Origin of the sequence: Streptomyces sp. HUAS 15-9 (assembly GCF_025642155.1) — a bacterium.
In the GTDB taxonomy this organism is placed as follows: Bacteria; Actinomycetota; Actinomycetes; order Streptomycetales; family Streptomycetaceae; genus Streptomyces.
This window is the reverse complement of record NZ_CP106798.1, coordinates 8517588-8974710: the sequence shown is the minus strand read 5'-3', so window position 1 is coordinate 8974710 and position 457123 is coordinate 8517588. Positions and strand designations below refer to the sequence as shown.

Genomic DNA, 457123 nt, shown 5'->3' with positions numbered 1-457123 from the left:
GTCCTGCCTTGCCGAACTCGTCCGGCAGGCCGACGTACTCTTCGCCGGAGAGGACGAGGCAGCCCTGCTGGTCGCATCCGGCGACCACGTCGCCCTGGCCGCTCAGCTGTCCGCCCTGGGGCCCGCGGAAGTGGTCATCAAACGCGGCCCGTACGGCGCCTACTCCCTCGCGCACGGCACCGCACACGAGACGGCCGCGATACCGACCACCGTCGTCGATCCAGTCGGCGCCGGCGACGCCTTCGTGGCCGGGTACCTGGCCGAGCGCATCACAGGCACCGCAGTACCGCAAAGCCTGCGCACCGCGGCAATCTGCGGAGCCGCCGCCTGCGCGGTCCGCGGAGACTGGGAGGGAGCACCCGAACGAGCCGAACTCGAGCGCCTCGCCTGCACCGACACGGAGGTCCAGCGATGAGCACAACGGCAGCGAGCTACACCCTCCTCGTGCGATTCCGCGTCAGAACCGGAGCGCAGGCAGCTTTCGACGCCCTGACAGCCCGCACTGTCGACCTCATCCGGAAGCACGAGCCGGGAACACTCCTCTACGCCATTCACACCACTGGGGTACCGACCGAGAGGATTTTCTACGAACTGTACGAGGACCAGGAGGCGTTCGCATTCCACGAGCGCCAGCCGCATATCCAAGAATTCCTCGCCGCACGGGGCGCGCTCCTCCAAGCACTTCCGGAGGTGACTGTGCTGACCCCGACAGCGATATCTCGTCGCACAGCCCAAACCAGCAAGGGAGACCGTTGCTGATTGCCGCTCCCACGTTCGTCCTCATGGAGGCACACTCAAGAACGGACGGGTCCAATCTGCCCGAGTGCCGTCAAGCCGGTTGGCCCGGGAGCAGGTAGCTGTCGGCGACACCCACCTTGGCGGTATTCGCGCATGGCCTGTCCAGCGAGCTGGTGGAGGAACTGGCCGCGCCGGCGGCCGAGAAGACCGCCGAGGGCGGACTGAGGCTGATGGGCGAGGGAGGAATCCTGCCCGAGCTGGCCCAGCACTTGATGCAGGCCACCCTGGAGGCGGAGATGGACCTGCACCTGGCCGCGGAGACTGGCCGGGTCGGCGGGCGCGAGTCGCGCTCAGGTGGCAACACACGCAACGCCGACCGGAGGAAGAAGGCGATCACGGAGGTTGGACCGGTGACCGTGCAGATCCCTCGCGGTGAGCTGGGCGCCTTCTCTCCACGACTGCTGCCGAAGTACGCGCGCCGGACCGGGGCGCTGGACGAGATGGTGCTCTCGCTGACCGCGAAGGGCCTCACGTCCGGCGATATCGTCGCCCACCTCGCCGAGGTCTATGGGATGTCGAGTGGCAATGAGGCCGCGAGTTCCCGTCTGGTCCTGCCGGGGGCCTATACGCAGTCGCCGCCCTGCCACATGGCGTCCTGCAGGGCATTGCGCTGATCTGCGGCGACGGGCCTGCTGGCGCGCTGCACCGGCGCGTCGGCATACGGCAGAGCCCCTGAGCGGCGCGGGCGTTCCTCACCCGTCCCGCGGCGCCGCCGCGCCCGGCAGCCGCAGTGTGAACACGGCACCTTTCACCGGCTCGCCCGCCGCCTCGGCCGTACCGCCGTGGGCGGCGACCAGGTGGCGGACGATGGGCAGGCCCAGACCGCTTCCGCCGGTGCGGCGGGAGCGGGACTTCTCGGCGCGCCAGAACCGGTCGAAGAGATGCGGCAGATCCTCCGGCGCGATGCCGGTGCCGGTGTCGGTAACGGTGAAGACGACCTGGCCGCTGTCCCGGTGGGCGGCGAGGGTGACCGTGCCGTCGGCGGGCGTGTGGCGCAGGGCGTTGGAGACCAGGTTGCCGAGCGCCTGCCGCATCCGCACCGGGTCGGCGTCCAGCCAGGGATCGCCGTCCGTGTCGGTGTGCAGGGTGACCCCGGCGGCGTCGGCCGCGACGCGGTGTGCGGCGGCCACCTGGTCGAGCAGTTCTTCGGCGCTGACGGGCTCGCGGTGCAGGCGCAGGGTGCCCGCGTCGGCGGCCGCCAGGTCTTGGAGGTCGTCGATGATGCGCTGGAGGACGAGGGCCTCCTCGTGCAGGGAGCCGAGGAGCGCGGGATCGGGGTCCACGAGTCCGTCCCGGGTGACCTCCAGCCAGCCGCGGATGTTGGTGAGCGGGCTGCGCAGTTCATGGGCGATGTCGCTGACCATCGCCTTGCGCTGGGCCTCGAGACGTTCCCGGCGCTCGGTGAGGTCGTTGAACGCGGCGGCCAGCAGACCAGTCTCGTCCCGTGTGCGCACCCGCGCCCGCACGTGCAGTTCCGGTGGCTGTTGCGCAGCCACTGTCAGCGCGCGCAGCGGTCGTACGAGACGGGTGGCGACCACCGCGGTGACGGCGACCGTGACGGCGAGGACCAGGCCGGCCGCGCCGACGATCTTGGCCTTGTTGGCCGGGGACATGTCGAAGCGGGGCACGGTCTGGTCCCCGATGCCGAGGAACAACTCGGCCACGGGAGCGACGTAGGGGTCGAGTTGGGCGCGGCGGGCGCTGTCGACGCAGCTCTGAACGCTCTGGGTCGTCCTCGCGTCGTCCATCCCGCCGAACTTGGTCGGGAAGAGCCGCGTCGCGGAGGTGGTGCCCTCGGGGTCGAAGGCGACGAACAGCGGGGAGCCGAGGTCGACGCCCTTGTCCGCCAAGCAGGTGCGGGCGCCCTGTTCCAGGGCCGCGCGGGCCTTGTCCTCGGTGCGGGTCGGCTTGTTCAGCCCGTAGCCGCACGTAATGGTCCCGCCGTAGTCGCCCGCGGCAGCGCCGTCCTCTTCGGTCAGGAAGGGCCGGCCGCTGGGGGTGTGCGCGACGTTGACGCGGATGCCGTAGCGGTCGTAGCAGATCCGCTGTTTGCCGGCCACCGCGTCCAGTTGCGAGCGTTCCCGGGCCGGCAGCCGGTAAGGGCCGACCGCGCGCGGGTCGATGCCGCTGAGCTGGGCGCCGGACTCGCTGTAGGTGTCGGTGTGCAGGGGGTCGACTGAGGCGGCGGGCCGGGGCGGCAGCGGGGTTCCATGGGGCGCGGAGTCGGCGATGAGGGTACGGTCGGCGGTGGTGAGCGCGATGCGGCGGCCGGTCTTCGCGGCCAGTGCCCTGACTGTGTGCCGTACGCCCGTCCAGTCGTGGTGGGTCGCGGCGTATCCGCTGAGCTGGGCAAGGATGTTGTTGTCGGCGGCGAGGTCCTGGCCCTGCTCCTCCTCCAGGGCGCTGGTGGTGGTCGTGACCGCGAGCCAGGCAGTGGCGGCCACGGAACAGACGGCGATCAGCGCCGAGGCGAACAGCAGCCGGACAAGCAGCCGTTTGCGCCACGGTATCCGGGGCTTCACGGGCGGCCGCCGCTCAGCTTGTAGCCGACCCCGAACACGGTCACCAGCCGTACCGGCCGGCGCGGATCCGCCTCGATCTTCCGGCGCAGGTTCATGATGTGAACGTCGACGGCCCGTTCGGTGGAGGACCGGTCGAAGCCGCGGGTGCACTGGAGCAGTTGCCGTCGCGAGAACACCCGTTCCGGCTCCCCCGCCATGGCCAGCAGGATCTGGAACTCGGCCGGGGTGCACTCCACCGGCTCGCCGTCGCAGCGCACTTCGTGCCGTACCGGGTCGATGCGGATGCCGCCCGCGCGGGCGACGGGATCCTCCCGCACCCCGACGCCGCGCCCGCTGCGCCGCAGGACCGTGCGGATGCGGGCCATCAGTTCGCGCGGGCTGTACGGCTTGGTGAGGTAGTCGTCGGCGCCAAGCTCCAGGCCGAGCAGGACGTCCTCCTCCGCCGAGCGGGCGGTGAGCATCACTACGGGGATCTCGGCGTTCTCCTGCGCGCCGCGCAGCACCCGGCACACGCCGAAGCCGTCGATTGCCGGGAGCATCAGGTCGAGGACCACGAGGTCGGGTCTCAGTCGGCGGGCCGCGTCCAGCGCGGCCGCGCCGTCGTGGACCACGGTGGCGGTGTGGCCCTCCGCCAGCAGCGAGCGGCGTATGAGTTCGGCCTGCATCTCGTCGTCCTCGGCGACCAGCACATGTGCGCACACGGGGCGGATCCTAGGCGGTTCAAGGGCGAGTCAGTCGGCGTGTCCCAGCACGACGACGGGATACCGGCCCGGGTCGAGGGCGCAGAGCAGTTCCTTCATGTGCGCCTGAGCGATGCGGATGCAGCCATGGGTGGCTCCGCCGTGGTCGACGTGGAACCAGATGCCTCCGCCCCGGCCCGCGCCGAGGGGGTGGGTCCGGTCGAGGGGTGAGGTGCCGGGCCTGCGGTTGCAGTCGATGGCGATCACATAGTCGAACGAGCCGGCCAGTGGCTCGCCCGCGAAACCGGTGCCGGGTGAGACCAATCCGGTCGAGCGGTGGTACGGCAGCCGGGTGCCGGAGGCGCGGAGCAGGCCCCCGGCGTCGGTGAGGGTGTAGACGCCGAGTGGCGAGCGCAGGTCCCCGGCCGTGTGATGGTCGCTCCAGTCGTGCGGCGCGTCGTGTGCGGACCAGCCGGCTCCCGCCTGCCGGCCCGTTTCGGTGCGCTCGTGCAGGACCACGGTCGATTCGGGCGAGTTTGTGCCGTGGCCGGTCGCCACGACCACCTGCCGCGAACGGGCGGGTATCGCGTTCCGGGTCTCGGGGCCGAGACCGGGGGATCCGCCGCAGGGCCGCCTCGGCGGACCGCTCCGGTGCCGGTATGCGCCTCGCCGCCGGCCTCAAACTCGGGGTCGTCTCCAGGCTTGGGGTCGCCTCGGTGCCGCCGCCACATCCGGTGAGGAGGAAGGGGGATGCGAGGAACGCGAAGGCGGTTCTGCGATCGATCATGTTCCGACCCTGGCCGAGACATGTGAGGAACTCGTCAGGTTCCCCAGTTCTCGCTGCGGCAGGCGGCGAGGCCGGGTGAGGACCCGGTGCCCGGTGGCACGGCAGGAGTGCCCCCGAACAACCCAGTCGTGGCCAACCGGGTCAGCGAAGAACATGGGCGGTCCCGCTCTGCCCGAGTACCAGGAGATCTCGAAGGACCGCGTTGCCGCCACTGACGGAGTCGTGCTGGTCGCCTCGGGCGTCGGGTGAGGCCGACGGCCCCATATGGATCCGGTGTCGGTCGGCTCCGCCACCGTCGAGGCACGGACAGCGGTTCCGTGAGCGCAAGGCTTGGACAGCATCTAAGCAACCGCTTAGTATCAAGCCTGGGGCGGGGACAGCCTGCCCGTGCCGCCCCTCCCACTCAGGAGTCCACTGTGATTTCGCTGTTCTCCCTCTCCGGCAAAACCGCCCTCGTGACCGGCGGTTCCCGCGGCGTCGGCCTGATGATCGCCCGGGGCCTGGTCGAAGCGGGAGCCAAGGTCTATGTCAGCTCCCGCAAGGCGGAAGCCTGCGAGGAGGCCGTGCGTGGGCTTTCCGGTCCCGGCCAGGCGGTGGCACTGCCCGCCGACCTGTCGCGCGAGGAGGAGTGCCACCGACTCGCCGCAGACATATGCGAGCGGGAGGAGCAACTGCACATCCTGGTGAACAACGCCGGCGCCACCTGGGGCGCGCCCTTGGACGAGTTCCCGGTCAGTGGCTGGGACAAGGTGATGGACCTCAACCTGCGCAGCCCCTTCCTGCTCACCCAAGCCCTCCTGCCGAAGCTGCGCGCCGGCGGGTCGACGGAGGACCCTGCGCGGATCATCAACGTCGGTTCCATCGACGGCCTGCACGTCAGCCCGGTCTCGGCCTACTCCTACGCAGCCAGCAAGGCGGGCCTGCATCATCTGACCCGCGTGCTGGCCAAGGAGCTCGGGCCACAGGGCATCACGGTGAACGCCATCGCGCCCGGCCCCTTCGAGTCGAAGATGATGGCCGCGACCCTGGACGTCATGGGCGAGGCGATCGCGGAGGCGGCTCCGCTGCGCCGGATCGGGCGGCCGGACGACATGGCGGGCGTCGCCGTCTATCTGGCCAGCCGTGCGGGCGCCTACGTCACCGGCGCCGTCATCCCCGTCGACGGCGGCCTCGGCACCACGGTCTGACCGGCCGGCGACAGCTTCGCAGCGTGCAGCAATGGTCATGCGAACAGGTCCTCGGCATCGAAGTTGCCAGCGAGCATGAGAAGCCGCCTGCGCGGCGTACCGGGCCGACGAATGGGCCCTCAACCTCACAACCGCCCGCCAGTACCAGAGCGGGAAGGGCACCTGCGAGTGCCCAGGAAACACGTGGAACGGCTCGCCGTCGGCGTCGGCGGCGAGGACCAGGAGCAGCGGGACATCAACCTCGGCGCTCGCGGGAATACGGCCGCCGCCAGGGGAAGGCGTCGGCGGCGGCCGGAGACGGATGACCAAGGCCGTCTGCATGGACACCTCTCACACACCATCGCCACGACGCACAAGCCCTGTCCCCATGCCACGGCATGCTCGGCATCCCGCGCGGAACCGCTGGCCACGACCCGGCACACCGCCTCACAGCCCGCAAGGCAATCCCGGACCCAGCTGCGGCCGAGCAGGCGACCCCAGTCCCGGGCAATGTCAGAGCCGCGACCCGGCACCTCCCCCGCCGGGGGCGGAACACGTCCCAAACGCCGCCGGTACGGCACCCGCAGCTTCGTCAGCATGGCCGCCGCCGTGCCGCCGTCGCCATCGTGATGGTTGCCGCCGTCACGATGGTCGGCTTCGTTGATCTGTAGGAACAGCGTTTGACAGCCGGGTCCGGAGGAAGCTGGTGATCATCTGGTTCACGGATCTCGATGAGAAACGACGGCACTCTCGTGTCCACGAACGCGGGACGGCCAGCCTCTCGTCAGAGCGGCCGACCGTCGAAGGAGTCGCCAGAGCCGGGCTTGAACGTCGTGCCGAGGTCAACTGCGCGATCCCGAAGGGTTGGAAGTCGGCATCGGCAAGGATGCGGTAGAGGAACTCCGAGGTGGACATGTCGTACCGGTGCCATCCGCCGACGTCATTGGACCGCGCAAGGACGGGGTACTGCCCGGTCGCTCGGCATCGATCAGCCAGCAGTACTCGTCGGCCCCTTCGGTGGAGTCCCACTCAACCAGCCCCTTGCCGCCCGGCGCGTAGACCGCATAGGGATCGACGGCGGAGACGCTTCCGAGCCTGCTGCACTCGAAAGCACCACTGGCACCGCAGACAGGTCCCCTCCCGCTCCTCATGCAGAGCAGCCGCTTCGACATCGCGTGCCGTCGTTCTTCCGCTGATCAGCAGTCAGCTCTCCGGTGTCTCGTCCTCCTCAGCCGCGTCTCCGATGGCAACGCGCAGGTCATGCACGCCCTGCATGACGTCAATGAGGGCTTCCTCCGCCCCACACAGAGCCCGCCGGGTCCCCTCCACATCACCGCGGTCGGCGTGCAGCTGGGCACTGAGGGTATACATCGCCGTCATCGCGGCAGCGAAGGATGCCTCCCGCCCCGGAGGTGCTTCCTCCGCCTCGGATTCCGAGACCTGCAGCGCGGTGCGCTGCAGCCTGTTCGTCAAGACGTTCACCGCAGCGGCGGGGTCAGGGCCAAGCTGATCCGCCCAACCGAGCATTGTCTCCAGGATATCCTCGAGTTCCTCCTCTCCAGTCAAACGAGTCGCGACGGTGATCTCCAGCTCCGTCTTGGCCAGCAGACCGCCCAGCAGCCGCAGACGGTCCGCTTCCTGTGCTCCCTCGGGCCGCGCCTGCGGATCCGCCACCGGTTCAGCCGCCAGAGCAACCAATGCCGCATAAATCTGTTCAGCACTCGCCGAACGCTCGCTTCTCATACTCACACCCCTAAGCTTCGGCCCCACGAAGACGCGACCGCCCGTCCACACGCCGTCGGAAGCCGACTGGTGCAAACAGACACGGCACAGAGGTGCATTGCCACGTCAGGGACGGAAGAGCGAGAGCCGGCCGCCTGTCCTGGGGCGCCGACACCCTGGGGGTGGAGGCGGTCTCCACCGGTCATCCGGGCGGCTGCCCGGCCGGCAGGCCGGCGACACGCATACACAGCGCGTACCAACGCGCCCTGGACGAGCGGCCGTCAGGCCCTTGCTGGGGCATCGTCCGGCTCCGGGTTCGGCGGTACTTCCGCGACCGCAGCAGCGGTCCACACCGGGCATTCGTCGAAGGGTCGGCTGGTCCGCCCGAGCGCCACCGCCGCTCCAGCATCTGACTGACGGGCTGGCTACGGCCGATCGCGGCGGAGTCGGGCGGTCGTCCGGCCGCGCCGCCTCAGGCAGTGGGGCGGCCTGGCCGTACGAACCGACAAACTGGCCGCTGCCTACCAGGCCGCATCACATCTCGCCACCGTCCTCATCTGGATCTTTTGGCCTCGTCGGCGTGCTCGGCGTCATGCTGAACGAGGAGGGAAAGCAGATCTGCCACGGTCAGGGCCGCCTCGGCCGGGTGGCGCAGGGGGATTCCCGGCTGGATGCGGTAGGCGTTGGACCGTCCTTCACGCCGGTGGGTGAGGTAACCGGCCGCCTCCAGGTCAGAAATGATCTTCTGGACAGCGCGTTCCGTGAGCCGGCAGTGCGCGGCGATGTCACGGACGCGCCTGCGCTGGTTGCTCGCGATCGCGGCGAGCACCCGGGCGTGGTTGGTGAGGAACGTCCACCCCGTGTGCGGCTCGGGTACTTCTCCCATACAGCCAGGGTAGTGCCGAACCGTTCACGTATCCAAAAGCCTGAAATAGATTTCCCGTATTTCTTGACAGGCTACGGTGGGCGGGCAGAGCCTGGATGCGGAAGGACGCGGACGCCGACGGAAGAGGCGGCCATGCGGGAGCTGAACCTTCCCCGGCAGCAGGCCAGGGAGGACGAGATCATGAGCAGATCACCGGTCAGCCACCCTGCGGCGCAAGCAGCACAGCGGGCTCTCCTGATCGGGGTCTGCGCCCGCGGCGGGCGCCTGCTCGTGACCATCCGCGGCGATCTTGACATCAGCACGGAAAAGGCAGTGCAGACCGTGCTGCGCAAGGCCGTAGGGCGGAGCAGGCACGGGATCGATCTCGATCTCAGCGGCACAGGGTTCTGTGACTGCTGCGGCCTGAACTGTTTCCTCACCGCCCGGCGCCACGCCATGGCAGCCGGCAAGACCGTGACCATCCAGGCCGCCAGCCCCCTGGTGCAGCGTCTGCTGAGCGTGACGGGCACGTGGCCCCTGTTCACGCTTCAGCACTGTCCGGCAGGCCTGTCCAGCTGCGGCCCCGAAGCGACGGCAGAACATCAGGAGGATGCCCTGGACGAGGACGAGAACCTGCGCACTGAGGTCGTCCAACTGCGCAGGGCGATGCAGACGCGCCCGCCTATCGACCAGGCCACAGGGATCCTGATGGCCACATTCAGCCTCACCGCCGAGGATGCCTGGGACGTGCTGGTCGCCCTCTCCCAGAACACAAACACCAAACTCGCCGAAGTCGCCGAGAAGCTCCTCACCACCATTCAGGGCCGGCCCCTCGCCGAAGCCGACCAGCAGCAGGTAGCCGCAGCCGTCGCCGCCCTCCACGCCACAAGAAAGGCACCCGCACCCCCGCAACCACAACAGCCCCTCCCCGACGAAGAGGCCGGCGGCTGCGGGCTGCCGCCGTGACACCCGCAGCCCGCCCACAGCGGCGGGACGGCGCGAGGCCGGCATGACGACTGCCGCTCGGCGGAAGCCTTTGTGTCGGGTGACACGGGTGCACCGGTGCCCTGCCGTACTCGGTTGCCTCCCGGCGTTGGGCTCAGCCGGTGCCGTCTGACCCCCTGGGGAACTTCCGCCGGGCGTGCGGGTAGCCGCAGCTTGACCCGCGCACTGCGGCTCAGCAGGCGGGCGTACAGAATTCAGGCGGGAACGAGGGAATCGTCGTACGGGCGGGCGCCGGGCAGCTGGTGCCGGGCGACGATCAGGGCAGCGTCGATGTCGCGGGTGCCGGTGGACACGCAGAGCGTGAAGGCGATGTCATCCATGCGCCGGCGGCCCCCCGGGCTTCCGTGATCGGCGTGCAGGATGCGCAGCGCGTCGTACTGCTCCACCATGTTCCGCAGGACCGCGGGGTGTGCCATGAGCATCTGCAGCTCCCCCTGATGGGCAGTGATGCGGGGCACCGCTAGGCCCACCCTGGCCCGTCGAGGCCCTGAAAGAGACTGCGGGCCCCGCATCATTCCCGCTGCGGTGGGTGACGCCGGTCGGCGCCGGCAGCCCGCTGCCGATGGGGCGGATGCCGTGCGCCTACCAGGTGGTGGTTCTGCGTTGGAGAGCCCTGCCAGTCTCAGCCACGGACTTCCCCTTTACTGCTCGGCGAGCCACTACTGGTAGGAGAGGCGCTGATGCTGCCGGAAGGACTGGCGGAGGGCCTCGCGGAAGCGGTTGCCGTTTGCGGGGGCGAGCTGGGGCGGCGGCTACTGGAGCTTCGGGGCGTCGGCTTGGTCTTCACTGATGGCGGCGTACTGGTGGTGGGAGGCCGAGAGACCGGTGACTTGCTGCGAGTTGCCGTCGGCAGGGGCCTCCGGATCCCGTCACCGTTTCGGTCCCGGACGCCCTTTCTTGCTGGGTGAGTGGTCACACGTTCCGGTGAAGCAGACGAATCGGTGACGCGGACCCCAGGCTCTTCGGGGGAGGGCCGTTCCGGGATCGAGGCTGCTCGTGGGGCTGTCGGCTCGGGGAGCACCGATGCAACGGCCAGGCCTCCGAGGATGGTGAATGCGGCTGCACCAAGAGACCGAACGGCATATTTCCTCAGCCGCGACGGGCGGTCGTCCCGGTCTGCCGGCAAGTCCTGCTGGGGAGTTGGTGCCTCAGGAAGGGGGGACGCGGAGGAGTCCGGTCGCCCGCTGAAGCGGACCTTCGGCACCGCGGCGTCCACGGTCGGAGCACCGTCTGTCCGATCGCTCAGCTGTGCCATACCGGGGTCGTATGCCCCGCACTCCGGGCAGGTTACGGCGCCGTTGAGCGTGCGGCTGCACGGGATGCAGTAGTCCATGACGCGACCGTTCTCAGTGCTTGAATTTACGAGAGGGAAAGTGCACCCGAGCCGGGCAACCGTCAGCGGTGGGGAAACGCCGCTTGGTCTGTTTCGGGCCGATCTTTAACATGTGCGAACCTCACTCACCGGCCTGCAGGCGGGTCACCGGTTACTGGGGTCAACGGGGGCAATCGAATGAGTGCTCAGTCGCTGACTGAATAGTGAGGTATGTAACTCTGCTGGAAAGGTCGTCCAGCAGGCTGGGGAAGAAGCTGCCGCCGCGCAGTTTCAAGACGGCCAGGTCCAGCTCCGCCGGCCTGGGTGGCCAGGGTCTTCTCCCGGTGGCCATTGCGGTGGGCGGTGCGGGCGTCGGTGTGCTGGCTCCACCGTGCGCTGATCCGGCCGCTGAAGTCGGCCTCGATCAGCTCTTGCAACATGCGCTCGGTGACGTTGCGGACGAGCTGATCCCGTCCGCCGTGCGTAGTGACTCCAGCAGGCGTTGCAGGTCGGACTGGGACACGGCCATCGGGCACCTCCAGGATTGAACTGGCCGTTCACCAGGGAGATTTGGACGATGGCCTGCCTTATGCGCAGGCAGCGGAGACCGTCACCGGTTGCACGCCCCGGGCACCTGCCCACGCACACCCGCACGGTGATCGCCTACAGCATCACGCGGACATCACGCGGGACGCCATCGAACAAAGTGGGCAGGACGGCGAAGCACCCGGGCGGGAGGAGCGCCGACGCATCCGGCGTCGGCGAAAACTCCGGCTGAAGAGCGCCCTCCCGGGATGTTCCAGGGGCGGACAGAGCAGCAAGGTCCCCCGGCGCCGTCGGCCGTCCCCGCACCCGGCCGGACGCGGCCGCCGGGGACTCGGCCCCCAGTAACCGGGCCCACTTGCCCAGACGCGACATCCAGGCAGTCATCCCGGAGAAGGAGGACCAGGCCGATCGGCTAAGCCGATTCACACCACGGACAGCAGGAACCGTGCCGAACCCGGCCTCACCCTCACCGTCACCCAGATGCACAGCGGGTGTTCAGGGCCTACTGCCTGCGTCGTGTCGTGCCACACCGTGACGGCAACGGCCGGGAGATCCCAGGCCCGCTCGGTGACCACCGCGCCGATCGCCGCCACAGGTGCCATTGGCTCGCGCCCGGTCCGGCGCACCCTGCGGACGACGTACGGCTGCTGCCGCGTGGCCTTCTGGATGCCGCCCTCCCCGTGCCACCTCCTTCGCCACCCGCACGCCAGCTTCATCAGCCACCGTGGTATCAGCGATCTGCGGCTCGGAGTACCTGGTCAGCCGTGCCCCGGGCGCGGGTCGGGCGGGCGGGTGCCGGCCGGGGCGAGGATGCCGTACAGCGCCAGGTCCACCAACATTCCCACGCGGCCTTCCGGGTCGTCGGTACGGCCGTCCGCCCAGGCGCGCATCCCCGTCTCCAGCGCGTTGTGCACGTGCGCGCACACCAGGTCGATCGGTACGTCGTCGCGGAGTTCGCCGCGTGCAGCGGCAGCCTCGAGCAGACGGTGGATCGTCACGAACACGGCCGGGGTCGAAGACACGTCCGGTCTGAGCAGTGACTCGTGGCGCACGGGGAGGGTGTAGACGAACCTGGCCAGTTCCGGCTGCTGCAACATCCTGCGGACAGCGCCGTTGAGAACCGCCCCGACACGCTGGAGCGGCGGGGTGTCCTGCGCCGTCTCGGACCCGGCCTCCTCGCTGACCAGCAGGCGCTCGAAGAGCACTCCGAGGACCTCGTCCCGTTCGGAGAAGTGGTTGTAGAAGGTGGCGCGTGAGACCCCGGCGGCGCGGGCGAGGTCCTGGACGCGCACCGCGTCGTATCCCCGCTCGGCGAAGAGTCGCAGCGCGTTGTCCACGATCACGTCGCGGGTCCCGTTCCTCTTGTCCGGTCTCATAAGGCTCAGCTTACTTGACACGTGTCCAGGCGAACATACTCTTGACACGTGTCTAATTGGACACGTGTCAAGCAACAGGGAGTTCCATCATGAGGTACCCCAAGGTGTACGCGGCCCTCGCCGTGGCTGCCGCTGCCACCGTCGGCGCGAGCGCCTGGACGTGGGCCGGCCCCGCGGACAAGTCCGAGCCGCAGAAGAACGAAGCGGGCGGGACCCGGGTGACCGAGCCCCTGCGGGCCGAGCACCGCGAGCTGTTCCCGCACATCGAGGCCCTCGCCGACGCGGGCGACGCGATCGGCACCACGCCGTTGCAGGAACAGCGCGACAAGGTGCACGCGTCGTACACGTTCCTCTCCCAGCAGCTCATCCCCCACGCCGTCGCCGAGGACAAGGTGCTCTACGCGAAGGTGGACAGCCTGATCGGCAGGAACGGAAACACCCGCGCGACCGACACGATGCGCCGTGACCACACCGAGGTCGCCACCCTGACCGACAAGCTCGGCGAGCTCGGCGGCACACTGCACGAAGGCGCACCCTCGCCCGCCCAGGAGCGGGAACTGCGCCGGATCCTCTACTCACTCAACGGCATCGTGGGCCTGCACTTCGCCAAGGAGGAGGAGGTCTTCCTCCCGCTGCTCGACCGCAAACTCAGTGCCGCCCAGGCCCGGCAGATGTTCGAGCAGATGGAGAAGGTCGCGGAGGAGACCGGCGGCGAGGGCGGACACCAGCACTGACCGCCGTCACCGCCCGCGCACGCGCGAGCACACTCGGTGCACCCGACGGCAGACCACCGCCCTGGCCGACTGTACTGGCGGTGGTGGGCGGGGCGGGATCAGACGGCGCCCGGGGCCGGGCGGGGAACGCCCGGTGCGTACCCCCCGGCTCCGGGCACGGTGGGTCCGTGGATGATCCGCAGCAGGCCGGTCCCCCACCAGGCGAGCGCGGTCAGTTCCAGCAGCCCGCTGATCCCGACGACGGAGAAGAAGAACGGGTGCCAGTCGGTGAGGGTCTGCAGGATGACCCGCAGCGCGCAGCCGGTGTTGAGAAGGACGAAGGGGCCCGTGAGCGATCCGAGAGTGCGGGGGTGGATGCCGCGCAGGGTGGGCGCCACCCGCGCGGCGATCCCCGTGATCATCATGGAGGCGAAGCCGACGGTGATCGCGTGCCGGATAGCCCCGTAGTAGGCATGGCTGAATGCGAGGCCGGTGACGGACTGGTAGACGGGCATCAGCAGCAGCATCACCAAGGAGAGCGCCAGCCACCCGTAGGCGGCGCGGACGAACTTGCCTGACCGGTGGTCGTTGCGGGGCAGCCGCCGCCACAGGCGCCAGGGCAGTGCCATGACCGCCACCCCACCGGCGATCATCAGCCACGGCAGCATCAGGAGGGCTGCGGCCCAGTGGGCGCCGGTCCACCGGTATGCGACGAAGACGACGACCTCCGTGACCACGCCCGCGTTGATCAGCAGCAGGGCCGTCCAGGCCCGGCGCTCGGGTGTCCGCGCCACCCCGAACATCTGCGGCAGCAGATGGCTTGACAGACCGAGGATCATCAGCAGCGCCATGCCGTGGATCTGCATGTCGCGCAGCGGAGCCTGGTAGGTCGCGATGTACCACAGCAGGTCGGAGCGCGCGGCGGCCGTCATGGTCATCGCCGTGTGCCAGAGCCCGAAGGCCGCCTGGCCGACGATCCAGAACACTCCCGAGCCGATGAAGCCCGTGACGGGACGCAGCGGGCCCCCGCTGCGCCGGTACGTCACCAGGAGTTGCCCGGCGAACAGCAGGGACGCGACCAGCACGAGAGCGTTGCCGACCAGGGCCACGGGTACCGTCCAACCGCCCCCGGCCCGGTAGCCGGCCGCTCCCATGCCGATGACAGCCGTCACCAGCCCCGTAACGGCCGCCGCCAGGACGACCGGCACCAGGCGTGGGGCGGCCAGGGAGGTGCGCCACAGCCGCGGGAACGCCTGGTAGCCGAAGCCCATGACGAACAGCCCGACCCATCCGGTGATCTGTGCATAACCGTGCGCGTTGATCTCATGGACGGACACCCCGGTGAAGCGCTCGTCGAAGCCGATCCGCCACAGGATGAGGACGCCCCACGAGGCGCCGACGGTGAGGACGGACAGCACTGCCGCGGTGAAGAACGGGGCGTGGACGGTGTTGCGGTACTTCGGGGGACATGGCGGGCCGGTGGTGGACAGCTCGACCGGCACAGCGGCTGGGGAAGGACCGGCCGCCCGGCCGGATGCTGCTTCAGGACGGTTACGGTGCACAGTGTTCCTCTGGGCAGGTGCGCCCCGGGGCAGGTGCGCCTCGGGGCGGGGTGCGTCTTCGGGCGCGGGAGTTCCTCCGGGCGGGGCGAGCTCGCGCACAGCCGGGCCGAACACCGGCCCGGGGCGGCACGTCGGCGCACCACCCGCGCGACCGTAGCCCGCGCGACAGCCCCGCCGTATGGGCCACCCAGGGCACTCCCCAGGGGCCCTTTCGACCCTAGCCGCTCGGACTTCGGCCCCGATGGCGTTAACGGTCTGAATCGAGGTCTGGCTCAAATTCCGTGCGCCGACCGTGCGTTGTGGTGGTCGATCTTGTGTGCGGCTACTCGGGAGTCGCCTTGGTTTCGCTCGGCGCCCGCGCACCACGCAGTGGCTGGGAACGCGGCGGATGGCCGGCCAGGGCAGAGGCAGCCCGGCGGAAGGGTGAAGGGGAAGAATCAGCTGAGCACGACTGGGCCATCGTCTCCACCTGAGGAGTCCGGCACGGTGCCCGTCGGCGGATGGAAGGGATAGGCGATGTCCATGACGTGCTCGGTGTCGTCACCTGCAGTGAAGTTCGGGTGGTAGACCTCGCGTGCGGGTCCGGCCAGGCGAAGCCCACGCTGGTCGATCCAGGCCGCGACGGTGTCGTGCAGCGCCTCCATTACCGCGTAGGAGCGCTGCTGCCCGGTCACCTTCAGGTATGCCTCTCGGTGGGCCGGTTCGATCCGTACCCTGATGCGGTCCGTCTGCTCTACAGGGTCGTCGGTGGGAACGCACACTTCGACCGGTCCGTCGCCGTCCTGGCTTATGACGCCGTGATACAGGGCGAATACGTGACCCGCAATGCGCGCCCTGGCAGCCGTCAGGTGCGCGAACAGCTCCTGAGTGGCCCCGTCGAGGAACGCAGACAGACCGTCGGCATCCACGTGAGTCCGCACCGAGACCACCCACTGCGCAGCGACGTCGCGCTGAGCGGGTGTGCCGAGGGAATCCGTCGCTTCGTCGAGCACCTGCTGCAGATGGGTGGCCAGCGTCCGGCGGGCGGTGTGCTGGTCCTCCATCTGCGCCCAGTACGCGGCCACCGACTGCGATGCCGCGTGACCGTCCAGCTCCAGCACCTCGGCGATTCGCGCCAGCGGCATTCCCATCGACCGCATCAGCCCGATCAAGCGGGCTCGCTGGATCTGCTCCACTCCGTACCGGCGGACCTGGCCCGCTCCCTCGAGCCTGGCAGGGACCAACAGGCCCCGGTCTCCGTACAACCGCAGTGCTTTGCGGCTCAGCCGCGTGCGGGCAGCCAACTCCCCTATCGTGATCAACTCGTCCACGCACTCAGCATGAGCCCTGCCCCAGGGGCACGGGCCACCGCAGCGCTGACGATCACGGAATCCGGCAGCTCAGCAACGCAGGTTCAGATCGCCGTCGACGGTGTTGAGCTGCCCGTCCACAGCCTCGATGGTTTCGTGTCCCTGCTTGGCACGGCCGAGAGGATCAGCCAGCTCGAGGACCGGCGCCGAGGTGGGCCCGACCCTCGCAGGGCCCGCTCAGCAGCTCGGCCTTGAAGGAAGTCGCGAGCACCCCCGAGCACCCGACCACGACGCCGCACGTCGTGCCGAGATCGCACCGGCCCAGTGTCCCTTCGCCGTGCTGTTTGGATGTTCCGATTCCCGGCTGGCAGCGGAGATCATCTTCGATCGCGGCCTGCGCGACTTGTTCGTGGTTCGCACCGCCGGGCACGTCGTGGGCGCACGAGGTGCTGGGAAGCATCGCGTACGGGGTGGACGTGCTGGACTGCCCGCCGGTGGTGGTCCTCGGCCACGATTCGTGCGGCGCGGTCGGCGCAGCGTGCGCCGCGCTGGAGGATGGCATCACACCGGCCGGCTACATCCGGGACGTCGTCGAGCCCCTGACTCCCAGCGTGCTGGCAGCGCATGCCGCTGGCCGCCTGCAGGCGGATGAGGTCCTGGCGGAGCACGTACGGCACACCGTCGACCTGCGCTGGGCGTGGAAGGCGCGCGTCACATCCCCCAGTGATTACGACATAACAGGTCTGTGGGAAGTACGAGGCCCGGGCGGCCCGGGCCTTCTCCATGCCTCGCAACTTTCTCTGCCGCCTTTGCTGTCCGCGCCCCGGCCGCTGGCCCCAAGGGGTGAAGGAAGCCGATCCCAGGAGGACGAGACGCAAGCACCTGAGACCTGTCACTGTCCTGCTCACCCAGCCCAACTCGCCCAGGAGGTGGCGGTGGCGGAAACGGCACAGGCACGGCAGTGTTGGGTTGCCGAGTCAAGGACCCATTCGAGAGCGGGCGAAACGGCGGCGAAGGAGAATGTCGCCGCCGGCGCATACGCCCGCCGCCCCTGACCCGGTGCTTGCTCGATCTGCACATCAAGGGCGTGGTGATGGAATGGTGGTCCGACCGCGTCGGTGCCACCGCCGACGGTCGGGCTTGCTGAATCGGCAAACGAACTCGTCTTCCCGGCAGGACCTTCCGCATGATCGGCGTTGAGCCGACGGAACGGCGGGAGGGACGCCCTCCTGGCGCACAGCAGACCAACGGTCCCGGAGGAGACGAATGCCGCAGCACATCGCGGAGATCACACACCGGTCGGTCCCCTCGCCAGGAGGCCGGATTCACCTCGCGGAACAGGGAACCGGGCCGCTGGTGCTGCTCGTCCACGGCTTCCCGGAGTCCTGGTACTCCTGGCGCCACCAGCTGCCGGTACTCGCGGCGGCGGGATACCGCGCGGTCGCCATCGATGTGCGCGGCTACGGCCGCTCCTCCAAGCCGACCGCAACGGATGCGTACCGGATGCTCGGCCTGGTGGAGGACAACGTCGCGGTGGTGCACGTCCTGGACGAGGAGTCGGCGGTGGTCATCGGCCACGACTGGGGCGCGACCATAGCCGCGAACTCCGCTCTGCTCAGGCCGGATGTGTTTCGGGCGGTGGGGCTGCTGAGCGTTCCCTATGCCCCGCGTGGTGGGCCCCGCCCCAGCGACGTCTTCGCTCACATGGGCGGGGATGAGGAGTTCTACGTCTCGTACTTCCAGGAGCCGGGCCGCGCCGAGGCCGAGATCGAACCCGATGTGCGCGGCTGGCTCGCGGGCTTCTATGCGGCCCTGTCCGCCGACACCATGCCCGCACCCGGCGCTCCCGATCCGCACTTCGTCAGCAGGAACGCGACGCTGCGTGAGCGGCTTCCCGTCGGCCGACTGCCTGCCTGGCTGAGCGAGAGCGATCTCGACGTCTACGCCGGGGAGTTCGAACGCACCGGCCTTTCCGGAGCACTCAACCGCTACCGGAACATGGACCGCGACTGGGAAGACCTCGCCGCCTTCGACGGCGCCCCCATCACCCAGCCGTCCCTGTTCATCGGTGGCACCCTCGACGCTTCCACGACCTGGCTGTCCGACGCGATCAAGGCGTACCCGGTCACGCTACCGGGCCTGGTCTCCTCACACCTCCTCGACGGCTGCGGCCACTGGATCCAGCAAGAACGCCCAGCCGAGGTCAACCGACTCCTGACCGACTGGCTCGCCACTCTGCCCACCTGACGCACTCGCCGCGCCGCCCGGCGCTGCAGAACACGTGAACTCCGCGACACTCGACTCGACTCCCCTGACGCGGTCGCGGCTTTGTTCATTCTCCTGAACAGCGCCAGCGCCGACTGCCATGAGGGCGTACCCGGCGTGGCCGCACCGCCACTCGTGATGGCGGCAAGCGGGGTAAGGACTGGGCGGCCGAACAGCCCCCATCTCAGGCTCGGCACAACGCGTTGTGTCGAGGTCGCGTTCGAGGTGCTGGGCGAAGCTCCGGAGGCTGGACAGTTCGGTGATGGAGGTGGCCGCTTCGATCCAGGTCGGCAACTGGTCACCCTGGAGGTGAGCGACCGTGTGCCCGAAATAACGCACATGCTCGGCAAGTGCCGTCGAGCGCGAGGCAATTGGCGAGGACGCCTTTGAGCTGGAGTCGGTCGCCTTCGGGTAGGGCGTCGGGGTGGTTGGGTCCAGCGTGTAGCGGCCCGGGCTGACGGCGGGCGGGGGCCGACCGGTGGCCCCCGCGGGATCGATCATCTAGGGAACCGGGAGACGTTCTACCGGCGGACCGCCGAGATCAGTCCGCCGGGCCGTTCCTCGTGCTGGGGCGGGGTGCTGATCGGGCGTCCGTAGGCGGCAGCGCGCTCGCGCAGGGTGTGGCTGTCGGCCTCCCAGCCGTGCCCGGCCAGCCAGCCCACCGGGTCGTCGGGCATCTCCGAGACCCACATGGACGCTGCCGATCCCGGCGCGGCGTCCGCGCCGAAGCGCTCGATCACGCCGCGCGAGCCCAACGTCAGCCCCATCCGACTGCCTGTCGCCGACTGCGCGCTGATCCGGGCCAGCAGCAGCTCCACCGCGTCCTCGGGCAGATAGATCAGCAGTCCTTCGGCGATCCACACGGTCGGCACGGCCGGGTCGTGCCCTGCCGCGGCCAGCGCGCCTGGCCAGTCCTCACGCAGATCCACGGCGACGGTGATCCGCTCGCAGCGTGCGACGGCCCGCTCCTGGCGCAGTACCGAAGCCTTGAAGTCCAGTGGCGCGGCGGTGTCGACCTCGAACAGCCGGGTGCCCTCGGGCCAGTCCGTCCGGAAGGCCCGGCTGTCCATGCCGGCGCCGAGCAGCACGACCTGCCGGACCCCGGACGCGGAGGCCTGCTGCAACAGGTCGTCGAGGAACTTCGTCCTGATGACGATGGAAAACACCACGGCCAGCCGGCGGCGTCGCGCGGCCTCGTCATCGGGCAGCGGCGGCGAGGAGGGCCACAGGCCGCCGGCGGTGGCGAAGGCCTGTGCCAGCGGGTCGCGGAACAGCGCGTTCTCCCGCTCGGTCTCCAGCGCCCGCACCCTGGCCACCCCCACCGCCGTGGCCCACACTCCCGACGGCTGCACCCGCTCCTGCTCATCAGTCACCGCGTCAGCCTAAATGATCGTTTTAAAGGGGCCTGATGAGTGGAGCCAGGGTCATGCGCGGCCAGCCAGTCATGCGCGCACTGACCGCCTACGACCAGGCGACCTGGGCCGAGGTAAAAGAGCCCGGGCGGCCCGCGGAGGCTACATCTGCTTCCAGGACGAGGCAGGCTTCACCCGCCGGCCGCCCAAAGGACGCACCTGGGGCCGACACGGAGTGACTCCGCAGGTGACGGTGAGCGGAAGACGTTCGGGACGACTCTCCGTGGCCGGGCTGATCGCCATGCGGCCCGGCTCCCGGACCCGGCTGTGCCACCGACTGCGCACCCACGCCTCGGGCAAGGGCAACCGCCGCAGCATGGGAGAACGCGACTTCATCGCGCTGATCGACGGCACTCACCAGCTCGTCAAAGCGCCGATCGTGCTGGTCTGGGACCGCTTGAACACCCATGTCTCCCACGCCATGCGTGAGCTGATCGCCGAGCGTGCATGGCTGACGGTGTTCCTGCTGCCCGCCTACTCGCCCGACCTCAACCCCGTCGAGTGGGTATGGGCGCACGTCAAGCGCAGCTTGGCCAACCTCGCCGCGGTCGCCCTCGACCGGCTCGAGGCCCTCGTCCGCAACCGGCTCAAACGACTTCAGTACCGGCCCCACACCCTCGACGGCTTCATAGCGGGGACCGGCCTGACCCTCGACGATCCAACGTCACCCTGACCAGCTGAAGTCAGTAACGCCTCGCGGGAGCGGGGTGCACGGTTCACGCACAGTAAGTCCGCTCATGGCTCGACTCCAGGGCTACCGAGGCCTGTGCCATCGTGCCGCTCCAACCTGCCGGCCCGGGGCGACCGGGGAAACCGTGGCCTTCAGTCTTCTGGACGCCGGATCGTTGATCGGATCAGTTCCGCGTCCGGGTGACCAAGTTCCTCGAGGATCTGCAGGGCTTGCAGCCGATGGCTTTCTGCCTCCTGACGGCGGCCCGCGGCGGCAAAGGCGCGGGCGAGGATTTGCAGAGTAGACGCCTCACCGAGCCTGTTGCCCACTGCTGCATGGAAGGCGGATGCCTGCAGACCGGCCGTGATCGCCTCGTCGAAGCACCCTACGGACAGATGAGTGCCGGCCAGTTTGTCCAGAACGAGCCCCTGACCAAAGGGATAGGAGAGATCTTCGAAAATTGCCAAGGACTCGCTGAGTGACTCCACGGCGTCTTCCGGCCGGTTCAGGCCCAGATAGGCCGAACCGAGGTTTTCCAGCGCATGGGCGATGAGCCATGCGTCGCCTGATCGGCGCGCCATCCGCAGCGCGGAGAGCAGGTAGTCGACAGCCGCTTCGAAGCGACGCAGGGAGATTAGCGCATCGCCCACGTTGTTCAGGTTCCAGCCCTCGTCCTCGCCCAGGCGCTGACTGACCGCCAGGGCGCGCATGCAGCACGCATAGGCTTCTTCATGTCTGCCGCAGTACACGTTCGCGGCGCCCAGATCACGCAACGCCACCAACTGCGCGTGTTCATCGCGCAAAGCCTCTGCTGCGGCCAGGGCGATCTCATTGACCGCAATCCAGTCCAACGTGGGCCTTCTGAGCTGGAAGAAGGGCCTAAGCGCGGCGGGCAGCTTCCAGGCGGAAGCAAAGTCGCCGACGTCCGCTGCCTGCCGACACGCCGCCACGACGTTCGCGAACTCGGTCTCGCACCAACCAAGTGCACTTGCGGGCGAGTCCAGAGCGACAGACAGATGTGCGGGGGGTCGTTCTTCGTCGGAGATCGTGAAAGGAGCCGCACCACGACGGGTTCCAAGAACGGCACCGGCTTTCTCCCCGGTGGCGACAAGCCATGAAAACAGGCGGTGCAGCGCCTGTGACCGGTCGTGCTCGTCGTCCTCCTCGACACTGCATTCACCGGCGTAGTCGCGGATCAAATCGTGGAAGCGATAGCGATTGTTGCCGGCGATCTCAAGGAGATTGGCGCTGACCAGGTTCGACAGTATGCGCAGCGTCTGGGCCGGCGCCAAGTCAGCCAGGGCCGCGGCCGCTTTGAGGCTGATGTCCTGACCCGTCGGCAGGCTCAGCAGGCGAAACACGCGAGCAGTAGCGGGCGAGAGATTGCGATATGACCAGGAGAACACCTTCCGGACTGCGGACGTCTCGTCATCGTCGTACGTGGCCAGGGCTTCGATCCGGGCAGCGCCGGTCAATTCGTCGGCCAGTTCCTCCAGCGAGGCATGGGGTCGCGCCGCGGCCATCTCGGCTGCGATGCGCAGGGCCAACGGCAGACGGGCGCATCTGACCGTGAGTAGTACGGCTGCCGAGGGTTCCGCATCGAGGCGGCCCCCTCCGATGATCGAGCCCAGCAACTCCAGTGATTCTTCCGGGGACAGCATGTCGAGGACGAGGCGCTGCGCGCCGTCGCGCACCACCAGACTGGAGAGTTGGCTTCTGCTGGTGATCAGGACGAAGCAGGTTGCAGAAGCGGGCAGCAACGGACGGACCTGCTCCGCGTCGCGAGCGTTGTCCAGAAGAACGAGCATGCACCGCTGATGAAGGAGGCTTCTGAACAGTCCACTGCGGCCCTCAAGGTCCTCGGGAAGCCCTTCGGCCGATGTGCCGAGCGCGAGCAGAAATCCGTGGAGTGCCTGGTTCGGTGTGATCAGCGGGCCGGGACCGTACCCCTGGAGGTTGACGTAGAGCAACCCGTCAGGAAAGCGATCGGCGACACCCCGGGCCCAGTGGATGGCCAGAGCTGTCTTGCCGATACCGGCAGTGCCCGCCACCGCCGACACGATGACGGTCGGCCGGACCTCGTGGGTCCACCCTTCAAATATGGCGTCGAGCTTGGCGAGGTCCTCGCTTCTGCCAGTGAAGTGGGACGACTCCGGCGGAAGCTGGTAGGGACGGGGAACGCCAGCGTGTTGCCCATGGAAGTGCACGCCGCCCGAGACGTTCCGCGCCTGGACGGAATTGGTCACCGAACCGGAAAGATCATTGTTCACCCGGTCCGCCCGATCGGCCTCCCCGTCGCTCACAATGTCCGCCCTCCGAGCACACGTTGACCCTGAAATTCGAGGCTACAGAGACGGGCGGTCGGCGTCTAGGGAACCCAGACCGGAATGACCGATTCCCTATACCATTGACGGTCCACTGCAGTTGACAAGGCCTCAAAGGTCTGAAATTATAAACTGCCTTGATCCCAGGTCGGCCCATTGCGCTACGCCGCTACCTGCTGGTAGAGCATCAAGTCAAATAGCAAGAATCATCTGGATCTCCTTCCTTCGATCTTGTTATGCAGTCTGGAACCCTCTAATGGGCCCCAGCTCGCAATTAGCCCAGATCCCGGACCCGCAGGCAACTGCGCTACAGTACACCCGCACTGACAGGATCGGAGCCCGCTCGCTGCGGTGATCCCGGCAGGAGTTCAGGCCAATCACGCCACCGTTGCGCTCGTTTCATCCATGAGTCGAGAGTCTTCGCAGTTTCAGAGCAAGTGTCCGGACCGCCCCAAGGGCGTTATGTCACTCCTACGGCGTGGAAAGCGCCCAGCGAGGACCAGGGCACGGGACTGCGCCTGAATTCCCCTCGTCGAGCCGTCGTGCAGCGCGATACCCGCCGGAAAGACGACCGCGTCGCCGGGTTTCAGCCGCACGGTGATGCACACCGTTCGTCGAACTTCCTGGGGATGAGCCCGTAGGAACCGCCGCAACTGCGGGGTGTCGGGCACATGGTCCCCATCGCCCGGCCGGACGGTGTCCGAGAGATAAAGCGCTGTCATGTTCAGGCTGAGGATGAGGATTCGGTCCCCCGGCCCCAGGTTGCACAGGCACCGACGTTCTGCTGCCTCCAGCCTGACACTACGCGGGAATCGCTCACCTTCGCGGGAATCCGTCAGTGCATTGTCGTAGTGCATGCCCACCCACTGGGCTGACGCATGATCGGAGTACTGGCGTATTTTCGGATCGAACCTTGTTGTCGTCAGGCTTCCGGCACGAGCTTCCAGGACGTCGACCAGCCGCCCTTCAAGGCGTCCCAACCGATAATGGGCTCCATGATTTGGCTGGAAATCCTGACGGCTCGCCTCCTCCACCATAGCTTTCGCTGTAGCGTCCGACAGGGGAATACGGTCGAAGCCCAAGCAGAGGCCGGCGGGCGTGTCATCAGTTGCGATATGTCGTTCGAGTAAAGCCGCGTCCTCAGCCAAGAGCGATTTTGGAACATCGGGGACGATGGCATCGCAGACGTACCGAAGCACATTGGTCTCATAGCCCCTCGCCAAATGAACACCGCAGAAGGAAAGGTGCTCGAGGTGAGATGAGAGCCACTGAGGCGTGCAATCCAGTCTGATCGTCCTGTCGTCGAGCACCAAGGAACCGACGCGATTTCGGACATCCCCCATTGAACCCCCGCAGCCGATAGATTCTCAGGAATGCTATCCGAGATCAGTTTTCCGCACAACGCCCTTGCCGTTCCGGCGAGATGACTAGTAGCCGAGAGAGAGGGTCCCAATATGAGGTACTGGCAAGTCGGCCCTACGGCTCACACGCACATGACTCTTGGGTATGGCTCGAATGAGTCGAGACTCGAGTTTGTACAGGGCACAGCCCGGGACGGGTCTCCCTGGGCGGACGATGTCCGCCTCATCGGGGACGGAGCGAGTGATCTGCTCCACCTCCTCCTCGGCAGGCTGCCCGGGTGGACCGTCTCCCTGCGGGATGATGGGGCCGTAGCACCTGACATTCCTGGAGCCGTGCCGTTGCGCCATGCCCATCACTATCTATGGCATCTGTCGTCGTGTCCGCCCGACCCAGACTGGGCACGCCCCAAACTTCCTCCTCGCGTCCACTTCGTACCTGCTTTGGAGGTGGACATCGACCAATTGCAGACTGTCCGTGAGCGCGCCTACCTACCGGGGCACCCGGATCGCAGCGTGGATCGATCCAGGCATCTGGTGCCGCTCTTGACCGGTGCGCTCTATGGGCGAAACCTTGCCTGCAGCACCGTGGCCCTTCTCGGACCGCAGCCCATAGGCGCCATTCTGGCCAATGCCGAAGTTGGACCGCCCGCCCTACCAGGGCCGGGGTTCACCGACCTGTTCCGGGACCCGGAGTGCTCCCTGCGAGGAATCGGCTCGCTTCTCATGAAGTACGCACTGGCCACAGCGTATCTGGACGGTCTGGCAGAAGACTTGCGCCTGGCAGTGACCGAAGGCAATCCGGCTCGCAGACTCTACGAGCGACTCGGGTTCCGGCATGTGTACAGCACTCGTACTCTGAGGCTGCCAGGTGACAGCCAGAGCCAGTAGTTCGTCGCGCATTCTCGGCCGAGTGATCGATCTGCTGCCCGCCAAAGAGCAGACGGCCGCCAAGCGCGGTTCTCGGAGGTGGTCGTCCGGCATCGATCGACTGTGTTCATCCGGCCGGTGAGCACCGACGAGAGCCGGAAGCTGACGAGGGCTCGCCGTCGAACCTCCGGTCCTGAGGGCACCGTACGTTCGTGGCCGCGTCGCGCCCGCCAGTCCGCGCATCAACTGTGGATGCTCGGCGGCCGGGCCGTCGTAGCGCTCGACTCCGTCGCGCTGCCTACCCGCGAACGCACCGGCATGCTCGACCACGCTGTCACAGACGCCATACTGACGCACGGCAGGCTCCTGGTTCTCCCCCCAACCGATAGTCCCGCCACGCCCCCCAAACGCCGCTGTCTGCCGGGCCCGCGGATTCGAGCGTCCCTCAGAACGACCGGCCGGACACTGGCCTGGGCATCCGTCCGGCACCTCGCCGATGAACGCGCCCAGGATGGCCCGGACTTCGTCGGCATCGTGAACGCCAGTCAAGAAGGGTGGTGCAGGTGCTCCGGTCCAGGGTACCGAGGGCGTAGAAGTGGGCCAGGGCGTAGAGGTAGCGGCATAGCCGCTGGCGGTCACGCAGGCGGTCGGGAATCTACTCGCCAGGAATCGCCCATGTGCGGAGCAGGGCTTCCAGAGCCCGCTCCAGGAAGAGTCATCGGCCGGAGCCGTAGTCGACGGGGGCGATGAACCCTGCTGGAAACCGGGTCGTCCGGGTGGTTGAGGGACTGGGTGCGGTCTGGATGGCGAGGTCGGTCTTGTCGATACTGGCCTTCATCTCCCGGCCCTGGATGACCCCGCGGCAGAAGTTGCCGCCAGCGACCCTTCGCCATTCGATCTTCCCTCACGGGCATCGTCAGTCATGCCGGTCACGGCGCCGAGTCGGCTGCGTTGTCACCAGCAGCATCGACGGAGGTCGGCCGAGGAGGCGGGGACGTACCGGTGAAGGTCAGGTTGGAGAAATCCCGGCCCTGTACTACCGGCCCGTACTGGGTGCCGCCGCTGACGGTGTTCGTCACCGCCCCGTCCCCCGTGCGCACCAGTTTGGCCTGCTCCGCCCAGGCCGCGAGCCCGGTACGGAAGTCCTCATCCAGCGCGGCCCGGACCGCCAACGCCGTGCTCAGAGCCTGCGCCCGACCCTGGTCGCCCGGATCTCCGGCAAGGCGCACCAGCTCCGGCTCCCCAGAACTGACCACCGGACCTTGTCCGGGGCCATCCCGGCGGAACGGTCGCCGCACCAGCGCGGTCAACCCCGCCCACGCCTGCCGCCCGACCTCCCCGCCGGCTCCACCAGCCAGCGCTGCCAACAACCCTACCGACACCGGATCCATCCCCCACCCCTCGCCTGGCGCAATCACCCGCTTGCAATCAGTGACGAATCGTACGGGTGCACGGTTCCCGCCCCACACCACTCAACCCGCCGCTTTCTGTTCCGCGACCGACACACACCGCAGCCGGCACACCTCGCCCGCAGAGGCCGCAACTGCGCCCCGCGGCAGTTTTGTGGTCCGGGAAGTGCGCCTGTCCAGAGTCGGCGGCCGGTCGGTAGCGTTGGCGAGCATCCGGCGCACGGTCCTCTCAGCGGGGCCGGACGGTCGAGTGTCACCGGGCGCGGATCCCCAAGGTGTACGGGACGCGGCCGCCGACCAAGGGGGCAGGCGATCCCACCAAGGCTCAGCAAAGTGGTTGCGCTCCTGTTCTGCACCGACCCGGGTCAACGAGTGATCAGCCACCATCCCCAGCTCTGGCGAGATGACGTTGCAGGTCGATGTGCCGAAACTGGTAAACCGCTCCAACTTGCCGCAGCACACCCCGGTGCTGGTGAGCGTCGGCGAGGAATGCCATGAGGTTGCGAGGAATGCGGTGGTGGGAGGCCAAGTGAAACTTGGCTGCTGAGAATGGGCCCCAGGCCGTCCTTGTGAAGGCGATGGTCAGGCCGAGCCATAGGGCGCCCGCCAGCGCGGCTGCTTGGCCCGCTGCGTCTGCACCGCTCAAGACGAGCAGTATCCAGGGACCGAGACCCGCAGAAACTGCGACTCCGAGAGTGAGAGCCCAAAAGACGCGTCTGTCCCGTGACCAGAGTGCCACGGGGCCGACCGCCACGGCGGTGTCGGCTGAAGTGACTCCCAGCCCGAAGGCAATACACAGGCCCAGTCCGACTGTCGCGGCCGAGGCAAGGGGCAGCCCGGCGGGTGCGACCAGCAGGGCAGTGGTGGCTACCGCGATGGCCGCCCCCGGCCAGTTCGGCGCCCACCGCAGTCCCGATGCAGGACGACGTGGTGCTTCGTCGAAGGCCAACCAGCCTGGCACCGCGAGGAGGATGCCGGCGAAGACACCGAGGATGGGTCCGACGATCAGGGCCAAAATCCTGTTGCCGGCATCGGGAGCGATGATGAAGCCGATGGCCGTAAACACGACGCTGAGAAACAGGCACATCGCCTTGGTGACCATCACGGGGATGCTGCGTTGAACGGCTCGTCGTAGCTTCCACCAGGCCAGATCAGGGGTGGCGTTATGGACGCGGTGAAGGTAGCGCGCGAGGAAGACGAAACTTCTCTGAGCCTGTTGGGGCGTCCACCGGCATGGATAGCGGGGATGGGAGCGGTAGGCAGATGTGATGAACGCGGAGAAGAGGTGGCGCTCGACGGCGACACGGGTGGGAAAGCGTGACGTATCGCAGAGTTCTCCAGGGTTGGGCAAGTCGTGGGAGCTCTCGCCAGGGCGGGGGTTGTAGATGGCGCGGGCCAGGAAGAGCATGAGCGGTGTGTGCAATGCCTCGCCGACGGGAGTTGTGGTGCCCAGCTGAGCAGCCACAGGGCTCCAGCGGTCAGCGGCGTATCCGCTGGCTCCGGCATCGCGCCGCAAGTAGGCTGCGACATCTTCGGCGTCCAGAGGACGTAGCTCAATGCCTGCTGCTCCAGCCAACCTGGCCGGCAAGCCGGCGTGGGGGTACAGCACGTCCCGGTATTCGCCGACTCGGCTGGACAGGACGACGGGATGCCCCATGGGAAGTGCTTCGTTGATCGCACTGAGAGCTGCCGCGCGAAGGGGCGTAGGAATCTCGTCGAAGCCGTCCAAGACGGGGAGGATCAGCCGCCGGCCGAGTAGAGCGCGGGCGCGATCAATATGCCCGTACCGCGTAGGTGCAGGTTCAGTCAGGGTGGGATAGTCCGAGGCGAGCCGCTCGGCCATCCAAGCGTAGAGATCCTGTCGTGTGGGATTCCACGTCGCCAGCGGAAACAGCACTGGAACGGCATTGGTGTGCGGGCTGGCAGCATTCGTCATCCGTCGGTGAAGCAGCCCCAACACCAGCCGTGAGAGGAGGACTGTCTTTCCCGCGCCAGGCCCTCCCAGCACCAGAAGTCGCCGAGTAGGGACCCTTTCTGCGAATACTCGCGTAATTTCCGCCCCAGAACCTTCCAACTCTGCTGGGGAATTTGCCCACCCCTCGGGGATACGGCCCAGTTCTCCAGGCCAGTCGCCGGCAGTCGCCTGGAGCAGCGACCAGGATTCGACCAGATCGTCCGGGGCGGTCCTCCACCTCACCGTCATGGGATACGGATCGTTCACGCGCCGCACCTGGACCTCGGTCTCCCACTGATTCTGGACGACTTGCGCCAGATGCTCTGCGATCTCCTCCAGTGGCTGCTCGGCAGCACGTTCCGCACCCGAGCGGAAGGTCACCCAGGACAAGAACAACGGAGCCAGAGTAGGCAGCAGTGACGCTGCAGTCGCGGCCGCCCCAAGGTGAAATCGGTGTGCGACCCACAACGCGCCGATGATCCCGCCTAATGCCAACGCAAAGTAGACCGCACTAACTCGCCGCGTCGCGTTTCTCCATCCCCACATGCCCGCCATCATCCCGCGCAGGTCCGTGCCTAGGAAGGCAGATGGTGAACCGGAGGGATCGACTACTTCTCCACCATGCGAAGTGGCCGGTTCAGCGGCCCAGCGCTGACCATGCGGCCACACCATGAGCCATGGCCAGCGCATGGTCCCGCATCTCGCCGAGTGTTCAGCCGACCCGGCCCTGTCACCGATACGAGACGCGTGCATGCGCACGGCCGAGCAACTAGAGCAAGCCTGCAAGGAAGCGGGCCGCGAACACCTCACCAGTGGCCGGCACCGGCGCATGGCCGCGCTGCAGGCCATCCACGCCCCGCAGGCGTGGATGGCCCCCGTCGTCACACACATCTGGGCCAGGACCAGCACTGCCGCGAGGAAGCCGATGACCGGACCGAGCCGGGCGGCCTCGGCCTCCGCGTGGTCCAGGGAGATCGCCCGGTGGCCGGGACGGTGACGACGGCCTCCGGCCAGCCCCACGGCCGGATCACCGCACACGTCAGGACCACGACGAGCAGGGCGGCGGAGAGTGTTTCTGCTAGCGGGGCGTTGAGCGTCCAAGCCTTTCCGGGAGGGACGGCAGCCGACGACGAGGCTGCGACAGTTGAATGGGCGAGCCCACCGGTACAGGTCGGGTTCGGGGCCGTACTACCAACGCAGAGGCGCCCACCGGGAGGTGGCACGTACCACGGCGGACACCGGCACGGTGCTGACAGTGGGCAATGCGGCACCCACATCAGCGGCCGTCCCGCACGATGCGAGCCGCTCCATCGCCCGTTCGCAAGGGGTGGCGTCATCCTGATCGGCGCACCGAATCTGAACAGGTCGCACAGGACACCGCGGTATCACCGTGAGTACCCACACACTGCCCAATGACTGACCGAGGTCTCAGATGACCGGTATGCCGACTCCTTCGTCGAGCCGGTCGACAAGGATCATCGCCACGTCGTCCGCCAAGTGGCCTTCGGTGTGGCGGATCAATGCGTGGTGCAGTTGCTCAAGGAACTCTTCGGGGGTGGTGCTGAAGCTGATCGACTCCATGGTCTCCGACAGAGGGAAGAAGTCGTTGTCAAGGTTGCGGGCTTCGATCACGCCATCGGTGTAGAGGAGTAGACGGTCCCCGGGTACGAGTGGATAGCTCTCTGGCTTCTCGGGAGGGCCGGTGATCAGATCCTCCAGGCCCAGGGGCGGACGCGGCGAGGTGGGCATCAAAGGCTGGGTTCGGCCCTCGTGGAGTACTAGCGCGGGCGGATGGCCGCGGTTGACCAGTTGCACTACGGGTTCGTCGTCCGGCACCTGGGCGATGAGTGCGGTGGTGAATCCCTCCATCAGGGCTTCCTCGGGATAGGCGCCCGGCACAGCGGCCTCCCGGCGCAGCGCGGCCGCGCAGTGGTTCATGACCCCCACCAGATCGTCCTCGTAGTGCACGACCACCCGGAACGCGCCCAGCACCACCGCGACCGCGCGCATGGCAGTCAGCCCCTTGCCGCGGACGTCCCCCACGATCATCCGGACGCCGTACCGCGTCTGCACGGCCTCGTACAGATCACCGCCTACCTGCGCCCCGGTCCCGGCCGCGAGACACAGACTGGCCGCCCGCACCGGGCCCAGGCGCTCGGGGACTGGCCGCAGAATGACCTCCTGTGCTGCCACGGCGATCCGGCGGACCTGCTCGAGCTCGCTCCTCCTGTACGCACGCACGGCGCTACTTGTGATGAAACCGGCGAGGGATACCAGGACCAGAGCCAGGAAGTTGGTATAGACCTGCAGGGTCCCCCATGCCTGATTGTAGGTGGCCGTGGTCACGCTGACCGCCAGCGCGAGAGCCACCGCCAGGGCCGTGCGCTTGGGGCCCATCGTTACCGCCGCCAGCGCCGGCACCGCGGTGAGAAACGGGCCGGTATAGATGAAGTGAGCTGGGGTGAGCTCGATGATCAGTACCGCCAGCGCGATCACAAACGGCACACACTGCGCCAGTGCGAGCAGGACGCTGCTTTGACCGCCCACTCCTGGTCCAGAGGGTGGACGAAAGAACGACACCATACATTCAGCCTGCCTCGCAGACGCTCTGGTGGCCTCCTAGGGCGGCCCGGCACCGAACGATGCGATGTCCTGGCCGAGGACGCGCGCCGCGACTGCCACTGACAGCACCTCGCCCCATCCCCGATCCAACACGGCTCCCCCATCGGGTCGACGCCGGCCTCGAGACCCAGCTGTGGTCACTGTATGAATTCACGCCATCGCACAGAGCCCTCGAACATTCAGCACGCCCGGTGAGAATTTCGGCAATCAGACGCACGCCTGTTCCCGCACGCCCCCGGCTACCCATGAGCGCCGCCTGGTGCCCGCTGTTCCCCTCGCGCTCCTCGGCGCTCACCTGGGCGTTGAGTACGCCTGGACGAGGCGGTGCGGTTGGATCCTGCTGGTCCGGTGGTCAATGCGCCCGAGGGCGTACCGGTTGACCTCGCGCAGTGCCTGGTCGAGGCGAATCGGTCGCTCGATACCCCGCCGAGCAGGCTGGACAACGCGGCGTTGCGGCCAGCCATGAAAGGGCTGCGCGAGACCGGCTACGGCCGAAGTAGGCACGGACTTGCAGCAGTTGGAGTGCGCCGGGCTTGGTGCCTTCAGATGGTCCGGCGACGCATTCCAGGCCGCGGCGACGGGCAATTGGTAGTCCATCGGCGGCGCGAGCTCCAGCCGCTGCGTGCGGCGGCTGACGAACCCCTCTTTCTTCGGGAAGACGGCGGCGAGGCTCAGTGACTAGGGTTGCCGGGCGGTCTCGGAGCGGGTGCGCTCGTACTCCGCGGGGTCCAGGATCTCCCAGACCGCCTGGCCGACGGCAAGGACACCGCGGGCCGGCAGGGTCGCTGCACCGATACGCACGCAGTCCGGGAGATGAGTGGGGCGGCCGAGGTCGACACCGTCGAACATGGCTCGCGAGGTTTCGACAAAGTAGATTCGCTGCGGCATGAGCATTCCGGTATGGCCGCTTGGCATGACGCCGGAGAAGCGCATGTCGCCCATTCCCAGCGCGCGGGCCAGGTGCTGCCGTGCCCGAAGCCAGACAGGAGTGCGCCAGGTGGAGAGCGGCAGCGCCGCGCTGACGCTGTTCAGAAGGTCCAGGAGCCGGGTCGAGGTGGCGGTCAGGGTCCAGTCCAGGGAGGGGGAATCCATCGTCACCCGCAGGGAGGCCGCTCCCGTCCAGGTGACCTGTATGTGGGCGTGTCCCGTGCGGTCGCATGCAGCGCCGTAGTACCTGGGGCACGCGGTGTCCAGCCGTGTCCCGTCAACATCGATCGACCAGTTGCCGGCTGGATCGCGATGCCACAGCGTGCGGTACGGGCCGAAGTCGTTCTCCGGGAAGACGCGCAGTGCGAGCACATGACCGGAGTCGAAAGGCAGCCCGAACACGCCCCAGCCCTTGACGTATTCATGTCCCGGCCAGGGGGCTCGGCCCCGTACCGCCGGGAGGTCCGACAACCTGGCGGACAAATCGAGCATCTCCATCACCCCGGAGTGTCGTCCGTATGCCTCGATGCCCCTGACACCAGCGTAGGGGTTGCCCAAAGTACGGGCATTGTGCGGCGGTAATGGCGTGTGCCGCGCTCGGCTTCACTGGGCGGGCAGTGCACCTGCGCCGGCTCGCCGACGCTCACGAGAAACGGATCGACGCGATCTCCGCGCTCGTCACGCGGCAACGGCACACCGATCAGCGTCACGCGGGCAATGCAGTCACTGGGACGCCTCATCCCCCTGTCAGGCCACAGCGCACCCGACCGGCACCGCAAGGCAGTGTCTCCCAGCTGGCCGACGCGTCGCCGCCAAAGCACGGAGCCGATCCGTCTTTGGGTCCGACCAGCCGGAGTACACCGCGAGGGTGTTGTGGCCCGATGAGTAAAAGTACTCATGACGCCCATCGAGCTGCGGGGAAGGATCGGGGGATGACGACGCCAAGGAAGACGAGAGCCCGGCTCGGGATGCTGCCGTTGGTGGTGATGGTCCTGCTGGCGGCGGGGTGCGGAACGCAGCGGGCAGGGGATACCGCCGACGCGTACCGGCGTTCGCATCCAACGCCGACCGGCATATCGACGCCGAGTACACCAGCGGACTTCCCCTGCCCCGGCGAGAGCCCCGAGCCGACGGCGCCAAGGGACGCCACTACCCCCAGCTCAACCGTGCCGCCGACCGACCACTACGCCGAAAACCACGGCTTCAGAGTTCCTATCCCGCTCCACGGCCAGAGTCGCTGCGACGGATTCACCGCCGTCGAACACATCAAGCATGCACTCGAACCGCTGCGCCAGAACGCCGACTTCGCCCCGGACAGCGTCCGCAACGCGCTCACCAGCCTCGGCTACTCCCCCGACAAGGTGCAGGCGTACCAGGACGGGTCCGCCGGGGTCGGCTTCCTCATCGACATCGGCGTCTCTCCCTGGTGTGTGGAGGGAACAATGAGCAGTGACTCCACCAAGGCGGATGCCTTCGGCGGCTACCCCGACGGCACCGGCTGCGAGCCTCCGAGCGGCGGCCACTGACCACAGTTTCCGCCAGTGACAAACCATCAACGTTCGCTGTCCCAGGTCACTGAGGCCCTGAGCACACCGGGAGACAGTGCCCCTATCGGGCATTCGGGCGGCAGCTGTCGCGTGGGCCGGGCGTCGACATGCTTGCCGCCGTACGCCGGCTACTGGTGCACCTACGGCACCAACTGGAAGGAAGACGGCACACACCGAAACGAGCGGCGGTGCACCCCACCCTGGCACCAGGTGCAGCGCACCGCCTGTACGGGTACCGAACCTGGGCCAGGATCCTCACGCAGCTTCAGGGCCTCGACGGGCCAGGGTGGGCCTAGCGGTGCCCCGCATCACTGCCCATTAGGGGGACCTCCAGAAGGAGACCCCCGGCGGAATCTTCGTCGAGCCGACCGACCACGGCCTCGGACGTTCTCACGGCGGCCTGACCAGCAAGATCCATCTGGCCGTCGAGCAAGGACAGAAGCCCTTCTCGGTGGCAATCACGGCCGGGCAGCGAGGCGACTCACCGCAGTTCGATCCAGTCCTGGAAGCGATCCGGGTCCCCGGCTGGGGCTCGGCAGCCCGCGCAAGCGCCCCGACCGGGTGCGGGCCGACAAGGCATACGACTCCCGTAACAACCGTACCTATCTGCGCAGACGTGGGACCAAGGCCATGATTCCGGTGCCTGCAGACCGGATCCGCAACCGGCTCAAGCGCCACCGTGGCATCGGCACCCGATACGACAACCTGCTGTCCGATACGAAGCGACCGCGCTGGTCGCAGCCATCAACGAGTGGCCGTAACGGGCACGTGACCACGCATCAAGCCCACACCGCTTTGACCACAGCATGGCCTGCCGAAGCTGCCCGCTCGTAGAACCCCAGGAGGTCCCGGTGATAGTTGAGGAATTCTTGCCTGGCCTGCGCCTCGTCCCGGCCGGGGCCCATGATCTTGCCCCCGGCAACGTTCCACAGTTGGTCGAAGGAAACAGTTGCGAGGAAAGCTGCGGCCTGTGAGACCCCAGGTGGCTCCAGAAGCATCAGGGGTGGGTTGGAGGGGTCGGCGTCCGCGCTGTGTGGCACGGGACGGCCACCGTAAATTGGGAGTGTCCAGGGCTCGTCGGCATCTGTGTCGAGTACATCGGCTGCGGCGTAGAGGTCATTGACGGTGCCCCAGACCTTGTTGATCGAGTCGGCGATACCCGCTGCGTACTCGTCGGGGTGGTTGTCCCAAGCCTCGGACATGAACGCCGCAAGCCAGGTGTGGTCGTCCCGGATCTCGGACTCCGCGACGGCGCGAAGGTGTAGGTGGATGCTCATCGCCACGAGTCCTCCGGTTCGGCAGCCCGCCTGTCGGGCCGAACAGACAGAACTTACTCGACGGCACTGACGGCCGTTTGTCGTCGAGATCGACCGCTACGGACAGGCCATCCGACGGAACTTTCGCTTCAGGTCAATACGCCTAGTAGGGCTTGGTCATCTTGCTATCGGTGCGGGTATGTCGCGGCGGCAGGTGGGGCAGGCGCCGGTCCAGAGGGCGAGGAGTGTCTGCAGTTCACGGACGATCTGGTAGAGACTCAGACCGCCGCTGTGTCTTTTGGGGCGCGAGCCATGCGCCTGAGGGTGCAGAAGGCATGGGCGGCGGAGACGAGGGTGACATGGTGGTGCCAGCCGCCCCAGGTGCGGCCTTCGAAGTGGGCAAGTCCCAGGGCCTGTTTCATCTCCCGGTAGTCGTGCTCGATGCGCCAGCGCAGCTTGGTCAGCCGCACCAGGGTGGCCAGTGGCATGCCGGAGGGCAGGCTGGACAGCCAGAACTGCACCGGCTCGCTCTCGGTGGCGGGCCATTCGGCCAGCAGCCAGCGTTCAGGCAGCTCGGGAGCGTCCGTGGTCTTGCGTAGGCCCCGTCCGGCGGGCCGGACCCTGAGGGCGACGAACCGCGAGTACATGCGCTTGAAGCCGTTTCGGCCCGTGCCCGGCCGGGAGCCTACCCGCCAGGAAACCGGCCGTGCAGCCGCCCGGTAGGCCGCGATGACCAGGTCTTTCACCGTCTGCGCAGGGTCGGGGTACTGCGCTTTCGGTGGTACCGGTGCCCGCGTAGGGGGGCTGGACGGGCCGGGCGTCGGCCGGATGGGCGGTGTGGCGGCAGGAGATCCCGACCGCATAGGGCAGGCTGCGTTCCTCCAGCCCCAGACGGAAGGCGGCGGCATCGCCGTATCCGGCATCCGCCACGACCAAGGGGACATCGACGCCCCACGACCGGGTTTCGTCGATCATGTCCAGGGCCAGCTGCCGCTTCTCCACATGCCCCACCTGGGCGGGGATGCCGCAACGGCCGCGGCGGGCGACCTTGGCCGCATCCGCCTGTCCAGAGGCCGGATCCCATGAAGCGGGCACGAACAGCCGCCAGTTCACTGCGGCCGAGGCCTGCTCACGGGCCAGGTGCAGCGACACTCCCACCTGGCAGTTGGTGACCTTGCCCGCGGTGCCGGTGTACTGCCGCGACACACACGCGGACGCGTCCCCGTCCTTGAGGAAGCCGGTGTCGTCAACGATCAGCGCCTCCGGACCGATCGCCTCGTGCATCCTCCAGGCCAGCCGGGCCCGCACATGCGCCGGATCCCACGGGCTGGAGGTGATGAAGTGCGCCAGCGCCTGCCGGTTGCCGTCCTCGCCGAGGCGGGCTGCCATCGGCTCCACCGACTTACGCCGCCCGTCCAGCAGCAGCCCTCGCACATACGCCTGTCCCCACCGCCGCTGGTCCGCACGGAAGAACCCGTCGAACAACTCCGCCGCGAACGCCTCCAGGTCCCCCCGGGCCTCGGTCATCTCCTCAGGTGTCACACCACGACAACGCCACCCACGAGGCAACAGACACGCCACTCAGGAGTGAAGATGACCAAGCCCTACTAGGTCCGCTGCTCGCACTCCAGCCGCGCCGGCGGTTCCGCCAGGACGCCGTCCTGATCGTGGACGGTACGCTCGTGCCGACCCGTGATCACCGGGTCGCGGAGCAGTCGAAGAACTATCGGTACTCCACCAACCACCAGGTCGTCATCGACGCGGACACCCGGCTGGTCGTGGTGGTCGGCCAGCCCCTGCCAGGCAACCGCAACGACTGCAAGGCGTGGGAACTGTCCGGGGCCAAGGCGGCCGTCGGTAGGACCACGGTGATTGCCGACGGCGGCTATCGGGGCACTGGCCTGGTCATCCCGCACCGGCGCGGGAAGGGGCAGACGGAACTGCCGGCTTGGAAAGAGGAGCACAACACCTCACACCGCCGGGTCCGTGCCCGTGTCGAGCACGTCTTTGCCCGCATGAAGGGCTGGAAGATCCTGCGCGACTGCCGGCTGAAGGGCGACGGTGTTCACCACGCCATGCTTGGCATCGCCCGCCTGCTGAACCTTCCCCTTGATCGTGGACACCTGGAGACTGGGACCTGAGGTTCCAGAGGAAGTAGCACCAGGTGGGAAGCAAGTACACGAAGCGGTACACCGAAGAGTTCAAGCGGGACGCGATCGCGCTCGTCGATTCCTCGGGCAAGACGGTCACGGCGGTCACCCGGGAACTCGGCATCAGCTCCGAGTCCCTGCGCGGCTGGTACCGCAAGGCGAAGGCGGACCGGGGCGAGGGCACTCCCGGCGAATTGAGCAGTGCCGAGCGCGAGGAGCTCCAGCGGCTGCGGCTCAGAGTGGGGACTGCTCGTTGGTCGCAGGTTCGAACCCTGCGGAGGCCCTACGTCGGCGAACGAGGCCGCGTGCCGTCAACCCTGTTCGGACGTCGCGGAGCCGTCCTGTCCGCGCCGCTGCTCGGCGATCCACGCCAGCACCTCGAGCATCACCTGGATCTGCCGGCGCAAGGGCCCTGCCCTCCTCGCCTTCCACGATCTCGATCTCCCAGGTCACGCTGAGCGGTTCGGGTCGGCCCCAACTCATATGCATATGCACGACGCTCCCCGCCTCCGGGTTGCCACGGCCGATCATGCGTTCCCCGCACGCACAAGACCTCGGGAACCGGCCCCCGTTCACCCCATCGAGGGACAACCTGGCCATCCACGGCCAACAACCGAATCAGCAATTGGCAACCCGGACCGTGTCCTCCGGCGAGGCTGCCAGAATGGTGCGGGTCAGCCATTCGGCGCACGTCGCCCGCTCGTCGAGGGCGCGGTGATGTGCATCCTGAGCAAGGGAAGATCCCGGCGCATGCCGAGCACTGCGGTTTCTGACAGGCCCACTGTCCACCAGCTGAAGATCGAACTTCGTGGGTTGCGTCCGCCGGTGTGGCGGCGGGTGCGGGTGCCCTCGCGGCTCTCCCTGGGCGGCCTGCACGAGGTGGTCCAGGTGCTGTTCGGATGGGACGGCATACATCTGCACGTCTTCGAGGACGGACGGCGCGCGGCGTGGGGTCCGCACCGCGACCCGCTCGGCGGCGCCTTTGACTCCGGGTGGGACGACGAGGACGACGTGTCGCTGGCGGACGTGCTGCCGCGAGCCGGGGGGCGGCTGTCGTACAGGTACGACCTCGGGGACGACTGGGAACACCGGATCACCGTCGACGAGGTCCGCCCGGCCGATCCGGACGAGGCCGGACACGTGGTGTGCACAGGCGGGCGGCGGACGCTGCCGGACTGCGACGATGTCGGCGGCGTCTGGGCGCTTCAGGAGTTGCTGGAGCGGTACGAGGCGGGCGAGCGGCCAGAACCGGTCACCGAGGAGGACGGGGAGCCGGAGTACGACAGTCACACCGACTATGTACTCGCCCACATGCTCGCCACCGGGTTCGACCCCGCGTGCCTGGACGTGGCGGAACTGAACCGGGCGTTGGAGGAGCTGCCGCTGCTCACGGTGGACGGCGTGAGCGCGGCCGAAGAACAGGGTGGCCGGTTCCTGTGCCCCTCCTGCGGCGAGTGGCACCCGCTGCCCGACGGGGACGGGGGCGACTTCGCGGACCTGGTCGGCGAGGTCCTGGACCCGGCGTCGCGGACGGCCCCGGCGATCCGGCTGCCCGACGACGCCGAGCTGGCCCGGCAGGTGCGCGGCGCCGAGCACTTCATGGCGGCGGTGCGGCTCGGGCACTGGTGCGGCGCGGGCCGGGAGCTCACCCCGAAGGGGGTGCTGCGGCCGAAGCTCGCCCGGCAGGCGGTGGAGGAGGCCGGGCTGTGGCGTGCCGCACCGGACGAGTGGGGGGACGCCGCGGAACGTCGGCAACGGCTGGCCGACATCCGCAGCGCCGCCGACATGGGGCCGGTACAGGAGCCGTGGGGGTGGGCGCTGCTCGCCGGATTCGTGGAGGTGAGCGGCGACGGCAAAAAGGCGTCCTCGGGCGCTGCCCTGCCGGACGAGCTGGACGACGCCGCTGTGCTGACGGCGTGGCAGGAGACGCTGGCCGGAGCGGTCGCCGACGTCTTCGCCGAACTACCGGAGCCGATCGGGATGCTCCGCCTGATGTCCGGGCTCGGCGAGCTGCTTGCCCAGGCCCCGCCGGTCGGGTTCGGCCTGCTGCTGCACTGCTACGGGCTGCCCGAGGGCGAGTGGGCGGATGTCGCCGCCTTCTTCGGCGAGTCCCTGGAGGATCTGCCCGACGACGCGGCCGGAGAACTGCTGAGCGCGCTGTACGTGGTTCAGTGGGAGGAGGCGGCAGAGCTGCTGGTGCGGTTCGGGGCCGCCGAGTACCGGCCCGAAGACCCCCCGCCCGGCGACGAACAGGACGACGACTGGCTGCTGATCGGCCTGTCCGCGCCCGTGCCGGGCCGCATCCGCCTCACCTCGCTGGGCCGCGCCGGGCTGCGCGGGCTGCTGGTCGAGGCCGGGGTGAGCGCCCCGGTGGTGGGGCGGATGGAGCGGGCGGAGGCGGCCGAGCTGCTGGCCGCGCTGGCCACGTACCGCTACCCGGAGGACGTGCGGGCGGAGGTGGTAGGCTGGCTGGCCCCCGCACACCCGCTGGCGCGGCGGTGCAGCTCGTCGACGCCTGCGGCGGCTCGGAGGGGGCCGACGCGCTGCGGCGGCTCATGGCCCCACTCGTCCTGGAGCACCTGCTGCCCGCCCAGCGCCCCGGGGAGCCCGAGAACCCCGAGGACACGGAGCCGGACCAGCGGCACCGGGTGCGCGCGGTGCTGCGCAAGGCCGCCGCCTCCGGGGTTCCGGGGTGCGCGCACACCGCCGCCTCCTGGCTGCGACGGATTGGCGAACCCGCCCAGGGGCAGGACGCCTTCGGCCGGGAGTGGATGTGTCTGGACGGCCTGTACGCGTACGCGGACGGCGGCCCCGAGGCGCTGCGCGCCCGTCTGGAGCAGGGGCCCGAGGGCGGGCCGCGGGTACGCGAGCAGGTGGCCGAACTGGCCGACGACCTGTGGCGGGCTGGGCACCCGCACGGCGAAGCCGTGCTGACCGCTGTCGCAGACAGCCTCGTAGACGAGGACAAGCAGCTGGTCAAGCGGTTGCGCAAGGCCGCGTTCAAGGCGAGGAGCGCCGCGTGAGGATCGCCGTGCCCGGCCAGCGGACGCGTACGCCGCTGCCGGCGCCGCCGATGGCCGACCGGGAGGCGGCCGCCTGGACCAGGGAGTTGGCGGCCGGCGGCTGGGCGGCGGTGTTCGTGCCCGCGCCAGCCGGACAGCCGCACCGGCTGGGCAGGCTCGCCCTGTACCCACTGCCGGAAAGTGCGCTGCGCGCGCTCGCCACCGCGCCGTCCGCCGTGGACGGGCTGCCGCTGAGTCTCGTACTGCCGCACGGCAAGGGCGTACGAGCCAGAAAGGTCGAGGCGTACGGGCTCGCCCCCGGCACCGCCCTGGCGCTCCTGCTGGACCCGCCCGAGCAGGGCGCGCATCCCTCGCTGCACGCCTGGGCCGCCGTCGCCCGCGCCACCCTGCGGCTGATCGGCGAGGGCCGCCTGCAGCCCGCGCTCACCGAGGACGGCCGTCCCGTGTGGCGGCTGGGACCGCTCGGCGCGCACGGAAAGCGGACGCTGGACGCCCTGGCCGCCGCTCTGCCGCCATACGCCCACAACCTGCCCGTCCCCGGCAGCCGCCCGGTTCGGATCGCCGAACCCGGCGCCCTCGTACGGGAGTTCGCGGACGCGCTCGCCGACGCCCTGCCGCGCACCCCGGCCGCACCCCTGGCCGCCCCCGACAACCCGTACGCCGACCGCGCCCCGAGCCCCCACCCCGAACTCGCCGAGTGGGCCGCCCAGGTGGATGCGGAGCGCTCCGCGCTGGTGAACGTCTCGCTGCGGGTGGAGCCTCCCACCGGGCGGCAGCGCGTCTTCCACACCGCTCTCCAGCTGCACAGCGCCGCCGACCCCTCCCTCGTCGTCGACGCCGCCGACCTGTGGGCCGCCCCGGAGCGCACTGCCCGCCTGCTCGGCCCGCGCGCCGAGGCCGAGACGCTGCTCGCGCTGCGCCGCGGCGCCAAAGCGTGGCCCCCGTTGGCCCGGCTGCTCGCCGAGTCCACGCCCGCCCGGCTGCGCCTGTCCGACCAGGAACTCACCCAGCTCCTCGACGAGGCCGCGGGCCTGCTGCACGACGTGGGGCTTCGCGTGCACTGGCCGAAGGACCTGGTCAAGGCCCTTGAGGCACGGGCCGAGATCGGGGCGACCACCGCTCCCGGCGCCACGGTGAACACCCTCCTCGGCAAGGACGCCCTGCTGGACTTCTCCTGGCAGGTGTCCCTGAACGGCGAGCGGCTCACCGAGGCCGAGATCGACCAACTCGCCGAAGCGCGCCGCCCCCTGGTGAAACTGCGCGACCAGTGGGTGGTCGCCGACCCAAGGCTGCTGGCCCGGCTGCGCCGCCAGGAGCGCGACCTCACGGCCCTAAACGCGCTGCAGGCCGTCCTCACCGGCGAGATCGAGCGGGACGGCGAGCGGATCGAGGTGAGTGCCGCGGGCGCGTTCGGCGAGCTCGTCGCCCGGCTGCGCGAACCCGAGAAACGCGAACCGGTCACCGTACCACAGGAGTTGACCGCCGCCCTGCGCGACTACCAGAAGCGGGGACTGGCCTGGCTCGCCGACATGACCCGCCTCACGCTCGGCGGTGTCCTCGCCGACGACATGGGCCTCGGCAAGACCGTCACACTGCTGGCCCTACACCTGCACCGGCAGCAGCACTCCGACACCGCGGGCCCCACCCTGGTGCTCTGCCCCGCCTCACTGCTCGGCAACTGGGAGCGCGAGGCCGCCCGCTTCGCCCCCGCCCTCGCCGTGCGCCGCTACCACGGCGGCGAGCGCACCCTGGACCACCTCACCGGCGGCGAACTCGTCCTGGTCACCTACGGAGTACTGCGCCGCGACACCGAGCGGCTCGCCGGGATCAAGTGGTCGCTGATCGCCGCCGACGAGGCCCAGCACGTCAAGAACCCGTACGCCACCACCGCCCGCCGACTCCGCGCCCTGCCCTCCCGGGCCCGGGTGGCGCTGACCGGCACCCCCGTGGAGAACAACCTCTCCGAGCTGTGGGCACTGCTCGACTGGACCACCCCGGGCCTGCTCGGCTCCCTCACCGCCTTCCGCGACGGCTACGCCAGGGCGATCGAACGCGGCGCCCTTGGCGCGGACGGCGACGAGGAGGCCTCCGAGGACGGGCGCCACGCCGCCGAACGGCTCACTCGCCTCACCCGCCCTTTCCTGCTGCGCCGCTGCAAGTCCGACCCGGGTATCGCCCCGGAGCTGCCGCCCAAGACCACCACCGACCACCCCGTCCCGCTCACCCGCGAGCAGGCCGCGCTGTACGAGGCGCAGGTCCGCGAGGCCATGGAGAGGATCGAGAAGGCGGACGGCATCGCCCGCCGTGGCCTCGTCCTCAAGCTCCTCACCGCCCTGAAGCAGATCTGCAACCACCCCGCCCAGTACCTGCGCCAGCCGGGCCCGCTGCCAAACCGCTCCGGCAAGCTCCAGCTCCTCGACGAGCTCCTCGACACCGTCGTCGCCGAAGGCGAGTCCGCCCTGCTGTTCACCCAGTACACGCAGATGGGCAGGCTGCTGGAGGCCCACCTCGCCGACCGAGGCGTGCGCACCCTTTATCTGCACGGCGGCACCGAGGTCAGGCGGCGTGAGGAGATGGTCGCCGCCTTCCAGCGCGGTGACGTACCCGTATTCCTGCTGTCGCTGAAGGCCGCGGGCACCGGCCTCAATCTCACCCGCGCCACCCACGTGATCCACTACGACCGCTGGTGGAACCCGGCAGTCGAGGACCAGGCCACCGACCGCGCCTACCGCATCGGTCAGGACCGCCCGATCCAGGTCCACCGGCTCACCGCCCAGGGCACCGTCGAGGAGAAGGTAGCCCGCCTGCTCGGCGCCAAACGGGCGCTGGCCGAGCAGGTCGTCGCCTCCGGCGAGGCCGCCCTGACCGAGCTGTCCGACGCCGACCTCGCCGAGCTCGTCGCCCTGTCCGCCACCGCCGAGGGAGAAGACCTGTGACCCCCGCGCACAAGGCCCCGCGCCGCGGCACCCGCGCCTTCGCCACCACCTGGTGGGGCCAGGCATGGATCGACGCCCTGGAGGCCTCCACCCTCGACGCGGGCCGCCTCGCCCGCGGCCGCACCTACGCCCGCAAGGGCATGGTCCACCCCGTCACCTGCCTGCCCGGCGCGCTCAAGGCCGCGGTCGAGGGCAGCACCCCCTGGCCATACGACGCCGCCGTCCACGTCCCCATCCTCACCGACGCCCAGTGGGACACCCTGCTCGACGCCGTCGCCGCCCGGGCCGGGCACACGGCCGCCCTGCTCGACGGCGAGGTGCCCGAGGACCTCGTCGCCGACGCGGCCTCCGCCGGCGTACCGCTCCTGCCCCAGCCGCACGAGCTCGACCCGGAGTGCTCCTGCCCCGACTGGGGCTACCCCTGCAAGCACGCGGCCGCCGTGTGCTACGCCACCGCCACCCACATCGACGAGGATCCGTTCCTGCTGTTCACCCTCCGCGGCCGCGACCGCGACAGCGTCCTCGCAGCGCTGCGCGCCCGCCGCCGGGCCGCCTCCACGGCCGACTCTGCCGCCGCCGAGGACCCGGGCGCTCCGGCTCCGTACGGCATCCTCGCCCGCGACGCCTTCACTGCCTGGGACGGCATCTTCACCCCGCCCTCACAAGAGGCGCCCGGGTCCCGCGACGCAGTCGCGCACCTGCACCCCGGCGGCCCTGAGCACTCCCCGGACCCGCGGCCCGCCCCCCTCACCGCCGAACCGCCCCGTACCGGCCCCGTCACCCTCCCGGACCTCACGGCCCTGATGCGCGACACAGCGCAGCGCGCCCGCGGCCTCGCCGACGGCCACATCCTCACCCTGCACCTCGACGCTGCCGACGACGCCGTACGCATCGCTGCGGGCGCGAGCGAGAAGTGGTTCCACCGCCTGGTCACCGGCACGGGAAACGACCCCACCGGCTTCGCCCGCCTGGTCCGCGCCGCCCGCCACGGCGGCGTCCCCGGCATCACCACCGCCCGTACACCGCTCACCCCCGACCCGGCCGCCCTCGCCGCCGCCCGCACCGCACTCGACGACTCCGACGAGCCGATGCCGGTCAGGACCTGGCGCAACCGCCTGACCCTGGACGCCCAGGGCATCCAGCTCCGCTACGGCCCCGACGGCCGCTGGCACCCCTACGCCCGTGAAACCCTCGCGGGCCGCACCGACTGGTGGCCCTGCGCCCCCGCCCATCCCGACCCGCTCGCCGCCCTGACCAGCGCCCGCACCGCCAATGGGCGCTGATACCGGGCGTGGACGGTGACGTGTGCTTCCCCGGCTTGGTCCGCGCTGACCAAGCGGGGGCACCCCCATCATGAGTGACCTCCCCCCGGGCGCTAGCAGACGGGCTACCCCAGGCGAGCGGCGGCGACGACTTGGACCGGAACGGGCCGCCACCGTCGTACGCCAACGGCTGTCCGGCGGGCTTGCCCGTCGGAGCCGGACCTGTAGCCATCACCACACGTCCGAGTCACTTCAGAGGTACAGAGTGGACTCCACGATGATCCGTGATCCCGGCGACCACCGCCCGCCCCCGTTCCCATTTGTCTGGTGCCCCGCCGGGGGCACAACGCATACGCCGCTGACCTGCGATTTCTCACCCAGGGAGGGGCTCTATTCGGCCTCGGACGTCTCGTCCGGGGCCGTTTGTGTGAGCGGTGCGTGAGCGGACGGGGAGTTGATCTCCCGAACGACACCGAACGGATCAGCACCATCCGGCAGGACTCCGGGCCGGGCTTCTCCGCGCCGTCGGCCTCGGGCACCGCCTTGGGAGCTGTGTTCTCAGTGGCGGTGCGGGCGCGCGGGACGAGCCGGCCTGCGGCTTCGGCGATCGCCAGATCCGCCTCGGGCAGCAGGCTCGTGTACGTGTCGGCCGTGATGGTGATCGAGGAATGGCCGAGCATCTCCTGGATGTCCTTCAGAGTGGCCCCCGCCGCGTGGGCCAGCGTCGCGGCACCGTGGCGGAGGTTGTGGAGCCGGACTTGGCGGAAGGCCGATCTGTCATGGCAGGCGGCCCCTGGGCCCCGCCCTTCGGGGCCCAGGGGCTGTCCAGGACGCCCGCGCCGAGGTCTTCGCCTTCATCGAGAGACCCTGTTGCTCAATTCGAGGGAGTTTGCGTCGATCACTCGGTCGGAGGCAGGCGGCGTGACGGACCCTGCTGGTCAGGGGCGCGTGAAGGGGTCGCCCTGCGACAGGGGGTGGCGGTTGTGTCGATGGGATCGGCTTCTGGCGGTGTTCCGGATGGGACGAGTGCGGTCGCACATGCCGCGTTCCCAAAGATGGTGTCCCTCGTCGTGGTGTACGGGATCAGCGGCCGGGAGTGCGCGGGCGTCTGCCCGGGGCGCACTTCCACGGGTGGTTACCGCTCCCTGAACAGGAGGCGGGCCACCGCGTAACTCTCCTTGGTGAACGCCCAGTTCAACCACGAGGAGTGCACGATGGCCCTGTCCCAGTCTGAACTGATACGGCTCCTTGAGTCACTACGCTCGACCGACGGAATCGAGCTCATCCGCGCCATCGCCGAGCGAATGGTGCAGGAGCTGATCGAGGCCGAAGCGAGTGCCCACATCGGCGCGGAGTGGAACGAGCACACGCCGACGCGGACCAACATCCGCAACGGGCACCGCGAGAAGGTGCTCACCACGCTGGCCGGCGACCTGGATCTGGAGATCCCCAAGGTCCGCACCGGCAGCTTCTTCCCCAGCCTGCTGGAGCGGCGGCGCCGCATCGACCAGGCCCTCTACGCGGTCATCATGGAGGCATACGTGCACGGCGTCTCCACCCGCAGTGTCGATGACCTGGTCAAAGCGCTCGGCGGGGACAGCGGCATCTCGAAGTCGGAGGTCTCGCGGATCTGCCAGGCGCTGGACGAGCCGCTGACCGCGTTCCGCACCCGACCGCTGGATCACGTCCGCTTCCCCTACGTCTACCTGGACGCGACCTACTGCAAGGCGCGCGTGAACCACCAGATCGTCTCGCGGGCCGTCGTGGTCGCCACCGGCATCACTGAGGACGGAGGCCGCGAGGTCCTGGGCCTGATGGTCGGAGACAGCGAGAGCGAGGCGTTCTGGAAGGAGTTCCTGCGCTCGCTGCGAGAGCGCGGCCTGTCCGGGGTCCGCCTGGTCGTCACCGACCAGCACGCCGGGCTGGTCGCCGCGGTCCGCAAGGTGATGCTCGGCGCCGCCTGGCAGCGGTGCAGGGTTCATTTCCTGCGCAACGTCTTCAGCGTGATCGACCGGGATTCCGGTGAAATGGTCGCCGCGACGATCCGCACGATCTTCACCCAGCCCACCGCCGGCCTCGTGCGCACTCAGCTGGACACCGTCGCCGACACGCTCGGCGCCCAGTTCCCCAAGGTCAAAGCGATGCTGTTGGAGGCGAAGGAGGATCTGACCGCGTTCGCCAACTTCCCGCCCCGGCACTGGAAGAAGATCCAGTCCACGGATGAAATCGTCAAGGCTGGCCGGGGATAGCCGGGAGTTTCGTGCCGTTGTGGGTCGGGGCGGGCTGCCAGTGGGAGATCAGCACTTGATAGGCGTGTTCGGCCTGCTCGGCGATCGCTCGTTCCTGGGCGCGGAGGTCCTTCTTGTTGTAGGCGTAGCCCGGGCCGCGGCGGTTGCCGTGGGCGGTGGGCCGTCCCGCGGTCAGCTCGAGTTTGCGCTGCTTGTAGGCCACCAGGCTGGGCCGGGCGAAGGCGTAGTCCTGGTCCTTGGTGACCAAGTGCCAGGACAGGACAGTCAGTTTCCGGGCGACGGCGACCAGGGCGATCTGGGTGCCGCGGCGGGCGGCGATGCGCTGGTAGAAAGCGCGCAGCGGTCCAGGGCTGCGGGCAGCGGCGAACGCCGCCTCCACCAGCACCGCGCGGGCCTGGGCCCGTCCGGCCTTGGTGATGCGGCCGTGCTGGGCGGGCAGCCCACCGGACTGGCGGACCTTCGGGTTGAGACCGAAGTACGAGACCAGCTGGTCAGCACTGGGGAAGCGAGTGAAGTCGCCGACCGCGGCCAGCAGCGTGATCCCGGTGATCGCGTCGACTCCCGGGATCGTCATCAGGTGCCGCACGATCGGGTCGCCGAGTGCATCGGCGGCCAGTTCCCGCTCGACAGCGGCGAGTTCGTCCTGCTAGAAGTCCAACTGTCGCAGCAGCGCCTGCACCGTGTGCTGTTCGTCGGCGGGCAGTGGCTGCGTGGCCAGCCAGGCCCGGCCGGCCCGCCCGAACAGGTCGGAGACCGGCGGGCGGGGCAGCAGGTTGCGGTGGAGCACAGCGTGGATCTGGTTCTTCGCGCGGGTGCACTGGCGCACGAGATGCGCGCGCCGCATGGTGACCCTGCGCAGCATCCGGGTGCGCTCATCCGGCAGCCAGGTGCCCGGCAGGAAGTCCGCGGCCAGCAGCTGCGCCAGGATCCGCGCGTCCACCTTGTCCGTCTTGACCTTCGCCTCGGCGATCGCCCGGGTCTTGACCGGATTGGAGATCACCACGCGGGCGACATGCTGCTCCAGCAATACCGCTATCGCCGCCGAGTTCGCGGTCGCCTCCAGGGCGATCTCGTCGTCAGGGCGCAGCGACTGCGCCCACTCCCGAAGCTGCCGCGGGCGGCAGTCCAGCCGGCCCTCGTCCCTCAGCAGCCCGTTCTCCACCACCGCGACCTGAGCGAAGTCGCGATGGATGTCCATCCCGATGCAGCGTCCCATCGCCCTTTCCTCTCGACCTCGTGCGGGGACCGCCGGGCAGAACGACACCTACGGATTCGCGCTCACGGCGCAGCCAGGAAAGTCGCAGGGGCGGCCAACTACTAACGCGGGCTCGCAGCCCATCGATTGAGACCGGCCTGCCCATACTGGTTCCCCCAGACGCCCCTGTCCCGGCGCTTGCACCGTACGGCCGTGAACCCGGCCCGGTCACCAGGCAAGCGGCGCCCAGTACTTTCATACCGGGTACCAACCCGCTGGAGCGAGTGAACCGGGAGATCAAGCGCAGGATCGACGTCGTTCAGGTCTTCCCCAACGACGACGCGCTCATCCGGCTGGTCACCGCCGTGCTCTTCGAGATGCACGACGAATGGATCGCCTTTCCCCGCCGCTACCTCCCCGAAGGCAGCATGGGCGAGATCTACCGCGAACTCCCCGAAAGCACCCCCGCACTACCCAACACCCCGAATACGCCCCCCAGTTGATCCCCAACACCACGACGAGGGACATGACCCTTCGACCCGGTCGACTACCGCGAGCGCCATGCGGTCGAGTGCGGGATCAACCGCCTCAAGAGGAACCGCGCTGTCGCCACGCGCTACGACAAGCTCGCGGTCCGCTACGAGGCGACCGTGCTGGTCGCAGCGATCAACGAATGGCTATGACCCTGTCTCACGCGTCATCACGTATGTGTTCCCGATGTCGGGATCGCCGTAGAAGAAGAACAGCTTCAACTCGTCGTGCTGATCGCGGTCCACATAGAAGGACCACGCGTATGTCGATGGGGGTTCAGGAGTCGAGGTGTCAATGGCCGTTGCGGGGGAACGGCTCTCCACTCGGGTCCGGGCTGTCAGCGCGAGTCGGACGACCTGTCCGCCGTCGCCGTCAGTCAGTTGCCACGTTCCCGTACCGGAGAGGCGCCAGCCGTCCTCGAAGTCGAAGTCCTGCCCGTCGAGCCTTTCGAAAAGAGCTGTTCCGTCTTTGCGGAGCGCCACGCGGGTCCCCTCGACGTTTTCCCAGCCCCCAGCGACTTCGGCCGCCGTGGTGTCGTGGATCCCTGTTCCCGCGTAGTACTGATAGGGGCCGGCGCACGCAGTCAGAGCAGTCAAAACCACCATCAAGCCACCGAGAGCGGCCCCCCACGCACGCAGCCTGCTTCCACCCGCCATCCTGGGCCTCCCACCCTCAGCCCACATCCGTCAACCGATAGGAGTGGGCCGTGGAGAGATACCTTGTCAGACTCGTTGAACGTGTTCAACTCTGCGACTGGAGAGGTGGCGCCTACGGCCCCCAGCTCGTGCATCCAGCACTGCCCGCAGCCACCGATGAGCACCGCGAACAGCGTTTTCGATACACGGCCTAGTAGGGCTTGGTCATCTTCACTCCTGAGTGGCGTGTCTGTTGCCTCGTGGGTGGCGTTGTCGTGGTGTGACACCTGAGGAGATGACCGAGGCCCGGGGGGACCTGGAGGCGTTCGCGGCGGAGTTGTTCGACGGGTTCTTCCGTGCGGACCAGCGGCGGTGGGGACAGGCGTATGTGCGAGGGCTGCTGCTGGACGGGCGGCGTAAGTCGGTGGAGCCGATGGCAGCCCGCCTCGGCGAGGACGGCAACCGGCAGGCGCTGGCGCACTTCATCACCTCCAGCCCGTGGGATGCGGCCCATGTGCGGGCCCGGCTGGCCTGGAGGATGCACGAGGCGATCGGTCCGGAGGCGCTGATCGTTGACGACACCGGCTTCCTCAAGGACGGGGACGCGTCCGCGTGTGTGTCGCGGCAGTACACCGGCACCGCGGGCAAGGTCACCAACTGCCAGGTGGGAGTGTCGCTGCACCTGGCCCGTGAGCAGGCCTCGGCCGCAGTGAACTGGCGGCTGTTCGTGCCCGCTTCATGGGATCCGGCCTCTGGACAGGCGGATGCGGCCAAGGTCGCCCGCCGCGGCCGTTGCGGCATCCCCGCCCAGGTGGGGCATGTGGAGAAGCGGCAGCTGGCCCTGGACATGATCGACGAAACCCGGTCGTGGGGCGTCGATGTCCCCTTGGTCGTGGCGGATGCCGGATACGGCGATGCCGCCGCCTTCCGTCTGGGGCTGGAGGAACGCAGCCTGCCCTATGCGGTCGGGATCTCCTGCCGCCACACCGCCCATCCGGCCGACGCCCGGCCCGTCCAGCCCCCCTACGCGGGCACCGGCCGGCCACCGAAAGCGCAGTACCCCGACCCTGCGCAGACGGTGAAAGACCTGGTCATCGCGGCCGGCCGGGCGGCTGCACGGCCGGTTTCCTGGCGGGTAGGCTCCCGGCCGGGCACGGGCCGAAACGGCTTCAAGCGCATGTACTCGCGGTTCGTCGCCCTCAGGGTCCGGCCCGCCGGACGGGGCCTACGCAAGACCACGGACGCTCCCGAGCTGCCTGAACGCTGGCTGCTGGCCGAATGGCCCGCCACCGAGAGCGAGCCGGTGCAGTTCTGGCTGTCCAGCCTGCCCTCCGGCATGCCACTGGCCACCCTGGTGCGGCTGACCAAGCTGCGCTGGCGCATCGAGCACGACTACCGGGAGATGAAACAGGCCCTGGGACTTGCCCACTTCGAAGGCCGCACCTGGGGCGGCTGGCACCACCATGTCACCCTCGTATCCGCCGCCCATGCCTTCTGCACCCTCAGGCGCATGGCTCGCACCCCAAAAGACACAGCGGCGGCCTGAGCCTCTACCAGATCGTCCGAGAACTGCAGACACTCCTCGCCCTCTGGACCGGCGCCTGCCCCACCTGCCGCCGCGACATACCCGCACCGATAGCAAGATGACCAAGCCCTACTAGGGTCCAGGTCGTCACATGAAAGAAGCACTCTCCAGGTGAAGAAGACTATCGGGTTGTACCCGCGTGTCCGTGTCGAGGGCGGTGGTCGCGGGGTGGTCTCCCAGGCCGGTGGTGTGCTGCTGGTGGAGACGATCCGCAAGACCGGCCTGGACAGGGCGATATCGGCGGCGTTGGCGCCGTGACGCAGGCCGCGGGCGGTGCATGATCCGGGCAAGGTTCTGCTGGATGTGGCGCTCGCGATCGCGCTGGGCGGGGACTGTCTGGCGGACGTGGGCATGCTGCGGGCCGAGCCGTCGGTGTTCGGGCCGGTGGCCTCCGATCCGGCGGTGTCCTGGCTGGTCGACACACTGGCAGCGGGCGGGAAGCGTGCGCTGGCCGCGCTGCGGCAGGGACCGCGCTCAAGTCCGCGAAGATGTATGGACGTTGGCCGGTGAGGCTGCGCCGGACGCCGCCGGGCAGGTGGTCGTGGACCTGGACGGAGTGCTCGTGATCGCGCATTCCGAGAAGCAGGATGCGGCCGCGACCTGGAAGAAGACCTTCGGCCACCATCCGCTGATGGGGTTCGTCGACCACGGCCGGGGCGGACCCGGGGAGCCGGTTGCCGCCCTGCTCCGGCCCGGGAACGCGGGCAGCGTGCGACACGAGGTCGCACAGTTTGAGTGATCACATCGATCGGAGGGTTGACCGATGTCGAGGGTGTAGATCCGGGCCAGTGTCCAAGGCCCGTCCCCGCTTCGACGTGCGTCACTGGCAACGGTGGGGTGCGGAGCTCGAAGAAGACGCCCAAGGGTCCCCGATCCGTCCGGGGGCCACAGGCAAGGGGAAGACCGGACGGGTGAACGCGAGTGAACCCCTGATGATGCCTCGTCACGTTTGGGCTCCGCCAGACGGAAGTCTCCAGCGGAGTGCAGGGACTGGCCGCTGAGAAGCGGCAGGTGCCGGTCGGACAGGTTGCCGCCGACCGGGAGGACACCGCCGTCCCCGGGGTATAGGGGGCGCCCACCCCGGTCGCGTCTCAACTGTGTGGAACGTGCAAACCCCGACGGGGTCCGCCCGGGCGACCGGGCGGTGAGCCGACCGCGAGCAAGGCCCAGTCCCCGGGCGGGAACAGGATGGCCCAAGAAGCAAACGCCGGCGGCCGAAAGGCAGCGGGAAGACGGGGCAACATGTTCGGCCCTCCGCCGATCGCCCCGCATAACCGGCCGGATACGGGCACATGCCCGAACCCGAAAGGGTACCGACGTGGGCCAGGTGAGTCTGTGGAGACCAGATGCTCGAAGCACCGGAACCAAGGGACAAGTTAGACGCCGTGGCCACGGCCGCGGTGAACGGACCCGAGGACGAGATCACCGACTGGCTGGCCGTCGACTGGCAGCAGGCTGAGGACGACGTACGGCGACTTCGGCAGCGCATCTTCACGGCATCGCAGGCAGGGGACCTGAAAAGGGTCCGCAATCTGCAGAAGCTGATGCTCCGCTCCCGTGCCAACACGCTGCTCAGCGTGCGCCGGGTCACGGAGATCAACGCTGGCCGCACGACCGCCGGGATCGACGGGAAGGTGGTGCTGCTGCCCCAGGGCAAGGCCGAACTGGCTGACTGGATGCAGCGATCCTCCGGTTCCTGGAAGTCCCGGCCGGTCAGGCGGGTGTATATCCCCAAGGCAGGAGGGAAGAAACAGCGCCCGCTCGGCATTCCGGTGATCGTTGATCGCGCTCTCCAGGCGCGGGCCCTCAACGCGCTGGAACCCGAGTGGGAGGCACGGTTCGAGCCGAAGTCGTACGGCTTTCGGCCCGGCCGTGGCTGCCACGACGCCATCGAGGCGATCTTCAATGCGGTCGGGGGCAAGAACCCGCACCGCCGGTGGATTCTCGACGCGGACCTGGCAGCGGCGTTCGACCGCATCGACCATGGGCACCTTCTCCGCCAGCTCGGCACGTTCCCCGCGCGGGAACAGATCAGGCAGTGGCTGAAGGCGGGCGTGGTCGAGCGGGAACAGCTCACCCCGACCGAGGAGGGGACTCCACAAGGCGGGGTGGTCACGCCCCCAACACAATGGATAACTCGGGCGCATGTCACCCTCGGTGTCGGCGGCGTCGTGGCTCTGGTCGCTCTGGGTGGTCTTCTTCCTGACCGGGATGCGGTGCCGGATGGTGATCTTTTCGGGGCCGATGAGGATGTCCTGGACCAGCAGGCGCAACACGCGCTGGCGCTGGGACACCCCGGCCACCGCGGCGTTGCTGCGGAGCTGGGCGAGGAAGCCTTCGAGGCTGGCGGCGAGTTGGAGGTAGGCGTCGCGGTCGGCGAGCTGGGAGTCGAGTGCGTCGAGCTGGCTGCGCAGGCCGGCCTCGCGGGCGCGCAGGTCGGGCATCCAGGCGCGGAGTTCGTCGATGGTGATCAGCTGTTCCTGGAAGGCTTCGATCATCCGGGTGATCGCCATGTTCGCTTTGGACAGGGCGAGTTCGGTCCGGGCGCGTTGGCGGGTGGCCGGGTCCGAGGTGCGGGCGCGTTCGAGGCGCTGGTCGATCTCGGTCCGGATCAGGTGCGGGTCGGCGAGCAGGGCGGTGATGTGGTCCCAGACGAGGGCGTCGAGGAGGTCGGCGCGGACCGGCTTGCTGGCGCAGATGCGGCCGCCTTCGTAGCGGTAATCGTCGGAGCCCAGGCACCGGTAGTAGTAGATCTTGTTGTTGGCACTCGTCGTGGTGTGGCTGCGGTAGTAGCCGTATCCGCAGGTCGCGCAGGCGATGATGCCCTGCAGCAGGGAAGGGACCTTGCTGTTGCGGGAGGCGAACTTCTTGTTGTCCGCGAGGCGTTGGGCGACGCGCTCGAAGGCGGGCTGGTCGATGATCGCGGGGACGGGGATGGTGATCCACTCCTCGTGGGGGCGGTCGACGGCCTTGACCGGGCGCGGGGTGGTGCGGCCCTGCAGGCGCGCGACGCGGTTGAGGGACGGGGGCTCATGGACGAGCCGGGTCTTGCCGAAGACGGCGCGGCCCGCGTAGGCGGGGTTGCGGAGCATGCCCCAGACGACGCTGCGGTCCCAGCGCGTCTTGCCGGTGCGGGTCAGGGTGCCGGACTCGCTCAGCCAGCGGGTCAGGTCGGCGAGGGAGGCGCCCTCGTCGGCGTAGCGGCGAAACAGCTCGGCCACCAGCGCGGCTTCGTGCTCGACGATCTCGTAAGAGGCCCCGCACTCGGGGGATTTGCGCAGGTAGCGGTAGCCGAACGGGGCGCCGGCCAGGACGTTGACGGACCCGGCTTTGGCCCGGTAGGTCTTGCCGCGCCGGTAGCGTTCCATGAGCTGGGCCTTCTCGTACTCGGCGAACATGCCCTGGAACTGGACGAGCAGCTGGTCCTCGGGGCTGTCACCACGCGGCCCGCGGACGAACTCCACACGGGTTCCCGCGCGGGCGAACTCCTCAATCAGCAGGGCCTGGTAGGCGAACTTGCGGGCCAGCCGGTCCGGCGCATAGCACAGCACCACATCCACGCCGACTTGCGCGACAAGGTCCCGCAGTCGCTCCGGACCAGGACGGATCAAGGTGGCACCGGAGTGTCCCTCGTCCTCGAAGACCCACTCCTCGGGCAGTTCAAGTTGCAGCGCGGCGGCGTGGGCACGCAGGGCCGCGGTCTGCGATCCGATCGTCTGGTCCTTCTTCTGCCGGGCCGAGGAGACCCTGGCATAGATCGCCGCACTGGTCATCGCGCGGCCCTCCTTCGCTTCGAGGCGCTCGCAAACGGGAACGGCGCGGGGGCACCAGGACGGCATAGGCCGCCGACAGGTCCGCGTCCGTGTGACGGGAGAAGACACACTCCAGCTCGAGTGCCCGCTCGCTCATGGCCCGGGACGTTTCCCCAGGTCCTCCCGCTGAAGGAACTCCGCCAGGGCCCGCGCCACCACAGACGACAAGGTGGCATCACCCGCGCGGGCATGGGCCCGCGCCCGCTCGGCCAGCGAGCCGGGCAGCTTGACGGTGAACACGACGTTCGCTTCGGGGACTTCGACGCGGCCTGCAGCCATGGCCTGCTCCACATACCGGCGTGCCTGGCGCACCGACACCTCGTACCGGCCGGCCAGCACACGCGCGGCGGCAAGGGCGGACAGCCCCGCCGCGACCAGGTCAGCGGCGGTATTGACCCGCCGGGCGTACTCGATGCCGTCGACACGCTCCCCGCGCACCATGTCATGAATGTACTACCCATCACGACAAGGCCTACTCTCCGTACACGGCAGCTTCTCCAACCGCCGGTAGCTGAGCGTCACTTCGAAGCAGAAGTTGCCCATTGTGTTGGGGGCGTGGCCAGCCCGACGCTGTTGAACGTCGCCTTGCACGGGCTGGAGGAAGCCGCCGGGGTCCGGTACTTCCCTGACGGGATGAGGCACGCGGGTAAGTCGGAGCCGGGCACCCCCGTGGTGATCCGCTACGCCGACGATCTGGTGGCCTTGTGCGTCAGCGAGGAGCAGGCCCGGCAGGTCAAGCAGCAGCTCGCGGTGTGGCTGGCGCCGAGGGGACTGACCTTCAACGAGGACAAGACGCGCGTCGTCCGCCTTGAAGAGGGCTTCGATTTCCTCGGGTTCAACGTCCGCCGCTATCGCAACGGCAAGCTGCTGACCAAGCCCAGCAAGGCAGCCGTGCGGCGCATTCGCAGCAGGCTCGCCGCTGAGGTCGAGGCCCTGCACGGGGCCAACGCTGAAGCGGTGATCAACAAGCTCAACCCCGTGATCCGGGGCTGGGCGGCCTACTACCGCACCGGGGTGTCCAAGGAGATCTTCTCCTCTCTGGATCACTACGTGTGGCGGCTCACCTACCGGTGGGGACTGCGGGCGCACCCGAACAAGTCGAAACGCTGGGTCGTGGCCCGGTACTTCGGCGCGTTCCACCCGACCAGGCGGGATCGCTGGGTGTTCGGCGACCGGGACACCGGCCGCTTCCTGGTGAAGTTCTCCTGGACGAAGATTGTCCGGCATCGGCTGGTGAAGGGCAGAGCGTCTCCGGACGATCCCGCTCTGACCGGCTCCTGGGCCGATCGTCGACGGCGGCGAAAGCCCCCGCTGGGGCGGTTCGTGCTGCGGCTGCTACACGCGCAGCACGGCCGCTGTCCCGGCTGCGGCACTCTGCTGCTGCACGCTGATCAAGAGCCGCAAAGTCCCACCGAGTGGGAGCAGTGGCTCACCGCCGTCCGCAAGGCGATCCGCCGCACGGCGCTCGCCACCGAGGACGGCAGCCCACCGGACGACACCGCACGCTGCCTCATGCACGCCCACTGCGCGCGACGACGTATTGCCGCCCGCGCACCGGGACCAGCAACTCTGCCTGCCCGCGAGCCCGCGGGACTTGCTTGAGCCGTGTGCCTGGAAAGCAGGCACGCACGGTTCTGAGGGGGCCCCGGCGCAGCAATGCGCTGGGGCTACCCGACAATGCCGCCGCGGACCATATCGAAGCCTCCCGGCTCGCCCTGAAGCAACTGCCGAAGAAGTACCGACGGGGACGGCAGACGCTCATCCGCACCGACTCGGGCGGAGGAACCTACGAGTTCCTCAACTGGCTGTCCGCCCGCGGCCGGTGGCTGACCTACTCGGTCGGCATGACCATCACAGATGCCATCCACCAGGCCGTTGAACGGAAAATCGATCTTCGGGAGGGCAGGCGGCAGCATCCGGGGCCGCTTGCGGACCGGATGTCGGATCGAGTGGGGTCGGTCAGGCTGTTACGGGTTCGAGAGTGACCTGGTGGCCGAGAGCCTGGAGCTGGCGGACGAGATCACGGGTCCTGCGGGCGGGGTTGAGGTGGCGTTGATGCCAGTCGGCGCCGAGTTCCTGGTAAGAGGCGTCCGGGTCGTTGATCAGGTGCCAGGCAATGACCAGTATCGAGCGGGTGGCCCCGCATCCGAGCCCATGGGCACTCCCGATACCGCTACTTGACATCTATAGGGGCATCAACGCCCTCGCCGAGTCGTTCTGGCAGGGCCTCAAGAGGGAGACGATGCACCACGCCGTTCACAACGATGCGTCAGGCACGGCTGGAGATCTTCCAGTGGCTCACCTACTACAACACAACAAGGCGCCACAGCGCCCTCAACTACCTGTCGCCTGCCGAGTTCGAACAGCGGCATCAAAGAGAACGTAGAATCACACTCGCAGCATGAACCCCCGTGTCCACACACCGGGGGACGCCTCAACTGGTATTGCCACCGCGATTGCGAACAGGACGCTCCGCACCAACAGAGCGGCGAGCCCTTGTACAGAACCAGCGCGCGCCTTGCCCCCGGTTGCGCATTCGTTGTGCAGATTCGCCGAAGATCCACCATCTTGAAGTCAGTGGTCACAGGGCTGGCGTGAGTCGTTGATCGTGTACTCGTGCTGCTCAGGTGCGGTTGTCAGAGCTCAAGATCGTCTGCCGTTTGCTCCCTGCCCAGCAGGCCTGCAACTCTCCTTGGTAAGCGGCCAGTTCAACCCGGGACCCGCGCCGCGCCCCTGCCCCGAATGCGACGCGTACGGCCTGGTCCGCACCGACGGCCGATGGTACATCCACTGCCGCGTCTGCGGGCACCAGATGCCCCCGCTGCCCATTGCGCAGCGCGGTGCGCGTGTCGGTGTGCTCGTTCCGCTCCGCGCCGATCCTTGCGCTCGCCCAGTGGCTTCGAACATACCCGGGGCGCGGGTGACGTCACGCTTGTGGCTCGGGTGGGTCGAGTGGCCCTACACCATGGAGAAGTAGCAGACTGGCCACCGCTGCCTTGGATGCGCTGCGCCTCGAGCACCCCGGCCTGTCCTGGCACACCCTGGGCGGCCTTTTCCAGGGCTCCCGGGCCTTCTGAGCGGCGGTGTTGCACGGGCGTGCCGGGCAGCTACCGACAGCGCGACACCTGCCCACACATACCCGAGGGTGAGAGCCGCGGCCTCGGCCCGCCCGCAGCGGCCGCTCCGGCCACCCTCCCCGGCCAGTGCCGCAGAGCACAGCCCGGTCATCTCGGGCCCTGAGCAGCGAGCTCGCCCATTTCTCGACAGCGGGCCGGGTACCGGCACAGCCGGCGTCCCGGCCGACCATGCTGCCCGTCCCGGAACCCCCTGCGACCGGCGGCCCGGCCGCAGCTTGAACCAGCCGCGCACCGAGTTCTCACAGTGAGGGGCCGTGCTGACGTGCCCCTCAGTGGCCCAGGATTGCCGGTGGCGTGGCTTCCGGGACGGGGGCGGGGACCGAGGGGTGCGCGGTCGTCGCCCGTTCTCTCGTGAGGGCGCCTGCGATTCTGTGGGCCAGGAGCGGATCGGCCGGAAGGACGTGTGCGGCAAACCAGCGGGCGGCCGACGGGTCGGGGGACAGTTCGACGAACTCGGCGCCCGCGTAGTCGTCGAGCGGGGGGTCGTAGACGTACCCGGAGACCACGCTGTGCCGCACCAGACGCTCCACCAGGGCATCGCGGTCGTCGACGAGGAGCGGGACCCGGAAGAGGGCTGGGAGTCCGTCGTGCTCCGCCCGCTCGTGCAGTGCCGGGGAGGCCCATGTGGTGCCCGACAGCAGTGAGACGCCGGCCCTGCGCCGGGTGAGGTCCCGGTCCAGGCCGGCCATCCGCAGCGCCAACTGCCCGCGGACCAGGCTTCCGTGGCGGGAACGGTAGCCGTGCAGGTCGACCCTGACCCACGGCTCGTACGCGGTCAGACTCGGCGCCCGGCCCGCGCAGGCGGCCAGTAGCGGCGCGTGCAGGTCCATGCGGAAGCCGTCGCGTTCCAGCAGCCCGAGGCGCTGCAGCGTCCGCCAGACGGGTCGCACCAGGTGCAGGGTGTGTGCGGCGGACCGGGCCAGCGGCCGCAGCGTGGTGGCCAGGTCGGTGGCGAGGCTGCGCGGCGTCAGCAGGTCGTCGCGCAGCAGCTCCAGCTCCCGTCGGGTGCGCGCGTCGTCGACGGCGAGGAAGCCACCAGCCATCCCCGCCACATGCTTGGACAGGCTGAACGCCGCCGCCTTCCCGAACGTCCCGATCGGCTGCCCGTCCACGTGCGTGCCGATGGCGTGCGCCGCGTCCTCGAACAAGGGAATTCCCAACGCCTCGCAGTGGCGGCGCAGTTCGACGACGTGGTCCGGCATGCCGTACAGGTTCGTGGTCAGGACGGCATCCACGTTCCGCCAGGTGGACTCCGGTACGGCGGCCGGGTCGATATTTCCGTCCCACACGGACACGGGGGCGAGTACCGGGCGCAGTGCGGCCGCGAGGACGACGAAGAGGATCACGTCGTCGTTCAGCGGGGACATCAGCACCCGTGCACCGGGCCGGCACCAGCGTCGCAGCGCCAGGTACAGGGCCAGCCGGGCCGAGGGCGTGTAGACGCATTCGCGTCCGAGTCGTCGTGTCATTGTCGCGGCGAGCCGCGATCCGTACGGCATCGTCACCTGCTTCCGGCGGAGGGTCGTGCGCGGGACGTGGTTCGCTCGGGCGCGCCTCGACGGGGCCCGGCGGTTCCCGGCAGGCCCGACGTACGGAGCGTGCCGATCGTCCTCAGCAGCCGGTCGGCGGGCTCCCGCAGCCCGGGATGGGCCAGAACCGTGTTCCGCAGGCCGCGCACCGGGCCGCGCCACATCCGGTGCGCGGCCGCCACCGGATGGACCCGGGTCGCGAACCCCTCGGCCACTTGTAGCTCTCGGGTCTTGAGCCAGTCCTTGTACTCCATGTCACCACGCCCGAGATCCATGCATTTCACCCCATTCGCGTCGGCGGCCTCCGCCAACCTCAGATGCATGATCAGCCCGGGCGAGTAGCGGCGGAACTCGGGATCGTAGGCGGGAAACCAGGCCGCCAGCACCGTGCGCGACCTCGGCCCAAAGTGCGCGGCCACCGCCCGGTCACCGGCGTACAGCACGGACAGCACACCGTTGAAGTGCTCGTCCCGGGTATGGAACAGGCCGTCCACCAGGTGCACGATCCACGGCCGGGCGAACCGGTCCATCCGTCCCGTCCTGCGGTACTGCGCGGACTTCCACCGCATGAGCTGGCGCAGCATCCGCGGGTCACGCTCGTCGAAGACGAACCGCACCTCGCCGATGTCGCGCCCCATGCGGCGCTCTTTGGCCAGCGTGGACTTGGTCAGCCGAGGAGACGTGCGGCGCAGCCACTCCACATAGCCGCTCCCGTGGTGCTCCAGGTCGATCACCGGCGAGGCGAACATTCCGGTGACGTGTCTCGCGAAGGGGCTCTGATCCTCGACGAGGTGATCGAACTCGAAGACGGACAGCCCGCAGGCCCGCAGCAGCTCCCGGGTGTCCCAGGTGACCCCCGGCCGGTGCACCAGTGCCTGGCAGTCCGACAGACCGAGGCCGATCGCCCGGCCGACGCCGAAGGACCCGCGCTGGTGCGGAAAGAAACCGACGGCTTCCCCGCCCTCCCGCAGGACCGCCACGCGCGCCCCGCGTCGGTGTCGAGCGATCGCCACGGCAAACTGCGGTGACAGGAAGGGGTTGGCGTATTCGGGCGAGTCGTCCATCGCCCCGCGCCACATGCGGTGAAGTGACGGACTCATCTCGTCGAGGCCGTGGATCGTGATGTCCATCTCAGACCTGCCGCTCGCCCTCGGTTCGTGGACGTCTCTCAGGTGCTTGCGCATACGGACGGAGCAACTTGTGCGGGCGGGCGGTGGGTTGGAGCACGGGCTTCTCGGCACCTGCGTACGGCAGGAGTTCGCGGTCGCAGAACGCCACGAGGTCGGTAGCGCTACTCTCGGCGTCGCTCGGGTCGCCGTCCGCGGCGGCGAGCAACACGGCCATGGGTTCGGCCGGTTCCGCAGCCGGGCGATCGTGGCGCGCCGCTGCGGGCTCGCCGGCCGCAGCGTCCTGGGATGGGGCCGTGAGGGCAGGACTGCTCATGGGGCTCCAGCGGTTCACAGCCGGTTCGACCGACCGGTGCGGGCAGGAATTGCTGGTCCGTCCTGGATCCGGCATGTCCGTATGCCGGAAGCCGACGCCGATGCGGATCGCAGTCCCCCGGTGGCGCCGGGCGGTCGGCTGGTGACCGACCCGTGGGCACGACGCGCCGATGCGGCCCCGGCACAGAGCCGTGGCCGGGCAGTCGGCGCGACGCTCTTTGGCAGCCCCGGACCGGTCACACGCCAGCATGGTGCTGCCGCGCACGCTCTCGCCTGGGCCGAACAGGCACGGCCGCAGGGCCCACTGGTCCCCTGTCAGCGCCCCCGCTTTGGGCCCAACAGCCGTCGGACAGGGGCCTTCGGCCCACAGCCGTCTGCCACGACTGTCTGACATCGGCTTCTGGAGAGCAGCCGTCGCCCCGGACCAAGCGCGAACGGCGTAGAGCGAGGCCCGACTTCCCAGGCCCGAGGATCCTGTCGGGCCGGGAACACACCCATGAAGCGTGACCGCAGCAATCGGTCCGGGTGCGGGCTGGGCGAAGGGGCGTGGTCAGGCAAAGGACGGTGGGGCAAAGGCATACGGCGCCGGTATTCCTGAAACCTTCGCGCAACCCCCGCGGCGCAACGGATCAAACATGATGAGGACGGTCGAAATTGGCCAGGGGTGCTGTTCGCCTCAGTTCGTCCGCTGGTCAACGAAGTGGGGATGCTGGGGAGCGACCAGCGACATGCCGAGGGCCCGACGGCCGTCAGGGACGCTGTTGGTTATCGTGCGAGACGCGTGTTCGTCGCCAGCGAAGACGGTCGTGGTCCACGGCGGCTGCTGCCAGGGTGAGCTCATGAATACGACACCGGATGGACGGCCTATCCCGCCCACGCATGCCGACGAGCGCGCCATGCTGGAAGCATGGCTGGACTTTCACCGTGCGACTCTCGCCCTGAAGTGTTCGGGGCTGAAAGATGATCAATTACGGCTTGCTGCGGCATCACCGTCGTCAGTGACGCTGCTCGGTCTCGTTCAGCACATGGCCGAGGTGGAGCGCAACTGGTTCCAGCGCGTGTTCGCAGGTCTCACCGTGTCGCCGGTCTTCGGGGAGTGCAACCTCGACGGCTTTGCCCTTCAGCCGGAACGAGGACTCGAGGAGGCGACGGCTGCCTGGCAAGCGGAAGTCGCCCGAGGCCGTGAGCTGATCGCGGACGCATCGCTGGATGACTCCGGCCGCCTGTCCGAGCAAGAAGCGGGTCATGTCGGCGATCAGGGAGTCTCCCTGCGCTGGATCATGGTGCATATGATCGAGGAATACGCACGTCACAACGGTCACGCTGATCTCATTCGTGAGCAGATCGATGGGGCTACTGGGGCATGAGACGTGCTTGCGCGGTCGAAAGGACCGCGCAAGCACCTGGCTCTGCTCAGCCGACGAAGGCCCAGGGCTTTGGTGTATCCAGGTCTGGGAGATCGGCGTGGACCAACAGGAACCTTCCGTGCTGCTCGATCAGCGCGGCAGCGGTGAGGCCGTCGCTGTGGCTGCGGGTGACCAACTCGTCGACCTGGTGGAGCATGGACAGGTCGGTTATGGGGTCCTCCGCAGCGGGACGACGTCGGTGCGGTGGTGAGGCATCGTCGGCCGGGCGGCCTCGGGGGTGGCCAGCAGGGCGACGATGGTGATCGGCTGCTGGCAGTGCGGGCAGTTGCGGGTCGCGGTCGGCTCCAGCGGGTCACGGACCCCGGCGGACTGGCGGGAGGCCGGGCGAGGCGCCGGTGGAGGGGGAAGCTCGATCCGGGCCCGCAACGCGGCTGGCGGTGCTTGGCCGAGGCGGCGGGCTCGTTCCTCGTCCAGGGCCCGGTCGCGGCGGTGCTCGGCTTCGCGACGGCAGACGGCCGAGCAGTAGATGGTGCGGACCGTGCGTTGGACCTGGAAGGGGTTCTCGCAGACGGGGCAGGTCCGGGTCTCCGTCTTGGCCTCGCGGGAGGCAGTGCGGCACTCGGGCGAGCAGAAGATGCGCCTCGGGCTGAGGGTGGTGGTGAACTCCTGGTCGCACTGGGGGCAGATCCGCTGGGTGGGCAGGTGCGAGCGGGCTTTCTCCCGGCAGGTGGGCGAGCAGTACTTGCGTCGGCTGGCCACGGAGTCGACCGTGAAGCCGGCCTGGCATTCGGGGCAGGTCCGCGCCGACTCCGCGCTGGTGGGGTCGAGTTCAGGAGACACGGGCGTTCACTCCCTGGCGAAGGCTGTCGGCGTGGTTCTGGTGGTGGCGGAGCCGGTAGGAGGGGCCGTCGATGCCAACCACCGCGGCCCGGTGCAGGAGCCGGTCCAGCATCACCGCGGCGACGGTGGCGTCGCCGAAGGCCGAGGCCCAGTCCGCGATGCCGACGTTGGTGCTCAAGATCGTGCTCGACTTCAGATACCCGGGCAGGGCCTGGGCGCACCGGGACTTGGCGGACTGCTCGAGTTCCTGCCGGGTCTGGGGGGCCAGCGCCGCGCAGGCATGCCTCGCGTCGGCCCGCCGGACGCTCTCCTCGAAGCGCAAGGCCGCCTTCGACGCGGCCGTCTCCCTCTCGCCGAGCGTGGTGCAGCCGGCAAGACCAAGGGCACACGCGAACGCCGCAACACCCGTCCACCTCCAGCGCCGCACGGCAACCTCCACCCGAACGTCAGGACTGTCACCCCATGCTGATACGGCAGCTCGGTCGGGGACGGCAGCCGCGCCGGGTACTGGGCAAGCGCAGAATCTTCGGGCCAGGTGCGGGCTCCCGACGAAACAGGGCCCGTTAGGTGACGGAGTGCCTCATCGGAGGGTCGGCCGCGTGGTCTGCCAGCGAGGCGGAGCCATCCTCCTAGATCCAGCCCCTCCCCGCAGTACTGCAGCATCCCCGCGTTGGGCGCGCCATACTCCGGCATCAGCCGGGTCGAAAAATTTCCGCGCACGCCTCTTGACCACCAATACCTACCGGTCAGTACGCTCACGCCACCCTCGATGACACCGGTGTCCTCTCCCTCCGTGCGGCCACGGCGAACCGGCCCCTCGGCATGCCGCCGCACGCCCGTAGGCACAGCTCCCGCGACCCGGGAAACGCCCCAGCGCTGTCCTTTGTCAGAACGCGCCGTCGAGCGCTGTCCCGAACCCCACCCGAGAGTCCCTCGTGAACAAAACCCTTGCCAGCGCAGCCGTCGCCGCGGCCGGCGCCCTTCTCGCCGTGCAGGCCGCCGCCCTTCCCGCCCAGGCATCGAGCAGCTCCACCTTCAACTCGACCAGCAACCCCGTCCTGTTCGTGCACGGCTACACCGGTGACGCCAGCAACTGGACCACCATGGCGGACCGCTTCAGAACCGACGGCTGGCCGTCCTCGTACCTCGACCAGTGGTCCTACGACTGGCACCAGTCCAATGCCACGACCGCCCAGCAACTGTCCACCGAGGTCGACCGTCTCCTCGCGGCCACCGGCGCCACCAAGGTCGACATCGTCAGCCACTCCATGGGAGGGCTCTCCTCGCGCTACTACCTGAAGAACCTAGGCGGCACCGCCAAGGTCGACGCCTGGGTGTCACTGGGAGGACCGAACCACGGCACCGACAGCGCCAACAGCTGCTTCGACACCTCCTGCACCGAGATGCGAATCGGCTCCAGCTTCCTCGCCGCCCTCAACTCCGGCGACGAGACACCGGGCTCACCCCGTTACGCCACCTGGTGGTCGCCCTGCGACACGGTGATCAACCCGGACACCTCCGTCTCTCTGACCGGCGCGGCCAACACCCAGACCGCGTGCCTCAGCCACACCGGCCTGCTCACCGACGCAACGGTCTACACCCAGACCCGGGACATGATCAACCACTGACCCTCCCCACCAGCCGGCAGGGTTCGCGGCCGCCGCTCACCGCGGCCCCTGCCGGCCCCCAGCCGCACAGCCCCGCCACCAGCCAGCTTCCCGTCCGCGACAAACACCTCAGCCCGCCCGGCCGACGGCACCTGAGACCAAAGACTCGCCGGGGACCAGCGAAGACGGGGACCGCTGCCCGCCCTGCGACTCACCCTTCGCGGCGCGTCCCTGGAGCACGAAGGCCGCGCCCCACCAGGCAGCTGTGCGCACCACGATCAGCACCCCGGCGGTTGCAGCCGGTGCCGCATCAGCCAGCACGAGGCATGCCGAGTGAGCCAGGCACTGATCAGCCCGATCGCGGCACCGGCGGCAACGTCGCTGGGATAGTGGGCACCGGATTGCACGCGCTCCACGGCCACCACGGCAGCCGGGACCGCGCACAGCGCGCCGGCCAGCGGCCACGACGGCGCCACCGCGGCCGTAAATCCCACCGCGGCGGCGGCGTGCCCGGACGGGAACGAAGAGGACCCCAGGCGGTCCTCAACCTCATCGTGCGGGATCCACTCCTTGGGCGGGCGACGACGGCCGGCCCACTGCTTGCACAGGCAGCTGAACACCACCGCGCCCAACCCCTCCGCCGCGGCCCTGCGGCCCCGCCCTCCGCCCAGCAACCCCATCACCGCGGCCGCGCCCACCCACAGCTTCGCGCCCTCCGCAACCTCCTCCACCGCCGACAGCACGATGGCAGTCCCAGGCGACATACGGGAAGCCGCCCGCCTGGTCACCGACCGGTCAGCGTCACCCAACCCCGCCAACAGCCTCATAACAGATAACTATCCCGAGGTCACCGGGCCATACCCGAGACCATCGGGTGGAGATCACCCTGCGCAGCAGACGGCAGCATTCCTGCTCCCCCTACCTCCGGATGCCGCGAGGAGGGTGTACGACGGGAGGCCGCCTAAACCTGCAGGAAAGAGGGGTGGTGGGCCCGAAGACCCGCCGGCCCCTGGACTGGATCCCCGAGGTCCACTACCCCCTCGGCAGCGGCGAGGCCGTCATCCCCGACACCCTCCTGTATTACCGCGACTCCAGCGACGGCGGGTCAATGCTGCGGTCTGCCTCGCGCACCCACGTGCGCAGCGTCTCGGGGTTGACATTCAGATCGGCGGCGACGTCCTTGAACGTCCACCGACCGGCCGAAGTCCGCCACAACGCCACCGCGTCGGACCGGAACTCCGCGTTGTACTTCGAGGGCCTTGCCATGTGGATCTACACCTTCCTGGACCATCAAGATCCATTCTCAGGTATGTCCACACCACAGGGGTCGCCTCACCCCGGACCCGCCACCGCCCGCCACCGTCGGTGCCCCAACTCGGCGTGGAACGGTGACCAGGTCTCGGGCGCGCGCTGAGGCGAGAAGGCCCATCCGGTCCGGGGGACGGTGACTACCCGTGCATGGCGGGCCCGCCGATGCTGCGACCGGTGACGGGATCAGGCCGGGCCGACCCCGATCCGGTCGAGGTCGGGGGTGTAGCCGTCGGGCCCGCTGTCGAACTTGAGGGCATTGTTCCCGGCCGTGAGCGTCACCGTGATGGTCTTGACTCCGGGAGTGTTCCATCCTCCTGTGCCGGAAAAGCGGATATTTGAGGGGGTGCCGCCGTTGACGCTGATCCTCGCCGACCGGGTGGAGTCACCTGCGGTGTAGGAGACGGTGATCTTGTAGGTGCCGGCTCTTTCCGCTCTGACACCTCGGAATTCGAGAGCGCCGCCAAGGTAGAGGCCGCCGACCTTCTGGCCACCCGAGCACGGCGCACAAGGGGCCACCCAGGCACGTCCGAAGAGCACGTTGGTGCCGGACTCGGCCTCGTAGACAGTGCCGCCCGGCCCCGTTGACGGGGTCCTTACCGTGACGGCCACTGAGGGCGGTGAGGTATTGCCCCTGGCGTCGCGCGCCACGACCGTGAAGGTGTAGGGGGTGTCGGCCGTCAGGCCGGTCACGGTGGCGGAGGATCCGGTGACCGACGCTGCCTTGATGGTCCCGCTGTAAACGTCGTAGCCAGTGACCCCCATGTTGTCGGTAGAAGGGCTCCACGCCAGCGAGACGCTGCTCGCAGAGGTACCGATGGCGTGCAGGCCGGCCGGGCGAGAAGGTGGTGTCCTGTCCTCTTCGAGGTTGCCGGGAGTGACCTTCAGTAGTTGCGAGGCATGCGCCGGAAGGGACACGGAGAAGCCGGCGGCCTGCGAACCGAGGTCGGTGCGGCTCCACATGTCCCGAACATTGGAAGCGTTGGGGAATCCGAGGTCGTTCCACTTCACGGACACCGTTTTGGTGGCACTGCCGAGATTGAACAGGGCGACCGTGTAGGTGCCGTCGGTGTTCTTGGCATACCAGACCTGCTGGCTGCCGCCCTGCCTGAGTGGTTTGGCCGGGATACCCTGCTGGTTCTGTGCGATGACTTCTTGGTTTGTCAGCAGGGACATGCCGTACGCGTCGAGCCTCGTGATGTCGTCTCCGAGGTAGAGCGGGGCCGACTCGATCGCCCACAGGGTCATGTAGGACTGGCGTTCCGCCTTGTTGATGCCGTCCATGGCCCCGACGCCCACGTTGAGGGAGTCCAGATCCATCCAACTGCCGCGGCTGACGTGCTCGATCCACGGCGGGATGTCCTTCCATCGAACCTTGACGGAGTTGTCCCAGGTGACGAGTGTGCTGCAGTAGCACTCGACGTCGGTGTCGGGCCGGAATGCGTTGGCGTACTTCTTCCAGGTCCCGACGCCGCTGATGTCCAGCGGCCAGGCCGAAGTCTCGAAGACGATCGGCCGCCCGGTGTTGATCAGCGCCTTCGACATGGCTGCCACGTCAGCCCTGTTGTCGTGGTTCTCGTCGGTCTTGCCGGAGCCGGGGCCGACGCCGTCGAGCTTGAGGAAGTCGACCTCCCAGTCGGCGAGCATCTGCGCCTGCGAGTCGATGTACTTCTGCGCGCACGGCTTGGAGAAGTCGATCTTGTAGGAACTGTCCCAGCCATTGGTGGTCCGCAGGTCGGGGTAGACAATGTCGTGGGTGCTGCAGTTTGTGGTGCCTGCGATGAGGAAGTCGCCCTTGTCATAGGCGCCCTTCTCCAGACCCACGGGCAGGTAGATGCCAAGTTTGAGGCCCCTGGCGTGGACGTGCTCGGCGACGTACTTGATGCCGTGCGGGAACTTCTCCTTGTCCGGGGTCTGCCGCCCGTGAATGTCGTACTGCGGGTTCCAGTTCCAGTCCATCCACCAGCCGGCATCCATGTTGATGTACTCGTAGCCGTACGGCTTGAGTTTCTCCGCCATCGCGTCGGCCTGCTTGAGGACATTGGCCTCGTTGAGGTAGCTGAACCGCCCCTTGGGATTGAGTCCGGGGTAACTGCTGGACTGCTGGCTCCAGCTGCTCCAGCCCATGTAAGGCCTGAGCGCCAGACCGTTGTCCGCCGCGTGCGCGGCGGCAGCGCCGATGACCGGTGTTTCCGCGGGAAGGGCCGCGGACAGCGGCACAGTCGCCACAGCGAGCAGGAGGGCCGACAAGGCCCGGATCGCGCTTGATCTGAGCATGGCTATTCCTTCACAGAAGGACACAGACGTACGTGCAACGCGTGCTCAAAGGGGCGATCGCCGACGCGCCCGATGTGCCGGTTGCCAGGCGGCTCCGGGTGACGGCGCGGGGGGACCGCGCGCCCGGCCGGTGCGCCAACCGCCCCCGTCCCTTGGGGCCGGTGGTTGTGCAAGCGTCAGGTGCTGAACCGTTCAGGCGCTCAGGTGTTCAAGTGCCCTGCGTGCTGTCGTGATCTGGTGCTCTCTGGGGCGAACATCGTCTGCACGGCGACGGCCGCCGCTCCTCGTGCCCACTCCTCGAACGGCAGCGCACGGATGGCGAGGCCACAGCGGGCCGCGCTGCCGAACGCCTGCCGGGCGAAGCTCTCCTGGATCTGTTGGTCAAACAGGTCGTAGACCGCCAGTCCCTCTCCGGACACCACAATCCGCTCCGGTCCGAAGAGATTGGCGACCGCCGCGAGGCCGAGGCCGATGGCGTGACCGGCCTGGGCGAAGACCCGTCGGACCGTCTCCTCGCCGGACCGGGCGCGGGCCACGGCCTGATCCATGCTCAGTTCGGGTTCTCCGACGGCCAACCGGGCTTGGGCCACGATCGCGTGTGTGGAGGCGATCGCCTCCACACAGCCGACGCCGCCGCAATGGCACGGCGGACCGCCGTCAGCGACGGGCACATGTCCGATTTCGCCGGCGACCCCGAAGGCCCCAGTGACGAGGGCGCCGTTGGCCACCAGGCCGCAGCCGATCCCAGCGCCTACCGTGACCAGCGCGAACGACGAGGCGCCGATGCCCTCGCCGAACCACTGCTCGGCGATCGTGAGCGCCTTGACGTCATTCTCAACCGTCGTCATCAAGCCGGTTGCCTCCTCGAGCAGTTCGGCCAGCGGTACATCGTGCCAGCCCAGAAACGGCGAGTACCGGACCTGACCCGATGCCCGGTCGACGTCGCCGGAGACAGCCACGCCAAGGCAGTGTGCGCGTTCCAGGAACTCCTGTGACTCGGCCAGCAGCGCCCGCACAAGATTGACGATGGCGGCCACGACGGAGTCGACCGCGCGGCTCTGGAGGGGGTGGCGTTGCGCATTGTGCACCTGGGCCCGCAGGTCGGTTACCACCCCGATGAGATCGTCACCGGTGATCTTGACACCGACGAAGAACTCCCGCTCGGCGCGGATGTCCAGCGGACTGGCAGGGCGACCGGCTCCAGGGACGGTCCGTTCTTCGGCCGCCACTTCAGCCATGTAACCGGCCTCGATGAATGGCCGCGCCGCCTTGGTGACCGCGGCCGATGACAACCCGGTCCGCCGCGCCACGTCGACGCGGGTGACGGGACCCCGCGTCAGCACTGTCGAGAACACGGTTGCCGCTGCGGGGCTTGTGATCGGGGCCCGCGGACGATTCCTGGCCATGCTCAGAACCATACGAGGATTAATTAACTTCGTCAATAATCTATTACCCCACCAGAACCCGGCGCTGCTGCACGAACTACGCCGTGGGCCCGGCCCGCCGCGCGGGCAACGACCGTATGGACGCCGAGTGGAGATCGGCAAGCTGCCGGGCGGGAAGGCGGCCGTGACCGCACGGGCCGAGGAGTTCGCTGCGGTGGCGGCCTTCACCATCAACTGGGACAACGAGCAGGCGATCTGCCCACGGGGGGCCATGAGTGTGTCCTGGACCGAGCTGAGGACAAAGCGAACACCTATCTGCAGGCCCGGTTCGCCGAGGCAGACTGCCGGTCCTGCCCGGACCGTGTACGCGGTGTCCAGGTCCCGAAGGGACTGCTTGCAGGACGACCGCCGACACGTCGGCGAGCCAGGCACGTTCCTCGGTGCGCTTGGCCTGGGTGATACGAAGCCGGGACAGCTCGGCCGACTCACGTACGGCAGTCCTGCCGCGTGTGCTTCCTTGCGGTCGCGCAGGCAGTCGTTCCACACCACGCGGGCGCACCAGAACGCACTCGCGAGCGCACAGGTCTGCGAGGACTTCGAAGCAGAGCTGAAGGAGTTCAAGGCGAACGCGATCACGTCCACCTCCTGGTGCACTGCCCAAGGTCGCCGTATCGAAGCTGGTCAACAGCCTCAAGGTGAACCTTCCCCTTGATCGTGGACACCTGGAGACTGGGACCTGAGGTTCCAGAGGAAGTAGCACCAGGTGGGAAGCAAGTACACGAAGCGGTACACCGAAGAGTTCAAGCGGGACGCGATCGCGCTCGTCGATTCCTCGGGCAAGACGGTCACGGCGGTCACCCGGGAACTCGGCATCAGCTCCGAGTCCCTGCGCGGCTGGTACCGCAAGGCGAAGGCGGACCGGGGCGAGGGCACTCCCGGCGAATTGAGCAGTGCCGAGCGCGAGGAGCTCCAGCGGCTGCGGCGGGAGAACCGAGAGCAGCAGCAGACGATCGAGATCCTGAAAAAAGCGACCGCCTTCTTCGTGAAGGAGAACGACCGGTGAGCGAGTTGTGCCGGTTCATCCACGCGGAGAAGGCGAACTACCCGATCGTTCTGCTGTGCCGGGTGCTGCACGTCGCCCGCTCCTCCTACTACGCGTGGCGCGAGGGCGAGGCCGGCCGCCATGCCCGGCAGGCCGCCGACGACGCGCTCGCGCGCGAGATCACGGTGCTGCACGTCGCCTCCCGCTGCACTTACGGTGTCCCGCGCATCCACGCCGAACTGCGGCGTCTGGGCCAGCGGGTGAACCGCAAGCGCATCGCCCGCGTGATGCGCGAGCGTGACATCCGAGGCGTCACCCGGCGCAAGCGCAGCTCGTTGACCCGGCCCGACAAGAAGGCGAAGCCGGCCCCTGACCTGATCGGCCGCGACTTCCACGCCGAGCGGCCCGGGATCAAGCTGGTCGGCGACATCACCTACCTGCCCACCGCCGAGGGCTGGCTCTACCTCGCCTGCCGGCTGGACCTGGCCACCCGCGAGGTCGTCGGCTATGCCATGGCCGATCACCACCGCGCAGAACTCGTCGTGGACGCCCTCGACATGGCCTACGGCCGAGGGAACCTCGAGCCCGGCTGCGTGATCCACAGTGACCGCGGCAGCGAATACACCTCGACCCAATTCAGCGACCGAATACGAGAGTTGGGGCTGCGGAACAGCTGCGAACGCGCCCGGATCATGCTTCGACAACGCGGCCGCGGAGAGTTTCTGGGCCCTGCTCAAGGAAGAGATCGGCACCCGCACCTGGCCCGACCGGGCCACAGCCCGCGCCGAGGTCTTCACCTTCATCGAGAGACCCTGTTGCTCAATTCGAGGGAGTTTGCGTCGATCACTCGGTCGGAGGCAGGCGGCGTGACGGACCCTGCCCTGGTCAGGGGCGCGTGAAGGGGTCGCCCTGCGACAGGGGGTGGCGGTTGTGTCGATGGGATCGGCTTCTGGCGGTGTTCCGGATGGGACGAGTGCGGTCGCACATGCCGGGTTCCCAAAGGGGTGTCTTGCGATGCGGATCCGTGACCAACTCGGGTCAGTGTTCTCGAACGAGGAGTTCCGCGAGGCGTTCGGGGACCGCGGCCGTCCTGGCATCTCGCCCGGGCAGCTCGCCCTGGTAAGCGTGCTGCAATTTGTTGAGAACCTGACGGACCGGCAGGCAGCGCACGCGGTGCGGGCCAGGATCGACGTGAAGTACCTGCTGGGACTGGAGCTCACCGATCCCGGTTTCGACTTCACGGTGCTCACCGGGTTCCGGCAACGACTGCTGGACCACGGCCTGGAGGAGCGGGTGCTGGACCTGCTGCTGGAGCGCCTGGCCGGCCAGGGCCTGGTCAGTGCCGGAGGGCGGCAGCGCACCGACTCCACTCACGTCTTGGCGGCCGTCCGGCGCCTGAACCGATTGGAGTTCATCGGCGAGACGCTCCGGGCCTGCCTGGAAGCACTGTCCGCAGCCAGCGCCCAGTGGCTCGTGAGCTGGATGGACCCGGCATGGCAGGAGCGCTACGGCGCCAGGACCGATGCCTACCGGCTGCCCTCCGAACGGTCCGAACGCGACCGGCTGGCCCAGCAGATTGCTGCCGACGGCTACCGTTTACTCGAAGCCGTACACACTTCCACGGCACCGACATGGCTGCGCGAGATCCCCGCGGTGACCGTGCTACGGATGGTCTGGATCCAGCAGTTCACACGCACCGTCACCGACGGAGTGCAGGAGGTGGGCTGGCGCGGCAAGGATGATCTCCCGCCGGGCAGAGCGCTGATCGCCTCGCCGTACGATCCCGAGGCCCGGTATTCACACAAGCGCGGCTCGGCCTGGACCGGCTACAAGGTCCACTTGAGCGAGAACTGCACCGGCTCCGGGCAGCCGCATCTGATCACCCACGTGGTGACCACCGATGCCACCGCGAACGACGCGACCGTCGTCGACGCGGTGCACGACGCGCTCACTACCAAGAGCCTCAAGCCTGCCGAACACCTCCTGGACTCGGGATACTCCTCCGCCGAACTCCTGCTGACCGCCCCTGTCGAACGCGAGATCTGTGTGGTCGCACCGGTCCGGCCGAACAGCACCCCGCAACAGGTCAAGTCCGACGGGTTCGGAAAGTCCGCCTTTACCATCAACTGGCAGGAAAGGACCGCCACTTGTCCATCTGGCCGGACGAGCCGCTACTGGACAGTCGGCCTCGACAACAACGGTCGCGACGTGATCAGAATCCGCTTCGCGACCACGACCTGCTCTCCCTGCCCCGTTCGTGACCAGTGCACCCGCTCCACCCAGTACGGCCGACAGCTCACCGTCCGGCCTCAAGGACAAGACGCCCTGCTCGAACGCGTCCGCGCCGAGCAGACCACCAAGGCGTGGAAGGAACGCTACGCCGCCAGGGCCGGTATCGAGGGCACCATCCACCAAGCCGTCGCCGTCGGCGGCATGCGCCGCACCCGCTATCGCGGCCTAGCCAAGACACACCTCGGTCATGTCCTGACAGCCGCTGCAGTCAACTTGATCCGGCTCGACGCCTGGTGGACCGGCATCCCGCTCGCCCAGACCAGAACTTCCCGGCTCGCGGCCCTCGAACTCGCTGCATGAACCAATTGGACAACAGGGTCATCGAGACCTTCTACAACCGTCGCCGCCTGCGCAAGCACAAGACCTTCGGCTACCTCACCCCGGCCGAGACCAGGCAGCGGCATCAACACGCCCTCGCAGCATAACCGACGAGTGTCCAAGATCACGGGGAAACTTCAAGGTGTCTCCACCCGTCGGATACGCCAGGAGTTCACCGGCCGGATCAACCCCGCCATCATGCACGGGCCGTGTCTGCGGCGGCAGCGGCGCCGGGCGCAGGAGTTCGGCGAGTCAGCCCGGGAGCGGCGCCACGGGGGCGTTGCGATGGGCTGGAGAAGTTGTGTTGACCGCGGGGTTGCGGGTTGCCTTCTTACCTTCCTCTAGGAATTCCTGGGGCGTTGGTCTTACCTCGTGTCGGCCAGTCTCCGGGTAGCCCCAAATGCACAGGGGTGAAAGTGGATGAACAGCCCTCAACACTCAAGGAATACACATGCGCAAGACGATGATTGCAGCCGTGGCGGGCGCGGCGGTTCTGACCGGCGGGTTCGCGGCCGCCGCCAACGCCAGCAACCCTCCGGCGCCCAAGGCGCCGGTCCAGCAGGCTGTCAACGACGAGTGCGGGAGGGTCGGCGAGACCGGCGTCCAAGGCTCGAGCGGCACCGCTGCGGGTGGTCACGGCAAGGCAGTTGACAAACTGAAGCGCACGGATGGGAAGAAGAGCGACACCTGCATCGGCGACGGTGGGGCCGGCGGATCCGGCAAGGCCACTGGTGGGGCCGGCGGATCCGGCAAGGCCACTGGTGGGGCCGGCGGATCCGGCAAGGCCACTGGTGGGGCCGGCGGATCCGGCAAGGCCACTGGTGGGGCTACGGATCCGGCAAGGCCACTGGTGGGGCCGGCGGATCCGGCAAGGCCACTGGTGGGGCCGGCGGATCCGGCAAGGCCACTGGTGGGGCCGGCGGATCCGGCAAGGCCACTGGTGGGGCCGGCGGATCCGGCAAGGCCACTGGTGGGGCCGGCGGATCCGGCAAGGCCACTGGTGGGGCCGGCGGTTCCGGCCACTGACTCAGTCGGCAGACCGGGAAGGGCGACATGACTGTGAGACCCTGCGTGCGGCTAGGTCGCACGCAGGTCGTGATCGTCACTGGTGTTGCGGCGCTGTCCGGGGCGGCCGTGCGGGTCGCCCCGGGAGCGTCAGCGCAGTCCCCCGGTGCCCTGCCCCGACCGCTTGACCGTTGGCGAAACCAGAAGCGGACCGGGGCCGGGTGTCAGGGTCCGGTCGGCGCCCGTAACTTCCTCCGCGGAAGAGTCACGGTGCCGCGCGGCCCGCACCGTTCGGGGCTCCGCGTATGCTGCAACTCCCTGTAGAGCGAGAGGTATCACCTGAACGGTATGTCGCAACGGATTCTGTATGCCGAGGACGACCGCGCTACGCGTGAGTCGGTCACGCGTGTCCTCGAACTGGAGGGCTACGAGGTCACGGCGGTCGCAGACGGCGAGACGGCGTTCGAGGCCATCGAAGCTCAGGCACCCGACGTAGTCGTGCTCGACGTCATGATGCCGCGTGTCGGCGGGCTCACCGTCTGTCGGCGGATGCGGGCGCGTGACGACCGGACACCTATCTTGATCCTGACCGCCCGTACGGATGTGCCGGATCGTGTCTCCGGTCTGGACGCCGGTGCGGACGACTACCTGCCCAAGCCGTTCGACCTGGAAGAACTGCTGGCGCGGGTCCGTGCGCTGCTGCGCCGAGCCCGCTACGACGAGCCGGAGCGCGAGTTGCGCGTGGCGGACCTGCGCGTGGATGAGGCGGCGAGGCGGGCCTGGCGGGGGGAGCGCGAACTGGAGCTGAGCAAGACCGAGTTCGACCTGCTTCAGTTGCTGGTCCACAAAGCCGGTGTGGTGCTCAGCCGTTCGACCATCTACAGCCGGATATGGGACTACGACTTCGGCCCCAATTCGAAGGCTCTCGCCGTCTACGTCGGGTACCTGCGGCGCAAGCTCGAAGCCGACGGCATGCCCCGCCTCATCCACACCGTTCGCGGCGTCGGCTACACCTTGCGGGAACCGTGAACCTGCGCGCGCGCCTCGCTCTCGCCCTCGCCGCGCTCACCGCACTGTCCGTTGTGGCGGCCGGCTGGGTCAACTACGAGGTCACCGAGCGGCGCCTCTACGAGGCGGTCGACACCGGCCTGAAGGGCTTCGCGGCAGCGGTCACGTCCGGCGCGACCGACAGCGCGATCTGCCCCGGCGGCCGGTCCGAGGATGCCGGCGGGGTCGGCATCGCCAGCCTGCCACCCGTCGTCGGTGTGCCCGACATTGTGGAGTGCGTCCATCCGGACGGACAGGTCACCTCGTTGTTCGGCAGCGAGGGCGTCCGGCTGAGGCAGCCTGCCGCGGGTGTGGACGCGAGCGGCGGATTGCGGGGTCCCTGGACCGAGACCGCGGGCGGGCATGACTACCGTGTCATGGTCATCGAACTCGCCGGGTCGGAACTGCGGATCGCCCGGAGCCTGGCCGAGACGCACAGTGTTCTCGCCTCGGTGCGGGCTCGCTCGGCGACGGCCGGTCTTGCGATCATCGTGCTGGCGGCCGGGGCGGGCGTGCTCATCGCCCGTTGGACCAGTAGACCGGTGACACGGCTCACCTCCACGGCCGAGGCGATCGCGACAACGGGTGACCTGGGCATCGACGTGCCGACCGGTCGGCGCGATGAGGTCGGCCGACTGGCGCGCGCCTTCGCGGAGATGCTCGGTGCCCTCACCCGCTCCCGTGAACAGCAGCAAGAACTCGTCCAGAATGCCGGCCATGAGCTGCGGACACCGCTGACCAGCGTTCGCTCCAACGTGGACACGCTGCGACACTACCCCGAGCTCAACGAAGGTCTGCGTGATCGCGTCCTGAGCGACCTCGACAGCGAACTGAGGGAGTTGTCCGCCCTCGTGGACGAGCTCGTCGCCCTCGCTGTCGACCAGTACGAGGATGAGGACGAGCAGCACGTCGACCTGGCTGACCTCGTCGAACGCGCGGCCGAGCGGGCCCGGCGTCGCAGCGACCGGCGCATCGTCGTCGATGCCACCCCAGCCAGGGTCGTGGCCAAGCCGGGGCAACTGCTGCGCGCCGTCGGCAACCTCCTTGACAACGCCGTCAAGTTCACCCCCCGCGGCACCCCGATCGAGGTCACCGTCCGTCCTGGCCGGATCGACGTACGCGATCACGGGCCGGGCATCGACCCGGCCGATCTTCCGCATGTCTTCGACCGCTTCTACCGCGCCGTCGACGCCCGGGCGGTGACCGGCTCCGGGCTCGGCCTCGCCATCGCGCAGCAGATCGTCCACCAGTGCGGCGGTACCATCCGGGCCGCGAACCACCCTGACGGCGGCGCGCTCTTCACCCTCCAATTGGCGGCTGCACCTCGCACCGCACCACCGGACTGACTACACCTCGCTGAGATCGGACATGGGCCGGCCCTCATCCGTTACCGGCGGTGCTACCAGGTCATACTGGCCCTTGCCTCGTAGCGTGGAGTCCGTGATTGCACGGGAAGTTGGAATTCATGGGATCCAAACAGCGAACGTACGACTCGGAGTTCCGTGAGGGTGCCGTACACATCGTGATCGGGACGGAGAAGCCGATTCCGGAGGTCGCCGAGGAACTCGGTGTCCATCCCGGCACGCTGCACAGCTGGGTCTCGCGGTGGCGCCGCAACGGCTCGGCCTCCTCCGACCGTCCCGCGACCCCGGCCGTCTCGGGTGGCTGGCTGCGGGATACCGGACTCGCTGAACTGGAGCGGCTGCGGCGGGAGATGGGGTCCGGGAGCTGGAGATGGAGCGCGATGTCTTCAAACGCTGCATGGGTGCGCCACGAAGTTCTGTGTGACCGAGTGGTGGTGCCAGACCGCCACCGCCCGGCCGTCGCAGCGGTTCGGTAGAAGCTGGGGGCAGCCTGATCCGGGGGGTGCCTCTATGTCCTTCGTCAAGGCTGAGTGGTCATGTGGTGGCTGCTTCGGAGCTGCGTGGTTCGTAGAAGGTGCCGTCGCGGAGCATCGCGAAGAGCACGCTGATGCGGTGGCGGGCGAGGCGGAGGAGGGCCTGGGTGTGGGTCTTGCCCCGATCACGGCATTTGTCGTAGTAGGTGCGGGAGGCGGGATCATGCAGGGCGGCGAACGCCGAGAGGAACATGGCCCGTTTGAGCTGCCGGTTTCCGCTTCTGGGTGCGTGTTCGCCGTGGATCGAGGTTCCCGACGATTTGGTGGCGGGGGCGAGTCCGGCGTAGGAGGCGAGGTGGGCGGCGCTGGGGAAGCTGGTGCCGTCGCCGACGGTGACCAGCAGGACTGCGGCGGTCCTGACCGCGACCCCCGGCATCGAGACATCCGATGCGGAAGAACTGTCAAGCGGCATCCGCTAGTTGAGTGTCTGATGGGGCGGCGAAGGCCACCGTTTCGCTGTAGTGGACGCGGTGGGTGAGGCAGTGGTGGAGGCAGCCGAGCATGCGGTTGAAAAGGTTGCGCTGAGCGGCGGTGTGGCGGTCTCCGGCCTTGCGGCGGCGGTCGTAGTGGGCTCTGGCGCCGTCTGAGTGGGCCATGGCGGCGAAGGCCCACACGTAGCCGACACCGGCCAGTTGTCCCCGTACTCGCCTGAGTGCACCACCAAGTACAGAGATCTGTGCACCACTGCTCAGGCCACGTCGGTGTCGCGCTCGATAGCTTGAAGACGGTTCTTCAGCCGGTAGCTGTTGCCGTTGATGGAGACGACCTCGCAGTGGTGCAGGAGACGGTCGAGGATCGCGGTGGCGAGAACCTCATCTCCGAACACCTGTCCCCATTCTCCGAAGGTCTTGTTCGAGGTCAGGATGATGGAACCCCTCTCGTAACGCTTGGAGATCACCTGGAAGACCAGGTTCGCCTCGGCGCGTTCGAGGGGCTGGTAGCCGACCTCATCAACCACGAGGACGCTGGGCCGCAGGTAGGTGCCCAGCTTGTTGACCAGCCGTCCGGCGGCCTCGGCGGTCTTGAGGTTGCGGACCATGTCGTCGAGGGTCGTGAAGTAGATCGAGTAACCGGCCCGGCAGGCCGCGACGGCGAGGGCGACGGCGATATGCGTCTTGCCGACCCCCGGCGGACCCAGCAGAGCGGCGTTGGCCTTGGCCTCGACGAACGAGAGGGTGGCGAGGTCTTTGACCTTGCGAGGGTCGAGGTCGGGCTGGAAGGAGAAATCGTACTCGTCGAGCGTCTTGTGGTGCGGCAGCTTCGACGTCCGCAGTCCGCTGCGAAAGCGGCGGTCCTCACGGACCGCGAGTTCCTCGGACAGGACCAGGTCGAGGAAGTCGAGGTAGCCCATTTTCGCCTCGTCGGCCCGGCGGGTGAACTCATTGATGGTTTCCGCGAGATGGGGCAGGCCGAGCTTGCCGTAGCCGTGGTGCGGATGCGGTTGCCGGTCAGCTGGCTCAAGAGGGTTCCTTTGTCGCTCGGTTGGTGGTGAACGGGCGGGTGCCGGTGAGTTCGTCGTAGACGGACAGCGGGCGACGGCCGACCTCGACGCTTGCGGCGGCGGCCCGGTTCAGCAGGGCTTGCAGCGGCCCGGCCTCGGGTCCCAGAGGCTGGTTACGGCGGGGCGGGGGCACGACATCGCCGGTGGTGACACGACGCCCGGCGCCGGTGGGCAGGCCGTCCCAGTGCCTCTCATCCACGATCCGGGCGCCGCGGCCGACTGCCCTTGGATGGGCGGCCAGCAGAGTTTCCCCGTCGGCGCCGGGGACGGTGGAGTGCAGGGTGACCTGCGACTTGGTCGCCCGGATCTCGATCAGCTGGCGTGGGCGGACCTTGCGGGCGGGGACCGAGTAGAGGTTCGCGTCGAAGGCGACCAGGCAGTCCTTCCCGACGTGCCGCAGATGCCGCTGGGCCCCACATAGGGAGTCGGCGGCAGCGGCCGCAGGGCCACGTGATCCCGCACTGCCCGGTGTCCGATGATCTCGCCGTGGGTGCCGTGCACCTTCGCCCTCCGCAGCGGCACCCAGGCCGAGAACGCGGCGTTCATTTCCTCGATCGAGGAGAAAGCCCGTCCGGCCAGCACATGGTCGCGGACGATCAAGACTTGCCGCTCGACCCGGCCCTTGCCTTGGGGTCGGTAGGCGGCCAGGACGTCGATGTCGAAGTCGTAGTGCCCGGCGAACGCGACGGCTTCCGGGTGCAGCGGGACCGCCTCGCCCGGCGCGACGTGCCGGCGCACGACGGTCTTGGTGCGGTCGTAGACGATCGTCATCGGCACCCCGCCGAAGTGCGCGAACGCCTGGCGGTGGCAGTCGAAGAAGCTCGCCAGGTCCTGGCTGGTGGTGAAGCAGCAGAACGGATCACGCGAGTACGACAGCGTCATGTGGAACGAGTAGACCTTCGGGATCCCGACATGGGCGAGGACCTGGCCCTCATCCCCCCAGTCCACTTGGGCCTGGGCGCCCGGGATCACCTCGAAACGCCGGTGCAGGCCGGCCAGTTCGCCCGGGCTGATACCGAGCTCCTCGGCGATCCGGGGCCGGGCCTCCTGAAGGTAGATCTTGACCCGCTGGTAGTTGATGGTGACCCCGTACTCCGACGCCAGGCGCTCGTGGATCACCGATGCCTTCAGCAGGACCTCCGACCTGAGCATCGCGTCGATGAGCGGGGCCACCTCGTCGACCGCCCGTCGCTGCTGCCGGCCATCGGCCGTCCGTGTCGGTGGCGCGACGGGAGCCTCGCCCGACAAGTACTTCGTGACCGTGCGGCGGTTCAGCCCGGTCTCCTTCGCGATCTCCCGCAGGCTCATCGCACCGGACTCGTACAGACCGCGGAACCGCCTCAACTCCAGCCAGCGATGCGGGTCCAAGACCACCTCAGCCGCCCCTCTGCCGCCCCGAAACCGACGACAGAAGACTCCCGGCACCCATCCGTCACCGCATCAGCTTTGGTGCACTCTCATCCGTACGAGGTGGTGCACGATCGCTTGTACGCGGACACCAGTCGCTGGTTCTTGACCCGGCGGGCAAGGACGGCCACGCTCTTGCCGGAGGCCCTGGTGATCGGGGCCGAACCGGCGTAAGCCTTGAGGCTTTTCGCGTCGGCGAAGCGGGATCGGTCGTCGCCGATCTCGGCGAACACCCGGGCGCCGCTGAGCGCGCTGAGCCCTGGGAAGCCGGTGATGATCTCGGCGTCCGGGTGCTGCTTAAAAGACTCCATCGCGGCCTCGGCGAGGTCGTCGGCGCTGGCGCAGGCGGCATCCAGCTGCCGCAGCAGGGCGAGGGTCTGGCGGCCCATGGCCTCTTCGACCAGCGGGAGCTGGCGCATCTGCGGGGCGCGCAGCGCGGTCTGGAGACGCTCTGCCTCTGCATCGATGGTGTTCTTGCGACCGGCCTTCTTCAGCAACGACCGCAACTGGGCGCGGGTCAGCTGGGCGGCCTGGCCGGGGGTGGGGGCGGCCGCAAGCAGGACGCGGGCGATGGGGTGGCAGACGCCCTCGCGGCGCACGCCGACGGAGGCGAGGAAGCCGGGGAAGTACGCGCGGAGGTGCGAGGTGAGCTTGTTGGCGGCCTGGGTGCGGTCCCACACGGCGTCCTGCTGAGCGCGGGCGAGGACCGCGATTGCCTGGGCGAGCTCGGAGTCGGTAGCAGCTGGCGGTGGGCGGCGGCGTCGGTGCGCAGGATGTTCGCGAGTACCACGGCGTCGAGGTGGTCGGACTTCTTGCGGGAGACCGCATGCCGGTCGCGGTAGCGTGCTGCGGCCAGCGGGTTGATCGCGTAGATGGGGCGGCCGGTCGCGCGCAGGCAGGCGACCAGCAGCCCGCGGGAGGTCTCGATGGCCACCGGAATGGGAGCTTCGGCGCTGTCGCCGTGCTCGGTAAGCATCTGCAGGAGGTGGGCCAGGCCGTCGGCGTTGTCGTCGATACGGGCCTTGTCCAGTAAGGATCCGGCGTTGTCGACCAGGACGACGTCGTGGTGGTCGCTGGCCCAGTCGATGCCGCAGAACACGCTCAATACGGTTCACGTCCTCTCGGGTGAGTCGCGTATTTTGGCTGGTCACAGCCGTGCGGGGCACGCGTCTCCCTAATGGCAGGGCTCGATGGCCCGTCATCCGATTAGCCGTTCGTGACCCCAGCGACCTGCAGGGTCCTCAGTCTTGAGAAGAGCTCGATGGCTCCTGAACAGGTCAGAGGTGATCCCTGCGAGCGGCTCGGACCATGAACGTCAACGGTCTGATCATGTGATCGGTCACGTTGCCGACCACGAGCGCCAGCACCCGCCGGTCTTTTTCAGGGGCTCAAGCCCGGATCAACGGAGGGCATCGTGCTGACGCCGGTGTCCGGCAACGTGACCGGGACGGCGGGAGAAGCGGCGGCTCGACTCTGCATTCAAGGGGTCCTGGCCCCGGGAACCCACGACGAGTACAACCCGTCCCTCCCGCCATCGATCGGAGTCAGAACCATCGAGCCACTCTCGATTTCAGGGTTCATCCACCTGGGTCAGGACGAGGCTTCTCCGGCTCCAACTGCTGCCCATTAGGTCAGGACCTGGGAAAGAGGGTGGTCCTCCAGCAGGGCTTTGATCTGGGCTTCCAGAGCCCGACGTTGTTCGTGGACGGCGGCCAGGGACCGGGCCAGGGAGGGGATGACGACGTCGAGGGTGCCGGTCCCCGGAACGACGACGGTCTGTTCGTCGAGCGCGTCGAAGATGTCGTCGATCAGGCGAGCGGCCATGCGAGGGGCCTTGGGCCGGATCACTTCGATGAGCCTGCGGCGGCCGGCTTTCCGCAGGGCAGCCGGGGATCCGTAGCGTTCCAGCAGCCAGGTGGCGGCGGGGTGGTCCAGCCGGGGGCCGAGGACGCGTTCCAGCGAGGGGTGGAACTGGGTGAGCAGGCCGCGTATCCGGTTACTGGTGCGGGTGGCCTCAGCCGCGAGGTCCTGGTCGAAGCCGACCAGCACGGTCAGTTCGGCGGTGATCTCGTCGGTGAGCTCGAGCGAGCGCAGGGTGTGTGGCATGGTGCGGGCGGCGTCCGCGATGACCGCGGCGTCCTTCGCGTCGGTCTTCGCTTCGCCCGGGTAGAGATCGGCGATCCGCCGCATCGCGAGTCCGGGCAGGTAGGCGACCTTGCAGCCGGCGTCGCGGGCGACGGTGAGCGGGAGGGCGCCGATGGAGGCGGGCTGGTCGACGATGACGAGCACGGTGCCGAACTTGGCGGCCAGTTTGTCGAAGACGGCCCGCAGCTTCGGCTCGCTGTTGGGCAGCTGCTTGTCGAAGACCTTCTTGTCGGCCGGGGTGAGCCCGTGGCCGTGGTGAGCGGTCTTGCCGACGTCCAGGCCGAGGAAGACGCCCACATCGCCGATGTCGAACATCGTGCTCCCAACTGCTTCGGTGCGGTGCTGGCCGGGGAGTCGGCGCCGTACGCGCGCATCCACGTTATGCAGACCTGCCGCCTGCAAGCGGCCGGGCATTGCGCCAGGCCAGGCGGTAGTCGGACCTCTCATCAGCGTCTCCAACGGCACCCCTCGGGCCCGGTGACACCACCCCCCAGGTCATCCGTTCGACAGGGGGGAACAGTCATGCCGGGCCCGGAGGCCAGCGGCCCTCTTGCAGGACCGCGAAGAACATAACGGGGGACGCGGGGGAGGGCGGAAGGCCGAAGCGCAGGCGTGGGACCGGGTCCACCCGAGGATGACCCCCCGCAAGCCTGGCTGGAGCACGACGGTATGAACTCCTCATCGTCGAGGGCACGGGCGCCGAACTCGAACCGGCGCGGGATCAGGTCTGGTTCGCGGCCCTCGGTGTCCTGCCAGATCAGGTGCTGGTCGTTGATGGTGCGGATCCCCGCGCCGAGGAACACCCGGTCTTCGGCGATGACGCACGAGGTGATGTGGGACAGGGGCGAGCACCGGACCCAGTTCCCGAAGGTGCAGGCGCGCTCGATGACCAGTCCGTGTCCGAGGTTGCAGTGCGCGCCATGGTGGTGTGGCTGCGGATGAGGGTCCGGTGGCCGATGGTGGTCTCGGCGCCGATGGAGACACCGGCGTAGAGGATGGCGCCGGAGCGCAGCGCGGTGCCTTCGGCGAGGGTGGTGGCGCCGGTGCCGGTGTAGGTGCGGCCGACGGCGTAGCCCTCTTCCGGCTGGCCGATGGTGACATTGTCCTCCACGCGGACGCCGGTGGCGATGCGGGTGCCGCCGTGGATGACGGCCCCGGCGCCGATGCGGACGTTGTCGGCGATGGTGATCGGGCGGATCTGGTCTGTCTCGTCCTGGGGCTCGAACCGGGCGAGCGGGCTGATCCGGCAGCCGGTGCCGATCTGGATGAGTCCGGCGGCTTCGAGCCGGGTCCAGTCGCTGGTGTCGAGGCGGGCGTTGGGGTTGTTCACTTGGGTCCCCTTCTGTGCTTCGTTTCGGGCCTTCGAATCGCTGGCCGACTGCCACCGCCGAACAACAAGACAACTAACTATCCCTATCTACCGTGAACAGTGGTTTCAGGACAGGGAATTGACGAGTCTCCCCAGCTCAGAGCGGGTTTTTCCCGTCGGGGACGGGGCATGGCGCCGTCCGTGCCGCCACACCTCTGGCGCAACGCGTCAGAGGCAAGGGATGCGGCAGCGCGAAGCAAGGGGCCCCCAAGCGCAGCGGAGCGGCCCCGGCTGCCGCATCCCGCAGCGCGCAAGAGCGCAAAGCGCTCGCCCCGGAAACGGCCGCGAAGCGGACGGGTCCGGGTGCGCGTGCGTGGCCCGAGGGGAGCGCAGCGGACCCGGGCCCTGTGGCGGGCACGGACGGCGCCACGCCCCGACCCCGACGGGAAAAATTGGGGTTGCTGCGCCCCCACTCGGGCGCGCCCTGGCCTGCGGCCTTTTGTGCCTTGCTGCGCCCGGCTCGGGCCCTTGAGGCGATGCACGAGCGGGACAGGTAGCGTGGCCCGAGGTGGGGGCGGCAAGGCACAAAAGGCCGCAGGCTGCGCTCCGGGGCAGGGAGCGGGTTCAGCCGCGCAGTGCGGCCAGGACTGCGGACGGGGCGGGGCGCGCCTGGTCGATGAGGTAGCGGATGCCGTGGCCCTGCGGGCGCGCCCCGGTGTCCTTGTCGAAGGGGTGGCGTCGGCTGCCGGACGTACGCCAGCCGAAGCGTTCGTCCCACACTGCTGCCGGCGCTTCCTGGCCCGGCGTCAGTCGGATCGCGGCCGCGAGGGCACCGGTGGGCAGTTCCACCACTTCCGGTTCGTCCGGCTCCGCCAGCCCGGCATGGGCCAAGGCCTGCGCCACGCTGCGGACGTAGGGGTGCGCCTCGCGGATCCGCTGCTCGGAGCGGGCCGCGGCCAGCGCGCGGCGGTGGGTGATGGGCGGGTAACCAAGGCGTTGGGCCGCCTGCACGGGGGACAGCTGGGGCTCTTCCTCGATCAGGTCGGCGATCCGCCGGCCCCGCACAGCCGCGAGGGCGGCCATCGCCGTCGTCATGGCGACGCCGGACTCCTCGACCACGGCGGCCGCGGTGACGGCCGGCTCCGCATCCAGCAGCTCGGCAACGTAACGCTGCAGCTGCTCCCTGGGCACGCGGTCCCCGCTGCCCCTGGGCCGGCCTCCCGCCCGCGCCGAGCCCCGCCCCGGACGCCCGTCCCGGTACGCGCACACGGCACTGCAGGGCCAGTGCTCCACTCCCCCCACCATCACGAGGTGCCCGGCCACCGCGGGATCGTTCTTGTAGGAGTTCACGTGCCCACCCCCACCCCGCACTCGGCCGCAGCCTCATGACGGTCCAGGAGATCGTCACCCGACTCGCCCCCGGACAGCGCCGGCACCGAGCGGCCCGCGAAATAGGCAGCCGTCTGCTCCCCGTCCCACAACAGCTTCTGCGCCCCGGAAGAACTCACCGGCGGGGGGAAACCGGGCACGGCGTACGGCTTCGTGTTCCGCAGCGTCTGGACCGACACCCCAAGCGCCACCGCCAGGTCAGCCACCGTCTGCACCAACCCCACACGCCCGGCCCGGATCATCCCCGCCCCCTTTTCCCACCTGCTTGGAGAAAACTCTAACCATGTCTCTATCGGTTCGGGGAGGCCGCGGGCTACCCTGGCCTCGTCCGGCCAAGCAGTCCCCGCCGGCCCGGGCCTTCGAAGGCCGGCGCCCATGCCACCCGCATCGCAGACCGGGCGCCGGCCCACAACCCCAACAGCCCCCACCAGGCCGAACCGGTTGCTAGCCTCCCCCCGTGGCCAGCCCGAACAGCAACTACGACCGGACCCTGCCCCGCAAACGCGTCGCCGCCGGCGTCCTCTTCTTCGACAACCAGGACCACGTCATGCTCGTCGACCCCATCTACAAAACCCCTGGGACATCCCCGGAGGAGCCGTCGAGACCGACGAATCCCCCCGCGCCGGCGCCCACCGCGAAATCAAAGAGGAACTCGGCCTCGACCTGCCGCCCGGCCGGTTCCTCGCCATCGACTGGACCCCGCCCCGGCCCGACCGCAGCGAAGGCATCGTCCTCATCTACGACGGCGGACACCTCACCGACGAGCAACTCGCCACCATCCAACTGCAGCCCGACGAACTCCGCGCCTACGCACTCGTACCCCCGCACGACATCGGCGACCGGGTCATCCCACTCCTCGCCCGCCGGATCCACCACAGCGTCCACGCCCGCACCCAACACACCACCCTCTACCTCGAAGACGGCACACCCAGCGCGTAACCACAGACAGTCGGGGCCCCTGGCCAACGAACCCGCGCCCACGTGCGACAGCGACCGCTGTGGGCCGAACGGGGGAGGACGGCCACCAGCGCCACAGCGTAGCGCTCAGTGCTCCCACACCTCCGGGCCGCCGCCGTGCCACTCGATCAGCGGCGAGCTCGCCGCGTCCACCTCGACCAACCCCTCCAGGCCGGCACACTCCAGGAACACCGCCAGATCGTGCAGCCTGTACGCGGTGCCGAGCGTCTCGCTGTCGACCTGGACACGCCGGCCACCACCCTCGCCGGGCGGGAGCACGATCACGCGACGCTCAGCCATAGCCTAAGTCTCACTCAGCGGCAGGTGAGGCGCATTCGGGAGACGGCTGTCAGTGGCGGCAGGTCGCCCCCCGAGCCGCGTCGCCTTCGCGGTTCTTTGTGGCCGAGCGCCACCAGCCGGTGTAACGTCATGATCAGCAGTCGTGGTTCCGAAGTCCCGTTCGCCCGTGATCGCAATCGCGGGCGTTTTTGCTGTTCAACGCCTCTCCGGACCAGGGCGATCACCTCCGGATCCCGCACGGTGCCGGACCCGACACGAGTCCCCTCGAAGGAGACAGACACATGGCCAAGGGCACTGTGAAGTGGTTCAACGCGGAAAAGGGCTTCGGCTTCATCGAGCAGGAAGGCGGCGGCCCCGACGTCTTCGCCCACTACTCGAACATCGCCACCCAGGGCTTCCGCGAGCTCCAGGAAGGCCAGAAGGTCGAGTTCGACATCACGCAGGGCCAGAAGGGCCCACAGGCGGAGAACATCCGCCCCCTGTAAGCGCCGGACACAAAGAGGCCCCAGCCGGGATGCACCCACCGTCTGGGGCCTCTTCGGTCTTACCCGCCCCCGACGGTGGGAAGTTTCCGACCCTCCGCTGTTGAGGGAGCCTCAGGAAGAACGGCGGGACGGCGTGTCCTCGTCGGTGCGGCAGCCGGCTCCCAGGGTCCGCCGCGGGGCCGGGGACACCGCCGGGTGATTGCCGAGAACACCCCGGGCCCTCAATTCGTCAAGGTCGGGGAGACGGGCTGACGGAAGAGAGGCGAGCAAGTCGGCCTGCGGGGCCCGGATGCCGTGCGCGGCCTCCGGGCCGACCCCAAGGATGCGGCGAGTGGTCACACCGGCCATCGTACGGGCACGAGGCTCTCCCCCTCGCCCCGGCCAGCGCGTCCTCAGGCCACGTCGGACCAGCGGTTCACCGCCTCGTTGCCGCGCCAGGGAACACGCTGAGTATGTGGGCGAGTTTCAGCAACGGTTGTCGTTCAGCGCGGGCAACACCCGGAGTTCGTGGGGAACGGTGTTGATGAGTTCCAGCAACACCTGGGGGCTTGCGGTGGGAGCATGAGGGTGCTCCATACCGCTGGGGGCCGCCGATGACGTCGAAGTCGGGGACCGAGCTGTACGCGGCTATCCGCCGTGACCATCGTGCCGGGCTGACGACCCTTCGTCTGTTCCCCTTCAGCCCCGCGGATATGCTCGCGCCATGCGACGACAGGGACGAATGGTCAAGGTGGCTCGCTGGCTGGTGGTTTGGGCTGTGTTCACCGTCTTCATGCGCTTCGTCACCGGCCTCGCGGACGTCTACAGGGGCTGGTTGACCACAGCGGTGACGTCCGCAGCGGTGGTGACCTCCTGGCACCTGGTCCCGTGGTTGCGGTCCCGCGGGGAGCGCAAAGCCACAGCACAGTAACCAGACGGCGAACTTGGAGCGCTGTCCCCCGGAGTTCCGCCCGCATGTGGGAGGCCATCGAGTAGCCGAGTACCCGGCGTGAGCAGATGTCCAGGACGCACGCGAGATACAGCCACGAGCCACCAACCTGCACATATGTGATGTCGCCGCACCACTTCTCGTTCAGATGCCCGGCGGTGAAGTCGCGTTGGACGAGGTCCGGGGCGGGCGGTGCGAGCCGGTCCGGGACAGTAGTGCGCTTGCGCCGACGCAGGTGGCGGCCCTCGATCCGGTGGAGGCGCATCAACCGCTCGACACGCTTGCGTTGACGGTGTGCCCAAAGCCCCGCAGCTCTGCATGGACGCGCCTCACTCCGTAGGTGCCCTTGTGCGTGGTGTGGACCTCGCGGATCTCTGCGACCAGGGTGTCGTCGGCGACCTGCCGCTCCATTCGGGCCTTCGCACCGGATCCACCGATAGTAACCGGAGCGCGAGACCTGAAGAACCCGGCATATCCGCTGACCACCGAAGGTCTCGGCGTAGGCGGAGACGAAGTCCCAGCGGCGGGTCTTCACTTCATCTCCTTCGCGAAATAGGCCGCCGCCCGCCGCAGGATCTCCCGCAAGGCCCCCGAGTCGGTAGACACTCCCGATACCATGGCGCAGTCGCAACAGGGGGAGCAATGCCGACCTGGGAATACGCCCATCTGTCCTACTGGTACAGCGTCACCGCCGATGAGCGAGGTGGTAGGCCGCGGCCCGTATCGAGCGGAAGCAAGCGCACTTTCACCTTCGCGGTCCTGGTCACTGCAGCAGGGTTCGAACTCTTCGACATGGCTGACGGCGACCTCGCTCTGTTCAATACACTCGGCGCCGAGGGGTGGCTTCTCGGCGAAGCCCCGAACAGCATTCCCCCGAGCATGGGCGAAGCTGTGGAGCGGCAGATGCTGGACCGCATGCGCTCCGCCGGAGTGGAAATCACCGAGCACACCTACGCAGTGACTGCCCACAGCGGCGGCTACCGCTTCCTGCGGCGCCAAACGTCCTGACAAGCCACAGCGCTTCAGAACTCGCCGACCGCAGCCTCCCTGTCGGCGGTCGTACATGACAAAGCACGCCGAGCCCGCCCACGGCGACATCGCGCAGCTGGCGTACGTACCGGCCGTGCACCCGTACCGAGCCTTGGCCACACCGGCAGGACGCGGTCGTCGCTCGCACCCGCGTTCTCAGTACCACCTTGTCCGGCCGCCGCTGAACCCCCTCGATCAGCAACGCGACAGGTACGGAAACAACTCCAAGAGCACATCACGAGAGCACGCCATACATGATCGCGAACAGCTGACACGACTCGCTCAAGCGTCCGGATCACAAGATCGTCGACAGAACCAACATCCCCGACGGCGGCGGCCACAAGGCCTTGGCCGGCAAGCCGGCCGAAGGAAGCGTTCCGGCGTCGGCTACGGCTACCTGCGCACCGCCTGAAACGCCTGGTCAACCGCGGCATCCTCACCGAATCCGAACCCGGCCTGTTCACCCTCGTCCCGCCGGCACCGGCCGCCCCCGAAACCAACTCAAACTGACTTCGGACGAAGGCTCACGGAACACCCCCACTCGGAACCGCGCGTCATCCTGCGTCGACGCACACCGCGGTGCCCACCGGATTTCACCCACGACGGCCGAGGGGGAGACCCGGTCATGACAGCGTCGCACCAGCCGGCCGGACAGACCCCGATCCCGCTGCGGCCGATGGCCCTGTCCGCACGCCCCGGCGCTGATCGAGATGTCCCGTACGGCCTCACCGACGGTGGACACTGACGGCATAGCCGCCGCCGACGTAGGGGTCGGCGTCCCAGGTGGCGTATCGGTCGACGAGGGTGAGGCCGGCCGCGGCGCAGTACTCGTCGTACTCGCGCAGCGTGATGCCGGGCGGCACGGGCAAATGGGCTTCGTCCAAGCCGAAGCCAGCGACCATCACACCGCCCGGGCGCAGGGCCACGGCCAGGCGCTCGACCACCGTGGCCTCGGTGCCGGGGGCGAGCAACGGGAACACGTTGCCCGCCGCGACCACGAGATCGAAGTCCCCCGCGATGCCGAGCCGGCCCGGCTCGAACCCGGCGAGATCGGCCTGGTACCAAGACAGTTCCGGTGCCTGCCGCTGCCCCACTGCCAGCATCGAGGCGTCAAGATCCACCCCGACGCAGTCGTACCCGAGCTCCGTCAGCCGGATCATGACCCGTCCGGTACCGCACCCGGCGTCCAGCACCCGCGCTCCTGCAGGCACGAGCGCCGCGCAGAACCGCGCCTCCCCGTGCAGGTCCTTCCCGGCACGGGCCAGGGCCGCGAACCGTGCGGCGTAGTCCTGCCCCGATCTTCCCCCAGTCATCTTCTCCCAACGGCTCATGCGGCCGACTATAGGGCCGGCCGTGGGCCGCTCGAAGTGGTGGCTCGGCCGACTCGGCTCGACTCCGACCCCGCCCGGACGCGGCAGGTCATGACCTTGTTGATGCCGTCCGTCCTCGCCGGGCTTCGATCCGGGGTTTCCGGGCCGCGTCAGGGGACCGTCGCCGCTACGGGCAGACGGCCCGCTCGGCTCAGCGCAACCGCGCGACACGGGGCGCGGGGCGTCGTCCCGTGCCGCCGTCACTCCGGTGGGACGGCCTGGCCCGCTGCCGCCAGCCAGCGTCGCCCGGCGTCCAGGTGCGCGGACGCCCGCGGAAGGTCACCGAGCGGACCGGACAGTATCCCCAGGGCCAAGCCAAGAGCGGAGGTGGGCATCCCGCGGGCGTGGAGGAACGCCACGCCGAAGGAAAGATAGTCGGTGAGGACCCGTGGATCATCGACGTAGTTCGCCGCGGCCAGGACGTCCGGGATACGGCCGAGATCCTCCAGTACTGCCTCGGCATGCTCCGCGCCGGGGTCGCACAGCCGCGGGTACCGCTCGCGCAGTCGGGCGAGTAGCCGTCGCAGCAGCTCGGTCCGCTGCCGGACGATCCGGGAGTACTCTTCGTCGGCCAAGTGCTCCAGGGGCGCCGTCTCGCGTGGGCGGTCCGGCCACCGCACGGCGAGCATGTCAGCGGCGGTGGCCGGATCGGGCGCGTACAGGTCGGCTCCGAGCGTGCGGGCCCAGACGCCTGCGGGGCCGAAACCCGCCCCGCCCGCGAGCACCGGCACCCCGGCACGCCGACAGCAGTCGATGAGGCGGTGTGCGGCAGGCAGACGCACGGGGATCATGCATGACAGAGCCACCAGGTCGGGCCCCTGCCGGTGCACGTGCGACACGAGGCGCGGGACGAGGACGTTGGCGCCCAGGAACGTCAGGTCGAAGCCGCGCAGCCGCAGCACCTCGGCGGTGATCCGTGCGGGCAGGGTGTGGCGCTCCCCCTCGACGCACGCGCACAGGACACGGCGGCCCGGCGCAGAGGTCCGAGGCCGCGACGCGGAGGCCGCGGCGGCCACGGCGCTCACCGCGCGCTCGCTCACATGGGTGGCGGCGTGCTCCCGGGCCACGCTCCACTCCGTGGACACCCACCGGGCGCCGACAGCGGCCTGTGCCGGGGCGATCAGACGTAGCAGAATCTCCTCCGCCGAGGCACCGGATCGCAGCAGGTCCAGGGCGAGCGCGGTGGCCCCGGTGTCGTCGGCGTGGGCGAGGTGGTCGTCGAAGGCGGCGCGGAGGCCCGGCGGCACGACGGACGCGCCGGTCACCGCAGGGCTCCGGCGGTGCCGGACGAACCGGGCGAGGCCTGCAGGGCCAGCACCGCGATGTCGTCGTGGGCCCGTCCGGCCAGCCAGTCGGCGACACGCAGTTCGACCCGCTCGGCGACCGCGCCGGCGGGCATCCCCGCGCAACCCTCCAGGTCGCGCGCGAGCCGCTCGGCTCCGTACTCCTCGGCACCCTCGGGGCCGCCCCGCGCCTCGGTGACCCCGTCGCTGTACAGCAGGATCAGTTCGTCGGGCGCCAGGTGCACTCCGGCTTGGCCGAATTCCGGGCCGGGCAGAGCCCCGACCAGCATCCCGCCCACGTCCACAGCCTCCACGACACCACCACGCCGCAGCACCAGCGGCGGCGGGTGCCCGCCGCCAGCGAGCACGACGTCCAGGGCGCCTCCGGCGCCCGGGCGGGCAGCGCCGATGACCAGGCTTGCAAACCGGCCCGAGTCCGCCTCGAGCAGCGTCTGGTTGAGCACGTCGAGCACACGGAGCGGCCGGGATTCGACAAGGGCCAGGGTGCGCAGGCTCTGGCGGACGTGGCCGGTGAGCACGGCCGCCTCGACGCCCTTGCCGCAGACGTCCCCCAGGACGAACTCCACGCCCCCGCCGCCGTCCCGCGCGGGTTCCACCTGGTAGAAGTCGCCGCCGAAGCCCAGTGCCTCCGGGGCGGGGCGGTAGGCGGCGCCCAACCGCACCCCCGGCACGTCGGGCAGGGGTGCCGGGTCGAGGCCCGACTGGAGCACGGCCGCAGTGTGGGCCTGCTGGGCGTAGAGGGCAGCCGTCGACAGCGCCATACCGGCCCGGAAGGCGAAATCGTCCACGAGGGCGGCGTCCCAGCCACCGGCTCCGGCCGAGCGGAAGAGAACCAGGGCCCCCGCCGGGGCCTCGCTTCCCGGCAGTGCCGTCACGAGTGACTCCCCTCCTCCCTTGCCCGGGTTCGGCGGCGCCCCACCGAGCGCGGCGAACTCGTCCGGGGGCAGGCGGCAGGCCGCGGCCACAGGCCCGACAGGGCCCGCCTCAGGTGCGGCACACGCTCGAGGAAGGACGCCGACGACGCCCCCGACTCCGCCGCCGTCCCCGGCGCCGAGCAGCGATACCAGTCCGCGTGGCCTGCACGCGGCGGCAGGACGAGCAGCGCCGCGTCGGCCAAGGCAGGCACGGCGAGTTCCACCACGCTTCGGGCCGTGCGGCCGTAGTGCAAGGACGCTCCCAGTCGTCGGCCCGCCTCGCTCAGGAACGCCGTCCGCGACCGTTCGGCGCGCAGCTCGGCCTCGCAGCGGCGGACCCCGGTCTCGTCGCTGACGAGCCACATCGAACAGTCCTCCACCGTGCTCCTGCGTCCGGTCAGCCGACGACCGAGGAACTCGCCGTCGAAGTACGCCACGGAGGCGGCGATCGCCTGCCCGAGGGGCCCGGCCGCCGCGGGGTCCGGCACCTTCCCCGGCCGCAGGCCCGGGAAATAGGCGCCGGTCAGGCGGTTGCACCAGCGCACCACGCCGGAGGCGTCGCAGACGACGACCGCCTGGTCGACGATGTCGAGCAGGGCCCCCGACAGCTTCGGCCCGGGACCGCCCTGTGCCTCCCCGTCACCGCCGTGCCCCGCCGGGCTGCGGGTTCGTGCACCCCTCACCGGCCCCGTGCCTCACGAGGACGGGTCCCGGTACAACGCGGAGCGCCGACGGCCTCGTCGGCCGGTGCACGAGCCGTACGCACCGCCTCTTCCCCTGACACCCTAGAAGTTCTTTACATCCGACTTACTCACCATACAACCCATCTCTCCTCAGGGCGCCGCCCACGGATCAGGGCCGGTGCCGCCGGGCATGCGGGGGCGGGACGAGTACGCCCAGCATCGCGACGGCCGGTCCCCGGCTGTGCGTGACTCACGTCACCGCGCTGCACCGGGTGACGTCCGGGCGGCGCACCGCTTGGTCGGCGCGGTGATCGACGCGCTGCCCGCCGACGCAGCCCCGGAGACGGTGTCCAGCCTGGCCAACGCGCTCCTCCCGACGAGCATGTTCGCCGCCGATCCGGCGCTGCGACGCGTAGGCCATCGACAGGTTTGCCGACCACCTGGACCCGTTGATCCTGGTGCACTGCGACTCCTGGGTAGACGTCGCGCGGCGCGGTGCCGGGGTGGCCCAGCGCATAGCGGGCGCCTTCGCTCGGCCTGCCGATCCCTGGAAGGTGATGCGGCTCGGCGTCTCCGCCTATTTCGTCGACACTCTCGGTGACGTCCGTTCGCACCTTCACCGCGTGGTCGACCGGAGAAGGACAGCGGGGCCGCCCAACGCCATGGCGCTGCTTCGACTGGTCATGTTGGACCAGATCTCCATCGCGTCCTGGCAGGCGGCGGAGGAGACCGGACTGCGTGGCCTGGAACTCACCCAGGCCCCGGGTACGAGCCGTTCGCCCACCGGGGGCAAGTAGCTGTGAGGATGCCCTGTCCTGATAACCGCGCGCGTGGCGATACAACTGCACTGTCACCCGTGACATTCGGCTGGCGCCAGCATGAAGGCGGCGGCGCGCCCCGGAGTAGGCTCCGGGGCCCTTTCCGCGGCGGCAGCTTCCCTACGCCGCGCGAAACCAGAGTCGCTTGGGAGGCGCGCCTGGCAGGTGTGTTTCCCGGGCCTGTCAGATTCTTGTAAGGACTTGGAGGCCGGGGGCGCCCCCACTCGTCGCGCTGCCGTCCCCTGGATCCATAGCGGGCTGCCTCCCGTCTGCGCTCCTGCCCCGAAGCCGTCCTCGGCTACGCCGCCAGCTGCCGCTGCAACAGCGCCCAGTGCAGTATTAGGCGCATTCAGGATGTGGCCACGGCAATGGGTGTACACGGCTTCGCCAGCACTCATTCTTCGATGACCCGGCCGCACGGTGCGCTGGTGCAGCAGGCCGGCTTTCGCTCCAAGAGCGCACCACTGCACGAGGAGGCCATCACGGCCTACTTCAGGAAGTCAGGCGCTCCAGTGCTGGATTCCTCAATGGATGTATGCATATCGGCGCTGAAATCGGCGGGTTGGCGGTGTGGGTCTGCCTCAGCGCCGGGGTTGGCACGGGAGTTGAGCGGGCGCGGCAGTCGCCGCGGCTGCTTGACCGTCACCGTGCGGCGTGTCGGCTGCTGACGGCTCGCGCGGCCCATGAACGGCTGATGCCGGTCCGGCACCCGGGCGAGTGCCGGGTCGAGGCGCTTTTGCATCGGGGAATCGCCGTCGTACTCCTCGGCGACCACCGCCCAGTCGTAGAAGCTGGAGACGGCAGCCAGGATCCGGTTCACGGTCGCCGGCGAGAGCAGGCTGCCCGGCGCCTCCGGACCGCCGACCACGACCGTCAGGCCGAGCCGCTGGGCGGGCCGGTGTGACGGCGCCCGCCTCAGGAACGCCAGCAGCCGGAGGGCATCCGGGCCCCGGAACTGGCGCCAGTCCATGCCCTCAGCAGCGAGGAAGGTGAATAGGCGCCGCAGGTCGTACGCGTACGCACAGATCGTGTGCGGCGAGAACCCCCGGTCGACCAGGTGATCCAGGAACCGGGAGGCCGCTGCGACCGGTTCACCGTCACCGTCGACCAACCGCACCCGGCGTACGACACCGCCGTCGCGTTCCTTGACCACCGCACACTGGCCTCCCCAAGCCTGCATTCGGATGGCCCAACGAGACCTGAACCTCCACCGCCACGGCACCGGTTCAAGCGTCACTCGAAGGTGTCCAGATAAGGAGATCTACGGCTGGTTCGAACTGGACATGAACAGCCGTCTCGACCTGGACCTGACCGCCCGGGTACCAGCAGTGCCCCGACCACGTATCCCCGAGGGTGAGCTGGCCACCGCATCCGGACTGGTGGCTCGATCCAATGAGCCGGGACAATGGATCTCATGAACGCATTACCCACACTGTCTGCCAGTGAGATCACCACTGATCGTCTCCGGCTGCGAAAAGCGCACGACGCCGACATCGACGGCCTCATCGAGCTCCAGACCGATCCACAGGTCCGTGCCCACCTCGGCGGCCCACGGCCCCGTAGCGTCGTCGAACAGTACTTCGACGCGAACGGCATCACCGCTATTGCAGGCAAGCCCGGTACCTACGTCATCGCCGACAAGAAAACCGACCGGTTCATCGGCACACTCGTACTCGACCGCCGCTCCGCCGACCTTCCCGGACACGTCACCAAGGAAGGCGGGGGGCTGGAGCTGACCTACCTGCTCCGGCGCGGTAGTTGGGGTGTGGGGCTGGCGTTCGAGGCCGCCACAGCTGTGTTGCAGGCCGCCGCCGCCGAGCTGCCCGACCAGCCGGTCCTGGTGGTGACCCAGACGGCCAACGAGCGTTCCCTCAAGCTCGCCACCCGTCTCGGCTTCCAGCACATGGGCACCTTCGAGGCGCATGACGCTGAGCAAACCCTCGCTGTAGCCGACCTGCACTCGTTCAAGGCCCGGTCTTCCACCTCTTGATCCATGCCGAAAGTAGGGCAGCCGTTACGCCCTACGACGTGCGGCAGGGTCACGTTCGGTGGGAGAGGTCGACGGCGGTGACGACGGTGCCGTCGTGATGCAGCTCCACCAGCACGCCGCGCTGGCGTGTGGCGCGGGCCGGAACGAGCATGTTGGTGTCCACCCAGCGCCGCAGGCCCTTGCGCGGATTGTTGCCGAGGAGATACGGGAAGAGCTGCGGGCCCAGCAGGCGTGGCATCGGAATGGCGCTGGCGAGTAGGGCATCCGCCCGTTTCGCACCGCTGGACACAACGTGCTGCGCCTCCGGCCGTGAGAGCGCGGGGACCATACGTGGGATGGGGCGCGTAGGTCGTGCGGCGATGACCAGCCACGCGGCCGGGGCTTCCGATTCGCCGAGGACGAGATCGGTGGTGTGCCGGAGGTGCTGTTCCAGGGCGGCTTCGGCGGCGGCCTGGCGGGCGAAGCGGTCGCGGTAGGCGAGCGCGATCTGGTGCTCGGGCATGTAGTCGGTGTCGTCGCGGTGCCGGAAGGGTGCGTTGAAGGTGGTCTTGTCCTTGTCCTTCTGCTGCCATCCGTAGAGGAAGTGCGGTGCCATCTCGCTGGCCGGGACATCGACGACGAGGACGTCCTTGCCGCTGCCGTCGGTTGCCGGGAGCGGGAGGTAGCTCACCCCGCTCACCGTGGGTTGCAGATGGACGCGCAGCCACTGGCCCAGCTGCTTGTCGTTGACCTTGGCCAGGTCGATGCCGGCCATTGTGATGTCATCGCTGACGCCGTAGACGAGCAGACCGCCACGGGTGTTGGCCATGGCGGCGACGTCCTTGGCGAACTCGTTCCACTGGCCCGGAACCGGTGAGGCGGCTGGCAGGGCCTCCTTCCAGTCCAGGTCGTCGCTCTCGCCGAGCTTGCGCTGTACGGCCTCGGCGACCATGTCGTACGTCACCGGTCCCGGCGGGTGGCCGAGGAAGTCGTGCAGCCGGGTCCACGTTCGTGCCATCCGGGCAGCCTAGTTCCGAACGCCGGGCAGCTCTGCGGGTTTTGGCAACGTACGTATCCCGTCGGTACCAGAGTCGCGACCAGGCGTTTCACCGCGTCCCGGTCGAGGTCGTCCTCGCGGCCGAACAGGCAAGGCCGAACGGATGCTTGACGGAGACCCCTTCCGGGTCCTGATCGGCAACTGACCACCTCAGGATGCGGGTGCTGCGGGTTCTCCGCAGCGCCTGCATCTCTTCTCATCCTCCCGGTAGCCTCGCCTATGTGACCACATCGTCTGTCATGTTCGTCAACGACGGAATGTTCGCCGTCTCGGACGATGCCGAGGAGCCAGTGGAAACAGCGCGCTGGTCGAACGGTCTCGCCGCTCCCATGGAGTATGGAGCATGGATCCTCACCGGCATCAACACCGGAAACGTCCGCGTGCGCGCCGAAGTCCTCGACGCCGCACCGTCTGTGGATACAGCCTCCTGGGACGAGATCGTCGAGATCAGCGTGCAGTCCGTCCTTGGAGATCTGCGCATTCACTCCGGCTACGAGATCACACCCGATAATCTCCCGGTGCTCAATCCCCGCGGGCCAGACTGGTACCGGATGCGTGTCCACGCTCGGGGCCGTTCAGTCAACCCGGACGGTGTCAGCCAAGAACCGGTCGAGGACTATCTCATCACCATCTGGCCCCGGGAACAGGCGGCGTCCGAGGTTCTCCGCACCAGTGAGAGGATCGAAGAGGCACTGCGCATCAGTGCCGGTGAGACGCCAGGGAAGCCTCAACCTCGCCCCGATCAGGAGCCAGCTCCCAAGCCGGCTGCCCCTGCCACAGCCGAACGGGCACGGCTTCTGCGTCACCTGAAACGTGACTAACCACCAAGCATCATCGATTTCTTGTAGCCAACCGAGACAGCAAAGCGGGGCACAACGGCTCGAGTCGTTGTCAAGAGGTGCGGATCTGTTGAAGTGGCACGGGCGGACGTTGTACTTGGTCGCTCGATGAGTTGACGGCGTTCGAAGCCGACTCCTACTGAACGACGGCAGCCAGGTGCGGGCGCGTTCATGCGACCCGTCAGCGGGCCTTGGTGGACTCAACGGCGTGGAGAGGACGTTATCGGGGGCCGAGCCCAGCGTGTCAGTCTTGAGGATCGTGGCGGAGTCGCTCGGCGATGTCCGGGGTCTGCACGGCGGCGAGTTGGTCCAGGTCGAGAGGATTGCCGTCGAACTCGTGCCGCGCTGCTTGGCGAAGACGCCACACAGCTTGCGCCATGCCGTCGGAGGCAGGCCGATAGTCAAGCCAGGTCAGCGGCAGCCCGCGGGCGACGGCGTCGCGGATCTCCACCGGCCGCCAGTTCGCAGTGCACACCTGGGCCTCGGTCATCTCCTCAGGTGTCACACCACGACAACGCCACCCACGAGGCAACAGACACGCCACTCAGGAGTGAAGATGACCAAGCCCTACTTGTAGGCCGCTGAATTACGCGGAACGCAGAGCCGAGGCGGCGATCTCCCATGCACCGAACCTGGGAAGGATGCACGTGGGAGCAACGGGCGCCGAGGGGACTCGGTGCGAGCGTGACGAAGGCCGGAAGCATGAGTAATGGCCGACGAATTGTCGGCTATCCGGTGAAGACCTGGGTCCCTATGACGGCGAGGAGCGCGAGGCGTTCGGCGTCCTGGCTGCCGGGCTCGGCTGTGTAGATCATGATGCGCAGGTCGTTGCCGGCGACGACGAGTACGTCGCAGTCCAGCGTGAGAGCGCCGACGTGGGGGTGGTCGATGGTCTTGCGGGCGGACTGGTGCTGGCCGACGGCACCGGATTCCCATAGGTCATCGAACTCGACGCTTTTGGCGCGCAGTTGGGATATGAGGTGTTGCAGTCGCTGATCGGCCGGGTAGCGGCCTGTTGTTCTGCGCAGGTCGGCGACCTGCGCGGCACGTAGCGCGCCCCGGGATTCGGGGGTGTGACGTACGCGGGTGCCGGTGCCGAGGAAGTTGCGCCACACGGCGTTGAGGTCGTTGCCGTGCCATTCCCCCATCAGCGCCGTGTACAGGGGGTTGGCGAGCAGCTGGGTCCATGTGGCGTCGAAGACCACGACGGGTGTGCCGGTGAGCCGGTCCAGCATCCGCTGGACGTTGGGCGTGATGTACGCCGGGATCGTCTCCGGGCCCGGGGGAACGAGACCGGCGAGCTGGAAGAGATGGGCGCGCCGGCCACTGGTGAGCCGCAGGGCCCGGGCGAGGGCTTCGACGACCTGCGCGGAGGGGTTGGTGGCCCGGCCCTGTTCGAGACGGGTGACGTAGTCGACGGATATGCCCGCCAGCTGGGCCAGCTCTTCGCGCCGCAGCCCCGCGGCGCGCCGGCGGCCGCCTGCGGGAAGGCCCGCAGTCTCGGGTGAGACCTGGTCACGCCACCGTCGCAGGGCTGCGCCGAGTTCTGTCGTTGCCATACCGGACAGTCTCGCTTGCGTGCCACAAGGCGTGCCTGGTACCGGCAGTCCTATGAAGACGGGTCTACTGCCTGTTCCTGTGTTCTGTGCCCACCGTGGAGGCATGACAGCGACAGGAACATCTGCCGCCCCCGCAGTGGGCTGGATCGGACTGGGCGACCAGGGCCTGCCCATGGCGAGGGCCGTCGCCGAAGCCGGGTTCCCCCTGCACGCCTGGGCCCGGCGGCCCGTTTCCCTGGACGGGCTGAGCGGTGTGCCGCACGTCCGCCACAACGGCATCAAGGACCTGGCCGCCGCGAGCGACATCGTCGCCCTGTGCGTCGGCACGGACGACGACGTTCTGCGGCTGACCGAGCATCTGCTGGAAGGGCTGCGGCCGGGGTCGGTCGTCGTCAATCACGGTACGGGCCTGCCCAGCGCCGCCGGGCGGCTCACCGAGGTGTGCGCCACGGCCGGCATCGAGGTCCTGGACGCCCCGGTCAGCGGCGGTCGGCTGGCCGCTGAAGAGCACCGGCTGACCACCATGGTCGGCGGACCGCAGCCGGTGGCCGAGCGGTGTGAGAAGGTCTTCACCTCCTTCTCCCGCCACGTCGTCCACCTGGGCGCCGCAGGGGCCGGACAGACGACGAAGCTGTTCAACAACGCGCTGCTGATGCTGAACCAGGCCGCCATCGTGGACATCGTCGACCTGGCCACCCAGCTGAAGCTGAACGTGCCCCAACTGGTCGAGGTGCTGAAACTGGGCAGCGCCTCCAGCGCCGCCCTGACCCTGCTGAACACCATGGTCACCCCCGACACCGTCGAGCACCTCTCCGCCGTCGAGGCGCTGGACATGGAGGTGTTCGGCCAGGCCATGGGCGAGGCGGGCATCGCCTGCGCCGCTGTCACCGCACGGGGACTCACCGGCGCCCGCGAGCTGCCCGACCTCTTGGGCCGGCTCAACCCGTGAAATGCCGTTCACCTCACCCGTCAGCAACGGACAAAAAGGCCCGTCATGAGCAAAGAAGACGTCGCGCAGCTGGTGCTGCGTGAGCGGCAGAGCCGGGATCGCGGCTGGTACGAGGAGATGGCGGCCTGCTTCGCCGAGGACTCGGTCGTAAAGATGAGCTGGTTCTCCGGCAGCGGCGCCGGCTTCGTCCGGGCGACCCGAGACATGGTCGGCCGCGGCGACCTTGCGGTCCACCGCCTGGGCCCGCCGACCGTGCGCATCGAGCAGGACCGCGCGCTGGTGGAGCTGCCGCTGGTCATCGAGCGGCGTATCGATGTCAACTGGATCGAGGCCGACGTTGCTTCCGCCTGCCGCTCGCAGTACCGGGCCCAGTACGGCACTGCCGAGGTGTGGCGCATCATGCGGATCGCGTCGATCTACGAGTAGGACTCCCTCACCCCGGCCCTGCCCAACACCCGCCTGGACATCGACCCGCAGGCCCTGGCCGCTTACCGGCCCTCCTACCGGTGCTTGGCCTGGGACCTGAACCGCAAGGGCTACCAGGTCGGCGACGACCACCTCGGCGACGACCGGCCCGAGGCCGTCCAGGCCCAGTACCGGGACGACATGACCTGGCTCCACGAGAGCCGCCCCCCGGTCACCACAGCCAGCGGTCGAAAGGACCGATCCGCATGAGCAGGGAACAGCGCGTCCGGGTCGACGCGATGCTGAGGCGGCCCCCGCCCGGGGGCCCGCAGTCGGTCGAGGCGTTCCGCGAGCGATTCAAGTCGACGATGGCCCAGATGATCGTGCCGGGCGGCATTCGCACCACGCAGACGATGCTCGGCGACCGGCCCGCACTGCATGTCGCGCCGGAGACCTACCCACGTCCCGGGACGATCCTGTACTTGCACGGCGGTGGCTGGGTCGCCGGCTCCCCTCAGACCTCGCTGTCGATGACGGGACACCTCGTGGCCAGGACCGGGTTCACGTCGTACTCGCTGGACTACCGGCTTGCCCCCGAGCATCCGTTCCCGGCCGCGATCGACGACGCGCTGCGCGCCTACCGCGCCCTCCTCGACAGCGGGCAGGACCCTTCGGCCATCGCGTTCGCCGGGGACTCCGCCGGCGGTGCCCTGACCGTCACCACCTGCCTCGCCGCTCGCGACGCGGGGCTCCCGCTGCCCGCCGCGATCGTGGCCTTCTCGCCCTCCCTGGACGCCACTGGGTCGGGCGAGAGCATGGACACCAAGGCGGGTATCGACCCCATCTTCACCCGCGAGTACCTCGAGGAAACCATCGCGCCCCTGTACCTCGCGGGCCAGGACCCACGCCAGGCGATGGTGAGCCCGGCCCTGTCCGCCGACCCGGCCAGCTTCCCGCCGATGCTCCTCCAGGCGGGCACGAACGAGGTCCTCCTGGACGACTCGACCCGCATGGCCGCCCGCGCCCGCGCTGCCGGCGTGAGCGTGATCCTCGACATCACCGCCGACGTGCCCCACGTGTTCCAGTCCTTCGCAGGCGTTCTCGACGAGGCCGACGAGGCACTGGAGCGCGCGGCTCTCTTTCTTACCCAGCACGTCCGCAGCACCGAACGGCCCGAACAGGCGCCAATGGCCCAGTGAACTGGGCGAGCAAGGAAGGAAGACAGATGATCACGACACCGCCCCCAGGGGTGCAGTCATGACCGCGCCGCAGCCGCATGTCCTCGTCACCGGCGCGTCCGGCTTCATCGCCGGACACTGCATTCTCCAACTGCTGGAGCAGGGATACCGGGTGCGCGCCACCGTGCGCACCCTCGGGCGCGAGTCCGAGGTCCGGACCCAGCTCAGCGACGCCGGAATGGTCAACGGCGACGCGTTGAGTTTCGTGGCGGCGGACCTCATGAGGGACGCGGGGTGGGCTGATGCCGTAGCCGGGTGCGACTTCGTCCTGCATGTGGCCTCCCCCGTGCACGTGGAGCATGTCGAGAACGAGGACGATGTCATCGTTCCGGCGCGTGAAGGCACTCTGCGCGTGCTGCGTGCGGCACGCGATGCCGGCGTCAAACGGGTTGTCCTCACCTCCGCGTTCCATGCGGTCGCCTACGGGTACCCGCGCACCGACCACCAGTTCACCGAGGAGGACTGGAGCGTCCTCGACGGGCCGGGTGCCACCGCGTACACCAAGAGCAAGACGCTCTCCGAGCGCGCCGCGTGGGATTTCATCGACGCCGAGGGCGGTTCGACGGAACTCGCCACGATCCTTCCCGTCGCAGTCATGGGTCCCGTGCTGGGCAGGGCGATCTCCGGATCGAATCACCTCGTTCAGCGAATCCTCGACGGGGCGATGCCCGGCTATCCCGACCTGTGGATCCCGATCGTCGACGTACGCGATGTGGCAAGCGCGCACCTGCTGGCCATGACTACCCCTGACGCTGCTGGTCAGCGCTTCCTCACCGCCGGCGGACCAGCGATCTCGATGAAACAGATCGGCGCCGTCCTCATAGCCAACCTCGGAGACGCAGCCAAGAACGTGCCGACCCGCTCCATCCCCAATGCCGTGGTACGCATGGTTTCTCTTTTCAACAAGGAGCTCCGTACGTTCGTGCCCGACCTCGGCTTCGCCCGGAAGACGACCAGCGCAAAGGCCCACCGCGTACTGGGATGGCAGCCCCGCAGCAGTCCCGAGGCGGCCATTGTCGCAACCGCCGAGAGCCTGATCAGGAAGGAACTCGTGCAAGTGTGACCTGGCGGGACTTCGGGCTGGTGAGCTCCCAGTGGATTTGACATGCACTCAGTTGCTGGACTCTTCAAATGCTGCCACGGGACACCGACCCGCGCCCGGAGCCCCAGTCCTACAAGTAATCTCTGCCCTGGGGTAGTTGGTGATACTGAGGTGCCCCGAGGCGGAAACGAAACAGGGGGTTGCAGTCGTCCAGTGAATCAGATCCTGTTTTCCGGGGCCATCGGCCTTTTCCTCACCCTGATCGGGACCCCGCTACTCATCAAGCTTCCCTCCCACATCCACCATCGGAACAAAGGTGATCAGACATGGTTCCTCGGATCGGCGACCACGTGATGGTCTCCTGTGTGCCAGCAGCGGCTCGGGTGGTTGGGGTAGGTCGCTACATCACGCTGGAATGGCCATGGAGAGCGATCCATAATTCCTCCAATTTCCGATGGAACGGGCAGGTCGCACTCCCGCACGGCGAGTCCCACGAGGAATGGAGCCCATTTCGTCTCGAGCCGGCACCTTCCACCCTCCGTGTTGGAGACGTTTGCGCCGTGTTCATCCCGCCGACCAGGCTCTACGTGGGGCACTACGAGGAGTACCACCCTCCACGCAACCTCGGCTGGGCTCCCGCGTCCACCGCAGGACTCTACGTCGTACCACCGGAGAGGATGGACGTGGACATGGAGTACGCGGGGTACATGCTCTACCTGGGCGGATCTGATCCATCCGCGTCGAACCACTCAACGACTGACCCGGCACGTCGGCCTCCAGCGTCACGCAGCCAAGGAATAATCCGAGCCGCACAACTCATCCACAAGTCTTGATTATTGCTCGATCAGAACCTCGCTCCGACTATCACGGAGAGAGGTGTCGGCGTCCGCGAAGGGCTTGCCACAGCACCCCACCTGCACAAACGGGCGTCCACGCGATGAGGGTGCTGCACCCCTCGGTGCACCCCTCGGTGCAACGGTCGGCCCAACCCTCCAGCCCCCTATGGGGCCTACCAAGGAAACAACCCGCCGAGCCACACAGGGCCCGCCGACGGACCGTGCCCGGCACCGAGTTGGGCAAGCCCGTCCGGCACTGGGCAAGCCCCTGATCGTCGGCTTGCCCAGCCGGTGTGGAACCCCGACCACGAGCCGTACCACGGGCCCGCCCAAGATCCGCAACCCCCGACCATGGCAGGTCAGCGCGGTACTGGCTGCAGACAGCAAGCGGCCCCAGTGCCGGGTGGTACCGGGCGGCACCGGGGCCACGACCGGCGCGCGTCTCGTCGTGAGGACTCGCACACGCGTCACGGGATAAACGCGCCCCTGAGCTGTGTCACATCCTCTTTTCGCAGATCACAGGGCATGAAGGGCGGTAGTGATCCCACTTGCCGTTCGGTTGGGCGTCGATGGTCGCTGTTCCGAACGGCAGCGCCAGCGCTCTGGTCTTCAGGCGGCTGCGAGGGTGACCGTCGACGCCTCTGCCTGGCGGCGGGGGCGGGCCAGGCGGCGGGACATGGGGGTGATGAACGCCCCCACTGTTCCCACTGGATGTGGGCTTCGGCGTGGGACATCAAGCCGGCCGCAGGCGAGCGGCTGCCACCACAGGCAAAACAGTCATAAAATCTGCACAATCGGGCACAATCGGGCATCAAACGGTTTAGAGTGGGCATCATGCAGCCACGGTGTGCACCACCGGGACGGTCCCGACGCCAGGAGCACCTCATGACCTACACAACGACGGCCGCCCCCGAGTCCAACCCCCGCGCCAACGTCGCTTTGGCTGTCGGCTGCGAGCTGTGCAACGGCTGGGGAAGCGTGATCACTTTTCAGGGGCGGCACGAACTGTGCCAGGCCTGCCAGTCCCCCACCGAACGCGAGTGCCACGACAGCAGCTGATGTGGGTGTAGCTCCGAGAGCCCCGAGCACCACATCGTGGGGTCCCCGCAAGGGCCAGCAAGTGGGCACTTCGAAGTTCCACCGTCGCTGAAGGTCGAGCCCGCCGAGCAGCACCGCAGCGCCCAGCGCGAACAAGCCGGCCCCGATCACTCCCAGCAGGACCCGGTTGACCGTCCTGATCATGTGCTGTCACCTCCTCTTCGGTCGCCGGACGTCGAGGGACAGGGCCGGCGGCCGGGCGAGCCCGAGTTGCGGTACGCCGTTCGCCAGCGTCGATTCCAGGTCTGCCCGGACCTCTTCTAGGTCGCGGAAGTGGGACCGGATCCTTGCTCTGATCTTGCGGCGGCCCACGTCGATCCGGGCCGACTGGACACCCGGCACCTCCATGGCCCGGTCGCGCAGCACGAGTGGGGCGGCGGAGCGGCTGAGCCCAGCTCGCATGTCGGCAGCCCGCGCATCAGCGGGCGGCCGCATCGGCAGCAGCCACCGTAGTCCCGGGGTCACCGCGAGGATCAGCAGCCACAGGCCGAGGGCCATCGCCAGCGCTGCGCCGCCGATCATCCAGCCGTCGTCGAGGGGGCGGGTCGCCAGTTCGTCGGTGAGAGTGCGCCGCCAGCTCATCGCCGACCGGCCGGCCCGCACAGCCGTCACGTCATACAGGAGGAGGCCGGTGACCGCGGCTGCGAGCAGGGACACGATCGCGGCGGGCACGCGCCTCGAGGACCAGAACCGGCGGACACGCTGTCCAGCAGGGGCCGTTGGGCCCGGTCCGGGTCCGTCGGCCAGGTTGGGGCGAGGCTGCTCGGTGTCGCTGGTCGCCACGCGATGGGTGGCAGCCTCCGTCTCCGGTTCGTTTTTCATCTGGTCCTCCCGGTCACCACACCCCGCGTATGTGCCGAATGCAGCTGCTCGACCGTCACCACGACTTCTTGAACCTTCACGCCCGCCAGTCGGCTCACGGGCTCGCTGACTACGCGACGTACCGCGCTGCATTGGGCACCGATGTCCGACGGATATCCCAGCTCCAGCGCGATGTGCACCCGCGCCTGGCCGAACGCGTGCTCCCGCTCAGGGGCAGGGCGCGCCGACACGGTCGCGTGTGGCTTCGAGCGGCCGGGAGGGACGGACGGGGCCGACTCAGCAGACCTGCTCAGTGCCTCACGCGCCGCCTGGGAGGCGATCTTCGCGACGACTCGATCGGCAACACGGGTCGCGCCGCGAGCTCCTCTGGGTACCACCGAGGGGGCAATCTCTGGGCGCGGCACGGCTCACCGCCGCCGGTCGACACGATCACGGCTCCGGACGAAGTGCCCGAGCTCAAAGTCACCGTCCGCAAGCCCTCCGGCGACGAACCCCACGGCGCCGAGCGCCGCCACCAGGAGAAAAGCCCCGAAGCCGCCGAAATAGCCAGCGAAGCCGAGCCCTATACCAGCAAGCAACCCCACCACGGCCATGCTCATCGTGCACTCCTTCGTAATTCACCGGGCCGGCTACCGCAGCCGCGGCTGCTCTTCCCCTTCGTCCTCTTCGTCGGGGAGCTTCACGTCGCTGACCGCGATGTTGACTTCCACGACTTCCAGGCCCGTCATCCACTCGACGGCGGAGATCACGCTCTCCCGCACGGCGCCCGCCACGTCCGCGACCGAGACGCCGTATTCGATGACGATTTCCAGATCGATCGCCGTCTGCGTCTCGCCGACTTCGACCTTGACGCCGCGGGAGACGGACTTGCTGGTGCCGGGCACCCGCTCCCGCGCTGCGCCGAAGGCTCTGGAGATTCCGCTGCCCATCGCGTGCACCCCGACCACATCACGGGCCGCGATCCCGGCGATCTTCTCGACGACGCCGTCGGCGATGGTGGTCCGGCCCCGCGCACCGGGCTCGCCCCGCCCCGCCGTGACATTTTGCTTAGCGGTTTCCTCCGCGACCTTCATGCCGGACGGCGCGCGCTGGTCCTGCCGCCCCATCTCGCTCAGGGAGTTCGTGACATTCCGGGCCTTGTGGACCCAGCATCGCTGGTGGCGGGCAGCCGGGAACACCTCGGCCAGGGCCTTCCACAGGCCCATCGCGCCGTCGCCGACGAACAGCTCGGGATCGCGCATGCCCGGCGGCAGCAGTCGCGCAGCAGGTCGGCCCACGACTCGGTCGACTCCCGCAGCCCCTCGGCCAGCGCGATCAGCTCCTTGGTGCCGTCCAAGCGCACGCCCATCAGCACCAGGACGCAGGAGTGCGCCTGCCCGAGCCGGACCTTGGGGTGCACCCCGTCCGCCCACACGTACACGTAGTCGGACTCGGCGAGGTCGCGCCGCTGGAAGGCGGCGTGGTCGTCTTGCCAATGCTTCGTCAGCCGGGTCACGGTGGCCGGCGACAGTCCGGCCCCGAGCCGAGGAACTGCTCCAGCGCGGGCACGAAGTCTCCCGAGGACAGGCCGTGCAGGTAGAGCAGCGGCAGCACCTCGCTGACCTTCGGCGACTTGCGGCACCACGGCGGCAGGATCTTCGAGGAGAACCGCATCCGCTCGCCGGTAGCCGCGTCCACCCGTTTGTCGTTCACGCGCGGGGCCGTGACCTCGACGGAACCTGCGGCTGTGGTCACGGTGCGGGGCCGGTGGTGACCGTTGCGGACCACCAGGCGGCGCCCGGCCTCATCCGTCTCGGCGGCCAACTCAGCTATGTACTGGTTGACTTCGGCTTCCAGTGCGGCGGCAAACATCCGGCGGGCGCCCTCACGGACGATCTCGTCGATCAGGGAGCCGGACTCGGTCGAACCATCGGCATTCACTACGCTGAGCACGGGCGTGCCTTCCCGATGCGCGCTGCGAACGCGGGCCTCTACTCGGTGACTTGTAGATCACGCGGGAAGGTACGCCCTTCGCGCACTCCCCGAGAGCCGATCCACAAGTCCTGAGCATTGCTCCTGGCCGAGGCGTCGTGGTAGTTGGTGTAGTGCCCGTCGGGGCAGCGCTGGAAGAGGGCGTCGGACACGGCCAGCAGGATGGTGCCATCACCGGACTCCGCCTGCTGGATTGCCTGCCAGAGCGCCGGCCACATGGCCTTGGAGTAGAGCCCTGTGAGGACCCCTGCTTCGCCGAGGCTCTGGGTGAGTTCGCGCCCGGTGTCGGTGGGGATGGGTTTGGTGTCCAGGCCGTGCTTGTCGGAGATGAAGTCCCAGCGGTGGGGGCTCACTACGGCACCTGGCTGGGCGCCGAATACGCCCACCTGTTCCCCAAGAAGGTCGGCCGCACGGTTCTTGACGGCGCCGTGAACACCGAGCTGAACCCCATACACCCTCGGCTCGGCGTCCGTCACCACGATGCCCCTGCCCTGTGAAGGTCCTACGAAATGGTGGGTATGAGGTGTGTCCAGGACCGAATGAGAGGCGGAGGTGGGTTGTGGACTGGGCTCGGTTCGCGCAGCAGATGGCGACGATGGCGCGGGATCTCCTGGCGCAGGAATCGCTCGCTGCCACCCTGGAACGGATTACCCGCTCGGCCACAGAGCTGGTGGACGGCTGCGACGCAGCCGGCGTCCTCGTGCTGCACGACCGGGCGGTGGAGACGCTCGCCCCCACTCACCAACTGGTCACCGAAAGCGACAAATTGCAGCAGCAGCTGGGCGAGGGGCCGTACTACGACGCCGTCCGCAGCTCGCAAGGAGAGCGGGTGTTCCGCATCGCCGACCTCACCGGCGAGCACCAGCGCTGGCCCGCCTACGCCCCCCAGGCCCGCGAACTGGGCGTCGGCAGCATGATGGGCTTCTTGCTGTTCACCGAGGACGAAGACTTCGGCGCACTGAACCTCTACTCTCGAAAGCCCGGAGCGTTCACCGAGGTCAGCGAGCTGGCCGGCTGGCTGCTGGCCTCCCACGCGCGGTCGCCCTCTCCAGCGCCCGCACCCACGCCCAGATGGAACAGGCCGTCGCCACCCGCCACACCATCGGCGAAGCCATGGGCATCCTCATGGGCAGCCGCCACCTCACCCAGGAAGAGGCGTTCGACGTCCTGCGCCGCTCCTCACAGGAAAACAACATCAAGCTCCGAGAGGTCGCCCGTCGGCTCTGCGAACGAGGCAGCCTCCCGTGACCTCGAGCGGACGGCTTCCCCGGCACGTCGTCTGAACCAGAGAAGCCTGGACGAGCCAGCCCCATGGGAACGCCTCTGAACCCGGCCTACACACCAAGTCCCCGGCCCCACCATCCCCACACCTCACCGAGGCCGAAAAGTCGATCAGCACGAGGATGCCTGCGGACGCACCCTCACGGCCGACTCGACCACGGCGCGGGCCGAGGTCCGGTCGTCGAGCTGATCATGGAGGGACGGTGACTGGCGATGACGACCGGGGATGCTGTCAGCCAAGCCCGCACCCGATCGGTGGGCGGGCGTGCACCACCGCGGCCGCGCCCTGGGGCCGGCCCGACGCCGACTCCGAGCGCTGCGTGGCTGCCCATACCGTGCCTGCGCAGGCACGACGGCCCGCCGAAGCATGCGCTCCTCAAGGTTTGGCCAACGCCTTTCCGGCCACACGGAGGGAAGACCTGGCGTTGAACCCAGTTCACAGAAACCCCTAGATTCTCAACAATCCCAAGGCCCACAGGTAGCCGCAGACGAACACCGACCCAGCACCATGGAGGTGCTGCGCCACGGGCGAGCCCAACTGCGCCGAGGACGGCTGGTTGTTCGAGGCGGACGTCCTCGAACTCACCCGGATCCCCGACACCATGAGCCTGATGGCGAGCTATCGAACTTGACCCGCGGGGACATTTCACTGGCTACCGGCGCTACGCACGCGGGCGCCGGCGCACACAGGCCCGGCGGTCGTTAGGCCGCCCTCACGGCCCCACAGAAGGTCACGGCCCTTACACGGATGAGGAGGCGTGGTCGGCATGACCGTAGTCCCGGTACAGCAGACCGGTGGAAGCGGCGGCAGCAGCCTCTACGACGTACTGGATCTCGTCCTCGACCGAGGACTCGTCATCGACGCGTTCGTACGGGTCTCCCTGGTCGGCATCGAGATCCTGAAGATCGACATACGGGTCGCCGTGGCCAGCGTCGACACCTACCTGCGCTTCGCCGAGGCGTGCAACCGGCTCGACCTCGAGGCCGGCCCGCACAAGAGCCCCGGCCTTCCCGACATGGTCGGCGAGATCACCGAATCCGGCGCGCGCGGCGAGTCCAAGGGCGCGCTGTCCGGCGCCGCCGAGAGCGTCTCGGATGCCTTCGAGCAGGCACGTGAGGAAGGCCATGAGGAGTCCAGGCCGCGGGCCCGCAAGCCCATGGCCGCCCGCAGGAAGGAGGAGCAGGAGTGAGCACGTACGCCTACGCCATCAGCGCGAGTTCGCACCCGGCGCTTCCCGACGGCATGGGCGGCGTCGGTGACCCGCCGCAGCCCGTACGGATCCTGAAGGAGGGTGACCTGGCCGCCGTGGTCAGCGACGCCCCCGAGGGGCTGCGCCCCAAGCGCAGGGACCTGATCGCCACCAGAATGTGCTCGCCGAGGCGGGCGCGGCCGGGTGCGTACTGCCCATACGGTTCGGCAGCGTCGCCCCAACGACGCCACGGTCACCGATGTGCTCGCCGAGCGGGCCGACCACTACAGGGAGCGTCTGCGGGCGCTGGACGGCAAGGTCGAGTACAACGTCAAGGCCAGCCACGTGGAGGAGGCCGTCCTGCACCGCGTGATGGCCGAGAGCCCGGAGCCGCGCGCGCTCGCCGACGCCAGCCGCATGGCGGGCGGCGGAAGTTTCAACGACAAGATCCGCCTCGGTGAGATGCTGGCGGCCGCGGTGCGGGCCCGCGAGGCCGAGGACGCCGCCGAGGTGCCGCGTCTGCCGGCGCCGGTAACCGACGCGGTCAGCGTGGGCCCCGAGTCCACAGGCTGGCTGGTCAACGTCTCGTTCCTGGTGGATGCCGGCTCGGCCGGGGAATTCCTGGCTGTCGAACGGGCCCGCGCGTCCCTTGCCCACCTGGAGCTGCGGGTCAACGGACCGCTGCCGCCGTTCAGCTTCAACGATCCCGGCCCCGCCGAGCCCGCGGGCACCACGGCCGGCGCAGACGCAGGAGCGGAGTAACTTCCCGCGAAGCGGAGGGAGTGGCAGATGGGAGCTGACCGGGGAGGTGCTTATGTTGCCGTTCGCGCCGGTGCGCGGCAGCGCGTGGGTGATCGGAAGGTGCTCCGCGAGGCGGAGCGGATCTACTACGACCCGGCACCGTACGGGCCGAACTGGCCCGCCTCGAGGAACAGCTGGAGGCGGACGAGATCGCCGAGGAGGAGTTCGACCGGCGCGAGGACGAATCCTGGACCGACTGGACCGGCATGGGCTCCGGCGAGACGACAGGCAAGGGGACGGGACGATGAACCGAAGGCACTGGACACGGTAGGCGCCGGATATCTTCGGACGTACCAGGAAACTGAAACTAGCGCAGATTGAAGGGTGCCTGCTGCAGCTCGGGCACTCCAGCGTGCAGTTCAGCGTCCGCCATACGTCCCCCACTGTATGGGCCTCGCCGCCGGCCGAGCCGCCTCCCGTTTCCCGTGGAGAGGAGTTGCAAGTCCAGTGGTTACAAAGTCGCGCAACGACCGAAGCGACCACGCAGAGGCGAATGTTGGCGCCTGCTGTGGGCACTCGTGGGTCACCAACTCATGAGGGGGTACCAGACCGCATGGAGATCTCAGGCATCATCAGCGCGATCGTCATCGGTATCGTGATCGGCGTCCTCGGCCGGCTTGTCGTCCCGGGCCGTCAGCGCATCGGCATCCTGTGGACGATCGTGATCGGCATCGTCGCGGCCTTCATCGGCACGGCCATCGCATCGAGTATCGGTGTCGCCGACACCAAGGGCATCGACTGGATCGAATGGCTCTTCCAGATTGCGCTGGCCGCTCTCGGTGTGGCCGCGCTCAGCAAGGTGAAGCTTCGCCACTGACGAGCCGCATCCCCCACGCGGAGCCGTGCCGGCGAGCCTGGTGATTACCGCTGGGCTGGGTGCTGGCTTCGCCGAGTGCGGGTGGTGCCCTGCTGAGGGAGCAGCTGAACCGCCTCGCCGCCGTTGCCTAAGGCGCCACTGCGCAGGACCTCACCAGGGCGAGCGCCCGCAGCACAGCCCAGCGCAGCGGCCACCGCAAGGCGGCAGGTGCGCCCCCGGCCCCATCCGTCGCCCCCCCCAAGGCTTCCCAGTCCCAAGGTGCGCCAGGTCCTGACGGCTGCGACCGTATGAGTGAGCAAGGATCGCCCGGACGGACGGCGACGGAGGCAGGCACCATGCTGACGGCGTATCCAGCGCTCCTGCGGGAGCTGGTCGAACGGTGCGAGACACTCGGGCGGCAGGCGGCATCCGGCGGCGGGCCGAAGATCGCTCGTCAGCTCGAGGACGCCAGCTACACCCTGTGCGTGCTCACCGGCACCCGCCAGCTGGACACAGCCCTGTATGTAGCCCGCCGACAACTGGCCGCCGCCATGGCACAGAACGGTTCCCTGCACCGCTGAACAGCGCCTGCCCTGTGCCTACAGGTGTCAGTCACGGCCGCGGGCCGCGGCGCAGAAACGCCGTCGTGAGTGATCCCGACCCTCATGCGGCCGGGATCACTGTCCGCCATGTCACCACACCCACGCGCCCGAGCGCTGCCGTACAGCTGCCGTCGGACACGGGGTTCGACGGGCCAGCCGGTCCTTCGGGCTTCGCGTGCGGCCCGGGCCGCGTCCGCGTGTGGTCACGGGCCTTGTGGGTGGCTTCCCGGGCCCGCCCTGGAACAGATCACTGGCTCGGCCACCGAGTTGGTGGACGGCTGCGAGGCGGCAGGCGAGTGGGTCTGAGGGCCAGCGCGGGCGGCCCCCGCCCGGACCGGCTTCGCCTGCTTCATACCTGCCACGCGGTTGATCTCCTGGCGTGGTCGAGGATTGGTCTCCAGGGCAGCTGACATGCTCCGCGCATGACACCCGGGACTAGGCACTGCCGAGAGTTCGGCAAGGGCGCCGCTGGTCTTGTGGACGCTTGCGGCCGGTCAGTTCCTGATGGCGCTCGTCAGCTCCGTCATGAACGTCTCGATGGCAAGGGTGGCCGACGACGTGGGCACGACGGTGACCGGGTTCGTTCGCCGTTCATCCGCCAGTCCGCCACGCCGGGCCCCACCACAGCGGCAGGATTTCGACCGGGCCGTCCGGCTCGCAGCCAGTGCGGCGCACCACGCGCACACGTCACCGCAATCGCGCGAGAATTGAAGAGCGCACCACACCGACTCCGACGAAAGGCGGAGGGGGATGGGCAAAACAGCGCAGTACCCGCAGCAGGAAGCTCATGCGGGACAGGAAGCGCATGCGGGCGACGGCACGGGCATGCACCTGCACATGCGCACTCTGCATCCTTCGGTGCCGATTCCCTATCTCACCAGGGAAGAGCTGACGAGCACGGCCCGAGCGGCCTCGGCACGAATGCCCGGTACGCCACCCGCCAAGGATCTCGTGTTTTACGGAGGACTCGGAGCACTGACCGTGGCTGGGGCTCTGGAATGGCCAGTCGCCCTGGCCGTCGGAGGAGCCACCTGGCTGCTGCGGAGCGGCCGGAAGGAGAAGCGTGACGCAGGCGCCCGGCCGTAGGCATCCCGGTGAACGCCAAGCGCGGCGCCCGGTGGCGTGAGCCGTGCCGGGCACCGGCTTGCTACGCAGCGGTCGTACGAAGCCCGTATGTATGAAGCGTGAGCAAGCGGAACACAGCTCCCACACGAGGCGCAGGGTGACGGCCTTGGCGAGGGCGACGGCGATCTTCACACGAGCGGTTCAGCCGGCCGGTCTGGCCGGCTGAACCACGCTTTACCAGAAGCGGTCATGCCGTCGCCCGCGTCAATCGATGGGGCCGAAGGCGCGCTGACACCCGCTCCTTCAGCCGTCCTTTCTTCGGGCTCACCTCTTCCCTGAGCACGTTACGTGTTGGGCCGGGCCGCGCTGATGTCGCCGAGCGCCGAGCCCCGATCACGCTCGACCGCCAGATCGCCGAGCGAGATGACACCGACCGGCTCATCACCCTCGACAACCGGGAGACGGCGAACCGAGTGCTCCCGCATCAACGCGACGGCCCGGTCGAGATCCTCGTCCGGCGTGATGGTGACCAGGTCCTCGCTGCACAGATCGGCCACGGTCATCTGCTGGGGATCCGTGCCCTCCGCGAGCCCGCGCACCACCAGGTCCCGGTCGCTCACCAGCCCGCGCAAGTGGTCCTCCTCCGTGACCAGGACGATGCCGATGTTCTGGTCACGCATCAGCCGCGCCACATCGGTGACCAAGGCCCCGGTCTCCACCGACGCCGGTGTGCCGGTCATGATGTCGCGGACATGCTGCGTCATGTCGTGCCCCCTTTCACAGGTGTCGCGATGCAGTCCACCGCTGTCGGTCCGCCGAGTACCCGGCCTGCCAAATTCCGTACATTTCGGAAGGGTGGCTGCAGACTGCATGCCAACCGGGCGCACCCCCGTCACCGCCCCTGACCAGTTCGAGCTGCGGCGGACTGCAGGCGTGGTTCGGCAACCGCCGTTCGCGAGCAGCGACGCTCCGAGCACCACCAGCTCCGTATTCGAGCCTTGTACCCCGGCAGCCTCGTCCGGGCCGGCAGCCGACGCCGAATCCCCGCCTCGGGAGGAGGATGGAAAGTGAATCCCTGCCATCGGAGGTCAGCGGCGGTCGGGGCAAGCGATATCCGCGAGTGGCGTGGTCATCACGTGGTCGACGCAAAAGGCAACAAGATCGGCACCCTGGAGTCGGTCTACGTCGACACGACAACCGACGAGCCCTCCTTCGCGACGGTCACCGTGGGCCTGCCCACCCGGCGCCGCCTGGTGTTCGTGCCGCTCAATGGGCGCGAAGGTCGGCCCGGACAACCTGAAGGTCACCCAGCCGAAGAAGACGGTCAACAGGCTCCCTCGATCGACCCCGACAGCGTGCTCCCCGCCGAGAAGGAGGAAGCCGTCTTCACCCACTACGGAATGCACCACGATCCCGGGCGCCGGAGGTACGCGGCGACTCGGCCGGCGCTGACACACGCAAGCCACCGGGAGGGGCGATGAGCCTCTTTCTGCTCCTGATCATCGTGGCGATCGTCCTGGGGATCATCGGGGTTGCCGCCCACGACCTCTTCTACCTCTTGATCATCAGCGTCATCGTTCTGCTCGCCGACCTCGCCTACGGGGCGATGCGCTTCCGCCGCGGCGGCAAGCGGCACCGTCTCCTCCGCTGACCCGGCGGCGGTGGCGTGTACGCGATCCTCCCAGCCCCGCGGGGCGTACTGCACGACGCTGATCACCACCGCGGAGCGGTGCGGAGAGCCGCCACCCCGCTGGGCGAAGTCGCTGAACCGCCGACATGTGCAGTAACCGAACTCTGCGACACCACCATCGGCTTCCCCGTCCTTCACGTATCCCGCTGACTGGCCGTGCTCGTGGTGGGCACCCGGGACAGTGCAGTCAGCCGGGAAGGACCTGCGTCGTGATCATCGTTGCTGCTTTGCTGCTCCCCCTGCTGGCGCTTTTGTTGTACGGCATGGATCTCATCGAGGACCGTCTCACCGCCAGGCCTCCAGAGAAGCGCCAAGCCAACGGCCGCCGCCTGCGGTTGATCCCGGGCGGCCAGCACAAGAACGCTCACCGTCCGGCACGCCGACAGCCCGAACAGCAGTCCCGGGCTGCCTGACCAACTCCTCACCCGCCCGGCGATCGCTCGGACCAGCCGGATCATTGCGGGAATGACCAGGCGGCACCACACTTGTCCGCAGGGTGGAAGAGGGTCGGGGGCCAGCCCCGCTGGCCCTGGGCCGCCCCGGAGGCCTGTGTGTGCTGCCCCAGCCACGTCCCACCACGCGCCACGAAACGCGTAGGAGGCCCTGCCAGGGGTTACCCGGCAGGTATGGCGAAGTTGCATCTACCGGGGCGCAATGCGCACCACCGCAGTGACGAGACGGAAGCGGCACCTGGGCCGGGGCCCGAGGTTGAGCGGCGGGCACCGGATGCGCCGACGAAGCTGCCGAAGCGGGCCTGGGGGGCAGTGTTCAGGGGGTCGCTGCGCGAGTTCAAGGACGATGAACTGACCGACCGCGCAGCGGCGCTGACGTACTACGGCGTGCTCTCGCTGTTCCCCGCGCTGCTGGTTCTGGTGTCACTGCTGGGTGTCACCGGCAAGTCAACCACCGACACGGTGCTGGCCAACCTCAAGCAACTTGCTCCCGGCTCAGCCCGGAACATCATCACCGGGGCGGTGAAGCAGCTCCAAGGCGGCGCCAGCATCGGGTCGGTCATGGCGATTGTCGGTGTCGCGCTGGCGGTGTGGTCGGCGTCCGGATATGTGGCAGCGTTCATCCGTGCGGCGAACGCCGTCTACGACGTGCCCGAGGGGCGCCCGGTGTGGAAGATCCTGCCCGTCCGTCTGGGGGTGACGGTCGTGCTGATGGTGCTGGCCGTCGCCAGTGCGGTGATCGTGGTCTTCACCGGCGGCCTGGCCCGGCAGGTCGGCACCGCCCTCGGGATCGGGGACACCGCGCTGACGGCGTGGTCGGTCGCCAAGTGGCCTGTCCTGGTCGTACTGGTCACCGTGATGATCGCGATCCTGTACTGGGCGACCCCGAACGCGCGGATGAAGGGGTTCCGCTGGATCACACCGGGCAGCTTTCTTGCCCTGCTGATCTGGATGATCGCCTCCGCCGGTTTCGCCTTCTACGTCGCGAAGTTCGCCTCGTACAACAGGACCTACGGCACCATGGCCGGTGTCATCGTCTTCCTGGTGTGGCTGTGGATCAGCAACCTGGCGATCCTGCTGGGCCTGGAATTCGACGCGGAGACCCTGCGCCAGCGGGCGGTCGCGGGCGGCTACCCGCCGGACGCGGAGCCGTACACCGAGCCCCGCGACACCAGAAAGTGGGACGAGGAAGACCGGCGCCGCCTGGAGGACGGCGCGTAGGCACACCGAGCACGGCGCCGGTCTCGGCGTCGAGCACGGGCCCGCCGGCCGCCCCGCCACCCAGCCGCAGCGCGTCCGGCCCGGCCCAGCGCACATCGGCGCGCTCACTCGAAGTGGTCCTCGACCAAGGACGAATACCGCAGCGGCCGCCCCCGGCGCGGAGCGGCAAGCGGCCAGCGGATCCGCTGTTCCGTTTCGCCCGTCAGGATTTGCCGCGGCCGGTGACGAAGTCGCGGGCCCGGTCCACCAGGCCGGCGCCCGGGGCGAGGAGCTTGTTCGCCGGCGGGGTGTCGGGAGCGGCGGGGTGCGGGCGGGTCGGGGCCATGGTCTTGGCCCTGCGGATCCTGTCCCCGAGATCGTCCAGCATCTCGGGGGTGCAGGTCTGGCGCAGTGCCGGGAAGAGGTTGTTCTCCTCGTCCTGGACGTGGGCGGTCACCTCTTCCATGAGCTGCTGCAGCAGCGGACTCATCTGGGGATCGTCGGTGTCCGTCCTTTCCAGCTGCTTGAGGATCTTCTCGACCCGGCCGTGATCGGCGAGTTCCTTGTCCGCGAGCCGGTCGCCGCCCTCGACGTACTCGCGCACCGCCGGATACAGGTACTGCTCCTCGGCGACCGAGTGACGCACCAGCTCGACGGTGACCTCGTCCACGAGATCACGTAGTTCCTGCCCGCCGCCGGTCATCGCTTCGATCCGGCCGAACATCTCCTCGACCTCGCGGTGGTCGGCCATCAGCTCCTGAAGCACATTTCCGCCATGTCCCATCGCATATCCCTCTCGTTGGTCGTTTTCCGTGCTCTCCAGCACACAGTGATTCCCCTCCCGGGTTGACGGTGCGCGGCCCTGCGCGTGGTCCACCTGGTCGGACGTCTACCTGATCGCCAGCGGCCTAAGCGGCGGGTTCGGGCTTCCTGGCACCCAGGCGCATCACCGATTCGAAGGCACCTGCGCCTGCAGCCGTTCCTCAGCCTGTTTGGTGGAAGAGTTCGGCCTCGCCCAACGACAACTGCGCGGCGCCCTCGCGCACGCAGCTTCCTCGACGCACTGCGGCTGGAAAGCCGGCGTATGCCTCGCCCGGCCACCAGGACGGTAGGGCGCCGTCCGGGGCCGGGAGGCATCTCGTATCAGCGGCCGAGCGCGTTCTGGAGCTGCCGCTTGGTCATCGAGGAACGGCCGTGGATGTCGCGCTTCTTGGCCTCCTCGTAGAGCTGGTCTCTGGTGGGTCCTTCCGCTCCGCTGTGCGAGCGCTGACCGCCGCGCTGCGACGCCGACTTCGAATCACGCGTGGAGGCCTTGCCGGCGGTCTTCGACTCGCCCGACCTGGCCCGCTCCTTGTTGACGGTCCGCGCAGCGATCTCCTTGGCCCGCTTGGTCGACTCGCCGCGGTCCTTCGGCGCTCTTCTTGATGTGCTCGTACTGCCGCTCCCGCTTGGAGCTGGATCCGGCCGGCATGGTCCCTGTTCCTTTCCTGAGTACGGAGATCCCCGTCTCGGTGCCGTGAAGGCGCTCGGTCCGGTTTCACGGATGTTCAGTGCTGATCCGGCGGTACCCCACCGCTCTCTCCCCTGCCCTTGTTGCCCTTGTCCCTGCCGTGAGCGTGCGCGCCCTTCACTTCGGTCTGTGTTCGCAGCACCGAGTTCCCCACGGGAAGCCACCCGACGCGCGCGGCAGGCACATGCGTTGCGGACGGCCTGATAGGTGTGCCCGCCGCGCTTTCGGGAACCGCTCACCCATGGGTCTGAACCACGATGAAGCGCCCGTCCTCGACGCACTCGCCCGGTATCACGACGCCGACGAGCTGGGATTTACGCCACCCGGTCACAAGCAGGCACGTGGCGCGGACCCCCGGGCACGGGCGGTGCTGGGGGATGCCGTCTTCTTCGGCGACGTCCTGGCCAACGGCGGGCTGGACGACCGGCTCACCCGGGGCCGCGTACTTGAGCGGGCCGAGGAACTGATGGCCGACGCGGTGCACGCCGACCACACGTTCTTCTCGACCTGCGGCAGTTCCCTGTCGGTCAAGGCCGCCATGCTGGCGGTGACCTGCCCCGGCCACCGGCTCGTCGTCGGACGCGACGCACACAAGTCGGTCGTCGCCGGGCTCATCCTCTCCGGCGTCGAGCCGGTGTGGGTGGAGCCGCAGTGGGACGCTGTGCGGCACATCGCCCATCCTCCGTCGGCGGCCGCCTACGACAAGGTGTACTCCGAGCACCCCGATGCCGACGGGGTCCTGGTCACCAGCCCCACCCCCTACGGATCGGCGGCCGACCTCGCGGGCATCGCGGATGTGTGTCACCGCCGCGGCAAGCCGCTCATCGTGGACGAGGCGTGGGGAGCGCATCTGCCCTTCCATGACGAGCTGCCGTCGTGGGCCATGGACGCGGGCGCCGACATCTGCGTGACCAGCATCCACAAGATGGGCAGCGGCCTGGAGCAGGGCTCGGTGTTCCACCTCCAGGGTGACCTCATCGATCCCGCCGAACTGGCCTCACGCGCCGACCTGCTCGGCACGACCAGCCCGAACGTCCTGCTCTACGCGGGCATCGACGCCTGGCGCCGGCAGATGGTCCAGCACGGCCGCGAGCTCATCGGGCGGGCTCTGGAACTGGCCGCACGCACCCGCACCGCCATCGAGGCCATCGACGGCTTCCACGTCAACGACGCGGCGGACTTCTGCGGTCCCGACCTCGCCGCCGGCTTCGATCCCCTCCCGGTCGTCATGGACATCCGCGAACTGGGCACCACCGGCTACCGGGCCGCCGACTGGCTGCGCGAGCACCATCACATCGATGCCCACCTCTTCGATCACCGGCGCATCAGCGCCCAGCTCACCCACGCCGACGACGAGCAGACCACGGCTCGTCTCCTCACCGCCCTGCACGAGCTGGCCGACCGTTCCACCGACCTGAGTCATGCCCCGCAGGTCGTTGTTCCCTCCCCCGCCGATCTGCGGATGAACCAGGTCCGGCTGCCCCGCGACGCCTACTTCGCGCCGCACGCCGAAGTTCCCGTCACCGAGGCCTGCGGCCGGATCGCCGCCGAGATGATCACCCCGTACCCGCCCGGGATCCCCGTCGTCCTGCCCGGCGAGCGCCTGACCGAGCCGGTGCTGGAATACCTGACCACGGGAGTCACGGCGGGCATGTTCCTGCCCGACGCCGCCGACCAGCAACTGAACACCGTACGGGTGGTCGCGGAGGGCTGATCGCGGCCGATCGAGGACAGTGGACGCGTACGGTCGTTGCCTGGTCCTGTCTCGCCACTCGTGGGCGCCGGGCGTGCAGGCGTCAGAGGGGCGAGCCGGGGTCCTCGGGCCGGATGCGGCCGCGCCAGGCACCGGTCTCGCCGCCGCGGTGTTCGATGTAGTCCTTGAAACGGCGCAGGTCTCCCTTGACCCGCCGGTCGATCACACCCAGCATGTCCGCGCCCTTCTCGGCGACGCCTGTGGGCTCGACGTCCATCATGAGCTCCACCCGGGTGTGCGTGTCGTCCAGGCGCTCGAAACGGACCGATCCCCGCTGCTGCGTGTCTCCGCCGATGGCCCGCCAGGTGATCCGGTCGTCCGGCAACTGGTCGACGATCTCCGTGTCGAACTCGCGCCGCACCCCGCCGATCTTGGTGGTCCAGTGGTTGTGCCGGTCGTCGAGCTGCCTGACCTCCTCGACGCCCTCCATGAAGTACGGAAACTCCTCGAACTGGGTCCACTGGTTGTAGGCCGTGTGAAGCGGAACCTCGACATCCACTGCTTCCCTGACCGTGCTCATCCTGTTCCTCCTTACTGGCGGTCGATACTGGCGGCCTGCCGGCCTTCCGCCTCTGCGCGGCGCCGGGTACCCGAGGCGACGCCTGTTCCTTCGAGGGACAGGGAGGTCCGTCCCCGCCTCATTCCCCAGGCGCGGACGGCCATCCCTGCGCGGTCTTCTCGTTGACCCGAGGGCTTGGGGTGATCGGGTCGCCGGAGCCCCGACTGGAGGGCGTACTCGTGTCGGTATCGTCCTTCCGGCCCTGCTCCTCAAACTCCTTCAACGCCTCGTCGGCTGTGAACGAAGCAGCCTCCTCAGACGGGTCACGCTCAGATGTCTTTGATGTCTTCGCACGGCGGGCGAGTACCCGGTGCTTCCGCCATCACCCCGGGGCAGTCGGCGTTTCTTCATCCGAGCCCTCGGCCAGACTCATCCCGGCCGAGATTCAGTGCCCGCGCGGTCAGGGGGTCCACACTTCTGGGCCGCCTTCATGCCACTCGATGAGATCCGACTCGAGGACGTCCAGTTCGTCCCAGCCGGTCAGGCCGGCGTTCTGCAGGAACACGGTCAGGTCATGGAGGCTGTAGGCCACGCCGAGGACGCGGTCGTCGATGCCCACCCTGCGGCCACCGGCTTCAGACGGCGGGTAGACAATCACGCGGTGCTCGGACATGGCACCAGCCTCACCGATGGGAAGCCGCCCCGCACCCGGGCCGGGCGCACAGAAACAGCCGGTAGGCGGAACGGCGGGGCCATGTGGTCTCGCCGCATGCCAGACTGCAACACCGCCCGCCAGTGGTCCTCCGACCTGCCGCGACCCGGGGCTCAGCCCGTCGGCTGCCCGGCCGTGCGGACACTCCCCTTCCCCTTCGCTCGTCGCCGTGTGCCGCCCCCGGTGACCGGGTACTCGGCCGTCCGGCCACAGCCGCCGCGAAGAGGAGGCGAAGGTGAGCAGCGAAGCAGGCAGCAGAGTCGTGGTCACGGGGGCGACCGGCAATGTAGGTACGAGCGTGGTACGCCTCCTTTCCGCGGACCCGGAAGTCGAGTGGGTGCGGGGCGTGGCCCGGCGCACACCCGATGGCTGGGCGCCCGCCAAGACCGAGTGGCACGCCGTCGACGTGGCGGCCGAACAAGCCGACCTGGGCGAGGTGTGCCAGGGCGCCACAGCAGTGATCCATCTGGCGTGGGCGTTCCAGCCGACACACGATCCGGCGAGGACCTGGCAGACCAACGTCCTCGGCAGCATCCGGGTCTTCGAGGCCGCGGCCCGCGCGCGGGTGCCGGTGCTGGTACATGCCTCGTCGGTCGGCGCATATTCACCCGGGCCCAAGGACAAGGACCAGGCCGTCGACGAGTCCTGGCCGACACACGGCTGGCCGGACGCCGCCTACTGCCGCGAGAAGGCCTACCTGGAACGGGTCCTGGACTCCTTCGAGCACGAGCACACCGAGACCCGTGTGGTGCGCATGCGCCCGGCCTTCCTCTTCAAACGGGAGTCGGCAAGCGAGCAGCGCCGCATCTTCGGCGGCCGTTTCCTGCCGGGCCCCCTGGCACGACCGGAACTGCTTCCCTTCCTGCCCGACATCCGCGGCCTGCGGGTCCAGGCCCTGCACACCGACGACGCCGCCAGGGCCTGCCTCCTCGCACTGCGCTCACCCCGAGCCCGGGGCGCCTTCAACCTCGCCGCCGACCCCCCGGTCGACGCCGACCTGCTCGGCGAGATGCTCGGCACCCGCCGCGTGCGGCTGCCACGCACCGGGGCCCGATCCGCGATCGCCGCCGCCTGGGGGCTGCACCTGCTGCCCGCATCCCCCCACCTCTTCGACGCGGTCCTGCGCCTCCCCCTGATGGACTGCACACGCGCGCATGCCCAACTGGGCTGGCGGGCAGAATGCACCGCGACCGAGGTACTGCAAGAGTTCCTGGACGGCCTGCAGCACGGGGCGGGTGCCGACACCGCACCGATGCAAGGACGCAAGGTCGGCTGAACGGGGGCGCGGACGTCCCGCCCACCGCGCCTCGGAGACGTTCGCAGCCGGGCTCCAGGACCATGCCGCTACCCGTCCACGGCCGCCGAGGGCGAGCCCCTCAGCCGCCCGGGCGACGTCGCTGACCGGCAGCGTGTGCTGCAGCGAACCATGCGGCCCTCCACCTCGGCTGCGCACGCGGAGACAGCGAACGCGGCGGCAAAGTCCTCAACCGCAGCCGCGGCGGGTACACCCCGAGCGTAGACATCGGCCGGCCTCACGCGCGTCGTCCTCTCCGGCCGAAGCGCCCGCCGCCTCCGGTCGCGCGGCGCAGCAGACGCAAGCCCGCCACCAGCGTGAGCGACCACACCGCCGCGAAGCACGACGTGATCGTGATAGAGGACGGGGACGCTTCGAAGAAGGTGCAGCTCTCGCCGTACGAGCGTGTCGCCCTGGCGCAGATCGAGGCGGAACTGCGTTACGACCGTCGTTTCACGCGTCACATGAGCGGGCGGCTGGCCCGGATCTGGCTGAGTCTGGCTGTCGGGTTGCTGACCGCGGCGTCGGTGTTCCTGGCGGTCATGGGGGTGCGTAGGTCGGATCCGGCCGTCCTGTCCCCGATCGCGGCCACTTCAGCGTCATCCCGAGGTCCCGGCGGCCGACGGCGCGGGAAGGGCTACACGTTGGGCTTGGCCGCGCTGATGTTCCCCAGAACCGAGCCCTCGCCCCGCTCGATCGCCAGGTCCCCCAGAGAGACGATGCCGACCGGTCTGTCACCCTCGACCACCGGCAGCCGCCGGACGGAGTGCTCGCGCATCAAAGCGACCGCCTGGTCCAGACTGTCGTCCGGGGCAATGGTGACCAGGTCTTCGCTGCACGCCTGGACCACCGTCGTCTGCTCGGGATCCACGCCTTCCGCAAGGGCACGCACCACCAGATCGCGGTCACTCACCAAGACACCGAAGATGTCCCTGCTCGGTCACCAGAACTCGACCACATTCTGGACCCGCTTGATCAACATCTGTTGCCCGAACTCGGCATCAACCGCTCTCGCGCTACACCGACGAAGCCAGCCAAGAGACCGGCATGACCCTCGCATATTCCTCCTGGCCGTTGGCCGCCCACGGGCGCTCAGATGCCGAACGACTGGTTACGCCGCACGCCGCACAGCGCCTTGGGCCCGATCGAGGCGGTCTTGTCCGTTCCGCTGGGATTCGCCGAGCGGTCCTTGACGTACGGGCCCCCGGGCGTCACGGGGCGGTCTCGGCTCTGCGCCGGGCCCGATCGAACTCGGTCAGGGGGTCTCCTCCGGCCTGCCAGGGCCACTGGGTGACCACGCCGCCCAGCGCCTCGAAGACCGGTGCGGCCTCCCGGCGCCGGTCGGCGGCCATCAGCGCGTAGGCCAGGGTGTTGAGGTCGGCCAGCAACCGGGCGTGGCGGAGGAAGCCGGGCTGGACCCAGGTGTGGGCCACACGGTCGAGGGCCTGCTTGGCCGTGACGTGCGACCAGTGATTACGCGCCAACAGCGCTTCGACTCCGCCCCGGCCGACGATGGCGAGGTACTGGCCGACATGGGCGGTGAGTTCCGTGGCCGCGCAGGGGACGTTCGCGGGCATCCGCAGCATCAGGGAGTCCAAGAACTCCAGGATCTGGAGGCGTGATCCGCCTTCCTCGGGGCTCAGGTACCCCAGCATGCTCAGGTAGGCCTCGCGGTTCCAGCGGTCGCGTGCGAGCACTTCGTTCCAGACTCCGAAGACCTGCGGTTGCGTCCAGTGTTCCAGACGGGCGAGCTTCAGGAGGACCACCCAGGGGGTGGGGTCCTGCGGGGCGATCTCCGCGGCTCGCAGGCAGTCGTCGGCGACCCCGGTCGCGTTCTCGAGGGCTCCCTCGTGGCGGGCCCGCGCCACTCGGGCCCAGGCGTGCAGCGCGAGTGCGTCGGCGTTGTCCGGCTCCCGGGCGGCCCAGCTGCGTGGCACATGCGTTTCGTTCAAGTGGTCCGCCAGTACGCCCAGGCGGTGGGTCCGCAGGTCCCAGTCGTCCCGGTCCTCCCCCAGCAGTCCGGAGATCTGTGCCGCGCACAGGTCCGTGTTCGCCAGCAGCGACTTCAGAAGTTGGCCCAGGTCCTGGTCGTCCAGTTCCGGAGCGAGGCGCGACCTTTTGCGGCCACTCGAAAGAAATCCCATGCCGGGATGCTAATCCGAAAATCGACGCGTCAGTGGGCAGGCGGCAGCGCCCGGCCGAGCGGTGGCGAGGTCGGGTGTCGGTCGTGTGGGCTCAGGCTGCGGCGGGTTCGAGGCTGACCTTGTAGCCGAGTGCTTCGAGCTGGTGGACGTGGCTGCGTTGGCGGCGTTCGGGATCGATGCGGCGGGTGTAGAAGTCGGAGCCGAGGTCCTCAAATCGGACTTCGGGGTCGTTGAGCAGGTGCCAGACGATCACCAGGATGGAGCGGCCGACTGCGACGATGACCTTCTTCTTGCCGCGGTGGCGGGCGATCCTGCGGTAGCGCTCGCCAAGGAAGGTGTCAGGGCGGGCGGCTCCGACAGCGGACTCGCCAAGCTCTCTGGCGAGGTAGCGGTTGCCGTGGCCGGTGGCGCCACGGCCCTTGTTCTTGCCAGCCGATTCCTTCACGCCCGGAGCGAATTTGGCCCAGGAGGCCAGGTGGCCGACGGTGGGGAACCGGCTCATGTCCAACCCGATCTCCGCGAGGATGACGGCGGCCGCGGTCGGGTCGATGCCGGGGACCTCATCCAGTCGTTGGAGGGCCTGGACGAAAGGGGCGATCATCTCCTCGATCTTCGTGTCGAGTTCGGCGATGTCGGCGTCGATGGCGTCGATCCGCTCCAGCATCTTGACCAGCAAGAACGCGTGATGGTCGGTGAAGTACCCGGTGAACGCCTCCTCCAGGGCCGCGGTCTTGCCGCGCATCCGGGTGCGGGCCAGCTGGGCCAGCGTCCTCGGGTCGCGTTCCCCGGCGAGCAGGGCGGCCATCATGGCCCGTCCGGAGACTCCGAAGATGTCGGAGTAGACCACGCTGAGCTTGATCTGGGCGTCCTCCAGCAGCTTCTCCGCCCTGTTCTTCTCCGCCCCGCGCACCCCGACCAGGTCAGTCCGGTAACGAGTGACATCGCGTAGTCGGCGGATCTCGGGTGGGGCACGAAGCTGGGCCGGATCATCTGGCGTTCGGCGACCTTGCACAGCCACACCGCGTCCAGCTTGTCGGTCTTGGGCCGCCCCAGCAGGTGTTTCACATCGCGGGCGTTGACCAGCCAGGTCTCGAACCCGGCCGCCTCCAGTACGTAGAAGGCGGGCTTCCAGTAGTCGCTGGTGGCCTCCATGACCACCCGGGTCACCCCCAGGCACCTGAGGTGATCGGCCATACTCAGCAGCGAACGCGTCATCGTCGGGTACGTCTGCACTTCCTGCATCCGCCGCCCTGGACGCCCCTCGTGGGGGATGCGGGCGCAGCACACCAGGTGGGCCTTGCCGATATCCAGTGCAGCGACCCGTTCGATGATCTCCTCGCGGTCCTCAGTCTCCTGCAGCACCCGGCGCCTCCCCTGCTCCTGGGGGTGAACGGCAGGCGGCTGCCCGCAGGAACCGCATGGGACATGCGGACTCTAATCCGCGTGCTCGAGGCAACACTGAAGCTCCCGGTGCGCGGTCCCCAGCGCCCGGCTAGACGACGGCCTCGACGACCATAGAGCTCCGGCGTCAGCGGGCAACCACCCCAATTTTCAGCCCGGAACGGGCGTCCCCGCAGGGATATCTGGGGCTAGACGAGTAAGTCCTATGTCCTGGGCTGACGGTCAGGCATGAACAGAGGGTGTTCAAGATCATGTTGTGACGCAAGACCTGAACACCCTCTACCGCACTGTACGTGAAGATCGACGACGAGCTGGGAGGACCGCGATGGATGGGCAGACCACCCGTGTTGACCGACTCCGAACTGGGGCATGGTGGCGCCCTCGCCCTCGCCGGCTCACGGCACGCCCTGGGCGCGGCCGTTCGAGGTGTGACGTCGCGTCACGGCCGGGGGGAACGGGGCCGTGACCTGTGCAGGCGGGGGGATGAGCCGGAGCCCGCGGGGCCGGCCGGTCAGTCGGCCAGACCGACGGGATCGGTCAGCGCGAGGGCGGTCCGGCACTGCACGGCGCGCGGGTGTGCCAGGTCCACAGCGTCGAGGACGTGGGTGAGGACGACGGAATCGTGGGGCGGCTCCAAGTGGCCGGTGGCATCCGGACCGCACGAGAACGGTGCCGGCCGGGCGGCCGTACGCCGCCGCGCGCATCCTCCTCTCGCCGCCGGTGGTCGCCGGTGGGGTGCATGGCCGGCAAGCGGCTCACATGCGTTGACGTCGCGTCCGGCGCGGTCAGGGACTCGCCGGCTGGAGGCATCGGGCACTCCTTGGCTGCCGTCCACGCCATTCACGCTGCCCGCTACGCCGCCCACCCCGCAGGACGATTCCGGCTCGCCTTGGTCCCGGGCTCACGCGGGCATCGGCGTGCAAGTCCTCCGCGGCAGGCGGCAGGCTGCGGCGCGGACCTGGTCGGGGTGGGCAGGCCAGGTACGGTGACCGGTCCGTCGGCGTCACGCCTGGTCGATCTCGTCGATGTGGTCCTCCACCCACAGCCGCAGCTGTGCCAGCGGCCGGGCCACGCTGCGGCCCAGGTCGGTGAGCGCGTACTCCACGTGCAGCGGGACCGCAGGGTAGATCGTGCGGTTCACGAATCCCTTCTTCTCCAGGCGGCGCAGCGTCGAGGTGAGCACCTTCGGGCTGACACCCTCCAGGCGCCGCAGCAGCGCCCCGAAGCGTTTTGGCCCTTCCTCCATTGCACCGATGGCGAGTGCCGACCACTTGTTGGCCAGCAGATCCAGCACCTCGCGACACGGGCACTGGGCCGCATAGATGTCATGGTGGTCGTGCCGTTCGGAGGTGCACGGAGTCACCATGGTCAGGCCCTCCCTCATTGTCGGCACCGAGAAGCTACTTCCCTTTGGGAAGTAGCTGCCCTTGAAGGTTACTACCTCCCTGGAGCTACGTTACGAGCGCAGTCACCACCAGCACCACCAGGAGCCAAGGATGAGCAGGATGCCCGCCACCATGCCCGCTGTCGCCTACCGCAAGAGCCTGCCCGTGGACGACGTCGGAAGCCTCGAAGACGTCCAGCTGCCGGTGCCGGAGCCCGGCCCCCGTGACCTGCTGGTGCGGGTCGAGGCCATCGCGGTCAACCCGGTGGACTACAAGGTGCGGCAGAACAACGACCCGGGCGGCGAGCCGAAAGTCCTCGGGTGGGACGCCGCGGGCACGGTCGTCGCGGTCGGCGACGAGGTGGAGGAGTTCGAGGTCGGCGACGATGTCTTCTACGCCGGGGCCATCGACCGGCCCGGCACCGACTCGCTCTTCCACACCGTGGACGAGCGAGTCGTCGGCCGCAAGCCCGCCACCCTCTCCTTCGCCGAGGCGGCGGCTCTGCCGCTGACGTCGCTCACCGCGTGGGAGGGCCTCTTCGAGCACCTCGGTCTGCACGACGGAGCCCTGGAGAAGACCGGCACCTTGCTGGTCACCGCGGCCGCGGGCGGCGTCGGCGCGATGGTGGCCCAGCTGGCAAGCGCGCTGACCGGCCTGACGGTGATCGGCACGGCCTCCCGCCCGGAGACCGGCGAGTTCGCCCGCCGCATGGGGGCCGCCCACATCGTCGACCGCCGCAAGCCCCTGGCCCCGCAGGTGGCCGAAGTGGCACCGGGCGGAGTCGACTACGTCTTCAGCACCGCAGGCACGGATCAGAACCTGGCCGCCTACGCGGACATCCTCAAGCCGTTCGGACGGCTCGTGGCCATCGACGACTTCGGCCCGGTCGAGATCGGCCTGCTGAAGTCCAAGAGCATCTCCTTCCAGTGGGAGTTCATGTTCACCCGCTCGCTCCACCGGACGCCCGACCAGGCGGTGCAGCGGCACATCCTGAACCAGATCGCCCGCCTGGCGGACGCCGGGATCGTCACCACCACCGCCACCACCGACCTCGGCACGATCAACGCGGAGCACCTGCGGGAGGCCCACCGCATGCTGGAGTCCGGCAGGACGATCGGGAAGATCACCTTGACGGGCTTCTGAGCCCGGCCCGCGCATCCGGGGACAGCGCACCACCCGTCCCGCCCGGCCGTGCCTGCGGGGCCACCGGACGCACCAACCCGTCTCCGCGGCCATCGCGAGGGCGCGCCGGACCCTGCCGGGGAGCCCACCGTGTTCGCACCGGGCCGGCCGTGCCGGCGGCCGCCCGGCAACGGTCGGCGCGGCCGCCGCCTGGTCAAGGTGCTCAGCCAGACCGTGATCCCGAAGGAGAAACTGCTCGGCTCCGGCGCCGACCTCTACTTCGACACCTTCGCTTCCATGGGAAGCGGCGGCGGCCTGGCCACACCGCCCGCGCTGCTGGGCTGAACACCGTGAGCGAGCGCAAGCCGTACAAGACCGACCTGTCCGACGGGCAGTGGGCGCTGATCGAGCCGGTGATCGCCGCGTGGAAGCCCGCACACCCCTCGGTCAGCGGCCACCAGGGCCGGTACGAGATGCGGGAGATCGTCAACGCGCTCCTCTACCAGGGCCGCACCGGCTGCCAGTGGGACCTGCCGCCGCGCGGCGCGGTGATGTACTACTTCACCAAGTGGCGCGACGACGGCACCGAGCAGATCATCCACGACCTGCTGCGCCGGCAGGTGCGGGAGAAGGCGCGGCGGAAGGCGGACCCGAGCCTGGTGGCGCTCGACACCCAGAGCGTGCACGCGGCGGCCGGGGTGCCCGCGGAGTCGACGGGGCGTGATGCGGCAAAAAAAGTACCGGGCCGCAAGCGCGGCCTGGCCGTTGACGTGTTGGGCCTGGTGATCGCGGTGGTGGTGCTTGCCGCGTCCGTGCACGACAACGCCGCCGGCATCGCGCTGCTGGACAAGGTCGCCGCCGACACCGACACCGTTCAGAAGGCCCTGGTCGACCGGGGCTTCAAGAACGCCGTCGTCGCGCACGGTCAGATGGTGGGCATCGAGGTGGAAATCGTCGAGCGTAACCCGGCCCAGTCCGGGTTCGTGCCGGTCCCCGAACGGTGGATCGTGAAGCGCGCCTACGGGATCTTGATGCTGCACCGCAGGCTGGTGCGCGACTACGAGCACCTGCGCCGCAGTTCGGAGTCGCGGGTGTACTGGGCGATGACCGCGGTGATACTGCGTCGGCTGACCGGGGCTACGGCTGCGGCCTGGCGCAGCGCATGACCGGCGGGGAGCTCACGCTCGGGGCGGTGCTGGCGCGGCTGGAGGAGCGGGAACGGGAGATCGCCGCGCGGGCCGAGGCGACGAGGGAGCAGATCGCGCAGCTGACCGCGCGGCTGGATGAGCTCGGCCGGGCGCCGAGGAGATCCGGATCACCCGCAAGACGCTGCTGGAACTGCCCGATCCGCAGCCGCCCTCGCCGCCGGCCCCGCAGATGCCGGACCATCCGGTCTACCAGCAGATCATGGCGGTGTTCGCCGCGGCCGACGCGCCGCTGCGGGCGCGGCAGGTGTGCGAGGCGCTGGACATGGAGATCGCGCCCAACAACATCAACAACACCCGCCTGAAGCTCAAGCGGCTGACCGAGCGCGGAATCCTGCTCGAGACCGAGCAGGGCTTGTTCATCCAGCCGCGGCCGTAGCCGCCCGGGGACGCCGCGGCCAGCCCGCTTGCCCCTCCCGAAAGGGAGAAACGGACATCAACTCGCGTACCGCCCTCTCATTCGACGGCTGGACCTCGAGCCGGCCGGGTGGCGTCTGCCTGACCAGGGCAATGATCCGGGAGCCTTCGGCCTCGGTGATCCTTCGCTTGCGGCCCTGACCACCCAGATCTTCCAGGCCCTCCAGCCCCAAGCGGTTGAACCGGTGCAGCCAGCGGCGCACGGTCTTCTGACTGCACCGCAGTTCGCCGACGATCTGCGGGACCAGCCAGTTATCCCAGCTCAGCTCCACCATCCGGCACCGCTCCACCAGAACCTTCGGCGCCTTTCTGGCCGCCGCCAGGCGGTGGACCACCACTCGCTCGCCCTCGTCACGGCCCGGCCGTGCCCTCCGCACCATTCCCAGCACCCGCCCCCGAGCACCCGCAAGGTGCTGCGGGGCGACGGGACGGGGAGCCTGACGGGAGCGGACGTCCGGTCCCTCACCCGCATCACCTGCGGTCTGCCCGCCCGATCAGACGAGCGCTACGCCTTCGCGACAGACGTCGTGCCGACGGATCTCGACTCCGACGGCCGCGCGGAACTCCTCGTCGGCTTTGTACAGGCCGCTGCTGAGGCGGTGCTCGCCGCGGCCGGCGTTCGCGTCCGTGACGCGCCCGGACGGCGAACGGGGCGTGGCTGTCAATGGCGTAGGCCGCCTCCACCGGTTTCTTGCCTTTCTGTCGGCTGAGTCAGCTGGGCCACGTCCTGCAACAGTGTAAGGAAGCGGTGCACGAGACCTTGCGGTTCGCTGCGCAGGTAACAGGTCAGTTCACGGAAACGCCTGGGCCGGCACGACAGAATGGCGGCATCCAGGCCCGCGGGCACCGCGTTGTCCGGAAGGAGGGCGGGCCCCACCCCGGCGGCGGCCAGCCGCGCCGCCGCGTCGACCTGCCAGGTACGTACCGCCGGCGTCGGCCGGAACCCCTCGCTCGAACAGTAGCCGCCGATCAGGTCGTTGAGGCCGTGCCCCTGGCCGAACAGAACCCAGCCCTGGTCCGCCAAGGTACGTAGTTCGATTGTGGCGGCCCGTGTCCCTGGGCTTTCCCTCAACAGGGGGTGGCTGTTGGGGAGGACCACCACGAACTCCTCGTATCCCAGGGAGAGGACCGGGCCGTCCCACGCGCGGGGCCGCGGGCCGACGGCCAGGTCGCCCAGGCCATTGCGCACCTGTTCCTCCATCAGTTCGCGATGGCTGAACTCCTCGAGCCGGACCGGGCACTGTGCGTGCTGGTCGTGCCAGGTCCGGATGACGTCCGGCAGCACACCGGCCGCAACCGAGGAGACGGTGGCGATGTGCAACTCCGCTGATTCGCCACTGACCGCCACCCGTGCGGAGCGGTAGGCGCGCTCCGCACCGCGCAACGTGGCGAGGGCTTCCGGCAGGAAGGCACGACCGGCCGGGGTGAGCTGCATACCCCGCGGCAGCCTTTCGAACAAGGCACCCCCTACCCGCCGTTCAAGTGCCTTGAGCTGCTGGGACAGGGACGGCTGAGCGACGGAGAGCCGCGCTGCCGCCCGGCTGAGAGAACCCTCCTCGGCCACCGCCACAAAGTACTCGAACTGCCTCAGGCTCATACACCGAGGTTACGTATAGGAAAGACCTATGTAAATCCTTAGGAAGGAAGTCTTAGACTTACGGTGCCCCGTCGGGCCATTCTCGAGACATGGGCAACCATCACAGCACCGAAACCACGGTCCACGGCCTCGCACACGACGGGCCCCCCGACGGCGAGGTCGCGCACGCGCATCTAAACCGGCAGGTCGGCACCCACCTCCTGTTCGAGAACAGCGCTGTCCGCGTCTGGGAGGTCCACCTCGAGCCCGGTGTCCGGGCGCCGCTGCACTGCCACGCCCTGAATTACTTCTGGACCTGCACCGAGCCGGGAACAGCCCTGCAGTGGCAGCTCACGGGGAGCGGATGGCGGCAGCAGCGCCGCTCCTACACCGTCGGTGACACGCAGTTCTTCGCCTACGGCGACGGGTCGCCGGTCATACACGACCTGTACAACGACGGTGACACCCCGCTCCGGTTCGTCACCGTCGAGCTGCTCGGCACCGCGGCCCAGTCCGCCCCAACCAGCACCACGCCAGGAGGTGCGTCATGACCATGCGCCTGTCCATGCACAACTGGATGCGCCCGGAGCCGCTGGAGGTCACCGTCCCCCGGCTCGCGCGCTGCGGCTACGACGCCATCGAGATCTCCGCCGACCCCCGCGGCACCGATCTCGCGGCGACCGCACGACTGCTCGAAGAGCACCGGATCTCCTGCGCCGGCGGGCTCGCCCTGTTCATGGGCGGCCGCGACCTGGTCCACGAAGACTCGTTCATCCGGCAGGCCGGTCTCACCTACCTGATCGAGACCATCGACTTCACCGCAGCACTCGGCGGCACCTTCGTCACCGTGCCCTGCACGGTCGGCAAGCTGGTTCCGATGGCCGACGCGCAGCTGGAGTGGGACTGGTACGTCGCTGCCCTGCGGGAGGCGCAGAAACATGCTGACGACCACGGCATCCGGCTCGCCATCGAGCCGCTGACCCGGTACGAGACCTATCTCATCAACCGGGCCGACCAGGCCTTGCGCCTGGCCGAGGAGGTGGGCGAGACGTGCGGCATCTGTCTGGACATCTTCCACATGAACATCGAGGAAGCCGACTGGAGAGCCGCCATCCGCAGTTGCGCGGGCCGGCTGGTGAACTTCCATGTCGCCGAGAACAACCGGCTGCCGCCCGGGTCCGGAGCGATCGACTGGTCGGCACTGCTGCGTGAACTGCTCGCGGCGGGCTACGACGGGCATCTGTCCGTTGAGTTCATGCCCGCCCTCGACCGCACGCCTCTCTCCCAGAGGCAGATCACCGACGCCGCCGACGGGTCCCTCAGCCAGGGCATGACCAAGTGGCTGCGCGACCACGCCTCCGGCGTGCTTCCCGAAGACCTCTACGAGGCCTACACCGCCCAGTCGGCCGACGTCCTGCGGCATCACCTCGCCCAGGTGGGCACAGGCGCCTGAACCGGCTCCCGCCACGTCCGCCGGGGCAGCCGGCCTCCCCTCCGCGCCCCGGCGGATCCCCCACATCCTCCCTTCAACCCTCCATCCCCGACACGGAGCCCGCCATGACCGCGCTCAGTCGCTCCCCCAGATCCGCGGCCGCCACGGCCGTTCCATACGATGTACGACGGCTGTTCGTAGGAAGTTGCATCGCCCTCGCCGCCACCGGCATGACGTTCTCCGTACGCGGCGACATCATGGGGGCGCTGGGGCAGCACTTCTCCCTCAACCACTACCAGCTCGGGCTCATCGCCGGTGCGGCGTTCTACGGCTACGTCGGCGCCATCCTGGGCGGCGGCCTCCTGGTGGACGCCCTGGGTGCCAGGAAAATCCTCACTCTCGCCTTCATCGCTCAGCTCGCCGGACTGGTCCTCACCATCACGGCCCCCGGCTTCGACATGCTGTTCACCGGAACACTCGTGGTGGGCCTGGGCAACGGACTGATCGAAGCCGCAGCCAACCCGCTCATCGCCTCCCTCTACCCACGGGAGAAGACACGGCGCCTCAACGCGTTCCACGCGTGGTTCGCGGGCGGTCTGATCGTGGGCGGATTCGTCGGCTACGGATTCACCCTTGCGGGCCTGGACTGGCGTACGAAGCTCGCCACGATCATCCTCTCGGTCCTCGTCTACGGCGTGGTCCTGCTCCCACTGCGCTTCCCCGCCACCGAACGAGTCGCTGCCGCGGTAAGCAGCCGGGAGATGTTCCGCACCGCGACGCGCCCCATCTTCCTGGTCCTGCTGGCCTGCATGCTTCTCACCGCGTCCACCGAACTGGGCCCAAACCAGTGGATGCCCGACACCCTCGGGCAACTCGCGGGCGCCTCCGGCATTCTCGTCCTCACGTTCGTCAACGGCATCATGTTCGCCGCTCGCATCCTCGGCAGCCGCTTGCTGGGCAATGCCGGCCCCATTGCCGTCCTGGCCGTATCCTCGGTACTCGCCGCCGCCGGACTCCAACTGCTCGCTCACGCCCACAGCGCTCTGGCCGCGTACGCGGCTGCAGCCATCTTCGCGCTCGGCATCAGCCGCTACTGGCCCACCATGCTCGGCGCCGTAGCCGAACGCTGTCCCAAAGGCGGCTCCTTCGTCCTGGCTCTCCTGGGATCCGCAGGCATGCTCGCCACCGCGATCACCCTCCCCTGGATGGGACACATGATCGACACACGCGGTGCCGCCTACGCCTTCGCCACCATCAGCATCCTCCCCGTTCTCTGCGTCGTGGCCTTCACCGCCATATGGCTGTACGACCGGAGAAAGGGCGTAGAGACCACCGAAACCCTCACGGTCCAGACCCATCCCGCCTGACCCGCGCCCGCTGACCAGTGTGCCCTGCCCGCGCCGTGAGCGGGCAGGGCACACCCGTCACCGGCACTCCTGCCCGCCCCCTCCCCCACGGTGACCCCATGACTCCGACACCGCCGCCCCGAAACCCCTGCCATCCGGGTGCGCATCCGCCGCTCTCACGACGCATCCACCTCGGGGACCACCCGGTCCCTGGCCGCCGGGCTCGCGCCGCTGTCCGCCAGATGACCCACTGTCTCGGCGTCTCCCCGTCCACCGGTTCCGACGACCACGACAACACGGACGCCGCAGCACTCGTCGCCACCGAACTCGTCACCAACGCCTGGAGGCACGCCGACGGTGCCATGGAAATGCGTCTCATCTGGGACGGCCGTACGCTCACTGTGGAAGTCGACGACACCAGCAGCACGTCGCCCGCTGTTCTCGCGCCCAACCGACGTGGCCCGCACGGCGGATATGGACTCGCTCTCGTCAACTCCCTCGTCGAGGCCTGGGGAACCTATCACCGTCCGACCGGCAAGACCGTCTGGGCCAGGTGCGTCCTCATCACGCGCGACTGAACCGCGCCGGCTCCGCCCCAGCTCCGTGATCCCAGAGATGACATGCCGGCATCCCGCAGACCAGAACATCAGGCGACTTCACCTGAGCCAGCTGGAGAGCCCCTGACGACCTCTGGGGTCCGGTCAGCGTCGTTCCTGCGGGGGGCGCCGGGCCGTGCGGTCGGTGATGCGCAGGCGCCTGCCGACATGTGCGGGCATCAGGGGCGCGTGGTCGCCGAGAATGTCCAGGAACGAGGCGGTCACCGGGTCCGGGCTGGTACGGGTGTACCCGGTCAGCCGTCGGCGCAGGGGCGGATCGGGGCGCAGGACGGCGCCGCCGAAGTGTGGCGGGATGGTGTTGGCGGGCACGAGGGCGGGGCCGAGTCCAGCGGCAGAATAAGCAATGGCCGACGGGGCCTGTTCGGTGCGTACCGCAACACGGGGTCGGAAGCCGGCCGCCGCGCACGCCTGTTCCAGGATGTCGCACAAGCCGCTGTCGGGAGTGAAGTGCACCCACTCCCGCTGCGCCAGGTCGGACAGGCGGACACGGGGCGCGTGGTCCGAGACCGCCACAGGGTCGTCCGCATGGGTGACGACGACAAACTCCTCCGTGCCGACGTGGCGGGCGGTGCCCTCCCAGTCGTCCGGTAGCGGCCCCACGGCGACGTCGGCCTGTCCGGCAGCCATGGCCTGCGCCATTTCACCGCCCCGCCGATGCTCGAAGAGCCGGATCCGCACGCCTGGATGCTTCTCCCGCCACAGACCCAGGACCGTGGGAAGAACGCCGCAGCTGACCGAATAGAGCGTCGCCAGGTGCAGTTCGCCGGTGGAGACGCCGGCCGCCCGGCGGGCAGAGACGGTGGCCCGGCCCGCCTCGGCCAGCGCGGCCCGGGCGTGCGGCAGCATCGAGCGTCCGGCCGGGGTGAGCCGCACCCCACGTGGCCGCCGCTCCAGCAGCGGCCCGCCGACCTCGCGTTCCAGTGCCTGGAACTGGTGCGACAGCCCGGGCTGGGTGACGTTGAGACGTTCGGCGGCCCGGGTGAACGAGCCCTCGTCCACGACGGCCACCAGGTATTCCAGCTGTCGGAGTGTTGCCATGCGCTCAGCATATGGAAATGGTGCAGAGGATTTCTTGGACTTATGACGATCGGAGGTGCAGCGTGTGAGGGGAAAGGAACCGGCGACCGAGGGGTCGGACGGTCCGGACGCCCGCGAAACGTGCCGAAAGCCACACACTCACCACCCAGCCAGGGAGCCGTCATGTCCCGCCCTTCCTTCGAGTCGACTGTCACCGTGGGCAACATCGCCCTGTCCTTCCACCGGGCCGTGGCAGCCGTCACACGCCGCGTCCTGGAAGCCCACGGTCACCGGGTGCGCAGCCTCGAGGCCCCCCACGAGCGGCTGTTCCGGCTCCAGGAAGAGGGCGCCATCGACGTCCTTGTCTCCGCGTGGCTGCCTTCGAGCCACCACGCATTCCTCTCCCCCTACCGGGACCGGGTGCGCGTGCTGACAGCTCAGTACCAGCCCTACTGCGTATGGGCGGTGCCCCCCTGGGTGCCCGCCGAGATGGTGCGGGAGGTCGCTGACCTGGCCCGTCCTGGGCTGGTGGAGAGGATGACGACGGCCATCGACGGCATCAACCCCGGCGCCGGCATCAGCCGCTTCTCGGCCCGGATGGTGGGCGAGTACGGCCTGGACCGGGTGGGCTACACCTTCAGACCGGGCACCGAGTCCGGCTTCCTCTCCCGTGTGGAGCACGGACTCTCCACAGGTGAGTGGTTCGTCATACCGCTGTGGCGCCCGCACTATCTGAATCGCCTGCACCACCTGCGCCCGTTGCAAGACCCCAAGGGCCTGCTGGGAACCGTGGACAGTGCCGGCACGGTGGTCAATCTGGCCGCGCTGGACCGCATCCACCCGCGCGCCGTTGCCGAACTGGACCGTCTGCGCCTGGGCAACGAGGGCGTCGAGGAGATCGACGCCCTGATCAACGTGGACGGCCTCACCCCGCTGCAGGCCGCCGATCGTTACCTCGCCGACTTCGACTTCGGACTGCCCGCCTGATCGGGCACTGCGGCGACACGTGTCTCCTCACTCCCGGGCACCGCACCTTCGGCGAGCGCACCGTCGCCCTGAAACCCGCCACGTCCGCCTTCACCCAGGCGGCCCCTCGCGACCGCCGAACCCCCGCGCGGCGGTCGGCCGCCGAACCTCCATCCGTTTGTCCGCCGCGAGCGCCACGCGGTCGCGTGCGGCGTCAACCGCCTCACCGGGCACCGCCCTGGCCACGAAGCAAGGCGGGCTCGCCTTGCACCACGAGGCCCGTGCGCCCCTCCGATCGCCTGTCGACGACTGGCCGTGACCAGCACATTGACGTACGACCCGGGTGACGCGGTGACAACTTTGAAGGGAGAACCTTGACCGGACCCCAGTACCCCGGCTGCCTGCCGCCGGAGTCAACGCCCTTGCATGCGGCGGTTGGTGGCTGCCGCCGTGCCACCACCGTCGACCGCGTACTGGCCGGGCACTGGCGGGCGGTGCTCGACTATGCAGAACTGTGCACGGTGACCAAGGAGTCCGCGATCCGCCTGACCGGGACGGCGTTCATGCGGCTGCTGACGGACAACACCACGCACCCCGCTGCCTTTCCGTGGCGGCCACGCCTGCTGTCCATGGTGTCCCAGATCAGCGGCGAGTGGGCCTGCGACGAACGCAAGTACGGCCTGCACCCGCGGCTACGCGCCTCACTGACCGAGGCAGTCCCTTCGGAGAACGCGTCAGGACCACCCGACAGGCAACTCCTCGCCGTCGCCTTCAGGCAACTGCCGGACCGGGCACAACGGCTGCTGTGGCATCACGAAGTCGAGCGAGAGCCACCGGACGTCCTGGCCAAGCGCGTGGAGCCGCTCTTCGGAGAGCACTTACAGGTCGAGCTGCAACGTCACAGAGCGGCCCTGCGAGCCGAGTGCCTTCAGGCCCACCACCGTCTGGCCGCCGACAAACAGTGCACTCGCTACACCCACCTCATCGACTCACTCGTACGGCATCCCAGTCTGCTTCCCCCGCCCGATCTGCAGTGCCACCTCGCCCGCTGCCACCACTGCCGGGCAGCCGCCGAGCAGTTCGACCATTCCGCCGACCGCCTCACCCTGATGCTGGCCCAGGCGGTTATCGGCTTCCGCGCCGGGGACTACAGCAGGTCCTGCCTCAGTCGGCTGCCACTTGCCGCGCCTCCGCCTTCACGCCCCGGCCCCTCCCCAGCACCGCTCCGGCGCAGGACGGCGGTGGTGCTCCTGACGCTCGCCGCCGTCGCCGCCCTCATCTGGCTGTTGGTCCGCACCGTGAGCACCTAGTAGGACTCCGTTACTGATCTCGGCTCGTTAGGGTGATGTGGGGGTGTCCAGGGGTAGGCCGGTCCCGGCTATGAACCCGTCGAAGGTCTCGGGCCGGTACTGCAGGCGTTTGAGCCGGTTGCGCACGAGCGTCTCCAGGCGGTCGAGGGCGACGACGGCAAGGTTGGCCAGGCTGCGTCTGACGTGTGCCCACACGCCCTCGACCGGGTTCAGGTCGGGCGAGTACGCGGGCAGCAGGAACACCGTCAGCCACTCACGTTCGGCGACCAGCTCCCGCATCGTCTTGGAGACGTGGGTGTCGAGTCGGTCCCACACCAGCACGATGGGTGCCTTGACCAGCTGGTGGACGCCGTCCAGGAGGGCGATGTAGTCGCGCTCGCTCATGCCGCGTCGCGTACCCTCGCCCGCGGGGTGGGTGAGCAGGCGGTGGCACAGCCGGGTGCGGGAGCCCGGCCACCGACAGGCGCCCCGAGCGCCATCCGCTGACGGCCACGACCGGGGTGTGGCCTCGCCGGCCCCACGTGCGTCCTTTGGGCGGCCTGCGGGTGAAGCCCGCCTCGTCCTCGAAGCAGACGTATCCCCCGCAGGCCGCCCGGGCCCTTTTGCCTGTACCCAGGTCGCCTCCTTCCAGCCCGTCATGGCCTGTTCGTTGCGCTCGGCCACCCTGCGCGCGGGCATCTGCGGGGTGAAACCGAGCCGGCGCATCAGCCTCGTTGTGCCCGAGACGCTGTAGGAGACGTAGAACTTCCTGCCGATCAGCGTGGCCACCCGTGCGGCCGTCCATACCTGGTCCTCCGTCCAGCCGCGCGCGGCCGGCCCCTGCTCGAGATACCCGGCGAGCTTCTCCAGACAGCGCGGCGACAGACGACACCGGCTCCCGCTGGGTCCTCGCGAAAGCAGCGCGTCGGCACCGCCTTGCTGCCACAACTGCTGCCACTGGTAAGCCGACTTCAGACTCACACGCAGCCGCCGGGCCACCTCGGGCGGTTTGACCTGCTCAGCGAATAGCTCCGCCGCCTGTATCCGCACCGCTTCCCGGCGCCGCCGTGCCGCAGGCGTCAGCCCGCCCCCATCCGCATATCTCACACACCACGGACTACCGACAACACGACACCCACATCGGCAAGTTCAGCAAACATCAACCTAACGAGCCGAGATCAGTATGCCCACTTCAGCAGCCATGCGGCGATGGCTTGGGCACACGCGTCGAGGATGGCTTCTCCCTTTTCTGGGGTTGCCGCGCGCGCATCACCCGCCACGCCCGAGGAGGTGACCTCCTTGAACGACCGCGACGCGTGGAACACGTGGCTCGCGTCGGATTGCAGGGCGATGTGCGGGCCGGTCGCCTCGGCGAGCCGGGTGCGGTCGACGAGGTCGGGGGCGATCGCCATGATCATGGAAGTTTCGCCTTCGCAGGCGTGCATCAGGGTGGGCTGGTCCTCCAGTAGCTCCGCCGTCCGTTCCAGCCCGGCCAGGAAGTAGCTGGTGACGGCGATGGGGTGGGACAACTCCCGGGTCAGTTCGTTGCTGATGGCGTTGAGGGCGGTGATGTTCCCTCCGTGCCCGTTGACGATGAGGATCTTGTTGAAGCCCGCGGTGATGATGGAGCGGCACAGGTCGCGCAGGAGCGCGTGGTAGGTCGGCAGGGTGAGTGAGAAGGTGCCGCCGAAGGCGAGGTGGTGATCGGAGAGCCCGCACCACAGGGAGGGTGCGACCACGACGGGCCGCTCGTGGTCGGCCATGATGGCGGCGGCCCGGCTGCACGCCTCTGCGCTGAGGAAGTCGTCCACGCCGGTGGGCAGGTGCGGTCCGTGCTGCTCGGTGGATCCGACGGGAAGCAGGACAGGGGCGTCTTGGGCGGCCCGTTTCCACAGCGCCGGCGCGGTCATGCGGTTCCAGAGCACTTCGGGCATGGTGCGGTGTGTCCTTTCTTGGCCGACGGGCGGGGCCGTGCGGCTGGTTGCGGGCTTCAAGGCGGGAGAGAACGACCGCGTCCTGGCGGGGATATGCGCGGCCGGGGGCGTCACGGTGTCTCGGAGAGCCGCCCGTGAGCGAGGTGCGCGGCCACGCCGGTGGACGGCGGCGGGCAGTCCGCGTCTTGCGGGGCAGCGGAGATGCTCTCCACTGACAGGCCTGTGGTCCGCACCCCGAAGGCGACGGCGAGCGCGGCCAGGAGCATCGCCGCGGCCACTGCGGCGAAGACGGCTCCGGCGCCGTAGGCGTCGAGGAGGGGGATCAGGTAGAAGGGGGCCGCGGCGGTCGACAGCCGGCTGAGCGAGTACAGCCAGCCGGTCGCGGTGGTCCGCACGCTCGTCGGGAACTGCTCCAGCTGGTAGACGTGGCCGGAGTTGGACATGACGTTGGCCACCATGGTGAAACAGAAACCCGCGAGGATGATCGCCACGGGCGAGGCGGCGTTGCCGTAGGCCAGCCCGGACAGCCCCATGCCGACCAGCGAGGCACACAGGATCCACTTCCGTTCGGCTCTCTCCATGACGAGCACCGAGAGGAAGGAACCGAGCGGGTATCCGATGAAGGCGAAGGTCAAGGAGGTCAGCGAACTGCTGACGGTGAGTCCCTTGGCGGCGAGCACGAGCGTGGCGAGGCTGCTGAAGCCGTAGTACCCGACGGGGGCCAGGACCCACAGAACGGCCATCAATGCCGTACGGCGGGCGAGAGGGGCCCGGAAGATGCTCCGGACGGGCAGCTGGACCGGGCGCTTCTTCTCCGGCGCGGCGTCGCCGGCTGCGGGGCGTGTCCACCCTTCCGCCTCGGCGGCCTCTTCGAATCGTGTGGCGATCGCGTCGGCTTCCGCCGATCTTCCGACCGACTCCAGCCAGCGCGGTGATTCGGGCAGCCCCCGGCGGACCAGGAAGGTGAGCAGGGCGCCGAAGGAGCCGATCGCGAACATCCACCGCCATCCCGCGATGCCGAGCGGACTCTCGCCGACCAGCTTCATGCCCAGGAACCCCACTGCGGGCACGGCGAGATAGGCGGCTGTGAACGCCCAGGCCGCGTAGCGTCCGCGCTGTTTCGGCGGCAGGATGTCGCCGAGGAAGGAGTCCGTCACCGGCAGTTCGCCGCCCAGGCCGATCCCGGCGACGAAGCGGAAGAGGACCAGGCTCCACAGGTTCGGGGCGAAGGCGCAGACGAGTGTGGCCGCCGAGTACGTGGTGAGCGTAAGCATGTAGGCGCCGCGGCGCCCGATGCGGTCTGCCAGCCGTCCGATCACCACGGCCCCGAGGAAGGCGCCGACGAACGTCGATGCGAGAACGAGGGACAGATCGAAGCCGGCCAGCGAGAAGGTCGTCTTCAGCGTGGTGGCGAGGACACCCGCCAGGAAGAGCTCGTAGATCTCGAAGAAGTTGCCGAGCGCCATGATGGCGACGAACCGCTTGTGGAGTGCTGTGGTCGGAAGTCGGTCGAGCCGGGCGGCGACGAGCAGGCTTCCGGCGTCCTCTGGACGTTGCATCGTTTCTCCCACCGGAGCCGATGGGGGGTCTCGTGACCCCCGGAGTTAGATTGGACAGTACAATCTAAATTCAGCCGCTGGCAATACTCCGGCCTGCCAATTTAGACTGTGCTGTACAGTCCATGAGGAGATGTCGACAGTGATTCCCGCCGCGTGTACACCGCACGTGTCCGGCAACAGCGCAGCGCGCGCCCGCAGCCGTTCGAAGATCCTCTCCGCGGCGAAGGCGCTCTTCCTGGAAGACGGGTACGACGGTGTCAACCTCGATCGGATCGCCACGCGGGCCGGGGTCGCCCGGCAGACGGTCTACAACCGGTTCGGCGGCAAGGAGGCCGTCTTCCGTGCCGTGGTGGAGCACCACTGGGCAAGCCTCGACCTCGACACCCTGCCCGCGCGCTTCGAAGAAGGGCTCGGGAGCGGCGGTGACCCGGCCGGGTTCCTGCGCCGGTTCTCCCGGGCTCTGCTCGCGTTCATCGACGAGACGGACCAGATCGCCTTCACCCGGCTCGTGATCGCCGAGTCCAGCCGCATCCCGTGGATCGCCGGCGAGTTCCACCGGCTCGGCAAGGCGCCGCTGCTACGGGGTATTAGCGTCGTGTCTGGAGCGTCTGAGCGAGGCAGGCGCGATCTCGTGCCCCTCCCCCCGTACGGCGGCGCGGCAGTTCCTCGGGCTCGTCCAGGAGTTCGCCGTCTGGCCCAAGGTGATGGCCGTCGACGCGGGTCGGACGGACATCCCGCCGACCGATGTGGTGATAGAGGAGGCGATCTCCACCTTCCTCAGCCGCTACGGAGCCGAAGCGTGTCAAGAAGCGCACAAGCCCTCACCGCCTCGGTGACCGCCGGCCGCGCCGCGCCATACGAACATCCCCCAAGTACACGGAGTTCCGCATGAGTTCCCTTCCGCGCACCCCCGCTTCACCCGACATCGCTCCCCGGTGGAACGTCGGTGACGCCGTCGTTCACCGTGTCGACGAGTTGATCCTCCCGCCGGAGACCGGCCCGTGGCTCATCCCCGCAGCCACACCCGACCTCGTCACGCAGATCCCCTGGCTCACTCCCGACTTCGCCGACCGCCAAGGCGCGCTCCACCTGGCCGTGCACAGCTTCGCGGTCGAGACGGGCGGTCTGCGTGTGCTGGTCGACACCGGTATCGGCAACGGCAAGAGCCGTTCCAACCCCGCCTGGGACAACCTCGACACCCCCTACCTCGACCGCCTGACCGCCGCCGGTTTTCCCCCGGAGTCCGTCGACGTCGTGATCCTGACCCATCTGCACACCGACCACGTCGGGTGGAACACCCGCCCCACCGGCCGGGGCGGCTGGGAGCCCACGTTCCCTCGCGCCCGCTATCTCGTCTCCCGCGCCGAAGCCGACTACTGGTCGAGCGCGGACATCGACGACAGCCGGCGCCAGATGCTCTCCGACTCCGTCGATCCCGTACGCGACAGCGGCCGGCTGGAGCTGATCGACGTGCCCGCGGACGGCGCCAACGTCGCTCCCGGCCTGCGGCTTCTGCCCACCCCCGGCCACACCCCCGGCCAGGTCGCCGTCCACCTGCGCAGCGCCGGGCACTCGGCCGTCATCACCGGTGACTGCATCCATCACCCCGTGCAGATGGCCCGCCCGGCCCTGTGCAGCAGCGTGGACGTCGACCCGGAACAAGCTGCCCGCACCCGCCGCGGTCTTCTCGCGCGCCTTGCCGACAGCGACACCCTGCTCCTGGGCAGCCACTTCGCGCCCCCCACCGCCGGCTTCGTCCGTTCCGAAGGCGACAGCGGCACCTACCGCCTGTCGCCCGTCCCCGGAGAACGACCGGGCACCGTATGAGCGCCGTATGAGCGGGAAGTCCGGGCCGGGCGGCCTGGGGTCAAGCGCCGTCCGCGGGGCGCCGGAAAGCGGCCGCGCCGCTGCGGACGGTGTGCGCCGATGGCACGGCGGGGGCAGGTGCTATGCCGGCGAATCCGCCGGCATGTAGCGGCTCAGGAACATGGCGATGGCCTCTTCCACGACGAGGTCGGTGGGCGGGAGCTTCATCACGTCCGGGCCGATCGCCATGACCCGCGGCCAGATGACGAACTCCTGGATCAGCCCGAGGAACTGGCGCGCCGCCAGTTCCGGGTGGGCGCAGTCGATGGCACCTGCCTCCGACATCTCCCGCAGGCAGGCGGTGAACGTCTCCGCCAACGGCGCCTTGCCAAGCCGGTAGAACTCCGTGGCGACCCAGGGGAGCCTGCGCGACTCCGCGATGACCAGCCGGGTGAAGGAGACCTGATCCGTCTCCGCGATGAAGGTGAGCACCATCTCGGCGAAACGGCGCAGAAAGTCGGCCGGATCAGCGCGCGAGATGTCACGATCCAGGCGCGCCGTCAGCTCTTCGAGTCCGAAGGCTGCCCAGTGGTGCTCCATCGTTGCCCGGAAGACCGCTTCCTTGCTTCCGAACAGGTTGTAGACGGTCTGCCGGGCCACGCCTGCGCGGGTGGCGATCCGGTCGAGGTTGACACCGTCGTACCCGTCTTCGAGGAAGAGGGCTTTGGAGGCATTCAAGATCTTGAGGGCTGTGGCGCTGGACCGCCTGCCCGCCCTGCGTCCGGGCGCGAGCGACGGACTGGTGGGGTCGGCCGGCATCGAGAGCCTCCTTTGGATTGCTCAGTCCAGTTTAGTCGTGGCCCTACAGGTCTCGACGAGGTGCGCCTGTCGACCTCCTGACGCAACTCCTGTGCCCGCCTCCTTCACGTTCTCCGGCACACCGCTGAGGCGGTAGTCGGCGCAGACCCGTGTTCCGGCGGCATCCCTGTGGCATTGGAGGGACTGCGCGAGGCAGCGGACGATGTCCAGGCCGCGGCCGCACTCGTCCCCGTCCGTCTCCCGCTCCCGAGACCTCGCGGGTCCGCCGCTGTCGACGACCTCGATGTGTGCGGCGGCCGGGGAGACGCTAACCATGATCGTCATGTCGTCCCGTCCGTGCCGTGCCTCATTGGCGGCGAGCTCGCCGACGATCAACCCGATGTCGTCCTGATCGCCGGGGCATACGCGCCAGGCATCCAGACAAGCGGCCACACGATGCCGGACGGCGGACACGTGGCGCTCGTCGGCGGGAGCGGCAATGACTGCCAGGCCGCGGCGCGTGGCGCGCGGGGACAGGAGCCCGCTCGCCGGCGGGGCCGACCGAGCCTCAAAAGAGCGTTTGACATACTTATTAGACTGGACAATACAATCTAATCAGACTCGGACGTGTCTGCACCTTCGTCAAACGGATGCATTCGATTCCCTCGCGCTGCCCCGTGACGGCATGTGCGGGGCGGGCGGCCTTCACGGAAGGTTGTCGTCTCGGAGTCCAGCGGACATGACATCCCGCACGGAGTGCCTGCGGGACCTCCGGACCTCATCTGGCGCTCCGGCGGGGCTGGCCATGGAGAGGTTGTAGACTGTACCGTACAATCTATGATGCACCTGGTCGCGTCCGCCTGTGACCGCGCGGACCGGTCGGACCAAGACCCCGCATGATCACCCGGCAACCGCTGACCAGGCAGCCGCACGCGCGGCCAGCAGGGCACGGCGGGGGAAGCGGTCGACACCGCACGTACATGCACACATGCCGACCGGTTCATGCCGGAACAGGTCGCACCGTCCCTCCGTGCCCCCGCAAACAGGAGAACGCCGTGCCAGCAGCACCTTCCGAGCGGGGCGGCTATGCCGCAACCCACCGCCGAAGCCTGGAGGATCCCGAGCAGTTCTGGCTTGAGGCGGCGCGAGCGATCGACTGGACCGTTCCCCTCTGCGGCGCTGGACGGCTCTCGCACGCCGCTGTACCGCTGGTTCCCCGACGGTGAGCTCAACACCTGCTACAACGCCCCGGACCGGGAGTCGATACCGGACACGGCGACCGTCTCGCCCTCGTCCACGACAGTCCCCTGCCCGGTGTGCGGACCGCTTTCACCTCTGTTCTTTGAACCGGGTGGCCGTCCCGGGCCGGGGCGGGATGGTTTCGGTGCGGCTGCCGGGCAGGCCGTGGTCGGTCGGAGGTTGCGAAACCCGCGGCGGGCGCGGGCGGGGGTGAGGCGGCGGGGTTCGGTGCGGCGTTCCCAGGGGCGGCGGAGATCTTCGGCGAGGGGCGGGCGAGGCGGAGTTGGGTGTGGGCGGCGATGACGAGCCAGGTCCGCAGGTCGGCCGTGTCAGCGTGGCGGACCTGCGGGGCGGTCCACCCGAGTGTCTGCTTCATCAGCCGGAAAGTGTGCTCAAGATCGAATCTGTGCAGGAAGGACTGCCACCAGAGGTCCGCCTGAGCGCTGGTGGCGGCGGTGGCAGAGCACCACAGCCATACCGGTTTCGGGTCACGGTCGCCCGGCAGTCGCTCGACCTTGTTCCATTTCGATGTACCGGGAGGAGGTGACACACGGTGATCTACAGGCCGGTCTCCAGGGCGAGGGCGGCGGGTTCGGCCTTCCAGGCGCGGGTGCGACAGCCGTTGGAGCCGCCGGCGTCGGCGGTGATCAGCAGCCGGGACGCGGCCGGGCAGTCCAGGCTGCCGCGGGCCTTCCACCAGCGGCGGACGGACTCGACCGCGAAGGCGGCGGTGTCATGGCCAATACCGACGCTGACCCAGCCGGTGTTCGCTGCCAGGTCGTAGACGCCGTACGGGATCGCCTTGCCCAGCTCCGCATCGGGGAAGTCGTGGGTCGAGACCAGAACCGGCTGCCCCGTCGGCAGCCACTGCTGTCCGGCGTTCTTGTAGGAGCCGACCAGCTCTTTCTTCTTGGTCTCCACGCTGACCACGGGCTCTCCGGCATCGATGTGAGCCCTGGCCTGCTCGTTGATGTAGCGGAACTGCCCGTCCCGGTCCGGGTGCCGGCTGTCCTCGATGGTCCTGGCGTTGCCCTGAAGTGAAGCCCTCCGCGCGCAGCAGGTCCCCGACCGTGTCGGCCCAGACCCGGTGGCCCTGCCGGGTCAGCTCCGCCGCCAGGTCCCGCGTTGGCTTCGTCGTCCAGCGCAGCGGCGACATCGGGTCCCCGCGCACGTCCGGCTCCACCAGCGCCAGCAACGCATCGCGCAGCCCGGGGTCCAGATCCACGACCCGTTTGCGGCCGCCGCCCCGGCCGCCGGGTGCGTCCCAGCGGCAACTCACCGGACTCCAGCTCACGCACCCCCAGCGAGACGGTCGCCTCCCGCACGCCGGCAGCCTGTGCGACCATCCGGACCCCGCCATGTCCGATCGATCGCGCCTCCGCTCCCAGCAGCAGACGACGCTCACGTTCATCGAGATGCGGCAGGATCGTCTCGAACTTCGCTGCCAGCATGGCCCGTTGCCCCGACCAAACGCCCGTAGCACACCAACGAACCACCGAGCAGGAAGCTACGGGTTAATGATCTGCAAGTCCTTAACTTCGTGGCATTGGTCCAGCATCTGGCGGTGGCAATAGGTCTCGGGTTGCCCGCCCCTGCCCGCAAGCCAGGCCGGAACCGGCAACAACGGCCGGATGGCCGCCCACTCCGCGTCCGTCACGTCCGACGGATACCGGCGCACCCGATGGGATGATCGGCCGCGTTGCCGTACACCTTGCGCGAGGCAATCGCACGACACGGCGGGCGAGTTGAAGTGAACGGGCTCGGGCGCGTACAACAACGACAACAGGCCCTCCGGGATCCGCTCGGAATGGAGTCGCACCCGAGCTACCAGGAGGCCCTGCCTTCATGCGCGTACCGCCAGGAGATCGTCCGACCAGGAACTTTGTTCGACTTGCATGATCCAAGATCGGTTGAGAGGCGACTCTACCTGGGGCAATGGGTCATGTCTGGGGGGCGGGCTGCTCGGTGGTGGCCCAGCCGGCCAGGAACGTCAGGGCCTGCGCCGAGCGGGAGTGCGGTTCGGCCGTGTAGGCGATCAGGGTCTGGTCCGCGGCGCCGCGCACATCCAGTACCTGGAAGTCGAGGCTGAGTTCTCCGGCGGTGGGATGGCTGAACTCCTTGCGGCCGTAGCGCTGGGCGCGGACGTGGTAGTCGGACCACCAGCGGCGGAAGTCGGCGTCCTTCATGGACAGTTCTCCGACGAGGCGGGCGAGTTCGGGATCGTCCGGATAGCGGCCGGCGTCCATCCTGAGGTAGGCGACGCACTCCTTTGCGACCTTTTCCCACTGCGCGTACATTCCGCGGACGTCGGGGTCGAGGAAGGCCAGCCGTATGTGGTTGCGCCGCTCGGGCGCCAGCTTGCCGAAGTCGGTGATCAAAGCGGCGCCCAGCCTGTTCCACGCGAGGATGTCCATCCGTCGGCCCAGCACGAGGGCGGGCACCCCCGTCATGCTGTCCAGCAGTAGCTGGGTGGCGGGGGCCACACGCTGTCTGCGGGGCACCGCCGAGCGCGCTCTCGATGCGGAAGAGCCCGTGTCCGCCGCGCACCGCAGCAAGTACTCCTCCTCGTCGGGGCGCAGGTTCAGGGCACTGGCGAGCGCGGTGAGGACCTCGGTGGAGGCGGACTTCACCCTGCCCTGTTCGAGGCGGACGATGTAGTCCACGCTGACACCCGCCAGTGCGGCGAGCTCTTCGCGTCGCAGCCCCGGTACCCGGCGGTGGCCGGAGCTCGGTATGCCGACCTGTTCGGCGGTGAGCCGGGCACGGCAGGCACGCAGGTACTCGCCCAGTTCCGTCATGATGAGGGCCTTTCTTCATCTTCGAGCTTACGGGCCCGGGCCCGGTCCGGCTGAGGCCTTCCCATCGGTCTTCGCGGAGGACCTGGCGGGTGACCAGTGCGGAAGCGCCGGGGCGGTCTGTGCTCCGGACCGGGCGGGCCGGAGGATCAGACCGTGGCCACCGCGTCGTCGTGGTCGGTGGACAGGGCCAGGTGCCTCCAGGCCGCGGCCTCCTCACGGAGCTGTGTGATCTTCCGGTCCAGCTCGGCCGCGCAGTCGCTGCCGAGCTGAGCCCGCAGGGGCGGGGTGCCCGCGTCGGCCAGCGCGAGGATGGCTGCGGCGCCCTTGACGGGGTCTCCGGGCTGGGCGTGGTTGAGGCCGGGGACCGCTCCGCGCACGGCGCCGGCGGTCTGCGCGTAGTCGGTGATGACCTCGCCCTCGGTATGCAGGCTGCTGGCGTCGAGGAAGTCGGTGCGGAAGTAGCCGGGCTCGACGATCGTGACATGGATGCCCAGCGGAGCCAGTTCCTGGCGCATCGCTTCGGAGATCCCCTCGACGGCGAACTTGGTGGAGCAGTAGATACCGAAGCCGGCGGAGCTGGTGAACCCTCCCAGTGAGCTGAGGTTGAGAACGCGGCCCGAGCCCTGGCGGCGCATCGCCGGCAGTACGGCACGGGTGACGTTGAGGAGGCCGAAGACGTTCGTGTCGTAGACCGCGCGGACCGCGGCGTCCGACGACTCCTCGATCGCGCCCAGCAGGCCGCGTCCGGCATTGTTGACCAGGACGTCGATCGTCCCGAACCGCTCCACCGCCGCAGCGGCAGCGGCGTGGGCCTGCGACTCGTCGGTGACGTCCAGGGCGAGGGCGAGCAACTGGTCCCCGTACTGCGGCAACGTCTTCTCGACCGTCTCGGGGTTGCGGGCGGTTGCCACTACGTTGTCTCCGCGTTCCAGTGCCTGGCGGGCGATCTCCAGGCCGAATCCGCGGGCTGCGCCGGTGATGAACCACGTGGTCATGCTGACTCCTGATGGGAAGTGGGACAGTCTGTCCCGAGAGACTCGTGTGCGGGGCTTTTTCATGCTCAGCCGGGCGCGGGCGGCCATCCAGGGAAAGTTCTCCATAGGAAGAGCCGTCGGCCCCTGCCTGGGCAGGCAGCGGTCCGTGGCGGTGGGGCCCAGGACCGCCGCACCGGTGATCCGGGGGCTCAGCCGCCGCGGACGACCTTGGTCTCCAGGTACTCCGTCATGCCCTCGGGCCCGAACTCGCGGCCGTTGCCGGACTCCTTGTAGCCGCCCCAGGGGGCCGACCAGTCGAACTCGGCGTCGTTGATGAGGATGTATCCCGCCCGAATCTGCGAAGCCACCGCGTTCGCCTCGTCCAGGTCACCGCCGGTGACGTAGCCGGCGAGGCCGAAGGGGGTGTCGTTGGCGATGGCGACGGCCTCTTCGACGGTGTCGTAGGCGATCACCGACATCACCGGACCGAAGATCTCCTCGCGCGCGATGGCCATATCGTTGCTGACGTCGGCGAAAACGGTCGGCTTGACGAAGTGCCCCGCCTGAAGGCCCTCCGGCTTGCCGAGCCCGCCGGTCACCAGCCGCGCCCCGGCGTCCAGCCCCTGCTGGATGTAGCCCTGGACGGTGTTCCACTGCCCGCGGGAGATCACCGGGCCCATCTGGGTGTCCAGCGACCGCGGGTCGCCCACCTTGAGCGCCTCCAGGGACGGCACCAGCACGGACAGGAACTCCTCAAGACGCGCCCGGGGCACCAGCGTGCGGGTGGGGGCGCTGCACAGCTGGCCGGTCATGGCCATCATCCAGTCGTGCACCGTCCGCACGGCCACGTCGAAGTCGGCGTCGGGCAGCAGGATGTGCGGTGACTTGCCGCCGAGTTCGGTGTTGACGCGCTTCATGGTCGGCGCCGCGGCGACCGTGACCTGCCGAGCCGCATCGAGGGAGCCGGTGAAGGAGATGACCCCGACGTCCGGGTGCGAGCTGAGCGTGTTGCCGATCACCGAGCCGCGGCCGTTAACGAGGTTGAACACCCCCGCCGGTACACCCGCCGCGTCCATGATCTCCGCCAGGATGACGGCGGAATACGGGGTGAGCTGGGCCGGCTTGAAGACCACCGTGCAGCCTGCGGCGAGCGCGGAGACGATCTTCCCGGTGGGCTGCAGCACGGGGAAGTTCCAGGGCGTGATCAGCCCGGCGACGCCCAGCGGCTCCTTGCGGATCTCGGTGCTGCCGCGCTGCTCGCTGAAGGTAAAGCTCTTCAGGACCTCGATGGCGGTGGTGATCTGGATCCGGCCCGTCGGCACGTGCGCACCGCGGGCCAGCGCCAGCGGCGCCCCCACTTCCGAGACCACCACCTGGGCCAAGTCCTCCGCCCGACGGTCGAACTCGACAAGGACGCGCTCCATGAGCTCGATGCGCTCCTCGGGGGAGGTCTGGGAGTACGAGTCGAAGGCGTACTTGGCCGCGGCGACCGCACGGTTGACGTCGGCCTCGCCGCCCAGGGCCACACGACCGGTGATCTCGCCGGTCGCGGGGTGGGTCAGCTCCAGGACGGAGCCCTGCTCGGGCTCGCGCCAGGCGCCGTCTATGTACAGCTTGGTGTGCTCACGCATGATGACCTTCTCTTAGTCGGGAGGCCGAAGACTGTTTCGGAAAGCCGTCTTTGGGCCTCGAAGCCTTGGCCATGTCTCATGCTCAAGGCGAGCCGAGAAGCCATCCAGAGAAGCCATTTCCTAGGGAGGCGGAGAGCAGGAAGGGGAGACGTTCACCAGCCTACGGACTGATCAGTTCGGCCGGCTGTTGAAGGCGGTTCGGGAGCGCAGCGGCGAGGGCTGTGGCGGGGTCGTCCGTGGCGGCTGCCGCCGCGCTGCTCGTCCTTTCGGGCGCGTGGGACGAGCCGGACCAGGCTGACCGGATCCTCCAGATCACAGCCGACGCTCCTTTTCCTCGAACGAGCCGTCCCTGCGGCGCGCTGCGGCTCACCGACGCCGAGTCCGAGCACCTCCACGTCCTCGCGGGCACCACACCGAACCGGATCCCTGCCGGGCCGGGACAGCGAAACAGTCAAACCCGTGATCCCAACTCGTCACAGTCCCGAGCTGCAGCTCTCGTCAGGCGAGGCGCTTCTGTGGTGGTTGGGAGCGTCCGAGGAATCGCGTGAGAGCGGGATCGGCCCGCCCCGTCATCAAGGTGGGGATCATCAGCGTCGCCGCCATGTACGGCCTCTACCTGCCTCAACAGCGGGAACGGGTATTCGAGGGGTTCGTCAGGGTCGGGGTCTTGCATGGGTGGGCTCCTTGCCTCAGGACGGCGCGGGTGGGGCCTCCGGCGAGTTGCCGGCGTGGCCAATGCCCCGTTCTGGTATAGGAGTTCGGCCGCTGCGCCGGGGGAAGGTCAGGGGCTGTCATACCCCCCAATGTGGACGCAGGGGCCGGCAACAGTATGTATCGGGTGCGTTGTGACAGGAGGGAGGCCTGGCCTTCGAGCGGCTGCAACAGCACCTGGGGCGGCGCGGGACACCCGCCGCTCAACTGGCCGGACATGCACTCCGGCGCGCCGCCGCGGCCCTGCGTCGCTGTAACGCGGGCGATGCTGCCTGGCGCGTGCGCGGCTCCGTCGCAACGGATCAGGCTGTCATCGGGTTCTCTTGGCCTGGTCGGCGTGCTCAGCGTCGTGCTGGACCAGGATGGAGAGCAGATCCGCCACAGTCAGGGCCGCCTCGGCCGGGTGGCGCAGAGGGTTTCCCGGCCGGATGCGGTAGGCGTTGGACCGTCCTTCACGCCGGTGGGTGAGGTAACCGTCCGCCTCCAGGTCAGAAATGATCTTCTGGACCGCGCGTTCGGTGAGCCGACAGTGTGCGGCGATGTCGCGGACGCGGCTTCGGCGATTACTCGCGATCGCGGCGAGCACCCGCGCGTGGTTGGTGAGGAACGTCCACCCCGGGTACGGCTCGGGTACTTCTCCCATACAGCCAGAGTAGGACCGAACCGTTCACGTATCCAAAAGACCGAAATAGATTTCCTGTATTTCTTGACAGGCCACGGCGGGCTGGCACAGCCTGGATGCGGAAGGAAGTGGACGCCGACGGAAAGAGGCGGCCATGCGGGAGCTGAGCCTTCCCCGGCAAGGGGCCAGGGAGGCAGAGATCGTGAGCAGACCACCGGTCGACCACCCCGCCGCTGCGCAAGCGGCACCGCGAAATCTTCTGATTGATGCCTCGCCCCGTGGCGGGCGCTTGCTCGTGACGATCCGCGGCGATCTCGACATCAGCGCGGAAAGAGCGGTCCGGGCCGCCCTGCGCGACGCCGTCGGGCAGAGCAGGCACGGTGTCGATCTCGACCTGAGCGGCACAGCGTTCTGTGACGCTTGCGGCCTGAACTGTTTCCTCACCGCCCGGCGCCGCGCCCTGGAAGCGGGCAAGACGGTGACCATCCGCGCCGCCAGCCCCCCGGTGCAGCGTCTGCTGAGCGTGACGGGCACGTGGCCCCTGTTCACGCTTAAGCGCTGTTCGGCAGGCTTGTCCAGCCGCAGCCCCGAAGCGAGCGCGGAACGTCAGAAGGATGTCCTGGACGATGACGAGAACCTGCGCACCGAGGTCGTCCAACTGCGCCGGGCGATGCAGACACGCCCCATCATCGATCAGGCCACAGGGATCCTGATGGCCACGTTCAACCTCACGGTCCAGGACGCCTGGCAGGTACTTGTCACCATCTCCCAGAACACCAACACCAAACTCGTCCACGTCGCCGAGAAACTGCTCACCACGGTTCAGGGCCAGCCGCTCCCCGAGGAAGACCAGCAGTACGTGGCCGCAGCCGTCGCCGCCCTCAGCACCGCAGATACGACCTCCGGTCCCCCGCAACCAGAACACCCAGCCCCCGAGGAAGAGGCCGGCGGCCGCGGGGCGCCGCCGTGAGGCGGCCCAGCCCCTTGCAGTGCATGCGGTACCGGGCTCCGCAGCAGTCCACGTGTCGCTCGACACCCGGGGGCACTGCGACGGGTAGCCGTAACTGCCCCGAACACCCTGCTGCCTGCCCAGCACCCTGCCGCGGTCAGTGGTTCGTCGCGAATGCCATGAGCCGGAGCATGGCGGACGACCACCTGATCGCTGGGGCCGTGCCGGGCCCGGGGTCCCGCCAGAGCCGCTCGGCCCTTGGCGGGCCGGAAGAGACCAGGTCAAGTGCCCAGCTGACCAGCGGTCAGAGTAACGTGAAGAGGTGGCAGACCCCCCGCAGCAGCCACACCTCCTCTCGGGTGCAGTACTGCGGGAGGCGCGAGCCGCAAGGAGCCAGGCATGATCCATTCAGCCGATATCCGCGAGTGGCGCAACCAGAACGTGATCGACCCCAAAGGACGCAAAATCGGAGCGCTGGAAGCGGTCTACGTGGACACCACCACCGACACGCCGGCCATGGCCACCGTCCGTACCGGACTTCCGACCCGGCACCGACTCGTCTTCGTCCCCGTCGACGAGGCAACCCTGGGCCCCGGATACGTGCAGGTGGCCCACTCGAAAGGGCTGGTCAAGAAGGCGCCGTCCATGGGCATGGACGACGTCCTGCCCGTCGAGCGGGAAGAAGAGGTCTTCAAACACTACGACCAGCCCTACAAGCCAGGCGCCGGGCACGGGCGTCGCCTCGCACGCCGCTGACCAGCCTCCATCGCCAGAGTGTCCAAGCCCGACCAATCGCTGTTCACCGCGCGGGCCCATCGCCCGCACCGCAGGCCCAAGGATGTGCTCACCATGGCACTTTTCCTGTTCCTGATCCTCGTGGCCATCGTCCTGGGACTCATCGGTGCGGTGGCGGAGGGACTGACCTACCTCCTGATCATCGGCATCGTGGTCTTCGTGGCGGACCTGGTCCTGTTCGGTAGGCGCTGGTCCCGGCGCTCTCATCGACACCTCCTGCGGTGATGCCACCGCACGGCATCCGGGCGGCACGTTCGCCGCTGCGCGGCGCGCGAAAAGAGCCGAAGGCGCGGTGACACGGCCCCTTCGGCCTTCCCTTCCTCGGGCCCACCTCTTGCTGAGCGCGCCACGTGTTCGGCCCAGCCGCACTGACGTCGCCGAGCGAGATGACACCGACCCGGTCATCCCCCTCAACGACCGGGAGACGGCGAATGGAGTACTCCCGCATCAATGCGACAGCGCGGTCGAGGTCCTCGTCCGGGGCGACCGTGACCAGTTCCTCACTGCACAGATTCGGCGCGGCCATCGGCGTCTTGCCGAACCACTACGACACCACCCGCCCGGCGTATCCGTGCCGACCTGCGCGCACGTCAGGTCCCCTGGCTGGCGCCGCCCAGGCAGGAGTCGACACCCACGGGTGCCAACTCCTGATCCACCGCCATCCGGTTCACGGACTCGATTCCCGCGCTGTCACACGGAACGACCGATGCGCTCGCGCGAGCGCGAGAGTGCCCGCCCCGCTATGACTGACCTCGCGTATGACTGACCTCGCGAGGAATGGGCCCGATCGGCAGTTGGGAGCCGCCCATGTTCTATTACGTGCTCAAGTACGTCCTTCTGGGACCGTTGCTTCGGCTGCTGTTCCGGCCGTGGGCCGAGGGGCTCGAGCATGTTCCGGCCAAGGGCGCAGCGATCGTTGCCAGCAATCACCTGTCCTTCGCGGACCCCCTCCTTATGCCCGCGGTCCTCAAACGGCGCATCACGTTCCTGGCCAAAGCGGAGTACTTCACCGCGCCGGGCGTCACGGGCCGACTGACCGCGCTCGTTCTCCGCGCTGCCGACCAGATTTCGATCGACAGATCAGGCAGGGCCGCAGGGCAGGCGGCCATCCGGGAGGGGCTGGGGGTACTGGCGCAGGGAGAGCTGCTCGCGATCTATCCAGAGGGCACCCGCTCCCCCGACGGCCGGCTGTACAAGGGCAAGGTCGGGGTGGCAGTGACGGCGCTGGCCGCGCAGGTTCCGGTGATTCCGTGCGCGATGGTGGGGACCTTCGAGATCCGGCCCCCGGGACGTGTCCTGCCCAGGATCCGGCCGACCGCGATCCGTTTCGGGGAACCGCTGGACTTCTCGCGCTTTACGGGCCTGGCGGACCACAAGACGGTGCTGCGGGCCGTCACCGACGAGATCACGTACGCGATCTTGCGGCTTTCGGGCCAGGAATACGTGGACCGGTACGCAGCCGACGTGAAGGCCGAACGAGCGAAGGGCCGGCGGGCTTGAGGTTACGCCGCCCGTTGGCTGCGATCCGGTGCTGGACGGCCGTCCGCTACAAAAGAGCACCACGGTCACACTGTCGGCCAGGCCCGGTCGGCCTGCTGGTGAGGTCAGGCGGCGGTCCACGCGTGGGCAGCGCCGCCGCGCCATTCGACCCACCGCGGGTCGTCCAGGACGGCATCCGGCTCCGTGATGCCCGCGGCTTCGAGGAACACCACCAGATCTGGTCACTGTAGGCGGTGCCGAGAATCTCATCGTGACCGTGAATGTGCACGGTGACTTTCCGGCCGCCCGTGTGGGAGGGCTGGTGTACGACGATCGGCGCGCTCATCACGCCTCCCAGCCTGCCCCCGGCGCCACCACGCCGCGAGCGGGGCCGTGGCGGTCCTCCTCTTCGGCATCCGTGAACCCCGGCCATGGCGTCCTGTCCGCGGAACGCCTGGGCCTTCGCCACGGACTCCCACTGGTTAGGGTGGGAAGTCAGGTGTCCAAGACGAGCGTGAGCAACGACACCAGCAGCACGTTTTGCCTGTGGGTCGAGCCGTGGGGAACCGATCACTGGATGTGCCCTGGTGAAGCGTTCACCGTGGTGACCGAGACCGAGCCGGAGCAGTCGGCGTTCAACGTGGTCGTACATGATCAAGGCGTCACGGTGCGGGTGAACTCGGGTGGTGACGCCGAGGTCTTCCACAAGAACCGCGAGCCGGTGCCGCGTGGGCACCAGCAGCCGGCCGAGGGTGGATGATCTGCGCTTGTCTTGTCGTCCGCTCCCGCGAGGCTGATCTGTTCCGCGGCGCCGAGGGACCGACGGCCAGGAGCCGTGCCGGCCTCAAGCGCGTTTTCCGTCCCGGCCGAGGCCCGGCTCCGTCGCGTGGCGCAGCGGACGCAAGCCCGCCACCAGCGTGAGCGACCACGCTGCAGCAAAGAACCACGGGACGGCCGGATCCGACGTACGCACCCCCATGACCGCCAGGAACACCGACGCCGCGGTCATCAACGCGACAGCCAGTCTCAGCCAGGTGCAGGGCGCCCGCCCGCTCGTACGGCACGTGAAGCGATGATCGTAGCGCAGTTCCGCCTTGATGTGCGCCGGGGCGAAACGCTCGTACGGCGAGAGCCGCACCTTCTTCGAAGCATCCCCGTCCTCCATCACGATCCCGACACCTCCTTCAGGCACCGGCAGCCGTCCCGGTCTCCAGTCCTCCATGTGGGCCTCGCCGAGCTGTCTCGCATCGCGGCCGCGTCAGCATCATCCCGAGGGCTCTTGGCGGCCGACAGTGTGGGAAGGGCTACACGTTGGGCTTGGCTGCGCTGATGTCCCCCAGCACGGAGCCTTCGCCCCGTTCGATCGCCAGGTCGCCCAGGGAGACGATGCCAACGGGCCTGTCACCTTCGACGACCGGCAGCCGCCGGACGGCGTGCTCGCGCATCAGCTCGACCGCCTGGTCCAGGCTGTCGTCCGGAGCGATGGTGACCAGGTCTTCGCTGCAGGCCTGCACCACGGTGGTCTGCTCGGGATTCACGCCTTCCGCGAGGGCTCGCACCACCAGGTGGCGGTCACTCACCAGGCACCGCAGATGTCCCTGCTCGGTCACCAGGACGGCGCCGATGTCCTGGTCACGCATCTGCCGCGCCACGGCGGCCACCGATGCCTGCGGTTCCACGGTCACAAGAACGCTGGTCATGATGTCACGCACACGCTGGACCACGACGAACGCTTGGGTGCTTCTGAGGTTTTCGCTTCGGGGTGACGGCGGCTTCGTCGGTGGGTGTATGCCGGTGGGATGAGGTATCCCGATGGGGGCGGTCTGACCGCGGTGGAGCGGGCCCGGCGGGAACGGGTGCGGTTCCAGGCCGCCGGGATGTTTGCTGCGGGGTTGAAGCCGCCCCAGGTCGCGCGGGCTGTGCGGGTGTCGCGGAAGTTCGCGTACGCCTGGCACGCGGCTTGGCGTGCGGGTGGGAACGACGCGTTACGGTCCAAGGGGCTCTCGGGGGTCGCCTCGCGGATGAAGCCGGCCTGGCGGTCCTGGCTGGCCCGCGCTCTGGAGCAGGGGCCGGCCGCACACGGCTGGACGGAGGACCAGCGCTGGACGCCGGCGAGGATTACATTGCTGGTCGCCCGGCGCTTTAACGTGCGCTTCAGCCGGCCGCAATTGTCGCGGATTCTGCGGCAGATGGGCCTTTCCGTCCGCGGCCCGGTGCACCGGGCCGCGGAGCGGGACGAGAAGCACGTGTGGGTGTGGCGGGGGAAGACGTGGGCGCGCGTGGAAGGAAGGTGAGGGAGCAGGATGCGCGGCTGCGGGCCGCGCCCGCACCCGGTGGATTCGCGATCTTCCGCACCGAGTATCGCCCCCCGCAGCTTGAGATTCCCCAGCCCAGCGCCGATGGACCCACACACGTTCGACTTGCACATCACCGAAGTGGACCTCAGCGTCCCCATTTCCTTCGCGACGCCAACCGAGGGAGTACCCGACTTCGCGTACAGAGTTTCGTCTCTTGATCCGGAGTACTTCATCATCCGGACCGAACTCAGCTCTCCTGGATATGTCACGTGGCACGTCCGGGTCATTGGACCTGCAGTGGGAAATCGGGGGTGGTGATCGCCGATGAAGAGGGTCAGCCGTTCCGTCTCGTGTCTCGCGGGTAGCGCACTCACGCGCAGTGAGCTTTGCGGATTTCGGCGCGGGCCGGGCGACAGTTGCACGCCCGGCCCGTACAAGGCCGTCCAGGCCCTTGCCTCAGCCGTGCGGTCGCCGCCTGCTGCGAGGCCTGGCCCCAGGAGAACCGGATCGGCCTGTCCCCGCGATGTGACCTGCCGCGGCCCCGACTACGCCGCCACAAGGGCCCGCGTCGAGCACCTCGTCGCAAAGTCATACCTTGGACGGTGAACCCGAAGTCGTCTTATGTCTGGCCGAGTTCGCCCCAATCAACCTCCAACTCCACCCGGGGCGGCAGTGGCCGACCTCAGTAGCCGTGCCCACGTCAAGAAATGCGAGGCGTGCGAGCGTCCCGCCTACAGCAGACGTGTACGCATGAAGTCCGGGAGTTCTCCGGACTCGAGCTGCAGCTCGAGGGTGCTGAGCTTGGCTGCGGTGGGCCCGGTGATGTTGAGATATCGGGGGTCTTCAGGCGTACCGCTGTTCGGGCAGCTGAGGAAGTACGAGCGCCGAAGTCGATGGCGAGTCGGACGCGAGGTGTTCGCCCATCGCCGCAGTCGGGCTGGTGGCAAGTTGCAGGGGCTTGTCCGTCAGGAAACTCCAGACGTCATGATGGACGGCTGGAAGGTTTGGCAGGCTGACGTGTTCCCCGTTGATGTACCGCGTCTCGCCGACCCGTGGGAGTAGAGCGGAGGCGAGCGACACCCGGCCGTCACCGTCTCGGTCCGGGTGGTGGGGGACGCGACTGGTGATGCGGTCCATGTGCTGCCACAGGAAGCCCGTGCGCTAGGTGTACTCGGTCATGAGGTTGGTGACAGTCGGCTGATCGGTGGCTGGCCGCCGAGCGCGGTGTGTCGGCGGCCAGTGTTGTAGAAGTCGAGCCAGGGCGCGAGTGCTCGCGCGCGTTGGGCATTGCTGGTGAAGACCTTCCGGTAAGCCCATTCGGTCTGCAGGGTGCGGTTGAACCGTTCGACCTTTCCGTTGGTCCACGGGCAGTGCGGGCGGGTGAACTTCTGGCGTGCTCCGAGTGCTTGGCATGCGGTCTGGAAGTCGTGCGAGAGCCGGTAGTTCTTGGCGTTGTCGGTCATGACCCGCTCGATGCGGGTGATGCCGTGAGCGTGGAAGAACGCGGCTGCGCGGGTGAGAAAGCCCGCGCAGGTGGTGCCCTTCTCGTCGGGGAGGATCTCGGCGTAGGCGAGGCGGGAGTGGTCGTCGACGGCAGCGTGGACGTAGTCGTAACCCAGTCCCCGCATCGATCCGGGTCGTTCACCGCGGCCGTGGGCGCGATGGCCGCCGCCGGCGGGGATCCTGCCGAGCTTCTTGACGTCGACATGGATCATGTCGCCGGGCCGGGAGTGTTCGTAGCGGCGGCTGCTGGCCCTGGTGGCGCGGATGACCTGGCCGGTCAGCGGGTCGCAGGCGGACAGCGCCGGCACCTGGTGGCGGCTGAGGATCCGGCTGATGGTGCGGGCGGGGACGCCGGTCTGCTCGGCCAGGGCGTCGGGACCCGTGCGCAGGGTGCGGCGGGCTTTGAGCACGCGCTGTTCGACGGCCGCGGGTGTGCGGGTGGGACGGCGGTGCGGACTGCTGCTGCGGTCCTGCAGCCCGCTCCAGCCCTCCGCGCGGTAGCGGTTCACCCAGCGATGGGCGCACTGGCGGGAGACGCCGAGTTCCTTTGCGACGTGAGCGACCGGACGCCGGTCCAGTACGACACGACGCACCAGCAGGCATCTGCCGTGAAAAGTCAGCCGGGCATTAGCGTGGGCCACCAGGACCTCCGAGGTGAGTGAAGACGGCTATCTCCACTACGCCCGGAGGTCCTTCCTTGATCAACTACCGACGGCTGCGTGTCACCAACGTGACGGCCGAGTACAGCTAGGCGAGGCGGAAGAGGGTCTTGAATCCGGTCCCGGCGATCACTGCCATACGGTCGTGCCGGCGCTGGTCGAGAGTGCTATGCCATGCATGGAGACGGAGTGGGCCGTGGCCGAACTGTGGGAATTGAAATATAGGGACATGACAGGCCGCCTTCTCCTGTCTCCCCGACCGGGCCGTCGTCCGTCCACTTTGACACACGTCCCCACCATTGCCAGGCCGAACACGGCGGCGCACCACCCGAGTCGACTGGCTCACTCTGCCGGTCTCATAGAGCGTCTGGCCTGCATTTTCTCTCCTGCGCCCACCTGACCCCCGAGGTCCACTCCGCCCTCAACGTCTCCGGCGCCCTCGGCTGCCGCAACGGCCGAGGCGGCACGGCACCCAGCGCGGTCGTCGTCGAGCCCGTGGAGGTCAAGGCGGACCTGGCGGCGCAGCTCGCGTGGGCCACGCTCGATCAGTCCTGGCGGCCGCTCTGCGACGGCCAGAAGGGTCCGAACATCGGTTTCAGGTCCTTGGTGCTGCCCGGACGGCTAGATAACGGATGAGATTCGGCCACTGGCCGAAACCTTGACTCACCTCTACTCGGAGGTAAGTATTCCGGTTACCCGTTCGCCATTGCCGAACGCGGGTCGGTCGCAGTCGAGCATGAAAGGGACGTCATGCACGCACGACGCACAAAACGAACAGCCCGCCTCCTCGCCCCCACCGCCGCAGCGGCGCTCTGCGTCCTCGGCCTCACAGCCCCCGCGGGCGCAGCCGACACCCCGCCGCCGGGCGCCAACAACTGGTCGTGCAAGCCGGACTCCGCGCACCCGCAGCCCGTGGTCCTGGTCAACGGCACCTTCAAGACCTCCTACGAGAACTGGCTGGCCCTGTCGCCCGCGCTCGTGGACGCCGGCTACTGCGTGTTCTCCTTCGAGTACGGCGGACTGGAAACCGCCCCGATCCCGGACTCGGCGGCCGAACTGCGTGACTTCGTGAACGCCGTGCTCGGCGCGACCGGCGCCAGGAAAGTCGACATCGTGGGCCACAGCCAGGGCGGCATGATGCCCCGCTACTACGTGAAATTTCTTGACGGGGCCACCAAGGTCGACGACCTCGTCGGCATCGTGCCCTCCAACCACGGCACCAGCAACCCGCTGGCCCTCGCAGCCGGTGCCACCGTCTGCCCCTCCTGCGTCGACCAGACCACCGGCTCGGACTTCCTGCAGAAGCTCAACTCCGACCCCGAGACCCCGGTCGGCCCCGACTACACGGCCATCGCCACCAAGTACGACGAGGTCGTGCTGCCGTACACCAGCGCCTTCCTCCAGGGCCCGGACTCGTACGTGACCAATGTGCTGCTCCAGGACCGCTGCCCGCTCGACACCACCGAGCACGACCAGGCACCCAAGTCCCCGCTGGTCGAGCAGTGGGTGCTCAACGCCCTCCAGCGGAACGGACCGGCAGATCCGGCCTTCGTGCCGCGCTGCATCAGCACCGGCTGAACCCACCGAGCCGGACAGACCTGTGCGGGATCCGCCCACAGCACATCGTGCAGGCAGCCCCCATGCCGTTCAGCCGCCTGGCGACATCGACCTCGGCGGGAGGACGGCCTCCCTGCCGAGCGGGCCGTCGACGCTCTCGGCGAGCGCCCACTGGGCGGATGGCTGGACGGACGCCAGCACACCGCTGGCCGCCTCGGGGGTGATCGGCAGGTCGGACAGGACCGTGAAACCGATCGCCGCACCGCCGCAGGTGGACCAGAACGCAACTGCGACGTGTCGGGGCAGCTTCTCCACAGGGCGACGACCGCGACGGTGGCGACGCCCACGTGGCGTACCGTCCGAGAACTACGGCGATGCGGCGAGGCCGCTGCGATGGGCGAAGACGACGAGTTGGGCTCTGTCGCGGGCGCCGACCTTGACCATGGCTCGATTCACATGCGTCTTGATGGTGGCGGGGCTGAGCACGAGCTGCGCGGCGATCTCGTCGTTGGACAACCCCGTTGCCACGAGCGTGGTGATCTGTCGTTCCCGGCCGGTGAGCGCCTCCAGGGCGCGCCGCGCCGGCTCGTCCATGGGCTGTGGCGCTACAGGGGTGGCGAGGAACCGGCTGATGAGGGTCCTGGTCGCGGCGGGGGACAGCAGCGCGTCGCCCCGGTTGACCGTGCGGACCGCATGCAGCAGCTCCTCCGCATCGGCGCTCTTGCCGAGGAAGCCGCTGGCACCGGCGTGCAGCGCCTCGAAGACGTACTCGTCGATCTCGAAGGTGGTGAGGATCAGCACCTTCACCCCGGCGAGGTCCTCGTCCCCGGTGATCAGGCGGGTCGCCGCGAGGCCGTCGAGGACCGGCATCCGGATGTCCATCAGGACCAGATCCGCCCGGGTGGCCTTGGCCAGACGGACCGCCTCGCGCCCGTCGCCCGCCTCACCGACCACCTCCAGGTCCGGTGCCGGTTCGATCAGGGCCTTGAATCCGGTGCGCACCAGGGGCTGGTCGTCGGCGATGACTACGCGGATGATCACGGGCGATTCTCCGGAGCGAGGTCGAGAGGCTGGTGGGGCAGAGTCGCGCTCACCTGGAACGCGCCGTTCGAGCGCGGGCCGGCGGTGAAGTGCCCGCCAAGGGCCAGGACCCGTTCGCGCATGCCGACGATCCCGTGCCGGCCGGCCGGGACGGGGGCCGAAGCTAGGTCATGGCTGTCGGTGGCACGTCCGCCACCCAGGTCGTCGACAGTGATGCGCAGCTCGTCGCGGTCGTAGGACAACGTCAGACGCGCTTGTCGCCCGTCCGAATGCTTGTAGACATTGGTCAGCGATTCCTGAATCACCCGGTACGCGGTGAGATCGGCCGCGGGGGCGAGCGGGCGTACAGTGCCTTCGACGCGTCGGTGGATGTCCAGTCCGGAGGCGCGCAACGAGGCGAGTAGTTCGTCGAGCCCGTCCAGGCCGGGAGCGGGCATCGCGGTGGGGGCGACGGCCTCCCCCGGTCGTCGCAGCAGAGTGACGGTGTCGCGCAGTTCTCCCAGGGCCCTGCGGCTGGCAGCCTTCACATGGGCGAGTGCCTCGCGTGCGCTCGCGGAGTCGCTGTCGAGCGCCTGCCCGGCGACACTGGACTGCACGCTGATGACCGCGAGTTGGTGTCCCACGGCGTCGTGCAGGTCGCGGGCGATTCGCAGCCGCTCCTCTGCGATCCGGCGTCGCGCGTCCTGCTCGCGCTCGCGCTCGGCGCGCTCGGCGCGCTGCTCGACCTCGGCGAGGTAGCCGCGGCGATTGCGGGCGGAATCGCCGGCCGCGATCGCCAGGCCTCCGAGCGCGATGAACGCCAGGTTCTGCGGGCCTAGCAGTGCCGGGTCGTGCACCGCGTGGACGAGGGCGAGCGCGGCCACCGCACCGCCGCCCAGGAACAGGCCGGGTCGGCGTTCGACGAGGTCGGCGACCGTGTAGAGGGCGATCAACGGGGCAAGCAGGATGAGCACCCCGCTCGTGCTGCCGCTCTCAGCGAGGAACACCTCCGCGGCCGACGCGCTGAGACCGAGGGCCACCAGCGGAAAACGGCGCCTCCCGGCCAGCGCACCGCAGCCGAGTGCCGCGGCGACGACGGCGGCGGTCTGGCTGCTCCCATCGGCGGGGCGGTCTCCGTATGCGGTCATCAGGGTGGCCGCGAACACGGCCGAGGCGATCGCCGCGTCCGCCAAATGCGCATGCCGGCGGACAGCGCGACGCAGGTGGCCGATGGCATTCATGCCTTCACGATAGGCGGGCCCGCCCGGGCCGCCGTCACCCCTGCGCGGCAGCCGGGACTACCGCGGCCGTGGTAGCCGGGCGCGAGAGGACCGCGTGCGCGGTAGCCGTCCTTACCGTTTCCGGCCGACGACACACGGCGGCCGGAAACGGAAGCGTGACGAGTGTCGATTACGGCACCCGGCCGGGCACCCCGGCCCATTCGAGCAACCCCACGGAAGGGGAGAACCCCGATGCATCCGACTTTCCCGCCACCTCCATGCCGGAGAACGGCCCCTCACCGCAGGACGGCTCAGCGCCGGAGGACACGATGAACGGCGGCATCACGGTAGACCGCCTGACCAAGCGCTACGGCGCGGTGACCGCGGTCGACCGACTGACCTTCGAGGTAGAACCCGGTGTGGTGACCGGGTTCCTCGGTCCCAACGGCGCCGGCAAGACCACCACGCTGCGCATGCTCCTGGGCCTGGTGACGCCGACCGCGGGCCATGTTCTGATCGACGGCCGCCGTTACGCCGAGCTGAGCGAGCCGAGGCGGGCCGTCGGCGCGGTGCTGGAGGCAACCGGGTTCCACCCCGGCCGGAGCGGCCGCGACCATCTGCGGATCCTCGCCAGGGCGGCGAGCATCCCGCGTCCACGCGTCGAGGAGGTACTGGAGCGGGTCGGTCTGACGGACGCCGCGGACCGGCGTGTGGGCGGCTACTCGCTCGGCATGCGCCAGCGTCTCGGCCTGGCCTCCGCCCTGCTCGGCAACCCGGGCGTACTCGTCCTCGACGAACCCGCCAACGGCCTGGACCCGGCCGGCATGGCCGAGCTGCGTGAGCTGCTGCGCGGCCTGGCCGGAGAGGGACGCACGGTCCTGATGTCCAGCCACGTGCTCAGCGAGGTCGCGCAGACCGTGGACCGCGTGGTGATCGTCGCCGCCGGCACTCTGCGCTACGCCGGGACGCTGACGGAACTCACCAGCGCGAAGACGGAGACGCTCGAAGCCGTGTTCCTCAGGCTCACCTCACACCCGGACACCGGCCCCGCGACCAGCGCCACCACGGCATCGGCCCGCGGCTGAGCGCACGAGGAGGAAACGAAATGAACACCCTGATCCGCACCGAGCTACTGAAACTGCGCACCATCCGCAGCCCATGGCTGCTGCTGACCGCGGCCCCCTTGCTGGTCGTGGCGGGCACCAGCGGTCTGGTCGTCTCCGGCGACCGGGCGCTCGACGCCACCGCGCAGAGCCAGGCCCTCGCGCACGTGGGCCTGGCCTCGCTGTTCACCCTGGTGTTCGGGATCCTCGCGGTCGCCGGGGAGTACCGGCACCAGACGATCACGGACACCTATCTGACCACGCCCGCGCGCGGGCCCGTCATCGGCGCGAAGCTCCTGGTCTACACAGTCTTCGGAGCACTGGCCGGAGTGGTCAGCGCTCTCGTCGGCCTCGGAGTCGCGGCCACCTGGTGGGCCGGCAAGGGCGCGTCCTTCGCATGGGGGGACTCCGCGATGTGGACCACGATCGGCGGCGGCATCACCTGGAACGCGGCGTTCGCCGCCATCGGCGTGGGCGTTGGCGCACTCATCCGCAGCCTGGTCGGCGCGATTGCCGTCGCGCTGGCGTGGGTCGCCCTGGTCGAGGGCATCGTCGGCCAGCTGATCGGCGATCTCGCCCGCTGGCTGCCGTTCAACGCCGGCCAGGCGCTCGGCGCAGCCGCCGAGCCCATGATGACGCGTGACCTGCTGCCGCGCTGGGGTGGCGGCACTGTCCTGGTGGTCTACACCCTGGTCTTCGCGATCCTGGCCGTAGGTACGAGCGTGCGACGCGACGTGTCGTAACCCAGCCGAGGTGCGCTGCGCCCTGGGATGATGGCGGGCATCGCCGGAGTCGGGATCTATCGTCCAGCGAATCAGCTGACCACCGCGCCGGCGTCTGCTGGCGTGTCGCGGGGCCTACGGCTGTTCCCCCTCCTGTTCACCCCGGCGATCCCCGTCTTGTTGTATCAGTGCGGCCAAGTGGCCCGCTGCGGCGCGAGGCGGTGCAGCAGCTGCACCGTACGCCAGCTCCCGAAGGGTCGGCCGACAGCGCGTGTCCGGCGAACCAGCGCGCGGCCTCGGAGGCGGGCGAGTGGCCCGAGGTCCAGGTCGGCGAAGGCATCCAGCGGCGGGGCGCACACGCATCCAGTGATCATTCCGTACGCTCAGTGCGAGCCACGGCATCACGGTCACGCGCCGTGAGCGGGACACGGAAAAGCGCGGGCGTGTGCTGCGGCCCGGTGCTGTACCCGACGGCCGTCCGTACTCCCGGTGCGGCCCAGGGCATGGCCGACAGCGGTCCCGCCGAGCCGCGCCAGTCCGGGTCCACTGCGACCGCGTTCATCGAATAGGACGCGCGACAACGACGCGCCGCGGGCGTCCCTCAGCCTCCCGACTTCCGGGCCTTCACCGAAGCGTTCTGATCGCGATAGTACGAACGCCAGATCAACCGGTGCACTCGCGTCCAGCGTGGGATGGACCGCACGCCAGGGATGAATGGGACCAGCACCAGACCCAGACTGAGAAGAGCCATCAGGCCCCAGATCAGGGCGTCGGCATTGCCGGACGACTTGAAGGGCTCGATCTGGTACCAGAACGTGTAGAGCCACAGCCACGCCTGGCCCGGGTAGTTTCCGGTCTCGTTCATCATTCCCCACTGGTCGCCACCCAGGTGCTCGGCGCGGGCCAGGGACTCCAGATAGGAACCGTCGGAGAGGAAGAGCAGAGGGCTGGTGTAGTCCGTCTGGTAGAACTTGCCCCCGGCCTGCAACTCCCCGTCCAGAGATCCCGACTTGGCCAGGTCGAGGAGGCGCGCGGTGAGGACGGGAACCGGACCGTAGTCGCCCTCGGCGACCTTGGCGGGGTCGCCGCCGGGAGACTTGGTCAGTGCGTCGGAATAGGCCTTGGTCCAGGCCTGCTGACGGGAGGCCGGAGCGGCGTTCCAGGCGGCGAGGGCCGCGCTGACGTCCGGCGGCTCGGGGGCGTCGGTCAGAGGACCGAGCACGAATTCCTCGGCGGTGTCCACCGGGGTGCGGACACCTGCGGCGCCTTGCAGCCCGACCGGGCCGAGTTTCTGGGCCGCATTCGGTGTGTGGTTGTACGGCGGCCCGTACTCGGCCGTCCCGCTCGTGCCGCCGAGTTCGGCCGCGGCGGTCACCGTGAAGTCCGCGCCGTCCGCCCGCGACCAGGAGGCCAGGGTCACCGGCTTGACGTCGGGCGAGGAGAAGACCGCGGCCAGAGCTGCGGTGAGGACCGCCACCGCCACCAGGGCGATCGTGAACTCCTTGACCAGGTCGTACGGTCGGGTGGGGAAGACGGCCGGGTCCGGTACCGCGGACTTCCCGTGGCGTCGGCTCATCGCGGCGTTCCCCCCGGCGCAGGCGAGGCCGTGCCACCGGCCGTGGGATCCGTCGCCCCGATGGGCGGCACGATTCCGCGCCGCCGGACGAGGAGGATGTGCCAGGCGGTCAGCAGGCCGAGGACGAACGGGAGCAGCACGACGTGCCACATCAGCATCTGCCCGAAGTCCAGCACGTTGAAGAAGGCGCCGATACCAACGGAGTTGAGCCCGTCCTTGGCCTGCCCGGCGATCCACTGCGAATCGAAGTTCTGCTGGACCAGGTAACCGGTGAAGGCGGTGCCGATCGATGCGAAGAAGCACACCGCGCCGGTGACCCATGTCAATGCCCGCCGGCCGCGCCAAGCGGCCATGAAGAACTTGCCCCACAGGTGGATGACCATGAAGAACATGAGCAATTCGACGCTCCACAGGTGCAGGCTGTTCACATACCTCCCGGACGCGGAGACGTGCCACCACGCGGGTCCCTTCAGCGCGAGCACCCCGCCGGTGACGAGCACCACGATGAGCGATGCCACCGTGAGCACGCCGAAGACGTAGATCCACGAGGTCATGTATGCCGGCTGGGTGTCCGGCAGCAACTTGTCCGGGGGCAGTGCCGCGACCGCCCTGCGCCGGACCGCTCCGGTCCAGCCTCCCCCGGCGGATACGTTCTTGTACGGCCCGGTGGCCGCGCCGCCCTCACCCGGACCGCTCATCTGCGTCCGCCCGGGAAGGGCAGCAGCAGCGCGGCCACGAAGACAATCAGCATCAAGCCGATGACCACGAGGTTCGCGACGGACACCTGGATGACACCCCAGTGCACATAGCGCCCGGTCCCATTCAGATCCACGGGCGCGGCGAGCGCACTTCCACCGGACACCTGGAGTCCTGTGATTCTCACGATCCATCCACCTACTCCCTCTGCGAGCCACCGACGTCCAGAGAAGCGCCTCGCAGGTCCCTGGGCATCCGGGCTCGCCCGGACAATGGGCTGATCGGCCCAGCGGGAGCATGCCTCGGCGCAGGCACTCTGCGGGCTTTCGCCGCGCACACGGTCTTCAGCGTGTCGGCGTCGATCCGCGAGCCGCTGAGATCGCCACGCTCACCTCAGCGGCTTCGCCGTACCGCCGACCGTCTTCACCACGGCTCCGCGCCTTGCGCAGCAGTTCCGCCGAAACGCATGGCGGCGTGGTGGTGAAGTTCGCCTCGGGCCACCCGGTGACCCTGCCCACCACCCTGGTCGGCTACCGGCTGGATGGTCTTCGGCGGCACCAGCGCCTCCTCCCCGCTGATCGCGGCGACCTACGCACTGGGCGGTGCCCCGTCCGCCGACTCCTACCCGGCGTCCTTCCCTTAGGTGCATATTTCGGCGCAATACGATGTCACCAGCGGCTCCAACGGCAGCTGCGGCGCTCGTACCTGTGGACCGGCACCAGCGGGTACTACTGTCCGTCCGGAATCGGCGTCCCGAACGGCACCGCCGTGTTCACCGGCTGAACCTCCCTATGAGGTGAGCAGGTCGATCGCACGCAGCGCTCGGAGGACCATCGACTTGTTGCAGGACTCCTGGTCCTCCGCCACCGGGCCGGGGTCGGCGACCACGCCGACTCCGGCCTTTCGGGCGACACCCGCTCGGCTGCCTTCATCCTGATGGTCGCGCTCCGGTTGGCTCGTGGGCTCGGATCACTGTCCTCTCAGTGCAGCTGCGTGGTCTCGTGCGGTGTCGGCTGCTGGAGGGCTACTGCGCTTGCCGGGGCCCACAGGCTTCCGTACCGCTCCATGCGCTGCCATCGCAGCCGCGAGCCGGACAGGGCGGTGAAGACGGACTGGATCACCACGAGGTACATCAACTGGCGGTAGACGAACTGCTGCAACGGCAGGCTCCACAGCGGCCCCGGGCGTTCTCCGTCCAGACGGAACGCGTACAGCCCCATCAGCAGTTGCAGCAGCAGGAAGGCGAGCCACAGCCCGATGATCCGGACCGGGTCGAGGAAGACCAGGCCGTACAGGGCGAAGACGTCCACGACGGGGGCGAGAAGCGGCACCAGGACCTGGAAGAGCAGTAGATAGACCAGGCCCCGGCGGCCCAGTTTGCCGGCGGCGCCGCGCTGCACGAGCGCTCCGCGGTGCTTCCACATCGCCTGCACAGGGCGTCCAGTGACGCGGGTGCCTCGGTCCAGGCCCTCGCGTGCTCCTCGTAACCACACGCCAGCCGGCGCGGCACAGCGCCATGGTGAGATCGTCGGGTGCTGGAGGGCGACATCACGGCCTGCTTCGACGAGATCTCCCACTCGGCCCTGATGGACCGGGTGCGGGCTCGGATCGGGGACAAGCGCGTGCTCGCGCTGGTGAAGGCGTTCTTGAAGGCGGCCATCCTCACCGGTTGGTACCTCCAAGGAGACCGTCCCCGGCACCCCGCAGGGCGGGATTCTTTCGCCCTTGCTGAGCAACGGGGCCCTCTCGGTTCTGGACGAGCACTTCGTCAAGGCACCCGGCTGGTAATCGCCCCCTACGCCCAGCTCCGGCTGGCCCGCCCGCCGGCCACCGACCTCCGCAGGCCATGGGAGAAGCCAACTGAGCCGAACAAACTGACACCCGCTCACGTTCGCAGCGGGTTCAGAAACCTACACGCGAAGGCCGGCTCTCCGGCCGGTGCACCGAAACCGTCCCGGCCCGGCCCTGGTTGAACATCGGGCTCGAAGAACCGTCGCCCAACCACCCGCCATGACGTGGGCAGAGTGCTTGCCAAAGGCGAGGCGTTCAGCCGTCCCACCCACCACAAGGTGGGCACGAAACCCGGCGAACTGGATAAATGACAAGCTTAGCCTCCGGTCAAGACTCCCATGTCAGCTCTCGCTCATCGATGACGACGCGTCCGTAGCAGTCCAGAGGGTGAGCCCGGCGGTGACGGCGTCGAGGTCCTGGCGGAGGAAGCCGGCGAAGCCCTTCATGGGCTTCGGTGCGTCCTGCTCGGCCTGACGGATCCACTCCATCAGCAGGTATCCGCGCTGGTGGCGGACCAGATCGGCGAACGTCCGGGCGAGGTCGCAGGCCCGGGTGATGTCCGGGCAGGCGAGCCGGACCTGAAGTAGCCGCTCCTCCTGGCTCTCGGTGAGTGTCTCGCGAGGCCGCATGATCCAGGAGGTGATCTTGCGCGGGCTGGGGATGTCGGCCCGGACCGGTTCGGCGGTGCCCGCGCGGAGGGCGGCGAGGTGTTTGCGGACAACCTGGCGGCTGCCCTGGTAGCCGCGGGCCTTCGACGTAGCCGTGGCCACAGGTGCACGGCACGATCAGGGTGAGGATGTCGCGGGTGCCGTCGGCTTCTCGTTGTAGATGCGGTGTGCGGCGGCGGTGACGGCGTCCTCACGCTGCTCGTCGCCGGTGGGCACATGGTGTGCCTCGGCGGCGAGGTCCGTCAGATGCGCGAGCGGGGAGTCATCCGCGTACGGACGAACCGGCAAAGTCAGGGTGTCGGTCACGACGTGCCCTCTCGTCACAGCGGGGGTGATGGGTGGGTGGGTCACAGGGCCGCGAGGCCGGCGGCGGCGAGCAGGGCCAGCGCGATCAGGGCCAGGTCGACCGCGCGCCGCAGGTGCGTGAACTTCCGCACGGCGAGGCTGACAGGATCCGGATGCGAGCGGCGCGGGTGTCGCTGTCCATGCAGGCGCGGATCTCGTCCTCGTCCAGGCGGGCCGAGAACGGGAAGGACGCCAGGTCGTCGCCGTGCAGGCGGGGCCGGACACGAGATGTGCACGAGCTGCGGCAGTACCGAGCCCGCTTCACGGGCCCGTGTCAGCGGTGGCAGGCAGACTGTGCTGCGTGACTTCGGTAACCGCACATGACTACGCCTGGATACGTTCGTCCTCGTGGTTCCGCTACGCGCTCCATACCGGCTACACCCTGACCCTGGTGCGGGGCGTCTCGCCGGGGGACGTGCAGCGGGTGATGGCGGCGACGCCGAAGGGCACGTGTACAGGGGTGGACGCGTTCATCGAGCGGCAGGACGAACTACTTGACGGGACGGACTACTGCGAAGAGTCCTTCATCTCGGGTGCGTTCACCGTGCCGGGCGCCGACGAAGACTGGACACTGGTCCTGCACTTCGACGGCGGCATAGGGATGCAGCCACGCTTTCTGGAGGCCCTGTCGGCAGGCGGGCGCGCAGTGACGCACTCCAGCAACGGAGGCAAACCCATCCACCTCTTCCATTGGTACGAGGACGGAGAACTCCGGACCACCTTCGAGTGGGCGACGGCAAAGGATGGCAGCACCCCCGACGCCCTGACCACCCTGATGCGTGAGGTTGGATGGACCTTGGATTCCCTGGCCGCAGCAGCGTGGGCTGAAGGGATCGAGGTGGGCCGTTCACAGGTCCGCCGCATCCAGCTGGCCGAAGGGGTGCGCTGGCGCCGCGCCCGGTCCTGGACACGGTCGAAGGACCCGGACTTCGTCCCAAGAGGACGAGGATCATCGGCCTCTACACCCACCCGCCCGTCGGTGCGACGGTGATCTGCGCCGATGAGCTGGGACCGGTGATCCCGCGGACGTTCCCGCCCGCGTCCGCCTGGTCACCGGACGGCCACCGGATCAAAGCGGAACTCGACTACAGCCGCGGACCGGAGAAGACCTGGGTCTACGGCGGTCTGCGACCCGCCGACGGCCAGGCAGTCACGATGACCACTTCCTCCCGCAACACCGCCTTTTACCAGCAGTTCCTGCAACAGATCGAGGATGCCAACCCGACCGGCGAGATCTGGATCGTCACTGACAACCTGTCCAGTCACAACAGCGTGTCCACGCGGGCCTGGCTCGAGGACCATCCTCGTATCCACCACGCCTTCATCCCCGTTGGCGCCTGCTGGCTCAACCTGCAGGAAGGCTGGTGGCGCGTCTTCCGCAAAGCCGCCCTCGCCGGCCGGTCATTCGCCAACCGCGACGGCATCGCCTACGCCACCACCCTGGCAACCACACACCTCAACTCCCGCGCGAACCCATGGATCTGAGGCAGACCTGCACCACCCACCAGACGCTCACGCCGCCGATATGTGTACATCATTTGAAGAACCCAGCACTAGTAGGGCTTGGTCATCTTCACTCCTGAGTGGCGTGTCTGTTGCCTCGTGGGTGGCGTTGTCGTGGTGTGACACCTGAGGAGATGACCGAGGCCCGGGGGGACCTGGAGGCGTTCGCGGCGGAGTTGTTCGACGGGTTCTTCCGTGCGGACCAGCGGCGGTGGGGACAGGCGTATGTGCGAGGGCTGCTGCTGGACGGGCGGCGTAAGTCGGTGGAGCCGATGGCAGCCCGCCTCGGCGAGGACGGCAACCGGCAGGCGCTGGCGCACTTCATCACCTCCAGCCCGTGGGATCCGGCGCATGTGCGGGCCCGGCTGGCCTGGAGGATGCACGAGGCGATCGGTCCGGAGGCGCTGATCGTTGACGACACCGGCTTCCTCAAGGACGGGGACGCGTCCGCGTGTGTGTCGCGGCAGTACACCGGCACCGCGGGCAAGGTCACCAACTGCCAGGTGGGAGTGTCGCTGCACCTGGCCCGTGAGCAGGCCTCGGCCGCAGTGAACTGGCGGCTGTTCGTGCCCGCTTCATGGGATCCGGCCTCTGGACAGGCGGATGCGGCCAAGGTCGCCCGCCGCGGCCGTTGCGGCATCCCCGCCCAGGTGGGGCATGTGGAGAAGTGGCAGCTGGCCCTGGACATGATCGACGAAACCCGGTCGTGGGGCGTCGATGTCCCCTTGGTCGTGGCGGATGCCGGATACGGCGATGCCGCCGCCTTCCGTCTGGGGCTGGAGGAACGCAGCCTGCCCTATGCGGTCGGGATCTCCTGCCGCCACACCGCCCATCCGGCCGACGCCCGGCCCGTCCAGCCCCCCTACGCGGGCACCGGCCGGCCACCGAAAGCGCAGTACCCCGACCCTGCGCAGACGGTGAAAGACCTGGTCATCGCGGTACCGGGCGGCTGCACGGCCGGTTTCCTGGCGGGTAGGCTCCCGGCCGGGCACGGGCCGAAACGGCTTCAAGCGCATGTACTCGCGGTTCGTCGCCCTCAGGGTCCGGCCCGCCGGACGGGGCCTACGCAAGACCACGGACGCTCCCGAGCTGCCTGAACGCTGGCTGCTGGCCGAATGGCCCGCCACCGAGAGCGAGCCGGTGCAGTTCTGGCTGTCCAGCCTGCCCTCCGGCATGCCACTGGCCACCCTGGTGCGGCTGACCAAGCTGCGCTGGCGCATCGAGCACGACTACCGGGAGATGAAACAGGCCCTGGGACTTGCCCACTTCGAAGGCCGCACCTGGGGCGGCTGGCACCACCATGTCACCCTCGTCTCCGCCGCCCATGCCTTCTGCACCCTCAGGCGCATGGCTCGCGCCCCAAAAGACACAGCGGCGGTCTGAGTCTCTACCAGATCGTCCGTGAACTGCAGACACTCCTCGCCCTCTGGACCGGCGCCTGCCCCACCTGCCGCCGCGACATACCCGCACCGATAGCAAGATGACCAAGCCCTACTAGATGATCAATTCCAAGGGGTGCCTGCGGAGGGTGTGGGATGGGCGGTCAGGCACCCGGAGGGGTCATAGCCCGCGTCATGCAACGCATCCTCGCGCTGACCACCGCGATCTGGCGCAACGACGCCACCGGACAAACCGTCCTACGCTCACTGATCGCCTACGCTCACTGACCCCCTGGAATAGATCATCCAGTACTGCAACGGTGCTTGGTGTGGTGGCTCCGGCCTGCTGGCCAACCGGCTCGGGGGTTTCCGGCTGTTCGGCTTCGTCCGCTTCCTGGTGCCGGACGGACGGTCGGGTACACCACCTTGCTGGTGTTCGGCGTCCTGCTGGCGATACCGGCCGCCCGACGTGACCGATCGGTGGACCTGATTTCCGGCGTGCTCGGCCGTTGGCAGGACTTTCATAGCGGAACGTGACCGCGCTGAGTGCGCCGTGTGACTGCCACAGTCCTCTCGATCACAGAATGTCACCTCCCTGTCGTGTGACCGACGTGATCGAAAGGACTGACCCGTGGCACCCGCACTCCGCCGCAGACCGATCCCCCTCAGACGCCCGCTCGGCGCGGCCCTCGCACTCTCGCTGGCCGCCGGACCGCTGCTGCTGTCCGCCCAGGCCTGGGCCGACGCGCCGTCGCCGGTGAGCCAGAGCGCCGGTCAGAGCAACGGCCGGATCAGCGGGAGCGACCAGCCGCCCGACCGTACGGTTCCCCCGGGGCCGGTGGAGCCCGGGCGGGTCCGGCCGTTGCAGCGGGTCGCGAGCGTGAACATCATCGACGCGGACGCCGCCGTCAACACGCTCGGCACCTACGGCGAGCCGTCGATCGCGGTCGACCCGGCCAACCCGCAGCACATCGCCATCACCCGCTTCGGCCACAACCCCAACGACGAGTGGAACAACAACGCCGACCTGCTCTACAGCATCGACGGCGGCACCACCTGGACCGACCGGAGGACCATCCCGGCACCCCCGGGGATCGCCAACACGGCGGGCGGCCCGTGCGACCAGACCATCGACTACGGCCGCAACGGCCGACTCTACGGGACCTTCCTGACCTGCGGGGCCAACGCCCAGGTGGTCACCGGGTCCACCACCGACCCCACCCAGGCGACGTCGTGGCTCTGGAACGTCGACCCGATGACCAACATCACCCAGCCCACCACGAACACCCACCCCAACACCGACCAGCCCTGGCTGATCGTCAACCGCGACACCACCAACACGACCCAGGACAACGCCTACGTCGGCTACCAGGACCTCGGTGCTCTCCCGCGCGACCACGTGACCGTCTCGCAGCACAGCGCCAGCCCGGTGGACTTCCCCGCCGCCAACGACCAACCGGTGGGCAACGGCGCCGTGACGGGCGGCATCAACGGTGGGCTCCGCCTGGCCGGCGACCCGCGCAACGGCACCGTGTACGCGCTGTACCAGGAGGGCGGCGTGAGCACCTCCCAGCCGCACGCCGTCAACATCCGGCTGAAGCGGTCGACCAACGGCGGAGGGAGCTGGGACCTGGGCAACGCCACCGACGGCCTGGTAGTCGCCTCGGTCAGCAGCTACCAGGGCGACGTCGGCTTCAAGTTCGCCACGTCCAACGCACTGATCGGCGGCGTCCAGCACGCGGCCGTCGACCCGACCAACGGCGACGTGTTCGTGGCCTACGGCGAGGCCGTCACCGGCGGCCACAACCAGATCAGGCTGCGCCGGCTCACCGACGACGGCGCGGGCGGCCTCTCCGTCGGCGCCTCGGTCAACGTCTCCACTTCGACCGAGGCGGCGCTGCCCTCCGTCGCGGTGCTCAGCGACGGCACCGTCGGCGTCCTCTACCTGACCTCCGACGGAACCAACGGCAGCGCCTTCCCGATCGTCACCGCACACCTGGCCCGGAGCACCGACCACGGGGCGACATTCAGCGACCTCCCGCTGCAGACTTTCACGATCGCGAAGGACAACGGCGACGCCCGGCAGCGGTTCATCGGCGACTACATCCAGATGAAGGCGGTCGGCACCACCTTCTACGGCACGTTCACCGGTAACCTCAACGGCACCAACCAGACCACCCAGCAGGCGCGGGACACGATCTTCTTCAGCGTCCCGAAGCAGACCACCCAGTCGACGCTGACCTCCTCCGCCGACCCGTCCGTCTACGGGCAGCCGGTGACCTTCACCGCGGAGGTCGTACCGACCCCGGACGGCGGCACCGTCACCTTCCGGGTCGACGGCACCCAGCTCGGCAGCCCGGTGCCGGTGGACACCACGACCGGGACGGCCACCTCGGACGCGATCTCCACGCTGAGCGTCGGCGACCACACCGTGGACGCCACCTACAGCGGAGACCTCGACCACCTGGGCAGCACCGCGATGAGCCTGACCCAGACCGTCAACCAGGCCCCAGTCAGCACGACGCTCGCCTCCTCGGCGAACGGCCCGGCGGCCTTCGGCGAGCCGATCACCTTCACCGACACTGTCTGCCCGGCCCCGCCGAGCACCAGCCCGGCGCTGCCGCCGTCCGGCACGGTGACCTTCAAGGACGGCAGCACGGTGCTCGGCACCGGCACCCTCGCACCCGGCGGTGGCGCCAACTGCGCCCAGACGCAGGTGGGTTCCGCCAACCTGCTGCCCGGCAGCCACACCATCACGGCCCAGTACAGCGGCGACACCAACTTCCTGGCGGGCAGCCTGGAGAGCATCACCCAGCAGGTGACCTGCGCCGAGGTCATCACCGGTGACGTCCACGGCAGCGTCCGGGCGACCGCGCCGAGCACCTGCATCGTCGACGCCACCGTGCACGGCACCGTCCACGGCGCGGCCGGCGGGGCGCTGTTCATCGGCCACTCCACCGTCTTCGGCAGCGTGCACTCCTCGGACGGCACGCTGTTCGGCATGTGCGACAGCCGCGCCACCGGGACACTGCAGGTCGACCGCGCGAGCGGGTTCGTGGTCGTCGGGGATCCGGGTGACGACGCCTGCGCCGGCAACCGGGTCGGCGGGTCCGTCCACCTGCTCGACAACCACTCCGGCGCGGAGCTGATCGCCAACCAGATCGTCGGCTCGGTCGACGTCAACGGGACGACCGGCAGCGGCCCGTTCCCGGACGACACCCGGGCCGAGATCGCGGGCAACACCATCCGCGGCTCGCTGCACTGCACCGGCAACGTGCCGCCCCCGACCAACGACGGCAACCCGAACACGGTGCACGGCACCCGTGCCGGACAGTGCGCCAACCTCTGACCGGTAGGGCATGAGGGGAGAGGTCCGACTGTTGTTCGGACACTGTTGGTGAATGGCCCGCCTGGTAGATGTGGCCCCGGCGCGTACGTGTGCGCCGGGGCCACCAGGCAGGTTGGTCAGTTGAGGGCCTGGGCCTCGGCGACGGTGACCGTGAACGGCGTCTGGCGGACCTCGGTGAGGCCGGCAGCGGAGCCTTGCCGCCTCGCAGAGGACCCTTCGTCCCAAAGGGCCGGGCCCATGAACGCAACGTCCGGCAGCCCGAGGACGACCGGATACAGTGCGCGAGACGGCAGCCTGGTCAGGGAGGGGAAGCGTGACCGACACCAGCAACACCCGGCCCGCCGAGGGTGAAGCGCAAGTGCCGCGGCAGAGCCGACCGCACCGCCTGATGCGCTACATCCCCCTGATCGCCCCCGTCCTGCTGTGGGCCGTACCGTGCTGGGTGCTCCTGCACACCGGCCAGCACTGGCCGGTGCCCGTCACGCTCGCCGGCACCACCCTGTCCGCCCTCGGCCTCGTCGGTATGCCGCTCGCGATGGTGCGCGGCCACGGCCGACGCCAGCAGGACCGGGCGGCGATCATCGGTGACACCCTGCTGGGCACCAGCTGGGTCCTGTTCACCTGGTCCGTTCTGCTCGGCGTCCTCTTGCGGCTCGCCCTGACCGCGGCCGGCGTCGGCGAGAGCCAGGACCGGGCCCGAATCGTCACTTGGGCCGTCCTCGGCGTAACCGCCGTACTGCTCGCCTGGGGGTACGCCGAAGCCCGCCGCGTACCATGCGTGCGCGGACTCTACGTGCAACTCCCGCGACTGGGTGCTGGGTTGGACGGCCTCCGCGTCGTCCTCATCACCGACACCCACTACGGCCCACTCGATCGCACTCGCTGGTCGGCACGGGTATGCGAAACGGTGAACACTCTGGAAGCCGACCTGGTCTGCCACACCGGCGACATCGCGGACGGCACGGCCGAACGCCGTCGCGCCCAGGCCGCCCCACTCGGTACCGTGCAGGCGACTCGGGCCCGTGTCTACGTCACCGGCAACCACGAGTACTACGGCGAGGCCCAGGGCTGGGTCGACCTGATGGACGAGCTGGGCTGGGAGCCGCTGCGCAACCGTCATCTGCTGCTGGAACGCGGAGGCGACGCCCTCGTGGTGGCCGGCGTGGATGACGTCACCGCCGAGTCCTCCGGCCTGGCCGGCCATCGCGCCCACCTCGCCGGAGCCTTGAACGGCGCCGACCCCGACCTACCCGTCCTGCTCTTGGCACACCAGCCCAAGTTCATCGACCGGGCGGCAGCCCACGGCATCGACCTACAACTCTCCGGCCACACCCACGGCGGCCAGATCTGGCCCTTCCACCACCTGGTCCGCATCGACCAGCCCGCCCTCGCCGGCCTCAGCCGCCACGGCGCTCGCACCCTCCTCTACACCAGTCGCGGCACCGGCTTCTGGGGCCCGCCGTTCCGCGTCTTCGCCCCCAGCGAGATCACCCTGCTCGTGCTCCGCTCCCCACACCTGCCCACCTCGATGTAGCGCTGCACGGGCCGACACATCCGCTTGGAACGGCCCACTGACCGAGGATGCGGCGTCGACAGACTGCCATGGTGCGCGCGCCGCTCCTCGCTGCCGAGGTCCGCGGGACCCGACCGTGACTCTCCGAGCACCGACTTGGAGGTGCGACGGATCGCAGCGTTGTCCAATGACACCCATGCTGGCGCAACAAGTGGTTGTGACGTACTGGTCCGACGACAACTCGAACACCCGTGCTCGCCGACCGCAGGAACACGAGGGTCGTGCCTGCAGGAAGGCTCGACCTGTATCGCTCTGCTGGCCATTGCGTACTGACGGCACGGTGAGGCCGACACCAGGTCGGTCTCGGCGATGGGTGCTCCCAGACGCCCAACGGAGCCGCCGAGCCGCTGGTGGGCCGCGCCTGGCAAGGCCACCCCGTCCTCGTCGGGTTCGGCCGCCCGGCGCCGCGGGGCCCGTCTGACGGAGGATGCGCCGGGCTGAACTGCGTTCAGGTTCCCCGGGCCCGCATGCTCTACTCCCAGACGTGGGTAGCTCGAACATGGACTACCGCGGATCCGGCTTCTGGGTCCGTGATTACCAGGCTGAAGTCTGGCCGTACCTCCTGGCGCAAGAGGCGAAGGCCATCGCTGCCTCCCCCGGGTGACTCGTGCGTGCACGGAAGGACTGGGAGACCCGGGCCACCGTCGGCTTCATGGGCTTCGTATCGTACTGTCTGGACGAGCACCTTGGGTCGGACCCCGAGAGGGGCGCGCTCACAGTGCACCGGTCGGAACGTGCCTCGCAACGACTGCTCACGTCGGCTTCGGCGATCCCGAAGGAGTTCGTGAACTCGTTTGCTGGCGTGCGGCCGCGCCTTCGCCAGCCTCCTCCGCGGCGAACTCCCGCCTGGCTACGATCGGTGGGCACTCCGGGCGTCCTGCCCTCGCAGCGCTTCTCAGTCATCGCTGCCCCCACCAGGAACCGGCACCGTAGCGTCTCGAACCGGTGTGTGGAGGACGGGTGTCGCTGATCCGGAGCGTTGGCGATGGTGAACAGGTGACCTGATCGCCGGGTCGGCAGTCGAAGAGCTCTCAGATCCGATGAGGACAGCAACCCGGCACCGTGTCGAGGACGTGCACCTGTGGAGTCCGGTGAAAGAGTCGAGCCCCACGTACCGCCACACGACCAGCCAAGCCCCGCGCCACGATCAGCACACCTCACATGGCCGGAGCCGGCCGTCTCCGATGCCATCACCGGAGGAGGAGCACGCCAATGCGCCTTTACGCTCAGACACCGGCACGTCGGAACCGTCAGGTGCTCGCTGACCTGATCGCCGTGGCCCTGACGGCGGCCGCGGTGAAGTTCGCCCTGACTGTCCACGACGCGATCATGATGCTGGCCGAGCCGGGACGAAAGGCTCAGAGCGCGGGTGACGACCTCGCCTCCGGCCTCGAAGACGCCGCTGACGCGGCCTCGAAAGTGCCGTTCATCGGGGACACCCTCAAAAAGCCGCTCCAGTCCGCTGCCGGCGCAGGCACCGGTCTCTCCGATGCCGGCCAGTCGCTGCAGCACATCGTGGGTCAGGTGGCCACCCTGACCGCACTAGCTCTGATCGTCCTGCCGGTTGCCTTCGTACTGGTGTTGTGGCTCCCGCTACGCCTGCGCTGGATCAAGCACAGCGCCACCACCCGACACCTCTTCGAAGACACTGGCGGCGCCGACCTGCTCGCGCTGCGCACCCTCACCGGGCCGCAGCGCGACCTCGTCGGGGTCCCCGTCCCACCGGGTGGGCTGGCCGACGCCTGGCGCCGCGGTGACCAGTAGGTCATCTCCGACTTGTCCATGATCGCACTCAAACGGGCGGGGTTGCGGCCCTGACGGGCGGCGAGGAACTGTCCCACCACGCTTGCGGCACGGTGTCCTCGTACGGGTACTCACCGTGCTGCCCCTTGGCCGCCCACTGCCCGCAGCACAACCATCGCCCGCAGTTCAGATCCGTGCCTCGATGCTCAACCACTGACCGCTGGCTGCACCTTCCGCTTCCCAGCAGATGCCGCACGGCTTGTCCTCGGCCGGCTCGGCGCGCGCCGCAGCTGGGTCGGGGGCTCGGCGGGCCCGAACTCACCGTAGCTGCAGCGCACCTACGAAGCAGAGGGTTGCGGTGGTCCCCAGGAACGCGGCCAGTACCACGCCGGTGATGTCCGGGACACCGCGCCCGGCTTCAGGCGAACGCCGTTGACGCGTGAGCAGGAACCCCACAGCCATCAGCGCGCTTCCGCTTCCCAAGAGCACAAGGAGAAGCGGCGGGTAGAGGAGGAGCACCCCGAACATCGTCAGGAGCAGCCCCACGCCAACGAATATAAACGGTTGTTCAGTTGCTGCTTCGACCTGGGAGCTGAGCAGTGCCTCCGGCGACCCACCGGGCTGGTAGGACACCTCAATCTCATTCCATCCGAGCTCTGGACCCTCGAAGTCCGGGTCCTGCGACGGCGGTGGACCGTAGCTGAGTCGCCGTGTCCATTCACTCACCAAAGGCGGGGGAACCGTAATGAGTGCCTCTGCTTGCTGCTCCTGGCCGGCTGGCCAAAAACGTACCGCAAGCTTGGACGACTCAACTGCCACGACAGTGACCAGGAGCTCTTGGCGCGCGTCGCGGAAGCGTCGCCGGCGGCGTAGCCACGGCCATCCGATGCCAGCTAGCGCCAGCCCGATGGCTGCCAGCCCGGCGCCAGCCGTCCAGGGCATAGGGTTCTCCTTCAGTCCTCGACGAGCGGCCCGCACGACGACCTGGGGCTCGCCGGGGTGGGTACCGTGCGGTGATCTTATGCCGCATCGGTCGCGGCTGTCTTCGGCCCGATCAGCGCGGGCCGCAGCCGGATCAGGGGTTCGAGGACCGCTCAGCGCAGGCCGTGCAGGGTGCGCAGGCCGACGGGGGTCATGGTGAAGCCGCGCCAGCCGCGTGAGGCGCGGTCGAGGACGGCCCAGACGAGTGAGGTGCAGGAGTGCTCGCCGGGGAGTCGGCCGATGACCTTGACGCGGCGGCGGCGCCAGGGCGTGCATCATGCTGGACACGGTCACGATCCGCGCACCGGGCGTCGCGAGCAGCGCGGGGGCCAGCAACCCGGTGAGGGCGAAGTCTCCGAGGTGATTGACCCCGAACTGCGTCTCGAACCCGGCCGCCGTCGTCCGGTACGCCCGCGCCATCACCCCGCCGTTGTTGACGAGCAGATCGAGGCGGTCGTACGAGAACTTCCGCGCGAAGTCCCGTACGGAGCCCAGGTCTCCCAGGTCCAGCCGCCCGAACTCAATTCGGGCCACCGGAACTTCGCCCCGATCCGGACGACCGCCTCGCTCCCGCGCGGTGACGTACCTGACGTACCCGAGACCGCTGTTTGCTCCGGTGACGACGGCGACACGGCCGGTCTGGTCAGGGATGTCGTGAGCGGTCTGGCCGGACCGATCAGGGCGCCGGACTCCGCCGTTCCGCACGCGCGGCGAACCACCGCAGAACCAGGGAGAAAACCCAGGCGGCCAGAAACAGTCCGGTGGCTATGCCGACGGTCCACCAGCGCAGGTCCCCGTCGACCGCGAGATTCTTGCCCACTGCCGGGTGCACGCTGTTCAGCAGGACGTGGAAGAAGAAGGTCAGGCCGGTCAGGTAGAGGGCGAACCAGGCGAACTTGTTCCAGTCCTTCAGGTGTTGCCCGTCCATGCCGGACAGCGGGAGCAGACCGAACACCACCACCTCGATGCCGCCGACCACCGTCAGCCCCAGGGTGTAGGCGATCACATAGCGGAGGCTGCCGGGCGAGTCGTGGTGCCTCTGGACGGCCTGGACCAGGGGCGCGCCCAGCGCCCAGACGAGCACCGAGGCGGCGAGCACGCAGATCCCTCCGATCAGGACCGCCTGGCCCCTCGGCATGCCGTCGTCGGGGTCGGAGCGGCAGGCGCCGGCCACCATGTAGACGGCGACGAGGCCGTAGACGTACGGGACCGGGAACTCCAGGAGCCGGGACACCAGCGCCATCAGGGCCGCCAGCAGCAGCCCGGCGGGGACCACCCGCAACTCCGTGCGGATCCCGCCCCGACGTGGGTGGCGCAGGGAGTCCTTGGTCTTCTCATAGGCCACCAGGACCATCAGCATGCCCGCGACGGCGCCCACGGTCCTGACCGCGGTCGACGTGCTCAAGCCGGTCCTGGCGTCGGACCAGACGGCCAGGGAGCCACCAAGGAGCGCGAAACCGCACATCCTGGCCCAGCCGGGCAGCCTCGGTGACCGTACCTGCTGCCGCGCCCGGACCCGAGACCACCAGCGGCCTATTGCGTTGTCGGCCAACTGACTGGGGAAGGCACGTTCCAGGAGGATGATCAACAGCAGGAACCAGGCAGCCATCGCCACCGACCCGGCCAGATCCTTCAGCGCCCACGAGACGTCGGCCGGGGTGCGCAGAGCCTCGACGAGGCCGCGTGCCGGACCCGTTTTCCGGGGCCCGTGCGGGCTGTGGCTCGGCGACGGGATCGGGCCGGCGCTGTGGTCCGGGTCGGCGCTCTCTGTCGGGTCCGGAGTGCCACTGCTCTCACCCGTGCTGCTGCTCGAGGGCGACGGGGTGATCCGGCCCGTCTGCCCCTCCGGGTGGCTGTGTAATCCCAGGGGCAGCTCGAAGAGCGTCAGCCCGTCCACGGTGGGCAGAGTGATCTCGCCGGCCTTCTCCCGGTCCCGGCCCGCGCAGTCCAGGTCCACTTCCAGACGTCCCGTCAGATCGCCCGGAACGTGGGCATGGAGGTCGATGAACCCCCAGAGCCCCGTCCCCGTGTCACCCTGGGTCGAGCCCTCGTCCAGCCAGGTGTCCAAGCGGCGGCCACCGATGACGATGGAGCCCCGGGTGCACACCGCCGGGTAGTCGGTCAGGTGGATGGTGACGTCGTGGGTGTCCTCCGGTGAAGGGGTGACGGACGGAGGGTTCACGGTAAAGGTCTTCGAGTCCTGGACGTCCTGCGGGCTCTGGCAGCTCGCGGTCACCTCGTACCCGCCTTCCGTGGCGGAGGACGGGACCGTCAGCGTGGCGGTGAGGCTCCCATCCGCGTCGGGTGTGGCGGTGGCGGCGGGTTTCCCGTCCCAGAGGACGTCCACTCCCGCGCCCTCGTCACACAGGAAGCCCTCACCGTGAACGACCGAATTCGTCCCCGGGTCCCCGGAGTTCGGTTCCAGGGAGACCCGTGGGTCGGGGGCCTCCGGCGGCAGCACCTCGAAGGTGGCCTCGGCGACGGGCGCATCATGCGCGGCCGAGCACTGAGCCTGTATGCGGTATGCCCCGGGCTCGGTGTCCGCCGGCACGGTGACGTCCTGCCTGAAGCTCCCGTCGTCGCCGACCGTCACGCTCACCGGTTCCTGCCCATCCACCTCGAAGGTCAGCAGGCCGGCGGACTCCGGCCCCGCTGAGCAGTCGAAGTCCGTGCCGGTCATGGTGAACGACGTCGGCGCGTACACCTGTTGGCTCTCCGGCGTCAACAAGGGGTCGGTCGGCGGGGGCGAAGGAGTGTCGTCGTCCGTCTCGGGGTCCGTCGGTTCCGGGTCGGGTTGCGGACCCGAGGGGACCACCGTGGCCGACGGCTCCGGCGTGTCCGCCCGGACGCCGGTCGCCGCCCGTGCGCCGCCCCCCGCCGCGGCCGCGGACGGCACCGCCATCGTCATCGTCATCAGCAGCAGCGCCGCCGTGACCGCGCCCCGCAGCCTCCTCCCACGTGCTGATCCGGCCCGCCTCATGACCGTGCCCCCTCACGTCCGCACGGCCTCCCCACGCCGCGCCCCCTCGGCTCCACCACGTCAGACGAACGGGCAGCGCTCGGCCGTTTCCGGCTATGGGGGCGCATCATGGTGCGCTCCCCCGCTCGAATGACCCGCGCGCCTTCGGTGGTGCGCCCCCCGATCCGGCCTTCGCCGGCCGAGCGCCCCGAGACGTATGCACCCGATAACATCGCTCTCCCCCTTTGTGACCTGACACCCGCTCAGTCTGATTTCGGGTGGCTTCGGGCGCCTCCGGGCGATCCAGGCACTGTCTTGCGGCGATCCCCAACGAGCAGGGCGGAAACCTTGGTTGCGGTTCCACCCGGGCCTTGGATGATCAACATGAGGGAGTGGGCGAAAGGCGGACCTCAGTGACGGCCGAGAATGCCGAGGCGGAACGGACGCGGGTGCACAACCGACGGTGGATACCGGCCGGGCTGGGCGCGGCAGCCGCTGCGGCCGTCGCGGTGTGGGCCATGGTGGTGTCGTGGTCCGTGACCGCTCCGTCGTGGTGGGAGGAGGCGCCACCGCGGCTGGTGGGCGGGGTGATCCTGGTCGCCGGGCTGCTCGTGTGGATCCGTCTGCCCTGGCCGCGGTGCGGGCAGTTGATCGTGCTGGGCAGCGCCCTGTACTACGTGCAGTTCTTCCGGGCGGCCGACGGCGCGCTGTTCGCCGTCGGATTCTGGCTGGCGTACTCGTGGGCAGCCGTCGGCGCGCACGTGCTGCTGGCCCGGCCGGCTCGGCAACTCGATCGGCCGGATCTTCGTGGCCTGTTCCTACGTGGTGGCCATCGGAACGCAGATAATCCGCTACTTCGTCGACCATCCACAACCACCGTGGGCCCTGCACCTGCAGCAGCCGAGCAGCCTGTGGGGCACCATCGGCAGCTTCTGCGGCGCGGTGATCGGGGTGGGGCGATCGCACTCGCGGTGCGCCGCTGGCACGCGGAGGCGGCACCGGCGTCCGCGCCGCCGACTTTCAACGCTTCACGGTGTGTTACCCCCGGCGCCCCGGAGAGACCCCGTACGAGGGGGCCACGCGCATGGCGGAACAATTGGGCGGCAAGACCACGGTGAAGCTGACGTACAGGGCCAGGATCACGGCGCGTACGACCATCCCAGCTGCGTTGCGCCCGCCGCGGACGACTACCTGCTGAACGGCAAGATCCCCGTGGACGGGGCGGGCTGCTCCTGAGTGATGACGGGGGGATACACTCCAGCGCCGGAGGGGGATCACGGGGTGAGTGAGATGGACGAGGCGCCCGCGGCGCCTGGTTGGCTACGCCGGGCGCTGCCGCACAGCAGGCGCGGCCGGTTGCTGCTGATATCCGCGCTGGTGCTCGTGCTTGCGGGCACCGGGCTCGGTACTTGGGCGGCGGACACGTGGCCATGGCCGAAGGACCGCTACTGCTGGGGCGCCTGGGAAGAGGACAGCGGTCCGGACTTCCTCGGCGACGAGGCCTTCGGCGATGATGACGACGGGTCACGCACCGGCAGGGAGACGGCGCCTACCCGCGAGCGTCCGACCGGCAGTTGCGAGGTCACCATCGCCAGCGACTACAAGAGCAGTTACGACGGCGACAAGGTCACCACCGACCAGCAGGTGTCCGTCGAGTACAGCCCGGTCCCCAAGGCTGCGGAGGCCCGCCTCGCATTGGTCCAGGACGGTTTCCTGGGCGGTGACATGGTTCCGCTCCCGGACGGCCTGCCGGGCACGGTGAACGGGCGCGGTGGCCTGCTGGTGCTCCCGAAGTCCTGCGACACGCAGGACGGCCGGCCGACCGTCGTCACCATGCAAGCGTCCGGCACGTACGCCAACGGCTCGTACACCCAGAGCGATCCGGCCGACCTGGGCGGCGCCCGGCAGGCGGCGGTGCTGCTCGTCGCGGCGGCCAACCGCGGGATGGCGGCGGCCGGTTGCGCGCCGCACGAGCCGCTGAGGGTCAGCTCGCCGCTCTACGACCTACCGGACACGAAGGAGCGCGTCTTCAGCACCTCTGACGACGTCTGCGGCATCCGCGGCCTGCGTCTCGACACGGAGGACATCGAGGACCAGATCGGCGCGGTCACCCGCGACCTGCAGACGTGCAGTGTCCGTGGCGATCGCGACGGCGTGCCATACCTGGACCTGGCGATGGTCGCGCAGCCCCGGCTGGCCGCGGTGTTCGACGGCATCGCGGGCAAGCGGCCCGCGGCCCGTGGCTGGCGCGGCACGGGCACCCTCGGCGAGAAGCATGCGATCGTACGGGCCGACTGCGCCGGCCGGCCCGTCATCTTCTTGATGGGCGTCTCCACCGACCCGGGCCACCTCGCCGTCTTCGCCAACGCGGCCGCGGCCCGCCTGGGCTGCGCCCCCATCGCCCCCGAGGGAGCCGGCCGGTGAGCAGCACTGCGGACGAACCGAACCGATACGAGCAGTCCCTGCCTGCCGAGCGGGAAATGCTCAGCGAACGGCGCCTGCGCCGGTGGCACTGGCGCCGGCTGCTGCGCGGCCGGGTCCGGCCGCTGCTGGCAGCGGGTCTCGCCGGGATGCTGCTCGGCGCCGGCGGCATGGCCTGGCAGACGCAGGCCGGGCCGTTCGCGCCGGACGAGGTGTGCTGGGGCGCCCTGTCCCGCGACGACCTCGCCGCAACGTTCCGCAAGCCGGAGGACGTCAAGGCGGTCGAGGCTCCCGTGCTGCACGGTGGGCGATCCATGGACGGCCCCACCGGCAGTTGCCAGTTGACGAACAGCGACGGCGACGCATGGGCGCTCACCGCCCGGGTGCACCGGCTGGACGACCGCAATGGCGACGACGGCAAGTGGGCCGATGAGTTCCTCTCCGCCCGCCTCACCCCGCTCGGCGGCGGCCTGCTGGGCATGGCCTCGGACAACCGCGCCTGGCTCGCCATCCCGGACGGCTGCCTGGGGCGCCCCGGCGACCTCGACGGGCCGACCGTCGTGGACATCGCCGAGGGCAGCTGGATCACCGACCTGGAGCCGCGTACCAAGGAGCGGGACGGGATGGCCCGCATGGTCGTGAAGCTCGTCAACAAGGTCAGCGCGGACCTGGGCTGCACCGGCACGATCGCCGATCCGGTCGAACGCCTGCCGAAGGCCGCCCGCTACACCCGCACAGAGAAGCCGGACGCGCTCTGCGGCATCAAGGGGCTGACCCTGGGCAAGAAGCGCCGGCCGGACCGGTACCCCATGATTACCGACGGGCGCGGCCCGGTGCGCACCTGCGATCGGGACATCACCGGCTCACAGCCGAAGCAGCGCCTGATGACCGTCGAGGACCCGAGGCTGGCCGGGATCTTCACAAGAATGGCGCTGCACGAGGGCGACCGGGTGCGCTCCGCCGCCGGCTACGGCGGCCTCGGCCCCAACCTCGGCGTCTTCCGGGCACGTTGCCAGACGGGCGAGACGGTATTCGTCGTACAGGCCAACGAGGGCGGGGCGAGCGCGGACCTGCGCACCCTCTTCCCCCGCTACGTCGAGGCCGAGGCCGCCCGCCTCGGCTGCGGCCCGCTGAAGCTGGAACTGCCACGGCCGGGCGAAGGCCGCTGACTCCCACCCGGCCGCCGTGTCGTAAGTCGCCGCAGCTCCTGTCGGCCAGGGCGAGGCGGGGGCGACGGCGCTTCACCGTGCAAGCCGTACCGCAGGCCGCGACAAACTCACCAAACCCCAACGGACCGTACTCGCCGAACTCGGCATCGAATGGGCATGACACCGTCGATCAGCAGCAGAGACTCTGGCCTTCCCGCCGGGATTTAGCCGGCGGTCGGACTCGGGTCCGTGACTGCCCTCCGATGACCTGACTAGCACGCCGGTGAACCACTCAGCACCCGCCAGTGACGCAGGAAGGACAGACACTCGACTAGAGGTTGTCCTGTATGGGGTGTGAGTTATCCAGTGAGGGCCAGGTTGTGGAGCCGGGCGATGCCGAGCATTGCCTGGTGAACGCCGTGGCCCTTGAGCCGGCAGTCCCGCAGGATCTTCCAGTTCTTCAACCGCGACAGGGCGTGTTCCACCCGGGCTCGCGCCCGGCGGTGGACGGCGTTCTCGGCTTCCTGCTGCGGGCTGAGGTGAGTCTGACCTCGACGTCTGCGGTGCGGGATGAGCAGACCGGTGCCCTGGTATCCACCGTCGGCGATGGTGGGTGCGCCGCGGCAGACCCGGTCGACGCCGGACTCCGTGAATGCCCGGCAGTCGTCGCGGCTGCCGGGCAGTGGCAGGCCGATCGCCACCACCAGGCGGCTGTTGGCGTCGATCACGACCTGCAGGTTCGTCGAGCACCGATAGTTCTTACTGGACGCGGCCACGCTGCGATCACGGGTGGGCACCAGGGTGCCGTCGACGATGTAGACGGTCTCTTTGCGTGGCCGTCGAGCCGGCGACATGGCCGGCAAGGGCGCCAGGTGATCGAGGATGCGGTCGGCCGCGGACTTCGAGACCCCGAACAACGGCGCCACCTGCCGCAACGTCAGGTTCGTGCGCCAGTACGTCGCCACCAGCAACACCCGGTCCTCCGTCGCGGCATCGAAGTCCTCTGGGGCGCTGCTGCCCCATCCCTCCCAGTCCAAATCCGCAAAGGTCATGGGAGGTTGGCCCAGTGCCGGTCAGCGTAGGGAGGTCGCTCCGGCCAGAACCCGCACGCGGTCAGCGAGCACGACGACCAGAACGTCCCGTACGCCGCGCGGATCGCGAGGGTCGGGCACCTCGGCCAGTCGCTCCAACAGGCCCGGGATCTCCCCGGGCACGGCCCCGGGATGCTCGCTGAGTTGGTCAAAGGCAGGCGGGATCGGCGAGGACGCGTCGGCAGGCACAGTCTTCCACTCGGACCACGGGACGCCGAGATCTCCATGATCTTGTAAGCCCGTGCCTGTCACGTTCCCAGAACCGGCGTCAAGCGACAACGGCGAAGCCCTGACTGCGACGGGGGTTTGCGGTGGGCAGGTCACCATCGCAGATCGCAATCGTCGACCAGGACGGTGCGAGTGCAGGTCAACCGGAATCTACCCAACGGGGTAGGGACGGTGCTGCGGGTGATCGGCGATCCACATCCATGCGGTCCACGTACCGTGTCACGGGCCGGTGGTGCCAGGGGTCTTCACGCCCGCCTGGGAGCACGTCATCCGCCCACGGCGACCTCGGCCTCCCAGCGCAGCAGGTCGCCCGGCTGGCACTCAAGCACCTCGCACAGCGCGGCGAGCGTAGCGAAGCGCACCGCCTTGGCGCGGCCGTTCTTGAGTACCGCCAGGTTGGCGGGCGTGATCCCTACGCGGTCCGCGAGTTCGCCCACGGACATCTTCCGCCGGGCCAGCATCACGTCGATGTCGACGGCGATCGGCATCAGATCACCTCGTCCAACTCGGCCTGCATCTGCGCCGCTTCGACGTCGCGCGCGACGGCCTGGGCGAGCAGCATCCGCAGCACCAGCACGATGAGCGCGACTCCCAGGATGGCCACGCCGATCCCGCCCATGATGAGGGTGACGCCCGGGTCGTCCCGCTGGCCGGGTGCGTTGAGGGCCGTGACCGCGAACCACACGACGGCAGCCGCCACGATTGCGCCGATCACGCCGTCCACGTAACGGAAGGCGGCGTGGGAGAACACGGTTCCGCGTCGCACCATCGTCACCAGCCGCCATACGCAGACCAGGGCGACCTGGGCCGACACCATGCCCAGGATCGTGATCACGCGTAGGGGGGTCAGCGGGAGCGACCCGTCCTCCGGGTCGGTGGCCAATGCCCACACCATCAATGCCTGCACGAACACAGTGCCGACGAGCACCACCGCGAGCACGGCGCGCAGCGCACGCACTGTCAGCTGTCCCATGACCCACCTCTCCATCGAGTTACGATGGGAATCTCTCGAGTATCGATAGATAGAGCAAGGTTTGAGATAGAGGGTGGGCGGCGGTTACGCATCGTGTCAGGACGCCGCCACCCCCTCCCATGGCATGACGTTCACGCGAACCGCCTGATCTTGTCGAAGTCGGCCGCGCTTGAGCACAAATCGGACGCCACCCGACTACGCCGATGCCTTGCCCCGGCGGCTTCTTGCAGAATGTTCCGTACCGCGCTCGTCACCGGGTCGAGCTGCACCTTCTCGCCCTGCGGACCAAATCCTGGACGGCGTTCTTGCCGAGACGGTCGGCATGCTCTCCCCGTCCGAGCGCGACGAGCTGCACCGCCTCCTGTTGTTGGCCGGATGACCCGGCCCAAGCGCCTTCTTGGATGGCTACGAGCGCATCACCCATGGTCAGCGAAGTCGGTCTGCGCATCGTTGAGCACGTTGGCGCGGTTCGGCCACCGTCAGCTGCCGCCCGACCCACGTCTAGCCAGACGGTGCCGCCCCTGCCTCACCGTGGCCCTCACCGGCCGCCCCGGCGTCAAGGCCGCGGTCTGGGACGACATCAAAGCCGTCGTGACGAGGCCCTCTCACTCCAAGTTGGCCAGAGCGGTGAGCCAGCGTCCCGGGCACCGATGAAGGTCCCTGGGACGTTGCGTTGCTTCCGTCCTCAACAGCGGATTTGAACGCAGTCACGGGGCGGGCACCAGGCTGCCCAGGATCTAGATCTAGCTTGGATGTCGGGCGGTCGGTGTCGACTGTCTCCCGCAAGATCGGCTCCAAAGGCGGCCGTGACCGCTGCCCGGCCGCGTTCGTAGACGCGGCCGCCTACGAACGCGGGCCCGTCCCAGGAGGCCCCCCCAGGCTCGCCCAGCGACCCGCTCTGCGTGGGCTGATGGAGTCCGTCGGCGGACCGTCATGCAAGATCGAGGCTAGGCCAGGAGCACGTCAAGGACTTCACCCTCTGCCGCAGGTGCAAGGCCTTCGATCAGCGCCTTGTCTGCCTGGCCCAAGCCCGCCTCGTAGGCGTCCATCGCCCGCACGGTGTTCATGATGCCTCTACCCTCCTGGCTGATGGTCAGGTACTCCGGTGCAGGTTCGATCACGGTCACCCGGGTGTTCGCGGAGCGCAGCTGCTCCATCTCGTCCGCCTGCCGATGCTCGGTGACGGATGGCGGATCCGCCGCTTCCCTTGTTGCGGTAAGCGGAAAGCACGACATCGCGACGACATGCTGGTGTCCCCAGGCCAGTGTCGTGTTCAGCGGGCTGCGCATCCCGCCGTCGATGTATCGGATGCCGCCCACGGTGACGGGCGGAAACAGGCCCGGGATCGAGCAGCTGGCAGCCAGCGCCTGTGGAAGTGGGACCCCGGCGGTGAAGTCCCACATCCTCAGTTGCCCACTGCGGGTATCGATCGCTGTGCAGTGAAGCGGTCTGGGCCAGGGCAGCCCGGTAAAGGACCTGAAGAGCGGCCGGGTGAGGCAATCCGCCTCCTCGACCGTGTCGGCGGTGGGGGCGTGTTCGATCACGCGGTTCATGACCGTGTCGGGGTCGGCGGGTCCGGATGCGAGAGCCATCAGTGGGCCGAGGTCGATATCGGTGCCCGGCCGGACCGGAAGCTGCCCGGTGGAAACCAGCCGTGGCAGCACGGCCAGGTCGCTTCCGCTGGTCAGCGCGGCGCCCACGACGGATCCGGCCGAGGTGCCCAGGACGACGGATAGGGGGTGGGAGGCAGCGGCTTGAGGGCCGCGTGCTCGCGGGCCGGCGCGGTGTCCGATGACCTCGTGGCTGGCACGGAAACGCCGGAGTTCCAACCAGCGTTGCGGGTCCAAGGCCATCGTGAGCTGCCCTCCGCCGCCCTCTACCAACCAGCAGCAGAGTGCCGAGCAACAGGACTCACCACATCAACATGCGGCCCTATTCACTCGTACGTGACTGGCCGCGTTCGCACGTACGGCGACACCCGCGGCCCCGCCCAGGCATCCCACACACGCCGATGCGCCTCTGTCGAGACGAGCAGGACCCCGTCCACGTCAAACAGGACCGCACCGAGCGTCATGATTCCTCCTCGTCGAACGCCTCAGCTGACGATCGTCCAAAGCCGGGCGACCCCCACTGTGACATCCGATCTCATCGACATCGATCATGATGACTGGCCCCGAGTGACTCCCCAACCCGCATCGAAACGACATCCACAGCCAGTGACACAGCCACTCACCGCGACGCTCAAGCGCCTTCCGCAACTGCTGATGGGGCTCTTTGAATTCGACCACCCGGTGATCGGCAGCGCCTCCCGGTTGCTCAGCTTGATTCCTCAGTCGACACCCGCTGACCTGCGGCCGGACGACATAGGGAGAGGCGCCGATAGCAAGCATGCACCAGAGCTGGGGCGGCCGGACCAGGGGCGCGCAACGCATCCAGTGTGGGTGGTTGAGGTGCAGGAAATAGATCGAGGTTGATCTGCGGAGACTTTGCGCGGCTCCGAGTTGGCGGGGAGCGACGCCTACGGCACTTCTCCTCGGCGGGGCGAATGGGGCACGAGTAGTGGACCGGGGACAGCCATCGTGCCCCGGGGAGCGAGATTACTGCCAGGGGGATGTAGGGGTGCCGTCTGGGTCCAGCCCGTAAGGCCACCGCTCTTCGGCCGGGAACCCCGTCCCGGGCCCCGTAGGGGTGAGGCCGACGTCGGCAGCCTCGCGGTAAAGGGCCTCGGCACCCTCCCCATCCCCCGCCATCTCCCGCATCTCGGCCAAGCTGATCAGAGCGTAGGCGTCGCCAGCGTCGGCGGCCTGGCGAGCCAGGGCCTCGGCCCCTTCGCGGTCTCCTGCCCTCTCGCGCACCCCGGCCAAGCGGTTCAGGGCCCAGGTGTCGCCTGCGTCGGCTGCCTGGTCGTAAAGGGCCTCGGCGCCCTGCGCGTCCCCCGCCATCTCCCGTATCTCGGCCAGGCTGATCAGAGCGTCGCCGTCGCCAGCGTCGGCGGCCGCGCGGTAGAGAGCCTCGGCACCCTGCCCGTCCCCCGCCTCCTTCCGCCCGGCGGCCAGGGTGATCAGAGCGTAGATGAGGCCGGCGTCGGCGGCCTGGCGAGCCAGGGCCTCGGCACCGTCCCCGTCCCCGGCGTTCTCACGCATGTAGGCCAAGAACGCCAGGGCGTCGGGGTTTCCGGCGTCGGCGGCCTGGTGAGCCATGGCCTCGGCGCCTTCTCGGTCGCCGGCCCGCTCCCGCATCTCGGCCAGGTAGATCAGAGCGCCGGTGAGGCCCGCGTCCGATGCTTGACGAGCCATGCCCTCGGCACCCTGTCGGTCGCCGGCCCGCTCGCGCATCTCGGCCAGGCGGTTCAGAGCCTCGGTGAGGCCGGTGTCTGCTGCTTGGCGGTATAGAGCCTCGGCTCCCTCCCCATCACCCGCCGCCTCCCGCATCTCGGCCAGGTACATCAGAGCGCCGGTGAGGCCGGCGTCTGCTGCTTGACGAGCCATGGCCTCGGCACCCTCCCCATCCCCCGCCATCTCCCGCATCTCAGCCAGGTAGAACAGGGCGTGGATGTCGCCGGCGTCGGCGGCCAGGCGAGCCAGGGCCTCGGCCCCTTCGCGGTCCCCCGCCATCTCCCGCATCCCGGCCAGGCGGTTCAGAGCGTCGCTGTCGCCAGCGTCGGCGGCCTCGCGGTAGAGAGCCTCGGCACCCTCCCCATCCCCCGCCATCTCCCGCATCTCGGCCAGGCGGTTCAGGGCGCCGGGGTTCCCGGCGTCGGCGGCACGGTGGCGGAGGTGGTGAGCCCACTGGAGGCGATGCCGGTCGTCGGCTGCTTGGGCGAGATTGTCCAGGTCATCGGGGCGGGTGAGGTGGGTGTGGGCGGCGTGCCAGAAGGAAGCGGGCGGGCACAGGCGTCTTCGGGTGTTGCGGCCGTGCTCTTCGAGATAGTCGGCCAGTCTGAACGCCGGGCCCGCTGCCGGGCCGGGCGCCGTGGCAGGTGGCGCTGCTCCTGGCGGGCGGCGTGTGGGGCGGTCGGTGGTGCGGCGCAGGGGTGCTTGCTTGCCGTGGACGGGTCGGGCAAGCTCGGCGAAAGCGGCTTCTGCCCAGTCGGCGATGAGGTCTTCGTGGTCGGTGTTGCTGAGGTAGTCGGTTGCGGCGTCGGTGAGAAATGTGTGGGGCAGGTGCAGGCCAACGCCCAGGCGGCGGGCGTCCATCGCCGCCTGCAGCAGCGCCCGGGACGCTGGCGTGCCGCATTCGTAGCGGTGCAGGAGTTCGGGGGCACCGGCCAAGTCCTGTGTCACCTGGCCATGGGCGCAGGCCCTGGTGAGGGCGTCGGCCAACAGACGGTCCCCGTCCTTCGCCAGGGCGGAGGCGGCACGCAGTGCCTCCGCGTCGAAGCCGGACGGGACGTTGAGAGTCCGTCCGGCCAGGAGCTCGCGTACCCGGCTGTGCGGATCCGGCTCAGTGGGCGAGGGCAGCGCGGTGTACTGGCGGTCGTACTCGGGCCACAGGGTGCCCAGTACCAGGACCGGCGCCCGCCCGGGATCGGTGAGCAGCGCGTGCACCGCGGCAGCGATCCGCTCGCCGACCTGAGCGTCGCCGAGGTAGTGCTGGGCCTCGTTCAGCCACACCACCGTCCGCGGCCGGACACGTTCCAGGTCGTCGAGAGCGGCCTCAGCCCGGGTCGGGTCGAAGGGGTGCCACAGTCGCCACTTCAGCTCGGCAAGCGGCTGGACAGCCTCCCAGCAGGCCCTCGTCTTCCCTGTCGAGGAGGTGCCGACCAGGACCACCATCTGGCTATGGCCTCCCTGGGCGTCCTGCACCGCCTGCGCAAGCATCCCGTCATGCGCCCGCCGCACATAGCCCGGCAGCACCCGCTGCCGCGACGCACCCAGGCCGTGCCTGGCCGGGGCCGGTCCGGCCGGATGGACCTCCAAGTCATGCGGCTCCCACTCGCCGATCGGCTTACCCGGCCCCAGACCGTCCTGCGCAACCGGGCCCGCCGCCGCGCGCCGCAACCCCAGCAACTCCTCCTGTGGCAGATGCAGCACGCGGGCCAGCGCCGCCACCGTCTCTACCGACGGGACAGGCCCATTGGGCCGGAACGCCTCCGACACGGTCGTCCGCCCCAGTCCGGTCTGAACGGCGAGCTGCGACTTGTTCAGCCTGGCGCGTGCCAGCGCGTCGCTCAGCCTGTTGCGCAGTTCGGTCATCGCCGTACTGCGGTCGCTCCGCTCGTCGTCGTGCACGTGCTCGGCCCCCGAGGTCATGATGTGTTCGCCTGTGTTCATCTTCCTCCTGGCACACCCCGCCGCACACAAATTCCGCGACCTTTGACCACGTCAGATCTCAAATACTCAAAGAGATTGCCGTGTCCGTCACCGCCGTTCTGCCCACCACCGCGCTGATCCTCGTGGTCGCGCTGCCGGCCGCCGCCGGCGCGGGCAAACTCGCCCGCCTGGACGGCGCCGGCAAACCCGCCGCCCTCAAGCAGGGGGCTGCCGCATCCGCCACAGTGATCACCTTCACGGCCGCAGTAACGGCCCGCCCTCGCCGCGGTGTGCTCCTGAACCCCATCTGCTGGCGGTGATCAATCTCGCCAGGGTTCCCTGCACCTCAACGGCCCGGACGCTGATCGAGCAGGCCGCGGCTCATCCCAACGAGCTGCTCGCTCAACTGCCTCACTCGCTTGAGGACTCAACCAAGTGAGGCAACCAGTAGCGCCGGTCGTTTTCGAGGCTCTGGCCGCAGTTCCGTGAAACTCGATGTCGATAGCCCGCCCGGCCTCTGTGCTCTGCGGATCGACGTGCATGATCAACCCATGGGCTCGATGCAACCGGATGTGCCTTGGCCGTTTGTCGACGGCGTCTTTCCTCAGGATCTGCTGGCCATCGTGCAGCGGACGGTAGCCGACGGCAGCCACCCGGCGCTGATGGTGATTCATGATGATGAGCAGGACTGGCTCCTTGCTGACGGGCTTCACGATCCGAACATCGATGGAGCGTCGATCGTCTGCCATCTGGATCATGTACTCAACCGCGACCCCTCCATCGCGGCCTTGGCCAGCCTTCCGCCTGGCCACATTGCTGAGCGGGTCTCCCAGGATGAGCCTTGGTCTATCCGTCCGTGGACCTACGAAGATGAGCCGTCATCCTGACCCCGGCGCCCCGTGGGTGAGGATGCGGGTCCGGAGGAGTTCGCGTCGGCCAAGGTGCGGGCGAGGTCGCAGGCCCGGGTGATGTCGGCGCAGGCGAGCCGGACTTGTAGCAGCCGCTCGTTCTGGCTGTCGGTGAGCGTCTCGCGGGGCCGTATGATCCACGAGGTGATCTTGCGAGGGCTGGGGATGTCGGCCCGGACCGGTTCGACGGTGCCGGCGCGGAGGGCGGCGAGGTTTTTGCGGACGGCCTGGCGGCTGCCACGATAGCCACGGGCCTGGATCCCCAGGAACAGGTGGGTGCCGCTAGGGACATGCCGTCCACGGTTTCGCTGGTCACCCCGGGCGTCATCGCACCCTTGTTGGCGTCGAGCGTTGCGCGGCGTTGTCCAGTCCGACCAGGCCCGGGCGGTGCGCGTGTACGCTCACCCTCGCCGTGCCAGCCGAGACTTGAAGTGCTGCCCCCACGCCGGCGCCAACTCCGACCCCGCTCGAGGAGCCATGCGTCGCACCACCCCCGTTGCCGTAGCCGTCACCCTTGCTGCCGCCCTCACCGCGGCCGGCTGCTCGTCGGACTCCGGCGGCAGCGAGCGCCGAAGCGTCGCTGCCGAGAAGCCCGTCGACGAATCTGCCGCTGCCAAGGAGTTCCGCACTGTCGTTGAGGCCGCCCGCAGTACGAGCGTGACGATCAGCCAATCGCTGGTCCTCCAGGACGACGGGAAGCGAACTCTCCTCAGCATTGACGGTCCCTTCGACCTCGCCCACGACCGGGGGAAGCTCTTCGTCCATGCAGGAGGCCCCATCGAACAACTCGACCAGATATTCGTCGGCGACAAGACCTACCTCAGCACCCGCAAGGACCAATGGCTCGTGACCGACCGCTCGAAAGCCGAGTCCCACCACCTCCTGCGCGCCCCGCTCAACGACCCCCAGTATCTGCTCGCCCAGATCGCAGCCACCACCAAGGTCACGAAATCCAGCAAGGACCTCGTCTTCGGCGGCGCTGCCACCCACTATCGTGGCGTGCTCGGACACCACGCTCTGACCTCGCGCACAGCGGAGGAGACCCGTGACGAGATCGCCGGCTACCTGCAGGACCGCAAGGGCGCCCTCGTATCCGTCGACGCCTACGTGAAGCAGGGGCGACTCGCTCTGGTCCGCCTTGACTTCCAGATGGACGACGATTTCGCCCACGTCAGCCTTCAACTGTCCGACTTCGGAAGACCGGTGGAAGTCACCGCACCCCCGTCCGCGACCCCGATCGCTCCTCCAGCCAAGGGAGCCCTGGCCTTCGTGACAGGCTGACGCGGGACATCGCAGCGGCGTCCCTCGCCCGTACGGGGTTCTTCGACGGCTCAGCTGATCAGAGCGGTGCCAGCCCCTGTGAGGCTGTCCCAGGCTGCTGGGCGTAGTCGGCCATCCACGGGTTGGCGGCCAGCAGTTCCACGCACAGGCGAGCGTCCTCCTCCGCTTCCACGGCCGCCTGCTCGGGGTCGGCGTCCCCCGACGACCGGAGCCACCTGCACTGCCCGGCAGGTGGCCCTGCGGCGCTGCGCCTCCTGCTCCAGCTCCTCCGCCGCGCGGCGCCCGGCGGCATCCTGCTCGAAGCGGGCGGCGAGGACGGCGACGGCCGCTGCGGGGGCCTCGCGGCACGGCTTGCAGAGGCTGTCCTCCGGGACCGCGCCCGGGAACGGGTGGCCGCAGTCCCGGCACTCAGCAGCGGCCGCCCCGTGCTTGCCCGTGGCCGCCGACGTCTTCCCGGTGAGGCGGTCGGCGCGGCGCTGGGCCTTTCGCTCCGTGCACGCCCGGCAGTCCTCGCCCGTGTCGATCAGTTCGCCGTCCTCGCATTCGAGGGTCGGGCAGCAGCGGGTGGGAACGATCAACTCCAAAGCCGCGCCGACCACCGACCGCAGCTCACCGCTGTCCAGGGCCGGTTCGTACCCGTAGGCCACCCGCCGACGGGCGATCCTCTCCCCCACTGGTCGACGGTGCGGACTCCAGAGCCTCCAGAACGGCCCCACGGTTCCGCTTGGGTCCACGAACCGGCCGCGCGGCCGCGATCACCAGCCGGGTGTCGGCGTCCACGATGACCTGCGCGTTCGCCGAGAACCGGTAGTTACGGCTGGAGGCCGCCACACTCCGGTCCCGCAGCGGGATCTGCCATCCGCGATCCACAACCGGTCTGCGGCCTCCGCCGACCGGACCAAGGGTACGAGCGCGAGCAAGGGACCCAGCCACTGGACGACCCGGCACACGGTGGAGGAGGAGACACCGAGCAGCGGGCCGAGCTACAGCATCGTGAGGTTCGTGCGGTAGTACACCGCGACCATCAGCACCCGCTCGGCCAGCAGTACGAGCAGCACCGACGGGAGGGAGATCAACTCGCCGGATACTTCGTACAGCAGGCGTACGAACACCCGGTCATGATCTCAACCGACGCCCCGTCAACCCGCCTGCCGCAGCAACGGATTTGTCGAGCGGCACAGCATCGGCCAGCGACGCACCCAGACCAAGAAGGGGGTGCTCTGGGTGGCTTGGCCCCACCATCGGGTCGGCAAGTTTTCGTGTGCCCTGCATGAGCCTCCCTCGCAAGGGACCAACGGCTCCTAGGCCGGAGTCCGAGAGCGGGCCTGCGTTAATCACTGGCAGGCGGCCCGGTGGCCCTTGTAGGTTGGCATCGCGACCGCGCCTCCGATGCGCTCGGCTGCGGCTACTTCCTTCTGACAACCAAGTGACGCCGCCGCCCCTTTGATCTCGGCAGGCGCGGGCGTGTTCGCCCCGTCGGCCCTTTTGCCGGGGCCATCCGATCCTTTGAATCCAGGGGGATTCACTGTCGCGTCACACACCACGCGTCTCCAAGATCTGGTCCGAGATGCTTGTGGCCCCGCACGTCTCGGCGGCCGCTCGCTCCCTGCCCCCACCACAGCTCCACCACGGGCCCGCCACGCCGGACTTCCGCACCTACGAGGGCGGCCCGGCCTTCTTCCGGGACCCCCGCGAGGAGCTCTTCCTCCTCGCGGTCGGCAACTTCGTCTCCCAGCGGACCTTTTACGAGAGCGGTGAGGAGCGGGACGACCGGTACGTCCGTCTCGTCGGTGAACTCGCGATCCAGGACCCCGTGTGGACGGCCGGCCTGCTGCGCTGGCTTCGCGGCGAGGGCAACATGCGCACGGCGTCCCTCGTGGGCGCCGCCGCGTACGTGCAGGCCCGGCTCGAGGCCGGGGCGTCCGAAGGCCCGTCCAACCGGTCCGTGATCGACTCTGTGCTCCAGCGCGCCGACGAGCCCGGTGAGTTGCTCGCCCACTGGATCTCGGTGTACGGGCGGAACGTGCCGCAGCCCGTGAAACGCGGCATCACCGACGGCGTACGCCGGTTGTACACGTCCCGGTCCCTGCTCAAGTACGACACCGCGTCCAAGGGCTTCCGCTTCGGTGACGTGCTCAACTTGGTGCACGCCTCCCCCGACCCGGACAAGCCCTGGCAGGGCGCGCTCTTCCGGTACGCCCTGGACCGCCGCCACCACCCGGAGCAGGCGGTTCCGCCGGCCTCCGACCACCTGCTGACCGCCCACAGGGCGCTGATGGAGTCGGCTGCGGACGAGCGGCGGGCGGTGGTGACCGGGCCGGGCGGCTCCGAGCTGCTGGCCGCGGCAGGCATGACGTGGGAGGCCCTGGCGGGCTGGCTCCACGGACCGATGGACGCCGCTGTCTGGGAAGCAGTGATCCCCACGATGGCGCCGATGGCGCTCCTGCGGAACCTGCGGAACTTCGACGAGACGGGGGTTTCGGACGAAGTCGCTGCCCGGGTCGGCGCACGGCTCTCGGACGCCTCCGAGGTCGCCCGGTCCCGGCAGTTCCCCTTCCGCTACCTGGCCGCCCACCAGCACGCGCCGTCGCAGCGCTGGGCGGCCGCGCTGGAACGGGCACTGAGCCACTCACTGGCCAACGTACCGCCCCTGCCCGGCCGGACACTGATCCTGGTGGACCGGTCCGACTCCATGTTCTGGGACACCGTCTCCGAGCGGTCCAAGTTGACACGGGCGGACGCAGGGGCCGTGTTCGGCACCGCGCTGGCCATGCGTGCCGAGCAGGCGGAACTGGTGGAGTTCGGCTGGAACAGCGCAGAGGTACCATTCGAGCCGGGCGAGCCGGTGCTCGAGGTACTGAAACGGTTCCACAGACTCGGAGGCACCCACACCACCAAAGCGGTGCGAACCCATTATCGGGAGCACGACCGGGTCCTGATCGTCACCGATGAGCAGGCCGCCCCCAGTGGCCCCGGCGGGCCGGCTGAACCGGTCCCGGCCGACGTCCCGGTCTACACATGGAACCTGGCGGGGTACCGGCCCGCCCACGGCCCCACGGGCCCCCACCGGCACACCTTCGGCGGCCTCACGGACGCCGCGTTCCGGATGGTCGGCCTCATCGAGGACAGCCGCGAGGCCACATGGCCGTGGGCCACGGATCCGGCCTGACCCGAAAGACACGGCCTGCTGGCGATGGTTCGGCCTGCTCACTGACAAACTCATCCGCCGCGGCGTCCACACCTCCGTGAAGGCGCTGGAGAATGACATCAGTGCCTGGATCGACTCGTGGAACGAGAACCGCAGGCCCTTCACATGGACCAAGACCGCCGACGAGATCCTTGAATCCCTCGCTGACTACCTAACCAAGGTCGCTCCTCCAGCCACCGAAAACCAGCAAGATACTTAAGCCCGCGATTTCCGGCGCATCACACTGGCAACGCGCACTCTGCATGGGTTGACGGGACATCCAGAACGGGTGGTCTGGATGTCCCGGCGGTTGGCGGGGGTCAGCCGATTCCGGTGACTTGCAGTGCCGTGGTCCAGTTGTTCTTGATGGCTGCGGGCGGAGGACAGGGTGATGGTGCCGGCGCACACGGCGTTCTTCAGCTTCGTCTCCACGCCGTCTTTGGAGTGTGCGGTCGGGGAGCCGTAGTAGGGCTCGGGCCACAGGTTGCGCTGGACGCGGGGCGCGCTGCCGAGTTCGAGGGGGGCGGACGGTGGCGGTCCAGCCGGATACGCAGATGGTGCTGTGGATGTTCGACTGGGTGACGTCCGGGTTGTAGGTGCCGGGCGTGCACGAGGAATCGGGCAGCGGCAGGTAAGTGTGGGAGCAGGTCGAAGCTTGGGCGGTGCCGGCCGAGGCGGCGACCGGGCCGGCGGCCGCAACGACCAGGGCGCACGTGTCACCGGCCCCGCCGGCAGCCTCGAGCAGACCACCCGGCCCAATGGAGACATCGCGTCGACGCTGTAGAGGCGGTAGCCGTCGTGCGGCGTCACCAACCCCTCGTAGCGAGGCGCTCCAGAGCGGAGCGGACCACGGCCGTCGACAGCTGGAGCTAGAGCACAATCGTGACCAGCGCGGGCAGATGGGTGCCCGGCTTGGTGCACCACAGCCCCACCCATCGGCGTACCGACTCCACGTCCTCGTCGCTTGCCACCGCGTCGTCTGCGACCGTCATGCCCGTGCTCCCTGTCCCCAGAGTTCCGATGCCGGAACCAGTTGGCGACGCTGCCGCCACTCGGTTGCATCGAATTGCGCGAACACGGCCTGCACAGTTCGGATATGGGTGGATACGCATTGCTGTTCGAGTGGCTGCCGGTGGATACGGCCCGGGCTAGTGATCAACGTGCCCGAAGCGGCCCGGAGGTCGGGCCGGTACGTAGGGGTCTTCGAGGTGGAGTGGCACGGCTGAGCACACGGGCCGTGCCACTCACCCGGTGGCCGCCCCGGACGCTGGGGCGGCCACCACCGCTCACCAGTACATGAGTGCGATCGAGCCGCTGCCCCAGCTGGAGTACAGGCGGGCCCGAGCCACATAACGGTGGTCCTTCAGGAGCTTGACATCGAGGCGTCCGTTGCGGTCCTGTCCGCTGTCGTCGTCGGCGGTGACGTACCGCAGACCGTCGGCGGTCTCCTCGAACAGGGCCAGGACGACGTCGCTGTTGCCGAACGTGCCGACCTGGTAGCTCCGGGTCTCCGGTGGAACGATCTCGAAGTCGGCCTGAGCCCCGGTGGCGAGCCGCACCGGCGCCGACTGGAACGGCTGGAGTCTGGCCGGCTGGGCGACCAGCGGCGGGTACCACTGGAGCACACGCTCCTTGTCCGTGGCGGACAGGCCCAGCGTCTCCGGGATGCCGCCGCGGTAGGCTTCCGGACGCACGATGAGCCCGGGCCCGAAGCTGTACTCCATGATGGAGTCGGGGTCCCAGGTGGAACCCGTCACCTCGTTCTGCGACAGCTTGCGCAGGATGTTGTTGAACGTGACCTCGTGGGGCCAGTTGTTGGGTGGTCCGGCGAGGTCCGCGTAGACCTTCTCCTCGTTCCAGACGATGCCGGCGAACGGGTTCTGGTGCTCGTGGGCGAAGCCGATCGCGTGCCCGGTCTCGTGCAGCGCGGTGGCCTTGCCGTACGGGGTGGTCAGGTCCCAGCCGAACGTCATGGTCGGCTCGGTGGTTCCGATGCCCAGATTGTCCCGGCCGACGTACGACGCCGACCCTTCACTCTCCCGGAAGAGGACGCGGATCTCGGAGTCGCCGGGATCGGCCACCTCCCTAAACTCCAGCCCGATCCCGAGGGCCTTCCATGCCTGGAAGGCGTGCCGGACCTCGTCGAGCTGCTCCGGGCCTCCGATGTCACCGCCTTGGTCGAGGAAGGCGTAGTGCAGGACCGTGCCGTTGATCCACTTGGCGCGGACCAGGAGTATGGCCCTCGATCGGTTCGGGTTGAGGTCGGGGCGCAACACGGGCTGGGTCTGCGGTGGTTGGGCGCAGTAGCGGGGCATGGCTGTCCCGCTCTCGGCCGGCGCGTTCATGGTGTCTCCTTCAGACGCGTGTCACCGCGAGGGAGAGCGCGTACCCAGCCGTCGGCCGGTGGTCGGGCGAAGAAGGAGGTCGGCGGCGTGATACTGATCGCCACCACGGTGTTACGGCTCTTGGTGAAATGCCCGATCTGACGATTCCAGCATCTTTCCGGGCAAGTCATCCCGCAAGTTGTGAACGGTTAAATACCACAGAAAACAGGGCGGTTGAACCATGAAGCACCCCCTTCTCATGCCCGCCGCGCCATCCCGTACTGTCCCGGCCCGACGGCCGCGGGACTGCGTGGGGATGCGGGCCGCCCACGTCAGTCCGGAAGGCCGCGGCAGGAGCAGAGCCGGAGCATGCGGAAGCTCGTCCTGCCACGGCCGGAACGGCTGCTCCGGCACGAACCCGACGTGCAGGACTAGGGCCTGTCCGGCGTATCTTGAGTCGAAAATCAGGCGGCAGCCGAAGGCCGAGCGCCCTAACGTGCAGGCATGGCACCTTCATTTGAGCGTCCCCCTTTGCAGGCCGACGAACGCACCGCGCTCATTGGCTGGCTGGATCTGCAACGGCAGATCCTGAGATGGAAATGCGAGGGCCTGAGCGAGGCGGACGCGCACCGCTCCGTCATCCCGACCTCGCCGGCGATGACGATGGCCGGGCTCATCAGCCATATGCGATGGGTCGAGCACATCTGGCTGGAGGTGCTGTTCCTGGGCGGCGACAAGACGCGGAACCCGTCCTTTGACGAGACGGACGAGGACGCCGACTGGCGTACCGACGGCATCTCGCTGAAGCAGCTGCTCGCGGAGTACGAGGCCCAGTGCGTCCGAAGCAACGAGATCGTGGCCGCGGCGTCCCTGGACGACGTCGGCCGCCACCCCGACTACCGCGCCGGCAACGCGAACCTCCGCTGGATGCTCATCCATCTCGTGGAAGAGACCGGACGGCACGCGGGGCACGCGGACATCGTGAGGGAGCTACTCGACGGGGAGAAGGGGTACTACTAGGGCCTCCGGCGGATCTTGTGACTGCCTCGGTCCTGGTGCGTTGGCATGCCCATGGGGCGACGTCGACCACGAGACGCAAGCCCACGGGCCGGCCGCCACCGGCGGCATCGTGAGCCACACCGGCGTCGCCGGGCTGACCCTCGGCGGCGGCATCGGCTTCCTCATGCGCCAACAGGGGCTCACTGTCGACAACCTGCTGTCCGCCGAGGTGCTCTCCGTCGACGGCGGCATCCTCCACGCGTCCGCCGACAACCACCCCGATCGATCTGTACCGGGCGCTACGAGGCGGCGGCAAACTTCAGAGTCGTCACCACCTTCCGGTTCGCCCTGTACCCCGTCGGCCCGACAGTCCTGGCCGGACCCATCTTCTGGGCGGCCGACGACACCACCGATGTGCTGCGCTTCTACCGGGACTTCGCCGCCGCAGCACCCGACGAGCTCTGCACCGTGGTCAGGCTCGGGACCGTCCCCCCGTTGCCTGTCTTCCCCGAGCAGCTGCACTGGCGGCCCGCCATCGCCGTCGTCTGCTGCTATTCCGGCCCGATCGCCGACGGCGAGCACGCGGTGGAGGCTCTTCGCCGGCTGGCGACGCCGCTGACGGATCTGCTCGTACCCAAGCCGTACGCCGCCCTCCAGTGCGCCACCGACGACACCATGCCCCACGACCGGCACTACTACTGGAAGGCCACGGACCTCGCCGGCCTGTCCGACGACGCCATCTCCGTCGTCGCCGATCACGCCTACCGCGCTCGGTCGCCCCGGTCGTGCGCGGTGATGTTCCACATGGGTGGCGCCGCCACCCGAGTTGCCGACACCGCCACCGCCTTCGCCGGCCGCGATGTGGCGCACAACATCGACATCGACGCTGTGTGGCTGCCCGGTGAGTCGGGCGAGCACGGCCGAGACCGTGGGCCCGGCGGTTCCTCCACGCCCTCCAACCGCACCGCGCCGACGGCGTCTACGTCAACTTCCTCGATTCCGACGACGGCACCGGCCGCGTTCGAGAAGCGTAGGGCCGGACGGCTGACGACTTCCTACGGCCCGGTTCCTCCAGCGCACACTTTTGTGATCTGCTGGAGAGGAACCGGGCCGGCTCAGCGTGCCCGGTAGACCGCCGTCGATGCCGCCCGGATCGGAGTGGTGAAGCCTCCGGCGGTCGCGCCGGGGACGGACCCCTGGGAGGAGCGCCATGCTGCACGTCCGCATCGTCGCCCCAGCGCCGGCACGCTCCGGCATCCTCCTGCCGCGGCGTGACTTGGCCGCTGCATGGATCCTCATGGTTCTGCTCGCCGGGCCGGCCTGGGTCCTCACCGTCGCCCAGTCCCGCGACATGGGCATGGAGCCGGGAACGATGGGTCTGGCGTTGCCGCTCTTCCTGCTGCTTTGGACGATCATGATGGTGGCGATGATGTTCCCGTCGGTGGCACCGGTGGCGATCACCTGGGCTCGGGCTATCGGCCGGCAGTCGGCGGGGGCGGTCCGCGCTGCGCGGATCGCCCAGTTCGTCGGGGGCTACCTGCTCGCCTGGGCGACCTTCGGTCTGCTCGCCTACGGAGCATTGGCAGCGACCGGGAAGCTGGTGGACGGTCATCCCGATGCAGGTCGCTGGCTGGGCACCGCTGCATTCCTGTTCGCCGGGCTGTATCAGTTCGGGCCGCTCAAGCGGGTGTGCCTGCTGCACTGCCGAAATCCGCTGGCGCACCTGGTGCGGTACGCGCGTTTCTGGCCGTGGGCCCGCGATCTTCGCGTGGGCGCGCACCACGGTCTCTACTGTGTGGGCTGCTGCTGGGGCCTGATGATCGTCCTCGTCCCGCTCGGTGTGATGAACGTGGCGGCGATGGCCGGGCTGGCGGCAGTCATCTTCCTGGAGAAGCTATGGCGGTGGGGCCCGTGGCTCACCTGGGCAGTCGGCATCGCCTTCTTGGTCTTGGCCGCACTCGCCCCCTTCCAGGACTGGCTGCTGCCCGGCCTCCGGATGTCCGAGCCGTCGATGTAGCCGTAGAAGGGCCGACCGTACTGAGCGACACGCTGGTGTTTCCCTTCTCAGGGGGTGAGGCGCAAGCTGGAACGGAGACCGTTCGCGATCCCGAGAGCGGGCTCGGGACACGCGGTCTCGCCACTCCGAGTGAGCTCCCTTGGGCTCGGCAGGAGGGAAGCGAGATGACGGAGCAGGTCACCACCACTACGCGTTGGCGCCTGGTCGGCGATTGGTTCGATGTGTGCAAGTGCGCCATACCGTGCCCCTGCACGTTCGCACAGCCCCCCACCTACGGCGACTGCGAAGGCGTGCTGGTCTGGCACATCCGGGAAGGCAACTTCGGCGACGTGCGGCTCGACGATCTCAACGTCCTGATGCTCGGCTCCTTCGTCGGCGACGTCTGGGCCGGCAGGCACACCGACGCGTACGCCGCGGTCTTCCTTGACGAGCGCGCGAATGAGCAGCAGCGCGGTGCGCTTGGGGCCATCTTCGGCGGTGAGGCGGGCGGATGGCCGGCGCAGTTCGGCGAGATTCTCGGCCCCGAGATGCGCGGCACGGACGTCGCCCCCATCCATGTGGAGATCGATGAGGACCTCGGCACCTGGCGTGCTGAAATTCCCGGGCGAGTCGTGGCAAGCGCCGAAGCTCTTACCGGGCCGACGACTCCGCAGGGCGCACGCGTCCAGGTGCACAACGCGCCGGGCGCCGAGGTCGGGCCAGGGCAGGTCGCTACTTGGGGACGGGCCACCATCGACCGCGCCGACGCATTCGGTTTTGCCTGGGAACGCTCGGGGAAGTCGAGCAAGTACTTCCCGTTCGACTGGAGCGGTCCTGACTAAAGAGCTGGGCGGCCCGGCGGGAGCGCTTCTCGGCCGGGTGCCCGAAGGGCACGTGTCGCGGCCGCCCCCCACTGGCGGCGAACGTCCACGCCGACGCGTTGTCAGCCAACCCTCTCGGCGTCCACCCTGATCATGGCATTCACGCCCTGCTCACCCAGCCATTTCAGGATGAGGAGTGTCACGTCCTCGATGCCACCATCCTGGTCGATCTTTGGCCAGCGGCCCTGGTTTCCTGTCACTGCCCAGCATCTGCCAAGAGGTCCGAAGCAGTCGGCGTCCAGCGGTCAGGCGGGAGGATCAACGCCTGGTTTCCATTCTGGCAAGGAGTTCAGCGCACTCGCTGGCGAAGGAACAGAGCTGGTCCACGACTTGCCGGTACTCCTGCGGATCCCGCACCGTGTTCGGCATGGCATCGGTCCACTGCTGCCACAGGCCACCGGCGGCAAGGTATCGGGATGCTCGCTCGGTCCCAAGGACGGCATCGAGGTGAAGCAGTGTGCTGAGAGCAAAAGTCTGGTCGTAGACGAGGTCCGGTTGAGGTGTCCAACGCGCGCCGGGTGTCAAAGACTTGCTCAGCCGCTGGTCTCAGATCGGTGACCCACGTCACACCCGACCCCTGTCAGCAATCGGAGCGCCGTCTCGTTCAAGGGGCACGCGAACGAGACAGGAGCAACACCATGACGCACCGTATCGTCGTACTCGGCGCCGGATACGCAGGTGCCTTCGCCGCCGGAAACCTGGCCCGCCGGCTCTCCCCCGCCGGCACCGTGATCACCGTCGTCAACGCCGTGCCCGACTTCGTTGAGCGGATGCGGCTCCACCAGCTCGCGATCGGCCAGGACCTCGCGTTCCGCAAGCTCGCCGACATATTCGCTGGCACCGGGGTGCGGCTGCGCCTGGCGCGCGTCACCGGCGTCGACCCCGAGGACAGAACCGTCGCCGTGACCGGCGAGGACGGCGACAGCGAGCTCGCGTACGACACGCTTCTCTACACGCTCGGCAGCTCCGTAGCCCGGCATGGCGTCCCCGGCGTGGCCGAGTACGCCTTCGACGTGACCGGCCGGTCCTCGGCCCTGCGTCTGCGCGAGCGCCTGGCCGGCCTGGGCGAGGGCGGCACCGTTCTGGTCGTCGGTGAGGGGCTGACAGGCATCGAGACCGCCACCGAGTTCGCCGAGTCCCGGCCCGACCTCTCGGTCGCGCTCGCCGCCCGTGGCGAACTGGGCGCCTGGCTCTCCCCGAAGGCCCGCCGTCACCTGCGCCAGGCCTTCGACCGGCTCGGCATCACCGTCCACGAGCACACCGGCATCGAAGCCGTCGAGCCGACACGGGCGATCGCCGCCGACGGTACGTCCATCCCGGCCGGCGTGACCGTGTGGTCGGCCGGGTTCGCCGTGTCCCCCATCGCAGCCGCCGGCGGCCTGACGGTCGCCGAGACCGGCCAGATCGTCGTCGACCGCACCATGCGCTCGGTCTCGCACCCCGACGTCTATGCCGCCGGCGACTGCGCCTACGCAATCGGCGAGAACGGCCGACCGCTGCCGATGTCCTGTGCCTCGGCCGGCTACACCAGCATGCAGGCGACCGCCGCGATCATCGCGCGCCTGACAGGCAGCGAGGTCCCGACCACCGGGTTGAAGTACTACGGCAACCACATCAGCCTCGGGCGGCGGGACGCGATCTTCCAGATGGTGGACGGGGATGTCCGGTCGAAGTCCTGGTACCTGGGCGGCCGGACCGCCGCGCGCCTCAAGTCGGGCGTGCTCAAGGGGGCCGGGTGGAGCATCGTCCACCCGACCTTCGGCATGCCGAAGCGCAAGCGCCGCGTGGCCACCGCGCCCGACCGGGGCGGTGTGAGTGCCGCCGCCTAGGCTGCACCGCATGGACAGTGCGGCCATCGATCGGTTCGAGGCCGGCCGGGGTCGGCTGGCCTCGCTCGCGTACCGTCTGCTCGGCTCGGCGGCCGACGCCGAGGACGCCGTGCAGGACGCATTCCTGCGCTGGCAGGCCGCAGACCGCGAACGGGTCGATGTGCCGGAGGCGTGGCTGACCAAGGTCGTCACCAATCTCTGCCTCGACCGGCTCCGCTCGGCGCAGGCGCGCCATGAGCGCGCTGTCGGAGACTGGCTGCCCGAGCCGCTCCTCGAGGGCGACCCGATGCTCGGCCCTGCCGATACCTTCGAGCAGCGCGAATCGGTGTCCTTGGCTGTACTGACCCTCATGGAGCGCCTCTCGCCGGTCGAGCGAGCCGCTTACGTCCTGCGCGAGGCCTTCTCGTACCCCCACGCCGAGATCGCCGGGATCCTCGACATCACCGAGTCCGCGAGCCAGCAGCACGTCCACCGGGCCCGACGCCGGGTCGCCGCCGAGCGTCGCGGCGGCGAGGAGGTGGACCCCGCGTCCGCGCGCCGGATCGTCGAGGAGTTCCTCGCCGCCGCCACGTCGGGGCGCACCGAGCGGCTGGTGGCGATGCTCACCGCCGACGCGACCGCGGTCTCGGACGGCGCCGGACTGGCCAGGCGGCTGCTGCGGTGCACGACGCGCGAGCGCGTCGCCTCCTATGTGCGGGCCGGCTTCAAGCCCACTCCGGCGAAGCGGCGGCTGGCCGGCGGCTCCCCCGCATTCCACATCGCGCTGGTCAACGGCTCCCCGGCCGTCCTCGCCGTGGTCGACGACCGGGTCGTGGGCGCCGTGGCGTTCGAAGTCAGCGACGGCAAGGTCGCGTCCCTGCGCGGCATCGCCGCCGCGGATCGGCTCGCGCGCATCAATGAGACCTGGCGACAGTACGAACCCGACACGCCGGTCATCAACGCATGGTGACCGGAGCCACCGGAATCCAGTGACCTGAGTCGGAGCGAGGACGGCGCCCCTTCGGCCCCCGCGCCGCACAGCAGCACGGGGGCCGAAGCACATCCGTCGGCGGACCTGGGCGAGGTCGATGAAGTCGCGGATGTGCTTATCGAGGAGCCCCCCCGCCTCATCACCTTCCGTGACTGCTGGCTGCTGTCAGTGAGACTGCCGCTTGCCGTGGTAGGCCTGTGCGAGCCGGGTGAGGGCGACCGCACCGAGCAGAAGGCCGAAGTCGCGCAGCGCGACGTCATAGTGACCGGGGATGGTCAGCAGGTTGACGATGATTCCGGCGAGCCATCCGGCCACCAGCCAGCCCCCGAAGCGCGGGGCGAGCGCGACGGCAAGGCCCGCGACGATCTCGATCACTCCCACTGCGTACATGAGCGCCTGTGCACTGCCCGGAACGACATCGTTGATCCACGGCGCGAGGTAGGTGGGCCAGTCCACGAGCAGGTTGGCGAACTTGTCCAGTCCGAACAGGATCGGCGCCACGGTGAAGCCGGTGCGCAGGATGACGAACGCCTGGTAGGCGGGGTCGGTGAGCACGGCCCGCCGGGAGGCGGCGGATGTGGTGGTTGCGGTTGCGGACGACATGATGCCCTTCCTTCTATCGACAACTCTCACTAACGATAGAAGCGCGCAAACCTTCTTTAGTCAATCGCGATTGGTTTTACACTGGTGTTCGTGGACCACTCGAAGGAAGCACCCCGCTCCGCCGTCTCCGCCGTCGCCGCGCTCGACGAGCCGACCCGCAGGAGGCTGTACGACCACGTCGTGCGCCAGCCGGGGCCGGTCAGCCGCGACGAAGCCGCCGAGGCCCTGGGCCTTGCACGGCAGACCGCGGCCTTCCACCTGGACCGACTGGCCGACGAATCACTGCTCGACGTCGTCTACGAACGGCGCAGCGGACGCACCGGCCCGGGGGCGGGCCGACCCGCCAAGCTCTACAAACGCTCCAGCGAGCAGGTCACCGTCAGCCTGCCCGAGCGGCACTACGAGCTGGCCGGACGGCTCCTCGCCCAGGCTCTGGAGGAATCCGAAGCCACCGGTGAACCGGTTCGTTCGGTCCTGCACCGAAAGGCCTATGAGCTGGGCACACAGCTCCCCGGACCGGGCCGGGCAGATGTGTTCACCGTGCTGGAGGAGAACGGCTTCGAACCCCGCCGTGACGGTGACGCCATCGTCCTGGGCAACTGCCCCTTCCACACGCTCGCCCGCGAACACACCCAGACGGTGTGCGGCATGAACCTCCATCTGCTTCGCGGCGTGTTGGAAGGGCTCGCCGAGAGCGGCCTCCAGGCGTGCCTGGCGCCCAGTCCCGGTCACTGCTGCGTCCGTCTGGAGCCGGCTTCCTCACCACCCACGGGCGTGCGCCCGTCCTGAGACATAACACCACCCGTCACCCGCCACCCGCAGTTCGACATCCCACGAGGAGTACGTCATGGACGCCACCGCACCGATCACGGCCTCGGCATCAGAAACGGCTGGTGTTCCTCCCCGCTTCGCGGGCATTCCCAGGCCCCAAACGACGATGCCGTCCGCCACCGCGCTGCGCGTCGTCCACGACACCGACGGCATGGACCTGCCCGCCGCAGAACGCGCCGCCGCACGGTTTCTTGAAGCGCTCGGCATCCAAACCGACACCGAGAGCCTGCACGGCACCCCCGGCCGCATGGCCCGCGCCTATGCGGAACTGTTCAGCCCGCGCCCCTTCGACCTGACGACCTTCCCCAACGACGAGGGCTACGACGAGCTGGTGCTGGCGCGTAACATCCCTGTCCGATCGGTGTGCGAGCACCATATGCTGCCCGTCGTCGGCACCGCTCACGTCGGCTACCTGCCCGGCCAACGCATCCTCGGCCTGTCCAAACTGGCCCGGGTCGTCGAACACTTCGCCTGCCGCCCCCAGGTCCAGGAACGCCTGACCAAGCAGGTCGCCGACTGGCTGCACACCCACCTCGAGCCCAAGGGCGTCGGGGTCGTGATCGAAGCCGAACACACCTGTATGACCCTGCGCGGAGTCCAGGCCACCGGCTCCAGTACCCTCACCTCCACTCTCCTCGGCACACTCCGCCACGACGCCCGCTCACGCGCCGAATTCCTCACGCTCACAGGCATGCCCACCTGACCCCCAGCCGTCAGTACCGGCCGTGCCTTCGGTCAGACCTACGCGCCGCCGTCGTCATCGTCGAGCCCGTCACGTACGGATCGCGCAGCGATCGCAGGCTCCCGCCGACCGGGGCGACGGCAACCGCGGGTGGCGGCAGTCCGACCTCGAACCGTGGGCGACTATGAACGCCGACCCCCAAGTCCGAGAACACCTGGGGGAACTGCTGACGCGTGAGCAGAGCGATGCCACGGTGGCACAGATGCAGGCCGAATTCGACGAGCGGGGCTTTGGGCGGTGGGCACTGGCAGCACGCGAGTCCGGGAAGTTCATCGGCCGCATCGGCCTGGACGATCTACGCCCCAGGTGCGGGCGGCACTCGCCGCGGCTCGGGGTGGGCTGCGCAGGACGGCGCCCTGCCTCGCCTTCACTCCCCCACGGGTCGCTCAGGGGTGTCGAGCCATCCCTGTTCTCCTTGGTGGCTGACCGTCAGGCCGACGCGGTCGATGCCAGGTCTTCCCTCAGCGTCCCACCAACGGTACGCGGCCCCAACCACGTCCCATAGCTCGCGGGTCGGCGCCGGATTACTCCTGTTCCGCCGCGGGCTGATCCACCAGGCGGTCCCAGTCCAGTGAGCTCGAACCTTCGCCCCGGCCGGTCGAGCGCCGGACGCCGTACCAGACCACGACGCGTCCGTTCGGCATGCGGGTCCGGTTGTAGGCGGCGGAGAGCCTGGTCCCCGCGCGTGGTACCTCCTCCTCGTGTACGAAGTACGGTTGATCGGCGCCCAGGCCCTGGCCCAGCATTGTGGTCCGTGGCCGCACCGGCACCGGCGGCGCCGTGGTGCCGTCGAGTACGCGGGGCATGGCACCGCGCTGCAGCTGGATCTCCCGATTGTCGCCCGGCACGTGCACCGGGATGAACGGAATCCAGTTCTCCGGCACCGTGTTCATCGCCTCGTACGCGATAGGCGCCGACGGGGCCGGTGGCGTGTGGGGAGGGGCGAGCAGTCGACGGTGTGCCAGGGTCTCGCGCGCCGCCTCCTCGCCCCTCAGTGAGTCGCCGGTGGCCAGCAGCACCGAGCGTTCGACGCCCCAGACCATGTTGGCGGCTTCGTCGCGGATCAGCACGACCTCCTCGAGTGTCGGTCCGTCGGCCACTCCGGGCACGCTCGGCGGCAGGAAGAACCCGGTGTCGGCGGCGACCGGCGTCTCACCCTGGATGTCCAGGTTGAACATCGACCATCGCTGCCAGTCGTCGTCAGGGCCGGCGCCTGCGGGCTCGACCCAGAACCGCCGGCCGAATACGTCGGTCACGACCATTCCGTCGACGCGGGCCAGTGTCCCCGTGTCGAGGTCGCACGGCAGCACGAACCAGTCGTTGCTGTAGGCCAGCGCGAACTCCATGAACAGCAACCGGATGAGGTCGGTGGTGTCAGCGGTGATGGCGCCGAAGTCAGTGCGCCCGTCCTCCATCGCCCACAGCCGGGGCAACGGCATGCCTGAGAACCGTACGGCGCCCGGCACCGCGGTACGAATCACCTCCCCCGGCGCACCGGTGGCGCCCAGCGTCAGCCCGGACGTGTCATAGGAGAAGGCGTGCCAGTCGAGGTGCCCGCCCGGATACTCCTCCGCGGCGAGCACGGTTTCGCCGGAGGCCTCGGGCGCGGCCAGGTCGAAGCGATGCTCGAGCCGGGACGGGTCGTACGCCTCGGCGGCGGGCGGCTGCGCGATCAGGTCGTCGAACCATCCGACGAACCTCGGGATCAGCGCGTCGAGCTGCCGCTTCTGGGGCTCGGAGACCGCTCCCTGAATGCCGTCCCAGGCGTGCCCGCCGTTCTTCAGGTGCGCATAGAGCTCGTAGCCGTCCATGGCCCGACCGGCGACTGCCTGCATCGTCGCCCACACCTCGGGGTGCGCCACCAGGAAGGTGTCCGCCTCGGCCGCCGGGTCGGGCAGCCGGATCGGCCAGCGCTTGACGTAGGAACCGCGATGGGGCAACGGCGCCAGCTTCAGCCACCTGCGCCCCATGGCCAGCCGCAGATCGAAGGAGACCGGGTCGGCGCCGATCCGGAAGGGCAGCGGGCGACGCTCCACCACGGTCTCCAACGGCAGCCCGCTCGGCAGGTCTCCGGGCTGGGTCTCCCGGGGGCGGTAGCGGCCCGGCTGGGTGGTGCGCATGTGGTACTTCGCGGTGACCGGAGTGCCGGCGTCCTCCCCCTGGAACTCGCCGAACTGCCACTGCCGGGTGAGCATCCACAACGGGTCGCGGACCTCGGCCCGCAGCGCGCGCCCGAACTCGGTGCTCCGCGGCCTGCCTTCCAGCCGGTTCCACACCGTCACCGTGGGGAATTCGCGTGCCGCGAGCGCGGCCCGCATGTCCTGGATGGGGGTACGAACCATGGTCAGCCCCTCGCGGGTCTCAATGGGCCGCTCGCCGGCGGCTGATCGTTGTTGATGGAGAGATCGGTGGAGATCGTGATCGGGGACGCGGTCGCCGTCATGACCGTGGCGGGCAACAACTGCGCGTACGCCGTTGCGTCGATCTGGGTGGGTTCGACGGCGCGCGACCGGGCCAGGTCGAGCGTCTCGTGCAGCGCGGCAACCAGGTCGTCCCAGTTCCAGGCGCCCGTGCGCTTGGGCGGCGCGACGAGCAGCATGGCCTGCGGCGGCTCCGAGCCGGGTCGGTCGTAGTGCAGGGCGATACCGGTGGTCTCCGCCTTCGCGGGGAGCGTCTCGGTCCATTCGTCGATCAGCAGCGCGCAGAAGGTGTCGTGAGGGTTCGGCTGGTCGCTGTAGTGCGCGGTGTAGAGCAGCCGGTCGCTCCTGAGCTGGTAGCTCGCGGGCAGTTCCATGGCCAGCCATGGGGCGCTCTCCTCGAACGGGAACTGTACGGGGAGCAGTTCGGGCTCGTCCCCGTCGAGCGCGTCGGTCAGCAGCGTGACCCGCTCCCACACGCTCAGCCGGGGCCGGACCCGGGCTACACCGTGCAGCCAGTCGTCCACCGGGAAGTCACGGTCCAGATGATCCGTGAGCTCACCCCGCCTGGATGCGAGGTACCCGTCGCGCCAGCTGTCACCGAGGTCGTCAGGCACGGTGAACTCGTGGACCGCGAGCGCGTCCGGGCCGATCAGCGCCCGGATTGCGGCCACCGCGGCCGTGGCCCGGTCCTTGCCGGCGGCCACCGCGTCGTAGCGGGCGAGCTCCGCATCGGCCGCGGTCAACCGTTCGCCGACGTCCGCCCGCAGGTCCGCGGCGCGCGCCGCGAGCCCGGTCAGGAACACGATCACCGCATCCTCGGTCGGTGTGAGATCCAGCCCCTGCGGATCGAACGCGGTGATCGGTTGCAGGGCGCTCACGTCGTGCAGCAGCCCGGACAGGGTCGAGCGGTTCGTCTTCGCGATCGCCTCCAGCCCGGAACGGCGGACGTCGAACGTGGCGCGCCGGCCGGCCACGATCCCCCGCAGTTGCTGTGGCGTGCGCGGCCGTGGGCTTGTCGGCGTGGTGGTCAGCAGCCGCTCGGCCTGCTGCAGCAGGCCGAACCTGACCTCGGCCGACGTGCCCGCGGGCAGCGCGTCGTCCGCCGCGATCTTGGCGTCCGCCGCGGCCAGCGTGACCGTCATACGGTCGGCCACCACGTCCACCGCGGCGAGCACCTCGCGGAACCGGTCGCCCCGCCACTGGGCCAGCTCGCCCCAGCCGCTGCGCACCATGCCGAAGCCCGCTGCGGAGATCGCAAGCTCGGCCATCCTGACCAGGTAGTCGTCGACGTCGGACAGTAGCTCGACGCGGCTCTCAACGGGATCGGCCAGCGGTGCGCCGAGATCCTCGATGAACTCGTCCAGATCTTCGGCGAAGTCGTGCATGGCCTCGCGCACGGCGGCGGGCCGGGCCCGGGGCAGGTCCACGTTCTCATCGAGCGCGGAGCCGGTCGTCTCGGTGCCCGACTGCGGCACGAGGTCGCTCGGCCGGAGCGGGCGGGCCGTGAGCAGTAGCTGCCGCAGTGCTGAGATGAGCGGGGACAGTTCGAAGAGCGTGATCTTGCCCTGGATGCGGTCGGTGTACCGGATGAGTGGCTCGGCATCGGGGCGGATGGTGCCCGTCTGCATCACCCGGCCGAGGATCCGGTCGTCCAGGTCGGTCATCGCCGCGGCGTCGTCCGGCCGCAGCGCCCACAGCAGATCGATCGGCTGCATCCCGAGCTCTGCCAGGCTGACCACCCGGTCGCGTTCGTCGCCGGTCCGCGGGTCCGTCCAGGTCACACGGCAGGCCAGCTGGCCATGCCCCGGCAGCAGCCGGGCCAGCCAGTCGTTGATGCCGGGCTCACCGCGGCCACGCGGGGTCATGTGCCCGCCGGCCACCGGTGAGATCTTGGGCGGGCGCCCGGCACGAACGTGCAGACCGACCCGGTGGTTCAGGCTGACGCCGCTGCGCGGTGTCGCGGTCACGACCGGTTCGGGCGGGAAGCCCGACTTGGTGTAGGCCTCGAAGACGGCGCCGGCGCGGTCCGGGTTGCCGAGTACGGCCTGGTGCACGCCTTCCGCGACAGCCAGGTCGGCCAGCGCGTCGTGGATCTCCACGAGCCGCTGGACCTCCTCTTCGATGGCCTGGGCCTGTACCGGCTCGGCCGGCGGCAGCTCCGGGTGCCCGAACGGGTACGTGGCCGGACCGGTGCGTGTGACGTGCCGTACGAGCTCAAGCCCGTCGATCACATTGCGCGCCTCCACCTGCTCGATCGCGGTGCCCGCGGGCGGCTCGGTGCCCGGCAGCTTCGTGGCAACCAGCGGGAACGCCATGCGCAACGCGGCGATGAAGAAGTCGACTTCGGCTACATCGTGCTTGTCGTGCAGCCCGCGCTCGAACCGGTAGCCGAGCAGGGCGCCGAGTGACTGCCCTGAACGGATGCCCTCGATGAACGACAATGCGATACGTACGCGCTCGGAGTTGAGGTTGACCGCCATGGTGCCCGGGTTGTCGGAGCCTCCGTTGGCCAGGTAGCCGGTGCGCAACAGCGCCGCGGTCGTGGCGTGGTTCAACGAGGGCGTATGGATGTGCCCGCCGCTCGCCGGGTCCCGCAACAGCGGGCCGCTCCCCGGCGGGGTGAAGATCTGAGCGAGCCGACCGGTGAGTTGTACCTGCTCGAACGCGCCGCGGGGGCGGATGTTCTCCAGCCAGCCGAAGGCTCCGAGGTGCAGCCCGGTCGTGGCAGGACCGCTGCCGGTCGCCCCGTATCGCATGGTGAACAGCCGCTCGGTGGCAAGTCCAAGCCGCCAGGCGTCCAGCCGGTAGGTGGAGCAGTCGATGTGTTCGGCGAGTGCGCGCTCCAGCCGCGCGGTCGGCACCTGCGCCAGCAGGTCGAGGGCGTCGAGCTGCTCGGCCAGGTCGACCGTGGCCGGGCGCTGCCCGATGACCTGAGGGATGAAGTCGGCGATCAGTGTGTTGGGCGCGCCCGTCACGTCGGGGTCGGGGGCGTACAGCCGTCCGTACCGGCTCTCGCTGACCTGGGTCCGGGTGCTGATGTGCACGAACGGCTGCTCGCGACGCGCAGCGAGCAGTTGGGCCTCGTCGGTGCCGTGCGCGGCTGCCGACAGCCGCAACGCCGCCTCGTCGTACGCCGTGAGTACGGCATGCCGCAGCAGCAGGTAGAGCAGCGCGGTGGGTCTTCCGCCACTGAACCCGTCTTCACGGCGTACGGCGTTGAAGTCGGCTCGCGCAAAGTGCGCAAGCCAGGCGAGGTAGTTGCGGCCGTCGTCGGAGGAGACGCGCACCGGTCGGCTCTCCGACATCGGAAGGTCGTCCACGATCGGGCCACGCAGCGCGTGCTGGCGGCCCGTGAACAGCCGCGTGGACGCGTCGGGATCGGGCCGCTGCGGGTCGTAGCCGAGGTGGGTGAGGAGTGTACGGATGCGCCCCCGGACGTTGAGCGTGTCCAGCGCGGTGAGGACGTCCGTGCCGGAGCCCTCCAGGTTCAGCCGGTTGAAGTAGTCCTCGGCGCTCTGCCCGTAGCGCTGGTGGAACTCCACCGAGGCCGGGTGCGCGGCGAGCAGGTCAAGCAGCAGCTGGTGGGGGTCTGTGTCCTGGCCCAAGTGCGGCACCCCGGCCGCGAGCTGCTGCCAGTCGCCTGCCATGGTCTGCAGCACGGTGTGCATGCGCCTGCGGTGCGCTGCGGCGGTGTCGTTGTCGGCCCAGGCCATTCGGGAGAAGGCGGTCGTGACCAGCAGCCCGTACGGCTGCCTGCCCACTTGCACGGAGGGCAGCGGACCGCGGCCGCTGACGTACCGGGTGAAGAAGGACCGGGTGGCGTCCACGGCAGCGGTCGCGAAGACCGGGTTGAGCATGGTGTGCAGATGGTAGCCCCAGGTGGCGGGCCACAGTGCGGTGTTCATCGCCCGCGCCTCACGCGTGTCGGTGCTGTCGGCGCCGATCAGCTGCCGGGTCACCTCGGGGTTGATGCCGAGCAGCTCGGCCAGCCACTGGCCGTCGGTCTTGCCCCGCCAGTCCCCCGGTGGCGCGGGAGATGCCGGGCCCTCGAACACGGCGGCGTAGCTCTCCTCGGCCTCGTCGCCGGTGCCGTGACCGGACTGCGCGTCACCCGTGTTGTTGGTGGGCGTTCCCTGGCGCAGCAGCCGGTAGCCTGCACGGCTCGTCGACTGCCGGGCGATCAGTCCCTCCAGCTCGGCCTTGGCCTGTGTGGGGCCGGACTTGACGCGTACACCGATCGCGATGAGCCGGTCCAGGCCTCCCCTGATCGCGTCGGTCAGCGGGATGCGGAATCCCATTCCGGCCTGGACCGCGCTGGTGAAGTCGGTCAGCCAGGCGAGCGCCGGGGGCACCTTCAGGTCGCCGTTCTGTGCTCGCAGCTGGTCCGCCGGCGGCGTCGAGGGGTCCGGGCTGACGGCGAGTTCGTCCGGCACGGTGCCGCCCGTGACGTTCACGACCAGTTGGCCGCCCACGTATCCGAGCAGGGTGAACCGGTCGGGCAGCAGCCTGGCCTTGGCTGCGACCGTCCACGACGAGCTCTTGGTCTCCCCGGTCTGTGCCTTCGGCATGTCCAGGAAGGCCACCGTGACGTGGGCAGTCGCCACACCGCCCGGAGGCACCTGGGTCATACCCGCCGGCCGGCGTGCGCGGATCCGGACGGCGCGGGTGGGGCCGACCGCCGACTGCAGGTCCGAGTCGGCGGCCTGCACTGCGGCTTTGGCGCCGGCTGCCCGGTAGATCGCCGTCCAGTAGGTGCGGGCAGACGGCCGGTCGGCCGCCGCCAGCGGATCGTCGTCCGCGATCACCAGGATGACGTGGTCGAGCCCGCTACGGTGCGGCTCGTCCTGTGGGTTGAGCGGTTTGCGGTTCTCAGCGATCCATTGGGCCCGCCCGGCGCCCGCGCTGTTCACCAGGTCGCGCCAGGCGGACAGGCGCAGCGCGCGGTCGCCCCCGGCCTGCCACACCTTGCGCCAGTAACCGAAGGCGAGCTCGTGTTCGTGGTTCGTGCGCTTGGGCTCGAACGCGTCGACGGCCCACTCGTCGGGGAACACCCGCACCAGCAGCTCGGTGGGGGTGAACACCGTCTCCAGGCGCACCGGTCCGAGCAGCATCGGGTAGGCGTCGCTGAGGTTGCCCGGGATGGGGGCCACGGCCGGCTCGATTGGCCGCGAGTCTGGTTCAGCCATCGCCGAGCATCTCCCTCGCGTGCACGGCGACCAACACGGGCGCCTGATAGAGGATGTAGGCCAGGTCGCCCGCGCCGATCTGGGCGCTCCAGACGATGTCCTTGTCCTCCGCGTACTGCTCCTGCTTCTCGGCGTCCGCCGGAGCGGTGGGCTCTTCCAGCGTGAGCACCGGGGTACTCGCGTCGAGTTTCAGGTAGCGCGGCGCGCCGCTGGGCGGCCCGGTGAGTACGTCGGGCCAGGCCAGGTCGTTCCATACCTGCAGCCTGCCCGCGCGGTTGATGTCCAGGCCGAACCTCGGGTCCCCGGGGCGTTCCTTGAGTACGAAGAACCAGCCGGGGTCGTCGTCCGGATGCTCGCCGGACTCGCCCCTGGCCTCGTCCTCGTTGAGGTCGAAGCCGAAGAAGTAGATGTCGGGCGCGGCCTTGGCCTCGTACAACGGCAGTTTGACGATGTCCTCCGACGGCTCGGTGGCAGTGGGGTCGAGGTCTTTGAGCTTGCGCTCCTGGGAGGGATCGGGGGTTCCGTCGGGGTGGGTGCGCCACTCGGCGCGGTGCGCGTAGACCACCGTGGTCGGATACTTCTTCAGCAGCTCGCCGCGGATCACCAGCACGAGTTCGTCGTCCTTCTCGCCGTTGATCTCGCGGTTGTCGTGGTCCCCCAGCTCCGACTCCGCGGTCCAGGTGTGGATCGGCGGGATGTCGAGCAGTCGCTCGCGCCTCTCCTGTGCCGACTCGCCCGGCTTGGAGCGGACCCCTCGTACGTCCCAGAACTGCGCGAAGGGCGTGCCGCGCTGGTCGGTCGGGTATTCGCGCCACAGCAGTTCGCGCGCCATCTCGTGGTTCAGGCCGACCATGTAGGACTCGATAAACCGCTGGTTGGTCTCCAGCAGCGTGATGCTGTCGCGCGGCACCAGGTTCAGGTTCGGCAGGAAGAACTCGCTGGACAGGTCCATCAAGGGTTGGAACATCGGCAGGTCGATCACCGGGTAGGCCATTGCCTCGACCATCGTGGCCGGGGTCGGCAGCAGTGCCCGCGGCGTGGGGGCAGGCGATGCCGGGTCCGACACCGGCGACAGGTCCCTCTCGTTGGAGTGCGGGTAGTGGATGCCGGCCAGGACCCGGCGCGGGATCGTGCGGTCGGGGTGCAGCGCGTCGAGTGTCCCGGTGCCGATCGCGGTCAGGTTCACGGCCTTGCGCTCCGGCGTCTGCCCGGCGATCGCGGAGCCGTTGAACACCCCGTACGCCGCGTTCAGCGCCTGCTTGAAGCGGGTTGCCTCTGGGCTGTCGGTGCCACCCGCGTGCGGGGTGACGCCCTCGCCGGGCAGCGAGATGACGAAGTCTGCGCTGTTCGGCAGTCCGGGCACCGGGTTGGGGACGAGGACGGTGCCGCCGGTGGCGTTCATGCCTGCGGGACCCCTCGCGCCTGGTGCGCCCTCGCCGGCGCTGGTGACGCCGATGACCGGGCCCTCGAGCCCCGACTCCAGGGTGTCGACGGTGGTCACGCCGGTCGGCGCCACCTTGCGCGGCGCGGCCCGTACCTGGTCCTGGTTCATCCGGTCGAGCAGGCTGGGCGGCGGGCCGCCGTCCTGGAGGAGGTTCCCTCCGCCTCCGCCACCGAGGGGAGGCAGGCGCCGCATGAGCCGCGAACCCGGCCGGGTCTGCCTGCGCATCGCCGGTGACACGGGAGCCCCGGCGATCCGGCTGCGGGCGAACTGCTCGGCCACGGTGACCGGTTCGGCGGTATCCATGGGCGCCACGTCGTCGCTGGCCACCCCGGAACCGGCGATGACGGCGTCGGTAACCACACGGGAGTGCACGGGCGCAGTCATCGCCAGGATCTGTGCGGGAGCGACCTGGTTCAGCGTCTTCAAGTGCCCGCTGTGCAGCGCGTGCGACACCTCTCGCGCCACTTGGGCGCCGCGGATCCGCTTGTTGGCCTCCAGCACGTCGCCGATCTGCGCCCACGCGGCCTGCATGTACGCCTCTTGGTGCTCGCGTACGACGCGTGCGCCGATGCCCGCCGCGGCCCGGAACCGGGGGTCGAGGTTGAGCTCGTGCACCCAGTTGCGCGGGTGCGGCAGCGGATTGCCGCTCTCATTGGTGAGCAGCCGTGAGGTGAGCGCGTGCCAGCGCCCGTACAGCGGCGGGGTCACCAACGGGTCGGGGCCGGCGTCGGCGACGCTCGCCAGGTCCACCGGGCCCCCGGCGATCTGCTGATGCGCGGTGAGGGGCTGTTCTTGGGTGTAGGTCTGGCTCAGGTTGATCAGTGTGGCGAGCGCGGTCTGGAACGGGTGTGGGTACGGCTCGTCCCAGTTCTCGTACTTGTTCTGCTCGTCGAGCTCCTCCGGGGACAGTGACGACTCGGGGACCTTGAGTGCACCGCCCAGCCGCAGCACACGGTCCAGCCCGGGGTCCGTGGGCGTGGCTGGCGGCAGCCCGGCGCCCGGCTCCTGGGTGTCCATGTCGCGGTTGCCCACGCGGGCGTCCGGGGACCGCGGTTTCAGCAGCCTGACCAGGTATTCGAAGTCGCCGGTCGGCGCCGTACGGAACGACCACCGGTGGTAGACGGGGAGGTTGCCCGGCTCCGGCCGCCCGGAGTACGAGGACCAGCTCGAGTGCAGCGCACCGGGCGCACCCGCCGGGTCGTGCCCGAGCCCAGCCAGCCGTCCGGTCTCGAACGCCGGGACCAGGAAGGCGTGGTAGGCGACCACCGGGTCCAGCCTGCGCGGGCACATCAGGCGTGAGCAGGCCAGGTCGGGGTTCTCTCCGAGGGTGGCGGCGAGCTGCGGCAGAACCGCGCCCATGTCGTTCGTGGCGGTGTGCCCGGACGTGATCTCGCGGTTGACGTGGACGTGGGCGAACGCGCCCACTTGGTCGGGGGGCGGCAGCGCAGCGAGGTCGTCGACCGTGATGAAGGGCAGCGGGCGGCCGGGCGGCATGCCCGCGTCCTCGAACTCCTCCTCGGTGAGCACGATCAGCGCCAGCCATGGCGCCAACCGTCCGGTCGTGGCATGGGGCACCGCCGGACTGTAGCGCCAGCAGTAGTCCTCCTCGTAGAACTCGATAAACGCGAGGTAGTTGGGGTCGAAGTTGGTCACCCAGTCACGCGGCTCGGTGCGGACGATGGCCCGCGGGTCGATCCCGATCACGTCGCCCGGCCCGTAGAGCTGGACGTTGTGCCCCACCTCCTGAGTGAGGGTGGCGCCTCCCGTCCGTGGGGTGCCGTCGATCCGAAGCTTGACCTCGATGCTGGCGCGGGAGGCCGAGCCCGGGTCCGCGCTGATCTGGGTGGCGATGCCACGGCGCAGCCAGGGCAGGAACGAATATGCGCTGCTCATCGGTTGCTCGCCTTCCTCTCTTCGGTCGTGGCGGAGGTGCGCGCACGCACACCGAGCAGGAAGTGCAGGAGGTGTTGCGCCAAGCGGTATCCCCCACTCGGCTCGCTGCGTTCGGGTCGCTCCTCGCTCATGACAGGGCCTCCGAGGCGGGGATGACGTGCAGGGTGCCGTCCAGTGCGGGGGCGTCGGCCACACGGTCGGCCAGATCCTGGGCGGCCAGGGCCTGGCTGGTGAAGGGGCCGCTGAGGCGGCGGTTGTTCAGCGTTTGGGCAACCACGTACGAGTCGCCGGTGACGGTGAGCCGCTGGCCCGCGGGTTCGCGCAGCGTCCGCTGGGCGGCGGCCAGGGGCGAGCGTGCAACGCTCGATCCGGCCATGAAGTGGTTGAACAGGGTGCCGTTGTAGTTCACGAAGGACTCGGACGGCTTGTCCGGCTGGGTGATGGTGTCGATGACGCTCTGCTCGTACCGGGCGCTGCGGCGCACCGCGCGCTGCGACGCCATCGCCACACCGTCCGGGCTCAACTCCAGTCCGGCGTGCTGCCGCTCGAATGCCCGGCGCGCCAGCTTGGCCGCGTCGTCCATGTTCTGGAACTGCGCGAGCGCGAACATCTCCTCCGCGTCGGACAGCTTGGTCAGCGCGGTGCCCGCCGGGTTCACCGCCAGCTTCGAGACGTCGGCCGCGTTCTCCGAGCCGACCTTGTCGACCTGGATGTCCAGCGGCACGGCGCGCTGGCGTACCAGCAGCGTGCCGAGCGGGTGAAGCACGAGCTCCGACTCGGCCTCGGCGAGCGCGCGCAGGGTGACCAGCGGCGCTCCGCCGGCGGGCGGCCTGGCTTGCCAGCCTTCCGGCTTGAGAAGCTCGCCTGCGAGCAGCGGCATGACGTTCACGGGCGGCAGCACGGTATCGCGCTCCTCGCCCCAGGTGATGTCGAAGTCGGCGGAGATCTCGAAGAAGAAGAACGAGATCGAGCCGGTGCCCCTGGCCCGCCATGGAGTGGGGCCGGACAGGGCGAACCGCAGCGAGATCGAGAACACCCCGACACCGAACGCCTTGAGTGACACCGAGGCGTGCACCTCGATGATGAACATGAACGGCGAGAACTGGAACAGGGCATCGAACCCGATGTGGCCCTCGATGCCGAACCCGCCGAACCCGAAGAACAGGTCGGCTTGCGCACCGAACTGCGCCGTGTTGCTCGTGACGGCGAAGTAGCCGGAGATCGTAATACGCCCGATGCCGCTGTTCAGTACGTCCACCGACACGCGGCGCGGGCTGGGGAAGGGCAGCGGCGGCGGCGCGAACGACGGGTGGAAACCGCCGACGCTGAGCACGAAGTTGGGATCCGCGCCGTATGCGACGAGCAGGCCCATCTCGCCGTTGATGGACATGGTCAGCACGCGGGAGCCGAACAGCGAGGCGAAAAAGAAGATCCGCTTCCTGTCGAATTCGATGGCGCCCGCGAAATTGACCTGCAGGATCAGCAGCGGCAGCTCCTCGGTGGGCAGCGCCACCTTGAGCACGCCGACGATCGCGATATTGCCGGGGATCTCGATGATCACCCCGAGGGAGACGCTGACCAGCGTCGGCGTTCCCCAGCCGAGCTTGGCCATCGGGCCGATCAGGAAGGTGCCCTCCTGCGGCGGGAAGAACGCCCTCAGATCGCTCAGGATGCGCGGAGCGTTCGCGACGATGTCGCGCGGGAACATGACCGACTCGATGGCACCGGTCCGTACGCCCTCCATCAGCGCGTCGAGTCGCATCGTGCGGTTGAGGCCGATGATGCCGCCGACCGCGATCAGCTTGAACCCGTAGCCGAGTTGCAGCCCGACACCACCGAACTCGGCGGTGAGCACGAGCAGTAGCGAGAAGCCCGACGAGCCGTCCGGCATGCGGGTGGTGATCAGGCCGATCGCCTTCACCGCGAGGAACTTCGCGAACTCCAGTTGCAGCACGCCCGCGTACTCGCCACGATCGGGATCGGCGAACAGGTACCCGCCGCCGGTGACGACACCGACGTCGAGCGAGAGGCCGACGCCGGTCGGGGGCTTGAAGCCGAAGGCCAGGTCGGCGGGGCCGAGGTTGCCACCGTTCCCCGGGAAACTCAGGTCGGCGCGGAGCCCGATCCGGTCCACCGCCGCCGAGACCGGGCCGAGCTTGGCGCTGAGGCCGGCGGACAGCTCGATCGGCAGCTTCCCTGCCTCGATCCTGGCGAGGAGATAGATCGCCTGGAGCTGCACCGGGCCGAGCTCGACGTGCACCGGAACCTGGATCTCGAGTCCGCCGCTGCCGTGGAAGCGCAGCCCCTGCTCCGGCGTGAAGGAGAACCCGACGTCGAACCGGCTCTCGAGGTGCAGTTGGCCGAGCAGCGTGGAGATGAAGCCGTCTCCTCCGGCGGTGTCGATGATCAGCTTGCCGCCGGTGACCTCACCCTCGGCGATGGGCCCGCCGCCGGCCTTGCCGGTACTGGGGTCGAACGTCAGCTTCACCCCGCCGGTGGCGCTCAGTCCGGCGAACTCCAGCCGACTGCCGCCCGCCGTACCGAGCAGAAGGAAGGGGGTGGGCGGCGTGGCCTTCAGCCCGGCGGTGATGGACGCCTCGAACGGGCCGGCGGGCGGGGTCAGTTTGAGGTCCAGCGGGGGGCGCAGCTCGCCGGACGCGTCGGCGGGCAGCGTGCCGGAGAGGCCGATCTCCGCGTTCCAGGTGGGCGGCGACACTGGGAAGGAGAAGGCGGTGGTCAGCGCGCCGGCCAGCATGACGGCGACCTTGAGCCCAGAGCCGTCGGCCGTGGGCTCCAGGTCGAAGGCGAAGATCTGCAGCCGGGGAGGCTCGGCGGCGGCACCGGGGGTGAACAGGACGGGCAGCCCCAGGCCCGCAACCATCGTTTCGATCACCAAGAGCAGCCGGCCCGCGTCGAAGTGGTCGGTGCCCCAGCCGTACAGGGTGCCGAGGTGTCCGACCGGGTTGGTGAGCGCGGGCAGAATCCGGTCCAGATGAACCGAGACCCGCTCGTGCGGGGGCTTCGACGGGTTCGTGTCGTCGCCGGGTACGAAGGTGCGCTCGATGATCCCGAAGACCAGTAACAGCGCCGACGCCGGAGCGGAGAGCTGGAGGATGTCGGCCAGCAGCAGGTCGACGATCTTGCGCGGCAGATTGTCGTTCAGCTCGGCGATCTGCGCCTCGGTGATGCCGGGCAGCGTGGGGCCCGCGGTGGCCAGCGCGTTCGCCAGCTCGGGCAGCGCCTCAACCACCCTCCCGAACTGGGTGATCAGAGCGAACGAGGCAGCGGCGATGGCAGCTTGGTCGCCGGCGGCGATCGCGGCGGTCAGCTGCTGGGTGAGCGGCCTGAGCTCCGCCCCACACCCGTACACGGTGAGCCGGGCCGCGCTGATCGTCGGCTCGGTCAGAAACGCGTCGGGGAAATGCACCCCGAGCTGCTCGAACGTATCGATCACGGAATCGTCGCCGAGTTTGTTCGTGATTCGGGTGAACACGCCGGCGAGTTCGGTGGCGACGCGCTCGATGCTTCCCGCGGCCTCAGCCATCGCCGCCGACCTCCTGTCGTACCGCGCCGAGCGCGAAGATGATCTCTTGCAGGGTGCGACCGCCGATGTCGGGAAGGACGCGGCGTACGCATTCCAGGTCGGTCCGGAGCGCGGGGGTCCCGCGAGCGGAGAGGACCGCGGCGAGTTCGTCGGCGCAATCGAGCAGGGGGCGGCCGTCGATGGTCTCGGGCAGCGCCAGCTCGGCACGGCTCACCATGTGCATGAGCAACTGGAGGAGCGCGGCGCCGCCGCGGTGGTGCCAGACGATGGTGACCCGGCGATCCCGGCGGATGAGCCGGACCACCTCCTCCCGGTGGTCTCGCCAGAAGGCGATCAGGACCCGCCCCGCATCGGATGCCTCCAGCCCGGCCCGAAGGGCCGCGAGGCCCTCCTCGGGCGGTCGGCCCTCGGCGAACCATGCGCCGGCGACGGGAGCCCGCAGGCCGCCCTCGCCGTCGCCGTCACCCGTGAACGCGGCGCGGGCGGCGGGTTCCGCGGCGATCCGCTGGGCGACCTCGGCCGGTACGGCGACGGTGCTGCCGCCGGGCACCGTGTGCACCTGGCCGGGCGCGGATGCTGTCGAGATCACCGTGTTGACGCTCTCGATGTCCTTCAGACGCTTCAGAGCCTTCGTCACAGGCATCGCGTACGCGGGAACCAGTTCAACCCCGGCCGGGGTCAGCGGCCGGGGTTGTTTCCCCTCGGCCAGCCGCTCGGCGTTCGTCTTGTCACGGCTGCGGATGATGCCCGTCACCTGGCAGGAACCCACGGCCGCGTCGTCCACCAGCGCCGATCCCGAGTCGCCCTCGGCGGCGAAGAACACGACGCTCCCCGACGTCGCCGCCGGGTTCGTGTTCGGGCGGATGACCAGCAGGTTCTCGACATCGGGACCGGTGGCCTGCAACCCGACGACGACCCCGCCGGTGAGTCCCGTGCGCCCGCCCCGCTTCCGTACGGCGAACGACTGTGTCTGGGCCTCGGCAGGTGTGATGTCGTGGATTCCGGTGACGAAGCCGATATCCGCGATTTCGCAGAGAAACTTCATGCCGGGCGAGAGCGCGATCAGGGCTTCGTCGCGGTCCGGCCTGTGCTCGCGCCCGGCCGCGTACTTCCCGATGGTGTCCTCGCAGCAACCGCTCGAACCGGCGGAACCCGACGGCTGACCCACCTTCGTGAAGCCCGTCGTGGGTGGCGAGATGTCCGTGCTGAAGATCACGTGACCGCAGGTGAGCCCGTATGCAATGTCGATGTTGACCGGGTCGGAGACGAAGCAGCCGAGCGTTCCGACCTCCTCGCTCCCCGGCATCGAGATCAGTAACCCGCCGGTCAACGGCCGGATGCGGGACTCGTCGAACTTCACCTCCTTGGGGAGCAGCGCGCCGTCCGCGATGACGGGGACCATGTCCCCGCCGACGACGACGTCGGTCTTGACGCCGTCGATCTCCTCGGGGATCCGCTGCTCCGGTGGGATCTCCGAAAGTGGGAGCTTGGCATCGACGTACACCTGGACGGCCAGTTCGCCGGTCGGCCTGCCTCCTGTCTCCTTGCCGCCGATGGCGACCAGATTCACGCCCGGCAGCGAGAGCAGCCACGCGGTGTACTCCTCCTTGACCCTGGCCACTTGGGCGATGGCCTCGCGATCGGATGCGTCACTCATGAGCAGGTACCCCCTTGTCCGCACCGCGCGCGAACGCCGGTGACGTGCGCCCGCCGAAGTCAGGCAGAGCCCGGCGCGCGCGTTCCAGATCGGTACGGAGCGAGGGATCCCCGCGCCCCGACAGCGCACTGATCAAATCGTCGGCGCATTTCGACTCCGGTTCGCTCGGTGCCATCGCCGACCTCCTACTCCAGGCGGAACGCGGTCAGTACCTGCGGATACGTCATTCCGCCCAGGTCAGGCAGTGCTGTCCGAGCCGCCGCCAGGTCGTGCCGCAGGCCGGGGCTCGCGTGCGGAGCGAACGCATCGGCGATCCGGCAGAAGGCCTCGGAAAGCGGCCTGCCGTTTATCGTCTGCGGCATCGCCAGCGTGTGATCTGAGGTCATCCGGAAGAACATCTGCATCAGCGCAGGCCCACCGCAGCGGTGCCAGACCAGGGCCACCCTGCGGTGGCTTTCCAGCAGAGCGATCAGCTCGCTGCCATGCCTCAGCCACAGGCTGATCAACAGGCGGCCTGCCCGCGTGGAGTCGAGCTGCTGCTCAAGCCCTGCGAGAAGATGCGGCGTTGGCAGTGGCACCCCGGGCAGCCATGAGGCCTCCAGCGGCACCCGTACTGACTCGCCCGCGGGTAACCCGGCCAGCGCCGGGACGAGTTCCTCGGGCAGGGCGACGGTGGTAGCGCCGGGGACCGTGAAGACCACCCCGGTTGTGGTGGCGGTGGCCATCGCGATCTGGAACCCCTCCGCCACGAACGTCGCGATGATCTGCTCGATGGGCAGCTCGAGGCCCTTGTTCACCTTCTGTGCGGCCACGAAGGCGCCCGCGAAGTGCAGCGTCACGGCCTGGCCCTGGTCGTTGACCAGGACGCTCCCGGAGTCGCCGGCGTCGGAGAAATACAGTGGCCGGCCCGCGGGCACGGCGACGTTGGGGTTGGGCTTGACGACGGTGATGTTGCTCCTGGTGAACCCGTCGGATGAGGTGTGCGTCGTGTTGATGGCCTCGACCACACCGCCAGTCAGCCGGGTCCGGGCGCCACGCTTGCGTACGGCGTACCGCTGGGTCTGCGCCTCCTGCTGGGTGATCGTGTGCGTACCGGTGACGACACCGATGCCCATGAGCTCCTTGCGGTACTCCATCCCCGCATCGAGCTGGATCAACGCCGCGTCCCTCACGGTGTCGCGGCCGCCGCCGACAAACGTGCCGATCATGTGGGAGCAGCACTTGGTGGGACTGGAGGAGGCCTCCGACTGCCCCACCCGGGTGCTCCCCGCAACGGCGGGCGGGCGGTTTTGCCCCCCGCCCACGACCACGTGGTAGTTGGTGATCGCGTACACCTTGTTCGGGTCGGTCGCGTGCAGCAGGAAGCAGCCCAGAGTGCCGAAGCCGACGCCTGACATGTCGCTCTGCACCCGGCTTCCGCCGATCAGCGGCCGGTAGCGCTCGTCGTCAGTGTCGTGGTCGGAGGTCAGCGGCGACCCGGGGACCGTGGCGGGCGTGGCCTCCTCGATCGGCGGTGCGGTCTCCAGCCGGCCGATGCCCAGTTCGCTGACGTCGATGCCGACGCCCTCGAACCAGGTGGGCAGGGCCTCGCCGGGGGTGAGTTCGGCCAGGGGTCGTTTGCGCTGGACGAAGACCTTGAGGACGAGTTCGCCGGTGGGGCTGCCGTCGCGTTCGCGCCCGCCGATGCCGACGCCGGTGACACCGGGGATCCGCATGAGCACGTCGGCGGCGCGTTCCTTCACGGCAAGTAGAGCCTCGTCTGGCATGGCGTGCCTCCTCGCTCCCGACGTGCGTACACGGGTGGCCCGCACCCGCGGGCCCGGTGATCGCGAAGCAGACCTCCGCCGACGGCATACGCCACTCACTGAAGGGCCTGATTAGCCTAATTGGGTACTTTAGGTTCCCGGCCTGACGCGTCGCCAGCATGTTCACTCGAGTAGGTTATTGGCCGGTCAGCTTTTCGGCGTATCCCAGTTCGCGTGCGGGTCGGACGACACGGAATTCGAGCACGGGCGATCGACTGCGCCGTGGGCGACGCCCGCGCGTGCAGGTCACGGCATTGCGGGATACACGCGCCCCGTGAGAGCCGGGTGGCACACGCATTCTCCGTGGGCTGTCAATTTTTCTGCTGTGATCGTTGATGCTGTGGGCATGTATATGCGGACCACCCAGCGCAAGAACAAGAACGGGATGACGGTCCGCTATGTCCAACTCGCGCATAACCGGCGGGTCGGCACCACGCAGGCCGAGGTGGTGCACAAATTCGGCCGCGAGGACCGCCTCGACACCGACGGCTTGCGCAGCCTGGTCGCCTCGATCAACCGCAGTCACGGCCGCCGTTGGTCAGTTGTGTCTGTACAGAAGCCAAGGACAGCAACTGGGGCTCCGAGATGCGCGAGGTTGCCGATGCCCTCCGGGAAGCCGGGCTACCGACTGATCGGGCGGAAGCCTCAGCCTTCGTCATGAATCTGTGGGGCGATTTCAAGGTTTCGTCTCCGGCCATCTCCAAAGCGCTGGCCCAGCTGCACGACGCTCCGGCGGATAAGCCCGACTAGAGGTTTCGGATGCCATCGGGGGACGAGTGAAACCTCGGTCGGGTGCTACTTTTGCCGTCCATATGGAGCAACACAGCAGGAGGAGAATTATGCTCCGGGCAGAGTGTCGGCATGGAAAACGCTGCGACGAGGCCACCCGAGTCTCGCAGGAGGCGACGCTCCGAGGCCGTGCACAAGTGGACCGCGACGGTTGCTGCTGTGAGCGCCCTGGCCATTTCGCTTTACAACTTCGCTGAGCTACAGCGCCAACCGAGCGTCGATATGACGCTTCCTCACCTCATTCGCCTTGAATGGAAGGACAACGAGGTTCACTTCTATGTGCAGCCGACAGTCGCGACCAGGTTCAAGACCGAGAGTGTCGAAGTAATCCGCGACGCGCGTTTGCACCTCGCACCTACTGGCTCCATCTCTTCTTCGAAGAGGCCCGCTTTCTATTGGGAGGAAAGTGACGTTTGGGCATACAATTTAACTTCGGGCTCAATCGATCCCACTTGGAGTAATGATCCCGCCCCTTTTATCGTCAGCCAGGACAAACCTCAACAGCCAGCATTTAAGTTCTCGGCCAGTAACTGGATATACCAGGCTGGCCGATACGAAGCATCCCTTGAACTGCTCCGTTCAGCGGATCACACACCCTTGATCAAGAGATTCTGCCTGATCATTTCCGATGCAGCAATCAACGAGTTGAAAAATCCCCAGCCACCGGATCAGACGATCCGCTTTTTCCGCAACGACTTGCCGAAGTTCACCTCATCGGGCAGCTCCCCAGGCTGCTATCGGCTGTGGGACACGGGCTAAGGGCAATGCCGTTTCAAGATCCTGCGCGACTGCCGCCAGCGGGGCGCTGGTCTCCATCACGCGGTTCAGGCCGTCGCCCACGTGCACAACCTCGCCCTTGCGTCATCAGCAGACGAGCCCACCACCCGCTCTGACCTGCCCGCACTCAGCCTTGTGCAACACCCGTCAGGAGGGGCGGGCGTGACTGGCGTGGGATCGGATGAGTTCCGGGTCGGAGGGCGGCTGAACGGCGGGCTTCTGTGCTTTGATCACACCCGGATCGATGTGGATGACGTGGACGTATCCGTCCGCGTCGAATTTCTGGTACGTGCGTCGGTAGTGCGCGTTGTTGTGGGCGTCGACGGTCGAATCCGCGTCGCCCTTCACCTCTTGCGCCACAAGACCCGTGTGCAGCTTGTCCAAGTAGTCCGAGTTGAAGATGACCACCATGTCGCCGGGCTGAGCCTTGGCGGGATCGTCGCCGACGTCCGCGCCGAGATGATAGTCCATGATGAAGTCGTAGAGGCTTCGGTAGCCGATGACGTCCGAGATCAGCAGGAGATCGTATTCCTTGCCGTTCGGTGCCTTGTAGTGGTAATAGGAGTCCTGAGGATCATTGGGCTTCAGTCCGGGGACGAGGCCGCCCGCGGCAAGGGCGCGAGCGACGAACTCGGCGCACTCGAAATAGGGTTGTGCCTGGCCGTCCTTCGCCCGGGGGGTGCTGTCGTCCCATGTGGTCCAGTTCCAGTGGGCGTCCGCGTACTGGACGGCCGTCTCGCGCCATTTTTCGGAAGCCCGGGCGGTTTTCTGTGTTTTCTGGTGCCCGACTGGAACCGCTTGCACGGGATCGGCGCTCATCCCCAGAAGTGCAACTCCCAGGGTGACGGCGGGAAAAGTACGAAGGGATTTCCCCAGGAAGGACATGGCGGTCACCTCTCGGCAGTTCCAGGTATCGCGCGCGGTCGTGCACTCGTGCGGCGACACACATGCCGCGCCTGACGACGATCTTGTCCGCGAAGCAACCTCTTACCAGGCATCCGGATCGAAAACTCACTCGGTAGGCCGAAGGAAATCCCCTCCGCGTACTCTCGATTCCGCAAGGCTGCTGCAAAGGGGATCTCGGCCGATGCGGCTCCGCTCAGTGATTCCTGACATGTAGCAGGTTCTTGTCAAGGGGCATGGGTATGCGGCCCCTCCCCGCTGAGAGGGGTGTGGGGCCGGGTGGGGGCGGGAGCGGGGTGTGCGTGTCGTGGCGTCGACGCGCGATCAGCCTCAGTGGTTGTCTGCCCCGGCAAGGAAGACAAGCGCGGTGAGGGCGGCGGCGAGAGTCATCGCCGCCGCGACCGGGACTGCGAGGACTCGCCGGTCCGCGGGCCGCTGCTGATGAGCGAGTACGAGCGCCGCCCAGGCCGACCGTGCGAGTACGCCGCCGATGAGGGCGAGCAGCAGTGGCATGAGGTCGTCCGGGATGGGCAAGGCGCTCGTCACGAAGGCTCCCGCGACCGGACTCAAGCAGGCCAGCGCGATCCATGGAGCCACGCGCCGCTTCGGGTGGACTCCCAGCAGGGCGGCCAGCGCCAGGCCCTCGCCAGCTGCATGCACCAGGAGCGCCGCCATCACGGCGACTGACGGGGTCAGTGCCAAGGTTGCCCCCTCCAGAAAGCGGTGCAGAGCGAGCCCCGATGCCGAGCTGATGCCGCCCGCGCGACCCGGCTCGCACGGGCAGCCGATACGGGCCAAAGCACCCGTCACCCCGTACGAGGCGAGCGCGGCGAGAGGCACTGCCCACTGCGGCACGCCGACCTGATGCGCTTCATCCCACGCGTCGGGGAGAAGATCGAGGACGGCGATGATCAGCAGAATCCCTGACGCCGCGGCAAGCAGAAGCTCCGACCGGCCGGATCCGCGCCGTGCCAGCCAGGCGCCGGCCGTGGTGGCCACACCCACCAGAACTACGGCCACCAGCGCTTCGGTGGAGGGCAGCTGCCACCTCGTCCCCTCGTCGGTACTCGTGCCTGCCACGCAGAGCAAGGAGAGCAGCATGTCACCGACGGTAGCAGTACGAATCCGAGGAGGCGTCGCCGCCTTGCAGGCGCGTCTGGTGCACACGCAACCCGGAGAACTCCGTGCCGTGCGGGAAGAAGCTGCTGTCGACCAAGAGCCCGCCGTGCGCGGTGTCGGCGTCGAGTTTGACCATCCACGGGTCGATGCCCTCGGGATAGAACTGTTCGTCCCAGGCGGCATACAAGGAGTTCGTCAGGTACACCCGCCGCCCGTCGCGGCTGAGCTCGACCATCTGTGCTCCGCCGGTCAGCGGAGTGTCGGGCTCGGCAGGGTGCGGCTGTCGGTCGATGATGCCGCCAAGACGCACGGACGCGGTCTGCCTGGGCCGGAACGGATCGCTCACGTCGTACTGGAGCAGGTCACCGGTTCCCCACGCGGATACGTACAGCCACTGGTCGTCCACCGACAGGTCGATGTCCGTGATCAATGGAGGCACGGCGCCGAACGGCTGCAGTGCCGGGGGCAGGTCTTCCGGCTGCGCCGGCTCTGCCGGGACGGTGATCACTTTGCGGATCACGAAGTCCTCGCCCTCCCGGTTCCACAACCAGACCGATGCCGACAGGTCCTCCACGTTGACCACGGTGTTCGTGAACCCCCACGTCGCCTCGGGATCGTGCGCGGGACGAAGCTCCAGCACCATCTGGTTCTCGTCCCCGAGGTCGAGGCTCTGCACATGCCGACCGGAATCCAGCTCCCAGAAGTGCAGTGAGTGGCCGTACCGGCGGCCCAGCAGCAGTTCGGGTACAAGGCCGTCCTCGATCATCGAGGGGGACCCCCACTCGCTGGTCACGGCAATGTTCTTGCGCAGATGCCACCAGACGTCGTAGGCAAGCCACTGCGGTCCGCGCTCGCTCTCCCAGGCACGCAGCACTTCAAAGCTTTCGTGGTCCAGCAGCGCGACGCCGCCAGGCCCGTCGGCACCGTCCGCGCCACCGAGGCAGGACAGGAACATCCCGTCGGGGCCGCAGTGGAGTGTGTGTGGGCGGGAGTACCCGGCCTTGGCGGCCAGCTCCTCGGGCTCGACCACCTTGACCAGGTGAGGGCGGTCAGGATCGGGGCTGGTGTCGAAGACATGCAGCCGCGATGAGCGCAGTCCCGGAACGATGAGGTAGCGCCGCGCGGCGTGATGGTGACCGGCATGGGCCAGCGCACTGGAGCAGGCGTTCCAGCCGAAGTGGTGCAATTCGTTGCCCGGGTCGGGCAGCTCGGCGTGGGAGATCACGCGACCGTAGTCGGGGGATCCAGGGTCGGTACCGACAGTGAACAAAGCGTCAGCACGTTGTGCGGTCGGGTCGAAACCGACGACGTAGGCGACCTTCTCCGGGGGCGCGGCGACAGCATCGGCCGGAGTGCGGTACAACGTGGGGTCACTGTGATCGTCACTGTGGTGAGCGTGCTCGGTCGTCGTCATGGCTGTCCTCACTCCCCGAACAGGAGCCTGGACCCGGCTGGACTCCCGACAGAGCAGCCGGGCTCACTCGTTCGAGTCGGCGTGCAGACGGGTCATATGTCCTGGATCAAGCGTTTCATACCCACGGAGCCCTGCCAAGGCGGCAGCGCGCGGCTCCAGCGCCTCTCCACGGGATGCCGAGGTAACTCAGCAATATCCGCCCATCTATCCGCCCATCACAGAGTGCAACACCAGCCCCTAGACGGCGGAGTACGACCTCGCGTTGTGGCTGACCAAGGCACGCGTCCTGCGCACGGTCTGGGGACGCCCCAAGAGTGCCGGGCCCTCGTCCTCGGTGCCGGTCGCCCCGCGGGTGACTTCAGGCAGGTCAGCCGATGCGTGCCACCCTTCCGCACATATGAGCGGAGCCGAGAATCGGGTGGTCGAGAAGCCGGACGATCCTGTCCATGCCGAAGCGATCGGCGAAGGCGTCCAGATCGATGCGGGTCATTTTACGATCGTCACCGATCACCAGTGCGGAGAACCGCCGGATCGCGTCCGTGAGGCTCACGTTGGACAGGTGGAAGAGTTCCTGCCGCTGCCCTTCGACCCGGTACAGGACGATCTCCAACCCGCGCTCGGGAGTGATCACACTGTTCTCGTAGGCGACCGAGGCAGAAGTCCATTCGACCCGGGCCCCGGACTCGATGATCTCCTCCAGGTGGCGCACCGGATTCGTCGCCAGGCGGATGAAACAGTCGTCGTTCAGCGCATTGTCGATGTGCCCCGGCACGGCGCGATTTCCGAGGCGCGGGATGTCGAGGCTTTCCACGATGGTCAGTGACGGATGGCGCCGTGGCCTGAGCCGGGACGCCTCGGACTCTTCCAGCCGGTAGCACTGGAGGTTCGGCATTCCGTTCCGCCGGGCCATGAACGTCAGATAACACACCGGTTCGGCCTTTTCGTCACGGCACTCCACGAAATAGCGCAAGGCCCCGGTCTGGGCGAGAGACTCCTCGACGAGACGGTCCAGTTCGCGTCGGTCCCCGCTGTACACATCGGTGCGCGGCAGCGGACCGGGGACGAAGGCGACCGTCTGGTCCGCGGATGCACGGATGTCGTCCAGGCCTTGGACGGTGGTACCGACGGGATCGAGCGTCATCGACATGCGCGCCAGCTGGTGCAGACGCATGGCCGAAGCGTTGTCCTCGAGCCCGGGAAGTGCGTCCTCCAGCTGCGTGCTCACAGCAGCCATCATCGCGGCGTTGAGATTGGACGACCATTCGGAGAGACGCCGCTGGTCACCGTCCAGCGCCCGTGCGACGGCTTCCTGGTCGGGGGAATCCAGGAACGGTATCCGCCAGTCGTGCAGTACGCCGTGGACCGCCTCCGGGGACACGTCCAGGAGTCGCTGCTCGATGCGCTCCAGCCGGAGGTCGGGCCGACACAGCAGCGGCAACTTGCTGCCCCGCGCGACGAGTTCCTCGACGAACTCCATCTCTCCGAGGCGCCTGTCCGCCATCCACTGACCGCCGTCCTCACCGAAGCCGGTCATCATCGCACACCGGGCGACGCAGAAGACGAACAGGCTTTTGAGTGAGGTGGTGTCGAAGAACCGGTCGGCCAGTACGGTGGCTCGTTCGAAGACCTGCCGGTAGAAATCCGGCATCCGCGCAAGGATGTCCGGCCCTTGCTCGTGCGCGATCAGACTGCAGTAAGTCGCCGCCATTTCCTGGACTTTCCTGCATTCGTCGACGAGCGTCGTCACCAGAAACTTCGCCTGCCGCGACGCTTCCGCCTTCTTCGCCGCTTCCTGCAGCAGGATTCCGTACGTGGAGTGCTCGGTGAGCTGCTGGTGCAACCGTTCGTGATGTGTAGTCAACAGAAAGGTGTCCCGGTCTCCGTGGCGAGCCAGCAGCACCGTGAAGGTGCGGAAGTCATACCACCCCAGGGTGGTATTCCACAGGAAACAGCCCTCTTCCCCCATTCACCACCCCTCCCCCGTCGGCAGCACCTACGATATGGCGCACACCGCCGGTCCACCATATCGGAGGGCATTGGCCCATGTCGCAGAATCGCCAGACATTCAAATGCCACTCCTGCGAGCGCTGGAGTCCCCTGAGAGATCCGGTGATCGATCCCAGCGGCGTCGGGGCGATATGGGGCGGGCACGACGACCGGGAGCCAAGGCTCTACAGGTGCCAACGGTGCGGAACCGAGAACGAGGTGACGTTGACGGCGTCCGACTGGCGGCTGATCGACCGGCGGATCCTGGCCGACCTCGATCCTTCCTCCCTCCACGGGCGTGCCCAGGTTCAACAGGGAGCGGAACGCACCCGCTTGGAAGCCGACCTGACGACGATCCGGACCTGGTCACTGAGCATGGGCGCCGCGGCGATCACGCTCGGCGGTCTGGGAGTGGTCGTCGATCCGCAGACCAGGTTCACCGCGACGGGACTGGTCATCGCGGGCGTGGTCGCCCTGATCGGGCTGGTCAACAGCATTCCGCTACGGCAGTCACCGCACCCGCCGCAGAAGGTTCCCCAGCTCCGCGGCCGCATGACGTGGCGGCACCGGCTGCTGCTCCTGGCCGCCGCGGGGTTCGCCGCAGAGATCGTCGTGACCGTGGTGGTCAGGTTGGTCTGAGAAGCCATGAGCGCCAGGCCCGCGTGCGCCCCTCCAGCGCCTTGTTGTACACGAGGCGGACGCAGCCGAACGTGCGCGACAGCTCAGCCGACTGCTCGCCCGTGGGGTAGAAGCGGTACTTGAAAGCCCGCTTGACCTGCTGCGTCAGATCTCACATTCTATCAACTCCCATGTGAGCGGCCGAAGTCGGCCAATGGAAGGGGAAGGCCGGTCCGCCCTGGCGGCGAACCGGCCTTCCCTGCCCTGCTCCGCAGGAGCTTCGTTTCCTTCCCGGCCTGAAGGCCGGGGTATCCACGATCCCATGCTCTTCATCGGCAGCGAAGGACAGACCGTCGATCTCACCGCTGCCCGGCTGTCCACCGGGCAAACGCCAAGCGCCCTGGCATGCGCCGTCCCACTCGCAGTGCACGTATCCTTCCGTCTTCGTCTGATGCCCGACGCGGCACCGGGAAGGTCCTGGACCGCGACGCCGACGTCGTCGAGCAGCGTGGTGCCCAGTCTCTCCAGCGCCGGGTACACCGTTCGTCTGGCCTGCATGAACATCTCGCCATCCGCCGGGTCGGCGGTGTGCAGCACCTCGGTGGCACCGGCGGCTTCAGCCGGCCTGGCGCAAGTGGCGGCTTCCTGACCGGCGGACGGCCCGTCGCACTGGATGAGCAGGAGCGCCCCGGCCGACTCGTCCAGTCCCATGCGGGTCTGGCGATTGACGGCGCGAATGCAGGTGCGGTCCATGAGCTCCACGGCCGCTGGGTCGGCGACCGCCGCGATCCGCAGCGCGGTGTCGACCGCCTGTTGGGGCGTCGGGAACGCGGCCACTGCGGTCGCGGTGGCCGTCGGGAACGGTGCAGACGCACGGTGGCGTCCACGATCACCGCGAGGGTGCCTTCGGAGCCGACGAGGAGCCGGGTGAGGTCGAGCCCGGTGACATTCTTACGGGTCGGCGGACCGGTACGGATCACGCGGCCATCGGCAAGTACGGCCGTCAGCGCGGCGACATGGTCGGCAGTGACCCCGTACTTGGCGCAGCACATGCCGCCCGCGTTGGTCGCCAGGTTGCCGCCGATGGTGGAGATCGCCTTGCTCCCTGGGTCCGGCGGATACCACAGGCTGTGCTCGCGGGCGCGGGCGTCGAGATCGCCGGTGATCACGCCCGGCTCGACGGTTGCCGTCCGGCCGGCCACGTCGAGGTCCAGGATCCGGTCCATCGCGGCGAGCGAGAGTACGACGCAGCCGTCGATCGCACTGGCCGCGCCGGCCAGCCCGGTGCCGGCCCCCCGGGTCACCACCGGGGCGCGATGGTCGCCGGCTGTGCACAGGGTAGCGATCACGTCATCGGTCGTGCGGGCACGTACCACTGCCGCCGGGCGCCCGGCGGGAGCCGGTAGGCACTGGTCACGGCGGTACGCCTCCATCGCGTCCCGGTCGGTGACCACCCGGCCGGGGAGCGCTGCGGCGAGGGCGGCGGCGACGTCCGCGACAACCTCGGTCATGGCGTCTCCGGCTCGTAGAAACCGCGGATGTGAGCCACGACCAGCTCGGCGGCACGGCCGGACTCGCCCGCGTCCAGCGCGTCGACGATCGCCTGGTGTTCGGCCAGCAGACGCGCGAGCACCGTGCCCCGATCGGCCACCGCGGCGAGCGCGTCGAGCAGGTAGCCGGCGATGCAGTCGCGCAGCACGCCGATGACGAAGCCCAGCGCCTGATTGCCGCCGGCGTAGGCGAGTTGCACGTGGAATTCCACGTCAGCTGCGTGGAAGGTCTGGATGTCGGTGTTCTCCACCGCTGCCGCCATGGTCACGAGGCAGGACCGAGCCTCATCGGGCACGGAGGTGGTCTGCCGTATCGCCTCCGTCTCCAGCAGCGTGCGCAGCGACACGAGGTCGCCCAGCGGGATCGCGCCGACTTGCAACGCGGTGCTCAGCGCCAGGCCCGCCGCGTCCGCCGTGCGCTCGTGGGTGACGCGCGGACGCGCGGTGGAGACGGTATCCGCGCCGCTGATCAGACCGTGCGCCTGCAACACCCTGAGCGCTTCGCGGATGGTGGACCGCCCTACGCCGAAGGACTGGGCGAGTTCGGTCTCCGTGGGCAGCTCGGTGCCGGCGGGGAATGTGCCGTCGAGGATGGCGGTCCGCAGGCGCTGAGCCACGTCCAGGCTCAGGGGCATGCGCGATACCGGCGAGATCGTCATGCGGCACACGGTAGCTTCTTGTCTGTTTGTCAGACAATAAGCTACCGTGCTTCTCGCTGTGCCTCAGGACGCAGATGCCCCTAACCCCAAAGACGCGGAAAACAGGTGGCGCCATGACCGACAAGCTCGAGCTCGACCCGGCCAAGACCGCAATCGTGCTCATCGAGTACCAGAACGAGTTCGCCAGCGACGGCGGCGTGCTGCACGGGGCGGTCGCCGACGTCATGCAGCGCACCGACATGCTTGCCAACACGGTCGCCGTGGTCGACGCCGCCCGGGGAGCCGGAGTGTCGATCTTGCACGCGCCGATCACGTTCGCGGAAGGCTACGGTGAGCTGACCCGACACCCCTACGGCATCCTCAAAGGCGTGGTGGACGGGAAGGCATTCGTGAAGGGCACGTGGGGCGCGGCCGTCGTCGACGAACTGACTCCGGTGAACGGGGACATCGTCATCGAGGGCAAGCGCGGGCTCGACACCTTCGCCAGCACGAACCTCGATTTCATCCTCCGCAGCAAGGGCATCGACACGATCATCCTCGGCGGCTTCCTCACCAACTGCTGCGTGGAGTCGACCATGCGCACGGGTTACGAGCACGGCTTCCGGGTGATCACCCTGACCGACTGCGTCGCCGCCACCTCGCAGGAGGCGCACGACAACGCCATCTCCTACGACTTCCCGATGTTTTCGCTGCCGATGACCTCTGCCGACGTCATCGCCGCCCTGTAGTCCCGCCGTCGGCGCCCCTGGTGCGCCGGCGGTTGACATCGCCTGGAGCCAACGGCGTGAGACCCACCGGCGGCCCCGCTCCAGGCGGTGTCCGACCATCTTTCGGGGCATGTGGGACGAGGGACGGCGCGGCATCCCGCGGCTGGATCTGCCGCCAATCGCCGGGAAGTTGAATGCCACGTGCCAGCGGCACTGCAGAGCATCACCAGCCGCTGTGAGGCGGCCAAGGCGGACCGACCGGCAGCCGATCACCACGGCCTCCCGCTGTTGCCAGACCCGGCCACCGCCGCTCCACGCGTTGCGGAGTGCTGACCATCGACGATTCCGGTGACCGCAAGGTGGGCATGGCGACCGCGCACGCGGTGGTGGCGGTTACGCCCGGCGCAGCGTCCGCAGTCGGACGCGGCCGTCTTTGCGTCAAGGGCCCGGGGAGGCCGCCCCCGTCGACCTGGTGCCGGTCCAGGAACTGCACCGCCGTTGCTCGCTCGGCAGCCGAGCCGTGCGACACCACGCGGGCAAGTCCGGGCTTTCACCTGCCGCATGGCGTCAGTTGTCCAGCCCTGAGCGCGGCACGACGCTGGTGACCACTCCAGCCGAGCGTATAGACCACATCATCGCCATGACCAACGTCATGCGCACCGATCAGCAAGGAGTGGCGGAACTGGCGATTCTCTGTTCCTCAAGCAGATCGGCGGGCTCACCTCGAAGGCCAGCGGCTGTGCGCTGGACGGCCGGACCTGGGTGACGATCCCAGGTCGCGTGATGACGGGGGCCGATCCCTGAGGTCTTCAGGGCCGGGTACAGCGGTCTGGGCGTTGCGGGCAGCGGCGCCGGGCAGGTGCGGCCTCGGGGCGGCCGTAGCCACGCGGCCGGTTTGCTTCGCAGCGGCTACACCGACGGGCGCTCCGCGAGGACCTCCTGCAGTTCCGCCAGCGACGCGCGGAAGAGGCGCGGCAGATCCTGCTCGCCGGTTCCGCCCGTCGTGCCGGGCCCGGCGGCGACCCAGCGGGCGTAGGCGACCTTGAAGGCGGCGATGCCCGCCTCGGCGGCCAGGCTGGCGGCCGGCTCCGGAGTGCCGCGTTCGCGCAGTGCGCGGGCCATCGCCGAGGTGAAGGCATCCAGTTTGACCAGCTCGCGTTCGCGTAGCTCGGTGCTGGCGGAGACGACCGCGTCCCGCCGCCGGACGCGCTCCGGGTCCTCTTGGAAGAAAGCCCCGAAGGCATCCAGCGCTGCACCCACCGCGTCTATCGGGGACGCCGAGGCCGGTGCCTGCTCGATGGCGTGGGTGAGCATGTCCAGCGCCATCTCGGTTCCGTAGAACAGCACTTCACGCTTGTCGGCGAAGTGCCGGAAGAAGGTCCGCTCGGTCAGTCCCGCCGCTTCGGCGATCTCGGTGACCGTGGTCCGCTCGAAACCCTGCTCCGCGTAGAGCTTCAGTGCAGTCTCCGCCAGTCGCCCTCGCGCGTTCGGCTCCCACCTACCCATGGCCTGATCCTACGCGATGACAGCGCCTGACATCTTCATGCTACGCTGATGACAGTTCCTGACATCAGGAGGTTTCCATGCGGATTTTTGTCACGGGCGCATCCGGCTGGGTCGGCTCGGCCGTCGTTCCCGAGCTGATCGGCGCAGGGCACCAGGTCCTCGGGCTCGCCAGGTCGGACTCCTCGGCCGAGGCCGTCGCCGCCAGGGGGGCGGAGGTGCTCCGCGGCGGCCTCGACGACCTGGACACCCTGCGCGCCGGCGCAGCCGAGTGCGACGGGGTCGTCCACCTCGCATTCGGCCACGACTTCTCCCGGTTCGACGCCTCGGTGCAGGCCGATGCCCGCGCCATCGATGCCTTCGGTACGGCTCTGGAGGGCTCCGGCAAGCCGCTGGTCATTGCCTCCGGCACGCCCGCGATCCCGGGCAAGGTGGCGACCGAGCGCGACCGTCCCGAGTTCCCGCCCGGCTCTCCCGTGGCGGGCCGGGCCGCGAACGCCCAGGCGACTCTCGACCTGGCATCACGCGGCGTGCGCTCATCCGTCGTGGGACTGCCCCGCACGGTGCACGGCGAAGGGGACCAGGGCTTCGTCTCCTGGCTGATCACCGACGCCCGGGAAGAGGGCGCGGCAGGCTACGTCGGCGACGGCTCCAACCGCTGGCCCGCAGTACATGTGGCGGACGCCGGCCGATTGTTCCGGCTCGCCGTGGAGCAGGCCCCGGCGGGATCGATGCTGCACGCGGTCGGCGACGAGGGGGTACCGATTCGCGACATCGCCGAGACCATCGGCCGCCACCTCGACCTGCCGACAGCCTCCCGCCCGGCCGAGAACTTCGGCTTCCTGGGCATGGTCCTCTCCATCGACCAGCCGGCCTCCGGTGCGCTGACCGGCGAACTCCTCGGCTGGCGCCCGCTCGGCCCCAGCCTCCTGGAGGACTTGGACAAGGGCCACTACTTCAACTCCGGTTCCCGCTCCACCTGACCCAAGCCGGCACCATGGCGGGCCCCGCTCCCCCGTCGTCAGTTGCGCAGTTCCAGTTGCTCGATGTCCGTGGACTCCACCAGTAGGCCCTGGGCTCGGCAGCCTGCGTCGCGGCCTTGCCCACGCGCGGACCCGGGGCTGCCCGCGGCGGTGTACCTCGCGGTAGAGGCGAGCGGCCAGGGCGGCCTTCGTGGTGTCTGTGCGGTCGGGGAACGCAAGGATCGTCAGTGAAGTCACAGTGCCGGCAAGGTACGACTTACCGCGTACGTCGTAGGGTTGCCGAGAGATGGTGCTGCAGTGGCTGTCCGACCACCGCGAGGTCACGGCGGTGTGCTGCTCACCGTCTCGGACGGCGAGGGCTCGGGCCGCAACCGCGCCATTGCGTGGGCCGCCCAGCTCTCGCGGAACGTGGGCAGCACCCTCTACCCCTGAGCTCAGGCCGAGCATCAGGCCCCATACCGTACGCCCGCTGCTCAAGAGTGCCGAGTCGCCGTATCGGCGTGTCCAACGGGATCCGGCGCCCTTGGTGACCTCAGGCAACCTTGGTTCATGCAGTTATGGCCTCGCCTGTCAGGGGGCTGGATGGGGCATCCCGTACACCTCGGCGTCGTCCCGCGCCATGGGTCCTCGGTACGGTCTACGGCAGCATCGAGACGGAGATCCTCCCCTCAGGGGTGCGACTTCTGCATGGCCGAGTGCTACCACCAGCAGCACCTCTCGGACACCAAGAACTCGAATGGGTACTGCGGGCTGGGTGACACACGTGTGTCCTGCCGCCGACCCGCCAAGTGCGATGGGATGTAAGGCCTCACTCGGAGCCGATTTCGAGTCGGCCTCTAATATAGGCCGTTAGTTGGGCGCGAGCATTTCGAACTGTCTGAGCTCAACTCTTGCCTGGCTTCTAAGGTCCTCGTGAAGCGGGGGTCCATTTTCTACGCAGGCGGAGACAGTGTCAGCTGCAATGGCTGCGGTCCTTCCCAGATCTGTGGCATCAATTCCGGTCCGACGAATGTGAACAGCATCCATCATCCGGCTTTCTGAGGATGGACCCAAGAGAAAAACGGCAGCTCCTGCATGGGCGAACCAGACTCGGTCGTGCATACCTTGTGTAGGGGTAGTCGGTCGAGTACATCATGCGCTCGGTGCCGACGGCCTCGGACGTCCACCTCATGTAGCGCTCGCTGAGCGTGCCGCTGCCGCACACCCAGAAGTCCCGCGTCCCGGCATGCACATGACGAGCAGTCGACCGGTACGACGATCAACACCACGAACGAGCGATCACGAACCGAGAGAAGGGACTTCACGCCTGCTGCTCGTGTCGGTTTCGACCGGCACGAGCAGCAGGGGCGGCGAGGTCGCATCACGCGACGGCGGTTCCCTCGAGCTCGACCAGTTGGCCGGGGATCGCCAGTCGCGTCACCTCGAGCATCGTGGAGGTCGGCGCCACCCCGGCGGCACCCAACCGCGCCGCCAGCACACCGTAGTGGGGGAAGAGCTGATCGATGTCGGTCGTGTAGACGTTGAGCCGGACGAGGTTCGCGAGAGACATGCCGGCCTCGCCGAGCACGGCCTCGAGGTTGTCGATGCTCAGCGCCAACTGCGCCGCCATGTCACCGTCGTGCTGGGGCTTGCCGTCGCCGTTCATCGCGGTCTGCCCCGAGATGTACAGGGTCCGTGTGTGCCCGGAGACGACCTCACCCTGGTTGAATCCCAGCTCCTGCGACCAGGTCACCGGGTTGACCGCCGTTCGTTCCACTGCCACGTCAGCTCCATTCGGTTCATGGGGAGTACGTACGTCCATCACTCGGTAGCCGTAGCCGCCGCCTTTGGCGTCGTATCAACAAGCCTGCCAACAAATCACGACACCCTCGGTCATGTATTCCGTTAACGTTCCCGCATGCGTGCCGATCGGCTGGTCTCACTGGTACTACTGCTGCGCCAGCGCGGTCGGATGACAGCGGACGCGCTGGCCCGCGAACTGGAGGTGTCCACCCGCACCGTGCTGCGCGACATCGAGGCGCTGTCCGTGGCCGGCGTCCCGGTCTACTCCGAACGCGGCAGGCACGGCGGTTTCGCGCTGTTGCCCGGCTTCCAGACCGAGCTTGCGGGACTGAACCACGACGAGGCCCTGGCCTTGCTGACCGCCGGATCGGGGCGTGGCGAGCAGGTATTCGGCCTCGGCTCGGCGCTCGCTTCGGCCATGCGGAAGGTGGTCGACGCACTGCCCGAAGGCCACCGGGCCACCGCGAGCGAGGCGGCCCAGCGTTTTCTCGTCGATCCGGAGGTCGACCTGCTCTCACGCCGGGTGGTCGCTGAGGAGGTGCCCGACACCACCATGATCGAGGTCAGGCGCGCGGTGCTCGCCGGACACAAACTGCGCATCCACTACGCGGCCACAGGCCGGACACCACAGTGGCGCACGGTGGACCCGATCGGCCTGGTCACCGTACGCGACCGGGGCTACTTGCTGGCCACAAGATCCGGCGCGGACCGCACCTACCGACTGTCCCGAATCCTGGCCGCCGAGCAACTCCCCGAAACGGCACAGCGACCAAACCGGGTCGACCTGGACCGGATCTGGCGGGAACGCTCCGCACAGTTCCTCTCCGACGGCGACCACATCACCGTGCTCGTACGGGTAAACCCTGCGCGGCGGGAGGACCTGCTGGACACCGCGCTGGCCGTCCGCGCAGAAGAACCCGACGCAGACGGCTGGCTATGGCTGGAGGTGACCTTCCAAGATTCCCGACACGCCGAATGGGCGCTGTGGCAGCTCAGCACGGACGCGGAAGCCCTGGCCCCGCAGTCGCTGCGCACTTCCCTACGCAACCGCGCCACCGCGATTGCCACCCGCTACGCAGACTCATCCTGAAAGGACTTAACGACCTCTCATCAGGGATTCCAACCCGGATCGGGCAGCGTATCGCCCGTGGAAAGGGCTGTGACAGGCAGAGTGACACGTGACCGTCAAACTGGGTCAACCGGTGTCCTTCGACGGTGAAGTCAGTCGTGTGCGGCGTGCTGATCAGTGATCCTGCAACACCCGCGCGTTTTCCTCCCGATCTCCCTGAGGCGGGACGTGCTGGTAGTTGGTGTCTCCCCGGTCGAGCGCCAGCTCGCTGGTGAAGTACACCAGGTCGGGAGCGGGAGCGACGGAGTCCCGGAGCCAGCGGGCCAGGACGGCGGCTTCGTCGGCCGTGGCCATGACCGCCGTGACGGATCCCATCCCCGGTACGGCATGTTGGGCTTCCGGCGTGGCCGAGGCGCCCGGGATTCCCGAGGTCTGCCACTGCCTCGGCAGCGGCGAGGCCGTCGTCCCGGACGCCCTCGGCGGCGACAGCGTCGACGAGATGATCTCAAGGAGAGGCCCAGGCCCCGGCCTACGAGGGTTCAGGAGTTCGCCTGGCGAGTCCTTCGTACTGAGGAACGAAGCCGGACAGGAGGGTCCAAGCAGCACGCTCGGGTTCCGGTCCAAGGAGTTCCCCACCATCACGCTCGAAAGTTCACTCCCGCCCGATTCAACCCGGGATACCCGTGGCGCAGGGGCTCCACCTCGGTTCCATGCTACCCGCCAACTGGACGGCACGAGAGTGGAAGACGCGGTCCCTGACACCTCTTCGGGCGTTTCGACATACTCCTGCCGCCCACCGGCACCAACACACACGGTCGAATTCAGCGGGCTCAGCGAGCATGTCCATCCGGTAGAGAAGGTTCTCAGGGAAGACAGCTCCAGAACCGTGCCGGCCATGGATGTGATTCACGAGGTGCACGTGTCGGAGCCGGGTCCGGGGCTTTTGACGCTCCGTCACACTCGCGGGCACCAACTCGCGGTGAAGCGCTCCGGGGCAGGCCCAAGCCTCCATCAGCCTCAGTGCGGTTCAGGTTCGCAGCTGTGCGTGACCGAGCGAGCCGGAGTGAAACCTCCTGTGAACGGCGATGAGCCACTGAGAGAATCCCGGGTATGCCCAGCCACACCGCGGAAGAGCTCCTTGCCAACATTCATGGACTGGCCCCTGAACTCGCACAACAGATCGGCGATCAGATCGATGAATGCAGAAGGCTGCTGGACACGAACGCCGGCATGGACGCCGTCCAGCAGCATCTGAAAGACGAAGGCGTCAGCATCATCCAAGCGATCCTGATCACCACCAGACTGCTGGAGGACCACCCCGACAGACTACGTTCAGCACGACAGATCGTGGAGTGCAGCCCAGCCCGAGCACACGGCACAGCTTGAGGACCCGTGCAGCCGGCGAACCAGGCCATCGTGCACTCCATGGTCCAGCGGTGGCGGCCCAATCACTGCGAGGTCTCGATCCCCCTACGGGCGATGCGGTGCACGATGCCGCGCCCGCGTAACCAGCACCGCAGGTGGGAGAAGTCGTAGCCCTAGTCGGATTCGGGCTACCGACGAATGCCGGCCGCGGGGTCAGGAGCTGTACGCGTACCTCCCGCCTCTGATTCCCTCATCGATGCCGGGACTGGTGTCGGAGGGGCTGGCACAGTGTCCGATACTGATCGATGGGCGGTGGAGACGATGGGTGACTACTTCGAGCGGATCGTCGATGTCGAGGTGACCGGCGAGGAGGCCAGGCCGCTTGCGGAGCGGATGGTCGACTGGATGGCCACCGAGGGCCTGATCACGCGTGAGCTGTCCAGCGACGGGGTGTACAGCCTGACCGTCCACGCAGCCCGCCCCTCATCGGTGATCCGCACCCGCGCCAGATGCGGATCCTTCCCCGCGTGGTCCCGGACAGCCTTCCGTATACCCGGTCGCACAGCGGCCGCGTCCGTACGCCGCTCCGCCGCGACGTGGCGGGCTGACGCGGCCGCGGCGCCGACGCGACGCCATGGAAGATCAATATCTATGCACCGCCCGCCCGCGGCCCGAGGAAGGGATGGTCCCTGCGAATCATGCCCGTTCGGGCTCCCGTGACCCGCGGGTGAGGAGGGCGCGGAGCATGGCGGTGAAGACGAGGGTCCAGGCGGTGAGGGCGACGTAGAGCCAGGTCTGGCCGATCCATTCCACGATGGGGAGGTCGTCGGCGTGGCCGAGGTAGATGCCGGCGACGGCGTACATGCCGAGGGGGAAGACGATGCTCCACCAGGTGGGCTCGTAGGTGAGGGGCACCCGGTGGATGTAGTGGCGCCAGACGCCGACCGCGATCAGGACCGGGATGAGCCAGGTCGCGAAGCACCAGAAGACGACCGACATACCGGCCACCAGGCCTCGCACCGCGTCGACCATGGGGGCGCTCTCCATTTCCACGATGCGCGCGCCCGCGACCACAGTGATGGCGAGCGCGCCCATGGAGACCCAGTACGGCGGGTCGAGTTCACGTGGTTCGAGGACGTAGAGCATCAGGCGCAGGGAGACGAAGATCGCGGAGGCGGCGTAGAGGACGCAGCCGACCGACCAGGAGAAGACCGCGACGACGGCCAGCCCCTGGTGTACGCCCGGGTAGTGGGGCTCCAGGGTCGCCGCGGCCACGGCAACCGACTGGCTGGCGACGACCCAGACGAACCAGGTTCCGTTGGCGGCCGCCACGACCGGACGTTCGCTGCGGCCCAGGACCGCCGCCCAGGGGATGGTGTAGCCGAGGACCACCCAGGTGAGCGCGGCAACAACGAGCAGGACGGTGCCGGGGAGGACATGGCCCTGGCCGGCCAGGCCGACTGCGAGGACGTTGGTGCCCGCCACGAAGGTGAAGAAGAGGAACGCCTTGCGGGTGTCGTGGACGTCCGCGGCGAGTTCGCGGCGGTGGGCGAAAAAGCGCCAGGCGGTGAGGACGACGAGCAGAGTGTACTCGGCGGCGGTGAGGACGAGGAGGGTCTGGGCCACCGGGGTCCAGCCGCGTAGTTGGCAGCCGATGGAGAGGATGCCCGTAGCCATGACGAGGGCGAAATACCCGGGGGACAGCTGTGCTGGTGACAGGCCGGCCCGCCGTGGGGACAGAGGTACGCTCGTGGAGATCACGCGGGAACCGTAAGGGAAAAGGGGCCCCATTACCCTGGGACGTTCGGCCCTCTTTGGTCACGAGGCTCAGGTCTCGCTGCGGCGGGCGGCGAGGTCGGTCAGGACCCGGTGCGCCGGCACCCTGTCCAGACGGCAGAACACGTACGCGAACGCGAGATCGGCAGGGCAAACGTTGCCTGCTACGGCACTGCAGCAGTTACTCACGTCGTCCCCGCGGGTGTAGCCGAGAGCGGGTGCTCGGCTGTACAGGCCGGCGCGGTCGGCTTCGACGAGCGCGCACGTCGCGGCACAGAGGTCCAGCCAGCCTCGGCACGGGCACGGTCGATCAGGCGGGAGGCAAGGATGTTGCCCCGGCCAGCCGCGGCCATCGCGGTGTCGTCCAGGCGACCCTCAAGACAGAGACTCTGCAGAGGAAGAAACGCTGGTCAGGGGCACGTGAGGCCCGTCTCGCAGTGTTCCGGCAGGTCGCCCACGCCTCGGGGGAAGCCCCGACAGCCCAGCCCCCCAATGCGAGGACGCTGTCGCCCGCGCCGCGAGGTCGGCTCACGTCACGCGGAGATCCGCCCATCGAGTGACCCCGCCTGGATGGATGCGGGCGCCGCACCGGAACGACAGAGCGGCAACAATCGCTATGCCGCGGCCGTGCTCTTCTGGCAGGGTGTCGCGGCCCCCTCGCCGGGACTGTGCCGCCGGGCCGGCGTCGGTGACTTCGATACGCAGAGTGCAGCAGCCATCTCCCTTGACGCGGGACAGCCGCAGGACGGCCGGCGAGAGAGCATGCGTGACCGCGTTCGTGATCATCTCCGAGACCACCAGTAGGGCGTCATCCACGACGTCCGGCGAAAGGTCCCAATCGATCAGGACGCCGCGGACACGGCGGCGTACCGCAGCAAGCGCCTCAAGGATGCGCGGCAACGGCAAGACCTCTTCGGCGACCTCAGGCGGCATCCATCCGGAGCGGGCAGTCACACCTTCGTTCGACCTGCTCATGATGCGTCCCTAGATCACCAGCGCGACCAGGACAGGTGCAGTGTGCGGTGCGCGCTTCCAACAGACCTGACGGCAAGGTGGTCGACATCGCACGGGGAGTCAGCCATGGCGAGTTCCTTTTATCCCTGCAGACGTTCTTCGCGGACCCCGTTTGACCTTCAGACAGCTACGACTGGATCGTCAGACAATGAGCTGTTGTCTGTCAATAGCTCTGACCTGACATATGGGACAATGGCCACGGAGGTTGTTCCATGACCCAGGACGCCACGCTCAGGCTGCCCACCGTCTCGGTCGTCGAGGCGCTCGCCGCATCACTGCACGACCGGGTGCTCGACGGGCAACTCCCCCCCGGCACGACCCTCGCCGAGACCGAGATCGCGAACGAGTACGGCGTATCCCGACCCACGGCCCGCAGCGCCATCACCGCCCTGGTATACGAGGGGCTCCTGCACCGCGAAGCCAACAAAGCCGCCTACGTTCCCCGCCTGACCTGCGCAGACGTCGAGGACCTCTTCCTGGTCCGCACCCCCTTGGAGACAGAGGTGGTACGGGTCCTGGTTGAGCGCGGCACCGTTCCGGTGGCCGCCGCCGAGCGTGCGATCACGGATCTGGACCGGCTGGGGGACGACGCGCCTCACAGCGCCTTTGTCGAACCGGACCTGCGTTTCCACCAGTCCTTGGTCGACACCGTCGCCAGCCCCCGGCTCAGCCGGCTGTATCGGGGCATCAAGGGCGAGGTACATCTATGCATGGTCCAGACCCGGCACACCCTGGGACGCGAACGCATCGTCGCCGAGCACGGCCAGATACTCGAGGCGCTACGGGCCGCAAACGCCGACCAAGCGGCCGACCGCATGCGGGCGCATCTCGACGGAGCCTGCCGCTCACTGCGGCGAGTCTTCAAGACAGCGGACGCCGACGGCAAGCGATAGGGGTTGTTGACCCGAGGGCCTTGGCCCCGAATCCTGGACACGGTTTACGCGGTAGTTGATGGTTTGGCGAGAGCCGTCTCGTAAGCGAATAGGGCTGCAGTGGCCAAGGCGGGTGTGGCGGCGGAGGGCCTCCAGGCAAGCCTCAGGCTCGCTGGGCCAGCCCTTTCAACCGTCCAGTCGGCAAGCGCGATGGGACGTTACGCCGACGCACTTCGTGTTTCACCGTCTCGGCGGTGAAGTCACGACAGATCAGGTCGCGAGCCTTCGCCGCGGCCGGGTCCGGGTTGGTGGTGTGGTGCCTCTTGCGCAGCCCCAGGCCTTCGCGCCCGATGGACCACATGAGCCGGATGCCTGCCGGGCCGCCCGGGCCTGGGCAGCCTTGCACCAGCAGCAGAAGCTGGAGCCGGCGATGCCCAGGACCTGGCACAGCCGCTTCGCGCCGACGGCGCAGGTGGCGGGCCACGAACTCGAAGCGATTCACCAGCGCGTCGAGGCGACATACCTCGCCGCCCGTCGCAGGATGTCCCGCCCCCCCTCCAGGTTTCGGATCCTCTTCCGCGCGGCGGCTAGGTAGCTCAGCGTCCACCGAGTCCGAAGCACCCGCCGCAGCCACAGGCGACGAGGACGCCGGCCTTCGACCGCTCGGCGGCGGTGCGCAAGGGCAGCATGTAGTGCGTGGACCCGGAGCGGGCCGCAGGCGCGGGGCTTTGTAGTGCATGCCGCTTCGATGTTGCAGGGTTCGGGTCACCGCCCCCCGCGGCCGGCGGTCAGTCGCCCTTCTCCTCGAAGAGCCGCTGGAGCGAGCGGCAGGCGCCGTCCAGGTGCTCGCGCATCCGGCGCTCCCCCTCCTGGGCATCCCCGGCTCGGAGTGCTTCCAGTACCCGGCTGTGCTCGGCGACGATGCGCTCCCGTCCCAGGGTGTGCCGGGTCTGCACCATGCACAGGTGCACCTCGCCCTGGATGCCGCGGTAGAGCCGGCTGAGCCGGGGGCTGCCGACAGCGTCCACGAGTGACTGGTGGAAGCGCAGGTCGGACTCCACGAACGCGCTGTGCGACGCTTCGGGGCCGAGCCGGTCCAGATCCGCTATGGCCCCCTCCGCCGCGGTCACCGGCACGGTGCCGCTCTCGACCAGCACCCTGACCACCTGCGTCTCCAGCGGAATCCGGACGAGGAACAGGTCGTCGACGTCGGCGCGCGTAAGCTGCGGCACATAGGCGGGTTTGTTCGCCTCCCGCTGGAGCAGCCCCTCGTGGACCAGCGCGGTCACTGCGCTGCGGGCCGTGGGCCGGGAGACGCCGTACTCGGCGGCGATCTCGGTCTCCGCGAACGTGGTGCCGGAGACGAGCCGTCCGTCGAGTACCCGGCTGCGCAGGGATGCGGCGAGCGCGTCGACGACGGAGACAGTGGACAGCCGGACAGCGGCGTCCTGAGCCATGAACACCTCCATAAGGAACGCCCGACATTCTCTCACGCTGTCTTACGCGATCCATTGACAGCCATGAGCGATTGTCTGACAATCGACCAACCCAGCTGCCAGGGGTGACGGGGGTCACAGAATGGCAACGGACGAGGCAAGGACGCTTTCATGGCCGGTTACCAACAGATCTTCAACCCCGTAGGGGGCTCTCTCGGGTGGAGCGCCCTGTGCGCGGCGCTTCCCCTGGTCACGCTCTTCGTGCTGCTCGGCGGGTTGCGCTGGAAGGCCTGGAAGGCCTCGCTCGTCTCGCTGGCCGCCGCCCTGGCGGTGGCCGTCCTGGCCTACTCGATGCCCATCGGTCAGGCCGCGCTCGCGGCGAGCGAGGGCGCGGTGTTCGGCCTCTTCCCGATCGTCTTCATCGTGCTGAACGCACTGTGGATCTACAAGATGACCGAGATCACCGGCTGGGACGCGGTCCTGCGCCGTGCCTTCGGATCGCTCTCCGGCGACCAGCGCGTACAGGCCGTGATCATCGCTTTCTGCTTCGGCGCTCTGCTCGAGGCACTGGCCGGTTTCGGCACGCCGGTCGCGGTCTCCTCGGTGATGCTGATGGCCGTGGGACTGCGCCCGATGAAGGCCGCCGCCGTCTCCCTGGTCGCCAACACCGCACCCGTGGCCTTCGGCGCCATCGCCATCCCGATCACCACCCTGGCCAAGATCACCGGCCTGGACGCGGCCGACCTCGGCGCGATGGTGGGCCGTCAGACCCCGCTGCTCGCGATGTTCGTGCCCTTGATCCTGGTGTTCATGGTGGATGGGCGACGGGGTGTGCGGCAGACCTGGCCGGTCGCCGTGGCAGGCGGTTTCGCATTCGCCGGCGCCCAGTTCGTCACCGCGAACTACCTGTCGTACGAGATCGCCGACATCGTGGCCGCCTTCGCGGGCGCCCTGGCGGTGGTGGCGACGCTGCGCGTGTGGCAGCCCTCGGAGGTGCTGGCCGCCGAGCGGACCATTCCGGTCATCGCCGGCGGGTCCATCGCGACCGACGCCTCGGACGCGGTGCTGAGACGCCGACAGACAGGTGAGGGCTCCGCGCTGAAGGCCTTCGCGCCCTACCTGATCGTGGTCGCCCTCTTCGCCCTGGCCACCTCGGGTCCCGTCAAGGCCTGGCTGGAGGAGCATTCGGGCTGGAAGTTCGCCTGGCCGGGCCTGGACGTGGTCAACGCCAAGGGCGAGCCGCTGTCCTCGCTGACCTTCAACTTCAACATCTTCAACGCGGGCGGAACGATCCTTCTCCTGGCCGGTGTGCTCACCGCCGTGCTCTACGGCATCGGGGTCCGCCGCGCGGCCGGTTCCTACGTAAACACCGTGCGGCAGTTCCGCTGGACCATCGTCACCGTCATGGCGGTGCTCGCCCTGGCCTACGTGATGAACCTGTCGGGCCAGACCGTCACCCTCGGCCTGTTCCTGGCACAGGCGGGCGGCGCCTTCGCCCTGCTCTCCCCCATCGCCGGCTGGCTCGGTGTCGCCGTGACCGGCTCCGACACCTCCTCCAACTCCCTGTTCGGCATGCTCCAGGTCACCGCCGCCCAACAGACCGGCATCTCCCCCTACCTGCTCAGCGCCGCCAACACCACCGGCGGTGTACTCGGCAAGATGATCTCCCCGCAGAACCTGGCCATCGCCGCCGCGGTCGTCGGCCTGGAGGGCCGCGAGGGCGAGCTGTTCCGCAAGGTGGTCGGCTGGGGCCTCGGCCTGCTCGCTGCGGTCTGCATCCTCATCTACCTGCAGTCCACCTCGGTCCTCGGCTGGATGGTGGTGGGCTGATGCCGACCGGAACCGATCTGGCCAGGGACCTCGCGGCCATCGTCGGGGACGGCCACGTCCGGGTCGACGACGGCGCACTCGCCGCCTACGCCCGCGACGCCACCCCGCTGTTCACCGCGCGCCCGCAGGCCGTGGTGCTGCCCGCCGGCACCGAGGAGGTGGCGGCCGTGCTGCGGTACGCCACCGCCCGCGGCATCCCCGTGGTGCCGCGGGGCGCCGGCTCCAACCTGTGCGCCGGCACCGTTCCGCTGGAAGGAGGCATCGTGCTGGTGCTGACCCGGCTGGACAAGCTGCTGGAGATCAGCTCCGAGGAGCTGCTGGCCCGCGCGCAGACCGGTGTCACCACCGCGGCACTCGCGGACGCCGCGGCCGCCAAGGGGCTCCTCTACGCCCCCGATCCGGGCAGCCGCACCGTCTCCACCATCGGCGGCAACGTGGCCACCTGCGCCGGCGGCCTGCGCGGCCTGAAGTACGGCGTCACCCGCAACTATGTGCTCGGCCTGGAGGCGGTACTGCCCACCGGTGAGATCATCCGCACCGGCGGCAGGCTGTGGAAGGACGTCGCCGGCTACGACCTGACCCGGCTGCTCACCGGCTCCGAGGGCACCCTCGCGGTGATCACCGAGGCCACCGTGGCCCTGCTCCCCGCACCCGCGGACACCGGCACGGGAGTGGCGTACTTCGACTCGCTCGCCGACGCCTCCCGTGCCGTGGCGGCCGTCATCGCGGCCGGGATCGTCCCCGCCACGCTGGAGTTCCTCGACCGCAAGTGCATCACCGCGGTCGAGGAGTACGCCGGGCTGGGCCTGCGCGGCGACGCGGGCGCGCTGCTGATCTTCGGCGACGACGGCTCACCGGCCACCGTGTCCGGCAACCTCGCCCGTATCCAGGAGGTGTGCGCGGAGACGGGCGCCCTGGAGGTCACCCTCGCGGAGAACGTGGCCCGCGCCGACGCGCTGCTCGCGGCGCGCCGCTGCTCGCTCCCTGCGCTGTCCCGCCTCGGCTCGCTGACGATCCTGGAGGACGCCACCGTGCCTCGGCACCGGATGGCCGAGATGGTGGACCGCATCGACGAGATCGCCGACCGCTACGACCTGCGGATCGCCACCTTCGGCCACGCCGGGGACGGCAACCTGCACCCGACCTGCGTGCTGGACCCGGACGACGCGGACGGCGCCGGGCGCGCCCACAAGGCGTTCGCGGAGATCTTCGCGGCCGCCATCGCGCTCGACGGCACCATCACCGGCGAGCACGGGGTCGGCGCCGCCAAACTGCCGTATCTCACCGATCGGCTGGGAGAGGACCAGATGGCCCTGCTGCGGCGCATCAAGCGGGCCTTCGACCCGGCGGGCATCCTCAACCCCGGAAAGCTCGGATCATGACCGACCATCCCATCGTGGACCCGACCGGCCACACCCCCGCACCCGCGCCCGGGCCGAGGCCGGGCCTGGGGATCTTCGACAAGGAGCTGCTGGACCGCTGCATCTCCTGCGGGTTCTGCCTGCCCGCCTGCCCCACGTACGCCCTGACCGGCGAGGAGACCTCCTCCCCACGCGGCCGTATCACCCTGATGCGGGCGCTTGAGGCCGGCGACCTCGGCCCCGACGACCCCACCCTGGCCGAGGAGTCGTCGTTCTGCCTGGGCTGCCGGGCCTGCGAAACGGTGTGCCCGGCAGGCGTGGAGTACGGGCAACTGCTGGAGCAGTGGCGTGACCACCAGTGGAGCGGTCCGAACCGGCCGTGGATCGCCCGCGCCCTGATGGCGCTGGTGTCCCGGCCGGGTCTGCTACGGCTCCAGGGGCTCGTACGCCGGCACGCGCGCGGTACGGCGAAGGCGCCGGTGCAGCCCGTGACGGCGACGACTGGCCCCGACCCCGCGGAGACGCCCGCGGACGACTTCGCTGGACAGCAGGAGGCCGGACCGCAGGTGTCGCTGATGCTCGGCTGCGTCGAGCGCGGCCTGTATCCCGGGGTGTCCCGGGCGGCGCAGCAGCTGTGCCCTGAGATCACCGTCCCCACCCGGCAGGGCTGCTGCGGTGCGCTCCACGCGCACAACGGCGACTCCGAGACCGGCGCCGAACTGGCCCGCACACTCGGCGAACAGCTGCCCGGCACCATCCTCACCACCGCGGGCGGCTGCGCGGCACACCTCGCACACCACCTGGGCCGGGACAGGGTGCGGGAACTGAGCGAGTACCTCGACACCAAGGGGCACCAGCCCGTCGGCCAGGTGACGGTGAACGGCCGCCGGGCGCGCGCGGCGCTCCAGGACTCCTGCCATCTGCGCAACGGCCTGGGCGTGACCCGCCCGCCCCGCGAGCTGATCGCCGCGGTCGCCGACTACGTGGAACTGCCAAGCGCCGGCAAATGCTGCGGCGCTGCGGGCACATACGCGATGCTCAGGCCTGAGGACAGCAAGAAGGTACTCGAACCGAAGCTGGACGAGGCCGAGGAGGCCGATGTCGACTACGTGGTGACCGTCAACCCCGGCTGTCTACGGCAGGTGCAGCAGGGCCTGCGCCGCCGCCGCTCCCGGGCGAAGGCCATCCACCTGGCCGAGTTCCTCGCCCTCGCGGCGCGGTCCGCACCGGACGTGCCGCCCTGCGGCGACCCGGCACAGCGGTGAGGCTGTGATGCCCACCGACCACGCCTGCCACTCCGCAGCCGAAGTGGCGGCCGAGACCCTGGACCCGCTGCGGACGGCTCTGCTCACCGGGACCTCCGGCGACGGCCGGGCCCACTCCGCGGACACTCCACCGGACGGCGCGGCCGGACTACTGGCCTTCCTCGACGGTCTGTTTGCCGAGCTGCACGGCGCCTTGACGCCATGGCACTCAACTGTGGGGGGCCGGATCCGCGACGCCGCAGGCGTCCCGGCGCCAGGAGGGTCGGCCACCGCGCCCGCCCGGCAGCCGTCCGGGTGGGAGGCCCTCGGCCTGGTCCGCACCCGGGCCGAGGCAGTACTCACCGCACTGGCGCACGCGCCCGGCGGCGGCGCAGCCGGCATGGCCATGCGGCTGAACCTGGTGGAGGACATCCTCGCCGGTGCACTGGGACGGGTCGACGTCCCCGCCGACCAGGCCGCGCACTGCGCAGCCGGGCTGGCGGAGGCCACAGGATCCCTCTTCGGCCTCCGCCCGGCCCACCGGCAGCGCCCGGCGCCGCAGCCGTCACCGGATCCGGTGCCGCCCGCCTTCCCACGGATGAGCGACTGGATGACGGGCGGGCTGCCATGACATGACCCGGCCCACAGCAACGGCACGCCCGCACCACGCCGACCCGATACGGACGCGTCCGCCAACCGGCCATCGCCTGCGGTGGCATGCTACGCACGAAGTGTGCCCCGCCGGCGCGGGCGGCCCGACCAGGCCGCTGCCAATGTCTTCGTTCGCCAGGCGGCCGACTTCTTGCATCGACGTCGGGTCCTGGTGAGGGCGTCAATAGGCTGTTCACGGGTGGTCGTCGATCGGCGGCGAAGTTCTGGTCGGCGGCCCACTGACACAGCTCCGCCTTGCTCAGCTACTGCAGTTTGCTCTTGCCTCCGCCCGTCCCCGGGAGGCCGATGCATGCGACGCCGTCACTCAACTCCTGCCGCTGCTCGACAAGATCCCCACCGTCGCCAGGGTGTCGGAAGGCCCAGACATCCACCGGCCGCGCTGCTGGCCGACCGTGGCTATGACCACGACAGATGTCGGCGTCTGTCCCGCTTGGGACACCGTTGGTGAATTCATCCGTGTCCATGCGTGGCTCAGGCGGCGGAAGCGGGAAGTGGCGTCACGGTCAGCCATGCCGTTCGGACGAGGTTGAGGGCGACAACGGTGGTCACACTTGATGACCAGTCAGCCCGGACAGTAGACGCCTGCACTGACACTCACTCCTGACGTCAGACACATGCCCACGCAACCTATGCCTACTACCGAACGCTCCAGGCACGTCAGTTGGCCAACCCGACACTCAGCGTCGACCCTGTTACTCGGGGAGACATACGAACCCGGCGCACGAGACGCGTCATTCGTCGGCCTCCGCCGCGGCAGGTGCTCCCCCCACAGCAATACGCTGCACAAGTTCGTCAAGCTGACCGGCGATGATCATCCTTCGGCGCTCCAGCAGATTCCTGTAGACGGTCAGAGGTACGGGTTCGCCACTGGATGCCGCCTCTGTCAGCGCGAAGCGGGCCTCCACCTCCAATGCCAGGTAGGCCCTGCGGCGTGCGTGAGCCGCTCGCTGATGCACCTCCGGCTTCAGAAAGGCGATAGCGGCGCTGAGTCCCGCCTGACGAGCGCCAGTACGGCAGCTGGGATACGGGCATCTGCTAAAGATGTTCGTCGGTCGCCAGGCCGTGGATCGCCGTCGCCGTCTCCTGCACCAACGCCGGGTTCTCCACATGCCGGCTGGCCTCCCGCATACCGTGTCCTGCGTCCACCGATGCGACCCGTAGTGCGGGTTGAACGTTGGATTGCGGATCAGCTCGAACCGGTCCGGACGCACCGTCAGGATGCGGTGCATGTCGCGGGACACGCCCGTGACTCGGTACTCGGGCGGCCAGTGGGTCTTGGTGTGCCGGAAGCTCATGATGCTGCTCGTCGATACTCCGACGTCGTCAGCGAACCGAGCCAGGGGCTGCTCTTCCTCCTGGGCATCTGCACCGGCCGCCAGCCCCCCGGCAGGCAGTGCGCGAGCGGCGGGCCGTGCTGCGTCACCGGGCCCAGCTGGTGCGGTTGCGCATGCTGCTGCGCAACCGGATCATCGACCGGGCAGACGCCGCCCTGGCCCGGATGTCCCGCATACCAGCATCAACAGCCCGGTGCGCACGGCTTTCGCCCACCGGGACAGGCAGGGACACACCTGGACAGCCCCAGCCCTCATCGGTGCTGCTTTCTGTAGCCTTCCAGACGAACTGGCCACCGCGTCGACATGCTTCCCGACCGGGGCTACTACCGCCGCAGCACCCCGCGGTCGCCCCGCAGAATGCGCTCTCGCTGCCGCTGGTCACTCGGCAGCGGTTGGGAGAGCGGGCTCACGAACGTCCAGGCCTGGTTGTCCATGCCATGGCAAGCCCATTCCTGTAGACGGGCCCGTGGCGGGGGTGCCGTCATCGCCGGGTTGTCTGCGTCGAGGCAGCGCCCCGCGCCGGTTCCCCGCCTGATTCTGAAGAAGCCATTCGGGTGAGGCTCGATCTCCCAGTACTGGCTGCCGATCTTTTCGCACGGATTCGTGGATACCCCAGCTCTGTTCCCGTAGCCGTCACTTCCCTCCAGACACATTGGCGTTCCGGGGTCGGGCGGCGGCACCTTGGGCATGACCTGGATCTGGTATATGGAGCCGTGCTCGTCGTTTGCGTCGCTGCTCTTCAAGAAGCGGAACAACTGGGACCCCCGGTCCCTGCGCGGCTGAACCCTGAAGCCCCCACCGTCCTCCTCCACGACCAGATCGTCAGCCCGCGCGCTCTTGATGTTCCACCATCGGTCACCGAACTCAGGCAGCTTCTGGGTGTCCGTGAATGGCGGACAGATTCCACCCGGGAATTGCCCACAGTCTGCAGCGAAGGTGCTGGAGTGCACCAGCATGCCCCCTGCCGTGAGGGTGCCGACGGCGGCGAGGGACGCCAGACGCCTGGGCCACGTGGTACGGGTCACGGTGATTCTCCTTATGTGTGGAACGGTGAAGGGCTCGAACGGCCCTGACTTCGGGCGCCCGGGTTCTCAGCCCGTGTCAGCTATTGCGCCCCGGCAGCCGAACGGCGTCATGTCACTCGAGTTCGGGGCTTGACACGCGGCGGCACTGACCGCCCTACGGACGGGGCCGGGGAGACGTACGCCAACCGCCTCCCCGACCAGCTCCGCTGGGCTCAGGACAAGGGCTCGCCGTCGTCGGTGTCGGTGACATCCGGGCCGCCCCGCCCTGCGGGCGCTCAGCCTGGCGGCCACGAGGACCTGCCGGTACGAGGATGAGTCACCCTTGGTGTCGCCTGTGGTCGTGCTGGTTCCGCCGACGGGTTCGGAGATCGGTGCGGGCTCTTCGACGGGGGCCGCGTCTGGCTCGTACCAGTGGTACAGGCCACCAAGGGGCGCTCGCACTTGCCCGGAAGCCCACGTTCGGATGCCAGTTCTTCCCGTGTCATGGACGGCTCCTGGCCCTGGCGGCGGGTTCGCCCACTAATGATGCGGCCCCTCGGGATCGAGGGTGCCGTCGGCGTTCCGGAAGGCGACGTGCGCTTGCGGGTGGCCTCGGGATCGTCGCCGAAGGTCATTTCCACGACGCTCAGGGCCCACCCCTTCGAGGCGGGGAATCAGGCCCGGCCCGCCGTCGTAGCAATAAGTGGCTTGCCGCTTATGGGGCAAGGTATGGCATGGCCGTTGTAAGTGGCAAGCCACTTGTGAGAGGTTTGTTTCATGAGCAGTCAGGCACGCGACCGGCATCGCGACCCGCCCCTTACCGTGCGGCCGCCCGCCGGCCTCAAAGAGGACGCCCTGAAGGCGCTGAAGGCCCGGGACCGCGAGACGAAGGCCTTCGTCGTAGCCTGCCTCAACGCCCTGGTCGCCGACCCCGACGGTTTCCTGGAGCGGCTCGACAAGCACTGGCCCGTGCAAACACCCCGAGGCCGCCCACGGAAGACCACCACGCCAGCGGCACCGCAACAGCGCCAGCAGATGCCACCTTCCGGGGGCCCCGAGCCCTGGTCAGAGATCGACGAAGCACCCCGCGCCATGGATCCCGGCACCGGGTCCTGGGCGGACGACGACATACCGTCGGCGCTGGACATCCTCGGTGCGGCAGACAGCTCACCGGAGGACTGACCCGGCCGCCCGCTCGTCCGGGCGACGGAGTTGCGGGGCTAACCCGGCCTTCCTCCAGGGTCGGTGCGGCTCGCCAACCGGCAAGCCGCACCGAGTTCTTGGAGGCCGTCCATGTCCCCTGCCCCTGAAAACCGCACTGCCCTCGCCGTTGCCTTCTTCGGCTCCGGCCTCGTGACCCTCGTCGCCGTCCAGGCGCCCACGCTCGTTCCCGCGCTCACTTTGGGCCTCGGCGCGTGGGCCGCGCTCTACCTGTTCCTGGGGCTTTGACGTGCTCCCCGGCCTGGAGGCCAGGGATTCCGGCCTGGGCCGTCTGCCCCTTCCGGGGCTTCCCGCTTCAACGCGCTGTGCGGGCACGCGTGCGCGTCCTACCGGCACTCGACAGGCGTTTGGCGTCTCCACCCGTCCGGTGGCAACGTCTCGGCGTCCATCGAAGAGGACGTTACATGCTGCGTCGTGGGCGCGGTCGTGCACGGCGTGGCACTCGCCGATGGCGCTGTTCGGCCAGGAGTACGCGGCGGGCGTCGTCGTGACCGGCCTTCCGGTACAACGGCCTGCATCAGCAGGGCGACCAGGGCCGGGCCGTCGCCGTCAGGCGGCCCGTTCAGGGCGGACCCTTCAGAGGGCATTTGATCTAGGCGAATTGCCCTTTCTATTCTAGTAAGTCCCTCGCCAGGTTGGTGTCGTCTCGTCCGTTATGCGCTTGGCGAGGTTGTCGATCGAGGCGACGTGGATCATGGCCTCGGAGCTGGCGGGAAGGGTCTCGTAATCGCGAGAAAGGCGCCGGTGCAACATAAGCCAACCCAGGCTTCGCTCGACTACCCAGCGTCTTTTGACAACGTGAAAGCCGCGAACTCCGGGGTTTCTGTTGACGACTTCGACGTCGATTCCGAGACGTGCGCCGTGCTCGATGACGGCGTTCTTGAAGCCGGTGTCGACCCAGCTCTTGGCGATGGTTGGATACGTCTTCTTGGCTTGGTCGAGAAGACGTATTCCTACGGCGTTCTCGGAGAGGCTCGCGGCGGTGACAGTCACGGCGAGGATGAGTCCGATCGTATCGGTGAGTATGCCTCGCTTGCGGCCGACGATCTTCTTGGCGGCGTCCGTTCCCTGGCTGGTCAGGGGCACGTTGGTGGAGGTCTTCACGCTCTGGGTGTCGATGACGGACCCTGTGGGTTCGGGCTTGCGCCCTTCCTTCACGCGGGCGAGCCCGGTCAGGTCGTAGTTGAGCTGGGCGAGGATTCCCTCATCGCGCCAGGCGGCATAGTAGGCGTAGACGGTGCCGTAGTTCGGGAAGTCGTGTGGGAGGTATTTCCAGGGGATTCCCGTGCGGTTGATGTAGAGGAGTGCGTTGAATACGTCGCGCAGGTCGACCTTGGTAGGCTGCCCGGTGGGTCTGCGGTCGAGCCGGGCTTTTCTCCAGGCCGTCAACGTCGGCTCGATTAGGGCCCATCGGGCGTCGGAAAGGTCGCTGGGGTACGGCTTCCGCTGGCTCACGTTCCAGAGGGATCATGGGTGTGACGGAAGATCGGGTTCCGGTGATCATCGGGCGGTTCCGTGCCATCTCTACGTCAGACACGCTTCGAGGATCGAAGCCGAGCGAAACGGGCGGGCAGGTCCGGAAGTCTTGAAGTGATGAAGCGCATTGATCCGCCGAAAGACCTCAAACTGACACAGCGACAGAACTCGCATACCGGCATGAGGCATACCTGAACGCCCACTCAAAGATCAGATTGTCCGAGATCCGGGCACCTTGCAGCCGTACGGTCCCGTTCGCCGTGAATCCTGCGGAGAAGTTGAGTGTCGACGCCACGACGTTGTCCAGGGCCAGGGCCACACCGCGCGGGCCGGCGTCCCAGGTGTGCGCCCTGCATGAACAGTCCTCCCCGCAGCTGCGCTCCCAGCAGGCGTATCCCGCCTCGGGCGGTGAACCCGTGCATGCCAAAGGCGCCGCCCCCATGTCGAGGCCGTCCGCGATCACGGCCCAGCCCTCGGACACGCACACCCGCGTGCCATTCAGCACCAACTCGCCTGCCACCGAGGCGTTCAGGAGATCCAAGCACCCCTCCACACGCGACCGCGACAGGTCGAGGTGCCCCTCGACACGGGCCAGACCGGCGTCGAGGCCGGGGCGGCCAGCTGTCCACGATGCGGGTCGTCCGGGTCGACGCCCCATGGAGCTTCGACGCTTTCTCGAACCAGCACTCCTCGATCCGGAGGGCCTGACCGAGCTCTGCGTCCGAGAGATCCAGACAGCCGCTGATCCGCGCACCGGCGAGACTGAGGCATGCGATATCGCCTGGTTGCGCGGTGCTCGCTCCCGAAAGCAGCGCCGCGATCACGGCAGCTCGAACCGTACGCTCGGGTCCCCATTGCTCACCTCCGGTGACACGGTCGTCGTCGGGCACACCCGTGCGCAGGTCCATGCGGCGTCCCTCGGGGAACGCGTCCCACAGCTCACACTCCGGTGAAGTCAACTCGTCATATGAGAGCACTTCTGTCAGGAGTTCTTGGCCACCCCGCCCGGCCGACGGCCCGGCCATCAGTTCTCCGAGGGACACGCATGGCGATCTCCTTCACGATCCGGTTCACCTTCGCGGACCGCACCCCGTCCTCGGCGGCCACCGCCGGCAGCAGCCGCAGAAGATCGTGCTTCACACTCCCCCATTCGGATGCAGTCGCGACCTGAGACCGGACGCCGTTGGCGCATCAGAAGCAGGGGCTCCGTACCAGCGTCCTCATGGCCGGCTCGGAGCCCCTACACATGCACCACTGTTGTTACGTCTGTCGAAGAACGTTTTCCGCCTGCGGTCCCTTCGGTCCCTGCGTCACCGTGTACTCGACCTTGTCGCCCTCGTACAGTTCCTTGAACCCGGTGGACTGGATGGCCGAGAAGTGGACGAAAACGTCCGGTCCGCCGTCGTCCTGCTGGATGAACCCGAATCCCTTATCGGCGTTGAACCACTTCACTACTCCTGTTGCCATCGGTATGTGTCTCTCCTTCAAGACCGCCGCACGAGCGACACTCAGGGCCGAGGCAGCCCGCTGCTGCCTGCCTTCATCCTTGAATACCCCTCATGGAGTGGATCTCCAAGCATCGGCAGACAGTAATTCGCCAACAGCATCTGTGCGGACCAGGGCGCGGGGCCGCTGAAACCCGTCTGTGGGCTTTCGGGGTCGCCGAAGACCTCTGCGTTCCGGTCGTCGTATTGCCCAAGGACTCGGTCGCTCTCGACCATCTTGCGCCCGGCGCCCGTCGATCGGGACTTTCCCCCTGGGGCCCTGCTGGAGACCCAGAGTGATCAGGAGCGGAAGACGACGTTCTGATGATCGACGATCAGCATGTGCGCCACGTCAGGCAAGGACATGGCCCACGCGTTCGGTCGCGGTCTTTCACGGCCGGGCACACGCCGCGTACGAGCCTTGCCGTGTCGGTGAGGCTCATACGCTCCTTCACTCCGTGCCGAGCAGAGCCCGCGCCTCGAACTCGCGGTACGCGGCGGTGTCGGTGGTCGTGGGGCTTGTGACCGTGCCGAGCCAGCCGAGGAGGAAGCCGGCCGGGATGGAGACGACGCCCGGGTTCTGCAGGGGGAACCAGGCGAAGTGGGCCGTCGGCAGCAGTGAGGTGGGGGTGGAGGAGATGAGGGGGCCGGAGGCGACGAGCAGGAGGGCGCAGCCGAGGCCGCCGTAGAGGGCGAACAGGGCGCCGCGGGCGGTGAAGCGGGGCCAGAACAGGGTGTAGACGAGGGTCGGCACGATGGAGGAGGCCGCGATGGCGAAGGCGAGGAAGGCGAGTGAGGATGCGTTCCAGTCGCGCGACAGCAGGGCGAGCAGGATACCCAGCGCACCGGCCACGGCTGCCGAGGTTCGTGCGGCGGCCAGTTCCTGACCGTTGTTCACCCGGCCCTTGCGGATCGCGTGGACGTACACGTCGTGGGCCAGTGAGGAGGCCGCTGCCAGGGTGACTCCCGCGGCCACGGAGAGGACCGTGGCGAAGACGAGGCAGGAGAAGGCCGCCGTCAGAAGGTTCCCGCCCACCGACTGCGCGAGCAGGAGCACTGCGGCGTTTCCGCTGGGATCGGTGGCCTTGACGGTGCCGGTGCCTACGATCGCGGCCGCTCCGAGTCCCAGCACCCCGACCGCCAGGCACACGGTGCCGACCAGAGCGATCGTCCACAGCACAGCACCGCGCAACCGCCGTGTGCTGTCGGGTGACAGCAGGCGCATGACGATGTGCGGGAGCCCCGCGACACCGAGGGCCATGGACAGCGCGAGACTGAAGAAGTCGATTCTGCTGGTGGTGCTCGCCCCGAAGCGCAGGCCGGGCCGCAGGAACGCCTCCCCGTGGCCGCTGTTCGCGGCCGCCGTGCCGAGCAGGCGGTCGCCGCTCCATCCGAAGTGCGACAGCACCAGGCCGGCGGCCACCGCCACCACGGCCACCAGCAGTACGGTCTTGGCGACCTGGATGAACGTCGTGCCGGGCATCCCGCCGACCGCGACGTAGAAGACCACGAAGGTGCCGACGGTGATGGTGCAGAAGGCACGTGCCGTGGGCGCCGGCACCCCGGTGAACTGGGCCAGCAGCGCTACGCTCGCTGTCAGTTGGGCCACCAGGTAGAAGAGCGACACGACGAGGGCGCAGAGCCCCACGGCGAGACGGACCCACCGTTGCCGGGCGGCCCCGATGCGCTGGGCGATGGTGTCGCCGAGCGTGAACCGGCCCGAGTTGCGCAGCGGTTCGGCGATCAGCAGCAGGATCACGATCCAGCCGACTGCGGTCCCCGTCAGGTACAGGAGGCCGTCGTAGCCGGTCAGACAGACGAGGCCGGTACTGCCCAGGAGAGTCGCGGCCGAGATGTAGTCACCGCACATCGCCATCCCGTACCGCATCGGAGACAGTCTGCGGTCGCCGATGTAGAACTCGCTGATCATGTCACTGTGCGGACCGGCGACGACACTGGTGAACATGGTGACAGCGAGGAAGACGAGGAACAGTACGAGCGGCAGGGCGAGGCCGCTGAGGCGGATGACACCCGCGGCGACGGTCACTGTGCGTCCCTTCCGTCACGACGCGGTTGGGCGTGGCGCGTGCGGATCTCGTCGGCCTGCGGGTCGACCCGGCTGCGCATGTGCCGCGCGTAGCGCCACGCGGTGAGGAAGAGGGCGGCGAACACCGCCAGGCCCAGCGCGAGGCCCAGGGTCAGATGTCCGGCCGGGGCCATGTCCACGGCACCCGGCGCGAAGCCGGAAAGCAGGATGTGCAACAGCTGTCCGCCTACGACGAGGACAGCTGCCGGCACCGCGAAGGCGAGGTGGGAGCGGCGCAGTTCCCTGAGGTCCGGCCCGCCGGTCGTCTGCTCCGGCGGCGGGCCGGCGTACGGTCTGTTCATCTCCTCACCGCCGCCAGGGCAGCGCTCATCCGCTCGGAGACCTCCGGGACAGTTCCCGATCCGTCCACGTGGCACAGGAGCTGCCGGTCGGCGTACCACCGCAGCAGCGGTACGGTCTGCGCGGAGTGGACGGCGAGGCGCCGCAGGACGGTCTCCTCGCCGTCGTCGGCGCGCCGGACGAGTCCCCCGCCGCAGCCGTCGCACCGGTTCGCGACGCGGGGCGGGGAGAACACCAGGTGCACGGTGGTTCCACACGCCGGGCACATGCGCCGGCCCGTCAGCCGGCGCACGATCTCGTCGTCGGGCAGGCCGAGGGCGATCACGGCGTCGAGCGCGGTCCCGTCCCCGGCCAGGGACTCCGCCAGGAGTTCGGCCTGCCGTACGGTCCTCGGGAAGCCGTCGAGCAGGAAGCCGTCGGCCGCGTCCGGCTGACCCAGGCGGCGGGTGACGACGGTCGTGGTCAGCTCGTCGGGCACCAGCTCCCCGGTATCGGTGTGCCGCCGCACCAGCCGGCCGAGTTCCGTACCCTGGCGGACCTCGACGCGGAACAGGTCCCCGCTGGAGACCGCCGGTACGGCCAACAGGCCGGCGAGGACACGGGCCTGTGTGCCCTTGCCCGCGCCCGGAGGGCCGATCAGAACGATACGCATGCTCAATTCCTGTCGCTCCTGGTCTCTGGTGTTCCTGTTCGGTGGTTAGTCCTCGGCCGGGGCGGCGGGGAGCTTCGCCTGGATCAGGTCCATGACGCCCGAGTCGGTGAGGGTGGTGACATCGCCCAGTTCGCGGTTCTCGGCCACGTCGCGCAGCAGACGGCGCATGATCTTGCCGGAGCGGGTCTTCGGCAGCTCGGCGACGGGCAGGACCCGCTTCGGCTTGGCGATCGGGCCGAGCGTGGCACCGACGTGGTCGCGCAGCTCGGCGGCCAGGTCCTCGCTCTCCGCCGCCGCAGCGCGCAGGATGACGAAGGCGACGATCGCCTGCCCGGTGGTCTCGTCGGCGGCACCCACCACGGCGGCCTCCGCCACCGACGGGTGCGACACGAGTGCCGACTCGACCTCAGTGGTGGAGATGTTGTGCCCGGACACGACCATGACGTCGTCGACCCGGCCGAGCAGCCAGATGTCGCCGTCCTCGTCTCTCTTCGCCCCGTCACCGGCGAAGTAGCGGCCCGGGAAGCGGGACCAATAGGTGTCGATGTACCGCTGGTCGTCGCCCCAGATCGTGCGGAGCATCGAGGGCCAGGGCTCGGTGACGACCAGGTAGCCTCCGGAGCCCTTCGGGACGTCGGCCGCCTCGTCGTCCACCACCGTCGCCGAGATGCCCGGCAGCGGGTGCTGCGCCGAGCCCGGCTTGGTCTTGGTCACGCCGGGCAGCGGCGAGATCATCATCGCGCCGGTCTCGGTCTGCCACCAGGTGTCCACGATCGGGCAGTCGCCCCCGCCGATGTGTTCGCGGTACCACATCCACGCCTCGGGGTTGATGGGCTCGCCGCAACTGCCCAGCACCCGCAGCGAGGACAGGTCGAACTTGGCGGGGATGTCCTCGCCCCACTTCATGAATGTGCGGATGGCCGTCGGCGCGGTGTAGAGGAGGGTCACGCCGTACTTCTCGACGATCTCCCAGAAGCGGCCCTTGTGCGGGGTGTCGGGCGTCCCCTCGTACATCACCTGCGTCGCACCGTTGGCCAGCGGGCCATAGACGGTGTACGAGTGGCCGGTGACCCAGCCGATGTCGGCGGTGCACCAGTAGACGTCCGACTCCGGCTTGAGGTCGAAGACGGCGTGGTGGGTGTACGCCACCTGCGTGAGGTAGCCGCCGGAGGTGTGCAGGATGCCCTTCGGCTTACCCGTGGTGCCCGAGGTGTAGAGGATGAAGAGCGGGTGCTCCGCTCCGAACGCCTGCGGGGCATGCTCGGCCGGCTGCCGGTCGACAAGCTCGTGCCACCACACGTCCCGGCCCTCGGTCCAGGCGACCTCCTGCCCGGTGCGGCGGACCACGAGCACCTTCTCGGGACCGGTGACCCGGCCGATCGCCTCGTCGACGGCCGGCTTGAGCGCGGTCGGCTTGCCCCGCCGGTAGCCGCCGTCGGCCGTGATCACGAGCTTGGCGGAGGCGTCCTCGATCCGGGTCGCGATGGCGTCGGCGGAGAAGCCGCCGAAGACGACGGAGTGCGGTGCGCCGATCCGGGCGCAGGCCAGCATCGCGACGACCGTCTCCGGGATCATCGGCATGTAGATCGCGACCCGGTCGCCTTTCTCGACGCCCAGCTCGAGCAGGGCGTTCGCGGCCCTGGACACCTCGTCCTTGAGCTCGGCGTAGGTGATCGCGCGGCTGTCACCGGGCTCGCCCTCGAAGTGAATCGCGACGCGGTCGCCGAGGCCCGCCTCGACGTGCCGGTCCACGCAGTTGTACGCGACGTTGAGCCGGCCGTCGGCGAACCACGTGGCGAACGGCGGGTTCGACCAGTCCAGTGTCTCGGTCGGCTCGACCGCCCAGGACAGGCGGCGGGACTGCTCGGCCCAGAAGCCGAGCCGGTCCTCGCCGGCCTGCTGGTACGCCTTCGCGGTGACGTTCGCGGCGGCGGCCAGCTCGGCCGGCGGGGCGAACCGCCGTTCCTCCCTCAGCAGGCTGGCCAGGCTCTCGTTGCTCATGATGACTCCCTCGTGCTCGTGCTTGTGGTCGGTCGGGCGGTCGGTGGTCGGTGGTCGGTACTGGCGGGGTCAGGCCGCGAACGGCCAGGTCGGCAGGGACCTGCCCTTCCAGGTGGCGTTGGCCACCCCGGCGAACGAGCCGTACCAGGCGAGCAGCGCGGTGAGCAGGCCTGCCCAGCCACCCATGTGCCCCAGTGCCGCCCGCTGTCCCAGCTCGCCGGCGGTGAGCAGCACGAAGGTCACCAGCAGCACCGAGAACGTGGCGAGCAGCACGCCGTTGATCCGGCAGGCGACGATGGTCATGTAGGCGGTGAACAGGGTCCAGGCGAGCAGGAACAGGCCGGTCGCCTGGTAGGCGTGGGCCGCCGGCAGCTTCGGCGCGACGAACTGGACGTAGGCCGCGAAGGAGATCCAGAAGGCGCCGTAGGAGGTGAACGCCACCGCGCCGAAGGTGTTGTTCTTGCGGAACTCCCACATTCCGGCGAGGAGTTGGGCGATGCCGCCGTACCACAGGGCGAGCGGCAGCACGACGGCCTCCAGCGACCCGTCCTTGATCAGACCGGCGTTGAAGACGGAGAGCACGAAGGTGGTGAGGGCGAACGCCGCCAGCCCCAGCGGGCCGGGGTCGGCGATCTGCGGGTGCGGAGTGGCGGCCGCGGCCGGGGTCTGCTCTTCCCGAGCGCCGGGGGTGTCGGCGGCGGGCGTGTTGGCGTGGGTCTGGGTCATGGCGGGTCCTTGTCTCGAGGGACGCCGGCTCAGGCGCGGGTCCTGGGACGTCGTGGTGCGGGGGTCACGGACGCGGGCGGCGGCAGGAGTTGCGGTGGGCTGCGGATCGGCCGGGGGTCGGGGCCGGACACCGCGGTTGCCCGCGTACGGGGGTGGTGCGCAAGGTCCGGCTGCCGCTCCCGGTCCGGGAGCGGCTGGGCGGCCGGGCGTTCCGTGGTGCTGCGCGGTGTTGCGCTCTGGCCGGTTACTGTGCGGCACCCGTGCCCCGGCCGGGAGCCCCCGTACGGAACCTGTCGATCAGTGGTGCCCGTGGCGCGACGGACGGCCGTGGTCCGGGGATGAACGGTCGCCCTCCACCGCCGAACGGTCGGTCGTCTCGGCCGCCAGCGCCTCCGGCAGATGCAGCCGGGCCAGCATGACGGAAGCACCCGCGGGCACCCGGCCGCGTGTGGCCAGGGAGACGCCCACCATGGTCAGGACCGCCGCCGGCACGCTCCAGGCGGCGGGCTGGGCGAGCAGCGTCCCGGCCCAGCCGAGGCCGCCCGCCCCCAGCAGCGTCCCCATGACTGCCGCTGCCGACAGCCCTCCGCCGACCAGCATCCCGGCGACGGCTCCGGGCGCGGTGAGTCCCCGCCACCAGATGCCCAGGACCAGCAGCGGGCAGAAGGTGGACGCGGCCACCGAGAAGATCAGGCCGACCTCGTGGGCCACGGACACCCCGCTCTGCGACAACAGCAGCGCGATGCCGCAGGGTGTGAGCACGGCGACCGCGGAGGCCCGGCGGAAACCCCGCACATCCCCGCCGAGGAGGTCCTGCGAGAGCACGGCGGCGACCGACAGGGCCAGCCCGGAACAGGTCGACAGGAAGGCAGCGAAGGCACCCGCGACCACCAGCGCCGTCAGCAGTTGCCCCGCGGCGCCGGGCACCAGTCGTCCGGGCAGCAGCAGCACCACGGTGTCCGCCCGGTTCGCCTGGGCCAGGCCGGGCGCGAAGAGCCGCCCGAGGCCGCCGTACACCTCGGGCAGCAGATAGAAGAGGCCGAGCAGGCCGAGGACGCCGACCGTCGTGCGGCGGGCCGCGCGGCCGTCCGGGTTGGTGTAGAAGCGGGCAATGACGTGCGGCATGCCCATCGCCCCGAGGAAGGTGGCCACCATCAGTGAGTAGAGGCTGTAGAGCCCGCGCCCGCCGCCCTGAGTGATCGCTGCCCAGGGCGACCCCGCGTGCGCAGTTGGCCCGGGTGCGGCGGGTGCGGAGGTGGCGGCCGGGCCGCCGGACGGGTGCCAGACTCCGCGCCAGACGAGCAGCAGGACGATCGCCGGAATGGCGAGCGCGGCGAGCTTCAGCCAGAACTGGACGGCCTGGACGAGGGTGACGCTGCGCATGCCCCCGGTGACCATGCCGACCAGCACCACCGCCGTCACCAGCAGGGCGCCCGACCAGGCGGGCGCGCCGAGCGTGGCGTGCAGGACCAGCCCCGCGCCCTGGAGTTGTGGCACCTGGTAGAACCACCCGATGAGCACTACGAAGGCGGTGGCCGTCCGCCGCACGGCCAGGGAGTCGAGGCGTGCCTCGGCGAAGTCGGAGACGGTGTAGGCCCCCGACCGGCGCAGCGGTGCGGCCACCAGGACGAGCAGGACCAGATAGCCCGCCGTGTACCCGATGCTGTACCAGAGCATCGTGCTTCCGTACGCCACCAGCAGCCCCGCGATACCCAAATAGGACGCGGCCGAGAGGTATTCGCCGCTGACGGCGGCGGCGTTGCGCAGCGGCGAGACCGTACGGGAGGCGACGTAGAAGTCCGGCGTGGAGCGGGACTTGAGGCCGTAGCCGCCGACGGCCACCGTCACGGCCACGACCAGCAGGACGGCGGCCAGGTTCTCCGGTGCGTTCATGACCGGTGGACGTGTTCGGCGAAGTCGCGTTCGTGGCGCTCGGTCCGGCGGACGTAGCAGGCTCCGGCCACCACCAGCAGCGCGTGCGCCGGCAGTCCCAGGAGCAGCCACGGCAGCCCGGCGCCCCATAGCCGCGCGTGGTGCAGCGCCGGTACGTACCAGAGGAGCGGCGGCAAGGCGGCGAGCGGCAGGATGATCGCGCCGCAGACCAGCAGCCCCAGCCTGAGTTGGGTGCGCATGAGCGCCTTCACGTAGACCTCGCCGAGCGCGGTCTGCTCGTGTACGTCCCGTACCACGGCGCCTCGCCGGCCGGGCCGGGCGGCCCGGGTGCGGGGATGGGTGACGGCCACGCGCCGCGCCGGTTCACCCATCGGCGGCCCTCTGGCCCCTCGGCGGGCCGGACGGGGGCAGCAGCATCTCGCGCAGCTTCCGGCTGCTGCGGCGGCTGACCGGCACGACGGCGCCGGCCACGCGCACCGACAGCCGCCCGCAGTCGGTCATCAGCTCCTCGATATGGCTGGTGGCGACGAGGTGGCGGCGGTGCACGCGCACGAAGCCGGCGTCCTGCCACTGGTCCTCCAGGCTGGACAGCGGCGCCCGCAGCAGATGGCTGCCGGACTCGAGGAACAGACGTACGTAGTCGCCGCACGCCTCCACGTGCCGCACCTCGGAGCGTGGGACGAACCTCGTCATACCGGACAGCTCGACAGCGATCAACTGGTCGTCGGTGGGCTGCTCCGCGGACGCCGGAGGCTCGGCAGGAGCGGGGTCGCGGTCCGTGGGAACCGGGTTCGCGCGCCGCTCGGCGATGCGCCGGACGGTTTCGGCGAGCCGCTGGGCGCGCGCGGGCTTGAGCAGGTAGTCCAGGGCCCCCACTTCGAAGGCGGGCACGGCGAAGTCGTCGTACGCGGTGACGAACACCACCGGCGGCGGCGCGGCGAACCGGGACAGGACCCGGGCCACCTCCAGTCCGTCCAGCCCCGGCATGCGGATGTCGAGGAACACCGCGTCCACGGGACGGTTCTCGGCCAGTGCGCGGTCCAGCGCCAGCAGCGCCGCGGCGCCGTCGGCGGCGGACTCCACGGAGCCGACGGCGGGTTCGAGCCCGAGCAGGTAGACGAGTTCCTCCAGGGCGTGGGGCTCGTCGTCGACCACCAGGATGCTCAGCATGCGCGAATAGGAGCATTCCCCGCACAGCGGGTCAATCCCCCGGAACATGTGGGGTTGGCCACATCCGTGAACGGAGTTGCGCTCAACTGAGCGTGTCCTGTCCTTCGGCCGGGCGGTCTCCGCCGGCCGCCGGAGCGACCACGCCCGCACGGTACTTGGGCACCCGGATCCGCACCTTGGTACCTGCCCCCAGAGCCGTCTCGACCACCAGCCCGTACGCGTCCCCGTACACCTGGCGGAGCCTGGCATCGACGTTCCCCAGACCCACCCCGCCCGAACCGGTGGCCGCCGCGGACCCGGACCCGCCCGGGCTCCCGGCCCCGCCCGCGGCCAGGACGCGCCGCAGATGCTCGGGATCCATTCCCACGCCGTCGTCCTCCACCGTGATGTGGGCCTCGGCGCCCGCGTCCCAGGCGAGCACGGTGATCTGCCCGGGTCCGGTCCTGCCCTCGAAACCGTGCCGCACCGCGTTCTCGATCAGCGGCTGCACGCACAGGAACGGCACCGCCACCGGGAGCACCTCCGGTGCCGCCCGCACGTCGACTTGCAGTCGTTCGCCGAAACGTGCCTGCTCCAGCAGCAGGTACTGGCCGATCGAGCGGAACTCCTCGGCCAGCGTGGTGAACTCGCCGTGGCGGCGGAAGGAGTAGCGCGTGAAGTCGGCGAAATCCAGTAGCAGTTCGCGGGCCCGCTCAGGATCGGTGCGGACGAAGGAGGCGATCGCGGTCAGCGCGTTGCACGAGAAGTGCGGCGAGATCTGCGCGCGCAGCGCCCGCAGCTCCGCCTCCACCAAGCGGGTCCGGGACCGGTGCAGTTCCGCGAGCTCGAGCTGGCCGGACATCCAGCGGGCCACCTCTCCGGTGGCCCGGACCAGCCCCGCCGACACTCCGGGGGCGTACGCCAGCAGCGCGCCCTCGATCCGGTCCTCCACCACGAGCGGCGCCACGACAGCCTCCCGGACCTCGCAGCGCGCGTCCCCGCACCACACCCCGTCGGCCTTCAGCACGGCGGTCCGGCCACCCGCGAGCGCCTCCGCTGCGAGACCGACGGCGGAGCCGGTGTGATGCTTGCCGGCCCCGTCCCAGGCCAGCACGCGTTCGGAGTCCGTGACGGCCAGCGCCGGGGTGCCCAGCAGCGCGCGCAGATGCCGCGTGGCCGCGCCGGCCGACGACATGGTCAGCCCGCCACGCAGCGCCGGCGCCGCGAGGGACGCACGGTGCAGCGCCTCGAACGTCGCCTGCCCCGCCCGCCCGTCGAATCCGGCGTGCCGGCGCAGCCATCTCCGCGACCGGAATATGCCCGCCATGCCGGACACGGTAGCCGCTCCGGCCCGCACGCGCGGCGGGCCGGTGGTCGGCCGTCCGGATGCCCCGTCCTTGGACCACAGGGGACGGGCCTTGGACCACAGGGGACGGATCACCTGCTGTCGCTGGTCTCGATGCCCCCACTGGCGCGGCCCCGCGTGCCGGGGAGGAAGGAGGCCTCGGGGATCCGGCCGACCGTGAGCGCGGCGTGAGGGAGCTCGATCATGACCCAGGCCGTGTCGCTCCCCTTGACCGCCCGCGGGCGCCACCGGCTCAAGATGATGGCCCACGGTCGCAAAACCCCGCATCAGGCCCGCAGCGCACGACTGTCGTGCTGCTGGCTGCACGTGGGTGCTCCAATGCCCGGATAGCCGCGCAGAGGCGTCCGGCCCCGAATCCGCTACGACCGCAGGCGGCATGGACTCCTTCGGCCTGGAGTCGGCCGACAGCCCCTTGCCGACGTACACACTGAGCTTCGGGTAGCCGTCGAAGGCGCACGGCTTGGATCCCTTGTGCGCGGCGCTGAGCGTCGCCGTCGGTGTGTTGTGCGGCTTGCCCGGGAGAAGGGTCATCTTCCAGCTCATCTGGGCCGTTCCACATGCGGCAATCCGGGTTCCCGAGACGCTGTCGCTCCGGCCGCAGGCGGCGACGCTCAGCAGCATCACCAGGCCGACTGTGCGGACCGTCGATGTCCGCCGTGACATGAGATCTCCCCTGGGTGACGCCGCTCCCGCATGGCCGAGTGCCGCCGCTCCTGCCCCACCGGACAACTGGATGCGGGCAGGCGCGCCAAGGTTCCACACCGACCGGCTGGATGATCAGCTCCCTCGCACGATCTCGTGCAGCCTCTCCAGACGCTCCCTCATCCCATCAGATGTGACGCTGCGCTGGCCGCAGACGTGAGGTCGCCCGAGGCGATCGGACCATCGGGGTGTCCGCCTCCCAGGCGGGCCTGGTCGACCACGCCCGTCCCCGAGATCTGGTTCCCCTGGGCTTCGGTGGTCGTGACATCTTTGTAGGTGAAGCGCTGGGATGCTGCCGGTCGGCCTTGCTGCTGCCGCTGTTGATGGCGCTGCGCTGGTTGCGTGCGGCGTGGATGGCCTTGTCCTCGTACTTCACGATGTCCGGGTCGGCTGCGGCAAGGGCGCGGAGCAGTTCGGCGCGCTTGGCGCCTGTGGGCTTGGGCGTGACGGTGCGCGGAGGCGGCCAGCACCACGACGCCGTGATTCGCCCCATCACATCCACGACCAGGCCCCGCCGGCGCCCAGACATCTTCTTGTCGACATCCAGTCCTGTCGTGGTCCTGGGGACACCGGCGGCCACGCGGACGAACTGGGTGTCGATGACCACAAGGGGCGGGTCCCCATCGCCGCTGTCGGCAACGGTCATCAGGGCCGATCCACCTCATTATTAGCCGTTGTCATACACCTTGCCGCAGACTCGGACCGAGACCATTTGACACAGGAGGAATGTTTCATGAATGACCGGCCCTTGACGCTGATGGCGGTGCACGCCCACCCCGACGACGAGGCCACCGGAACGGGAGGCGTCCTCGCGCGGTACGCGGCGGAGGGCATCCGCACGGTCCTCGTGACGTGCACCGACGGCAGTTGCGGAGACGGACCGGGCGGTGTCAAACCGGGCGATCCTGGGCACGAGCCGGCAACTGTCGCCTTGATGCGGCGCCAAGAACTCGAGGCAAGCTGCGACATCCTGAAGGTCAGTCATCTGGAGATGCTGGACTACGCCGACTCCGGGATGATGGGCTGGCCGACCAACAACGCCCCCGGATCCTTCTGGCAGACACCCGTGGAGGAGGGCGCTGCCCGACTCGCGGAACTCCTGCGCCGCTACCAACCCGATGTGGTCGTCACCTACGACGAGAACGGTTTCTACGGCCACCCCGACCACATCCAGGCGAATCGCATCACGATGGCGGCGCTGGCACTGACCGAGGCGACGCCGAAGGTGTACTGGACGACGGCGCCCCGCTCAATGATGCAGCGGTTCGGCGAGACCATGCGCGAGTTCGGCGCGGACTGGCAGGAGCCGGATCCCGCCGAGGCCGCCGCGATGGCCGAGATCGGACTCCCCGACGAGGAGATCACCACCTGGGTGGACACCAGCGCGTACGGCCCCCAGAAGTTCGATGCCCTGGCCGCGCACGCAAGCCAGGGCGAGAACATCTTCTTCCTCAAGATGGGCCAGAAAAGGTTCACCGAATTGATGGGCGTCGAGACCTTCGTACGCGTCCAGGACACCACCAGCACCGCCGTGCCTGAGAACGACCTCTTCGCCGGGCTTCGCTAGGTTCGCCGCATCTCCCGAAGTCCGGGTGCCGGCACGGGCGTTGAAGCGGCCACCGGGTGGTCATCGACGGGATCCTGTTCCGGATCCGCACCGGCGTCCGTGCCGGGACCTGCCTGAGCGCCTTGGGAACCTCGTGCCGGGCCCACCAGCATGCGGCCGGTGCACGGCGCACGCCCGTTCGCCTTGAGGGAGTCGCGCGTGTGGGCGGCAGGGGAATGAAGGATGTAAGCAGGAACAAGCAGGGCGTGGACAATCGCAACGGCTACATCAGCATCAGTACCGAACCAAAGCAGAATGAAGCCAAGGCCGGTGACACCGTCTTCTTTCAACTGGCAAAGCCACGGCGGCTGGGACCACGCAGGCGTCGTCACTAGAATTTCCCATGGAAAGGCTTACGTGAGCGCACACGGCAGCGCCCGTATGAACAAACGCCCCGATTCCGTCTCGAGCACGGGGACGTGAGCGGGCATCTACCACGTCGCTCCGGGATGGTACTGGTGACCGGGTCGTACAGGAAACGCCTGTGGGTGACGACTGCGGCTCTTGCCGTTCCGGGAACGGCTGCCACCGTCTGGTGGCAGTTGCGGACCCCGTCCCGTACTCGCTGCACAAGACGCCGGCGGTGAAGGTCAGCGTCCGCGCCGTGGAATCGGACTACCCCGACGTCAAAGAGACCGCCGACGACGTCGAGCTGCTCGTCAAGGTGTACGTCCAACGCCCTCAGGCAAACAGGTGCTGGAACTCACCCGCGATCACGATGACGTGTGGTGGGTGCAACTGGGCGAGGGTGACCCCGTGGCGCCGTAGGCACCGGGACCTCACACAAAAGATGCCAGCAGCCGCTCGCGACCTCCTTGCGGGCGGCTGCTCATCGTAGGCCCCCGAGGCCGACAACAGCCTCGGGGCCTATGCGCGTGCCGACGGTGCGCTCCCTCGATGACGGGCAACGACCCATCGTGTTCGGGCCAGGCTGCCCGCCGGGTCAGCCCAGGGTGCAAGCGGTCCCACGCCTGTGCGGTCGCCTCCCGTAGGGGAGGGGGTCGGTCACGGGCACCGTTGGCCCGCAGGCGGGCAACCACGTCCTCGATGTTCGTCGACGGCAAACATGTTGCGACGAAGGCGGTGCGTGTTCGACGGCGCGTCTTTCGGCTCGGGGGTGATGGCCTCCGGCCCATAAAACTTCGCCAGCTCTACTCGCCCGTGAATACGGGGTCGGTTCGAGACCGTCAGGTGCCGATCCCCTGTGGATAGCTGAAGAACTCGGTCGGATCGTACTTCCGCTTCACCCTGACCAGCCGATCGTAGTTCGCACCGTAGTAAGCCCGCCGCCAGTCCTTCAGTGTCGGATCCGGGAAATTCTGATACGCCTGCTCGGGAGGCGTGTTGCCGAAAATGTCGTAGTAGAACTCACGGAGCCAGCGCAGATTCGCGGTCTCGACGTGAGGCGGATCGTAGTCCGCCCAGGAGGTCTCGGCAGCGAAGATGAACACGGCGTTTCGGTGCACGAACGCGGTCGCGTCCGGCGGCACCTGGTTGATCTCGCCGCCGAGAGCGAACATCGCGAACCCGGCCCCGTCCTCGTTGCCGCTGCCCGGCCAGTCCAGCAGTTGCTCGGCGGCGGCACCGACCTGCTTGTCAGTAAGGAGCGTCCGGGACGTGAGAACCGCCGACTTGGTGGCGAACTGGTCCACCGGCGTCGTGGCGCTCAGCAGCACACTCGCCTGACCGGGAGTGACCTCGCGGACGGACGCGCTGTTGCGGGCGCGCTCCTCGGCCGTGCCGATGGCGAGCAGCGGGGCCAGGATGTCGCGCAACTCCTCAAGGGGGCCGTAGTACTGGCCGATGGCGTTGACGTTGGCGTTGGCGTTGGCGCGGATCTCGTCCCTGGCAAGCCCGTGGGTCCCGATGCCGACGCGAAGGTGGAACCGCTTGTTGTCCAGGCCGTCCAAGGCGATCCGCTGCGCGGTGGCGATCACCGGCACCACGGAGTCCAGGCTCCAGCGCAACTGGAAGAAGCCCACGTTGCCCTGGAACTGCTCGTACTGGAACGTGAAGGAGGTGTTGACACCGAAGTTGTTCCCGGCCCCGCCGCGGCAGGCCCAGAACAGGTCGGAACAGGAGTCCTGACTGGCCTCCACCACGCGGCCGTCGGCGAGTACCACGGTCGTCGAGACCAGCCGATCACAGGTCATCCCGAACATCTTGTCACTGAAGCCGATACCGCCTCCGAGCACCAGTCCGGCCACCCCGACCGTGGGGCAGCGGCCGGTCGGCACGAACATCCCCCGGTCCTCCAGCAGCGGGTGCAGGTCGCCATTGGTGACCCCGGCTCCCACGGTGACCGTACCCGCGTCATGGGTGACCTTGATCGGCCCGTAGGTCCGGGTCCGGGAGCGGGCGCCCGGCAGCGGGGTGACAGCGATGCTCTTCATCCGGGCCATGTTGAGCAGCAGGCCGGTGGTGCTGGAGTACCCGGCGTAGTTGTGGCCCAGCCCGGTGCGGGGGACGGCGGGCAGCCCCACCGCGCGGGCCCAGCGGACCGCCGCGCGGACGTCCGCGGTGGTAGCGCACGCGACAATTCCAGCGGGGTGGATCCCGGCGTAGCGGTGGTTGAACGGGAGCGCCAGCGGCGAGTAGTTGGAATCCGTTGGCCGGTAGAGAGTAGAACGCGATGACAACGCGTCGGCCAGCCGCTTCCAGTCCCGGGGGCCGACCCGCTCCGCCACCTCGGTGGGTGACGCAGCGACGGGTGGTGCCTGCAGACCCACCATCCCCGTCCCCAAAGCACCCAGTGTGCCTACCCGTACTACGTCCCGCCTGTTGATCACAGTGGCTGCCCCTCACGAGAAACGCCCCAAAGGCCCGATCGCCTTCCTGTGAAGTCAATCGATCGCCAGCCCGCACGGCTCCACAACAGGCTCCGCCCACAGGCCCGCAACCCCAAAGAGCGCCCGGCGTACCGCCGAACGGCCCCGTCGGCACGAAGGACAGCAGCACGATCAGCGGGCCCAACACAGGGATCACCTTCGACGGACGACTCTCCGCCGCCCGACGCTGAACCTCTGACAACTCCAGAACCACCGTTGACTTTACGGATCCATGTGCTGTGCACCACCGAGCCATCCACCCGCACTCCCAGGGGGATACGGGTCCGGTCGTGCCGGCCGCCGCAGTTGCTACGGAGGCCCGAGCAACTGCGGTCGTCGGCGTCGGCGTCGGCGTCGGCGCAAGTCTTCACCAGCTGCGCACTGGATGGTGCGTCTGTCAGCTCTCGTCGCACCCCTTGATGTCGTCCTTGCATCCGTCCACGTCGTGCGGGACTACGGTGTTGAGTCGCCAGAGCACGAGACCCTCGGTGTCCGGCCCTACGGGGGTGATCCTGGCGGTGAAGCGGCTGCCGGCGGGGATGTTGAACTGATCCGCCTCGCGGTCGCCGCACGCCACCTCCCACTCGCTGTTCGTGCCATCCCGTGCGAGGGTCAGCGTCACCGAGCGACGGGTGGGTGCCTGGCAGGCGACATCGAAGGTGTAGGGGCGGTCTCCCTGTGCCGTGAAGGCCTTGTTCAGACCCCGCGCCAGGCTTTCCATTCCCTCATCGACGCGTGAGGCACCATCGGGCTCCACGGCATTCAGGGCGCGCGTGGCGCGCTGCATCGCATCTTCTTGGTCCTCCTTGCCGTCCCAGGAGGAGGCCGTGCCGCCGGGTTCGGACTTCCTTTCTTCATTCCTCTGCTCCGCGCAGGCGCCCGTCAGAACCGCTGCGGAGACGATGAGGGCGAGGCCCTGGCGTGCACTCATTGAGGGCTCCAGTCGCCGGGGGTGTGAGAACGGCGCTGCCTTCAAGGGCTACCCGGCGCTCGAATGGCGGATGTTGGACAATGATGGGTTCTTCGTGACGCTGCCCGGATTCGAACAGTGCAAGCGCGGTGTCGTCACCTGCACCTGGCAGAAGGTCGGGTGACACCACCGGGACATAATGGAGCGAGCGGGGAGGCGGCGACGGTCTCTCACGCTCCCTCCCCCGCATCGTTCTCCCTCACATGCCGACGGCATTCCAGTCCTCGTCGGCATACGCCTTCGTCTTCCACGCCAGGGCACCGTTCACCAGGCCGGCCTTGTCATCTGCTAGATCTGGATATCAGAAGGACTCACCGATCGAGTGAAGCTGTCCGATGAGGAGCAGCGCTGCGCTCCAGCTCCTGACGGAGTCGGCCGAGTGCCCGATGCAGCGTGCTCTTGACCGTGCCGGCCGCTATGCCGAGGGCAGCGGCCGTCTCCTCGGTGGACATCTGCTCCCAGTGCCGCAGCACCACGACACGGCGTTGGTTGGGCGCCAGAGTCTTCATGATGTCCATCAGCAGGGCGCGGTTGGCGTGCTGCTCGGTGCAGTCGTCGACGGATGCGTCCGGTAGTTGCTCGGTGGGGAGCTCCTGCAGTTTCCTGGCTCGCCACCACTCCGTGCGGGTGTTGATCATGACGCGGCGCAGATAGGCGTCCGCGAGCTGCTTGTCCGCTATGCGGTCCCACTGGCGGTACGTTCGCAAGAGCGCAATCTGCAGCAGATCCTGAGCGTCGAGCGGGTCGTGGACCAGGCTTCGGGCCGTGCGCAGCAAAGCGTCATGACGCGCACTCACGTATTCCTCGAATTCCGGCACCCCGCCAAGGCGCCTGGGAGCGTTCATGTTTGAAAGTCCTTTCATGCAGGCGAGCGGCCGGACGTACGGCGTGGGTCGGTGGGGGCGCCGGACGGTGTTGGACCCGTAGAACTTGGCCGCCGACGGGGCCTCCCGCGCGGGTCGCGGCTGTACCCGGCGCACAGCGGCCGCATCGCTGTCGCTGTGCACCGGAATCACCGGGGACCGTGGGACGGCCGAGTGGCGCTGGATCGGCCCGTGATCTCAAGTCGTGCCTCGTGCGCGCCCGTTAGCGCAGGTCCACCCAGGCGTACTCGTAGCCGTCTTCGAAGTTGCAGCTCATCGAGGACTTCTGGCCCGGCTTGCGCCACGGGCCCCACCGCGTGTACTTGATCAGGGGGTTGCTGTGGTCGACGCAGGTGGCACGGGCGCGGTGCCTGCGCCAAGAGGGCTGGTTGGAGCAGTAGGTGTGCACGCCCAGACGGACAACGCCGTGGTGGTAGATCTTGCAAGGGGGGCCGGCAGCGGCCCGGGCCGTCTCGGCAGCTGCCGGAGAGGCTCGATGGGCCGTGGTGCCGGCATGGGCGGGCGCGGCGACGGTCATCCCGCCGAGGATCGCGATGCCCATGGCGGCGGCTGCCGCGCCACGCCGCATGGTCATCCTGCGTGTCTTCACGCGGGTCCTCCTTCGTACTTCGTAGGGGTCTGGACACCGAGCACGGAGCATGGCCGACGGAGCATGACCACCTGGCTCGGTGTTCCTTCCGTTGCGGGGCGCCGTCGCCCACCCCCGTGAGGGCGACGGCCGTTACCCCGCACCGGCGCCGCAGCGGGGCGGCGCATCACCTAGTTCAGCGGTTCCGGAATTGAATGGGCAGCCGGTTCTGCCACCCTGATCAATGGCTGTTTTCGCAGGTCACCGGCATGGCATGGCGACGCTGACCAAAGACGGCGCGTCTGGTTTGCCCTGCCGTCACGAGCGTGCGCAGCGTGGCGGGCCATCGCGCCGCGTCCACGGGGGAGGCAGGCGGGTGGTGGGGGTGCTGTCGATGGCGGGGCGTCCGGAGAGCCCACTCGATCCGAGTCGGAGGCCGGTGCAGCGTTTCGCCGCCGAGTTACGGAAGCTGCGTGCGGAGGGCGGCAGTCCGCCGTACCGGGTGATGGCGCAGCGCACCGGTCAGGGGGCGAGCACGCTCTCGCAGGCGGCCGGGGGCGAGCGGCTGCCGACTCTGCCCGTGGTCCTGGCTTAAGTGCACGCCTGCGGCGGCGATGCGGGCGAGTGGGAGGAGCGCCGGCAACGGGCGTACGAAGAGGCTGCGGCCGAGCCTCGTAGCAGCACCCGTGGGGTCTCGCTGTGGGACGTCGGTGACCTCGCACGCCCGCGGCTCCTCGGCGGCCGACTGCTCGGAGTCACCGCGGCGTTCGCGCCTCGCGGCCGAGTCCTCGCCACGGCAGGGGGTGGCAGGATCTGGCTGTGGGACACCAGCGACCGCGCCCACCCCGAGCCCCTCGGTCCTCCCCTCCGCGTGGCGGGGAACTGGATCCCGTCGGTGGCCTTCAGCCCTGACGGGCACACGCTCGCGGCCGCCGTCGAGCAGAGCGAGATCCATCTGTGGGACACCAGAAATCCCGCGCACCCCAAGCGCATCGGCAAGCCGCTCACCAGCACCACCGGCGACTTCACCGACGTGGCGTTCAGCTCGGACGGGCGCATCCTCGCCAGTACGAACCACGACGAGGGCTCGTTCTGGGACACCAGCGACCCCGCTCATCCCGAAAATCTCGCCAACCGCCGTACCGGGCCTCGGCCTGCTCGTCGACGACCGTGCGAACTCGTTCGCCGCTGTGGCGTTCGGCCCCGACGGGCGCACTTTCGCCACCGCCGGCGATGACGAGGACGTCCGGCTCTGGGACATCCCGAAGAGCGGTCGGCCCACGCTCTTCGGGAGCCCGCTCAAGGAGCATTCCAAACCCGTGTCCGCCGTCGCCTTCAGCCCCGACGGGCGTCTTCTCGCCACGGGCAGCGAGGACGGTACGGCCCGGCTGTGGGAGCTGAACGCCGACCGGGCCGTCCGACACATCTGCGCTGCTACGAAGCACACCCTCACGGCAGAGGAGTGGCGGCAGTACGTCGGAGGTATCGCCTACCACCCCCCGTGCCCGTGAAGGAGCGATGGAGGTCGGGTCGGATGAGAAAGCCAACCCAGTGCTCTTGCGCGCCTGGAGCGCCCCGCGCCGAGCTTCCTGTCGCACGCGTCCGGCATGCCACGTGATCCGGAAGAACCGTCCCGGCCGGGGTCCCGGTCACCCGGGCGGTCGTCTCAGTCGAGGTACACGTACTGGTCGATGTCCAGCGACGCCCCGGCCTCGGCCAGCCACGCCAGCAGAGCAGCGCTCAGGAAGATGCCCTTCTGCTGCGGGTCCTCGGGATCGGTGAGTTCCTGAACGACCACCAAAGAGACGTCGGCGTCCCCGGACCCGGCCAGCCGTCCCAGGGCCGAGGCGAACTCCGGTTCCCAGCCGAGGACCACCGGCTCGAGATCCTCCGGCCGCGCGGGCCCGCCCGTGGCCGAGGCGTGCCGGATCCAGGTCGCGTGCGCGCGGGGCGGTGACTGGGGGCGCCTGCGGCTGCCGATCGCCGTGGATTCGTCGGGTCCGGTCCCCAGCCGCGCGGAGATCTCCTCCGGCTGCAGGGACTCGCTGACCACCCGCAGATACATCCGGAACGCGCTCACGGCCGGTACCTGTAATTCGTCGGAACCAAGATCTTCCCGTCCTTGCTCACGAGGACGATCCTGCCCTCGCCGTCACGCATCGCGTCGAACCGCGACACGTTGTTCTTCCCCACCCAGTCGGCCTTGAAGGCGTGCGGGTCCTCGCCGACGCTCTTCAGCGCCTTTTCGAGCTGCTTCTCCTTGATCTTGACCAGGGAGCCGCGGTCGATGGCCGCGGCGTCGGGGAGCTCTCCACGGATGAAATCACACGACGCGTTGTGGACGAGTACGGGAGTCGTACCCGCCAGCACGTAGTAGGTGTGAAGTTCGTTGACGGTCAGGTTGTAGGCGCCCTGCGGCTCCTTCCAGTGCGTGACCTTGTCGATCCGGACTTCGGTTCCGTCGGGGGCGCGGAGGGAGTCACCGGAGTTGAGGTCGCGGGCATCGGTCCACCGCCGCCGGTTCTCGACCCAGAAGGGGTGGTGGTCGGTGGCGGTGAGCGCCGGGTGCTCGTCGCCCGCGTCGCCGGCCAGGGTGACGCCGGTGAAGTCCTCGTCGTCGGGTGTGTAGATCGTGTCATCCACCGGGCGCGAGCCCGTGGTACCTGTCTCCGGATCGGAGGCCAGGACACTGTCACCGGCGGCGATCTGCTCGATGGGCAGGGAGGTGGTGCCGTCACCCATGAGGACCCGTGTGCCGGCCGGGAAGCTGTTGCACTCGGGCATCTTGTCGCCCTTGCGGGCGACGAGCAGGCCGGCCATGGTGCCAGGAACCCGAGCCGCTGCGGGGGGCAGTGGGCCCACACCGAAGCCTTCACCTGCACCGCCACCGACGCCCCGGCCCGCTGCACCACCGGTACCGACCCCGACGACATGTTCCAAGAACCCATGCCGTCCGAGCGCCTGTTCAACCGGCCCGGCCTCGAACCGCCCTACCACTGGAAGGGCCGCCGCCACATCGCTACGTACGAGGCGGAGGAGCACGCCCTCCAGTTCTGGCCCGCATAAGTAGCGCTGCCAACTCGAACTCGGACAGATCCTGCGCTGTCGCCGCCACACCGTTCAGCGAGCAGCTGCTGCCGTGCGTCGCCCCGCCATCGCCATTGGCCGGGCGAAGGCGAATTGCCTCTGGCCAAGCGGAACATGATGGGTATTGAGACATTCTTCCGGTTGCGCGAAGCGGTATTTCATGACCTCTTCCAGAGGCCGATACGGTCGGATTCATGGGATGGAATTTTTCGACGGCCGAACAGCTCGCGGCTGCGTTACGCGCCGGTGAAGTGACCTCGGCGGAACTGACCGACGAGGCCATCGCCCGTATCGAGCGGGACGACAAGGCGATCAACGCGATCTGTGTGCCGGACTTCGACCGTGCACGGTCCGCCGCGCGCGGTGCCGACCTGGCGCGCGCCCGCGGTGAGGACCGGCCGCTGCTCGGCATTCCGGTGACGGTCAAAGAGTCCTACAACATCGCCGGGCTGCCCACCACCTGGGGCATACCGCTGCACCGGAACTACATCCCGGCCGAGGACGCGGTGCAGGTGTCGCGGCTCAAGGCCGCGGGCGCGGTGGTGCTCGGTAAGACCAACGTGCCCCTGGGGCTGCAAGATGTGCAGAGCTTCAACGAGATCTACGGCACCACCAACAACCCGTGGGATCACGGTCGTACCTCAGGTGGATCCTCCGGCGGATCAGCGGCGGCCCTGGCGTCCGGATTCGGCGCGCTGTCCATCGGCTCCGACATGGCCGGTTCGTTGCGTACCCCCGCACACTTCTGCGGTGTCTACGCACACAAACCGACCCTGGGGGTGGCAGCGAGCCGCGGCATGGTGCTGCCGAGCGCGCCGGCCTTGCCGACCGACCATGACCTCGCCGTCGTCGGTCCGATGGCGCGCAGTGCCCGCGACCTCACGCTCCTGTTCGACGTCATGGCCGGACCGGACCCGCTGACGCTCGGTGTGGCGCACGAGTTGAGGCTGCCGGCCGCGCGCCACGAGCGGCTCTGCGACTTCCGGGTCCTGGTCCTCGATGACCATCCGCTCATTCCGACCGGGTCCGCTGTGCGGGCGGGCGTGAACCGGGTGGCCGACGCGCTGGTGGACGGCGGCGCCCGCGTCGAACGGCACAGTCCGCTGCTGCCCGATCTGACCGAAGCCGCCCTGATCTACAGGCAGTTGCTGTTCTCGGGATCCGCTGCGCATTTTCCCGTCGAAGCGTACGAGCAACTGCGGAGCCGCGCCGCCGGACTGAGCCCGGACGACCAGAGTCTCGATGCGGGGCTGCTGCGCGGCATGGTTCTCAGCCACCGCGACTGGATCCAGGCGAACAGCCGTCGCGAGCTCCACCGCCACGGCTGGCGGCAGCTCTTCGCCGAGTTCGACGCCGTGGTGTGTCCGATCACGCCCACTCCCGCGTTCCCACACGACCACAACCCCGATCCGAGGGAACGCCGGATCGACATCGACGGCATCGAGTACCCGTACTTCGACCAGTTGGTCTGGGCCGGTCTGGCCACCATGCCCGGCCTGCCCGCCACCGCCGTACCGGCGAGCCGGTCCCCGGAGGGTCTGCCGGTGGGAGTGCAGGTCATCGGTCCGATGTTCGAGGACCGCACCCCGCTGCGGCTGGCCGAACTGCTCGAGCAGAAGATCGGCGGTTTCCAGGAACCGAAGTAGGCGTACTACGTGGACATCCGCGGCCACCAGCGCCTGTGTGGGGTCGTGATCACATGGCGCGGGAAATGGGTTGCGGGGACGATGATCAGGCTGTTGGCTTGCGGTTGACCGTGGCACCGGGCGAGGAGGTGAGACCCATGAACGTTGTATCGATATGGGTGCTCCCCCTTCCCGTCACGGTCGGCGACTGACGTAGATGTCTTCGGGAGCGCCTCAATGACAAGGCACTCCCGAAGGGCAACTCCCATGCGTTCTCTGCAGTTCACCGCCGAGTCGTCGTCGAACGGCATGATCGAGCGCGACTTCACTGTGGGTGAAGTCCCCGGCGTCCTCTGGTCGCCGGCGCCCGGCGCCGATCGCGCGCCCCTGATCCTGATGGGCCACGGCGGCGGCAATCACAAGAAGCATCCGGCGATGTCGGGCCGGGCCCGGCGCCTGGTGACCGACTGCGGCTTCCACGTCGCCGTCATCGACGCGCCCGGTCACGGCGACCGGCAGCGCAGCGCGCACGACGAGGCGGAAATCGCCGAGTTGTTCCGTGCGAGGGCTGCGGGCGAGCCGGAAGGCCCGATCGTCGTCCGCTACAACGCCCACCTGGCGGAGCTCGCCGTACCCGAGTGGCAGGTGACCCTGGACGCACTCCAGGAGCTTGCGGAGATCGGCGCCGACGGGCCGGTCGGCTACTGGGGCATCAACATGGGCACCGCGATCGGCGTGCCGTTCGTGGCGGCGGAGCCCAGGATCACGGCCGCGGTCTTCGGTCAGCACTGGCCCCATGTCCTGGCGGAGAAGGCGACGCAGATCACCGTCCCGATCGAGTTCGACCTGCAGTGGGACGACGAGCACATCTCGCGCGAGGAGGGCCTCGCGCTGTTCGACGCCTTCGCCTCGAAGGAAAAGTCCCTGCACGTCAACTCGGGCAAGCACAAGGAACTGCCCCGCTTCGAGGTCGACAGCGCGGTCCGGTTCTTCGCCCGACACCTCGGCGGGGTGGTCACCAGGTCGGCTGCCTGACGTGCGCGTCGGTTGCGGCGTCCGGCTGGCCGACCGGGTGCCGCAACCGCGTCCCGCGCCCGACAACTCGGCGGGGCGGTCACCGCGCCGCTCCCAAGCCGGCCGTGTCGGTGCAGATCAGTACGTCATGACAGCGGACCTGCCTGGACCTCCCCGTAGCCGACGGCGCCGGCGCCCAGTGTTCCTGCGGCTGTCGTCGCCTCCCGGCGGGCGACGGCCCCGGCGAGGTGAGCACCGCCCCACCGGCCACGGCATTCCTCACTCTCCGCGTTCACCGCGTGATCCGCTGATGTGGGCGAAGCGACTCCCGGTGTTATTCAATGAGGTATGCCGTCTGGGATCTCGGGCCCCGTCGCAGGGGTCCGAATACGGCCCCGGCGCTGCGCCGGGGATTGCTGAGAGAGCCGTATGGACTCCACACCCTCCCCTTCGTCCTCTTCCCCGTTCGAGCTGGTCAGCAGCGCTCTGGGGCGCTACATCCCGGGCGGCGGAGCGGCAGCGGCCGCCGGTCCTGCCGACGTGCAGGGCGACCGCACCACCAGCCGACGCGTGCCCGACGATGCGGCGGCCAGCCGGCAGGAGCAGATCCTCGGCGCGGTCAACCTGGACGGGGAGCTGAGAATCTGCCGCTGCAATCTGGACGCCCCTGTATTCGCGGGCCTGGACGCCGTGGTCGGGAGCCCTTTCGTCGATCTTCTGCCTCCCGGGGACGTACCGACGGTCACACGGCGGTTGCGGCAGGTCCTGGAAACCGGTGAGGCGCACGTCGCCCGGATCCAGCGCCTGCGGCGCGGCGACGGGTCCGAGCTGGTGGTCTCGCTGAGCATCCTGCCCGCCGCGGTGCCTCAGGAAGGCCTGACCGTCTCCGTGATCGCCATGGCCAGAAGGCTGCACCTGTACGCCGCCGAGACCGCGATCGGCACCTCGCTGGACATCGGCGAGACCGCGCAGTCGCTGGCGGAGTCCCTGCTGGCCTGGGGAGACGTGGCCGCCGTCGACCTCGACTTCGCCGTGTGGACGGGCGAGGGAGTCACCGAGCGGGCGCAGGGGCGCATCCGGCTACGGCGGGCCGCCCTGGTGCCGGACCGCGCGTGGCCCGAGGGCTATGTGACTCCGGGCGACGATCTTCCCAGCGACGCGAGTCGCCTGCTCGCGCAGGCGGTGCAGCGCGACGATGCACCGCAGGCCATCGTCATACCCGACCGGGAGGCGGTCGAGCGGGTCCTCGGCAGTCCGCGAGTGATGCGTGCCCTGGTGCCCGGTGACCGGTCGGCGGGTGTGGCATGCATACCGCTGGTCCTGGACGGCCCGCCGCCTGTCGTACTGGGCGTGGCGGAGGTCTGGCGGCGGGCGGACTCCCCCTTCCGCGACAGCGAGCTGTTCGACCTGCAGGAACTGGTGGCCAGGACCGTCCATCACGTCGACCTGGCCCGTCAGCACCAGCGCGAGCACACGCAGGTGCTGGCGTTGCAGCGCCGGCTGCTGCCCCGGACCGGCGGCGACACCATCGAGATCGCCAGCGTCTACCAGCCCGCCACCCCCGACAGCGCGGGCGTCGGCGGCGACTGGGTGAACAGTTTTCCGCTGCCGGACGGCCGTACCGCGCTGGTGGTCGGTGACGTCGTCGGGCACGGCCTGGGAGCCGCGGCAACCATGGGTCAGCTGAGCATGGAGGCCCGCGCGCTGCTGTCCGCGGGGCTGGCGCCCGACGAGGTGCTGCAGCACCTGGACGAGACCGTGACGCTGCTGGACGACTCGGAGTCCGGGCTGGCGGCCGGGTACAGCGCCCTCGGGTCGACCTGCTGCATCGCCCTGTACGACCCGGTCAGCCACGACGTGGCGCTGTCCAGCGCCGGCCATCTTCCCCCGATCCTGGTGTCCCCGGACGGGCACGCGGGCCCGCTCGCGGTCCGCCCTCATCCCGGGCTGGGCGCCGAGTTCGCGCTGCGGGAGCCGTTCGACGTGCACACGTTCGGCGCACCCCCGGGCTCCCTGCTCGCCCTGTACACCGACGGCCTGGTGGAGGATCCGGCCCTGTCGATCGACGAGGGCATCGGCAGGCTGGCGGACGTCGTGTCCACGGTGCACCCCTGGGACACCCTGCAGCAGGCCGCGCGGCGTGTCGTCTCCACGCTGGCGCCCGTGCACCAGCGCGACGACGTCACCCTGCTGCTCGCGCGCATGATCGGCTACCGCAAGGGGGACACCGCGACCTGGCGGCTGGCCGCCCGCTACGACGCACCCGCCCGCGCCCGCGCGCAGGTCTCCGCTCTGCTGCGGCAATGGCGCACCAAGGACGACACCCTGGACAGCGTGCCGCTGCTGATCAGCGAGCTGGTCACGAACGCGGTGCGCTTCGCCACCGGTCCTGTCACGGTACGGCTGATCAGGACCGGTCACGGCCTGCTGTGCGAGGTGGGCGACACCGGCAACGGCAGCCCACGTCTGGGCCGGGGCGGCCTCCTCGACGACGGCGGTCGTGGCCTGTACATCGTGCACAGGCTCACCACCCGGTGGGGGGTGCGGTGGACGGACACCGGCAAGGTGGTCTGGGCGGAAGTCGCGAGGTGACCGGTGATGCGGGTTGCCCCTTTGCCGGTGGCCCGGGCTCGTACTAGAGCCACTCCCCCTCCAGAGCGGTGGCCGTCAGGCCCGGTGCGGCCGCGTACAGGACGGCGCGGCTGCCTGACTTCTGCCCGGCGTCGTGCGCCCGCCGCATGATGTCGAACACGGCGGCGCCTCCGCGGTTGCCGCTGGTGTAGCTGTCCCGGCTGTAGTCCAGCAGCCCCGACGGCCACGTGTCGGGCATCGTCTGCTCCATGTACTCCAGCACCCGGGTCCCGCCGGGGTGCGCGAGCAGCACGTCGGGGTGCCAGGAGTCGGGGTCGTCCTGGTATCGGACGCGCAGCCACTCCCACATCGCGGTGACCGTCTCCTGTACGGCGCGCGGGCCGCGCCGGTCCATCACGAAGTGGGTGCCGTCCGACCGCGTTTCCAGGCGGTGCAGGTCGTGGGTGCCGGGCAGGGTGTGGTGCCAGGAGGCGTCCAGCCGCAGCATCGACTCGCGCCTCGGGCGGCCCGTGACCACCGCGGCGACCGCGGTGTCCGCGAACAGCAGCCTGACGATCAGGGACTCGAGGGTGTCGTCCGCGGGCTGGTAGGTCGTGCTCAGCGCCTCCGCGATCACGACCAGGACCACCCGGTCGGGGTCCGCGGCCACGAGGTCCGCCGCCAGCGCCAGGGAACGGGTCCCCGCGATGCAGGCCCACTGCGCGGCCGGCAGCAGCATCACGTCGTTGCGCAGCTGAAGCTTGTTGGCCAGGGAGATGTCCAGACCCGGCAGCGCCGGGGTGGTGGAGTGACTGGTGATCAGGCAGTCGATGTCCGAGGCGTCCAGCCCGGCGATCTGCAGGGCCCCGCGCGCCGCACGCTCTCCGTAGGACTGCACGGCCTCCCAGGCCGGCGCGGTGCGCTCCTGGACGGTCTGCGGCGCGGGTATCGCCTCGAGGGCGGCGATCGCCCGGTCCACGTCCTGCTGGGTGAACCCGTCGCGTGCCAGCGCCTCTTGGGCCGGCCCGACGCCGACAGCCTGCAGGGCGCTGCCCCTGCCCGGCGCGACGGCGGTCTCCAGCGGCAGCATCCACCCGCGGGTCTCGATGCCCGTACTCGCCGCGATGCCGTCGATCCGCGGCCCCCACGCCGCATGCGGGTGCCGGTCGCGCACCTCCGCCACGATCTGGCTGGTCTCCACGGCGTGCTCGCCGTGTATTACGGCAGGAGGACAGAGGTAAGCGGCCATAGCGGGGCACCTTTCCGGGGGAACAAGCAGGAATGTCACGAGTGCTGTGTCATGAGTCACTTTGGAACTTCGCGCCCAAGTGGTTGCCGATGGGCTCCACTTCGGGAGTCGGTGTCCGTTTTCGAGCATGGACGCTAAATGGACATTTCCGCTGTGATGCAGACAACTTAGGAAGCCCTCGAAATGCGTGACACGGCACACACCGCCGAAACAGGGGCGTCCTCAGAGCAGTTCCGCAGGCCCTATATGACACCTCGCCAGCCCGGGAAAGTGCCTGGTCATTGCCACCGCAGCCGGGGAGACGCCCATGACGGCCCGGGCAGCTCGCCCACACGGACTCCCTTCGACCGGGAAGAGGTGCACCGCGATCCGCAAGCCCTTCATCCTTGAACCAGTGGGAGTTCAGCCACCCGCAGACAGCACTCGGGCCAACAGGAGCCGATCAGGCGGCCGGAGCCGTCCGCACCACCTGCCGGCCAGCGCCGACCGGATCTACCGCAGCGACACCACCCCGGGCACCAAGACCACCACCGACACGATCAACGCCGCGATCTCCGCCGCACCCCCAAGCTCAAGGGCTGACGTCATCGCTCGATGACGTACCCCTGAGCACGCCATCCGCGAAGCTTGATGCGCGAAACCAAGCTGGATACCGTCATTCCTGCCCGATTTCGGGCAGAATCATGGACGTTCTGTGGTCTCCGGCCTAGGGTGACCAGTCATGATCACCTTGGCTGCGACAGAGACGTTCGCCCTGATCGTGGGGCTTCTCACGCTCACTCCCGGACTGGATACCGCCCTCATCCTGCGCACGGCGGCACTCGGGCACCGGCGTCGCGCCTGGGGCGTGGTCCTCGGCATCCAGAGCGGCACGCTGGTGTGGGGCACGCTCACTTCGCTCGGTGTCACCGCACTTCTGACGGCTTCCCACCTCGCATACGAAGCTGTTCGTTGGTGCGGAGCCGCGTATCTGGTGGGGATGGGCGGCAGGCTGCTGTGGGCCACCTGGCACCACTCGGCCAACGAGAGCCCGCGGACGGCGGGGGCCGCGGACACGACAGGGACCCGGACCGGGCGCGAAACCGAGGCCGTAAAAGGCATCAGCGACACCCTGCTCGGCGGCTGGCGCCAAGGGATCATGACCAATCTCCTCAACCCGAAGATGGGCGCCTTCTACGTCGCCGTGCTCCCGCAGTTCATTCCCACCGGCGCCCCGCACCTTGCTCTGGGCGTGCTCCTGGCCGGTGTGCACATCCTCCTGGCCGTCGTCTGGTCCTGCGCACTGATCGCATGCGCGCACGTGCTCCGAGACCGTCTGCAACGGCCTTCGGCCCGCCGCTGCCTCGACCGCATCACCGGCACGGTCATCGCCGCCTTCGGCGTCCGGCTCGCGCTCGGGCAGTGAGGCGGCCGGCGACGCACCGCAAGACCACCCGAGGGTTGCCACACGGCAATCCCGCATCACCCGAAGAAGAGGGACATCCGCATGTACGCGCTCCCCGCCGACACCGAGGCAGTGGTCTTCGACTGCGACGGCTTGCTGGTCGACACCGAAGCATGCTGGACCGTTGCGGAAACGGCCATCTTCGCCGCGCACGGTCATCCCTTCGGCCCCGAACAGAAAGCCCTCGTCATCGGCCGAACCGTGGAAGCCGCCGGAGAGGCCATGGCCCAGTACCTCGGACACCCCGGCGCCGGGGCCGAACTCGCCGCCGAACTCCTCAAAGGAGTCCGCAAGGAGCTTTCCCAAGGCGCCACAGCCCTCCCCGGGGCAGCCGAACTGGTGCGCGCCTGCCGTGCGGCCGTGCCCATCGCCGTAGCCAGCAACAGTCCCCGCGAACTGCTGGACGCGGCACTTCGGTCAGCCGGTCTCGACGACTGCTTCACCCAGTCGTTCGCCGCTGACGAGGTACGTTCCCCCAAACCCGCACCAGAGCTCTACCTCACGGCATGCGACACACTCGGTGTGGCCCCGAAGTGTTCCGTCGCCTTCGAGGACTCGGCCACGGGCATCGCCTCGGCGCGTGCTGCCGGGCTCCACGTCGCGGTCGTACCGTCCCTTCCAGGAGTCGACCTCGACCACGACTGGCTGGGCACGAGCCTGGCCGAACCCGAACTGCGGGAGTGGGCCGGGGAACTGGGGCATGGCACCACGCGGGCGGGGATGTACCGATCGGGCTGATGCATCGTCAGAACCCGGCGTAGGCCGAGCCGGTGCGGTTCTGCGGCTCGTCGTCGCCGGGCGCAGGGCGAGGAAGCGACACGCGGGCCAGTCGGCCAGGTCGTGGGGCTTGACGTTCCGGGTCACATGCACGGATCCATCCTGCGGTCGGCGACGAGACGGCGACATGGGTAAGACCACTCATCGGAACCTCGCCACCTACTCATGCCCAGATCATTGCGCACGTCGCTGCGAACTGGCATCCGAAGGCAGCACCAGCCGAGGCGACGGGAATGCTAGTCCTCGGGCAGCAGGTGGAAGTCCTCGAATCGAAAGCCCGGCGAGACCACACAGCTCACCAGCACCTCTTCGTCGCCCACTGGGCTCGCGGCCTGCCAGCACCCCGCCGGGACCAGGGCCTGGGGGTGCTGTCCGTTCGCGATGTCGGGGCCCAGGATCACTGTCGAAGGATGCTCGTTCGGCTTCTCCCCTGTGCCTCCCAGCCGGAGATGCAGCGGACCTCCACGGTGCCACAGCCACAACTCCGGCGAACGCACCTTGTGCCAGCGGGACTCCTCGTCGGGAGGCAACAGGAAGTAGATGGCCGTACAGATGGGCCGGCTGCCGGGGTAGTTCTCCGGGTGAACGATGGTCTCGCTGCGCCAGGTCTCCTTGTACCAGCCGCCCTCCGGGTGTGCGGTCATATCGAGCAGTCGAGCCGTCTCGGGCTGGGGCCGGCTGGTCACTGGGGGCTTCCCCTCTCGTGGACTGTCTTCCTGTTCGTCGGTTCGAGAACTGACGCGACTGCACCGAGTATGCCCGCAACAGGAATCAGCGGCTGATGTCCTTGTGGCCGGGGCAATCCGGCTGCACGGCGTCCCGACCGCCGGCCGAGGCGGCACGTGCCGCACCGCCCTGCTCTGCGACAGCCGCTTCCCCGTCGCCGCCCGCGTGGGAGGAGATGACTACGAGACCGACCGCTCCGGGGTCGGCGATGTCCGTGGCGGCCCGGCAGCCTTCGTCCCCGTCTGTTTTCGCCGGGATGGCGATGGCGGTATCGCCACCGTACTGTCGGCGGTACGGTGACAGTTTCTCGATGGCTGCGTCGATCGTCAGTCGGTCCGGCACGGGCGTCGCCTCTCCTGCGGTTGGCTGTTGCCTCTCACCTTCACCGGTGGCTGCCGGCGTTGCGAGGTAGGACCGGCTGTTGGAGGGAGCACGGCCGGGCAGCGTGGCCAGGGGGTGTCGTCAGTGGCCTCGCCGTCGTCCGAGGAGCTGATCAGCGCCCACGGCGGCACGGTCACCGCGCCCCCGGACCGGGCGGGCGGATGCCGATGATGCGGATGGTCTGCGGCTGCCCAGAGCTGCCCCACAGGGATCACGACCGGTTCCCGGCCCTGGCGCCCAGCCGAGCGTCACCTCCCGACCAGATACCCCCTGGGGTATTTGACGCTCCTCACCGATAGCCGTACTCTCGGCGGAGAGATACCCCCGGGGGTAATTGAGGAGGCAACTAAGTGGCTCGTGATGTGACGCCGGAGGCGTTCGCGGCGGCCTGGGCCGACGGTGCGCTCGTCGTCGACGTACGGGAGGCGGACGAGTACGCGGCCGGGCACGTCCCCGGCGCGCGGCTGATGCCGCTCCACACCGTGCCAGCCCGGTACGACGAGCTGCCCGCCGACCGGCCGGTGTACGTGATCTGCGCCCATGGCAACCGCAGCAGGACCGCCGCCGACTGGATGACCTCCCGCGGCATAGACGCCTACTCCGTGACGGGCGGCACCGGCGCCTGGGCCGGCGGCGGACGTCCCCTCGCGGCCGGTTCGCACGAGCACGCCGCCTGACCCCCGTCCGGCACCCGCCACCCGCGCACCCGCGCACCCGTCAGCTGGAAAGGAGCGCCGCCTTGGCCGCCACCCTCCCCCGCCGACGCACCGATCTCCGGCCGCCACCGCGTCGCCGTCATCGGCGGCGGCAGCGCCGGCGTCAGTGTCGCCGCCCGCCTGCGCCGCGCCGGCGTCAACGACATCACCCTGATCGAACCGTCCGACACCCACTGGTACCAGCCGCTGTGGACCCTGGTCGGCGGCGGCCAGGCGACCCTGAGCACCTCCCGGCGCCCCGAGGGGTCGGTGATACCGGACGGCGTGCGCTGGCTCCGCCGCCGCGCCCTGGCCGTCGACCCGGAGGCCCGCACGGTGACCCTGTCCGGCGGCGCCGAACTCGCCTACGAATACCTGGTGATGGCACCGGGACTCCAGCTCGACTGGGGGGGCGTCCCCGGCCTCGGCGAGGCCGTGGGCCACGACCGGGTGAGCAGCAACTACGCAGCCGAGTACGCCCCGCGCACCTGGGAGCTGATCAAGCAGATGCGCTCGGGCACGGCCGTCTTCACCCATCCGGCGACCCCACTGAAGTGCGGCGGCGCCCCACAGAAGATCGCCTACCTGGCCGCCGACCACTGGCGCAGGCAGAAGGTCCTCGACGACATCCGGATCGTCCTCGTCATCCCCGATCCGGCCATGTTCAAGGTGCCCGCGTGGTCACAGGTACTGGAGAAGGTGGCCGCCCGGTACGGCATCGAGGTGCGGCTGCGCTCCGAGATGACGGCCGTCGACGGTGATGCCCGCCAGCTCACGGTCACCGACCACGTCGGCGGCACGAAGGAAACCCTCGGCTACGACTTCCTGCACGCCGTGCCGCCGCAGAGCGCGCCCGACTGGGTCAAGGCGAGTCCGCTCACCGATCCCGCCAGCCCCCAGGGCTTCGTCGCCGCCGACAAGCACACGCTCCAACACCCGTCGTACGACAATGTCTTCGCGCTCGGCGACGTGGCAAATCTGCCCACCTCCAAGACCGGCGCGGCCGTACGCAAGCAGGCCCCGGTGGTCACCGCGAATCTGCTGGACGTGATGAACGGACGCTCGCCGTCACGCCGGTACGACGGCTACACCTCCTGCCCGCTGGTGACGGCCCGCGACCGGATGCTGCTCGCCGAGTTCGACTACGACCTGAACCCCACACCCACGTTCCCGCTGATCAACACGTTCAAGGAGCGGCGCGACATGTGGGTGTTCAAGCGGTACGTGCTGCCGCCGGTGTACTGGCACGGCATGCTCACCGGCCGCCTCTGACCAGCAGCCTGCGACCCGCCGGCCCGGGACATCCCCCGACCCGGGCCCGCCACCGTCCCCGCCCTCCGACAAGGGCGGACCAGACCCTTTTATATACCCCCCGGGGTAATCGAACCCATCCGCTGTGGAGGTCACCCGACCATGTTCTTCGCCCAGTACTACCTCGACTGCCTCTCCCAGGCGTCGTACATGATCGCCGACGAGACCACGGGCAAGGCCGTCGTCGTCGACCCGCGCCGCGACGTCTCCGAGTACCTAGCCGACGCCGCCGCCCACGGATTCACCATCGAGGCGGTCGTCAACACCCACTTCCACGCCGACTTCCTCGCCGGCCATCTGGAGCTCGCCGACCGCACCGGTGCCTGGATCGGCTACGGGCAGCGCGCCGAGGCCGAGTACCCCATCCGCAAGCTGACCGACGGCGAACGCATCAGCCTCGGCGACGTCCAGCTCCAGATCCTCGAAACCCCCGGTCACACGCCGGAGTCGATCAGCGTCCTGGTGTACGAGCACGCGGACGACACGGTCCCCTACGGCGTGCTGACGGGTGACGCGCTCTTCATCGGCGACGTCGGCCGCCCCGACCTGCTGGCCTCGATCGGCGTGACCGCCGACGAACTCGGCAGGATGCTCTACGACACCGTCCAGCACAAGCTGATGGCCCTCCCGGATGCCGTGCGGGTCTTCCCCGCCCACGGCGCCGGCTCCGCCTGCGGCAAGAACCTCTCCACCCAGCGTCAGTCCACCATCGGCCAACAGCGTGCCACCAACTACGCCTGCCGGCCGATGAGCGAGGAGCGGTTCGTGGAGCTGGTGACGGCGGGGCAGCCGTCCGCGCCCGCCTACTTCGTCTACGACGCCATCCTCAACCGCAAGGAGCACGGCCTGTTCGACGCGGCCACCGCACCCCGGCCGCTGTCGGTGGAGGAGTTCATGGAGCGGCGCGCGACGGGAGCGGTCGTGATCGACGCCCGTTCGCCGCAGGACTTCGCGCCCGGGTATCTGCGGGGCTCCGTCAACGTGCCCGCGGACGGCCGCTTCGCCGAGCAGGCGGGCATGGTCGTCGCCCCCGAGCAGGAGGTGGTCGTGGTCGCGCCACAGGATCGCGAGGAGGAGGTCGTCACCCGACTCGCCCGCATAGGCTTCGACAAGGTCGGCGGGTATCTGCGCGAGCCCGAGGGCGCCTTCCCCGCTCTGGCCGACGAGATGGAGCAGGCCAGCCGCGTGACCGGTGACGAGCTGCGCCAACTGCTGGACGGCGATGAACCACCGCTGGTTCTGGACGTGCGCAACACCTCCGAGCGCGAAGAGGGCTTCATCGAGGGCTCGTTGCACATCCCGCTGGCCGAACTGGGCCGCCGCATCGACGAGGTCCCGACCGACCGAACCCTGGTCGTGCACTGCGCCGGCGGCCACCGCTCCTCCATCGCCACCAGCCTGCTGCGCCACGAGGGCCGTACCGACGTCTCCGACCTGCTCGGCGGCTACGGCGCGTGGCTCGCCCTGCCCGCGTCGGCCGACGTCTGATCCACCCACGAACCGGGCGGCGGCCGTGGCAGCGGCCGCCGCCCGCCCCATCGAAAAGAACCCTTCACAGAAATCGCTTCACGGAAAGCGCTTCACAGAAGACAAAGAACGCTTCACGGACGACAGGGAACCCCCGATGACCCTCCATGCCGACACAGCACGCCTCGATCCCGCCACCCTGCGCCATCTGACCCAGTCCGGCCATGGCCCGCGTCTGCTGGACGTGCGCACGCCCGGCGAGTTCCACACCGCCCACATCCCCGGCTCCTACAACGTCCCCCTCGACACCCTGCGCGAGCACCGCGCCGAACTGCTCCACCACCTCGACGAGGACGTGGTCCTCATCTGCCGCTCCGGCGCCCGTGCCGCCCAGGCCGAACAGGCCCTCGCCGAGGCCGGACTGCCCAACCTGCGTGTCCTTGACGGCGGCGTCATGGCATGGGAGTCCGCCGGCGGCGCGCTCACCCGAGGGCCTGAGCGCTGGGACCTGGAGCGCCAGGTCCGGCTCGTCGCCGGAAGCCTGGTGCTGGTGACGGGCGTCGCGGGCCTGTTCGTGCCCGGACTGCACCTGATCGGCACGGCCGTCGGTGCCGGGCTGGCCGTCGCCGCGCTCACCAACACCTGTGCGATGGGCATGCTGTTGTCGAAGCTGCCCTACAACCGCGGCCCACGCACCGACCTCGACACGGTCGTCGGCGCCCTGCGGGGTGCGTCATGATCGCCGTCATCATCGCCGCCTCCCTGCTCATCGGCGTCAGCCTCGGCGTCCTGGGCGGCGGCGGATCCATCCTGACCGTGCCCATTCTGGTCTACCTGGCCGGTATGGAAACCAAGGAGGCCATCGCCACCTCCCTGTTCGTCGTCGGCGTCACCAGTGCCGCCGGGGTCGTCTCGCACGCCCGTGCCGGACGCGTCCGCTGGCGTACGGGGCTGCTGTTCGGTCTGGCGGGCATGACCGGCGCCTACGCGGGCGGACGTCTGGCCGAGTTCGTCCCCGGCACGGTCCTGCTCATCGCGTTCGCCCTCATGATGATCGCCACCGCGGTCGCCATGATCCGGGGGCGGAGGCGGGCGCCGAAGAAGGTCCATCACGAACTCCCCGTCCTCCACGTCCTGTTGGACGGCATCGTCGTCGGCCTGGTCACCGGGCTGGTCGGCGCCGGTGGAGGCTTCCTCGTCGTGCCCGCGCTCGCGCTGCTCGGCGGCCTGCCGATGACGGTCGCGGTCGGCACCTCATTGCTGGTCATCGCCATGAAGTCCTTCGCGGGCCTGGCCGGCTACCTCGCCAGCGTGCACATCGACTGGGGCTTCGCCGCGCTTGTCACGGCGACGGCCGTGGTCGGCAGCGTGCTCGGCGGTCTGCTCGCCGGACGCATCCCGCAGGACGCGCTGCGCAAGTCCTTCGGCTGGTTCGTCGCCGTCATGGGAGTGTTCGTCCTCAGCCAGCAGATCGGCACCGACCTGCGCCACACCCTGCTGACCAGCCCCTGGACATGGGCCTCCGTGGCCGCGGCTGCCGGCATCGCCCTCAGCTGGTACATGCTGAGGCGCTCGGGACGATCGCCGCAGCGGACGAGCGACGCCCCGGCGATGCCGGACAACGGAAGCCAGGACCGCCTCGCCACCCGTCCGTGAACGGACGCCCGCAGCCCCGCGCCGGGGAACAATGCGGCCTCGCCTGACGCTGTCACTTATACCCCTCTGGGTATTCAGATCGCAGACAACAGCCGAGGGGGGACCGTCACCGACCCGGCGGAGGAGCGTGAGGACCATGACGACGGCAGGACGTGAGAGGCCCCTGACGAGCGAGGACAGCTGCGTCGTGACCACCTGTGGGCGCAGGATCGCCGTGCGGTATCTGCGGCTCGCGTCCACGGACCGGCCCATCGGCCGGGTCACCCTGGACGTGGGCCGCGACCAGGGCGGCGAACCGGGCGTGTGGGCGGCGCTCACCTCCGACGAGGCGCGTGACCTGGCCCGCCTGCTCCTTCTGCAGGCCGGCCTGGCCGAGCACGACGCCGCCTCCCACGAGGCAGGGGCCTGCCGGTCGGCTCAGGTGTAGATGATCTGGCCGCCGGCCGCACGCTCGTAGAACTCCCCGACCGTGATGATCCCCTGGACCTGCTCGATCAGGTCGTCCTTGTCGAGTTCGAAGAGGTCCGCGGATGCCTTGCAGGCATAGATGCCCGCGCCGGTGTCGGCGATCATCTCGATGAACTCGGGGATCGGCGGGATGTCGAGCTTCTCCATCTTGCGTTCCATGTACCGGGTGACCAGGTCCGGCACGCCCGGCATGCCACCCAGCAGGGTCGGCAGGTGCAGGCCCGGATTGCCCACGGTGGCCAGCTTGATGTGCTCCCACCGCTTCTTCGTGATCGCGTCCAGGCCGAAGAAGGTGAAGAACAAGTCGGCCTCGATGCCCTCGGCACGGGCGCCGTTGGCCATGATCAGGGCCGGGTAGATCCCTTCCAGGGACCCCTTGGAGACGATGATCGAGACCTTCTCGATCGTTGCGGTGTCGGCCATGACGGGCACCCTCCTCAGATGCAGCCGCGGGGCTTGGGAATCCCGGCGATCTTCGCGGCGGTCTTCGCCGGGCCCTTCGGGAAGAGCTGGTAGAGCTCCTTGACGCTCACGCCGGAGGTCTTGCCGAGCACCCGCACGGTAGGGCCGGTGCCCTTGGCCGCGTACTGCTCGCGCATGAAGCGGATGACCGTCCAGTGCCGGTCGGTCAGTTCACCGATCCCCTGCTCGCGGGCGATCTGCTCGGCCATCGGCTCGGTCCACCGCGCGGGGTCGGTGAAGAAGCCTTCGTCGTCGACGGGGACGGCGGTGTCGGCGTAGGTGGCGGTGGGCATGACGGTGTGCTCCTCTCGGTCAGGCGGACACATGGTGCTTGCCGCGCTCGGGCATGGCCGAGCCGATGCCGGGCACTTCCCGGCCGGGCAGCAGGCTGTGCCAGTACAGCCACTCGAAGGCGAGCTTGCCGAGGTGGCTCGCGTGCGACTCCTTCAGCAGTGGCAGGCCGACCGGGCCCGGGAAGTGGCCGGGCAGCGGCTCGGTGTCGTAGTTGAAGTCGATGAGCAGGGCCTTGTGGAAGCCGGTCTCCACGAAGCAGTTCGTGTGTCCGTCGAACGAGGCGTCCAGCGGCTGTCCGGCGAGGAAGCGCCCGATGTTGCGCACCAGCACCTCGCCCTCGAAGTGGGCCACCGAGCCCGCCTTCGACGCCGACAGACCGGCCGCGTCGCCGATGGCGAACACCTCGGGGCGGTCCGGGTGTTGGAGGCTGTGCGGGTCGACGGGGATGAAGCCCAGCTCGTCGCCCAGCCCTTCGGAGCGGCCCACGTACGCCGCGCCGGCGTGCAGCGGCACGACCACCGCCAGATCGAAGGGCACCTCGCGCTCGTCGTACGACACCAGTCGGCCCCCGGCACCGTCGACCTCGCCGAGCGTGAACTCGGTGACCAGCTCAACCCCCTTCTCCTTGAGCAGACCGCCCAGCGCCTTGGCCGCGACCGGCTTCGTGAAGGCCGCGTCCAGCGGGGTGACGTATGCCAGCTCGACCCGGTCCCGGATGCCTCGCCGCTGGAAGTACCAGTCGGCCAGGAACGCGAACTCCAGTGGTGCGACGGGGCACTTGACCGGCAGATCCGCCACGTCGATCACCACGCGTCCGCCGTCGAAGCGCTCCAGCGCGTCGTGCAGACCGGTCGCGCCGGGCAGGTCGTAGAAGGTGAAGACCTTCTCGCCCCAGCCGGGGCCGGTCAGGCCTTCGGTCTCCTCCGGCACCAGCGTCGCTCCGGTGGCGACCACGAGGATGTCGTACGACACCCGGATGCCCTCGGCGAGGTGCACCGTGCGCGCATCCAGGTCGACCCGCTCGATCCGCGCCTGCTTGTAGTCGACGGCCGCGTCCAGTTGCCGGGGACGGGACCGCACGAGGTGGCGCGGCTGGGCGAGCCCGAACGGCACGAACAGCAGGCCGGGCTGGTAGAGGTGGTCGTCGTCCTGGTCGACGACCGTGATCCGGTACTCGCACCGGTCATACAAGCGACACAGGCGGTTCGCCGTCATGGTGCCGGCGGTTCCGCCGCCGAGAATCACGATGTGTTTGCCCATGTCCCCACTGTCGTACGGAAGACGACAGCCGGGCATGGGCCTCTCGTCCCTACTCGGTACCCACCCGGGTATGTCTTCGGCCGGGACCACCGGCCCCGGGAGTCCGCTCATCCGCCGCGAACACCCTGGAAAAATACCCCGTAGGGTATATCAGTGAGACAATGAACGCGAGGGCCGAAACGGTCCTCGGCACACCCTGTCGGCCCCTCGCCCCACCCCCGTGCTCAGTGGTCGACTGGATTCCGGAGCAGCCGACACCAGCGAGAAGGACACTCGGCCATGACCGGCACCACACCGCACACCCTCAGCACGAACCGCCCGCAGTCCGCGGCCGTGCACCGTCTCGAGGTCACCCACGTCGAGCAGGACGCCTACACGGTGGACGTCCGAGGACACCGCCTCCAGGTCGACCAGCCGCCGGAGGCCGGCGGCATGGACACCGCACCCACACCGACCGAGCTGTTCGCGGCATCGCTGGCCACCTGCGTCGCGTTCTACGCGGGCCGCTACCTGCACCGGCACGGGCTCCCCCGCGCCGGCCTGCGCGTCCGCACGGAGTTCACCCTGGCCACCGACCGCCCGGCCCGGGTCGCCTCCCTGCACGTCGTGGTCGTCCCGCCGCCGGAGCTGCCCGAAGAGCGCCGTGCGGCCCTGCTGGCCGTGGCCTCGCACTGCACGATCCACAACACCCTCCACCAGCCGCCGGAGATCGACATCGCGCTGGAGCCCTGAGCCGATCCCTTCAGCCACCACTGGTCTTGGTCACTGGTCTTGGTCCGCGCGGAACAAACCCGACCCGGCAGCGGTTGACCTCAAGAGATACCCCACCGGGTATACACCAGATACCCGACCGGGTATATGCGCAGGAGGAGAGGGAAACCCATGCCGACCGTCGAACTGACCAAGGACAACTTCGAGGAGACCGTCACCGGCTCCGACATCGTGCTGATCGACTTCTGGGCGGCCTGGTGCGGACCGTGCAAGATGTTCGGCCCGGTCTACGAGAAGGCGGCCGAACGTCACCCGGACATCGTGTTCGGCAAGGTCGACACCGAGGCTCAGCCCGAACTCGCCGCGACCTTCCAGATCTCGTCCATCCCCACGCTCATGGCGGTCCGGGACCGGACCGTGCTGTACGCCCGGCCGGGCGCCCTGCCGCCGCAGGCGCTGGAGGAGCTCATCGGCAAGGTCCGGGCCGTCGACATGGAGGACGTGCGCCGGCAGGCCGCCGCGGGTGCGGCGGGCGGGAACTGAGGGCTCAGGGCACCCACGGCGTGCTGCGCGGGTGCCCTGGAGCGCGAGGGTTCAGCGGCTGCGGAGAGCGGCGAGCGTGGCCTCCAGGTCGGCCTCGCGCGGGCGGTTGTGCGGCAGCTTGCCGAGCATGACGGCCATGCCGCAGGTGTTCGTCAATGCGGAGAAGACCAGGCCGCCCGCGATACCGGCCGAGATCAGCAGGAGGGCAGGGTGCACGAGCACGCCCAGGACGAGGCCCAGGAGAACGGCTGTGCCGGCGGTGAAGCGCACCTGGCGTTCCATGCTCCAGCCGGCACGGGTGTCGCAGGCAGCCGGTGTGTGCAGGTCGTGCCCCTCGGCGGCCCAGGCACCGGTGCCGCCGGCCAGGGTCGCCGTGGCGATGCCCTGTGCGGCCAGGAGCGCGCAGGCGTTCTCAGAACGAGCTCCGGAGGCGCACACGACGAGGACGTCACCGCGCTCGGCCGCGTCCCGGATGTCCGGCAGGGCCCGCCGGATGTGGTCCAGGGGGATGTTCAGCGCCCCGGGCAGGTGACCCGAGGCGTACTCGGCGGGCGTGCGCACATCGATGACCGTGAACTCGTGCAACCGGGTGCGGGCCTGGTCGGTGGCGAGTGTGACGGGAGCGGGGGAGTTGGTCATGGCAGCTGTGATCCTTAATGGTCGACGTCGTCCCGAACCGGGACGTACAGTACCCCTAGGGGTATCTTTCGAGGAGTGATCGTGGAACTGGAGCTTGAGGGTGCGGGACTTAAGGCCGTGCTGAACCGGCTGCGCCGGGCACAGGGGCAGATCTCCGGGGTGATCCGGATGATCGAGGAGGGGCGCGACTGCGAGGACGTCGTCACGCAGCTCGCCGCCGCCTCGCGCGCGCTGGACCGCGCCGGTTTCGCGATCATCGCGACGGGCCTGCAGCAGTGCGTGACGGACATGGAGTCCGGCCGCAAGAACGGTGAGGACCCTGAGGCGATGCGGGCCCGGCTGGAGAAGCTCTTCCTGTCGTTGGCGTGACCATGTCTTGAGGTTGGCCTCACGCGACCGCGTCGATCAGCATGAAGCCGGCCACGGCCAGCAGCGCCAGGGCGAAGATCCGCTGAAGCGTTGGCCCGGAGACCTTCGCGGACAGCCGCTTGCCGTCCCAGGCGCCGAGGATCGCGGCTCCGATGAAGGGGCCCACCACCGCCCAGTCCAGCCCCTCGACCGTACCGGCCCGGGTCGCCAGCGCGGCCAGTGAGTTGACGGAGATGACCAACAGGCTGGTGGCCACCGCGTTGCGCATCCGCATGCCGAGCACGCCCACCAGCGCCGGTACGGCGAGGAAGCCACCGCCGACACCGAGGACGCCGGTGACCGCGCCGAGCCCGGCACCGGCCGCCGCGGCCCGCCCCGGCCGCACCGTCACGGTGCCCTCCGCAGCGGGCCCGGAACGTAGCATGCGGACGGCGGCCGCTGCCGCGACCACGGCGAACGCCGCCGTCAGTGCGGCCTCCGGGACGCGGGCGGCGAGCGCGCCGCCCAGCATCGCCGGGCCGATCCCGGCAGCCGCGAACAGCAGCCCCGTACGCCACCGCACATGCCCGTCGCGGGCATGCGCGACCAGCGCGGTGACCGAGGTGAGCGTGACGATGACCAGACTCGCGGTCGTCGCCCCGACCGGGCTGAAGCCGAGCAGGTAGATCAGCGCGGGGACGGCAAGGACGCTGCCGCCGCCCCCGAGCGCGCCGAGCGCCAGGCCGATGACCGCTCCGGCGGCCAGGGCGAGTATGACCGCGCTCACGCGACGGTGCCGTTACGGCCGCGTTCGTCCAGCACCGGCAGACCCGCGTCGGCCCAGTCCCGCATCCCGCCGATCACGTCCACGGCCTGGGAGCCGCGGGCGACGAGCAGTTCGGCTGCCTGTCGGGAGCGGTTGCCGGAGCGGCAGATCACGACCAGGGGCCGCGCCTGCGCATGGGCGGGCAGCCCCGCCCCGGCGGCCAGCGCGGACAGTGGCAGGTGCACGGCTCGCGGCGCGTGCCCCGCCTGCCACTCGTACGGTTCGCGCACGTCCAGCAGCACGGCGTCACCGCTGTCATCGGCGCCGTGCCCGGTGCGCGCGGCCGCCTCCTGCACGCTGACGCGCCCAGGGCCTCGTCGGCTTCGTAGGCCTCGTCGGAAGATGCTCATCTGGGTTTCTGGCTCCTGTGTCCCATGTCGGTACGGAAGTTCGGCCGCTGCGCCCGGCGCTGTCAGGCGGTCCGGACGGTGAGTCCCGCCTTCTCCGCCGCGTCGAACGAGTCGTCCACGGCGACGACGTCCCGGCCCGTGGCGTCCAGCAGGGAGGCGGCGATCGCGGCGCGCATCCCGCCCGCGCAGTGGACCCACACCTCACCCTCGGGAACCTCGTCGAGGCGGCGGTGGAGGGTATGGATCGGGATGTGGACCGAGCCCTCGACGTACGCGCCGGCCCGCTCCGACGTCCGGCGCACGTCCAGGAGGACGACGTCCTCGGATCGCCCGGCGAGGTCGGCGAAGGTTCCCCTCGGGAAGGAGGCCGGCACCTCGCCCTCGCGCGTCCAGTCGGCAGGCCCGCCCGTGGCCGCGGCGGCCGGGCGGTCGATACCCACCCGCACCAGCTCACGCTGGGCTGCGGCGAGCTGCTCGGGCGACTCGGCGAGCAGGGTGACCGGCTTGCCCCAGGGGATCAGCCAGGCCAGATACGTGGCCAGTTGCCCCTCCGCCTCGAAGTTGAACGAGCCTGCGAGGTGCCCCTCGGCGAAGGCGACCCGATTGCGCAGGTCCACCACCCACTCCCCCGCACCCAGCCGGGCGGCTATCTCCTCGGCGTCGGCCAGGGCGGGCGGTGTCAGATCGACGGGCGCAGGTCCGGCGGCGTTGGCCGGGCCCATGTGCGCGTAGTAGGCGGGGACGTCGTCCAGGCCGGCCAGCAGATCGGCGACGAAGGTGTCGACGTCCCGGGTGAGGGCCTCGTTGGACACCTTCTCCTTGCCGATGGTCGTGGCACTGCCCTCGGCCTGGGAGGACGAGCAGAAGCTGCCGAACCCGTGGGTGGGCAGCACGGCGGTCTCCTCGGGCAGCTCGGCGGCCAGCCGATGCGCGGAGGCGTGCTGGGCGCGGGCCAGCCCCTCGGTCAGCCGGGGCTCGACCAGATCGGGGCGGCCGACGGTGCCGATCAGCAGCGAGCCACCGGTGAACACCGCGGCCGCCGTGCCGTTCTCCTCCAGCACGTAGGAGGTGTGGTGGGGGGTGTGCCCGGGCGTGGACAGCGCGCGCAGGGTCAGGCCGGCCTCGGGGTCCACATCCGTACGGTCGCCGTCGTGCACCGGTACGCGGTCGAAGGCGACGCGGGCTCCGGCGGGAACGAGGTAGGCGGCGCCCGTGACCCGGGCGAGCTCCAGTCCGCCGGTCACGTAGTCGTTGTGCAGGTGCGTCTCGACGACGTGCGAGATCCGCACCCCGCGCCGAGCGGCCGCCGCGATCACCTGGTCGAAGTCGCGCGGCGGGTCGACGGCCACGGCCGCGCGCTCACCGCCCGCGAGATAGCTGCGGTTGCCGAGCCCCGACACCTCGATCGTGTCGATGAAGAACACGAGGTACTCCCTTCCGGTGATTGATTACCCCAGGGGGTATACATAGGAAGGTAACATGAGTACCCCAGGGGGTATTTCCAAGGGCCGGGAAGGCCCGGAAATACCTCATGAGCACGTCACACCCGGCCGGACACCCGCCCCGCGCCACGCGAGCCGATCAGAAGGGCAGACCACCGCCATGCGCTACGACCGCACCGTCCACCTCGACGCCGACTTCGCCACCACCGTCGCCCGCACCCGCGACGCCCTCGCCGCCCAGGGCTTCGGCATCCTCACCGAGATCGACATCACCGCCACGCTGAAGGCCAAGCTCGACCACGACATGGAGGACTACGTCATCCTCGGCGCCTGCAACCCGCCCCTCGCCCACCGCGCGCTGGAGACCGACCGCTCCATCGGTCTGCTGCTGCCCTGCAACGTGGTGGTCCGCCGCGACGGCGACCGCACCGCCGTACAGGTCCTCGACCCGAACACGATGGTCGCCCTCACCGAACTCGACGCCCTCCGCCCGGTCGCCGAGGAGGCCACCCGCCGCCTCGACGCCGCCCTCACGGCCCTGGCGTCGACGGACACGACCGACTGACGGCGCTCCCAGTGGGCGCAGGCGTGAACAGGGAGCGCGTATTGGGTCATCGCGCTATCCGGTCGAGCAGCCCAGCACGCGTCCGTCGCCGGTGCCGATGAGCAGCCGCGTCGGCCCGGCGACGGTCACTGCGGTCGGCACGACGAGAACTCCGGCGACAGTGAGATGCCGGCGCCACCGCACGGTGCCGTCGCGGAGATCGAGCGCGACGATCTCGCCGTCGTCGTACGTGACATATGCGGTTTCCCTGTCGCAGTCGAGGTCCGTGGCCTTTGTGTCGGTTCTGAAGACCCAACTCGGCTTCCCGGCAGTTGTCTCGCGCCGTACGACGAACGACCCACCGGGCTGCAGACCATGGCCGTTGTACACAGTGCCCGCGTAGACCAGAGACCCATCCGCGACCTCAGCACCCGGGCCCGCGAAGTGTGTCTCGTCCGAGGTCCACGAGTACGGGAACAGCCGGCCGACCTCCGCTTCCGTCGGCTCGCGTGGGCGTTCGGCAGCGGGTATGACGTCCGGGTCGACTGCGGCGAGCCATACTTCACCCGGATCAGGCTCGCGGACCCCTTCTCCAGGGGCTGTCGCCCGGAAATAGATCCGACTGCCACGACGGATGTGCAGCCTGCTCCGCTCTCCGTTGCGCCCGGCAGGTGCGAAGGCAGGCAGGCCATCAGCACAGCGGACAACGGATACCGGGGCACCCGGCCGGAGATGATCGAGCCGTCTTCCGTCCTGGAGCGACAGCTGGACGACGGACTGAGGAAACTCATCCCGAAGGGGGCGTACCAGACCGACCCAAGCCGACTGCTCGTCTGCGGCGACGACGACGTCACGGCCGCCCTCTTCATCCGGAACCGCCCACTGCCGCTCCCCGGACGGAAGCCAGCACTCCAACTGGACCGCGTCGAGCGTCGCGAGGATCCTTCCGTCCGACAGTTCCCGCACCGCTCGAATGTGACGCCGCGGATCCCAGGCTGCGCTTACGGCGGAGACTGTCCGTCGCGCTTCCTCTCGCCGGTCGGACCGCGGTGCCGCCACCCGTGGACCGGCCAGTTCGTCAGGAGTGATCGACCTGGGCGGTACGGCTCTCCAGTCAGGACGCAGCACGTTCGCAACGTGCCCCTCAGCATGTGCGTCCTCGTCGTCCCAGTCGTCAGGCGGCGCCATGAGTACGCGCAGCTCCTGATCGTTGAGCCATTCCACACCCAGGATCTGACGGCCGAGCTCGTGCTCGACAAGCGATGTGGCCTTGCCCGTCTCCAAGTCCAGCAGGAGCAGTTCCCCTTCGAAGAAGTAGCCGCCGTCGTATCGTCCCGTGCCGACCAGGAGGAGGGGAAGCGTGGGGTGGAAGGCCATGGCATGCACGGGGTAACGCGAACGGAGAAGGGCACAGCAGGCCAGATCGTCGGTGCGATAGACACCGACCGGCGCGGTGCTGCCGACCTCGCGCGCGCCTGCTACCGCCAACAGGCCGCGGCTCTCGTCGGCGAGAGCGAGCGCGGGATCACCGACTTCGGCGAAGGGCCTGTCACCGAGGATCCGGTCGATACGGAAGGTCATGCTGGTGATCTTCCCAGTGTCCGGAGCGCTGGATCCCGCATGGCCTTCGTGTGGTCGATGACGATGCCGTAACTTTGCGACCGTGGCCTCGGACGCCCACGGCATACCAGTTCAGTTCGAGGCCGGTCAGCGGCCCCGCCCCCGCTGTCAACGTGACAGTGCACCAGGCCATTTCCTCACCGAGGGACAGAGCACGCTCGGTGCACGGCCGCTCCGCGTCCGAACGCTGTATCCAGCCCCGCGCGTCAATCCTGGTCATCGGACGAGCTTCGCAGACCGCCTTTCGATCATTGTGTGTCACCTGTGGAGAGGCGTCCCTGGCACTGGATCCGCCCGCCTACGGTGCGGCCACGAGGGCGGGTCCCAAGCCGGCGGCCCGCCGCAGCCGACAACCCAAAGGGGAGGCTTCGATGACGAGTGTGGAAGTGTCACTGAAGGAGATGATGGCGGGGGTCGACGGGGCGCTGGGGGCGGCGGTCGTCGACTACACCAGCGGTATGGCCCTGGGCACGCTGGGCGGGGGCAAGGGCCTGGATCTGACGGTCGCCGCGGCCGGGAACACTGATGTCATCCGCGCCGAGGTGCGCACCATGGAGCATCTGGGTCTCAAGGGCCTGGTCGAGGACATCCTGATCACCCTGGAGAAGCAGTACCACCTCATCCGGCTGGTCGCCGGCCGTAACGGCAACGGGCTGTTCCTGTACCTCGTGCTCGACAAGACCCGTTCGAATCTGGCGATGGCTCGCCATCAACTCAAGAAGGTGGAGGAGCAGCTCGAGGTATAAGCCGTCCCGGGGCCGGGCCGACGCGTGCGCATGACTTGAAGACTTCTTCAAGTCATCACATGCACATGATCCCAATTCGTGTAAGCGAGCAGCGAGGCTCCATCCGATCTCCGGCTACGGGAAGGCCAGTTCGGCCCAGATGGTCTTCCCGGATGCCGTGTACCGCGTACCCCAGCGCTGGGACAACTGGGCGACGAGGAACAGGCCCCGGCCTCCCTCGTCGTCCCGACGCGCTCGCCGCAGGTGTGGTGCGGTGTGCGCGTTGTCGGACACCTCGCACAGCAGGCAGCGATCCTTGATCAGCCTCAGCATGACGGGGCCGGTGGCGTACCGCATGCCGTTGGTGACCAGCTCGCTCACCACGAGTTCGGCGTTGAACGACAGGTCGGACAGGCCCCAGGTTTCCAATTGGCGCTCGGTGAGTGCGCGGGCGTGGGCCACCATGGCCGGGTCGGGCGGCAGCTCCAGGTCCGCCACGTGGTCGGCTTCGAGCCGCCGGGTGCGGATGAGCAGCAGTGTGGCATCGTCCACCTGTGGTCCGGGCGGCAAGGCCGACAGCGCCCGGTCACACAGCTCCTCCAGCGGGCATCGTCGCCAGGTGAGCACCTGCGCCAGGCGGTCGATCCCGCTGTCGATGTCGGTGCGCCGGTCCTCCACGACGCCGTCGGTGAAGAACGCCACCAGGCTGCCGCTGGACAAGTTCAGGTCGACGTTCTCGTAGGGCAGGCCGCCCAGCCCCAGGGGCGGTCCCGGCATCAGCGAGGACAGGGCCACCGAGCCGCTCGCATCGGCCACGATCGGCGGGGGATGGCCCGCGCTCGCCCAGGTGCACCGGCCGTTGACCGGGTTGTAGATCGCGTACAGACAGGTCACGCCGAGCGCCTCGTCGCTCAGCCCGTCATTCCCGTGGGGTTCCTCGTCCTGCGCGACCAGGCCGTCCAGCCGGGTGAGCAACTCGGCCGGGTCCAGGTCCAGCAGGGCCAGGGTCCGTACGGTGGCGCGCAGCCGCCCCATGGTCGCGGCCGCGTGCACACCGTGGCCCACCACGTCGCCGACGGTCAGGCCCACTCTGGCACCCGACAACGGGATCAGGTCGAACCAATCGCCGCCCACGCCCACGCGGCTGTCGGCAGGCAGATAGCGGTACGCCACGTCGACCGCGCTCTGCTCGGGCAGGTGCTGGGGCAGCAGGCTTCGCTGCAGCACCAGGGCTGCCGCATGCTGACTGGTGTAACGGCGGGCGTTGTCGATGCCGACGGCGGCTCGCTCGGCCAGTTCCACGGCGAGCGTCTGCTCCTCGGGCCCGAAGGGGTCGGGGTTGCTGCTGCGCCGGAAGGTGGCAAGCCCCAGGACGGCATCGCGGGTGAGGAGCGGGACGAAGAGGCAGGAGGGCGAGGCGGCCGATCCCCTCTCGCCCAGTGCCTCGGGTGGTGAGTCGGGTGGTGAGTCGTCGATGACGGGGCGGCTGGTGGCCAGACTCAGAGCCTGCGGTGACGACGGTGGGTAGGAGATGGGACTGGTCCGGAACTCCTCCGGGGTCCTGCCGTGCATCCGCAGCAGACTGTGCCCCGGCGCGGAGCCCGTCGGCGGCTGCCGTCCCTCGATGACCGCCGGCGGCAGATCCACCAGCACCTCGTCGGCAAGCTGCGGTACCGCCACGTCGGCGAGCTCCGCGGCCGTACGACGCACGTCCAGCGAGGCACCGATGCGCTTTCCCGCCCGTACGAGCAGCGACAGCCGTTCCTGGGCACGGTAGCGGTCGGTGATGTCCAGGGACTCCTCGAACAGCCCCAGCAGCTCGCCCCTGGCGTCCACCAGCCGGTGGTACGAGCAGGACCAGACGTGTTCGCGCACCGGGTCGGCGGGGGCGCGGCCGCGATAGTGCATGCCCATGATCGGTTCGCCCGTCGACATGACGTGCTCCATGATCTGGTCCTCGTCCGGGGGGTGGTGCCGGGAGATGAATTCGCCTTCGGGAAAGAGGGCCGCGGCCGGCCGGCCGATGTACTGGGCGATCCCCGCGAGCTCCAGATCGGTGGAGACGTTCCCCCAGACGACGCGCATGTCGGTGTCGAAGATCGTCAGGCCCACGGTCGACTCGGTCGTCATTCCCTGGAGCATCGCCAGCTGCGCCTCCCAGCCGCGCAGCACCTCCAACTCGGCCGCGACCACGACGGTCGCGGCGACACCCAGGTGTTCGAGGGGGCTGAACGTCACGGCCGCACGCAGGGTGCGTCCGTCCCGGCAGCACAGGTCCAGGACGGTACTGCGGGGCTTGTGCGTCCTGCAGAGGGCCGACAGCCGCTGTCCGGGGGCCGCTGTCAGCAGCCGGCCGGCGGGCTTTCCGAGCACGTCCTCCGGTGAATGTCCGAGGAGGCGCTGGGCCGAGGCTCCCCACCCGGAAATGCGGCCTTCGGCGTCCAGTACTGCGACGGCGGCCTTGGAGAGGTCCAAAGGACTGTGGAAATCGACGTTGGCCGTATTCGGAAAACGATCCATGGCACCGCTTCCCTCCGTGCTCCCTCAGCATCCCGTGCCGCACGAGGGACGACAACCGCACGCACGATCAGCGACTGCTCACGCAGGGCGACCATCGATGGTCTGCACGCGGTACGGGGCTGCTCGACAGGAAATCGCGTGCCGGTCGGCGGAGCACGGTGGCAGACAACCGGAGTGGGAAAGGCTCTGGAGCGCCCTGACCTGCTGCGCCTGATCGACGAACGGTCGACCGCCTTCCGCGCCGCGGTCGCCGCCGCGCCCAGTCTCGACGTGCGGGTGCCGACCTGCCCCGAGTGGACGCTGTTCGATCTGGTGCGGCACCTGGGCGAGGGGCGCCGCCGCTGGGCCGCCATCGTCGCCGCAGGGCCTGCCGCCGCTCCCCCGGCCAAGTCCGCGGCAAAGGGCGCCCAGGCTGCGCCTCGGGAGCGCGAAGCTCTGCCGGCCTGGTTGCCGGATCGACGCAGCACCTTCTGGACGCACTGCGGGCGGCCGGCCCGGATCGCGGTTGCTGGACGTGGTGGGGTACATCGCAGTCGCCGCAGACCTGCGGTGCCGTCGCCCGGCACCAGCTCCAGGAGATCGCGCTTCACACCTACGACGCCCAGATCACCGTGGGTGCCGCGCAGCCGCTGCCGGACGAGGTGGCACTCGACGGTGTCGACGAGTTCCTGCCCACCTGCTGCGCGACGACGAGCGCCTGGCCGCACGAGCCCGCTGTCGTCGATTACCACGCTGCCGAGGGCCGCTCCTGGCGCCTGTCGCTCTCCGCCGACGGTGCGCGGACCACCCGTCTCCCCGCGCCCGGCGCAACGCCCGCCACCGCTGCCGGTGAGGACCCGGACGCGGCCGACGCCGCCCGGGGCACGGCCGGTGAGCTGGTCCTCGCCCTGTACGGCCACATTCCGGTGGACTCCCTGAAGCTCGACGGCGACCGACGAATCTTCGGCCTGCTCCAGGCCTGGGAGCCGGAGGAGCAGGCGGTTCAGGAGCGTTTCTCGAATCGGCTCGGCACGGGGAAGTAGGCGTCGAGGAAAGACCTCAGCAGCCGGTTGCACCGGTCGAAGTCTGTCTCCGTCGAGCAGGTGTCGTTGAGGCAGAACACCTTCTTGTCGCGCTTCAGCAGCAACTGGTCGAGTCGATTCGCCGAGTTGGGCAACGACACATCCACGTAGACATAGGAGAGTTCCGAGGGCAGAGCCCGCTGTGTGTGGAACGCGTAGTAGTGGTACAGCGACGACGGCACAGCCAGGTCGTCCGGCCCCCGGAAGCGCGTACTGGCCGTCAGCTGATGCTGTTCGGGGAAGTCCTTTTCGATCTCATCGAGAATGGTGCGCCGCAGGGGGTGCGGGACGTGACGCATCTTCTGTACCAGCAGCCTGCCGAAACGGTCCTGGACGATGGCCCTGTTGTTCTTGCCCGCGAGGGAAACCGGTGGGTCCTCGGCGAGGCGAGGCCCGAGGGGCACCAGAGCGGGTGAAGGGAAGAACTTGCTGAGGCCGTTGGCGAGGAAGAAGTCCTCGGGAAGGACCTCGTTCCCCAGGAAGACGTCGTCGTTGAAGTAGAGGAACTGCTCGGACAGGCCATCGATGTGGTGGAGCTGGCTTTCGATGGCATGCGAGTTGAACGTGGGAAGGTACTCCTGCCGACTGAATATGTCGCGGTGGCTGACCACTGTGATACCGGGCTGGGCAGTGTCCAGCCACCCTGGCGTCTGGTCATCGGTCACGATGTAGATGTTGCGGATCCACGGGGCATTCATGGACAGCGAACGAAGCGAGTACCGCAGTTCGTCGTGGTCGGCGTACCGGCCCGCGTTGGCCGCCTCCTCATGAAGGCCCGCGCTCGACACCGCCGCCCGACGGCGCAGCCACGCCGGATCGTTGCCGTCGACCCAGGTGTAGACCGCGTCCACGGGAAAGGCGACGTCTCCGGGGAGCAGTGCTGTGAAGGCCTTGCGGGTGCGCACCGTTGCGGTGGAAGTGGCGTGGAGCCCGGCCGGTGCCGTGAAGTCCGAAAGGGGAGACCGCACTTCGGGCTCGTCAAGAGGTAGGGACTCGGTGACCGCGTTGCGGCGCGGCGCGCGGAGCATGCCGTCTTCCGGCGCCCAGAACTCGATCTCGCAGGCATGTTCGGGCCCCAGTACCAGTTGTTCACCGGGCTCGGTGTAGAACCAGAACAGGCTCAGCGTCGACGCAGCCGAACCCACCCGCCACGCGCGCGCCCGGTGGGCGGGAACGATACGAGGGCCGCGGGCTCCTCGGCGCACCAGATACCCCGGAACCTCATGGCACAGCTTGCGCAGTGAGTTCACGGCCTGCTGCCGGTCGCCTTCAGGCACCGCGACGATGACGGAGTGCCGCTCCTGACCGCGTATGCAGAAGTAGTCGACGCCGGACTGCTCCAGGGCGGCTGTCACTCTGGACAGGTTGCCGGTCCGGGCCACATGCGGCGCGAGGTTCACCTCTCTGAATGCGATGCGCGCACGGCCATGGGCCCACGTGACGACGGCGCCGGTGGCCGCGATCCGTGAACGACACAGCAGGGCCAGCAGCGATCGCATCGTGCGGCTCACCACGGCCGTCACGAACGCACCACTCACCAATGCCTTGAGTTTTCTTCGCGACTCGGGAGAGTAGCGGCGGGCGATGGTCCGGCGCAGCCGGTGTGGCATTAACGCGCGGTAGGCCCTGACAAGAGCGGCTCCTTCCGCATTGACTGAGCGGCTGTTGACGGATCGGGGTTCGGCAGGGGAAGTCGGTGACCGCGTCGACTGCGGCAGTTCTTGTTCGGTGGCGGTTGGGTCCATGGTGAGCCTTACCTTTCCCGTCCTCTCCAGGGCTGCCGGGCATAGCGCCGGCAGTGCGAGAGACCTTCGCCCCGGTGAGGATGCCGCCGAAAACTGGCAGGTTCACTGTCGCGGCAGTAACACGGATCACAGACTCGAATGGGAACGAACGGTGTCGGGGAGCGGTCCTGTTGGCCAACAAGTGTGTGCCCACTCTTGTGTTCCACCGTCAAGCGCAAGCAGAGGTAACCGGGTGTCATGAACCAAGCTCTGTTGTCCCATGCCGTGACCCTTGCGGCGCGGGCCCGCCGTACGGTGAGACGGGCCCGTGGCAGCATGGAACAGATCAGGACTGTTCCCGCCTTCGGTGGTCCGGGGCGTGGTCGGTCGGCGCTGCGCCCGGTTCACCTCTCGGTGCTCGGCGGTGGGACGCTCAACGTGGCTGTGCCGTCTCCCGTCGGTCATGACGAACTCGCGTCCGCGTTCCTGCACCTGGAGCGGCGTGCGGAGTCACGCCGTATTGCCTTGGATCCGGAGGGCCTGCAGGACGGATCCACTCTGCTGACGGCCACCACCGCGTTGTGCCATCCACGCCATGACGATCCGCGGCAGCCGGGTCTCAGACTCGGGGACGGCCTGTGGCGGCTGACTGTCGTTGTCGCATACCGCTCGGGTTCCACGGCTCGGTTCGCCGTGACGGCGCCACCCACGCCCGCCGGGGACGGCCCCACCCGCCCGTCCTGCCCAAGTGCTGGGTCGGGCACGGTATTTCGGCTGGTGCGCTCCCTCGAGGGTCACGTGATGCTCAAGGTCGTCGCCCCACGCCGGCAGGCCGAACTCACCGGCTTCTCCGTGCGATGGGATCGCGTCACCGTCCACGGCCGGCTGATCGCGCCAGGTCTCCCGCCCTCGCACTTCACGGCTGAAGCGGTGCCGCGTACCGTGGGCAGCATCGTCCCGGTCCGCCCCGAGTGGCAGGGCGATCGGTTCACGTTCGACGTACCGCTCGCCGCCATGTCCGCGGGAGCGAAGACAGCGCGTCTGTGGGACCTGCGTCTGCGGTACGGCCGTACGAAGATCAAGATCGGTCGACGGCTGACCGACATCAGACATCCCGGCAAGGTCTTCCGTACTCCGTTCCGCACCGTCGCGCTGCCCGACGGCACGCTGTTGCGGGTGCACGCCCATGTCTCCGGAGCCGGAAAGGCCGCGGTGAGCTGCACCATCATTCCCACACCCGAGGACCGCACCCGATGAAGATCACTTTTCTGCTCACCTGGGCCGACGGCATGGGCGGCACAGAGATGGCTGTCTACACCCAAGCCGCGCACCTCGCACGACACCATGAAGTGGAAGTGCTCAGCGTCTTCAAGACCCTCGAGGAACCCTTCTTCGAGGCCGGCCGCGGGGTGTCACGACGCTACCTCGTCGACCGCACCGGCAGCGTCGGCCGGCCGGTGCGCGCCGGCACGCTCGACGAGGGGACGTGCCGTTTCCTCACCTCGCTCCCCAGCGAGATCATCAAGCCCGACTGGGAACCCACCTTCGACCGGCTCTCGGACATCGAGATGACGGCGGCGCTCTCCACCCTGGACACCGACGTACTGATCACCACGACCCCGGCTCTTCTCGCCGCCGCGGCGGAGCTGGTGCCCTGGGACGTCATCACCGTCCACCAGGAGCATCGCGCCTCCCAGCTGCGCGGGGTCACCGGCGAACCACTGCTGATGTACGCACCCGCGGTCGACGCGCTCGTCTCACTCACCGAGCGCACCAGCGAGTGGTTCGCCGACTCCCTCGGCGCCGCCGCACCGGTCCTGGCCGCCATACCCAATGCCGTTCCGGACGGCTTTCGGCCCCGTTCGGACCTCACGAACAAGACGATCGTCCTGGCCGCCCGGATGACGCCCGAGAAACAGCTCGACCATGCCATCGAAGCGTTCGGGTCCCTCTGCGACGAGCACCCCGGATGGACCATGCGTATCTTCGGGGACGGGCCGCAGCAAGTTCGTCTCCGCCGGATGATCGAGGGGTTGAACCTCCACGACCGCGTCCAACTCCTCGGCCAGTCCCCCCAGATGGAGAGCGAGTGGGCCAAGGCGGGCCTGGCTGTGCTGCCTTCCCGCAACGAGGCGTTCCCCCTGGTCCTGCTGGAGATGATGGCTGCCGGCCTGCCCGTCATCGCCTACGACGTCGTCACCGGCCCGGCGGAGATCGTCCGCCATGGAATCGACGGCCTGCTCGTGCCCGCGGCGGACAAGGAAGCCCTGGCCGAAGCGATGTCCACGCTGATGGCCGATGACGCGCTGCGCCGGTCGTACGGTGCGGCGGGCCGTGCCGGTGTGCAGGAGCGGTTCTCGGCGCAGCGCATCACTTCTCAGTGGGAAGAACTCTTCACCCGCCTGACAGCCCGTCGGACCACGGCTTCCCGTACCGCGGACCGCGCGGACCGCATGGCCCGCCGGGTCGCCGCCGGCGGCAGCCGCCACTTCAACATCGCCGCCCCCGTCAGCGTGCTGGCGGCTTCCACGGACGAACAAAAGGCCAGGGAGGTCATGCTCCAGGCCAAGGACCGTACGGGGACTCTCGTCAGAAGCGCCGGCCGTCTCGCCGAGGTACGCGACGACATCTCCGCGGCACGCATGGCCGAGTGGAATCTCGAGCTCGTGGCCGAGGCGCTCACCGCGCACGATGTCCCCTACCTCATGGTGCGCGACGGCACTCCTACCCATCGCCTCGCCGTCGAGATCGAACACCGCGAGCAGGTTCTGCACGCGCTCGCCACCGCGCTCCACGCCCAACCGGTCTACGCGGAGCTGATCACTCCCAAGGGAGTGGCGCCCGGTGCGGTGCTGGCCGAGCGGCTGCGTGCGGTCGGGGACGTCATGGGCCTGCGCGTCTTCAAACCGGTGACCACCGAGAGCCGCACCCTGCGCTATGGCCCGGCGTACGGCTGCCAGGTCGAATTCTGGGCCGAGAACGACGAGAGCGAGGAACTGCCCGGCTGGCGCCGGGCTCCCCGGGGATCCACCCTGGTCGGGCCCTGTCTGCCCGATCTGAAACCCACCGCACAGCTGCGCGTCGGCGAGCGCGACTATCCCACCGCGACGGCATTCACCGACCGCCTCGTCGGGGACATCGACTTCCCCATCGACGCGGTCTACACCTGGGTCGACGACACGGACCCCGAGTGGCGCGAACGGCGCGACATGGCGAGGAAGGCCGCTGGTATCGCCGACGAAGAAGGCGAAGAAGCGGACAGCGGGGATGTGCGGTTCCGCAACCGCGACGAACTACGCTACTCCCTGCGGTCGTTGGCCATGTACGCCCCCTGGATCCGCAATATCTACATCGTCACCGACGACCAGGTCCCGCACTGGCTGGACACGTCCCAGCCCGGCGTCACCGTCGTCAGCCACCGGGAGATCTTCACCAAGGCGGAATGGCTGCCCACCTTCAACTCGCACGCCATCGAGAGCCAACTCCACCACATCGACGGCTTGTCGGAGCACTTCCTCTACTTCAACGACGACGTCTTCCTTGGCCGCCCCCTCACCCCGCAGTCATTCTTCACCAGCAACGGCCACACCCGCCTCTTCTGGTCACCCACCGCGGTTCCTCCTGTGCCGCTGTCGCCTGAGGACGAGGGCTACTTCGCCGCCGCCAAGAACAACCGGGCCCTGCTCCAGCGGGACTTCCAACGGACCACGACACAGGGCTTTCTGCACACCCCCCACCCGCTGCGACGCAGCGTACTCACCGAGATCGAGGAGACATACCCGAGCGAGCTCGCCACCACCGCCTCCAGCGCCTTCCGGGCGAGGACGGACCTGTCCCTCCCCTCCTCACTGCACCACCACTACAGCTATCTCACCGGCCGGTCACACCCCTCCACCCTCTCCAGCTCATTCATCAACGCCGGCCGCTACGATCACCACACCCGTCTGAGCCGGCTGCTCGCCACACGCAGCCACAGCGTGTTCTGCATCGGCGAATCTCCGAACGCGGAAGTCCCGGTCGACGAACAGGACCGCGTCCTGCGTGCCTTCCTCACCGCCTACTTTCCCGTGCCGTCGCGGTTCGAAAGGCGCTGACCGCACACGCGCCCCGGCGACGTACTTCAGATTCCTCACAGGAGAGACAAGGCCGTGTTCGATCAAGTCAGCCGCGCGCGCAGTGCACCGCCGCAGGAGAGCAGGGACGCCACGCAAGCCGGTGACCGCCCCCATCGACTCCATGTGTTGGACGCGCTGCGACTCATCGCCGCGCTCGCCGTGATGGCCTATCACTACCTGGCCCGGGGCGGCGGCTGGCACACAGACGTGAAGGCGATCTTCCCATCGGCCTTCCCTGTTGCCGCATACGGCTGGCTTGGTGTCCAACTCTTCTTCCTGATCAGTGGCTTTGTCATCTGCATGAGCTGCTGGGGCAAGTCGCTGCGGGAGTTCTTCGTCTCGCGTGTGGTGAGGCTCTATCCGGCGTACTGGTTCGCGGTCGTCGCCACCACGGTCACCGTCGCCGCAATCCCCGGTGGCGCGCAGCCACTTGCGTGGAGCGATGTCCTGACCAATCTGACGATGCTTCAAGAGGCCCTCGGTGTCCCCCATGTGGACGGCGCGTACTGGACGCTGTTCGTGGAGCTGAGGTTCTATCTGCTGTTCGCCGTCGTCGCCTGGTGGGGACTGACGTACCGCCGTGTCCTGCTCTTCTGCTGCGTCTGGGCAGCGGCGAGCGCACTCTACGCGCGGGCACCGGTGAACGACCCGGTACGGCTCCTGCTCATGCCTGACAGCAGTTGGTACTTCATCGCCGGCATGGCGCTCTATCTCATGCACCGGTACCGCCCGAATCTGATGCTGTCCGGCATCGTCCTGCTGTGCTTCTGCGCGTCGCTCCCCTTCGCGCTGAGCACATGGAAGAACACGGGCACGTACATGGGTCATACGGTGCCGTCCTGGCCGGTGATCCTCATCATTGCGGCGAGCTTCGGGGTCATGACGCTCGTCGCCACGACGAAACTCTCCTGGATGTCGTGGCGCTGGCTCACCGGCGCGGGCGCCCTCACCTATCCGGTGTACCTGCTGCATCAGGACATCGGCCGGGAACTGTTCAGCCTGTTGTCTCCCCACACGCCGTCCGGCGCGCTGCTGTGTCTGGTGGTCGCGGCCATGCTGATTCTTGCCTGGCTGGTGCACCGATACGTCGAGCGTCCTCTCGGACGCCGCCTGAAGCGAGGCCTTGCCCAACTCTGATCGGCGCCATGCAGGCCGCCCCCGGATCCCTGTACACGCGTCCTTGCATGGTCCTCATCAGCATCATCACCAGGAAGGTCTCCACACCATGCGTCTGCTGAATCCCTTTTCCGCTGTCGCGTCGTCAGGCAAGCACACCTCCACGGTCCCGGCGCCCCACGTACAGATCTGTGCCCACACGGACGACGACCTGTACTTCATGACGCCAGATCTGTGGCAGTCCGTGCGCTCCGGAGTACCCCAGGTCAACGTCTACCTGACGACGGGAGAAGCCGACGGCATCAATCTCGCCATGGACGACGCCGCCCGCAAGACCGCCACGCCTGATTTCCCCGCCTACACGGCCGCCCGCCAGCATGGAATCCGGGCCGCCTACGCGTTCATGGTCACCGGCAGCCGCCGGGCCGCCTGGCAGCGCTCCGCCATGAAGATCCGGGGAGTCACAGCGGAGATCAACCACCTTGACGAGGGCCGCATCACGCTCGTCTTCCTCAACCTGCGCACCGGCCGGGGCGCGCAGAACGGGAACCTTCTCGATCTGTGGCAGCAGACCAGTAAGAAGCTGGCGACACTGCGCCCGACATCCAGCCCCATCCCTTCCCGATGCGACGGGCAGTCGCTGACCCGCGATGCCCTCATCGGCACACTCACCGAGATTCTGCAGGGTTATTCCCCCGCTGTCGTTCGCATCATGAACCCTGACCCTCAGTGGACCGTGATCGACAAGAAGACGGGTGGCATCGCCTATTGCGACAACTCCGACCACACGGCTGCGGCCCTCTTCGCCATGGCGGCGCTCGAGAAGTACGAGCGAACCGGCCGACAACGGCCAGCCGTGGTCGAAAGCTACGTGGGGTACTGCAACAAGCTGCGCCCCCGCAATCTCAGCCCCCAGCAGGCCGCCCGTAAGTTCTCCTACCTGGCGGTCTACGGCGGCGAGGACGGCCATGACTGCGAGCAGCCCCCGGGCCTGTGCGGGGACAGGCCGCTCGGCAACCGTGCGTACAACCGCTTCTACGGGCAGAGCACGAACCATCGCTGGCGTTCCGGCACCAACTGGCTCCAGCTGCGGTCCGACGGACGCCTCGCCTCCTTCGCCGTGCTCGGCGGCCGACCGGTCATGTGGACCCAGGACCAGCCTGGCGGTGACACGTGGTCGGGACCGGCACCACTGGGCCAAGTGCCGGCCGGCGGCGGTCGCGTCGTCGCGGGTCTCGACGCGACACGCGACGCCGGCGGCCGCGTCCACGTCATCGCGGTCAGGGCTGCGGTGGGTCCCTCCCCCGAACAGCATCAGCGCAACTTCCTGCACATCGCCGAGGACCCTGTGACCGGCGAGTTCGGTACCTGGAGCGACCTCGGCAGCCCGTACGGCACATCGGCCCAACATGAACCACACCGTCGGGCCTTGGGCATGCCAGTAATCGTTGCCTCTGGTGACGGCGTTCAGATCGCAGTGCGTAATTTCGGTAGCGGGCTCAGTTCTCGTCTTCTGACCGAGAAGGGATGGGAGCCCTGGAGTGACCTGAAAGGCAGTGTTCTGGAAGGCATCGCCGCCATCGCCAGGAGCGAGGGCACCGTCGAGTTCTATGCCACCAGCAGCACGAGCGGCATGGGCCTCCTGCGTTGGTACCAAACCACCCCCGGCGGGGCCTTCGCACGCGACTACGGCACCCAACTCGCCCAGCCCGCCGCTCCCGTGACCCTCATCGAGCAGCCGGACGGCAGCCTCCTGATGTACTCCAGGCAGCCCGGGACCGGGTGGCTCGTCGCCAACCGTCAAGACCGTCCGAACGGCACATGGAACACGCAACCGGACATCGCCACCACCACTCCTGGCTTCGGTCCCCTCGCCCACGCCGTACTGGCCGCGGGGAAAGCAGCGGCCCTGGTTCAACGCACCGACGAACACGGGCTCAGCCTCTGCGTTCAGTCCCTCGACGGCAGCCCGATACGGCAGGAGTGGACGCCGCTCGGCGGTGGCCCGTTCGTCCACGCTCCCGCCGTCTCCCTCGACAGCCGGGACCGACTGGTCATCGCCTACATCGACGCCCAGGCCTGCCTCAACACACTCACGCTCGATCTGTCCAACGACCGAGAGCTCAGCACCCTCCCGTCATGGAGCACCCATCACCTACCGGGTTGTCAGCCGACGGGTCGCCGACGGCGGTGAAGGATCTCCCTGACGAGCCGAAGCAGTAGGGCTAGATCTGTGGGACGTCCTTGACGAACACGATCGCATCGCTGTCCGCCAGGTGTGCCGGGTCGAGCGGGGCGTAGCCGAACCAAGGGGATACGCGGGGTGCGGGGCGCGTGTCGCCGAGGACGGTGGCCAGCCGCGGGGCGTCGATGACGTAGCGGTCCTCCGGGAGCGCGTACAGGAGTCCCTCGACGGTGTCCGGCGGTGGCGTGTCCACGCCCTGGTGCCGGATGGTGCCGAGGGCCGTCGCCACGAAGGCGTACTCCTCGCCGAGCCGGGCGCTCACCATCGCACCGGCGCTCCACCACTCCACCGGCCCCTCCCACATCTGCATCGAGCTCTTCACGCGCTGGAGGTGGGAGTTGTGGGCGTGGATGAGTGCCGGGCCCCGTTCGGCGAGGGCGAGGAGATTGTGGGCCATCATCTGGTCCCGCACGCCCACCAGCCGGGTCATGCGCGCCGGTGAGGTGTCGGCCATCCAGTAGTGGTAGCGCAGCAGGCCGGTGGCGGTGCGCCCGTACAGGCGTGCCCGGTCCCAGTCGTCCCGCGAGGTTGCCGCGATGAGGTGTGGCGTCTGTTCGTCGAGCAGCGCCACCAGGTCGTCGGCGAGCAGCCGCAGCTGACCGGCCTCGGCCGACCGCCCCACGGACTGGGCCGGGTCCATCATCGCGGCGGGATCGGTCCACCGGTCGTCGGTGCCGAGCAGGAGGTGGAGTGTTTCCGCCGTGCCGGGGAGCAGGTCCGCCTTCACCTGGCCCGAGAGGTAGCGGTGGAGTGCGGTGAGGGCCTGCCGGGGGCTCGCGGCGCCGGTGATTTCCAGCGGGCCGTCGAAACCGGCGAAGCGGAGCCGTTCGGACGCGGGCCGGCCGTCGTTGTGGGCGCGCATCCAGCGCACGAGTTCGCGGTTGGCCGCAAAGGTGCCCCAGCCATGACCGAATCCGTGCTCCATGACCTCGTCGAGGGTGCCCGTGCCCGAGGTGACGTAGTCGTCCACGACCAGGCCCTTCATGCAGTCGCTCTCGATCGCGATCGTCCGGTAGCCCTCCTGCTCGACGAGCTGCCGGACGAGGTCGTTGCGCAGCTCGAGCAGCGTGTCCTCGCCGTGGGTGGGCTCGCCCAGGGCGAGCAGCCGGGGCCGGGCCGGGAGCAGCCTCATGATGGCGGCAGCCTCCACGGCCTGGACGGTGTCCTTGATGTCGGTAGCCATGCCTTCAACGGTATCGTTGAACCTTCGGTTGAAACTTTGCCGCGATATCGTCGGTCCATGGGGCGAAACCTGGGGCCAAACCTTCAAAGCGGCGAGCGGCTGAGGCCGGTTGATCTGGCGCGCGGGCACGGTCTGTCCACGCAGGCGGTCAGGAACTACGAGGAGGCCGGCATCCTTCCTGCCGCCGGTCGCACACCCCACGGCTACCGCACCTATACGCCGCTGCACGCGCGAGCCCTGCGCGCCTTTCTCGCCCTGGTGCCCGGCCATGGTCACCCGACGGCGACGTCGATCATGCGGGCGGTGAACGAGGGTGCGGTCGACGAGGCGTTCCGTCTCATCGACGAGAGCCACGCCCAGCTTCTTGACGACCGCCGGACCCTCCAGGCCGTGGAACGCGCTCTACGCGATCTGGAGCCCACCACGGCGTCCCACCCCGACACCCCGTCCGGGCCCGACGGCACGTTCATCGGGCCGCTGGCGGAGAAGCTCGGAATCCGACCCGCGACGCTGCGCAAATGGGAGCGTGCCGGACTGGTGCGCCCGCGCCGCGACCCGCTGACCGGGTACCGCGTCTACGACGAGTCCGACGTGCGGGACGCCCGGCTGGCCCACCAACTCAGGCGCGGCGGCTACCTGCTGGAGCAGATCGCCCCGCTGATCGCCCAGGTGCACGCGGCCGGCGGGCTGGAACCGCTGGAGGCCGCACTGGGCGACTGGCGCGGCCGGCTGTCCGCCCGGGGGCGTGCGCTGCTGGCCGGGGCCGCCGAGCTGGAGGCGTACCTCCGCGAGCGCGGATGAGACGTCGGCGGTCAACGGATCGGCCCAACACAGCCGGCTCACGACGCGCGCCGCCCATCGCTCAGCCCTGGCCGTCAGACCGCCTGGCCACCCGACACGTCCTCACGGGAGATGGCCAGGTAACCCACGAAGCACACGATCGCCACCGTCCAGGCGAGGGTCACCGGACCCAGCCCCAGTCCGAGCCCGCCCCGGGCGTGGCCGAGGGCCATCCAGTCGGCAAGGGAGGCGCCGAGGGGACGGGTGATCACGTAGGCGGTCCAGAAAGCGGTCACGGCGTTCAGGCCGGCGAAGCGATGGGCAACCGCGGGCACGCAGATCGCGGCGGCGAAGAGGGCGACAGAGCCGAGGTATCCGAAGCCGACGGTGGCCGTCAGGTCGCCGGCCGCCGTACCGAGGGCGAACGTGGCGAGAACGGCCGCCCAGTAGAAGGCCTCGCGGCGACGGGTGCGGATGCTGAGGATCGACAGGGTGCGCTCACTGGCGTACCAAAGGGCGAATACGGCGACCAGCGCGGTGAGGAAGAGCGGTGTGGACACCGTGTAGGAGATGCCGAGGCCGATGTGCAGGACGTCGGCCGCCATCGTGCCGAACACGCTGACCATGACGACGGCGGTCCAGTAGACCCATGCGACGTACCGGCGGACGGTGAGCTGAACGGCCAGGGAGACCACGAGGGCCAGACCACCGAGCGCGACCGCTGGTACCGGGCCGAGCAGACGGGCCAGCAAGTCCGACGCCGTCTCGCCCATGCCCGTGGTCAGCACTTTGGTGATCCAGAAGTAGACGGTCACTTCCGGCACCTTGTTGGCCATGGCACGGAGGGAGGCGAGGGGGCGGTCATCGAGAAGGTGCTCTGTGGTCATGACGCGCACGATGACACGGTGAAGTCCCGGTGCCACAGGTGCCTTTGCCATTGTTTTGAGGCCTCTAATACATGAGTTTCAAAACCCTGCCCGCAGTCTGACCGCAACCTGAACGCCTTGACGAAATCCCTGGTCAGGCTGGTTGAGCCAGTGATAGGCGTGGGCTTTGGCATGTCTCACCCCGCCCCCGATGCCGGCTCGGCGTGGCGTAGTACCGCGGTACCACCAAAGCGCCCGGGTTCAGCCTCCGGTACCACCGATCCGGGCGATGCCGAGCTTAGGTTGTGGGTGTGGCGTCGGACCCGACGGACGCCGAGCCCGAGAGAAAGAGCGCCAATGATCGACGCACGGCAGCTGACCAAGAGGTACGGGGAGAAGACAGCCGTCGACGGCCTGGAATTTGTCGTGAAACCGGGCACGGTGACCGGCTTTCTGGGCCCCAACGGAGCGGGCAAGTCCACCACGATGCGCATGATCGTCGGGCTGGACGCTCCCACGAGCGGCTCCGTCACGGTGAACGGCCAACGCTACGCCCGGCACCGTGCGCCGCTGCAGGAGGTCGGCGCGCTGCTGGAGGCCAAGTCGATTCACCCCGGCCGTTCGGCCTACAACCACCTCAGGGCACTGGCGCTGACCCATGGCATCCCACGCCGCCGAGTGGACGAAGTCATCGACCTTGCCGGGCTCGGCAGCATGGCCAAGAAGCGCGCCGGCGCCTTCTCCCTGGGAATGGGCCAGCGGCTCGGCATAGCCGCGGCACTCCTGGGCGACCCGCAGACGGTGATGCTGGACGAACCCGTCAACGGGCTGGATCCCGAAGGAGTGCTCTGGATCCGCAACCTGCTGACGTCGCTCGCCGAGGACGGACGCACGGTGTTCGTGTCGTCGCATCTGATGAGCGAGGTCGCGCTGGTGGCGGACCACCTGATCATCGTCGGGCGCGGCCGGCTGCTGGCCGATACGACCGTACGGGACCTGGTCCGCGAGGCGGGCGGCGACACCGTGCGGGTGGCCACGCAGGACCCGGCGCGGTTGAGGGACATCCTGGCGGGGCCGGGCGTCGACATCACGGGGCACATCGGTTCAGAGGAGTTGCAGGTCACCGGGCTGACCGCGCGCGAGATCGGCCTGAAGGCCGCCGAGCACGGGATCGCGCTGTTCGAACTGAGCACGCGCCAGGTGCCGCTCGAGGAGGCGTTCATGAATCTGACCAGGGATGCCGTGGAGTACCACGGCTCCACGACCGGCGCCGAGACCGTCGAGGCCCTCGGGAGGCCGGCATGAGCACCCTCACCACGGCCCCGGAAGCGCCTCCGACCGCGACCGCTCGCCCCGCCTACCGGGTGACCGGACGGCGTGTGCTCGCCTCGGAGTGGGCCAAACTCTGGACCCTGCGGTCGACCTGGATCACGCTGGGACTCGGGCTGCTGTTCCTCGTCGCGTTCGGGCTGATCGCCGCGAGCCGCTACAAGTCCGGGATCGGCTCCAGCCACATGGACCGGGACTTCGCTCGTTCGACCGCCGTGAGCCTGTCGCTCTTCGGTACGAACTTCACCCAGCTGGCCCTGGGTGTCCTCGGCGTGCTGATCACAGCGGGTGAGTATTCGACCGGCATGATCCGATCCACCCTGGCGGCGGTGCCACGCCGGCTCCCGGTGCTGTGGTCGAAGGCGGCCGTGTTCGGCCTGGTGGCGCTGGTCACCGGCACGCTCGGCGTGTTCGCCGCCTTCCTGTTCGGCAGCCGGATCGTCTCCGGCACGCCCGCGGCCATGGACTTCTCACATGCCGGAGTCGTACGGAGCCTGCTGGGAGCCGGGCTCTACCTCGGTCTGGTCGGCGTGATCGGCACGGCCTTGGGCGCTCTGCTGCGCTCGGTGGCCGGCGGCATCTCGGTACTGGTCGCCACGCTGATGCTGATCCCCGGACTGGTCTCCCTGTTGCCCAGCTCATGGCAGGACGACATCAGCCCCTATCTGCCGAGCAACGCGGGCGAATCGATGTTCGCGCTGACTCACGACGCCACCAGCCTGTCCCCTGGGTCCGGTCTGTTGGTCTTCCTCGGCTGGACCGCGCTGGCACTGTCCGGGGCGGCATACAGGCTGCTGCGCAGCGACGCCTGACGCCCTGCATGATGATCAGATGACCACCACGACCACCGCGGCTTCGGAGGCCACCACGGCCTCCGAAGCCACCGCGCCCGTCGAAGACCTCGACGGGATGGGACCGCTGGTCGCCCGCCTGTCCCGGGCCGGCCAGCGGCTGCGGCAGGCGGACCTGGCACATCCGTGGGTGCTGGACACCGCGGTGGTGGCACTGGTCTTCCTGATGTTCTGCTTGCCGGACCTGCTGCACACCGTCAGCGGTGACGGCGACGGCCCGCGGCGCTTCCGCCTCGCGTTCACCCGGCTTCCCGTCGTGGGGATGCTGGTGCTGCAGACCGGGCTCGTAGTGCCCTTGTTGTGGCGCCGCCGCGCACCGGCGGTCGCCTTCGGCGCCGTAACGACCGTGTTCGTCCTCCAGTGGTCGCTGGGTGCCGCGCTGCGCGCGGACATCTCCCTGTTCATCGCCTTGTACAGTCTCGCCCTGCATGGACGGATGCGGCAGCTGCCCTGGGCCTGCGGGGTCATGGCAGGGGCGATGGTGCTGGTCGCGGTGCGGGTGTCGGTGGCTGTCCCGGTCTGGGACGCACTGTTCTTCCTCCTGAGCACGGCAACCGCGGCCCTCGCGCTCGGCCTGATGGTACGCATTCGCCGAGCCCAGCTCGCGGGGCTTCGGGACCGGGCGGCCCGTCTGGAGATCGAACGCGACCAGCGCAGCCGACTCGCCGCCGCGGCCGAACGAGCCCGGGTGGCCCGCGAAATGCACGACATCGTGGGCCACAACCTGTCCGTCATCATCACCCTCGCCGACGCGGGGGCCTACGCCACCGCCGTCGCTCCGGAGCGGGGCAGGGAAGCCCTTCTCCTCGTCGGCGACACGGGTCGGCAGGCCCTCGGCGAACTGAGACGCGTACTCAGCGTCCTGCGGGAGGCGTCGGACGGCCCGCAGGACGGACCCGAGCTCAGCCCGCAACCCGGCCTCACGGACATCGACGCGCTCTGCGAAGGGGTGCGCGCCGCGGGCCTGTCGGTCGTCTACCGGACCGCCGGGGACGTGGACGCTCTCGACAGCGGGGTACAGCTGACGGTCTACCGCATCGTTCAGGAAGCCCTGACGAACACGCTCAAGCACTCCGGAGCCGGCACCCGGGTGAACCTGTCGATCGTCGTCGAGGACACTGACCTGACCGTCAGGGTTCAGGACACCGGTCCGGCCGATGCGAGGGCCATGCGTCCTGGTCCGGCGAACGAGGAAGGACACGGTCTGGTGGGCATGCGAGAACGTACGGCTCTCTACCGCGGGACCCTGAGCGCGGGTCCCGCCGGCCGCGGATGGGCAGTACGGGCCACCCTCAACCTCGTGTCCCCGGGCGGTGCTCAGTGACCACCGTACTCATCGTGGACGACCAGCCGCTGCAGCGTTACGGCTTCCGCATGCTGCTCAACTCGGTCCCCGAGACAGAGGTCGTCGGTGAGGCCGCCCATGGCGCGGAGGCGGTCCGTATGGCGGCCGAACTCCGCCCCGACGTCGTCCTCATGGACGTCCGCATGCCCGGCATGGACGGTATCGAGGCCACCCGCCGCATCACCGCCGCGGGCGACCGGTCCCGCGTCCTCGTGCTCACCACGTTCGACCTCGACGAATACGTCCACGCCGCCCTGCGCGCCGGAGCGAGCGGCTTCCTCCTCAAGGACGCCCGCCCGGAAGAGCTTCTCTCCGGCATCCGTGCCGTTTCCGTCGGCGATGCCGTGATCGCTCCCGCGCTCACCCGCCGCCTGCTGCACGAGTTCGCCCAACTGGTGCCCCGTTCGGGTGGCCTCACCGAGGATCCGAGACTGGGCAGCCTCACCGACCGGGAACGCGAGATCCTCGTCGCCATCGGCAAGGGCTGGACCAACAACGAGATCGCCTCGCACTTCGTCCTGTCCGAGTCCACCGTGAAGACTCACGTCGGACGGGTGCTGGCCAAGATCGGCGCACGCGACCGCATCCAGGCCGTGATCTTCGCCTACGACCATGGCCTGGCCCTGCCCCATGCCGGGAGTGCCGACTGAGACTTCGCGATGCGATGCCGGATGCGGCGGTGTCAGCGCCGCCCCTGTCACGGGCTTCAGCGGATGCCGGAGTCGAAGGGGATGACGATCGCGGGGCGGATGGTGTAGGTGCCCGGCGGCAGCCGGGCGGCGGGGTGGCGGTGGTGAAGGCGACGTCGTCGTAGAGCGTGTAGGTGGCGTCGCCGGTGTAGTTGTCGTCGTGGCTGACGAGTTTGAGGGTGTAGCTGTGTCCGGCGGTCACGGGCGACGTGGCCTGCTTCCAGCCCAGGCCGCTGGTGCACGTCTTGGCCAGCACGGTGGTCGTCGTGCCGGCGGTGGTGTGGGGGAGGGTGGCCGTGGCCCAGTCGTAGGTGACCGTGTCCGGGCAGGTGACGCTGTACCAGAACGACAGCGGGCCGGCGCCGGTCGGCGCGGTGAAGGTCTGGGCGATCGACGAGTCGCCGTTGGTCGACGTCCCGCCGACGTGGGCGGCGTAAGTTCCGCTGTGTGCACCGGAGTTGACCACGGAGGTGGAGCCTGTGCTCGTCCAGCCGGTCAGGCTGCCGGACTCGAAGCCACCCTTGCCGACGTCGGCGAGCGCCTGATGCGAGGTGAGCAGAAGGCCGCCCAAGGAGACGAGGACGGTGGTGGCGGTTGCGACGGATCTACGTAATACGGTGCGCGACATGAGAAGACCCCTTGTCGTCGAGGGGGGTGCGCCCCGGGCGGGGCGTCTGAGAGGGGGTGGACCGCCGAAGGAGGCTCGGCGATCCACCCCGAGGACGACGCTTGGGAACCGACCTCTGTCCTGACGCGGGTCAGGACACGGTCACGTCGTCGTAGTGGGTGCACGTGGCGTCACCCGTGTAGTTGTCGTCGTGGCTGATGAGCGTGAGCGTGTAGCTGTGCCCGGCGGTGACCGACGCGGTCTTCTTGACCCAGCCGGAGGACGACACACAGGTCTTGGTGAGCACCGTGGTGGTCGTGCCCGTGGTGTTGTCCTTTAGCGTGGCCGTGGCCCAGTCGTAGGTGACCGTGTCCGGGCAGGTCACGTGTAGTAGAGGCCGAGCGTGCTGATCCCGGACGGCGCCGTGAAGGTCTGGGCGATCGACGAGTCGCCGTTGGTCGGTGAGGTGCCGCCGACCCGGGCCGCGTAGGTGCCGCTGTGCGCCCCGGAGTTCACCACCGTCGTGGTGCCCGCCGAGGTCCAGCCGGTCAGACTGCCCGCCTCGAAGCCGCCGTTGGTGATCCCGCCGCCGCTGCCGGAGCTGACCGTCAGGGTGTAGGTGGCGGTGTGCGTGGCCGAGGAGCCCGTGCCGGTGACGGTGATGTTGCACGTCCCCGCAGGCGTCGAGGATGACGTGGCCACGGTCAGCGTGGATGAGTTGCCCGCGGTGACCGAGGTCGGGTTGCAGGTGGCGGTCGCCCCGCTGGGCAGGCCGGACGCCGACAGGCTCACCGACTGAGCCGTACCGGACGTCACCGCCGTCGACACCGTGGTGGTCGCCGACGCCCCGGCGGTCACGCCGGCGGAAGCCGGGCTGACGGAGACCGAGAAGTCGTTCGTCGCCGTGGAGCCGCAGTTGTGGGTGATCGCGATCTCGTCGGGGTTGGCCGGGTTGATCGCGATGGACGGTTCGCCGCGGCCACCGCCCGTGCCCGTGGTGGCGGAAGCGTCCACGTCGATGACGAACGCCCCCACGGCCCCGGGGAGTTGCCGCGGGCGCACCGACCGCGGGCGTGCGGTTCCGTGAGGGACGGTGAGATCCGGCGGGATGCTGCTGAGGTATTGCTGTTCGGATGCCGAAGGCACCGGCGGCTGAGTGGCGGCCCGGGCCCGGACGGGCAGGTTCACCGAAGCGACGCTCAGCCGTGCAGGCAGCGATGAGTGCATTTCTGAGCACGGAAGGTGACCGCCCGGGCGTGGGCGAAGGTGGAACGGCGTCCACGTGCGAATCCCCTCGTCGAGAGATGCGAGCGATCAGCAGCGTGGCCGCGAGTCCACGGGTCCACAGGTCCACGGCAGGAGCGGCACGGGCACGGCGGGAGCCACTCATATGCCGAAGGAACTCCATCCCCTCGGCCGAAGGGCGTGCCGTCCGGGCGTCGGATTCAGTGCGCGCTGGGAATGATCGGTGTCGCCGAGGCCGTCGAGCCGGCGTGCGCCTCTGCCTGCCGGCCGATGCCGAGGATGTCCTCGGTGATGCGGTACGACCCGGGCGACAGGGTGAAGGAGAACGACCCGTCCGGCGGCGCGGTGACCGTGCTCGCCACTACGTGCCCGCGTTGGTCATGCGCCGGCCGACGCCGGCCCGCACAGCGCCACCGCCGGGGCCCTGTTCGTCCATCCGGCCATCGGTCGAACACCTCCGCCCCAGCACGGTCCCTGGACCTCGGAAAGCGGGAGCCGCGGCCTACCCGGCCTGCCCGTCGGCGTCAGCAAGCCGGGGGCGTATCTGTCACCGTGTCGAGCCGTCCAGGGGGGGTGCGCAGGGCAAGCACGGCCACATCGTCGTCGAACACCTTTGGGCTTCGGCTGATCAGAGCGTCGCACAGGTCCTCCAGCGGGGCCCTGGCCAGGCGGGCGGCCTGTTCGGCCAGGTCGCTCAGTCCGGTGTCGATGTCCTGGTCGCGGCGCTCGACCAGCCCGTCGGTGAACAGCAGCAGGGTGTTGCCCGGCGGGAAGGGGTGTTCGTGGCTGAACCGGGGGACGGACGCATCGATACCCACCGGGATCCCGTGCCGGGCGGGCGCCAGGTAGCGCGTGCTCCCGTCCGCACCGACCAGCAGCGGCGGCGGATGCCCGGCGTTGCTCCAGCCGAAGGTGTACCCCTCGCCCTCTCCACGGCCACGCTCGATGCGCCCGAACACCAGGGTGGCCGTGGGCGGGTCCTCGAACATCATCAGGGCGTGGTCGAGTCGGGACACGACCAGGCCGGGCGGCCCGCAGCGGTCGAGGGCGACCGCCCGCAGCATGCTGCGGATCTGCCCCATCAGCGGGGCGGCCTCCACGTCGTGGCCGGTCACGTCGCCCACCACCACACAGGTGGCACCGTCGGGCAGGACCATGGCGTCGTACCAGTCCCCGCCCAGTCTGAGCAGTTCGGAGGCGGGTTCATAACGGGCGGCGGCCTCAAGTGGCGCCAGGTCGGGAATGACGGGCAGCATACGGCGCTGGAAGTGCTCGGCGGCGCGTTTGAGGCGCTCGTACAGGCGGGCGTTCTCGAGGCTGACACCGGCGGCGCTCGCCAACGCCGTCAGCAGGCCCTCGTCGTCGTCATCGAAGGGCGTACCGTCCATCTTGTCGGCGACGTAGAGGTCACCGTAGAGCGTGCCGCGCACCATGAGCGGAACGCCCATCAGGGTCCGCATGACCGGATGTCCGGACGGAAAGCCGGCCGAACGAGGGTCCTCGTCCACCTCCGCCACCCGCAACGGCTCCCGGTCGTCCAGCATGGTGTGCAGCAGGCCATGGCCCTGCGGCAGGCCCAAGGCGGCGCACAGCTGCGGGTCGTCGATGCCCACGGTGATCAGGTCGGTGACCTGGCCGCTTTCGGAGAGCACACCCAGTGCCCCGTAGCGCGCGCCGAGAAGGTCGGTGGCCGCTTCCACGATGCGCTGCAGCACGGTGCGGGTGTCCAGATTGACGCTGACGGCCACGACACCGTCCAGCAGGTGCCGCAGCTGGTACCGATCCAGAGCACGCTGCGGCGGCCGCGCGGCCACGCCGTCCCGGGCCTGGCCCCGTCCCTGCTGGAGCCACGGGTTGTGCGCCATGGTGCTTCCTCCTGGCGCCGTCGGGCACCGTCATCATGTCGCCCTGCCTTGTCACACTACGCGCTCGCCTGGTCGGAAGCAGGCCACAGCGGCGCGCCGCCCCGGGAGAGGGCCCCGGCACGGGAGGGCCGACCATGCGGGCGGGCTACTGCGCCAGCAGGCTGATCCCCAGCACCGTCAGGGTGATGACCTTGGCGATCTCGAAGGCCACGTAGTACACGTGCCCGCGCGAGCGGGGCAGGTCCTCCCCGGCAAGAACCTTGTCCGACCTGCGGTTCAACCGCGGGCGGACCACCCCCAACTGCACGGCGAGCAGCACCGCCACGACGGCGGTGAGCACCACGACGGCTGTGGGCGGGCCGCCGACGGCCACGGCCGCGACGACGACGGCGGCCAGGACGGCCTCGACGAGGTTCAGCGCACGGAAGACCAGGCGGCCGATACCCAGCCCGATGGGGATGGTCACCCCGGGGGCGCGGAACTTCAGCGGCGCCTCCAGGAAGGAGATCGCCAGCACCATTCCGAGCCAGAGGAAGGTGACCGCCCCCGCGGTCGCGGCCGCCATGGTGTTCATCGATGCGTGGCCTCTCTGTCGTACCGAAGGACGGCTGTCGGGGTGTGGTGGATCAGGCCTGCGGCCAAGATGCCAGCCGGTCCGCGAACTCCGGTGGCGAGACTACGACCATGAGCGAGGCGGGCTCCGCACCGGGGTTGGCCAGGCTGACGCGCTCGCCGACTCCGATGTGGGCGGCGGCTGTACCGGCCGTCAGGGTCCAGACCCGGCCTTCGTGGTGCACCTCGACGGCCCCGGCCACGGGGATCAGCACGACCTGTGAGGCGCCGTGCTCGTGTTCGGCCATGGTGGTGCCCGCGGCCAGTTCCACGTGGAGGACGGCGACCTGGTCGGAGATCTCCTCAGTGGTGAGCAGGGCCGCGGTCGGTCCACCGGGCACGGGCGCGCGGCGGCGCGGGGAGGTAGCGATCTCGGCGACGTGCATGAGATTCCTTCTTCGGTAAGGGTGATGCGGCCTTCGGCATGCGGGTCATACGGCGTGCGGAGCGGGCGGGACTGCGCGGCCACTGCGCGGCGACTGTGCGCCCCAGCGGGCCGGGCGGGTGCCGGGTCGGCGAACCGTCCCGGCCCGCTGGGCGGATTTCGGCGCTCTCACTCTCCCTGCGGCGGCAGAGCGGCGATGAGCGGATGGTCGCGCTCGATCAACCCCAGCTTGGCCGCACCGCCGGGAGACCCGAGAGAGTCGAAGAACTCGACGTTCGCCCGGGTGTACTCACTCCACTCGGCCGGTACGTCCTCCTCGTAGAAGATCGCCTCGACCGGGCAGACCGGCTCGCACGCCCCGCAGTCCACACATTCGTCCGGGTGGATGTACAGCGACCGCTCTCCCTCGTAGATGCAGTCCACGGGGCACTCTTCGACGCACGCCTTGTCCTTCACATCCACACAAGGCTGCGCGATCACATAGGTCATCGGCGCACCTCCTCTCTTCCTCGCTTCGGCAGAGGTTTCCAGCACGAGGTTTCTACGAATAATACATGTAATAATTGACCGCGTCCGTTCGGGGCGAGGCAGGAGAAGGGGCAGAGCCATGACGCTGACGTCCGAGGTCTTCATCCAGGCAACCGAGACCGACCCGGCCATCCAGGCCCGGGCCGTGATCCGCGGCGGCCAGCAACGGCTGCTCGCCGCGCTGCGGCCCAAGGTCGCGCTGCTGACCGAACTGGACCTGGGCACCGACGCCCGGGAGGCGGCCCTGGCGACCCTGACCGACTTCTGCACCGGCCCGGTACGCCGCTACCTGAACGCCACCGACCGGGCCCTGTACACCCCCGCGGCGGGTTCCCCGGAAACCCGCCTGCTCATCCGAGCCCTGCGCACCGCCGCGACCGCACTGGACCAGGACATCGACACCCTCGCGAGCATGGACAACGCACACCGCGCGAAGGCCATCGCCCAGAGCATCGAGGCGCACCTGACCACCCACCTCGCGGTTGAGCAGACCGTGCTCCTACCCGCCCTGGCCGAACTGTCAGGCGGCAAACTCGCCGTCCTGGCCGCGAACTTCACGACTCTCATCGACGTCGAACGCCTCGACCAGCACCGCAGCGGACGGGTCACTCCTGATGACTGACGCACCCACCACCACGACCGGCATCAACAGTCCTCCTTCCGACCGTACTTGGGCCACGCCCGCACCGAGTCTGCTGTGCGACACGCGGGCCCTCACCGTCCTCGCCGCGGCACCGGCCGGAGAACTGTGGAGACTGGCCGCACCCGGCCGCGAACTCGACGCCGGCATCACCCACCTGCTGCCTGGGCAACACGTGAACACCCACACCGAAGAGGACCCGGACGTTCTCCTGCTGATCCTGGCCGGAGACGCCACCGTCCCCACCGCGGACGGGCCGCAACATCTGGCCGAGGGAACGCTGCTGTGGCTGCCACACGGCTCCGCCGCAGGCCTCACAGCAGGTGGGAACGGCCTGTCCTGCCTGAGGATCCACCGAAGCCCTGCCGGCACACCGACTCGCACACCGACTCGCACACAGCAGAGCACTCCGCGACCGCTTCCCGGCACATCCCCCGCTTCACCGGACGACACGACACAGGCCGACTGGCTCAAGTGGCTCTGCTAGCAGAGCGCTTGACCGCTCCCCCGAGGGTGGCAACCGCTCCCCCGAGGGCGGGAGGGGACAGCACACGACTCTCCGTCGACGACGCCGACCACACGCCGTTTTGACGAAGAATCGCGTAATAATTGCCGAGGATCCGGAAGCAACAGCCCCGGCGAGAAGAAGGAGGATGATCACGCGTGCCACCCGCCGCAGAGGTGTACATCCGTGCAACCGACAGCGACCCGGACGTCCGGGCACAGGCCGTCGTCGAGGAAACCCACCGGCACCTGCCGGAACGGCCGGCCGACGATGCCTGAGACGCCGACCACCGGACAGCCGGACGAGGCGGCCGTGGCACGCCTGCTGTGCGACGTACGAGCCCTCACCGGCCAACTCCCCGAATCCGCAGGCGTCCTGTGGAAGCTTGCCGAGTCCGGCCGCCAGCTCGACGCCAACCTGGTCAGGCTGTCCGCCGGCGAGCGCATCGGCACCCACGCCGAGCCCGACCTGGACGTCCTGGTCCTCATCGTCACCGGCGACGGCGTGATGGACACTCCCGAAGGAGCGCAGCCGCTGACCGAGGGAGGGCTCCTGTGGCTGCCGCACGGTTCGACACGCAGCATCACCGCGGGACCCGGCGGCCTGGCCTACGTGACCGTGCACCGCCGCCGCCCCGGCATGCAGATCCGCCGCCGCTCCGATGTCACCCCATGACGGCACACCCGCAAGGAACCCGTGGGCCCGGCCCGGCCGGGCCGGGCCCAACGAGCAGTGACCGAGCCGACGGCGGGATACAGGTGACGAATTTCTCTCGTTTCTACGACACACATTGGGTAAAATTGGCGAAATGAGCGAGCAGACGTTGCATGATCCGACCGATCCTCCCACCGTGGGCGAGAGCCGGGCCCATGTACTCGACGTCCTGCGCGCCACGCCTGAGGCGGTGGGCGTACGGGAGATCGCCGAGCAGACGGGCCTGCACTCCAACACGGCCCGGTTCCACCTCGACACGCTGGTCAAGGACGGGCTCGCCGAGCGCAGTACCGAAGGGCGCGGCCGGCCGGGCAGGCCCCGCACCGTCTACCGCGCCGCCGCCTCCTCCTCCCAGGTACCGGCAGGCCGCCGCAGCTACCAGCTACTGGCCCAGATGCTCACCGGCCTCGTCACCGAGGCACTGCCGCAACCGGGACAGGCCGCGGTCAACGCCGGGGAGGCATGGGGCCGCTACCTCGCCGACACCCCCTCCCCCACCCAGCGCATCGACACCGAGGAGGCCATCCGGCGACTGACCCAAGTGCTCGCGGACGTCGGCTTCGCCCCCGGCGCCGTCCAGGACCAGCCCGACCCGGTCATCCCGCTGCGCCACTGCCCGTTCCGGGAAATCGCGGAGGAACACCGCGATGTGGTGTGCTCCCTGCACCTGGGCCTCATGCGCGGCGCCCTGAAGGAAGTACGCGCCCCGCTGGGCGTCGACCGGCTGGAGCCGTTCGTCGAGCCCTCACTGTGCCTGGCTCACCTCACACCCGCGGAACAGCACCGAGCGGACCGCACCGCCTGAGGCCGCGCCGTGCCACCCGGCGCCGCCTCCGAGAGCCGCGTTCGAGGAGCCCGGGCGGTTCACCACGGGGGTGGACGAGCCGCACCGGCGAACGGCGATAAAATGGGCCGAATTGGTGGCCTGACTTTTGGACCTGGGCTGCCGCTCGACCTGTGTGACCTTGGGGCGCGGCATGGAGGCGAGGTCTCCTGAGGTGCGCGAAGTCCCGCACAGCGCTGGTGCGCGGGGCAGGTTGTTGCCCGCCCTGCCTGCTCTTCTGCTGGTCATCGGCCTGTTCGTCGGCCTCTTGACACCCCGCGCCATCAGGCCGGATGCCTTCCTCGCCACGGCCATGGTCACTGCCGCCGCGCTGCTGCGCCTGTGGGAGACCGTGCTCACCGTCGTGGGCGCGTGCGTCATCTTTGTCGGCCTGATGGTGGACTTCGACGCGCTGCAGGATGCGACCGCCTACTCCGAGCTGGCCACCCTCGTGGCGATCGGGGCATTTTCCGTCATCTTCAACCGTCTGCTGAGCCGACGCACCCATCAGCTGGTTCAGGTCCGCTCGGTGGCCGAGACCGCTCAGCTGGCGGTGCTGCATCCGATACCGCGACACCTCGGACACGTCACGCTCGAGAGCCTGTACGTCGCCGCCGCGGCGGAAGCCCGGATCGGCGGCGACCTGTACGAGGCCATACACACCCCGTACGGCGTACGACTGCTCATCGGTGACGTACGCGGCAAGGGCCTGGTCGCGATGCAGACGGCCGCGATGCTGCTCAGCGCCTTCCGCGAGGCCGCCCATGACGCGCCCGACCTGCCCCACCTCGCGCGCCGCCTGGAGAGGAGCGTGAGCCGCAACGCCTCCCAGTACCCGGAGCTCCCGGGCTCGGACATCGCCGAACGTTTTATCACCGCGCTCCTCGCCGAGGTCCCGGACGATGTACCGGTCGTCCGGACCGTCACCTGCGGCCACCCCTCGCCGCTCCTGCTGCACGACGGCGAGGTTCGGGAGCTGCAGCCCGCCGCGCCCTCGCCGCCGCTCAACCTGGGCGACATGGTGAGCGACGGGTACCACGTCGACCTCGCGCCCTTCCACCCCGGAGACCAGCTCCTGCTGTACACCGACGGGGTCACGGAGACCCGCGACGGCTCCGGCGTGTTCTACCCCCTCGCCGAACGCATCCGCTCATGGAGCGACGAGGCGCCCCACCAACTCCTCGACCGTCTCCACCGCGACCTGATCGCCTACAGCGGCGGTGAACTCGACGACGACGTCGCTGTCCTCGTCGCCCGGCGGCGCCCGAGCCTCGGGGCCTGAGGAACTCTCTCCCGGCCTTGACGTGACGCCGCTGCGGCTCAGCCCCGGACGGTGACTCCGAAGCGGGTGCGCAGGCGCCGCATCTCCCACGCCGAGATCGCGGTCACCGACAGCGGCCCGCCGAGCAGTGAGCAGAACTGGGCCACCCGCGGGCCGTCCGGCATGCCATTGCCGATCAGGTTGAACATGGCAAGCACGCAGACCAGGACGCCGGTGACCACGGGCGGCAGCATCGGGTGGACATGGGCGGTGTTGAAGGCGCTGCGTGCGGAGTACAGGGACGCCAGGAAGAGGAAGGGCAGCCCCAGAAGATGGCGACCATCACCATCAGGGCGAACGGCAGCGCCTGCCGGCCGTGCAAGTGGTCCTTGAGACTGGTGCCGCCCGCGAGGTAGATGGTCGTGGCGAGGACGACCAGGGTCAGCACGTACCAGCCGACCGCCTTGAGCGGGGCGCCCAGCCGGGAACGCAGGTGCGGTCGCAGATGCGGGGGCGCGTAGAGGATGAATCCCAGGATGACCAGCGGCCCGGCGCAGATCAGCACGAGCGGCGTGACGATCGCGTTGGCCAGGCCCTCCTCCGCCGCGTTCCCCCAGCGGTCCTTCTCCACGCCGTAGACCAGGATCAGCGCGAGGGTGGCCAGCACACCGAGCACCGTGCGTGCCACCTGGACACGGTCCACGGTGCGGTCCACGAACCGGTCCCCGCTCTCGTGCACGAAGAGCTTGGTGGCCACGCGGTGCGCGGAGCGCAGGATGGCGACCGCGAGGAAGACGGGCGAGACGTACCACAGGCAACTGCGGCGGCGGGCGACCGGAACGGGCGCGCCGGGCTGCGGGCCGTAGGGGTACGGGTTCGCGTTCGGATACGGGTTCGGGGCGGACGGACCGTACGGGTTGCCGCCGTTGGCGGGCCGTAGGGGCTGTTGGGGCCATTGGGCGTCGGCCCGTGCGGAGCGCCCCAGCCCTGACCGCCCGGTCCGTTGCCGCCCGGTTGCCCCGCGCCGGGTCCGGGGCCCCATCCCCCCGTTGCCATGGCCTCTCCCACCGTTCTTTTCCGGCCAGTTACTGCGCCGCCTGACGACTTCGCGGCAGTGTAGCCGCTCCTGGGGATTCGGCCACGGCCCCTTGGGAGTTGCTCGCGCCCGAGGCGCGGGGAGTGCGGACGATCGCGATCCGGTGAAGGAACCAGAGGAAGAACGCCGGGCGTCTCCTGAGTGATCAAGCTGGAGGAGATTGCACATGCGGATCTACATCAGTGTGGACATGGAAGGCGTCACCGGGCTTGTGGATGCCGATGATGTCCAGCCGGGCGGCCGGGACTACGAGCGTGGACGGCTGATGATGGCGGAGGACGTCAACGCTGCCGTCAGGGGCGCCGTCGCCGCCGGTGCCACGGACATCACCGTCAATGACGCGCACGGCCCGATGCGCAACCTCCTGCCCGAGTCGCTGCACCCGGCGGCACGCCTCATCCGCGGCAGGCCCAAACAGATGGGCATGCTCGAGGGCCTCGCCCCCGAGCACGACGCCATGATCTGCGTCGGCTACCACTCACGGGCCGGCGCGCTCGGCGTACTGAGTCATAGCTTCATGGGGCACGAGATCGAAGACATGTGGCTGGACGGACGGCCTGTGGGTGAGATCGGTCTGGCTCACGCCACCGCGGCCGCCATCGGTGTGCCGGTGACGGTCCTCACCGGTGACGACTGTGCCTGCACAGAGATGACGGAATGGGACGCCTCGGTGACGACCGTGGCCGTGAAGTGTGCGCGGGACCGGTTCACGGCAGAGCTGCGCCCGGCGGAAGAAGCACGTGCGGCGATCGAAGAGGCGGTCGCCGCCGGTCTCTCCACGCCGTTGAAGGCTCCGGTCGTCGCCACGGCCCCGTCCACCCTCACGGTCCGCTGGCAGTCGGCTTCAGTGGCCTCGACGCTCCTGGGGATTCCGGGCGTCACCTCGGCAGACACCCGGACCGTCCAGGCGCAGGGCACGCTGCCCAGCCTGTATCGGCTGTTCGGTGTGTGGATGCGAGTGGCAGCGTCCCTGACCAACCAGCCGCCGTACTGCTGACCGGCGAACAACAGCTGGGCGCCTGGGAGTCGAGATCGATTGTCAGTGGTGCGTGAGACGGTAGGAGCATCGAATCGGAAAGAGGGGGAGCTGTCATGTCCGGAAGCCAGAACTACATCAATCACGTCGCTCTCGTGCTGGACGCCAGTTCGTCCATGTCGCATCTGAGCCGCAAGGTCGTCGAGGTCGCCGACCAGCAGATCGCATATCTTGCCCGCCGGTCACGGGAACTGGACCAGGAAACCCGTGTCACGGTGTACGTCTTCGCCGACAAGGTGGAGTGCGTCATTTACGACAAGGACGTGCTGCGCATGCCGTCGCTGAAGCAGCTGTACCGGGTCGGTGGCATGACGGCTCTGCTGGCGGCCGCGCTGAAGTCACAGCGGGAGCTCGCGCAGACAGCACAACTCTACGGCGACCACAGCTTCCTGACGTTCATTCTCACCGACGGGCAGGAGAACGCAAGTCATCGCTGCCCGGACGCCCCTACCAGGGATCCGCGTGAACTGGTCAAGGCCGTGGCCGACATGATCGAGACGCGGGAGGACAACTGGACGCTGGCCGTCCTCGTGCCGGACCAGATGGGCAAGCGCGAGGCCATGCAGTGCGGTTTCCCGAAGGACAACATCGCCGTCTGGGACGCCACGAGCACACAGGGGCTGGAGGAGGCCGGGCAGGTCATCCGTCAGGCCACCGAAAAATTCATGGTGGGCCGCACCAAGGGCATCCGGGGATCGCGGGCGGTGTTCTCCATGGGGGCGGAGGCGGTCAACAAGGACACCATCAAGGCGGCCGGCCTCACCCCGGTGGAGCCGTCGCAGTACGAGCTGATCCCGGTCTCTCGTGACGCGGCGATCCGGGACTGGGTCGTCGAGTCCGGCCACACCTACCGTACCGGTGGCGCGTTCTACCAGTTGAGCAAGTCGGAGAAGATCCAGGCACGGAAGCAGATCGCGGTGCTGGAGAAGAAGACCGACAAGGTGTACACCGGGCCCGAGGCCCGAGCCCTGCTCGGCCTGCCGGACGTGGAGGTTCGCGTGAAGCCGGATCACAACGACGACTTCACGATCTTCGTGCAGAGCACCAGTGTGAACCGGAAGCTCGTCGCGAACACGCGGCTCCTGCTCATACTCTGACGCCTCGCGAACCCGTCGGGTGCCGGACGCCTCGTCGTCCCGGTACCCCATCGGCAACAGTGGGGAAGGGGCTTCCACTCCGGGCCCAGGAGCACCCAGTTGTCGGTAGCATCCCGGCGGAACGCGTCGAGCGGAGGAGGAACTCGTGGTTCTGAAAAGACTGGCCGCCGTGGGGGCGGTCGTCGGGCTCGCGGTGGGCCTGAGCAGTACACCGGCGAGCGCGGCACCGGTGACCACCGCGTTCCAGAATTCAGCAGGAAGCAAGGCCTGCTTGGACTTCCGAGCCGACTACGGCCCGTACGTCTTCTCATGCAATCTGGGCGCCTACCAGAAGTGGCACTGGGACAACGACTACGAGTACACCGCGCTCCGCCAGGTGGCAACGAAACTGTGCCTCACGCTGCGCAACGATCAACTGACCATGAAACCCTGTGCCGCTGCCGACAAGGCAGCACTGTGGCAGATCAGCAGCTCGACAACGGCCGGCAGGACGATTCAGAACAGCGTCAGCCACAAGTGCCTCGCTCGGACGGCGAACGACCGGGTCTCCACCGCGGTGTGCACCGGGGGCACCTCGCAACGCTGGATCGTCCGCTTCGTCTGAGGGCGCCGCAGCCGGTCCGCGATGTGGAGGCGTTTCTCCTTGCGCGGGTATCTCGACGCGCGGGAAAGCCGGTTCCCCCTCGACCACTCCATCGGGCTGCTGCCCGAGGAGCGGATGGAGCGGGGGAACCGGCTTCAGTCACTGCAGCCGACCGTCAGCAAGTACCGCGCCCCCAGCCGCGCCAGCGTGAGCCGTCGAACGGGTTGGCCCACACGGTGCTACCCGCCCAGACCGCGACGCAGCGGACGTTGCGGTACCGGGACCAGCCCCAGAAGGTGTCACCGCGACCGTCGCCGGGCAGCTCTTTCCAGCCGCCGGACCGGGCCCAGATGTGCCAGATCTCCCGGTTGGGCGCGATGACGAATGATTCGTCGAGTGAACCGTTCTGGTCCCAGTCGACGTCCATGACTCGACCACTGCCGCAGGCTCGGTATCCGGTGAGATTGAACCGGGTGATGGCCTTGCGGCAGGACGCGGCAGCGTCACTGCCGGCTGCGGACGCTGAGGCGTTGAGGACGAACTTCTGAACGTCCGCGCGGTCGGCTGCGGGAGCTTGGGCCGCGCCCGCCGGTGCGATGCTCGCAGCGAGGCCGGCCAACGCCGCCGCGGCGACGAGCCCCGCCTTTTGTATGCCTGGCATCTTCTTCCCCCTGGTGAGAGTTGTGTGGTGCGGTCAGCACAAGAAGCTAGGCGCGGCCTTGTCGATGCACATCCCGCAGAGGGTTGACACCACGGCAAACCCCAGGGGTAGGCGTCAACCACGGGGGTACACACACAGCGACTGTCGGGGCCCCTGCAGGAGGGGCCCCGACGTCCTGCCGAGTCGTACGCGGTAGCCGCCCGCTTCCTACAACTTCCGTGGTACCGCGGAAGGTTGACGCCCACCCGCCGGGCCGGCGTTACGCTGCCACCGTGCGGATCCGCCCCCTCGCCGTCGACACACTGATCGCGGCGGCGCTGACCAGCGTGGCCCTCCTGCTGGGGCCGGAGGCCACGCGCCAGGGGCAGAACCCGCTCGATGCGACCGCCTATGCGCTGGTGGTCCTGGTCCATCTGCCGCTCGTGCTCCGCAGCCTGGCCCCTGTCGTGGTCTGCTGCCTGGTGCACGCGGCCTGGCTGGTGTACATCACTGCCGGCTACTGGCCTGTGGTGTGCAGCTTCGGCCCCATGCTCGCCGTGTACACGGTCGCCTCCCTGCGTCCCGTGCGCGTCTCCGTGCCGTGCGCGGGCCTGATGGGCGGGGTGTGGATCTACGCGGGCGCCCTGAGTCACACCGTCGGCTGGCCGTCCGTCGTCGGTCAGGCCGTGGTCTATCCGGCGGTGCTGTGGCGGTTCGGTGTCGTCGCGCGCCGCTCGGCGAAACTGACCCGGCAGCTCCGCCGGGAGCAGGCCGAGCGGGCCCGGCGCGAGGTTGCGGAGGAACGCGGCCGGATCGCACGCGAACTCCACGACGTGGTCGCTCACCATATGTCTGTGATCTCGGTGCAGACCGGTCTGGCCCGGTTCGTCTTCGACACCGACCGCCCGACCGCGCGTGCCGCGCTCGACACCATAGACGCCACCGGCAAGGAGGCTCTCGAAGAGCTGCGCCGCATGCTCACGGTGCTGCGCGCCGCCGACGACGACGTGCCGGCCGGTCCCATGCCCGGCCTCGCGCGCCTCGACGAGATGGCCGAACGCGTCCGCGCCGGCGGCGTCCCGGTCGCCCTGACCATCGAGGGCACGCCGCGCCCGCTCGCCCCGGGCGTCGAACTGTGCGCCTACCGGGTGGTGCAGGAGGCGCTCACCAACGTTCTGAAACACGCACCGGGAGCCAGTGCGCAGGTGCGGCTGAGGTATGAACCGCATCAGGTGATCGTTTCGGTCATTGACGACGGAGAGGGGGTGATTCCGGACAGAGTACGAACCGACGGCGGGCACGGCTTGATTGGCATGCGTGAACGGGCCAAGCTCTACGGCGGGCGGATCAGCACCGGCCCACGTGATCAAGGCGGCTTCGCCGTGCGGCTGACCCTGCCGACCTCCGCGCGAGCCGCAGCGCAGGGGGACGACACCATCACATGACCACCGTGCTCGTCGTCGACGACCAGTTCCTCATCCGAGCCGGACTGGTGGGGCTGCTGCGTGCCGCACCCGGCATCGAGGTGGTCGGCGAGGCGAGCGACGGTGCGGAGGCCGTGGCGCTCGCCGCCGCGACCGTCCCCGATGTGATTCTGATGGACATCCGGATGCCCGGCATGAACGGCATCGACGCCACCGAACGCATCCTCGCCACGGCCGCCGGCCCCGCGCCCAGGATCCTCGTGCTGACCACCTTCGACCTCGACGAGTACGTGTTCGGGGCGCTGCGCGCCGGAGCCTCCGGGTTTCTGCTCAAGGACTCCGGGCCGGAACGGCTGCTCGCCGCCGTGGCCGCGGTCAGCGGTGGCGATGCGCTCTTCGCGCCCAGCATCACCCGACGCCTCGTCGAGGCGTACGCCCGGCAGTCCGCCTGCGAACAGCCCGCCGATCTCGATGCGTTGACCTCCCGCGAGCTCGAGGTCCTGAAACTGATCGCACGCGGCCTGTCCAACCTGGAGATCGCCGAACGCCTCTTCATCAGCGAGGCGACCGTCAAGACCCACCTCAACCGCACGATGACGAAACTGGACCTGGACAGCAGGGCACAGGCGGTCGTGGTGGCGTACGAATCGGGGCTCGTGACTCCGGGCGGATAGCGGCCCGCCTGGCCTGTACTTCACCCCGCACTCCTGGCGCCCTGGGGCCGCCCAACCACCAACGTCCTGTGAACTGTCTCACCCAGTGCTGCCTGCTCGGTGCACGAACTGCCTTGCCAGCGCCGTTTCTGACCGTTCCGCACCGCTTGTTGGCCGGATACGTCAGTAATCTGTCATTGCAGCCAGTGCGTCATTCGATACAGGGTGTGACTGTGTTGGAGCGACGTGTTGTTGTGGTGGTGTACGCAGGTGCCATGGCCCTGGACATCACCGGACCGATTGAAGTTTTCGATACGGCGAACCGGCTCCTGGGGCCCTCGGGGACCCCTTACCGGACCGACTTCGTCTCCGCCGACGCACCACGGGTGCGCATGAGTTCGGGGGTGGTGATCGAGGCCTCGCCGCTGGAGGCGGGGCAGGGCCCGATCGACACACTCCTCGTGCCGGGCGGATGGAGTCTCGACAGCGCACTCCGGGACCGGGCGCTCGTGTCCTGGATCGGCCGGGCAGCGGCCCGGTCGCGCAGAGTCGCCTCCGTATGCGGGGGATCCTTCCTGCTGGCCGAGGCGGGTCTCCTCGACGGCAGACGCGCCACCACCCACTGGGCGTACAGCGAGACGATGGCGCGCCGCTATCCGGATGTGACGGTGGACGCCGAGCCGATCTTCGTCTGGGACGGGCCCTTCGTGACCTCCGCGGGCGTGTCGACGGGAATCGACATGGCACTGGCCCTCGTGGAGGCGGATCACGGATCGGCACTCGCGTTGGAGACGGCACGGTTTCTGGTGCTGTTCCTCAAGCGGCACGGAGGACAGTCCCAGTACAGCGCGGTCCTCGACGCCCAGTTGGCCGACCATCCACCGATCCGGGCGGCACAGGAGTGGATTCTCGGCAACCTGGACAACCCACTGCCCGTGGCCGAGATCGCGCGGCAGGCCAACATGAGTCACCGCAACTTCGCCCGGGTCTTCCGGCGTGAAGTGGGCACGACACCCGGCCAGTACGTCGAGCGGACGCGTATCGCCCGCGCACGCGAACTGCTGGAGACCACCGACCTGACGATCAGCCAGATAGCCGGCCGCTGCGGATTCGCCGCCACCGAGACGTTCTTCCGCTCCTTCGGACGAACCCTGGGACTCACCCCCAAGGAATACCGGCACCGCTTTCAGGTCATCTCGCCATCCGGGCTCATCGACCGGCACCACGAGAGGGAGGGCAGCCCCGCATGACCACCGCGACCTCGGAATTACGCGAGGCGGAAACAGTACGCCTGGTCGACCATCTGGCCGGGGAACTCGCCAGGGTCGGCGTCACCCACATGTTCGGCGTCGGCGGCGCGAACATCGAGGACCTGTACGACGCCGTGCACCGCGGCGGCGCCGTGCGCAGCGTCGTCGCCAAGCACGAGTTCTCCGCCGTCACCATGGCCGACGGATACGCCCGCACCACCGGGCGCCTCGGCGTCGTTGCCGCCACCTCGGGCGGCGGGGCGATGAATCTCGTACCGGGCCTGGCGGAGGCGTACGCCTCCCGGGTGCCCGTGCTGGCCCTGGTGGGTCAGCCGCCGACCGGCCAGGAAGGCCACGGCGCGTTCCAGGACTCCAGCGGCAAGGCGGGTTCCTTCGACGCACGGGAGGTCTTCGCACCCGTCTCCCGGTTCTGCGCCCGGGTCGATGACGCGGACTCGCTCACGGAGTTGCTGCCCCTGGCGGTTGCGGCGGCACAGGACGATCCACGCGGGCCGGCCGTGCTGTTGCTGCCCAAGGACGTGCAGCAGGCGCGGATCCAGGTGCCCGCCCGCGACATGGCACCGATGCCGGGCGGCTGCGCGACGGCATCCGCGACCCGGCTCGACGCAGCTGCCGTCAGCGCCGTGTCGGACGCCCTTCGCGGGGCTGGTCGTATCCTCGTCATCGCTGGTGAGGGTGTTGCCGCCGACGACGCGCGCGGGGATCTGGCCGAACTGGCCCAGCGCCTGGGGGCATGGGTGGCGGTCACCCCGGACGCCAAGGACGTCTTCGACAATCATGATCCCCGATTCGCCGGCGTGGCCGGGGTGATGGGCCATGCCAACGTCGAGGACTGTCTGCGGCGGGCCGACCTGTGCCTGCTGGCCGGTACCCGGCTGCCGCTGCTGGCACGCGGTGGCCTCGACGGGGCCCTGGCCACCACCGACGTCGTCTGCCTGGGCCCCGAACCACCGTTCGTGCCAGGCATCGCGCTGGGTGGGAATCTGCGCGACGCGCTGCGCGCGGTGACCGCCCGCCTGCCGCCCCGCGCACGTCCCTGTCCGCCGCACGCCGGCCCCCGTCCCGCTCCCATGCCGGGCCCGCCTGCCGAGACCCGTGGCCGAGCCGTCCCCTACGGCCAGGCGGTCGCCGCGGTGCAGGCGGCACTCCCCCAGGACGCACACGTCTTCGTGGACGCCGGCAACGCGGGGGCCAGCGCGGTCCATCTGCTCCCGGCGCCGCGCCACGGCCGCTTCGTGGTGGCGGTCGGCATGGGGGGCATGGGCTACACCTTCGGCGCGGGCATCGGCGCCGCGCTCGCCACCGGCCGACGCACCTACGTCCTCGCCGGCGACGGGGCCTTCTTCATGCACGGGATGGAAGTGCACACCGCCGTGGAGTACGACGCACCCGTGACGTTCGTGATCTTCAACAACAACGCCCACGCCATGTGCGCACTGCGCGAGGAGTTCCTCCAGGGCGGCGTCCGCGACGACGACCTGTTCGCCCCGACCGACCTGGCCGCCGGAGTGGCCGCCGCCTTCCCGTCGCTGAAGGCCACGGGAGCCGTCGACGCGGCGCACCTGCGCACGGCACTGCTGCGCGGCAACGCACGCGGCGGCCCCGCGTTCGTCGCGGTGGACTGCGACCCGCGGGAGATCCCGCCGTTCCTTCCGTTCCAGTCCTTCACCGAAATCACCGAGAGCACCAACGGCACCGAGAGCAAGGAGAGTTCAGATGAGCGAGGAGTCGTCCACGTTGGCTGACATCCCCGGCCTGATGCGGATCGAGAACGCCGGCAAGGAGGAACTGACCGCCCACTGCATGGAACTCACCCACGCCGTCTACCCCCACCATCAGGTCTACGGGCCGTACTGCACCATCCACGAGTACGTCGACTGCCCCCCGGAGCAGACCTACGACTACCTGCGCCAGGGACACCATCTGGAGGAGTGGACCTGCAGCCTGCGGGACTTCGCACCCTCCGGCACACCTGGGCTGTGGGTCGGCCACGACCGGCTGGAGGACGACACCAGGATCTACTGCAAGGTCGTCGCCAACCCCGAGGCCATGACCGTGGACTACCACTGCTCGTGGGACCAGGGCGAGCACCTGTGGATGATCTACCTGATGCGTGTCGTCCCGGCCCGACTGGTCCTCGACAAGCCGGGTTCGGTGATCACCTGGACCAACTGCCGGCACCCGTACTACGACACCAACCCCCATCCCGAGAAGGCGCCGCGTCCGGACCGGCCCTGGGTGGGCGACTACTGGGACCTCTTCTACGCGGGGCACACCGTGGAGATGAACAACCTCAAGGCCATCCTGGAACACCGCCACCGCAACGGCCTGCCGGTCAACGTGGCTCCGGTGAAGGCGGTGGCGCAGTGACGACGGTCAGCCTCACCGACGTGGCGAGCTACCTTCCCGGCGAGCCGGTCCCCGCGGAGTTCTACACCGAGTACCCCGGTGCCGAGGACAAGCTCCGCAACCACCCCATGTTCAAGGTCCCGCCGTCACGGCACCACGTGGCCGCGGACGAGACGAACGCGGACATGATCGAACGCGCCGTACAGCCCCTGATCGAACGGCACGGCAGGGAAGAGATCCGAGGCGTCGACGTGCTGCTGGTGCACAGCCAGCTGCCGGACCTGCCGTTCGTGGGCGCCGGCACCGAGGTGGCGCGCCGGCTGGGCCTGAACCCGGAGTGGCTCGTCGACGTGGCCAACGCGGGCTGCGCCTCCTTCGTGTACATGCTGAAGATGGCCCGGCAGATCCTCACGTCCACCGACGCGAAGACCGCGCTGATATGCAACGCGCAAAGCGCCGCGGGGCAATGCTTCACCCAGTCCGAGGTGCGCAAACTCGCCCAGGCGGCGATCCCGGGCGACGGGTGCGGTGTGGCGTTCGTGACGACGTCGGCACAGTCGCCGGTCCTCGACGTGGAGACCCGGCACATCGGCGAGTACGCCGGAGACATGACCGTCGCGGTCGAGGACGGCCGCAAGTACTGGGAGCCGGGCGAGTCCCAGCTGCGGATCGGGTTCACCGACGCGAGCGTCGCCAAGGTCCTGGCCCGTGGGAACCGCCTCGTCCCCGAGGTGGTCATGGACCTGTGCCGACGGCTCGGCGTGGCGAGCACCGACATCGACGTCCTCATCACCAACCAGCCCAACCGCACCTTTCTGCGGAACTGGCGGGAGGCGCTGCAACTGCCCGCCGAACGGCACCTGAACACCTTCGACGAGTACGGGAATCTGTTCGGCGCGGCGATCCCGATCACCCTGGACCGCGCGGTCCGCTCCCGGCAGGTCGAGGACGGCGACCTGGTGGTGCTCGGAGGATTCGCCCACGCGGGCGACTTCGCCGGTGCCGTCGCCGTTCGCTGGCACGGGGGACGGGACTGAGCGATGGACATCCCCGTGCTGCACCGACTTGCCCTGAACGAGAGCCCGTATCCCCCACTGCCCTCGGTACGCGAGGCGATGCAACGGGCCGTCGCACAGGCCCACCGCTACCCGCAGTTCCACCCCGAGGACCTCACCGAGCAGATCGCCGCATGGTGCCAGGTGGCCCCCGACCGTGTCGCGGTCGGCAGCGGGTCGGTCGGCGTGGCACTGCAGTTGCTCCAGGCGGTGGTCCGGCACGGCGACACCATGGTCTACGGCTGGCGCACGTTCGACGCCTACCCGATGCTGGCCACGATGGCCGGCGCGCACCCCGTCGCCGTACCCCTGTCGCCGGACGGGCACCAGGACCTGGACGCCATGCTCACGGCGCTCGACCACCGCACCCGCGTCGTGGTGCTGTGCAATCCGCACAACCCCACCGGAAGCCTCGTCACCGCCGACGCGCTGTCGGCCTTCCTGCGTCAGGTCCCCCCACATGTCACCGTGCTGCTCGACGAGGCGTACGTGGAGTTCGCCCGCCACACCGCCCTGCCGGGCACGACCGCGCTGTTGGCCACGCACCCCAACCTGCTGGTCCTGCGCACCTTCTCCAAGGCCTACGGCCTGGCCGCCCTGCGGGTCGGCTACGGACTCGGCTCCCCCGACCTGGTGGAGCGGATCCGCGGACAACAACTGCCCTTCGGAATCAACGCGGTGGCAACGGCGGCGGTCGAGGCCTCACTACGGGCCGAGAGCGAGCTGCGCCTGCGCGTGGACACCGTCGTCGCCGAACGCGAACGGCTCCGGCACGAACTCCTCGGCCTCGGCTGGCGTATACACCCGAGCCATGGCAACTCCCTCTGGCTGGCCGCGCCCGATCCGATCGATGAGGGTGCCGCGGCACTCACCGAGGCCGGTGTCCAGGCGCGCCACTACCCCGGCGAAGGACTCCGGCTCACCATCGGCAACCGGAATGCCAACGACACTGTGCTGACGGCGCTGGCGGGACTGCGTGCACTCCAGAGTGCGTCGCGGACGTGAGCTTGTGCATGACGGCGGCCAAGGCCCGCTTGCCGGCACGGCGGGCAGTGATACGGCGGCAGAACGCGCCGAAAGTTCGCTTGCCGGTCATCTCCAGGCCGCCATTGATGCCATGTCGCGCTTCCTGACGGTCCAGTTCACTGGAGCGCCCCCCCTCAACCGGACCTGAAAGAGGGACGCATGTCGAGACGCATGCCAAAGCGCGGGCTTGTCACGCTCGTCGCTGTCGGCCTTGCCTCTTCCGTAATGTCGACCGCCACGGCGTCGACGGCCGGCAGCCCCGGCAGCCCCGGCAGCCCACTGACGCTCGCCGTGTACGGCGACTCGCCGTACGGCATGTCGGCGTACGCGCCCGCGGGCCAGAGTGCCGACACGTCGCAGTTCCAGAAGACCCCGGCGTTCATCGGCACCGTCAACAGTGACCCGACGGTCAGCGACGTCATCCACGTGGGCGACATCCACTCGGGCAAGGAGTTCTGCACCGAGGGCTACGATGCCTCGATCGCGTCCGCGTGGCGCTCCTTCACCAAGCCGCTCGTCTACACGCCGGGCGACAACGAGTGGGCCGACTGCCACAAGGCGTCGAGCCTCACCTCACCCGGTCAAGGCGGGGGCTTCTACGACTCGGCCTCCGGCGCGATCAACTACATCGGCACGAGCGGCCTGTCGACCGACACGGCGGACTGCGCCGACTACCACTGTGGCAACCCGGTCGACAACCTCGCCGCGATCCGGCGGGACTTCTTCGCCCAGCCCGGCCGCACCCTCGGCAGCGGGACACTGAACGTGGTGTCCCAGGCCACCGCCTACGACCCGAGCCACCCGGGCGACGCGCAGTACGTCGAGAACGTGAGGTGGGCGCAGAACGACGTCGTCTTCGTGACCATCAACGTGCCGGGGGGCTCGAACAACGACGCCGACCCCTGGTACAAGATGCCGACCGCGACTCAGGCACAGACCGACGAGCGGACCAGCCGGACCGCGGCCGACGTCCGCTGGCTCGATGCCGCCTTCGCCGACGCGCGAGCCAAGCACGCCAAGGGTGTGGTGATCACGGCACAGGCCGACATGTGGGACCTCGACGGCAAGACCACCAAGCACCTGACGAACTACGAGCCGATCATCAGCGAGGTCGCGGCGAAGACGACCGAGTTCGGCCGCCCGGTGCTGATGCTCAACGGCGACTCGCACCTGTACCGCTCGGACAACCCGCTGTCGCCGACGGCGACGTGCACGGGCGAGACGGACCCGGCCACAGGCGCGAGCGTCTGCGCCCATGACCCGGGTAGCAACGCGTGGAACGAGCACCCGTACTACAACGTCTCGAACTTCCACCGGATCATCGTGCACGGCAGCACCACCCCGCTGGAGTGGCTGAAACTGACCGCGGACCCCAACGCCCACTACGCCGTCACCGACACCACCTACGGCCCGTTCAGCTGGCAGCGGATGCCGCAGCCACAGCTGTGACCCGCTGAGCGCACACCGGCCACGGTGTCTCGAGAGGGGATGGGGTTCCGGATCACTCCCGGTGATCCGGAACCCCTGGGTGAAGGCAGAGCCTTGGGTTCGGCTAGCCCACGTCGACCGCGCTCCAGGCGGCGGCCACGGCCTTCGCCTCGGCACCGTCCGCGCCGTACAGGTCGCCGACCGCCTTCAGGGTCGCGTCACGGGCGGCCTTGTAGTCGGTCGTCGAGGTCATGTACGCGGTGAGTGCCTTGTACCAGATCTTGTACGCCTTGTCCCGGCCGATCCCGGTGACCGTCGAACCGTTCGACGTCGGGGAGTCGTACTCGACACCGTTGATCGTCTTCTTGCCGCTGCCCTCGGACAGCAGGTAGAAGAAGTGGTTCGCGATGCCGGAGGAGTAGTGGACGTCGAGGTCACCGGCGCCCTGCTTCCAGGCGTCCAGCGAGTTGCCGTCCTTGCTGGGCTTGTCCATGTAGCGCAGCGGCGTGCCGTTGCCGTTGATGTCGAGCTTCTCGCCGATGAGGTAGTCGCCGACGTCTTCCTTGTTGTTGGCGAAGAACTCGACCGAGGTACCGAGGATGTCGCTGGTCGCCTCGTTGAGCCCGCCCGACTCACCGCTGTACTCCAGCTTGGCGGTGCGTGAGGTCAGACCGTGGCTCATCTCGTGGCCGGCCACATCGAGCGAGGTCAGGGGCTTCTTGTTCCCTTCACCGTCGCCGTACGTCATGCAGAAGCAGCCGTCGTCCCAGAACGCGTTGACGTACGCGTTGCCGTAGTGGACGCGGGAGTACGCGGCCTTGCCGTCGCCGCCGATGCCGTCGCGGCCGAGTTCCTTCTTGTAGAAGTCCCAGGTCATCGCGGCGCCGTAGGCGGCGTCCACGGCAGCGGTCTGCGGGTCGTCGCTCTTGCCGTTGCCCCACTTGTCGTCGTCGTCCTTGACGATGTCGCCGGTACCGCTCTCGCCCTGGTGCAGGTCGTAGGTCTTGTGGCCGCCGCGGTCGGCGTCGGTGAGCTCGAATCCCGAGCCCGTCTTGGTGCTGGTGATCGGGACCTCGCCGCTGTACTGGCTGGTGCCGGTGCCGGTCTCGACGGCCTGATACTGGTACAGCTTCTTGCCTGTGGTGGCGTCGGTGATGACGTGCAGCCGGCTGGGGGTGCCGTCCTTCTGGACACCCGTCTTGACGGTCTCGAAGGCGAGCACGGGAGTGCCCTTGCCTCCGGCCCAGATCACCTTTCGGGCGCCGGCCGCCGCCTTGAGGGCGGCGGTGGTGGTCGCCACTGATATTCGGGCGTTACTGGCCTTGGTGACGCCCTCGAGCTTGCCGTCCTTGGCGGTGTGGGTGACGAGGTCGCCGCCGAGTACGGGCAGTGCGGCGTAGGTGCGGTCGTACCGGGTGTGCACCGTGCCGTCGGCGTCCTTGATGACGTCACGCACGATCAGCCTTTCCTTGGCACCCAGTCCGAGGGTCCGGGCGGCCGACGCCGCCTCGGTCTGCGCGGCCTTGACGGCCGCGACGCGGTCGAACGTCCCGTGGCCCTGGGTGGTGACCTCGGCTCGTTCGGGGGTGGCCTGCGCCGCACCGGTCTGTGCCGCGATCACTGCCGCGGCGGCCAGGGCCACGAGGGCGGCGGTGGGCCGGGTGTGTGCATGGAGGGTCATGCGGTCTCCATCGATCGTTCCTGTGGGGGGATGCGAAGAGCGTGACACCCGGTCGGAGAAGTTGACAGGACACGGACACACACCTCACAACTCCTCGACGTTTTCTGTCCGCTTATGGTGATGGAGTGTTCGATAGTCGGCCGAGTTTGACTCAGCATCAGCCGAGCCCAGGGCCGTGTTCTTTTGACTCGTTCTCAGAGGGCATTTGATCTAGGCGAATTGCCCTTTCTATTCTAGTAAGTCCCTCGCCAGGTTGGTGTCGTCTCGTCCGTTATGCGCTTGGCGAGGTTGTCGATCGAGGCGACGTGGATCATGGCCTCGGAGCTGGCGGGAAGGGTCTCGTAATCGCGAGAAAGGCGCCGGTGCAACATAAGCCAACCCAGGCTTCGCTCGACTACCCAGCGTCTTTTGACAACGTGAAAGCCGCGAACTCCGGGGTTTCTGTTGACGACTTCGACGTCGATTCCGAGACGTGCGCCGTGCTCGATGACGGCGTTCTTGAAGCCGGTGTCGACCCAGCTCTTGGCGATGGTTGGATACGTCTTCTTGGCTTGGTCGAGAAGACGTATTCCTACGGCGTTCTCGGAGAGGCTCGCGGCGGTGACAGTCACGGCGAGGATGAGTCCGATCGTATCGGTGAGTATGCCTCGCTTGCGGCCGACGATCTTCTTGGCGGCGTCCGTTCCCTGGCTGGTCAGGGGCACGTTGGTGGAGGTCTTCACGCTCTGGGTGTCGATGACGGACCCTGTGGGTTCGGGCTTGCGCCCTTCCTTCACGCGGGCGAGCCCGGTCAGGTCGTAGTTGAGCTGGGCGAGGATTCCCTCATCGCGCCAGGCGGCATAGTAGGCGTAGACGGTGCCGTAGTTCGGGAAGTCGTGTGGGAGGTATTTCCAGGGGATTCCCGTGCGGTTGATGTAGAGGAGTGCGTTGAATACGTCGCGCAGGTCGACCTTGGTAAGGCTGCCCGGTGGGTCTGCGGTCGAGCCGGGCTTTTCTCCAGGCCGTCAACGTCGGCTCGATTAGGGCCCATCGGGCGTCGGAAAGGTCGCTGGGGTACGGCTTCCGCTGGCTCACGTTCCAGAGGGATCATGGGTGTGACGGAAGATCGGGTTCCGGTGATCATCGGGCGGTTCCGTGCCATCTCTACGTCAGACACGCTTCGAGGATCGAAGCCGAGCGAAACGGGCGGGCAGGTCCGGAAGTCTTGAAGTGATGAAGCGCATTGATCCGCCGAAAGACCTCAAACTGACACAGCGACAGAACTCGCATACCGGCATGAGGCATACCTGAACGCCCACTCAGATGCGACTTGCGAACCAGGTGCCACTATGTGATCAAATGAACCGATGCGTACCCCCCACATAAAGACGCATCATCCTGACCGGTCGGACGGGCCTGTTCCCGAGATGGTTCCGCGCGGCCGCAATCCGTACGACGAACTTGCTTCGTTGGCGGACCGTCCATGGGACGACTCGCTCACCAAGGGCAGCACAGCGACCCAACAGGAAGAGGACGCCGACGAACCCTGGGCACCGCCCAACCACAGGCGCGGCAGCCGACGCCGTAACCGCGCCACCGGCCTGCCCACCGTGGCGCGAGTCCTGGCCTGGGTGCTCACCCTCGCCTGCCTCGTCACGCTGGCCGACCGCTGGGCGGTGCTCTACGCCGAGCACAAGGCCTCCGAACGACTCGAGGACGAACTGGGTCTCGCCGCCGCCCCCGAGGTACGGATCGGCGGCTTTCCCTTCCTCACACAACTGGCCGCACGGCACCTGGACTCGGTCCAGGTCACCCTGCCCGACATCCCGGCCGACCGGGTCACCCTCACCCGGGTCACCGCAGCGGCGGACGACATACGCATCGACGGCGACGGTCCCACCACGATCCGCGGCGCACTCATTCGGCAGATGCACGGCCAGGTACTGCTGTCCTTCGCTGACATGAACCGTGAACTCGGCGCCTCGCAGGTGGGTTTCACGGCCCACGGCCCGGGCCGCGTCCGAGCCGACGGCGCCCTGCGCATCGCGGGGCGCAAGCTGCACGTTCGGGCCGAGGCACACGTCCGGCGTGACGGGGACCGGGGCATCGCCACTTCCGTGGACGGCATACGGCTGGACATCGACGGCCTTGCCACGTACCGGCCCGGAACCGGGCCCGCCGACGGCCTCCATCTGACCGGCCCCTCAGCTCGCCGTCTCACCCGGGAGGCAGAGAAGATCCGAGCCCTGTTGGCGGTTCCGGAGATCGTGCACCGCCTGGGCGTTCCCGACAGTGCGGTACGTGCCGCGCTCCACGACGAGGACGAGCTCCATCAACTCACCGGCGCGCCACGCTTCCTGCGCAAACTGACCGGCGTCAACCTCGTGGACGCCGCACTCGCCCACCCGAAGCTGCTCGAACATCTCGGACTCGACCTGTCCGTGTTCACCGCACTGACCAAGCTCACCCGCCCTCAGATCGCCGACCGTTTCTCCTTCGCCTTCCAGCTGCCGAAGCCGCCTGCGGGCTCCCTGCACCTGCAGCGTGTGACAGTGGCGAAGGACGGCATCCGCGCCGATGTGTCGGGAACGGGACTGCTCCTGAGCCGAGGCGGCTAACGGATGTCGGGCAGGTCGCGCAGTTGCCTGCGTGAGATGAGGCCGAGCTTGCGGAAGATTCAGCCGGTCCGATTCCTTCGACGTGCGGCTGCGGGCCTGCTCGCCCGTGGCGCGCAACTCGGCGGCGGCGCGCTCGGCGAACGCCTCCACGCCGAGGTCGGACAGCGGCTCATGCGCCAGGCGCAGCGCGGACCGGCGCGTCACGCCGTCGGCCCTGGCGGCACAGCCGCTCTCCGTACAACAGTTGTGCCCGGGCGCGGTCGCCCCGCACCGCATCCTGTGGGGCGGTCCCGCGCACGGCATCACCGGCGTGCACGAGTGGACCTTCACGGAGGACGGCGACGGCGTCATGGTCCGCACCCGGGAATCCTGGGCGGGCGCGCCGCTCGACGCCGACCGGGACAATCTCGCCGCGGCGCTGGACGAGTCTCTCGGCACCTGGCTCGATGCCTTGAAGAAGGCGGCAAAGCAGCGGCCGAGCGGCGCTTACTCGTCCATCCGACACTGGCCGCCCCTTCGCTCCTCGGCTTCGATCAACCGGGACAATCTCCCAGCATGAACTCTCAGTCCCCGTCGGGCCACTTGGGCGGCCTGCTCCGTACCGCGCGGACGTACCCGCGCCGTGCACCGCTGACAGTCACCTACGTCTGCCTGCTACTCGTCAGTCACGCCTGGGTCGGCTACGGGCTGTCCGCCGAGCGGGCGACCACCCTGCTGGGCCGCCTCAGCACCAACCTGGACAATCTGCACGATCACCCGGTGACCGCCCTGCTCGGCAGCGTGCTGTTCTTCGACGGTTCGCTCACGGATGTCACCTCGATCGAATTCGTGGGGACCTTCATCACCCTGGGCCTCGGTGTCTGCTGCTTCCTGGCCTGGGTGGAGCGCCGGTGGGGGAAGCCGCGCGCCGTGGCCGTGTTCCTCGGCGGGCACATCGCAGCCACCCTGCTCACCGTCGGCGTCGTCACCGTCGCACTTCGGCACGGCTGGTATCCGGCGGCCGTCCGGCAGGCTTCGGACTACGGGGTCAGTTACGGTGCCCAGACCGTGATGGCGATCGGCACACTCGCCCTGCCCCGGCGTGGCCGCCTCCCCTGGGCGGTCTTCGTGCTCGCCTGGCCGCTCGGCGGTGCCGAGTGGCCCGGGCCGCTGCCGGACTTCACCACCGTCGGCCACCTGCTCGCTGCCGTCCTCGGTTTCGGGCTGGTGGCCGTCCCGGCATTCAGACGTCGACGGGGCCAGGCTGCCGGGGTGCCCTCCACTGCGCGTGGCTGCGGGCCGGTTCCGGACCCCGCCTCGACATCGACTTCACCGGCAGTCGAAGCGGAGACGCCCTCAGCGGACTGAGCCCCGGTGACCGGGAATTCCAACTCCTCCTTGGATTCTCGCTCTTGACGATCACTCATACGGCCTGAAGCATGAGCGACCGTCATGACAACGTTCTCCAATGAGGAGCTGACGTCCATGAGATGTCCCGGCTCCGCCTGGAGCCGGCCTCTCACCCGCCGAGGTCGCGCGGCAGCTGTGGCGGCAGCTGACGGACCCTCGGCTGGCCGGTCAGGAGCGGCTGTTCTTCGAAATCTGCGGGCAGGCGCTGCGGGGCCGCCCGGAGGCCGTCCCGGTCCTGGAAGGGCTCGTGACGGACTGGCTGGAACCGCTCGTGGCCGCCGAGGTCGACGCAGGCGCGGAACCTGCCGCGGCCCGCAACCGCGCCCGGCTGGGACTCGCCACCGTCCGCGGTCTGCTGCTGGACCTGCTCGCCACCGGTGATCGCGCCGGCGTCGACGCGGCGATGGAGGAGTTCCTCCAGCTGTACTACGGCTCGGAGTAGGGCATCGGCTCGGCCATGCTCAACTGGGCAGAAGGCCGTATCCACCAGCTCGTGCAGCAGCACGGAAGCCGGCCCGGGCGACGGCTGTGGGGGCGTCGTCCGGGCCCGCTCCGATGGATCAGGCGGTACGTCGGTGGGTCAGGAAACCTTGACCGCGCTCCAGGCCGCGGCCACGGTGGCGTACTCGGGGCTGGTGGCGCCGTAGAGGTCCTTCGCCGCGTTCAGAGTCGCGGTGCGGGCGCCCTTGTAGTCCGTGGTGGAGGTCATGTAGACGGTCAGCGCCCGGTACCAGATGGCGGAGGCCTTCTGGTTGCCGATGCCGGTGACGGTGGAGCTGTTGCAGGTGGGGCTGTTGTAGGAGACGCCGTTGATGGTCTTGGCGCCACTGCCCTCGCTCGCGAGGTAGAACCAGTGGTTGCCGACGCCCGAGGAGTAGTGCACGTCGAGGCGGCCGACCGACTTCGACCAGCAGTCGGCGGAGTGGCCGTCCAGGGACGGCTTGTCGAAGCGGCGCAGCCACGGCGGGGTGGACTGGTCGCTGAAAAGGTAGTCGGGGGTGTCGACCGGGTTGTTGGCGTACCACTCGACCATGGTGCCGAGGACGTCGCTGGTGGCCTCGTTCAGGCCGCCGGACTCACCGCTGTAGCGCAGGTTGGCAGTGGCCGAGGTGACACCGTGCGTCATCTCGTGGCCCATGGTGTCGAGGTCGACCTGCTCGGGGTCCGTGCCGCCGTTGCCGTCGCCGGTCATCATGCAGAAGCAGGAGTCCGACCACTGGGCGTTGTCCCAGTTGGTGCCGACGTGGACGAAGACGGTGGCGCCGCGGCCGTCGTTCTTGATGCCGTTGCGACCGAAGGTCGTCTTGTAGTAGTCGAACGTCTCCGCGGTGTTGGCGTGCGCGTCGACGGCGGCGGTGGCGCGGTCGGTGGAGAACTTCCTGCCGTCGCCCCAGATGTTGTCGGCATCGGTGAACAGGGTGCCGGAGGTGCTTTTCAGGGACGAGGACGACACATTGTGCGCGTCCTTGGTGATGTGGCCGCGCACCGGGTCGACCAGGGCGAACGTGCCGTCGGCCTGCTGGGTGGTGTCGATGCTGACGTCACCGGTGTACTCGGAGTGGCCGGTGCCGGTCGCCTCGTGCTCGACGTCGTAGTTCTCGATCGCCGCGCCGGTGGTGGCGTCGGTGACGAAGACCTCGCCGTGCGGCTGGCCCTTGTCGCCCACGCCCTGCACGGTGGTGCGCCAGGCCAGGCGCGGGGCACCGTCAGCAGCCCATACGATCAACTCGGGGGTGGACTTGGCGTTGCGCACCAACCCTTGCGAGCGCTTCAGGGCGCCGGCCGCGGTGCCCTTGGCGTCGACGGCGGGCGCGACGGACTTGAGCGCCACTTTGTGGGCCTTGGCGCGGGCAGATCCCTTGAACGAGCCGTCGGCGTTCTGGTGGACGACGAAGTCGCCGCCGACGACGGGAAGACCGCGGTAGGTCCGCTCGAAGCGGACGTGCTGGGTGCCGTCGGCGTCGATCACGACGTCCTTGACCTGGAGCGACTGGCCCGCGCCGAACCCGAAGGTGTCGGCGTGCCGGGTCACGTTCGCCTTGGCCTGGGATATCGCCGTATCGCGGACGGAGTTTCCGCGCTGTACCGCGTTGCTCTGCGAGTGCGCGGGTATGGCCATCGCACCCGTGGTGATGACGCCGATGGCGACCATCGCGGAAAGGGCAAGAAAAGGACGGGACATGACGGGGTGATTCCTTCGCTCGGGCGTGGGGTGACGACGTCCTCGGACGTTGACGCGAAGTGTTCAACAGGTGACATGTCCCTGACGTGACTTCATCTGGGATATAGCTTCGGAGCTATAGGGTGTCGGGACCGTGACCCAGCCGGTCACCTGCCCTCGCCGAGGGCGAAGTCCCCGCCGCCGTCCTCCCACCAGGCCAGATACTGTGGCCGCTGCTGCACCAGCGACAGATAGGCGGTCAGCAGACGCTCGCAGGCCGCGTCGGCGAGCTCGGGCGGAACCGATTCCGTATTCCAGGCCAGCAGCAGCCGTCGGTGGAACGGGACGTCCACGAGCGGCCGCTGCACGGTGCCTCGCGCGGACACATCGGCGGTGGGCCACACCCCGCAGACGGCTCGCCGGCCGGCGACCAGGATCTGCGCCACGGACAGGTCCGACGTCACATGGGCGATGCGCGGAGTGAATCCCGCCGACTGGCAGGTGAGATGAAGGTACGCGTGCACACCGCTCTCGTCGGCCTCCGGCATGACCCAGTCCTCACCCGCCAGCTCATGGAGACCGACCATCTGCCGGCGCGCCAGTGGGTGGTCCTCGGCGAGCAGGACGAAGACCGGCTCACGGAGCAGTGTGCGCGTAGCCACCGACTCGCCGACCGAAAGAGGGAAGCCCGGGAACTCGCCGAACACCGCGATGTCGCATTTCGACAGGCTCAGCGATTTCACCAGGGTATGCACGGAGCGGCGGGCATCTATGGTGAGCCTTCGTTCCGGGACGAGTTCGAAGAGGGCGGAGACCAGCAGGGACACCAGAGCGCCGGCGGTTCCGCCCGCCCTCAGCGGGGCGGTGGCCTGTCTGTCCGCCTCGGCCGCCGAGCGCGCGTGCTCGCGAAGCCGGTCGAAGCCGACGACGAGGTCACGGGCGCAGCGCAGGACGTACTGTCCGTTCTCGTTCGGCTTCACCCCATCGGCACTGCGGATGAAGAGCGGGCCGCCCAACTCGTGTTCGATCCGCTTCAGCTGAGCACTCATGGCCGGCTGAGAAAGCTGCAGCCGTGCGGCGGCTTTGCGGATGCTGCCGGCCTCGGCGACAGTCAGCAGGACACGGAGGTGCCGGAACTCGAGGTGCATGAACATTCCCCGCTCAACGCGGAGGGACCTGTCCACCCCCCGTGACCAGCAGAACCAGTTGCCCGACGGCATGGTGACCAAGAATCCGACGGACCCGTGGGGGCGGCAACCACGGGACGGTAAAACCTACATGCGAAATCAGGGGCAGCGGCGTGGACGCAGTCGCCCTCGTCCGGGGCGGCCGGCGCAGGTCAGAGGCCGCCGGTGTTGAGCAGCCGGTTGGGCGTGTCGGAGCGGACGCCGCGCACGACACCACGGGTGGCCGTGTGGTCGAGCCAGACGTGGACCTGGTTGGCCGTGGCGTGGGGGTGTGCCGACAGGTAGAGCGCGATCACGCCGGTCGCATGCGGCGCGGCCCAGGACGTCGCGCCGTCGTTCTCCGTGGTAGTACCACCGCCGGCGAGGGCGGCGGTCACCTTCTGGCCGGGGGCGTACAGGTCCACGCACCGTCCGTAGTCCGATCCGTAGGAGCCGCCGTCGCTCCACACGCGGTCGTTCGAGGTGGAGGCCGCCACGACGATAGTGCCGGGGACGCCGGCCGGGGAGTGCTTGCAGGCGTCGTCATGGAAGTTGCCGGCCGACACCACTGTCGGGATCCCCGCATCGACCATCTTCTTCACGGCGGACTCCAGGGCCGCCGACCGGTGGTCGAGGTTGAGCGACATGTTCACCACCGCGGGTTTCTGCGCGTGCGCGGTGACCCATTTGACCGACTTCACCAAGGCCGCCTCGGCCGCCGCCGGGGAGCCACCGCCGTCGCTCTCGCACACGATGCCCTGGACCCGTACGAGTTCCGCCTTGGGCGCCACCCCGTACCTCGCCCCGCCGATGATGCCCGCGACGAACGTGCCGTGGCCGGTCCCCGCCTCGCTGAAGCAGTCACCGGAGTCCTTCGGGCCCACGAAGTCGGCGCCGAGGTGGGCGCGTCCGCCGAACTCCTTGTGGGCGATGTCCATCCCGGTGTCGATCACGTAGACATGAACGCCCTTGCCCGTGGCGGTGGTGGTGAACTTCCCGTTCAGCGGCCGCGACCGCTGGTCCAGAATGTCCAGGTTCCACGGCACGTGCCGGGTGATGGGCGACGCCCCGGTCCGCGCGATCCCGGACAGCTTCCCCACGGCGTCGGGAGACGTCGGCCCCGAGCCGGACGACGTCCCGTCCGCGGAGGGCGCCACGGACGCCCCCTTCCCGTGCGCGGGGAGCTTCGCGCCGCTCGCCCCGGCCGCCGCACCGGCTTCCCCGCCGCAGGCCGAAGCCCCGATCATCGTCGCCACGGCCACCACCATGAGACCGGCCTTCGTCACGTTCCGTGTCACAACGTCCCCCGCGTTCCTGTTTTGTACACAGTCAGCGCACAAGACGACCACAGGGGGCGGGCGGTTCCAGCCAGGCGTGCGAGTGGGTCGGTCGGTTCGTCGGTTCACGCCCTCGGCGGACTGCGGCCCGCATCTATTCCGCGGCCGTGTGTTCCAGGATCGCGGAGACGTTCGTCGTCCAGTCGGCTCGCTCGACCCCGTGACCGGCGTTTTCGAGAGTCAACAGCCTTGCCTCGGGGACCTGTTCCGCGAGTGCCTCACCGTGCCGGAGCGGGAACATCGGATCGGCGGTCCCATGGATCACCAGCGTGGGCACAGCGATCGAGGACAGGGGCGCTCGTGAGAACTCGCCGTCCGGAAGGGAGTCGTGGTTTCGGGCCGCGGTGAAATCGTGCGCGCGCTCGACGTCACGACGGACAAGGCCGCGAGCGGCGGTCTCGTCGAACGGGCGCCGGCCCCCCGCGAGCACGCGCGCGTAGGCCACCTGGTGATCGATCACCGAGTCGGCATCCGACCGATCGACGTGAACGGCCGAGACGAACCGCATGAACTCCTGGGTCGGCGGCGGAAGCTCGCAGTCGCCGGGCACAGCGGACGATGTACTGATCAGGACGAGTGAGAGGACGTGATCGGCGTGGTCGAGCGCGAGCCGCTGCGCGAGTGCCCCTCCGGCCGAGACACCCACGACGTGCGCCGCCGGGATCTCATGGGCGTCCAGCACGCCGGCGGCGTCACCGACCAGGTCCGCGCCGGTGTATCCGGGACGACCCGGCTCGTACGTGACCGATCGGCCGGTGTCGCGGTGGTCGTAGCGGATCACGAAGCGCCCGCCCTCGGCGAGCATCCGGCAAAAGCCCTCCTCCCACCAGAGCATCGAAGCCCCGATGCCCATGATCAGCAGAATGGGCGGATCCGACGGGTCACCGAAGGACTCGGTGCACAGTTCGACGCCATCCGCCTCAATGACGCGCTCGGCCATCGCTACTTCTCCTCTCCTCTTCCCCTCCCCTCTCCAGTCCCATAGTGCCCATGTGTCGAGACCTCGGCGCATGGGGCGGCGGTTCCATGCCGATGCCGAGGTCCGGGCGAGGTGTGTCAGAAGCGGGGTGCTTCCGGTGTGTGCTGGGGCGTCGGGACGATGCGCTGGTTCACGCCGGGGCTCTGGCGGCCGGACGCTGTGCAGGTGACGTCCTGCGCCGGAAGCTTTCCGTTGCTCAGGTAGGCGTTGATGGTGCGGTTGGCGCAGGAGCGCGGGTCTTCGGAGTAGACGCCGTGGCCCTCGCCGCCCTTGACGTACACCATGCGCGAGCCCTTCAGAGCGTGGTGCATGCCGAGGCCGCTGGTCAGGGGCGTCTGGGGGTCCCACTGGTTCTGGACGGTGAGCAGGCCGACGTTGCTGTCCACCGCGGTGACCGGTTCGGCCGGCTTGCCCCAGAACGCACAGGGCGTGATGTTGGAGCCGAAGTCGCCGTAGAGCGGGTACTTGGCCTTGTCCCGGATCGCGTCACGCCGGTACTGCTCGGGGTCGCGCGGCCAGGCCGCGGTGTCACCGCAGACGACGGTCCAGAAGACGGCGGAGCCGTTGTCGGCCGGCGGCCGGGCGGCACGAGCAGCGGACCGGCGCGGTCCCTGCTGGTCGTCCGGCACGGAGGAAGGGTGGGAGGGGGTATGGCCGTCGGCGGCCCTCTTGAGGTCGACGACCGCCTCGGCGGCAGACTTGGGGCTGAAGAACTCGGCGCGCAGGGCGGCGCGGATGTCGTCCCCGGTGCGCTTTTCGCCACCGACGTCGATGGGAGTGCGGTCGGCCCGGGCGATCAGGTCCCAGAACGTCTTCTTCACCGCGGCCGGGGTGTTGCCGAGTTTGTAGGTGCGATGGCGCTGTGCGGTCCACTTCGTCCAGCGCGTGAAGGCCGGCTCGGCGCCCTCCGCCCAGACCTGGATCATGCCGCGCCAGACCCGTGCGGGGTCGACCGCGCTGTCCAGCACGAAGCGATCGGTCCGCTCGGGGAACATCTGCGCGTAGACGGCGCCCAGGTACGTGCCGTAGGAGTAGCCCAGGTAGGAGATCTTCTTCTCGCCCAGAACGGCGCGAATGACGTCCATGTCGCGGACGGTGTTACGGGTGGTGAAGTACGGCAGCTTGTCGCCGTTCTTGGCACGGCACTTGTCGGCCACGGTCCGGGCCCACTTGACGTCGCGGCTGAACGTCGCCGACCTGTAGGGGTGTTCGATGTTCTGCTGCGGGACTGTGAGACCGCAGGTGAGCGGGCTGCTGCGGCCCACGCCACGCGGGTCGAACCCGATGAGGTCGTACCGCTCGCGGACCTTCTGGGGCATCGTGTCCTTCATCATGGCCGGCATGTCCAGGCCTTCGCCGCCCGGACCGCCGGGGTTGAAGAGGATCGCGCCGTGCCGCTTGCCGGGGACACTGGTCTTCATGCGGGAGATGGCCAGTTCGATCGTCTTGGAGTCGGGGCGGCTGTAGTCGAGCGGCACCCTGATCGTCGCGCACTGGAACGCGGCAGGCAGTGATGCGTCGCATCGGTGCCACGCGGGCTTCTGGTTCTCGAATCTCCGCAGCGGTTCCGCCGCGGATGCCTGGGCCGGGGCGAGGGCGGGGATCAGAGTCGCCGTGACCCCCACAGCGAGCAGGGGCGCCATACGTCCTATCCGCACGATTGCCGTACCTTTCTGTCAACTTCGGTGACGGCACGACGATTTCGTGTTCGCGGTGGCGGGCGAATCCATCTGCGGGGCGGTCTTGTTCCAACTCCCGGCGTACTCAGAATCAGACGTGCGGATGAGAACCCGGACGGGCTGATTGCCATCCGCACCGTCCGGTCTCGTGGGGGCCGGACCCCAATCGTCGTGGCCGCAGCATCCGCAAAACTCGATTGGCCGACGTGGTTCGATCGGCCACGCTGGGACCATGACTCGCAGAATCATGTTCGTACAGCTCAAAACGGGCTACGACACCGACCGTGGGCCCTCGTGGATCGGGTGGGTGGACTTCTCCAAGACCTGGAAAACGGCGTACTTCCAAGGGCGGACGCTGCGGCGCGCCACGGGTCTCGGCCTGTTCGACGCCAACTTCTACGACGTCGAGACCGGTGAGGATTTCTGGATCTCCGGCCCCAAGCGCGACCGGAGCGACACACGGTACGGACCGGAAGGGCCGACCATCGAGGTTGATGCCGCAGACACTTATCGAAAGTTCCTCCAGGGGACGCCACTTCCCGGCCGGGAGAACGGCTGAGCCTGGCCCGGGTTCGCCGTGATGAAGTGGCTCGACGCCGTCCTCTGTCAACCAGAAGCAGCGTGATCCAGGATTTCCGTCACGTCGCGTGCCGGGCATCGCTGCGGCAGCCTCATCCTCATGGCGCTGGCGATGGGCGTGTGTGTTCCTGGGCGACAGACCATGAGAGCCACGGTCCTCGCGGCCTCACCGAGGAGACGGGCTTCCTGCCCAGCGGGTGAGCATGCCGACGGCCTCCGCACGGTCGGCGGGGGACAGCTCGGCGATCGCGGTGCTGTGGTTGGCGTCGGGGGCCCACAGGATGCGGGAGTCACGGGTGCCGGCCCGGAAGGGCTCGGCGACGGAGGGGTCCTGGGCGCCGTTGACGAAGAGGAGACGGCTGCCGTGACGGCGGACCCAGCGGTCGATGTCCGGCATGGCGTCGCGATCGAAGCGCATCGGTATGTCGCGCGGGACGAACGTACGGGGTTCGACGGCGTTCGGATACCGCAGGAGGTCGGACAGGTGGCGGGTGGGGAAGGCGAGGTACCCGAGCTGGGTGCCGAGTTGGTAGAAGTACGGGACGTAGTGCTGCAGGGCCGCGTCGGCGAAGAGGGGCAGGCCCGTGATGTCGTCCAGCCACGCGTACAGCTCGTCGGTGTCGGCGTCCTGGCCGGGGATGGAAGCAAGATCCGCGGCGGTGTTGCGCTGCCAGAACATGAACGGGGCCCGCAGCACGGCGATTTCGAGGGCCTTGTCGGCGCTGCCGACGATGCGGAACGCGGTGTTGCCGGCGGCGGCCCAGGCCTCGTAGCGGGCGACCAGCTCGGTGCGGCGCAGCAGCGCCAGCCGCTGCACGGTCCGCAGGGCCTCACGGCATCCGGCGGTGCCCACGTTCTCCAGGAAACGCAGGTACGCGGTGTTGTCACGGTCGTCGACGTTGTTCGGGGCGGAGTAGGCCACCGTGCCGTCCACGTCGTGGGGGTGGAAGCGGCGGTGGTAGACGCTGGTCATGCCGCCCTTGCTGCTGCCGGTGGAGATCCACGCGCCGCGGTAGAGCCGGCGGAAGAGGCGGACGACGCGGTGGTGGTCGTCGGCGGCCTGGCGAATGGTCAGCAGGCGGTAGTCGGCGTTCGCCGGACGCGAGGTGCCGAAGTAGCGGTGCTCGACCTGGAGTTGGTTGCCGCCCAGCAACGCGGTCGGTTCGGCCCGCCGGGGCGTGAGTACCGCCTCGTAGCCCGTGCTGAACAGGACGGTGGGGCGGTCGACGGAGGTGTGCAGCAGGGTCAGACGCTGCTCGAAGGTCCCGGCCGCGGGGTTCTTGTGGTCGGCCGGCTGGCGCAGGCCGAGGACGAAGAAACGGTACCCGGGTTCGGTGCCTTGGCGTTCCTCGATCACCCGCAGCCCGGGCAGGGCCCGCAGAGCCGTCAGGATGTCGTTGTCACCGAGACGGGTCCGGTGCGCCACCGTGGCCGTTGCGGGTGCGGCCGCCGTGACGGCGAGGCCCGCCGTCATCGCCGCCGAGGTCAGCAGGCGCCGTCTCGTCCACGTGTGCATCGTGATTCCTCCTGAGTCACGACCACCGCGACGGGGACCGGACCCGGAGCCGCGCGGTGGTGTCTTCCCTGACTGACTGACCGTTCCAGTACAGCCGTTGGGCGCCGCGTCAAGATCCCACGCCCGGGGGGACCGTCTCCCCCGGAGGGGGGAGAGCCCCTCGATCACCTCCCCCTGAACCACAGCCACCGTGCGGGCGAACCGCGTCGCACGTGACAGCGATGTACGGAACATGTCACAGGGCTCATACCGCCAGGTGTCTTCGCTTCCCCCAGAACCTCACTGAATGGGATCTTTACCGGCCGAAGCGGCCCTCGGACGGGCCGCAAGGAGGAAACGGGGTGGACATCTTGACGCACCAACAGCACAGCACCGGTAGCGGCAGAGCCGTAAACAGCGCTCGCAGAATCGGCAGGACGAGCGCGGCCCGCACAACGCGCCGCCGGGTCGCGGTGACCGCCATGGCTCTCACCATGGCCGTGCCACTGACCCTCGGGGCCGCAGGAGACGCGGGGGCGGCCGGGGACCACCCGATCGTCTTCGCCCGCTACACCGCAACGGCGCCCGTCGAAGACCTCTACGCGATCTCCCCCGGTGGCGGCACGCCCGTCCAGCTCACGCACACCCCCACCGTCAGCGATGTGATGCCCACTTGGTCCCCGGACGGCAAGCGGGTGGCCTTCGTCCGCTACGGATCCGGTGGCACCATCGACGGCATCTGGACGATGAAGAGCGCCGGCGGCGACCTGAAGGCCGTCCCCGGCACCAAGGGCGCCTCAGACCCGGCATGGTCTCCGGACGGCAAGCGGATCGCCTACGCCAAGCCCGTCGGCACCCAGCGCGAGATCTATGTGGCCGACATCGACGGCACCCCCGCCACCCGGCTCACCCACACCGCCGCGGACGACCTCCATCCGACCTGGTCCCCGGACGGCAAGTACCTGGCGTTCAACCGCGCGGACACGGCCGGGCACAGCAGGGTGATGCGCATCCGGCTGTCCACCCTGGCCCAGACGGCCGTCACCGGGGCCGGCTCCCACGACTGGACGCCCGACTGGTCGCACAAAAACCGGATCGCCTTCAGCCGCGTGGACTCTTCTGGCTTCGCCCACCTCTACGTCGTCCGCCCCGACGGCACCGGGCTGCACCGCATCACCGCCGCCCGCCTCAACGACAAGAACCCCTCCTGGTCCCCCGACGGCAGTCGCCTGGTCTTCACCAGAGGCGGTGCCGATGACGCGGACCCCGAACACCTCTACCTGGTACGGGCCGACGGCACGGGACTGACCCAGCTCACCAAGACCGACTCCCATGACCTGGAGGCGGACTGGCGCCCGTAGGCCCCCCGTCGGCGACCGGCGGCCCGCCCTGGTCCGGCGAACGCCCAACTGTGGCCAGGGCGCAACTCACGATCTCCGCGCGAGCGAGCGGATACGCGCCTCAGCCGCCGCCGCTGCCGCGTACCGCCGCGAGGCACTGGTCGTAGAGTTCCGCGAGGTCGAGGCGCCCGTCGTGCTCGGCCCAGAGCTCGGTGGCCGTGTCGACGCAGGCGAAGACCGTGGCGACGATCGCCTTGGCGCGTGGGTCGGCTGCCGGTCCACGCGCCCCGTCGGCAGCCTGGTCGGTGCCGGGGCCGGGGCCCAGGCGGGCCTGGACGTCCGGGACGAGGTCGGCCTGCCAGCGCAGCCGCTTCTCGACGTAGCGGGCGCGCAGCGAGGGCGTCGCGAAGATCAGACGGGACAGCTCCAGCACCCGCTCCGGGGTGTGGTTGGCGGTGAGGACGACCTCGAATCCGGCCCGCAGGGCATCCCAGGCGGACACCTCCGCCGGCTGCCGCTCCACCGTCTGCCTCAGCAGCTCACCCAGCGCCTCCTGGTCCCCACAGACCAGGTCCTCCTTGGTCCCGAAGTAGCGGAACAGGGAGCGCTGCGAGATCCCCGCCTCCCGCGCGATCTGCGCGATCGTCGTCTGCTCGTAGCCCTGCTCGGCGAACAGCCGCAGGGCCGTGTCCAGGATCGCCTGGACGGCGGCCTGCCGCATTCGGTCCCACAAGGTCGTCATGAGGCCCAAGGCTACCGTCCCTCTGGACAGCAGCCGCCTACTTGGCATTGACCGCCAGATAGGCAGTGACTGCAAGAGCGAGCGGATCATGACAGCGGTCGACTACGACGGCCAGACCACCCTGATCACCGGTGCCAGCGCAGGCCTCGGCGCCGAGTTCGCCCGCCAACTCGCCGCCCGTGGCTCCGACCTGGTGCTGGTCGCCCGCCGCAGGGAGCGGCTGGAGGAGCTGGCCGCCGAGTTGCGCGCTCGTCACGGGATCCAGGTGCACGTACTGGCGATGGACCTGGCCACCGGCAACCCCGGTCAGGCGCCGGCCGAGCAGCTGGGGCAGCTCGGCCTGTCCGTCACCAGCGTGATCGACAACGCCGGGTTCGCCGGCTTCGGCCCCTTCCACCAGGCGGATCCGGAACGGCTGCGGCGCGAGATCGCCGTCGATGTGACCGCAGTGGCGGACATCAGCCGCGCCTTCATCGGGCAGCTGCGAACGGCGGGCCGCGGGGTGCTGGTCAACGTGGCGAGCATGGCCGCCTACCAGCCCAACCCCCGCATGGCGCTCTACGGGGCGACCAAGGCGTTCGTGCTGAGCCGCACCGAGGCGCTGTGGGAGGAGTCCCGCGGCACCGGTCTGCGGGTGCCGGCCCTGTCCCCCGGCGCCACCCGGACCGAGTTCTTCGACGTCGTGGGCACCTCACGGGCCGCCGGCGGGACCAAGCTCGCCTCACCCGTCGACGTCGTCCGCACCGCGCCGGCCGCCCTCGACCGCAGGAACCCGCCACCGAGCGTCATCGCGGGACGCATGAACCGGGTGATGGCCTTCCTCGCCCGCCGTCTGGCCACCCGGCGGCAGGTCGTCCGGGCCGTCGGCCGCCTCACCGCCGAGGGGGCGTGACGCTGGGCGGGACGCTGTCGTTCCAGCCCTCTCCCGAGGTCTTCGCGCTGGGCGCGGCGGCCCGCGCGTACGCGGACATCCGGTACGACCGCATCGCCGCTCTGTTCGGGCGATGGCACATGTGAGCGCGGTGGACGCCGGGTCCGCCGCGTTCCCAGTGCTGCCGATGGGTCGTCGCGGGCGCCGCCGAGCAGGCAGCCAGGCGCATGACGCTCCTGAGTGACACGATCGGTGCTATGGGCACCGAGACGGACTGGGCGTACCGGGTGTTCGAGCCGCACGGCTCGGAGGGATGGCGCCCCTACAGCAGCGACCCCGAACGGTGGCAGGGCACGATCACCGCCGACGATTCGAGCGAGGGCCCTCAGTACGCCCTCTCGCTCGTCGTCGCCGACCTGATGAGCGAGTGGAAGGCGCGCGGCCTTCACCGCGCGAAGCACGTGCGGGTCTGCCTCTGGCGCGACGAGGAGGGCGAGGTGGAGGACGCCGACGCCATCGTGGAGGTCAGGCCGAACATCGACGGCGACTGACCGGCTCGGCGGGCACCTGATACGCCTTGTCCATAGCGATCCTCCGCATCGATCCGCGCGCATGCCACCGACAGGTGGCCACGTGGGCCCGGGTAACCGCCTCCGGCCCACCTCACCTCATCCCGCTGAGCCCGTTCCGCGTTCCACGTTGCCGACCCGGTCGGGCAGTGATTCGCGACGCTCCAGCCACGTCCGGGGGATCCCGGCCAGGCCGGTCCGTGCCGCGACCGTGCCGCCGGTGATGGCGCAGGTGGTGTCGACATCGCCGAACCCCTCCGCGGTGGTCCACAACGCGTCGACGAGACTGTCGAGGTGCCGGGCGGCGGACCACAGCGCGAACGGTACGGTGTCGCTCGCCCGGATCCGCTGACCGTTGCCCAGGATGTCGGCGGCCCGCCACGGGGGCGTGGCCGCGGGCAGGTCGACCGCCTCCCGCAGGCCGTCGCGGACCGGCCCCGCCGGCGTGCGCTCAGCCACCTGCCGCAGCAGCTCGGGCCCCTGCGGCGCGGGCTGGTTCCGGCTGCGTGCAGCCAGGGCGGACGCGACGGCCACGGCCACTGCGCCCGCGACGCCCTCCGGATGGGCGTGGGTGACCTCGGCGGAGAACGCGGCCTGCTCGGCTACTTCCTCCAGGTCGTCGCAGAACCACGCGCCCAACGGCGCCACCCGCATCGCCGCTCCGTTGCCGAGACTGCCCTGGCCGCCGAAGAGGCTTCGCGTGTGGACACGCCAACTCGACGGCTGTTCAGCGAGCTTGGGCAGCGGCTCGTGCATGCCGTACCCGTAGCCGCGGGCGGCGTCAGCGAGGTAGGTCGCGGCGAACGTCGCTGCGAGGTCGTCCTGGTGAACCGCGCCGTGCGTCTCCAGGACTCGGCAGAGCGAGAGCGCCATCGCCGTGTCGTCGGTCCAGTGCCACGCCGGCTCCTCGGGCGTCCGCCGTGCCTGGATCGCCTCGAAAGCCTCCTGAGCGGGACGGAAGCGCGGAAACCAGCGCTCCCCGAAAGCATCCCCGAGGGCCAGGCCCTCCAGCGAATCACGGGCGGCATCGGAAAGGATCATGGGCTGCATGCTGCCGGCGCACCCCACCCCCGTGCATCCGGATTCCCGCTCGATCCACCGACAACTCAGCTTTCCTTGACAAATTTTTTTGTCGGTCTGATCCTGGGAGCGTGCTGGAACACCGGACACGAGACATCGAGGAAACCAGGATGCGTACTCTGATCAGCACTGCCTTCATCTCGCTCGACGGCGTCGTGGAGGCCCCGGGTGGCGAACCCGGTTACCGGAACGCCGGATGGACCTTCAAGGACGTCGAGTTCCTCCCCGAGGCGTTCGAAATCAAGGGGCGGGAGCAGAAGGAAGCCACCGCGATCCTGCTGGGCCGGGTCAGCTACCAGGCGTTCAGCCCCGTGTGGCCGGACATGGAGGAATTCGCCGACTACAAGACGATGCCGAAGTACGTCGTCTCCACCACGCTGACCGACGACGACCTGGTCTCCGACTGGGGCGAGACCACGATCCTGCGCTCACTCGACCAGGTCGCCGCCCTGAAGGAGACCGACGGAGGTCCGATCATCGTCCACGGCAGCGCCTCCCTGAACCACAGCCTCTCGGACGCGGGCCTGATCGACCGCTACCACCTGCTGGTCTTCCCGCTGTTGCTGGGCGCGGGCAAGCGTCTGTTCAGCACCACGGACAAGGACACCCAGAAGCTGCAGCTGGTCGAGCACGACGTCTACGCCAACGGCCTGCAGAAGCAGGTCTTCGACGTCGTCCACTGACACGTTCTGATCCCCGGGGGCGGCGCTCGCCATTCGTCGCGGCGACGGCGATGTCAACCGCTGCCGCCGGTGCCGCCCTTACCGCCCATGCCACCGGTCTCGCAGCCGAGGCCGAGGCAGATCCCTCCGGTGCCGCCCTTACCGCCCTTGCCGCCGTCACCGGTGCCCACCGCTACCCCACCCGTCCCACCGATGCCGCCGTTCGCGCTGCCGCCGCACAGCCCGGCACAGATCCCGCCGTTGCCACCGATACCACCCTCGCGGCCCGGCGCGCCGGTCGTACCGGTGCCGCCGTTGGCGCTGCCGTCGCACAGCCCGGCGCAGATACCGCCCTTGCCGCCGTTGCTCCCGTTGACGGTCCCGTTGCAGTTGCCCGCACACACCTGGTCGCCTATCCGGAGGCTGCCGTTGCCCACGGCGAGGGACCCGAACGACCCGCTGCCCAACTGCCCGCCACCCGGCCCGGTACCGTCGGCGGAAAGCTGCTGGGCGCCGGCCGTCGTGGCCGTACGGCTCTGCGGCATCGGCGCCGCCATCGCGGTCGGCGCCATTGCTCCGGCCGCCAGGCCGGCGGCCAGGGCCGTGGAGACGGTGAGCCCAAGACGGGCCTTCCAAGAATGCACACGCATGATGTTTCCCTTTTCGAAGAACTGTTTTCCGTACCGAATGTTCCGCCGCATTGAACAGAACCGGCCCAAGACCCGTCGCACGACGAGTGCGGGAATTCGGGACTTGACAGGGACGCCCCGACCCGCATCGAGTCGGGGCGTCCGGGATGCCTCTCAGGAGCCGAAGAGCGAATTCAGGTTCAGCAGCGCGGCCCAGTCACCGTCGCGGACCTGCTTGACCCAGGTGTCGATCTCCTTCTCAGAGATCTTGTACTTCTTGGCGACGTCGGACTTCTTCGCGTGCCCGGACTCCACGATCAGCACGATCCGTAGCTTGTCCACGGCCGTGAGGTCGGACTTGGGTTTGTCAGGCAGGTCACCGAGCGTGAGGCAACCGCGCCCGCCGGGCTTGCCCGGCTCCCCCGGCTCACCGGGGGCACCGCCCTTGCCGCCCTCCCCGCCCTCCCCGCAGTGGGCATGGTCGGCCGAGGCCATCTGACTGACGCCCGGGGTGACACCCGGCGACGCCTGGGCGGCACACGCGGTACCGGTGGCGAGGGCCACCGAGGCCACTGCCAGCACGAGCGGCCGCCGCCAGCGAATTCTGGACATGGGGTTCTCCGATTTCCTTGAGCTTTCCTGGAGCGAGGACGTGGTTCTGCGGGCGCTGCGCCGGCTTGCTCGACTCCGCTCGCGTTGATCCATGGGGGCGGAGGCCGTACGGGCCCCCGCCCCACCGGGTGGAGCGGTCAGAAGAGGCTGGCGCCCCCGGCGCCACCGCCGCCGCCCTGGCCGCCGAACAGAACGCCGAACCCACCGGCGCCGCCCTTGCCGCCGTTGCCGCCCTGGAAGATGCCGAATCCTCCATTGCCGCCCTGGCCGCCGTTGCCGCCGATGACACCGTCGCCACCGCCACCACCGCCGCCGGCGTTACCGCCGAACAGGCCGGAGCCACCATTGCCGCCCTTACCGCCGTTGCCGCCGATGACACCGTCGCCACCACCGCCACCGCCGCCGCCACCACCGCCGGCCAGGATGCCGTTGCCGCCATTGCCACCCTTGCCGCCATTGCCGCCGACACCCAGGACGCTGCCGCCACCGGAGCCACCGGAGCCGCCACCGCCGCCGATCAGGCCGCCGCCTCCGTCTCCGCCGTCACCACCGGCACCCCCGCCGTGGACGAAGCTCACGACGCCCGTGGCGGGCATCGGGGCGGCCGTCGCGGCGGATGCCGGAAGGACGATGCCTCCGGTGATCACAGCGGCCGAGGCGACGAGTCCTGCGAGGCGGAAGCCCCGACGCTTGGGACGGCCGTCGTTCTGGGCACGAAAAATACGGGACATAATTTCTCTCCTACCGATACAGGGGCTCTTGCCATTCCTTTGCGGATTTCCTGTGCGGATCTCCCGTCCGGATTTCCTCTCCGGCGAGGACCGCACCTCAAGTACGCCCCATCGGCGTCACGCGGTCACGTTCCGATGAGTCGTGACTTGACCGCACGGGAGTAATCGGGTAGGGATCCGCGGCAAGGCCGTCGGCCACCGCTGGCTGGTCCTGAGTGTCACGAGGCCGCGGAGGAGGTACTCGGCGGAGACCACCGGTATTCCCGCACTCTCCCTGATGGTGTTGCCGCACCTGACCGCCGACACGGACGGGCTCCTCGACGAGCTCCGCGCATCGGTGGGACCTCTCCGTGCGGACGTTCGGCGCTCTGTGGCCCGAACTCGTCACCGAGGGAACGGAGTTGCTCAGCGGCAACCACCGCTGTCAGCCGCAGTACAGCAAACCCGCCTTCTGCTTGGCGGCCAGGACGCGATGGACGCTCTGGTCAACCTGCGCACGGAAGGTCGCGTCCTTCGCCATCCGGATCTGTACGGCCTTGGCCATGACCGGGACCAGGTTGGGTTCTACGGTCAGGACCATGTCTCCGCCGGCCGACAGGAAGTTCAGGGCACGGTTGGCCGGGGGCACCGCCTTCACCGCCACCGCGTTCCCGAGGTCGTCCGAGATCACCACGCCCTTGAAGCCGAGTGTCTTGCGGAGCAGTCCCTGGATCACCGTCGAGGAGAACACGGCCTGATGCCCCGGGTCGATCTTGCTGTACGTGGCCAGAGAGACCATGACGAAGGGTGCGCCCGCCTTGATGCCCGAGCTGAACGGGATGATGCTCGAGCTCTTGCTCGTCGTCACCGAGTCCACCACGTTCGCCGTGGTGTCGGTGTTGCCGCGGACGTAGCCGAGTCCCGGGAAGTGCTTGAGCGTGGCCAGTACGTTGGCCTGGGCGAAGCCGGCGGCGAACGCGTTGCTGTGGGGGGCCACCGTCGCGGCCGTATGGCCGAACTCGCGGTCGTACCGGCCGATCGGTGCGTTGTTCCAGCCCAGGCCGGCCGGGACGACATCGGCGACGGGCGCGAGGTTCAGATTCACACCGGCCGACTTGAGCTGCTTCGCCCATGTGGTGGCTTCAGTACGGAGCTTCGAGGTCGACCAGGTTCCCTGCACCAGTGCGCTCGGCATGGTCGAGAACCCGGGCCCGGACAGCACTTGCACATGGCCGCCCTCCTGGTCGGTGGACACCAGCAGGCCTACGCGGTGCCCCGACACGGTGTCGGCCTTCGCCTGAAGACTGTCGGCCAGGGTCTTGGTCGCCTTCGTACCCGCCGTACTGCGTCCGGCCAGGAAGACCGACCCGACGTGGTATTGGCGCAGAACCTGGATCCGGTTCTGGTCGGGGTTCGAGGCGGCGACGCCGCCCATGAAGAGCTGTCCGACTCTTTGCGGCCCGGTCATGGCCCCGAAGACCTTGTCGACGCACGTCGAGGTCGCGGTCGTACCACTCGTCGCCGAAGCGGGTGCTTGCGAGACGACGACAGCGTGCGAGGTATGAGCGCCGCCCAGGCTTGCGGCCGCCAGGGCGAGCGACAGCAGCGGGACAGGCCAGACCGCCCTCTTCCTTCTCTGACCATGGGATGGCGCCTGCCGCGATCTCATGCGGAGCCCCTTCCGGTACACCGATCACGAACCGGGCGCCCCTTGCCCGGCCGTCGACGGCGGTCACGCAGCCACTACGACCAAACGTACATCCATCCGACCGCGTTCGCCTCTGAGGTCGCGGACCTGGCACGTGCGGCACAGGGATGTCGTGCGGGGCACGTCGATGCAGCGGCTCCGGCAGTACGACTCTGGCCAACTCGGCGTCCAGGGTGTGGAGATCGGGCCGCGCGGAGATCATTGGCTCGGCGGTCTCCCGGAACTCATCGGCGCCACCGCGGACCCGGCCGCCCGCTGGAGTTGCGTGCGACGCGTTCGCGCTCGCGCTTCTGACTAGGCTGCGGGCATGCCGGAACTTCTCGATTTCAGCGCGGGTCTGGCGCGGTTGCTCGACCACAGAGAACTCGGTGTGCGGGAGCTGGCCGACCACGCCGGGTTGAGCGCGGACCAGGTCCGGGCGGTCCTCGATGGGGCACCTGCCGAGGACGGGCTGCTCCGACGGCTCTCGGCCGCGCTGGGTTTCCACGCCGTCGACCTGTTCATCCTCGCGGGGCTGGCCGTCCCGGACGACTTGGCGCCGTTGGACGCCGCGGCCGAGCGGTGGGTGCCGGGCGTCGTGACGGACGCGGTGCGCCTTTCAGCGGCAGGACGGCGGGAGCTTCTGCGGGTCGTCCGGTCACTGCCGCAAGAGGAACGGCGTTCCGTCTTCGCCCCGGAACGGCTCGCACCCCTCGTCGGCGGACCGGGTGATCGGGTCATCCGCATGCTCCGGTACCGGAACCTGAACTGGATGGGCATGGCGAAGACCCTGGCGCTCGTGACACCCACCTACCTGTCGGCCGCCACGTACGGTGTGATCGGGGCGGGCCGCAAGGAAGTGACGCCCCGTCTGGTGACCGATTTCGCCGTGCTGTTGGGGATCAACGCCCTCGAACTGGCCGCCCTGACAGGCGTCTTCCTGCCTGAAGTGCCGACGCCTCCGACCCCGCAGGCCGTAGACGCCGCGGCGCTCCTGTGGGAGGCGCGGCGTCTGTCCGCCGCCCAGGCGCGGCACGTCGGCGAGCTGGCGCGCTCGATGCGCGGTGACTCTCACCACGGCCTCATCAACCGGCCGGGGTCTTGATCGGTGCCATCGCGCAGTGCGCGGCTCGGCTGTGGCCAGGCGCTTGGCCCCCGCGTGGCCCGCCATCCCGGGACCGGCGGGCCGGCACCTCGCAAGGTGCCGACGCGGGGTAAGCGGAACCTACGCCTTCGCCGACAGAAACGGAAGCCCCTCTTCCCCTTGACCCTCGACCTGCACGGACGCACCCTGAACCCCACGCGCAGCAAGGGAGCCCCCCACATGAGCCGAGCCACCGCCACACACCGCGTCGTCGAGTACTGGACGGACAAGGACACCCACGTGATCTTTCCCGTCGCACGAAACGAAGAAGTCGACCGGATGAGTGACGAGCAACTGATCTCGAAGTACGGGGACCCCGCGGACGGAGCGGTTGCGCGCATCGTGCGCTAGGTGACCCCTCCTCCACCTGTCACGGAATGCCACCGGCCAGGCGCCCACGGTCAAGGCATCGTGAATGATTGAACTGGACGCCGTCGGATCGACCCCGCTCGGGCCGGTTGTCCGGAACAGACCGTACGTACACGGAATCCCTTCGTCCACGAGTCCCCCGTAAGTAGGGTGATCTCGTGAAGGCACTCCTGTTGTCAGGTGGCTCAGGTACCCGTTTGCGCCCCATAACTCATACATCGGCGAAACACCTCGTACCCGTCGCGAACAAAAAGGACACCGGGAACGTCACCGACATGCTCGAGGTCAACCGCTCGTTGCTGGAAACCCTCGAGCGCCGGATCGACGGCACGGTCGACGACCGCAGCGAGATCATCGGCCGGGTGCGCATCGCGCCCGGGGCCAAGGTGACCGGGAGCCGGATCGTGGGCCCGGTGGTCGTCGGCGCGAACAGCGTGATCACCGAATCGTATGTGGGCCCCTTCACCTCGATCGCCGACGACTGTCGGATCGAGGACAGCGAGATCGAGTACTCGATCGTGCTGCGCGACTCCTCGGTGAGCGGCGTCCGGCGGGCGGAAGCCTCCCTCATCGGCCGCAATGTCGAGGTCACGCCCGCGCCCCGCAAGCCTGCCGCCCACCGTTTCGTCCTCGGCGACCACAGCAAGGTGCGGGTCTCCCCTTGACCCTCTTCGCCTGGCGCAAGGCGCTCGACGCGGCGTTTTCGGCCCCGCTCGGAGAGAAGAAAGGTTCAGCCCGATGAGCTTCAGGATCCAGCCGACCGCGCAGGTCGACGAGAGCGCCGCGATCGGTGACGGGACGACGGTCTGGGATCTGGCCCAGATACGGGAGGACGCCCGCCTGGGCAGCGGATGCATCGTGGGCCGGGGAGCGTATGTCGGCCCGGGGGTGCGGATCGGCGACCACGTGAAGCTCCAGAACTACGCCCTGGTCTACGAACCCGCGGTGCTCGGTGACGGGGTGTTCGTCGGGCCGGCGGCGGTGCTCACCAACGACTACTTCCCCCGCTCGGTGGACCCGCAGGGCCGGCTGAAGCGCGGCGGCGACTGGGATGCCGTGGCGGTGGAGGTGGCCGAGGGGGCATCGCTGGGAGCCCGTTCGGTGTGTGTGGCGCCGGTACGCGTCGGCCGTTGGGCGCTGGTCGCGGCGGGTGCGGTGGTGACCCGGGACGTGCCGGACTTCGCGCTCGTGGCGGGTGTTCCGGCGCGCCGGATCGGCTGGGTCGGCCGGGCCGGCACCCGACTGGTCGAGCGGGAAGGGGAGTTGGGCGCATGGGAGTGCCCCGAGACGGGCGCGCTGTACGACGAGAAGGACGGCGAGCTCGTCGAGCGCGCATGACTCCTTGATTTCTCCCAAAACGCCGTTCCTCGAACATCCGCATGCATAACATGTGTGCGAACTGTGCAGACCTAGCACAGTGAGCACGCAGACCGGTCGTGCCCAGGGGGGGTTACCGGGTGGGGACACCTGTGCCTGAAGCCAGGAGTGACAACCGCTCCGACGCCTGACATCGACCTTTCGCCGCGCCGCCGTCCACGACGCGGCGATCACAAGTCTGTCCGCACAAAGGACCCACAGGGGGGTTGGTGTGCCCAAACGATGACCACCACACGTCTGGCGGCGCTCGGTCATGAGGAGCCACCGCTGCTCACGCTCGCCCAACGACTGCTCACAGTCGCCGAGTCGGGGCTTCCGTCCATGCTGCTCCCCGGCGGAGAGGCCTTCGCCTTCACCATGGCCGGACGGAAGTCACCCGACGGATCCTGGACCTCGGAGCGGCGCGGGACCAGCACCCGGTACGCGGCCATCACCGCGCTCGGCGCCCAGTTCCTCCCCGAGGACCGACAGCGCGCGGTGCTCGGCGGGCGTACGGCCCAGGAGTTCACGGGTCTGCTGATCGAGTCCTTGCCCGCGGTGACCAATCTCGGTGACGCGGCGCTCATCGCCTGGGCCGCCGCCGAGACCGGACACCCCAAACTGTCCGACGCCCTGGAGCGGGTGAATGCCCTGGACGAGGAGGGGCGCCCGCAGTACACCGTCGAGGCGGCGTGGGTGCTGTCCGCCCTCGCGGCGGCGCGGGACACGGTCGACGTGGAGAGACGTTTCACCGTAGCCCGCGACCGACTGCTGCGGGCCCGGATCGGGGACAGCCCGCTGTTCCCGCACGCCACCGGACCCGGCCTGGTGCCCTGGTACCGGGCGCACGTGAGCTGCTTCGCCGACCAGACGTACCCGATCCAGGCCCTGGCCCGCGCCCACGCGAGCGGCGACGGAGACGGCGATCCGGAGGCGCTGGCCGCGTCCGAGGCGTGCGCGGCGCGCATCTGCGAACTGCAGGGCGACGGCGGGCAGTGGTGGTGGCACTACGACGCCCGTACCGGCGGCGTCGTGGAGGGCTACCCGGTCTACAGCGTCCACCAGCACGCGATGGCACCGACCGCCCTGTTCGATCTCGCCGACGCCGGCGGCAGCGACTTCGGCCGGTCGATCCGCCGGGGCCTGCGCTGGATGACGGACGTGCCCGAACTGGCCGCCCGCCCGGAGAAGCGGGAGCCGTTGATCCTCGACAGGCTCGGCGCCACCTGGCGCAAGGTCTACCGCGGCGATCCGAAGAAGGCCGTACGGGCCGTACGGGGGCTCGGCACCCGGATCGCGCCGAACCTCCGGCTGAAGTCCCTGGACCGGGTGTACCGCCCTGTCTTCGTGGACCGCGAATGCCGGCCGTACGAATTCGGCTGGATGCTCTACGCCTGGCAGGGGGGCCGCATATGAGCGGGCGTCAGTCTCTCTTCGGGGTCGAACTGGACCCGCTGACCATGGACGAGACCGTGCAGCGCTGCCTCGAAGCGGTCAGGGACGGCAGGCAGTTGGAGATCGGGGTGGTCAACGCGGCGAAGCTGGTGAACATGCGGCGCGACCCCCGGCTCGCCAAGGCCGTGGCCGGCTGTGATCTCGTCGTCGCCGACGGCCAGGCCGTGGTCTGGGCCGGCCGGTTACTGCGCGCCCCGCTCCCGGAGCGGGTGGCCGGTATCGATCTGTTCCTGCGGCTGCTGGCCGAGGCCGAGTCGGCGGGCCTGTCCGTGTACTTCCTCGGCGCCGAACAGGACGTACTGGAGCGCATGTTGCGCCGGGTGGCCGAGCGCTTCCCGGGCCTGAAGATCGCAGGCAGCCGCAACGGCTACTTCGACGACTCCCAGCAGGAGGCGATCGCCGACGCGATCGCGGCCAGCGGTGCCCAGATGCTCTTCCTTGGCATGACCTCGCCGAAGAAGGAGATCTTCACCGCCGCCTACGGCGCACGGACCGGAGCCCACGTCGTGCACGGGGTCGGCGGCTCGTTCGACATCCTGGCGGGGGTCACCAAGCGGGCTCCCGAGTCCTGGCAGCGCTATGGCATGGAATGGCTCTACCGCACGCTGCAGGAGCCGCGACGCCTGGGCCGGCGCTATGTCACCACCAATGCTGCCTTCCTCCTCATGACGGCGCGCGAGTTCATCCGGCTCACCCCGTCGTCCGCTTCCGCGAACAGGAGTCACTGATGCGCGTCGTCGTGGTCGGACAGGGATACGTCGGCCTGCCACTGGCCATCCGCGCCGCGGAGGTCGGACACGAGGTGATCGGCTACGACGTCGACTCCCGGCGGGTCAAGAGCCTCGCCGCCGGTGAGTCCTTCGTCGAGGACGTCTCCTCCGAGCGGATCCGCGCGGCACTGGACCGCGGCACCTACCGCCCGAGCGAAGCGGCCCGCGACTGCGGCGGATTCGACGTCGCCGTCGTGACCGTCCCGACGCCGCTGCACGAGGGCACTCCCGACCTCCGGTACATCCAGGAATCGGCGGTCACCCTGGCCCGCTATCTGCGCCCGGGAGCCACGGTCGTCCTGGAGTCGACCACCTATCCCGGCACCACCCAGGAGCTGTTCGCCCCGATCCTGGAGGACGGCTCGGGCCTCGCCGCGGGCACCGACTTCCACCTGGGCTACAGCCCGGAGCGGATCGACCCCGGAAACACCGTCTGGGGCTTCCAGCAGACCCCGAAGGTCGTGTCCGGCGTCAACGAAGCGTCCCTGAAGGCCGTTCAGGACTTCTACGCGCAACTCGTCGACACCACCGTTCCGGTGCGCTCGCCGAAGGAAGCCGAACTCGCCAAGCTCCTTGAGAACACCTTCCGTCATGTGAACATCGCGCTGGTCAACGAGATCGCCATGTTCGCCCACCACCTGGACATCGACGTCTGGCAGGCCATCGACGCCGCCTCCACCAAGCCCTTCGGCTTCATGAAGTTCACGCCCGGGCCGGGCGTCGGCGGTCACTGCCTGCCGATCGACCCCTCGTACCTGTCCTGGCGGGTGCAGCGCGAACTCGGCCAGAGCTTCCGCTTCGTGGAGCTGGCCAACGACATCAACAGCCATATGCCCGAGTACGTGACGCGCCGCATCAGCGACCTGTTCAACGAAAGACGTCGTTCGGTGAACGGCTCACGCATCCTGCTGCTCGGCCTGGCCTACAAGAAGAACACCGGCGACGCCCGTGAGTCGCCCGCCCTGCGCATCTCCCAACTGCTGCTCGACATGGGGGCCCAGGTCAGGGCGGCCGATCCGCACGTGGTCGAGACCCTGCCGGTGGACACCCGGCTGGTCCGGGTCGAACCGGCACCGGACGAGCTGGCGGCCGCCGATGTGGTGGTCCTGCTCACCGACCACGACAGCTTCGACTACGAACTCATCGCCGAACACGCCCCGTTCGTGCTCGACTGCCGTCGGCGGCTGCCGTCCGGACCCACGATCGAGGTGCTCTGAACCATGCCGCGGATCATCTGCGTCGCCGGGGCGCGACCCAACTACATGAAGATCAAACCTGTCATGGACGCCCTGGAGCGCCGGGGCGCCGAGGTGGTCCTCGTCCACACCGGTCAGCACTACGACCCGGCCATGAACGACGTGTTCTTCGCCGACCTCGGCATCCGTCCGCCCGACCGCTTCCTCGGGGTCGGCTCCGGCACCCACGCCGAGCAGACCGGACGCGTGATGACCGCGTTCGAGCCACTCCTCGACGAGGTGTCACCGGACATCGTCGTCGTGGTCGGGGACATCAACTCCACCCTGGCCTGCGCCCTGGTCACCGCCAAGGCCGGCCCGCTGCTGGCCCATGTCGAGGCCGGTCTGCGCAGCCGCGACTGGAGCATGCCGGAGGAGGTGAACCGAGTCGCCACCGACCGCGTCAGCGACTACCTGCTGGCCCCCTCCCCCGACGCAACCGAGAACCTGCGCGCCGAAGGGTACCGGGACGATCAGATCCACCTCGTCGGCAACGTCATGATCGACACGCTGCTGGCGAATCTGGAACGGGCCAGGGCCTCGGACGTCCTCAGCCGGTACGGCCTGAACAGAGGCGGGTACGGCCTGGTCACCCTGCATCGCCCGGCCAACGTGGACGATCCCGAGGTCCTCGCCTCGCTCCTGAAGGCTCTCGGTGAGATCGCCGGCCGCTGCCCGCTCCTGCTGCCCGTGCACCCGCGCGCGGCCGGACGGCTGGCCGACATCGGCGTCCCCGGAGGCATCCGGCTCGTACCGCCCGCCGGATACCTGGACTTCATCGCCCTGCAGGACTCCGCCCGCGTCGTACTGACCGACTCCGGCGGCATACAGGAGGAGACCACCGCGCTGGGCGTGCCGTGTGTGACCCTGCGGGACAACACCGAGCGGCCCATCACCGTCGAGCAGGGCACCAATGTGCTGGCCGGCCGGGATCCGGCGCGGATCGTGAACACCGTCAACCGGGTCCTGGACGAGCCTCCCGCCCCGCGCCGCCCCGAACTGTGGGACGGACGCGCGAGCGAACGCATCGCCGACGTACTGCTGGAGGGAGGCACCGCGAGCTCCCGACCCCGACCCACCGACCGAACCTTCCCCGTATGATCCGCTTGCAACATATGCTCGTCGAACGTCTGGTCGCGAGGGGGGCCACCATGGATCTCGCTGAGATCTTCCGGGTCATGCGCAGGCGCTGGTACGTCCTGCTGCCCGGACTGCTGCTGACGGCCGGCCTGACGGTCGCCGTGGCCCTGGTGGTTCCGGTCACCTACCAGTCGCAGAGCACGGTGGTTCTCCTCAACTCCCGGAAGGCCACCGTCGCTTACGACGGCAACCCGTTCCTCAGCACCCAGACCTCGCTCACCGGCATGGCCGACGGCCTGGCACGCAACCTCAACTCCGATGTCTCCGTCCGGGAGCTCAAGTCCCGTGGCGCCACTGGTACGTTCGAGGCCAAGCTCGCCGACAACGCCCAGGGCCCGCTCATGTGGCTCACCGTCACCGGCACCGACAAGGCCGCCGTCCTCGCCTCGGACCGCATTCTGACGACCTATGCCGAGGACCGGCTGGAGCAGTTCCAGCACCAGCAGTCGGTCGCCCCGAAGGCCATGATCCGCATGGCGACCATCGTGCCCCCGCAGAACCCGGTCGCGCAGACCAAGACCCGGCTCGAGTACATGGTCATGGCCGGGGTCCTGGGCCTGGTGCTCAGCCTGGTAGCCGTCTTCTACGTGGAGGCGCGCCGCCGCTCACGCGCATTCGGGCGACCGGAAGAACCCGCACAGCCGGACACCGGCCCCGAGTCCGCGGCCGGGGAACCCGTCGCGGAACAGACGATGTCCCTCCGGTCACCGCCCAGTTGGTCGCGGTCCGCCGAGAACGGGACCGCCGCAGAGGCGAGGGCGGGGCGGCCCGCCGTGGCCGTGACGCCTGCCGCCGAGCCGCTCGACGAGGAGTCGACTCATGGACAGCGTTCGCACACCGGACAGCGAGACCTCTGAGGCGAACGACGCCCCCGCTCCCGACTCCCTTGGCAGGCAGGTCCGTTCGGCGGCCCGCTGGAGCCTGATCAACACCGTTGTCATGCGCCTCGGCAACTTCGCCACGGGCATCCTGCTGGCACGCTTCGCCCTCGGACCGGCCGAGTGGGGCGTCTACGGCATCGCCCAGACCGTACTCCTGGTGCTGCTCTCGGCCAATGAACTGGGCGTGGGCCTGGCCATCATCCGCTGGGACGGCGACCCCCGCCGCTTCGCACCGACCGTACTGACCCTGGGCACCGCGTCCAGCGGACTGTTGTACGCCGCCATCTTCTTCTCCGCACCGACGGTGGCCGGGCTGCTCGGCTCACCCGACGCCTCCGGCGTACTGCGCGTGATGTGCCTGTGCCTGGTGCTGGACGGGGTGGCACAAGTCCCCGCCGGCTTCCTGACGCGGGAGTTCGCCCAGGGCAAGCGCATGATCATCGACGCGCTCAACTTCGTGCTCAGCACGGCCGTGACCCTGGTGCTGGCCTTCGCCGGCTGGGGCGCGATGAGCTTCGCCTGCGGCGCGGTCGCGGGCAACATCGCGGCCCTCATAGGCTGCGCGCTGGCCGCCCCCGGGACCCTGCGGTTCGGCTGGGACCCCGAACAGGCCCGCGCGCTGTTGAAGTTCGGGCTCCCCCTGGCCGGCGCGAGCCTCCTCGCGCTCGCCGTCGTCAACGTGGACACCATGGTCGTCGGTTCCTCGCTCGGCCAGGTCGCCCTCGGTTTCTACGTCCTGGCGTTCAACATGTCCGGCTGGCCGGTACGCATCATCTCCGAGGCGGCCCGACGCGTCTCCTTCGCCGGCTTCTCCCGCCTCGCCGGCTCCCCACAGGCCCTCGCCCAGGGCTTCAGCCGCGCCCTGGGGGTGCTGGTCACCGGCACCGTCCCCCTGTGCGTGCTGCTCGCCGGCCTCGCCGGCCCGGTCGTCCACCTCGTCTACGGCAGCCGGTGGCTGCCCGCCGCCGACGCGCTGCCGTGGCTGATGGCCCTCGGCCTGATCCGGATCGGCTGCGAACTCGCCTACGACTGCCTGGTCGCCACCGGACAGCGCCGCGCACTCATCCTCGTCCAGGCACTCTGGGTCGTCTCCCTCATCCCCGTCCTCGTCATCGGCGCCCGCCTCGGCGGCATCGTCGGCGTCTCCCAGGGCCACGTCCTGGTCGCCGCCGGACTCGTCGTCCCCGCCTTCCTCTACGCCCTGGGCCAGGCCGGGATCAGCCTCCGCCACATCGCCAAGGCGTGCGCCTGGCCCCTGTTCGGGGGAACGGCGATGGCCCTGGTCATCCTCACCGCGAAACAACTCCTCGGCGCCGGTACCCTCGCCCTGCTCGTCACCGGTACGGCCGCCCTGGCCTGCTACGTGGCATGCGTACTGCCCAGCCGCCGTTTCCTGCTCGGCTCCCGGACACCGGAGACCGTATGACCAGGCTCCACCGCCTGCTCGCCGTCCTGGCGCTGGCCCTGGCCACCGCCTGCTCCGGGGGTGCCGACCCCTCCCCTCCCGCCCGGGGTCACGGAGCCCCCACCGGCACCCATGGCACCGCTCACGCCACGACCGCGGCGCCCCGGGAAGCCGGTTTCCCCGATGCCCGCAGCACCGGCCCCCGTGTCTCCCTCACGCCGCACTCCACGGGGAACATGAGCGTCAAGGCCGACGGGACCGTCATCAAAGGGTGGGACATCACCGGCTCGCTCGACATCTACGCGAACGACGTGACCATCATCGACACCAGGATCACCTCCACCAACTGGTGGGGCATCAACCTGCGCCCCGGCTACAGCGGACTGCGGGTCCTCCACACCACCATCACCGCCGTCCCCGGCAACGGGCCCGACAACGGCGGCGTGGACTACGCCGTGTCCAACATGGGCACCAGCTCCGTCGAGGTCGGCTGGAGCGACATCTCCGTCTTCGGCAACGCCCTCTCCATGGGCCAGGGCTACCTCCACGACAACTACGTCCATGACCTCGTGCCCTTCCGGAACACCGGCGGCGAGTGGCAGCACACCGACGCGGTGATCAGCGGCGGCGGCAACAAGGGCAAGCTGATCATCCGTCACAACACCCTGCTCAACCCCGTCACCGTCGACCGAGGAGCCTCGGCCAGCATCGGCCTGTTCTCCGACACCGGACACGTCTCCAACACCGTCGTCGACGGCAACCTGCTGGCCGGCGGCGCCTACGCCCTCTACGGGGGAGGCGACGGCGCCACCGGGATCACGGTCACGAACAACGTCTTCTCCACCCGGTACCACCGCAACGCCGGCCACTACGGAGCCGTCACCGCCTGGAACGCCGCCGGTTCCGGCAACGTCTGGCGCGGCAACCGGTTCTCCGACGGCACCCCGATCACGCCCAAGCCGACCGGCTGAGGAAGAGGATCATGCGACGCATCGCCCGCGCCCTCTGGGAGCTCCTCAAGCGCACCTTCGGCTGGCTCGTCCTCTTCGAACTCCGCAACAAGGTCCTCCTCGCCCCCTCCGCGCTGCGGCTCCGCCGCCTCGAAACCGCCGAGACCCGACGCCTTGCGGCTGCCGGCGCCGCCATGCCCGCCGCGCTCGTCGCCACGGTCATCGCCACTCACCGCCGCCCCGACGAACTGCGGGCCGCCGTCCGGTCGGCCCTGGCCCAGACCGTCCGCGATCAGGTGGTCGTCGTCGTCGACGACGGCGCCGGCCTCCCCGAACTCCCGGACGATCCACGGCTGTTCGCCGTCTCGCTGACGCGCAACACGGGCGTGGCCGGCGTCGTGCGCAACGTGGGCATCCGCCTCACCCGCTCGCGGTACGTGGCGTTCCTGGACGACGACAACCTGTGGGAACCCGACCATCTGGAACGGGCGCTGGCGGTCCTGGAGTCTCCCCAAGGTCCCGACGGCGTGTACACGGCGCTGCGCCGCGTCCTGCCGGACGGGACCGAGCGGGACATCCTGTCCGTGCCGTTCGACCGCCACCGGGCAGCCCGGGAGTCCTTCCTGGACACCAACGCGTTCGTCGCACGGCGCAACGGGGCTCTGCGCTTCAGTCGTCTGCGGCGTACCCCGGACGTGCTTCCCCGTGAGGACTGGGAGCTCGTCCACCGGTACAGCCGTCACCACAGCGTGCGTCACGTGCCGTACGCCACCGTGCGGTACCTGGTGAACCCCGAGAGCTTCTACACGACGTGGGACGGCGCCGCCTGAGAGCCGGGGCCGCCCCCGCCAGACATCACGGCCCCGGCGTGGCCCGCAGCGCGCCCGGCCTGAGCAGTGCGGCGGCGGCCTCGCGGCTGGCCTTGCGGCCGAGGAGGGCCCGCGATGTCTCGCGCAACAGCACGGCACCACGGAAGCAGGCGGTGGCGACGGCCCCGTGGCGCCGCCCGTAGAGCCGTACGCGGTTGAGCGTGAGCAGGGTCCACAGCCGGGGCGAAACCCTGGAGTCACCTCCCAGGTGAACGGCCTCGGCGGCCGGCTCCAGTTGCGTGACGTACCCCCGGTCCCGCGCACGCAGGCAGTACTCGGTCTCCTCCGAGTAGAGAAAGAAGGACTCGTCCCACGGACCGCAGGCGGCCAGGCAGTTCGCCGAGATGACCATGAGCGCGCCGGTCGCCCAGTCGGCTCGCGTGGGCCGGTGATATGCGGCGGGGTCGGTGACGAGTTCGCTCAGGCGTGGGAAGCGCCCGGCCCGGCGGTTGCCGATGACGGCCTCGCCGAGGGCGCGGGACACGCTCGACTCGCGGCGCAGCGAGAACAGGGGTGCGTCCCGACCGTCTTCGTACAGGAGCGGGACGGCGATCCCCACTTCGCCGTCGAGCGTGTCGACGAGGCGTTTGGCGCAGCCCTGCCGCATGCGGATGTCGGGGTTGCAGATCACCACGGCCTCGTATCCGCCGTCCCACTGGTCGGCCGCCGCCAGCGCTGCGTTGATGCCGGCGGCGTACCCCGCGTTACGGCCGGTCTGGACGACGGTGGCATCGGGGGCCAGCGTCCGGAGCACCTCGACGGTGTCGTCGGCGGAGTCGTTGTCGGCGACGACCAGCCGCCAGTCGAGGCCGGCCATGCCGTCCGGAAGCGCGGCGAGGAATCCGGGGATCACCGGAGCGCTGTTCCAGGTGACGATGACGACGGCGACGGGGCTCATCGGGCCTCCACGAGTTGGGGAACCGCGGCTTCTGATGCCTTGGGCGGGGCCGGTACCGCGGCGGCTGCCTCACGCCGGACGAAGCCCAGACAGCTGCTGCCCGCCCCCAGCATCAGGAAGAACATGCCGGCGAACATCGGGAAGCTGAGCGAGTCGAAGGTGGCGCTGCTGACGAGGGCGACCAGCGACGAGGCGAAGAAAGCCTGCCCCAGTTCGCGGTCGGACTCGGTGCGGGCCAGCCGCCGGACGGCGCCGCCGTGGTGGATTCCGGTGATGAACAGGGCGAGCAGGGCGACGAGCCCGAGCAGGCCCGTCTCGGCCAGGGCCAGCATGTACTGGTTGTCCGTGAAGAAGTACAGATCCGGTGTGAAGGTGCCGAAGCCGCGTCCGAACAGCGGATGTTCCTTCAGATAGGGCACGATCGCGCCGTACTTGACCGTACGAGCCTGTGTGCTGCTGTCGGAGTTGGACAGGAACGACGCGAACAGGCCCGTGATCGTGCCGATCAGTCCGGGAACGATCACCTTGAAGGCGGCGACGGAGGCCGTCATCACGCCGATGGCGGCCCAGCGTCGCGCCGGCTTCCAGCGTGGCACCATCACCAGGGCCACCAGCAGCAAGCCGATGATGGACGTCCTCGACACCGACAGCGGCAGCGCGCCGGCCATCAGCACCACCGGCCCCCAGCGGCGCGCCGCGTGGAGGTGGCGGCGTACGGGATCGAAGGCCTGCTGGATCGCGAAGGGCAGGAGGATCGCGAGCATGCCGGCGAACTCCAGCGGCTGGGCCGTGGTGGCCCGGGGCCGGGTGAAGGCGCCGCGGTCCATGACGCTCACCTGGGCCACGCTGGTCTGGAGTCCGGGGATGTGGATGGAGTCGGCGATGTTGGTGGCCGCGAAGAAGTCGTAGAAGCCGATCGCGGCGACGACGGAGGCCATGATCACCACTCGGCGCATCAGCACGTCCAGCCGGCCGCGTTCCTGTACGCCCGCCGAGGTCAGGACGACCAGCGACACCCACACCAGGAATCCGATGAGCCCGCGGTCGGCCCCGAGGACCTCCTGGTGCGAGCTCTCGCGCATCGCGTCGGACATGTAGGCCGCCAGGACGGCCACCCCGAGCAGGCACATCACGACCCGTACGAGTCTGGTGCCCGGCGCGGGCAGGATGCGGCCGCCGAGCCAGGTCGCGAGGTACCACAACAGCCCCAGCAGGGCGAAGACGTTGGCCGGGGTACCGACACCGCCGAGCGCGGGCAGGGCCAGGTTCGACGGGATGAAGAAGGCCAGCACCAGATAGACGGTGAGGATCGCGGTGGCATCGACCCGTCGGCTCAGCCAGCCCGGTCGTGCCCGGTCCGGCGCGCGGGCCCGCTTCGGCTTCGAGGCGACGCTCTTCGCGACGCGTCGCCGGCGGCGGACCACCGCGACGCCCTCCATCAGGATCGACAGTAAGAACGCGCTGACGACGCCCAGGATGACGACGGCGGCGATGTCCTGGTAGCGGCTCTTCGACTTGGCCACCGGGGTCTGCGGCAGTACGACGGGCGCGGTCTGCACGAAGTACGCGGGCGGGACCTTGGAGGCGGCCTGCAGGGCGCTGAGTTGTTCGCCGGCGAAGGTGGTCAGGATGTTGGTCTCCCTGAGCACCTTCGCGCGGTCGGTTCCGGTGACGCTTAGGACGAGCAGCGGGCTCTCGCTGGCCGGCGCGAAGCCGGCGGTGTACGGGTCCGTGACACCCCGGCCGCTCAACTCCTTGGCGGCGTCGTTCGATTCGAGGGTTCTGATCAGCACGTCGGCAGTGACGATGAGCGAACCGCCCGCGTTCGAGATGGGGTTGCCGAATGTGGGGGCCAGTCGGGCGACGGCCGAGGAGTCCAGCAGCGCGACCGAGCTCTGCGACTGGTAGGAGACGGGGACGGTCACATACAGATAGCCGCCGCCGAGCAGGCTGAGCAGGGTGAAGGGCACCATGAAATACCAACGTCTGCGCAGGATGGCCCATATCTCACCAAGACTCATGAACCATCCCTCCATTCGGTGGCGTCCCACCGCGCATCCTGCCAGTATCGGGGGCGACGGAAGGAACTCGTATGTCGCCCGGGAACGTCGCCGACGCGCTGCTCCGCCGCTGGTACGTCGTGGTGGTCGCGCTGCTGCTGACGGCCGTCGGGGCGTACCAGGTGGTGCGTCCGACCCCCCAGTACGTCGGTTCCGCGGTGGTCGTGCTCAAGCCGCCGGTGACGCAGAACCAGCCCAACCAGCTCACCAATCTGCAGCCGCCGCTCGCCGTGGTGTCCTACGCGGTCGTCCGGCAGCTGGAATCCCAGGCCGGGGCCCGGGAGTTGCGCGCGGCAGGCGTCGACGGCACCTATCACCTCGTCCCCCGCAACAGCGGCACCAGCGCGACGCCTCGCTACCTGATCCCGTCCCTGCAGGTGCAGTCGCAGGCGTCCGGCCCCGACGCCGCCGTCACGGCGGTACGCCGCATCATCGACGTCTACACCCGGCATGTCGACCAGATGCAGACAGCTCAGCACGTGCCGACCGGAGCGCGGATCACCGCCTCGGTCCTGACCTCGCCGAGCGCCGCCGAGGTGCAGGGCGACAAGGCCCGGGGGCTGGCGGGCGCGGCCCTGCTGGGCGGCTCCGCCGGCGTTCTCGGGGCGTTGTGGCTCGACCAGTACGCCATGAAGCGCCGTGGGATGTCCCCGGACCGCCGGCGGCAGTCCGGTCCGGTTCCCGCGGCCAACTGAGCTGACCCGACGAGTCATCAGATGCCGCGGCGCTTCCACGACTCCCACCAGAGCCACTCGCGCCCGCGCTCGGCCACGGCCGACCACACCAGCGGCTGCAGATACGGCATGGCCTTCGGCCCTATGCGTCTGCGCAGCCGCAGCGCGCGGTACTCGGGCAGTGCCGCGTATCCCGGCAGGCACTGCTCGGCGAACGCCACGCATGCGTCGACCGGTACGACACCGGTGCGCCCTCGGTCGTAGGCCCGGTAGGCGCGGCGCAGCGCGAAGCGCGCGAGCCGGGTGTGGACCTCGTCGGCCAGGCGGTCGGCGTGGGGCAGGCGGTCGGCGCATTTGGCGAGTACGGAGTCGAAGGCCACCAGGCGCTGGCGCAGGTCGTCGAGCTGACCGCCGAAGTCGGTCGTGGACATGTTCTTGCCGTGCACGCGGTAGAAGGCCTGGTCGGCTCCGCGTATGTAGCCGACGTCGGCGTGTGCGGCGAGCCGCATCCACATCTCGATGTCGCCGGCGTGGGGCAGGGCCGGGTCGTAGCCGCCGACCGTGCGCTGGAGGCTGGTGCGGACGACGACTTCCGGCGAGGTGATGCAGCCGGTGCCCTCACGGAAGCGCCGCTCCAGCCACCACTGCCCGGGATAGACGACCGAACCGGTGCTCCGTGTACGGGCCGACGGGAGCGGGCCGCCGTGCTGGAAGCGCAGGGGACGCCCGTAGGCGAACCCCGCCTCGGGATGGGCGTCCAGCAGCGCGGCGGCCCGCACCAGCGCGCCCGGGACCAGCCGGTCGTCGGCGGACAGGAGGGCGACGTAGTCGCCGTCGGCCCATTCCAGGAGACCTTCGTTGTAGGTGGCGATGTGGCCCTTGTTGGTTGCGTGGACCCGCACTTCGATGCGCGGGTCGGAGGCGGCCAGTTTGTGCGCGGCCTCCGCCGAGTCGTCGGGCGAGGCGTCGTCGATGATGAGTACCCGGACGTCAACGCCGTCCTGCTCGTCCAGGACGCTGCTCACGCAGTCGGCGAGGAAATGGCCGTACTTGTAGCAGGGGATCACAACACTGACGGTGCTCATCGATGAGGAAGCCAATCCCCGGTGGTGGTCTCCGCCCAGGTTCGCGGGAGACCACCACCGGTGGGTTCTGGTCGGTCAGTTCTTCTTCTTGCGGACGGTCTTGCTGGTCAGGGTCCAGCTCTGGGACTTCACCGTGTGCCGGTTCTTGCCCGTTGCCGTGACCGTGACCTTGAACCGGGTGCCGTCGGGCAACGGGAAGGACAGATGCACGGACACCTTGTGGGTGGCCCGGTCGTAGGAGGTGACGGTCGTGACGTGGAGTTTCCTGGCAGCGGCCGCCTTGGCGCCCGGCAGGATGGTCACGATCGCCTTGACGGACGACAGCTTGACCGAAGCCGGCAGGGTCGTGACGAGGGGGCTGCTCGCGTCGGCGGTGTGCGTCACCGTGGACGCGGTGTCCTCGTCCGGGTCGGCGGCCGTCGCCGGCGACCCGCTGGGGTTGTCGGCGGTGAAGACGGGACCCACCCAGTAGTTCGCGGATCCGTAGGAACCGTTGGGGAAGGCCGGGTCGGCGCCGTACCGGTAGAGCCCGTTGTGGTGTGCGGTGGTGTCGGCAGTGGCGGTCAGCGGATAGGACTGGTGGGCTGCCGTGAAGTAGCCGCCGTCGACCGCGTAGTTGCCGTTCGGCGCGTGGTAGGAGACGACGTACGGGGTGTCGGCGGTGATGGCCACCGGAGTGGCGAAGGTCAGCTGCTGCCAGCCGGAGGCCGTCTCGCCGGTGAAGGTGCCGGTGGCGAGCAGCGTGCCGGTGTCGGACCACAGGCTGCCGGTGTGGGTGCCGGTGTTGCCGGTGCCCTTGTAGAAGGTGACGCCGGTGACCCAGCCGCTCGTCGAGGAGGTGAACCGGGTACCCAGCTCTACGGAGTTGGTGTCACCGGTCATGTCGGGGGTGGCCGGCACGGTGGAGGAGTTCCACAGCGTGCAGGGACAGGTGACCGCGGGCGGGGTTGAACTGGTGGTGAAGGTCCATGTCACCGGGTCCGCCATGGCGTTGCCCCACACGTCGGAGGCCTGGACGGACGCGGTGTACGTGGTGTGCAGTTCCAGCTCGGTTGACGGTGTGAAGGTCGCCTTGTTCGAGGCGGGCAGTGTTCTGGTTCCCGGCACGGTGGTGCCGTTCGCGTCCTTCAGGGTGAAGGTCAGGGTGTCGGCGTCGATGGCGGAGCTGAAGACGGCCGACTCCGGTGCCGTGATCGACACGCCGGTCGCCCCGGAGGTCGGGGAGGTCGAGGTGACGGTGGGCGGGGTCGTGCTGGCGGCAGAGGTGTCCAGCACGGCGTCGACCCAGTAGTTGCTGCCGGAGGACTGCGAGGACGGGAAGGCGCTCGTCGAGGTGTAGCGGTAGACGCCGTTGCCGCCGTCGGTGCCGGACTTCAGGGCCGTGAGCGGGGCCAGGCCCGCGTCGCCACTGGAGAAGTAGCCGCCGTCGTAGGAGTATCCGCCGTTGGGGGCGAAGTACGAGGCGACGTAGGTGGTATTGGCCTTGACGCTCACCGGGGTGGCGAAGTTCAGCTGCTGCCAGCCGGAGGCCGTCTCGTTGGTGAAGGTGCCGGTGGCCAGGCGGGTGCCGGAGGCGCTCCACAGGCTGCCGGTGTGGGTTCCGGTGTTGGCGGGCGACTTGTAGAAGCGTACGGCGGTGATGGAACCGGCCACCGTGGTACGGAACTTGACGCCGAGCTCCACTGAGCTGCCGTCGCCCGCGTTGACGGTGCCGGGCACGGCGGAGGCCGGCCAGACGGTGCAGGGGCAGGCCTGGGGGCCGACGGTCACCGGGACGGTGGTGACGGCGCCGATGTTGACGCTGTCGTCGACCGCGCGGACCTTGATGGACGCCGAGCCCGGCGTCGTCGGGGTCCAGCTGAAGCTCCAGGAGGTCAGGCCGCCTGCGGGCTTCCAGGTCGTTCCGCCGTCCGTGGACACCTCCACGCGGGCCACCACGCCCCCGCCGGAGTCGCCGGCGGTGCCGGTGATGGTGACCGGCTTCAGCGCCGGGACGGTGACCCCGGAGGCCGGGCTCGTCACGGTGACGGCCGGGCCGGTGGTGTCGGTGGAAGCCGTGGCGGCGTGGAGGGTGCTCTGCAGGGTCAGCGGCTGGAGGCCCATGTCGGCGAGGATGTTCACCGTCGCCTGCTGCATGCGGGCGTCCTCGGTGACCACCGTGTCGGCGGGGTTGTACGTCGGGATGTTGGTCAGGCCCCACGACCACTGCACGGTTCCCGCGCCGAACACCAGGGCCCCGGAGTCCTGGTCGCGGAACTCGACGAGATTGTGCGTCGCCGTGCCGTTGCCGTAGGTGTTGCCCCAGTCCAGACGGTACTTGCCGTCGTTGACGTCCACGGTCGTGGACGACAGGTCGATCGCCCCGGCGGGTCTGGTGCTGTTGGCGAGGTCGCTGTCCCATTCGTAGCCGAGTGTGCCGGCCGGGAAGGTGGCGGTCTGGCTCGATGTGAGGTTCGCGATGGAGGTGTTGCGCCACAGCCGGTTCTTGCCGTAGGAGCCGGGGACCGTGATCGCGTCGCTGCGGTAGCCGTTCACCTGGAACATGGAGCCGGTGAGGATGTTCGGTGGCTGGTAGTCCTGCCCGTAGTCGGTGCTGGCCGGGTCCATCCAGGTGCCGGTCCAGATGCCGCTGGGGTCGGCGATGCCGTTGTTCTGGGCCATCTTGGTCATCTTGTAGCAGACCAGGGTCCGGTTCGCGGTGTTCGTGCCGTCGATGCTCGGGGCGAGGCGGGTCTTCCAGAAGACCTCGTTGCCGCTGAAGAAGGCCTCTCTCACACCGGCCTTCCTGGCCGCCAGGACGTTGGAGTACTGGCTCTGCGTCCAGTACTCGTCGTGGCCGGAGGACAGATACACCTTGTGGTTCTTCAGCAGGGTGCCGCCGTTGGCCGACACGTCCACGCCGGACAGATAGCTGACGTCGTAGCCGTTGCGCTCCAGCCAGGACAGCATCATGTACTCGGAGCCGTAGATGCCGTTGTCGCCGCCGATGTCCAGCGGCCGGTTGTAGCTGACCTCGTAGGCGCGGCCGTCCGGCGCGGGTCCCCCGCCTCCGTACAGGTCCTGGCCGCCGTAGTCGTTGTAGGCCTGCCAGGTCTGGTCACTGGTCTGTACGACGACGTCGGAGGTGCTGGAGTCCTTGCGGACGACGAACGGGTACGGCATCAGGCCGTCGCCGTCCGTCTGGGTGATGTTCGCGATGTACAGGCCGGACACGGCGTCGCTGGGCACCGTCCAGCTCGCGGTCACGGGCCAGTTGCCGCAGTCGACCAGGCCGGTGCCGCTCTTCTTGGTGCAACTGGCCGGATTGGTGGAGTAGTTGGCCGGATAGGTGACCGCCGCCTGGGCCGCGGTCGACATCTCGCGCGCGCCGTCGCCGCCGTACCAGCCCAGGCGGTAGATCTCGATGTGGTACGAGACCTTCGACTGGACCTTGAACTGGACGGTGTCGCCGGCCTGCACGCTCTCCTTGGTGGTGAAACCCTGGATGTCGCCGTAGGCGTTGGGTGAGAACCAGTCGGACTTCGGGCTGCCCGGCTTGGAGTTCTCGCAGACGATCGTGTTCGAGCCCGCTCCGCACGGGTCGGATGCCGCGAGCGCGGGCCCGGCCTGCGGGAGCACCGCCCATATCAATGCCGCTACGACGGCGAGGCGGCCGCCCCGGATCCGTCTGCTCCATCTGTTCATGTGTACCTCTCAGCGGTGCTGTGCAGGACCGACCCGTGACGGTCGGGGTGGAGCGTGAAACCGGTGGCCGATCAGCTGCCGAGCGCGTCGGTGAGGGTGTCCACGACGCGCTGCTGCTGGTCGGGGGTGATCTGCGGGTAGAGCGGCAGTGACAGGATGCGGTCGGCCGCCTGCTCGGCGTTCGGGAAGTCGCCCCGGGCATGGCCGAGATGGCGGTAGGCCGGTGTGAGGTGGACCGGGGCGGGATAGTGCACGCCCGCGCCGATGCCCTCGGCGTTGAGCTTGCCCACGATGTCGTCGCGGTCCGCCCCGGCGACCTGGACGACGTACAGGTGCCATACGTGGACGTTGCCCGGCGCGGTGGTCGGGAGTACGACCCGGCCGGCGGCCGCCAGGTCCGCGAGCAGCGCGTCGTAGCGGGCCGCGGCCGCCCCCGGGCCGCGTTGCCGTCCGCCAGCCGCGCCAGCTTCGCGCGCAGGACGACGGCCTGCAGTCCGTCCAGGCGGCTGTTGAACCCTGGTACGTCGTGGCGGTACTTGGCGACTCCGCCGTGGTTGGCGATCGCGCGGACCAGGCCGGACAGTTCCTCGTCGTCGGTCAGCACCGCGCCCGCGTCGCCGTAGGCGCCGAGGTTCTTGCCCGGGTAGAAGCTGGTGGCCGCGATGCCGCCGCTGCCCGGCGAGCGGCCGTCGCGGGTGGCGCCCTGGCACTGCGCGGCGTCCTCGACGACCCGTACGCGGTCGGGAAGCCGACCGGTCAGCTCCGTCACGTCGGCCAACTGCCCGTAGAGGTGGACGGGTACGACCGCGCGGGTGTCCGGGCCGACGGCGTCCAGTGCGGCCTGGGGGTCGAGCAGATAGCTGTCGGGCAGGCAGTCCGCGAGGACCGGACGCGCGCCGGTTCTGGCCACCGCACCCGCGGTGGCGATGAAGGTGTTGGCGGGCACGACGACCTCGTCACCGGGCCCGACTCCGACGGCGCGCAAGGCGAGTTCGACGGCATCGGTGCCGTTGGCCACGCCCACGCAGTGCGCGACGTCGCCGAAGTCCGCGTACTCGCGCTCGAATCGGCGAACCTCGTCGCCTCCGATGAACGCGGTGTGGGCCAGGACCCGTTCGAATCCGGCCCGTACGTCGTCGGCGACTTCTTCATGGGCCGCCTTGAGGTCCACCAGCGGAATCCGGTTCATAGGACGGGTCCCCCCATTGTTCGCGTGGCGAGTTCGTCGAGCGCCGGGGCGGCCGCCTCGCGCAGCCGCCGGGCCGGGCTCCCCGCCCAGACCTCGCCCGGCGGCACATCGCCGAGCACGGTGCTCCCCATGCCGATCAGCGACCAGGCGCCGACCGTCGTGCCTTCCCTGACCAGGGCCCCGGAGCCCACGTACGCGCCCCGCTCCAGCCGTGCGCCCCCGCCCAGGCGGACGCCGGAGGCGAGCGTGACGAAGTCCTCGACCACGTCGTCATGGGTGAGGACGACATGCGGCATCACCGCGACATGCGCGCCCACCCGCACGGCGGCGGTGAGCACACAGTGCGCGAGCAGGACCGAGCCGGGCCCGACGTGCGAGGTCTCCGACACCGCCGCCGTCGGGTGGATCACGGTGGCGTAGCGTTCCGCGGGCAGGTCGAGCCTGCGGACCAGATGGGCGCGGGCGGCGTAGTCCCTGGGGTTGCCCACGCAGATCACCGCCCGGGCGTCGGGCAGCTCGTGGACCAGGTCACAGCCGCCGAGCACGGGCACGCCGTCCACCTCGGTGCCGTGCAGGGCGGCGTTGTCGTCCAGGTGCCCGAGCAACTCGGTGTCGCCCGCGTCCCGTACGGCCTGTGCGGTCTCCCGGGCGAACCCGCCCGCGCCGATGATCAGGAGCCCGCTCATCTTCGGGCCTGTTCGCGCAGCGCGGCCACGACCCGGTCCTGTTGGGCCTCGGTCATCGTGTGGAACAGCGGCAGGATCAGCGAGTCGCGGCTGATCCGCTCGGTGAACGGCAGCGGGGCGCCGGGGTGTCCCTCGTAGGCGGGTTCGAGGTGCGAGGCCATGATCCCGCGCCGGGCGGAGACGCCGGCCTGGGCGAGCGCGGCGAGCAGCTCGTCACGGCCGACGGGGAAGTCCTCGGCCAGGAGCACCCAGTAGGACTGGAAGTTGCTCTGCCCGTGCGCGGGGTCGCGTACGGGGGTGAGGCCGGGGACGCCTTGCAGCAGTGCGTCGTACCGGGCCGCCAGCTCGCGGCGGCGGACGGTCATCACGTCGAGTTTCTGGAGCTGGACCAGGCCGATCGCGGCCTGGACGTCCGTCATCCGGTAGTTGTAGCCGACCTCGAGGTAGCTCTCCAGGACCGGCTTGCCGCTCGCATGGCGCTCCGCCGCCGAGACGTTCATCCCGTGCTCGCGCAGCCTGCGCAGGCGTGCCGCCCACTGGGCGTCGTCGGTGGTGACCATGCCGCCCTCGCCGGTGGTGACGACCTTGCGGGGGTGGAAGGACCAGGCGGCGATCAGCGCGCCGTGGCCCACGGACTTGCCGCCGACGGTCGAGCCGATGGCGCAGGCCGCGTCCTCGACCAGGGGAAGGTCCCAGTCGGCGCAGGCGGCCCGCAGGCTGTGCACATCGGCCGGTACGCCGCCCTGGTGGACGACGAGGACGGCCTTGGTACGGGGAGTGCGGACCGCGTCCACGGTGGCCGCGGTCAGATTGCCGGTGGCGAGGTCGACGTCCGCGAACACGGGCTCGGCCCCGATGTAGCGCACGGCGTTGGCGGTGGCGATGAACGACAGCGAGGGCACCACGACCTCGTCGCCGGGCCTCAGGCCGAGTGCGACGAGCGACAGGTGCAGGGCGGTGGTGCACGAGCTGACGGCGACGGCGTGCTCGGCGCCCACCCGCTCCGCGAAGGCCCGCTCGAAGGCGGTGACCCGGGGTCCCTGGGCGACCCACCCAGACAGCACCGCGTCGGAGGCGGCCTTGGCCTCCTCCTCGCCGAGCCAGGGGATCATCACGGGGATGCGGTCGGCGCTCATCGCGAGGCCTCCCCGGCGGCGGCGCCGGCGGCGCGCTCCGCACGCCACCACTCCACCAGGTCCCGCAGTCCCGTGCGCAGGTCGATCCGCGCGGTGAAGCCGAGCCGTTCGGCGGACTGTGTGGTGTCCGCGAGCCGCCGGGTGACGCCGTTCACGGTGCGGGCGGGCCCGTGCACCGGTGCCAGGTCCGATGCGCCCATCGCGTCCAGCAGGCCCTGGGCGAGCTCGAGCAGCGAAGTCTCCGTGCCGTTGGCGATGTTGAACACCTCGTCGGTGAGATCCGACTCGGCGGCCAGCACATTGGCTCGGGCGATGTCACGCACGTCGACGAAGTCCATGGTCTGCGTGCCGTCGCCGAGGATCAGCGGCGGCTCGCCCGCCTCGATGCGCTCCATCCAGCGGATCAGCACCTCGGTGTAGAGGCCGTGGATGTCCATCCGGGGGCCGTAGACGTTGAAGTAGCGCAGGGCCACATAGTCCAGTCCGTACATGGCGTGGAAGCTGCGCAGCATGCCCTCGTTGAAGGCCTTCGCCGCGCCGTAGAACGTGTCGTTGTTGTACGGGTGATGGCGTTCGGTCGTCGGGAAGGTCTCGGCCATGCCGTAGACGGACGCGGAGGACGAGGCGATCACCTTGCCCACCCCGGCCTCGGCCGCCGCCTCCAGGACGTTGAAGGTGCCGTCGACCAGGACCTCGTTGGCGAGCCGGGGTTCCTCCGCGCACTGGGTGATGCGTATCGCGGCGAGGTGGAACACCAGGTCGGCGCCCTCGGTGACCTTCCGCACGGTGGCGGAGTCCCGGACGTCGCCCTCCACGACCTCCACGACGCCGCTGGGCAGGGCCCGGGCGAGGTTGGCCCGCCGCCCACGCACGAAGTTGTCCAGCACCACGACCTCGCGGGCACCGCCCTCGGCCAGGAGGTCGACAAGGTTGGAGCCGATGGTGCCGGCTCCCCCGGTGACCAGGATCTTCTTGCCTCGTACGCTGCTCAACTGCCCTGCCCTCTCAGTGGATTGAGACCCTCAGTGCCCGGCGCGCAGGCCGACGACCGCGCCCCGGAATTCCAGACTCCGGGACGCCGCCTCAAGAATGTCCAGCACCCGCAGGCCCGCCCGGCCGTCGGTCAGTGGCGCCCGCCGGTCCCTGATCGCGTCGGCGAACTCCTCGACCATGCTGCGCAGCGCTTCCTTCTCACCGATCGCCGGCGCGACCATGTCACCGGAGCGGTAGGAGACGAGCATCTCCCTGCGCTCGTCCGCACCGATCTCCTGCGGCGCGGCCAGGTCCACGCCCCGGTCGTAGATCGCCACACGCTGGACGGGATTGAGGTCGTCCCAGATGAGGGTGCGTTTGGCACCGCCCACCATGGTGGTGCGAACCTTGGTCGGGGAGAGCCAGTTGACGTGCACGTGGGCGATGGCGCCCGTGTTGAGCTGGAGCGTCAGATAGGCCACGCAGGCCTGTCCCGCGCCGATCGGGTCGGCCCCGTGGGCGGCGACGGCGACCGGCTCGACGTTGTCGGGGAGGATGAAGTCCAGGATGGACAGATCGTGCGGGGCCAGGTCCCACATGACGTCGATGTCCTTCTGGACGAGCCCGAGGTTGATACGGACCGAGTCGACGAAGTGGACCTCGCCGAGTTCCCCGGAGCGGACCAGTTCCCTGATACGGCCCACGGCGGGCGTGTAGCAGTAGGTGTGGTCGCACATCAGGGTGAGCCCGCGCTCCTCCGCCTCGGACACCAGGCGCATTCCGTCGGCGTAGGTCGCCGCGAGCGGCTTCTCCACGAGGACGTGCTTTCCGGCGCGCAGGGCTGCCAGGGCGATGTCGAGGTGGGTTCCGGCGGGCGTGGCCACGGCGACGGCGGCCACGGAGGGGTCGGCGAGCACGGCCGCGTAGTCCGAGGTCGCCTGGACGGTCGAGTAGCCGCCGAGAACCCGCTGGGCCCGCTCCACGTCGAGGTCGCACAGCCAGCGCAGCCGGAACCGCTCGCTGCCCTGGAAGTTGCGTACGAGGTTGGGCCCCCAGTAGCCGGCCCCGACGACCGCGACCCCCAACGGCTCCGCACTCTGCGTCACTTGACTCCTCTTCCGTCGGTCCATCAGTACGCCCCCGTTCCGCGCACCACCGCGGATCCGGTGCGCAGCAGGATCGACAGGTCAAGGCCCATCGACCAGTTGTCCACGTATCCGAGATCGAGCCGGACCGCCTCGTCCCAGGGCAGGTCGGAGCGGCCGCTGACCTGCCACAGTCCGGTGAGGCCGGGCTTCACGAGCAACCGGCGCTTGATGTCCGGCGTGTACTCCTCGACCTCTTCGGGCAGCGGCGGGCGGGGGCCGACGAGCGACATATGGCCCTTGACCACGTTGATGAGCTGGGGCAGTTCGTCCAGCGAGCTGCGCCGCAGGAACGAGCCGACCCGGGTGATCCGTGGGTCTTCCTTCACCTTGAACAGCAGGCCGTCGCTGTTCTGGTTGAGGTGCTCCAGTTCCGCCCTCAGGGCCTCCGAGTCCTGCCGCATCGTGCGGAACTTGAGCATGGTGAAGTGGTCGCCGTACCGGCCCACCCGCGGCTGTCTGAACAGCGCGGGGCCGGTGCTGTCCAGCCGGACGATCAGGGCGATCAGCAGCATGGGCAGCGCGAGGAGGAGCAGGAGCGCCGCCGCGAAGGAACGATCCAGCAGTTCCTTGGGCAGCCGGGAGACCCGGGAGAGGTTCGGCGCCTGTATCCGTACCAGCGGCACCCCGTTGGTGGGCCGTACCGCCAGCCGGGAGGCGGAGACGTCGGCCAGCACGGGGGCCAGCAGGAAGTCGACGCCCTGCACGGCCGCCGTCCAGGACATCCGGCGCAGGACGGAGGCGTCGTACTCGGGTGCCGGCAGCACCACCACGGTGCCGATGCCCAGGGCCCGGATCACGTCGTTCATGTCGCCGACGCCGCCGAGGACGGGGAGCCCCAACTTGCGGATGTCCCTGGCGTTTTCCGGATCGCTCAGGCACACTCCGGACGCCTGGAGCTCCTGTACGCCGCCGCGCCGTAACACGGCGACCAGCTCCATGATGCCGCGCGACGGCCCGACCAGGAGCGTCGCGCTCCGGTCCCGGCCCCGCGCCCAGCGTCTGTGCAGCCGGCGGCGCAGCGTGTACCGGACCGTCAGGGCGATCGCGGTGGCCGGCACCGCAGCCATGGTCATGTCATGGAAGAGGCCGGAGTCGTGCCTGAACAGGTAGTACGCACACGCGGCCAGCGCCGGCAGTGCGACACCGCCCCGAAGCACCCGACGGTACTCCTCGGTCCCCATGCCCAGCGTGCCGCGGTCGTAGGAGCGATGCGCGAACATGGCCGCGATCCACACCGGGGGCAGCACCAGGGCCACCGCCCAGCGGCCATAGGCCGCGTGGATCAAGAAAGCCGCGGCAGCCGCCGCTAATCCGTCCGCGACCAGGAGGACGATCCGGTACTTCTGTTCCCACCGTCTTCGGCGCGCTTCCGGACTCCTGCGCTCCACAACCAGTTGCTCATGCGTGACCTCAATGGTCATGCTCCCCCCACCACATGCGCGGCTACCCCTGACCGAAGTGCCCTTCACTCAGCGGCACCGGAAAGCGAGGGAGCATCAGCGGTCCCCAACCGCCTCATGCCCCCAGCATGCTGGTTACTGACTGTCAAAAATGCTCAACAAGCCGAACCGTGACAAACAGTCAAGACCAGTTCCCCACCCAAACCGGTCCGGCGAACCTCAATCTAGACCACGGGACGCAGCCGCGGGAACAGTTGGACGAAACACACATCGCAATAGCGACACCGGCGGCATACTGCCCAGGTGACGAGCATCGTGATACCGGCCCACAACGAGGCGCGAGTCATCGGACGGCTCCTCGATTCGCTGCTGGCCGATACCTCCGAGGGCGAATCCTTCCAGGACGATACGGACATCGTGGTCGTATGCAACGGCTGTACGGATGACACCGCACGGATCGCGGCCGCTCGCGGCCCACGCGTGCGGGTGGTCGAGATCCCCGTCCCCTCCAAGCACACCGCCCTGCGGACGGGAGACGATCACGCGCGTGGCTTCCCCCGCGTGTATATGGACGCCGACATCGTGATCGCGGGCGCCGACGTACGGGCGCTGACCGCACCCCTGAACGACGACACCTCGGGCATCCTCGCCACCGCCCCGGAACGGCGGATCCCGCTGGACGCCTGCGCCTGGCGGGTCCGGGCCTACTACCGGGTGTGGCAGCAACTACCCACCGTACGCGAGGGTTTGTTCGGCCGAGGGGTCATCGCCGTCTCCAAGGCCGGGCACGCCCGGATCGCCGCGCTGCCGCCACTCATGGCGGACGACCTGGCCGCGTCCCTGGCCTTCGCTCCCGAGGAGCGGCTAGTGATCGACGCGGCCCGAGTCGTGGTCCACCCGCCGCGCACATGGCGGGATTTGATCAGGCGTCGGATCCGAGCCGCCGTGTCCACCGCCCAGGTCGAACAGCATCAGAGCCCGGAAGAGGCCTCGGCACGCACGAGTACGACAGATCTCAAAGCGCTGCTGCGCAGGGAGCCGAGGCTCTTCGCGGCTGTCGTAGTCTTCGTCGCGGCGGCGGTCGTCGCCCGGCGGGGGGCCGGAAAGGCCATCCGGGCACAGGACTTCGGCACCTGGCTGCGGGACGAGAGCAGCCGGCAGAACTGATCGCACCGCACCTGGAGCCTTGATCATGTATCTCACCGACCGCTCCGCGCCGCCGGCGGCCGACTCCGGGCCGGGCCGAAGACGCGGCCTTCGGCCCAAAGTCGCCCCCGTCGTGCTCATGCTGGGCACGGTCAGCCTGATCACCGACATCTCCTCGGAGATGGTCACCGCCGTCCTGCCGCTCTACCTCGTCACCACCCTCGGCTTCAGCCCGCTGGGATTCGGCACCCTCGACGGCGTTTACAACGGCGTCAGCGCTCTGGTCCAGCTGACCGGCGGACACCTCGCCGACCGAGTACGCAACCACAAGCTCATGGCCGGACTCGGCTACGGCCTGTCGGCGCTGTGCAAGCCGCTGCTCCTGCTCGCGGGCAGCCTCGGCACGCTCGGCACGGTCCTCGCCCTGGACCGGACCGGCAAGGGCCTGCGCACCGCCCCACGCGACGCGATGATCTCGCTGTCCACGGCGGCCGAGAACCAGGGCCGGTCCTTCGGCGTACACCGCGCGATGGACACCACCGGCGCGATGCTCGGCCCGCTGGCGGCCTTCCTCATCCTGCGCGCGGCCGCCGACGGCTACGACGCCGTGTTCGGCGTGAGCGCGTGCGTCGCCGTGCTCGGTGTGCTCGTACTGGTGCTGTTCGTACCCGGCAGACGGCAAAGAGCGCAGACGGACGAAGCAGGCGCACCGGACGGCAGAGCGCCTGTCCGCCTACGCGAGGCGCTGGCGCTGCTGCGCCTGCCGCGACTACGCGCGCTCGCGGGCTGTGCCGCGTTGCTCGGCCTGACCACGGTCAGCGACGCCTTCGTCTATCTGCTCCTGCAACGGCGCGTGGGCATCGGCGAGGAGTGGTTCCCGCTGCTGCCGCTGGGCACCGCCTCGGTGTTCCTGCTGCTGGCCGTGCCCGTCGGCGCAGTGGCCGACCGGGTCGGACGGCACACGGTGTTCCTCGCCGGGCATGCGGGTCTGCTCACGGGCTACGCCCTCCTGCTGTGGGCCCCGGCCACGCCGGCTCTCCCCTGTCTCGTACTCGCCCTGCACGGCATCTTCTACGCGGCCACCGACGGCGTGCTCCCCGCCGCCCTCGCCGGGCTCGTGCCCGAGCAGCTGCGCGCCAGCGGCCTCGCCATCGTCGGCACCAGCCAGGCGCTGGCCCGGTTCTGTTGCTCGCTGGCCTTCGGCGCCGCCTGGACGACGTGGGGCGACGGCCCGGCGCTGGCCGGTGCGGCGATCGGCCTCCTGTGCTGCGCGGCCGTCGCCGGCATGGTGCTGCGGCCGACGAAAGAAGCCCGATGACCACCACCGCCACGAGGATCCGGATGACACCGCAGCGCCGCCGCCTTCTCATATTCGTCGCGGCGGTGCTGCTCCTCGCGGGGCTGGGGACCGGTGTGGTCCTGCACGCCGCCGCCCGCGCGGATCGGGCGAACCAGCCGCAACCGGGCGGCCCCACGGTCACCGCAGGCAGGTTGACACTCAGCCAGAAAGGCCGCCTGGCCTTCCTCAACGCGGCTGCCGGCCCGCACCGCACCGCGGTCGTCTCGGTCCCGTCCGCCGACCCCAGGGGCGGACGGATCGCCACGAACCTGAAGTGCGCGCGTTTCTACGCGGCGGCCGATACGGGTGTCTGCCTCCAGTCCGTCACCGGTGTCCTGAAACAGAGCAACCGTGCCCTGCTCCTGGACGCCGGCCTCCGCACCCTGCGCACCTTTCCCCTCGCGGGCACGCCCAGCCGCGCCCGGGTCTCGCCCAGCGGCCGCTTCGTCGCCTGGACCGTCTTCGTCTCCGGCGAGTCCTACTCGTCCGCCTTCTTCTCCACCCGGACCTCGGTCCTGGACACCCGCACGATGGAGCTGATTCCCAGCCTCGAGACGTTCTCCGTCGTCAAGGATGGCAAGCCCTACCACGCCTCGGACATCAACTTCTGGGGTGTCACCTTCGCCTCCGACGACGACACGTTCTACGCCACCCTCAACACCGCCAACCACACCTACCTGGTCCGCGGTTCACTGTCCCGGCAGCAGGTCACCACCCTGATCCAGAACGTGGAGTGTCCGTCGCTCTCCCCCGACGAGACCCGTGTCGCCTTCAAGAAGCGGGTCCTGTCCGGTACCGCTCTGTGGCACGAGTACGTCCTCGACCTGAGCACCCTCAAAGAGACGGCGCTCGCCGAACGCCACAGCGTCGACGACCAGGCCACCTGGCTCGACGACCACACCATCGCCTATGCCCTACCCACCGATGGCAAGGTCGGCAGCAGCGACCTGTGGACCGTGCCCGCGAACGGCACGGGGACTCCTCGCCTGCTGATCGCGGGGGCTTCTTCTCCGGCGCCGTTGTAGCCCCCCGGACCGGCCCACCGGCGGCCGAGCAGCCCCCGGCTGCCCCGCGGAGATACGAACCGCGAGACAGCCGGGCACGCAATCGGTGGATCAGCCTTGTCAGCCTTGGACGATGAACGTCTTGGCCTTACCGGACCGGCTGGAGCAGGACTGCTTCTCCTTGGCGGTCATCTTCCGGGACTTGACGACCACGGCGTTGCTCTGGCCGTCCGTTCCGTTCGGGGCGGGCCCCGTGATGACGTCGGGGACGAACCAGAAGTAGTGGCCCCACTTCCGGTCGTCGTAGTGGGTCTGCCAGGTGCCGGAGACGGTCTGCATCACCTGCGCACGGGAGATCCAGCCGACTTCGCCGGGCTTCACCGTCATGTTGATGGAGCTGGTCTCCGAGTGCGAGCTCGACCAGGTGTGGCTGTAAGTCGCCGTCACGCTGACATCGATGATGTCGGCGATCTTGCCGCCGACGGTCACGGACACACCCGCCGAGTCCGTGGAACCGACCGTGTCGGACCAGGTCATCGACTGGGTGGCCGCCGAGGTGCTGCAGTTGTAGAGCGAGTCGGAGACCCGGTGGAAGTCACCGAGGTACGCCTCGCCCAACTGGGGTTCGTTGAAGCTGCACTTGCCCACACCCGAGTCGCAGTCGGCTATGAGCTGCGCCCGGGTGGGCTGGTCATCGGCCGAGGCGGGGCCGGCCATCGCCGCGACCATGCCCAGGGCAGCCGCCGAGAGCGCCAGCATCCGTCCGCCGTTGCGCATCATGCGGTTGTTCGCCATACATGTTGCCTTTCGCTGTGCATGAGGGGGGTCGGCGATCACCGGCAAAGCGACTGAGCACCTACCGCGATCACCGCCGGTTGCGATCTAGAGAGACGCAACAACTGACTTATCTACACCACCAGTTGATGAAATCCCAGCCATGGGCGACCTTCTGCCCGTAAATGATCGGCAGATCCGCATCGGCTCCTGCGATGACGAGCCGCTCTGCCTGGCCGACGAAGGTGGCCGACCGCCACTGGGTCCGGTCACGAATGAGGCTCGCGCCCACGGTGATCACGTTCTGTGAAGGCCGATTTCGCCAACCGGTGTTCACCGGCTGTCCAGCGACGTCCCGCATGCACACGGGTCCTGGCACCAGGCCGGATCTGCCGGTCGACGGCCCCGGCACCGACCGGCGTCGGCCAGGGCCGATCAGCGTCCCCGACCCTGGGGGAACTGCCCGAGGTGAACCGCACCGCCCGCCGCCGGGCGATTCACCCTCATCTCAGGCGTAGTTGGGACCGCGGGAGGATACCGGACGGCGCCATCCCCGGGACCGGTTGAGGGCCGGGGCCGCGTTGTCGACGGCGATATGCACCGCGACCTGCGGTGCGGCCATTGATCAGGGTGACGGAACCGGCTGCCCATTCAATTCCCGGCCCGCTGAACTCAGTGGTGCAAGGCGGTCGCCCCGCCTTCCGATGCCGGCCTCGCCACGAACACGTGGTGGTGCCGGGCCGGTCGGCGGCGGGGCGGCGCATCACTCGAGACAGCGACAAGGAGTCAGTGTTCATGAGCGAGAACGAGCAGGCCCCGCCGTACCCGGAGGGCGGCGCGGGCGTCTTCGACGTCGACCCCGACCAGACCGGCATCAGCCAGGACCCCGACCACGAGGTCACCGACGACCTCGACGCCCTCCCCGACGACATGGAGCTCTGACACCGCCATGGGAACAGCAAAGGGAATGATCGCGGCCGCCCGCAAGCTGCTGGGCACCACCGAGCACCCGCCCGGCTCGAACCACAACCTCATCACCTCCTGGTACGGCTTCTCGGGAGCGTGGTGCGACATGTCCATCAGCTACGAGGCCGCCCACTCCGACAACCTCAAGGCCGTGATGGGCAAGTTCGCCCTGACCACCGCCCACGCCCGCGCCTTCCAGTCCCACGGCCGCTGGCACTACGGCATGGGTGGCATGCGCCCCGGTGACGTCGTGTTCTTCGACTTCTCCGGCGGCCGCTCCATCAGCTCCATCAAGCACGTCGGCCTGGTCGAGGCCGTCCACTCCAACGGCACCATCACCACCCTGGAGGGCAACACCTCCGACGCGTTCCGCCGCCGGGTCCGGGGCCGCGCCTGCGTGGTCGGCTACGGCCGCCCCGCCTACGACAACGCCGCCCCGATGCCCAGCCACGACGGCATCCTGCGCCTGGGCTCGACCGGTAACGCCGTCAAGACCCTCCAGAAGAACCTCAACAGCGTCCAGAAGGCCGGCCTCACCGTCGACGGCCGGTTCGGGCCCGCCACCGACAAGGCCGTCCGCACCTTCCAGGCCAAGCACAAGCTGACCGTGGACGGGGAGTACGGGCCGCACACCGCCGCCGTCATGAAGGCGGCCCTCGCCGGGCACACCGGCGTGATCAAGCCGAAGGCGCTGGTCACCGCACCCGCACTCCTCGATGTGGACGGTCAGTTCGGGCCGGCCACCTGTGCGGCGCTGCAGCGGGTGCTGAACACCAAGGCGTCCGCCGGGCTGGAGGTCGACGGCGCCTTCGGACCGCTGACCGTCAAGGCCCTGCAGACCTATCTGCACGTGACCGCCGACGGCATCACCGGCCCCGCCACCACCACCGCCCTCAACAAGCACCTCGGCCTGACGCCCCAGGACACCTGGGACGACAACACCACCAGCCAGCTCCAGAAGGCCCTCAACGCGGGCGCCTTCTGACAGCTGACCGATGGCAGCGGTATCGGCGTCCGGCCTGCCTGTCGGGCGCCAATACCCTGCCCCAAGCTGCGCGGCTCAGCTCGGCGGACCGGCCAGCGTGATCATCCGGTGCATGCCGGCCACGGGGATCGCAGGATTCTGGGACGCGTCCTTGGCACTGCGCTCGTCGAGGAGCAGCGGGACGAGCGCCGAAGGAGGCAGGGCTGCGTTTCGCCAGGCCGGCCGGTGGACCCTGTACTCCGCGTCTCCGGCCAGCCGGACGGCGGATGCGGTGGACAGACGCGGATCAGCGGCAGCGCGGGCGCGTACGTCGGGGTCGGGGTCGTGGCTGAAACACTCGACCAGTTCGTCGGGCGAGTCAGGATCGTCGAGCGCGAGCAGACGTATGCGCGGGCTCGGGTCGTCCGCGAAGCGGAGCAGATCGTGCCGGGGGAAGTTGGGGTGGTTGCGGGGGCGGCCGGGGAACGAAAAGCTGCCCGACCACCACGTCCACACATCGAGGAGCATCTCCGCCGGGGCGTCGTCGCAGGACTCGGCGAGAAAGAGGTGCACGACGCGGTCCTCGTCGCGAGCGAGGAGGCTCACCACGTCCTCAGGCAGCCGCGGCGCGCGGGCCACGCTGCGGCGGATCCATCGTTTGGGAGACGCCGCCAACTGCCGCATGGCATCCGGGTTTTCGTAGAGGGCGGCTACCCACCACAGCGCGTAGGTCCTGTGGTACTCATCGACATGGGGAACCGCGTCGGCCAGGACGGCGATCTCGGTCGGCGTCGTGGGCGGTTGAGCATCGGGATGCGGCGGGCGCTCGATGCCCCTTCCCGCGGTCGTCCATGGGCGGCGTACGGCCTGTTCCGCTGCCATCTCTTCGAGCACCTCGCGCAGTGCCTGGCCGGGTGTGACCGCCAGAAGCCGGTCCCACTGTGCGGGTGAGAGCCGGCCCGACTCGGCGGCCGCCAACCGGATCCTCCTGGCAGGGTGCTCAACAGCCGCGTCCAGGACGCCGGGAGGAAGGTGCTCGCGGTACAGGAACCACACCTCCCCCGCGTCAAGGAGACGGACGAGCACCTCCACGGGCGCCTCCCGATTCAGCCCGAGACCGCTCAGCCATTCCTGCGCCACGTACTCCGAGGGCCGCGCCCCCTCGGACAACGCGTCCCACCCGTCCCGTTCATCGACGTTCTCGGAAAGATTCATGACGGCGATTCTGAAAGAGCCCAGTGGCACGGGCAATGCGCGCGAGCTGTGCCTTTGCTCCTACGAAAAGGGGCGCTGACCTGTCATGATGGTGACGATTCACCCCGACGACGGGGTGCCACGATGCCGGCACCACTCCGGCGCCGGAATCGACATCACCGTCGCGTCCACCCGCTCGCCCTCCCAGAGCAGAGCGTCACGCAGTACGCCCTCGGCGACGAACCCCACCTTCTCGTACACGCGGCGGGCTCGCGGATTGAACACGTAGACCTCCAGCGAGATGCGATGGAGTCCGAGCTTCTCGAAGCCCCCCACGATCAGACGGGTGGCCTCCGTCCCCAGTCCGCGGCCGTAGGTGCCGGGCACCAGACAAATACGGAAGCCGCAACTCTCATCGACCGGGTCCCACATGACGTTCCCCGTTGTCTGGTCGACGACGGCAAGGTCCAGCCGGTCGTCCTCTTCCTGACGGGTGTCGTAGCGACGGCTTGTTGAGGAAGTCGGGGCGCACGGCACTTCGAACATGATCATCCACGGCCGCATTGTGTCCGGCCGACCCGCTCGACGTCCTCCCGATATTCGCCGGGTGACCAGGTCACTGTGACCCGCGCCGCCCGCGCCGATCTCATGTGAGGGGGACGGTGGCCCAGATCGATCGGGTGCCGTCGCGTTCTATGCGAGTGCCAAGTGCTCGGGCCGAGCTGGCGACGATGCCGAGGCCGCGGCCGAAGCCGGGGGCGTTGTGCCAGTGCTTGGCGGACATCGCTGTCCCTTGGTCGCGTACCTGGATCCGAAGGTGATTCTTGTTTCTTTGCAGGTTGGCGCTGATGACGGAGCTGCCCGTGTGCACGATGGCATTCGTGGCGAGTTCCGTGGTGATCAGCAGTGCCGTATGGCGAATGTCCTCGTCCGTCAAGAGTTGCTGGTCGAGCCATGAGCGAGTCAGGCTACGGCAGACCGGGACGGCGCGGTCCACGGCCGGGAGTCGGAAGGTGATGGTACGCGATCGGGACCCGACGTCGGTGAATGCGCGAGCCGAAGGCGTATCGGGCCACCGCTCGATTTCTTGGCGGGAAATGGTGATGGGCACGCACGTACGTGCAGTCGTTAACATGACTCTCCTGGAACTCGCGAGTGCACAAAAGCAGTTAGGGGCTGGTGGCTCGCGGCGACATGCGGCGATTTCCATGACGCGGCTCGGCTTACGGCGTGACACGAAGGCGCTCGCACGGCAAAGGGGCGCAGTCGCGCAATGGACACTCCGGTGTGCCGGCGAATCGCGTCGGCTTCGCCCTCCCCTGGGCCGGAGACGGCGAAACCACCGCACCGTGGTGGAGCGGCGGCTTGTCAGACTGATTGTGGGCTGTGAGTACGAGCGCTCACGGAGCTCCTCGTTCTGCAACCTGCTCCTATCCGCCGGACGCCGGGGTTCGTGTGCAGCGCGTCAGCCGACGCCGGCGCCGGCGTCGGCTGACGGATCCAACCCCTCTCATGGGGTGCCCATCGTGGCAACCCGTCCTTCTGCGGCCGACACGAGGCCGACGCGTTCCATGGGTTGGGCAACCACTCCCCCGGAGAGGACAGGCGGCCCACCGTTGGATGTAACAGTTATCCGTCCAGGCGGCGTATGGCAGCAACAGGCGACGGTGTTCCAACACTCGAATGGCGTACTTCGTATGATGGAATATTCGTTCATATGTGCCCTGGACAGATGACAGCCTTATATCCTACGGGAGTTGGGCGCCAAGGCCGTACAAGAAGCTGCCCCCCGGAAACGCCAAGAGGCCGTGAGTGAATCTTCGCTCAGCCGTGACGTTTCAGCAAGTCACAGTAAAGCAGAAGTTCGGCCGGTGGCGGGCCCGTCGTGCCTTCCCGCAAGACACCGGCGTTCCGGTGGGTCGACTCCAACCTGGCGGTTCAGCAGCCGACTTCAGTCATTCTCTGCACGCCAGGACAAGGGCAACCACCAGGCTCAGCACACACTCCTGTTGGAGCCGTGGATGTGGTTTCACGTGGATCGCACATCGCGCCGTACTCCGATCGAGTGATGCGGGACCGCCCCTCTTGAGGTATCACTCGCCCGTGCTGCATTACTGGATTACGAACCGGCGGGTTGCCCATCCCTTTCCGGGGACGTGACTGCTACCCGCTCCGGTCGTCACTCCCAGCGCGCGAAGTGCGCGGCGATCAGGTCGAGTTCTCGTTCCCGATGCAGGACGTCCCCCGAAACACATGGGGTTCCACTCCCGACGGCGTCGATGCCAATGAGCGCGTATGTCATCTTTCCAAGGGAGTGCCATCATGTTTCGTTCTCGTCTTGCCGCCGCCACCGTCAGCGCTGTCCTGGCGGCGGGCGCCGTAGTGGGCATTGCCCCGCTGGCCCTGGCGGCCCCGGCCACGGCTGCCTCACCGTGTGTCAACGATCTGTTGGCGGCGCAAGCGTCCAACAACGATGCCATCACTGCCGACCAGGTCGGCGACACCATGACCGCCCGCACCCACAACCTGTCCACCACCACCTCCCTCGGCGCGGCGATGAACGACTGCTTCGGCCAGCCGCAGATCGTGGGGGCCAACATCCTCACGGCTTCCGGGCACAACGCGGGCGCCCTCCTCTCCAACCTGGTCGGCGCCTCGAGCGCGGCCCTGAGCTCCGAGCTGGCGGCCGCTTCCGCGATCGACCAGGCGCTGGCCAACGCGAGCTGACCGGTACATACAGGGCGGGTACCTGATAGAGCCCCTTGCCTCCCGCCCCGGCATACGCCGGACCTGACACCCCCCGGACCGACGCGCCCCTGGTCCGGGGGGCCGTAAAAGCCGGGCATTCACGGTCGCAGCGGCGGCGACGGTGAATGCCCGGCCCAACCGGTGACTAGGGGTCGTTGCGCTCGGCGCGAGAGGCGATGGCTCCATTCTTCACATGGCGAGGTCATCATGCTGCTTGTCGCCTTTCTCAATTCGCTGAGCCGAGCCTGTCTCCTGGCGTCCAGGTTGCTGCTTCCCGCGCGTGCCTGCTCTCCGCCCACGGTTCAGAGCGCAGAGTCGCCGCATGCGGACGGAGTTGACCCAACACCGCGTGACGCAGGGCGCATTCAAGGGAGAGGGAATCGCAAGGAAAAGGGAATCGCAGGGGATGACAGGTGAGCATCCGTCCCCTGCGCGTCACACCGACACCGGAGCCGGACATGCCGAACTCTATTCGGGTCATTCTTTCCGGGGGGCCGGAGTGGGTTCCCCTTCCCGCCGTATGGGAAGTCGAATCCCTCGAAGCCGAACCCAAAGTCAAGATCCTGTGCGGGAATGCCTATGAACACTTCGAGTTCTCGGGCTCGTACTCGGCACGGGACGACGAGCACATGCCCGTCTACCGCTGGTGCCAGCGCACTTATGTGGCCGAATAACCCATCGCGTTCCTGAAGGAGAAACGCCATGAACAATCCACTGTCCTCTGCGAGTCACTCGTGAGCCGGCGGACCGGGGCACGCGCCCGGGACGCCGTGGTCACCGGAATCGGGCTGTGTCTTCCGGGGACGGAGTCGGCGGTGTTCACCGCGGACGACCTCTGGCACATCGCCTCTGCCGGAACGTCCTGCCTCGTCAAGAAGGGCGTCTACTACGGCAGCGTGGACCTGCCGAAGGACACGTTCGAAGAGCGGGTACCCGGCGTTCCCGAGTTCTTCTCACGCCACTACACGGACGCCCACCGTTTCGGACTGGTGTCCCTGTCCGAGGCGTGCGCGGATGCCGGCCTCGATGTCCAGCGCGATCTGGAAGAGGCCGCCGTCCTGGTGGGCCGCGGCGGGGTGGACGCCAACATCGACAGCTATCTCGCCGTACTGAGAGCCGATCCCGCGACCTATCCCGTCGCCGAGGCGCTGGAGATGTTCGTCGCCGCGGAGCAGGCCGTCACCCCCTCGGACGTCGCTCTGGTCCAGGGCGCGCTGACCCGGTCGAAGGGTGCCAACTTCACCGTGTCGTGCGGCTGCGCGTCCTCGGCCCTGCAGATCGGCCTCGCCCAGCGTCTGATCGCCACCGGAGAGATCGACATCGCCGTGGTGACCGGCGTCGACGTCTTCAGCGTCACCCTCATCCGCAACATCCAGCGCCTGCTGAGCGGAGCCCAGCAGACCTACGACGCCATGCGATCCCAGGACATGCCCAGCCTCCTGCCGTCGTTCGGCGCTCTGATGCGTCCCTACGACCGGCGGGCCGACTGCATCAACCACGGGGAAGGTTCGGCGACCGTCATCCTCGAGAGCCGGGAACATGCCTTCGGACGGGATGCGCGCGTCTACGGTCAGGTCCTGTCGCAGGCCACCACCCGCGACGGGCTTGCCAATCCGCTGGCCTGCGACGAGACGGGGAAGGCACTGGTGTCCGCCGTGCGCCGATGCCTCGGTGACACCTGGGAGATCACCCAAGTGCCCTATGTCCACGGGGGCAGCGACGGCAACGTGGTGGTCACGACGTTCGAGGCGAACGCGGTCCGTGAGCTGTACGGCCCTGCCTCCCGCGACCTGCTCATGTCCTCGCAGGAGGGCTGCTTCGGCCACAACGGCGCCCCGGCGGGCTGTCTCGGGGTGGCGCTGACCCTGCTGATGATGAACCACGGCCAGGTCTGTCCGACGGCCAACTGCGAGGAGCCGGCGGACTGTCTGACCTTCGATCCGGTTCCGGGGACCGCGCCCCGCCCCCTCGACTTCGACTACGCATTCAGCTTCAACTACCAGGTCGGGGGCGTCAAAAGCGCGATCCTGCTGGGAAGCCCCGACGTCTGAGCCGACTCCGGGGCTCGGCCGTCTCCCCGCTCCGGGGCGCCCCCTCGCCTCCCTCCCCCTGCCCGCCCCGCCTACCGCGCGGCCTGCCACGCGGCACACCTCCTTCTCCCCGAGCAGCACTCATTCCCACCTCTCCCCTGGACGACAAGGAGACTCCCGTGGCCAACGACAACCACCGCCCGCGCCTCCCGCACACCCCCATCGCCGTCATCGGCATGGGCTGCCGACTCCCCGGAGACGCCGACTCCCCTGCCGCCTTATGGCGCCTGTTGGTCGAGGGCCGGGAAGCGGTGGGCGCTCCGCCTCCCGGCCGCGAGATGACCGACCCCGCACAGGGAGCGCCGACCGACGCACCACCCGTCCTCCACAGAGGCGGGTACCTGAAGGACGTCTCCCGGTTCGACGCCGACTTCTTCGGAGTCGCCGGTCGCGAGGCCGACGTCCTCGACCCCCAGCACCGGCTCCTGCTGGAGGTCGTCTGGGAGGCCCTCGAACACGCCGGGCTGCCTCCCGACCGGCTCGCCGGTTCCCCGACGGGCATTTTCACGGGCCTGAGCTACAACGACTACATGGACCAGCTGGCCGGCCGACCCCAGGAACTCGAAGGTTCCATCCTGACGAACGGTCACTGTGTCGCCGCCGGCCGCGTCTCCTATCTCCTCGGTCTGCACGGCCCCAGCATCGCCCTCGACACCGCGTGCTCGTCCTCCCTGGTCGCCTTCCACCTGGCCTGCTCCGCGCTGCGCCGCGAGGAGTGCGACCTCGCGCTGGCCGCCGGCGTCACGCTCATGCTCGCCCCGCGCATCACCCGGTCCTTCGCCAGGATGGGCATGCTGTCCCCGACCGGGCGCTGCCACACCTTCGATGCCGCCGCGGACGGTTTCGTCCGCGGCGAGGGGTGCGGCGTCGTCGTACTCAAGCGGCTGGCCGAGGCCCGCAGGGACGGCGACCGCATCCTCGCCGTCGTACGTGGGTCGGCCGTGAACCAGGACGGCCGCTCCGACGGCCTCGCCGCCCCGTCCCCCGCCGCCCAGCAGGCTCTCTACCGCACGGCACTCGCCCGGGCCGGGGTCGACCCGGCCCATCTCTCGCTGATCGAGGCCCACGGCACCGGTACCCCCGTGGGTGACCCGGTGGAGTTCGCCAGTCTTGCGGCCGTGTACGGCAACGGCCTGTCTCCCTGCGCTCTGGGCTCGGTCAAGACCAACCTCGGCCACCTGGAGCCCGCCGCGGGCATCACCGGACTGATCAAGACCGTGATGTGTCTTCAGCGCGGGATCATCCCGCCCAACCTCCACTTCACCCACTGGAACCCGGCCATCCACGCGGACTCGACCCGGTTCTTCGTCCCCCTGGAATCCACGCCGTGGCCGAAGAAGCAGCCGGTCAGGCTGGCCGCCGTCTCCTCGTTCGGGTTCTCCGGCACCAACGCCCACGTCATCCTGCAGGAGCCGCCGCAGTCCCGCCGCGCCGGCCTGCCGACCCCCCGCCGGCTCCGGACGGCTCCACCCGAGGTGGTGCTGGTGGCGGCGGGATCCCAGCGGGCCCTGCCGACTGCCGCCGGCCGTCTGGCCGACTGGCTGGCCACCGACGGCGGCGACGTCCCGCTGCGGGACGTCGCGCACACGCTGGCCCTGCGCCGCAGCCCCGGCCGAGGGCGCCTCGCGGTCATCGCCTCTTCCCGCAGCGAGACCATCGACGCGCTACGGCTGTTCGTGAACGGAACACCGGATCCGGCCCTCATCGCCGGCGCGGCCGATGTCACCGCACCCCGCAGGCCGGTGTTCGTGTTCTCCGGCCAAGGCTCCCAATGGCCCGGCATGGGACGCGAACTCCTCGCCCGGAACGAGGACTTCGCCAAAGCTCTGTCCGCCGTCGACACCCTCGTCCGCGGCGAAGCGGGCTTCTCCGTCCTGGAACTGATCCGGGCCGGCGAACCCGTCTCCGGATGCGAGCGGATCCAGCCGGTGATCTTCTCCCTGCAGATCGCCCTGGCCGCGGCCTGGAAGGCCCACGGCGTCCAGCCCGCCGCCGTCATCGGTCACTCCATGGGAGAAGCCGCGGCCGCGGTCGTGGCCGGAGCGCTCACCCTCGCCGACGGTGTCCGCGTCATCTGCCGTCGCTCGGCACTGCTCAAGCGGATCGCCGGTACGGGTGCGATGGCCAGCGTCAGCCTGGACCGGGTCTCGGTGGAGGCCGCCCTGACCGATGCCGGGACCGACGCCGTGTCCGTCGCCGTCCTGGCCGGACCCGACACCACCATCGTCTCCGGCGACACCGACCAGATCACCCAGCTGATCAGCAGATGGGACCGGCAGGGCATCCGCGCCGTTCCCATCGCGGTCGACGTCGCCTCTCACAGCTCTCACGTCGACCCGCTCCTGAACGATCTGCGTCAGGCCCTGTCGGGTCTGGCCCCGCGGCCGCCGCGGATTCCCTTCTACTCCACCGTGGCCGAGGACCCGCGCCACACACCCCTCCTCGACGCCGCCTACTGGTGCGACAACCTGCGCCACCCGGTGCGCTTCCACCCCACCGTGGCCGCGGCCGCCCAAGACCGGCACCAGATCTACATCGAAGTCTCACCCCACCCCGTGGTCACCCAGTCGCTCGTCGAAAGCCTGGCCCGACTGGCCCCCGATGCCGTGGTCCTGCCCACCTTGCGTCGCGCACAGGACGAAGCCACCACCTTCCGAACCCAGCTCGCCACCCTCCACTGCAACGGCGGCACCGTCGACTGGAGCCCCTTGTACGGCGACGGGGACCTGACCGACGCTCCCACCATCACCTTCGACCGTGCGCGCCACTGGGCCGCGGGCCCGGCGCCGGCCACCGGCACGGGCGCCCTGCCCGGCCTGCACACCGAAGTTCCCGGTGACCAGACCCGCCACACCTGGCGCGCCACCGCTCCGGCCCGCCACCTGCCCTGGCTCAAGGACCACCGGGTCCACGACACCTGCGTCCTGCCCGGCGCCGGCTTCTGCGCCCTGCTCCACACCACAGCCCGCACCGCTCTCGGTGGTGGCCCCGCCACACACACCCACCTGAGCGGCATCACCTTCCATGACCTGCTACGGCTGAACGACGACACCGACCTGAGCACCACCGTCACCCTCGCCACCGGCGAGCAGGCCACCTGCGAGATCCACTCCCGCAACCCGGACGGCTCCTGGCAGTTGCACGCCTCGGCCGTCGCCCGCCACGACCTCTCGACCCGCATCACCCGCGCCGCATCCGTCCCCGACCTCGACCGCAAGCACCCCGTCCCCCTCACCCCCGCCGGGCTCTACGCCAGGCTGCGCGCCTGTGGACTCGAACACGGCCCGGCCTTCACCGGCATCACCACTTTGCACACCACGAAGCGGCAGGACAGCTTCTGGGCCCGCATCCAGGTGCCGCCCACCGCCCGCACCCCCGAGCCCGGCCTGAGCATCCATCCCGTCCTCCTCGACCTGTGTCTGCAACTGCTGGTCGCGGGAGCCGGCCACGAGACCCCACCCACGCCGATCCTGCCGGTCCAGGTCCGCGGCCTGCGGATTCTCGGCGACCCCGCGCAGGCGGCCCACGCCCACGCGCGGATCACCGAGAACGGCCACACGACGCTCGCCGGAGACGTCCGTGTCCTGGACGCGCACGGGCGGCCGGTCATCGCCCTCGACGGTGTGCGTTTCGTCCGCCGCGCGCCTGCCGAAGGTACGCCCGTCGATCAGTGGTTCATGGAACACCGTTGGCACCGCGTCCCGCGTCCCCGCAGCGGCCTGGCCAATCCGCCCGGAAACTGGCTCGTCGTGGGTGAGGGCGACGGCGAGGCCGACCGTCTGGCCGCACTCCTGAGCGCCGCCGGCGCCCGGGTCGAGGTGCGGGAACTCCCCCTGAGCGCCGACGGGCTCGCCTCACTGGCCGACACCTACCGCCAGTACCTGGCCGCCGGAGCAGACTCCTGGCGCGGCGTGGTCCTGCTGTGCGGCACGCCCCCGGCCCACGACGCCGACCCCACCCACGGCGCCCAGCAACGGGCCCGGCGGCTGCTCGCCTTCGCCCAGGCCGCCGACGAACACTGCGGAACCTGGCGTCTGTACGCCGTCACGCGGCGCGCGTACGCCGTCACCACGGACGAGCCGGGACACCCCGCCCACGGGACCGTGCGCGGCGTAGCACGCGTCATGGCCGTCGAGCAGCCTCGTATGCGCCCCACTCTCGTCGACACCGACCCCAACGAAAGGGGGCTGCGCGCCCTGGCCGCGGAACTCCTCGCCGACGCGCCCGAGGACGAGGTCGCACTGCGTGGTGGCACTCGCTACGTCGCCCGCGTCGACCGAGCTCCCGTCACGCCCGCCGAACGCACCGCCCGCACCACCCGAACAGTCCGGTTCGGGCAGGACGGATTCCGGCTGCGCGTCGGAAAACTCGGCGATCTCGACAGCCTCGAACTGGCCGCGACCGAGCGTCGCCAGGCCCGCAGGGGCGAGGTCCAGGTTCGCGTCCAGGCCGCGGGCCTCAATTTCCGTGACGTCCTGACCTCGCTCGGCATGCTCGGCTCGGAGCCGCTCACCCCCTACCGCATCGGCTTCGAGTGCGCGGGCGTGGTGAGCGACGTGGGACCCGGCGTGGACCATGTCCGTCTCGGGGACACCGTGCTCGCCGTTCAGCTCGAGGGCGGCTCCTTCGCCTCCTTCATCACTGTCCCCGCCACCGCTGTCGCCCGCGTGCCGCGAGCCTTCGCGCCCGCCACCGCGGCGGGACTGCCCACGGCGTATCTCACCGCGTGGTACGCCCTGCGGCGCGTCGCACGGCTCGCTCCCGGTGAACGGGTACTCATCCACTCCGCCACCGGCGCCACCGGTCGCGCCGCGATCGCGGTCGCCCGCCTCCTGGGCGCGGACGTCCTGGCGACGGCCGGTACCCGGGAGAAGCGGCGCCACCTGCGTGGTATGGGCATCCGCTGCGTCATGGACTCCCGCACACTGGACTTCACCGAACAGACCCGCCAGGCCACCGACGGTCAGGGAGTCGACATCGTCCTCAACTCCCTGTCCGGGCCCGCCGTCCGGGCCGGGCTCGAGAGCCTGCGCCCGTTCGGCCGCTTCGTCGAACTCGGGGTGCGCGACATCATGGCCGACGCCGCCCTCAGGCTCGCCCCGCTGCGCCACAACATCACTTTCAGCACCGTCGACCTCATCGAACTGCAGCAGCGGCGCCCGGAGTTGTTCGCCGCGGTGCTGCGAGAGGTCATGACCCACCTTGCCGCCGGGCGGCTCAAACCGCTTCTGTGCACCGAGTATCCGCTGGAGCGCGCGGCCGACGCCTTTCATCTGATGGCCCGTGCCGGTCACAACGGCAAGATCGTGCTGACCGTCCCCGACCGGGGAGAGACCACGGCTGTCCTGCCCGACGGCCCGTCCGTCGTACGCCCCGACGGCGCCTACATCATCACCGGAGGCCTGGGAGGGCTGGGACTGGCCACCGCTCGCTGGCTGGCTCAGCAGGGAGCCGGCCGCATCGTGCTCAACGGCCGCCGAGCCCCCTCCGTCGATACCGCGCGCGCCGTCAACGACCTGAACACCGACGCCAAGGTCGTTCTCGGTGACATCTCCCGGGACGGCACCGCCGAACAACTCGTCGAGGCCGCCACGGCGGGCGGTGTCCCGTTGCGCGGGATCCTGCACTGCGCCATGGTCCTCGACGACGCCGCACTCGCCACCACCCGGGACGACCAGCTCGAGCGTGTGTGGGCCCCCAAGGTCACCGGTGCCTGGAACCTTCATCGGGCCACGGCGCATCAATCACTGGACTGGTTCGTTCTGTACTCCTCGATGAGTTCGTTGCTGGGCAACGCCGGACAGGGAACGTACGCGGCAGCCAACGCGTGGCTCGACGCCTTCGCCGCCTGGCGCACCCGCAAGGGCCTGCCCACGCTGGCCGTCGACTGGGGTCCCTGGGGTGAGACGGGGCAGGCCGTCGACTTCGCCGATCGCGGTTACGAGACCATTCCCACCCGCAAGGGCCTGGCGGCGCTGCACTCCCTCCTCACCCACCGACGGGTCCAGACCGGTGTGATTCCGGGCCCGCCGAACACCTGGATCCCCCGCGCGGCCGCGGCTTCCAGCCTGTTCGCCCGCCTCGCGCCGGACGGCGCCGAAGTCCCGGAGGAGTCCAAGACCAGCGGCTCGGACATCCATGCCCGCCTCGAAGCCCTGCCGTTGGGCATGGCCCGCCAGACCGCTCTGGAGAGCTACCTCGCCGACCACATCCGCGCGATCCTGCGCACCGGCAGCACCACCCTGGACCCGCACACCCCGCTCAAATCCCTCGGCTTCGACTCACTGCTGGCCACCGAACTGCGCATCCGCCTCGACACCGACCTCGCGGTCCGCCTGGCAAGCAACTTCATCTGGCAACACCCCACCGTGGCCTCCCTCGCCACGGCCCTGATGGTTCACATGGGCCTGGCGCCGCAGGAGGATCCGTCACCCTCCGACGGCTAGTTGTGTGTGCTCAGGCATGAGCGTCAAGCGCTGGACCGACATCGCGCGGCAGTACGGCCTCGCCCAGGTGTGGGCGGGGCTGTCTGCTCAGCCGCTTCACATGGCCCTCTCGAGTCCGTCGAGGATCAGGTCGAGGCCGAATTCGAACTCGTCGGTGTAGTCGTAGCCGGGGCGCAGCACATGCTCGGCCGTCAGCTCGGCCAGGTGCGGGTACTGGTCGGCCGCCGCCCGCGACAGGATGGACTGCGCCAGCTGCGCGGTCTCGTCGGGGGTGTCGAAGGGCAGGCCGCGTTCCTGAAGGGCGAATCCGTAGATGTAGCTGTCGAGGGCCGAGTAGGCGTGCGCGGTCAGCACGACGGAGAACCCTGCCTTGCGGAGGCATCCGAGGACGGCGTCGTGGTGTCGCAGGGATGCCGGACCGGGTGAGGTCCGTGACTCCATCAGACCGATCGCCCAGCGATGGCGGGACAGGACCTGGCGGACCGAGATCGCCCGCTGACGCATCGCCGTCTTCCAGTCGTCCTCGTCGGACGGGAGATCGATCTCGCTGAACACCAGGTCGATCATGCCGTCGAGGAGATCCTCCTTGTTGGCCACGTGGGTGTAGAGCGACATCGCCTCGACCCCGACGGCCTCGCCGAGCTTGCGCATGGTGAGCGCCTCGAGTCCGTTCTCATCGGCCAGGGCGACGGCTGCGTGCAGCACCTTGTGGCGGCTGAGCGGCGTACGGGGCGTTCGGTCGCGCGCGGTCCGCTGGGGCATGGGGCTCCTTTCGGCGACGGTGTTGACAACCTTACGGGGTAAGGGCGAACCTTACGACGTAAGGACACCTTACGCCGTAAGGAACAGCGTAGGGATCTGCACCGACCTGGAGCATCGCGATGCACCGCAGCCAGCACGACGCGCCGACACAGCCTGCCGTCATGGCACCCGAGGGGAAGACCATGAAGTCGATCGTCCAGGACCGGTACGGTTCCGCTCCCGAGGACGTTCTCCGGCTCGCACAGACCGACAGGCCCACGATCCAGCGGGACGAGGTCCTGGTGAAGGTGTACGCGGCCAGCGTGGACCGGGGCACCTGGCATGTGATGGCCGGCCTGCCCTACCCCGTCCGAGCGGCGGGGTTCGGTCTGCGCCGGCCGAAGTACGCCAACCCGGGCCGCGCCCTGGCCGGCACGGTCGAAGCGGTCGGCGCCGACGTGACCGGTGTCAAGCCGGGAGACGAGGTGTTCGGCATCGGCAGCAGCTCGTTCGCCGAGTACGCATCCGCCCGCGCCGACAAGCTCGCCCCCAAGCCGGCAAACCTCTCCTTCGGCCAGGCGGCCGCGGTACCCGTCTCCGGACTCACCGCCCTGCAGGCCGTTCGCGACCGGGGACGGGTGGGGCCGGGCCAGAAGGTGCTGACCGTGGGAGCGTCGGGGGGAGTGGGCAGCTTCGCCGTGCCCATCGCCAAGGCGTACGGAGCCGAGGTGACGGCCGTGTGCAGCACCGCGAAGACCACCCTGGTCAGCGCTCTCGGCGCAGACCATGTCATCGACTACACCCGAGCGGACGTCGCTGACGGCACCCTCCGTTACGACGTGATCCTGGACATCGCAGGCAACCGCCGGCTGTCACATCTGCGCCGCGCCCTCACCCCGAGGGGCCGACTCGTGATCGTCGGCGGCGAGACCGACGGACGGTGGCTCGGAGGGACGGACCGCCAGCTCCGGGCTCAGCTGCTGTCCCCGTTCGTCGGCCAGACGCTCGGCACCTTCATCACGTCGGAGAACGGCCAGGACCTGCTGGCCATACGCGAGCTCATCGAGTCCGGCAAGGTCACACCCGCCGTCGATCGGACCTATCCGATCGACGAGGTCGCCGCGGCCGTCCGCCACCTGCTGGACGGGCAGGCCCGCGGCAAGCTCGTCATCGGCGTCCAGGCACCGACGGGAGGAGTCTGACGTACGGCTCGGCCTGGTGGCGTGCGCCCTCGGTCAGCTCTCGGACCCGCCGATGTCGACCATCCAGGGGACCCCGAAGCGGTCCTTGCACATGCCGAACACATCGCCCCACATCTGCTTCTCCAGCGGAACGGACACGGAGCCGCCCGCGGACAGCTTCTCCCAGTAGCCGCGCAGCTCGGCGTCGTCGTCGCCGCTCAGGCTCACCGCGAAGTTGTCGCCGATGGTGCGCTCCATACCCGGCGGGGTGTCGGCACCCATCAGGGTGAAGCCGCTCGGGGTCTCCAGCATGCCGTGCATGATCTTGTCGGCGAAGGGGGCGTCCTGCTGGCCGAAGTCACCGAAGACGTTCAGGTCCAGGGTGCCGCCGAAGACCTCCTTGTAGAACTCCATCGCCTGCCGGGCATCGCCGTCGAAGCTGAGGTAGGGGTTGAGCCGCGAGGTCATGAGAACCTCCTCGAACGGGACAAACGGCCTGACACGGCCAGGCTAGTGCGGGCACGGGTCTGTGGCCCGCCGCCGGCAACGAAGTTTCTGCGATCCCTCGGGAACCCGCATCATCCACCTCCCACCCGTGTGAAGTCCGTTTTGCTCGCTCGCGCGGCCACCCGGTAACGCCGAGTTCACCGAGCTCCCCTTCCTCGACGTTCTACGCGCGTGCTGTCATGCACGCGCTCGCCATTCCCCGAGGTGAGCACGAACTCGCCCAGGAGTCACGCATGTTGTGGAAGGCCCTCGGCCGCGCAGCTGTCGCCCTCACCGCCGGTGCGGCCGCACTCGCCACCGCCGTCCCCGCGGACGCCGCCGTCTGCTCCGCCTTCGTCTTTTCACGGAGCGGCGGGCAGCCCACCATCTACGACTTCGCCAACTCGGCCACGACCTCCCTCGACATGACCATGCACGAGCTGGAGGACACCACGGCCGTCAAAGACCTCATAGCCCTGAAGAACAAGGGCGTCACCGTGCGGGTGATCCTGGACCGTCAGCACCAGTCCGCCAACGGCGCGGCGTACACGGCCCTGACGAACGCGGGTGTGGGCGTGAAGTGGTCGCCCTCCAGGTTCGTCTGCACCCATCAGAAGACCATCACCGTGGACGGCGTCAAGTCGCTGATCCTCACCGGCAACCTCACCTCGCAGTATTACGCGACCAGCCGTGACTACGGCCTGTTCGACAACGACACCCGAGACGTCGCCTCGATCGAGAAGGTCTTCAACGCGGACTATGCCGACTCCGCGATCACCCCGACCGACGGCGACCATCTGCTCTGGTCCCCCACGGACGCCCGCAACCGGCTGCTCTCCCTCATCAACGCCGCCACCGCCTCACTCGACGTCGAGGAGCTGGAGCTGAGCGACAGCGCCGTGGTCAACGCGATCGTGGCGAGGGCGAGGGCGGGCGTCGCCGTGCGGGTCGTCCTGGAGAACCCCGCCGACTACACCAGTGAGGTGTCCGCGATCAAGGCGACCGGCGGCCATGTCGTCGGATACTCCGACCCCAACGGCTTCTACCTCCACGCCAAGGCGATGGTCTCCGACTACGGCCGGGCCGGCCAGCAGGTGGAGGCCGGTTCCATGAACATCAGCAGCAACTCGCTGGACAACAACCGTGAACTGGGCCTCATCCTGACCGGCACCGGCGTCGCCAACTCCGTGGCCACCACCATCGTCAACAGCGACTACGCGGGCGGCACCCCCGCCTGGGACAGTACGACGACCGAGTCCCCGGGCACCTTCTTCCAGGTGCCCGGGGACCACCCCGCTAGAGCGTGCGTTCCAGTCGCTCAGCCACCAGCTTCACGAAACGGGCGGGCTCCGTCGGCTGGCCGCCCTCCGCGAGCAGCGCCAGACCGTGCAACAGCACGGCGGTCTCAACGAGTTCGGCGTGATCCTCACGGTCCTTGTACGCCTGGTTCAGGCCCTGCACAAGCAGGTGTCCGGGGTTCAGCTCGAGGATCCGCTTCGCCGTCGGCACGTCCTGGCCCATCGCCCGGTACATGTTCTCCAGCGCCGGAGTGAGGTCGTGGGAGTCGGAGACGACACAGGCCGGGGAGACGGTGAGCCGCGTCGAGAGACGTACGTCCTTCACGTCCTCCCCCAGTTGCTCCTTCATCCAGCCGAGCAGACCGGCGTACGCCTCGGCCTGCTTCTCCCGCTCGCCGTCGGCCTCTTCGCCGTCCCGGACGTCGAGATCGATCTCGCCCTTGGCGACGGACCGCAGCCGCTTGCCCTCGACCTCCCCCACCGCGTCGACCCACACCTCGTCGACGGGGTCGGTGAGCAGCAGGACCTCGACGCCCCGGGCCCGGAACGCCTCCATGTGCGGGGAGTTCTCGATGCTCTGCCGGGACTCGCCGGTCATGTAGTAGATGTCGTCCTGGCCGTCCTTCATCCGCTCCACGTACTGCTGGAGCGTGGTCGCCTCGTCCGGTGCGTGCGTACTCGCGAAGGACGCCACGGCGAGCAGGGCGTCACGGTTGTCCGGGTCGCCGAGCAGCCCCTCCTTCAGGACTGGGCCGAACTCCCGCCAGAATGTCCCGTACTTGTCGGCGTCGTTGGCCTTCATCTCCTTGACGGAGGACAGCACCTTCTTGGTCAGCCGACGCTGGATCAACCGGATGTGCCGGTCCTGCTGGAGGATCTCTCGGGAGACGTTCAGCGAGAGGTCGTGCGCGTCGACGACACCCTTGACGAAGCGGAGGTACGGCGGCAGCAGCGCCTCGCAGTCGTCCATGATCAGTACGCGCTTGACGTACAGCTGGAGGCCGCGCCGGAAGTCCCGGGTGAACAGGTCGTGCGGTGCGTGCGCCGGGAGGAACAGGAGAGCCTGGTATTCGAAGGTGCCCTCCGCCTGGAGGCGGATCGTCTCCAGCGGGTCGCGCCAGTCGTGGCTGACGTGCTTGTACAGCTCGTGGTACTCGTCGTCGGACACCTCGTCGCGCGCGCGTGCCCACAGCGCCTTCATCGAGTTCAGCGTCTCGGGGTCGGACGTGCCCTCGCCGTCGCCGGCCCCCGGGACGAGCCGGATCGGCCAGGTGATGAAGTCGGAGTACCGCTTGACGATCTCCTTGACCGTCCAGACGGAGGTGTAGTCGTGCAGCTGGTTCTCGGGGTCGGCGGGCTTGAGGTGGAGTGTGACGGCGGTGCCCTGCGGCGCGTCGTCGGCGGACTCCAGGGTGTAGGTGCCCTCGCCGCGCGACGTCCAGCGGGTGCCGCTGCTCTCCCCGGCCCGCCGGGTCACCAGGGTCATCTCGTCGGCCACCATGAAGCCGGAGTAGAAGCCGACGCCGAACTGCCCGATGAGTTTCTCGGCCCCAGCCGCGTCCTGGGCCTCCTTCAGCTCCTCCAGGAAGGCGGCCGTGCCCGAGTTGGCGATGGTGCCGATGAGCCGGCCGACCTCGTCGTACGACATCCCGATGCCGTTGTCCCGCACGGTGAGCGTACGGGCATCCTGATCGATCTCGATCTCGACATGCAGGTCGGACGTGTCGGCGTCGAGGGTGTCGTCCCGCAGCGCGGCCAGGCGCAGCTTGTCGAGCGCGTCGGAGGCGTTGGAGACGAGCTCCCGTAGAAAGACATCCTTGTTCGAGTAGACCGAGTGGATCATCAGCTGGAGCAGCTGACGGGCCTCAACCTGGAACTCAAACGTTTCGGTCGGCATGCTCGCGTGTCCCTCACAGGTACCTAGGTCACTGGAAACAGGTGAGAGTCACTTTAAATCACCAAGTCAGCACAGCATCACCGTTGTTCGGCGAACGACCGCACCGCACCCTGGATGTGCCCGCTTTCCGGACACATCCAGGAACCCCGGCGGGGCCGCTGCGGACACGCTACGGCGCGGCCGTCTTGTTGAAGCCCTTGTCGAGGTAGGGGTACTGGTCCACGACGAAGCCGTTGTGGACCAGGCGGCCGATGCCGCCCTCGTCACGCCAGACCTGCTCGGAGGAGCCGAAGGAGAGTCCGCCGAACTCCTGGCGGACCTCGTCGGTGTAGACCCTGTAGCGCTGGCCGGGCTGGATGACCGTCCCCGGGGGGAAGGCGTAGACATGCCCGGTGGGCTTGGACTCCACGACCCAGCCGGTCAGGTCCTGGGGCGCGCCGCCCTTGTTGAGGATCTCGATGTACTCGTCGGGCTGGCCCGTGCCGTTGCCCAGGTAGCGCAGGTCGGAGATGATCACGTCCGGCTCGTCGAAGGTGAACATGCAGACGACCTCGGCGAAGTTGACTCCGCCCTCGGGGCTGCGGAACTGCCGGACGATCTGGCCGTAACCTGCGTGTCGCGGTCAGCGGCGTCCTGGACCGCGACCGGGTGGTGATGGTGCCACCGCTCGCGGGCACGCTGGGCACCCCGCCGATGGCGGCGGTCCCCGGCCGGCTGCTGATCACCGCCCGACTGGGCGAGGACCGGCTGGTCCTGGACTTCCGCTCCCACACGGCGGGCCGGATCGCCAACCCGTCCGAGACGAGCCTGCACCCGTTCAGCGTGCACGAGACGCTCGGCCCGTGCACGGTGGAGGGCCGGGTCGGCGGACACACCATCGGTTTTCACACCGAGGGCATCGTGGAGTTCGCCGGTGGTGCCCATGACTGAGACCGTGCCGGCATTCACGGGTGCCCGGCTGCTGGACGAGACCGTCGCCGCCCTGTCCGACCGGGCGCCGGCCATCCTCGCCGCCGCGGCCGACCAACTGCGCGGCATCCGGCTCGGCCTGCGGTTCAACGACGACAGCCACGCCACGCTCACGGCACGGCACAGCCGTATCGTCGTACGTCAGGACCGCTGCCCGGATCCGGACGTCGAGGTCGTCTTCGACAACCGGGCCATGAACCTGCTGTTCGACCTCCAGCGCCCGCCTGTCGACCAGGTCCTGCCCGACAGCCTCGACGTGCGCGGTTCCCGGGAGGACACCCTCGCGGTGTGGCGCGCCTTCACGCTGCTGTCCCAGCGTGCGGCGGGGCTGCGCAGCATGCAGGAACTCTGGGGCGCCTACCGCGAACAGGCCCCCCGACTGTGGGGCAGTGCGGCACCTGCCGCCGTGGAGCCGGATGCCGCGCCGGTCGACTGGACGGCGCTGGACTTCCTCGCCCGGCGCTCGCCCGAGGACGCGCCCGCGCCACTCGCGCTGATCGGCGACACCACCGTCAGGCCCCCGCGCCTGCTGTGGGACGGCCGTACCAGTACGAGCTGGTCGCTGGAGGAGGCCGTCCGCGACGCGGACCTCATGGAGACCATGCGACGGTGCCGGGCCCGCACCAACGAGGAGATCGAACGGCTGCTGCCGGACCGGGAACCGCGCGCCGAGCTGTACGACCTGATGCGCTCCTACCCCGCCCGGCAGGGCAAGGGTCTGCGGCCCACCCTGACCATCGCGGCCTGCGCCGCCTTCGGCGGACGGCCCGACGACGCCGTACGCGCGGCCGCCGCGCTGGAGCTGTTCCACAACGGCTTCCTGGTCCACGACGACATCGCCGACGAGTCCACCCATCGGCGCGGCCTGCCCACCATGCACGAGGAACACGGCCTGGGCCTGGCCGTCAACGTCGGCGACGGGCTGAACCTCCTCGCCGTCGACGCCGTCCTGTCCAACCTCGAGACACTGGGCCTGGTGCGCACGCTCGGCCTCATCCACGAGGCGCTGCACATGTGCCGGGAGTCCATCGAGGGCCAGGCCATGGAGCTGGGCTGGATCCGCCACGACGTCGTCCCCGAGGCCGACGACGCCTACTTCACGATGAGCACCAAGAAGACCGGCTGGTACACCTGCATCAGCCCGTGCCGCATCGGCGCCGTCTGCGCCGGCGTCACCGACCCCGCCGTGCTCGGCCGGTTCGACGAGGCGTTCCGTCTCATCGGCATCGCCTTCCAGATCCAGGACGACATTCTGAACCTGGTCGGCGAGGAAGCCCTCTACGGCAAGGAGCCCCTGGGCGACCTGCTCGAAGGCAAGCGCACCGTGATGCTGATCCACCTCTTCCGCACCGCCCACGCATACGAGCGGCCCCGCCTCTTCGACGTCCTGCGGCAACGCCGCGCCGACAAGACCCAGCAGCACGCCGAGGAACTCCTCGCCGCCATGCGGCGTCACGGCTCCATCGAATACGCCACCGACCTCGCCGACCGGCTCGCCGCCGAAGGCATCGCCCGCTTCGAGGAAGACCTGCGGATCATCCCCGAGAACGAAGGCAAAGCCGTCCTGCGGCAGATCGCCCACTACGTCACCTCAAGGCCACTGTGACCACCACGACCGCACCCCCGCCGGCCGACGACACCACCGGCCCGCCGGCCCCGACCGACTACCGGGCGTTCGCCTTCCTGGGCCAGGTCAACAGCTGTCTGCGCCAGTGCCTGTGCACTCTGGCCCGGCACGGCGTGGCCCTGCGCCGACGCGAGCCCGAACGGTCCCGCGTCCTGCTCGACACGGTCCGGCCCTGGCCCCTCTACAAGGGCGGCCAGTTCCTGTTCGACCTCATGGAGTGGGAGGACCTCATGGTCGACGGCGAGCCCCCGCCCCTGATGTCCGCCGAACGGATCGTCTCCGCCTGCACGCTGCCCGTGCAGTGGCTCGCCGCCGCCACCGCGGAGGCGCCCACCGCGGCGAAGATGATCCCCGGTCAGCGCACCGCGGCCGCCCTGGATCTTCCCCTTCGCCTGCTGGCCACCACCGCCCGCGCGGCCCTCCAGGGCGCCGCGAACGACCTCACCGACCTCCTCGGCACACCCGCGGCGCAGGGCGAGGCCGACGACGACACGCAATACGACACCGCCGCGGAAGCCGACGCCGACGCCGACGCCGAGGGCACGGAAGCCGAACCGCCGCCCTTGGAAGCGGGGTTCTACCTCTACGAGGACATCATCCTCGGCGCCCTTGTCGTCCTCGGCCCGCTGCTGGCCGAACACGCACCCCCCGGCGGCCACTGAACGCACGCCTGCTCCCGGCACGCCGGCCGAGCTCACACCGCCCGTCGTCACCCCAGCAAAGCTCAAGCCGCCCGTCATCGCCCCGACGGGCAGCCGAGCCCGCCACAAGCCCGCCACCGGCGGATCCGCTCACGCGGACAGCACCCACCCACAGAAGGGAAACCATGGCCACGCAGACTCAGGCGCCCGTCAAGCCGGGCTCCGAGAATCAGCTGTACATCCTCCAGCAAGGCATCGTCGAAGACGCACCGGGCGGCGTACCGGCCCACCTCAGCTTCGGCGCGCTCAGCACCGTGCCCGACCCGGTGAACCCCGGCGACATCACCTTCGCCCTCAAGGCGCCCACCGGCTTCGCCTTCACGGGCTGGCTCTCCTGGGCCTACCACGATGTCAACACCCTGCAGGCGAAGGGCAACCTCCAGACCACCCAGGGCAACCTGGGCGACGGAGGCCGCACGCTGACCTTCACCCACAACCCGTACCTGGCCTCCAACCAGGAGTGCCTCGGCTACGCGGCCCAGGTCACCGCCGTCGACGGCGCGACGCCGGGCCGCTACACCGACGGAGAGCTGCGCGTGGGCATGGCCACCCCCGTCAAGCTCAAGGGCCGCGTCCTCGACCCTGACGAGGACTGATCCCACCGACCCACCCCCCTCGGTGGCTCCGGCGCTGAACCCGGAGCCACCCCCGCTCTCGGGCGCCATGGGCCGCCCAACGGCGGTGCGCCACCCGATCGGCGCCGGGAAAGTGCCGGGTTCCCGGTCGTACGTGATCCTTTAGGGGTGTGGGGTGTGCCAGTCGGTCGGATCCGGGCGGCCTACGCGTCCTCGGGTCGCCGGGCGCTCCGCGTGACCTTGGTCGCCTCGGCCGCCTTCTACCTCTTCCGCTACGGCCTCGATCGCCCCGTTGCCGCCACTTACGCCCTGTTCGCCACCGTGGCGCTGGGCGGACTCTCCAAGATCCCCGGCACCGGCCGTCAGCGCGCCGCGCTGACGCTGCGCTTGGTGCCGGTGTGCTGGCTGCTGGTGGTCGTCGGCACCTATCTGTCGGTACGGACCTGGAGCGCCGTCGTCGGCATGCTCGTGGTCGGCTTCGCGCTCGCCTTCTGCGCCGCGGGGGGTCCACGTCCGGCGGGGGCGGCACCGGGCCTGCAGCTCCTCTACATCCTGCCGTCCTTCCCGCCGTACGATCCCGGCTCGCTCGGCGACCGGCTGATCGGGACGACCACAGGGCTGGCCCTCTTCATCGCCGCCGAGGCGCTGATCCTCCCTGAGCCCGCCCCGCCGTCGTACCGGGAGCGAGCCGCCCGGGCCGCGCAGACCGCCGCCCACTGCGCGACACTCCTCGCCGCGCCGCCCTACGCCCTGGACGACGCGGACATCCGGGCGTTGAGTGACGGCGCTCAGGCGCTGCGGTCCCTGAACGTGCCGGAAGCGGAACGTCCCGCCGGACCGGGAGTGCACGACCGTGCCCTCGCCCACACCGGGCTGGCCACCCGCACCCTGCTCAGCCGACTGGAGCAGCTGCCCGCCGCACCGGCCGACGGTCCGGGACCCGACGTGACCGGCGTACTGCGGGCGGTGGCACGGCTGGCCACCGCCACCGCGGCCTGTCTGAGGTCGGGACCGTCGCCCGTGGCCGCGTACGAGGAGCTGGTCGCGGCGCGCGCCCACCTGTCGGCAGTGTCCGGTGGCGCCGCCCCCACGGTGGCCTCGGCTGCCGTGGTCACCGGTGGGACCGATCCCGGGCCGGAGTTCCCGCCCGCCGTTCTGCGCCGGCACGCCGCCGTGCTGGAGATCGCCGACGCCGCGCTCACGATGGCCACGGCGGCGGATCTGGCGGTACGAGGCCGACGGACCGCGGTGCAGGTCTCGCCGAGTCGCTTCTGGTACGCCACTGCCTGGGCCCCGTGCCTGTGGTGGCACCGGCTGCGCGGTCACGCCGGTCGCCGCTCGGTGTTCTTCCAGAACGCGGTCCGTATCTCGCTGGCCCTGACGGCGGCCAGGCTCGTGGCCGGGGTGGACACGCTGCCCCACGGATTCTGGGCCATGCTGGCGACCCTCACCCTCACCCGGACCACCATGGACGAAACCTGGAGCACCATCCGGGTGGCGCTCGCGGGCACCCTGGCCGGGGCTCTGGTGACCGCGGGACTGCTGGACCTGGTGGGGCCCCACACCGTGGTGTATGCCGCCGTACTGCCGATCGGGATGCTGTTCGCCTTCACGGTGGGGCCGGTCAGAGGAGTCGGCTGGGCACAGGGCCTGTTCACCGTGGTCGTGGCCCTGGTCTTCGCCCAGCTGGCGCCGCCGACCTGGCGGCTGGCCGAGGTCCGGCTGCTGGACGTGCTGGTCGGCAGTGCGATCGGTGCGGTCTTCGGTCTGCTGGCCTGGCCGCGCGGGGCCCACAACGAGCTGTGCAATGCCTCGGCGGAACTCCTGCGCAGGGCGGCCGAGATCGTGGTGGCGACCAGTGCCTCGGTGGCGGGAGGCGGGGCGGTGGCGGCGCCGTCCGGGGTGCCCGGCCACCGGTCGCTCCAGCACGCGGTCATCCTCGCGGAGTCCGCGTACGCGCAGTACCAGAGCGAGCCGACACCCTTCGGCGGACCAGGGAGGAGCGTGGCACTGCCCGGAATGGACTGGCAGGCGACGCTGATGGCCGGCCATCACACCCTGTGGGGGTCGGAGCGGCTGTTGGAGCCGCCGCTCACCGCGATGGGCCCAGCGCCTGCCGACTCGGTCAGCGGCCTGGGGGACCGGGTGTGCGGGCGTATGTTGCTGGTCTCGGCAGTGCTGGATCCCGGGGACGACACCCCCACCGCGCCGGTGCCGCTGAACGACCCGGTCTTCAAGGGGTTCGCCACGGAGCCGCCGGGCGCGCCCCGCCTGTACTACGCGACCGTGTCATGGCTGGCCGCGCTGATGAACGATCTGACACGGGTCGCACACAGCGGTCCGGAAGCGGCGCAAGGCGGACCGACCCCCGCGCGGCCGGGCTGACTCATCCCTGCTTTGCTCCGCAGAACGGGCAGTCGGCGCTGTTCGCCTTCATCAGGAGTGTGGGAAGAGCCCCGTTGAGGATCTGTTCGCGGGGCAGCGTGAGGTCGAAGCGCTCCTCGATGGCGCCGAGGCACGCCCGATGGGTCCTGCGCCGGTCGTCCCAGCGGTCTTCGGGGTCGTCGACGGAAAGTCCGGCTGCCCTCAGCCTGGCTTCCAGAGCGCGGGCCACCTCCGGGTCCCCGTCGACTCCGCTCGATCCCCATGAGCCGTCGAGGTGCAGGTTGAAGTGGCACAGCGTGCGGCCGTCGTGCTCGTAGGCGAAGAAGGGCGGCACGGGTTTGCCGTTCTCCTCCTCGTACCACAGGCGGAACACATGGGCGCCGCCGCGGGAGACGGGTGGTTGGCGCCCGAACTCCGCGTACCAGAAGCCGTGCTGGACCACATAGGCCCACTCGCCCGTCTCGCCGTAGCGCAGAGCGATCGCGTCATGGGTGTCACCGAACAGCCCGGTCATGACATCGTCGGCCTGGCCGGCGGTGAGGTTGCCCAGGAAACGTGGTTCCTGGATGTTCCGGCCGAACCGGGTGGCCGCTACGCGCTGGGCGAGCGTGTCACCGGCGAGGTCCTGCGCGATGACGACGCTGTAGCCGCCCCAGTCGATGGACTTCGGTTCCGCGAGCCAGGTGATTCCCTCGGTCATGACGATCACCTCAGCAGGCCCGGAGCACACAGGCTATGGCGGAGGCCACAATTCCGAGGCGCCTTCCGTCTACGAGGCCTCACTTGAGGCCGCTGAGCATGACGCCGCGGATGTAGTACTTCTGCAGCAGCAGGAAGAGGATCAGGACCGGCAGGATGCTCAGCACGAGTCCGGCCATGACGATGGGCATCGTGCGGGTCGGGTCGACGTAGTCCTGGAGGAGTTGGATGCCGACGGGCAGGGTCATCACGTCCGGGTTGGCGGTCGAGACGAGCAGCGCCCAGATGTACTCGTTCCAGGCGTCGACGAAGGTCAGCAGCCCGAGCGTCACCACGACCGGCTTGGTCTGTGGAACCACGATCCGCCACCACACGGCGAACTCGCCCGCCCCGTCGATGCGCGCGGCCTCGAGGACCTCGTCCGGGATCGAGAGCACGAACTGGCGTGTCAGGAAGATCCCGAAGCCGTTGACGAGGAACGGCATGGCGAGCGCCGCCATGCTGACGGTCAGGCCCGCGCCGCCGCGCCCGAACAGGTCGTTGCCGCCCGCCAGCGGCCAGTGCACAAGGATCAGGAAGTGCGGGATGAAGAAGAGGAACGGCGGGAACATCATCGTGGACAGGACGAGACGGAAGATGAAGTTCCGGCCGGGAAAGCGGAGTTTGGCGAGCGCGTAGCCCGCGAGTGACGACGTGAGCAGCACCGATCCGGTGATCACGGCGGTGGCGACGACGCTGTTGCGGAAGAGCACCGGCAGATCAAGCTGGTCGATCGCCGCCCGGTAGTTGGACAGGTCGAACGCCTGGGGCAGGAACCGGTACGGCAGTGTGCCGGACTCACCGGGCCCCTTGAAGGACGTCATCACCATGTCGAGGAACGGCACCACCGTGAGCACGGCGCCGGTCACGACCAGCAGGTACGAGAGGAGCGGGAAACGGCGGCGGTTCATGCGTCCTCCCCCTTGCGCCGGAAGATCCACAACTGCATCAGCGTGACCGCGAGGACCACGACGAACAGCACGAATGCGGCGGCGCTCGCGATGCCCCAGTTGCCGTACGAGAAGGCCTGTCGGTACATCTCCAGCGCTGCCACATTGGTCGCGTCCCCCGGCCCGCCCTTGGTCATCACGATGATCAGCGCGAACGACTGCAGACCGGTGAGGAACTGCGTGATGCACACGAACAGCAGCGACGGCCTCAGCAGCGGCAGTGTGATCTTCCAGAGGACGGCGACGGGTCCGGCGCCGTCGAGCGCCGCGGCCTCGTAGTACGACTCGGGAATGGACTTCAGCCCGGCGGTCAGGATGAGGATCGCCGAGCCGACCGACGCCCAGGCCTGTACGACCACGACCGAGGGCAGCGCGGTGTCCGGGTCCTGCAGGAACGCCACCGAGCCGAGACCGAGGGCGTTGAGGACGCCGTTGACGAGTCCGCCGGGCTCGTACATGTACTTCCACACGTTGCCGACGGCGACGACGGTCGTGACGATCGGCAGGAAGTACAGGGTGCGCCACAGGCCCTGGAACCGCAGGTTGTCGATGCAGGTGGCGACGAGCACGGAGCCCGCGAGCGCGAGGGCCACGGTGCCCAGGGCGAACAGCAGCGTGTTGGTGAGGATCGGCGCCAGGAATGTCGATCCGTCCGCGAAGAGATCGGTGAAGTTGTCCAGGCCGACCGGATCGATGTCACCGAGGTCGAATCCGGCCCAGCGGGACATCGACAGCAGCAGGGCGAAGCCGAGCGGCAGGATCAGGAAGACCGCGAAGAACAGCAACGTCGGCGCCAGGAAGAGATAGGCGACGACCACTTGGCGGCGCCGGGTACGGCTGCGGCCGTCGACGGCGAGCCCGGCGGAGCCGGGGCTGTGCGCCCGCTCGGTCGTCGTGGGCGTCAGGGTGTTCACCATGCGCGCGACACCTCCTGATCGACCTGACGGCGGGTGGTCCACAGTGCCTCGTCGACCGACTGCTGACCCGTCCACAACGCCTCGATGTTCTTGCGCAACAGCGACTTGGCCTGCTGAGCGCCCGGCACATTCGGCTCGGGCACCGCGTACGCCAGTGCGTCCAGGAACGGGCGCAGGTTCGGATCGCCGCCCTCGCTCAGGAGCGTCCGCATGTCGTCGGCGCGGCCGGTCAGAGAGCCGACCGACACCTGCAGGGAGCTCATCCGGGTTGCCTTTGCACCCTTCTTGGCGCTCTTCACGCCCACCTTCTCCGTGTTGAGCCAGCGCAGGAACTCCCAGGCCTCGCGCGGGTGTTCACTGGCCGCGTTGACCCCCAGCATGAAGCCGGTGGAGAGGGTGGCGCGCTGGTCGCCGGCCTCGGGGACCGGCAGCGGCGCGACACCGACGTCGCGGTAGTCCTTGCCCATCAGGGGCTTCAGACTCCCGGTCCACCACCCGGCGCTGACCACCATGGCCACCTGCCCGGACGGAAACGCCTTGTAGACGTTGACGCCGGGCGCGCTCGCGCCTTTGGCGACGAGACGGTGCTCCAGATCGAATACGGCACGGCCGGCCGGCGAGTCGATGGCGGTGGTCCTGCCGTCCGCGGAGACGAACGTTCCGCCGGCGGAGTTGAGGAGGGCGAGCGTCTGGCCGACGGTGGTGGAGTCGTCGTACGTCGACAGCCCGAAGCCCTGGACCAGCGTGTTGCCGTACCGGTCCCTCCTGCTGGTGCGGTAGGCCGCCTCCTCCAACTCCCGCCAGGTGCGCGGAGGACCGTCGATGCCTGCCTCGCGCAGCAGCCGTTTGTTGTAGTAGAGGGCGTACGTCTGCATCTCGGTGGGGTAGCCGTAGAGTCTGCCCCCCACCGATGAGGAGCCGACCGCGGCCTCGCCGTAGCCGCGTCTGATCTCCTCGGCGTGCTCGGGCGGGGCGGGCCGCAGGACACCGGCCTGGACCAGCTGGCCGGTCCACAGGCAGTACGGGTGGAGGATGTCGGCACCCTGGCCCGCGGCCTGCCTGACCATGAACGTGGTCAGCAGGTCCGTGAACTCGACGGCCCTGGTCCGCACCTTGACCCGGTCGTGCGTGGCGTTCCACTCGTCGACCGGGCCCTGCAGGGCCGCTTTGAGCTCCCCGCTCGCGTAGTGGGAGAGCAGGGTGAGGACGATCGGATCCCCGGGCCGCCCGGTGCCCTGGTGCGGCACGGCGCATCCGGAGGCGAGCAGCGCCGAGGGGAGCGCGAGCGCGAAGTGACGGCGGCTCAGGCCGTGGGTGCGCCGTGCCCGCGTCATGGGGTGGCCTCCCACCGCATCACGCGGAACAGCCGGGTCGTGGTGAAACCGGCCTTGCGGTACAGATGGCCCGCCGGGGACCGCTCGCCGGTCCACAGGAACCACGCGGAGTGCGCGCCGCGCGCCCGCATCCGCTCCAGGACCAGATGGAGCAGGACCTTGCCGAGCCCGGTGCCGCGCGTCTCCTCCAGCACACCGAACGGACCGAACCGCTCGACCATCGACTCGTACGCACCGTGCATCGCCCAGCCGACCAGGCGGCCCGAGGGCTCCCGGACGACGACGATCCGGTCGAGCGGCGTGCCCGCGGCCAGACACTCCCGGATGGCACGCGCCCAGTCCGGGTTGAAGTGGTTCCCGGCGAGGGCGACGAGTTCCACCAGGTCGTCGTCGGACGGGGTGGCGAACCGGTAACCCTGCGCCGTCAGTGCGTCCAGGCGGCCCACGACATCGTCCGGGAGGCGATGACCGACCAGGCCGCGGTCCATCGCCGCCGCCTCGTACAGGGTGCGAAAGCCCAGGGCCTCAAGGAGCTTGGCCGCTTCGGGGTACGCCTCGGCGTCCAGGCCGGGGAGGATGTAGTTCGGGGTGTACGAGGAGAAGTCCACCCTGGTACGGCCGTGACCGTGCAGCCAGTCGAGAGCCTCGGTCAGCAGCCGGCGACCGAGTCCGCGCCCGCGGGCAGCCGGGTCGACGAAGAAGAACGGGATCCAGCCCTGCTCCGGCTCGAGGTCGGTGCCGGTCATCGGCGTCAGACGGCGTACCGCGTAGGCGGCACCGACGACCCGGCCGGCGTCGACGGCCACCCGCAGCCCCTCCGGATCGAAGTTGGCGTCGAGCAGCACCAGGGAGCGGAAGAGGTCCGGGGTGATGGGGTCGGTCGGCGCGCTGCGACACCATGCCTCCACCAACTGCGGGCCGTCCCCCGCGCGAAAGCCGCGGATGGCGGCAGGGGACGTCGTCGTGGGGTCGGTCATCGGCGGGGTTGTCCTTCCATAGGTCCCCGGTGGCGAGTTGGGGGCTCAGGGATAGAGCAGCGCATCGTCGCCGGCCCACCGACCGGGCGGCGCCGGCGGATCGCACAGCGGAAGCGGGTCGTCGCCCGCGTCGACGGCACGCCGCAACCGGTCCGAGCCCCACAGCAGGTCGATGAAGTGACGATGGCCAGTCGCCTCCGCACCCTCGTCCGTGGTGCGCCAGGCGAAGTCGTCCGGGTACAGCCGCCGCAGCGTGGCGAGCATCGCGACGGCGGTGCGTACGGGGGCGAACACCTCGCGGTCGGTGATGTGCAGTTGGACCCCGCGCAGCGCCCGTCCGGCGTGTTTGTGGAAGGTCGGTACATACCGCAGATCACGGAAGTGCACTCCGGGCAGGGCGAGTTCAGCGAGGGAGGGGGCGAACCGGGCGTCGATGTACGGGGCTCCCACGATCTCGAAGGGCTGGGTGGTGCCACGGCCCTCCGAGACATTCGTCCCCTCGAACAGGCAGGTGCCGGGGTAGACGGTGGCGGTGGCGGGAGTCGGGATGTTCGGCGAGGGCGCAACCCATGGCAGGCCGGTGGCCTCCGCACCCGTGGCACGCCGCCATCCGGCGACCTCGATCACCGTCAAGTCGGCGGCGTTGCCCGCTATTTGGGGCACAGCCGAGGCGTTGAGATGCCGGGCGAGTTCGCCACAGGTGAGGCCGTGCCGGACGGGTATTGGAACGCGCCCGACGAAGCTGGCCCACGCCGGGTCGAGCAGCGGGCCCTCGCTGACGAGTCCGCCCAGGGGGTTCGGCCGGTCGGCCACCACGAACCGTACGCCTGTACGGGCCGCAGAGACCATCAGGTCGAACATGGTCCACACGTAGGTGTAGAACCTGGCCCCGATGTCCTGCAGGTCGTACACCAGGGCGTCGACGCCGCCGTCGACCAGCAGTTCATCGAGGCGTTCGCCGCTGCACCGGTAGGTGTCGTGGACCGGGAGGGCGGTCGCGGGATCCACCTGGGCGGCCTCGCTCTCGCCGGCCTGTTCGGTCCCGTACAGCCCGTGCTCGGGACCGAACAGGGCGACCAGCCGCGCGCCGGCCTCGAGCAGCGCGGGCGCGGCCGGGCGCAGGTCGGGGAGGACGCCGCTGTGGTTGGTCACCAGCCCGAGTCGGCCGGGCCCGGCAAGGCCGGGGCACGCGGCCAGTCGTGCGATCCCGGTCGTCACCGCGACGCGGTCGTCCGTGCTCATGCTTTGGCCCCGTCTGCCGGTAACATCTCGAAGCAGTTGTCCGAAATTTACTGGCATGTCCTGCAATTTGGCAATGATCTACCAGTAACCCACACGGAGGGCCGAATACGACGAGTCGGACACTTTCTTTGCGCGTGCCGGACGCGGCCTGGTCACAGGCGCCGCAGGACGCCCACCACCTTGCCCAGGATCTGCGCCTGTTCACCGGGGATCGGCTCGTACGCGGGGTTGCGGGGCATGAGCCACACGCGCCCCTCCTGCCGACGCAGCACCTTGACCGTGGCCTCGTCCTCCAGGAGCGCGGCGACGATGTCACCGTGGTCTGCGCTGTCCTGCCGCCGGACGGTCACGATGTCCCCGTCGCAGATCGCCGCGTCGATCATGCTGTCGCCGGAGACCGTCAGGGCGAACAAGTCGCCCTCCCCCACGATCTGGCGGGGCAGCGAGTAGACGTCCTCGATCATCTCCTCGGCGAGCAGGGGCGCGCCGGCGGCGATCCGGCCCACGAGCGGCACGTCGACCGGTGCGGGGCTCCGGGCGCCCAGGTCGGGCGCCCACGAGGGTCGTACCTGGTAGGCGCGGGGACGGTGCGGGTCGCGGTAGAGGACGCCTTTGCGTTCGAGGACGGTCAGCTGGTAGGCCACCGAGGAGGTACTGGCGAGATTCACGGCCTGGCCGATCTCCCGCATCGAGGGAGGGTAGCCCTGCCGGTCGACCGTCTCCGTGATGTAGCGGACGATGGCCGACTGGCGGCTCGTCAGCTCCCCCTCAGCGGTCCTGGTCCCCGGGGGACGGCCTCGGCGAGCGGGCGCGGTGTTCTCCATCCGGGCACCTCCGTACAAGATCGTTCGGGTTGACCATAACCCGACATCCACCAAAAATGGAACACCTTGTCGAATACCTGGAGCCTCACACCGTCGCGGAGTCGCTCACGGTGCCGGGGTCGCCGGGCACGTGGCGTTGTCGGGCGGGAGCTGCCCGGTGAGCAGATAGCGGCTGCCGTGGCGGTCCATGCAGGTGTTTCCGTCGAACAGGTACTGCCCGTGGTTGCCGCCGCCCGCGACGACGAGGCGGGAACCGCTCAGTACCTGGTGCATGCGCCGCGCTCCCTCGACCGGGGTCGCCGGATCGTCCTTCGCCTGGAGCAGCAGGACCGGCGGCACCTGGGCCGAGCCGATCTTCACGGGCCGGGCGGTCGGGGCCTTCCAGAAGGCGCAGGGCGCGCTGTACCAGGTGTTCGGCCAGGCGAACAGTGGAGCCATACGGGCGGAGGCAGCCGTGTCCCGGTGCCAGGTCGCCCAGTCGCGGGGCCAGGCGTCGTCCACGCAGTTGTAGGCGAGCTGGGCCGGATCCACACCGCCGAGGGCGAGTTGGTCGGTGGCGCTGAGCAGACCGCTCGCATTCCCGCCCCGGTAGTCGGAGACGGCCTGCGCCACATCGCCCCAGGTCAGATCCGTGTACATGGCGGACGCCAGCAGATCGTCGAGCTCGGCGCCGCCCGCCCGGCGCCCGGCCGGCTTGGTGTCCAGCTTCTTCCGGGTGGCCTCCCACGCGGCCGCCACCTTGGCCTGCGTGGCACCCAGGTGGTAGGTCCTGTCCTTCTTCGCCACCCAGGCGAAGAACTGGCCGGCCCGGTGCTGGAGCGCCGGATTCTGCTCGTACTGCGAGGCATAGGTGGTGACGGTCGGGTCGACGACGCTGTCCAGAATCATGCGGCCGGTGTGCGAGGGGAACAGTGTCGCGTACGTGGCGCCGAGCTTCGTCCCGTACGAATAGCCGAGGTAGTCCATCTTGTCGCGGTGCAGCGCGGCACGGATCCGGTCCATGTCGCGGGCGGCGTTCTCGGTGGTGATGTACGGCAGCAGGGCCTTGGACTTCGCGTCGCACTGCTCGGCGATCTTGCGGGCCACGGTGCGCCGCGCCTGCTCCTGCCCGTCGTTCGCGGGCGTGTACGGCACCGCCGGGTGCTTGATCAGCTTGGTCGTGTCCCCGCACGAGACCGGGGTGCTGGCACCGACGCCGCGCGGGTCGAAGCTGACGACGTTGTACTTCGCGCCGACGTCCCGGGGCAGCGAGCTCCACACCAGCTTGGCCGTACCGATGCCCGACTCACCCGGCCCGCCCGGGTTGACCACGAGCGTGCGCGGGGCGCTCGCATCACCCACCATCGACAGCGTGAGCTTGATCTGCCGTCCGCCCGGACTGGCGTAGTCGAGAGGGACCTTGAGGGTGGTGCAGTACGTGCCGCGGGGCGCATCCGAGCCCGCGGGACAGGTGGACCAGTGGAGGGCGGCGGGTCCCGTCGCCCTGGTGGCCGGCGTCGCGTCGGCCGCCTGCGGCCCGGCGAGGGCGATGAGCCCCAAGGCGGTGCCGACCGCCGCACCACGTCGTGTCAGAGGAGAGCGCGCACTGGACAAGTGCTCCTGCTTTCAGGTCAGTTCTGCTGCTGCCGGCAAGCAAGATGAGGCGCAGGGCCAAAGGGTTGTGCGGCGGCGAGGGTTGTTCCTGACTCCGATCGGCGCGACCGGGGCTGCTGGGGAATCAGTCGTTCCGTCTGCGGCCTGTCGGGCGACCTCGGCGTACTCGCTCGCCGGGATGTCCCGGGCGCCCGAGTCGAGCGCCCGTTCTCCCGGCCCGGACGCCCTGGGCGTCACCGCCTCGTCCCGGCGCCGTGTCGACCGGGAACCCGGCGCCGGCTACGGGGATTCACGAGGGGCGTCCGTGTGCGGTTCGGCCGCCGAGACCTACTGGTCGTCGCTGATCGGGAAGGCCACCACCTCGTCCACCGGTCCCCGCAGGTCCACCGTGAAACCCGCGTGCTCGAGCGCCTGGGCGCCCTGCCTGGTCGCCATCGCGAGCACGAGCCGCTCGGAGACGAACTGCACGACAACGGCCTCGGTCTCGTCCACGGCCGTGGTCAACTCGGGCGGGCCCAGGCCGTCGGGCAACTCGATCCTCGTCCGGAGCACCGGTCTGTCTTCCGTCGCGGCGATGGCGAACACCGGGTGAGCCGCCGTACGCATCCCGGCCTCGCGCGCGAGAGCGCGCTCCTCCGCGTCCTCGCCCACGAAGACACAGTCGTCGCCTGCCGCTCCCCCGGCGCTCGTGACCGCCTGGTCGAAGATCCCGCGGCTGTCCTTCGCACCCCAGTGCACAAGTGCGTCGTCGGTGAACCGGTCGGGGAACGCCCCCCGCAGCGCGGCCGCTGCACGTGCGGCAGCGCCATCGCCCGGACCGGGGTCGGAGATGATGCCCTTGCGGACCTCCCGGAGGGCGTCGAGCACAGCCAAGACACGCGGTCGGGGCTCAAGTGTCAGGGAGCCGTCGGGATCCACATGGGCATCCGCCAAGGTCGCCCCGATGTCGAAGAAAATCACTGGCATGTGCAGTGCCTCCCCGTGGTGAACGCCTTCGAGTCGCATCCACCCGGGTGATAGTCACGGGGGCGCTCCGCTCAACGTCCAGTTCGCGCGCCCGGTGGTCGGGAGCCGACCAGCAGGGAGGCGCCGGTCGGAGTCAGCGTGTGGAGGACGTGCGCGGCGTGGCGGCTGCTGGCGAGCAGGCCCGCCTCACGCAGGACTCCGGCGTGCTTGCTCGCGGAGGGCGCGGAGATCCCGACCGCACGGGCGATCTCCCCGGTGGTGGCGCCCGCACCCGACGCGACGACACAGAGCACGGTCGCCCGGGTACGGCCCAGCAGCGCGGCCAGTGGAGTGGCGGGCCGGAGGCTGATGGCGGTCGGTTCGTGCAGCAGGGGGTAGACCAGCACGGGCGGCAGCTGGGGATCGGCGAGGCTGATCGGGCTGCTCCAGCAGAAGTAGGACGGCACGAGGCGCAGCCCCCGGCCGTCCAGGTACAGATCCCGGTCGTCGACGGGATAGCGGACCTCCAGGATCGGGGGCCGCCAGATCAGCCCGGGTCCGAGCCCGGCCAGCATGCGGTCCACACCGCCGTCGAGCAGATCGCGGCAGCACTGCGACCGCGCGGCTTCGATACGTGAGTGCATCGCCTCGGTGAACGGGGCGACGGCCGCCTCGTAGTAGGCGCGGATCGCCGCAACGACCTCCGCGCGCTCCTGTCGGTCCGTCAGTCGTCGTACCCAGGCCGGAGCGCCCACACGGCGGTCGAGCACCGCCAGCTCGTCACGCACGCGGCGGGGCGGGGTGGACATGATCGCGTCGAGACCGGCGTCAAGACCGGCGTTGAGCCCATCGTCCAGGGCTGGGGACGGCGTCAGGAAGTCCGGAAAGTAGACGGCTCGTGGGTACAGCGGCAAGAGCAGGTCACGCAGAGTGCGGTCGAGGTGGCTCTCCCGGATGCGGGCGCCGGCCGTGCGGTACCACTCGGCGTAGGCCCAGCGGCCGGCGCGGGTCTGGAAGCGGTGCAGACTCGCGGCCACCTCCCACAGAGGATCGGGCACCCGGGCCACTCTGGTTCTCGCCAGGTCGAGCTCTGAGAAATGAATGCGGAGCATCCCGGTCCCCTGTCCGGCCTCGGCATTTTCCCCCTGGCGACACACCATGGACCACTGAGGCGGAATTGGCAACAGTGGACGCGACCAACCGCACGCCTCAAGGGGGAATAGTGAGACGAATATTAGCCATGATCGCGGGAGTTGTGATTCTGCTCGGTGCCATGGCCGGAACATCGGCGGCCAGTTCGGCAAATGATTCCGCAAACCGAGGCAAGGCATCCGCGGTGGCATCCTTCACCTCGGTAAAGGCGGCCGCGGCACCTGCCGGCTGTACCTCCGGCAATTTCTGCTTCTGGGTGAACGCGGGATACTCCGACGGGCCGGGAAAGCTCTCCGGAAAGAACTCCGACTGGTCCGTCTTCGGTCACTCCAGCTGTCCGAGCCGCACCTGGAACGACTGCGCCTCGTCGGACTTCAACAACGGAGTCAGCTGTGACGCCGTCGTGTGGACCGGCAAGTCCTACGGCGGAACCGGCGGCTGGATCCCGAAGGGCACCGGCGGGAACTTCAACTCGACGTTCAACGACGCTGTCTCGTCGAACAGCTGGGGCGTCTACGCGACCGGCGGCACCAACTCGACCTGCACCGGCCCCGTGCCGTAGAAGGTGGGACATCTCGATTCCCTGGCTTCCAGGTGCCCGCGGGCAGCAGTCCGCGGGCACCGCACGTCCCACCACCGCCGACCGAGAGGCCCAGGACACCATGCGACGCGCATCGCTCGCCTGTGCGGTGGCGGGAGTCCTCGCGCTCACCGCCGCGTGCGGAACGACCGACGAGGCGCACGAGAAACGCGGGAGAACCCTCACCGCCGCCGAACTCGACCTGCTCACCCGATCCGGGACCTTCGTCAGGACCAGTACCGGGCTGGCGAACAAGGAATCCGAACTCATCGCGGCCTGCATGGTAAAGAAGGGATTCCGCTACCGCGCCGACAAGACAGCCCGGCCGACCGGATCCGACGAGCAGCAGACGCTGAACATGCGAGACCGCCGCAGCCGGGGATACGGCCTGGGAGATCAGTACGCGTCCGGCTCGGACGGTCGCGGTTCATCACCGAACGACGCCTATGTGGCCTCGCTCTCGGAGAAAGAGTCGGCCGCCTATATGAAAGCCATGCGCGGGGGCGGTTCAGATTTCCGCGAGATGCGCTTCGGGCGCGACCAGAAGGTCACGTTCTCGGCACGGGGCTGCGAGGCCGAGAGCCGCAGACACCTCTACGGAAGTCTCGACGACTGGGTTTCCGTCGCTTACTACCCGCAGAACCTCAACGGCAGCCTCACCACTTCGGTGGAGGAATCCCCGAAGTACCGCAAGGCCATGACCGACTGGAAGACCTGCATGCGGGCCGAGGGATACCGGTACGGCTCGCCTGACGACGCCTACGAACGGCTCAGGGCCGCCTACCACAAGCAGGGAGCCACCCAAGCCCTGCGCAGGCGTGAGGTCTCCGTCGCCGTGGCGGACGGCAAGTGCGCCGCGAAACTCCACATCCCGAGCCTCGTACTCACTCTGCGCCGGAGCTACGCCCAGTCGCTGCCCGACGACGACAAGGTCCGGCTGCAGTACCTCACCTCCGTCTGGCAGGCGGCAGCCGACCGGGCACGTTGAGGTCCGGGCGGGGCACCTTCAGCCGGGTCACCACAACACCGGCGGCCCCTGCTCGATGCGGCGCAGCACCGGTGTGAGCCGGTCGAGCGCTTCGCCGGTCTGGATCTGCCGCTCGTCCCACCAGGTGGCTCCCGCCTCGGCCAGCGGACCGATCAGATCACGGGTCTTGGCGGCGTCGCCGCCCGGTGTGGCACCGCCGAGGACGATCTCGAAGGGAGCGCCGGACCGGTCCTCGCGCTCCTTGCGCACGAATGCGACCAGGTCGCGCACCTGACCGACAGGCGGCACATGGCCGTGCCTGGCGTCGGTGAACAGCGGGACCGCCCCGTCCCAGCGGGCGGCCCGGCGCATCGGCGGACGGTTGGGCCAGAAGCCGGCCACCCAGACCGGCGGCCGAGGGCGTTGCACCGTGGCGGGCAGCAGGGTCACGTCCCGTACCTGGTAGTGCCGTCCGTCGTGGTTCACCGGTTCGCCCGACCAGAACCGCCGCAGCAGGTCCAGGCCCTCGTCCAGCCGCTCGGCCAGCGCCTTGGGGTCCGTGGTGTCGCCGAAACTCGCGTACTCGTCCTCAATGGGTCCGCCCAGCCCCGCGGCGAAGACGACCCGACCGCCGCTCATGGCATCCAGGGTCGCCACCTGGCGGGCGAGCTGCTGCGGGCGCCGCCGGGCGACCGGGGTGACCAACGTGCCCAGCCTGATCCGGGAGGTCGCCAACGCAGCGGCAGTCAGCAGCATCCACGGGTCGCCGAAGGGCCTGCCCTCGTGCTTGCGGTGCAGCACATGATCCCAGACGAACAGCCCGTTCCACCCTGCCTGTTCGGCCGCCACGGCCACCTTCGCGACGGTCCTGGGATCGGCGAAGTCACCGAAGTTCGGAATGTTGACCGAGAAGCGCATCCCCGCATCCTGCTGCACGGTACAGGGACCGGCAACCAAATAGCGGACGCGCCTGCGCACTCCACTTCCGAATTGGCCCACCCTTCGCGCGACGGACCCGCCGCCCTGCCCCGTAGAGCAGAGGACAGAGGACCGCACGGAGGGGATCACGACTTGGCAGGGCACAGAATCAGAGGCGCCAGAAGTGTGGCAATCACGGCAGCAGCCATGGCAGCACTGACCGCGTCACAGCCCCCGGGGGCGGTTCCGGCACGGGCCTCCGCACCCGCACGGCCGGCAGCGGACGAGCACGGGCCGAGCGTGACGGGCGACACCCCGTACCGCACCGATCTCCCGCCGCTACGGACCGGGAAGCACCAGCACGGGGCATCGGCGGCGAGGGCAACGCTGCCCGTGAGCGTGTTCGCCGCCTACCGTCACGCCGAGGCGGAGCTCGCGCGCACGGCGCCCGGCTGCCGGCTGCGGTGGCAGCTGCTGGCCGCGATCGGGCAGGTGGAGTCCGGGCAGGCACGGGGCGGTCAGGTGACGGCGGACGGTACGACCGTGACGCCGATCCTCGGGCCGCGGCTGGACGGCGGCCACTTCGCCCTGGTGCGGGACACCGACGGCGGCGCCTACGACGGGGACCCGGCCTACGACCGTGCGGTCGGACCGATGCAGTTCATCCCCTCGACCTGGGCCCGCTGGGGCACGGACGGCAACGGCGACGGCCGGGCCGACCCGGGCAACATCTTCGACGCGGCGCTCGCCGCCGGGCGCTATCTGTGCGCGGGCGGGCGGGACCTCTCCGACCCGGCCGGACTGGACCGGGCGGTCCTCGGCTACAACCACTCGCAGGCCTATCTGAGCACCGTCAGGGCCTGGTACGCGTACTTCCTGGAAGGACACCGGGTGGTGCCGGACAGCTCGGCAGGGTCATCGGCGCACCCCGAGCGGTCGCACCGGGAGCCCACGCCGAAGCCGACGCCGTCCGCCCGTCAGAGACCCGCCCCCACCCGAACCCCGTCCGCGCCCGCATCACCTACTCCCGCCGACTCACGCCCGGCACCTCGGGCCGGTGAATCGGACGAGCCCCAACTCCCCTTGCCCCGCACGGACATCGAACCGCCCGGCGACGGCCTGTTGCCCAGCGACGGCCCGCTGACCAGCAACGGAGTGGTCTCGTTGACCGCCACCCCCTCCCCAACCGCGGATACCGGACGGTAATGTCGCCACCCGCCGGACGGCACGAGACCGGCGAGTGAGCGCAAAGGGGCCCTCATGGCGACGGACATGTCGGACATGCCGGCGGAGATACAGGCGGCCCACGACCGTTGGCAGCGCATGTGGAGCCACCGCGAGCAGCTGCTCAAGGTGGCCCGGCGCAGATCGATGAGCCTGGAGGACGCCGAGGACGCGGTGCACGAGGCGATGCTGCGCGCCGCGGAGCGGCCCGACCTGGACGACGAGCGTCTCGGCGCCTGGCTGACGACCGTGACCATGCGTCTGTGTGTCGACCGGTATCGCCAGGTCAATCGCGAGGACCAGGTGCGCAGCAGTCCCACGCTCGTCGCGCCGTGCCCGGTGCCCATCGAAGAGGCGGTGTGCGATCGGGCCGAGGCCAGGTGGCTGGCCGTGCGCAGCGGGGAGCTGCCCGCGCGCCAGGCCGAGGCGCTCCGGCTGAAGTCGGAGGACCTCGACGTCGGCCAGGTCGCCGTGCGGATGGGGCTGAGCTACCGGACCGTCGAGTCGCTGCTCGCCCGGGCCCGGCGCACGCTGCGCAACTCGCTGGCCGCGACGCTCGGGTTCGCGCTGTTCCTGTTCGGGCGGGGACGGCTGCGGGCGGGCGGCAAGGCACAGGCCGTGGCGGCCGCGTCGACGGCGGCGACCCTGGCGGTCGCGGGGTTCGTGCTGCCGCACGTGCTCGGAGGGGGCGGGCCGGACACGGCGCCCCTGCCCACGGCATCCTCCGTCTCCGGGATCCCTGCCGAGCCCGTCCGGCCCGACGGCACCGCCCGGACACCCGCCTCGAACGCCCGCGAGCTGTCGGCCCCCGCGACGGCTTCCGGAGCGACGGAGTCCCCCGCTGATCACCGCAGTGCACTGCTGCCACTGACGGTGCCGCCCTTGCCGAAGGCCTCCCTGTCACCCTTGCCGGCCGTCCCGCGCGTGTCGGACCTCCCGAGTGTTCCCGCCCTTCCCGATCTGCCGGGGACGTCCACGATCCCGACGGCTCTTCCGTCCGTGATCCCAACGACTCCCACCGGAATATCGGCGTCGACCACACTGCCGTAGTCCCGCCGCGAACACTCCCGAAAAAAATCCCCCTCCCCCGCGACGGACGCCCCGCCTCTCCCCGTAGAGCAGATGTCGGAGCGGCTCCACGGCGGAAGGGTGGAACGGATGGGTGTCGAGATCTGCGTGGAAGGGCTGACCAAGTCCTTCGGTCACCAGGTCATCTGGCAGGACGTCTCGCTGACGCTGCCCGCCGGGGAGGTCTCGGTCATGCTCGGCCCCTCGGGCACGGGCAAGTCGGTGTTCCTCAAGACGCTCGTCGGGCTGCTGAAGCCGGACCGTGGTTGCGTGAAGGTCGCCGGTCGTGACATCACCAGGCTGCGCGAACACGATCTCTACGAGGTGCGGAAGCTGTTCGGCGTGCTGTTCCAGGACGGCGCGCTGTTCGGCTCGATGAGCCTGTACGACAACATCGCCTTCCCGCTGCGCGAGCACACCCGTAAGTCCGAGAGCGAGATCCGGCGCATCGTGCTGGAGAAGATGGACATGGTCGGGCTGATCGGCTCGGAGGGGAAGCTGCCCGGTGAGATCTCCGGCGGGATGCGCAAGCGCGCGGGCCTGGCGCGGGCGCTCGTGCTGGACCCCGAGATCATCCTCTTCGACGAACCCGACTCCGGCCTCGACCCGGTGCGCGTCGCCTATCTCAACCAGCTGATCGTCGACCTCAACGCACAGATCGACGCGACCTTCCTGATCGTCACCCATGACATCGCCTCGGCCCGCCAGGTCCCGGACAACATCGGGCTGCTGTTCCGCCGCGAGCTGGTCGTGTTCGGCCCGCGCGAGCAGTTGCTGACCAGCGACGAACCCGTCGTACGGCAGTTCCTGAACGGCCGGATGCAGGGTCCGATCGGCATGGCGGAGGAGAAGGACGCCGCGCAGGTGCAGCAGGAGCTGGCCCAACTCGTCGACCAGGCACCCGTCCGCGAACCGACACCCCGGCTGCTGCCGGGCCCCGGCATCATCCGTCCGCCCCGCTGGGAGGCGATCGCGCGACGGGAGGCCGAACTGCGCCGGAAGGAGGTGGCGGACCGATGAGAGTGTCACCGACCGGGGCGCTCAGACAGTCCGGGAACCTCTTCGCGATGGCCCTGGACGTCGTCCGGACCCTGCCCCGACGGCCGTTCCAGGCAAGGGAGTTCATCCAGCAGGCCTGGTTCGTCGCGAGCGTCACCATTCTGCCGACGGCCCTCGTGTCCATCCCGTTCGGAGCGGTCATCGCGCTGCAGATCGGCAGCCTGACCCGGCAGCTGGGCGCCCAGTCCTTCTCCGGGGCCGCCTCGGTGCTGGCGGTGCTGCGGGAAGCCTCGCCGATCGTGACCGCGCTGCTGATCGCGGGGGCGGGCGGTACGGCGATCTGCGCGGATCTCGGGGCGCGGAAGATCCGCGAGGAGATCGACGCGATGCAGGTGCTCGGCATCGATCCCATCCACCGGCTGGTCGTTCCGCGCGTGCTGGCTTCGATGGTGGTGGCGGTGCTGCTCAACGGACTGGTGTCGGTGGTCGGTGTCGCGGGCGGCTATTTCTTCAACGTCGTTCTGCAGAACGGCACTCCGGGCGCCTATCTCGCCTCCTTCACCACGCTCGCCCAGCTCTCCGACCTGTGGGCGGCCGAGATCAAGGCGCTGGTGTTCGGTGCGATCGCCGCGATCGTCGCCTCGTACAAGGGACTGACCGCGAAGGGCGGCCCGAAGGGTGTGGGCGACGCGGTGAACCAGTCGGTGGTGATCACCTTCATGTTGCTGTTCGTGACGAACTTCGTGATCACCGCGGTGTACTTCCAAGTCGTCCCGCAGAGGGGTTAGCCGATGCGACTTCTCGAACGACCACTGCGCTCTCTGGAAGAGCTCGGCACCCAACTCTCCTTCTACGGCCGCTCGCTGGCCTGGACCGGCCGCACGCTGCGCCGCTACAAGAAGGAGATCCTGCGGCTGCTCGCCGAGGTGAGCTTCGGCCGTGGTGCCCTCGCCGTCGTGGGCGGCACGGTCGGCGTCATCGCCTTCCTGTCGTTCTTCACCGGCACGGAGGTGGGCCTGCAGGGGTATGCCGCGCTCAATCAGCTCGGCACCTCCAACTTCGTGGCGTTCCTCTCGGCGTACTTCAACACCCGTGAGATCGCCCCGCTGGTGGCCGGGCTCGCGCTCTCCGCGACCGTCGGCGCCGGGTTCACCGCTCAGCTCGGCGCGATGCGGATCAGCGAGGAGACCGACGCGCTCGAAGTCATGGGCGTCCCCTCGCTGCCGTTCCTGGTGACCACCCGGATGATCGCCGGCTTCGTCGCCGTCGTCCCGCTGTACGTCATCGGCCTGCTGTCCTCGTATCTCGCCGCCCGCACCATCACCACCGGCTACTACGGGCAGTCGGCGGGCACCTACGACCACTACTTCCAGCAGTATCTGCCGCCGGTCGACGTGCTGTGGTCCTTCGGGAAGGTGCTCGTCTTCGCCGTGCTGATCATCCTGGTGCACTGCTTCTACGGCTACCACGCGAGCGGCGGCCCGGCGGGCGTGGGTGTCGCCGTGGGCCGCGCCGTGCGGACGTCGATCGTCGCGATCAACGTTCTCGACTTCTTCCTCTCGTTGGCGATCTGGGGCGCCAACACGACCGTTCGGATTGCGGGGTGAGCCGGATGAGGGTGCTGAGACTACGGCTGTACGGCGTCGTGTTCATCGCCGTGCTCGCCCTGCTGCTGTCCCTGTCCGTCGCCGTCTACCAGCAGGCGTTCACCCCGGCCGTACGGATCAGGCTGGAGGCCGACAGCCTCGGCAACCAGCTCGATCCGCGCGCCGACGTCAAGCTGCGCGGGCTGCTGGTCGGCGAGGTCCGCGCGGTGCACGCCGACGGGACGAAGGCGACGCTCGACATCGCGCTCAAGCCGGAGTACGTCGCGCACATCCCGTCCGACGTGCACGCACGCCTGCTGCCCAAGACGCTGTTCGGCGAGAAGTACGTCGACCTGGTCGCGCCCGTGCACACCTCGGCCCGCCCCATCCACGCCGGGGACGTCATCACCCAGGACCGCACCCGCGTCGGCATCGAGCTCCAGCAGCTGATGAACGACCTGCTGCCGCTGCTGCGGACCGTGCAGCCCGGCAAGCTCAACGCCACGCTTTCGGCATTCGCCACCGCCCTGGAGGGACGCGGCGACCGGATCGGCGACAACCTCACGCGCGTCGAGGACTATCTGCACCGGCTCAATCCCCATCTGCCCTCCCTCACCGAGGACTTCGCGCGCCTGGCCGATGTCGCCGAGGTGTACGGCGACGCGGCTCCCGACCTGATGGAGATCCTGCGCAACACCGTCACGACCAGCCGCACCCTGGTCGAGCAGCACGGCCGGCTGGCCTCCGCGCTCACCACGACGGCGACCGCCGCCGGCACCACGGAGGACTTCCTGGACGCGAACGGCGACCGGCTGATCACCCTCGGCCGGGTCTCCCGCCCCACGCTCGGACTCTTCGCCCGCTACTCGCCCGAGTATCCCTGCCTCCTGGCCGGCCTGGTCCGCGAGGAGCAGGCCTCCGAGCAGGCGTTCCGGGGCGGCAAGATGCACATCACCCTCGAAGTCGTACGACAGCAGGGGGCGTACGAGCCCGGTGAGGAGCCGCGCTACGACGACCGCTCGGGACCGAACTGCCGTGACCTGCCCCATCCCCCGGTGCCCGCACCCGGGGTGCACCTCAACGATGGTTCGAGCAAGGGGAGTTCGACCGGTCCGCTCGGTGTGTCCGCCACGCGGGCCGAGCAGCGTGCCGTCGGCTCGCTCGTGGCGCCCGTCATGGGCGTGCCCGCCGACGAGGTGCCGCCGGTCACGACGCTGCTGTTCGGGCCGATGGCCCGCGGGACGGCGGTGAGCGTCGCATGAGGACATCGAGTGCCCGGCAGACCGCCGCCCCGCTCATCAAGTTCAGCCTCTTCGCGCTGGTGACGATCCTGGCGACGGCACTGCTCGCCGCCACCATCGTCAACATCTCCCTCACGCCCCAGCACACCTATCGCGCGGTGTTCGCCGACGTGACCGGCCTGGAGAAGGGTGACGACATCCGGGTGGCCGGGGTGCGGGTCGGCGAGGTCGAGGGGATCCGGATCAAGGACCGGACACTGGCCGAGGTCACCTTCACCGTCACCGCGGACCGTCCGCTGCTGAACAGCACCGGCGCGGTCATCCGCTACCGGAACCTGGTCGGACAGCGTTACGTCGCCCTGACCGAGGGGGTGGGAGACGGCACCCGACTGAAGTCCGGAGCCACCATCCCTCTCTCGCGCACGCAGCCCGCGCTGGACCTCAACGCGTTGCTGAACGGCTTCAAGCCCCTGTTCGCGGCGCTCAGCCCGCAGGACGTCAACCAACTCGCCACCGAGATCATCCGAACGCTGCAGGGCGAGGGCGGCACCGTCAACAGCCTGCTGGTGCACACCGCCTCGCTCACCACGACGCTGGCCGGCCGCGACAAGCTGATCGGCTCGGTGATCGACAACCTCAACACCGTGCTGGGGACGCTGGACAAGCGGGGCGCCCGCTTCTCCGGGCTGCTCAAGCAGCTGCGCCGACTGATCTCGGGGCTGTCCGCCGACCGCAAGCCCATCGGTCGGTCGCTGGTGAGCATCGGCGACCTGACGGACGCCACCTCGGGACTGCTCAAGGACGCACGTCCGCCGCTGAAGGACGACATCGCCGAGCTGACCGATCTCACCGGAACGCTGAACAGGAACGACAAGACCGTGGAGGGCGTGCTGAAGCGGCTGCCGAACAAGCTGGGCGAGCTGACGGGGACGGCGTCCTACGGCTCGTGGTTCAACTTCTACCTGTGCGACTTCGACGGCCGGATCGTGCTGCCGAAGACGAAGCAGATGCTCACTCCCGAGCTGCATGTGGCGAGGGCGAGGTGCGGCGCATGATGAAGCACTTGCGCAAGCGCCGCCCGGAGCCGCTGGTCAAGGTCCGTATCGACCCGCCCAGGCTCCCGAAAGTGCGCCTGCTGCCGCGCCGCGCGCCTCGCCCCCGCCGCCCGGAACCACTGATCAAGGTCCGCATCGAGCCGCCGCGGCTTCCCCGTGTACGGATACGCCGCCCGCGCCTGGTCCCGTTCCGTGAGCGCAATCCCGTGGTGATCGGGGCCGTCGGCCTCACCACACTCGCGCTGTTGACCGCGGCCGCGTTCAACGTCGACAGCCTGCCGCTGATCGGCGACGGCGACACATACAGCGCCGCCTTCTCGGAGGCGGGTGGCCTCAAGCCCGGCGACGAGGTGCGCATCGCCGGCGTCAAGGTCGGCAAGGTCGAGGACGTCGATCTGGAGGGAGACCACGTCAAGATCACCTTCAAGATCAAGGGCGATCCCGGGTTCGGCACCGAGACCGGCGCCTCCATCCGGGTCAAGACGATCCTCGGCGCCAAATACCTCGCGCTGCAACCCAAGGGACCCGGTCAGCTCAAGCCCGGCAGCGAGATACCTCTGAAGAGGACGGTCCCGGCGTACGACGTCGTACAGGCGTTCAGCGATCTCACCACCACCACGGAACAGGTCGACACCGACCGGCTGGCGAAAGCCCTCGACACCATCTCCACCACCTTCCAGGACTCCCCCACCGAGGTACGGGCGTCCATCAAGGGCCTGTCCAAGATCTCCCGGACGGTGGCCTCACGGGACAAGGCACTCGGCGAACTCCTCGACCACGCGAACGGTGTCACGGGCGTACTGGCCGAACACACCGAGGACTTCACCGCACTCGTCAAGGACGGCGACCAGCTGTTCAAGGAGATCAGCAAGCGGCGCAAGGCGATCCACAAACTGCTGAAGAGCTCCGCCGCGCTCGGCATCGAACTGTCCGGCCTGGTCGAGGACAACGACAACGAGATCGGGCCGGCGCTCAAGGGCCTCAACCGCGTGGTCGAGATGCTCGAACGCAATCAGTCGAGCCTCGACCGGAGCGTCGAGCTGCTTGCCCCGTACGTCCGGCTCTTCACCAACACCTTGGGCAACGGCCGCTGGTTCGACTCCTACGTCCAGAACCTGGTCGCCGCTCCGGTGGTGCCGCGCACGGGAGGCTCGCAGTGAACAACCTGAAGCGGCGCGTGGCCCTGGTCACCGCACTCGCCCTCGTCGTCACGCTCACCTACGTGCTGTGGCCACGCTCAAAGCCCGTGCACGTCACCGCGTACTTCCCGCGCACCGTCGGCATCTATCCGGGCTCGGACGTCCGCGTCCTCGGCGTCCGGATCGGCGAGGTCGAGAAGATCACGCCGGAGGGCGGCCGGGTGCGGGTGGAGCTGGAGTACGACGCAGGCCGCAAGGTCCCGGCCGGCGCCAAGGCCGCGATCATCAACTCCTCGGTGGTCAGCGACCGTTACGTGCAGCTGCTGCCGGTCTACCGCCATGGCCCGACGATGCGGAACGGCGACGTCATCCCCCAGACGCGGACGGCCGTACCGGTCGAGCTGGACCGGATCTTCGACAGTCTGCACACGACGGCCGAAGCGCTCGGCCCCAAGGGCGCCAACAAGGACGGCTCACTGTCACGCCTTCTCGGGGTGAGCGCGGACAACCTCGACGGCCAGGGCGACAACCTCCATCAGACGGTCGAGGACCTCTCGCAGGCCGTCACCACCCTGTCCGACGGCCGCACGGACCTCTTCGGCACGGTGCGGAACCTTCAGGTCTTCACGGCGGCCCTGGCCGCGGACGACCAGAGCGTGCGATCGTTCAACACCAGCCTCGCCAAGGTCGCCGGGCAACTCGCGGGCGAACGCAAGGATCTCGCCGCCGCGCTGCTGAATCTGGGGACTGCGCTCGGTGACGTGTCGGACTTCGTGAAGAAGAACAAGAAGTCACTGACCTCGAACGTGGCGGGCCTGAGCAAGGTGACCAAGGTGCTCGTCACCCAACGGGCCGCACTGGACGAGCTGTTGAAGGTCGCCCCGACGGGTCTGTCGAACCTGAACAACGCCTACAACCCGTCCGCGGGCACCCTCGACACCCGCAACAACCCCGACCGACCTCAGGATCCGGCCTCACTGCTGTGCTCCGTGCTGAGGACGACCGGCGACGAAGGCGGCAAGAACCCCGACTGCAAGGAGCTGAAGGAACTCTTCGACTCCCTGCCGAAGGTGCCTCGGGGATCCGCGGGGACGGGCACGGTCGACCGGACGCTCGGCGGAATCCTGGGGGTGAGCGCATGAACGCACTGCGCAAGGGCGGGGCGCTCGCCTGGGCGGCCGTCGGCTCGCTGCTGCTGTCCGGCTGCGAGTTCAACGGCTGGTACGACGTCCAGCTGCCCGGCGGAGCCGCCGCAGACGGCCACGCCTACCACGTCACCGTCGAGTTCCGTGACGTCCTCGACCTGGTGCCGCAGTCGGCGGTGAAGGTCGACAACGTCACCGTGGGCGCCGTGGAGAAGGTCGAGCTGGACGGCTGGCACGCGCGCGTACGACTGAGGGTCGCCGACTCGGTGAGGCTGCCCGCCAACGCGGTCGCCGAACTACGGCAGACCAGCATGCTCGGCGAGAAGTACGTCGCACTCTCCGCCCCGTCCGGCACGGCCCCCGTGGGCCGGCTCGGCGACGGCGACCGCATCCCGCTCTCCCGCAGCGGCCGCAACCCGGAGATCGAGGAGGTGCTGTCCGCACTGTCCGCGCTTCTCAACGGCGGCGGAGTGGCCCAGCTCAAGACCATCACCGTGGAGCTGAACAAGGCCCTGGACGGCCGCGAGAACCGGGTGAGGTCGCTGCTCAAGGAGCTGAACACGTTCATCGGCGGTCTGGACGACCAGCGCAAGGACGTCGTCCGCGCCCTCAAGGCCGTCGACCGCCTCGCCCAACGGCTCGGGAAGGAGAAGAAGTCGATCGCCCAGGCAGTGGACACGATGCCGCCCGCCCTGAAGGTCCTCGCCGACCAGCGGCGTGATCTGACGAGGATGCTCACGGCTCTGTCGAAGCTGGGCACGACGGGCACCAAGGTGGTCGAGGCGTCGCACGACGACACGGTCGCGAACCTCGAAAAGCTGCGTCCGATCCTGCAGCAGCTGAACAAGGCGGGCGACGACCTCCCCAACTCCCTGGAGCTGCTGACGACTTACCCCTTCCCGCGCAACGCGGTGGACGCCATCAAGGGCGACTACGTCAACCTGGACATCACCGCCGATCTCGATCTGTCCGACCTCTACGGGAACCTGACGGGCGGGCCCGGCAAGACCGGCGGGGGAAGCGGTGGTTCCCAGAAGCCCGGGACTCCCGACCTGCCGACGCTCCCAGGCGTGCCGGGCGTCCCGACGCCCACCGCACTGCCGAGCACGCCCGGCCTGCCGTCCGCTTCGGTGCCGTCGGCCCCACCGGCCCCGTCTGGCGGGGGCGGGCCGCTGTGCCCACCGGTGTGCACCAGCGCCTACGCCACCCGCGGAACGCTGCCCGACGGGTCCGAGGGTCCCGAGAGTCCCGAGGGGATCGATCTCGCGCTCGTGGAGCTGATGCTGAAGGGAGTTCAGCCGTGATCACACGGATGGTCAAGGCCCAACTGCTCGCCTTCGCCACCGTCACCGCCGTCGGGGTGTCCTACGTCGGCGCCGAGTACACCGGCCTGCTCGACGACCTCCTGGACCGCGGCTACACGGTGCAGGCGGACTTCGCCGACTCCGGGGGAGTCTTCCCGGGCGCCGAGGTCACCTAC

General features: G+C 69.1%; 405 protein-coding genes and 57 pseudogenes (2 of these 462 only partly in view). 230 read left to right on the top strand and 232 right to left on the bottom strand.

Annotation, left to right across the window (positions count from 1 at the left end):
* From N8I87_RS40835 to N8I87_RS40825, 3 genes and pseudogenes are all read left to right on the top strand, one after another.
* Positions 1 to 415: the 3' end of a sugar kinase gene (locus N8I87_RS40835; RefSeq protein ID WP_263215974.1), read on the top strand. Its footprint begins 539 nt before the window's first position; only the last 415 of its 954 coding nucleotides appear in the window; its start codon lies beyond the left edge, outside the window; the stop codon is at positions 413 to 415.
* A complete protein-coding gene (locus N8I87_RS40830) occupies positions 412 to 759 on the top strand; it encodes a putative quinol monooxygenase (protein WP_263215973.1) in 348 nt (115 codons plus the stop codon). Before N8I87_RS40835 ends, N8I87_RS40830 begins: the two co-directional genes overlap by 4 nt.
* Positions 760 to 875: 116 nt before the next feature.
* Positions 876 to 1340 (top strand): annotated as a pseudogene (locus tag N8I87_RS40825) (transposase); the annotation flags it as partial.
* A gap of 150 nt (positions 1341 to 1490) precedes the next feature.
* Here the strand turns inward: N8I87_RS40825 and N8I87_RS40820 are convergent.
* The 3 genes and pseudogenes from N8I87_RS40820 to N8I87_RS40810 all read right to left on the bottom strand — a co-directional run bounded on the left by N8I87_RS40820 (position 1491) and on the right by N8I87_RS40810 (position 4787).
* The gene (locus N8I87_RS40820) at positions 1491 to 3320 is read right to left on the bottom strand and encodes a sensor histidine kinase (protein ID WP_263215971.1); all 1830 of its coding nucleotides are present in this window, start codon (positions 3318 to 3320) and stop codon (positions 1491 to 1493) included.
* On the bottom strand, positions 3317 to 4021 hold the full coding sequence (locus tag N8I87_RS40815) for a response regulator transcription factor (RefSeq protein ID WP_263215970.1): 705 nt from the start codon (positions 4019 to 4021) through the stop codon (positions 3317 to 3319). Before N8I87_RS40815 ends, N8I87_RS40820 begins: the two co-directional genes overlap by 4 nt.
* Positions 4022 to 4051: 30 nt before the next feature.
* Positions 4052 to 4787 (bottom strand): annotated as a pseudogene (locus N8I87_RS40810) (L,D-transpeptidase family protein).
* Positions 4788 to 5203: 416 nt separating this feature from the next.
* On the opposite strand from N8I87_RS40810, the gene N8I87_RS40805 reads away from it, so the two are divergent.
* The gene (locus N8I87_RS40805; protein WP_263215969.1) at positions 5204 to 5974 is read left to right on the top strand and encodes an SDR family oxidoreductase; all 771 of its coding nucleotides are present in this window, start codon (positions 5204 to 5206) and stop codon (positions 5972 to 5974) included.
* Positions 5975 to 7156: 1182 nt separating this feature from the next.
* Here the strand turns inward: N8I87_RS40805 and N8I87_RS40800 are convergent.
* Complete coding sequence (locus N8I87_RS40800; protein ID WP_263215968.1) at positions 7157 to 7696, bottom strand: hypothetical protein; 540 nt, start codon at positions 7694 to 7696, stop codon at positions 7157 to 7159.
* 532 nt (positions 7697 to 8228) lie between these two features.
* Entirely contained in the window at positions 8229 to 8561 is a 333-nt protein-coding gene (locus N8I87_RS40790) for a helix-turn-helix transcriptional regulator (protein ID WP_263215967.1), read from the bottom strand.
* 132 nt (positions 8562 to 8693) lie between these two features.
* Between N8I87_RS40790 and N8I87_RS40785 the strand changes: the two genes are divergently transcribed.
* Positions 8694 to 9506, top strand: coding sequence for an ANTAR domain-containing protein (locus N8I87_RS40785; RefSeq protein WP_263215966.1), 813 nt, complete (start codon positions 8694 to 8696; stop codon positions 9504 to 9506).
* A gap of 233 nt (positions 9507 to 9739) precedes the next feature.
* Here the strand turns inward: N8I87_RS40785 and N8I87_RS40780 are convergent, their stop codons facing one another.
* The 5 genes and pseudogenes from N8I87_RS40780 to N8I87_RS40760 all read right to left on the bottom strand — a co-directional run bounded on the left by N8I87_RS40780 (position 9740) and on the right by N8I87_RS40760 (position 12779).
* Complete coding sequence (locus N8I87_RS40780) at positions 9740 to 9967, bottom strand: DUF5133 domain-containing protein (RefSeq protein WP_263216947.1); 228 nt, start codon at positions 9965 to 9967, stop codon at positions 9740 to 9742.
* A 200-nt stretch (positions 9968 to 10167) separates the two neighbouring features.
* Positions 10168 to 10878 (bottom strand): SCO2400 family protein, encoded by a 711-nt coding sequence (locus N8I87_RS44820; RefSeq protein ID WP_438829320.1) that lies wholly within the window; start codon positions 10876 to 10878, stop codon positions 10168 to 10170.
* Positions 10879 to 11110: 232 nt separating this feature from the next.
* Positions 11111 to 11386, bottom strand: a pseudogene (locus N8I87_RS40775) (transposase); the annotation flags it as partial.
* Positions 11387 to 11825: 439 nt separating this feature from the next.
* Complete coding sequence (locus tag N8I87_RS40765) at positions 11826 to 12005, bottom strand: hypothetical protein (protein WP_263217002.1); 180 nt, start codon at positions 12003 to 12005, stop codon at positions 11826 to 11828.
* Positions 12006 to 12161: 156 nt separating this feature from the next.
* Complete coding sequence (locus N8I87_RS40760; protein WP_263215964.1) at positions 12162 to 12779, bottom strand: TetR/AcrR family transcriptional regulator; 618 nt, start codon at positions 12777 to 12779, stop codon at positions 12162 to 12164.
* 89 nt (positions 12780 to 12868) lie between these two features.
* Between N8I87_RS40760 and N8I87_RS40755 the strand changes: the two genes are divergently transcribed.
* On the top strand, positions 12869 to 13513 hold the full coding sequence (locus N8I87_RS40755; RefSeq protein ID WP_263215963.1) for a hemerythrin domain-containing protein: 645 nt from the start codon (positions 12869 to 12871) through the stop codon (positions 13511 to 13513).
* Between the two features lie 98 nt (positions 13514 to 13611).
* On the opposite strand, the gene N8I87_RS40750 is transcribed toward N8I87_RS40755, so the two are convergent.
* Positions 13612 to 14994 carry an NnrS family protein gene (locus N8I87_RS40750; RefSeq protein WP_263215962.1) on the bottom strand — a complete coding sequence of 461 codons (1383 nt, stop codon included), beginning with the start codon at positions 14992 to 14994 and terminating at the stop codon, positions 13612 to 13614.
* 497 nt (positions 14995 to 15491) lie between these two features.
* On the bottom strand, positions 15492 to 16364 hold the full coding sequence (locus N8I87_RS40745; protein ID WP_263215961.1) for a MerR family transcriptional regulator: 873 nt from the start codon (positions 16362 to 16364) through the stop codon (positions 15492 to 15494).
* 127 nt (positions 16365 to 16491) lie between these two features.
* Here N8I87_RS40745 and N8I87_RS40740 point away from each other — a divergent pair.
* A pseudogene (locus N8I87_RS40740) lies at positions 16492 to 17032 on the top strand (carbonic anhydrase); the annotation flags it as partial.
* A 577-nt stretch (positions 17033 to 17609) separates the two neighbouring features.
* The gene (locus tag N8I87_RS40735; RefSeq protein ID WP_263215960.1) at positions 17610 to 18590 is read left to right on the top strand and encodes an alpha/beta fold hydrolase; all 981 of its coding nucleotides are present in this window, start codon (positions 17610 to 17612) and stop codon (positions 18588 to 18590) included.
* A 539-nt stretch (positions 18591 to 19129) separates the two neighbouring features.
* On the opposite strand, the gene N8I87_RS40730 is transcribed toward N8I87_RS40735, so the two are convergent.
* Positions 19130 to 19945 carry a class I SAM-dependent methyltransferase gene (locus tag N8I87_RS40730; RefSeq protein ID WP_263216946.1) on the bottom strand — a complete coding sequence of 272 codons (816 nt, stop codon included), beginning with the start codon at positions 19943 to 19945 and terminating at the stop codon, positions 19130 to 19132.
* 134 nt (positions 19946 to 20079) lie between these two features.
* Between N8I87_RS40730 and N8I87_RS40725 the strand changes: the two are divergent.
* Positions 20080 to 20693: pseudogene (locus N8I87_RS40725) on the top strand (transposase); the annotation flags it as partial.
* Positions 20694 to 20842: 149 nt separating this feature from the next.
* On the opposite strand, the gene N8I87_RS40720 reads toward N8I87_RS40725, so the two are convergent.
* Positions 20843 to 22993: an ATP-binding protein gene (locus N8I87_RS40720; RefSeq protein WP_263215958.1), complete on the bottom strand. Its 2151-nt coding sequence runs from the start codon at positions 22991 to 22993 to the stop codon at positions 20843 to 20845.
* 449 nt (positions 22994 to 23442) lie between these two features.
* Complete coding sequence (locus N8I87_RS40715; protein ID WP_263215957.1) at positions 23443 to 24327, bottom strand: hypothetical protein; 885 nt, start codon at positions 24325 to 24327, stop codon at positions 23443 to 23445.
* A 141-nt stretch (positions 24328 to 24468) separates the two neighbouring features.
* Between N8I87_RS40715 and N8I87_RS44580 the strand changes: the two genes are divergently transcribed.
* Positions 24469 to 25263 carry a GNAT family N-acetyltransferase gene (locus N8I87_RS44580; RefSeq protein ID WP_411577349.1) on the top strand — a complete coding sequence of 265 codons (795 nt, stop codon included), beginning with the start codon at positions 24469 to 24471 and terminating at the stop codon, positions 25261 to 25263.
* 908 nt (positions 25264 to 26171) lie between these two features.
* Here N8I87_RS44580 and N8I87_RS40710 read toward each other — a convergent pair.
* From N8I87_RS40710 to N8I87_RS40690, 5 genes and pseudogenes are all read right to left on the bottom strand, one after another.
* Positions 26172 to 26633 carry a hypothetical protein gene (locus N8I87_RS40710; protein ID WP_263215956.1) on the bottom strand — a complete coding sequence of 154 codons (462 nt, stop codon included), beginning with the start codon at positions 26631 to 26633 and terminating at the stop codon, positions 26172 to 26174.
* 394 nt (positions 26634 to 27027) lie between these two features.
* Positions 27028 to 29001 (bottom strand): NACHT domain-containing protein, encoded by a 1974-nt coding sequence (locus N8I87_RS40705; RefSeq protein ID WP_263216945.1) that lies wholly within the window; start codon positions 28999 to 29001, stop codon positions 27028 to 27030.
* A gap of 414 nt (positions 29002 to 29415) precedes the next feature.
* Positions 29416 to 29663: pseudogene (locus tag N8I87_RS40700) on the bottom strand (arsenic transporter); the annotation flags it as partial.
* Between the two features lie 370 nt (positions 29664 to 30033).
* Positions 30034 to 31101: a PP2C family protein-serine/threonine phosphatase gene (locus N8I87_RS40695; protein WP_263215955.1), complete on the bottom strand. Its 1068-nt coding sequence runs from the start codon at positions 31099 to 31101 to the stop codon at positions 30034 to 30036.
* An 804-nt stretch (positions 31102 to 31905) separates the two neighbouring features.
* Positions 31906 to 32646 carry a hypothetical protein gene (locus tag N8I87_RS40690; protein WP_263215953.1) on the bottom strand — a complete coding sequence of 247 codons (741 nt, stop codon included), beginning with the start codon at positions 32644 to 32646 and terminating at the stop codon, positions 31906 to 31908.
* A 440-nt stretch (positions 32647 to 33086) separates the two neighbouring features.
* Between N8I87_RS40690 and N8I87_RS40685 the strand changes: the two genes are divergently transcribed.
* Positions 33087 to 33680 carry a hypothetical protein gene (locus N8I87_RS40685; RefSeq protein ID WP_263215952.1) on the top strand — a complete coding sequence of 198 codons (594 nt, stop codon included), beginning with the start codon at positions 33087 to 33089 and terminating at the stop codon, positions 33678 to 33680.
* A 400-nt stretch (positions 33681 to 34080) separates the two neighbouring features.
* Positions 34081 to 34376 (top strand): annotated as a pseudogene (locus tag N8I87_RS40680) (transposase); the annotation flags it as partial.
* Positions 34377 to 34480: 104 nt separating this feature from the next.
* Here the strand turns inward: N8I87_RS40680 and N8I87_RS40675 are convergent.
* The 3 genes from N8I87_RS40675 to N8I87_RS40670 all read right to left on the bottom strand — a co-directional run bounded on the left by N8I87_RS40675 (position 34481) and on the right by N8I87_RS40670 (position 36484).
* Positions 34481 to 34978, bottom strand: coding sequence for a YfbM family protein (locus N8I87_RS40675; RefSeq protein ID WP_263216944.1), 498 nt, complete (start codon positions 34976 to 34978; stop codon positions 34481 to 34483).
* Between the two features lie 257 nt (positions 34979 to 35235).
* Entirely contained in the window at positions 35236 to 35604 is a 369-nt protein-coding gene (locus tag N8I87_RS44815) for a transposase (protein ID WP_411577196.1), read from the bottom strand.
* Positions 35522 to 36484: an IS701 family transposase gene (locus N8I87_RS40670; RefSeq protein ID WP_438829319.1), complete on the bottom strand. Its 963-nt coding sequence runs from the start codon at positions 36482 to 36484 to the stop codon at positions 35522 to 35524. The genes N8I87_RS44815 and N8I87_RS40670 overlap by 83 nt, the downstream gene beginning before the upstream one ends.
* Before the next feature lie 80 nt (positions 36485 to 36564).
* Between N8I87_RS40670 and N8I87_RS40665 the strand changes: the two are divergent.
* The 5 genes and pseudogenes from N8I87_RS40665 to N8I87_RS40645 form a co-directional block, all read left to right on the top strand.
* Positions 36565 to 37098: pseudogene (locus N8I87_RS40665) on the top strand (transposase); the annotation flags it as partial.
* A gap of 23 nt (positions 37099 to 37121) precedes the next feature.
* Complete coding sequence (locus N8I87_RS40660) at positions 37122 to 37565, top strand: transposase (protein WP_263215951.1); 444 nt, start codon at positions 37122 to 37124, stop codon at positions 37563 to 37565.
* A gap of 25 nt (positions 37566 to 37590) precedes the next feature.
* Positions 37591 to 40041: an IS1096 element passenger TnpR family protein gene (locus N8I87_RS40655; RefSeq protein WP_317633537.1), complete on the top strand. Its 2451-nt coding sequence runs from the start codon at positions 37591 to 37593 to the stop codon at positions 40039 to 40041.
* A gap of 139 nt (positions 40042 to 40180) precedes the next feature.
* Positions 40181 to 43066 carry an SCO1167/SCO6262 family helicase gene (locus N8I87_RS40650; protein WP_263216942.1) on the top strand — a complete coding sequence of 962 codons (2886 nt, stop codon included), beginning with the start codon at positions 40181 to 40183 and terminating at the stop codon, positions 43064 to 43066.
* The gene (locus tag N8I87_RS40645; RefSeq protein WP_263215949.1) at positions 43063 to 44349 is read left to right on the top strand and encodes an SWIM zinc finger family protein; all 1287 of its coding nucleotides are present in this window, start codon (positions 43063 to 43065) and stop codon (positions 44347 to 44349) included. Before N8I87_RS40650 ends, N8I87_RS40645 begins: the two co-directional genes overlap by 4 nt.
* Before the next feature lie 104 nt (positions 44350 to 44453).
* Here N8I87_RS40645 and N8I87_RS40640 read toward each other — a convergent pair whose 3' ends face one another.
* Entirely contained in the window at positions 44454 to 45050 is a 597-nt protein-coding gene (locus N8I87_RS40640; RefSeq protein ID WP_263216940.1) for a hypothetical protein, read from the bottom strand.
* A gap of 492 nt (positions 45051 to 45542) precedes the next feature.
* Here N8I87_RS40640 and N8I87_RS40635 point away from each other — a divergent pair.
* A pseudogene (locus N8I87_RS40635) lies at positions 45543 to 46571 on the top strand (IS256 family transposase); the annotation flags it as partial.
* Here the strand turns inward: N8I87_RS40635 and N8I87_RS40630 are convergent.
* Positions 46558 to 47151, bottom strand: coding sequence for a transposase (locus N8I87_RS40630; RefSeq protein ID WP_263215948.1), 594 nt, complete (start codon positions 47149 to 47151; stop codon positions 46558 to 46560). The pseudogene N8I87_RS40635 and the gene N8I87_RS40630 sit on opposite strands and share 14 nt — an antisense overlap.
* A gap of 72 nt (positions 47152 to 47223) precedes the next feature.
* On the bottom strand, positions 47224 to 47793 hold the full coding sequence (locus N8I87_RS40625) for an IS110 family transposase (protein WP_263215947.1): 570 nt from the start codon (positions 47791 to 47793) through the stop codon (positions 47224 to 47226).
* 236 nt (positions 47794 to 48029) lie between these two features.
* On the opposite strand from N8I87_RS40625, the pseudogene N8I87_RS40620 reads away from it, so the two are divergent.
* Both N8I87_RS40620 and N8I87_RS44810 read left to right on the top strand, forming a co-directional pair.
* Positions 48030 to 48275 (top strand): annotated as a pseudogene (locus N8I87_RS40620) (transposase); the annotation flags it as partial.
* Positions 48276 to 48305: 30 nt separating this feature from the next.
* Positions 48306 to 48455, top strand: a pseudogene (locus tag N8I87_RS44810) (IS5 family transposase); the annotation flags it as partial.
* Here N8I87_RS44810 and N8I87_RS40610 read toward each other — a convergent pair.
* On the bottom strand, positions 48450 to 48908 hold the full coding sequence (locus N8I87_RS40610) for a hypothetical protein (protein ID WP_263215946.1): 459 nt from the start codon (positions 48906 to 48908) through the stop codon (positions 48450 to 48452). The pseudogene N8I87_RS44810 and the gene N8I87_RS40610 overlap by 6 nt on opposite strands.
* 325 nt (positions 48909 to 49233) lie before the next feature.
* On the opposite strand from N8I87_RS40610, the gene N8I87_RS40605 reads away from it, so the two are divergent.
* The 3 genes and pseudogenes from N8I87_RS40605 to N8I87_RS40595 form a co-directional block, all read left to right on the top strand.
* On the top strand, positions 49234 to 50484 hold the full coding sequence (locus tag N8I87_RS40605) for an IS701 family transposase (protein ID WP_263215945.1): 1251 nt from the start codon (positions 49234 to 49236) through the stop codon (positions 50482 to 50484).
* Positions 50485 to 50634: 150 nt separating this feature from the next.
* Positions 50635 to 51232: pseudogene (locus N8I87_RS40600) on the top strand (transposase); the annotation flags it as partial.
* Positions 51233 to 51869: 637 nt separating this feature from the next.
* Positions 51870 to 52583 (top strand): annotated as a pseudogene (locus tag N8I87_RS40595) (reverse transcriptase N-terminal domain-containing protein); the annotation flags it as partial.
* Between the two features lie 591 nt (positions 52584 to 53174).
* Here the strand turns inward: N8I87_RS40595 and N8I87_RS40590 are convergent.
* Together N8I87_RS40590 and N8I87_RS40585 are read right to left on the bottom strand one after the other, a co-directional pair.
* Positions 53175 to 54296 (bottom strand): annotated as a pseudogene (locus tag N8I87_RS40590) (recombinase family protein); the annotation flags it as partial.
* Positions 54297 to 54428: 132 nt separating this feature from the next.
* The gene (locus N8I87_RS40585; RefSeq protein ID WP_263215944.1) at positions 54429 to 54776 is read right to left on the bottom strand and encodes a hypothetical protein; all 348 of its coding nucleotides are present in this window, start codon (positions 54774 to 54776) and stop codon (positions 54429 to 54431) included.
* A 114-nt stretch (positions 54777 to 54890) separates the two neighbouring features.
* On the opposite strand from N8I87_RS40585, the gene N8I87_RS40580 reads away from it, so the two are divergent.
* The 3 genes and pseudogenes from N8I87_RS40580 to N8I87_RS40570 all read left to right on the top strand — a co-directional run bounded on the left by N8I87_RS40580 (position 54891) and on the right by N8I87_RS40570 (position 56740).
* Positions 54891 to 55937 carry a group II intron maturase-specific domain-containing protein gene (locus N8I87_RS40580; protein WP_317633572.1) on the top strand — a complete coding sequence of 349 codons (1047 nt, stop codon included), beginning with the start codon at positions 54891 to 54893 and terminating at the stop codon, positions 55935 to 55937.
* A gap of 8 nt (positions 55938 to 55945) precedes the next feature.
* A pseudogene (locus N8I87_RS40575) lies at positions 55946 to 56212 on the top strand (IS1380 family transposase); the annotation flags it as partial.
* A gap of 300 nt (positions 56213 to 56512) precedes the next feature.
* Entirely contained in the window at positions 56513 to 56740 is a 228-nt protein-coding gene (locus N8I87_RS40570; RefSeq protein WP_411577348.1) for an integrase core domain-containing protein, read from the top strand.
* Positions 56741 to 57741: 1001 nt separating this feature from the next.
* On the opposite strand, the gene N8I87_RS40565 is transcribed toward N8I87_RS40570, so the two are convergent.
* Together N8I87_RS40565 and N8I87_RS40560 are read right to left on the bottom strand one after the other, a co-directional pair.
* Complete coding sequence (locus N8I87_RS40565) at positions 57742 to 58971, bottom strand: DegT/DnrJ/EryC1/StrS family aminotransferase (RefSeq protein ID WP_263215942.1); 1230 nt, start codon at positions 58969 to 58971, stop codon at positions 57742 to 57744.
* A gap of 2 nt (positions 58972 to 58973) precedes the next feature.
* Positions 58974 to 60131 (bottom strand): GNAT family N-acetyltransferase, encoded by a 1158-nt coding sequence (locus tag N8I87_RS40560; RefSeq protein WP_263215941.1) that lies wholly within the window; start codon positions 60129 to 60131, stop codon positions 58974 to 58976.
* Between the two features lie 1151 nt (positions 60132 to 61282).
* Here N8I87_RS40560 and N8I87_RS40555 point away from each other — a divergent pair.
* A complete protein-coding gene (locus N8I87_RS40555; protein ID WP_263215940.1) occupies positions 61283 to 61810 on the top strand; it encodes a DinB family protein in 528 nt (175 codons plus the stop codon).
* Between the two features lie 46 nt (positions 61811 to 61856).
* On the opposite strand, the gene N8I87_RS40550 is transcribed toward N8I87_RS40555, so the two are convergent.
* From N8I87_RS40550 to N8I87_RS40540, 3 genes are read right to left on the bottom strand one after another with little or no spacing between them, the layout of a single operon-like run.
* Positions 61857 to 62006, bottom strand: coding sequence for a hypothetical protein (locus N8I87_RS40550; RefSeq protein WP_263215939.1), 150 nt, complete (start codon positions 62004 to 62006; stop codon positions 61857 to 61859).
* Positions 62007 to 62017: 11 nt separating this feature from the next.
* Positions 62018 to 62650 (bottom strand): hypothetical protein, encoded by a 633-nt coding sequence (locus N8I87_RS40545; RefSeq protein ID WP_263215938.1) that lies wholly within the window; start codon positions 62648 to 62650, stop codon positions 62018 to 62020.
* Positions 62640 to 63077, bottom strand: a complete 438-nt coding sequence (locus N8I87_RS40540) for an ATP-binding protein (protein ID WP_263215937.1) — start codon at positions 63075 to 63077, stop codon at positions 62640 to 62642. Before N8I87_RS40540 ends, N8I87_RS40545 begins: the two co-directional genes overlap by 11 nt.
* A 508-nt stretch (positions 63078 to 63585) precedes the next feature.
* Here N8I87_RS40540 and N8I87_RS40535 point away from each other — a divergent pair.
* Positions 63586 to 64278, top strand: coding sequence for an esterase/lipase family protein (locus N8I87_RS40535; RefSeq protein WP_263215936.1), 693 nt, complete (start codon positions 63586 to 63588; stop codon positions 64276 to 64278).
* 257 nt (positions 64279 to 64535) lie between these two features.
* Here the strand turns inward: N8I87_RS40535 and N8I87_RS40530 are convergent, their stop codons facing one another.
* From N8I87_RS40530 to N8I87_RS40510, 5 genes and pseudogenes are all read right to left on the bottom strand, one after another.
* Positions 64536 to 65021: a phosphatase PAP2 family protein gene (locus N8I87_RS40530; protein ID WP_317633536.1), complete on the bottom strand. Its 486-nt coding sequence runs from the start codon at positions 65019 to 65021 to the stop codon at positions 64536 to 64538.
* A 316-nt stretch (positions 65022 to 65337) separates the two neighbouring features.
* Complete coding sequence (locus tag N8I87_RS40525; protein ID WP_411577347.1) at positions 65338 to 65523, bottom strand: transposase; 186 nt, start codon at positions 65521 to 65523, stop codon at positions 65338 to 65340.
* 228 nt (positions 65524 to 65751) lie between these two features.
* Positions 65752 to 67842 carry an alpha-galactosidase D gene (locus N8I87_RS40520; protein WP_263215934.1) on the bottom strand — a complete coding sequence of 697 codons (2091 nt, stop codon included), beginning with the start codon at positions 67840 to 67842 and terminating at the stop codon, positions 65752 to 65754.
* A 200-nt stretch (positions 67843 to 68042) separates the two neighbouring features.
* The gene (locus tag N8I87_RS40515; protein WP_263216938.1) at positions 68043 to 69248 is read right to left on the bottom strand and encodes an ROK family protein; all 1206 of its coding nucleotides are present in this window, start codon (positions 69246 to 69248) and stop codon (positions 68043 to 68045) included.
* Between the two features lie 342 nt (positions 69249 to 69590).
* A pseudogene (locus N8I87_RS40510) lies at positions 69591 to 69848 on the bottom strand (helix-turn-helix domain-containing protein); the annotation flags it as partial.
* Positions 69849 to 69990: 142 nt separating this feature from the next.
* On the opposite strand from N8I87_RS40510, the gene N8I87_RS40505 reads away from it, so the two are divergent.
* The 8 genes and pseudogenes from N8I87_RS40505 to N8I87_RS40475 all read left to right on the top strand — a co-directional run bounded on the left by N8I87_RS40505 (position 69991) and on the right by N8I87_RS40475 (position 76771).
* Positions 69991 to 70290 carry a transposase gene (locus N8I87_RS40505; RefSeq protein ID WP_263215933.1) on the top strand — a complete coding sequence of 100 codons (300 nt, stop codon included), beginning with the start codon at positions 69991 to 69993 and terminating at the stop codon, positions 70288 to 70290.
* Positions 70287 to 71168, top strand: a complete 882-nt coding sequence (locus N8I87_RS40500; protein WP_263215932.1) for an IS3 family transposase — start codon at positions 70287 to 70289, stop codon at positions 71166 to 71168. The genes N8I87_RS40505 and N8I87_RS40500 overlap by 4 nt, the downstream gene beginning before the upstream one ends.
* A gap of 37 nt (positions 71169 to 71205) precedes the next feature.
* Positions 71206 to 72861 (top strand): IS1182 family transposase, encoded by a 1656-nt coding sequence (locus tag N8I87_RS40495; RefSeq protein WP_263215931.1) that lies wholly within the window; start codon positions 71206 to 71208, stop codon positions 72859 to 72861.
* Complete coding sequence (locus N8I87_RS40490; RefSeq protein WP_263215930.1) at positions 72858 to 72986, top strand: hypothetical protein; 129 nt, start codon at positions 72858 to 72860, stop codon at positions 72984 to 72986. The genes N8I87_RS40495 and N8I87_RS40490 overlap by 4 nt, the downstream gene beginning before the upstream one ends.
* 28 nt (positions 72987 to 73014) lie before the next feature.
* A pseudogene (locus N8I87_RS44805) lies at positions 73015 to 73086 on the top strand (IS200/IS605 family transposase); the annotation flags it as partial.
* 1146 nt (positions 73087 to 74232) lie between these two features.
* On the top strand, positions 74233 to 74913 hold the full coding sequence (locus N8I87_RS40485; protein WP_263215929.1) for a response regulator transcription factor: 681 nt from the start codon (positions 74233 to 74235) through the stop codon (positions 74911 to 74913).
* Positions 74910 to 76277, top strand: a complete 1368-nt coding sequence (locus N8I87_RS40480; RefSeq protein ID WP_263215928.1) for a HAMP domain-containing sensor histidine kinase — start codon at positions 74910 to 74912, stop codon at positions 76275 to 76277. The genes N8I87_RS40485 and N8I87_RS40480 overlap by 4 nt, the downstream gene beginning before the upstream one ends.
* A gap of 119 nt (positions 76278 to 76396) precedes the next feature.
* Positions 76397 to 76771, top strand: a complete 375-nt coding sequence (locus N8I87_RS40475) for a transposase (RefSeq protein ID WP_263215927.1) — start codon at positions 76397 to 76399, stop codon at positions 76769 to 76771.
* Positions 76772 to 76829: 58 nt separating this feature from the next.
* Here the strand turns inward: N8I87_RS40475 and N8I87_RS40470 are convergent.
* The 10 genes and pseudogenes from N8I87_RS40470 to N8I87_RS40430 form a co-directional block, all read right to left on the bottom strand.
* Positions 76830 to 77207: pseudogene (locus tag N8I87_RS40470) on the bottom strand (transposase); the annotation flags it as partial.
* 22 nt (positions 77208 to 77229) lie between these two features.
* Positions 77230 to 77517 (bottom strand): annotated as a pseudogene (locus N8I87_RS40465) (IS110 family transposase); the annotation flags it as partial.
* Positions 77517 to 78289 (bottom strand): annotated as a pseudogene (istB, locus tag N8I87_RS40460) (IS21-like element helper ATPase IstB). The pseudogenes istB and N8I87_RS40465, both read right to left, overlap by 1 nt.
* The gene (locus N8I87_RS44800) at positions 78286 to 78705 is read right to left on the bottom strand and encodes a Mu transposase domain-containing protein (RefSeq protein ID WP_438829323.1); all 420 of its coding nucleotides are present in this window, start codon (positions 78703 to 78705) and stop codon (positions 78286 to 78288) included. The pseudogene istB and the gene N8I87_RS44800 overlap by 4 nt, the downstream one beginning before the upstream one ends.
* Complete coding sequence (istA, locus tag N8I87_RS40455; RefSeq protein ID WP_438829318.1) at positions 78642 to 79697, bottom strand: IS21 family transposase; 1056 nt, start codon at positions 79695 to 79697, stop codon at positions 78642 to 78644. Before istA ends, N8I87_RS44800 begins: the two co-directional genes overlap by 64 nt.
* Before the next feature lie 122 nt (positions 79698 to 79819).
* A pseudogene (locus N8I87_RS40450) lies at positions 79820 to 80841 on the bottom strand (IS110 family RNA-guided transposase); the annotation flags it as partial.
* A 524-nt stretch (positions 80842 to 81365) separates the two neighbouring features.
* A pseudogene (locus N8I87_RS40445) lies at positions 81366 to 82196 on the bottom strand (IS110 family transposase); the annotation flags it as partial.
* A 442-nt stretch (positions 82197 to 82638) separates the two neighbouring features.
* The gene (locus tag N8I87_RS40440) at positions 82639 to 83211 is read right to left on the bottom strand and encodes an LbetaH domain-containing protein (protein WP_263215926.1); all 573 of its coding nucleotides are present in this window, start codon (positions 83209 to 83211) and stop codon (positions 82639 to 82641) included.
* A 603-nt stretch (positions 83212 to 83814) separates the two neighbouring features.
* A complete protein-coding gene (locus tag N8I87_RS40435) occupies positions 83815 to 84540 on the bottom strand; it encodes a DUF6292 family protein (RefSeq protein ID WP_263215925.1) in 726 nt (241 codons plus the stop codon).
* Positions 84537 to 84785, bottom strand: a complete 249-nt coding sequence (locus N8I87_RS40430; RefSeq protein WP_263215924.1) for a hypothetical protein — start codon at positions 84783 to 84785, stop codon at positions 84537 to 84539. Before N8I87_RS40430 ends, N8I87_RS40435 begins: the two co-directional genes overlap by 4 nt.
* 235 nt (positions 84786 to 85020) lie before the next feature.
* Between N8I87_RS40430 and N8I87_RS40425 the strand changes: the two genes are divergently transcribed.
* The gene (locus N8I87_RS40425) at positions 85021 to 85518 is read left to right on the top strand and encodes an NUDIX domain-containing protein (protein WP_263215923.1); all 498 of its coding nucleotides are present in this window, start codon (positions 85021 to 85023) and stop codon (positions 85516 to 85518) included.
* 105 nt (positions 85519 to 85623) lie between these two features.
* Here N8I87_RS40425 and N8I87_RS40420 read toward each other — a convergent pair whose 3' ends face one another.
* Positions 85624 to 85836, bottom strand: a complete 213-nt coding sequence (locus N8I87_RS40420) for a hypothetical protein (RefSeq protein WP_263215922.1) — start codon at positions 85834 to 85836, stop codon at positions 85624 to 85626.
* 281 nt (positions 85837 to 86117) lie between these two features.
* Here N8I87_RS40420 and N8I87_RS40415 point away from each other — a divergent pair, with 281 nt between their 5' ends.
* A complete protein-coding gene (locus N8I87_RS40415) occupies positions 86118 to 86321 on the top strand; it encodes a cold-shock protein (protein ID WP_263215921.1) in 204 nt (67 codons plus the stop codon).
* 703 nt (positions 86322 to 87024) lie between these two features.
* Entirely contained in the window at positions 87025 to 87231 is a 207-nt protein-coding gene (locus N8I87_RS40410; protein ID WP_263215920.1) for a hypothetical protein, read from the top strand.
* Between the two features lie 28 nt (positions 87232 to 87259).
* On the opposite strand, the pseudogene N8I87_RS44575 reads toward N8I87_RS40410, so the two are convergent.
* Together N8I87_RS44575 and N8I87_RS40405 are read right to left on the bottom strand one after the other, a co-directional pair.
* Positions 87260 to 87514, bottom strand: a pseudogene (locus N8I87_RS44575) (DDE-type integrase/transposase/recombinase); the annotation flags it as partial.
* Positions 87514 to 87660, bottom strand: a complete 147-nt coding sequence (locus N8I87_RS40405) for an IS3 family transposase (RefSeq protein WP_263215919.1) — start codon at positions 87658 to 87660, stop codon at positions 87514 to 87516. The gene N8I87_RS40405 and the pseudogene N8I87_RS44575, both read right to left, overlap by 1 nt.
* 231 nt (positions 87661 to 87891) lie before the next feature.
* Here N8I87_RS40405 and N8I87_RS40400 point away from each other — a divergent pair, with 231 nt between their 5' ends.
* The gene (locus tag N8I87_RS40400; RefSeq protein WP_263215917.1) at positions 87892 to 88257 is read left to right on the top strand and encodes a hypothetical protein; all 366 of its coding nucleotides are present in this window, start codon (positions 87892 to 87894) and stop codon (positions 88255 to 88257) included.
* A 746-nt stretch (positions 88258 to 89003) separates the two neighbouring features.
* Here N8I87_RS40400 and N8I87_RS40395 read toward each other — a convergent pair.
* From N8I87_RS40395 to N8I87_RS40380, 4 genes are all read right to left on the bottom strand, one after another.
* Positions 89004 to 89609 carry a class I SAM-dependent methyltransferase gene (locus tag N8I87_RS40395; protein WP_263215916.1) on the bottom strand — a complete coding sequence of 202 codons (606 nt, stop codon included), beginning with the start codon at positions 89607 to 89609 and terminating at the stop codon, positions 89004 to 89006.
* A gap of 239 nt (positions 89610 to 89848) precedes the next feature.
* The gene (locus N8I87_RS40390; protein ID WP_263215915.1) at positions 89849 to 90913 is read right to left on the bottom strand and encodes a cobalamin B12-binding domain-containing protein; all 1065 of its coding nucleotides are present in this window, start codon (positions 90911 to 90913) and stop codon (positions 89849 to 89851) included.
* Entirely contained in the window at positions 90910 to 91827 is a 918-nt protein-coding gene (locus N8I87_RS40385) for a PP2C family protein-serine/threonine phosphatase (protein WP_263215914.1), read from the bottom strand. The genes N8I87_RS40390 and N8I87_RS40385 overlap by 4 nt, the downstream gene beginning before the upstream one ends.
* A complete protein-coding gene (locus N8I87_RS40380) occupies positions 91824 to 92549 on the bottom strand; it encodes a nitrogen regulation protein NR(II) (protein ID WP_263215913.1) in 726 nt (241 codons plus the stop codon). The genes N8I87_RS40385 and N8I87_RS40380 overlap by 4 nt, the downstream gene beginning before the upstream one ends.
* A gap of 503 nt (positions 92550 to 93052) precedes the next feature.
* On the opposite strand from N8I87_RS40380, the gene N8I87_RS40375 reads away from it, so the two are divergent.
* On the top strand, positions 93053 to 93346 hold the full coding sequence (locus tag N8I87_RS40375; RefSeq protein WP_263215912.1) for a hypothetical protein: 294 nt from the start codon (positions 93053 to 93055) through the stop codon (positions 93344 to 93346).
* Between the two features lie 508 nt (positions 93347 to 93854).
* Here N8I87_RS40375 and N8I87_RS40370 read toward each other — a convergent pair.
* A complete protein-coding gene (locus tag N8I87_RS40370) occupies positions 93855 to 94520 on the bottom strand; it encodes a site-specific integrase (protein WP_263215911.1) in 666 nt (221 codons plus the stop codon).
* Between the two features lie 261 nt (positions 94521 to 94781).
* On the opposite strand from N8I87_RS40370, the gene N8I87_RS40365 reads away from it, so the two are divergent.
* A complete protein-coding gene (locus tag N8I87_RS40365) occupies positions 94782 to 95357 on the top strand; it encodes a GNAT family N-acetyltransferase (RefSeq protein WP_263215910.1) in 576 nt (191 codons plus the stop codon).
* Between the two features lie 49 nt (positions 95358 to 95406).
* Here the strand turns inward: N8I87_RS40365 and N8I87_RS40360 are convergent, their stop codons facing one another.
* Entirely contained in the window at positions 95407 to 96354 is a 948-nt protein-coding gene (locus tag N8I87_RS40360; RefSeq protein ID WP_263215909.1) for an AlbA family DNA-binding domain-containing protein, read from the bottom strand.
* 278 nt (positions 96355 to 96632) lie between these two features.
* Here N8I87_RS40360 and N8I87_RS40355 point away from each other — a divergent pair, with 278 nt between their 5' ends.
* The gene (locus N8I87_RS40355) at positions 96633 to 97214 is read left to right on the top strand and encodes a hypothetical protein (RefSeq protein WP_263215908.1); all 582 of its coding nucleotides are present in this window, start codon (positions 96633 to 96635) and stop codon (positions 97212 to 97214) included.
* Positions 97215 to 97476: 262 nt separating this feature from the next.
* On the opposite strand, the gene N8I87_RS40350 is transcribed toward N8I87_RS40355, so the two are convergent.
* Positions 97477 to 97722, bottom strand: a complete 246-nt coding sequence (locus tag N8I87_RS40350) for a hypothetical protein (RefSeq protein WP_263215907.1) — start codon at positions 97720 to 97722, stop codon at positions 97477 to 97479.
* A gap of 238 nt (positions 97723 to 97960) precedes the next feature.
* Positions 97961 to 98791: a helix-turn-helix transcriptional regulator gene (locus N8I87_RS40345; protein WP_263215906.1), complete on the bottom strand. Its 831-nt coding sequence runs from the start codon at positions 98789 to 98791 to the stop codon at positions 97961 to 97963.
* Positions 98792 to 98894: 103 nt separating this feature from the next.
* On the opposite strand from N8I87_RS40345, the gene N8I87_RS40340 reads away from it, so the two are divergent.
* The 6 genes from N8I87_RS40340 (at position 98895) to N8I87_RS40315 (ending at position 104320) form a co-directional block, all read left to right on the top strand.
* Positions 98895 to 99740, top strand: coding sequence for an NAD(P)-dependent oxidoreductase (locus N8I87_RS40340; RefSeq protein ID WP_263215904.1), 846 nt, complete (start codon positions 98895 to 98897; stop codon positions 99738 to 99740).
* Positions 99741 to 99785: 45 nt separating this feature from the next.
* On the top strand, positions 99786 to 100166 hold the full coding sequence (locus N8I87_RS40335) for a nuclear transport factor 2 family protein (protein ID WP_263215903.1): 381 nt from the start codon (positions 99786 to 99788) through the stop codon (positions 100164 to 100166).
* Positions 100167 to 100250: 84 nt separating this feature from the next.
* Positions 100251 to 100415, top strand: coding sequence for a hypothetical protein (locus tag N8I87_RS40330; protein WP_263215902.1), 165 nt, complete (start codon positions 100251 to 100253; stop codon positions 100413 to 100415).
* Positions 100412 to 101344, top strand: coding sequence for an alpha/beta hydrolase (locus N8I87_RS40325; protein WP_263215901.1), 933 nt, complete (start codon positions 100412 to 100414; stop codon positions 101342 to 101344). The genes N8I87_RS40330 and N8I87_RS40325 overlap by 4 nt, the downstream gene beginning before the upstream one ends.
* 58 nt (positions 101345 to 101402) lie before the next feature.
* Positions 101403 to 102446, top strand: coding sequence for an SDR family oxidoreductase (locus N8I87_RS40320; RefSeq protein ID WP_263215900.1), 1044 nt, complete (start codon positions 101403 to 101405; stop codon positions 102444 to 102446).
* A gap of 1700 nt (positions 102447 to 104146) precedes the next feature.
* Positions 104147 to 104320 (top strand): hypothetical protein, encoded by a 174-nt coding sequence (locus N8I87_RS40315; RefSeq protein ID WP_263215899.1) that lies wholly within the window; start codon positions 104147 to 104149, stop codon positions 104318 to 104320.
* A gap of 189 nt (positions 104321 to 104509) precedes the next feature.
* Here N8I87_RS40315 and N8I87_RS40310 read toward each other — a convergent pair whose 3' ends face one another.
* The 5 genes and pseudogenes from N8I87_RS40310 to N8I87_RS40285 form a co-directional block, all read right to left on the bottom strand.
* Positions 104510 to 105181, bottom strand: a complete 672-nt coding sequence (locus N8I87_RS40310) for a DUF6286 domain-containing protein (protein ID WP_263215898.1) — start codon at positions 105179 to 105181, stop codon at positions 104510 to 104512.
* Positions 105182 to 105588: 407 nt separating this feature from the next.
* Entirely contained in the window at positions 105589 to 105780 is a 192-nt protein-coding gene (locus N8I87_RS40300) for a hypothetical protein (RefSeq protein ID WP_263215896.1), read from the bottom strand.
* Between the two features lie 30 nt (positions 105781 to 105810).
* A complete protein-coding gene (locus tag N8I87_RS40295; RefSeq protein ID WP_263216935.1) occupies positions 105811 to 106254 on the bottom strand; it encodes an Asp23/Gls24 family envelope stress response protein in 444 nt (147 codons plus the stop codon).
* 39 nt (positions 106255 to 106293) lie between these two features.
* Positions 106294 to 107113 (bottom strand): annotated as a pseudogene (locus tag N8I87_RS40290) (IS256 family transposase); the annotation flags it as partial.
* A gap of 38 nt (positions 107114 to 107151) precedes the next feature.
* Positions 107152 to 107505: a hypothetical protein gene (locus N8I87_RS40285; protein WP_263215895.1), complete on the bottom strand. Its 354-nt coding sequence runs from the start codon at positions 107503 to 107505 to the stop codon at positions 107152 to 107154.
* Between N8I87_RS40285 and N8I87_RS40280 the strand changes: the two genes are divergently transcribed.
* The 8 genes and pseudogenes from N8I87_RS40280 to N8I87_RS40245 all read left to right on the top strand — a co-directional run bounded on the left by N8I87_RS40280 (position 107494) and on the right by N8I87_RS40245 (position 111801).
* Positions 107494 to 107649 carry a hypothetical protein gene (locus tag N8I87_RS40280; protein ID WP_263215894.1) on the top strand — a complete coding sequence of 52 codons (156 nt, stop codon included), beginning with the start codon at positions 107494 to 107496 and terminating at the stop codon, positions 107647 to 107649. The two genes, N8I87_RS40285 and N8I87_RS40280, sit on opposite strands and share 12 nt — an antisense overlap.
* Positions 107650 to 107738: 89 nt before the next feature.
* A pseudogene (locus N8I87_RS40275) lies at positions 107739 to 108400 on the top strand (GAF and ANTAR domain-containing protein).
* A gap of 590 nt (positions 108401 to 108990) precedes the next feature.
* Positions 108991 to 109065, top strand: coding sequence for a gas vesicle protein (gene gvpO / locus N8I87_RS40270; protein ID WP_263216932.1), 75 nt, complete (start codon positions 108991 to 108993; stop codon positions 109063 to 109065).
* Positions 109066 to 109200: 135 nt separating this feature from the next.
* Positions 109201 to 109623, top strand: coding sequence for a gas vesicle structural protein GvpA (locus N8I87_RS40265; protein ID WP_263215892.1), 423 nt, complete (start codon positions 109201 to 109203; stop codon positions 109621 to 109623).
* Positions 109620 to 110385, top strand: a pseudogene (locus N8I87_RS40260) (GvpL/GvpF family gas vesicle protein). Before N8I87_RS40265 ends, N8I87_RS40260 begins: the two are co-directional and overlap by 4 nt.
* Before the next feature lie 52 nt (positions 110386 to 110437).
* A pseudogene (locus N8I87_RS40255) lies at positions 110438 to 110672 on the top strand (gas vesicle protein GvpG).
* A 305-nt stretch (positions 110673 to 110977) separates the two neighbouring features.
* The gene (locus N8I87_RS40250) at positions 110978 to 111241 is read left to right on the top strand and encodes a GlsB/YeaQ/YmgE family stress response membrane protein (protein ID WP_263215891.1); all 264 of its coding nucleotides are present in this window, start codon (positions 110978 to 110980) and stop codon (positions 111239 to 111241) included.
* A gap of 335 nt (positions 111242 to 111576) precedes the next feature.
* Positions 111577 to 111801, top strand: coding sequence for a DUF5133 domain-containing protein (locus tag N8I87_RS40245; RefSeq protein ID WP_263215890.1), 225 nt, complete (start codon positions 111577 to 111579; stop codon positions 111799 to 111801).
* Between the two features lie 1430 nt (positions 111802 to 113231).
* On the opposite strand, the gene N8I87_RS40240 is transcribed toward N8I87_RS40245, so the two are convergent.
* Positions 113232 to 113651, bottom strand: a complete 420-nt coding sequence (locus N8I87_RS40240; RefSeq protein WP_263215888.1) for a CBS domain-containing protein — start codon at positions 113649 to 113651, stop codon at positions 113232 to 113234.
* 303 nt (positions 113652 to 113954) lie between these two features.
* Here N8I87_RS40240 and N8I87_RS40235 point away from each other — a divergent pair, with 303 nt between their 5' ends.
* From N8I87_RS40235 to N8I87_RS40220, 4 genes are all read left to right on the top strand, one after another.
* A complete protein-coding gene (locus tag N8I87_RS40235) occupies positions 113955 to 114368 on the top strand; it encodes a PRC-barrel domain-containing protein (protein ID WP_263215887.1) in 414 nt (137 codons plus the stop codon).
* A complete protein-coding gene (locus tag N8I87_RS40230; RefSeq protein WP_263215886.1) occupies positions 114365 to 114538 on the top strand; it encodes a hypothetical protein in 174 nt (57 codons plus the stop codon). Before N8I87_RS40235 ends, N8I87_RS40230 begins: the two co-directional genes overlap by 4 nt.
* Positions 114539 to 114786: 248 nt before the next feature.
* Positions 114787 to 114990 (top strand): hypothetical protein, encoded by a 204-nt coding sequence (locus tag N8I87_RS40225; protein ID WP_263215885.1) that lies wholly within the window; start codon positions 114787 to 114789, stop codon positions 114988 to 114990.
* Positions 114991 to 115203: 213 nt separating this feature from the next.
* Entirely contained in the window at positions 115204 to 116250 is a 1047-nt protein-coding gene (locus N8I87_RS40220; protein WP_263215883.1) for a YihY/virulence factor BrkB family protein, read from the top strand.
* Between the two features lie 202 nt (positions 116251 to 116452).
* Here N8I87_RS40220 and N8I87_RS40215 read toward each other — a convergent pair whose 3' ends face one another.
* Positions 116453 to 117013 carry a hemerythrin domain-containing protein gene (locus N8I87_RS40215; RefSeq protein ID WP_263215881.1) on the bottom strand — a complete coding sequence of 187 codons (561 nt, stop codon included), beginning with the start codon at positions 117011 to 117013 and terminating at the stop codon, positions 116453 to 116455.
* A 359-nt stretch (positions 117014 to 117372) separates the two neighbouring features.
* Positions 117373 to 117700, bottom strand: a pseudogene (locus N8I87_RS40210) (plasmid stabilization protein).
* Between the two features lie 280 nt (positions 117701 to 117980).
* On the opposite strand from N8I87_RS40210, the gene N8I87_RS40205 reads away from it, so the two are divergent.
* Positions 117981 to 119453, top strand: coding sequence for an aminotransferase class I/II-fold pyridoxal phosphate-dependent enzyme (locus tag N8I87_RS40205; RefSeq protein WP_263215880.1), 1473 nt, complete (start codon positions 117981 to 117983; stop codon positions 119451 to 119453).
* Positions 119454 to 119535: 82 nt separating this feature from the next.
* On the opposite strand, the gene N8I87_RS40200 is transcribed toward N8I87_RS40205, so the two are convergent.
* Together N8I87_RS40200 and N8I87_RS40195 are read right to left on the bottom strand one after the other, a co-directional pair.
* Positions 119536 to 120012: an SRPBCC family protein gene (locus tag N8I87_RS40200; protein ID WP_263215878.1), complete on the bottom strand. Its 477-nt coding sequence runs from the start codon at positions 120010 to 120012 to the stop codon at positions 119536 to 119538.
* A gap of 439 nt (positions 120013 to 120451) precedes the next feature.
* Positions 120452 to 120664, bottom strand: coding sequence for a hypothetical protein (locus tag N8I87_RS40195; protein WP_263215877.1), 213 nt, complete (start codon positions 120662 to 120664; stop codon positions 120452 to 120454).
* Between the two features lie 274 nt (positions 120665 to 120938).
* Here N8I87_RS40195 and N8I87_RS40190 point away from each other — a divergent pair, with 274 nt between their 5' ends.
* Complete coding sequence (locus N8I87_RS40190) at positions 120939 to 121979, top strand: SDR family oxidoreductase (RefSeq protein WP_263215875.1); 1041 nt, start codon at positions 120939 to 120941, stop codon at positions 121977 to 121979.
* 655 nt (positions 121980 to 122634) lie between these two features.
* Here N8I87_RS40190 and N8I87_RS40185 read toward each other — a convergent pair.
* From N8I87_RS40185 to N8I87_RS40165, 5 genes and pseudogenes are all read right to left on the bottom strand, one after another.
* A pseudogene (locus tag N8I87_RS40185) lies at positions 122635 to 122959 on the bottom strand (CBS domain-containing protein); the annotation flags it as partial.
* A 130-nt stretch (positions 122960 to 123089) separates the two neighbouring features.
* Complete coding sequence (locus N8I87_RS40180; RefSeq protein WP_263215874.1) at positions 123090 to 123212, bottom strand: hypothetical protein; 123 nt, start codon at positions 123210 to 123212, stop codon at positions 123090 to 123092.
* The gene (locus N8I87_RS40175) at positions 123209 to 124141 is read right to left on the bottom strand and encodes a hypothetical protein (RefSeq protein WP_263215872.1); all 933 of its coding nucleotides are present in this window, start codon (positions 124139 to 124141) and stop codon (positions 123209 to 123211) included. Before N8I87_RS40175 ends, N8I87_RS40180 begins: the two co-directional genes overlap by 4 nt.
* Positions 124142 to 124232: 91 nt before the next feature.
* The gene (locus N8I87_RS40170) at positions 124233 to 125060 is read right to left on the bottom strand and encodes a transposase (RefSeq protein WP_263216930.1); all 828 of its coding nucleotides are present in this window, start codon (positions 125058 to 125060) and stop codon (positions 124233 to 124235) included.
* The gene (locus tag N8I87_RS40165; RefSeq protein WP_263215870.1) at positions 124946 to 125503 is read right to left on the bottom strand and encodes an IS110 family transposase; all 558 of its coding nucleotides are present in this window, start codon (positions 125501 to 125503) and stop codon (positions 124946 to 124948) included. Before N8I87_RS40165 ends, N8I87_RS40170 begins: the two co-directional genes overlap by 115 nt.
* Positions 125504 to 125798: 295 nt before the next feature.
* On the opposite strand from N8I87_RS40165, the pseudogene N8I87_RS44795 reads away from it, so the two are divergent.
* Positions 125799 to 125907: pseudogene (locus N8I87_RS44795) on the top strand (IS982 family transposase); the annotation flags it as partial.
* A 146-nt stretch (positions 125908 to 126053) separates the two neighbouring features.
* Here N8I87_RS44795 and N8I87_RS40160 read toward each other — a convergent pair.
* Together N8I87_RS40160 and N8I87_RS40155 are read right to left on the bottom strand one after the other, a co-directional pair.
* Positions 126054 to 126179, bottom strand: coding sequence for a hypothetical protein (locus tag N8I87_RS40160; protein ID WP_263215869.1), 126 nt, complete (start codon positions 126177 to 126179; stop codon positions 126054 to 126056).
* 366 nt (positions 126180 to 126545) lie between these two features.
* On the bottom strand, positions 126546 to 126908 hold the full coding sequence (locus N8I87_RS40155) for a winged helix-turn-helix transcriptional regulator (RefSeq protein WP_263215868.1): 363 nt from the start codon (positions 126906 to 126908) through the stop codon (positions 126546 to 126548).
* A gap of 130 nt (positions 126909 to 127038) precedes the next feature.
* Between N8I87_RS40155 and N8I87_RS40150 the strand changes: the two genes are divergently transcribed.
* The 4 genes from N8I87_RS40150 to N8I87_RS40135 all read left to right on the top strand — a co-directional run bounded on the left by N8I87_RS40150 (position 127039) and on the right by N8I87_RS40135 (position 129633).
* Entirely contained in the window at positions 127039 to 128070 is a 1032-nt protein-coding gene (locus N8I87_RS40150) for a zinc-binding alcohol dehydrogenase family protein (protein WP_263215867.1), read from the top strand.
* Between the two features lie 129 nt (positions 128071 to 128199).
* Entirely contained in the window at positions 128200 to 128394 is a 195-nt protein-coding gene (locus tag N8I87_RS44890; protein WP_491743944.1) for a hypothetical protein, read from the top strand.
* A 5-nt stretch (positions 128395 to 128399) separates the two neighbouring features.
* Complete coding sequence (locus N8I87_RS40140) at positions 128400 to 129215, top strand: IS5 family transposase (protein ID WP_263215866.1); 816 nt, start codon at positions 128400 to 128402, stop codon at positions 129213 to 129215.
* Between the two features lie 211 nt (positions 129216 to 129426).
* Complete coding sequence (locus N8I87_RS40135; protein WP_263215864.1) at positions 129427 to 129633, top strand: hypothetical protein; 207 nt, start codon at positions 129427 to 129429, stop codon at positions 129631 to 129633.
* Here the strand turns inward: N8I87_RS40135 and N8I87_RS40130 are convergent.
* From N8I87_RS40130 to N8I87_RS40120, 3 genes are all read right to left on the bottom strand, one after another.
* Positions 129614 to 130051 (bottom strand): helix-turn-helix domain-containing protein, encoded by a 438-nt coding sequence (locus N8I87_RS40130; protein WP_263216928.1) that lies wholly within the window; start codon positions 130049 to 130051, stop codon positions 129614 to 129616. The genes N8I87_RS40135 and N8I87_RS40130 overlap by 20 nt on opposite strands.
* 114 nt (positions 130052 to 130165) lie before the next feature.
* A complete protein-coding gene (locus tag N8I87_RS40125; protein WP_263215863.1) occupies positions 130166 to 130336 on the bottom strand; it encodes a hypothetical protein in 171 nt (56 codons plus the stop codon).
* Positions 130333 to 131268 (bottom strand): LysR family transcriptional regulator, encoded by a 936-nt coding sequence (locus tag N8I87_RS40120; RefSeq protein ID WP_263215862.1) that lies wholly within the window; start codon positions 131266 to 131268, stop codon positions 130333 to 130335. The genes N8I87_RS40125 and N8I87_RS40120 overlap by 4 nt, the downstream gene beginning before the upstream one ends.
* Before the next feature lie 89 nt (positions 131269 to 131357).
* On the opposite strand from N8I87_RS40120, the gene N8I87_RS40115 reads away from it, so the two are divergent.
* The 4 genes from N8I87_RS40115 (at position 131358) to N8I87_RS40100 (ending at position 134603) form a co-directional block, all read left to right on the top strand.
* Positions 131358 to 131798: a cupin domain-containing protein gene (locus tag N8I87_RS40115; protein WP_263215860.1), complete on the top strand. Its 441-nt coding sequence runs from the start codon at positions 131358 to 131360 to the stop codon at positions 131796 to 131798.
* Positions 131795 to 132700, top strand: coding sequence for a sugar phosphate isomerase/epimerase family protein (locus tag N8I87_RS40110; protein ID WP_263215859.1), 906 nt, complete (start codon positions 131795 to 131797; stop codon positions 132698 to 132700). The genes N8I87_RS40115 and N8I87_RS40110 overlap by 4 nt, the downstream gene beginning before the upstream one ends.
* A 104-nt stretch (positions 132701 to 132804) precedes the next feature.
* Entirely contained in the window at positions 132805 to 134046 is a 1242-nt protein-coding gene (locus N8I87_RS40105) for an MFS transporter (RefSeq protein WP_263215857.1), read from the top strand.
* 221 nt (positions 134047 to 134267) lie between these two features.
* Positions 134268 to 134603: an ATP-binding protein gene (locus tag N8I87_RS40100; RefSeq protein ID WP_263215856.1), complete on the top strand. Its 336-nt coding sequence runs from the start codon at positions 134268 to 134270 to the stop codon at positions 134601 to 134603.
* A gap of 123 nt (positions 134604 to 134726) precedes the next feature.
* Here N8I87_RS40100 and N8I87_RS40095 read toward each other — a convergent pair whose 3' ends face one another.
* A complete protein-coding gene (locus N8I87_RS40095) occupies positions 134727 to 135680 on the bottom strand; it encodes a LysR family transcriptional regulator (RefSeq protein WP_263215855.1) in 954 nt (317 codons plus the stop codon).
* Positions 135681 to 135842: 162 nt separating this feature from the next.
* Here N8I87_RS40095 and N8I87_RS40090 point away from each other — a divergent pair, with 162 nt between their 5' ends.
* Both N8I87_RS40090 and N8I87_RS40085 read left to right on the top strand, forming a co-directional pair.
* Positions 135843 to 136646 carry a glycine betaine ABC transporter substrate-binding protein gene (locus N8I87_RS40090; RefSeq protein WP_263215853.1) on the top strand — a complete coding sequence of 268 codons (804 nt, stop codon included), beginning with the start codon at positions 135843 to 135845 and terminating at the stop codon, positions 136644 to 136646.
* Positions 136647 to 136999: 353 nt separating this feature from the next.
* Positions 137000 to 137935 carry a hypothetical protein gene (locus tag N8I87_RS40085; protein WP_263215852.1) on the top strand — a complete coding sequence of 312 codons (936 nt, stop codon included), beginning with the start codon at positions 137000 to 137002 and terminating at the stop codon, positions 137933 to 137935.
* A gap of 27 nt (positions 137936 to 137962) precedes the next feature.
* Here N8I87_RS40085 and N8I87_RS44790 read toward each other — a convergent pair.
* From N8I87_RS44790 to N8I87_RS40065, 3 genes and pseudogenes are all read right to left on the bottom strand, one after another.
* Positions 137963 to 139021, bottom strand: a pseudogene (locus N8I87_RS44790) (IS630 family transposase).
* Between the two features lie 71 nt (positions 139022 to 139092).
* Positions 139093 to 139848, bottom strand: coding sequence for a creatininase family protein (locus N8I87_RS40070; protein WP_263215851.1), 756 nt, complete (start codon positions 139846 to 139848; stop codon positions 139093 to 139095).
* A gap of 110 nt (positions 139849 to 139958) precedes the next feature.
* Complete coding sequence (locus N8I87_RS40065; RefSeq protein ID WP_263215850.1) at positions 139959 to 141407, bottom strand: MFS transporter; 1449 nt, start codon at positions 141405 to 141407, stop codon at positions 139959 to 139961.
* A 130-nt stretch (positions 141408 to 141537) separates the two neighbouring features.
* Between N8I87_RS40065 and N8I87_RS44785 the strand changes: the two genes are divergently transcribed.
* Positions 141538 to 142299, top strand: coding sequence for a TetR/AcrR family transcriptional regulator (locus N8I87_RS44785; RefSeq protein ID WP_438829317.1), 762 nt, complete (start codon positions 141538 to 141540; stop codon positions 142297 to 142299).
* A complete protein-coding gene (locus tag N8I87_RS40050) occupies positions 142296 to 143234 on the top strand; it encodes an MBL fold metallo-hydrolase (protein WP_263215849.1) in 939 nt (312 codons plus the stop codon). Before N8I87_RS44785 ends, N8I87_RS40050 begins: the two co-directional genes overlap by 4 nt.
* Positions 143235 to 143354: 120 nt before the next feature.
* On the opposite strand, the gene N8I87_RS40045 is transcribed toward N8I87_RS40050, so the two are convergent.
* Both N8I87_RS40045 and N8I87_RS40040 read right to left on the bottom strand, forming a co-directional pair.
* A complete protein-coding gene (locus N8I87_RS40045; protein WP_263215848.1) occupies positions 143355 to 144032 on the bottom strand; it encodes a TetR/AcrR family transcriptional regulator in 678 nt (225 codons plus the stop codon).
* A gap of 21 nt (positions 144033 to 144053) precedes the next feature.
* Entirely contained in the window at positions 144054 to 144512 is a 459-nt protein-coding gene (locus N8I87_RS40040; RefSeq protein ID WP_263216925.1) for an ATP-binding protein, read from the bottom strand.
* Between the two features lie 395 nt (positions 144513 to 144907).
* Here N8I87_RS40040 and N8I87_RS40035 point away from each other — a divergent pair.
* Positions 144908 to 145168: pseudogene (locus tag N8I87_RS40035) on the top strand (hypothetical protein); the annotation flags it as partial.
* A pseudogene (locus tag N8I87_RS44885) lies at positions 145146 to 145223 on the top strand (hypothetical protein); the annotation flags it as partial. The pseudogenes N8I87_RS40035 and N8I87_RS44885, both read left to right, overlap by 23 nt.
* Before the next feature lie 26 nt (positions 145224 to 145249).
* Here N8I87_RS44885 and N8I87_RS40030 read toward each other — a convergent pair.
* From N8I87_RS40030 to N8I87_RS40005, 6 genes and pseudogenes are all read right to left on the bottom strand, one after another.
* Positions 145250 to 145746, bottom strand: a pseudogene (locus tag N8I87_RS40030) (NF041680 family putative transposase); the annotation flags it as partial.
* A gap of 65 nt (positions 145747 to 145811) precedes the next feature.
* A pseudogene (locus N8I87_RS40025) lies at positions 145812 to 146701 on the bottom strand (ISAzo13 family transposase); the annotation flags it as partial.
* A gap of 489 nt (positions 146702 to 147190) precedes the next feature.
* Complete coding sequence (locus N8I87_RS40020; protein WP_263215847.1) at positions 147191 to 148048, bottom strand: helix-turn-helix domain-containing protein; 858 nt, start codon at positions 148046 to 148048, stop codon at positions 147191 to 147193.
* Positions 148049 to 148194: 146 nt separating this feature from the next.
* The gene (locus tag N8I87_RS40015) at positions 148195 to 149043 is read right to left on the bottom strand and encodes an oxidoreductase (RefSeq protein WP_263215846.1); all 849 of its coding nucleotides are present in this window, start codon (positions 149041 to 149043) and stop codon (positions 148195 to 148197) included.
* 188 nt (positions 149044 to 149231) lie between these two features.
* A complete protein-coding gene (locus tag N8I87_RS40010) occupies positions 149232 to 150653 on the bottom strand; it encodes an aldehyde dehydrogenase family protein (RefSeq protein WP_263215844.1) in 1422 nt (473 codons plus the stop codon).
* A gap of 1021 nt (positions 150654 to 151674) precedes the next feature.
* Positions 151675 to 152007, bottom strand: a complete 333-nt coding sequence (locus N8I87_RS40005; protein ID WP_263215843.1) for a helix-turn-helix transcriptional regulator — start codon at positions 152005 to 152007, stop codon at positions 151675 to 151677.
* A gap of 133 nt (positions 152008 to 152140) precedes the next feature.
* Here N8I87_RS40005 and N8I87_RS40000 point away from each other — a divergent pair, with 133 nt between their 5' ends.
* The 3 genes from N8I87_RS40000 (at position 152141) to N8I87_RS39990 (ending at position 153955) form a co-directional block, all read left to right on the top strand.
* Complete coding sequence (locus tag N8I87_RS40000) at positions 152141 to 152956, top strand: ANTAR domain-containing protein (RefSeq protein WP_263215842.1); 816 nt, start codon at positions 152141 to 152143, stop codon at positions 152954 to 152956.
* A 378-nt stretch (positions 152957 to 153334) separates the two neighbouring features.
* Positions 153335 to 153691, top strand: a complete 357-nt coding sequence (locus tag N8I87_RS39995) for a PRC-barrel domain-containing protein (RefSeq protein WP_263215841.1) — start codon at positions 153335 to 153337, stop codon at positions 153689 to 153691.
* An 18-nt stretch (positions 153692 to 153709) separates the two neighbouring features.
* On the top strand, positions 153710 to 153955 hold the full coding sequence (locus tag N8I87_RS39990; RefSeq protein WP_263217001.1) for a hypothetical protein: 246 nt from the start codon (positions 153710 to 153712) through the stop codon (positions 153953 to 153955).
* Here the strand turns inward: N8I87_RS39990 and N8I87_RS44570 are convergent.
* Positions 153870 to 154256 (bottom strand): CBS domain-containing protein, encoded by a 387-nt coding sequence (locus N8I87_RS44570; RefSeq protein WP_411577345.1) that lies wholly within the window; start codon positions 154254 to 154256, stop codon positions 153870 to 153872. The two genes, N8I87_RS39990 and N8I87_RS44570, sit on opposite strands and share 86 nt — an antisense overlap.
* A gap of 281 nt (positions 154257 to 154537) precedes the next feature.
* Between N8I87_RS44570 and N8I87_RS39980 the strand changes: the two genes are divergently transcribed.
* Complete coding sequence (locus N8I87_RS39980; RefSeq protein WP_263215840.1) at positions 154538 to 155230, top strand: lysophospholipid acyltransferase family protein; 693 nt, start codon at positions 154538 to 154540, stop codon at positions 155228 to 155230.
* Positions 155231 to 155723: 493 nt separating this feature from the next.
* Positions 155724 to 155969, top strand: a complete 246-nt coding sequence (locus N8I87_RS39970; RefSeq protein WP_263215839.1) for a hypothetical protein — start codon at positions 155724 to 155726, stop codon at positions 155967 to 155969.
* A gap of 84 nt (positions 155970 to 156053) precedes the next feature.
* Here N8I87_RS39970 and N8I87_RS39965 read toward each other — a convergent pair whose 3' ends face one another.
* Both N8I87_RS39965 and N8I87_RS39960 read right to left on the bottom strand, forming a co-directional pair.
* Entirely contained in the window at positions 156054 to 156374 is a 321-nt protein-coding gene (locus N8I87_RS39965) for a DUF3040 domain-containing protein (protein ID WP_263216923.1), read from the bottom strand.
* A gap of 139 nt (positions 156375 to 156513) precedes the next feature.
* Positions 156514 to 156933, bottom strand: coding sequence for a CBS domain-containing protein (locus N8I87_RS39960; RefSeq protein WP_263215838.1), 420 nt, complete (start codon positions 156931 to 156933; stop codon positions 156514 to 156516).
* Positions 156934 to 157008: 75 nt separating this feature from the next.
* On the opposite strand from N8I87_RS39960, the gene N8I87_RS39955 reads away from it, so the two are divergent.
* Positions 157009 to 157503 carry a winged helix-turn-helix domain-containing protein gene (locus N8I87_RS39955; protein ID WP_263215837.1) on the top strand — a complete coding sequence of 165 codons (495 nt, stop codon included), beginning with the start codon at positions 157009 to 157011 and terminating at the stop codon, positions 157501 to 157503.
* Positions 157504 to 158681: 1178 nt separating this feature from the next.
* Here N8I87_RS39955 and N8I87_RS39950 read toward each other — a convergent pair.
* Positions 158682 to 159650 carry an IS481 family transposase gene (locus N8I87_RS39950; RefSeq protein ID WP_263206714.1) on the bottom strand — a complete coding sequence of 323 codons (969 nt, stop codon included), beginning with the start codon at positions 159648 to 159650 and terminating at the stop codon, positions 158682 to 158684.
* Positions 159651 to 160061: 411 nt separating this feature from the next.
* On the opposite strand from N8I87_RS39950, the pseudogene N8I87_RS39945 reads away from it, so the two are divergent.
* Together N8I87_RS39945 and N8I87_RS39940 are read left to right on the top strand one after the other, a co-directional pair.
* Positions 160062 to 160208 (top strand): annotated as a pseudogene (locus N8I87_RS39945) (argininosuccinate lyase); the annotation flags it as partial.
* A gap of 210 nt (positions 160209 to 160418) precedes the next feature.
* Positions 160419 to 161246, top strand: a complete 828-nt coding sequence (locus tag N8I87_RS39940) for an alpha/beta fold hydrolase (RefSeq protein ID WP_263215836.1) — start codon at positions 160419 to 160421, stop codon at positions 161244 to 161246.
* Positions 161247 to 161315: 69 nt separating this feature from the next.
* Here N8I87_RS39940 and N8I87_RS39935 read toward each other — a convergent pair whose 3' ends face one another.
* From N8I87_RS39935 to N8I87_RS39925, 3 genes are read right to left on the bottom strand one after another with little or no spacing between them, the layout of a single operon-like run.
* Positions 161316 to 161540, bottom strand: a complete 225-nt coding sequence (locus tag N8I87_RS39935) for a hypothetical protein (RefSeq protein ID WP_263215835.1) — start codon at positions 161538 to 161540, stop codon at positions 161316 to 161318.
* Between the two features lie 51 nt (positions 161541 to 161591).
* On the bottom strand, positions 161592 to 162266 hold the full coding sequence (locus N8I87_RS39930; protein WP_263215833.1) for a response regulator transcription factor: 675 nt from the start codon (positions 162264 to 162266) through the stop codon (positions 161592 to 161594).
* Positions 162263 to 163486 (bottom strand): sensor histidine kinase, encoded by a 1224-nt coding sequence (locus N8I87_RS39925; RefSeq protein ID WP_263215832.1) that lies wholly within the window; start codon positions 163484 to 163486, stop codon positions 162263 to 162265. Before N8I87_RS39925 ends, N8I87_RS39930 begins: the two co-directional genes overlap by 4 nt.
* A gap of 155 nt (positions 163487 to 163641) precedes the next feature.
* On the opposite strand from N8I87_RS39925, the gene N8I87_RS39920 reads away from it, so the two are divergent.
* The 3 genes from N8I87_RS39920 to N8I87_RS39910 all read left to right on the top strand — a co-directional run bounded on the left by N8I87_RS39920 (position 163642) and on the right by N8I87_RS39910 (position 165859).
* The gene (locus N8I87_RS39920; RefSeq protein ID WP_317633535.1) at positions 163642 to 164550 is read left to right on the top strand and encodes an ABC transporter ATP-binding protein; all 909 of its coding nucleotides are present in this window, start codon (positions 163642 to 163644) and stop codon (positions 164548 to 164550) included.
* Between the two features lie 20 nt (positions 164551 to 164570).
* Entirely contained in the window at positions 164571 to 165311 is a 741-nt protein-coding gene (locus N8I87_RS39915; RefSeq protein ID WP_263215830.1) for an ABC transporter permease, read from the top strand.
* 395 nt (positions 165312 to 165706) lie between these two features.
* Positions 165707 to 165859, top strand: a complete 153-nt coding sequence (locus tag N8I87_RS39910; protein WP_263215828.1) for a hypothetical protein — start codon at positions 165707 to 165709, stop codon at positions 165857 to 165859.
* A 32-nt stretch (positions 165860 to 165891) separates the two neighbouring features.
* Here the strand turns inward: N8I87_RS39910 and N8I87_RS39905 are convergent, their stop codons facing one another.
* From N8I87_RS39905 to N8I87_RS39890, 4 genes and pseudogenes are all read right to left on the bottom strand, one after another.
* Positions 165892 to 166866 carry a hypothetical protein gene (locus N8I87_RS39905; protein ID WP_263215827.1) on the bottom strand — a complete coding sequence of 325 codons (975 nt, stop codon included), beginning with the start codon at positions 166864 to 166866 and terminating at the stop codon, positions 165892 to 165894.
* Positions 166863 to 167564 (bottom strand): cytochrome b N-terminal domain-containing protein, encoded by a 702-nt coding sequence (locus N8I87_RS39900; protein ID WP_263215826.1) that lies wholly within the window; start codon positions 167562 to 167564, stop codon positions 166863 to 166865. Before N8I87_RS39900 ends, N8I87_RS39905 begins: the two co-directional genes overlap by 4 nt.
* A complete protein-coding gene (locus N8I87_RS39895; RefSeq protein WP_263215824.1) occupies positions 167561 to 167749 on the bottom strand; it encodes a hypothetical protein in 189 nt (62 codons plus the stop codon). The genes N8I87_RS39900 and N8I87_RS39895 overlap by 4 nt, the downstream gene beginning before the upstream one ends.
* Before the next feature lie 793 nt (positions 167750 to 168542).
* Positions 168543 to 169089, bottom strand: a pseudogene (locus N8I87_RS39890) (glycosyltransferase family 2 protein); the annotation flags it as partial.
* A 248-nt stretch (positions 169090 to 169337) separates the two neighbouring features.
* On the opposite strand from N8I87_RS39890, the pseudogene N8I87_RS39880 reads away from it, so the two are divergent.
* Positions 169338 to 169664 (top strand): annotated as a pseudogene (locus N8I87_RS39880) (NF041680 family putative transposase); the annotation flags it as partial.
* 30 nt (positions 169665 to 169694) lie between these two features.
* Here N8I87_RS39880 and N8I87_RS39875 read toward each other — a convergent pair.
* Both N8I87_RS39875 and N8I87_RS39870 read right to left on the bottom strand, forming a co-directional pair.
* Positions 169695 to 170123 (bottom strand): hypothetical protein, encoded by a 429-nt coding sequence (locus tag N8I87_RS39875; RefSeq protein WP_263215823.1) that lies wholly within the window; start codon positions 170121 to 170123, stop codon positions 169695 to 169697.
* 15 nt (positions 170124 to 170138) lie between these two features.
* Positions 170139 to 170327 carry a hypothetical protein gene (locus N8I87_RS39870; protein ID WP_263215822.1) on the bottom strand — a complete coding sequence of 63 codons (189 nt, stop codon included), beginning with the start codon at positions 170325 to 170327 and terminating at the stop codon, positions 170139 to 170141.
* A 340-nt stretch (positions 170328 to 170667) separates the two neighbouring features.
* On the opposite strand from N8I87_RS39870, the gene N8I87_RS39865 reads away from it, so the two are divergent.
* The 7 genes and pseudogenes from N8I87_RS39865 (at position 170668) to N8I87_RS39835 (ending at position 179934) form a co-directional block, all read left to right on the top strand.
* Entirely contained in the window at positions 170668 to 171357 is a 690-nt protein-coding gene (locus N8I87_RS39865; RefSeq protein WP_263215820.1) for a DUF6461 domain-containing protein, read from the top strand.
* The gene (locus N8I87_RS39860; RefSeq protein WP_263215819.1) at positions 171354 to 171851 is read left to right on the top strand and encodes a transposase; all 498 of its coding nucleotides are present in this window, start codon (positions 171354 to 171356) and stop codon (positions 171849 to 171851) included. Before N8I87_RS39865 ends, N8I87_RS39860 begins: the two co-directional genes overlap by 4 nt.
* Before the next feature lie 152 nt (positions 171852 to 172003).
* A pseudogene (locus N8I87_RS39855) lies at positions 172004 to 173252 on the top strand (IS701 family transposase).
* A 158-nt stretch (positions 173253 to 173410) separates the two neighbouring features.
* Positions 173411 to 173536: pseudogene (locus tag N8I87_RS44780) on the top strand (IS982 family transposase); the annotation flags it as partial.
* Positions 173537 to 173879: 343 nt separating this feature from the next.
* Complete coding sequence (locus N8I87_RS39845; protein ID WP_263215818.1) at positions 173880 to 176597, top strand: Ig-like domain-containing protein; 2718 nt, start codon at positions 173880 to 173882, stop codon at positions 176595 to 176597.
* A gap of 313 nt (positions 176598 to 176910) precedes the next feature.
* Entirely contained in the window at positions 176911 to 178131 is a 1221-nt protein-coding gene (locus N8I87_RS39840; protein WP_263215817.1) for a metallophosphoesterase, read from the top strand.
* A gap of 1293 nt (positions 178132 to 179424) precedes the next feature.
* Entirely contained in the window at positions 179425 to 179934 is a 510-nt protein-coding gene (locus N8I87_RS39835) for a hypothetical protein (protein ID WP_263215816.1), read from the top strand.
* Positions 179935 to 181155: 1221 nt separating this feature from the next.
* On the opposite strand, the pseudogene N8I87_RS39830 reads toward N8I87_RS39835, so the two are convergent.
* Both N8I87_RS39830 and N8I87_RS39825 read right to left on the bottom strand, forming a co-directional pair.
* A pseudogene (locus tag N8I87_RS39830) lies at positions 181156 to 181599 on the bottom strand (SDR family NAD(P)-dependent oxidoreductase); the annotation flags it as partial.
* Positions 181571 to 183874, bottom strand: a complete 2304-nt coding sequence (locus tag N8I87_RS39825; RefSeq protein WP_263215815.1) for an FGLLP motif-containing membrane protein — start codon at positions 183872 to 183874, stop codon at positions 181571 to 181573. The gene N8I87_RS39825 and the pseudogene N8I87_RS39830, both read right to left, overlap by 29 nt.
* 786 nt (positions 183875 to 184660) lie before the next feature.
* Between N8I87_RS39825 and N8I87_RS44165 the strand changes: the two genes are divergently transcribed.
* From N8I87_RS44165 to N8I87_RS39810, 3 genes are read left to right on the top strand one after another with little or no spacing between them, the layout of a single operon-like run.
* Positions 184661 to 185089, top strand: a complete 429-nt coding sequence (locus tag N8I87_RS44165) for an alpha/beta hydrolase (protein WP_317633534.1) — start codon at positions 184661 to 184663, stop codon at positions 185087 to 185089.
* A 54-nt stretch (positions 185090 to 185143) separates the two neighbouring features.
* Positions 185144 to 186277 carry a hypothetical protein gene (locus N8I87_RS39815; protein WP_263216901.1) on the top strand — a complete coding sequence of 378 codons (1134 nt, stop codon included), beginning with the start codon at positions 185144 to 185146 and terminating at the stop codon, positions 186275 to 186277.
* A complete protein-coding gene (locus tag N8I87_RS39810) occupies positions 186274 to 187443 on the top strand; it encodes a hypothetical protein (RefSeq protein WP_263215814.1) in 1170 nt (389 codons plus the stop codon). The genes N8I87_RS39815 and N8I87_RS39810 overlap by 4 nt, the downstream gene beginning before the upstream one ends.
* 338 nt (positions 187444 to 187781) lie before the next feature.
* On the opposite strand, the pseudogene N8I87_RS39805 reads toward N8I87_RS39810, so the two are convergent.
* The 6 genes and pseudogenes from N8I87_RS39805 to N8I87_RS39780 all read right to left on the bottom strand — a co-directional run.
* A pseudogene (locus N8I87_RS39805) lies at positions 187782 to 188405 on the bottom strand (transposase); the annotation flags it as partial.
* 90 nt (positions 188406 to 188495) lie between these two features.
* On the bottom strand, positions 188496 to 188636 hold the full coding sequence (locus N8I87_RS39800; protein ID WP_263215813.1) for a transposase family protein: 141 nt from the start codon (positions 188634 to 188636) through the stop codon (positions 188496 to 188498).
* A 371-nt stretch (positions 188637 to 189007) separates the two neighbouring features.
* Positions 189008 to 189229: a helix-turn-helix domain-containing protein gene (locus N8I87_RS39795; protein WP_263215812.1), complete on the bottom strand. Its 222-nt coding sequence runs from the start codon at positions 189227 to 189229 to the stop codon at positions 189008 to 189010.
* Positions 189229 to 189714, bottom strand: coding sequence for a DUF2975 domain-containing protein (locus N8I87_RS39790; protein ID WP_263215811.1), 486 nt, complete (start codon positions 189712 to 189714; stop codon positions 189229 to 189231). Before N8I87_RS39790 ends, N8I87_RS39795 begins: the two co-directional genes overlap by 1 nt.
* A 947-nt stretch (positions 189715 to 190661) precedes the next feature.
* A complete protein-coding gene (locus N8I87_RS39785; RefSeq protein ID WP_411577344.1) occupies positions 190662 to 191567 on the bottom strand; it encodes a patatin-like phospholipase family protein in 906 nt (301 codons plus the stop codon).
* A 744-nt stretch (positions 191568 to 192311) separates the two neighbouring features.
* Complete coding sequence (locus N8I87_RS39780) at positions 192312 to 194987, bottom strand: helix-turn-helix domain-containing protein (RefSeq protein ID WP_263215809.1); 2676 nt, start codon at positions 194985 to 194987, stop codon at positions 192312 to 192314.
* 80 nt (positions 194988 to 195067) lie between these two features.
* Here N8I87_RS39780 and N8I87_RS39775 point away from each other — a divergent pair, with 80 nt between their 5' ends.
* The 3 genes from N8I87_RS39775 to N8I87_RS39765 all read left to right on the top strand — a co-directional run bounded on the left by N8I87_RS39775 (position 195068) and on the right by N8I87_RS39765 (position 197155).
* Positions 195068 to 195286 carry a hypothetical protein gene (locus tag N8I87_RS39775; protein ID WP_263215808.1) on the top strand — a complete coding sequence of 73 codons (219 nt, stop codon included), beginning with the start codon at positions 195068 to 195070 and terminating at the stop codon, positions 195284 to 195286.
* A gap of 165 nt (positions 195287 to 195451) precedes the next feature.
* On the top strand, positions 195452 to 195853 hold the full coding sequence (locus N8I87_RS39770) for a hypothetical protein (protein WP_263215807.1): 402 nt from the start codon (positions 195452 to 195454) through the stop codon (positions 195851 to 195853).
* 498 nt (positions 195854 to 196351) lie between these two features.
* The gene (locus N8I87_RS39765) at positions 196352 to 197155 is read left to right on the top strand and encodes a hypothetical protein (protein WP_263215806.1); all 804 of its coding nucleotides are present in this window, start codon (positions 196352 to 196354) and stop codon (positions 197153 to 197155) included.
* 50 nt (positions 197156 to 197205) lie between these two features.
* Here N8I87_RS39765 and N8I87_RS39760 read toward each other — a convergent pair whose 3' ends face one another.
* Both N8I87_RS39760 and N8I87_RS39755 read right to left on the bottom strand, forming a co-directional pair.
* Positions 197206 to 197829 carry a hypothetical protein gene (locus N8I87_RS39760; protein WP_263215805.1) on the bottom strand — a complete coding sequence of 208 codons (624 nt, stop codon included), beginning with the start codon at positions 197827 to 197829 and terminating at the stop codon, positions 197206 to 197208.
* 55 nt (positions 197830 to 197884) lie between these two features.
* Positions 197885 to 198198 (bottom strand): annotated as a pseudogene (locus N8I87_RS39755) (helix-turn-helix domain-containing protein); the annotation flags it as partial.
* A 524-nt stretch (positions 198199 to 198722) separates the two neighbouring features.
* Between N8I87_RS39755 and N8I87_RS39750 the strand changes: the two are divergent.
* A complete protein-coding gene (locus tag N8I87_RS39750) occupies positions 198723 to 200324 on the top strand; it encodes a TROVE domain-containing protein (RefSeq protein ID WP_263215803.1) in 1602 nt (533 codons plus the stop codon).
* 887 nt (positions 200325 to 201211) lie between these two features.
* Here the strand turns inward: N8I87_RS39750 and N8I87_RS39740 are convergent.
* Both N8I87_RS39740 and N8I87_RS39735 read right to left on the bottom strand, forming a co-directional pair.
* Positions 201212 to 201334: a hypothetical protein gene (locus tag N8I87_RS39740; RefSeq protein ID WP_263215801.1), complete on the bottom strand. Its 123-nt coding sequence runs from the start codon at positions 201332 to 201334 to the stop codon at positions 201212 to 201214.
* Positions 201335 to 201628: 294 nt separating this feature from the next.
* Complete coding sequence (locus tag N8I87_RS39735) at positions 201629 to 202687, bottom strand: M12 family metallopeptidase (RefSeq protein WP_263215799.1); 1059 nt, start codon at positions 202685 to 202687, stop codon at positions 201629 to 201631.
* Positions 202688 to 203170: 483 nt separating this feature from the next.
* On the opposite strand from N8I87_RS39735, the gene N8I87_RS39730 reads away from it, so the two are divergent.
* The 5 genes and pseudogenes from N8I87_RS39730 (at position 203171) to N8I87_RS39710 (ending at position 206503) form a co-directional block, all read left to right on the top strand.
* The gene (locus N8I87_RS39730) at positions 203171 to 203686 is read left to right on the top strand and encodes a DinB family protein (RefSeq protein ID WP_263215797.1); all 516 of its coding nucleotides are present in this window, start codon (positions 203171 to 203173) and stop codon (positions 203684 to 203686) included.
* A 40-nt stretch (positions 203687 to 203726) separates the two neighbouring features.
* A pseudogene (locus N8I87_RS39725) lies at positions 203727 to 203867 on the top strand (oxidoreductase); the annotation flags it as partial.
* Between the two features lie 212 nt (positions 203868 to 204079).
* On the top strand, positions 204080 to 204796 hold the full coding sequence (locus tag N8I87_RS39720; RefSeq protein WP_263217000.1) for a hypothetical protein: 717 nt from the start codon (positions 204080 to 204082) through the stop codon (positions 204794 to 204796).
* A gap of 79 nt (positions 204797 to 204875) precedes the next feature.
* Positions 204876 to 205682: a DUF2182 domain-containing protein gene (locus N8I87_RS39715; protein WP_263215796.1), complete on the top strand. Its 807-nt coding sequence runs from the start codon at positions 204876 to 204878 to the stop codon at positions 205680 to 205682.
* 164 nt (positions 205683 to 205846) lie between these two features.
* Positions 205847 to 206503 (top strand): DUF1326 domain-containing protein, encoded by a 657-nt coding sequence (locus tag N8I87_RS39710; RefSeq protein WP_263215795.1) that lies wholly within the window; start codon positions 205847 to 205849, stop codon positions 206501 to 206503.
* A 101-nt stretch (positions 206504 to 206604) separates the two neighbouring features.
* Here N8I87_RS39710 and N8I87_RS39705 read toward each other — a convergent pair whose 3' ends face one another.
* Positions 206605 to 206742, bottom strand: a complete 138-nt coding sequence (locus N8I87_RS39705; RefSeq protein ID WP_263215793.1) for a hypothetical protein — start codon at positions 206740 to 206742, stop codon at positions 206605 to 206607.
* Positions 206743 to 206800: 58 nt separating this feature from the next.
* Positions 206801 to 207067: a DUF6000 family protein gene (locus N8I87_RS44565; RefSeq protein WP_411577343.1), complete on the bottom strand. Its 267-nt coding sequence runs from the start codon at positions 207065 to 207067 to the stop codon at positions 206801 to 206803.
* A gap of 113 nt (positions 207068 to 207180) precedes the next feature.
* Here N8I87_RS44565 and N8I87_RS39700 point away from each other — a divergent pair, with 113 nt between their 5' ends.
* Positions 207181 to 208371 carry an NAD(P)/FAD-dependent oxidoreductase gene (locus N8I87_RS39700; RefSeq protein WP_263215792.1) on the top strand — a complete coding sequence of 397 codons (1191 nt, stop codon included), beginning with the start codon at positions 207181 to 207183 and terminating at the stop codon, positions 208369 to 208371.
* Between the two features lie 10 nt (positions 208372 to 208381).
* Complete coding sequence (locus N8I87_RS39695) at positions 208382 to 209320, top strand: sigma-70 family RNA polymerase sigma factor (protein ID WP_263215791.1); 939 nt, start codon at positions 208382 to 208384, stop codon at positions 209318 to 209320.
* A gap of 186 nt (positions 209321 to 209506) precedes the next feature.
* Here N8I87_RS39695 and N8I87_RS39690 read toward each other — a convergent pair whose 3' ends face one another.
* A complete protein-coding gene (locus N8I87_RS39690; protein ID WP_263215790.1) occupies positions 209507 to 209944 on the bottom strand; it encodes a hypothetical protein in 438 nt (145 codons plus the stop codon).
* 84 nt (positions 209945 to 210028) lie between these two features.
* Here N8I87_RS39690 and N8I87_RS39685 point away from each other — a divergent pair, with 84 nt between their 5' ends.
* From N8I87_RS39685 to N8I87_RS39675, 3 genes are read left to right on the top strand one after another with little or no spacing between them, the layout of a single operon-like run.
* Positions 210029 to 210733, top strand: a complete 705-nt coding sequence (locus N8I87_RS39685) for a helix-turn-helix transcriptional regulator (protein ID WP_263215789.1) — start codon at positions 210029 to 210031, stop codon at positions 210731 to 210733.
* 58 nt (positions 210734 to 210791) lie between these two features.
* Complete coding sequence (gene folE / locus N8I87_RS39680; protein WP_263215788.1) at positions 210792 to 211478, top strand: GTP cyclohydrolase I FolE; 687 nt, start codon at positions 210792 to 210794, stop codon at positions 211476 to 211478.
* Between the two features lie 22 nt (positions 211479 to 211500).
* Positions 211501 to 212022, top strand: a complete 522-nt coding sequence (locus N8I87_RS39675; protein ID WP_411577342.1) for a GNAT family N-acetyltransferase — start codon at positions 211501 to 211503, stop codon at positions 212020 to 212022.
* Positions 212023 to 212041: 19 nt separating this feature from the next.
* Here the strand turns inward: N8I87_RS39675 and N8I87_RS39670 are convergent, their stop codons facing one another.
* From N8I87_RS39670 to N8I87_RS39645, 6 genes are all read right to left on the bottom strand, one after another.
* Positions 212042 to 213859, bottom strand: coding sequence for a hypothetical protein (locus N8I87_RS39670; RefSeq protein WP_263215787.1), 1818 nt, complete (start codon positions 213857 to 213859; stop codon positions 212042 to 212044).
* Positions 213860 to 213861: 2 nt separating this feature from the next.
* On the bottom strand, positions 213862 to 219123 hold the full coding sequence (locus N8I87_RS39665; protein ID WP_263215786.1) for a hypothetical protein: 5262 nt from the start codon (positions 219121 to 219123) through the stop codon (positions 213862 to 213864).
* Positions 219116 to 222460, bottom strand: coding sequence for a hypothetical protein (locus tag N8I87_RS39660; protein ID WP_263215785.1), 3345 nt, complete (start codon positions 222458 to 222460; stop codon positions 219116 to 219118). The genes N8I87_RS39665 and N8I87_RS39660 overlap by 8 nt, the downstream gene beginning before the upstream one ends.
* Positions 222461 to 222587: 127 nt before the next feature.
* Positions 222588 to 226004, bottom strand: a complete 3417-nt coding sequence (locus N8I87_RS39655) for a DUF6603 domain-containing protein (protein ID WP_263215783.1) — start codon at positions 226002 to 226004, stop codon at positions 222588 to 222590.
* Positions 225997 to 227661, bottom strand: coding sequence for a hypothetical protein (locus tag N8I87_RS39650; RefSeq protein ID WP_263215781.1), 1665 nt, complete (start codon positions 227659 to 227661; stop codon positions 225997 to 225999). Before N8I87_RS39650 ends, N8I87_RS39655 begins: the two co-directional genes overlap by 8 nt.
* Positions 227662 to 227846: 185 nt before the next feature.
* Positions 227847 to 229427 carry a hypothetical protein gene (locus tag N8I87_RS39645; RefSeq protein WP_263215780.1) on the bottom strand — a complete coding sequence of 527 codons (1581 nt, stop codon included), beginning with the start codon at positions 229425 to 229427 and terminating at the stop codon, positions 227847 to 227849.
* Positions 229428 to 229812: 385 nt separating this feature from the next.
* Here N8I87_RS39645 and N8I87_RS44775 point away from each other — a divergent pair.
* The 3 genes and pseudogenes from N8I87_RS44775 to N8I87_RS39635 form a co-directional block, all read left to right on the top strand.
* A pseudogene (locus N8I87_RS44775) lies at positions 229813 to 229995 on the top strand (IS1634 family transposase N-terminal domain-related protein); the annotation flags it as partial.
* A gap of 389 nt (positions 229996 to 230384) precedes the next feature.
* Positions 230385 to 231014 carry a hypothetical protein gene (locus N8I87_RS39640; RefSeq protein WP_263215778.1) on the top strand — a complete coding sequence of 210 codons (630 nt, stop codon included), beginning with the start codon at positions 230385 to 230387 and terminating at the stop codon, positions 231012 to 231014.
* Positions 231015 to 231026: 12 nt separating this feature from the next.
* Positions 231027 to 231116, top strand: a pseudogene (locus tag N8I87_RS39635) (IS5/IS1182 family transposase); the annotation flags it as partial.
* 63 nt (positions 231117 to 231179) lie between these two features.
* Here N8I87_RS39635 and N8I87_RS39630 read toward each other — a convergent pair.
* From N8I87_RS39630 to N8I87_RS39615, 4 genes are all read right to left on the bottom strand, one after another.
* Positions 231180 to 231851: an amidase domain-containing protein gene (locus N8I87_RS39630; RefSeq protein ID WP_263215776.1), complete on the bottom strand. Its 672-nt coding sequence runs from the start codon at positions 231849 to 231851 to the stop codon at positions 231180 to 231182.
* Positions 231852 to 232265: 414 nt separating this feature from the next.
* Entirely contained in the window at positions 232266 to 233036 is a 771-nt protein-coding gene (locus tag N8I87_RS39625) for a ZIP family metal transporter (protein WP_263215774.1), read from the bottom strand.
* A gap of 1 nt (position 233037) precedes the next feature.
* The gene (locus tag N8I87_RS39620) at positions 233038 to 234468 is read right to left on the bottom strand and encodes a selenium-binding protein SBP56-related protein (protein ID WP_263215772.1); all 1431 of its coding nucleotides are present in this window, start codon (positions 234466 to 234468) and stop codon (positions 233038 to 233040) included.
* 367 nt (positions 234469 to 234835) lie between these two features.
* A complete protein-coding gene (locus tag N8I87_RS39615) occupies positions 234836 to 236434 on the bottom strand; it encodes a hypothetical protein (protein ID WP_263215770.1) in 1599 nt (532 codons plus the stop codon).
* 239 nt (positions 236435 to 236673) lie between these two features.
* On the opposite strand from N8I87_RS39615, the gene N8I87_RS39610 reads away from it, so the two are divergent.
* Positions 236674 to 237093, top strand: a complete 420-nt coding sequence (locus tag N8I87_RS39610; RefSeq protein ID WP_263215768.1) for a hypothetical protein — start codon at positions 236674 to 236676, stop codon at positions 237091 to 237093.
* A 13-nt stretch (positions 237094 to 237106) separates the two neighbouring features.
* Here N8I87_RS39610 and N8I87_RS39605 read toward each other — a convergent pair.
* From N8I87_RS39605 to N8I87_RS39590, 4 genes and pseudogenes are all read right to left on the bottom strand, one after another.
* Positions 237107 to 237241: pseudogene (locus N8I87_RS39605) on the bottom strand (helix-turn-helix domain-containing protein); the annotation flags it as partial.
* Positions 237238 to 237909, bottom strand: coding sequence for an FAD-binding oxidoreductase (locus N8I87_RS39600; RefSeq protein ID WP_263215767.1), 672 nt, complete (start codon positions 237907 to 237909; stop codon positions 237238 to 237240). The gene N8I87_RS39600 and the pseudogene N8I87_RS39605, both read right to left, overlap by 4 nt.
* A 188-nt stretch (positions 237910 to 238097) precedes the next feature.
* Positions 238098 to 238505 (bottom strand): annotated as a pseudogene (locus N8I87_RS39595) (FAD-binding oxidoreductase); the annotation flags it as partial.
* 74 nt (positions 238506 to 238579) lie between these two features.
* Positions 238580 to 239281, bottom strand: a complete 702-nt coding sequence (locus tag N8I87_RS39590; RefSeq protein WP_263215766.1) for a FadR/GntR family transcriptional regulator — start codon at positions 239279 to 239281, stop codon at positions 238580 to 238582.
* Between the two features lie 113 nt (positions 239282 to 239394).
* Here N8I87_RS39590 and N8I87_RS39585 point away from each other — a divergent pair, with 113 nt between their 5' ends.
* Positions 239395 to 240009 carry a cysteine hydrolase family protein gene (locus N8I87_RS39585; protein WP_263215765.1) on the top strand — a complete coding sequence of 205 codons (615 nt, stop codon included), beginning with the start codon at positions 239395 to 239397 and terminating at the stop codon, positions 240007 to 240009.
* Positions 240010 to 240897: 888 nt separating this feature from the next.
* Here N8I87_RS39585 and N8I87_RS39580 read toward each other — a convergent pair.
* Positions 240898 to 241494, bottom strand: a complete 597-nt coding sequence (locus N8I87_RS39580) for a TetR/AcrR family transcriptional regulator (RefSeq protein WP_263215763.1) — start codon at positions 241492 to 241494, stop codon at positions 240898 to 240900.
* Between the two features lie 77 nt (positions 241495 to 241571).
* On the opposite strand from N8I87_RS39580, the gene N8I87_RS39575 reads away from it, so the two are divergent.
* A complete protein-coding gene (locus N8I87_RS39575) occupies positions 241572 to 242474 on the top strand; it encodes an SDR family oxidoreductase (RefSeq protein ID WP_263215762.1) in 903 nt (300 codons plus the stop codon).
* Positions 242475 to 242771: 297 nt separating this feature from the next.
* Positions 242772 to 242906, top strand: coding sequence for a hypothetical protein (locus N8I87_RS39570; protein WP_263215761.1), 135 nt, complete (start codon positions 242772 to 242774; stop codon positions 242904 to 242906).
* A 928-nt stretch (positions 242907 to 243834) separates the two neighbouring features.
* Here the strand turns inward: N8I87_RS39570 and N8I87_RS39565 are convergent.
* Positions 243835 to 244230: a RidA family protein gene (locus N8I87_RS39565; RefSeq protein ID WP_263216897.1), complete on the bottom strand. Its 396-nt coding sequence runs from the start codon at positions 244228 to 244230 to the stop codon at positions 243835 to 243837.
* A 141-nt stretch (positions 244231 to 244371) separates the two neighbouring features.
* Here N8I87_RS39565 and N8I87_RS39560 point away from each other — a divergent pair, with 141 nt between their 5' ends.
* On the top strand, positions 244372 to 245346 hold the full coding sequence (locus N8I87_RS39560; protein ID WP_263215759.1) for a helix-turn-helix transcriptional regulator: 975 nt from the start codon (positions 244372 to 244374) through the stop codon (positions 245344 to 245346).
* Between the two features lie 153 nt (positions 245347 to 245499).
* On the opposite strand, the gene N8I87_RS39555 is transcribed toward N8I87_RS39560, so the two are convergent.
* The gene (locus N8I87_RS39555; protein WP_263215758.1) at positions 245500 to 245700 is read right to left on the bottom strand and encodes a hypothetical protein; all 201 of its coding nucleotides are present in this window, start codon (positions 245698 to 245700) and stop codon (positions 245500 to 245502) included.
* Between the two features lie 735 nt (positions 245701 to 246435).
* Between N8I87_RS39555 and N8I87_RS39550 the strand changes: the two genes are divergently transcribed.
* A complete protein-coding gene (locus N8I87_RS39550) occupies positions 246436 to 246711 on the top strand; it encodes a hypothetical protein (protein ID WP_263215757.1) in 276 nt (91 codons plus the stop codon).
* Positions 246712 to 246776: 65 nt separating this feature from the next.
* Here the strand turns inward: N8I87_RS39550 and N8I87_RS39545 are convergent.
* From N8I87_RS39545 to N8I87_RS39535, 3 genes and pseudogenes are all read right to left on the bottom strand, one after another.
* A pseudogene (locus tag N8I87_RS39545) lies at positions 246777 to 246863 on the bottom strand (IS5/IS1182 family transposase); the annotation flags it as partial.
* 523 nt (positions 246864 to 247386) lie between these two features.
* A complete protein-coding gene (locus tag N8I87_RS39540; protein WP_263215756.1) occupies positions 247387 to 248451 on the bottom strand; it encodes a tellurite resistance/C4-dicarboxylate transporter family protein in 1065 nt (354 codons plus the stop codon).
* Between the two features lie 543 nt (positions 248452 to 248994).
* Positions 248995 to 249441: an ATP-binding protein gene (locus N8I87_RS39535; protein ID WP_263215755.1), complete on the bottom strand. Its 447-nt coding sequence runs from the start codon at positions 249439 to 249441 to the stop codon at positions 248995 to 248997.
* A 251-nt stretch (positions 249442 to 249692) separates the two neighbouring features.
* On the opposite strand from N8I87_RS39535, the gene N8I87_RS39530 reads away from it, so the two are divergent.
* A complete protein-coding gene (locus N8I87_RS39530; RefSeq protein ID WP_263215754.1) occupies positions 249693 to 250373 on the top strand; it encodes a GntR family transcriptional regulator in 681 nt (226 codons plus the stop codon).
* 767 nt (positions 250374 to 251140) lie between these two features.
* On the opposite strand, the gene N8I87_RS39525 is transcribed toward N8I87_RS39530, so the two are convergent.
* Positions 251141 to 251809 carry a GntR family transcriptional regulator gene (locus N8I87_RS39525; protein WP_263215753.1) on the bottom strand — a complete coding sequence of 223 codons (669 nt, stop codon included), beginning with the start codon at positions 251807 to 251809 and terminating at the stop codon, positions 251141 to 251143.
* Between the two features lie 150 nt (positions 251810 to 251959).
* Between N8I87_RS39525 and N8I87_RS39520 the strand changes: the two genes are divergently transcribed.
* The 4 genes from N8I87_RS39520 to N8I87_RS39505 are packed head-to-tail and all read left to right on the top strand — an operon-like array spanning position 251960 to position 256854.
* Positions 251960 to 253618 carry an L-lactate permease gene (locus tag N8I87_RS39520; RefSeq protein ID WP_263215752.1) on the top strand — a complete coding sequence of 553 codons (1659 nt, stop codon included), beginning with the start codon at positions 251960 to 251962 and terminating at the stop codon, positions 253616 to 253618.
* Positions 253618 to 255000, top strand: coding sequence for an FAD-binding oxidoreductase (locus N8I87_RS39515; protein WP_263215751.1), 1383 nt, complete (start codon positions 253618 to 253620; stop codon positions 254998 to 255000). The genes N8I87_RS39520 and N8I87_RS39515 overlap by 1 nt, the downstream gene beginning before the upstream one ends.
* On the top strand, positions 254997 to 256244 hold the full coding sequence (locus N8I87_RS39510; protein WP_263215750.1) for a (Fe-S)-binding protein: 1248 nt from the start codon (positions 254997 to 254999) through the stop codon (positions 256242 to 256244). Before N8I87_RS39515 ends, N8I87_RS39510 begins: the two co-directional genes overlap by 4 nt.
* A 7-nt stretch (positions 256245 to 256251) precedes the next feature.
* Positions 256252 to 256854 (top strand): hypothetical protein, encoded by a 603-nt coding sequence (locus tag N8I87_RS39505; RefSeq protein ID WP_263215749.1) that lies wholly within the window; start codon positions 256252 to 256254, stop codon positions 256852 to 256854.
* Positions 256855 to 258079: 1225 nt separating this feature from the next.
* Here N8I87_RS39505 and N8I87_RS44560 read toward each other — a convergent pair.
* Both N8I87_RS44560 and N8I87_RS39500 read right to left on the bottom strand, forming a co-directional pair.
* A pseudogene (locus N8I87_RS44560) lies at positions 258080 to 258124 on the bottom strand (hypothetical protein); the annotation flags it as partial.
* A 428-nt stretch (positions 258125 to 258552) separates the two neighbouring features.
* A complete protein-coding gene (locus N8I87_RS39500; RefSeq protein ID WP_263215748.1) occupies positions 258553 to 259254 on the bottom strand; it encodes an RICIN domain-containing protein in 702 nt (233 codons plus the stop codon).
* A 756-nt stretch (positions 259255 to 260010) separates the two neighbouring features.
* Between N8I87_RS39500 and N8I87_RS39495 the strand changes: the two genes are divergently transcribed.
* Both N8I87_RS39495 and N8I87_RS39490 read left to right on the top strand, forming a co-directional pair.
* The gene (locus N8I87_RS39495) at positions 260011 to 260415 is read left to right on the top strand and encodes a hypothetical protein (protein WP_263215747.1); all 405 of its coding nucleotides are present in this window, start codon (positions 260011 to 260013) and stop codon (positions 260413 to 260415) included.
* 111 nt (positions 260416 to 260526) lie between these two features.
* Positions 260527 to 260682 (top strand): hypothetical protein, encoded by a 156-nt coding sequence (locus N8I87_RS39490; RefSeq protein ID WP_263215746.1) that lies wholly within the window; start codon positions 260527 to 260529, stop codon positions 260680 to 260682.
* 387 nt (positions 260683 to 261069) lie between these two features.
* Here the strand turns inward: N8I87_RS39490 and N8I87_RS39485 are convergent, their stop codons facing one another.
* From N8I87_RS39485 to N8I87_RS44770, 12 genes are all read right to left on the bottom strand, one after another.
* A complete protein-coding gene (locus N8I87_RS39485; protein WP_263215745.1) occupies positions 261070 to 261909 on the bottom strand; it encodes an IS5 family transposase in 840 nt (279 codons plus the stop codon).
* A 1281-nt stretch (positions 261910 to 263190) separates the two neighbouring features.
* Entirely contained in the window at positions 263191 to 263397 is a 207-nt protein-coding gene (locus N8I87_RS39480) for a cold-shock protein (protein ID WP_263215744.1), read from the bottom strand.
* 468 nt (positions 263398 to 263865) lie between these two features.
* The gene (locus N8I87_RS39475) at positions 263866 to 265461 is read right to left on the bottom strand and encodes a sodium/solute symporter (protein WP_263215743.1); all 1596 of its coding nucleotides are present in this window, start codon (positions 265459 to 265461) and stop codon (positions 263866 to 263868) included.
* Positions 265458 to 265802: a DUF485 domain-containing protein gene (locus tag N8I87_RS39470; RefSeq protein WP_263215742.1), complete on the bottom strand. Its 345-nt coding sequence runs from the start codon at positions 265800 to 265802 to the stop codon at positions 265458 to 265460. The genes N8I87_RS39475 and N8I87_RS39470 overlap by 4 nt, the downstream gene beginning before the upstream one ends.
* A complete protein-coding gene (locus tag N8I87_RS39465) occupies positions 265799 to 266452 on the bottom strand; it encodes an adenylate kinase (protein WP_263215741.1) in 654 nt (217 codons plus the stop codon). The genes N8I87_RS39470 and N8I87_RS39465 overlap by 4 nt, the downstream gene beginning before the upstream one ends.
* 45 nt (positions 266453 to 266497) lie before the next feature.
* A complete protein-coding gene (gene acs / locus N8I87_RS39460) occupies positions 266498 to 268453 on the bottom strand; it encodes an acetate--CoA ligase (protein WP_263215740.1) in 1956 nt (651 codons plus the stop codon).
* A gap of 69 nt (positions 268454 to 268522) precedes the next feature.
* On the bottom strand, positions 268523 to 269179 hold the full coding sequence (locus tag N8I87_RS39455) for an acetate uptake transporter (protein ID WP_263215739.1): 657 nt from the start codon (positions 269177 to 269179) through the stop codon (positions 268523 to 268525).
* 297 nt (positions 269180 to 269476) lie between these two features.
* Positions 269477 to 271072 (bottom strand): sodium/solute symporter, encoded by a 1596-nt coding sequence (locus tag N8I87_RS39450; protein WP_263215738.1) that lies wholly within the window; start codon positions 271070 to 271072, stop codon positions 269477 to 269479.
* A complete protein-coding gene (locus tag N8I87_RS39445) occupies positions 271069 to 271443 on the bottom strand; it encodes a hypothetical protein (RefSeq protein WP_263215737.1) in 375 nt (124 codons plus the stop codon). Before N8I87_RS39445 ends, N8I87_RS39450 begins: the two co-directional genes overlap by 4 nt.
* Positions 271436 to 272242 (bottom strand): LytR/AlgR family response regulator transcription factor, encoded by an 807-nt coding sequence (locus tag N8I87_RS39440; RefSeq protein ID WP_263215736.1) that lies wholly within the window; start codon positions 272240 to 272242, stop codon positions 271436 to 271438. Before N8I87_RS39440 ends, N8I87_RS39445 begins: the two co-directional genes overlap by 8 nt.
* Before the next feature lie 82 nt (positions 272243 to 272324).
* Positions 272325 to 273548, bottom strand: coding sequence for a sensor histidine kinase (locus N8I87_RS39435; protein WP_263215735.1), 1224 nt, complete (start codon positions 273546 to 273548; stop codon positions 272325 to 272327).
* Positions 273549 to 274416: 868 nt separating this feature from the next.
* A complete protein-coding gene (locus N8I87_RS44770) occupies positions 274417 to 274935 on the bottom strand; it encodes a hypothetical protein (protein ID WP_263215734.1) in 519 nt (172 codons plus the stop codon).
* A gap of 87 nt (positions 274936 to 275022) precedes the next feature.
* On the opposite strand from N8I87_RS44770, the gene N8I87_RS39425 reads away from it, so the two are divergent.
* Positions 275023 to 275856: a PIG-L family deacetylase gene (locus N8I87_RS39425; protein WP_263215733.1), complete on the top strand. Its 834-nt coding sequence runs from the start codon at positions 275023 to 275025 to the stop codon at positions 275854 to 275856.
* 1226 nt (positions 275857 to 277082) lie between these two features.
* Here the strand turns inward: N8I87_RS39425 and N8I87_RS39420 are convergent.
* The 4 genes from N8I87_RS39420 to N8I87_RS39405 all read right to left on the bottom strand — a co-directional run bounded on the left by N8I87_RS39420 (position 277083) and on the right by N8I87_RS39405 (position 281166).
* On the bottom strand, positions 277083 to 278627 hold the full coding sequence (locus N8I87_RS39420) for an FAD-binding oxidoreductase (RefSeq protein ID WP_263215731.1): 1545 nt from the start codon (positions 278625 to 278627) through the stop codon (positions 277083 to 277085).
* 493 nt (positions 278628 to 279120) lie between these two features.
* Positions 279121 to 279654: a hypothetical protein gene (locus N8I87_RS39415; RefSeq protein WP_263215730.1), complete on the bottom strand. Its 534-nt coding sequence runs from the start codon at positions 279652 to 279654 to the stop codon at positions 279121 to 279123.
* A gap of 350 nt (positions 279655 to 280004) precedes the next feature.
* Positions 280005 to 280538 (bottom strand): SigE family RNA polymerase sigma factor, encoded by a 534-nt coding sequence (locus N8I87_RS39410; protein ID WP_263215729.1) that lies wholly within the window; start codon positions 280536 to 280538, stop codon positions 280005 to 280007.
* Between the two features lie 241 nt (positions 280539 to 280779).
* Complete coding sequence (locus N8I87_RS39405) at positions 280780 to 281166, bottom strand: hypothetical protein (protein WP_263215728.1); 387 nt, start codon at positions 281164 to 281166, stop codon at positions 280780 to 280782.
* A gap of 418 nt (positions 281167 to 281584) precedes the next feature.
* Between N8I87_RS39405 and N8I87_RS39400 the strand changes: the two genes are divergently transcribed.
* From N8I87_RS39400 to N8I87_RS39390, 3 genes are read left to right on the top strand one after another with little or no spacing between them, the layout of a single operon-like run.
* Complete coding sequence (locus N8I87_RS39400) at positions 281585 to 281740, top strand: hypothetical protein (RefSeq protein ID WP_263215727.1); 156 nt, start codon at positions 281585 to 281587, stop codon at positions 281738 to 281740.
* A complete protein-coding gene (locus N8I87_RS39395; RefSeq protein ID WP_263215725.1) occupies positions 281741 to 282382 on the top strand; it encodes a WD40 repeat domain-containing protein in 642 nt (213 codons plus the stop codon). It begins immediately after the preceding gene.
* Positions 282336 to 282656 (top strand): WD40 repeat domain-containing protein, encoded by a 321-nt coding sequence (locus N8I87_RS39390; protein ID WP_263215724.1) that lies wholly within the window; start codon positions 282336 to 282338, stop codon positions 282654 to 282656. The genes N8I87_RS39395 and N8I87_RS39390 overlap by 47 nt, the downstream gene beginning before the upstream one ends.
* A gap of 155 nt (positions 282657 to 282811) precedes the next feature.
* On the opposite strand, the gene N8I87_RS39385 is transcribed toward N8I87_RS39390, so the two are convergent.
* Entirely contained in the window at positions 282812 to 283225 is a 414-nt protein-coding gene (locus N8I87_RS39385; protein WP_263215723.1) for a DUF4279 domain-containing protein, read from the bottom strand.
* Positions 283222 to 283965 carry an HINT domain-containing protein gene (locus tag N8I87_RS39380; RefSeq protein WP_263215722.1) on the bottom strand — a complete coding sequence of 248 codons (744 nt, stop codon included), beginning with the start codon at positions 283963 to 283965 and terminating at the stop codon, positions 283222 to 283224. Before N8I87_RS39380 ends, N8I87_RS39385 begins: the two co-directional genes overlap by 4 nt.
* Before the next feature lie 111 nt (positions 283966 to 284076).
* On the opposite strand from N8I87_RS39380, the gene N8I87_RS39375 reads away from it, so the two are divergent.
* From N8I87_RS39375 to N8I87_RS39360, 4 genes are all read left to right on the top strand, one after another.
* Positions 284077 to 284211 carry a hypothetical protein gene (locus N8I87_RS39375; protein ID WP_263215720.1) on the top strand — a complete coding sequence of 45 codons (135 nt, stop codon included), beginning with the start codon at positions 284077 to 284079 and terminating at the stop codon, positions 284209 to 284211.
* Between the two features lie 215 nt (positions 284212 to 284426).
* Positions 284427 to 285878 (top strand): amidase, encoded by a 1452-nt coding sequence (locus N8I87_RS39370; RefSeq protein WP_263215719.1) that lies wholly within the window; start codon positions 284427 to 284429, stop codon positions 285876 to 285878.
* Positions 285879 to 286124: 246 nt separating this feature from the next.
* Complete coding sequence (locus tag N8I87_RS39365; RefSeq protein WP_263215718.1) at positions 286125 to 286892, top strand: alpha/beta hydrolase family protein; 768 nt, start codon at positions 286125 to 286127, stop codon at positions 286890 to 286892.
* A 408-nt stretch (positions 286893 to 287300) separates the two neighbouring features.
* The gene (locus tag N8I87_RS39360; protein ID WP_263215716.1) at positions 287301 to 289463 is read left to right on the top strand and encodes an ATP-binding SpoIIE family protein phosphatase; all 2163 of its coding nucleotides are present in this window, start codon (positions 287301 to 287303) and stop codon (positions 289461 to 289463) included.
* Between the two features lie 43 nt (positions 289464 to 289506).
* Here the strand turns inward: N8I87_RS39360 and N8I87_RS39355 are convergent, their stop codons facing one another.
* Positions 289507 to 290691: a beta-ketoacyl-[acyl-carrier-protein] synthase family protein gene (locus tag N8I87_RS39355; RefSeq protein ID WP_263215714.1), complete on the bottom strand. Its 1185-nt coding sequence runs from the start codon at positions 290689 to 290691 to the stop codon at positions 289507 to 289509.
* Between the two features lie 721 nt (positions 290692 to 291412).
* On the opposite strand from N8I87_RS39355, the gene N8I87_RS39350 reads away from it, so the two are divergent.
* The gene (locus tag N8I87_RS39350; protein WP_263215712.1) at positions 291413 to 292096 is read left to right on the top strand and encodes a LysE family translocator; all 684 of its coding nucleotides are present in this window, start codon (positions 291413 to 291415) and stop codon (positions 292094 to 292096) included.
* Positions 292097 to 292177: 81 nt separating this feature from the next.
* Positions 292178 to 292873, top strand: a complete 696-nt coding sequence (locus N8I87_RS39345) for an HAD family hydrolase (RefSeq protein WP_263215711.1) — start codon at positions 292178 to 292180, stop codon at positions 292871 to 292873.
* A 275-nt stretch (positions 292874 to 293148) separates the two neighbouring features.
* On the opposite strand, the gene N8I87_RS39340 is transcribed toward N8I87_RS39345, so the two are convergent.
* Positions 293149 to 293598, bottom strand: coding sequence for a cupin domain-containing protein (locus N8I87_RS39340; protein WP_263215710.1), 450 nt, complete (start codon positions 293596 to 293598; stop codon positions 293149 to 293151).
* 85 nt (positions 293599 to 293683) lie between these two features.
* Positions 293684 to 293980 (bottom strand): hypothetical protein, encoded by a 297-nt coding sequence (locus N8I87_RS39335; protein WP_263215709.1) that lies wholly within the window; start codon positions 293978 to 293980, stop codon positions 293684 to 293686.
* Between the two features lie 389 nt (positions 293981 to 294369).
* On the opposite strand from N8I87_RS39335, the gene N8I87_RS39330 reads away from it, so the two are divergent.
* The 6 genes from N8I87_RS39330 to N8I87_RS39305 all read left to right on the top strand — a co-directional run bounded on the left by N8I87_RS39330 (position 294370) and on the right by N8I87_RS39305 (position 299575).
* Positions 294370 to 294696 (top strand): rhodanese-like domain-containing protein, encoded by a 327-nt coding sequence (locus N8I87_RS39330; protein WP_263215708.1) that lies wholly within the window; start codon positions 294370 to 294372, stop codon positions 294694 to 294696.
* A 93-nt stretch (positions 294697 to 294789) separates the two neighbouring features.
* Positions 294790 to 295986: an NAD(P)/FAD-dependent oxidoreductase gene (locus N8I87_RS39325; protein WP_263216894.1), complete on the top strand. Its 1197-nt coding sequence runs from the start codon at positions 294790 to 294792 to the stop codon at positions 295984 to 295986.
* 141 nt (positions 295987 to 296127) lie between these two features.
* A complete protein-coding gene (locus N8I87_RS39320; protein WP_263215706.1) occupies positions 296128 to 297513 on the top strand; it encodes an MBL fold metallo-hydrolase in 1386 nt (461 codons plus the stop codon).
* A gap of 136 nt (positions 297514 to 297649) precedes the next feature.
* On the top strand, positions 297650 to 298231 hold the full coding sequence (locus tag N8I87_RS39315; protein WP_263215705.1) for a rhodanese-like domain-containing protein: 582 nt from the start codon (positions 297650 to 297652) through the stop codon (positions 298229 to 298231).
* Positions 298228 to 299148, top strand: a complete 921-nt coding sequence (locus tag N8I87_RS39310; RefSeq protein ID WP_263215703.1) for a sulfite exporter TauE/SafE family protein — start codon at positions 298228 to 298230, stop codon at positions 299146 to 299148. Before N8I87_RS39315 ends, N8I87_RS39310 begins: the two co-directional genes overlap by 4 nt.
* Positions 299149 to 299284: 136 nt before the next feature.
* On the top strand, positions 299285 to 299575 hold the full coding sequence (locus tag N8I87_RS39305; protein WP_263215701.1) for a hypothetical protein: 291 nt from the start codon (positions 299285 to 299287) through the stop codon (positions 299573 to 299575).
* Here the strand turns inward: N8I87_RS39305 and N8I87_RS39300 are convergent.
* The 3 genes from N8I87_RS39300 to sqr are packed head-to-tail and all read right to left on the bottom strand — an operon-like array spanning position 299566 to position 301632.
* A complete protein-coding gene (locus N8I87_RS39300) occupies positions 299566 to 300039 on the bottom strand; it encodes a DsrE/DsrF/DrsH-like family protein (RefSeq protein WP_263215700.1) in 474 nt (157 codons plus the stop codon). The genes N8I87_RS39305 and N8I87_RS39300 overlap by 10 nt on opposite strands.
* 14 nt (positions 300040 to 300053) lie before the next feature.
* Entirely contained in the window at positions 300054 to 300371 is a 318-nt protein-coding gene (locus tag N8I87_RS39295) for a TusE/DsrC/DsvC family sulfur relay protein (RefSeq protein ID WP_263215699.1), read from the bottom strand.
* Between the two features lie 19 nt (positions 300372 to 300390).
* Entirely contained in the window at positions 300391 to 301632 is a 1242-nt protein-coding gene (gene sqr / locus N8I87_RS39290) for a type III sulfide quinone reductase, selenoprotein subtype (RefSeq protein ID WP_263215698.1), read from the bottom strand.
* A 279-nt stretch (positions 301633 to 301911) separates the two neighbouring features.
* Here sqr and N8I87_RS39285 point away from each other — a divergent pair, with 279 nt between their 5' ends.
* Both N8I87_RS39285 and trxA read left to right on the top strand, forming a co-directional pair.
* Positions 301912 to 302364, top strand: a complete 453-nt coding sequence (locus N8I87_RS39285) for an OsmC family protein (protein WP_263215697.1) — start codon at positions 301912 to 301914, stop codon at positions 302362 to 302364.
* Between the two features lie 150 nt (positions 302365 to 302514).
* Entirely contained in the window at positions 302515 to 302886 is a 372-nt protein-coding gene (gene trxA, locus N8I87_RS39280; protein ID WP_263215696.1) for a thioredoxin, read from the top strand.
* A gap of 51 nt (positions 302887 to 302937) precedes the next feature.
* Here the strand turns inward: trxA and N8I87_RS39275 are convergent, their stop codons facing one another.
* Positions 302938 to 303525, bottom strand: coding sequence for a rhodanese-like domain-containing protein (locus N8I87_RS39275; RefSeq protein WP_263215694.1), 588 nt, complete (start codon positions 303523 to 303525; stop codon positions 302938 to 302940).
* Positions 303526 to 303606: 81 nt separating this feature from the next.
* On the opposite strand from N8I87_RS39275, the gene N8I87_RS39270 reads away from it, so the two are divergent.
* Positions 303607 to 303894, top strand: a complete 288-nt coding sequence (locus N8I87_RS39270; protein ID WP_263215692.1) for a metal-sensitive transcriptional regulator — start codon at positions 303607 to 303609, stop codon at positions 303892 to 303894.
* Positions 303895 to 303913: 19 nt separating this feature from the next.
* Here N8I87_RS39270 and N8I87_RS39265 read toward each other — a convergent pair whose 3' ends face one another.
* The 3 genes from N8I87_RS39265 to N8I87_RS39255 form a co-directional block, all read right to left on the bottom strand.
* Positions 303914 to 304660, bottom strand: a complete 747-nt coding sequence (locus N8I87_RS39265; protein ID WP_263215691.1) for a sulfite exporter TauE/SafE family protein — start codon at positions 304658 to 304660, stop codon at positions 303914 to 303916.
* Positions 304657 to 305049 (bottom strand): rhodanese-like domain-containing protein, encoded by a 393-nt coding sequence (locus N8I87_RS39260; RefSeq protein ID WP_263215690.1) that lies wholly within the window; start codon positions 305047 to 305049, stop codon positions 304657 to 304659. Before N8I87_RS39260 ends, N8I87_RS39265 begins: the two co-directional genes overlap by 4 nt.
* 62 nt (positions 305050 to 305111) lie before the next feature.
* Complete coding sequence (locus N8I87_RS39255; RefSeq protein WP_263215689.1) at positions 305112 to 306473, bottom strand: MBL fold metallo-hydrolase; 1362 nt, start codon at positions 306471 to 306473, stop codon at positions 305112 to 305114.
* Between the two features lie 178 nt (positions 306474 to 306651).
* Here N8I87_RS39255 and N8I87_RS39250 point away from each other — a divergent pair, with 178 nt between their 5' ends.
* Complete coding sequence (locus N8I87_RS39250) at positions 306652 to 307056, top strand: DUF302 domain-containing protein (protein WP_263215688.1); 405 nt, start codon at positions 306652 to 306654, stop codon at positions 307054 to 307056.
* A gap of 54 nt (positions 307057 to 307110) precedes the next feature.
* Here the strand turns inward: N8I87_RS39250 and N8I87_RS39245 are convergent, their stop codons facing one another.
* Positions 307111 to 308721 carry an outer membrane protein assembly factor BamB family protein gene (locus tag N8I87_RS39245; RefSeq protein WP_263215687.1) on the bottom strand — a complete coding sequence of 537 codons (1611 nt, stop codon included), beginning with the start codon at positions 308719 to 308721 and terminating at the stop codon, positions 307111 to 307113.
* Positions 308722 to 309026: 305 nt separating this feature from the next.
* On the opposite strand from N8I87_RS39245, the gene N8I87_RS39240 reads away from it, so the two are divergent.
* Positions 309027 to 309401, top strand: coding sequence for a hypothetical protein (locus N8I87_RS39240; protein ID WP_263215686.1), 375 nt, complete (start codon positions 309027 to 309029; stop codon positions 309399 to 309401).
* 114 nt (positions 309402 to 309515) lie between these two features.
* Here the strand turns inward: N8I87_RS39240 and N8I87_RS39235 are convergent, their stop codons facing one another.
* The gene (locus N8I87_RS39235; RefSeq protein WP_263215685.1) at positions 309516 to 311900 is read right to left on the bottom strand and encodes a SpoIIE family protein phosphatase; all 2385 of its coding nucleotides are present in this window, start codon (positions 311898 to 311900) and stop codon (positions 309516 to 309518) included.
* Between the two features lie 174 nt (positions 311901 to 312074).
* Between N8I87_RS39235 and N8I87_RS39230 the strand changes: the two are divergent.
* A pseudogene (locus tag N8I87_RS39230) lies at positions 312075 to 312922 on the top strand (maleylpyruvate isomerase N-terminal domain-containing protein).
* Here N8I87_RS39230 and N8I87_RS39225 read toward each other — a convergent pair.
* Positions 312883 to 314706, bottom strand: a complete 1824-nt coding sequence (locus N8I87_RS39225; RefSeq protein ID WP_263215684.1) for a stealth family protein — start codon at positions 314704 to 314706, stop codon at positions 312883 to 312885. The pseudogene N8I87_RS39230 and the gene N8I87_RS39225 sit on opposite strands and share 40 nt — an antisense overlap.
* Before the next feature lie 756 nt (positions 314707 to 315462).
* Between N8I87_RS39225 and N8I87_RS39220 the strand changes: the two genes are divergently transcribed.
* The 4 genes from N8I87_RS39220 (at position 315463) to N8I87_RS39205 (ending at position 322110) form a co-directional block, all read left to right on the top strand.
* Positions 315463 to 315942 carry a hypothetical protein gene (locus N8I87_RS39220; protein ID WP_263215682.1) on the top strand — a complete coding sequence of 160 codons (480 nt, stop codon included), beginning with the start codon at positions 315463 to 315465 and terminating at the stop codon, positions 315940 to 315942.
* The gene (locus N8I87_RS39215; RefSeq protein WP_263215681.1) at positions 315939 to 318779 is read left to right on the top strand and encodes a stealth conserved region 3 domain-containing protein; all 2841 of its coding nucleotides are present in this window, start codon (positions 315939 to 315941) and stop codon (positions 318777 to 318779) included. Before N8I87_RS39220 ends, N8I87_RS39215 begins: the two co-directional genes overlap by 4 nt.
* A 144-nt stretch (positions 318780 to 318923) precedes the next feature.
* The gene (locus N8I87_RS39210) at positions 318924 to 319937 is read left to right on the top strand and encodes an acyltransferase family protein (RefSeq protein ID WP_411577410.1); all 1014 of its coding nucleotides are present in this window, start codon (positions 318924 to 318926) and stop codon (positions 319935 to 319937) included.
* 88 nt (positions 319938 to 320025) lie between these two features.
* Complete coding sequence (locus tag N8I87_RS39205) at positions 320026 to 322110, top strand: PLL family lectin (protein ID WP_263215678.1); 2085 nt, start codon at positions 320026 to 320028, stop codon at positions 322108 to 322110.
* 31 nt (positions 322111 to 322141) lie between these two features.
* On the opposite strand, the gene N8I87_RS39200 is transcribed toward N8I87_RS39205, so the two are convergent.
* Complete coding sequence (locus tag N8I87_RS39200; protein ID WP_263215676.1) at positions 322142 to 323344, bottom strand: erythromycin esterase family protein; 1203 nt, start codon at positions 323342 to 323344, stop codon at positions 322142 to 322144.
* A gap of 69 nt (positions 323345 to 323413) precedes the next feature.
* On the opposite strand from N8I87_RS39200, the gene N8I87_RS39195 reads away from it, so the two are divergent.
* Positions 323414 to 324145 (top strand): TioE family transcriptional regulator, encoded by a 732-nt coding sequence (locus N8I87_RS39195; RefSeq protein WP_263216891.1) that lies wholly within the window; start codon positions 323414 to 323416, stop codon positions 324143 to 324145.
* 74 nt (positions 324146 to 324219) lie between these two features.
* Here N8I87_RS39195 and N8I87_RS39190 read toward each other — a convergent pair whose 3' ends face one another.
* Positions 324220 to 325011 (bottom strand): COG4705 family protein, encoded by a 792-nt coding sequence (locus tag N8I87_RS39190; protein WP_263215674.1) that lies wholly within the window; start codon positions 325009 to 325011, stop codon positions 324220 to 324222.
* Between the two features lie 336 nt (positions 325012 to 325347).
* Here N8I87_RS39190 and N8I87_RS39185 point away from each other — a divergent pair, with 336 nt between their 5' ends.
* Genes N8I87_RS39185 through N8I87_RS39170 form a run of 4 tightly spaced genes read left to right on the top strand, consistent with a single transcriptional unit; the run spans position 325348 to position 329165 of the window.
* Positions 325348 to 326295 (top strand): ABC transporter ATP-binding protein, encoded by a 948-nt coding sequence (locus N8I87_RS39185; RefSeq protein WP_263215673.1) that lies wholly within the window; start codon positions 325348 to 325350, stop codon positions 326293 to 326295.
* Entirely contained in the window at positions 326292 to 327131 is an 840-nt protein-coding gene (locus N8I87_RS39180; RefSeq protein ID WP_263215671.1) for an ABC transporter permease, read from the top strand. Before N8I87_RS39185 ends, N8I87_RS39180 begins: the two co-directional genes overlap by 4 nt.
* 19 nt (positions 327132 to 327150) lie before the next feature.
* Positions 327151 to 328494, top strand: a complete 1344-nt coding sequence (locus tag N8I87_RS39175) for a sensor histidine kinase (RefSeq protein ID WP_411577341.1) — start codon at positions 327151 to 327153, stop codon at positions 328492 to 328494.
* Entirely contained in the window at positions 328491 to 329165 is a 675-nt protein-coding gene (locus N8I87_RS39170) for a response regulator (RefSeq protein WP_263215670.1), read from the top strand. The genes N8I87_RS39175 and N8I87_RS39170 overlap by 4 nt, the downstream gene beginning before the upstream one ends.
* A gap of 797 nt (positions 329166 to 329962) precedes the next feature.
* On the opposite strand, the gene N8I87_RS39165 is transcribed toward N8I87_RS39170, so the two are convergent.
* The 7 genes from N8I87_RS39165 to fdxA all read right to left on the bottom strand — a co-directional run bounded on the left by N8I87_RS39165 (position 329963) and on the right by fdxA (position 334407).
* Positions 329963 to 330196, bottom strand: coding sequence for a hypothetical protein (locus tag N8I87_RS39165; RefSeq protein ID WP_263215669.1), 234 nt, complete (start codon positions 330194 to 330196; stop codon positions 329963 to 329965).
* Complete coding sequence (locus N8I87_RS39160; protein ID WP_263215667.1) at positions 330193 to 330999, bottom strand: hypothetical protein; 807 nt, start codon at positions 330997 to 330999, stop codon at positions 330193 to 330195. The genes N8I87_RS39165 and N8I87_RS39160 overlap by 4 nt, the downstream gene beginning before the upstream one ends.
* 257 nt (positions 331000 to 331256) lie before the next feature.
* Positions 331257 to 331418, bottom strand: coding sequence for a hypothetical protein (locus N8I87_RS39155; RefSeq protein WP_263215665.1), 162 nt, complete (start codon positions 331416 to 331418; stop codon positions 331257 to 331259).
* A gap of 162 nt (positions 331419 to 331580) precedes the next feature.
* On the bottom strand, positions 331581 to 332921 hold the full coding sequence (locus tag N8I87_RS39150; protein ID WP_263215663.1) for a PP2C family protein-serine/threonine phosphatase: 1341 nt from the start codon (positions 332919 to 332921) through the stop codon (positions 331581 to 331583).
* 145 nt (positions 332922 to 333066) lie between these two features.
* A complete protein-coding gene (locus N8I87_RS39145) occupies positions 333067 to 333495 on the bottom strand; it encodes a hypothetical protein (protein ID WP_263215662.1) in 429 nt (142 codons plus the stop codon).
* A 52-nt stretch (positions 333496 to 333547) separates the two neighbouring features.
* Positions 333548 to 333919: a cupin domain-containing protein gene (locus N8I87_RS39140; RefSeq protein ID WP_263215660.1), complete on the bottom strand. Its 372-nt coding sequence runs from the start codon at positions 333917 to 333919 to the stop codon at positions 333548 to 333550.
* A gap of 167 nt (positions 333920 to 334086) precedes the next feature.
* A complete protein-coding gene (gene fdxA, locus N8I87_RS39135; RefSeq protein WP_263215658.1) occupies positions 334087 to 334407 on the bottom strand; it encodes a ferredoxin in 321 nt (106 codons plus the stop codon).
* A gap of 118 nt (positions 334408 to 334525) precedes the next feature.
* Between fdxA and N8I87_RS39130 the strand changes: the two genes are divergently transcribed.
* The 5 genes from N8I87_RS39130 (at position 334526) to N8I87_RS39110 (ending at position 338410) form a co-directional block, all read left to right on the top strand.
* Positions 334526 to 335068 (top strand): hypothetical protein, encoded by a 543-nt coding sequence (locus N8I87_RS39130; protein ID WP_263215656.1) that lies wholly within the window; start codon positions 334526 to 334528, stop codon positions 335066 to 335068.
* Positions 335061 to 335573 carry a hypothetical protein gene (locus tag N8I87_RS39125; RefSeq protein WP_263215654.1) on the top strand — a complete coding sequence of 171 codons (513 nt, stop codon included), beginning with the start codon at positions 335061 to 335063 and terminating at the stop codon, positions 335571 to 335573. The genes N8I87_RS39130 and N8I87_RS39125 overlap by 8 nt, the downstream gene beginning before the upstream one ends.
* Before the next feature lie 288 nt (positions 335574 to 335861).
* Positions 335862 to 336266: a hypothetical protein gene (locus N8I87_RS39120; RefSeq protein WP_263215653.1), complete on the top strand. Its 405-nt coding sequence runs from the start codon at positions 335862 to 335864 to the stop codon at positions 336264 to 336266.
* A 133-nt stretch (positions 336267 to 336399) separates the two neighbouring features.
* Complete coding sequence (locus tag N8I87_RS39115) at positions 336400 to 337110, top strand: helix-turn-helix transcriptional regulator (protein WP_263215652.1); 711 nt, start codon at positions 336400 to 336402, stop codon at positions 337108 to 337110.
* Positions 337111 to 337345: 235 nt separating this feature from the next.
* Positions 337346 to 338410, top strand: a complete 1065-nt coding sequence (locus N8I87_RS39110) for a PP2C family protein-serine/threonine phosphatase (RefSeq protein WP_263215651.1) — start codon at positions 337346 to 337348, stop codon at positions 338408 to 338410.
* 38 nt (positions 338411 to 338448) lie between these two features.
* Here N8I87_RS39110 and N8I87_RS39105 read toward each other — a convergent pair whose 3' ends face one another.
* Positions 338449 to 338598, bottom strand: coding sequence for a hypothetical protein (locus N8I87_RS39105; RefSeq protein ID WP_263215650.1), 150 nt, complete (start codon positions 338596 to 338598; stop codon positions 338449 to 338451).
* Positions 338586 to 339431, bottom strand: coding sequence for a hypothetical protein (locus N8I87_RS39100; protein WP_263215648.1), 846 nt, complete (start codon positions 339429 to 339431; stop codon positions 338586 to 338588). The genes N8I87_RS39105 and N8I87_RS39100 overlap by 13 nt, the downstream gene beginning before the upstream one ends.
* 220 nt (positions 339432 to 339651) lie before the next feature.
* Between N8I87_RS39100 and N8I87_RS39095 the strand changes: the two genes are divergently transcribed.
* The 3 genes from N8I87_RS39095 (at position 339652) to N8I87_RS39085 (ending at position 342222) form a co-directional block, all read left to right on the top strand.
* The gene (locus N8I87_RS39095; protein ID WP_263215646.1) at positions 339652 to 340482 is read left to right on the top strand and encodes a M55 family metallopeptidase; all 831 of its coding nucleotides are present in this window, start codon (positions 339652 to 339654) and stop codon (positions 340480 to 340482) included.
* 95 nt (positions 340483 to 340577) lie between these two features.
* Positions 340578 to 341618 (top strand): vWA domain-containing protein, encoded by a 1041-nt coding sequence (locus N8I87_RS39090; RefSeq protein ID WP_263215644.1) that lies wholly within the window; start codon positions 340578 to 340580, stop codon positions 341616 to 341618.
* Between the two features lie 145 nt (positions 341619 to 341763).
* Positions 341764 to 342222 (top strand): RICIN domain-containing protein, encoded by a 459-nt coding sequence (locus N8I87_RS39085; RefSeq protein WP_263215643.1) that lies wholly within the window; start codon positions 341764 to 341766, stop codon positions 342220 to 342222.
* Positions 342223 to 342376: 154 nt separating this feature from the next.
* Here N8I87_RS39085 and N8I87_RS39080 read toward each other — a convergent pair whose 3' ends face one another.
* A complete protein-coding gene (locus tag N8I87_RS39080; protein WP_263215642.1) occupies positions 342377 to 342862 on the bottom strand; it encodes a hypothetical protein in 486 nt (161 codons plus the stop codon).
* A gap of 272 nt (positions 342863 to 343134) precedes the next feature.
* On the opposite strand from N8I87_RS39080, the gene N8I87_RS39075 reads away from it, so the two are divergent.
* The 8 genes from N8I87_RS39075 to N8I87_RS39040 all read left to right on the top strand — a co-directional run bounded on the left by N8I87_RS39075 (position 343135) and on the right by N8I87_RS39040 (position 352068).
* On the top strand, positions 343135 to 344286 hold the full coding sequence (locus N8I87_RS39075) for a sensor histidine kinase (protein WP_263215641.1): 1152 nt from the start codon (positions 343135 to 343137) through the stop codon (positions 344284 to 344286).
* Positions 344283 to 344939 (top strand): response regulator, encoded by a 657-nt coding sequence (locus tag N8I87_RS39070; protein WP_263215640.1) that lies wholly within the window; start codon positions 344283 to 344285, stop codon positions 344937 to 344939. The genes N8I87_RS39075 and N8I87_RS39070 overlap by 4 nt, the downstream gene beginning before the upstream one ends.
* 185 nt (positions 344940 to 345124) lie before the next feature.
* On the top strand, positions 345125 to 346168 hold the full coding sequence (locus N8I87_RS39065) for a GlxA family transcriptional regulator (RefSeq protein ID WP_317633533.1): 1044 nt from the start codon (positions 345125 to 345127) through the stop codon (positions 346166 to 346168).
* Positions 346165 to 347934 (top strand): thiamine pyrophosphate-binding protein, encoded by a 1770-nt coding sequence (locus N8I87_RS39060; protein ID WP_263215637.1) that lies wholly within the window; start codon positions 346165 to 346167, stop codon positions 347932 to 347934. Before N8I87_RS39065 ends, N8I87_RS39060 begins: the two co-directional genes overlap by 4 nt.
* Complete coding sequence (locus N8I87_RS39055; RefSeq protein WP_263215635.1) at positions 347906 to 348559, top strand: SRPBCC family protein; 654 nt, start codon at positions 347906 to 347908, stop codon at positions 348557 to 348559. Before N8I87_RS39060 ends, N8I87_RS39055 begins: the two co-directional genes overlap by 29 nt.
* Positions 348556 to 349575 carry a 3-oxoacyl-ACP synthase III family protein gene (locus tag N8I87_RS39050; protein WP_263215633.1) on the top strand — a complete coding sequence of 340 codons (1020 nt, stop codon included), beginning with the start codon at positions 348556 to 348558 and terminating at the stop codon, positions 349573 to 349575. The genes N8I87_RS39055 and N8I87_RS39050 overlap by 4 nt, the downstream gene beginning before the upstream one ends.
* A 3-nt stretch (positions 349576 to 349578) precedes the next feature.
* Positions 349579 to 350598, top strand: a complete 1020-nt coding sequence (locus tag N8I87_RS39045) for a histidinol-phosphate transaminase (protein WP_263215632.1) — start codon at positions 349579 to 349581, stop codon at positions 350596 to 350598.
* Positions 350599 to 350844: 246 nt separating this feature from the next.
* Positions 350845 to 352068 carry a hypothetical protein gene (locus tag N8I87_RS39040; RefSeq protein ID WP_263215631.1) on the top strand — a complete coding sequence of 408 codons (1224 nt, stop codon included), beginning with the start codon at positions 350845 to 350847 and terminating at the stop codon, positions 352066 to 352068.
* Positions 352069 to 352171: 103 nt separating this feature from the next.
* Here N8I87_RS39040 and N8I87_RS39035 read toward each other — a convergent pair whose 3' ends face one another.
* Together N8I87_RS39035 and N8I87_RS39030 are read right to left on the bottom strand one after the other, a co-directional pair.
* Positions 352172 to 353728: a M4 family metallopeptidase gene (locus N8I87_RS39035; RefSeq protein ID WP_263215630.1), complete on the bottom strand. Its 1557-nt coding sequence runs from the start codon at positions 353726 to 353728 to the stop codon at positions 352172 to 352174.
* Between the two features lie 233 nt (positions 353729 to 353961).
* Positions 353962 to 354802, bottom strand: a pseudogene (locus N8I87_RS39030) (IS5 family transposase).
* Positions 354803 to 355176: 374 nt separating this feature from the next.
* Between N8I87_RS39030 and N8I87_RS39025 the strand changes: the two are divergent.
* The 4 genes from N8I87_RS39025 to N8I87_RS39005 all read left to right on the top strand — a co-directional run bounded on the left by N8I87_RS39025 (position 355177) and on the right by N8I87_RS39005 (position 358156).
* Positions 355177 to 356325 (top strand): LmeA family phospholipid-binding protein, encoded by a 1149-nt coding sequence (locus N8I87_RS39025; RefSeq protein ID WP_263215629.1) that lies wholly within the window; start codon positions 355177 to 355179, stop codon positions 356323 to 356325.
* Between the two features lie 106 nt (positions 356326 to 356431).
* Entirely contained in the window at positions 356432 to 356884 is a 453-nt protein-coding gene (locus N8I87_RS44150; RefSeq protein WP_317633532.1) for an SRPBCC family protein, read from the top strand.
* Positions 356881 to 357672 carry a rhomboid-like protein gene (locus N8I87_RS39010; RefSeq protein ID WP_263215627.1) on the top strand — a complete coding sequence of 264 codons (792 nt, stop codon included), beginning with the start codon at positions 356881 to 356883 and terminating at the stop codon, positions 357670 to 357672. The genes N8I87_RS44150 and N8I87_RS39010 overlap by 4 nt, the downstream gene beginning before the upstream one ends.
* Positions 357673 to 357961: 289 nt before the next feature.
* On the top strand, positions 357962 to 358156 hold the full coding sequence (locus N8I87_RS39005; RefSeq protein ID WP_263215626.1) for a hypothetical protein: 195 nt from the start codon (positions 357962 to 357964) through the stop codon (positions 358154 to 358156).
* A 138-nt stretch (positions 358157 to 358294) separates the two neighbouring features.
* Here N8I87_RS39005 and N8I87_RS39000 read toward each other — a convergent pair whose 3' ends face one another.
* The 5 genes from N8I87_RS39000 to N8I87_RS38980 form a co-directional block, all read right to left on the bottom strand.
* Positions 358295 to 359896: a M4 family metallopeptidase gene (locus N8I87_RS39000; protein ID WP_263215625.1), complete on the bottom strand. Its 1602-nt coding sequence runs from the start codon at positions 359894 to 359896 to the stop codon at positions 358295 to 358297.
* 146 nt (positions 359897 to 360042) lie between these two features.
* Complete coding sequence (locus tag N8I87_RS38995; protein ID WP_263215624.1) at positions 360043 to 361023, bottom strand: LysR family transcriptional regulator; 981 nt, start codon at positions 361021 to 361023, stop codon at positions 360043 to 360045.
* A gap of 191 nt (positions 361024 to 361214) precedes the next feature.
* Positions 361215 to 362327, bottom strand: a complete 1113-nt coding sequence (locus N8I87_RS38990; protein WP_263215623.1) for a S8 family peptidase — start codon at positions 362325 to 362327, stop codon at positions 361215 to 361217.
* A 145-nt stretch (positions 362328 to 362472) separates the two neighbouring features.
* Positions 362473 to 363390 carry an alpha/beta fold hydrolase gene (locus N8I87_RS38985; RefSeq protein WP_263215622.1) on the bottom strand — a complete coding sequence of 306 codons (918 nt, stop codon included), beginning with the start codon at positions 363388 to 363390 and terminating at the stop codon, positions 362473 to 362475.
* Between the two features lie 44 nt (positions 363391 to 363434).
* The gene (locus tag N8I87_RS38980) at positions 363435 to 365015 is read right to left on the bottom strand and encodes an alpha/beta hydrolase (RefSeq protein ID WP_411577340.1); all 1581 of its coding nucleotides are present in this window, start codon (positions 365013 to 365015) and stop codon (positions 363435 to 363437) included.
* Positions 365016 to 365268: 253 nt separating this feature from the next.
* Between N8I87_RS38980 and N8I87_RS38975 the strand changes: the two genes are divergently transcribed.
* A complete protein-coding gene (locus tag N8I87_RS38975; RefSeq protein ID WP_263215621.1) occupies positions 365269 to 365595 on the top strand; it encodes a hypothetical protein in 327 nt (108 codons plus the stop codon).
* Between the two features lie 186 nt (positions 365596 to 365781).
* On the opposite strand, the gene N8I87_RS38970 is transcribed toward N8I87_RS38975, so the two are convergent.
* Complete coding sequence (locus tag N8I87_RS38970) at positions 365782 to 367131, bottom strand: S28 family serine protease (RefSeq protein WP_263215620.1); 1350 nt, start codon at positions 367129 to 367131, stop codon at positions 365782 to 365784.
* Between the two features lie 461 nt (positions 367132 to 367592).
* On the opposite strand from N8I87_RS38970, the gene N8I87_RS38965 reads away from it, so the two are divergent.
* Positions 367593 to 368471, top strand: coding sequence for a hypothetical protein (locus N8I87_RS38965; protein ID WP_263215619.1), 879 nt, complete (start codon positions 367593 to 367595; stop codon positions 368469 to 368471).
* A 100-nt stretch (positions 368472 to 368571) separates the two neighbouring features.
* Here the strand turns inward: N8I87_RS38965 and N8I87_RS38960 are convergent, their stop codons facing one another.
* Positions 368572 to 369192 (bottom strand): TetR/AcrR family transcriptional regulator, encoded by a 621-nt coding sequence (locus tag N8I87_RS38960; RefSeq protein ID WP_263215618.1) that lies wholly within the window; start codon positions 369190 to 369192, stop codon positions 368572 to 368574.
* An 88-nt stretch (positions 369193 to 369280) separates the two neighbouring features.
* On the opposite strand from N8I87_RS38960, the gene N8I87_RS38955 reads away from it, so the two are divergent.
* The 3 genes from N8I87_RS38955 (at position 369281) to N8I87_RS38945 (ending at position 370614) form a co-directional block, all read left to right on the top strand.
* Positions 369281 to 370084, top strand: coding sequence for an SDR family NAD(P)-dependent oxidoreductase (locus N8I87_RS38955; RefSeq protein ID WP_263215616.1), 804 nt, complete (start codon positions 369281 to 369283; stop codon positions 370082 to 370084).
* Positions 370081 to 370209: a hypothetical protein gene (locus N8I87_RS38950; RefSeq protein ID WP_263215614.1), complete on the top strand. Its 129-nt coding sequence runs from the start codon at positions 370081 to 370083 to the stop codon at positions 370207 to 370209. Before N8I87_RS38955 ends, N8I87_RS38950 begins: the two co-directional genes overlap by 4 nt.
* A 111-nt stretch (positions 370210 to 370320) precedes the next feature.
* The gene (locus N8I87_RS38945) at positions 370321 to 370614 is read left to right on the top strand and encodes a hypothetical protein (protein WP_263215613.1); all 294 of its coding nucleotides are present in this window, start codon (positions 370321 to 370323) and stop codon (positions 370612 to 370614) included.
* A gap of 117 nt (positions 370615 to 370731) precedes the next feature.
* On the opposite strand, the gene N8I87_RS38940 is transcribed toward N8I87_RS38945, so the two are convergent.
* Complete coding sequence (locus N8I87_RS38940; RefSeq protein WP_263215611.1) at positions 370732 to 371673, bottom strand: ADP-ribosylglycohydrolase family protein; 942 nt, start codon at positions 371671 to 371673, stop codon at positions 370732 to 370734.
* Positions 371674 to 371822: 149 nt separating this feature from the next.
* Between N8I87_RS38940 and N8I87_RS38935 the strand changes: the two genes are divergently transcribed.
* Positions 371823 to 372395, top strand: a complete 573-nt coding sequence (locus tag N8I87_RS38935) for a dihydrofolate reductase family protein (protein ID WP_263215610.1) — start codon at positions 371823 to 371825, stop codon at positions 372393 to 372395.
* Between the two features lie 53 nt (positions 372396 to 372448).
* Here the strand turns inward: N8I87_RS38935 and N8I87_RS38930 are convergent, their stop codons facing one another.
* From N8I87_RS38930 to N8I87_RS38915, 4 genes are all read right to left on the bottom strand, one after another.
* Positions 372449 to 373024, bottom strand: coding sequence for a hypothetical protein (locus tag N8I87_RS38930; protein ID WP_263215609.1), 576 nt, complete (start codon positions 373022 to 373024; stop codon positions 372449 to 372451).
* Between the two features lie 153 nt (positions 373025 to 373177).
* Positions 373178 to 373615, bottom strand: a complete 438-nt coding sequence (locus tag N8I87_RS38925; protein WP_263215608.1) for a DUF1153 domain-containing protein — start codon at positions 373613 to 373615, stop codon at positions 373178 to 373180.
* Positions 373616 to 373752: 137 nt separating this feature from the next.
* Positions 373753 to 374346 (bottom strand): hypothetical protein, encoded by a 594-nt coding sequence (locus tag N8I87_RS38920; RefSeq protein ID WP_263215607.1) that lies wholly within the window; start codon positions 374344 to 374346, stop codon positions 373753 to 373755.
* 424 nt (positions 374347 to 374770) lie between these two features.
* Entirely contained in the window at positions 374771 to 375793 is a 1023-nt protein-coding gene (locus N8I87_RS38915) for a glycoside hydrolase family 3 N-terminal domain-containing protein (protein ID WP_263215606.1), read from the bottom strand.
* Between the two features lie 547 nt (positions 375794 to 376340).
* Between N8I87_RS38915 and N8I87_RS38910 the strand changes: the two genes are divergently transcribed.
* The 13 genes and pseudogenes from N8I87_RS38910 (at position 376341) to N8I87_RS38855 (ending at position 387547) form a co-directional block, all read left to right on the top strand.
* Positions 376341 to 377117 (top strand): hypothetical protein, encoded by a 777-nt coding sequence (locus N8I87_RS38910; protein ID WP_263215605.1) that lies wholly within the window; start codon positions 376341 to 376343, stop codon positions 377115 to 377117.
* 219 nt (positions 377118 to 377336) lie between these two features.
* Positions 377337 to 377507 (top strand): hypothetical protein, encoded by a 171-nt coding sequence (locus N8I87_RS38905; protein WP_263215604.1) that lies wholly within the window; start codon positions 377337 to 377339, stop codon positions 377505 to 377507.
* A 176-nt stretch (positions 377508 to 377683) separates the two neighbouring features.
* Positions 377684 to 377764: pseudogene (locus tag N8I87_RS44555) on the top strand (sugar phosphate nucleotidyltransferase); the annotation flags it as partial.
* A gap of 12 nt (positions 377765 to 377776) precedes the next feature.
* Positions 377777 to 378190 (top strand): annotated as a pseudogene (locus tag N8I87_RS38900) (LbetaH domain-containing protein); the annotation flags it as partial.
* A gap of 73 nt (positions 378191 to 378263) precedes the next feature.
* Positions 378264 to 378863, top strand: coding sequence for an acyltransferase (locus tag N8I87_RS38895; protein WP_263215602.1), 600 nt, complete (start codon positions 378264 to 378266; stop codon positions 378861 to 378863).
* A gap of 261 nt (positions 378864 to 379124) precedes the next feature.
* Complete coding sequence (locus tag N8I87_RS38890; RefSeq protein WP_263215601.1) at positions 379125 to 380297, top strand: hypothetical protein; 1173 nt, start codon at positions 379125 to 379127, stop codon at positions 380295 to 380297.
* Positions 380294 to 381064: a WecB/TagA/CpsF family glycosyltransferase gene (locus N8I87_RS38885; RefSeq protein ID WP_263215600.1), complete on the top strand. Its 771-nt coding sequence runs from the start codon at positions 380294 to 380296 to the stop codon at positions 381062 to 381064. The genes N8I87_RS38890 and N8I87_RS38885 overlap by 4 nt, the downstream gene beginning before the upstream one ends.
* A complete protein-coding gene (locus tag N8I87_RS38880) occupies positions 381064 to 382323 on the top strand; it encodes a nucleotide sugar dehydrogenase (RefSeq protein WP_263215598.1) in 1260 nt (419 codons plus the stop codon). Before N8I87_RS38885 ends, N8I87_RS38880 begins: the two co-directional genes overlap by 1 nt.
* Before the next feature lie 3 nt (positions 382324 to 382326).
* On the top strand, positions 382327 to 383442 hold the full coding sequence (wecB, locus tag N8I87_RS38875) for a non-hydrolyzing UDP-N-acetylglucosamine 2-epimerase (protein WP_263215596.1): 1116 nt from the start codon (positions 382327 to 382329) through the stop codon (positions 383440 to 383442).
* A 50-nt stretch (positions 383443 to 383492) separates the two neighbouring features.
* A complete protein-coding gene (locus N8I87_RS38870; RefSeq protein ID WP_263215594.1) occupies positions 383493 to 384338 on the top strand; it encodes a YveK family protein in 846 nt (281 codons plus the stop codon).
* Positions 384301 to 385788 carry an oligosaccharide flippase family protein gene (locus N8I87_RS38865; RefSeq protein ID WP_263215593.1) on the top strand — a complete coding sequence of 496 codons (1488 nt, stop codon included), beginning with the start codon at positions 384301 to 384303 and terminating at the stop codon, positions 385786 to 385788. The genes N8I87_RS38870 and N8I87_RS38865 overlap by 38 nt, the downstream gene beginning before the upstream one ends.
* On the top strand, positions 385785 to 386738 hold the full coding sequence (locus N8I87_RS38860; RefSeq protein WP_263215592.1) for a hypothetical protein: 954 nt from the start codon (positions 385785 to 385787) through the stop codon (positions 386736 to 386738). The genes N8I87_RS38865 and N8I87_RS38860 overlap by 4 nt, the downstream gene beginning before the upstream one ends.
* An 11-nt stretch (positions 386739 to 386749) precedes the next feature.
* Positions 386750 to 387547, top strand: a complete 798-nt coding sequence (locus N8I87_RS38855; RefSeq protein ID WP_263215591.1) for a glycosyltransferase family 2 protein — start codon at positions 386750 to 386752, stop codon at positions 387545 to 387547.
* 25 nt (positions 387548 to 387572) lie between these two features.
* Here the strand turns inward: N8I87_RS38855 and N8I87_RS38850 are convergent, their stop codons facing one another.
* Complete coding sequence (locus tag N8I87_RS38850) at positions 387573 to 388484, bottom strand: glycosyltransferase (protein WP_263215590.1); 912 nt, start codon at positions 388482 to 388484, stop codon at positions 387573 to 387575.
* The gene (locus N8I87_RS38845) at positions 388481 to 390505 is read right to left on the bottom strand and encodes an O-antigen ligase family protein (RefSeq protein WP_263215589.1); all 2025 of its coding nucleotides are present in this window, start codon (positions 390503 to 390505) and stop codon (positions 388481 to 388483) included. Before N8I87_RS38845 ends, N8I87_RS38850 begins: the two co-directional genes overlap by 4 nt.
* A 71-nt stretch (positions 390506 to 390576) precedes the next feature.
* On the opposite strand from N8I87_RS38845, the gene N8I87_RS38840 reads away from it, so the two are divergent.
* Positions 390577 to 391239, top strand: a complete 663-nt coding sequence (locus N8I87_RS38840) for a hypothetical protein (protein ID WP_263215587.1) — start codon at positions 390577 to 390579, stop codon at positions 391237 to 391239.
* A 17-nt stretch (positions 391240 to 391256) separates the two neighbouring features.
* Here the strand turns inward: N8I87_RS38840 and N8I87_RS38835 are convergent, their stop codons facing one another.
* The 9 genes and pseudogenes from N8I87_RS38835 to N8I87_RS38795 all read right to left on the bottom strand — a co-directional run bounded on the left by N8I87_RS38835 (position 391257) and on the right by N8I87_RS38795 (position 402539).
* The gene (locus tag N8I87_RS38835) at positions 391257 to 392303 is read right to left on the bottom strand and encodes a glycosyltransferase family 2 protein (RefSeq protein WP_263215585.1); all 1047 of its coding nucleotides are present in this window, start codon (positions 392301 to 392303) and stop codon (positions 391257 to 391259) included.
* Positions 392304 to 392378: 75 nt separating this feature from the next.
* Positions 392379 to 395987: a DUF4082 domain-containing protein gene (locus tag N8I87_RS38830; RefSeq protein WP_263215584.1), complete on the bottom strand. Its 3609-nt coding sequence runs from the start codon at positions 395985 to 395987 to the stop codon at positions 392379 to 392381.
* A gap of 71 nt (positions 395988 to 396058) precedes the next feature.
* Positions 396059 to 396382 carry a DegT/DnrJ/EryC1/StrS family aminotransferase gene (locus N8I87_RS38825; RefSeq protein WP_263216886.1) on the bottom strand — a complete coding sequence of 108 codons (324 nt, stop codon included), beginning with the start codon at positions 396380 to 396382 and terminating at the stop codon, positions 396059 to 396061.
* Positions 396383 to 396480: 98 nt separating this feature from the next.
* A pseudogene (locus N8I87_RS38820) lies at positions 396481 to 397176 on the bottom strand (DegT/DnrJ/EryC1/StrS family aminotransferase); the annotation flags it as partial.
* Positions 397173 to 397862, bottom strand: a complete 690-nt coding sequence (locus N8I87_RS38815; RefSeq protein ID WP_263215583.1) for an acetyltransferase — start codon at positions 397860 to 397862, stop codon at positions 397173 to 397175. The pseudogene N8I87_RS38820 and the gene N8I87_RS38815, both read right to left, overlap by 4 nt.
* Complete coding sequence (locus N8I87_RS38810) at positions 397859 to 398998, bottom strand: DegT/DnrJ/EryC1/StrS family aminotransferase (RefSeq protein ID WP_263215582.1); 1140 nt, start codon at positions 398996 to 398998, stop codon at positions 397859 to 397861. The genes N8I87_RS38815 and N8I87_RS38810 overlap by 4 nt, the downstream gene beginning before the upstream one ends.
* Positions 398995 to 399990 (bottom strand): NAD-dependent epimerase/dehydratase family protein, encoded by a 996-nt coding sequence (locus tag N8I87_RS38805; RefSeq protein WP_263215581.1) that lies wholly within the window; start codon positions 399988 to 399990, stop codon positions 398995 to 398997. Before N8I87_RS38805 ends, N8I87_RS38810 begins: the two co-directional genes overlap by 4 nt.
* 30 nt (positions 399991 to 400020) lie before the next feature.
* Positions 400021 to 401076, bottom strand: a complete 1056-nt coding sequence (locus N8I87_RS38800; RefSeq protein WP_263215580.1) for a Gfo/Idh/MocA family protein — start codon at positions 401074 to 401076, stop codon at positions 400021 to 400023.
* 23 nt (positions 401077 to 401099) lie between these two features.
* Positions 401100 to 402539 (bottom strand): sugar transferase, encoded by a 1440-nt coding sequence (locus tag N8I87_RS38795; RefSeq protein WP_263215579.1) that lies wholly within the window; start codon positions 402537 to 402539, stop codon positions 401100 to 401102.
* A gap of 282 nt (positions 402540 to 402821) precedes the next feature.
* On the opposite strand from N8I87_RS38795, the gene N8I87_RS38790 reads away from it, so the two are divergent.
* Genes N8I87_RS38790 through N8I87_RS38780 form a run of 3 tightly spaced genes read left to right on the top strand, consistent with a single transcriptional unit; the run spans position 402822 to position 406028 of the window.
* On the top strand, positions 402822 to 403685 hold the full coding sequence (locus N8I87_RS38790) for a glycosyltransferase family 2 protein (RefSeq protein WP_263215577.1): 864 nt from the start codon (positions 402822 to 402824) through the stop codon (positions 403683 to 403685).
* A gap of 25 nt (positions 403686 to 403710) precedes the next feature.
* Positions 403711 to 404982: an MFS transporter gene (locus tag N8I87_RS38785; protein WP_263215575.1), complete on the top strand. Its 1272-nt coding sequence runs from the start codon at positions 403711 to 403713 to the stop codon at positions 404980 to 404982.
* Positions 404979 to 406028: a TolB family protein gene (locus N8I87_RS38780; RefSeq protein ID WP_411577339.1), complete on the top strand. Its 1050-nt coding sequence runs from the start codon at positions 404979 to 404981 to the stop codon at positions 406026 to 406028. The genes N8I87_RS38785 and N8I87_RS38780 overlap by 4 nt, the downstream gene beginning before the upstream one ends.
* Before the next feature lie 99 nt (positions 406029 to 406127).
* On the opposite strand, the gene N8I87_RS38775 is transcribed toward N8I87_RS38780, so the two are convergent.
* Both N8I87_RS38775 and N8I87_RS38770 read right to left on the bottom strand, forming a co-directional pair.
* Positions 406128 to 406802, bottom strand: a complete 675-nt coding sequence (locus tag N8I87_RS38775; RefSeq protein WP_263215573.1) for a hypothetical protein — start codon at positions 406800 to 406802, stop codon at positions 406128 to 406130.
* Between the two features lie 109 nt (positions 406803 to 406911).
* Positions 406912 to 407142: a hypothetical protein gene (locus N8I87_RS38770; RefSeq protein ID WP_263215572.1), complete on the bottom strand. Its 231-nt coding sequence runs from the start codon at positions 407140 to 407142 to the stop codon at positions 406912 to 406914.
* A 434-nt stretch (positions 407143 to 407576) separates the two neighbouring features.
* On the opposite strand from N8I87_RS38770, the gene N8I87_RS38765 reads away from it, so the two are divergent.
* Positions 407577 to 407723, top strand: coding sequence for a hypothetical protein (locus N8I87_RS38765; protein WP_263215571.1), 147 nt, complete (start codon positions 407577 to 407579; stop codon positions 407721 to 407723).
* A 7-nt stretch (positions 407724 to 407730) separates the two neighbouring features.
* Entirely contained in the window at positions 407731 to 408732 is a 1002-nt protein-coding gene (locus N8I87_RS38760) for a peptidoglycan-binding protein (protein WP_263215570.1), read from the top strand.
* A gap of 75 nt (positions 408733 to 408807) precedes the next feature.
* Here the strand turns inward: N8I87_RS38760 and N8I87_RS38755 are convergent, their stop codons facing one another.
* The 3 genes from N8I87_RS38755 to N8I87_RS38745 form a co-directional block, all read right to left on the bottom strand.
* Positions 408808 to 409926: a hypothetical protein gene (locus tag N8I87_RS38755; protein WP_263215569.1), complete on the bottom strand. Its 1119-nt coding sequence runs from the start codon at positions 409924 to 409926 to the stop codon at positions 408808 to 408810.
* A gap of 99 nt (positions 409927 to 410025) precedes the next feature.
* Positions 410026 to 410457, bottom strand: a complete 432-nt coding sequence (locus tag N8I87_RS38750) for a GNAT family N-acetyltransferase (protein WP_263215568.1) — start codon at positions 410455 to 410457, stop codon at positions 410026 to 410028.
* Positions 410458 to 410551: 94 nt separating this feature from the next.
* Positions 410552 to 411016 carry an ATP-binding protein gene (locus N8I87_RS38745; protein WP_263215567.1) on the bottom strand — a complete coding sequence of 155 codons (465 nt, stop codon included), beginning with the start codon at positions 411014 to 411016 and terminating at the stop codon, positions 410552 to 410554.
* A gap of 1211 nt (positions 411017 to 412227) precedes the next feature.
* On the opposite strand from N8I87_RS38745, the gene N8I87_RS38740 reads away from it, so the two are divergent.
* From N8I87_RS38740 to N8I87_RS38725, 4 genes are all read left to right on the top strand, one after another.
* A complete protein-coding gene (locus N8I87_RS38740) occupies positions 412228 to 412632 on the top strand; it encodes a hypothetical protein (RefSeq protein WP_263215566.1) in 405 nt (134 codons plus the stop codon).
* Between the two features lie 434 nt (positions 412633 to 413066).
* Positions 413067 to 413327 (top strand): DUF5988 family protein, encoded by a 261-nt coding sequence (locus N8I87_RS38735; protein WP_263215565.1) that lies wholly within the window; start codon positions 413067 to 413069, stop codon positions 413325 to 413327.
* A gap of 60 nt (positions 413328 to 413387) precedes the next feature.
* On the top strand, positions 413388 to 414704 hold the full coding sequence (locus N8I87_RS38730; RefSeq protein ID WP_263215563.1) for a beta-ketoacyl synthase N-terminal-like domain-containing protein: 1317 nt from the start codon (positions 413388 to 413390) through the stop codon (positions 414702 to 414704).
* Between the two features lie 158 nt (positions 414705 to 414862).
* Positions 414863 to 421189 carry a type I polyketide synthase gene (locus N8I87_RS38725; RefSeq protein WP_263215562.1) on the top strand — a complete coding sequence of 2109 codons (6327 nt, stop codon included), beginning with the start codon at positions 414863 to 414865 and terminating at the stop codon, positions 421187 to 421189.
* A gap of 96 nt (positions 421190 to 421285) precedes the next feature.
* On the opposite strand, the gene N8I87_RS38720 is transcribed toward N8I87_RS38725, so the two are convergent.
* Positions 421286 to 421951, bottom strand: coding sequence for a TetR/AcrR family transcriptional regulator (locus tag N8I87_RS38720; protein ID WP_263215561.1), 666 nt, complete (start codon positions 421949 to 421951; stop codon positions 421286 to 421288).
* A gap of 161 nt (positions 421952 to 422112) precedes the next feature.
* Between N8I87_RS38720 and N8I87_RS38715 the strand changes: the two genes are divergently transcribed.
* The gene (locus N8I87_RS38715) at positions 422113 to 423132 is read left to right on the top strand and encodes an NAD(P)-dependent alcohol dehydrogenase (protein ID WP_317633531.1); all 1020 of its coding nucleotides are present in this window, start codon (positions 422113 to 422115) and stop codon (positions 423130 to 423132) included.
* A gap of 33 nt (positions 423133 to 423165) precedes the next feature.
* On the opposite strand, the gene N8I87_RS38710 is transcribed toward N8I87_RS38715, so the two are convergent.
* The gene (locus N8I87_RS38710) at positions 423166 to 423579 is read right to left on the bottom strand and encodes a VOC family protein (protein ID WP_263215560.1); all 414 of its coding nucleotides are present in this window, start codon (positions 423577 to 423579) and stop codon (positions 423166 to 423168) included.
* Between the two features lie 218 nt (positions 423580 to 423797).
* On the opposite strand from N8I87_RS38710, the pseudogene N8I87_RS38705 reads away from it, so the two are divergent.
* Positions 423798 to 424778: pseudogene (locus N8I87_RS38705) on the top strand (phospholipase D-like domain-containing protein); the annotation flags it as partial.
* A 115-nt stretch (positions 424779 to 424893) separates the two neighbouring features.
* On the opposite strand, the gene htpG reads toward N8I87_RS38705, so the two are convergent.
* Together htpG and N8I87_RS38695 are read right to left on the bottom strand one after the other, a co-directional pair.
* Entirely contained in the window at positions 424894 to 426792 is a 1899-nt protein-coding gene (gene htpG / locus N8I87_RS38700) for a molecular chaperone HtpG (protein ID WP_263215559.1), read from the bottom strand.
* 169 nt (positions 426793 to 426961) lie between these two features.
* On the bottom strand, positions 426962 to 427333 hold the full coding sequence (locus N8I87_RS38695; protein WP_263215558.1) for a lamin tail domain-containing protein: 372 nt from the start codon (positions 427331 to 427333) through the stop codon (positions 426962 to 426964).
* A gap of 113 nt (positions 427334 to 427446) precedes the next feature.
* Between N8I87_RS38695 and N8I87_RS38690 the strand changes: the two genes are divergently transcribed.
* The 5 genes from N8I87_RS38690 (at position 427447) to N8I87_RS38670 (ending at position 433049) form a co-directional block, all read left to right on the top strand.
* Complete coding sequence (locus N8I87_RS38690; RefSeq protein WP_263215557.1) at positions 427447 to 427722, top strand: hypothetical protein; 276 nt, start codon at positions 427447 to 427449, stop codon at positions 427720 to 427722.
* Positions 427715 to 429367 (top strand): polyprenyl synthetase family protein, encoded by a 1653-nt coding sequence (locus N8I87_RS38685; protein ID WP_263215556.1) that lies wholly within the window; start codon positions 427715 to 427717, stop codon positions 429365 to 429367. The genes N8I87_RS38690 and N8I87_RS38685 overlap by 8 nt, the downstream gene beginning before the upstream one ends.
* Positions 429364 to 430050, top strand: a complete 687-nt coding sequence (locus tag N8I87_RS38680) for a hypothetical protein (protein WP_263215555.1) — start codon at positions 429364 to 429366, stop codon at positions 430048 to 430050. The genes N8I87_RS38685 and N8I87_RS38680 overlap by 4 nt, the downstream gene beginning before the upstream one ends.
* Before the next feature lie 164 nt (positions 430051 to 430214).
* Complete coding sequence (locus N8I87_RS38675; protein ID WP_263215554.1) at positions 430215 to 430685, top strand: hypothetical protein; 471 nt, start codon at positions 430215 to 430217, stop codon at positions 430683 to 430685.
* 213 nt (positions 430686 to 430898) lie between these two features.
* Complete coding sequence (locus N8I87_RS38670) at positions 430899 to 433049, top strand: FUSC family protein (protein WP_263215553.1); 2151 nt, start codon at positions 430899 to 430901, stop codon at positions 433047 to 433049.
* 1 nt (position 433050) lies between these two features.
* On the opposite strand, the gene N8I87_RS38665 is transcribed toward N8I87_RS38670, so the two are convergent.
* The 11 genes and pseudogenes from N8I87_RS38665 to N8I87_RS38615 all read right to left on the bottom strand — a co-directional run bounded on the left by N8I87_RS38665 (position 433051) and on the right by N8I87_RS38615 (position 443627).
* Positions 433051 to 433749 carry a hypothetical protein gene (locus N8I87_RS38665; RefSeq protein WP_263215552.1) on the bottom strand — a complete coding sequence of 233 codons (699 nt, stop codon included), beginning with the start codon at positions 433747 to 433749 and terminating at the stop codon, positions 433051 to 433053.
* A 79-nt stretch (positions 433750 to 433828) separates the two neighbouring features.
* Positions 433829 to 434698 carry a carbohydrate ABC transporter permease gene (locus tag N8I87_RS38660; RefSeq protein WP_263215551.1) on the bottom strand — a complete coding sequence of 290 codons (870 nt, stop codon included), beginning with the start codon at positions 434696 to 434698 and terminating at the stop codon, positions 433829 to 433831.
* Positions 434695 to 435654, bottom strand: a complete 960-nt coding sequence (locus N8I87_RS38655; RefSeq protein WP_263215550.1) for a carbohydrate ABC transporter permease — start codon at positions 435652 to 435654, stop codon at positions 434695 to 434697. The genes N8I87_RS38660 and N8I87_RS38655 overlap by 4 nt, the downstream gene beginning before the upstream one ends.
* Positions 435648 to 436988: an ABC transporter substrate-binding protein gene (locus tag N8I87_RS38650; RefSeq protein WP_263215549.1), complete on the bottom strand. Its 1341-nt coding sequence runs from the start codon at positions 436986 to 436988 to the stop codon at positions 435648 to 435650. Before N8I87_RS38650 ends, N8I87_RS38655 begins: the two co-directional genes overlap by 7 nt.
* On the bottom strand, positions 436985 to 437965 hold the full coding sequence (locus N8I87_RS38645; protein ID WP_263215548.1) for a GNAT family N-acetyltransferase: 981 nt from the start codon (positions 437963 to 437965) through the stop codon (positions 436985 to 436987). Before N8I87_RS38645 ends, N8I87_RS38650 begins: the two co-directional genes overlap by 4 nt.
* 45 nt (positions 437966 to 438010) lie before the next feature.
* Complete coding sequence (locus N8I87_RS38640; RefSeq protein ID WP_263215547.1) at positions 438011 to 439207, bottom strand: exo-beta-N-acetylmuramidase NamZ family protein; 1197 nt, start codon at positions 439205 to 439207, stop codon at positions 438011 to 438013.
* Positions 439208 to 439359: 152 nt separating this feature from the next.
* On the bottom strand, positions 439360 to 440031 hold the full coding sequence (gene lexA, locus N8I87_RS38635; RefSeq protein WP_263215546.1) for a transcriptional repressor LexA: 672 nt from the start codon (positions 440029 to 440031) through the stop codon (positions 439360 to 439362).
* A gap of 105 nt (positions 440032 to 440136) precedes the next feature.
* Positions 440137 to 441624 (bottom strand): alpha/beta hydrolase, encoded by a 1488-nt coding sequence (locus N8I87_RS38630; protein WP_263215545.1) that lies wholly within the window; start codon positions 441622 to 441624, stop codon positions 440137 to 440139.
* Positions 441625 to 441756: 132 nt separating this feature from the next.
* A pseudogene (locus N8I87_RS38625) lies at positions 441757 to 441903 on the bottom strand (DinB family protein); the annotation flags it as partial.
* A 48-nt stretch (positions 441904 to 441951) separates the two neighbouring features.
* The gene (locus N8I87_RS38620) at positions 441952 to 442590 is read right to left on the bottom strand and encodes an HAD family hydrolase (protein ID WP_263215544.1); all 639 of its coding nucleotides are present in this window, start codon (positions 442588 to 442590) and stop codon (positions 441952 to 441954) included.
* A 71-nt stretch (positions 442591 to 442661) separates the two neighbouring features.
* The gene (locus tag N8I87_RS38615; protein ID WP_317633530.1) at positions 442662 to 443627 is read right to left on the bottom strand and encodes an ArsR/SmtB family transcription factor; all 966 of its coding nucleotides are present in this window, start codon (positions 443625 to 443627) and stop codon (positions 442662 to 442664) included.
* A 278-nt stretch (positions 443628 to 443905) separates the two neighbouring features.
* Here N8I87_RS38615 and N8I87_RS38610 point away from each other — a divergent pair, with 278 nt between their 5' ends.
* Both N8I87_RS38610 and N8I87_RS38605 read left to right on the top strand, forming a co-directional pair.
* Complete coding sequence (locus tag N8I87_RS38610; RefSeq protein ID WP_263215542.1) at positions 443906 to 444283, top strand: peptidase inhibitor family I36 protein; 378 nt, start codon at positions 443906 to 443908, stop codon at positions 444281 to 444283.
* Between the two features lie 100 nt (positions 444284 to 444383).
* The gene (locus N8I87_RS38605) at positions 444384 to 445289 is read left to right on the top strand and encodes a hypothetical protein (protein ID WP_263215541.1); all 906 of its coding nucleotides are present in this window, start codon (positions 444384 to 444386) and stop codon (positions 445287 to 445289) included.
* Positions 445290 to 445316: 27 nt separating this feature from the next.
* On the opposite strand, the gene N8I87_RS38600 is transcribed toward N8I87_RS38605, so the two are convergent.
* The gene (locus tag N8I87_RS38600) at positions 445317 to 446186 is read right to left on the bottom strand and encodes an LLM class flavin-dependent oxidoreductase (protein WP_263215540.1); all 870 of its coding nucleotides are present in this window, start codon (positions 446184 to 446186) and stop codon (positions 445317 to 445319) included.
* A 207-nt stretch (positions 446187 to 446393) separates the two neighbouring features.
* On the opposite strand from N8I87_RS38600, the gene N8I87_RS38595 reads away from it, so the two are divergent.
* The 11 genes from N8I87_RS38595 to N8I87_RS38545 form a co-directional block, all read left to right on the top strand.
* A complete protein-coding gene (locus tag N8I87_RS38595) occupies positions 446394 to 447392 on the top strand; it encodes a lytic transglycosylase domain-containing protein (protein ID WP_263215539.1) in 999 nt (332 codons plus the stop codon).
* Positions 447393 to 447446: 54 nt separating this feature from the next.
* Positions 447447 to 448460, top strand: a complete 1014-nt coding sequence (locus tag N8I87_RS38590) for a sigma-70 family RNA polymerase sigma factor (protein WP_263215537.1) — start codon at positions 447447 to 447449, stop codon at positions 448458 to 448460.
* A 108-nt stretch (positions 448461 to 448568) separates the two neighbouring features.
* Positions 448569 to 449498, top strand: a complete 930-nt coding sequence (locus N8I87_RS38585; RefSeq protein ID WP_263215535.1) for an ABC transporter ATP-binding protein — start codon at positions 448569 to 448571, stop codon at positions 449496 to 449498.
* Entirely contained in the window at positions 449495 to 450265 is a 771-nt protein-coding gene (locus tag N8I87_RS38580) for an MlaE family ABC transporter permease (RefSeq protein ID WP_263215534.1), read from the top strand. Before N8I87_RS38585 ends, N8I87_RS38580 begins: the two co-directional genes overlap by 4 nt.
* A 3-nt stretch (positions 450266 to 450268) precedes the next feature.
* Positions 450269 to 451084, top strand: coding sequence for an MlaE family ABC transporter permease (locus N8I87_RS38575; RefSeq protein ID WP_263215532.1), 816 nt, complete (start codon positions 450269 to 450271; stop codon positions 451082 to 451084).
* Positions 451085 to 451089: 5 nt separating this feature from the next.
* The gene (locus N8I87_RS38570; protein ID WP_263215531.1) at positions 451090 to 452325 is read left to right on the top strand and encodes an MCE family protein; all 1236 of its coding nucleotides are present in this window, start codon (positions 451090 to 451092) and stop codon (positions 452323 to 452325) included.
* Positions 452322 to 453359 carry an MCE family protein gene (locus N8I87_RS38565; protein WP_263215529.1) on the top strand — a complete coding sequence of 346 codons (1038 nt, stop codon included), beginning with the start codon at positions 452322 to 452324 and terminating at the stop codon, positions 453357 to 453359. Before N8I87_RS38570 ends, N8I87_RS38565 begins: the two co-directional genes overlap by 4 nt.
* Positions 453360 to 453538: 179 nt before the next feature.
* A complete protein-coding gene (locus N8I87_RS38560) occupies positions 453539 to 454519 on the top strand; it encodes an MCE family protein (RefSeq protein ID WP_263216881.1) in 981 nt (326 codons plus the stop codon).
* Positions 454516 to 455640, top strand: coding sequence for an MCE family protein (locus N8I87_RS38555; RefSeq protein WP_263215528.1), 1125 nt, complete (start codon positions 454516 to 454518; stop codon positions 455638 to 455640). Before N8I87_RS38560 ends, N8I87_RS38555 begins: the two co-directional genes overlap by 4 nt.
* A complete protein-coding gene (locus N8I87_RS38550) occupies positions 455637 to 456947 on the top strand; it encodes an MCE family protein (protein ID WP_263215527.1) in 1311 nt (436 codons plus the stop codon). The genes N8I87_RS38555 and N8I87_RS38550 overlap by 4 nt, the downstream gene beginning before the upstream one ends.
* Positions 456944 to 457123 carry the 5' portion of an MCE family protein gene (locus N8I87_RS38545; protein WP_263215526.1) on the top strand. It continues 1098 nt past the right edge of the window, so only the first 180 of its 1278 coding nucleotides appear in the window; the start codon lies at positions 456944 to 456946; its stop codon lies beyond the right edge, outside the window. The genes N8I87_RS38550 and N8I87_RS38545 overlap by 4 nt, the downstream gene beginning before the upstream one ends.

Bases quoted from the DNA above. Each gene is read 5' to 3' on its own strand.
- N8I87_RS40830 (WP_263215973.1), top strand. From the start codon at position 412: ATGAGCACAACGGCAGCGAGCTACACCCTCCTCGTGCGATTCCGCGTC.
- N8I87_RS40800 (WP_263215968.1), bottom strand. From the start codon at position 7,696: ATGAGAAGCGAGCGTTCGGCGAGTGCTGAACAGATTTATGCGGCATTG.
- N8I87_RS40790 (WP_263215967.1), bottom strand. From the start codon at position 8,561: ATGGGAGAAGTACCCGAGCCGCACACGGGGTGGACGTTCCTCACCAAC.
- N8I87_RS40785 (WP_263215966.1), top strand. From the start codon at position 8,694: ATGCGGGAGCTGAACCTTCCCCGGCAGCAGGCCAGGGAGGACGAGATC.
- N8I87_RS40780 (WP_263216947.1), bottom strand. From the start codon at position 9,967: ATGCTCATGGCACACCCCGCGGTCCTGCGGAACATGGTGGAGCAGTAC.
- N8I87_RS44820 (WP_438829320.1), bottom strand. From the start codon at position 10,878: ATGGACTACTGCATCCCGTGCAGCCGCACGCTCAACGGCGCCGTAACC.
- N8I87_RS40765 (WP_263217002.1), bottom strand. From the start codon at position 12,005: ATGGCACCTGTGGCGGCGATCGGCGCGGTGGTCACCGAGCGGGCCTGG.
- N8I87_RS40760 (WP_263215964.1), bottom strand. From the start codon at position 12,779: ATGAGACCGGACAAGAGGAACGGGACCCGCGACGTGATCGTGGACAAC.
- N8I87_RS40755 (WP_263215963.1), top strand. From the start codon at position 12,869: ATGAGGTACCCCAAGGTGTACGCGGCCCTCGCCGTGGCTGCCGCTGCC.
- N8I87_RS40735 (WP_263215960.1), top strand. From the start codon at position 17,610: ATGCCGCAGCACATCGCGGAGATCACACACCGGTCGGTCCCCTCGCCA.
- N8I87_RS44580 (WP_411577349.1), top strand. From the start codon at position 24,469: ATGAGGTACTGGCAAGTCGGCCCTACGGCTCACACGCACATGACTCTT.
- N8I87_RS40710 (WP_263215956.1), bottom strand. From the start codon at position 26,633: ATGGATCCGGTGTCGGTAGGGTTGTTGGCAGCGCTGGCTGGTGGAGCC.
- N8I87_RS40690 (WP_263215953.1), bottom strand. From the start codon at position 32,646: ATGCTCGATTTGTCCGCCAGGTTGTCGGACCTCCCGGCGGTACGGGGC.
- N8I87_RS40685 (WP_263215952.1), top strand. From the start codon at position 33,087: ATGACGACGCCAAGGAAGACGAGAGCCCGGCTCGGGATGCTGCCGTTG.
- N8I87_RS40675 (WP_263216944.1), bottom strand. From the start codon at position 34,978: ATGAGCATCCACCTACACCTTCGCGCCGTCGCGGAGTCCGAGATCCGG.
- N8I87_RS44815 (WP_411577196.1), bottom strand. From the start codon at position 35,604: ATGTACTCGCGGTTCGTCGCCCTCAGGGTCCGGCCCGCCGGACGGGGC.
- N8I87_RS40670 (WP_438829319.1), bottom strand. From the start codon at position 36,484: ATGACCGAGGCCCGGGGGGACCTGGAGGCGTTCGCGGCGGAGTTGTTC.
- N8I87_RS40655 (WP_317633537.1), top strand. From the start codon at position 37,591: ATGCATATGCACGACGCTCCCCGCCTCCGGGTTGCCACGGCCGATCAT.
- N8I87_RS40650 (WP_263216942.1), top strand. From the start codon at position 40,181: ATGGCCGACCGGGAGGCGGCCGCCTGGACCAGGGAGTTGGCGGCCGGC.
- N8I87_RS40630 (WP_263215948.1), bottom strand. From the start codon at position 47,151: ATGACGATCCCGGGAGTCGACGCGATCACCGGGATCACGCTGCTGGCC.
- N8I87_RS40625 (WP_263215947.1), bottom strand. From the start codon at position 47,793: ATGGGACGCTGCATCGGGATGGACATCCATCGCGACTTCGCTCAGGTC.
- N8I87_RS40610 (WP_263215946.1), bottom strand. From the start codon at position 48,908: ATGGTGGTTTTGACTGCTCTGACTGCGTGCGCCGGCCCCTATCAGTAC.
- N8I87_RS40605 (WP_263215945.1), top strand. From the start codon at position 49,234: ATGACCGAGGCCCGGGGGGACCTGGAGGCGTTCGCGGCGGAGTTGTTC.
- N8I87_RS40585 (WP_263215944.1), bottom strand. From the start codon at position 54,776: ATGGTGCGCGGGGAGCGTGTCGACGGCATCGAGTACGCCCGGCGGGTC.
- N8I87_RS40565 (WP_263215942.1), bottom strand. From the start codon at position 58,971: ATGCCGTACGGATCGCGGCTCGCCGCGACAATGACACGACGACTCGGA.
- N8I87_RS40560 (WP_263215941.1), bottom strand. From the start codon at position 60,131: ATGGACATCACGATCCACGGCCTCGACGAGATGAGTCCGTCACTTCAC.
- N8I87_RS40555 (WP_263215940.1), top strand. From the start codon at position 61,283: ATGAATACGACACCGGATGGACGGCCTATCCCGCCCACGCATGCCGAC.
- N8I87_RS40550 (WP_263215939.1), bottom strand. From the start codon at position 62,006: ATGCTCCACCAGGTCGACGAGTTGGTCACCCGCAGCCACAGCGACGGC.
- N8I87_RS40530 (WP_317633536.1), bottom strand. From the start codon at position 65,021: ATGTCGCCTGGGACTGCCATCGTGCTGTCGGCGGTGGAGGAGGTTGCG.
- N8I87_RS40525 (WP_411577347.1), bottom strand. From the start codon at position 65,523: ATGGCAAGGCCCTCGAAGTACAACGCGGAGTTCCGGTCCGACGCGGTG.
- N8I87_RS40520 (WP_263215934.1), bottom strand. From the start codon at position 67,842: ATGCTCAGATCAAGCGCGATCCGGGCCTTGTCGGCCCTCCTGCTCGCT.
- N8I87_RS40515 (WP_263216938.1), bottom strand. From the start codon at position 69,248: ATGGCCAGGAATCGTCCGCGGGCCCCGATCACAAGCCCCGCAGCGGCA.
- N8I87_RS40495 (WP_263215931.1), top strand. From the start codon at position 71,206: ATGGGATCGGCTTCTGGCGGTGTTCCGGATGGGACGAGTGCGGTCGCA.
- N8I87_RS40490 (WP_263215930.1), top strand. From the start codon at position 72,858: ATGAACCAATTGGACAACAGGGTCATCGAGACCTTCTACAACCGTCGC.
- N8I87_RS40485 (WP_263215929.1), top strand. From the start codon at position 74,233: ATGTCGCAACGGATTCTGTATGCCGAGGACGACCGCGCTACGCGTGAG.
- N8I87_RS40475 (WP_263215927.1), top strand. From the start codon at position 76,397: ATGGGATCCAAACAGCGAACGTACGACTCGGAGTTCCGTGAGGGTGCC.
- N8I87_RS40420 (WP_263215922.1), bottom strand. From the start codon at position 85,836: ATGGCTGAGCGTCGCGTGATCGTGCTCCCGCCCGGCGAGGGTGGTGGC.
- N8I87_RS40415 (WP_263215921.1), top strand. From the start codon at position 86,118: ATGGCCAAGGGCACTGTGAAGTGGTTCAACGCGGAAAAGGGCTTCGGC.
- N8I87_RS40410 (WP_263215920.1), top strand. From the start codon at position 87,025: ATGCGACGACAGGGACGAATGGTCAAGGTGGCTCGCTGGCTGGTGGTT.
- N8I87_RS40405 (WP_263215919.1), bottom strand. From the start codon at position 87,660: ATGGAGCGGCAGGTCGCCGACGACACCCTGGTCGCAGAGATCCGCGAG.
- N8I87_RS40400 (WP_263215917.1), top strand. From the start codon at position 87,892: ATGCCGACCTGGGAATACGCCCATCTGTCCTACTGGTACAGCGTCACC.
- N8I87_RS40395 (WP_263215916.1), bottom strand. From the start codon at position 89,609: ATGAGCCGTTGGGAGAAGATGACTGGGGGAAGATCGGGGCAGGACTAC.
- N8I87_RS40365 (WP_263215910.1), top strand. From the start codon at position 94,782: ATGAACGCATTACCCACACTGTCTGCCAGTGAGATCACCACTGATCGT.
- N8I87_RS40360 (WP_263215909.1), bottom strand. From the start codon at position 96,354: ATGGCACGAACGTGGACCCGGCTGCACGACTTCCTCGGCCACCCGCCG.
- N8I87_RS40355 (WP_263215908.1), top strand. From the start codon at position 96,633: ATGTTCGTCAACGACGGAATGTTCGCCGTCTCGGACGATGCCGAGGAG.
- N8I87_RS40350 (WP_263215907.1), bottom strand. From the start codon at position 97,722: ATGACCGAGGCCCAGGTGTGCACTGCGAACTGGCGGCCGGTGGAGATC.
- N8I87_RS40345 (WP_263215906.1), bottom strand. From the start codon at position 98,791: ATGGCAACGACAGAACTCGGCGCAGCCCTGCGACGGTGGCGTGACCAG.
- N8I87_RS40340 (WP_263215904.1), top strand. From the start codon at position 98,895: ATGACAGCGACAGGAACATCTGCCGCCCCCGCAGTGGGCTGGATCGGA.
- N8I87_RS40335 (WP_263215903.1), top strand. From the start codon at position 99,786: ATGAGCAAAGAAGACGTCGCGCAGCTGGTGCTGCGTGAGCGGCAGAGC.
- N8I87_RS40325 (WP_263215901.1), top strand. From the start codon at position 100,412: ATGAGCAGGGAACAGCGCGTCCGGGTCGACGCGATGCTGAGGCGGCCC.
- N8I87_RS40320 (WP_263215900.1), top strand. From the start codon at position 101,403: ATGACCGCGCCGCAGCCGCATGTCCTCGTCACCGGCGCGTCCGGCTTC.
- N8I87_RS40315 (WP_263215899.1), top strand. From the start codon at position 104,147: ATGACCTACACAACGACGGCCGCCCCCGAGTCCAACCCCCGCGCCAAC.
- N8I87_RS40310 (WP_263215898.1), bottom strand. From the start codon at position 105,181: ATGAAAAACGAACCGGAGACGGAGGCTGCCACCCATCGCGTGGCGACC.
- N8I87_RS40300 (WP_263215896.1), bottom strand. From the start codon at position 105,780: ATGAGCATGGCCGTGGTGGGGTTGCTTGCTGGTATAGGGCTCGGCTTC.
- N8I87_RS40295 (WP_263216935.1), bottom strand. From the start codon at position 106,254: ATGAAGGTCGCGGAGGAAACCGCTAAGCAAAATGTCACGGCGGGGCGG.
- N8I87_RS40265 (WP_263215892.1), top strand. From the start codon at position 109,201: ATGACCGTAGTCCCGGTACAGCAGACCGGTGGAAGCGGCGGCAGCAGC.
- N8I87_RS40250 (WP_263215891.1), top strand. From the start codon at position 110,978: ATGGAGATCTCAGGCATCATCAGCGCGATCGTCATCGGTATCGTGATC.
- N8I87_RS40245 (WP_263215890.1), top strand. From the start codon at position 111,577: ATGCTGACGGCGTATCCAGCGCTCCTGCGGGAGCTGGTCGAACGGTGC.
- N8I87_RS40240 (WP_263215888.1), bottom strand. From the start codon at position 113,651: ATGACGCAGCATGTCCGCGACATCATGACCGGCACACCGGCGTCGGTG.
- N8I87_RS40230 (WP_263215886.1), top strand. From the start codon at position 114,365: ATGAGCCTCTTTCTGCTCCTGATCATCGTGGCGATCGTCCTGGGGATC.
- N8I87_RS40220 (WP_263215883.1), top strand. From the start codon at position 115,204: ATGGCGAAGTTGCATCTACCGGGGCGCAATGCGCACCACCGCAGTGAC.
- N8I87_RS40215 (WP_263215881.1), bottom strand. From the start codon at position 117,013: ATGGGACATGGCGGAAATGTGCTTCAGGAGCTGATGGCCGACCACCGC.
- N8I87_RS40205 (WP_263215880.1), top strand. From the start codon at position 117,981: ATGGGTCTGAACCACGATGAAGCGCCCGTCCTCGACGCACTCGCCCGG.
- N8I87_RS40200 (WP_263215878.1), bottom strand. From the start codon at position 120,012: ATGAGCACGGTCAGGGAAGCAGTGGATGTCGAGGTTCCGCTTCACACG.
- N8I87_RS40195 (WP_263215877.1), bottom strand. From the start codon at position 120,664: ATGTCCGAGCACCGCGTGATTGTCTACCCGCCGTCTGAAGCCGGTGGC.
- N8I87_RS40175 (WP_263215872.1), bottom strand. From the start codon at position 124,141: ATGGGATTTCTTTCGAGTGGCCGCAAAAGGTCGCGCCTCGCTCCGGAA.
- N8I87_RS40155 (WP_263215868.1), bottom strand. From the start codon at position 126,908: ATGGTGACTCCGTGCACCTCCGAACGGCACGACCACCATGACATCTAT.
- N8I87_RS40150 (WP_263215867.1), top strand. From the start codon at position 127,039: ATGAGCAGGATGCCCGCCACCATGCCCGCTGTCGCCTACCGCAAGAGC.
- N8I87_RS40135 (WP_263215864.1), top strand. From the start codon at position 129,427: ATGCCGGACCATCCGGTCTACCAGCAGATCATGGCGGTGTTCGCCGCG.
- N8I87_RS40130 (WP_263216928.1), bottom strand. From the start codon at position 130,051: ATGGTGCGGAGGGCACGGCCGGGCCGTGACGAGGGCGAGCGAGTGGTG.
- N8I87_RS40120 (WP_263215862.1), bottom strand. From the start codon at position 131,268: ATGAGCCTGAGGCAGTTCGAGTACTTTGTGGCGGTGGCCGAGGAGGGT.
- N8I87_RS40115 (WP_263215860.1), top strand. From the start codon at position 131,358: ATGGGCAACCATCACAGCACCGAAACCACGGTCCACGGCCTCGCACAC.
- N8I87_RS40110 (WP_263215859.1), top strand. From the start codon at position 131,795: ATGACCATGCGCCTGTCCATGCACAACTGGATGCGCCCGGAGCCGCTG.
- N8I87_RS40105 (WP_263215857.1), top strand. From the start codon at position 132,805: ATGACCGCGCTCAGTCGCTCCCCCAGATCCGCGGCCGCCACGGCCGTT.
- N8I87_RS40100 (WP_263215856.1), top strand. From the start codon at position 134,268: ATGACCCACTGTCTCGGCGTCTCCCCGTCCACCGGTTCCGACGACCAC.
- N8I87_RS40095 (WP_263215855.1), bottom strand. From the start codon at position 135,680: ATGGCAACACTCCGACAGCTGGAATACCTGGTGGCCGTCGTGGACGAG.
- N8I87_RS40090 (WP_263215853.1), top strand. From the start codon at position 135,843: ATGTCCCGCCCTTCCTTCGAGTCGACTGTCACCGTGGGCAACATCGCC.
- N8I87_RS40070 (WP_263215851.1), bottom strand. From the start codon at position 139,848: ATGCCCGAAGTGCTCTGGAACCGCATGACCGCGCCGGCGCTGTGGAAA.
- N8I87_RS40065 (WP_263215850.1), bottom strand. From the start codon at position 141,407: ATGCAACGTCCAGAGGACGCCGGAAGCCTGCTCGTCGCCGCCCGGCTC.
- N8I87_RS44785 (WP_438829317.1), top strand. From the start codon at position 141,538: ATGTCGACAGTGATTCCCGCCGCGTGTACACCGCACGTGTCCGGCAAC.
- N8I87_RS40050 (WP_263215849.1), top strand. From the start codon at position 142,296: ATGAGTTCCCTTCCGCGCACCCCCGCTTCACCCGACATCGCTCCCCGG.
- N8I87_RS40045 (WP_263215848.1), bottom strand. From the start codon at position 144,032: ATGCCGGCCGACCCCACCAGTCCGTCGCTCGCGCCCGGACGCAGGGCG.
- N8I87_RS40020 (WP_263215847.1), bottom strand. From the start codon at position 148,048: ATGACGGAACTGGGCGAGTACCTGCGTGCCTGCCGTGCCCGGCTCACC.
- N8I87_RS40015 (WP_263215846.1), bottom strand. From the start codon at position 149,043: ATGACCACGTGGTTCATCACCGGCGCAGCCCGCGGATTCGGCCTGGAG.
- N8I87_RS40010 (WP_263215844.1), bottom strand. From the start codon at position 150,653: ATGCGTGAGCACACCAAGCTGTACATAGACGGCGCCTGGCGCGAGCCC.
- N8I87_RS40005 (WP_263215843.1), bottom strand. From the start codon at position 152,007: ATGGGAGAAGTACCCGAGCCGTACCCGGGGTGGACGTTCCTCACCAAC.
- N8I87_RS40000 (WP_263215842.1), top strand. From the start codon at position 152,141: ATGCGGGAGCTGAGCCTTCCCCGGCAAGGGGCCAGGGAGGCAGAGATC.
- N8I87_RS39995 (WP_263215841.1), top strand. From the start codon at position 153,335: ATGATCCATTCAGCCGATATCCGCGAGTGGCGCAACCAGAACGTGATC.
- N8I87_RS44570 (WP_411577345.1), bottom strand. From the start codon at position 154,256: ATGGCCGCGCCGAATCTGTGCAGTGAGGAACTGGTCACGGTCGCCCCG.
- N8I87_RS39980 (WP_263215840.1), top strand. From the start codon at position 154,538: ATGTTCTATTACGTGCTCAAGTACGTCCTTCTGGGACCGTTGCTTCGG.
- N8I87_RS39965 (WP_263216923.1), bottom strand. From the start codon at position 156,374: ATGGAGGACGGGGATGCTTCGAAGAAGGTGCGGCTCTCGCCGTACGAG.
- N8I87_RS39955 (WP_263215837.1), top strand. From the start codon at position 157,009: ATGAGGTATCCCGATGGGGGCGGTCTGACCGCGGTGGAGCGGGCCCGG.
- N8I87_RS39940 (WP_263215836.1), top strand. From the start codon at position 160,419: ATGCACGCACGACGCACAAAACGAACAGCCCGCCTCCTCGCCCCCACC.
- N8I87_RS39925 (WP_263215832.1), bottom strand. From the start codon at position 163,486: ATGAATGCCATCGGCCACCTGCGTCGCGCTGTCCGCCGGCATGCGCAT.
- N8I87_RS39915 (WP_263215830.1), top strand. From the start codon at position 164,571: ATGAACACCCTGATCCGCACCGAGCTACTGAAACTGCGCACCATCCGC.
- N8I87_RS39905 (WP_263215827.1), bottom strand. From the start codon at position 166,866: ATGAGCCGACGCCACGGGAAGTCCGCGGTACCGGACCCGGCCGTCTTC.
- N8I87_RS39900 (WP_263215826.1), bottom strand. From the start codon at position 167,564: ATGAGCGGTCCGGGTGAGGGCGGCGCGGCCACCGGGCCGTACAAGAAC.
- N8I87_RS39825 (WP_263215815.1), bottom strand. From the start codon at position 183,874: ATGAGGCGGGCCGGATCAGCACGTGGGAGGAGGCTGCGGGGCGCGGTC.
- N8I87_RS39815 (WP_263216901.1), top strand. From the start codon at position 185,144: ATGGACGAGGCGCCCGCGGCGCCTGGTTGGCTACGCCGGGCGCTGCCG.
- N8I87_RS39795 (WP_263215812.1), bottom strand. From the start codon at position 189,229: ATGCCGATCGCCGTCGACATCGACGTGATGCTGGCCCGGCGGAAGATG.
- N8I87_RS39790 (WP_263215811.1), bottom strand. From the start codon at position 189,714: ATGGGACAGCTGACAGTGCGTGCGCTGCGCGCCGTGCTCGCGGTGGTG.
- N8I87_RS39785 (WP_411577344.1), bottom strand. From the start codon at position 191,567: ATGGCCTTGGACCCGCAACGCTGGTTGGAACTCCGGCGTTTCCGTGCC.
- N8I87_RS39780 (WP_263215809.1), bottom strand. From the start codon at position 194,987: ATGAACACAGGCGAACACATCATGACCTCGGGGGCCGAGCACGTGCAC.
- N8I87_RS39765 (WP_263215806.1), top strand. From the start codon at position 196,352: ATGCGTCGCACCACCCCCGTTGCCGTAGCCGTCACCCTTGCTGCCGCC.
- N8I87_RS39750 (WP_263215803.1), top strand. From the start codon at position 198,723: ATGCTTGTGGCCCCGCACGTCTCGGCGGCCGCTCGCTCCCTGCCCCCA.
- N8I87_RS39740 (WP_263215801.1), bottom strand. From the start codon at position 201,334: ATGACGGTCGCAGACGACGCGGTGGCAAGCGACGAGGACGTGGAGTCG.
- N8I87_RS39735 (WP_263215799.1), bottom strand. From the start codon at position 202,687: ATGAACGCGCCGGCCGAGAGCGGGACAGCCATGCCCCGCTACTGCGCC.
- N8I87_RS39730 (WP_263215797.1), top strand. From the start codon at position 203,171: ATGGCACCTTCATTTGAGCGTCCCCCTTTGCAGGCCGACGAACGCACC.
- N8I87_RS39715 (WP_263215796.1), top strand. From the start codon at position 204,876: ATGCTGCACGTCCGCATCGTCGCCCCAGCGCCGGCACGCTCCGGCATC.
- N8I87_RS39710 (WP_263215795.1), top strand. From the start codon at position 205,847: ATGACGGAGCAGGTCACCACCACTACGCGTTGGCGCCTGGTCGGCGAT.
- N8I87_RS39700 (WP_263215792.1), top strand. From the start codon at position 207,181: ATGACGCACCGTATCGTCGTACTCGGCGCCGGATACGCAGGTGCCTTC.
- N8I87_RS39695 (WP_263215791.1), top strand. From the start codon at position 208,382: ATGGACAGTGCGGCCATCGATCGGTTCGAGGCCGGCCGGGGTCGGCTG.
- N8I87_RS39690 (WP_263215790.1), bottom strand. From the start codon at position 209,944: ATGTCGTCCGCAACCGCAACCACCACATCCGCCGCCTCCCGGCGGGCC.
- folE (WP_263215788.1), top strand. From the start codon at position 210,792: ATGGACGCCACCGCACCGATCACGGCCTCGGCATCAGAAACGGCTGGT.
- N8I87_RS39670 (WP_263215787.1), bottom strand. From the start codon at position 213,859: ATGGTTCGTACCCCCATCCAGGACATGCGGGCCGCGCTCGCGGCACGC.
- N8I87_RS39665 (WP_263215786.1), bottom strand. From the start codon at position 219,123: ATGGCTGAACCAGACTCGCGGCCAATCGAGCCGGCCGTGGCCCCCATC.
- N8I87_RS39660 (WP_263215785.1), bottom strand. From the start codon at position 222,460: ATGAGCAGCGCATATTCGTTCCTGCCCTGGCTGCGCCGTGGCATCGCC.
- N8I87_RS39655 (WP_263215783.1), bottom strand. From the start codon at position 226,004: ATGGCTGAGGCCGCGGGAAGCATCGAGCGCGTCGCCACCGAACTCGCC.
- N8I87_RS39650 (WP_263215781.1), bottom strand. From the start codon at position 227,661: ATGAGTGACGCATCCGATCGCGAGGCCATCGCCCAAGTGGCCAGGGTC.
- N8I87_RS39645 (WP_263215780.1), bottom strand. From the start codon at position 229,427: ATGCCAGACGAGGCTCTACTTGCCGTGAAGGAACGCGCCGCCGACGTG.
- N8I87_RS39630 (WP_263215776.1), bottom strand. From the start codon at position 231,851: ATGAGCGCCGATCCCGTGCAAGCGGTTCCAGTCGGGCACCAGAAAACA.
- N8I87_RS39625 (WP_263215774.1), bottom strand. From the start codon at position 233,036: ATGCTGCTCTCCTTGCTCTGCGTGGCAGGCACGAGTACCGACGAGGGG.
- N8I87_RS39620 (WP_263215772.1), bottom strand. From the start codon at position 234,468: ATGACGACGACCGAGCACGCTCACCACAGTGACGATCACAGTGACCCC.
- N8I87_RS39615 (WP_263215770.1), bottom strand. From the start codon at position 236,434: ATGGGGGAAGAGGGCTGTTTCCTGTGGAATACCACCCTGGGGTGGTAT.
- N8I87_RS39590 (WP_263215766.1), bottom strand. From the start codon at position 239,281: ATGACGATCTCGCCGGTATCGCGCATGCCCCTGAGCCTGGACGTGGCT.
- N8I87_RS39585 (WP_263215765.1), top strand. From the start codon at position 239,395: ATGACCGACAAGCTCGAGCTCGACCCGGCCAAGACCGCAATCGTGCTC.
- N8I87_RS39580 (WP_263215763.1), bottom strand. From the start codon at position 241,494: ATGGGTAGGTGGGAGCCGAACGCGCGAGGGCGACTGGCGGAGACTGCA.
- N8I87_RS39575 (WP_263215762.1), top strand. From the start codon at position 241,572: ATGCGGATTTTTGTCACGGGCGCATCCGGCTGGGTCGGCTCGGCCGTC.
- N8I87_RS39560 (WP_263215759.1), top strand. From the start codon at position 244,372: ATGCGTGCCGATCGGCTGGTCTCACTGGTACTACTGCTGCGCCAGCGC.
- N8I87_RS39555 (WP_263215758.1), bottom strand. From the start codon at position 245,700: ATGGGATCCGTCACGGCGGTCATGGCCACGGCCGACGAAGCCGCCGTC.
- N8I87_RS39550 (WP_263215757.1), top strand. From the start codon at position 246,436: ATGCCCAGCCACACCGCGGAAGAGCTCCTTGCCAACATTCATGGACTG.
- N8I87_RS39535 (WP_263215755.1), bottom strand. From the start codon at position 249,441: ATGAGCAGGTCGAACGAAGGTGTGACTGCCCGCTCCGGATGGATGCCG.
- N8I87_RS39530 (WP_263215754.1), top strand. From the start codon at position 249,693: ATGACCCAGGACGCCACGCTCAGGCTGCCCACCGTCTCGGTCGTCGAG.
- N8I87_RS39525 (WP_263215753.1), bottom strand. From the start codon at position 251,809: ATGGCTCAGGACGCCGCTGTCCGGCTGTCCACTGTCTCCGTCGTCGAC.
- N8I87_RS39520 (WP_263215752.1), top strand. From the start codon at position 251,960: ATGGCCGGTTACCAACAGATCTTCAACCCCGTAGGGGGCTCTCTCGGG.
- N8I87_RS39515 (WP_263215751.1), top strand. From the start codon at position 253,618: ATGCCGACCGGAACCGATCTGGCCAGGGACCTCGCGGCCATCGTCGGG.
- N8I87_RS39510 (WP_263215750.1), top strand. From the start codon at position 254,997: ATGACCGACCATCCCATCGTGGACCCGACCGGCCACACCCCCGCACCC.
- N8I87_RS39505 (WP_263215749.1), top strand. From the start codon at position 256,252: ATGCCCACCGACCACGCCTGCCACTCCGCAGCCGAAGTGGCGGCCGAG.
- N8I87_RS39495 (WP_263215747.1), top strand. From the start codon at position 260,011: ATGAGCAGTCAGGCACGCGACCGGCATCGCGACCCGCCCCTTACCGTG.
- N8I87_RS39490 (WP_263215746.1), top strand. From the start codon at position 260,527: ATGTCCCCTGCCCCTGAAAACCGCACTGCCCTCGCCGTTGCCTTCTTC.
- N8I87_RS39480 (WP_263215744.1), bottom strand. From the start codon at position 263,397: ATGGCAACAGGAGTAGTGAAGTGGTTCAACGCCGATAAGGGATTCGGG.
- N8I87_RS39470 (WP_263215742.1), bottom strand. From the start codon at position 265,802: ATGAACAGACCGTACGCCGGCCCGCCGCCGGAGCAGACGACCGGCGGG.
- N8I87_RS39465 (WP_263215741.1), bottom strand. From the start codon at position 266,452: ATGCGTATCGTTCTGATCGGCCCTCCGGGCGCGGGCAAGGGCACACAG.
- acs (WP_263215740.1), bottom strand. From the start codon at position 268,453: ATGAGCAACGAGAGCCTGGCCAGCCTGCTGAGGGAGGAACGGCGGTTC.
- N8I87_RS39455 (WP_263215739.1), bottom strand. From the start codon at position 269,179: ATGACCCAGACCCACGCCAACACGCCCGCCGCCGACACCCCCGGCGCT.
- N8I87_RS39450 (WP_263215738.1), bottom strand. From the start codon at position 271,072: ATGAACGCACCGGAGAACCTGGCCGCCGTCCTGCTGGTCGTGGCCGTG.
- N8I87_RS39445 (WP_263215737.1), bottom strand. From the start codon at position 271,443: ATGGGTGAACCGGCGCGGCGCGTGGCCGTCACCCATCCCCGCACCCGG.
- N8I87_RS39440 (WP_263215736.1), bottom strand. From the start codon at position 272,242: ATGCTGAGCATCCTGGTGGTCGACGACGAGCCCCACGCCCTGGAGGAA.
- N8I87_RS39435 (WP_263215735.1), bottom strand. From the start codon at position 273,548: ATGGCGGGCATATTCCGGTCGCGGAGATGGCTGCGCCGGCACGCCGGA.
- N8I87_RS44770 (WP_263215734.1), bottom strand. From the start codon at position 274,935: ATGACCGTTGCCGACAGCGGCGATGGGGACCCGCCCCTTGTGGTCATC.
- N8I87_RS39425 (WP_263215733.1), top strand. From the start codon at position 275,023: ATGAATGACCGGCCCTTGACGCTGATGGCGGTGCACGCCCACCCCGAC.
- N8I87_RS39420 (WP_263215731.1), bottom strand. From the start codon at position 278,627: ATGGTGGGTCTGCAGGCACCACCCGTCGCTGCGTCACCCACCGAGGTG.
- N8I87_RS39415 (WP_263215730.1), bottom strand. From the start codon at position 279,654: ATGAGTGCACGCCAGGGCCTCGCCCTCATCGTCTCCGCAGCGGTTCTG.
- N8I87_RS39410 (WP_263215729.1), bottom strand. From the start codon at position 280,538: ATGAACGCTCCCAGGCGCCTTGGCGGGGTGCCGGAATTCGAGGAATAC.
- N8I87_RS39380 (WP_263215722.1), bottom strand. From the start codon at position 283,965: ATGGCCGGCCTGCTCGTCGCCCGCAAGGGCGACAAGATGCCCGAGTGC.
- N8I87_RS39375 (WP_263215720.1), top strand. From the start codon at position 284,077: ATGTTCCAAGAACCCATGCCGTCCGAGCGCCTGTTCAACCGGCCCGGC.
- N8I87_RS39370 (WP_263215719.1), top strand. From the start codon at position 284,427: ATGGGATGGAATTTTTCGACGGCCGAACAGCTCGCGGCTGCGTTACGC.
- N8I87_RS39365 (WP_263215718.1), top strand. From the start codon at position 286,125: ATGCGTTCTCTGCAGTTCACCGCCGAGTCGTCGTCGAACGGCATGATC.
- N8I87_RS39360 (WP_263215716.1), top strand. From the start codon at position 287,301: ATGGACTCCACACCCTCCCCTTCGTCCTCTTCCCCGTTCGAGCTGGTC.
- N8I87_RS39355 (WP_263215714.1), bottom strand. From the start codon at position 290,691: ATGGCCGCTTACCTCTGTCCTCCTGCCGTAATACACGGCGAGCACGCC.
- N8I87_RS39350 (WP_263215712.1), top strand. From the start codon at position 291,413: ATGATCACCTTGGCTGCGACAGAGACGTTCGCCCTGATCGTGGGGCTT.
- N8I87_RS39345 (WP_263215711.1), top strand. From the start codon at position 292,178: ATGTACGCGCTCCCCGCCGACACCGAGGCAGTGGTCTTCGACTGCGAC.
- N8I87_RS39320 (WP_263215706.1), top strand. From the start codon at position 296,128: ATGTTCTTCGCCCAGTACTACCTCGACTGCCTCTCCCAGGCGTCGTAC.
- N8I87_RS39315 (WP_263215705.1), top strand. From the start codon at position 297,650: ATGACCCTCCATGCCGACACAGCACGCCTCGATCCCGCCACCCTGCGC.
- N8I87_RS39310 (WP_263215703.1), top strand. From the start codon at position 298,228: ATGATCGCCGTCATCATCGCCGCCTCCCTGCTCATCGGCGTCAGCCTC.
- N8I87_RS39305 (WP_263215701.1), top strand. From the start codon at position 299,285: ATGACGACGGCAGGACGTGAGAGGCCCCTGACGAGCGAGGACAGCTGC.
- N8I87_RS39300 (WP_263215700.1), bottom strand. From the start codon at position 300,039: ATGGCCGACACCGCAACGATCGAGAAGGTCTCGATCATCGTCTCCAAG.
- N8I87_RS39295 (WP_263215699.1), bottom strand. From the start codon at position 300,371: ATGCCCACCGCCACCTACGCCGACACCGCCGTCCCCGTCGACGACGAA.
- sqr (WP_263215698.1), bottom strand. From the start codon at position 301,632: ATGGGCAAACACATCGTGATTCTCGGCGGCGGAACCGCCGGCACCATG.
- N8I87_RS39285 (WP_263215697.1), top strand. From the start codon at position 301,912: ATGACCGGCACCACACCGCACACCCTCAGCACGAACCGCCCGCAGTCC.
- trxA (WP_263215696.1), top strand. From the start codon at position 302,515: ATGCCGACCGTCGAACTGACCAAGGACAACTTCGAGGAGACCGTCACC.
- N8I87_RS39275 (WP_263215694.1), bottom strand. From the start codon at position 303,525: ATGACCAACTCCCCCGCTCCCGTCACACTCGCCACCGACCAGGCCCGC.
- N8I87_RS39260 (WP_263215690.1), bottom strand. From the start codon at position 305,049: ATGAGCATCTTCCGACGAGGCCTACGAAGCCGACGAGGCCCTGGGCGC.
- N8I87_RS39250 (WP_263215688.1), top strand. From the start codon at position 306,652: ATGCGCTACGACCGCACCGTCCACCTCGACGCCGACTTCGCCACCACC.
- N8I87_RS39245 (WP_263215687.1), bottom strand. From the start codon at position 308,721: ATGCCGTGGGCGTCCGAGGCCACGGTCGCAAAGTTACGGCATCGTCAT.
- N8I87_RS39240 (WP_263215686.1), top strand. From the start codon at position 309,027: ATGACGAGTGTGGAAGTGTCACTGAAGGAGATGATGGCGGGGGTCGAC.
- N8I87_RS39235 (WP_263215685.1), bottom strand. From the start codon at position 311,900: ATGGATCGTTTTCCGAATACGGCCAACGTCGATTTCCACAGTCCTTTG.
- N8I87_RS39225 (WP_263215684.1), bottom strand. From the start codon at position 314,706: ATGGACCCAACCGCCACCGAACAAGAACTGCCGCAGTCGACGCGGTCA.
- N8I87_RS39215 (WP_263215681.1), top strand. From the start codon at position 315,939: ATGAAGATCACTTTTCTGCTCACCTGGGCCGACGGCATGGGCGGCACA.
- N8I87_RS39205 (WP_263215678.1), top strand. From the start codon at position 320,026: ATGCGTCTGCTGAATCCCTTTTCCGCTGTCGCGTCGTCAGGCAAGCAC.
- N8I87_RS39200 (WP_263215676.1), bottom strand. From the start codon at position 323,344: ATGGCTACCGACATCAAGGACACCGTCCAGGCCGTGGAGGCTGCCGCC.
- N8I87_RS39190 (WP_263215674.1), bottom strand. From the start codon at position 325,011: ATGACCACAGAGCACCTTCTCGATGACCGCCCCCTCGCCTCCCTCCGT.
- N8I87_RS39185 (WP_263215673.1), top strand. From the start codon at position 325,348: ATGATCGACGCACGGCAGCTGACCAAGAGGTACGGGGAGAAGACAGCC.
- N8I87_RS39180 (WP_263215671.1), top strand. From the start codon at position 326,292: ATGAGCACCCTCACCACGGCCCCGGAAGCGCCTCCGACCGCGACCGCT.
- N8I87_RS39175 (WP_411577341.1), top strand. From the start codon at position 327,151: ATGACCACCACGACCACCGCGGCTTCGGAGGCCACCACGGCCTCCGAA.
- N8I87_RS39150 (WP_263215663.1), bottom strand. From the start codon at position 332,921: ATGGCGCACAACCCGTGGCTCCAGCAGGGACGGGGCCAGGCCCGGGAC.
- N8I87_RS39145 (WP_263215662.1), bottom strand. From the start codon at position 333,495: ATGAACACCATGGCGGCCGCGACCGCGGGGGCGGTCACCTTCCTCTGG.
- N8I87_RS39140 (WP_263215660.1), bottom strand. From the start codon at position 333,919: ATGCACGTCGCCGAGATCGCTACCTCCCCGCGCCGCCGCGCGCCCGTG.
- fdxA (WP_263215658.1), bottom strand. From the start codon at position 334,407: ATGACCTATGTGATCGCGCAGCCTTGTGTGGATGTGAAGGACAAGGCG.
- N8I87_RS39130 (WP_263215656.1), top strand. From the start codon at position 334,526: ATGACGCTGACGTCCGAGGTCTTCATCCAGGCAACCGAGACCGACCCG.
- N8I87_RS39125 (WP_263215654.1), top strand. From the start codon at position 335,061: ATGACTGACGCACCCACCACCACGACCGGCATCAACAGTCCTCCTTCC.
- N8I87_RS39120 (WP_263215653.1), top strand. From the start codon at position 335,862: ATGCCTGAGACGCCGACCACCGGACAGCCGGACGAGGCGGCCGTGGCA.
- N8I87_RS39115 (WP_263215652.1), top strand. From the start codon at position 336,400: ATGAGCGAGCAGACGTTGCATGATCCGACCGATCCTCCCACCGTGGGC.
- N8I87_RS39105 (WP_263215650.1), bottom strand. From the start codon at position 338,598: ATGTTCAACCTGATCGGCAATGGCATGCCGGACGGCCCGCGGGTGGCC.
- N8I87_RS39100 (WP_263215648.1), bottom strand. From the start codon at position 339,431: ATGGGGCCCCGGACCCGGCGCGGGGCAACCGGGCGGCAACGGACCGGG.
- N8I87_RS39095 (WP_263215646.1), top strand. From the start codon at position 339,652: ATGCGGATCTACATCAGTGTGGACATGGAAGGCGTCACCGGGCTTGTG.
- N8I87_RS39090 (WP_263215644.1), top strand. From the start codon at position 340,578: ATGTCCGGAAGCCAGAACTACATCAATCACGTCGCTCTCGTGCTGGAC.
- N8I87_RS39080 (WP_263215642.1), bottom strand. From the start codon at position 342,862: ATGCCAGGCATACAAAAGGCGGGGCTCGTCGCCGCGGCGGCGTTGGCC.
- N8I87_RS39070 (WP_263215640.1), top strand. From the start codon at position 344,283: ATGACCACCGTGCTCGTCGTCGACGACCAGTTCCTCATCCGAGCCGGA.
- N8I87_RS39060 (WP_263215637.1), top strand. From the start codon at position 346,165: ATGACCACCGCGACCTCGGAATTACGCGAGGCGGAAACAGTACGCCTG.
- N8I87_RS39055 (WP_263215635.1), top strand. From the start codon at position 347,906: ATGAGCGAGGAGTCGTCCACGTTGGCTGACATCCCCGGCCTGATGCGG.
- N8I87_RS39045 (WP_263215632.1), top strand. From the start codon at position 349,579: ATGGACATCCCCGTGCTGCACCGACTTGCCCTGAACGAGAGCCCGTAT.
- N8I87_RS39040 (WP_263215631.1), top strand. From the start codon at position 350,845: ATGTCGACCGCCACGGCGTCGACGGCCGGCAGCCCCGGCAGCCCCGGC.
- N8I87_RS39035 (WP_263215630.1), bottom strand. From the start codon at position 353,728: ATGACCCTCCATGCACACACCCGGCCCACCGCCGCCCTCGTGGCCCTG.
- N8I87_RS39010 (WP_263215627.1), top strand. From the start codon at position 356,881: ATGAACTCTCAGTCCCCGTCGGGCCACTTGGGCGGCCTGCTCCGTACC.
- N8I87_RS39000 (WP_263215625.1), bottom strand. From the start codon at position 359,896: ATGTCCCGTCCTTTTCTTGCCCTTTCCGCGATGGTCGCCATCGGCGTC.
- N8I87_RS38995 (WP_263215624.1), bottom strand. From the start codon at position 361,023: ATGCACCTCGAGTTCCGGCACCTCCGTGTCCTGCTGACTGTCGCCGAG.
- N8I87_RS38985 (WP_263215622.1), bottom strand. From the start codon at position 363,390: ATGCGCCGAGGTCTCGACACATGGGCACTATGGGACTGGAGAGGGGAG.
- N8I87_RS38975 (WP_263215621.1), top strand. From the start codon at position 365,269: ATGACTCGCAGAATCATGTTCGTACAGCTCAAAACGGGCTACGACACC.
- N8I87_RS38970 (WP_263215620.1), bottom strand. From the start codon at position 367,131: ATGCACACGTGGACGAGACGGCGCCTGCTGACCTCGGCGGCGATGACG.
- N8I87_RS38965 (WP_263215619.1), top strand. From the start codon at position 367,593: ATGGCTCTCACCATGGCCGTGCCACTGACCCTCGGGGCCGCAGGAGAC.
- N8I87_RS38960 (WP_263215618.1), bottom strand. From the start codon at position 369,192: ATGACGACCTTGTGGGACCGAATGCGGCAGGCCGCCGTCCAGGCGATC.
- N8I87_RS38955 (WP_263215616.1), top strand. From the start codon at position 369,281: ATGACAGCGGTCGACTACGACGGCCAGACCACCCTGATCACCGGTGCC.
- N8I87_RS38945 (WP_263215613.1), top strand. From the start codon at position 370,321: ATGGGCACCGAGACGGACTGGGCGTACCGGGTGTTCGAGCCGCACGGC.
- N8I87_RS38940 (WP_263215611.1), bottom strand. From the start codon at position 371,673: ATGATCCTTTCCGATGCCGCCCGTGATTCGCTGGAGGGCCTGGCCCTC.
- N8I87_RS38935 (WP_263215610.1), top strand. From the start codon at position 371,823: ATGCGTACTCTGATCAGCACTGCCTTCATCTCGCTCGACGGCGTCGTG.
- N8I87_RS38930 (WP_263215609.1), bottom strand. From the start codon at position 373,024: ATGCGTGTGCATTCTTGGAAGGCCCGTCTTGGGCTCACCGTCTCCACG.
- N8I87_RS38925 (WP_263215608.1), bottom strand. From the start codon at position 373,615: ATGTCCAGAATTCGCTGGCGGCGGCCGCTCGTGCTGGCAGTGGCCTCG.
- N8I87_RS38920 (WP_263215607.1), bottom strand. From the start codon at position 374,346: ATGTCCCGTATTTTTCGTGCCCAGAACGACGGCCGTCCCAAGCGTCGG.
- N8I87_RS38915 (WP_263215606.1), bottom strand. From the start codon at position 375,793: ATGACCGGGCCGCAAAGAGTCGGACAGCTCTTCATGGGCGGCGTCGCC.
- N8I87_RS38910 (WP_263215605.1), top strand. From the start codon at position 376,341: ATGCCGGAACTTCTCGATTTCAGCGCGGGTCTGGCGCGGTTGCTCGAC.
- N8I87_RS38905 (WP_263215604.1), top strand. From the start codon at position 377,337: ATGAGCCGAGCCACCGCCACACACCGCGTCGTCGAGTACTGGACGGAC.
- N8I87_RS38895 (WP_263215602.1), top strand. From the start codon at position 378,264: ATGAGCTTCAGGATCCAGCCGACCGCGCAGGTCGACGAGAGCGCCGCG.
- N8I87_RS38890 (WP_263215601.1), top strand. From the start codon at position 379,125: ATGACCACCACACGTCTGGCGGCGCTCGGTCATGAGGAGCCACCGCTG.
- N8I87_RS38885 (WP_263215600.1), top strand. From the start codon at position 380,294: ATGAGCGGGCGTCAGTCTCTCTTCGGGGTCGAACTGGACCCGCTGACC.
- N8I87_RS38880 (WP_263215598.1), top strand. From the start codon at position 381,064: ATGCGCGTCGTCGTGGTCGGACAGGGATACGTCGGCCTGCCACTGGCC.
- wecB (WP_263215596.1), top strand. From the start codon at position 382,327: ATGCCGCGGATCATCTGCGTCGCCGGGGCGCGACCCAACTACATGAAG.
- N8I87_RS38870 (WP_263215594.1), top strand. From the start codon at position 383,493: ATGGATCTCGCTGAGATCTTCCGGGTCATGCGCAGGCGCTGGTACGTC.
- N8I87_RS38865 (WP_263215593.1), top strand. From the start codon at position 384,301: ATGGACAGCGTTCGCACACCGGACAGCGAGACCTCTGAGGCGAACGAC.
- N8I87_RS38860 (WP_263215592.1), top strand. From the start codon at position 385,785: ATGACCAGGCTCCACCGCCTGCTCGCCGTCCTGGCGCTGGCCCTGGCC.
- N8I87_RS38855 (WP_263215591.1), top strand. From the start codon at position 386,750: ATGCGACGCATCGCCCGCGCCCTCTGGGAGCTCCTCAAGCGCACCTTC.
- N8I87_RS38850 (WP_263215590.1), bottom strand. From the start codon at position 388,484: ATGAGCCCCGTCGCCGTCGTCATCGTCACCTGGAACAGCGCTCCGGTG.
- N8I87_RS38845 (WP_263215589.1), bottom strand. From the start codon at position 390,505: ATGAGTCTTGGTGAGATATGGGCCATCCTGCGCAGACGTTGGTATTTC.
- N8I87_RS38840 (WP_263215587.1), top strand. From the start codon at position 390,577: ATGTCGCCCGGGAACGTCGCCGACGCGCTGCTCCGCCGCTGGTACGTC.
- N8I87_RS38835 (WP_263215585.1), bottom strand. From the start codon at position 392,303: ATGAGCACCGTCAGTGTTGTGATCCCCTGCTACAAGTACGGCCATTTC.
- N8I87_RS38830 (WP_263215584.1), bottom strand. From the start codon at position 395,987: ATGAACAGATGGAGCAGACGGATCCGGGGCGGCCGCCTCGCCGTCGTA.
- N8I87_RS38815 (WP_263215583.1), bottom strand. From the start codon at position 397,862: ATGAGCGGGCTCCTGATCATCGGCGCGGGCGGGTTCGCCCGGGAGACC.
- N8I87_RS38810 (WP_263215582.1), bottom strand. From the start codon at position 398,998: ATGAGCGCCGACCGCATCCCCGTGATGATCCCCTGGCTCGGCGAGGAG.
- N8I87_RS38795 (WP_263215579.1), bottom strand. From the start codon at position 402,539: ATGACCATTGAGGTCACGCATGAGCAACTGGTTGTGGAGCGCAGGAGT.
- N8I87_RS38785 (WP_263215575.1), top strand. From the start codon at position 403,711: ATGTATCTCACCGACCGCTCCGCGCCGCCGGCGGCCGACTCCGGGCCG.
- N8I87_RS38780 (WP_411577339.1), top strand. From the start codon at position 404,979: ATGACCACCACCGCCACGAGGATCCGGATGACACCGCAGCGCCGCCGC.
- N8I87_RS38775 (WP_263215573.1), bottom strand. From the start codon at position 406,802: ATGGCGAACAACCGCATGATGCGCAACGGCGGACGGATGCTGGCGCTC.
- N8I87_RS38770 (WP_263215572.1), bottom strand. From the start codon at position 407,142: ATGCGGGACGTCGCTGGACAGCCGGTGAACACCGGTTGGCGAAATCGG.
- N8I87_RS38765 (WP_263215571.1), top strand. From the start codon at position 407,577: ATGAGCGAGAACGAGCAGGCCCCGCCGTACCCGGAGGGCGGCGCGGGC.
- N8I87_RS38760 (WP_263215570.1), top strand. From the start codon at position 407,731: ATGGGAACAGCAAAGGGAATGATCGCGGCCGCCCGCAAGCTGCTGGGC.
- N8I87_RS38755 (WP_263215569.1), bottom strand. From the start codon at position 409,926: ATGAATCTTTCCGAGAACGTCGATGAACGGGACGGGTGGGACGCGTTG.
- N8I87_RS38750 (WP_263215568.1), bottom strand. From the start codon at position 410,457: ATGATCATGTTCGAAGTGCCGTGCGCCCCGACTTCCTCAACAAGCCGT.
- N8I87_RS38740 (WP_263215566.1), top strand. From the start codon at position 412,228: ATGTTTCGTTCTCGTCTTGCCGCCGCCACCGTCAGCGCTGTCCTGGCG.
- N8I87_RS38720 (WP_263215561.1), bottom strand. From the start codon at position 421,951: ATGCCCCAGCGGACCGCGCGCGACCGAACGCCCCGTACGCCGCTCAGC.
- N8I87_RS38715 (WP_317633531.1), top strand. From the start codon at position 422,113: ATGGCACCCGAGGGGAAGACCATGAAGTCGATCGTCCAGGACCGGTAC.
- N8I87_RS38710 (WP_263215560.1), bottom strand. From the start codon at position 423,579: ATGACCTCGCGGCTCAACCCCTACCTCAGCTTCGACGGCGATGCCCGG.
- htpG (WP_263215559.1), bottom strand. From the start codon at position 426,792: ATGCCGACCGAAACGTTTGAGTTCCAGGTTGAGGCCCGTCAGCTGCTC.
- N8I87_RS38695 (WP_263215558.1), bottom strand. From the start codon at position 427,333: ATGTTCACCTTCGACGAGCCGGACGTGATCATCTCCGACCTGCGCTAC.
- N8I87_RS38690 (WP_263215557.1), top strand. From the start codon at position 427,447: ATGGTGCCACCGCTCGCGGGCACGCTGGGCACCCCGCCGATGGCGGCG.
- N8I87_RS38685 (WP_263215556.1), top strand. From the start codon at position 427,715: ATGACTGAGACCGTGCCGGCATTCACGGGTGCCCGGCTGCTGGACGAG.
- N8I87_RS38675 (WP_263215554.1), top strand. From the start codon at position 430,215: ATGGCCACGCAGACTCAGGCGCCCGTCAAGCCGGGCTCCGAGAATCAG.
- N8I87_RS38665 (WP_263215552.1), bottom strand. From the start codon at position 433,749: ATGACCGAGGGAATCACCTGGCTCGCGGAACCGAAGTCCATCGACTGG.
- N8I87_RS38660 (WP_263215551.1), bottom strand. From the start codon at position 434,698: ATGAACCGCCGCCGTTTCCCGCTCCTCTCGTACCTGCTGGTCGTGACC.
- N8I87_RS38655 (WP_263215550.1), bottom strand. From the start codon at position 435,654: ATGGTGAACACCCTGACGCCCACGACGACCGAGCGGGCGCACAGCCCC.
- N8I87_RS38650 (WP_263215549.1), bottom strand. From the start codon at position 436,988: ATGACGCGGGCACGGCGCACCCACGGCCTGAGCCGCCGTCACTTCGCG.
- N8I87_RS38645 (WP_263215548.1), bottom strand. From the start codon at position 437,965: ATGACCGACCCCACGACGACGTCCCCTGCCGCCATCCGCGGCTTTCGC.
- N8I87_RS38640 (WP_263215547.1), bottom strand. From the start codon at position 439,207: ATGAGCACGGACGACCGCGTCGCGGTGACGACCGGGATCGCACGACTG.
- lexA (WP_263215546.1), bottom strand. From the start codon at position 440,031: ATGGAGAACACCGCGCCCGCTCGCCGAGGCCGTCCCCCGGGGACCAGG.
- N8I87_RS38620 (WP_263215544.1), bottom strand. From the start codon at position 442,590: ATGCCAGTGATTTTCTTCGACATCGGGGCGACCTTGGCGGATGCCCAT.
- N8I87_RS38605 (WP_263215541.1), top strand. From the start codon at position 444,384: ATGCGACGCGCATCGCTCGCCTGTGCGGTGGCGGGAGTCCTCGCGCTC.
- N8I87_RS38600 (WP_263215540.1), bottom strand. From the start codon at position 446,186: ATGCGCTTCTCGGTCAACATTCCGAACTTCGGTGACTTCGCCGATCCC.
- N8I87_RS38595 (WP_263215539.1), top strand. From the start codon at position 446,394: ATGGCAGCACTGACCGCGTCACAGCCCCCGGGGGCGGTTCCGGCACGG.
- N8I87_RS38590 (WP_263215537.1), top strand. From the start codon at position 447,447: ATGGCGACGGACATGTCGGACATGCCGGCGGAGATACAGGCGGCCCAC.
- N8I87_RS38585 (WP_263215535.1), top strand. From the start codon at position 448,569: ATGGGTGTCGAGATCTGCGTGGAAGGGCTGACCAAGTCCTTCGGTCAC.
- N8I87_RS38580 (WP_263215534.1), top strand. From the start codon at position 449,495: ATGAGAGTGTCACCGACCGGGGCGCTCAGACAGTCCGGGAACCTCTTC.
- N8I87_RS38575 (WP_263215532.1), top strand. From the start codon at position 450,269: ATGCGACTTCTCGAACGACCACTGCGCTCTCTGGAAGAGCTCGGCACC.
- N8I87_RS38570 (WP_263215531.1), top strand. From the start codon at position 451,090: ATGAGGGTGCTGAGACTACGGCTGTACGGCGTCGTGTTCATCGCCGTG.
- N8I87_RS38565 (WP_263215529.1), top strand. From the start codon at position 452,322: ATGAGGACATCGAGTGCCCGGCAGACCGCCGCCCCGCTCATCAAGTTC.
- N8I87_RS38550 (WP_263215527.1), top strand. From the start codon at position 455,637: ATGAACGCACTGCGCAAGGGCGGGGCGCTCGCCTGGGCGGCCGTCGGC.